423 protein-coding genes, 14 tRNA genes and 1 other RNA gene (1 of these 438 cut by a window edge) are annotated in these 449,011 nt (G+C 69.8%); 243 read left to right on the top strand and 195 right to left on the bottom strand.

The features are described from left to right. Positions 1-455: the 3' portion of a GNAT family N-acetyltransferase gene (locus ACFC1W_RS11455; RefSeq protein ID WP_375992899.1), read on the top strand. It extends 67 nt beyond the left edge of the window; only the last 455 of its 522 coding nucleotides appear in the window; its start codon lies beyond the left edge, outside the window; it ends in the stop codon at positions 453-455. Between the two features lie 24 nt (positions 456-479). Here the strand turns inward: ACFC1W_RS11455 and ACFC1W_RS11450 are convergent, their stop codons facing one another. Further along, positions 480-959, bottom strand: coding sequence for an NUDIX domain-containing protein (locus ACFC1W_RS11450; protein ID WP_375992457.1), 480 nt, complete (start codon positions 957-959; stop codon positions 480-482). A 291-nt stretch (positions 960-1,250) separates the two neighbouring features. On the opposite strand from ACFC1W_RS11450, the gene dnaE reads away from it, so the two are divergent. The 5 genes from dnaE to ACFC1W_RS11425 all read left to right on the top strand — a co-directional run bounded on the left by dnaE (position 1,251) and on the right by ACFC1W_RS11425 (position 9,018). After that, on the top strand, positions 1,251-4,769 hold the full coding sequence (gene dnaE / locus ACFC1W_RS11445; protein WP_375992455.1) for a DNA polymerase III subunit alpha: 3,519 nt from the start codon (positions 1,251-1,253) through the stop codon (positions 4,767-4,769). A gap of 86 nt (positions 4,770-4,855) precedes the next feature. Further along, positions 4,856-5,920 (top strand): hypothetical protein, encoded by a 1,065-nt coding sequence (locus ACFC1W_RS11440; protein WP_375992452.1) that lies wholly within the window; start codon positions 4,856-4,858, stop codon positions 5,918-5,920. Between the two features lie 218 nt (positions 5,921-6,138). Continuing rightward, positions 6,139-7,449 carry a histidinol dehydrogenase gene (gene hisD / locus ACFC1W_RS11435; RefSeq protein WP_375992449.1) on the top strand — a complete coding sequence of 437 codons (1,311 nt, stop codon included), beginning with the start codon at positions 6,139-6,141 and terminating at the stop codon, positions 7,447-7,449. A 23-nt stretch (positions 7,450-7,472) separates the two neighbouring features. Then, entirely contained in the window at positions 7,473-7,949 is a 477-nt protein-coding gene (nrdR, locus tag ACFC1W_RS11430; protein WP_375992446.1) for a transcriptional regulator NrdR, read from the top strand. Positions 7,950-7,992: 43 nt separating this feature from the next. Further along, a complete protein-coding gene (locus ACFC1W_RS11425) occupies positions 7,993-9,018 on the top strand; it encodes a quinone-dependent dihydroorotate dehydrogenase (protein WP_375992443.1) in 1,026 nt (341 codons plus the stop codon). Between the two features lie 46 nt (positions 9,019-9,064). Here the strand turns inward: ACFC1W_RS11425 and ACFC1W_RS11420 are convergent, their stop codons facing one another. Then, positions 9,065-9,652 carry a DUF3043 domain-containing protein gene (locus ACFC1W_RS11420; RefSeq protein ID WP_375992440.1) on the bottom strand — a complete coding sequence of 196 codons (588 nt, stop codon included), beginning with the start codon at positions 9,650-9,652 and terminating at the stop codon, positions 9,065-9,067. Positions 9,653-9,700: 48 nt separating this feature from the next. Between ACFC1W_RS11420 and ACFC1W_RS11415 the strand changes: the two genes are divergently transcribed. From ACFC1W_RS11415 to ACFC1W_RS11390, 6 genes are all read left to right on the top strand, one after another. Next, a complete protein-coding gene (locus ACFC1W_RS11415) occupies positions 9,701-11,101 on the top strand; it encodes a dipeptidase (RefSeq protein ID WP_375992437.1) in 1,401 nt (466 codons plus the stop codon). 104 nt (positions 11,102-11,205) lie between these two features. After that, entirely contained in the window at positions 11,206-11,571 is a 366-nt protein-coding gene (locus ACFC1W_RS11410; protein WP_191766266.1) for an iron-sulfur cluster assembly accessory protein, read from the top strand. Between the two features lie 160 nt (positions 11,572-11,731). Further along, positions 11,732-12,616 (top strand): cytochrome c oxidase subunit II, encoded by an 885-nt coding sequence (coxB, locus tag ACFC1W_RS11405; protein ID WP_375992434.1) that lies wholly within the window; start codon positions 11,732-11,734, stop codon positions 12,614-12,616. 2 nt (positions 12,617-12,618) lie between these two features. Beyond that, positions 12,619-14,382, top strand: a complete 1,764-nt coding sequence (ctaD, locus tag ACFC1W_RS11400; protein WP_191766268.1) for a cytochrome c oxidase subunit I — start codon at positions 12,619-12,621, stop codon at positions 14,380-14,382. Further along, positions 14,383-14,817 (top strand): cytochrome c oxidase subunit 4, encoded by a 435-nt coding sequence (locus ACFC1W_RS11395; protein ID WP_375992431.1) that lies wholly within the window; start codon positions 14,383-14,385, stop codon positions 14,815-14,817. 23 nt (positions 14,818-14,840) lie between these two features. Next, positions 14,841-15,647: a PP2C family protein-serine/threonine phosphatase gene (locus ACFC1W_RS11390; RefSeq protein WP_375992428.1), complete on the top strand. Its 807-nt coding sequence runs from the start codon at positions 14,841-14,843 to the stop codon at positions 15,645-15,647. A gap of 19 nt (positions 15,648-15,666) precedes the next feature. Here ACFC1W_RS11390 and ACFC1W_RS11385 read toward each other — a convergent pair whose 3' ends face one another. From ACFC1W_RS11385 to ACFC1W_RS11365, 5 genes are all read right to left on the bottom strand, one after another. Next, positions 15,667-16,086 (bottom strand): rhodanese-like domain-containing protein, encoded by a 420-nt coding sequence (locus tag ACFC1W_RS11385; protein WP_375992426.1) that lies wholly within the window; start codon positions 16,084-16,086, stop codon positions 15,667-15,669. Between the two features lie 179 nt (positions 16,087-16,265). Next, positions 16,266-18,107, bottom strand: coding sequence for a cytochrome bc complex cytochrome b subunit (locus ACFC1W_RS11380; protein WP_375992423.1), 1,842 nt, complete (start codon positions 18,105-18,107; stop codon positions 16,266-16,268). Next, entirely contained in the window at positions 18,104-19,183 is a 1,080-nt protein-coding gene (locus tag ACFC1W_RS11375) for a ubiquinol-cytochrome c reductase iron-sulfur subunit (RefSeq protein WP_241110822.1), read from the bottom strand. The genes ACFC1W_RS11380 and ACFC1W_RS11375 overlap by 4 nt, the downstream gene beginning before the upstream one ends. 34 nt (positions 19,184-19,217) lie before the next feature. After that, positions 19,218-20,018: a c-type cytochrome gene (locus ACFC1W_RS11370; RefSeq protein ID WP_375992420.1), complete on the bottom strand. Its 801-nt coding sequence runs from the start codon at positions 20,016-20,018 to the stop codon at positions 19,218-19,220. A 20-nt stretch (positions 20,019-20,038) separates the two neighbouring features. Continuing rightward, complete coding sequence (locus ACFC1W_RS11365; RefSeq protein ID WP_191766275.1) at positions 20,039-20,680, bottom strand: heme-copper oxidase subunit III; 642 nt, start codon at positions 20,678-20,680, stop codon at positions 20,039-20,041. 186 nt (positions 20,681-20,866) lie between these two features. Here ACFC1W_RS11365 and trpD point away from each other — a divergent pair, with 186 nt between their 5' ends. From trpD to ACFC1W_RS11345, 4 genes are all read left to right on the top strand, one after another. Beyond that, the gene (gene trpD / locus ACFC1W_RS11360) at positions 20,867-21,928 is read left to right on the top strand and encodes an anthranilate phosphoribosyltransferase (protein ID WP_375992417.1); all 1,062 of its coding nucleotides are present in this window, start codon (positions 20,867-20,869) and stop codon (positions 21,926-21,928) included. Positions 21,929-22,016: 88 nt separating this feature from the next. Next, the gene (locus tag ACFC1W_RS11355; RefSeq protein ID WP_375992414.1) at positions 22,017-22,514 is read left to right on the top strand and encodes an aromatic ring-opening dioxygenase LigA; all 498 of its coding nucleotides are present in this window, start codon (positions 22,017-22,019) and stop codon (positions 22,512-22,514) included. 25 nt (positions 22,515-22,539) lie between these two features. Beyond that, positions 22,540-23,535, top strand: coding sequence for a PHP domain-containing protein (locus ACFC1W_RS11350; RefSeq protein ID WP_375992896.1), 996 nt, complete (start codon positions 22,540-22,542; stop codon positions 23,533-23,535). 31 nt (positions 23,536-23,566) lie between these two features. Next, positions 23,567-24,073 (top strand): ClbS/DfsB family four-helix bundle protein, encoded by a 507-nt coding sequence (locus ACFC1W_RS11345; protein WP_375992411.1) that lies wholly within the window; start codon positions 23,567-23,569, stop codon positions 24,071-24,073. 81 nt (positions 24,074-24,154) lie between these two features. On the opposite strand, the gene ACFC1W_RS11340 is transcribed toward ACFC1W_RS11345, so the two are convergent. After that, positions 24,155-25,084: a 5'-3' exonuclease H3TH domain-containing protein gene (locus ACFC1W_RS11340; protein ID WP_375992409.1), complete on the bottom strand. Its 930-nt coding sequence runs from the start codon at positions 25,082-25,084 to the stop codon at positions 24,155-24,157. A 223-nt stretch (positions 25,085-25,307) separates the two neighbouring features. On the opposite strand from ACFC1W_RS11340, the gene ACFC1W_RS11335 reads away from it, so the two are divergent. From ACFC1W_RS11335 to ACFC1W_RS11320, 4 genes are read left to right on the top strand one after another with little or no spacing between them, the layout of a single operon-like run. After that, positions 25,308-26,216: a hypothetical protein gene (locus ACFC1W_RS11335; RefSeq protein WP_375992406.1), complete on the top strand. Its 909-nt coding sequence runs from the start codon at positions 25,308-25,310 to the stop codon at positions 26,214-26,216. Beyond that, entirely contained in the window at positions 26,213-27,403 is a 1,191-nt protein-coding gene (locus tag ACFC1W_RS11330; protein ID WP_375992403.1) for a cytidylyltransferase domain-containing protein, read from the top strand. Before ACFC1W_RS11335 ends, ACFC1W_RS11330 begins: the two co-directional genes overlap by 4 nt. After that, positions 27,400-28,272, top strand: coding sequence for an N-acetylneuraminate synthase family protein (locus ACFC1W_RS11325; protein WP_375992401.1), 873 nt, complete (start codon positions 27,400-27,402; stop codon positions 28,270-28,272). The genes ACFC1W_RS11330 and ACFC1W_RS11325 overlap by 4 nt, the downstream gene beginning before the upstream one ends. After that, positions 28,269-29,609, top strand: a complete 1,341-nt coding sequence (locus ACFC1W_RS11320; RefSeq protein ID WP_375992399.1) for a DUF6716 putative glycosyltransferase — start codon at positions 28,269-28,271, stop codon at positions 29,607-29,609. Before ACFC1W_RS11325 ends, ACFC1W_RS11320 begins: the two co-directional genes overlap by 4 nt. Here ACFC1W_RS11320 and ACFC1W_RS11315 read toward each other — a convergent pair. Together ACFC1W_RS11315 and ACFC1W_RS11310 are read right to left on the bottom strand one after the other, a co-directional pair. Further along, on the bottom strand, positions 29,528-30,310 hold the full coding sequence (locus tag ACFC1W_RS11315) for a hypothetical protein (RefSeq protein ID WP_375992396.1): 783 nt from the start codon (positions 30,308-30,310) through the stop codon (positions 29,528-29,530). The genes ACFC1W_RS11320 and ACFC1W_RS11315 overlap by 82 nt on opposite strands. After that, complete coding sequence (locus ACFC1W_RS11310) at positions 30,301-30,840, bottom strand: hypothetical protein (protein ID WP_375992393.1); 540 nt, start codon at positions 30,838-30,840, stop codon at positions 30,301-30,303. Before ACFC1W_RS11310 ends, ACFC1W_RS11315 begins: the two co-directional genes overlap by 10 nt. A gap of 346 nt (positions 30,841-31,186) precedes the next feature. On the opposite strand from ACFC1W_RS11310, the gene ACFC1W_RS11305 reads away from it, so the two are divergent. From ACFC1W_RS11305 to ACFC1W_RS11295, 3 genes are read left to right on the top strand one after another with little or no spacing between them, the layout of a single operon-like run. Further along, positions 31,187-31,579 (top strand): TraR/DksA family transcriptional regulator, encoded by a 393-nt coding sequence (locus ACFC1W_RS11305; protein WP_375992391.1) that lies wholly within the window; start codon positions 31,187-31,189, stop codon positions 31,577-31,579. Between the two features lies 1 nt (position 31,580). Further along, on the top strand, positions 31,581-32,018 hold the full coding sequence (locus ACFC1W_RS11300) for a YchJ family protein (RefSeq protein ID WP_375992389.1): 438 nt from the start codon (positions 31,581-31,583) through the stop codon (positions 32,016-32,018). Between the two features lie 53 nt (positions 32,019-32,071). Beyond that, positions 32,072-32,848 carry an isocitrate lyase/phosphoenolpyruvate mutase family protein gene (locus ACFC1W_RS11295; protein ID WP_375992386.1) on the top strand — a complete coding sequence of 259 codons (777 nt, stop codon included), beginning with the start codon at positions 32,072-32,074 and terminating at the stop codon, positions 32,846-32,848. Between the two features lie 4 nt (positions 32,849-32,852). Here the strand turns inward: ACFC1W_RS11295 and ACFC1W_RS11290 are convergent, their stop codons facing one another. Together ACFC1W_RS11290 and ACFC1W_RS11285 are read right to left on the bottom strand one after the other, a co-directional pair. After that, positions 32,853-33,020, bottom strand: coding sequence for a methionine/alanine import family NSS transporter small subunit (locus tag ACFC1W_RS11290; protein WP_375992383.1), 168 nt, complete (start codon positions 33,018-33,020; stop codon positions 32,853-32,855). Further along, complete coding sequence (locus tag ACFC1W_RS11285) at positions 33,020-34,627, bottom strand: sodium-dependent transporter (RefSeq protein WP_375992381.1); 1,608 nt, start codon at positions 34,625-34,627, stop codon at positions 33,020-33,022. The genes ACFC1W_RS11290 and ACFC1W_RS11285 overlap by 1 nt, the downstream gene beginning before the upstream one ends. A gap of 136 nt (positions 34,628-34,763) precedes the next feature. Between ACFC1W_RS11285 and ACFC1W_RS11280 the strand changes: the two genes are divergently transcribed. Further along, entirely contained in the window at positions 34,764-35,858 is a 1,095-nt protein-coding gene (locus ACFC1W_RS11280; protein ID WP_375992378.1) for an NAD(P)-binding domain-containing protein, read from the top strand. 6 nt (positions 35,859-35,864) lie between these two features. Here ACFC1W_RS11280 and ACFC1W_RS11275 read toward each other — a convergent pair whose 3' ends face one another. After that, positions 35,865-36,890, bottom strand: coding sequence for a serine hydrolase domain-containing protein (locus ACFC1W_RS11275; protein WP_375992375.1), 1,026 nt, complete (start codon positions 36,888-36,890; stop codon positions 35,865-35,867). Positions 36,891-36,989: 99 nt separating this feature from the next. On the opposite strand from ACFC1W_RS11275, the gene ACFC1W_RS11270 reads away from it, so the two are divergent. Next, the gene (locus tag ACFC1W_RS11270) at positions 36,990-38,450 is read left to right on the top strand and encodes an APC family permease (RefSeq protein ID WP_375992372.1); all 1,461 of its coding nucleotides are present in this window, start codon (positions 36,990-36,992) and stop codon (positions 38,448-38,450) included. Between the two features lie 61 nt (positions 38,451-38,511). Then, a complete protein-coding gene (locus ACFC1W_RS11265) occupies positions 38,512-39,156 on the top strand; it encodes an SDR family oxidoreductase (RefSeq protein WP_375992369.1) in 645 nt (214 codons plus the stop codon). A gap of 35 nt (positions 39,157-39,191) precedes the next feature. Here the strand turns inward: ACFC1W_RS11265 and ACFC1W_RS11260 are convergent, their stop codons facing one another. Further along, entirely contained in the window at positions 39,192-39,401 is a 210-nt protein-coding gene (locus tag ACFC1W_RS11260) for a DUF1653 domain-containing protein (RefSeq protein ID WP_375992367.1), read from the bottom strand. A gap of 53 nt (positions 39,402-39,454) precedes the next feature. On the opposite strand from ACFC1W_RS11260, the gene ACFC1W_RS11255 reads away from it, so the two are divergent. The 7 genes from ACFC1W_RS11255 to ACFC1W_RS11225 all read left to right on the top strand — a co-directional run bounded on the left by ACFC1W_RS11255 (position 39,455) and on the right by ACFC1W_RS11225 (position 47,363). Then, positions 39,455-40,504, top strand: a complete 1,050-nt coding sequence (locus tag ACFC1W_RS11255) for a zinc-dependent alcohol dehydrogenase family protein (RefSeq protein WP_375992365.1) — start codon at positions 39,455-39,457, stop codon at positions 40,502-40,504. A 128-nt stretch (positions 40,505-40,632) separates the two neighbouring features. Beyond that, complete coding sequence (locus ACFC1W_RS11250) at positions 40,633-41,373, top strand: glucose 1-dehydrogenase (RefSeq protein ID WP_241110804.1); 741 nt, start codon at positions 40,633-40,635, stop codon at positions 41,371-41,373. A 12-nt stretch (positions 41,374-41,385) separates the two neighbouring features. Continuing rightward, positions 41,386-42,009 (top strand): TetR/AcrR family transcriptional regulator, encoded by a 624-nt coding sequence (locus ACFC1W_RS11245; RefSeq protein ID WP_375992362.1) that lies wholly within the window; start codon positions 41,386-41,388, stop codon positions 42,007-42,009. A 253-nt stretch (positions 42,010-42,262) separates the two neighbouring features. Next, positions 42,263-43,711: a 30S ribosomal protein S1 gene (gene rpsA / locus ACFC1W_RS11240; RefSeq protein WP_375992359.1), complete on the top strand. Its 1,449-nt coding sequence runs from the start codon at positions 42,263-42,265 to the stop codon at positions 43,709-43,711. 124 nt (positions 43,712-43,835) lie between these two features. Further along, on the top strand, positions 43,836-44,369 hold the full coding sequence (locus tag ACFC1W_RS11235; RefSeq protein WP_375992893.1) for a GIY-YIG nuclease family protein: 534 nt from the start codon (positions 43,836-43,838) through the stop codon (positions 44,367-44,369). Between the two features lie 139 nt (positions 44,370-44,508). Next, positions 44,509-46,200: a sensor histidine kinase gene (locus tag ACFC1W_RS11230; RefSeq protein ID WP_375992357.1), complete on the top strand. Its 1,692-nt coding sequence runs from the start codon at positions 44,509-44,511 to the stop codon at positions 46,198-46,200. Then, positions 46,197-47,363: a hypothetical protein gene (locus ACFC1W_RS11225; protein WP_375992354.1), complete on the top strand. Its 1,167-nt coding sequence runs from the start codon at positions 46,197-46,199 to the stop codon at positions 47,361-47,363. Before ACFC1W_RS11230 ends, ACFC1W_RS11225 begins: the two co-directional genes overlap by 4 nt. Positions 47,364-47,426: 63 nt before the next feature. Here the strand turns inward: ACFC1W_RS11225 and ACFC1W_RS11220 are convergent, their stop codons facing one another. Next, positions 47,427-48,272 (bottom strand): response regulator transcription factor, encoded by an 846-nt coding sequence (locus ACFC1W_RS11220; protein ID WP_375992351.1) that lies wholly within the window; start codon positions 48,270-48,272, stop codon positions 47,427-47,429. Positions 48,273-48,578: 306 nt separating this feature from the next. On the opposite strand from ACFC1W_RS11220, the gene coaE reads away from it, so the two are divergent. From coaE to uvrB, 3 genes are read left to right on the top strand one after another with little or no spacing between them, the layout of a single operon-like run. Continuing rightward, positions 48,579-49,211, top strand: coding sequence for a dephospho-CoA kinase (gene coaE, locus ACFC1W_RS11215; RefSeq protein WP_375992348.1), 633 nt, complete (start codon positions 48,579-48,581; stop codon positions 49,209-49,211). Positions 49,212-49,266: 55 nt separating this feature from the next. Next, positions 49,267-49,872, top strand: coding sequence for a hypothetical protein (locus ACFC1W_RS11210; protein ID WP_375992345.1), 606 nt, complete (start codon positions 49,267-49,269; stop codon positions 49,870-49,872). Between the two features lie 60 nt (positions 49,873-49,932). Next, a complete protein-coding gene (gene uvrB / locus ACFC1W_RS11205; RefSeq protein ID WP_375992343.1) occupies positions 49,933-52,014 on the top strand; it encodes an excinuclease ABC subunit UvrB in 2,082 nt (693 codons plus the stop codon). Between the two features lie 33 nt (positions 52,015-52,047). On the opposite strand, the gene ACFC1W_RS11200 is transcribed toward uvrB, so the two are convergent. Then, positions 52,048-52,299 carry a hypothetical protein gene (locus ACFC1W_RS11200; RefSeq protein WP_375992340.1) on the bottom strand — a complete coding sequence of 84 codons (252 nt, stop codon included), beginning with the start codon at positions 52,297-52,299 and terminating at the stop codon, positions 52,048-52,050. A 41-nt stretch (positions 52,300-52,340) separates the two neighbouring features. Between ACFC1W_RS11200 and ACFC1W_RS11195 the strand changes: the two genes are divergently transcribed. The 6 genes from ACFC1W_RS11195 (at position 52,341) to whiA (ending at position 62,079) form a co-directional block, all read left to right on the top strand. Further along, the gene (locus ACFC1W_RS11195) at positions 52,341-52,805 is read left to right on the top strand and encodes a MarR family winged helix-turn-helix transcriptional regulator (RefSeq protein ID WP_375992337.1); all 465 of its coding nucleotides are present in this window, start codon (positions 52,341-52,343) and stop codon (positions 52,803-52,805) included. 130 nt (positions 52,806-52,935) lie between these two features. Further along, complete coding sequence (locus tag ACFC1W_RS11190; protein ID WP_375992335.1) at positions 52,936-55,251, top strand: 5'-nucleotidase C-terminal domain-containing protein; 2,316 nt, start codon at positions 52,936-52,938, stop codon at positions 55,249-55,251. Between the two features lie 59 nt (positions 55,252-55,310). Beyond that, positions 55,311-58,211, top strand: a complete 2,901-nt coding sequence (gene uvrA / locus ACFC1W_RS11185) for an excinuclease ABC subunit UvrA (RefSeq protein ID WP_375992332.1) — start codon at positions 55,311-55,313, stop codon at positions 58,209-58,211. A 5-nt stretch (positions 58,212-58,216) separates the two neighbouring features. Beyond that, the gene (uvrC, locus tag ACFC1W_RS11180) at positions 58,217-60,127 is read left to right on the top strand and encodes an excinuclease ABC subunit UvrC (RefSeq protein ID WP_375992329.1); all 1,911 of its coding nucleotides are present in this window, start codon (positions 58,217-58,219) and stop codon (positions 60,125-60,127) included. A 25-nt stretch (positions 60,128-60,152) separates the two neighbouring features. Then, on the top strand, positions 60,153-61,031 hold the full coding sequence (rapZ, locus tag ACFC1W_RS11175) for an RNase adapter RapZ (protein WP_375992326.1): 879 nt from the start codon (positions 60,153-60,155) through the stop codon (positions 61,029-61,031). A 70-nt stretch (positions 61,032-61,101) separates the two neighbouring features. Further along, positions 61,102-62,079 carry a DNA-binding protein WhiA gene (gene whiA, locus ACFC1W_RS11170; RefSeq protein ID WP_375992323.1) on the top strand — a complete coding sequence of 326 codons (978 nt, stop codon included), beginning with the start codon at positions 61,102-61,104 and terminating at the stop codon, positions 62,077-62,079. Between the two features lie 6 nt (positions 62,080-62,085). On the opposite strand, the gene ACFC1W_RS11165 is transcribed toward whiA, so the two are convergent. Beyond that, positions 62,086-62,925, bottom strand: a complete 840-nt coding sequence (locus tag ACFC1W_RS11165) for a PhzF family phenazine biosynthesis protein (protein ID WP_375992321.1) — start codon at positions 62,923-62,925, stop codon at positions 62,086-62,088. 146 nt (positions 62,926-63,071) lie between these two features. Between ACFC1W_RS11165 and ACFC1W_RS11160 the strand changes: the two genes are divergently transcribed. The 6 genes from ACFC1W_RS11160 to ACFC1W_RS11135 all read left to right on the top strand — a co-directional run bounded on the left by ACFC1W_RS11160 (position 63,072) and on the right by ACFC1W_RS11135 (position 67,482). After that, positions 63,072-63,698 (top strand): superoxide dismutase, encoded by a 627-nt coding sequence (locus ACFC1W_RS11160; protein WP_191766313.1) that lies wholly within the window; start codon positions 63,072-63,074, stop codon positions 63,696-63,698. A 103-nt stretch (positions 63,699-63,801) separates the two neighbouring features. Next, a complete protein-coding gene (gap, locus tag ACFC1W_RS11155) occupies positions 63,802-64,812 on the top strand; it encodes a type I glyceraldehyde-3-phosphate dehydrogenase (protein WP_191766314.1) in 1,011 nt (336 codons plus the stop codon). Between the two features lie 9 nt (positions 64,813-64,821). Continuing rightward, positions 64,822-66,036 carry a phosphoglycerate kinase gene (locus ACFC1W_RS11150; RefSeq protein ID WP_375992317.1) on the top strand — a complete coding sequence of 405 codons (1,215 nt, stop codon included), beginning with the start codon at positions 64,822-64,824 and terminating at the stop codon, positions 66,034-66,036. Next, positions 66,027-66,818 carry a triose-phosphate isomerase gene (gene tpiA / locus ACFC1W_RS11145; RefSeq protein WP_375992315.1) on the top strand — a complete coding sequence of 264 codons (792 nt, stop codon included), beginning with the start codon at positions 66,027-66,029 and terminating at the stop codon, positions 66,816-66,818. The genes ACFC1W_RS11150 and tpiA overlap by 10 nt, the downstream gene beginning before the upstream one ends. Positions 66,819-66,877: 59 nt before the next feature. Next, the gene (gene secG, locus ACFC1W_RS11140; protein WP_191766317.1) at positions 66,878-67,126 is read left to right on the top strand and encodes a preprotein translocase subunit SecG; all 249 of its coding nucleotides are present in this window, start codon (positions 66,878-66,880) and stop codon (positions 67,124-67,126) included. Continuing rightward, positions 67,126-67,482, top strand: coding sequence for an RNA polymerase-binding protein RbpA (locus ACFC1W_RS11135; RefSeq protein WP_191766318.1), 357 nt, complete (start codon positions 67,126-67,128; stop codon positions 67,480-67,482). Before secG ends, ACFC1W_RS11135 begins: the two co-directional genes overlap by 1 nt. Before the next feature lie 173 nt (positions 67,483-67,655). Here the strand turns inward: ACFC1W_RS11135 and pgl are convergent, their stop codons facing one another. Genes pgl through tkt form a run of 6 tightly spaced genes read right to left on the bottom strand, consistent with a single transcriptional unit; the run spans position 67,656 to position 75,815 of the window. Next, entirely contained in the window at positions 67,656-68,435 is a 780-nt protein-coding gene (gene pgl, locus ACFC1W_RS11130; protein WP_375992312.1) for a 6-phosphogluconolactonase, read from the bottom strand. A gap of 21 nt (positions 68,436-68,456) precedes the next feature. Continuing rightward, positions 68,457-69,416, bottom strand: coding sequence for a glucose-6-phosphate dehydrogenase assembly protein OpcA (locus ACFC1W_RS11125; protein WP_375992310.1), 960 nt, complete (start codon positions 69,414-69,416; stop codon positions 68,457-68,459). Further along, complete coding sequence (zwf, locus tag ACFC1W_RS11120) at positions 69,413-70,963, bottom strand: glucose-6-phosphate dehydrogenase (RefSeq protein WP_375992308.1); 1,551 nt, start codon at positions 70,961-70,963, stop codon at positions 69,413-69,415. The genes ACFC1W_RS11125 and zwf overlap by 4 nt, the downstream gene beginning before the upstream one ends. 15 nt (positions 70,964-70,978) lie before the next feature. Next, positions 70,979-72,601 carry a glucose-6-phosphate isomerase gene (locus ACFC1W_RS11115; RefSeq protein ID WP_375992306.1) on the bottom strand — a complete coding sequence of 541 codons (1,623 nt, stop codon included), beginning with the start codon at positions 72,599-72,601 and terminating at the stop codon, positions 70,979-70,981. Further along, complete coding sequence (gene tal, locus ACFC1W_RS11110) at positions 72,598-73,719, bottom strand: transaldolase (RefSeq protein ID WP_375992303.1); 1,122 nt, start codon at positions 73,717-73,719, stop codon at positions 72,598-72,600. The genes ACFC1W_RS11115 and tal overlap by 4 nt, the downstream gene beginning before the upstream one ends. Beyond that, on the bottom strand, positions 73,716-75,815 hold the full coding sequence (gene tkt, locus ACFC1W_RS11105) for a transketolase (protein WP_375992300.1): 2,100 nt from the start codon (positions 75,813-75,815) through the stop codon (positions 73,716-73,718). The genes tal and tkt overlap by 4 nt, the downstream gene beginning before the upstream one ends. A gap of 317 nt (positions 75,816-76,132) precedes the next feature. On the opposite strand from tkt, the gene ACFC1W_RS11100 reads away from it, so the two are divergent. Next, positions 76,133-77,074: a heme o synthase gene (locus tag ACFC1W_RS11100; RefSeq protein ID WP_375992297.1), complete on the top strand. Its 942-nt coding sequence runs from the start codon at positions 76,133-76,135 to the stop codon at positions 77,072-77,074. A gap of 55 nt (positions 77,075-77,129) precedes the next feature. Then, the gene (locus tag ACFC1W_RS11095; protein ID WP_375992294.1) at positions 77,130-78,371 is read left to right on the top strand and encodes a glycoside hydrolase family 3 N-terminal domain-containing protein; all 1,242 of its coding nucleotides are present in this window, start codon (positions 77,130-77,132) and stop codon (positions 78,369-78,371) included. Position 78,372: 1 nt separating this feature from the next. Here the strand turns inward: ACFC1W_RS11095 and ACFC1W_RS11090 are convergent, their stop codons facing one another. The 4 genes from ACFC1W_RS11090 to ACFC1W_RS11075 form a co-directional block, all read right to left on the bottom strand. Continuing rightward, complete coding sequence (locus ACFC1W_RS11090; RefSeq protein ID WP_375992291.1) at positions 78,373-79,257, bottom strand: 3-methyladenine DNA glycosylase; 885 nt, start codon at positions 79,255-79,257, stop codon at positions 78,373-78,375. A 66-nt stretch (positions 79,258-79,323) separates the two neighbouring features. Further along, on the bottom strand, positions 79,324-80,037 hold the full coding sequence (locus ACFC1W_RS11085; RefSeq protein ID WP_375992288.1) for an SOS response-associated peptidase: 714 nt from the start codon (positions 80,035-80,037) through the stop codon (positions 79,324-79,326). 39 nt (positions 80,038-80,076) lie between these two features. Next, the gene (locus tag ACFC1W_RS11080; RefSeq protein WP_375992285.1) at positions 80,077-81,111 is read right to left on the bottom strand and encodes an App1 family protein; all 1,035 of its coding nucleotides are present in this window, start codon (positions 81,109-81,111) and stop codon (positions 80,077-80,079) included. Between the two features lie 4 nt (positions 81,112-81,115). Beyond that, entirely contained in the window at positions 81,116-81,802 is a 687-nt protein-coding gene (locus ACFC1W_RS11075) for a DedA family protein (protein ID WP_375992282.1), read from the bottom strand. Between the two features lie 42 nt (positions 81,803-81,844). On the opposite strand from ACFC1W_RS11075, the gene pabB reads away from it, so the two are divergent. Continuing rightward, positions 81,845-83,149: an aminodeoxychorismate synthase component I gene (pabB, locus tag ACFC1W_RS11070; protein ID WP_375992279.1), complete on the top strand. Its 1,305-nt coding sequence runs from the start codon at positions 81,845-81,847 to the stop codon at positions 83,147-83,149. A 71-nt stretch (positions 83,150-83,220) separates the two neighbouring features. Beyond that, the gene (leuS, locus tag ACFC1W_RS11065; RefSeq protein ID WP_375992276.1) at positions 83,221-85,812 is read left to right on the top strand and encodes a leucine--tRNA ligase; all 2,592 of its coding nucleotides are present in this window, start codon (positions 83,221-83,223) and stop codon (positions 85,810-85,812) included. 368 nt (positions 85,813-86,180) lie between these two features. On the opposite strand, the gene ACFC1W_RS11060 is transcribed toward leuS, so the two are convergent. The 3 genes from ACFC1W_RS11060 to ACFC1W_RS11050 form a co-directional block, all read right to left on the bottom strand. Beyond that, entirely contained in the window at positions 86,181-86,471 is a 291-nt protein-coding gene (locus ACFC1W_RS11060) for a hypothetical protein (protein WP_375992273.1), read from the bottom strand. 110 nt (positions 86,472-86,581) lie between these two features. After that, complete coding sequence (locus tag ACFC1W_RS11055; protein ID WP_375992270.1) at positions 86,582-87,175, bottom strand: hypothetical protein; 594 nt, start codon at positions 87,173-87,175, stop codon at positions 86,582-86,584. 283 nt (positions 87,176-87,458) lie between these two features. Then, the gene (locus tag ACFC1W_RS11050) at positions 87,459-88,103 is read right to left on the bottom strand and encodes a hypothetical protein (protein WP_375992267.1); all 645 of its coding nucleotides are present in this window, start codon (positions 88,101-88,103) and stop codon (positions 87,459-87,461) included. A 63-nt stretch (positions 88,104-88,166) separates the two neighbouring features. Between ACFC1W_RS11050 and ACFC1W_RS11045 the strand changes: the two genes are divergently transcribed. Continuing rightward, a complete protein-coding gene (locus ACFC1W_RS11045; RefSeq protein WP_375992265.1) occupies positions 88,167-88,862 on the top strand; it encodes a hypothetical protein in 696 nt (231 codons plus the stop codon). Positions 88,863-88,946: 84 nt separating this feature from the next. Further along, positions 88,947-89,258 (top strand): thioredoxin family protein, encoded by a 312-nt coding sequence (locus ACFC1W_RS11040; protein ID WP_375992262.1) that lies wholly within the window; start codon positions 88,947-88,949, stop codon positions 89,256-89,258. Between the two features lie 296 nt (positions 89,259-89,554). Here ACFC1W_RS11040 and ACFC1W_RS11035 read toward each other — a convergent pair whose 3' ends face one another. From ACFC1W_RS11035 to ACFC1W_RS11025, 3 genes are all read right to left on the bottom strand, one after another. Next, the gene (locus ACFC1W_RS11035; protein ID WP_375992260.1) at positions 89,555-90,196 is read right to left on the bottom strand and encodes a cation diffusion facilitator family transporter; all 642 of its coding nucleotides are present in this window, start codon (positions 90,194-90,196) and stop codon (positions 89,555-89,557) included. Beyond that, positions 90,193-90,546, bottom strand: coding sequence for an ArsR/SmtB family transcription factor (locus ACFC1W_RS11030; RefSeq protein ID WP_375992258.1), 354 nt, complete (start codon positions 90,544-90,546; stop codon positions 90,193-90,195). Before ACFC1W_RS11030 ends, ACFC1W_RS11035 begins: the two co-directional genes overlap by 4 nt. A gap of 143 nt (positions 90,547-90,689) precedes the next feature. After that, positions 90,690-92,024 (bottom strand): hypothetical protein, encoded by a 1,335-nt coding sequence (locus tag ACFC1W_RS11025; RefSeq protein ID WP_375992256.1) that lies wholly within the window; start codon positions 92,022-92,024, stop codon positions 90,690-90,692. Between the two features lie 129 nt (positions 92,025-92,153). Here ACFC1W_RS11025 and ACFC1W_RS11020 point away from each other — a divergent pair, with 129 nt between their 5' ends. From ACFC1W_RS11020 to ACFC1W_RS10980, 9 genes are all read left to right on the top strand, one after another. Continuing rightward, a complete protein-coding gene (locus ACFC1W_RS11020; protein ID WP_375992253.1) occupies positions 92,154-93,005 on the top strand; it encodes a hypothetical protein in 852 nt (283 codons plus the stop codon). Between the two features lie 107 nt (positions 93,006-93,112). Continuing rightward, entirely contained in the window at positions 93,113-93,661 is a 549-nt protein-coding gene (locus ACFC1W_RS11015; RefSeq protein ID WP_375992250.1) for a hypothetical protein, read from the top strand. Positions 93,662-94,149: 488 nt separating this feature from the next. Further along, positions 94,150-94,431, top strand: a complete 282-nt coding sequence (locus tag ACFC1W_RS11010; protein ID WP_318353149.1) for a metal-sensitive transcriptional regulator — start codon at positions 94,150-94,152, stop codon at positions 94,429-94,431. Between the two features lie 32 nt (positions 94,432-94,463). Continuing rightward, positions 94,464-94,793: a heavy-metal-associated domain-containing protein gene (locus tag ACFC1W_RS11005; protein ID WP_375992247.1), complete on the top strand. Its 330-nt coding sequence runs from the start codon at positions 94,464-94,466 to the stop codon at positions 94,791-94,793. 76 nt (positions 94,794-94,869) lie between these two features. Next, positions 94,870-97,047 carry a heavy metal translocating P-type ATPase gene (locus tag ACFC1W_RS11000; protein ID WP_375992244.1) on the top strand — a complete coding sequence of 726 codons (2,178 nt, stop codon included), beginning with the start codon at positions 94,870-94,872 and terminating at the stop codon, positions 97,045-97,047. Between the two features lie 35 nt (positions 97,048-97,082). Continuing rightward, positions 97,083-97,520 carry a DUF6153 family protein gene (locus tag ACFC1W_RS10995; RefSeq protein ID WP_375992242.1) on the top strand — a complete coding sequence of 146 codons (438 nt, stop codon included), beginning with the start codon at positions 97,083-97,085 and terminating at the stop codon, positions 97,518-97,520. A gap of 97 nt (positions 97,521-97,617) precedes the next feature. Continuing rightward, complete coding sequence (locus ACFC1W_RS10990; protein WP_375992239.1) at positions 97,618-98,229, top strand: DUF305 domain-containing protein; 612 nt, start codon at positions 97,618-97,620, stop codon at positions 98,227-98,229. A gap of 70 nt (positions 98,230-98,299) precedes the next feature. Next, complete coding sequence (locus tag ACFC1W_RS10985) at positions 98,300-99,181, top strand: F510_1955 family glycosylhydrolase (protein WP_375992237.1); 882 nt, start codon at positions 98,300-98,302, stop codon at positions 99,179-99,181. 53 nt (positions 99,182-99,234) lie between these two features. Next, positions 99,235-99,828 (top strand): DUF305 domain-containing protein, encoded by a 594-nt coding sequence (locus ACFC1W_RS10980; RefSeq protein WP_375992236.1) that lies wholly within the window; start codon positions 99,235-99,237, stop codon positions 99,826-99,828. A 202-nt stretch (positions 99,829-100,030) separates the two neighbouring features. On the opposite strand, the gene ACFC1W_RS10975 is transcribed toward ACFC1W_RS10980, so the two are convergent. After that, entirely contained in the window at positions 100,031-100,639 is a 609-nt protein-coding gene (locus ACFC1W_RS10975) for a recombinase family protein (RefSeq protein WP_375992891.1), read from the bottom strand. 171 nt (positions 100,640-100,810) lie between these two features. Here ACFC1W_RS10975 and ACFC1W_RS10970 point away from each other — a divergent pair, with 171 nt between their 5' ends. From ACFC1W_RS10970 to holA, 3 genes are read left to right on the top strand one after another with little or no spacing between them, the layout of a single operon-like run. After that, positions 100,811-101,410 (top strand): ComEA family DNA-binding protein, encoded by a 600-nt coding sequence (locus ACFC1W_RS10970; protein ID WP_375992233.1) that lies wholly within the window; start codon positions 100,811-100,813, stop codon positions 101,408-101,410. A gap of 1 nt (position 101,411) precedes the next feature. Continuing rightward, positions 101,412-103,748: a ComEC/Rec2 family competence protein gene (locus ACFC1W_RS10965; protein WP_375992230.1), complete on the top strand. Its 2,337-nt coding sequence runs from the start codon at positions 101,412-101,414 to the stop codon at positions 103,746-103,748. 27 nt (positions 103,749-103,775) lie between these two features. Then, on the top strand, positions 103,776-104,813 hold the full coding sequence (gene holA / locus ACFC1W_RS10960) for a DNA polymerase III subunit delta (protein ID WP_375992227.1): 1,038 nt from the start codon (positions 103,776-103,778) through the stop codon (positions 104,811-104,813). 95 nt (positions 104,814-104,908) lie between these two features. On the opposite strand, the gene rpsT is transcribed toward holA, so the two are convergent. After that, entirely contained in the window at positions 104,909-105,169 is a 261-nt protein-coding gene (gene rpsT / locus ACFC1W_RS10955; RefSeq protein WP_375992224.1) for a 30S ribosomal protein S20, read from the bottom strand. A gap of 113 nt (positions 105,170-105,282) precedes the next feature. Then, the gene (locus ACFC1W_RS10950) at positions 105,283-106,002 is read right to left on the bottom strand and encodes an alpha/beta fold hydrolase (RefSeq protein ID WP_375992221.1); all 720 of its coding nucleotides are present in this window, start codon (positions 106,000-106,002) and stop codon (positions 105,283-105,285) included. A gap of 121 nt (positions 106,003-106,123) precedes the next feature. Between ACFC1W_RS10950 and lepA the strand changes: the two genes are divergently transcribed. The 11 genes from lepA to era all read left to right on the top strand — a co-directional run bounded on the left by lepA (position 106,124) and on the right by era (position 117,134). Further along, positions 106,124-107,974 carry a translation elongation factor 4 gene (gene lepA / locus ACFC1W_RS10945; RefSeq protein WP_375992218.1) on the top strand — a complete coding sequence of 617 codons (1,851 nt, stop codon included), beginning with the start codon at positions 106,124-106,126 and terminating at the stop codon, positions 107,972-107,974. Between the two features lie 10 nt (positions 107,975-107,984). Further along, positions 107,985-108,635, top strand: coding sequence for a DUF1990 family protein (locus ACFC1W_RS10940; RefSeq protein WP_375992215.1), 651 nt, complete (start codon positions 107,985-107,987; stop codon positions 108,633-108,635). A 7-nt stretch (positions 108,636-108,642) separates the two neighbouring features. Next, entirely contained in the window at positions 108,643-109,860 is a 1,218-nt protein-coding gene (hemW, locus tag ACFC1W_RS10935; protein ID WP_375992213.1) for a radical SAM family heme chaperone HemW, read from the top strand. A gap of 96 nt (positions 109,861-109,956) precedes the next feature. Further along, positions 109,957-110,997, top strand: coding sequence for a heat-inducible transcriptional repressor HrcA (gene hrcA, locus ACFC1W_RS10930; RefSeq protein ID WP_375992211.1), 1,041 nt, complete (start codon positions 109,957-109,959; stop codon positions 110,995-110,997). 54 nt (positions 110,998-111,051) lie between these two features. Beyond that, positions 111,052-112,167 carry a molecular chaperone DnaJ gene (gene dnaJ / locus ACFC1W_RS10925; RefSeq protein ID WP_375992209.1) on the top strand — a complete coding sequence of 372 codons (1,116 nt, stop codon included), beginning with the start codon at positions 111,052-111,054 and terminating at the stop codon, positions 112,165-112,167. 3 nt (positions 112,168-112,170) lie between these two features. Continuing rightward, on the top strand, positions 112,171-112,905 hold the full coding sequence (locus tag ACFC1W_RS10920) for a 16S rRNA (uracil(1498)-N(3))-methyltransferase (protein ID WP_375992206.1): 735 nt from the start codon (positions 112,171-112,173) through the stop codon (positions 112,903-112,905). A gap of 82 nt (positions 112,906-112,987) precedes the next feature. Continuing rightward, the gene (locus ACFC1W_RS10915; protein WP_375992204.1) at positions 112,988-113,335 is read left to right on the top strand and encodes an HIT domain-containing protein; all 348 of its coding nucleotides are present in this window, start codon (positions 112,988-112,990) and stop codon (positions 113,333-113,335) included. A gap of 52 nt (positions 113,336-113,387) precedes the next feature. Continuing rightward, complete coding sequence (locus ACFC1W_RS10910; RefSeq protein WP_375992889.1) at positions 113,388-114,416, top strand: PhoH family protein; 1,029 nt, start codon at positions 113,388-113,390, stop codon at positions 114,414-114,416. Next, complete coding sequence (gene ybeY / locus ACFC1W_RS10905) at positions 114,413-114,883, top strand: rRNA maturation RNase YbeY (protein ID WP_191766350.1); 471 nt, start codon at positions 114,413-114,415, stop codon at positions 114,881-114,883. The genes ACFC1W_RS10910 and ybeY overlap by 4 nt, the downstream gene beginning before the upstream one ends. Beyond that, a complete protein-coding gene (locus ACFC1W_RS10900) occupies positions 114,880-116,241 on the top strand; it encodes a hemolysin family protein (protein WP_375992200.1) in 1,362 nt (453 codons plus the stop codon). The genes ybeY and ACFC1W_RS10900 overlap by 4 nt, the downstream gene beginning before the upstream one ends. Next, the gene (gene era / locus ACFC1W_RS10895) at positions 116,238-117,134 is read left to right on the top strand and encodes a GTPase Era (protein ID WP_375992197.1); all 897 of its coding nucleotides are present in this window, start codon (positions 116,238-116,240) and stop codon (positions 117,132-117,134) included. The genes ACFC1W_RS10900 and era overlap by 4 nt, the downstream gene beginning before the upstream one ends. Before the next feature lie 43 nt (positions 117,135-117,177). Here era and ACFC1W_RS10890 read toward each other — a convergent pair whose 3' ends face one another. Continuing rightward, positions 117,178-117,708 carry a hypothetical protein gene (locus ACFC1W_RS10890; protein WP_375992194.1) on the bottom strand — a complete coding sequence of 177 codons (531 nt, stop codon included), beginning with the start codon at positions 117,706-117,708 and terminating at the stop codon, positions 117,178-117,180. 320 nt (positions 117,709-118,028) lie between these two features. On the opposite strand from ACFC1W_RS10890, the gene leuA reads away from it, so the two are divergent. Next, positions 118,029-119,789 carry a 2-isopropylmalate synthase gene (gene leuA / locus ACFC1W_RS10885; RefSeq protein WP_375992191.1) on the top strand — a complete coding sequence of 587 codons (1,761 nt, stop codon included), beginning with the start codon at positions 118,029-118,031 and terminating at the stop codon, positions 119,787-119,789. 26 nt (positions 119,790-119,815) lie between these two features. Here leuA and ACFC1W_RS10880 read toward each other — a convergent pair whose 3' ends face one another. Next, on the bottom strand, positions 119,816-120,502 hold the full coding sequence (locus ACFC1W_RS10880; RefSeq protein ID WP_375992188.1) for a trimeric intracellular cation channel family protein: 687 nt from the start codon (positions 120,500-120,502) through the stop codon (positions 119,816-119,818). A gap of 135 nt (positions 120,503-120,637) precedes the next feature. Between ACFC1W_RS10880 and ACFC1W_RS10875 the strand changes: the two genes are divergently transcribed. The 4 genes from ACFC1W_RS10875 to ACFC1W_RS10860 are packed head-to-tail and all read left to right on the top strand — an operon-like array spanning position 120,638 to position 124,148. After that, a complete protein-coding gene (locus ACFC1W_RS10875) occupies positions 120,638-121,825 on the top strand; it encodes an aminotransferase class I/II-fold pyridoxal phosphate-dependent enzyme (RefSeq protein WP_375992185.1) in 1,188 nt (395 codons plus the stop codon). A gap of 51 nt (positions 121,826-121,876) precedes the next feature. Further along, positions 121,877-122,617: a DNA repair protein RecO gene (gene recO, locus ACFC1W_RS10870; RefSeq protein ID WP_375992182.1), complete on the top strand. Its 741-nt coding sequence runs from the start codon at positions 121,877-121,879 to the stop codon at positions 122,615-122,617. Then, a complete protein-coding gene (locus ACFC1W_RS10865; RefSeq protein ID WP_375992179.1) occupies positions 122,614-123,420 on the top strand; it encodes an isoprenyl transferase in 807 nt (268 codons plus the stop codon). The genes recO and ACFC1W_RS10865 overlap by 4 nt, the downstream gene beginning before the upstream one ends. A gap of 47 nt (positions 123,421-123,467) precedes the next feature. Beyond that, positions 123,468-124,148 (top strand): DsbA family protein, encoded by a 681-nt coding sequence (locus ACFC1W_RS10860; protein WP_375992176.1) that lies wholly within the window; start codon positions 123,468-123,470, stop codon positions 124,146-124,148. Between the two features lie 77 nt (positions 124,149-124,225). On the opposite strand, the gene ACFC1W_RS10855 is transcribed toward ACFC1W_RS10860, so the two are convergent. Continuing rightward, positions 124,226-124,729 carry a glutathione peroxidase gene (locus tag ACFC1W_RS10855; protein WP_241110734.1) on the bottom strand — a complete coding sequence of 168 codons (504 nt, stop codon included), beginning with the start codon at positions 124,727-124,729 and terminating at the stop codon, positions 124,226-124,228. A gap of 52 nt (positions 124,730-124,781) precedes the next feature. Between ACFC1W_RS10855 and dusB the strand changes: the two genes are divergently transcribed. From dusB to ACFC1W_RS10830, 5 genes are all read left to right on the top strand, one after another. Beyond that, positions 124,782-125,957 carry a tRNA dihydrouridine synthase DusB gene (gene dusB / locus ACFC1W_RS10850; protein ID WP_375992173.1) on the top strand — a complete coding sequence of 392 codons (1,176 nt, stop codon included), beginning with the start codon at positions 124,782-124,784 and terminating at the stop codon, positions 125,955-125,957. Then, positions 125,950-127,287, top strand: coding sequence for a deoxyguanosinetriphosphate triphosphohydrolase (locus tag ACFC1W_RS10845; protein ID WP_375992170.1), 1,338 nt, complete (start codon positions 125,950-125,952; stop codon positions 127,285-127,287). The genes dusB and ACFC1W_RS10845 overlap by 8 nt, the downstream gene beginning before the upstream one ends. Further along, positions 127,287-129,143, top strand: coding sequence for a DNA primase (gene dnaG, locus ACFC1W_RS10840; protein ID WP_375992887.1), 1,857 nt, complete (start codon positions 127,287-127,289; stop codon positions 129,141-129,143). The genes ACFC1W_RS10845 and dnaG overlap by 1 nt, the downstream gene beginning before the upstream one ends. A gap of 48 nt (positions 129,144-129,191) precedes the next feature. Further along, complete coding sequence (locus ACFC1W_RS10835; RefSeq protein ID WP_375992167.1) at positions 129,192-129,980, top strand: ATP-binding cassette domain-containing protein; 789 nt, start codon at positions 129,192-129,194, stop codon at positions 129,978-129,980. Positions 129,981-130,043: 63 nt separating this feature from the next. Beyond that, positions 130,044-130,116: transfer RNA gene (locus ACFC1W_RS10830), tRNA-Asn, on the top strand. Between the two features lie 56 nt (positions 130,117-130,172). On the opposite strand, the gene def is transcribed toward ACFC1W_RS10830, so the two are convergent. Continuing rightward, positions 130,173-130,739, bottom strand: coding sequence for a peptide deformylase (gene def / locus ACFC1W_RS10825; protein ID WP_375992164.1), 567 nt, complete (start codon positions 130,737-130,739; stop codon positions 130,173-130,175). A 51-nt stretch (positions 130,740-130,790) separates the two neighbouring features. Between def and ACFC1W_RS10820 the strand changes: the two genes are divergently transcribed. Then, positions 130,791-131,858, top strand: coding sequence for a DMT family transporter (locus ACFC1W_RS10820; RefSeq protein ID WP_375992884.1), 1,068 nt, complete (start codon positions 130,791-130,793; stop codon positions 131,856-131,858). On the opposite strand, the gene ACFC1W_RS10815 is transcribed toward ACFC1W_RS10820, so the two are convergent. The 3 genes from ACFC1W_RS10815 to ACFC1W_RS10805 all read right to left on the bottom strand — a co-directional run bounded on the left by ACFC1W_RS10815 (position 131,859) and on the right by ACFC1W_RS10805 (position 134,332). Then, positions 131,859-132,152 carry a hypothetical protein gene (locus ACFC1W_RS10815; protein ID WP_375992161.1) on the bottom strand — a complete coding sequence of 98 codons (294 nt, stop codon included), beginning with the start codon at positions 132,150-132,152 and terminating at the stop codon, positions 131,859-131,861. Between the two features lie 71 nt (positions 132,153-132,223). Then, positions 132,224-132,297, bottom strand: a tRNA-Ile gene (locus ACFC1W_RS10810). 13 nt (positions 132,298-132,310) lie between these two features. Then, entirely contained in the window at positions 132,311-134,332 is a 2,022-nt protein-coding gene (locus tag ACFC1W_RS10805; protein WP_375992159.1) for a DUF262 domain-containing protein, read from the bottom strand. Positions 134,333-134,532: 200 nt separating this feature from the next. On the opposite strand from ACFC1W_RS10805, the gene ACFC1W_RS10800 reads away from it, so the two are divergent. Then, positions 134,533-135,306, top strand: coding sequence for a hypothetical protein (locus ACFC1W_RS10800; RefSeq protein WP_375992157.1), 774 nt, complete (start codon positions 134,533-134,535; stop codon positions 135,304-135,306). A 197-nt stretch (positions 135,307-135,503) separates the two neighbouring features. Beyond that, positions 135,504-136,007 (top strand): DUF3145 domain-containing protein, encoded by a 504-nt coding sequence (locus tag ACFC1W_RS10795; protein ID WP_375992154.1) that lies wholly within the window; start codon positions 135,504-135,506, stop codon positions 136,005-136,007. A gap of 202 nt (positions 136,008-136,209) precedes the next feature. Here the strand turns inward: ACFC1W_RS10795 and ACFC1W_RS10790 are convergent, their stop codons facing one another. From ACFC1W_RS10790 to aceE, 6 genes are all read right to left on the bottom strand, one after another. Next, positions 136,210-137,448 carry a beta-ketoacyl-[acyl-carrier-protein] synthase family protein gene (locus ACFC1W_RS10790; protein WP_375992152.1) on the bottom strand — a complete coding sequence of 413 codons (1,239 nt, stop codon included), beginning with the start codon at positions 137,446-137,448 and terminating at the stop codon, positions 136,210-136,212. A 102-nt stretch (positions 137,449-137,550) separates the two neighbouring features. Beyond that, complete coding sequence (locus tag ACFC1W_RS10785) at positions 137,551-137,799, bottom strand: acyl carrier protein (protein ID WP_191766372.1); 249 nt, start codon at positions 137,797-137,799, stop codon at positions 137,551-137,553. 73 nt (positions 137,800-137,872) lie between these two features. After that, a complete protein-coding gene (locus ACFC1W_RS10780; RefSeq protein ID WP_375992149.1) occupies positions 137,873-138,874 on the bottom strand; it encodes a beta-ketoacyl-ACP synthase III in 1,002 nt (333 codons plus the stop codon). Positions 138,875-138,887: 13 nt separating this feature from the next. Continuing rightward, on the bottom strand, positions 138,888-139,805 hold the full coding sequence (locus ACFC1W_RS10775) for an ACP S-malonyltransferase (RefSeq protein WP_375992146.1): 918 nt from the start codon (positions 139,803-139,805) through the stop codon (positions 138,888-138,890). 84 nt (positions 139,806-139,889) lie between these two features. Continuing rightward, complete coding sequence (locus ACFC1W_RS10770) at positions 139,890-141,107, bottom strand: PucR family transcriptional regulator (protein ID WP_375992143.1); 1,218 nt, start codon at positions 141,105-141,107, stop codon at positions 139,890-139,892. Positions 141,108-141,115: 8 nt separating this feature from the next. Beyond that, entirely contained in the window at positions 141,116-143,845 is a 2,730-nt protein-coding gene (gene aceE / locus ACFC1W_RS10765) for a pyruvate dehydrogenase (acetyl-transferring), homodimeric type (protein WP_375992141.1), read from the bottom strand. Between the two features lie 188 nt (positions 143,846-144,033). Between aceE and ACFC1W_RS10760 the strand changes: the two genes are divergently transcribed. From ACFC1W_RS10760 to ACFC1W_RS10750, 3 genes are all read left to right on the top strand, one after another. Beyond that, positions 144,034-144,106 (top strand) — tRNA-Val (locus tag ACFC1W_RS10760). A gap of 46 nt (positions 144,107-144,152) precedes the next feature. Next, complete coding sequence (locus tag ACFC1W_RS10755) at positions 144,153-144,884, top strand: zinc ribbon domain-containing protein (RefSeq protein WP_375992139.1); 732 nt, start codon at positions 144,153-144,155, stop codon at positions 144,882-144,884. A 48-nt stretch (positions 144,885-144,932) separates the two neighbouring features. Continuing rightward, on the top strand, positions 144,933-146,660 hold the full coding sequence (locus tag ACFC1W_RS10750) for a bifunctional 3'-5' exonuclease/DNA polymerase (protein ID WP_375992136.1): 1,728 nt from the start codon (positions 144,933-144,935) through the stop codon (positions 146,658-146,660). Position 146,661: 1 nt separating this feature from the next. On the opposite strand, the gene ACFC1W_RS10745 is transcribed toward ACFC1W_RS10750, so the two are convergent. Beyond that, the gene (locus tag ACFC1W_RS10745; protein ID WP_375992134.1) at positions 146,662-148,437 is read right to left on the bottom strand and encodes a DUF4012 domain-containing protein; all 1,776 of its coding nucleotides are present in this window, start codon (positions 148,435-148,437) and stop codon (positions 146,662-146,664) included. A gap of 4 nt (positions 148,438-148,441) precedes the next feature. Further along, complete coding sequence (locus ACFC1W_RS10740; protein WP_375992132.1) at positions 148,442-149,107, bottom strand: LPXTG cell wall anchor domain-containing protein; 666 nt, start codon at positions 149,105-149,107, stop codon at positions 148,442-148,444. 194 nt (positions 149,108-149,301) lie between these two features. Between ACFC1W_RS10740 and rnpB the strand changes: the two genes are divergently transcribed. Continuing rightward, an RNA gene (rnpB, locus tag ACFC1W_RS10735) (RNase P RNA component class A) lies at positions 149,302-149,671 on the top strand. 24 nt (positions 149,672-149,695) lie between these two features. Here the strand turns inward: rnpB and ppgK are convergent. Next, positions 149,696-150,457 (bottom strand): polyphosphate--glucose phosphotransferase, encoded by a 762-nt coding sequence (ppgK, locus tag ACFC1W_RS10730; RefSeq protein WP_375992129.1) that lies wholly within the window; start codon positions 150,455-150,457, stop codon positions 149,696-149,698. Between the two features lie 101 nt (positions 150,458-150,558). Between ppgK and ACFC1W_RS10725 the strand changes: the two genes are divergently transcribed. The 3 genes from ACFC1W_RS10725 to ACFC1W_RS10715 are packed head-to-tail and all read left to right on the top strand — an operon-like array spanning position 150,559 to position 155,178. After that, the gene (locus tag ACFC1W_RS10725) at positions 150,559-150,786 is read left to right on the top strand and encodes an SPOR domain-containing protein (RefSeq protein ID WP_191766380.1); all 228 of its coding nucleotides are present in this window, start codon (positions 150,559-150,561) and stop codon (positions 150,784-150,786) included. A gap of 38 nt (positions 150,787-150,824) precedes the next feature. Further along, entirely contained in the window at positions 150,825-152,162 is a 1,338-nt protein-coding gene (gene glnA, locus ACFC1W_RS10720) for a type I glutamate--ammonia ligase (RefSeq protein WP_241110715.1), read from the top strand. A 13-nt stretch (positions 152,163-152,175) separates the two neighbouring features. Further along, entirely contained in the window at positions 152,176-155,178 is a 3,003-nt protein-coding gene (locus ACFC1W_RS10715) for a bifunctional [glutamine synthetase] adenylyltransferase/[glutamine synthetase]-adenylyl-L-tyrosine phosphorylase (protein ID WP_375992126.1), read from the top strand. Here the strand turns inward: ACFC1W_RS10715 and ACFC1W_RS10710 are convergent. From ACFC1W_RS10710 to glnA (ACFC1W_RS10700), 3 genes are all read right to left on the bottom strand, one after another. Further along, complete coding sequence (locus ACFC1W_RS10710) at positions 155,169-155,921, bottom strand: peptidase M23 (protein ID WP_375992123.1); 753 nt, start codon at positions 155,919-155,921, stop codon at positions 155,169-155,171. The two genes, ACFC1W_RS10715 and ACFC1W_RS10710, sit on opposite strands and share 10 nt — an antisense overlap. A 188-nt stretch (positions 155,922-156,109) precedes the next feature. After that, complete coding sequence (locus ACFC1W_RS10705; protein WP_375992120.1) at positions 156,110-156,610, bottom strand: DUF4190 domain-containing protein; 501 nt, start codon at positions 156,608-156,610, stop codon at positions 156,110-156,112. Between the two features lie 290 nt (positions 156,611-156,900). Next, positions 156,901-158,325 (bottom strand): type I glutamate--ammonia ligase, encoded by a 1,425-nt coding sequence (gene glnA, locus ACFC1W_RS10700; protein ID WP_191766383.1) that lies wholly within the window; start codon positions 158,323-158,325, stop codon positions 156,901-156,903. 133 nt (positions 158,326-158,458) lie between these two features. Between glnA (ACFC1W_RS10700) and ACFC1W_RS10695 the strand changes: the two genes are divergently transcribed. Then, positions 158,459-158,851 carry an RDD family protein gene (locus ACFC1W_RS10695; RefSeq protein ID WP_375992116.1) on the top strand — a complete coding sequence of 131 codons (393 nt, stop codon included), beginning with the start codon at positions 158,459-158,461 and terminating at the stop codon, positions 158,849-158,851. Between the two features lie 7 nt (positions 158,852-158,858). Here the strand turns inward: ACFC1W_RS10695 and ACFC1W_RS10690 are convergent, their stop codons facing one another. Next, positions 158,859-159,569, bottom strand: a complete 711-nt coding sequence (locus tag ACFC1W_RS10690) for a DUF4191 family protein (RefSeq protein WP_375992113.1) — start codon at positions 159,567-159,569, stop codon at positions 158,859-158,861. Between the two features lie 125 nt (positions 159,570-159,694). On the opposite strand from ACFC1W_RS10690, the gene ACFC1W_RS10685 reads away from it, so the two are divergent. Continuing rightward, complete coding sequence (locus ACFC1W_RS10685; protein ID WP_375992111.1) at positions 159,695-160,975, top strand: hypothetical protein; 1,281 nt, start codon at positions 159,695-159,697, stop codon at positions 160,973-160,975. A gap of 10 nt (positions 160,976-160,985) precedes the next feature. Here ACFC1W_RS10685 and sucB read toward each other — a convergent pair whose 3' ends face one another. From sucB to ACFC1W_RS10670, 3 genes are all read right to left on the bottom strand, one after another. After that, entirely contained in the window at positions 160,986-162,815 is a 1,830-nt protein-coding gene (gene sucB, locus ACFC1W_RS10680; RefSeq protein ID WP_375992108.1) for a 2-oxoglutarate dehydrogenase, E2 component, dihydrolipoamide succinyltransferase, read from the bottom strand. Positions 162,816-162,876: 61 nt separating this feature from the next. After that, positions 162,877-164,250, bottom strand: coding sequence for a dihydrolipoyl dehydrogenase (gene lpdA, locus ACFC1W_RS10675; RefSeq protein ID WP_375992106.1), 1,374 nt, complete (start codon positions 164,248-164,250; stop codon positions 162,877-162,879). Continuing rightward, complete coding sequence (locus tag ACFC1W_RS10670) at positions 164,250-165,725, bottom strand: leucyl aminopeptidase (protein ID WP_375992103.1); 1,476 nt, start codon at positions 165,723-165,725, stop codon at positions 164,250-164,252. Before ACFC1W_RS10670 ends, lpdA begins: the two co-directional genes overlap by 1 nt. A gap of 83 nt (positions 165,726-165,808) precedes the next feature. Between ACFC1W_RS10670 and ACFC1W_RS10665 the strand changes: the two genes are divergently transcribed. The 3 genes from ACFC1W_RS10665 (at position 165,809) to ACFC1W_RS10655 (ending at position 169,063) form a co-directional block, all read left to right on the top strand. Continuing rightward, positions 165,809-166,732, top strand: coding sequence for a PAC2 family protein (locus ACFC1W_RS10665; protein WP_375992100.1), 924 nt, complete (start codon positions 165,809-165,811; stop codon positions 166,730-166,732). 220 nt (positions 166,733-166,952) lie between these two features. Next, the gene (locus tag ACFC1W_RS10660) at positions 166,953-168,371 is read left to right on the top strand and encodes an RNA polymerase sigma factor (RefSeq protein ID WP_375992098.1); all 1,419 of its coding nucleotides are present in this window, start codon (positions 166,953-166,955) and stop codon (positions 168,369-168,371) included. After that, positions 168,368-169,063, top strand: a complete 696-nt coding sequence (locus ACFC1W_RS10655) for a coenzyme F420-0:L-glutamate ligase (protein ID WP_375992095.1) — start codon at positions 168,368-168,370, stop codon at positions 169,061-169,063. The genes ACFC1W_RS10660 and ACFC1W_RS10655 overlap by 4 nt, the downstream gene beginning before the upstream one ends. A 69-nt stretch (positions 169,064-169,132) precedes the next feature. Here ACFC1W_RS10655 and ACFC1W_RS10650 read toward each other — a convergent pair whose 3' ends face one another. Beyond that, on the bottom strand, positions 169,133-170,155 hold the full coding sequence (locus ACFC1W_RS10650; protein WP_375992092.1) for a sugar-transfer associated ATP-grasp domain-containing protein: 1,023 nt from the start codon (positions 170,153-170,155) through the stop codon (positions 169,133-169,135). 45 nt (positions 170,156-170,200) lie between these two features. Between ACFC1W_RS10650 and ACFC1W_RS10645 the strand changes: the two genes are divergently transcribed. Together ACFC1W_RS10645 and ACFC1W_RS10640 are read left to right on the top strand one after the other, a co-directional pair. After that, a complete protein-coding gene (locus tag ACFC1W_RS10645; protein ID WP_375992089.1) occupies positions 170,201-170,947 on the top strand; it encodes an alanine racemase C-terminal domain-containing protein in 747 nt (248 codons plus the stop codon). After that, a complete protein-coding gene (locus tag ACFC1W_RS10640) occupies positions 170,944-171,990 on the top strand; it encodes an alanine racemase (protein WP_375992086.1) in 1,047 nt (348 codons plus the stop codon). The genes ACFC1W_RS10645 and ACFC1W_RS10640 overlap by 4 nt, the downstream gene beginning before the upstream one ends. 9 nt (positions 171,991-171,999) lie before the next feature. Here the strand turns inward: ACFC1W_RS10640 and ACFC1W_RS10635 are convergent, their stop codons facing one another. Next, entirely contained in the window at positions 172,000-172,221 is a 222-nt protein-coding gene (locus ACFC1W_RS10635; RefSeq protein ID WP_191766395.1) for a hypothetical protein, read from the bottom strand. Between the two features lie 169 nt (positions 172,222-172,390). Between ACFC1W_RS10635 and ACFC1W_RS10630 the strand changes: the two genes are divergently transcribed. After that, positions 172,391-174,463, top strand: coding sequence for a type IIA DNA topoisomerase subunit B (locus tag ACFC1W_RS10630; RefSeq protein ID WP_375992084.1), 2,073 nt, complete (start codon positions 172,391-172,393; stop codon positions 174,461-174,463). A gap of 15 nt (positions 174,464-174,478) precedes the next feature. On the opposite strand, the gene ACFC1W_RS10625 is transcribed toward ACFC1W_RS10630, so the two are convergent. Beyond that, positions 174,479-174,955 (bottom strand): hypothetical protein, encoded by a 477-nt coding sequence (locus ACFC1W_RS10625; RefSeq protein ID WP_375992082.1) that lies wholly within the window; start codon positions 174,953-174,955, stop codon positions 174,479-174,481. Continuing rightward, entirely contained in the window at positions 174,955-177,414 is a 2,460-nt protein-coding gene (locus tag ACFC1W_RS10620) for a DNA topoisomerase (ATP-hydrolyzing) subunit A (protein WP_375992079.1), read from the bottom strand. Before ACFC1W_RS10620 ends, ACFC1W_RS10625 begins: the two co-directional genes overlap by 1 nt. A 66-nt stretch (positions 177,415-177,480) precedes the next feature. Between ACFC1W_RS10620 and ACFC1W_RS10615 the strand changes: the two genes are divergently transcribed. Continuing rightward, on the top strand, positions 177,481-178,596 hold the full coding sequence (locus ACFC1W_RS10615; protein ID WP_375992076.1) for an alkaline phosphatase family protein: 1,116 nt from the start codon (positions 177,481-177,483) through the stop codon (positions 178,594-178,596). A 63-nt stretch (positions 178,597-178,659) separates the two neighbouring features. On the opposite strand, the gene sepH is transcribed toward ACFC1W_RS10615, so the two are convergent. Beyond that, positions 178,660-179,694 carry a septation protein SepH gene (sepH, locus tag ACFC1W_RS10610; RefSeq protein ID WP_375992073.1) on the bottom strand — a complete coding sequence of 345 codons (1,035 nt, stop codon included), beginning with the start codon at positions 179,692-179,694 and terminating at the stop codon, positions 178,660-178,662. 208 nt (positions 179,695-179,902) lie between these two features. On the opposite strand from sepH, the gene ACFC1W_RS10605 reads away from it, so the two are divergent. Then, entirely contained in the window at positions 179,903-180,196 is a 294-nt protein-coding gene (locus tag ACFC1W_RS10605; protein ID WP_241110696.1) for a DUF4193 domain-containing protein, read from the top strand. Here the strand turns inward: ACFC1W_RS10605 and ACFC1W_RS10600 are convergent. Then, complete coding sequence (locus ACFC1W_RS10600; RefSeq protein WP_375992070.1) at positions 180,171-180,659, bottom strand: DUF3093 domain-containing protein; 489 nt, start codon at positions 180,657-180,659, stop codon at positions 180,171-180,173. The two genes, ACFC1W_RS10605 and ACFC1W_RS10600, sit on opposite strands and share 26 nt — an antisense overlap. Positions 180,660-180,671: 12 nt before the next feature. Between ACFC1W_RS10600 and dut the strand changes: the two genes are divergently transcribed. From dut to pepN (ACFC1W_RS10570), 6 genes are all read left to right on the top strand, one after another. Continuing rightward, positions 180,672-181,196 (top strand): dUTP diphosphatase, encoded by a 525-nt coding sequence (dut, locus tag ACFC1W_RS10595; RefSeq protein ID WP_375992067.1) that lies wholly within the window; start codon positions 180,672-180,674, stop codon positions 181,194-181,196. Continuing rightward, entirely contained in the window at positions 181,193-181,795 is a 603-nt protein-coding gene (locus tag ACFC1W_RS10590; RefSeq protein ID WP_241110693.1) for a DUF3710 domain-containing protein, read from the top strand. Before dut ends, ACFC1W_RS10590 begins: the two co-directional genes overlap by 4 nt. Further along, a complete protein-coding gene (locus ACFC1W_RS10585; protein ID WP_375992064.1) occupies positions 181,792-182,586 on the top strand; it encodes a DUF3159 domain-containing protein in 795 nt (264 codons plus the stop codon). The genes ACFC1W_RS10590 and ACFC1W_RS10585 overlap by 4 nt, the downstream gene beginning before the upstream one ends. A gap of 137 nt (positions 182,587-182,723) precedes the next feature. Continuing rightward, positions 182,724-185,558, top strand: coding sequence for an aconitate hydratase AcnA (gene acnA, locus ACFC1W_RS10580; protein ID WP_375992061.1), 2,835 nt, complete (start codon positions 182,724-182,726; stop codon positions 185,556-185,558). 97 nt (positions 185,559-185,655) lie between these two features. Continuing rightward, positions 185,656-187,614 (top strand): 1-deoxy-D-xylulose-5-phosphate synthase, encoded by a 1,959-nt coding sequence (dxs, locus tag ACFC1W_RS10575; protein ID WP_375992058.1) that lies wholly within the window; start codon positions 185,656-185,658, stop codon positions 187,612-187,614. A 73-nt stretch (positions 187,615-187,687) separates the two neighbouring features. Beyond that, positions 187,688-190,207: an aminopeptidase N gene (gene pepN / locus ACFC1W_RS10570; protein ID WP_375992056.1), complete on the top strand. Its 2,520-nt coding sequence runs from the start codon at positions 187,688-187,690 to the stop codon at positions 190,205-190,207. A gap of 188 nt (positions 190,208-190,395) precedes the next feature. Here the strand turns inward: pepN (ACFC1W_RS10570) and ACFC1W_RS10565 are convergent, their stop codons facing one another. The 4 genes from ACFC1W_RS10565 to ACFC1W_RS10550 all read right to left on the bottom strand — a co-directional run bounded on the left by ACFC1W_RS10565 (position 190,396) and on the right by ACFC1W_RS10550 (position 195,616). Then, positions 190,396-192,543: a 3-hydroxyacyl-CoA dehydrogenase NAD-binding domain-containing protein gene (locus ACFC1W_RS10565; RefSeq protein WP_375992053.1), complete on the bottom strand. Its 2,148-nt coding sequence runs from the start codon at positions 192,541-192,543 to the stop codon at positions 190,396-190,398. A gap of 12 nt (positions 192,544-192,555) precedes the next feature. Beyond that, positions 192,556-193,761, bottom strand: coding sequence for a thiolase family protein (locus ACFC1W_RS10560; protein ID WP_375992051.1), 1,206 nt, complete (start codon positions 193,759-193,761; stop codon positions 192,556-192,558). A gap of 72 nt (positions 193,762-193,833) precedes the next feature. After that, on the bottom strand, positions 193,834-195,033 hold the full coding sequence (locus ACFC1W_RS10555; RefSeq protein WP_375992049.1) for a ribonuclease D: 1,200 nt from the start codon (positions 195,031-195,033) through the stop codon (positions 193,834-193,836). Beyond that, on the bottom strand, positions 195,026-195,616 hold the full coding sequence (locus ACFC1W_RS10550) for a DUF3000 domain-containing protein (RefSeq protein ID WP_375992046.1): 591 nt from the start codon (positions 195,614-195,616) through the stop codon (positions 195,026-195,028). The genes ACFC1W_RS10555 and ACFC1W_RS10550 overlap by 8 nt, the downstream gene beginning before the upstream one ends. 25 nt (positions 195,617-195,641) lie before the next feature. Between ACFC1W_RS10550 and ACFC1W_RS10545 the strand changes: the two genes are divergently transcribed. Continuing rightward, complete coding sequence (locus ACFC1W_RS10545; protein ID WP_375992044.1) at positions 195,642-196,862, top strand: alpha/beta hydrolase family protein; 1,221 nt, start codon at positions 195,642-195,644, stop codon at positions 196,860-196,862. Positions 196,863-196,877: 15 nt separating this feature from the next. Here the strand turns inward: ACFC1W_RS10545 and ACFC1W_RS10540 are convergent, their stop codons facing one another. Then, on the bottom strand, positions 196,878-197,318 hold the full coding sequence (locus tag ACFC1W_RS10540) for a SufE family protein (protein ID WP_375992042.1): 441 nt from the start codon (positions 197,316-197,318) through the stop codon (positions 196,878-196,880). A 35-nt stretch (positions 197,319-197,353) separates the two neighbouring features. Next, positions 197,354-198,256: a sulfurtransferase gene (locus tag ACFC1W_RS10535; RefSeq protein WP_375992039.1), complete on the bottom strand. Its 903-nt coding sequence runs from the start codon at positions 198,254-198,256 to the stop codon at positions 197,354-197,356. Between the two features lie 119 nt (positions 198,257-198,375). Between ACFC1W_RS10535 and zapE the strand changes: the two genes are divergently transcribed. From zapE to ACFC1W_RS10520, 3 genes are all read left to right on the top strand, one after another. Then, positions 198,376-199,404 (top strand): cell division protein ZapE, encoded by a 1,029-nt coding sequence (gene zapE / locus ACFC1W_RS10530; RefSeq protein ID WP_375992037.1) that lies wholly within the window; start codon positions 198,376-198,378, stop codon positions 199,402-199,404. A 206-nt stretch (positions 199,405-199,610) separates the two neighbouring features. After that, positions 199,611-200,852 carry an ammonium transporter gene (locus ACFC1W_RS10525; protein ID WP_375992034.1) on the top strand — a complete coding sequence of 414 codons (1,242 nt, stop codon included), beginning with the start codon at positions 199,611-199,613 and terminating at the stop codon, positions 200,850-200,852. Between the two features lie 67 nt (positions 200,853-200,919). Further along, complete coding sequence (locus ACFC1W_RS10520) at positions 200,920-201,450, top strand: type II toxin-antitoxin system PemK/MazF family toxin (RefSeq protein ID WP_375992882.1); 531 nt, start codon at positions 200,920-200,922, stop codon at positions 201,448-201,450. 95 nt (positions 201,451-201,545) lie between these two features. On the opposite strand, the gene ACFC1W_RS10515 is transcribed toward ACFC1W_RS10520, so the two are convergent. From ACFC1W_RS10515 to ACFC1W_RS10505, 3 genes are all read right to left on the bottom strand, one after another. Continuing rightward, a complete protein-coding gene (locus ACFC1W_RS10515; RefSeq protein WP_375992031.1) occupies positions 201,546-203,771 on the bottom strand; it encodes a glycoside hydrolase family 43 protein in 2,226 nt (741 codons plus the stop codon). A gap of 304 nt (positions 203,772-204,075) precedes the next feature. After that, positions 204,076-204,154: transfer RNA gene (locus ACFC1W_RS10510), tRNA-Val, on the bottom strand. 274 nt (positions 204,155-204,428) lie between these two features. Next, a complete protein-coding gene (locus ACFC1W_RS10505; protein ID WP_375992029.1) occupies positions 204,429-204,857 on the bottom strand; it encodes a hypothetical protein in 429 nt (142 codons plus the stop codon). Positions 204,858-204,986: 129 nt separating this feature from the next. On the opposite strand from ACFC1W_RS10505, the gene ACFC1W_RS10500 reads away from it, so the two are divergent. Beyond that, positions 204,987-206,090 carry a hypothetical protein gene (locus ACFC1W_RS10500; RefSeq protein WP_375992026.1) on the top strand — a complete coding sequence of 368 codons (1,104 nt, stop codon included), beginning with the start codon at positions 204,987-204,989 and terminating at the stop codon, positions 206,088-206,090. A gap of 117 nt (positions 206,091-206,207) precedes the next feature. On the opposite strand, the gene ACFC1W_RS10495 is transcribed toward ACFC1W_RS10500, so the two are convergent. Further along, positions 206,208-206,777, bottom strand: a complete 570-nt coding sequence (locus ACFC1W_RS10495) for an ImmA/IrrE family metallo-endopeptidase (protein WP_375992023.1) — start codon at positions 206,775-206,777, stop codon at positions 206,208-206,210. On the opposite strand from ACFC1W_RS10495, the gene ACFC1W_RS10490 reads away from it, so the two are divergent. Beyond that, entirely contained in the window at positions 206,695-207,093 is a 399-nt protein-coding gene (locus tag ACFC1W_RS10490) for a tyrosine-type recombinase/integrase (protein ID WP_375992021.1), read from the top strand. The genes ACFC1W_RS10495 and ACFC1W_RS10490 overlap by 83 nt on opposite strands. 60 nt (positions 207,094-207,153) lie before the next feature. Here ACFC1W_RS10490 and ACFC1W_RS10485 read toward each other — a convergent pair. Then, positions 207,154-207,226, bottom strand: a tRNA-Val gene (locus ACFC1W_RS10485). Positions 207,227-207,379: 153 nt separating this feature from the next. Here ACFC1W_RS10485 and ACFC1W_RS10480 point away from each other — a divergent pair. The 3 genes from ACFC1W_RS10480 (at position 207,380) to ACFC1W_RS10470 (ending at position 207,680) form a co-directional block, all read left to right on the top strand. Beyond that, positions 207,380-207,452 (top strand) — tRNA-Gly (locus ACFC1W_RS10480). A gap of 56 nt (positions 207,453-207,508) precedes the next feature. Then, a tRNA-Cys gene (locus ACFC1W_RS10475) sits at positions 207,509-207,582 on the top strand. A gap of 23 nt (positions 207,583-207,605) precedes the next feature. Beyond that, a tRNA-Val gene (locus ACFC1W_RS10470) sits at positions 207,606-207,680 on the top strand. Positions 207,681-207,744: 64 nt separating this feature from the next. On the opposite strand, the gene ACFC1W_RS10465 is transcribed toward ACFC1W_RS10470, so the two are convergent. Next, on the bottom strand, positions 207,745-207,957 hold the full coding sequence (locus tag ACFC1W_RS10465; RefSeq protein WP_241110674.1) for a KTSC domain-containing protein: 213 nt from the start codon (positions 207,955-207,957) through the stop codon (positions 207,745-207,747). Positions 207,958-208,183: 226 nt separating this feature from the next. Here ACFC1W_RS10465 and thrS point away from each other — a divergent pair, with 226 nt between their 5' ends. After that, positions 208,184-210,175 (top strand): threonine--tRNA ligase, encoded by a 1,992-nt coding sequence (gene thrS / locus ACFC1W_RS10460; RefSeq protein ID WP_241110673.1) that lies wholly within the window; start codon positions 208,184-208,186, stop codon positions 210,173-210,175. Beyond that, positions 210,172-210,729: an HIT domain-containing protein gene (locus tag ACFC1W_RS10455; protein ID WP_241110672.1), complete on the top strand. Its 558-nt coding sequence runs from the start codon at positions 210,172-210,174 to the stop codon at positions 210,727-210,729. The genes thrS and ACFC1W_RS10455 overlap by 4 nt, the downstream gene beginning before the upstream one ends. Before the next feature lie 43 nt (positions 210,730-210,772). Here the strand turns inward: ACFC1W_RS10455 and pdxY are convergent, their stop codons facing one another. Both pdxY and ACFC1W_RS10445 read right to left on the bottom strand, forming a co-directional pair. Next, positions 210,773-211,624 (bottom strand): pyridoxal kinase PdxY, encoded by an 852-nt coding sequence (gene pdxY / locus ACFC1W_RS10450; RefSeq protein WP_375992017.1) that lies wholly within the window; start codon positions 211,622-211,624, stop codon positions 210,773-210,775. 7 nt (positions 211,625-211,631) lie between these two features. Then, positions 211,632-212,975, bottom strand: a complete 1,344-nt coding sequence (locus tag ACFC1W_RS10445; protein WP_375992014.1) for an aminotransferase class I/II-fold pyridoxal phosphate-dependent enzyme — start codon at positions 212,973-212,975, stop codon at positions 211,632-211,634. Between the two features lie 116 nt (positions 212,976-213,091). Between ACFC1W_RS10445 and pdxS the strand changes: the two genes are divergently transcribed. The 11 genes from pdxS (at position 213,092) to ACFC1W_RS10390 (ending at position 224,054) form a co-directional block, all read left to right on the top strand. Further along, positions 213,092-213,982 carry a pyridoxal 5'-phosphate synthase lyase subunit PdxS gene (pdxS, locus tag ACFC1W_RS10440; protein ID WP_375992011.1) on the top strand — a complete coding sequence of 297 codons (891 nt, stop codon included), beginning with the start codon at positions 213,092-213,094 and terminating at the stop codon, positions 213,980-213,982. A 16-nt stretch (positions 213,983-213,998) separates the two neighbouring features. After that, the gene (gene pdxT, locus ACFC1W_RS10435) at positions 213,999-214,628 is read left to right on the top strand and encodes a pyridoxal 5'-phosphate synthase glutaminase subunit PdxT (RefSeq protein ID WP_375992008.1); all 630 of its coding nucleotides are present in this window, start codon (positions 213,999-214,001) and stop codon (positions 214,626-214,628) included. A gap of 60 nt (positions 214,629-214,688) precedes the next feature. Continuing rightward, a complete protein-coding gene (locus ACFC1W_RS10430) occupies positions 214,689-215,222 on the top strand; it encodes a DUF1697 domain-containing protein (protein WP_375992005.1) in 534 nt (177 codons plus the stop codon). A gap of 145 nt (positions 215,223-215,367) precedes the next feature. Then, entirely contained in the window at positions 215,368-216,126 is a 759-nt protein-coding gene (locus ACFC1W_RS10425; protein ID WP_241110667.1) for a YebC/PmpR family DNA-binding transcriptional regulator, read from the top strand. Positions 216,127-216,189: 63 nt separating this feature from the next. Continuing rightward, the gene (ruvC, locus tag ACFC1W_RS10420; RefSeq protein ID WP_241110666.1) at positions 216,190-216,768 is read left to right on the top strand and encodes a crossover junction endodeoxyribonuclease RuvC; all 579 of its coding nucleotides are present in this window, start codon (positions 216,190-216,192) and stop codon (positions 216,766-216,768) included. A gap of 49 nt (positions 216,769-216,817) precedes the next feature. Continuing rightward, positions 216,818-217,438: a Holliday junction branch migration protein RuvA gene (gene ruvA / locus ACFC1W_RS10415; protein ID WP_375992001.1), complete on the top strand. Its 621-nt coding sequence runs from the start codon at positions 216,818-216,820 to the stop codon at positions 217,436-217,438. After that, complete coding sequence (gene ruvB / locus ACFC1W_RS10410; RefSeq protein ID WP_375991998.1) at positions 217,431-218,459, top strand: Holliday junction branch migration DNA helicase RuvB; 1,029 nt, start codon at positions 217,431-217,433, stop codon at positions 218,457-218,459. The genes ruvA and ruvB overlap by 8 nt, the downstream gene beginning before the upstream one ends. An 84-nt stretch (positions 218,460-218,543) precedes the next feature. Then, entirely contained in the window at positions 218,544-218,987 is a 444-nt protein-coding gene (gene yajC, locus ACFC1W_RS10405) for a preprotein translocase subunit YajC (protein WP_375991996.1), read from the top strand. A 40-nt stretch (positions 218,988-219,027) separates the two neighbouring features. Beyond that, a complete protein-coding gene (secD, locus tag ACFC1W_RS10400; RefSeq protein WP_375991993.1) occupies positions 219,028-220,758 on the top strand; it encodes a protein translocase subunit SecD in 1,731 nt (576 codons plus the stop codon). Next, positions 220,758-221,750: a protein translocase subunit SecF gene (secF, locus tag ACFC1W_RS10395; protein WP_375991991.1), complete on the top strand. Its 993-nt coding sequence runs from the start codon at positions 220,758-220,760 to the stop codon at positions 221,748-221,750. The genes secD and secF overlap by 1 nt, the downstream gene beginning before the upstream one ends. Positions 221,751-221,804: 54 nt before the next feature. Next, a complete protein-coding gene (locus tag ACFC1W_RS10390) occupies positions 221,805-224,054 on the top strand; it encodes a bifunctional (p)ppGpp synthetase/guanosine-3',5'-bis(diphosphate) 3'-pyrophosphohydrolase (protein ID WP_241110660.1) in 2,250 nt (749 codons plus the stop codon). Here ACFC1W_RS10390 and ACFC1W_RS10385 read toward each other — a convergent pair. The 3 genes from ACFC1W_RS10385 to ACFC1W_RS10375 form a co-directional block, all read right to left on the bottom strand. Then, positions 224,041-224,595: a type IV toxin-antitoxin system AbiEi family antitoxin gene (locus ACFC1W_RS10385; protein WP_375991988.1), complete on the bottom strand. Its 555-nt coding sequence runs from the start codon at positions 224,593-224,595 to the stop codon at positions 224,041-224,043. The genes ACFC1W_RS10390 and ACFC1W_RS10385 overlap by 14 nt on opposite strands. A gap of 84 nt (positions 224,596-224,679) precedes the next feature. Further along, positions 224,680-226,275, bottom strand: a complete 1,596-nt coding sequence (locus tag ACFC1W_RS10380) for a DUF349 domain-containing protein (RefSeq protein WP_375991985.1) — start codon at positions 226,273-226,275, stop codon at positions 224,680-224,682. Positions 226,276-226,375: 100 nt separating this feature from the next. Further along, the gene (locus ACFC1W_RS10375) at positions 226,376-226,693 is read right to left on the bottom strand and encodes a dioxygenase (RefSeq protein WP_375991982.1); all 318 of its coding nucleotides are present in this window, start codon (positions 226,691-226,693) and stop codon (positions 226,376-226,378) included. Between the two features lie 166 nt (positions 226,694-226,859). Here ACFC1W_RS10375 and ACFC1W_RS10370 point away from each other — a divergent pair, with 166 nt between their 5' ends. From ACFC1W_RS10370 to ACFC1W_RS10230, 29 genes are all read left to right on the top strand, one after another. Further along, positions 226,860-228,161, top strand: a complete 1,302-nt coding sequence (locus tag ACFC1W_RS10370; RefSeq protein ID WP_375992880.1) for a replication-associated recombination protein A — start codon at positions 226,860-226,862, stop codon at positions 228,159-228,161. Positions 228,162-228,357: 196 nt separating this feature from the next. Then, positions 228,358-228,987, top strand: a complete 630-nt coding sequence (rpsD, locus tag ACFC1W_RS10365) for a 30S ribosomal protein S4 (RefSeq protein WP_191766437.1) — start codon at positions 228,358-228,360, stop codon at positions 228,985-228,987. 174 nt (positions 228,988-229,161) lie between these two features. Continuing rightward, positions 229,162-229,446 carry an ATPase gene (locus tag ACFC1W_RS10360; RefSeq protein ID WP_375991979.1) on the top strand — a complete coding sequence of 95 codons (285 nt, stop codon included), beginning with the start codon at positions 229,162-229,164 and terminating at the stop codon, positions 229,444-229,446. A 61-nt stretch (positions 229,447-229,507) separates the two neighbouring features. Then, entirely contained in the window at positions 229,508-232,165 is a 2,658-nt protein-coding gene (gene alaS, locus ACFC1W_RS10355) for an alanine--tRNA ligase (protein WP_375991976.1), read from the top strand. Beyond that, on the top strand, positions 232,162-232,629 hold the full coding sequence (gene ruvX / locus ACFC1W_RS10350) for a Holliday junction resolvase RuvX (RefSeq protein WP_375991973.1): 468 nt from the start codon (positions 232,162-232,164) through the stop codon (positions 232,627-232,629). Before alaS ends, ruvX begins: the two co-directional genes overlap by 4 nt. Before the next feature lies 1 nt (position 232,630). Continuing rightward, positions 232,631-234,367, top strand: a complete 1,737-nt coding sequence (mltG, locus tag ACFC1W_RS10345) for an endolytic transglycosylase MltG (protein WP_375991970.1) — start codon at positions 232,631-232,633, stop codon at positions 234,365-234,367. Then, positions 234,361-235,206 carry a shikimate dehydrogenase gene (locus ACFC1W_RS10340; protein ID WP_375991967.1) on the top strand — a complete coding sequence of 282 codons (846 nt, stop codon included), beginning with the start codon at positions 234,361-234,363 and terminating at the stop codon, positions 235,204-235,206. The genes mltG and ACFC1W_RS10340 overlap by 7 nt, the downstream gene beginning before the upstream one ends. Positions 235,207-235,241: 35 nt before the next feature. Further along, positions 235,242-236,471, top strand: a complete 1,230-nt coding sequence (gene aroC / locus ACFC1W_RS10335) for a chorismate synthase (RefSeq protein ID WP_375991964.1) — start codon at positions 235,242-235,244, stop codon at positions 236,469-236,471. Beyond that, complete coding sequence (locus ACFC1W_RS10330) at positions 236,455-237,000, top strand: shikimate kinase (protein WP_375991961.1); 546 nt, start codon at positions 236,455-236,457, stop codon at positions 236,998-237,000. Before aroC ends, ACFC1W_RS10330 begins: the two co-directional genes overlap by 17 nt. Beyond that, complete coding sequence (gene aroB, locus ACFC1W_RS10325) at positions 236,997-238,073, top strand: 3-dehydroquinate synthase (RefSeq protein ID WP_241110650.1); 1,077 nt, start codon at positions 236,997-236,999, stop codon at positions 238,071-238,073. Before ACFC1W_RS10330 ends, aroB begins: the two co-directional genes overlap by 4 nt. A gap of 100 nt (positions 238,074-238,173) precedes the next feature. Beyond that, on the top strand, positions 238,174-239,745 hold the full coding sequence (locus ACFC1W_RS10320) for an MFS transporter (protein ID WP_375991958.1): 1,572 nt from the start codon (positions 238,174-238,176) through the stop codon (positions 239,743-239,745). 12 nt (positions 239,746-239,757) lie between these two features. After that, entirely contained in the window at positions 239,758-240,216 is a 459-nt protein-coding gene (gene aroQ, locus ACFC1W_RS10315) for a type II 3-dehydroquinate dehydratase (RefSeq protein WP_375991955.1), read from the top strand. Between the two features lie 98 nt (positions 240,217-240,314). After that, the gene (gene efp / locus ACFC1W_RS10310; RefSeq protein WP_375991954.1) at positions 240,315-240,875 is read left to right on the top strand and encodes an elongation factor P; all 561 of its coding nucleotides are present in this window, start codon (positions 240,315-240,317) and stop codon (positions 240,873-240,875) included. Between the two features lie 3 nt (positions 240,876-240,878). Next, entirely contained in the window at positions 240,879-241,289 is a 411-nt protein-coding gene (nusB, locus tag ACFC1W_RS10305) for a transcription antitermination factor NusB (RefSeq protein ID WP_191766447.1), read from the top strand. Positions 241,290-241,399: 110 nt separating this feature from the next. Continuing rightward, entirely contained in the window at positions 241,400-242,971 is a 1,572-nt protein-coding gene (locus tag ACFC1W_RS10300) for a Rieske 2Fe-2S domain-containing protein (RefSeq protein WP_375991950.1), read from the top strand. 173 nt (positions 242,972-243,144) lie between these two features. Then, positions 243,145-243,684, top strand: a complete 540-nt coding sequence (locus ACFC1W_RS10295) for a DoxX family protein (RefSeq protein ID WP_375991947.1) — start codon at positions 243,145-243,147, stop codon at positions 243,682-243,684. Positions 243,685-243,804: 120 nt separating this feature from the next. Further along, on the top strand, positions 243,805-244,335 hold the full coding sequence (gene pyrR, locus ACFC1W_RS10290; RefSeq protein WP_241110643.1) for a bifunctional pyr operon transcriptional regulator/uracil phosphoribosyltransferase PyrR: 531 nt from the start codon (positions 243,805-243,807) through the stop codon (positions 244,333-244,335). Then, positions 244,332-245,318 carry an aspartate carbamoyltransferase catalytic subunit gene (locus tag ACFC1W_RS10285; RefSeq protein ID WP_375991944.1) on the top strand — a complete coding sequence of 329 codons (987 nt, stop codon included), beginning with the start codon at positions 244,332-244,334 and terminating at the stop codon, positions 245,316-245,318. Before pyrR ends, ACFC1W_RS10285 begins: the two co-directional genes overlap by 4 nt. Continuing rightward, complete coding sequence (locus tag ACFC1W_RS10280; RefSeq protein WP_375991941.1) at positions 245,315-246,661, top strand: dihydroorotase; 1,347 nt, start codon at positions 245,315-245,317, stop codon at positions 246,659-246,661. The genes ACFC1W_RS10285 and ACFC1W_RS10280 overlap by 4 nt, the downstream gene beginning before the upstream one ends. Next, entirely contained in the window at positions 246,658-247,167 is a 510-nt protein-coding gene (locus ACFC1W_RS10275; RefSeq protein WP_375991939.1) for a hypothetical protein, read from the top strand. Before ACFC1W_RS10280 ends, ACFC1W_RS10275 begins: the two co-directional genes overlap by 4 nt. After that, a complete protein-coding gene (gene carA / locus ACFC1W_RS10270) occupies positions 247,164-248,321 on the top strand; it encodes a glutamine-hydrolyzing carbamoyl-phosphate synthase small subunit (protein WP_375991936.1) in 1,158 nt (385 codons plus the stop codon). Before ACFC1W_RS10275 ends, carA begins: the two co-directional genes overlap by 4 nt. Further along, complete coding sequence (gene carB / locus ACFC1W_RS10265) at positions 248,314-251,601, top strand: carbamoyl-phosphate synthase large subunit (RefSeq protein WP_375991933.1); 3,288 nt, start codon at positions 248,314-248,316, stop codon at positions 251,599-251,601. Before carA ends, carB begins: the two co-directional genes overlap by 8 nt. Then, a complete protein-coding gene (gene pyrF, locus ACFC1W_RS10260) occupies positions 251,598-252,458 on the top strand; it encodes an orotidine-5'-phosphate decarboxylase (protein WP_375991930.1) in 861 nt (286 codons plus the stop codon). The genes carB and pyrF overlap by 4 nt, the downstream gene beginning before the upstream one ends. Then, positions 252,451-253,350 (top strand): guanylate kinase, encoded by a 900-nt coding sequence (gene gmk, locus ACFC1W_RS10255; protein ID WP_375991927.1) that lies wholly within the window; start codon positions 252,451-252,453, stop codon positions 253,348-253,350. Before pyrF ends, gmk begins: the two co-directional genes overlap by 8 nt. A gap of 90 nt (positions 253,351-253,440) precedes the next feature. Beyond that, complete coding sequence (gene rpoZ / locus ACFC1W_RS10250; RefSeq protein WP_191766458.1) at positions 253,441-253,695, top strand: DNA-directed RNA polymerase subunit omega; 255 nt, start codon at positions 253,441-253,443, stop codon at positions 253,693-253,695. A gap of 89 nt (positions 253,696-253,784) precedes the next feature. Next, positions 253,785-254,978: a methionine adenosyltransferase gene (gene metK / locus ACFC1W_RS10245; protein WP_375991924.1), complete on the top strand. Its 1,194-nt coding sequence runs from the start codon at positions 253,785-253,787 to the stop codon at positions 254,976-254,978. A 58-nt stretch (positions 254,979-255,036) separates the two neighbouring features. Continuing rightward, positions 255,037-257,046: a primosomal protein N' gene (locus ACFC1W_RS10240; protein WP_375991921.1), complete on the top strand. Its 2,010-nt coding sequence runs from the start codon at positions 255,037-255,039 to the stop codon at positions 257,044-257,046. An 8-nt stretch (positions 257,047-257,054) separates the two neighbouring features. Further along, entirely contained in the window at positions 257,055-257,978 is a 924-nt protein-coding gene (gene fmt, locus ACFC1W_RS10235) for a methionyl-tRNA formyltransferase (protein ID WP_375991918.1), read from the top strand. Further along, positions 257,975-259,345, top strand: a complete 1,371-nt coding sequence (locus ACFC1W_RS10230; RefSeq protein ID WP_375991915.1) for an RsmB/NOP family class I SAM-dependent RNA methyltransferase — start codon at positions 257,975-257,977, stop codon at positions 259,343-259,345. The genes fmt and ACFC1W_RS10230 overlap by 4 nt, the downstream gene beginning before the upstream one ends. Before the next feature lie 41 nt (positions 259,346-259,386). Here ACFC1W_RS10230 and glsA read toward each other — a convergent pair whose 3' ends face one another. Then, positions 259,387-260,559 carry a glutaminase A gene (glsA, locus tag ACFC1W_RS10225; RefSeq protein WP_375991912.1) on the bottom strand — a complete coding sequence of 391 codons (1,173 nt, stop codon included), beginning with the start codon at positions 260,557-260,559 and terminating at the stop codon, positions 259,387-259,389. A gap of 20 nt (positions 260,560-260,579) precedes the next feature. On the opposite strand from glsA, the gene rpe reads away from it, so the two are divergent. The 16 genes from rpe to ACFC1W_RS10145 all read left to right on the top strand — a co-directional run bounded on the left by rpe (position 260,580) and on the right by ACFC1W_RS10145 (position 277,992). Further along, a complete protein-coding gene (gene rpe / locus ACFC1W_RS10220) occupies positions 260,580-261,278 on the top strand; it encodes a ribulose-phosphate 3-epimerase (RefSeq protein WP_375991909.1) in 699 nt (232 codons plus the stop codon). A gap of 79 nt (positions 261,279-261,357) precedes the next feature. Then, entirely contained in the window at positions 261,358-261,621 is a 264-nt protein-coding gene (locus tag ACFC1W_RS10215) for a phosphoribosyl-ATP diphosphatase (RefSeq protein ID WP_375992877.1), read from the top strand. 43 nt (positions 261,622-261,664) lie between these two features. Further along, positions 261,665-262,507, top strand: a complete 843-nt coding sequence (gene hisG / locus ACFC1W_RS10210) for an ATP phosphoribosyltransferase (RefSeq protein WP_241110630.1) — start codon at positions 261,665-261,667, stop codon at positions 262,505-262,507. After that, positions 262,507-263,289, top strand: coding sequence for an imidazole glycerol phosphate synthase subunit HisF (hisF, locus tag ACFC1W_RS10205; protein WP_375991905.1), 783 nt, complete (start codon positions 262,507-262,509; stop codon positions 263,287-263,289). The genes hisG and hisF overlap by 1 nt, the downstream gene beginning before the upstream one ends. Beyond that, complete coding sequence (hisI, locus tag ACFC1W_RS10200) at positions 263,286-263,654, top strand: phosphoribosyl-AMP cyclohydrolase (protein ID WP_375991902.1); 369 nt, start codon at positions 263,286-263,288, stop codon at positions 263,652-263,654. Before hisF ends, hisI begins: the two co-directional genes overlap by 4 nt. A gap of 14 nt (positions 263,655-263,668) precedes the next feature. Then, entirely contained in the window at positions 263,669-264,277 is a 609-nt protein-coding gene (locus ACFC1W_RS10195; RefSeq protein WP_375991899.1) for a Trp biosynthesis-associated membrane protein, read from the top strand. Between the two features lie 30 nt (positions 264,278-264,307). Beyond that, complete coding sequence (locus ACFC1W_RS10190; RefSeq protein WP_375991896.1) at positions 264,308-264,538, top strand: DUF6704 family protein; 231 nt, start codon at positions 264,308-264,310, stop codon at positions 264,536-264,538. Position 264,539: 1 nt separating this feature from the next. Further along, positions 264,540-265,316, top strand: coding sequence for an indole-3-glycerol phosphate synthase TrpC (trpC, locus tag ACFC1W_RS10185; RefSeq protein ID WP_375991893.1), 777 nt, complete (start codon positions 264,540-264,542; stop codon positions 265,314-265,316). Next, on the top strand, positions 265,313-266,578 hold the full coding sequence (trpB, locus tag ACFC1W_RS10180) for a tryptophan synthase subunit beta (RefSeq protein WP_375991890.1): 1,266 nt from the start codon (positions 265,313-265,315) through the stop codon (positions 266,576-266,578). Before trpC ends, trpB begins: the two co-directional genes overlap by 4 nt. Next, complete coding sequence (gene trpA, locus ACFC1W_RS10175; protein ID WP_375991887.1) at positions 266,575-267,369, top strand: tryptophan synthase subunit alpha; 795 nt, start codon at positions 266,575-266,577, stop codon at positions 267,367-267,369. The genes trpB and trpA overlap by 4 nt, the downstream gene beginning before the upstream one ends. Positions 267,370-267,422: 53 nt before the next feature. Continuing rightward, positions 267,423-268,406 (top strand): prolipoprotein diacylglyceryl transferase, encoded by a 984-nt coding sequence (lgt, locus tag ACFC1W_RS10170; protein WP_375991884.1) that lies wholly within the window; start codon positions 267,423-267,425, stop codon positions 268,404-268,406. A gap of 87 nt (positions 268,407-268,493) precedes the next feature. Then, the gene (gene gltB / locus ACFC1W_RS10165) at positions 268,494-273,098 is read left to right on the top strand and encodes a glutamate synthase large subunit (RefSeq protein ID WP_375991881.1); all 4,605 of its coding nucleotides are present in this window, start codon (positions 268,494-268,496) and stop codon (positions 273,096-273,098) included. Further along, the gene (locus ACFC1W_RS10160) at positions 273,091-274,557 is read left to right on the top strand and encodes a glutamate synthase subunit beta (protein WP_241110618.1); all 1,467 of its coding nucleotides are present in this window, start codon (positions 273,091-273,093) and stop codon (positions 274,555-274,557) included. The genes gltB and ACFC1W_RS10160 overlap by 8 nt, the downstream gene beginning before the upstream one ends. Before the next feature lie 44 nt (positions 274,558-274,601). Next, positions 274,602-276,050, top strand: coding sequence for a pyruvate kinase (gene pyk / locus ACFC1W_RS10155; RefSeq protein ID WP_241110617.1), 1,449 nt, complete (start codon positions 274,602-274,604; stop codon positions 276,048-276,050). A gap of 80 nt (positions 276,051-276,130) precedes the next feature. Then, positions 276,131-276,508 (top strand): SHOCT domain-containing protein, encoded by a 378-nt coding sequence (locus ACFC1W_RS10150; RefSeq protein ID WP_241110616.1) that lies wholly within the window; start codon positions 276,131-276,133, stop codon positions 276,506-276,508. 140 nt (positions 276,509-276,648) lie between these two features. Next, on the top strand, positions 276,649-277,992 hold the full coding sequence (locus ACFC1W_RS10145) for a MinD/ParA family protein (protein ID WP_375991877.1): 1,344 nt from the start codon (positions 276,649-276,651) through the stop codon (positions 277,990-277,992). 39 nt (positions 277,993-278,031) lie between these two features. Here ACFC1W_RS10145 and ACFC1W_RS10140 read toward each other — a convergent pair. Further along, a tRNA-Leu gene (locus ACFC1W_RS10140) sits at positions 278,032-278,114 on the bottom strand. A gap of 47 nt (positions 278,115-278,161) precedes the next feature. Between ACFC1W_RS10140 and ACFC1W_RS10135 the strand changes: the two genes are divergently transcribed. Further along, positions 278,162-278,782 (top strand): response regulator, encoded by a 621-nt coding sequence (locus tag ACFC1W_RS10135; protein ID WP_225221961.1) that lies wholly within the window; start codon positions 278,162-278,164, stop codon positions 278,780-278,782. Positions 278,783-278,889: 107 nt separating this feature from the next. Here ACFC1W_RS10135 and ACFC1W_RS10130 read toward each other — a convergent pair whose 3' ends face one another. Continuing rightward, positions 278,890-279,315, bottom strand: coding sequence for a hotdog fold thioesterase (locus ACFC1W_RS10130; RefSeq protein WP_375991873.1), 426 nt, complete (start codon positions 279,313-279,315; stop codon positions 278,890-278,892). A 58-nt stretch (positions 279,316-279,373) separates the two neighbouring features. Here ACFC1W_RS10130 and polA point away from each other — a divergent pair, with 58 nt between their 5' ends. Both polA and ACFC1W_RS10120 read left to right on the top strand, forming a co-directional pair. Then, a complete protein-coding gene (gene polA, locus ACFC1W_RS10125; protein ID WP_375991870.1) occupies positions 279,374-282,013 on the top strand; it encodes a DNA polymerase I in 2,640 nt (879 codons plus the stop codon). A 46-nt stretch (positions 282,014-282,059) separates the two neighbouring features. Then, on the top strand, positions 282,060-283,733 hold the full coding sequence (locus ACFC1W_RS10120; RefSeq protein ID WP_375991868.1) for a DUF885 domain-containing protein: 1,674 nt from the start codon (positions 282,060-282,062) through the stop codon (positions 283,731-283,733). 9 nt (positions 283,734-283,742) lie between these two features. Here the strand turns inward: ACFC1W_RS10120 and ACFC1W_RS10115 are convergent, their stop codons facing one another. Then, the gene (locus ACFC1W_RS10115) at positions 283,743-284,369 is read right to left on the bottom strand and encodes a phosphoribosyltransferase (protein ID WP_375991865.1); all 627 of its coding nucleotides are present in this window, start codon (positions 284,367-284,369) and stop codon (positions 283,743-283,745) included. A gap of 107 nt (positions 284,370-284,476) precedes the next feature. Between ACFC1W_RS10115 and ACFC1W_RS10110 the strand changes: the two genes are divergently transcribed. From ACFC1W_RS10110 to ACFC1W_RS10100, 3 genes are read left to right on the top strand one after another with little or no spacing between them, the layout of a single operon-like run. Further along, the gene (locus ACFC1W_RS10110; RefSeq protein WP_375991863.1) at positions 284,477-285,514 is read left to right on the top strand and encodes an LLM class flavin-dependent oxidoreductase; all 1,038 of its coding nucleotides are present in this window, start codon (positions 284,477-284,479) and stop codon (positions 285,512-285,514) included. Positions 285,515-285,550: 36 nt separating this feature from the next. Further along, complete coding sequence (locus ACFC1W_RS10105; protein ID WP_375991861.1) at positions 285,551-286,909, top strand: MFS transporter; 1,359 nt, start codon at positions 285,551-285,553, stop codon at positions 286,907-286,909. A 31-nt stretch (positions 286,910-286,940) separates the two neighbouring features. Next, entirely contained in the window at positions 286,941-287,702 is a 762-nt protein-coding gene (locus tag ACFC1W_RS10100; protein ID WP_375991859.1) for an SGNH/GDSL hydrolase family protein, read from the top strand. Here ACFC1W_RS10100 and ACFC1W_RS10095 read toward each other — a convergent pair. Both ACFC1W_RS10095 and ACFC1W_RS10090 read right to left on the bottom strand, forming a co-directional pair. Continuing rightward, a complete protein-coding gene (locus tag ACFC1W_RS10095; RefSeq protein ID WP_375991857.1) occupies positions 287,691-288,173 on the bottom strand; it encodes a DUF2087 domain-containing protein in 483 nt (160 codons plus the stop codon). The two genes, ACFC1W_RS10100 and ACFC1W_RS10095, sit on opposite strands and share 12 nt — an antisense overlap. Next, positions 288,170-288,739: a dihydrofolate reductase family protein gene (locus ACFC1W_RS10090; RefSeq protein WP_375991855.1), complete on the bottom strand. Its 570-nt coding sequence runs from the start codon at positions 288,737-288,739 to the stop codon at positions 288,170-288,172. Before ACFC1W_RS10090 ends, ACFC1W_RS10095 begins: the two co-directional genes overlap by 4 nt. An 87-nt stretch (positions 288,740-288,826) precedes the next feature. Here ACFC1W_RS10090 and ACFC1W_RS10085 point away from each other — a divergent pair, with 87 nt between their 5' ends. Both ACFC1W_RS10085 and ACFC1W_RS10080 read left to right on the top strand, forming a co-directional pair. After that, positions 288,827-289,204 carry an ArsR/SmtB family transcription factor gene (locus tag ACFC1W_RS10085; protein WP_375991852.1) on the top strand — a complete coding sequence of 126 codons (378 nt, stop codon included), beginning with the start codon at positions 288,827-288,829 and terminating at the stop codon, positions 289,202-289,204. Further along, positions 289,197-289,643 (top strand): SRPBCC domain-containing protein, encoded by a 447-nt coding sequence (locus ACFC1W_RS10080; protein WP_375991849.1) that lies wholly within the window; start codon positions 289,197-289,199, stop codon positions 289,641-289,643. The genes ACFC1W_RS10085 and ACFC1W_RS10080 overlap by 8 nt, the downstream gene beginning before the upstream one ends. Positions 289,644-289,652: 9 nt before the next feature. On the opposite strand, the gene ACFC1W_RS10075 is transcribed toward ACFC1W_RS10080, so the two are convergent. Both ACFC1W_RS10075 and ACFC1W_RS10070 read right to left on the bottom strand, forming a co-directional pair. Beyond that, a complete protein-coding gene (locus ACFC1W_RS10075; RefSeq protein WP_375991847.1) occupies positions 289,653-290,492 on the bottom strand; it encodes a carbohydrate kinase family protein in 840 nt (279 codons plus the stop codon). Continuing rightward, entirely contained in the window at positions 290,492-291,406 is a 915-nt protein-coding gene (locus tag ACFC1W_RS10070; RefSeq protein WP_375991845.1) for a pseudouridine-5'-phosphate glycosidase, read from the bottom strand. Before ACFC1W_RS10070 ends, ACFC1W_RS10075 begins: the two co-directional genes overlap by 1 nt. Positions 291,407-291,658: 252 nt before the next feature. On the opposite strand from ACFC1W_RS10070, the gene ACFC1W_RS10065 reads away from it, so the two are divergent. Continuing rightward, the gene (locus ACFC1W_RS10065; RefSeq protein WP_191766500.1) at positions 291,659-291,922 is read left to right on the top strand and encodes a DUF6458 family protein; all 264 of its coding nucleotides are present in this window, start codon (positions 291,659-291,661) and stop codon (positions 291,920-291,922) included. Between the two features lie 255 nt (positions 291,923-292,177). On the opposite strand, the gene ACFC1W_RS10060 is transcribed toward ACFC1W_RS10065, so the two are convergent. Further along, on the bottom strand, positions 292,178-293,044 hold the full coding sequence (locus ACFC1W_RS10060) for a GyrI-like domain-containing protein (protein WP_375991842.1): 867 nt from the start codon (positions 293,042-293,044) through the stop codon (positions 292,178-292,180). A 254-nt stretch (positions 293,045-293,298) separates the two neighbouring features. Between ACFC1W_RS10060 and ACFC1W_RS10055 the strand changes: the two genes are divergently transcribed. After that, positions 293,299-294,723: an MFS transporter gene (locus ACFC1W_RS10055; protein WP_375991840.1), complete on the top strand. Its 1,425-nt coding sequence runs from the start codon at positions 293,299-293,301 to the stop codon at positions 294,721-294,723. A gap of 20 nt (positions 294,724-294,743) precedes the next feature. On the opposite strand, the gene ACFC1W_RS10050 is transcribed toward ACFC1W_RS10055, so the two are convergent. Next, positions 294,744-295,475 (bottom strand): phosphotransferase, encoded by a 732-nt coding sequence (locus ACFC1W_RS10050; protein WP_375991838.1) that lies wholly within the window; start codon positions 295,473-295,475, stop codon positions 294,744-294,746. Between the two features lie 36 nt (positions 295,476-295,511). Between ACFC1W_RS10050 and ACFC1W_RS10045 the strand changes: the two genes are divergently transcribed. Continuing rightward, positions 295,512-296,432: an AEC family transporter gene (locus ACFC1W_RS10045; protein WP_375991836.1), complete on the top strand. Its 921-nt coding sequence runs from the start codon at positions 295,512-295,514 to the stop codon at positions 296,430-296,432. Positions 296,433-296,446: 14 nt separating this feature from the next. Here the strand turns inward: ACFC1W_RS10045 and ACFC1W_RS10040 are convergent, their stop codons facing one another. From ACFC1W_RS10040 to ACFC1W_RS10030, 3 genes are read right to left on the bottom strand one after another with little or no spacing between them, the layout of a single operon-like run. After that, positions 296,447-296,719 (bottom strand): DUF6510 family protein, encoded by a 273-nt coding sequence (locus ACFC1W_RS10040; protein ID WP_375991833.1) that lies wholly within the window; start codon positions 296,717-296,719, stop codon positions 296,447-296,449. Then, entirely contained in the window at positions 296,716-297,441 is a 726-nt protein-coding gene (locus ACFC1W_RS10035) for an FAD-binding oxidoreductase (protein WP_375992874.1), read from the bottom strand. Before ACFC1W_RS10035 ends, ACFC1W_RS10040 begins: the two co-directional genes overlap by 4 nt. Further along, on the bottom strand, positions 297,438-298,031 hold the full coding sequence (locus ACFC1W_RS10030) for a sulfite oxidase-like oxidoreductase (RefSeq protein WP_375991830.1): 594 nt from the start codon (positions 298,029-298,031) through the stop codon (positions 297,438-297,440). The genes ACFC1W_RS10035 and ACFC1W_RS10030 overlap by 4 nt, the downstream gene beginning before the upstream one ends. A 185-nt stretch (positions 298,032-298,216) precedes the next feature. Between ACFC1W_RS10030 and ACFC1W_RS10025 the strand changes: the two genes are divergently transcribed. After that, positions 298,217-298,777, top strand: a complete 561-nt coding sequence (locus ACFC1W_RS10025) for an HdeD family acid-resistance protein (protein WP_241110595.1) — start codon at positions 298,217-298,219, stop codon at positions 298,775-298,777. 64 nt (positions 298,778-298,841) lie between these two features. Here the strand turns inward: ACFC1W_RS10025 and ACFC1W_RS10020 are convergent, their stop codons facing one another. After that, positions 298,842-300,830 carry a S9 family peptidase gene (locus tag ACFC1W_RS10020; RefSeq protein ID WP_375991827.1) on the bottom strand — a complete coding sequence of 663 codons (1,989 nt, stop codon included), beginning with the start codon at positions 300,828-300,830 and terminating at the stop codon, positions 298,842-298,844. Positions 300,831-300,833: 3 nt separating this feature from the next. Further along, positions 300,834-301,607: an SDR family oxidoreductase gene (locus tag ACFC1W_RS10015; protein WP_375991824.1), complete on the bottom strand. Its 774-nt coding sequence runs from the start codon at positions 301,605-301,607 to the stop codon at positions 300,834-300,836. A 45-nt stretch (positions 301,608-301,652) separates the two neighbouring features. On the opposite strand from ACFC1W_RS10015, the gene ACFC1W_RS10010 reads away from it, so the two are divergent. The 4 genes from ACFC1W_RS10010 to ACFC1W_RS09995 all read left to right on the top strand — a co-directional run bounded on the left by ACFC1W_RS10010 (position 301,653) and on the right by ACFC1W_RS09995 (position 304,376). Further along, a complete protein-coding gene (locus ACFC1W_RS10010; RefSeq protein ID WP_241110592.1) occupies positions 301,653-302,141 on the top strand; it encodes an NfeD family protein in 489 nt (162 codons plus the stop codon). Then, positions 302,138-303,082, top strand: coding sequence for an SPFH domain-containing protein (locus tag ACFC1W_RS10005; protein WP_375991821.1), 945 nt, complete (start codon positions 302,138-302,140; stop codon positions 303,080-303,082). The genes ACFC1W_RS10010 and ACFC1W_RS10005 overlap by 4 nt, the downstream gene beginning before the upstream one ends. Next, a complete protein-coding gene (locus ACFC1W_RS10000) occupies positions 303,079-303,855 on the top strand; it encodes a glycerophosphodiester phosphodiesterase family protein (RefSeq protein WP_375991818.1) in 777 nt (258 codons plus the stop codon). The genes ACFC1W_RS10005 and ACFC1W_RS10000 overlap by 4 nt, the downstream gene beginning before the upstream one ends. 137 nt (positions 303,856-303,992) lie before the next feature. Beyond that, positions 303,993-304,376 (top strand): RNA polymerase-binding protein RbpA, encoded by a 384-nt coding sequence (locus ACFC1W_RS09995; RefSeq protein WP_241110589.1) that lies wholly within the window; start codon positions 303,993-303,995, stop codon positions 304,374-304,376. Positions 304,377-304,379: 3 nt separating this feature from the next. Here ACFC1W_RS09995 and lnt read toward each other — a convergent pair whose 3' ends face one another. The 9 genes from lnt to ACFC1W_RS09950 all read right to left on the bottom strand — a co-directional run bounded on the left by lnt (position 304,380) and on the right by ACFC1W_RS09950 (position 314,364). Continuing rightward, the gene (gene lnt / locus ACFC1W_RS09990; RefSeq protein WP_375991814.1) at positions 304,380-305,960 is read right to left on the bottom strand and encodes an apolipoprotein N-acyltransferase; all 1,581 of its coding nucleotides are present in this window, start codon (positions 305,958-305,960) and stop codon (positions 304,380-304,382) included. Between the two features lie 37 nt (positions 305,961-305,997). Continuing rightward, entirely contained in the window at positions 305,998-308,511 is a 2,514-nt protein-coding gene (locus tag ACFC1W_RS09985; protein ID WP_375991811.1) for a DEAD/DEAH box helicase, read from the bottom strand. Continuing rightward, entirely contained in the window at positions 308,508-309,269 is a 762-nt protein-coding gene (tatC, locus tag ACFC1W_RS09980; RefSeq protein ID WP_375991809.1) for a twin-arginine translocase subunit TatC, read from the bottom strand. Before tatC ends, ACFC1W_RS09985 begins: the two co-directional genes overlap by 4 nt. Positions 309,270-309,336: 67 nt before the next feature. Beyond that, positions 309,337-309,591, bottom strand: a complete 255-nt coding sequence (gene tatA / locus ACFC1W_RS09975; RefSeq protein ID WP_191766520.1) for a Sec-independent protein translocase subunit TatA — start codon at positions 309,589-309,591, stop codon at positions 309,337-309,339. 86 nt (positions 309,592-309,677) lie between these two features. Next, positions 309,678-310,640, bottom strand: a complete 963-nt coding sequence (locus tag ACFC1W_RS09970) for a helix-turn-helix transcriptional regulator (protein WP_375991806.1) — start codon at positions 310,638-310,640, stop codon at positions 309,678-309,680. After that, positions 310,637-311,632 (bottom strand): helix-turn-helix transcriptional regulator, encoded by a 996-nt coding sequence (locus ACFC1W_RS09965; RefSeq protein ID WP_375991803.1) that lies wholly within the window; start codon positions 311,630-311,632, stop codon positions 310,637-310,639. Before ACFC1W_RS09965 ends, ACFC1W_RS09970 begins: the two co-directional genes overlap by 4 nt. Positions 311,633-311,707: 75 nt before the next feature. After that, entirely contained in the window at positions 311,708-312,640 is a 933-nt protein-coding gene (locus tag ACFC1W_RS09960) for an FKBP-type peptidyl-prolyl cis-trans isomerase (protein ID WP_375991801.1), read from the bottom strand. Positions 312,641-312,679: 39 nt separating this feature from the next. After that, on the bottom strand, positions 312,680-313,684 hold the full coding sequence (locus ACFC1W_RS09955) for a tRNA (adenine-N1)-methyltransferase (RefSeq protein WP_375991798.1): 1,005 nt from the start codon (positions 313,682-313,684) through the stop codon (positions 312,680-312,682). Beyond that, complete coding sequence (locus ACFC1W_RS09950; RefSeq protein ID WP_191766525.1) at positions 313,681-314,364, bottom strand: HAD family phosphatase; 684 nt, start codon at positions 314,362-314,364, stop codon at positions 313,681-313,683. The genes ACFC1W_RS09955 and ACFC1W_RS09950 overlap by 4 nt, the downstream gene beginning before the upstream one ends. Before the next feature lie 149 nt (positions 314,365-314,513). Here ACFC1W_RS09950 and ACFC1W_RS09945 point away from each other — a divergent pair, with 149 nt between their 5' ends. Next, on the top strand, positions 314,514-315,380 hold the full coding sequence (locus tag ACFC1W_RS09945) for a PAC2 family protein (protein WP_241110580.1): 867 nt from the start codon (positions 314,514-314,516) through the stop codon (positions 315,378-315,380). Between the two features lie 4 nt (positions 315,381-315,384). Here ACFC1W_RS09945 and ACFC1W_RS09940 read toward each other — a convergent pair whose 3' ends face one another. The 6 genes from ACFC1W_RS09940 to ACFC1W_RS09915 all read right to left on the bottom strand — a co-directional run bounded on the left by ACFC1W_RS09940 (position 315,385) and on the right by ACFC1W_RS09915 (position 321,357). Then, entirely contained in the window at positions 315,385-316,206 is an 822-nt protein-coding gene (locus tag ACFC1W_RS09940; RefSeq protein WP_375992871.1) for an undecaprenyl-diphosphate phosphatase, read from the bottom strand. A 46-nt stretch (positions 316,207-316,252) separates the two neighbouring features. Next, entirely contained in the window at positions 316,253-317,551 is a 1,299-nt protein-coding gene (locus ACFC1W_RS09935) for a M20/M25/M40 family metallo-hydrolase (protein ID WP_375991794.1), read from the bottom strand. 59 nt (positions 317,552-317,610) lie between these two features. Continuing rightward, a tRNA-Leu gene (locus ACFC1W_RS09930) sits at positions 317,611-317,695 on the bottom strand. A gap of 82 nt (positions 317,696-317,777) precedes the next feature. Continuing rightward, positions 317,778-318,866 (bottom strand): VIT1/CCC1 family protein, encoded by a 1,089-nt coding sequence (locus ACFC1W_RS09925; protein ID WP_375991791.1) that lies wholly within the window; start codon positions 318,864-318,866, stop codon positions 317,778-317,780. 215 nt (positions 318,867-319,081) lie between these two features. After that, positions 319,082-319,453: a hypothetical protein gene (locus ACFC1W_RS09920; RefSeq protein WP_375991788.1), complete on the bottom strand. Its 372-nt coding sequence runs from the start codon at positions 319,451-319,453 to the stop codon at positions 319,082-319,084. Positions 319,454-319,479: 26 nt separating this feature from the next. Next, positions 319,480-321,357: a DEAD/DEAH box helicase gene (locus ACFC1W_RS09915; RefSeq protein ID WP_375991785.1), complete on the bottom strand. Its 1,878-nt coding sequence runs from the start codon at positions 321,355-321,357 to the stop codon at positions 319,480-319,482. Between the two features lie 145 nt (positions 321,358-321,502). Between ACFC1W_RS09915 and ACFC1W_RS09910 the strand changes: the two genes are divergently transcribed. Continuing rightward, positions 321,503-322,363, top strand: coding sequence for an SGNH/GDSL hydrolase family protein (locus tag ACFC1W_RS09910; protein ID WP_375991783.1), 861 nt, complete (start codon positions 321,503-321,505; stop codon positions 322,361-322,363). A 10-nt stretch (positions 322,364-322,373) separates the two neighbouring features. Here the strand turns inward: ACFC1W_RS09910 and ACFC1W_RS09905 are convergent, their stop codons facing one another. After that, a complete protein-coding gene (locus ACFC1W_RS09905; protein ID WP_375991780.1) occupies positions 322,374-323,180 on the bottom strand; it encodes a TrmH family RNA methyltransferase in 807 nt (268 codons plus the stop codon). A gap of 73 nt (positions 323,181-323,253) precedes the next feature. On the opposite strand from ACFC1W_RS09905, the gene ACFC1W_RS09900 reads away from it, so the two are divergent. From ACFC1W_RS09900 to ACFC1W_RS09890, 3 genes are read left to right on the top strand one after another with little or no spacing between them, the layout of a single operon-like run. Beyond that, a complete protein-coding gene (locus tag ACFC1W_RS09900; protein WP_375991777.1) occupies positions 323,254-324,135 on the top strand; it encodes a Sir2 family NAD-dependent protein deacetylase in 882 nt (293 codons plus the stop codon). After that, positions 324,132-324,737 (top strand): histidine phosphatase family protein, encoded by a 606-nt coding sequence (locus ACFC1W_RS09895; protein WP_375991775.1) that lies wholly within the window; start codon positions 324,132-324,134, stop codon positions 324,735-324,737. Before ACFC1W_RS09900 ends, ACFC1W_RS09895 begins: the two co-directional genes overlap by 4 nt. Positions 324,738-324,747: 10 nt before the next feature. After that, positions 324,748-325,122: an iron chaperone gene (locus ACFC1W_RS09890; protein ID WP_375991772.1), complete on the top strand. Its 375-nt coding sequence runs from the start codon at positions 324,748-324,750 to the stop codon at positions 325,120-325,122. Here ACFC1W_RS09890 and ACFC1W_RS09885 read toward each other — a convergent pair. The 6 genes from ACFC1W_RS09885 to ACFC1W_RS09860 are packed head-to-tail and all read right to left on the bottom strand — an operon-like array spanning position 325,098 to position 331,410. Continuing rightward, positions 325,098-325,295 carry a hypothetical protein gene (locus ACFC1W_RS09885; protein ID WP_375991769.1) on the bottom strand — a complete coding sequence of 66 codons (198 nt, stop codon included), beginning with the start codon at positions 325,293-325,295 and terminating at the stop codon, positions 325,098-325,100. The two genes, ACFC1W_RS09890 and ACFC1W_RS09885, sit on opposite strands and share 25 nt — an antisense overlap. Then, complete coding sequence (locus tag ACFC1W_RS09880) at positions 325,292-326,110, bottom strand: HpcH/HpaI aldolase/citrate lyase family protein (RefSeq protein ID WP_375991766.1); 819 nt, start codon at positions 326,108-326,110, stop codon at positions 325,292-325,294. The genes ACFC1W_RS09885 and ACFC1W_RS09880 overlap by 4 nt, the downstream gene beginning before the upstream one ends. Continuing rightward, positions 326,107-326,634, bottom strand: a complete 528-nt coding sequence (locus ACFC1W_RS09875) for a MaoC family dehydratase (RefSeq protein WP_375991763.1) — start codon at positions 326,632-326,634, stop codon at positions 326,107-326,109. The genes ACFC1W_RS09880 and ACFC1W_RS09875 overlap by 4 nt, the downstream gene beginning before the upstream one ends. Positions 326,635-326,639: 5 nt before the next feature. Beyond that, a complete protein-coding gene (locus tag ACFC1W_RS09870; RefSeq protein WP_375991761.1) occupies positions 326,640-327,791 on the bottom strand; it encodes an acyl-CoA dehydrogenase family protein in 1,152 nt (383 codons plus the stop codon). Between the two features lie 17 nt (positions 327,792-327,808). Next, positions 327,809-329,800 (bottom strand): acetyl/propionyl/methylcrotonyl-CoA carboxylase subunit alpha, encoded by a 1,992-nt coding sequence (locus ACFC1W_RS09865; RefSeq protein ID WP_375991758.1) that lies wholly within the window; start codon positions 329,798-329,800, stop codon positions 327,809-327,811. A gap of 5 nt (positions 329,801-329,805) precedes the next feature. Then, positions 329,806-331,410, bottom strand: a complete 1,605-nt coding sequence (locus ACFC1W_RS09860) for a carboxyl transferase domain-containing protein (protein ID WP_375991755.1) — start codon at positions 331,408-331,410, stop codon at positions 329,806-329,808. A 104-nt stretch (positions 331,411-331,514) separates the two neighbouring features. Between ACFC1W_RS09860 and ACFC1W_RS09855 the strand changes: the two genes are divergently transcribed. Together ACFC1W_RS09855 and ACFC1W_RS09850 are read left to right on the top strand one after the other, a co-directional pair. Continuing rightward, positions 331,515-332,111 (top strand): TetR/AcrR family transcriptional regulator, encoded by a 597-nt coding sequence (locus tag ACFC1W_RS09855; RefSeq protein ID WP_375991752.1) that lies wholly within the window; start codon positions 331,515-331,517, stop codon positions 332,109-332,111. A gap of 27 nt (positions 332,112-332,138) precedes the next feature. Beyond that, a complete protein-coding gene (locus ACFC1W_RS09850) occupies positions 332,139-333,956 on the top strand; it encodes an alkaline phosphatase family protein (protein WP_375991749.1) in 1,818 nt (605 codons plus the stop codon). Positions 333,957-334,034: 78 nt separating this feature from the next. On the opposite strand, the gene ACFC1W_RS09845 is transcribed toward ACFC1W_RS09850, so the two are convergent. From ACFC1W_RS09845 to pdhA, 3 genes are read right to left on the bottom strand one after another with little or no spacing between them, the layout of a single operon-like run. Further along, the gene (locus ACFC1W_RS09845; RefSeq protein WP_375991746.1) at positions 334,035-335,405 is read right to left on the bottom strand and encodes a dihydrolipoamide acetyltransferase family protein; all 1,371 of its coding nucleotides are present in this window, start codon (positions 335,403-335,405) and stop codon (positions 334,035-334,037) included. Further along, complete coding sequence (locus ACFC1W_RS09840; RefSeq protein WP_375991743.1) at positions 335,402-336,463, bottom strand: alpha-ketoacid dehydrogenase subunit beta; 1,062 nt, start codon at positions 336,461-336,463, stop codon at positions 335,402-335,404. Before ACFC1W_RS09840 ends, ACFC1W_RS09845 begins: the two co-directional genes overlap by 4 nt. After that, the gene (gene pdhA, locus ACFC1W_RS09835; protein WP_375991740.1) at positions 336,460-337,596 is read right to left on the bottom strand and encodes a pyruvate dehydrogenase (acetyl-transferring) E1 component subunit alpha; all 1,137 of its coding nucleotides are present in this window, start codon (positions 337,594-337,596) and stop codon (positions 336,460-336,462) included. Before pdhA ends, ACFC1W_RS09840 begins: the two co-directional genes overlap by 4 nt. Positions 337,597-337,762: 166 nt before the next feature. Between pdhA and ACFC1W_RS09830 the strand changes: the two genes are divergently transcribed. Then, positions 337,763-338,236: an Lrp/AsnC family transcriptional regulator gene (locus tag ACFC1W_RS09830; protein ID WP_191766546.1), complete on the top strand. Its 474-nt coding sequence runs from the start codon at positions 337,763-337,765 to the stop codon at positions 338,234-338,236. Positions 338,237-338,248: 12 nt separating this feature from the next. Here ACFC1W_RS09830 and ACFC1W_RS09825 read toward each other — a convergent pair whose 3' ends face one another. Then, positions 338,249-339,250, bottom strand: coding sequence for a DMT family transporter (locus ACFC1W_RS09825; RefSeq protein ID WP_375991737.1), 1,002 nt, complete (start codon positions 339,248-339,250; stop codon positions 338,249-338,251). Positions 339,251-339,324: 74 nt separating this feature from the next. Here ACFC1W_RS09825 and ACFC1W_RS09820 point away from each other — a divergent pair, with 74 nt between their 5' ends. After that, entirely contained in the window at positions 339,325-339,879 is a 555-nt protein-coding gene (locus ACFC1W_RS09820; protein WP_375991734.1) for a CGNR zinc finger domain-containing protein, read from the top strand. On the opposite strand, the gene ACFC1W_RS09815 is transcribed toward ACFC1W_RS09820, so the two are convergent. Then, positions 339,839-340,738 carry an alpha/beta fold hydrolase gene (locus tag ACFC1W_RS09815; RefSeq protein ID WP_375991731.1) on the bottom strand — a complete coding sequence of 300 codons (900 nt, stop codon included), beginning with the start codon at positions 340,736-340,738 and terminating at the stop codon, positions 339,839-339,841. The two genes, ACFC1W_RS09820 and ACFC1W_RS09815, sit on opposite strands and share 41 nt — an antisense overlap. A gap of 72 nt (positions 340,739-340,810) precedes the next feature. Between ACFC1W_RS09815 and ACFC1W_RS09810 the strand changes: the two genes are divergently transcribed. After that, positions 340,811-341,542, top strand: a complete 732-nt coding sequence (locus tag ACFC1W_RS09810; RefSeq protein WP_375991728.1) for a 3'-5' exonuclease — start codon at positions 340,811-340,813, stop codon at positions 341,540-341,542. A 60-nt stretch (positions 341,543-341,602) separates the two neighbouring features. Here the strand turns inward: ACFC1W_RS09810 and ACFC1W_RS09805 are convergent, their stop codons facing one another. From ACFC1W_RS09805 to glgA, 3 genes are all read right to left on the bottom strand, one after another. After that, positions 341,603-341,854 (bottom strand): type B 50S ribosomal protein L31, encoded by a 252-nt coding sequence (locus tag ACFC1W_RS09805; RefSeq protein WP_241110556.1) that lies wholly within the window; start codon positions 341,852-341,854, stop codon positions 341,603-341,605. 123 nt (positions 341,855-341,977) lie between these two features. Further along, the gene (locus ACFC1W_RS09800; RefSeq protein WP_375991725.1) at positions 341,978-342,763 is read right to left on the bottom strand and encodes an ABC transporter ATP-binding protein; all 786 of its coding nucleotides are present in this window, start codon (positions 342,761-342,763) and stop codon (positions 341,978-341,980) included. A 10-nt stretch (positions 342,764-342,773) separates the two neighbouring features. Further along, complete coding sequence (gene glgA, locus ACFC1W_RS09795) at positions 342,774-343,967, bottom strand: glycogen synthase (protein WP_375991722.1); 1,194 nt, start codon at positions 343,965-343,967, stop codon at positions 342,774-342,776. Positions 343,968-344,043: 76 nt separating this feature from the next. On the opposite strand from glgA, the gene ACFC1W_RS09790 reads away from it, so the two are divergent. Genes ACFC1W_RS09790 through ACFC1W_RS09780 form a run of 3 tightly spaced genes read left to right on the top strand, consistent with a single transcriptional unit; the run spans position 344,044 to position 346,708 of the window. Then, positions 344,044-345,288: a glucose-1-phosphate adenylyltransferase gene (locus ACFC1W_RS09790; RefSeq protein ID WP_241110553.1), complete on the top strand. Its 1,245-nt coding sequence runs from the start codon at positions 344,044-344,046 to the stop codon at positions 345,286-345,288. Between the two features lie 44 nt (positions 345,289-345,332). Further along, positions 345,333-345,977 carry a phosphoserine phosphatase SerB gene (gene serB / locus ACFC1W_RS09785; protein ID WP_375991719.1) on the top strand — a complete coding sequence of 215 codons (645 nt, stop codon included), beginning with the start codon at positions 345,333-345,335 and terminating at the stop codon, positions 345,975-345,977. A gap of 38 nt (positions 345,978-346,015) precedes the next feature. Then, complete coding sequence (locus ACFC1W_RS09780; protein ID WP_375991716.1) at positions 346,016-346,708, top strand: alpha/beta fold hydrolase; 693 nt, start codon at positions 346,016-346,018, stop codon at positions 346,706-346,708. 27 nt (positions 346,709-346,735) lie between these two features. Here ACFC1W_RS09780 and fabG read toward each other — a convergent pair whose 3' ends face one another. After that, on the bottom strand, positions 346,736-347,446 hold the full coding sequence (gene fabG / locus ACFC1W_RS09775) for a 3-oxoacyl-ACP reductase FabG (RefSeq protein WP_375991713.1): 711 nt from the start codon (positions 347,444-347,446) through the stop codon (positions 346,736-346,738). Between the two features lie 112 nt (positions 347,447-347,558). On the opposite strand from fabG, the gene ACFC1W_RS09770 reads away from it, so the two are divergent. The 4 genes from ACFC1W_RS09770 (at position 347,559) to ACFC1W_RS09755 (ending at position 349,768) form a co-directional block, all read left to right on the top strand. Beyond that, a complete protein-coding gene (locus tag ACFC1W_RS09770) occupies positions 347,559-348,047 on the top strand; it encodes a DUF4190 domain-containing protein (RefSeq protein ID WP_375991711.1) in 489 nt (162 codons plus the stop codon). 70 nt (positions 348,048-348,117) lie between these two features. Beyond that, positions 348,118-348,666 carry a DUF3099 domain-containing protein gene (locus ACFC1W_RS09765; RefSeq protein ID WP_375991708.1) on the top strand — a complete coding sequence of 183 codons (549 nt, stop codon included), beginning with the start codon at positions 348,118-348,120 and terminating at the stop codon, positions 348,664-348,666. After that, a complete protein-coding gene (locus ACFC1W_RS09760) occupies positions 348,663-348,893 on the top strand; it encodes a hypothetical protein (protein WP_375991705.1) in 231 nt (76 codons plus the stop codon). The genes ACFC1W_RS09765 and ACFC1W_RS09760 overlap by 4 nt, the downstream gene beginning before the upstream one ends. A gap of 20 nt (positions 348,894-348,913) precedes the next feature. Further along, positions 348,914-349,768: an SURF1 family protein gene (locus ACFC1W_RS09755; protein WP_375992868.1), complete on the top strand. Its 855-nt coding sequence runs from the start codon at positions 348,914-348,916 to the stop codon at positions 349,766-349,768. Positions 349,769-349,905: 137 nt separating this feature from the next. Here the strand turns inward: ACFC1W_RS09755 and ACFC1W_RS09750 are convergent, their stop codons facing one another. From ACFC1W_RS09750 to sufB, 13 genes are all read right to left on the bottom strand, one after another. Then, positions 349,906-351,504: an ABC-F family ATP-binding cassette domain-containing protein gene (locus tag ACFC1W_RS09750; RefSeq protein ID WP_375991702.1), complete on the bottom strand. Its 1,599-nt coding sequence runs from the start codon at positions 351,502-351,504 to the stop codon at positions 349,906-349,908. 160 nt (positions 351,505-351,664) lie between these two features. Beyond that, complete coding sequence (locus ACFC1W_RS09745; protein WP_375991700.1) at positions 351,665-352,705, bottom strand: ABC transporter substrate-binding protein; 1,041 nt, start codon at positions 352,703-352,705, stop codon at positions 351,665-351,667. A gap of 21 nt (positions 352,706-352,726) precedes the next feature. After that, the gene (locus tag ACFC1W_RS09740; protein ID WP_375991697.1) at positions 352,727-353,548 is read right to left on the bottom strand and encodes an ABC transporter ATP-binding protein; all 822 of its coding nucleotides are present in this window, start codon (positions 353,546-353,548) and stop codon (positions 352,727-352,729) included. Next, positions 353,545-354,564, bottom strand: a complete 1,020-nt coding sequence (locus ACFC1W_RS09735) for a FecCD family ABC transporter permease (protein ID WP_375991694.1) — start codon at positions 354,562-354,564, stop codon at positions 353,545-353,547. The genes ACFC1W_RS09740 and ACFC1W_RS09735 overlap by 4 nt, the downstream gene beginning before the upstream one ends. Further along, complete coding sequence (locus ACFC1W_RS09730) at positions 354,561-355,571, bottom strand: FecCD family ABC transporter permease (protein WP_375991692.1); 1,011 nt, start codon at positions 355,569-355,571, stop codon at positions 354,561-354,563. The genes ACFC1W_RS09735 and ACFC1W_RS09730 overlap by 4 nt, the downstream gene beginning before the upstream one ends. Continuing rightward, complete coding sequence (locus ACFC1W_RS09725) at positions 355,568-356,512, bottom strand: siderophore-interacting protein (protein ID WP_375991689.1); 945 nt, start codon at positions 356,510-356,512, stop codon at positions 355,568-355,570. The genes ACFC1W_RS09730 and ACFC1W_RS09725 overlap by 4 nt, the downstream gene beginning before the upstream one ends. A gap of 44 nt (positions 356,513-356,556) precedes the next feature. Beyond that, positions 356,557-357,939: an MFS transporter gene (locus ACFC1W_RS09720; protein ID WP_375991686.1), complete on the bottom strand. Its 1,383-nt coding sequence runs from the start codon at positions 357,937-357,939 to the stop codon at positions 356,557-356,559. Then, positions 357,939-359,093, bottom strand: coding sequence for a MalY/PatB family protein (locus ACFC1W_RS09715; protein WP_375991683.1), 1,155 nt, complete (start codon positions 359,091-359,093; stop codon positions 357,939-357,941). Before ACFC1W_RS09715 ends, ACFC1W_RS09720 begins: the two co-directional genes overlap by 1 nt. A gap of 74 nt (positions 359,094-359,167) precedes the next feature. Further along, the gene (locus ACFC1W_RS09710; protein ID WP_127475313.1) at positions 359,168-359,497 is read right to left on the bottom strand and encodes a metal-sulfur cluster assembly factor; all 330 of its coding nucleotides are present in this window, start codon (positions 359,495-359,497) and stop codon (positions 359,168-359,170) included. Positions 359,498-359,506: 9 nt separating this feature from the next. After that, positions 359,507-360,301, bottom strand: coding sequence for a Fe-S cluster assembly ATPase SufC (gene sufC / locus ACFC1W_RS09705; RefSeq protein WP_375991680.1), 795 nt, complete (start codon positions 360,299-360,301; stop codon positions 359,507-359,509). Positions 360,302-360,346: 45 nt separating this feature from the next. After that, on the bottom strand, positions 360,347-360,676 hold the full coding sequence (locus ACFC1W_RS09700) for a non-heme iron oxygenase ferredoxin subunit (protein WP_241110536.1): 330 nt from the start codon (positions 360,674-360,676) through the stop codon (positions 360,347-360,349). After that, positions 360,673-361,863, bottom strand: a complete 1,191-nt coding sequence (gene sufD / locus ACFC1W_RS09695; protein ID WP_375991677.1) for a Fe-S cluster assembly protein SufD — start codon at positions 361,861-361,863, stop codon at positions 360,673-360,675. Before sufD ends, ACFC1W_RS09700 begins: the two co-directional genes overlap by 4 nt. Next, a complete protein-coding gene (gene sufB, locus ACFC1W_RS09690) occupies positions 361,863-363,281 on the bottom strand; it encodes a Fe-S cluster assembly protein SufB (protein WP_375991675.1) in 1,419 nt (472 codons plus the stop codon). Before sufB ends, sufD begins: the two co-directional genes overlap by 1 nt. Positions 363,282-363,548: 267 nt before the next feature. Between sufB and ACFC1W_RS09685 the strand changes: the two genes are divergently transcribed. Beyond that, positions 363,549-364,508: a heme A synthase gene (locus tag ACFC1W_RS09685; protein ID WP_375991673.1), complete on the top strand. Its 960-nt coding sequence runs from the start codon at positions 363,549-363,551 to the stop codon at positions 364,506-364,508. 88 nt (positions 364,509-364,596) lie between these two features. Continuing rightward, positions 364,597-365,031, top strand: coding sequence for a dinucleotide-utilizing enzyme (locus ACFC1W_RS09680; protein WP_375991671.1), 435 nt, complete (start codon positions 364,597-364,599; stop codon positions 365,029-365,031). A 78-nt stretch (positions 365,032-365,109) separates the two neighbouring features. Here the strand turns inward: ACFC1W_RS09680 and ACFC1W_RS09675 are convergent, their stop codons facing one another. The 5 genes from ACFC1W_RS09675 to ppsA form a co-directional block, all read right to left on the bottom strand. Continuing rightward, positions 365,110-366,789: an acyl-CoA dehydrogenase family protein gene (locus ACFC1W_RS09675; protein WP_375991669.1), complete on the bottom strand. Its 1,680-nt coding sequence runs from the start codon at positions 366,787-366,789 to the stop codon at positions 365,110-365,112. Continuing rightward, positions 366,786-367,874, bottom strand: a complete 1,089-nt coding sequence (locus ACFC1W_RS09670) for a putative zinc-binding metallopeptidase (protein WP_375991667.1) — start codon at positions 367,872-367,874, stop codon at positions 366,786-366,788. Before ACFC1W_RS09670 ends, ACFC1W_RS09675 begins: the two co-directional genes overlap by 4 nt. Positions 367,875-367,920: 46 nt before the next feature. Continuing rightward, a complete protein-coding gene (locus tag ACFC1W_RS09665) occupies positions 367,921-368,904 on the bottom strand; it encodes a PQQ-dependent sugar dehydrogenase (protein ID WP_375991664.1) in 984 nt (327 codons plus the stop codon). A gap of 173 nt (positions 368,905-369,077) precedes the next feature. Beyond that, positions 369,078-369,554 (bottom strand): VOC family protein, encoded by a 477-nt coding sequence (locus ACFC1W_RS09660; RefSeq protein ID WP_375991662.1) that lies wholly within the window; start codon positions 369,552-369,554, stop codon positions 369,078-369,080. A gap of 93 nt (positions 369,555-369,647) precedes the next feature. Beyond that, positions 369,648-372,071, bottom strand: coding sequence for a phosphoenolpyruvate synthase (gene ppsA / locus ACFC1W_RS09655; protein ID WP_375991660.1), 2,424 nt, complete (start codon positions 372,069-372,071; stop codon positions 369,648-369,650). 184 nt (positions 372,072-372,255) lie between these two features. On the opposite strand from ppsA, the gene ACFC1W_RS09650 reads away from it, so the two are divergent. The 3 genes from ACFC1W_RS09650 to ACFC1W_RS09640 all read left to right on the top strand — a co-directional run bounded on the left by ACFC1W_RS09650 (position 372,256) and on the right by ACFC1W_RS09640 (position 374,761). Next, the gene (locus tag ACFC1W_RS09650) at positions 372,256-373,311 is read left to right on the top strand and encodes a zinc-dependent alcohol dehydrogenase family protein (RefSeq protein WP_375991658.1); all 1,056 of its coding nucleotides are present in this window, start codon (positions 372,256-372,258) and stop codon (positions 373,309-373,311) included. 25 nt (positions 373,312-373,336) lie between these two features. Continuing rightward, entirely contained in the window at positions 373,337-373,789 is a 453-nt protein-coding gene (locus tag ACFC1W_RS09645) for a pyridoxamine 5'-phosphate oxidase family protein (protein WP_375991656.1), read from the top strand. A 270-nt stretch (positions 373,790-374,059) separates the two neighbouring features. Beyond that, entirely contained in the window at positions 374,060-374,761 is a 702-nt protein-coding gene (locus ACFC1W_RS09640) for a VIT family protein (protein WP_375992865.1), read from the top strand. Positions 374,762-374,812: 51 nt separating this feature from the next. Here the strand turns inward: ACFC1W_RS09640 and ACFC1W_RS09635 are convergent, their stop codons facing one another. Continuing rightward, positions 374,813-375,844 (bottom strand): TerC family protein, encoded by a 1,032-nt coding sequence (locus ACFC1W_RS09635; RefSeq protein ID WP_375991654.1) that lies wholly within the window; start codon positions 375,842-375,844, stop codon positions 374,813-374,815. Between the two features lie 295 nt (positions 375,845-376,139). Between ACFC1W_RS09635 and ACFC1W_RS09630 the strand changes: the two genes are divergently transcribed. After that, positions 376,140-376,445, top strand: coding sequence for a hypothetical protein (locus ACFC1W_RS09630; RefSeq protein WP_375991652.1), 306 nt, complete (start codon positions 376,140-376,142; stop codon positions 376,443-376,445). Between the two features lie 112 nt (positions 376,446-376,557). On the opposite strand, the gene ACFC1W_RS09625 is transcribed toward ACFC1W_RS09630, so the two are convergent. The 10 genes from ACFC1W_RS09625 to rplU all read right to left on the bottom strand — a co-directional run bounded on the left by ACFC1W_RS09625 (position 376,558) and on the right by rplU (position 383,399). Further along, positions 376,558-376,633 (bottom strand) — tRNA-Ala (locus ACFC1W_RS09625). 71 nt (positions 376,634-376,704) lie between these two features. After that, a complete protein-coding gene (gene rsfS, locus ACFC1W_RS09620) occupies positions 376,705-377,082 on the bottom strand; it encodes a ribosome silencing factor (protein WP_375991650.1) in 378 nt (125 codons plus the stop codon). Then, complete coding sequence (locus ACFC1W_RS09615) at positions 377,082-378,236, bottom strand: hypothetical protein (protein WP_375991649.1); 1,155 nt, start codon at positions 378,234-378,236, stop codon at positions 377,082-377,084. Before ACFC1W_RS09615 ends, rsfS begins: the two co-directional genes overlap by 1 nt. Continuing rightward, complete coding sequence (gene nadD, locus ACFC1W_RS09610; RefSeq protein ID WP_241110519.1) at positions 378,233-378,829, bottom strand: nicotinate-nucleotide adenylyltransferase; 597 nt, start codon at positions 378,827-378,829, stop codon at positions 378,233-378,235. Before nadD ends, ACFC1W_RS09615 begins: the two co-directional genes overlap by 4 nt. A 10-nt stretch (positions 378,830-378,839) precedes the next feature. Next, the gene (locus ACFC1W_RS09605) at positions 378,840-379,061 is read right to left on the bottom strand and encodes a hypothetical protein (protein ID WP_375991647.1); all 222 of its coding nucleotides are present in this window, start codon (positions 379,059-379,061) and stop codon (positions 378,840-378,842) included. 53 nt (positions 379,062-379,114) lie between these two features. After that, the gene (locus ACFC1W_RS09600; protein WP_375991645.1) at positions 379,115-380,374 is read right to left on the bottom strand and encodes a glutamate-5-semialdehyde dehydrogenase; all 1,260 of its coding nucleotides are present in this window, start codon (positions 380,372-380,374) and stop codon (positions 379,115-379,117) included. Next, positions 380,371-381,210, bottom strand: a complete 840-nt coding sequence (gene proB / locus ACFC1W_RS09595; RefSeq protein WP_375991643.1) for a glutamate 5-kinase — start codon at positions 381,208-381,210, stop codon at positions 380,371-380,373. The genes ACFC1W_RS09600 and proB overlap by 4 nt, the downstream gene beginning before the upstream one ends. Next, positions 381,207-382,715 carry a GTPase ObgE gene (gene obgE / locus ACFC1W_RS09590; protein WP_375991640.1) on the bottom strand — a complete coding sequence of 503 codons (1,509 nt, stop codon included), beginning with the start codon at positions 382,713-382,715 and terminating at the stop codon, positions 381,207-381,209. Before obgE ends, proB begins: the two co-directional genes overlap by 4 nt. 97 nt (positions 382,716-382,812) lie before the next feature. Beyond that, positions 382,813-383,070, bottom strand: a complete 258-nt coding sequence (gene rpmA / locus ACFC1W_RS09585; protein ID WP_168914038.1) for a 50S ribosomal protein L27 — start codon at positions 383,068-383,070, stop codon at positions 382,813-382,815. A 20-nt stretch (positions 383,071-383,090) separates the two neighbouring features. Beyond that, positions 383,091-383,399: a 50S ribosomal protein L21 gene (gene rplU / locus ACFC1W_RS09580; RefSeq protein ID WP_168914039.1), complete on the bottom strand. Its 309-nt coding sequence runs from the start codon at positions 383,397-383,399 to the stop codon at positions 383,091-383,093. Between the two features lie 240 nt (positions 383,400-383,639). On the opposite strand from rplU, the gene ACFC1W_RS09575 reads away from it, so the two are divergent. Further along, complete coding sequence (locus tag ACFC1W_RS09575; protein ID WP_375991636.1) at positions 383,640-383,915, top strand: DUF4031 domain-containing protein; 276 nt, start codon at positions 383,640-383,642, stop codon at positions 383,913-383,915. A 36-nt stretch (positions 383,916-383,951) separates the two neighbouring features. Here the strand turns inward: ACFC1W_RS09575 and ACFC1W_RS09570 are convergent, their stop codons facing one another. Beyond that, positions 383,952-386,318 (bottom strand): Rne/Rng family ribonuclease, encoded by a 2,367-nt coding sequence (locus ACFC1W_RS09570; RefSeq protein ID WP_375991633.1) that lies wholly within the window; start codon positions 386,316-386,318, stop codon positions 383,952-383,954. Positions 386,319-386,624: 306 nt separating this feature from the next. On the opposite strand from ACFC1W_RS09570, the gene ACFC1W_RS09565 reads away from it, so the two are divergent. Further along, complete coding sequence (locus tag ACFC1W_RS09565) at positions 386,625-387,233, top strand: vitamin K epoxide reductase family protein (RefSeq protein ID WP_375991630.1); 609 nt, start codon at positions 386,625-386,627, stop codon at positions 387,231-387,233. Positions 387,234-387,239: 6 nt separating this feature from the next. On the opposite strand, the gene ndk is transcribed toward ACFC1W_RS09565, so the two are convergent. The 8 genes from ndk to ACFC1W_RS09525 all read right to left on the bottom strand — a co-directional run bounded on the left by ndk (position 387,240) and on the right by ACFC1W_RS09525 (position 397,982). Continuing rightward, on the bottom strand, positions 387,240-387,656 hold the full coding sequence (gene ndk, locus ACFC1W_RS09560; protein ID WP_191766898.1) for a nucleoside-diphosphate kinase: 417 nt from the start codon (positions 387,654-387,656) through the stop codon (positions 387,240-387,242). 1 nt (position 387,657) lies between these two features. Beyond that, positions 387,658-388,080 carry a DUF4233 domain-containing protein gene (locus ACFC1W_RS09555; RefSeq protein ID WP_375991626.1) on the bottom strand — a complete coding sequence of 141 codons (423 nt, stop codon included), beginning with the start codon at positions 388,078-388,080 and terminating at the stop codon, positions 387,658-387,660. Beyond that, complete coding sequence (locus tag ACFC1W_RS09550; protein WP_375991624.1) at positions 388,077-389,435, bottom strand: bifunctional folylpolyglutamate synthase/dihydrofolate synthase; 1,359 nt, start codon at positions 389,433-389,435, stop codon at positions 388,077-388,079. Before ACFC1W_RS09550 ends, ACFC1W_RS09555 begins: the two co-directional genes overlap by 4 nt. Further along, entirely contained in the window at positions 389,432-392,791 is a 3,360-nt protein-coding gene (ileS, locus tag ACFC1W_RS09545) for an isoleucine--tRNA ligase (RefSeq protein WP_375991621.1), read from the bottom strand. The genes ACFC1W_RS09550 and ileS overlap by 4 nt, the downstream gene beginning before the upstream one ends. A 203-nt stretch (positions 392,792-392,994) precedes the next feature. Next, positions 392,995-394,542, bottom strand: a complete 1,548-nt coding sequence (locus ACFC1W_RS09540; RefSeq protein WP_375991618.1) for a dipeptide ABC transporter ATP-binding protein — start codon at positions 394,540-394,542, stop codon at positions 392,995-392,997. After that, positions 394,539-395,351: an ABC transporter permease gene (locus ACFC1W_RS09535; RefSeq protein ID WP_375991616.1), complete on the bottom strand. Its 813-nt coding sequence runs from the start codon at positions 395,349-395,351 to the stop codon at positions 394,539-394,541. Before ACFC1W_RS09535 ends, ACFC1W_RS09540 begins: the two co-directional genes overlap by 4 nt. Continuing rightward, positions 395,348-396,331, bottom strand: a complete 984-nt coding sequence (locus ACFC1W_RS09530; RefSeq protein WP_375991613.1) for an ABC transporter permease — start codon at positions 396,329-396,331, stop codon at positions 395,348-395,350. The genes ACFC1W_RS09535 and ACFC1W_RS09530 overlap by 4 nt, the downstream gene beginning before the upstream one ends. Before the next feature lie 34 nt (positions 396,332-396,365). Next, positions 396,366-397,982, bottom strand: coding sequence for an ABC transporter substrate-binding protein (locus tag ACFC1W_RS09525; RefSeq protein WP_375991610.1), 1,617 nt, complete (start codon positions 397,980-397,982; stop codon positions 396,366-396,368). Between the two features lie 146 nt (positions 397,983-398,128). Here ACFC1W_RS09525 and ACFC1W_RS09520 point away from each other — a divergent pair, with 146 nt between their 5' ends. From ACFC1W_RS09520 to ACFC1W_RS09510, 3 genes are all read left to right on the top strand, one after another. After that, a complete protein-coding gene (locus tag ACFC1W_RS09520) occupies positions 398,129-398,788 on the top strand; it encodes a pentapeptide repeat-containing protein (protein WP_375991607.1) in 660 nt (219 codons plus the stop codon). Between the two features lie 96 nt (positions 398,789-398,884). Then, complete coding sequence (gene valS, locus ACFC1W_RS09515) at positions 398,885-401,464, top strand: valine--tRNA ligase (RefSeq protein WP_375991604.1); 2,580 nt, start codon at positions 398,885-398,887, stop codon at positions 401,462-401,464. Between the two features lies 1 nt (position 401,465). After that, positions 401,466-401,714 (top strand): hypothetical protein, encoded by a 249-nt coding sequence (locus tag ACFC1W_RS09510; protein ID WP_375991602.1) that lies wholly within the window; start codon positions 401,466-401,468, stop codon positions 401,712-401,714. Between the two features lie 6 nt (positions 401,715-401,720). On the opposite strand, the gene ACFC1W_RS09505 is transcribed toward ACFC1W_RS09510, so the two are convergent. Genes ACFC1W_RS09505 through ACFC1W_RS09495 form a run of 3 tightly spaced genes read right to left on the bottom strand, consistent with a single transcriptional unit; the run spans position 401,721 to position 403,989 of the window. Continuing rightward, a complete protein-coding gene (locus ACFC1W_RS09505) occupies positions 401,721-403,148 on the bottom strand; it encodes an MFS transporter (RefSeq protein ID WP_375991599.1) in 1,428 nt (475 codons plus the stop codon). Beyond that, positions 403,145-403,354, bottom strand: a complete 210-nt coding sequence (locus ACFC1W_RS09500) for a hypothetical protein (protein WP_375991597.1) — start codon at positions 403,352-403,354, stop codon at positions 403,145-403,147. The genes ACFC1W_RS09505 and ACFC1W_RS09500 overlap by 4 nt, the downstream gene beginning before the upstream one ends. Beyond that, the gene (locus ACFC1W_RS09495) at positions 403,351-403,989 is read right to left on the bottom strand and encodes an ArsR/SmtB family transcription factor (RefSeq protein ID WP_375991594.1); all 639 of its coding nucleotides are present in this window, start codon (positions 403,987-403,989) and stop codon (positions 403,351-403,353) included. The genes ACFC1W_RS09500 and ACFC1W_RS09495 overlap by 4 nt, the downstream gene beginning before the upstream one ends. 106 nt (positions 403,990-404,095) lie before the next feature. Here ACFC1W_RS09495 and ACFC1W_RS09490 point away from each other — a divergent pair, with 106 nt between their 5' ends. Next, positions 404,096-406,147 carry a M3 family metallopeptidase gene (locus ACFC1W_RS09490; protein ID WP_375991592.1) on the top strand — a complete coding sequence of 684 codons (2,052 nt, stop codon included), beginning with the start codon at positions 404,096-404,098 and terminating at the stop codon, positions 406,145-406,147. A gap of 58 nt (positions 406,148-406,205) precedes the next feature. On the opposite strand, the gene ACFC1W_RS09485 is transcribed toward ACFC1W_RS09490, so the two are convergent. From ACFC1W_RS09485 to ACFC1W_RS09445, 9 genes are all read right to left on the bottom strand, one after another. Beyond that, the gene (locus ACFC1W_RS09485; protein ID WP_375991589.1) at positions 406,206-407,264 is read right to left on the bottom strand and encodes an alpha/beta fold hydrolase; all 1,059 of its coding nucleotides are present in this window, start codon (positions 407,262-407,264) and stop codon (positions 406,206-406,208) included. A gap of 4 nt (positions 407,265-407,268) precedes the next feature. Then, complete coding sequence (locus tag ACFC1W_RS09480) at positions 407,269-408,138, bottom strand: hypothetical protein (protein WP_375991586.1); 870 nt, start codon at positions 408,136-408,138, stop codon at positions 407,269-407,271. A gap of 109 nt (positions 408,139-408,247) precedes the next feature. Continuing rightward, positions 408,248-409,516: an ATP-dependent Clp protease ATP-binding subunit ClpX gene (clpX, locus tag ACFC1W_RS09475; protein ID WP_241110494.1), complete on the bottom strand. Its 1,269-nt coding sequence runs from the start codon at positions 409,514-409,516 to the stop codon at positions 408,248-408,250. 172 nt (positions 409,517-409,688) lie between these two features. Continuing rightward, the gene (locus ACFC1W_RS09470) at positions 409,689-410,360 is read right to left on the bottom strand and encodes an ATP-dependent Clp protease proteolytic subunit (RefSeq protein WP_191766881.1); all 672 of its coding nucleotides are present in this window, start codon (positions 410,358-410,360) and stop codon (positions 409,689-409,691) included. Between the two features lie 32 nt (positions 410,361-410,392). Beyond that, positions 410,393-410,977, bottom strand: a complete 585-nt coding sequence (locus ACFC1W_RS09465) for an ATP-dependent Clp protease proteolytic subunit (protein ID WP_191766880.1) — start codon at positions 410,975-410,977, stop codon at positions 410,393-410,395. Between the two features lie 80 nt (positions 410,978-411,057). After that, a complete protein-coding gene (locus ACFC1W_RS09460; RefSeq protein WP_375991582.1) occupies positions 411,058-411,546 on the bottom strand; it encodes a tetratricopeptide repeat protein in 489 nt (162 codons plus the stop codon). 72 nt (positions 411,547-411,618) lie between these two features. Beyond that, positions 411,619-413,052, bottom strand: coding sequence for a trigger factor (gene tig / locus ACFC1W_RS09455; RefSeq protein ID WP_375991579.1), 1,434 nt, complete (start codon positions 413,050-413,052; stop codon positions 411,619-411,621). An 81-nt stretch (positions 413,053-413,133) separates the two neighbouring features. Further along, positions 413,134-413,207: transfer RNA gene (locus tag ACFC1W_RS09450), tRNA-Pro, on the bottom strand. An 85-nt stretch (positions 413,208-413,292) separates the two neighbouring features. Further along, the gene (locus ACFC1W_RS09445; RefSeq protein ID WP_375991577.1) at positions 413,293-413,670 is read right to left on the bottom strand and encodes a nuclear transport factor 2 family protein; all 378 of its coding nucleotides are present in this window, start codon (positions 413,668-413,670) and stop codon (positions 413,293-413,295) included. Between the two features lie 99 nt (positions 413,671-413,769). Between ACFC1W_RS09445 and ACFC1W_RS09440 the strand changes: the two genes are divergently transcribed. The 3 genes from ACFC1W_RS09440 (at position 413,770) to ACFC1W_RS09430 (ending at position 416,552) form a co-directional block, all read left to right on the top strand. Next, positions 413,770-413,843, top strand: a tRNA-Gly gene (locus ACFC1W_RS09440). A 183-nt stretch (positions 413,844-414,026) separates the two neighbouring features. After that, the gene (locus ACFC1W_RS09435) at positions 414,027-415,478 is read left to right on the top strand and encodes an LCP family protein (protein ID WP_375992862.1); all 1,452 of its coding nucleotides are present in this window, start codon (positions 414,027-414,029) and stop codon (positions 415,476-415,478) included. A gap of 165 nt (positions 415,479-415,643) precedes the next feature. Continuing rightward, a complete protein-coding gene (locus ACFC1W_RS09430) occupies positions 415,644-416,552 on the top strand; it encodes an alpha/beta fold hydrolase (RefSeq protein WP_375991575.1) in 909 nt (302 codons plus the stop codon). A 6-nt stretch (positions 416,553-416,558) separates the two neighbouring features. Here the strand turns inward: ACFC1W_RS09430 and ACFC1W_RS09425 are convergent, their stop codons facing one another. Beyond that, entirely contained in the window at positions 416,559-417,098 is a 540-nt protein-coding gene (locus ACFC1W_RS09425) for a gamma carbonic anhydrase family protein (RefSeq protein ID WP_375991572.1), read from the bottom strand. Positions 417,099-417,107: 9 nt separating this feature from the next. Next, complete coding sequence (locus tag ACFC1W_RS09420) at positions 417,108-419,243, bottom strand: acyltransferase family protein (protein WP_375991570.1); 2,136 nt, start codon at positions 419,241-419,243, stop codon at positions 417,108-417,110. 172 nt (positions 419,244-419,415) lie between these two features. On the opposite strand from ACFC1W_RS09420, the gene ACFC1W_RS09415 reads away from it, so the two are divergent. Continuing rightward, positions 419,416-419,898, top strand: coding sequence for a DNA starvation/stationary phase protection protein (locus ACFC1W_RS09415; RefSeq protein ID WP_241110487.1), 483 nt, complete (start codon positions 419,416-419,418; stop codon positions 419,896-419,898). Between the two features lie 83 nt (positions 419,899-419,981). Here ACFC1W_RS09415 and ACFC1W_RS09410 read toward each other — a convergent pair whose 3' ends face one another. From ACFC1W_RS09410 to ACFC1W_RS09375, 8 genes are all read right to left on the bottom strand, one after another. Continuing rightward, positions 419,982-420,650 carry a response regulator gene (locus tag ACFC1W_RS09410; RefSeq protein ID WP_375991567.1) on the bottom strand — a complete coding sequence of 223 codons (669 nt, stop codon included), beginning with the start codon at positions 420,648-420,650 and terminating at the stop codon, positions 419,982-419,984. 20 nt (positions 420,651-420,670) lie between these two features. Next, on the bottom strand, positions 420,671-422,059 hold the full coding sequence (locus tag ACFC1W_RS09405; RefSeq protein ID WP_375991565.1) for a sensor domain-containing protein: 1,389 nt from the start codon (positions 422,057-422,059) through the stop codon (positions 420,671-420,673). Continuing rightward, entirely contained in the window at positions 422,040-423,617 is a 1,578-nt protein-coding gene (locus ACFC1W_RS09400) for a multicopper oxidase family protein (RefSeq protein WP_375991563.1), read from the bottom strand. Before ACFC1W_RS09400 ends, ACFC1W_RS09405 begins: the two co-directional genes overlap by 20 nt. Before the next feature lie 92 nt (positions 423,618-423,709). Further along, positions 423,710-425,215, bottom strand: a complete 1,506-nt coding sequence (locus tag ACFC1W_RS09395) for an amidohydrolase family protein (protein ID WP_375991560.1) — start codon at positions 425,213-425,215, stop codon at positions 423,710-423,712. Continuing rightward, positions 425,212-425,853, bottom strand: coding sequence for an FMN-binding negative transcriptional regulator (locus tag ACFC1W_RS09390; RefSeq protein WP_375991558.1), 642 nt, complete (start codon positions 425,851-425,853; stop codon positions 425,212-425,214). The genes ACFC1W_RS09395 and ACFC1W_RS09390 overlap by 4 nt, the downstream gene beginning before the upstream one ends. 21 nt (positions 425,854-425,874) lie before the next feature. After that, entirely contained in the window at positions 425,875-426,876 is a 1,002-nt protein-coding gene (locus ACFC1W_RS09385) for an Fpg/Nei family DNA glycosylase (RefSeq protein WP_375991555.1), read from the bottom strand. Between the two features lie 6 nt (positions 426,877-426,882). Further along, complete coding sequence (locus ACFC1W_RS09380) at positions 426,883-427,428, bottom strand: ribose-5-phosphate isomerase (protein ID WP_375991552.1); 546 nt, start codon at positions 427,426-427,428, stop codon at positions 426,883-426,885. 54 nt (positions 427,429-427,482) lie between these two features. Then, positions 427,483-428,697 (bottom strand): ferrochelatase, encoded by a 1,215-nt coding sequence (locus ACFC1W_RS09375; protein ID WP_375991550.1) that lies wholly within the window; start codon positions 428,695-428,697, stop codon positions 427,483-427,485. 62 nt (positions 428,698-428,759) lie between these two features. Here ACFC1W_RS09375 and ACFC1W_RS09370 point away from each other — a divergent pair, with 62 nt between their 5' ends. From ACFC1W_RS09370 to ACFC1W_RS09325, 10 genes are all read left to right on the top strand, one after another. Then, a complete protein-coding gene (locus tag ACFC1W_RS09370) occupies positions 428,760-429,149 on the top strand; it encodes an ArsR/SmtB family transcription factor (protein WP_375991547.1) in 390 nt (129 codons plus the stop codon). Continuing rightward, positions 429,146-430,837, top strand: a complete 1,692-nt coding sequence (locus ACFC1W_RS09365; protein WP_375991545.1) for a SulP family inorganic anion transporter — start codon at positions 429,146-429,148, stop codon at positions 430,835-430,837. Before ACFC1W_RS09370 ends, ACFC1W_RS09365 begins: the two co-directional genes overlap by 4 nt. A 105-nt stretch (positions 430,838-430,942) precedes the next feature. Continuing rightward, the gene (gene pepN / locus ACFC1W_RS09360; RefSeq protein ID WP_375991542.1) at positions 430,943-433,489 is read left to right on the top strand and encodes an aminopeptidase N; all 2,547 of its coding nucleotides are present in this window, start codon (positions 430,943-430,945) and stop codon (positions 433,487-433,489) included. A gap of 80 nt (positions 433,490-433,569) precedes the next feature. Further along, the gene (locus ACFC1W_RS09355; protein WP_375991539.1) at positions 433,570-434,478 is read left to right on the top strand and encodes an ABC transporter ATP-binding protein; all 909 of its coding nucleotides are present in this window, start codon (positions 433,570-433,572) and stop codon (positions 434,476-434,478) included. Beyond that, positions 434,478-435,338 (top strand): ABC transporter permease, encoded by an 861-nt coding sequence (locus ACFC1W_RS09350; protein WP_375991537.1) that lies wholly within the window; start codon positions 434,478-434,480, stop codon positions 435,336-435,338. Before ACFC1W_RS09355 ends, ACFC1W_RS09350 begins: the two co-directional genes overlap by 1 nt. Before the next feature lie 10 nt (positions 435,339-435,348). Beyond that, the gene (locus tag ACFC1W_RS09345) at positions 435,349-436,608 is read left to right on the top strand and encodes a sensor histidine kinase (RefSeq protein WP_375991534.1); all 1,260 of its coding nucleotides are present in this window, start codon (positions 435,349-435,351) and stop codon (positions 436,606-436,608) included. Continuing rightward, the gene (locus ACFC1W_RS09340; RefSeq protein ID WP_375991532.1) at positions 436,601-437,290 is read left to right on the top strand and encodes a response regulator; all 690 of its coding nucleotides are present in this window, start codon (positions 436,601-436,603) and stop codon (positions 437,288-437,290) included. The genes ACFC1W_RS09345 and ACFC1W_RS09340 overlap by 8 nt, the downstream gene beginning before the upstream one ends. A gap of 77 nt (positions 437,291-437,367) precedes the next feature. Then, entirely contained in the window at positions 437,368-438,459 is a 1,092-nt protein-coding gene (locus tag ACFC1W_RS09335) for a mechanosensitive ion channel family protein (protein WP_375991530.1), read from the top strand. Further along, positions 438,456-438,974: a globin gene (locus tag ACFC1W_RS09330; protein ID WP_375991528.1), complete on the top strand. Its 519-nt coding sequence runs from the start codon at positions 438,456-438,458 to the stop codon at positions 438,972-438,974. Before ACFC1W_RS09335 ends, ACFC1W_RS09330 begins: the two co-directional genes overlap by 4 nt. A gap of 55 nt (positions 438,975-439,029) precedes the next feature. Continuing rightward, positions 439,030-440,700 (top strand): FAD-binding dehydrogenase, encoded by a 1,671-nt coding sequence (locus ACFC1W_RS09325; RefSeq protein ID WP_375991526.1) that lies wholly within the window; start codon positions 439,030-439,032, stop codon positions 440,698-440,700. A 5-nt stretch (positions 440,701-440,705) separates the two neighbouring features. Here ACFC1W_RS09325 and ACFC1W_RS09320 read toward each other — a convergent pair whose 3' ends face one another. Continuing rightward, the gene (locus tag ACFC1W_RS09320; protein ID WP_375991524.1) at positions 440,706-441,383 is read right to left on the bottom strand and encodes a hypothetical protein; all 678 of its coding nucleotides are present in this window, start codon (positions 441,381-441,383) and stop codon (positions 440,706-440,708) included. 102 nt (positions 441,384-441,485) lie between these two features. On the opposite strand from ACFC1W_RS09320, the gene ACFC1W_RS09315 reads away from it, so the two are divergent. Continuing rightward, a complete protein-coding gene (locus ACFC1W_RS09315) occupies positions 441,486-442,334 on the top strand; it encodes an acyl-CoA thioesterase (protein WP_375992859.1) in 849 nt (282 codons plus the stop codon). 61 nt (positions 442,335-442,395) lie between these two features. On the opposite strand, the gene ACFC1W_RS09310 is transcribed toward ACFC1W_RS09315, so the two are convergent. From ACFC1W_RS09310 to ssb, 4 genes are all read right to left on the bottom strand, one after another. Beyond that, the gene (locus ACFC1W_RS09310) at positions 442,396-442,911 is read right to left on the bottom strand and encodes an acyl-CoA thioesterase (RefSeq protein WP_375991521.1); all 516 of its coding nucleotides are present in this window, start codon (positions 442,909-442,911) and stop codon (positions 442,396-442,398) included. After that, complete coding sequence (ettA, locus tag ACFC1W_RS09305; RefSeq protein WP_191766852.1) at positions 442,904-444,583, bottom strand: energy-dependent translational throttle protein EttA; 1,680 nt, start codon at positions 444,581-444,583, stop codon at positions 442,904-442,906. Before ettA ends, ACFC1W_RS09310 begins: the two co-directional genes overlap by 8 nt. A 108-nt stretch (positions 444,584-444,691) precedes the next feature. Beyond that, on the bottom strand, positions 444,692-445,225 hold the full coding sequence (locus tag ACFC1W_RS09300) for a DUF6993 domain-containing protein (RefSeq protein WP_375991519.1): 534 nt from the start codon (positions 445,223-445,225) through the stop codon (positions 444,692-444,694). Positions 445,226-445,267: 42 nt separating this feature from the next. Then, the gene (gene ssb / locus ACFC1W_RS09295) at positions 445,268-445,789 is read right to left on the bottom strand and encodes a single-stranded DNA-binding protein (RefSeq protein ID WP_375991516.1); all 522 of its coding nucleotides are present in this window, start codon (positions 445,787-445,789) and stop codon (positions 445,268-445,270) included. 228 nt (positions 445,790-446,017) lie between these two features. On the opposite strand from ssb, the gene ACFC1W_RS09290 reads away from it, so the two are divergent. Continuing rightward, positions 446,018-446,278, top strand: a complete 261-nt coding sequence (locus tag ACFC1W_RS09290; RefSeq protein ID WP_375991513.1) for a hypothetical protein — start codon at positions 446,018-446,020, stop codon at positions 446,276-446,278. A gap of 66 nt (positions 446,279-446,344) precedes the next feature. Here the strand turns inward: ACFC1W_RS09290 and ACFC1W_RS09285 are convergent, their stop codons facing one another. After that, complete coding sequence (locus tag ACFC1W_RS09285) at positions 446,345-447,769, bottom strand: PLP-dependent aminotransferase family protein (protein WP_375991510.1); 1,425 nt, start codon at positions 447,767-447,769, stop codon at positions 446,345-446,347. Positions 447,770-447,831: 62 nt separating this feature from the next. On the opposite strand from ACFC1W_RS09285, the gene ACFC1W_RS09280 reads away from it, so the two are divergent. Beyond that, complete coding sequence (locus ACFC1W_RS09280) at positions 447,832-448,470, top strand: YitT family protein (protein WP_375991508.1); 639 nt, start codon at positions 447,832-447,834, stop codon at positions 448,468-448,470. 51 nt (positions 448,471-448,521) lie between these two features. On the opposite strand, the gene ACFC1W_RS09275 is transcribed toward ACFC1W_RS09280, so the two are convergent. Next, positions 448,522-448,734 (bottom strand): methyltransferase, encoded by a 213-nt coding sequence (locus ACFC1W_RS09275; RefSeq protein ID WP_241110465.1) that lies wholly within the window; start codon positions 448,732-448,734, stop codon positions 448,522-448,524. A gap of 105 nt (positions 448,735-448,839) precedes the next feature. Between ACFC1W_RS09275 and ACFC1W_RS09270 the strand changes: the two genes are divergently transcribed. Further along, positions 448,840-448,912 (top strand) — tRNA-Arg (locus ACFC1W_RS09270). Positions 448,913-449,011 lie beyond the last annotated feature (99 nt).

Raw genomic sequence — 449,011 nt, 5'->3', positions numbered from 1 at the left:
AGAACCTCTCGCTGCACCGCGAAGCGCGGGGTGAGCGGGTGCGCGAGCTCATGAAGGAGGGGCCGCCCGGCGTGCTGGCCTACGACGGCGACGAGGTCGTCGGCTGGGCGGGTGTGCACCCGCGCGCCGACACCGCGTTCGCGACGAACCGCAAGATCCCGCACGTCGACGACCTCGACGTGTGGAGCGTGTGGTGTCTCCGGGTGCGCCCGGGGCATCGCGGCCACGGCATCTCGCATGCACTCCTGGCCGGTGCCGTCGCCTTCGCCGAGGACAACGGGGCGCCCGCGATCGAGGGCTATCCCGTCGACAACCGCGGCCGGAAGGTCGATCTCACGATGGCCTACGTCGGCACCAAGAAGCTGTTCATGAAGGCCGGCTTCCGCAAGGCGGCAGGCACCGACTCGGTCATCAACGGCTTCCCTCGTGTGCTCATGCGGCTCGACCTCCGCTGACGCGGGCGTCTTCCGTGCTCCGACTCACTTGGGCCGGCCGCCCTCGAAGCTCGCGGGATCGTCCTCGGCGACGGCCAGGGCGATGCGCCGCACCTGTTCCTGCTCCATGTCGCCCAGCTCCTCCAACCCGCGGAAGCCGACCTCGATGAGCTCGCCATCGGCGGGATACGGGTCGCCCGACACCCAGCTGCACCGGAAGACGAGGTCGACGAAGTCGACCTGATCCCCATTGGGGTAGGTCAGCCGCGGCAGCGTGTGCACGAAGGCGAGCCGCTCGACGCGCACGGCGACGCCGGCCTCCTCCGCGCATTCCCGGACGGCGGTGTCGGCGGGCTGCTCGCCGGGGTCGACGATACCCGAGATGCACTGCAGCCGGCCGTTGTCGGCCCGCCGCCCGACCAGCACCTTCTCGTCCCGGAACACCACCGCAGTGACCCCCACGAGGGGGAGCGGAGCGGTGCCGATCTGCTCGCGGAGCCGGACGACGAAGTCGGGTGTGGGCATGACACTCACCCTAGGCTCACCGCTGTGCCCCGCCACGCGCGGACGTGCCTGTGCCGTGCCGTGCCGTGCCGTGCCTCGCCGCGCACAGAATCGGAGATCGCAGCGGACACGCCGGGCCGCGGCATCCGTTCCCGGCGTGTCGCGAAGGATCTCCGATGTTGTGCGCCACAGGGTCCCCGCGAGGGCGCAACCCTTACCCTCGACTCGAGGGTGAAGCGACCTGGCCCGGTCGTTCGGCCCCATCCCGGCGCGCGGCACCGAGGTGTCTGCGGGGCTGGTTAGGCTCGATCCGTGGCATCCGACTCCTTCGTTCACCTGCATGTCCACAGCGAGTACTCCATGCTCGACGGAGCCGCGCGCATCGGCCCGATGGTGCAGGAGGCTTCGCGCCTCGAGATGCCCGCCATCGCGGTCACCGACCACGGCAACACGTTCGCGGCGTACGAGTTCTACAAGACCGCGAAAGATGCCGGGATCAAGCCGATCATCGGCATCGAGGCCTACGTCACGCCGGGCACGCACCGCTCCGACAAGGCCCGTGTGCGGTGGGGGACCCCCGAGCAGAACGACGACGATGTGTCGGGCTCGGGCGCGTACACCCACATGACGCTGCTCTCCGAGACCACCGAGGGTATGCACAACCTGTTCCGGCTGTCGTCGCTGGCGAGCATCGAGGGCTACTACTTCAAGCCCCGCATGGATCGCGACCTGCTGCAGAAGTACGGCAAGGGCCTGATCGCGACGACCGGCTGCCCGTCGGGCGAAGTCCAGACACGCCTGCGCCTGGGCCAGTACGACGCGGCACGCGCGGCGGCGGCCGAGTTCCAGGACCTGTTCGGCAAAGAGAACTACTTCGCCGAGATCATGGACCACGGACTCTCGATCGAGCGCCGCGTGATGACCGATCTGCTGAAGATCGCGAAAGACCTCGGCATCCCGCTCGTCGCGACGAACGACCTCCACTACACGCACCAGCACGATGCGTCGAGCCATGCGGCTCTTCTGTGCGTGCAGTCGGGGTCGACGCTCGACGACCCGAAGCGCTTCAAGTTCGACGGCGACGGCTACTACGTCAAGACCCCGGCCGAGATGCGCCAGGTGTTCCGCGACCACCCGGAAGCCTGCGACAACACGCTGCTGATCGCCGAGCGCTGCAACGTCGAGTTCAACACCAGCGCCAACTACATGCCCCGGTTCCCCGTGCCCCCGGGCGAGACCGAAGAGTCGTGGTTCGTCAAGGAGGTCGAGAACGGACTTCGCGACCGGTACCCCGGTGGCATTCCGGACGAGGTGCGCTCGCAGGCCGAGTACGAGACCAGCGTCATCGTTCAGATGGGCTTCCCGGGCTACTTCCTGGTCGTCGCCGACTTCATCAACTGGGCCAAGCGCAACGGCATCCGCGTCGGTCCCGGGCGTGGCTCCGGTGCGGGCTCCATGGCCGCGTACGCCATGAAGATCACCGACCTCGATCCGCTGCAGCACGGCCTGATCTTCGAGCGGTTCCTCAACCCCGACCGCGTCTCGATGCCCGACTTCGACGTCGACTTCGACGACCGTCGTCGTGGCGAGGTCATCCAGTACGTCACTGAGAAGTACGGCGACGAGCGCGTCGCGCAGATCGTGACCTACGGCACGATCAAGGCGAAGCAGGCGCTGAAAGACGCCGGGCGCGTGCTGGGCTTCCCGTTCAGCATGGGGGAGAAGCTCACCAAGGCGATGCCGCCCGCCGTCATGGGCAAAGACATGCCGCTCGAGGGCATGTTCGACAAGAGCCACCCGCGCTTCAAAGAGGCCTCCGAGTTCCGCGCGCTGATCGAGACCGATGCCGAGGCCAAGACGGTCTTCGACACCGCCGTCGGGCTCGAGAACCTGAAGCGTCAGTGGGGCGTCCACGCCGCCGGCGTCATCATGTCGTCCGAGCCGCTGATCGACATCATCCCGATCATGAGGCGGGAGCAGGACGGCCAGATCGTCACGCAGTTCGACTACCCCGCGTGCGAGTCGCTCGGCCTGATCAAGATGGACTTCCTGGGGCTGCGCAACCTCACGATCATCAACGACGCGCTCGACAACATCGAGGCGAACCGCGGCCACCCGCTCGTGCTCGAAGACCTCACCCTCGATGACGCCGAGTCGTACGAGCTGCTCTCTCGCGGCGACACCCTGGGTGTCTTCCAGCTCGACGGCGGGCCGATGCGCTCGCTCCTGCGGCTCATGAAGCCTGACAACTTCGAAGACATCTCGGCCGTCATCGCGCTGTACCGTCCAGGCCCGATGGGTGCGAACTCGCACATCAACTACGCCCTGCGAAAGAACGGCCAGCAGGAGATCACGCCGATCCACGAGGAGTTCCGCGAGTCGCTCGCCGACATCCTCGACACCAGCTACGGCCTGATCATCTACCAGGAGCAGGTCATGGCGATCGCGCAGCGCGTCGCCGGCTTCAGCCTCGGTCAGGCCGACATCCTGCGCCGCGCGATGGGCAAGAAGAAGAAGTCCGAGCTCGACAAGCAGTTCGAGGGCTTCCAGGCGGGCATGCACGCGAACGGGTACTCCGACGAGGCGGTCCAGAAACTGTGGGAGATCCTCCTCCCGTTCTCGGACTACGCCTTCAACAAAGCGCACTCGGCCGCGTACGGACTCGTGTCGTACTGGACGGCGTACCTCAAGGCCCACTATCCGGCCGAGTACATGGCCGCGCTGCTCACGAGCGTCGGCGACTCGAAGGACAAGATGGCGGTGTACCTCAACGAGTGTCGCCGCATGGGCATCAAGGTGCTGCCGCCCGACGTCGGGCAGTCGATCCGCTACTTCGCGGCCGTCGGCGAAGACATCCGCTTCGGCCTGGGCGCCGTCCGCAACGTCGGCGCGAACGTGGTCGACGGCATCGTCGCGGCGCGTGCCGACGACGGGTATGCGAGCTTCCACGACTTCCTGACGAAGGTGCCGATCCACGTCGCGAACAAGCGGACGGTCGAGTCGCTCATCAAGGCGGGCGCCTTCGATTCGCTCGGCTCCACCCGCCGGGCGCTCATGGAGATCCACGAGGACGCCACCGAGGCCGCGGTCGAGACCAAGCGCAAGGCGGCGACCGGCGCGATCGGATTCGACTTCGACAGCCTCTACGACGAGGCCGAGGAGGTCATCCCGGCCAAAGTGCCCGAGCGGCCCGAGTGGACGAAGAAGGACAAGCTCGCGTTCGAGCGCGAGATGCTCGGTCTCTATGTCTCGGACCACCCCCTGGCCGGACTCGAGATCCCGCTCGCCAAGCACGCGTCGACCAGCATCCACGACCTGCTCTCGTCCGAAGACGTCAACGACGGCGACCAGGTGACCATCGCGGGGCTGGTGACGAGCGTGCAGCACCGCGTGGCCAAGGCCAGCGGCAATCCGTACGGCATGATCACCGTCGAAGACTTCAACGGCGAGGTCACCGTGATGTTCATGGGCAAGACCTACACCGAGTTCAGCTCGATGCTGGTGGCCGACTCGATCCTGGTGGTGCGCGGTCGCGTGTCGCGGCGCGACGACGGACTCAACCTGCACGCGCAGTCGGCATTCGCACCCGATCTGGGGGCGATGGATGCCTCGGGGCCGCTCGTGCTCCTCCTGCCCGAGCGCCGCGCGAGCGAGGCGACGATCGGCGAACTCGCCCGGATGCTCGAGCGTCACCAGGGCGAGACCGAGGTGACGATCAAGCTGCACAGCGGTTCGGCGGCCAAAGTGTTCGAGATCCCGCATCAGGTGCGGCTCACCGCCGATCTCTACGGCGAGCTCAAGGGGCTGCTCGGCCCGCAGTGCCTCGGCTGAGCGGCATCCCATCTCATTTCCGTCTCATGAGGCGTGAGTAGCATGAAAACGACGTATGCCGCCGTGCGCGGCCGGAAGGGAACATCGTGACCGACGATCAGCGTGCTGAGGAATTCGACGTCGCCGCAGGGCAGAACCACCAGGACGAACCGCCTCAGTACGGGGTCGGGCCGTTCTCGATCCGCGAGGTCGCCCTCGTCGGAGTGTGGTTGGTCGCGTTCGTCGTTTCGTTCTTCTCGATCGACGAAGGACGCTTCAACTCGGTGTGGACCGCGAGCATCCTCTGGATCCTCTCCATCGGCGTGCCGACCGTCGCCGTGTTCCTGATCGTCCTCCGTCGGCTCTCGCCGACCGGCATCCGGCGGGTGGGCTCGCTGGGCATCGACCAGTTCGCATCGGTGGCGTTCTCGGTGGCGGTGATCGTCTGGCTGCAGCTCGTGTGGGAGACGGTCGCGTTCGGGATCGACAGCGGGCGCTGGGTGCGCACGTGGGTGATCTGGGTCGAGCTCGCCCTCATGCTCATCGGCGTCGTGCTCACGGTGTTCGCACCGCTTCTGCCGACGCTCGGCCAGGACTTCCGCGGTCGCGCCGAGGTGCCGGCACACCGCAACGCCCGGCCGATCCGCCCGGTCTCGCCCCGCCCCGCCGCGCCGCGCGACGAGGAGCCCGCGGGCACCGATTTCGCCGAGTACGCGCCGCCGGCGGCCGAGGCCACCGCGGCGTACGACACCACGACCGCGTACGACACGGGCTCCGCCTACGGGACCCAGCGCGCCGGGGCCGCTTCGGAGGCCGGGGCCGCTCCGCTCCCCGACGACGCCACGTCATCCGCCGAGCCCCGCGCCGAGCAGGAGCCTGCCCCCGCCACGACGGCCTTCGAGCCCGCGCACACCCGCGACACCTACGAGGCCGTCGAGACGCCGAGCAGCACCGCCGAGCCGGCGGCTGAATCGTCGCAGCGTCATCAGGCATTCTGGGCGCTCGTCCCCGAGGAGCGCGACGTCGTCGACGAGATCGGAATCCCGGTGTTCCGCATCGGCCCGACCGCGTGGGCGCTCGTGATCGAGGACCGCGTCGACGTGTTCGTCGTGCGCCACGAGGACGGCCGGATCGGCTACCTGCACGACGTCACGGGCGTCACACGCGGCTGATCTCGATACACGTCCGCGCTTCGCGTGGTCGCACTCGATCCGGCGGATCTCGATACACGTCCGCGCTTTGCGGGGTCGCACTCGATCCGGCGGATCTCGATACACGTCCGCGCTTCGCGTGGTCGCACTCGATCCGGCGGATCTCGATACACGTCCGCGCTTCGCGTGGTCGCACTCGATCCGGCGGAGCGCCACAAGGAACGAGATACCGTAGAAGGATGCTCCGGACGATCGATCTGCGGGGACGCGCGCTGTCTCCAGCCGAACTCCTCGCCACCGTGCCGCGGGCGACCGCTGCGCGCGAAGAGGCGCTCTCGACGGCGGCGCGCCTCGTCGCCGACGTCGCCTCGCGCGGCGAGACGGCACTGCGCGATCAGGCGGAGCAGTTCGACGGCGTGACGGGCCACGACATCCGGGTTCCGGCGTCGCACCTCGACGAGGCGCTCGAGTCTCTCGATCCGGCCGTGCGCGACGCGCTCGAGCAGGCGATCGAGCGCGTGCGCGAGGCATCCGCCGCACAGGTGCCCGCACCGGTCACCACGCAGCTCGCGCCGGGCGCGCGGGTCATGCAGCGGTGGCAGCCGGTGCGGCGCGTGGGGCTCTACGTTCCGGGTGGCAAAGCGGTCTACCCGTCGAGCGTCGTGATGAACGTCGTTCCGGCGCAGGTCGCGGGTGTGTCCCAGATCGCGGTCGCCTCTCCGCCGCAGCGCGACCAGGGCGGTCGCGTGCACCCCGTGATCCTTGGAGCCGCGAAGCTGCTCGGGGTCGACGAGGTCTACGCGATGGGCGGTGCCGGCGCGATCGGCGCGCTCGCCCACGGGGTCGGCGGGCTGGGCCTCGACCCGGTCGACGTCGTCACCGGTCCCGGCAACAACTTCGTCGCGGCCGCGAAGCGGGCCGTGGCGGGATTGGTGGGGACGGATGCCGAGGCCGGCGCCACCGAGATCCTCATCGTCGCCGACGACAGCGCCGACGCGCGACTCGTCGCCGTCGATCTGATCAGCCAGGCCGAGCATGACGAGCAGGCATCCGCGGTGCTCGTGACGGACTCCGAAGGTCTGGCCGAGGCCGTCGCGGTCGAGGTCGCGACACGCGCCGCAGCGACCCGACACACCGAGCGTGTCGCGGCGGCACTCGCGGGTCCGCAGTCGGCGATCGTCCTGGTCGACGACCTCGACGCTGCGACCGCCTTCAGCAACGCCTACGCGCCCGAGCACCTGGAGCTCCACCTGCGTGATCCGAAGCCCGAGCAGTTCGTGCACGCGGGCGCGGTCTTCGTCGGTGCCGACTCGCCGGTGAGCCTCGGCGACTACCTCGCGGGCAGCAACCATGTGCTGCCGACCGGCGGGCAGGCCCGCTACTCGGCGGGTTTGTCGGCGTCGACGTTCCTGCGCCCGCAGCAGGTCATCGAATACGACCACGCCGCGCTTGAGGCCGTGCGCGACGCGATCGTGGTGCTCGCCGAGGCCGAGGCCCTGCCCGCCCATGGCGAAGCCGTCGTGGCCCGCTTCGAGACGCCGGCCGGCTGACCCGGGCGTAGGCTGTCTCTGCCATGCACTGTCCGTTCTGCCGCCACTCCGACTCGCGCGTCATCGACTCCCGCACCAGTGACGACGGTCTCAGCATCCGTCGCCGTCGTCAGTGCCCCGAGTGCGGAGGCCGCTTCACGACGATCGAAACCGCCAGCCTCAATGTGATCAAGCGCTCGGGCGTGATCGAGCCGTTCAGCCGCGAGAAGGTCATGTCGGGGGTGCGCAAGGCGTGCCAGGGGCGACCGGTGACGGAGGCCGACCTCGCCGTTCTCGCGCAGACCGTCGAGGAGACCGTTCGTCAGACCGGCGCCTCACAGCTCGACACGAATGAGATCGGACTGGCGATCCTCGGCCCGCTGCGCGAGCTCGACGAAGTGGCCTATCTGCGGTTTGCGAGCGTCTATCAGGCGTTCGATTCGCTGGAGGACTTCGAATCGGCGATCGACCAGCTGCGAGCCGATCACCAGGACCGTCCCGTCCGCGCCATCGCCGATTAGGCCCGGTCGGGTCGCGCGCGGCCGACCGGATAGCCTGGACGGGATGTATCCCCTCCTGTTCCGGACCGTTCTGTCGCGCATGGACCCCGAGACCGCGCACCACGCGGCGATGGTGGTCATCCGGGTGCTCGGCGTTCCGCCCTTCTCGTGGGTGGTCCGCGCCCTGACCCGCCCCGACCCACGGCTCGCGACGTCGGCACTGGGCCTCTCGTTCGACTCGCCGTTCGGCGTGGCCGCAGGCTTCGACAAGAACGTCAAGGGCGCGGCCGGGCTGTTCGCGCTCGGCTTCGGTCACGTCGAGGTGGGCACGCTCACGGCCATCCCGCAGGAGGGCAATCCGCGTCCCCGGCTGTTCCGGCTGATTCCGGACCGTGCCGTGATCAACCGCATGGGCTTCAACAACCACGGCGCCGAGGCCGCTGCGCGCCGGCTCGAGAAGCTGCGCCGACGCACGCGCCGCGGCGTCATCGGCGTCAACATCGGCAAGAGCCGCGTGGTCGACGTCGACGACGCCACCGCGGACTACGTCCGCAGCGCCACGCTCCTCGCGCCGCTCGCCGACTACCTCGTCGTCAACGTGTCGTCGCCGAACACGCCCGGCCTCCGCGGCCTGCAGGCGGTCGAGACGCTCCGCCCGCTGCTGGAAGCCGTGCACGCGGCGGCCGGTGCGACACCGCTGCTCGTGAAGATCGCCCCCGACCTGCCCGACGACGAGGTCGTCGCCGTCGCGCAGCTGGCCGTCGACCTCGGCCTGGACGGACTCATCGCGACGAACACGACGATCTCCCGCGAGGGCCTCGTCACCGACCCCGCCGTCGTCGAGAAGGCGGGGGCCGGCGGACTGTCGGGGGCCCCGCTCAAGGCGCGCGCCCTCGACGTCCTGCGCCTCGTGCGCGGCGCGGTGCCTGCCGAATTCTGCGTCATCTCCGTCGGCGGCGTCGAGACCGCTGACGACGTGAAGGAACGGTTGGATGCCGGAGCCACCCTGGTGCAGGGCTACACGGCGTTCCTCTATCGCGGTCCGCTGTGGGCGCGGCAGATCAACCGCGGACTCGTGCGCGCGCGCTGAGCCGCGGCATCCCGCATCATCTTCTCCGGGTGGGTGATGACCCGGCTCAGACCGGACGCTGGCCGCGCTTGACCTGCGGCTTGGGCAGACGCAGGAACCGCATCTGCACGGTGCGCATCGCCGCGTACCAGCCGAGGCCCTTCTCGATCTTGTCGGCGCCGAACTTGGCCTTCACGGCGCGCTTGGCGTTGATCGACGTAAGCACCATGTCGCCGACGACGAAGAGGATGAAGATCCACAGCGCGACGAACGAGTAGTACTGCACCTCGGGCACGGGGATGAACGTCGCGAGGATTACGACCACCATCGCGGGCATGACGGCCTCGCCGAGGTGCCATCCGGCGTCGACGTAGTCGCGCACGAACTTGCGCTGGGCACCCTGGTCGCGCGCCGGGAGATAGCGAGGGTCGCCCGCGGCCATGCCGACGCGGGCCTTGTCGCGCTGCGCCTGGAGCTCAGCGCGGGCGCGTGCCTTGGCCTCTTTGGTGTCGGGGACCAGGGGGCGCTTGCGTGCCGCCTCCTGCTCCGCTCGGCTGGGAGTGGCGCGCCCCTTGCCGGTCACCGGCACGCCGTTGAGGACCGTTCCGTCGGAAGGAGCGTCGTTCGACGCGGGAGCTGCGGAGTTCTTGGCCACGATGATCCTCGGAAGTGCGGGTGCGGGGGTGCACTTAAGATTACCCGCATGACCACTGAGCTCTCCCGACAGGATGCTGTGCGTGACGCCGCGGCCTCCGGCATCCCCTCCGCCCTCGCCGACCTCGGTGCGCTCGTGCGCATCCCGTCGGTCGCCTTCCCCGGCTTCGACGCCGCTCCGGTGCAGCGCAGCGCCGAGGCGGTCGCCGACCTCGTGCGGAGGACCGGGCTGTTCGAGACCGTCGAGATCCGCCGCGCCGCGATCCCGGGTACCGACGAACAGGGTCAGCCGGCTGTGCTGGCGACACGGGCCGCCCGTAACGGGCGCCCGACGATCCTGCTGTACGCGCACCACGACGTGCAGCCCGTCGGCGACGAGGCGCTCTGGGAGTCCGCCCCGTTCGAGCCGACCGTCCGAGGAGGACGCCTGTACGGTCGCGGCGCCGCCGACGACAAGGCCGGCATCATGGCGCACATCGCGGCCCTCCGTGCTCTGAAGGAGGCCGTCGGCGAGGACTTCGACCTCGGTGTGGCGCTGTTCTTCGAGGGCGAGGAAGAGGCGGGCTCGCGCTCGTTCGCGCAGTTCCTGTCCGACAACGCCGACGCGCTGCGCGCGGACGTCATCGTCGTCGCCGACTCGGGTAACTGGGACGACAAGACTCCCGCCCTCACGGTGTCGCTGCGCGGCAACACGCGCTTCACCATGCGCGTGAAGACGCTCGACCACGCGTCGCACTCCGGAATGTTCGGCGGAGCGGTGCCCGACGCGATGATGGCCACAGTGAAGCTGCTCGCCACGCTGTGGGACGCCGATGGCGCAGTCGCGGTCGCGGGCTTGACCGAGAGGGATGCCGAGACCCCGGAGTACAGCGAGGCGACACTGCGCGACGAGGCCGGCCTGCCCGACGGCGTCTCGCCGATCGGTCGCGGCACGATCCTGAGCCGGATCTGGAACAAGCCGTCGATCACGGTCACCGGCATCGATGCGCCCAGCGTCGCCAACGCCTCGAACACGCTGAGCCCGGAGATCTCCGTCGTCCTCAGCGCCCGCATCGCGCCCGGGCAGCCGGCGCGCGACGCCTATGCAGCGATCGAGGCCCATCTGCGGGCGAACGCCCCGTTCGGCGCGGAGCTCACGTTCACCGATCAGGACTACGGCGATGCCTTCCTGGTCGACACCTCGGGCTGGGCGGTCGAGGCCGCCCGTGAGGCGCTCCACGAGGGATACGGGGTCGAGTCCGTCGACATCGGCGTGGGCGGGTCGATCCCGTTCATCGCTGACCTCGTGCGGGAGTTCCCCGGGGCGCAGATCCTCGTGACCGGCGTGGAAGACCCGCACGCCCGCGCGCACAGCCCCAACGAATCGCTTCACCTCGAGACGTTCCGCAACGCGGTGCTGTCGGAGGCGCTGCTGCTCGAGAAGCTGGATGCGCGCGGCGACCGCGGCTGACACGCCCTGCTCGGAGCCGGTTCTCGGACTACGGGCGTAGAATCGCAGCATCCCGCCGCCCCGGTGCCGATCACCGGATCAGGCGGCCCGTCCGGAGGAGTGCCATGACCGACACTGCGCTGTCGACCGACCAGTCCGTTCGCGAACACGGCGTCGCACTGACCGAAGCCGCCTCGCTCAAGGTGAAGAGCCTCCTGTCGCAGGAGGGCCGCGACGACCTGCGTCTGCGCGTGGCCGTGCAGCCCGGAGGCTGCAGCGGGCTGATCTACCAGCTGTATTTCGACGAGCGCTATCTCGACGGCGACAAGACGGTCGACTTCGACGGCGTCGAGGTCATCGTCGACGACATGAGCGTCCCGTACCTCGACGGCGCGACCATCGACTTCAAGGACACGATCTCGGAGCAGGGGTTCACAATCGACAACCCCAACGCCGCCGGCAGCTGCGCCTGCGGTGACAGCTTCCACTGATCCAGCCCGATTTCCGCAGGCCCGGAGCGCTCCATGGAGTGCTCCGGGCCTGCGGTTTTCCCCCCTCGCGACACAGGTCAACCTGGGCGGATGGCCTGAATACCCTGGATGCTTGCCCTAGACTGAGGAGAGTCCTGTTCGCGACCCGGAAAGGTGCACCGTGCCCTCGAAACGCCGTATCCGCTGGGCCGTTCTCCCGCTCGGGATCGCAACGGCCGCAGTACTCGCCGGATGCACCCCGACCGAGCTCCACGGCTTCCTGCCGGGCTTCGTCGAGAGCGGCCAGCCGGCCACCGATCGCACCGACATGGTCGCCGGTCTGTGGGTCAACTCCTGGCTCGTGCTGCTGGCCGTCGGCGTCATCACGTGGGGCCTCATGGGCTGGGCTGCGATCGCCTACCGTCGCCGCCGCGGTCAGGTGGGCCTCCCCGTGCAGCTGCGCTACAACATGCCGATCGAGATCTTCTACACGGTCGTGCCGCTGATCCTCGTGATCGGCTTCTTCGCGTTCACGGCGCGCGACCAGACGATCCTCGAGACCCAGACGGAAGACCCCGACGTCTCGATCGTCGCGATCGGCAAGCAGTGGTCCTGGGACTTCCAGTACGACGGCGAGTCCGACGACGACACGGTGTGGACCATGGGCGTCCAGGCGCAGACCGACGAGCAGGGCAACGTCACCACCGAGCTGCCGAAGCTCGTCCTCCCGGTCGACAAGACGGTCAAGATCAAGCTCCAGTCGCGCGACGTGATCCACTCGTTCTGGATCATCGACTTCCTGTACAAGAAGGACATGTACATCGGGAGGGACAACTACTGGTCGTTCACTCCCACCCGCGAGGGGGAGTACGCCGGCAAGTGCGCCGAACTCTGCGGCGAGTACCACTCGATGATGCTCTTCAATGTCGAGGTCGTCAGCGAAGCCGAGTACGAGGATTACCTCGACACCCTTCGCGAGGCCGGCCAGACCGGTGACATCAACGACGAGTACGACCGACTTCAGAATCTGCCCGGAACGGGTGCGAGCTCCGAGGGAGACGACTGATCATGGCGACGACGGTTCCACTTCAGGGGACGACTCAGGGTCGCCCGACCACACTGCCGCCTCGCCAGGCCGCACTGCTCAGCGCTTCGCGCGTCGAGCAGAAGGGCAACATCATCGTCAAGTGGATCACCTCCACCGACCACAAGACGATCGGCTACCTCTACCTCATCTCGTCGGTGCTGTTCTTCCTCCTCGGAGGAGTGATGGCGCTGATCATCCGTGCTGAGCTCTTCGAGCCCGGGATGCAGATCATCCCGACGAAGGAGCAGTACAACCAGCTCTTCACGATGCACGGCACGATCATGCTGCTCATGTTCGCGACGCCACTGTTCGCCGGGTTCGCCAACGCGATCCTGCCGCTGCAGATCGGCGCGCCCGACGTCGCCTTCCCGCGTCTGAACGCGTTCGCGTTCTGGCTGTTCCTCTTCGGCTCGACCATCGCCGTGGCCGGCTTCCTCACCCCGCAGGGCGCGGCGTCGTTCGGCTGGTTCGCCTACCAGCCGCTCGCCAATGCCAGCTTCTCCCCGGGTGCCGGAGGAAACCTCTGGATGCTCGGCCTCGGCATGAGCGGTTTCGGAACGATCCTCGGCGCGGTGAACTTCATCACGACGATCATCACGATGCGCGCGCCGGGCATGACCATGTGGCGCATGCCGATCTTCTCGTGGAACACGCTGATCACGAGCATCCTGATCCTGATGGCGTTCCCGGTGCTCGCCGCCGCCATCCTGGCCGCCGCGGCCGACCGTGTGCTCGGCGCCCACATCTACGACCCGGCCAACGGCGGCGTCCTGCTGTGGCAGCACCTGTTCTGGTTCTTCGGACACCCAGAGGTGTACATCATCGCCCTGCCGTTCTTCGGCATCGTCTCGGAGATCTTCCCGGTGTTCAGCCGCAAGCCGATCTTCGGGTACAAGACCCTCGTCTACGCGACGATCGCGATCGCCGCCCTCTCCGTGGCGGTGTGGGCCCACCACATGTACGTCACCGGCGCGGTTCTGCTGCCGTTCTTCGCCCTGATGACCATGCTCATCGCGGTGCCGACCGGTGTGAAGATCTTCAACTGGATCGGAACGCTCTGGCGAGGCTCGGTGACGTTCGAGACCCCGATGGTCTTCGCCCTCGGCTTCCTCGTGTCGTTCGTCTTCGGTGGCCTCACCGGCGTCATCCTCGCCTCGCCGCCGCTGGACTTCCACCTTTCCGACTCGTACTTCGTCGTCGCGCACTTCCACTACGTCGTGTTCGGAACCGTCGTCTTCGCGATGTTCGCCGGCTTCTACTTCTGGTGGCCGAAGTGGACCGGAAAGATGCTCAACGAGCGCCTCGGCATGGTGCACTTCTGGCTGCTGTTCATCGGCTTCCACATGACCTTCCTCATCCAGCACTGGCTGGGCGTGGACGGCATGGTGCGCCGCTACGCGGACTACTCGGCGGCCGACGGCTGGACGTGGCAGAACCAGGTCTCGACGGTCGGCGCGATCATCCTCGGCGCCTCGATGATCCCGTTCCTGTTCAACGTGTGGATCACCGCCCGCAAGGCGCCGCGCGTGACCGTGAACGACCCGTGGGGCTACGGCGCCTCGCTCGAGTGGGCCACCTCGTGCCCGCCGCCGCGGCACAACTTCACGTCGATCCCGCGTATCCGCAGCGAGCGCCCGGCGTTCGACCTCAACCACCCCGAGGCGGGGATCCCCGTCGGTGTCGGACCTGCGAAGGACGCGCCTGAAGCCCCGGTTGTCGACGCCGCCGACGGAGAGGTGAAGTAAGTGCGCACCAACACCGGACTGTGGTGGCTCCTCACCGTGTTCTTCGCCCTCGTGGGCGTGGTCTACATCGTGTGGAACATCGTCGCCCACCCCGACGTGCCGTGGTACCGGGCGATCGAGTGGGTCGGCGCCGTGGCGCTGATCTTCACCTCACTGATGGGTGCGCTCATCGCGTTCTACATCAGCCGTGTGCACAACGCGCAGGGTGGGGAGCTTCCCGAAGACGTCCTGACGTCCGACATCGACGACGGCGACCCCGAGCTGGGCGAGTTCAGCCCGTGGTCGTGGTGGCCGATCGTCCTCGCCTTCTCGGCTGCTCTCGCGATGATCGGCCTGGCCGTCGGCGCGTGGATGGTGCCGATCGGCGTCGGCGTCTTCGTCATCGCCATCGTCGGCTGGGTCTACGAGTACTACCGCGGGTACTTCGCGCGCTGATCGTGCCGTTGCGGCCTTCCCGCGTGCGGCTGCGTGCCGCCGCCGTCTCCGACACCGGAGCCTACCGATCCGTCAACCAGGACGCCGCCTTCACGGCACCCTGGGGCGGTGCGGTGGCTGACGGTGTGGGCGGCGGTCCTGCCGGAGATCTCGCCTCGGCCGCTTTCGTTCATCGTCTGGCGGCCGGCCGGGTCGGCACCGTCGATGCCGCCGCGCTGGCTGTCAGCGTGAGAGCGGCCAATTGGGATCTGCGGGCGCACGTCGAGCGCGATCCGGCGCTGTCGGGCATGGCGACGACCTTCACCGGCGTCTTCGTGTCGGAGGACGACACGCTCCTGCTCGCTCACACCGGCGACTCTCGCGCATACCTGTTGCGCGATGGCGTCATGACTCAGCAGACGCGTGACGATTCGTACGTGCAGGTGCTCGTCGAGCGGGGGCTGGTGGCGGAAGCGGATGCCGCGACCCATCCGCGACGCAACCTCATCACCGCCTCGCTCAGCGGCGGAGAGCGCGATCGTGTCGTCGTGGCCGAGCACGATGCGCGTCATGGCGATCGCTGGCTGCTGTGCAGCGACGGCTTGACCGACTACGTGCCGCCGAGCGACATCGCGGCGGTGGTCGCGCGATGCGGCGACGCTGTCGAGGCCGCGGGTGCCGCGGTCGCCCTCGGGCTGACGGCCGGCACACGCGACAACGTCACAGTCGTGATCTTCGACGTGGAGCTCGGACCGGCGGAGCCGTTCGGTCTGAGCAGCAGGACGTCGTTCTACGGCGCGGCCGCGGCCCGGTTCACCGAAGGCCTGGACGAGGGCCTGGAGTCGGCCTGAGAGGCGCCCTGAATCGTTCTCAGGGTGCGATGGGCGAGCGCACGACCATGACCTGCTCATCGAACACCCGGGGGAGCGGGCCCTCGTCGTTCTCGATGGGCTGACCCTCGCGGATCCAGTACTCGTAGCCGCCGATCATCTCGCGCACCTCGAAGCCGAGCTTCGCGAACTGAAGGGCGCCTTTCGCACCGCCGTTGCAGCCCGGGCTCCAGCAGTAGACGACGACGGGGACGCCTCTGTCGAGCTCGGCCGCCGCGCGCTGTGCGATCTCCTGGTGCGGCATGTGGACTGCGCCGGCTAGCCGTCCCTGCGCCCACGCCTCATCGCCGCGCACGTCGACGAGCACGAACGTCTCGCCGGCCTTCTGCGCCGCGTAGACGTCCGAGGCGTCCGTCTCGAGAGCGAGCTTGGCCGAGAAGTAGTCGAGCGCTGTGGTCATGCGTCCACGCTACGGAAGGGCGCCTCACGATGCGTACCGTCGGGCTGTCATGGGTCGCCGGATTCCTGCCGATCGGCCTGCGGCGCGCGGGGTTGGTGCGGGGGAGCGGTGACGCAGAACGCCCCGGCTGCGAACCCGTGAAGGGTCGTGCCGGGGCGTTCTGACGGGGGAGGACGACGTCAGCGGTCGGCGTCCTTCTCTCGGTTGCGCGGCTTCTTCTGGCCGTCCTCGGGAACGATGACGTTCGTCGGACGGACCGCGGTCTCACTGTTGCGGCCGTCGTCGAGGGGCACGTGAGGAGCATCCGGCACCCCGGCGCGCTCGTGCGCGGCCTGGATCTCGGCGTCCTCTTCCTCAGCGATGTGGTCGAGGGTGTGGTGCTGGTGCGAGAGGGCCTCGTCGAGCTCGGTCTGGGTGACCGGGGTGAGGCGGTCCTCGAAGAACCAGCGCGAAATGACCGCGCGAAGGTTCTCGTGCCACGGGATGCGGCCCTTGGCGTTGGGCCGCACGACGAGCGGCTCGTACGTCACGAAGTCGACCAGCTTGTAGCGCTCGTACTCGTCGACGGGCTGGTGCACCTCGATGTACTCGCCACCGGGGAGGCGGACGATGCGCCCGGACTCGTAGCCGTGCAGGGCGATCTCGCGGTCCTTCTTCTGGAGCGCGATCGCGATGCGCTTCGAGACGAAGTACGCGACGATCGGGCCGATGAAGAGCAGCGCCTGGAGGGTGTGGATGACGCCCTCCATCGTGAGCCAGAAGTGGGTCGCGATGATGTCGGACGCCGCCGCTGCCCAGAGAACGGCGTAGAACGTGACACCGGCGGCGCCGATGGCGGTGCGGGTCGGCGCGTTGCGCGGACGCTCGGCGATGTGGTGCTCGCGCTTGTCTCCGGTCACCCACGCCTCGATGAAGGGGTAGATGAGCACGAGGACGATGAACAGACCGAGCGCGACGAGCGGAACGATGATGTTGAACGACCAGGTGTGGTCCAGGAAGACGAACTCCCAGCCCGGGGGCACGAGACGCAGGGCACCGTCGGCGAAGCCGATGTACCAGTCGGGCTGCGTGCCGGCGGAAACGGGCGACGGGTCGTACGGGCCGTAGTTCCAGATCGGGTTGATCGTGAACAGCGCCGCGATGAGCGCGATCACGCCGAACGTGATGAACAGGAAGCCGCCCATCTTCGACATGTAGACCGGCATCATCGGGTAGCCGACGACGTTGCTGTTGGCTCGGCCGGGGCCGCCGAACTGTGTGTGCTTGTTGATCACCATCAGCATGAGGTGGAGCACGAGCAGGCCGACGAGGATCGCGGGCAGCAGCAGGATGTGCAGCGAGTACAGGCGGCCCACGATCGCCGTGCCCGGGAACTCGCCGCCGAACAGCAGGAACGAGGTCCACGTGCCGATGAGCGGGATGCCCTTGACCATGCCGTCGATGATGCGGAGGCCGTTGCCCGACAGGACGTCGTCGGGGAGCGAGTAGCCGGTGAAGCCCTCGCCCATCGCGAGGATGAAGAGGATGAACCCGATGACCCAGTTCAGCTCGCGCGGCTTGCGGAACGCGCCGGTGAAGAACACGCGGAGCATGTGCACGCCGATGCCGGCGACGAACACGAGCGCGGACCAGTGGTGCATCTGACGCACCAGGAGCCCGCCGCGGAGATCGAACGAGATCTCGAGGGTGGACGCCATCGCCGCAGACATCTCGATGCCGCGCATCGGGAGGTAGGCGCCGGTGTAGTGCGTCTCGACCATCGACGCCTGGAAGAAGAACGTCAGGAAGGTGCCGGTGAGGAGCACGACGACGAAGCTCCACAGGGCGATCTCGCCGAGCATGAACGACCAGTGGTCGGGGAAGACCTTGCGGCCCAGCTCCTTGACGAAGCCCGACAGGCTCGTGCGCTCGTCGATGTAGTTCGACGCGGCGCCGATGAAGCGTCCGCCCAGCGGCTTGTCACGGGGCGTCGTGGCAGGAGGCGCCTCGACGAGGTCCTCGGTTGCGGTTGCGGTACTCAATGACGCTCCCAGAAGCTCGGGCCGACGGGTTCGGTGAAGTCGCTGCGGGCGACCAGGTAGCCCTCGGCGTCGACCGTGATCGGCAGCTGGGGCAGGGGACGAGCGGCCGGCCCGAAGATGACCTTCGCGGCGTCGGTCACGTCGAACTGGGACTGGTGGCACGGGCACAGCAGGTGGTGGGTCTGCTGCTCGTAGAGGGCGACCGGGCAGCCGACGTGCGTGCAGACCTTGGAGTAGGCGACGATCCCGTCGTACGACCAGTCGGCGCGCTCCGGGCTCTCGATCAGCTGGTCGGGGAGCAGGCGCATGAGGAGGACGATCGCCTTCGCCTTCTCCTCGAGATAGCCGTCGCTGTGCGAGAGCTCGGCGAGCTCCTCGGGGATGACGTGCACGGCCGAGCCCAGAGTGACGTCCGCGGCGCGGATCGGCTCACCGCTCGGGTCGTGGGCGAGGCGCATCCCCTCCTTCCACATGGTGTGGCTGAGGAGGAAGACCGGGTTGCCGCCCTCGGGGTGCTCGGGCGAGTCCTGCGGCGCGAGGCCGCGGAACAGCACGATCGCGGGCGCCACCGAGGCGACGAGCGCTGCGATCATCGAGTTGCGGATCATCGTGCGGCGACCGAAGCCGGAGTCCTCGTTGGCGTCGGCGAACGCCTGGATCGCGGCCTCACGCGTCGAATCACGGCCACGGGTCGCGTGCCGCGGCTCGACGAACTCGCGGTCGGACATGACCGCCTTCGACCAGTGGATGGCTGCCACTCCGATGGCGAGCAGGGCGAAGGCGATGCCGAGACCGATGAAGAGGTTGTTGTTGCGGATGTCGGTCATCCGCCCGCTCTCGATCGGGAAGAGCATGTAGGCCGCGATGGCCCAGATGCTGCCGGCGATCGACAGGTAGAACAACGTGTAGACCGTGCGGACGGCGGCCTTCATGGCCTTCGGGTCCTTGTCGGTCATCCGCTCGCGATGCGGAGGGAACTCCGGGGCGCGCACCGGGTCGTTGACCGCGACGGCGAGCCCGGTGGAGGGCTTCCAGGAAGCCCTCTCGTGCTCGAGCGGGTCGTCCTCGTGTGCCATGCTGCTCCTCGTCAGGTCTTGCGTGTCAGTACGTTCAGTTGGACTTCGCCGTGATCCACACGGTGATGGCGATCAGCGAGCCGATGCCGAAGATCCAGATGAAGAGGCCCTCGGAGACGGGGCCGAGCGATCCGAGCGTGAACCCGCCGGGCGACTGGGTGTCCTGCAGGAACAGCAGGTAGGAGATGATGTCGCGCTTCTCCTCGGTCGTCAGCGTCATGTCGTTGAAGACCGGCATGTTCTGCGGACCGGTGACCATCGCCGCGTACATGTTGAGCGGGGTGGTGTTGTAGAGCGCCGGGGCGTACTTGCCCTCGGTGAGCGCTCCGCCCGCTCCGGCCACGTTGTGGCACATCGCGCAGTTGATGCGGAACAGCTCGCCGCCCTCGGCGGCGTTGCCCTCGCCGTCGAGCACTTCCTCCGACGGGAAGCTCGGGCCGGGGGCGATGCTCTGGATGTAGGCGCCGACCGCGGCGATCTGCTCATCGGTGAACTGGACGGGCTTCTGCGGAGCCTGGGGTCCCTGCATCTGCAGGGGCATGCGGCCGGTGCTCATCTGGAAGTGCACCGCGAGCTCGCCCACGCCGTACAGCGACGGGCCGTCGGGCGTGCCCTGCACGTCGAGGCCGTGGCAGGTGGCGCAGTTCGCCTGGAACAGCAGCTTGCCGTCCTCGACGGTAGTCGCGGTGGCGACCGTGGTCTCGGTCGTGGCGGCCACTGCCGCGGACGCGCCCGCGTACACGCCGCCGGTGATCAGAAGTCCGATGCCGATGAGCGCGGCAGCAGCCCAGGGGCTGCGGCGGCCTTTCGAGCGGCGCGGGGTGTCTCGTGCCATGTCGGGAATCAGCTCCGCTCTTATTTCAGGAAGTAGATGACGAGGAACAGGGCGATCCAGACGACGTCGACGAAGTGCCAGTAGTACGACACGACGATCGAGGACGTCATCTCTTTGCGCCCGAAGTTCTTGACGGCGTAGGCGCGGCCGATCACCAGGAGGAAGGCGATGAGGCCGCCGGTGACGTGGAGCGCGTGGAACCCGGTGGTGAGGTAGAACGCCGACGCGTACGAGTTCGCGGTGATCGGCATCCCCTCGGCGACGAGCTGTGCGTACTCCCAGACCTGACCCGACACGAAGATGGCACCGAGGGCGAAGGTCAGCCAGAACCACTCGACCATGCCCCAGCCGAGCCAGCCGCGCTTGCGCGTCGAGTAGGGCTGGAATCGCTCAGCGGCGAAGACGCCCATCTGGCAGGTGACCGACGAGAGCACGAGGATGATCGTGTTCACGGTCGCGTAGGGGATGTTGAGCAGCTGCGTCTCTTCCGCCCACAGATCGGGGGAGGCGTTGCGCAGGGTGAAGTAGATCGCGAAGAGACCCGCGAAGAACATCACCTCGCTGCCGAGCCACACGATCGTTCCGACGGCGACCGGATCGGGCCGCTTGACGGACCGCATGGCCTGGGCGTAGGTCGCTGAGGAGGTCGTCACGCTCCCCATTATGGCCGATCCTGGGACACGATATTCGCATCACGGGCGATGCAATTGCCACGGACGGAACTTAGGACCACCTAAGGGGTGCCCGCGAGTATGCCGTGAACACGTGGTGAAGACGCAGAACCGGCGCCGGCGGGACGCCGTGTCACGAAACGGTTCCGATCCCGCCGCACGGCTAGGCTCGTGGTCATGGCGGAGCTGTACACCTGGCCGAACGTCCTCACCACGCTGCTGGAGCGTCGCGACCTCAGCGTCTCCGAGTCGACGTGGGCGATGCGGCAGATCATGAACGGCGCGGCGACACCGTCCCAGTTGGCCGGATTCCTCCTGGCCCTGCGCGCCAAGGGCGAGACGGTCGACGAGATCGTCGGGTTCCGCGACGCGATCCTCGAGGCCGCCGTGCCGTTGCGCGTCGACCCCGCCGTCCTCGACATCGTGGGCACGGGCGGCGACCGCTTCGGCACGGTCAACGTCTCCACCATGGCCGCGCTCGTGGCCGCGGCATCCGGTGTCCCCGTCGTCAAGCACGGCAACCGCGCTGCCAGCTCCGCCTCGGGTTCATCCGACGTGCTGGGCGCTCTCGGCGTCGACCTCTCGCTCCCGCCCGAGGCCGTGGCCGAGGCTCTGCCGCAGGCCGGCATCACGTTCGCGTGGGCCGCGGCCTTCCACCCCGGGTTCAAGCACGCGGGGCCCACGCGCAGCGAGCTGGGCGTGCCCACGGTCTTCAACTTCCTGGGTCCGCTGTGCAACCCCGCGCGCGCCGAGGCGAACGCCGTCGGCGTGGCTCAGCTCGACCGAGTCCCGCTCATCACCGGTGTGTTCCGCACCCGCGGCGCGACCGCCCTGGTGTTCCGCGGCGACGACGGGCTCGACGAGCTGACGACCACGGGCCACAGCCGCCTCTGGGAGGTCAGCCGCGGCGACATCCACGAGCACGACCTCGATCCGCGCGACCTCGGCATCCCGCTCGCCGACATCGACGACCTGCTCGGCGGCGACCCCGCCCACAATGCGGCCGTCGTGCGGCGCGTGCTCGGCGGCGAGGAGGGTCCCGTGCGCGACATCGTGCTGCTCAATGCCGCCGCCGGCATCGTGGCCTACCGCCTGTTCCAGGATGCGGCGCAGGTGCAGCGGCCGATCCTGGAGCGCCTCGCCGAGGCGCGGGACGCATCCGCCGAGGCGATCGACAGCGGCGCGGCACTCGCGACCCTCGACCGGTGGGTCGAGGTCACTCGGGCGCTCGCCTCCTGACGCGACGCCTTTTGCACGGCCGGCGCTCTTCCCTCGCGGTCGGGCGCGCCGATAGCGTGGCCCCACGATCACCGATCAGGAGGACGCCATGAGCCAGGACCTTCCCACGACGACCGCAGACGCCGTAGCGCCGCCGGCGAAGAAGGTCGGCCTGGTCAAGGCGGTCGGCGTGCTCGGCATCGTCGGCGGCGTCCTGCTGATCGTCGTCGCGATCATCGCGTGGATCGCGGTGACGATGCAGCTGACCGCTGAGAACATCACGATCCCCGACGACGCCGCGGCGTTCCAGGGTCAGCAGGTCACCGGTCCGGTGACGGCCTACGTCCAGGCCGACATCATCAACCACCACGCGCTGCAGGCGTCGGGCGGCAAGACCTACGCCGAGCTCGACCAGGACGACCCGGTCCGGGCGACGATGATGCAGGCCTCGTTCCTGCGCGCGTCGCTGTTCACCTCGGTCGTCGCGTACGGCGTCGCCCTGTTCGCGGCAGGAATGGGCGTGCTCGCGATCCTGTTCGGATGGGCGATCCACCGGCTCGCGGACGTCCCCGTCGTGGTGAAGCGATCGGCGCTGGCCGTCGAATGACCCGTTGCCCGTCGCCGGGCGTGCGATGAATCCCCACGACGCGCTCACCGAGATCGCGACGCTGCTCGAGCGCGAGCGGTCGTCGCGATACAAGTCGAAGGCGTTCCGCGCAGCGGCCGACGCGATCGCGGGCCTGACAGACGAGCAGCTGCGGGATGCCGCATCCCTCCGCCGTCGCAAGGGCATCGGCGACTCGACCTTCGCCGTCATCCAGGAAGCGCTCGGCGGGACCGTGCCGGCCTACCTCGCCGACCTCCGCGAGCGCGCGGGGGTGGTGGTGGCGTCTCGGCTGCGGGGGCTCCTGCGCGGCGACCTGCACGCGCACAGCGACTGGTCGGACGGCCTCACCTCGATCGACCTCATGGTCGACGCGGCGCGCGCGCTCGGCCACGAGTACCTTGCGCTCACCGACCACTCGCCGAGGCTGCGCGTCGCGAACGGGCTGTCGCCCGAGCGCCTGCGCGCCCAGCTCGAGGTCGTCGCCGGTATGAGCGGGGACGGGTTCACCCTGCTGTCGGGCATCGAGGTCGACATCCTCGACGACGGCGCCCTCGACCAGGAGGCAGGCCTGCTCGACGAGCTCGACATCGTCGTGGCCTCGGCGCACTCGAAGCTGCGGATGGAGCGGGCGCCGATGACGCGACGGCTCGTCGCGGCCGCGTCCAACCCGCACGTCGACGTGCTCGGCCACGTCACGGGACGCCTGGTCGAAGGCGCGCGCGGCACCCGGCCGCAGTCGTCGTTCGACCCGAGAGCGGTCTTCGAGGCGTGCGCGTCGCACGGCGTCGCGGTCGAGATCAACTCCCGCCCGGAGCGGCAGGACCCGCCCGACGAGCTGATCGCGCTCGCGCTGGAGATCGGATGCCTCTTCTCGATCGACTCCGACGCGCATGCGCCCGGGCAGCTGTCGCTGATCGACCACGGCGCGGAGCGTGCGGAGCGGATGGGGGTCCCGGCGGACCGGATCGTCACCACCTGGCCGCTCGATCGCCTGCGGGAGTGGGCCGCACGCGATCGGTGACCTCGGCGGGCTTCCCGGCTACGGTGGCGTCGTGGACTACACGCACGCAGAGCTCATCGCCCGCAACGACGCCGAGTTCGCCGCGCTCTTCGCGCTGATCGAAGGGCTGCCGGAGGAGCGCCTGACCGAGGAGTTCGCCGGCGACGGACGAGACCGCACCGTGCGCGACGTGATCGCGCACCTGCATGCCTGGCACATCCTGCTGGAGCGGTGGTACTCCGACGGGGAGGCCGGTGGCTCGCCCGCGATCCCCGCGGAGGGATACACCTGGCGCGAGCTCGCACAGCTGAACGAGGAACTGCGGCAGCAGTGGCAGGGCACCGGGCTCGGCGAACTGCTGGCCCTCGTACGGGCCTCGCACGAGGCGCTGCAGGCCATGGTCGCGCTCCGCACGGACGCCGAGCTCACGGCACCCGACGCCTTCGCGTGGACGCAGGGGTCGCCTCTCGGCGAGTTCGCGTGGGAGTGCGGCGGAAACCACTACATCTGGGCGCGCGGCGTGATCGCCGCGGGGCTCGGCCTCTCCCCGACGACCTGACCCCTGCCACCGCCTCCTCACCTGTCACGAAGCGACGGGTGCCCCGGCAGGTCGTGACAGGTGAGCGGGCGGGGGCCGCGGTCAGGCGTCGACGCGCTCGAGGGCGTCGGTGATGCGCGCCATCGAGGAACCCAGCGCCCAGCGCTCGGCGAGGGCTTCAGCCGCCGCCTTCCGCTCGGCGTCGAGCGGGCGCAGTCGCGCGTCGACCTCGGGCAGCGGAAGGTCGCGCACCACGGCGACCACCTTCGGGGCGACCGCCAGGTAGGGCGCGCCGGCCTCGAGCTTCGCGCGGACGCCGGCCGACATGCCCTCGCCTGATTCGGCGGCGGCGAGGATGCCGGGCAGGTCGCCGTGGGCGGCCAGGAGTCCGGCGGCGGTCTTCTCCCCGATGCCCGCGACGCCGGGCAGCCCGTCGGAGGAGTCGCCGCGGAGGGTGGCGAAGTCGGCGTACTGGCTGGGCAGCACGCCGTACTTGGCGACCACGCTCGCGTCGGTCAGCACTTCGAGGTTGCTCATTCCCCGAGCGGTGTAGACGACGCGCACGTCGCGGGCGTCGTCCACGAGCTGGAAGAGGTCGCGGTCGCCGGTCACGACATCGACCGGAATGGTGGCGCGCGTCGCCAGCGTGCCGATGACGTCGTCGGCCTCGTGCTCGGCAGCGCCGACGATGCGGATGCCGAGCGCGTCGAGGGTCTCGCGGATGACCGGCACCTGCGCCTCGAGCGGGTCGGGGACGACTTCGATGTCGGGACCGGCCGCGACCACCTCGGCGACGCGATGGGTCTTGTACGTCGGGATGAGGTCGACGCGCCACTGCGGACGCCAGTCGTCGTCCCAGCAGGCGACGAGATGCGTCGGCCGGTAGGTCGTGACCAGGCGGGTGATGATGTCGAGGAAGCCGCGCACCGCATTCACCGGCGTGCCGTCGGGTGCGCGCACCGTGTCGGGGACGCCGTAGAACGCGCGGAAGTAGAGCGAAGCCGAGTCGAGGAGCATGAGGCGGTCGGTCACGCGCTTCATCCTGGCACGCGCGTCAGACGCCCCGCGACGGGGTGACGGATCAGCTCGGACCCGTTGCGGCGCCCGTCGCGGCTCGGACCCGTCGGCGCCCGTCGCGGCACCGGTCGCGGCACCCGTCGTTCACCTGTCCGACGCCGCGCGGTCGCCTACCGGGCGTGCCGCCGTTCATCCGCGCCGTCCAGCGTGGTCGGACAGCCGAGGAGGAGGTGCCATCGTGCGCAGCGAGGTCGTCGCGTGGGTCGAGTCCCCGCTTCAGCTCGTGGGTGCCGCGGAGTGGGCTGCGGCGCACCGCACAACCGTCACCGTCGCCGGGCGTCTGACGGCGCAGATGTCGGCGACCGCCGACGAGCTGCTCGCGCGTCGTGCGCGGTTCGGGCACCTCGAGCCGTACCTCGGCATCCCTTTCTCGCTGCTCACCCGGCACGGACACTGGCTCGTCGGCGATGGCTTCTCGGGGCAGTTCCGGGCGGCTGCCGCCCTGCTGCGCCCGGACCGTCTCACCTTTCTCGACGACGGCGCGAACGCGCTCGCCTACGCCGACACCCTTCTCGACCGGAGGCCGTACGCGCGTCCCGAGGTGGTCGAGCGCGGCCTGACGACCTGGTTCGCGCCGCTCGCCCACGAGATGGTGCTGCGGCGCGCGGCCGCCCGACGTGTCGAGTTCTTCACCGCTTTCGACCTCGGCGACGATCGGGTGGACGCACTGAGCGACCGTGGCTTCGCCATCCGCCGTCATGCCTTCGACTGGACGCGCGCCAGCGCTCCGGCGGTGGCGAGCCTCGCCGACCGAGTGCTCCTCGGCAGCGCCCGGCCGGTCGACGGACGGCTGTCGCTCGAGGACTATCTCCAGTGGGTACGGGATGCCGCGGGCCTCGGTCCGGCCGTGTATCTGCCGCACCGACGAGAGACGCCGGAGCAGCTCGCCGCCGTGGCGGGGGTCGCCGGTCTCACGATCCGCGAGACCGGACTGCCCGTCGAGCTCGTCCTCGCAGGGGCAGCCGGTCCGCTCGACATCCGCACGATCGTCTCGACCACCACCACCACTCTGCCGCTCGTGCTCGCGGGAACCGGATCGACCGTGACGGTCGGCCGGGGGAGCGCACCCCGGGAGCAGACGGCATGAGCGAGGTCGTAGCCATCATCCCCGCGCGCGGCGGGTCGAAGGGCGTGCCGCGCAAGAATCTCCGCCGGGTCGGCGGCATCCCGCTCATTGCTCGCGCCGTCGATGCCGCACACCGGTGCCCGTCCATCGATCGGGTCGTCGTCACGACGGACGATGCGGACATCGCCGCGCTGGCCCGGGAGTGGGGCGCCGAGGTGGTCGAGCGACCCGCCGTGCTCGCCGGCGACGAGGCCAGCTCGGAGAGCGCGCTGCAGCACGCCCTCGAGACCCTCGACGCGCGCGGGGTGGACGTCGGCGTCATCGCGTTCCTGCAGCCGACTTCGCCGTTCATCGACGTGCCCGCCCTCGACGGCGCTGTGCACCTGGTGCGGTCTCGACGGCGCGACACGGTCTTCTCGGCCGTCGAGACCCACGCCTTCCTCTGGGCCAAGCCGGCCGGGTGCGCCGCGGCGCCCGTCAATCACGACGTGGAGGTGCGGCTCCGACGCCAGGAACGCGAGCCGCAGTACCTCGAGACGGGTGCCTTCTACGTGATGCGCGCCGCCGGATTCCGTGCGACGGGGCACCGGTTCTTCGGCAGCATCGGCATCGCGGAGGTCGCCCCGCGCACGGCGATCGAGATCGACTCGGCAGCCGAGCTCGACATCGCTCGCGCCCTCGCCGCGCTGGTCGACGCGCCCGCGGCCCTCGACGTCGACGCGGTGGTCACCGACTTCGACGGTGTGCACACCGACGACACCGTGCGCGTGGCCGAAGACGGCACGGAGTCGGTGACGGTGAGCCGCGCCGACGGGATGGGCGTGTCGCTGCTCCGGGCAGAGGGCATCCCGGTGCTGATCCTCTCCACGGAGTCCAACCCCGTCGTCTCGGCGCGAGCGCGCAAGCTGGGAGTCGATGTCGTGCAGAACGTCGCCGACAAGGGATCGGCGCTGCGCGAGTGGGCCGCGGAGCGCGGCATCCCGCTCTCGCGCATCGCCTATCTCGGCAACGACGTCAACGATCTGCGCTGCCTCGAGATCGTGGGGTGGCCCGTCGCCGTCCCCGACGCGCCCCACGCCGTCCTCGCCGCTGCCCGCACCGTGCTCGACCGCCGGGGCGGCCACGGTGCGGTGCGCGATCTCGCCGATCGCATCCTCGCCGTCCGCGCGGGAGCTGCCCACCTCGTCATCGCCCAGGAGGCACCATGACCGTGACCATCGGATCCCGCGTCGTCGGAGGCGGTCGTCCCGCGTACGTGATCGCCGAGATCGGCCTCAACCACAACGGGGACGTCGAGCTGGCCAAGCAGCTCATCGATGTCGCCGCCGATGCCGGGGCGGATGCGGTGAAGTTCCAGAAGCGGACTCCCGAGCTCTGCACGCCCGAGCACATGCGCGACGTCCCGCGCGAGACGCCGTGGGGCACGATGCCGTATCTGGACTATCGCCGGCGCGTCGAGTTCGACCGAGACCAGTACATCGAGATCTCCGATCATGCTCTGCTGCGCGGCCTCGAGTGGTTCGCCTCGCCGTGGGACGAACCCAGCGTCGCGTTCCTGGAGGGACTCGGCGTCACCGCCCACAAGGTGGCGTCCGCATCGCTCACCGATCGCGGACTGCTCGAGGCGCTGCGTGCCACCGGCAAGACGCTCATCCTTTCGACGGGGATGTCGACCGTCGAGCAGATCGACGCGGCGATCGAGGTCGTCGGAACCGAGCGCCTCCTGCTCATGCATGCGACCTCGACCTACCCGATGGAGCCCGCTGAGGCCAACCTTCGGATGATCCCCGCGCTGCGCGACCGGTACCCCGGCGTCCCGGTGGGGTACTCGGGCCATGAGCGCGGACTGCAGATCTCGCTCGCCGCGGTGGCACTGGGCGCGGTCGCGGTGGAGCGGCACATCACCCTCGATCGCACGATGTGGGGCTCCGACCATGCGGCCTCACTCGAGCCGACGGGGCTTCAGCACCTCGTGCGCGACATCCGTGTGATCGAGGCCGCTCTCGGCGACGGCGTGAAGCGCATCTATCCGGGCGAGCTCGCGCCGATGGCGAAGCTGCGCCGCGTCCCGGCGTGAGGCCGGCGCGGCGCATCGTCGCAGTCGCCGACAGTGACTCCTATGTGAAGTGGGCTGCGGCGCTCCTCGGCACGCTCGATGGGCGGTGGGATGCTTCGCTCCTGGTGCTGCGCACGCCGCTTGCGGTGTCCGACGATCAGCTCGATTCCCAGCTCCGCGGCGGTGGACTGCCGCGGGAGCGCGTGTCGCGTGTCGCCTGGCCCGACCTCATGTCCCGCCTGGGGGAGCAGCGGGCGGACGCGGTGGTCCTGGCGGGCCGCGGGCCGCTCGTGCGCATGCTCGCTCGCGAGATCGCCGGGCTCTCGCCCCGCCCGGTCATCGTGACCGGGCTGCCCGGCATCTCGATACCGGCGACCCGCAAGGCGATCGTGTACCGGACGCAGTGCGACCTGTTCCTCCTCCACTCGCACCGCGAGCGTCGTGAGTTCGACCGGCTCTCGGTCACTCTCGGGATGCCGCAGCGGTTCGCGCTGGCGACGCTCCCGTTCGCGCGCAGCGGCGGTGCCCTGCCCGGCGGAGGGGGCACGGATCTGGTCTTCGCGCCGCAGGCGAAGGTGCCGGCCGCGCGGGCCGACCGTCTGCGGATCGCCCGGCTGCTGGTGCGTGCCGCCGACGCCGACCCGTCGCGCCGCGTGGTGGTCAAGCTGCGTGCCGCGCGCGGCGAGATGCAGACGCACGCCGAGCGCGACAGCTACCCCGACCTCCTCGCGACGCTCGGACGGCTGCCCGCCAACCTCGTGACCTCGACCACGTCGATGGCCAGCGCGCTGCGCACGGCGGAGGGAGTGCTGACGGTCAGCTCCACGGCTGCGATCGAGGCGATCGCGCTCGGCCTTCCGGTCATCGCGCTGGACTCGTTCGGCGTGGCGCCCGCACTGATCAACGAGGTGCTGGCCGACGCAGGCCTCCTCGGCAGTGAAGACGACGTCGTCGAGCGGAGTTTCCGGCGGCCCGCCGAGGCCTGGCTCGAGGACAACTACTTCCATCGGCCCGAGGACGACGACTGGGCGCAGCGCATGGGCGACCTCATCGACGCCCGCCGAAGCGGTGTCCTCGCGCCGCAGCCCCCGCTGGGTCGCATCGGCGGTGCGCTGCGCGATGCGTGGGAGCGCAAGACCGTGCTGGGACCTCAGGATCGGAGCTTCGCGGGCGCCCTCGCCCTCGCCCTCGGCGTACCGCTGCGGTCCGCCATCCGGCTGGTCCACCGTGCGCGACGCCACGTCGCGAGCAAGGCGCCGGACGCCCGGATGCGCGCTCAGCAGCCCGGACCCGACGGGTTCTCGCGGCAGGTCTCGTCGACGAGCGCGGTGCGCACCTCGACGACGCGCACGTCGTAGTCGCCGCTCGTCGCCGTCACGAAGCCGTCGACGGGCAGCCAGAGGCCCGTGCCGAAGTCGACGGATGCCGCGTACCGCACGGTCACCGACACCGGATACGTGCCGCGGTCGCCGTACACGTGGCTCGTCGCCGTCGGGGTGAACTGCGCTTGTGCGAGGCGGTCCCAGCTCGCACCGCCGGTCGTCGTGGTCGCCGACGTGCCGTCGCCGTGTGAGAAGACGAATTCGGCCGGAACGAAGCGGACGGTCACGTCCCAGCCGAGGAGGGTTCCCGAAAGACGCTGCTCGGATGCCGCGCCCACCAGGTTCGTCGGCATGCCCACGACGCCGAACCCGGTCGGCTCGCCGGTGAGCTCCGGTGTCGCCGGCCGGAACGACGCCAGGTCGGCGAGCGTCACTTCGGGGAGCCCCGCCACTTCATAGTTGCCGCGGCAGCCGAGCGACCCGCACTCCTCGGCCCCGTCGGGCGCCTCTGGCGATGGGTCGGCAGGGTCGGCAGGGTCGGACGGGCGGTCGGAGTTCTCCGGATTGGCCGGCTGGGAGCCGGGGCGGGACAGGCCCGCGGAGATGTCGACCTGGTCGCCGGAGTTCTCGGCGGTCGGACAGGAGATCCACTGACTTGCTCCACCGCAGTCGAGGGAGGCGCCAGTTCCCACGCCGGACAGAACCGTGAGGGCGATGGTGATTGCTGCTAGCTGCACGTGGAGCTCTCGATGGCGTTGCTGGAGCTGATCAGGAGACCTGTTGGTGAGGTTGAGTCGGAGTCAAAGTTCACCGTCAATGTGTAGACCTCCGGTCTGTCGCTCCCGACGACCGAGTTCCCTTCTGCGTCAACCACAGTCACCCCTTCGACGTTGCTGCACACCGTCGCGACCACAGTTGGAAGTTCGTCTGCATTCAGCTCGTCGCCAACGAAATTGGTGATCACGGTGCTGCCATCCACTACCCAGCCGTCGGCGTGCATCTGTGACAACTGTTGCCGCTCTTGCGTATTCAACTCCCCGGTCGTCCACGCGTAGACGTCCTCGAACGTCGCAGGATCGCTGAGATCCACGGCGTTAAGCGCATCGACGTACGCGCGGTAGGTCTCTTCGGCCGCGGCGAAGGCCTCGGCCTCGTCGGCGAACGCGCCCGTCGAGGTGGGCGCCTGCTCGGAGGCGGGCGCGCAGCCGGCCAGGATGGCGGCGAGCGCCGACGCGACGAGGATCATCGGGGCCGGTCGCGAAGTCACGCACCCAACGTACCCACGACGGGTTCGTGCCCGACGGACTTATCCACACCGCCGGCACGGCAGCGCAGAACGCGTCCTGGGGAGGAGCCGGCGATCTCGTGGGGGGCCGTGACCGCCGGCTCTGGGCGACTCGCAGAGGCCGCCCCTCGTGCCCCTGGGGGTGGGCACGAGGCGGGGCCCCGCCGAGCGTCGGCGCCGTCTGATCCCATGCCGTCTGCCGGGCCCGAATCGGGCGCCGCGCGATGCCATGGGGACACCTCAAGAATCCCACTCCCACCTGGGAGTCGACTGGTGCCCGTTCATGTTCGCGGCACCGGTGCGACCGCGGCGCGTAGGCTCGGGGACGATGTCCGTGCGCTCCGACTCCGCCCCGTCCGACGACGCGGCTGCGAACCGCGAAGCCGACGCAGACCTCGAGGTACTGCGGTCGTCGGCCGCTGCGCGGCTGACAGGTCTCGAGGCTGCGATCGCGCAGCTGCGCTCCGACCGGGGCAGCGACAACGCCGACGACGAGCACGATCCCGAGGGCGTCACCCTGTCGAGCGAGTGGGCGCGCCTCGAGGGTCTGCGCGGCGCCGCGCTGCGCGAGCTCGCCGAGATCGACGACGTCCTCGCGCGACGCCGGTCGGGGAGCGACGGCATCTGCATCGACTGCGGCCGCGGCATCCCACCGGAAAGACTCGCCGTACGACCCACCGCGACCCGCTGCGTGGCCTGCGCCGAGCGGGCGGGGCTCTGACATGTCGTTCGGTGCGGCCGCTTCGTCCGCCCGCGACGTGAGGTTTCGCCGCCCCGCCGCAGACCGGCCGTGCCCGTGCGGGAGCGGAGATCGGTTCGACGGATGCTGCGCGCCGCTGCTCGCCGGAGCGGCAGCGGCCCCGACCGCCGAGCGCCTGATGCGCTCGCGCTACACCGCGTTCGTCACCGGTGACGACCGGTACCTCTCCGATACGTGGCATCCCGGAACCCGTCCCGAGTCCCTCGATCTCGATCCCGCCCAGCGCTGGACGGGACTCGAGATCCTCGCGACGGAGGAGGGCGGCGAAAAGGACGCACGAGGGGTCGTCGAGTTCCGGGCGTCGTGGTCGTCCGGGCGCGAGCGCGGCGCCCTGCACGAGCGGAGCAGGTTCGTCCGCGGGAGCGAACGATGGTGGTACCTCGACGGCGTGGTGTCGTAGCCGAAGCCGAGCCGCCCCGTGCCGTCATCGCACGATCCCGTTAGCGTGGGGGCATGAGCACCCAGGTCGACAGAGCCCAGTCCCTCGCCCGTCTCCACGCCGCCCCGGAGATCCTCCGGCTCGTGAACGTGTGGGACGCCGTCTCCGCGAAGACGATCGCGGCGCTGCCCGAGACGCGGGCGATCGCGACGGCGGGGCACTCGATCGCCGCTTCCTACGGGTACGGCGACGGGCAGATCCCACTCGACCTCATGCTCGACATGGTCGGCCGCATCGTCGAGGCGGTCGGCGACCTGCCGGTGACCGCCGACCTGGACGCCGGTCACGGCGACCCGGGGGAGACGGTGCGCCGTGCGATCGGCAAGGGCGTGGTCGGCGCGAACGTCGAGGACCGGCTCCAGCCGCTCGCGGACTCGGTCGCCGCGGTCGAGGCGATCGTCGCCGCGGGCGAGGCGGAGGGCGTTCCGTTCGTGCTCAACGCCCGCACCGACGCGTTCGTGCGCGCGGGTGGGCGGCCGCTCGACGACTCCATCGCCGACGCGGTCGAGCGCGGCCGCGCATACCTGGACGCCGGCGCCGACCTCGTGTTCGTGCCGGGGATCCTCGACGCCGACGTCACGCGCCGGCTGGTCGAAGGCATCGGCGAGCGCAAGATCAGCGTGATCGGCCTGCCGGGCGCGCTCACCGCACGCGAGTACGAGGAGCTCGGCGTCGCGCGCAACTCCTACGGGCCTCTCCCGCAGCGCGTCGCCCTGACGGCACTGCAGGACGTCGCCGCCGACCTCTACGCCGACGGGGTCATCCCGGCGAGCACCCGCGCGCTCAACTGACGGGTCAGGTGTCGTGCTCGATGGGCGCGACATCCTCGCGGTGGTCGTCCACCGCGCCCGGCGGGTACTCCGCGGGGTCGGGCCGAGACCGCAGGTACAGCGCGCTGGCGACGAGTCCGCCCCAGACGAGGATGATCGACAGGATCAGGAACGTGATGGCGACTCCTGTCATCACGACACCTCCTTCGCGGATGCCTCCGCGTGCGTCCGCGAAGGTGACGAGTACGGCGGCCAGGCCGTGAACGCGTCGGGCGACGACCGCCAGGGGATGAGCGCCATCACGATCGCGGCGATGACGATGAATGCGATGGTGCCCCAGCCGACGACCAGCAGGTACCAGGGGGGCATCCCGCCGTATCCTTCGATCACGAGCGTGACGATCCGCTGGATCAGCATGTAGCCCAGCACGATGGGTGCGAGAACACCCACGAGCAGCACCCAGATGCGGCCGACCTTGAACGTCGAGACGGCGTTGAGGTGGAAGCGCAGTTCGGGTCCGCGGCGGAGCACCCAGATCACGACGATCGTCATGAGCACCGCGGAGGCGACGATGCCGACGTTGTTGGCCCACTGGTCGGCGACGTCGAGGGCGAGCAGCCCGGTCGTCGTCGAGAAGAGCAGGATCGACAGCACGGCGGAGATCGCTCCGACGGTCACCGCCGCGGTGCGTCGGGTGATGCCGAACTTCTCCTGGACCGCCGCCGACACGACCTGGATCACGGAGATCAGAGACGTGAAGCCGGCCATCACCAGAGAGCCGAAGAAGAGGACTCCGAAGATCGGGCCGCCGGGCATCTGCGACACGATGGCGGGGAAGGTGATGAAGCTCAGCCCGACGCCCGTGAGCCCTTCGAGCTCCGATACCGCGACGCCCTGCTCGAACGCGAAGAACCCGAGGGTCGCGAAGACTCCGATGCCCGCGAGGATCTCGAACGACGAGTTCGCGAAGGCGACGACGAGACCGGGGCCCGTGAGGTTCGACCGCCGGCGCCGATACGACGCGTAGGTGATCATGATGCCGAAGGCGATCGACAGCGAGAAGAAGATCTGGCTGTAGGCCGCGATCCACACATTGGGGTTCGCCAGCGCCTCCCAGTTCGGTGTGAACAGCGCGTTCAGACCCTCGACGGCGCCGTCGAGGAAGAGCGCCCGTACGACGAGGATGAGGAAGGCGACCACGAGGAGCGGGAGGAAGATCACGTTCACCCGCTGCAGTCCCTTGGCCACGCCCGCCCACAGCACGGCGATGGTGGCGACCCACACGAGGGTCAGCGGGATCAGCACCCCGGGTACGAACTCGAGGCTGAGGCCGGGCTCGCCGACCTGCAGGTAGTCGCCCGTGAGGAATCCGGCCGGGTCGTCACCCCACCGCAGGTCGAACGAGAAGATGAAGTAGCTCAGCGCCCACGCGATGACGGCGGTGTAGTACAGCCCGATCACGAAAGCGATCGACACCTGGAACCACCCGAGCGACTCGACGGCGCGCTTGCCCCTGCCGGCGAGCCGACGGAACGACGTCGGCGCGGCGCCGCGGGAGCGGTGGCCGATCGCATAGTCCAGGAACAGGATCGGGATGCCGGCCGTGATCAGGGCCACGAGGTAGGGGATGAGGAATGCTCCGCCGCCGTTCTCGTAGGCGACGCCGGGGAACCGCCAGATGTTTCCCAGCCCCACAGCGGAGCCGATCGCCGCGAGGATGAATCCGACTTGGCCGGTCCACTGCTCGCGCGGCCGCCCTGCCTCGGCGCGGGCACCTGCATCGTCTCGGACATTCGTCACGTCATCGTCTCCTTCGTCGATGGCATCTCCGCTTCCGGACGCTACCAGTGGGGTTGGAAGGCGGAAAGGGCGGCGCGCACGCAGCGGGGTACCGGGACCGGGAATCCGATCGCGCCGCGCGCTGTTGGTGCGGAGTATGGAGCCCGCAGCCGTCGACGTCGCCGTGATCGGCGCCGGCCAGGCGGGGCTCTCGGCCGCCTACCACCTGCGTCGTCGCGGGTTCGAGACCCTCGGGCGGGCACAGCCCGGCGACGAGACGTTCGTGGTGCTCGACGCCGATGCGCGGCCGGGCGGTGCCTGGCAGCATCGCTGGGCGTCACTGCGCATGGCGACGGTGAACGGCATCCACGAGCTGCCCGGCTTCCCCGTCCCGCCGGCGGACCCCGCGGCCTCCAGCCGCGACATCCTCCCCGCGTACTTCGCCGAGTACGAGCAGCGGTACGCCCTCGACGTGCAGCGGCCGGTTGCGGTGCGCGCGGTGCGCCGGCAGGGCGACGACCCGGACGGGCGCCTGCTCGTCGAGGCCGATCACGGCGCCTGGAGTGCGCGCTACGTGATCAACGCCACCGGCACGTGGTCGCGCCCGTTCTGGCCGCACTATCCCGGGCAGGAACGCTTCCGCGGACGTCAGCTGCACGTGGCGGACTACGTGTCGCGCGAGGAGTTCGCCGGCAAGAGGGTCGTGATCGTGGGGGCGGGCGTCTCGGCGGTGCAGCTGCTCGATGAGATCTCCCACGTCGCCGAGACGTTCTGGGTCACGCGCCGGGAGCCCGAGTGGGTCGAGGAGGACTTCGACATCCCGGCCCGGGTGGCCGCGATCGCCGGGGTGGAGGACCGCGTGCGGCGCGGCCTGCCGCCCGGGAGCGTCATCTCGGTGACGGGCATGCACTGGACGCCCTGGGCGCGCGCCGCCGATGCGCGAGGCGTGCTGGTGCGGCATCCGATGTTCGCGTCCCTGGAGGAGAGCGGTGTCAGGATGCCCGACGGCACATTCGTGGCCGCCGACGTCATCCTGTGGGCGACGGGCTTCCGCGCGGCCGTCGACCACCTGGCGCCGTTGCGCCTGCGCACGCCCGAGGGCGGCATCCGCGTCGCCGACGGGCGTTCGATCGACGAGCCGCGGCTGTTCCTCATCGGCTACGGGCCGTCGCAGTCGACAGTCGGGGCCAACCGCGCCGGGCGCGACGCCGTGCGCGCGATCGTCGGGGAGCGCGCGGCCGCCGCGGCCTAGCCGGGATCAGCCCGCGAGGGCGTCGGAGTACGCCTTGATGACGCCCCAGGCGCCCTCGGAGGTGTTGGCCACGATGGTCACCGTGGTGCGTGTCCCGGGATCGAAGCGCGAGCGGATCGACACGCCTGCGTCGTACCCTTCGAGCACGATCCCCGGCCCGTCGAGGTCGAGCCAGAAGCCGAGGCCGTAGCGCAGCCCTTCGGACGCGTCGGTGTGACGCGGCCGCCAGAGTTCGGCGACCGACGATTCGGGCAGCACCGCGCCATCGGCGAGCGCGCGCCAGAACCGGCTGAGGTCGGGGGCCGTGGTGAAGGCGCCGCCGTCGCCGTTCCCGCGCACCGGCAGATGCAGCACGTTCGAGCGCAGCGAGTCGGGTTCCTCGTACACGTACCCGATCGCGGCGTCGCCGGGCAGCTCGTCGAGCCGGAGGTAGCCGCTGCGGTCCATGCCGGCGGGGGCGAGCACGCGCTCGCCGACCAGCTCGTGGAACCCCAGCCCCGAGACCCGCTCGGCGACGATCGCCAGGACGATGTAGCCGCCGTTGTTGTACGCGAAGCGCTCGCCGGGGGCGGACTTCTGCGGCTGGCCGTCCACGGCACGCACGAACGCCTCGGTCTGCGCGAGCTCGTGCACGGGGACCGTGAGCACGTAGTCGTCGACCTCCCAGTCGGCCTCCTCGTCGAGGTAGTCGCCGATCCCCGAGGTGTGCGAGAGGAGGTGCTCGATGGTGACGCCGTCGTCGATCGTGGGAAGATCGCGACCCAGGATGCTGCGCACCGGCGTGTCGAGCTGAAGCGCGCCGTCCTCGACCAGCGCCATCGCGGCGAGCGCGGTGAACGCCTTGCTCGCGCTCGCCATGCCGAAGCGCGTGTCGACCGTGTTCGGCACGACGTGCGCGCGGTCGGCGAGTCCGTACGCCTGCGCGAAGACAGGGGCGCCGTCGACATCGATCGATACGACGCCGTTCAGCGCGTCCGCGCGGGCGCGCTCGTCGAGAGCGGCGGCAAGGGCATCGAGGTCGGAGTGCGGCATCCTGCCACGCTACGGCCTGGGTGCGCGGCGCACCAGGCGAGTAGCGTGGGGGACGGTTTCCGGACCACCGCCCCATCCGCGCCACGGGAAGGTCGTCGCATGAGCGCCGCGCGCGACCTGTTCCGACGCAAGCCGGTGACCGCCCCGGTCGCCGCTCCCGGCGGCCTGGCCCGCGGGATCGGCACCTTCCAGCTGGCGATGCTCGGGGTGGGCGCCACGATCGGAACCGGCGTGTTCTTCGTGATGCACGAGGCCGTGCCGCTCGCAGGACCCGCGGTCGTCCTGGCCTTCGTCGTCGCCGCGATCGCCGCGGGGCTGGCGGCGGTCTGCTACGCCGAGATGGCGTCCGCGGTGCCGGTCTCGGGTTCGACGTACTCGTACGCGTACGCCACCCTCGGCGAGATCGTGGCGATGGCGGTCGCAGCCTGCCTCACGCTCGAGTACGGGGTCTCCACGGCGGCCGTCGCGTCGGGGTGGAGCGGGTACCTCGACCGGCTGGTGGGCGACCTGTTCGGGTGGAGCATCCCGGCCGCGCTGACCGTCGGACCTCTCGAGGGCGGAATCGTGAACCTGCCGGCGGTCGTGCTGGTCGGCCTGTGCGCCCTGCTGCTCATCCGGGGCACTCGCGAGTCCGCGACGGTCAACACGGTCATGGTGCTCATCAAGATCGGGGTGCTGCTGATGTTCGCGGCGATCGCGATCAGCGCCTTCAACGCCGATCACTTCGCCGATTTCGCGCCGCACGGAGCGGCGGGCGTCACCGCCGCAGCCGGGACGATCTTCTTCACCTTCATCGGCCTCGACGCCGTCTCGACCGCCGGTGACGAGGTCCGCGATCCGCAGCGCTCGCTGCCGCGCGCCATCATGATCGCGCTCGCCGTCGTCGTCGCGGTCTACCTCTTCGTCGCGATCGCGGCGGTCGGAGCCCAGCCGGCGCAGGACTTCGAAGACCCCGAGCAGCAGAGCGCCGGGCTCGCGGTGATCCTGGGCGACGTGCTGGGTGCGTCCTGGCCGGCGACCGTGCTCGCTGCGGGTGCCGTGGTGTCGATCTTCTCCGTCACCCTCGTCACGCTGTTCGGGCAGACCCGCATCCTGTACGCGATCGGCCGCGACGGCCTGCTCCCGTCCGCGTTCGCGCGGGTCGACCCACGCACCCATACACCGGTGTTCTCGACGGTCGTCGTCGCGATCGCGGTGTCGCTGCTGGCGGGGCTCATCCCGCTGTCGAGCCTGTGGGACCTGGTCTCGATGGGCACCCTGGTCGCGTTCATCGTCGTGTCACTGGGCGTGATCGTGCTGCGCCGGACGCGCCCCGACCTGCCCCGCGCGTTCCGTGTGCCGGGCTATCCCGTCACGCCGATCCTCGCGATCGCGGCGTGCCTGTACCTCATCGTCGGGCTGGGCTGGTCGACCTACCTCTGGTTCGCCGTGTGGGTCCTCGCGGTGCTCGCGTTCTATCTGCTGTGGGGGCGTCGTCACAGCCTGCTGGCGCGGCAGCCTGAGGGAGCGGATGCCGCAGCCGGCGGCGCGACGGATGGCCCGGGGCACGGCGGCTCCTGATCGTTCCGCCCGGTGCGTGACGTTGCGGCGTAGCGTGGGGGATGCGACGAAAGGAGGGCCCATGGCCCGCGTCCTGACCTTCGGCGGCCACGGCAAGGTCGCGCTGCTGCTCGAGGCACTGCTGGCCCAGCGTGGTCACGCGGTCACCGCCGTGATCCGCAACCCCGCGCACGAGGCGGAGGTGGCCGCGACCGGGGCGGTGCCGCTCGTCGCCGACGTCGAGACGTCCGACCTCGCTCAGCTCACTAACCTCGTCGCCGGGAACGACGTCGTGGTCTGGTCGGCCGGGGCCGGAGGCGGCGACCCGGACCGCACCTACGCCGTCGACCGCGATGCGGCCATCAGATCGATGGATGCGGCGACCGCCGCCGGCGTGCGCCGCTACATCATGGTGTCGTGGATCGGCTCGCGCGCCGACCACGGCGTCCCGCCCGACAACTCCTTCTTCCCGTACGCCGACGCCAAGTGGGCCGCCGATGCGCACCTGCAGGCCTCGGCGCTCGACTGGACGATCCTCGGGCCGGGCACGCTGACGCTCGATCCGCCCACCGGACGCATCCAGGTCGACCCCACCGGGCGTGGTGAGGTGAGCAGGGCGGATGTCGCGGCCGTCGCGGCCGCGGTCGTGGACGATCCGGCGACCGCGGGGCGCAGCATCCGCTTCGGGAACGGCGATCAGCCGATCGCCGACGCTCTCCGCGGCTGAGCCGAACGACCGGAGGGGCGTGACCGGCCGGAAGCTCAGGCGATGCGGGTGAAGCGGGGGCCGCGGTGGCCGTCGTGCTCGACCTGCTCCTCCCACATCGACACGGGGCGCACCCAGAGTCCGCGCTCGCCGTAGAGCGCGCGATAGACGACGTGCTCCTCCTCGGTCTCGCTGTGCCGGGCGACCCCGATCACCTCGTACTCGGCACCCCTGAAGTGGCGGTAGGTCCCCGGTTCGATCGGCATGCCCTCAGCGTAGGGCGGCCTGCGTGGTGGGCGGCCCGTCGTAGGCTCGTCGCATGCGTGCCACCGTCATCCATGCTGCCCGTGACATCCGTGTCGAGGAGGTCCCCGATCCCGTACTCTCCACCGGAGCCGACGCCATCGTCCGCGTCGTCGCCGCGTGCGTGTGCGGCTCCGACCTCTGGCCGTACCGAGGTGTGACGCCCACCGACGAGCCTCACCGCATCGGACACGAGTTCGTCGGCATCGTCGAGGCCGTCGGCGTCGACGTGCACACGGTGACGCCCGGCGACTTCGTGATCGCGCCGTTCTACGTGTGCGACGGCACGTGCGCCAACTGCCTCAACGGCGTCAGCACGTCATGCCTCACCGGTGGCTGGTGGGGGAGCGACGACCGTTTCGGCGGCTTCGCCGACGGCGGCCAGGGCGAGTACGTGCGGGTTCCGCTCGCCGACGGCACGCTCGCGGTCGTGCCGGGCCCGGTGGCCGACGACGAGGTCGCGGGTCTGCTCACGCTCAGCGACGTCATGGGCACCGGGCACCACGCAGCCGTCTCGGCAGGCGTCGGTCCCGGCGACTCGGTCGCGGTCGTCGGGGACGGCGCGGTGGGGCTGTGCGCGATCATCGCGGCCACGCGCCTCGGCGCCTCCACGATCATCGCGATGTCGCGGCACCCCGAGCGCCAGGGGCTCGCGCGTGAGTTCGGCGCGACCCACATCGTCGAGGAGCGCGGCGACGAGGGCGTCGCGGCGGTGCGCGAGCTCACCGGCGGGATCGGCGCCGACCGCGTCCTCGAGTGCGTCGGCACCAAGGAGTCGATGGACCAGGCGCTGCGCTCGGCGCGACCCGGCGGCATCGTCGGCTACGTCGGTGCGCCGAACGGCGGACCCGAGCTGCCGATCCGCCAGATGTTCGGCCGCAACGTGGGCGTCAACGGCGGCGTCGCCCCGGTGCGCGGCTACATCGAGGAGCTGCTGCCCGACGTGCGATCCGGCGCGATCCAGCCTGGCCGGGTGTTCGACCTGGTGCTCCCCCTGACCGAGGCGGCCGAGGCCTATGCGGCGATGGATGAGCGTCGCGCGATCAAGGTGATGCTGCGTCCCTGATCCGCGCCGACTTCCCGGATCCGGCCCCACCACTATTCGACAGATGTAGAATAGTGGTGGGCGTCGACGACACCTGCCGGCGCCACCGGGTCACGAGCCCGGGTCTCGATACAGAGGAGGGTGCCGCCATGGCACGCGTTGCAGGAAAGGTCGCTCTGATCAGCGGTGGAGCACGAGGCATGGGGGCGTCTCACGCCCGTCTGCTCGTCGATGAGGGTGCGAAGGTCGTCATCGGCGACCTGCTCGACGCCGAAGGGGAGGCGCTGGCCGCCGAGCTCGGCGACGCGGTGCGCTACGTCCACCTCGACGTCACCCGCTACGACGACTGGCAGAACGCCGTCGAGGTCGCGCTGAAGGAGTTCGGTCGACTCGACGTGCTCGTCAACAACGCCGGCATCGCCAACTTCGGCCCCATCGAGGAGTACACCCTCGATCAGTGGGACACGATCATCGCCATCAACCTCACCGGAGTCTTCTACGGCATCAAGGCCGCGATCGAGCCGCTGAAGAAGAGCGGCAAGGGCTCGATCATCAACATCTCGTCCACCGCGGGCATCCAGGGCTACGAGGCGCTGCCCGGCTACAACGCCGCCAAGTTCGGCGTTCGCGGACTGACGAAGAACGCCGCGCTCGACCTCGGGCGCTACAACATCCGGGTCAACTCCGTGCACCCCGGCGTGATCCGCACCCCGATGACCGACAGCCTCGAGACCCCGCAGAACCACGTGGCGCTGCACCGGGTCGGCGAGCCGATCGAGCTGTCGCAGCTCATCCTCTTCCTGGCGAGCGACGAGTCGAGCTTCTCGACCGGCGCGGAGTTCATCGCCGACGGCGGTGAGACGGCCGGACTGGCCCACTACGAGTCATGATGAGAAGAGCGGATGCCTCGAGCCGAGGCATCCGCTCTCCTCGATCGGAGAGTCATGGGTGAGGACCCTCGGCAGGCGAGGACGCGCGAGGCGCTCGGCGCCGCGCTGGTCCGGCTGCTCGAGTCCGTGCCGCTCGAAGAGGTGAGCGTCGCGCGGCTTTGCCGCGAGGCGGGCGTGCACCGCACGACCTTCTACGGTCACGCCGACAGCGTGGACGCCTTCGCGGTCGCCTGGTTCACGCGCGACCTCGACCAGCTCAGCGCGGTGGACGCCTCGTCGGAGTCCTCGCGCGGCATCGCGGGGGAGTACCTCGATGCCCTGCGCGCTCTGCTGGCCCACGTCGCGGCCGAGCGTCCGGTCTTCCGCGCGATGTTCGCGTCGTCCTCGCGCGGCGCGTTCCGTGCGGCGCTCGAGGAGCGGCTGCGCTCCCGCGCGGCGACGGCGCTCATCGCGTTCGACGAGCACGGGACGACGGGCGTTCCCCAAGGCGCACGCGCCCGTGAGGAGACGGCGGCCTTCATCGCGGGCGCCCTCGTGGGGGTCGTCGAGGTGTGGGCACGCGACGGCGACGACGACGTCCGGGCGGCGAGCGGGCGGATCCTCGCGCTCATGCCGCCGTGGTGGCCGCTGCACTGACGGCGCGAATCGGGGCCGCGACGCCCGTGACGGGAACATCGCAGTGGTCGCCCGCGTTCTGATACCCTGGACTGTCACTCTTGTGGCTATATCGCCACGCCCCGGTGTCGGCCTCGCGCCGGCTCCGATGTGACATCGCACCAACACAATCCGCTTCGCCTCGGCCCGAGGCATCCGCTCGTCATCATGCGATCGGGAGCCGCGAATCGAGCCCAGGCCCGACACCCCCAACCCAACAAGGACAACCCACTACATGACTATCGCAACGACCGCCCCGGCCACCAAGCAGGTCGCCATCAACGACATCGGATCTGCTGAGGACTTCCTCGCCGCGGTCGAACTGACCATCAAGTCCTTCAACGACGGCGACCTCATCGAAGGCACCGTCGTGAAGGTCGACCGCGACGAGGTCCTCCTCGACGTCGGCTTCAAGACCGAGGGCGTCATCCCCTCGCGCGAGCTCTCGATCAAGCACGACGTCGACCCCAACGAGGTCGTCAAGGTCGGCGACGCCGTCGAGGCCCTGGTTCTCCAGAAGGAGGACAAGGAAGGCCGCCTCATCCTGTCGAAGAAGCGCGCGCAGTACGAGCGTGCGTGGGGCGACGTCGAGAAGATCAAGGAGAACGACGGTGTCGTCACCGGCTCCGTGATCGAGGTCGTCAAGGGTGGCCTCATCGTCGACATCGGCCTCCGTGGCTTCCTCCCGGCTTCGCTCATCGAGCTGCGTCGCGTCCGCGACCTCACGCCGTACCTCGGCCAGGAGATCGAGGCGAAGATCCTCGAACTCGACAAGAACCGCAACAACGTCGTGCTCTCGCGCCGCGCGCTCCTCGAGCAGACGCAGTCCGAGTCGCGCACCACGTTCCTCAACAACCTGCACAAGGGCCAGGTCCGCAAGGGCGTCGTCTCGTCGATCGTCAACTTCGGTGCGTTCGTCGACCTGGGCGGCGTGGACGGCCTCGTGCACGTCTCCGAGCTGTCGTGGAAGCACATCGAGCACGCCTCCGAGGTCGTCGAGGTCGGCCAGGAGGTCACCGTCGAGATCCTCGAGGTCGACCTGGACCGCGAGCGCGTGTCGCTCTCGCTCAAGGCGACCCAGGAGGACCCGTGGCAGGTCTTCGCCCGCACCCACGCCATCGGCCAGGTCGCGCCGGGCAAGGTCACCAAGCTCGTTCCGTTCGGCGCGTTCGTCCGCGTCGCCGACGGCATCGAGGGCCTCGTGCACATCTCGGAGCTGTCGGGCAAGCACGTCGAGCTCGCCGAGCAGGTCGTGTCGGTCGGCGAAGAGGTCTTCGTCAAGATCATCGACATCGACCTCGAGCGTCGCCGCATCTCGCTCTCGCTGAAGCAGGCGAACGAGTCGGTCGACCCCAACGGCACCGAGTTCGACCCGGCCCTCTACGGCATGCTCACCGAGTACGACGAGAACGGCGAGTACAAGTACCCCGAGGGCTTCGACTCCGTCAACGGCGTCTGGCTCGACGGCTTCGACGCGCAGCGCGAGAAGTGGGAGCAGGAGTACGCCGCTGCCCAGGGTCGCTGGGAGGCGCACAAGGCCGCCGTCGCGAAGGCGCTCGAGGCCGAGGCCAACGCCCCCGCCGACGCCGGCTCGTCGAGCTTCTCCTCGGAGAGCGCCTCGGGCGGCACGCTCGCCGACGACGAGGCTCTCGCCGCACTGCGCGAGAAGCTGTCGGGCCGCTGATCTGATCAGCAGCTGAACCGTCTGGTTCGAAAGGGCCGGGACCTTCGGGTTCCGGCCCTTTCGCTGTGCCTGGGAGATGTCGGCGGCCGCCCGTACACTCGCGGTCGTGCCCCGCAGTTGCCTCATGATGAGCGGATGCCGCGGCCCCGTGCCGCGCGACGCCCCGGTGCCGCTGTGCGAGTGGCATCTCGCCGTCGCCTCCGAGTGGGAGCAGCGTCGCCACGGCGTCACCGACGTCCTACCCTCACCGTGTGCGCTGTGCGGCTCGCGGCTCGGGGTTCACTACCCGTCGGGCTGGCTGTGCGCGGTGTGCGAGTGGCGGCACGGCGACCTCGTCGACCACGAGTTGCCTCCGCCCCGCGTCGACGTCGTCTACTACGTGCGCTACGACGACCGCATCAAGATCGGCACGTCGGCGAGCCCCAGGCAGCGGCTGACGGCCGTCTGGCACGACGAGCTGCTCGCGTTCGAGCGGGGCGATCGCACCGTCGAACGCCGGCGCCACGAGCAGTTCGCGGTCGACCGCTATCCGCGCACCGAGTGGTTTCGCCGGTCGTCGGCCCTCGAGGCGCACATCGCCGAGCTGGCCGCGGGCGTCGACGACCCGTGGGCGCTGCACGCGCGCTGGCTGAGCGAGGCGGTGGCCCGGGTGGGCTGAGGCGGCGCGGCGGGCCTCGACGGCGGGCGTCGACGCGGGTCTCGACGGCGGGCCTCGACGCGGAGGTCGTGGGCGTCGGTTCGCGCCTGCGTCGCGAGCCCCGCTCACGCGGGGGCGCGGCATCCGTTAGTTTCACCCTATGGACGCCGCGACAGGTGACGGAGCTCATCGCGCGTCGCATCCGTCGGCGGCCCACGTCGGGCGAGCGCGGGCGGCATGGCTGCGCGCGGACTTCGCCGACCGTACGACGGACCGCGCCGCGACGCTGAACCAGCTGCTGCTGTCGTCGGTGGTGTTCGTGCTCGCCGTGCTCGTCGCCTTCACGCCGCCGGACGTCGATCTCGCGCTGTTCTTCCTGGGCGTCGTGGTCGTGTTCGTGGTGACCGGTGCGACGCTCGTCGTGCCCTGGAACCGCCTGAGGTTCGGGTGGGTCGCCGTCGTGCCCGCCATCGACATCGTCGCGATCACCTTCATGGTGCTCGCCGCACCCGACACCGCCATGGGGCTGCTCTGGATCTTCCCGACGATGTGGCTGGCGGCGGGCTTCGGCATGCTCGGGCTGTTCGCGGTGATCGTGGCCGTGGCCGCCATCATCGGCGTGCTGACGGCGCTCACGACCCGCGAGCTCACCTTCACCTCGCTGCTGCTCCCACTCGTGCTGGTCGCCGTAGCCGCTACCAGCCACCTGACCGCCCGGCGGTCCGACGCCCAGCGCACGCTTCTCGCGAAGCAGTCCCAGCTGCTGCGCCGCGTGCTGGAACAGTCGCGCCGGCAGGAGCAGGTCGTCACCGAGGTGCTCGACGCAGTCGACTTCGGCGTGATCCGCATCGACTCCGACGGCAGGATCGCCGTGACGAACGAAGCGAACTCGCGCCTGCAGCAGACGATCCAGGGCGACGCGTCGGCCGAGGCGCCGGTGTTCCGCGACGACGGCGAGACGCGGCTTCCCCCCGACGAGCTGCCCGTCGAGCGCGCGCTGCGGGGCGAGGCCTTCGACGGCCAGGTGGTGTGGTTCGGCGAGGAGCCCGGGCCTCGCCAGGCGCTGAGCATCAGCGCGCGGCGCCTGATCGACCCGAGCGGGGAGGACACCGGCGCGGTCGTCATCTCGCGCGACGTCACGTCCGAGCTCGAGGCGCTGAGGGCCCGCGACGAACTGGTCGCCTCGGTGTCGCACGAGCTCCGCACGCCGCTCACCTCGATCCTCGGATACCTCGACCTCGCGATCGAGGAGCCCGGCCTGCCCGACCACGTGCGGTCCAACCTCGACATCGCCGAGCGCAACGCCGAGCGCCTGCTGCGCATCGTGGCCGACATCCTGGCAGCGTCGAGCTCGTCGCCGGCGTCGGTCGAGGCATCCCTCTCGGCACAGCTGCTGGACGTGCGCGACACGGTGCGCGCCGCCGGCGAGGCCCTGACACCGCGAGCGGCGGGGCGCGCCATCACGATCGACGCCTCGGGGCTCGAGCCGGCCAGGGCGTGGGCCGACCCGATGCGCCTGCGCCAGGTCGTGGACAACCTGGTCTCGAACGCGATCGCCTACAACAAGGACGGCGGGACGGTGTTCCTCGGCACGACCACCGACGGCACGTCGACCTGGATCCTGGTGCGCGACACCGGGGTCGGCATCACCGAAGCCGACCGCGCGCGGCTGTTCCAGCGCTTCTACAAGGCCGGCGCCGAGCGCCGCAGCGGGACGGGGCTTGGTCTCGCCATCACCCGCGACATCGTGCGCGCCCATGGCGGCGAGCTCGGCCTGCACAGCTCGCCCGGCGTCGGCTCGACGTTCATCGTGAAGCTTCCCGCCACGGCTCCGGAAGGAACCCCGCAATGACCCTGCAACTGGCCAGCGTCGTGATCATGACGGCGCTCGTCGTCAACGTGAGCGGCATCCTGTTCATCGTCGAGACGCTGCTGCGCCGGGACGAGGGTGCCGGCCGCATCTGGGCGCTCGGCTTCCTGGCGGCCATGCTGACCACCCTCGCGTACACGATATGGGCGCAGAGCGTGGGCGGATGGTGGGCGATCGCCGTCGGCAACGCCGCCTTCGTCGCCGGCACCGGATGCATGTGGCTCGGATGCCGCCGCTTCAACGGGCGGCGCATGACGTGGTCGTCATGGCTCGTCGCCGTCGGGGTCGTCGGGGCGGGCGCGACCGTGGTGATCCAGGGGCCCGAAGGCGGTGATTGGGCGGGTGCCGTGTGGATGTTCGTGGCCCTGCTGCTCTTCGCCGGCGCGGGTGCGACCGAGTGCGTGCGCGGCGCGCTGCTCGAGTCGCGCACCGCATGGGTGCTGGCGATCGTGCTCGGCATCCAGTCGCTCTACTACGTCTCGCGCACCACCGCGTTCCTCGCCGCCGGTCCCGACAGTGCGCTCTTCGAGAGTGCGTTCGGCACGATCCCGACGAGCTTCCTCACCATCGTGCTCACGATCGTCGCCGTGGTCGTGACGTCGGTGCTCCGCGCGACGCGCGCACCGATGCGCGGCTATCTGCGCCCGGACACGTTCGTCTCGGCGCAAGGCGGCATCCTGTCGCGCGATCTGTTCGACGCCGCGCTGGTCGGCCTCTGCGAGCGGGCTTCCGCGCGCTCGGAGCTCGTCGGCGTGATCGCCGTGCGGGTCGACGACCTCGACCAGATCTCGACGGCGTTCGGAAGCGAAGTCGCGCTGGCCGTCACCCGGACCTGGCGCACCGGCGTGCGCCGCCATGCTCCCTCGAACGCGCTCGTCGGCGAAGACGGTGCGACGGGACTCGTGGTCGGCGTGCTCGTCGACACCGACCTCGACGCGCGTCGGCAGGCCGGCGCGATCTACCGCGGCCTGTTCGACGACCTCGGCAAGGTCGGCGGGGGAGTGATCCCCGTCGTCGGCGTCGGCGTCGCGCTGAGCGACGTCACCGGTCACGACGCGCACGCGCTCCTCCGTGTCGCACGCGAGGCGGCGAGCCGGGCGGCCGCCAGTGTGGAGTCGTCGGTGCTCGTCGGAGAGGCCGACTAGCGGCGTCGGCTCCGGATCACGTCGCTCGGCGTGGGGGACTCGGCGTCACGGGGACGTCACCGGTCACGACGCGGTCAGCCGGTAGCCGACGCCCCGCACGGTCTCGATCCACCGCGGATTCGTCGGCGACTCGCCCAGCTTGCGCCGCAGGTTGGCCACGTGCACCTCGATCGCCCGCGCGTCGCTGTCGCTGACGAACTCGACGCCGGTGAACTGCTCGCCGCGCAGCATGAGTGCGAGGTCGGACTTTCCGCGCACCCGCCGCCCGGCGGCGAGGAGGTCGGCCAGGATGTCGAACTCGCTGCGCGTGAGCTCGAGGTCGTCGCCGTCGACCATGACGATGCGCATGTCGGGGTTGAGCCGGAGTCCCTGGTGCTCGAGCCAGGCGCGGGAGTTGTCGGATGCCTCGACCGCCGGCGTGGCAGCGGCGACATGGTGCCTCGGCCGACGCAGCATCGCGTCGATGCGGGCTCGCAGCTCGCGAGGGCGGAACGGCTTCGCGACGTAGTCGTCTGCACCGGCTTCGAGGCCCTGGAGGGCGTCGATCTCCTCGGTGCGGGCGCTGAGCATCACGATGTACGTCGTGCTGATCGAGCGGATGCGCTTCGCGGTCTCGAAGCCGTCCATTCCGGGCATGTTCACGTCGAGAGTGGTCACGAGGGGCTGGTGCTCGACGACGAGGTCGAGCCCGTCCTGGCCGTTGCCGGCTCCGTGCACCTCGAAACCGGCCTGTGCGAGCACCGCGGACAAGAGCGAGCGGATGTCCTCCTCGTCCTCGATGACGACGGCCACGCGCTGATCTTCCACCGATTCATCCTCCGGCGTCAGCGAGACGAGCGCCGTCTCGCGGACGTCGGTCAGGATATCCCAGAACGCGTGCTGGAACAGGCGCGGCGCGTGGGCGGTCATGATCTGCACCGTGTCCTCGCCCGCGCGGCGGGGATGGGGGTGGCGATCGCCCCCACGATCGCCACCCCACCGCACCGAGTCCCGGCCCCGTCACTCCGTCTCGTTCCGGAGACGGACAGGTGGGTGGCTGGGCATCGAGCCTGCCGCGCAATGCTGCGTCGGTAGGCCACGTCCCAACCTCCCCAGAGACCCCCACGAAGCCGGTCTTCTTTCGGGTTGCCCCGACGCTACTCGCATGCGCTCAGGCCACCCTCAGTGCGACCTCAGGAGCGCCCAAGGTTCACGCGCACATGGCATTCTCGTTGCATGCCCCTCATTGCCCTCACCGGCGGTATCGCGTCGGGGAAGTCCACCATCGCGCGACGGCTCGCCGAACTCGGTGCCGTCGTCGTGGACGCCGATCAGATCGTCCGCGACGTCCAGCAGCCCGGTTCTCCGGTGCTCGCGGCGATCGCGCAGGAATTCGGTGACGGGATGCTCCAGCCCGACGGCGCGCTGGACCGAGCGGCGCTCGCCGGCAGGGTGTTCGGCGACGGCGCGGCCGTGACGCGGTTGAACGCGATCGTCCATCCTGCGGTGCGCGCCGAGTCCGCGCGCCGCTTCGCCGAGGCGCGGGACGCCGACCCGTCGGCGGTCGTCGTCTACGACGTTCCGCTGCTGGTCGAGGCGAGGGTCGACGACCCGTGGGAGCTCATCGTGGTCGCCGACGCCCCGGCCGGCGTCCGGCGGCAGCGGCTCGTCGAGCTGCGCGGCATGAGCGAAGCCGACGCCGCCGCACGGATCGCCGCGCAGGTGCCCGACGAGGCGCGCCTGGCGATCGCCGACGCCGTGATCGACACCACCGGCTCACTCGACGACACCGTCCGCCAGGTGGACGAGCTGTGGGCGACGCTGCCCGCGCGGCTCGCTGCGCGCGCCGCCGCGCGATCGCCGGGGTAGGGCCGGCGCCGCGGACGGCGTAGCCTGACACCACACACGGAGGTGGCGCATGGGCATGCTCTCGAGATTCCGGCGCAAGCGGCGCTACGCGGCGCTGACCGACGAGGAGCGGATGGGCAGGTACGTGTACCTGCTCAACACGCTTCCGGCATCCGTCATCGAGAAGGCGCACGCGGCCGCGTTCCGCGATGTTCCCGCCGCCCGACGGCGCGCGATGTTCGAGCAGCTGCGACCCTTCCTGTCGGATGCGGAGCAGGATGCCGCGGCCGACGACCCGACGGTGCTCGCGAGGCTGTTCCGCCGAGCGGAGGAGCGCCGCGCCCAGCGCGCGCAGGACGCGGGGTCTGGCGCAGACCGCGACGCCCGCGACGACATCGATCCGCGCACGCTGCTGACGAGCAGCGGCGTCGCGGCCGTCGTCTCGCAGAACTTCCTGCTCTCCGCTGTCGTGGTGACGTACTTCTCGTCGGGGGCGGGGTCGCTGGCGATCGCATCGGAGCCGGCGTGGGTCGGCGACACGTACGACCCGGGAACGTCGTCGGCCTTCGACGGCGGGGGTTTCGCGGGCGATCACGGCGGCGGGGGATTCGACGGCGGGGGCTTCGGGGGAGGGTTCGACGGAGGGGGCTTCGGCGGCGGCGACGGCGGCGGAGGGTTCTGAGTCGGTCCGCCCGGCGCGAACGCCGGCCCGCGTGTCGGAGGGGCCGCCTACGCTTGAACGGTGCAAGCCACACGTTCCGTGCGCCCCTTCGAGGTCATCAGCGAGTATGAGCCGTCCGGCGACCAGCCGCAGGCGATCGCCGACCTCGCCGCCCGCATCAACGCCGGAGAGACCGACGTCGTGCTGCTCGGCGCGACCGGCACCGGCAAGTCCGCGACGACCGCCTGGCTGATCGAGCAGGTGCAGCGGCCGACACTGGTGCTCGCGCACAACAAGACGCTGGCCGCGCAGCTGGCCAACGAGTTCCGCGAGCTCATGCCGAACAACGCGGTCGAGTACTTCGTCAGCTATTACGACTACTACCAGCCCGAGGCCTACGTCCCGCAGACAGACACCTTCATCGAGAAGGACTCGTCGATCAACGCCGAGGTCGAGCGTCTGCGGCACTCGACGACCAACTCGCTGCTGAGCCGCCGCGACGTGGTCGTGGTCAGCACCGTGTCGTGCATCTACGGACTCGGCTCGCCCGAGGAGTATCTGCGAGCGATGGTGGCGCTGCAGGTGAGCGAGCGCTACGACCGCGACGCACTCATCCGCAAGTTCATCGCGATGCAGTACAACCGCAACGACGTCGACTTCTCGCGCGGCAACTTCCGGGTCCGCGGCGACACGATCGAGATCATCCCGGTCTACGAGGAGTTCGCCGTGCGCATCGAGCTGTTCGGCGATGAGATCGAGGCGATCTACATGCTGCACCCGCTCACGGGCGACGTCATCCAGCGCCTCGACGCGGTGCCGATCTTCCCGGCGACCCACTACGCGGCGGGCACCGAGACGGTGCAGCGGGCGATCGGGACGATCGAGCACGAGCTCGAGCAGCGTCTGAAGGAGCTCGAGTCGCAGAACAAGCTGCTCGAAGCCCAGCGCCTGCGCATGCGCACCACGTTCGACCTCGAGATGCTGCAGCAGCTGGGGTTCTGCTCGGGAATCGAGAACTACTCCCGCCACCTCGACGGGCGCATGCCGGGCGAGCCGCCGCACACGCTGCTCGACTTCTTCCCCGACGACTTCCTCATGGTGATCGACGAGTCGCACGTGACGGTGCCGCAGATCGGGGCGATGTACGAGGGGGATGCCTCGCGCAAGCGCACCCTCGTCGAGCACGGGTTCCGGCTTCCCAGCGCGCTCGACAACCGACCGCTGCGATTCGACGAGTTCAAAGAGCGCGTCGGCCAGACGGTGTACCTCTCCGCCACCCCCGGTCGTTACGAGATGGGGATCGCCGACGGAGTGGTCGAGCAGATCATCCGCCCGACCGGCCTCGTCGACCCGCACATCGTGGTCAAGCCGTCGAAGGGGCAGATCGACGACCTGCTCGAAGAGATCCGGCTGCGTGCGTCGCGCGACGAGCGCGTCCTGGTCACGACGCTGACCAAGAAGATGGCTGAAGAGCTCACCGACTTCCTCGGCGAGCACGGTGTCCGCGTTCGCTATCTGCACTCCGACGTCGACACGCTGCGCCGGGTCGAGCTTCTCAGCGAGCTCCGGGCGGGCATGTACGACGTGCTCGTGGGCATCAACCTCCTGCGTGAAGGACTCGATCTTCCCGAGGTGTCGCTGGTGTCGATCCTCGACGCCGACAAGGAGGGATTCCTGCGCAGCGGCACGTCGCTCATCCAGACGATCGGCCGTGCGGCGCGCAACGTCTCGGGCGAGGTGCACATGTACGCCGACACGGTGACCGACTCGATGCGCAACGCCATCGAAGAGACCGATCGCCGGCGCGAGAAGCAGATCGCGTACAACACCGCGAACGGCATCGATCCGCAGCCGCTGCGCAAGCGGATCGCCGACATCACCGACGCGCTCGCGCGCGAGGCATCCGACACCGATGCGATGCTCTCGCGCAAGACGTCGGCGAAGCTCAAGTCGGGCAAGGGCAAGGCTCCGACGCCTCAGCTGCGGCGCGAGGGCATCGCGGCCGAAGGGGCCGAGCAGCTGGAGGCGACCATCGCCGACCTCAGCGGTCAGATGCTCGCGGCGGCGGGTGAGCTCAAGTTCGAGCTGGCGGCGCGGCTGCGTGACGAGGTGCAAGACCTGAAGAAAGAGCTCCGGGCGATGGAGCGCGCAGGGCACGCGTAGCCGACGGAGGCGGCGGCTGGAGCGTGACCGCCGTCAGGGGCAGTGCATGAGCGGCTTGGGTCCGCTGCGGTCGAAGGTGTGCTGCGTGATCGGCGCGCCGCACAGCGGGCACGCCCGCTCGGCGCGCTCGGCGGCGGACGGCGGGGGAGCGGTCTCGTACGGACCGACGGCAGCCGGACCCGCCAGCCGGATCAGCCTCGTGTTGAGGAAGGAGTACCAGCCGCCGGCCTCGCGCACGCGGTCTCGCAGCGGAGGTCGTTCGGCCGAGGCATCCGTATCGCTCATATGATTAGTGTACTAACGATCAGACCCTGGAGGATCCGGCCGTGAGCGAATATTCGTGGAGCCCCGACGAGCTGCTCAAGCTCGACAACCAGGTGTGCTTCGCTCTGGTGACGGCGGCGCGCAATGTGGTGGCGATCTACCGGCCGATCCTCGAGCCTCTCGGGCTCACGCATCCGCAGTACCTCGTGATGCTGACACTGTGGGAGCGCTCACCCCGATCGCTGCGCGACCTCGCAGACGAACTCGCGCTCGAGCCGGCGACCCTCTCGCCGCTGGTGAAGCGTCTGGAGTCGCAGGGCCTGGTGTCGAAGTCGCGGCGCGACGGCGATGAGCGGGTGCTCGACGTCCGGCTGACCGCAGAGGGGGTCGCGCTGCGCGAACGCGCGCTGGCGGTGCCCTCCCAGGTGATGGCGAGTGTGGGAACGGATGCCGCGTCCCTGCTGTCGCTGCGCGACGCCCTCGCGCCGTTCTCGGGCTCGCGGAACCGCCAGATCACGGGTGGGTGAAATCTTCTCACCCCTCTGGTCGTCCGGCCGATCGGAACTTAGGCTCAGGAGCGGCGTCCCGACCGCGGTGAACCTGCGTACCGGATGCCGGAAACACCGTTGTTCCGATCCAGCACAGAGGAAGCCACCCATGCGCACAAGGTCCCACCAAGACCGCCCCGTCCCACGGCGCCGTCGTCTCACCGCAACCGCCGCCCTCGGCGTCGTCGCCCTCGGAGCGGGCGTCCTCGTCGCCGCTCCCGCCGCACAGGCCGCCGACCCGGTCTCGATCAATCTCGTCACCGTGAACGACTTCCACGGACGCATCGAGCAGGTGGCCCCTTCAGGCGGAGTCGCCGCGCTCGCGCAGGCCGTGAACCAGGTGCGCACCTCCAACCCGAACACCGTGTTCGCCGCCGCCGGCGACTTGATCGGCGCGTCGACCTTCACCTCGTTCATCCAGAACGACGTTCCGACGATCGAGACCCTCAACGAGGCCGGGCTCGAGGTCAGCGCGGCGGGCAACCACGAATTCGACAAGGGCTGGGACGATCTCAAGGGTCGCGTGCAGGATCTCGCCGACTGGGAGTACATCGCCGCCAACGTGTACGAGAAGTCGACCGGACTCCCCGGGCTCGCGGAATCGTGGGTCAAGGAGATGGACGGGATCAACGTCGGCTTCATCGGTGCCGTGACGGAGGAGCTTCCGTCGCTCGTCGCTCCCGCCGGCATCCAGGACGTCGAGGTGCGCGACATCGTCGACAGTGTCAACGCGGTCGCGGACGAGCTGACCGACGGCGATGACGCCAACGGTGAGGCCGACGTGCTGATCCTCCTCATCCACGAGGGCGCGAGCGGCACCTCGTACGCCGCCGCGACGGACCCCGCATCGCCGTTCGGGGCGATCGTCAACGGCGTGACGCCCAAGGTCAACGCGATCGTGTCCGGGCACACGCACCTCGCGTACAACCACCAGGTGCCCTACGGCGGCGACACCGGCATGCGCCCGGTCATCTCGTCGGGCCAGTACGGCGAGAAGTTCAGCAACATGGAGATCCAGGTCGACCCGGACTCCGGCGAGGTGCTGTCGATGACGAACAACGTCGTCGACATGTACTGGGATCACGACAGCAACCCGGCCACGCCGACGGTTCCTCGCTACACCGTTCCGGCCGACGACCCGATCAAGCTCCTGGTCGACGACGCCGTCAAGGCGGCTGACGGGCCCGGGTCGGTCAAGCTCGGCAGCATCACCGCCGACTTCAACCGTGCCAAGCTCGCCGGCGGCGCGGAGAACCGCGGTGGCGAGTCCACCCTCGGCAATTTCGTCGCCGACGCGCAGCTCTGGTCGGCCAAGCGCACGGATCCGGCCACGCAGATCGCGTTCATGAACCCGGGCGGCCTGCGGGCAGACATGACGTTCGCGCCGGACGGCGTGCTGACCTACCGCGAGGCCGCCACGGTCCAGTCGTTCGCGAACACGCTCGTCACACTGTCGCTGACCGGAGACCAGATCCGGCAGGCGCTCGAGCAGCAGTGGCAGCCCGCCGGAGCGTCGCGTCCGTTCCTCAAGCTCGGAATCTCGAAGGGCTTCGAATACGCCTACGACCCGGCGGCCCCGGCGGGGTCGCGCATCGTGCGCATGACCCTCGACAGCGTGGACATCGACCCCGCGGCCTCGTACCGCGTCGTGGCGAACTCGTTCCTCGCGTCGGGCGGAGACAACTTCTTCGCCATTGGGCAGGGGACGGCCAAGCGCGACACCGGACAGGTGGACCTCGAGTCGATGGTCGCGTACATGGCCGAGATCCAGACCGCGACGCCGGACTACGTGCAGCGCTCGGTCGGCGTCACGCTCCCCTCGGCAGGTGAGCGCGGACACGAAGTCGGCACGACCTTCGACCTTCCGCTGGCCTCGCTGGACTTCAGCACGACCGAGCCGCGCGTCGAGACCGTCGACGTGGCGATCGGCGGAAAGCCTGCGGGCTCGGGTGCCGTCACCCTCGCACTGCCGAGCACGCACGGCGAGGGCAGCGGCTCCGCGACCGTCTCGGTCACCGTCCCCGAGGGCATCACGGGGAAGGCGCCGTTCGGCACTCCTGTCGAGGTTCCGCTCACCATCAGCACGGCAACCGGCACGAGCATCGATGTGCCGATCACGGTGTTCGAGCGCGCCGACAGCGCCACCATCGGCCTGCCGAACAAGCTCATCGCCAAGAAGGGCTCCGCTGTGCAGTTCACGACCCTCGTCGTGGCGGAGAAGCGCACCGCGGTGACCGGCGAGGTGACGATCTACGACGGCAAGACGGCGATCGCTACGGCGACGCTCACCGCCGACGACCGCGGTCGTGTCAAGGTCAAGCTCCCCACGCTCGGCCGCGGCGTGCACAAGCTGTCGGTGTCCTACGGCGGCAGTGACAATGTGAAGCCGTCCGAGAGCCCGACGATTCCGCTGCTCGTCTGGTAGTAGCCAGTGAAGGCGGGGTCTCCGAGACCGATGTCGGAGGCCCCGCCTAAACTTGTCTGGTGCCCATCGTTCCTGTCGCCGTGCCCGGAAACACCAGTGGAAAGCTCAGCGTCCGCGGTGCCCGCGTCCACAATCTCAAGAACGTCGACCTCGACATCCCGCGCGACTCGCTCGTCGTGTTCACGGGCCTCTCCGGCTCCGGCAAGTCCAGCCTCGCGTTCGACACCATCTTCGCCGAGGGGCAGCGCCGCTACGTCGAGTCGCTGAGCGCGTACGCCCGTCAGTTCCTCGGTCAGGTCGACCGTCCCGACGTCGACTTCATCGAGGGTCTCAGCCCGGCCGTCTCCATCGATCAGAAGTCGACCAACCGCAACCCGCGCTCGACGGTCGGCACGATCACCGAGATCCACGACTACATGCGTCTGCTGTGGGCGCGCATCGGCGTACCGCACTGTCCCGAGTGCGGCGAGGTCATCCAGCGCCAGACGGTGCAGCAGATCGCCGATCAGCTGATGGAGCTGCCCGAGCGCACCCGGTATCAGATCGTCGCTCCCGTCGTCACCCAGAAGAAGGGCGAGTTCGTCGACCTCTTCAAGGAGCTCTCGGCCAAGGGCTACGCCCGCGCCGTCGTCGACGGCGAGCTGATCCAGCTGGCCGAGCCGCCTGCGCTCAAGAAGAGCTACAAGCACGACATCGCGGTGGTCGTCGACCGCCTCGTGGCGAGCCCCGACATCCTCAGCCGCGTCACCGACTCGGTCGAGACCGCGCTCGGGCTCGCCGGCGGCGTGATGCAGGTGAACTTCGTCGACGCCGAGGGCGACGAGGCATGGCAGTCGTTCTCCGAGAAGCTCGCGTGTCCGAACGGGCATCCGCTGCAGCTCACCGAGATCGAGCCGCGCACGTTCTCGTTCAACGCGCCGTTCGGCGCCTGCCCGGCCTGTTCGGGGCTCGGCACGCGCATGTCGGTCGATGTCGACCTCATGGTCGGCGACGAAGAGCTGTCCATCCGCGAGGGCGTGCTGATCCCGTGGACCACGCAGGGCAAGGGCCTCTTCCAGTACTACGAGCGCCTGCTCGAGGGCTTGGCGAATGATCTCGACTTCTCACTCGACACCCCGTGGCGGATGCTGCGCGCCGAGGTGCGCGAGGCGGTGCTGCGCGGCGAGAACTACAAGGTCACCGTGCGGTGGAAGAACCGCTACGGCCGCGAGATGCGCTACTCCTCTGGCTTCGAGGGCGTGGTGCCCTACATCGAGCGGCAGTACCTCCAGGCCGAGACCGACACGCAGCGCCAGCGGTGGGCCGAGTTCCTGCGCGAGGTGCCGTGCCCCGTCTGCGACGGCGCGCGACTGAAGCCCGAGGTGCTGTCGGTGCTCGTGCACGGACACTCGATCGCGGATGCCTCGCGCCTGAGCCTGGCCGACGCGCAGGCCTTCTTCGCCGGGCTCGAGCTCACCGATCGCGAGGCGAAGATCGGCGCGCAGGTGCTGCGCGAGATCCGTCTCCGTCTCGACTTCCTCATCCAGGTCGGACTCACCTACCTCAATCTCAGCCGCTCGGCAGGGTCTCTCTCCGGCGGCGAGGCGCAGCGCATCCGGCTCGCCACGCAGATCGGGTCGGGCCTCACCGGCGTGCTGTACGTGCTCGACGAGCCGTCGATCGGTCTCCACCAGCGAGACAACCGGCGCCTTATCGAGACGCTCATCACGCTCCGCGATCTGGGCAACACGCTGATCGTCGTCGAGCACGACGAGGAGACCATCCACGCGGCCGACTGGATCGTCGACATCGGCCCCCGCGCCGGCGTCGACGGCGGCGACGTCGTGCACTCCGGCCCGCTCGAGCAGCTGCTCAACGAGAGCGACTCGATCACCGGCGACTACCTCGCGGGCCGTCGCGAGATCCCGACGCCGAAGAAGCGCCGCAAGGTCGACAAGAGCCGCAAGGTGACGGTCGTCGGCGCGCGCGAGAACAACCTGAAGAACGTGACCGTCGACTTCCCGCTCGGGGTGCTGACCGCGGTGACCGGTGTCAGCGGTTCGGGCAAGTCGTCGCTGGTGAACGACATCCTCTACGAAGTGCTCGCCACCCGCCTCAACGGTGCGCGCCGGGTGGCCGGCAAGCACACGCGCGTGACCGGAACCGACGACCTCGACAAGGTCGTGCACGTCGACCAGGGGCCGATCGGTCGCACGCCGCGCTCGAACCCCGCCACCTACACCGGCGTGTTCGACCGGATCCGCACGCTCTTCAGCGAGACGCCCGAGGCGAAGGCGCGCGGCTACCAGCCCGGACGCTTCAGCTTCAACGTCAAGGGCGGCCGGTGCGAGGCGTGCTCGGGTGACGGCACGATCAAGATCGAGATGAACTTCCTCCCCGACGTGTACGTCGACTGCGAGGTGTGCCACGGCAAGCGGTACAACCGCGACACGCTCGCCGTGCACTACAAGGGCAAGAACATCGCCGAGGTGCTCGAGATGCCGATCTCCGAGGCGGCCGAGTTCTTCGAGCCGATCCAGGCGATCCACCGGTACCTGCGCACCCTGGTCGACGTGGGCCTCGGCTACGTGCGCCTCGGTCAGTCGGCGACCACCCTGTCGGGCGGTGAGGCGCAGCGCGTCAAACTGGCGACCGAACTCCAGCGCCGGTCGAACGGGCGCTCCATCTACGTGCTCGACGAGCCGACGACGGGTCTGCACTTCGAAGACGTGCGCCGTCTGCTCGAGGTGCTCGGCGGGCTGGTCGACAAGGGCAACACCGTCATCGTCATCGAGCACAACCTCGACGTCATCAAGAGCGCGGACTGGATCATCGACCTCGGACCCGAGGGCGGCTCCGGCGGCGGCGAGATCGTCGCCACGGGCACGCCGGAGCAGGTCGCGCGCGTCGAGGGCAGCCACACGGGAGCGTTCCTCGCCGAGGTCCTGGGCGGGGCGCAGGCGGTCCGCAAGGCCGGCTGACCCCGATGGCACGATCCGCACCCACGGTCGCATACAAGCCCAAACCGGGTGAGATTCCGACCAATCCCGGCGTGTACCGCTTCCGCGACGCCGATGGACGTGTGCTGTACGTCGGCAAGGCCAAGAACCTGCGCGCCCGCCTGTCGAACTACTTCGCCCCACTGCGCACGCTCCACGAGCGCACCCGGCGGATGGTGACCACGGCGGCATCGGTCGAGTGGACGGTCGTCGCCAGCGACGTGGATTCGCTGCAGCTCGAGTACATGTGGATCAAGGAGTTCGATCCGCCCTTCAACGTGCGCTACCGCGACGACAAGTCGTATCCGTTCATGGCGATCACGCTCGGCGATGAGGCGCCGCGGGTCATCGTGACGCGCAACCGCCGCATCCCCGGTGCGAAGTACTTCGGCCCGTACCCGAAGGTGTGGGCCGTCCACGACACGATCGACCTGATGATCAAGGTCTTCCCCATCCGCACGTGCAGCGACTCGTCGTACAAGAAGGCGATGGCTTCCGGGCGGCCCTGCTTCCCCGGGCAGATCGGACGCTGCGGCGGGCCCTGCTCGATGAAGGTGACGATCGAAGAGCACCGCGCGATCGTCGAGGACTTCGTGGCCTTCATGGCGGGCGGCGACCAGCGCTTCCGCAAGGAGCTCACCGCGCGCATGAAGGAAGCGTCGGCGGCGATGGACTACGAGGCGGCCGCCGTCTACCGGGACCGCCTCCAGGCCATCGATGCGGTGCTCAACAAGAGTGCCCTGGTGCTCGCTGCCGACACCGATGCCGATCTGTTCGGCATCGCCGAGGACGAGCTCGCCGCGACCGTGCAGCACTTCGTCATCCGTGGCGGACGCGTCCGCGGCGTGCGGGCCACGACCATCGAGAAGGAGCTCGACATCACCGGCGGCGACCTCGTCGACCAGGTGCTGCAGCGCACCTACGGCAACGCCGACGGCGCCGACATCCCACGCCAGGTCCTCGTGCCTGCGATGCCCGACGACGCCGACGACCTCGAGCAGTGGCTGCGCGATCGTCGCGGCAAGTCGGTGACGATCCAGGTCGCCCAGCGCGGGCGCAAGGCGGAGCTCATGAAGACCGCGACGCTCAACGCCCAGCAGGCGCTCATGCTGCACAAGACCCGCCGCACGAGCGACTACGTCGCCCGCTCGCAGGCGCTCACCGACCTGCAGGAGGCGCTCGACCTGGCCGAGGCCCCGCTGCGCATCGAGTGCTTCGACGTCTCGCACCTCGGCGGCACGAACGTCGTCGCCTCGATGGTCGTCTTCGAAGACGGCCTGCCGCGCAAAGACCAGTACCGCTCGTTCAAGGTCGAGGAGACCACGGACGACACCGACTCGATCTACCAGGTGCTGCGGCGCCGGCTCGCCTACCTCGATCGTCCCGACGACGACGACGTCCCACCACCCGCCGATGCCACGGCCGACGGCGAGGTCGTCACCGAGCGTCGACGCGCCCGTTTCGCCTATCGACCCCAGCTGCTCGTCGTCGACGGCGGCAAGCCACAGGTCGAAGCCGCAGCGCGCGCACTGCGGGACGCGGGTCACGAGGAGATCGCGCTGTGCGGCATCGCGAAGCGCCTCGAGGAGGTGTGGCTGCCGGGGGAGGAGTACCCGGTGATCCTGCCGCGCACGTCCGAGTCGCTCTACCTCCTGCAGCGGCTGCGAGATGAGGCCCACCGCTTCGCCATCACCCACCAGCGCCGCCGGCGTCGCCGCGACATCCAGAGCGTGCTCGCCGAGGTGCCCGGGCTCGGAGAGGCCCGCATCAAGGCGCTGCTGCGTCACTTCGGCTCGGTCGCGGCTCTGAAGGAGGCGACCCCCGAGCAGATCGCAGAGCTCCCCGGTGTGGGTCCGAAGCTGGCCGCGTCGATCCATGCCCACCTCTCCGCTCGATAGGCTGGGGTGGACGACGGGGGTGGTCATGACCGAGGCAGCGCGCCAGGCCGGTGAGGTGCTGATCGTGACCGGCATGTCCGGCGCCGGTCGGTCGACCGCAGCCAACGCGCTGGAAGACCTCGGCTGGTATGTCGTCGACAACCTCCCGCCGCAGATGCTCAGGCCCCTGCTCGACCTGACCGAACTGGCCGCCGGCGTCCTTCCGAAGGTCGCGGTGGTCGTCGACGTCCGAGGACGCGACCTGTTCTCGGACCTGCCCGATGCGATGCGCGCGCTGCGCGAGCGGCGTCAGATCCGTCTTCTGTTCCTGGACGCCGCCGACGACGTGCTCGTGCGCCGCTTCGAGGCCGTCCGGCGCCCGCACCCGCTGCAGGGCGACGGCACGATCCTCGACGGCATCCGGCTCGAGCGCGAGCGCCTCATGGGCGTGCGCGAGAGCGCGGACGTCATCGTCGACACCTCGACGTACAACATCCACCAGCTCGCGACTCAGGTGAACGACCTCTTCGCCGACGCCGGTGCCGCCCGCCATATCCTCACGATCCTGAGCTTCGGCTTCAAGTACGGACTCCCGCCCGACGCCGACCTCGTCGCCGACATGCGCTTCCTGCCGAATCCGTTCTGGAACGAGACGATGCGCCCGCTCACCGGCGAAGACGACGAGGTGCGCGAGTTCGTGCTCGCGCAGACGGGCGCCGAGGAGTTCATCGACGCGTACGCGACTGCGCTCAAGCCCGTCCTGGCCGGCTATCAGCGCGAGAACAAGCGCCACTCCGTGGTCGCGGTGGGCTGCACCGGGGGCAAGCACCGCTCGGTCGTCATGGCCCGCGAGCTCGCAGACCGCCTGGCCGAGGTGCCGGGAGTCGCGGTGCGTGTGAAGCATCGCGACCTCGGGCGAGAGTAGACCCACCACCAACGGTCCGGCGCGCGGGTAGGCTGGACCGTCGTTCCCCCACCCCGCGAAGAGGAGTCCCGTGTCGCTGACCGCTGACGTGAAGGCCGAGCTGATCACCGTGCGCGACCCGCGCCCCACGGCCCGGGTGGCCGAGCTCACCTCCCTGCTGCGGTTCTCGGGCGGCCTGCACTCGATCGCCAATCGGGTCGCGGTCGAGGCGGAACTCGACTCCGACGTCCTCGCCCGCCGCACAGCGCGCGACCTGATGGAGCTCTACGGCGTGCGCCCGGAGCTCGTCCACGTGCAGGGGTCGGGCGCGCGCGGCGGCAGCCACTACGCGGTCCGGGTCATCGAGGGCGGAGAGACGCTCGCACGTCAGACCGGACTCCTCGACCAGCGCCGCCGCCCCGTCCGCGGCCTGCCCAACAAGCTCACCACCGGCTCGCGCGGCGACCTCGCCGCCATCTGGCGGGGCGCGTTCCTCGCCGCGGGCTCGCTGTCCGAGCCCGGCCGTTCGGCTGCGCTCGAGATCACCTGCCCGTCTCCCGAGGCGGCGATGGCCCTCGTCGGCGCGGCCCACCGGCTCGGCATCGCCGGCAAGGCCCGCGAGGTGCGCGGCGTGCCGCGCGTCGTCGTGCGCGAGGGGGAGGCCATCCGTGCCGCCCTGGCGGCGATGGGCGCTGAGAAGGCGGCCGCCGAGTGGGATCAGCTGCGCCAGCGCCGCGAGGTGCGCGCAGGGGTCAACCGCCTCGTGAACTTCGACGACGCCAACCTGCGGCGCTCCGCCCAGGCGGCAGTCGCCGCGTGCGCCCGCGTGGAGCGTGCGCTCGAGATCCTCGGCGACGAGGTGCCCGACCACCTCCGCGAGGCCGGTGCGCTCCGGCTCGCCCACCGCGACGCGAGTCTCGACGAGCTCGGCCACCACGCCGACCCGCCCCTCACGAAGGACGCCGTCGCCGGCCGCATCCGCCGGCTGCTCGCGATGGCCGACAAGAAGGCCGACGCCGAGGGTCTCCCCGGCACCGAGTCCGCGGTGCCCGCGGGCATCGAGGACTGACGCGCCTCAGCCGATCGGCACCGCCGTGCCCGACACGGTGATGCCGCCCGACTCCGGGATGTCCACGGTCAGCAGACCGGGCCGTCCGACGTGGCGGCCCTGCTCGATGAGCACGCGTGCCGGCGGGGTCACGGCGCCGGTCGCCCGCAGATAGCCGCCGGTCGCGGCTGCGCCGGCGCCGGTCGCGGGGTCCTCGGCGATGACTCCGACCGGGAAGATGTTGCGCGCCTCCCATCGCCCGGTGCCGTGCTCATACAGCACGATGATCGTCGCAGGCCAGCCCTCGGCATCCATCAGCGCGCGCGCCTCGCCGGGATCGAACCTCAGGGAGTCGAAGGCGCCCAGGTCGGCGAGCACGAGGAGCGGATGCCGGTTGCCGGCGAACGCGAGCCGTGGCGGATGCCGCGGGTCGAGGTCGTCCGGCGTGAGACGGGTCAGTGCGAGCAGGGCGTCGCGCGTGGCATCCGGCAGCTCCTCGACCCACGGCTCGACGCTCGTGAACGCCGCCGTGCGGACGCCGGCATCCGTGTGCGTCTCGATGTCGACGCGCCCGACGGGAGTGTCGAAGAGGAAGGGGCCGTCGCCGAGCTCACCGGCCAGCGCGATCGCCGACGCCACAGTCGCGTGGCCGCAGAAGGGCACCTCCGCGACGGGGGAGAAGTAGCGAATGCCGCGCTCCCGGCCGGATCCCATGACGAACGCCGTCTCGGCGTAGCCGACGTCGGCGGCGATCCGCTGCATGCCGGCCTCATCGAGGTCGTCGGCACCGAGGACGACACCGGCGGGGTTACCGCCGCCGGGATCGTCCGAGAACGCCGCCCATCGCTGCACCGTCGCTCCCCTCATGCCGCGATCGTATCGGCGACGTTCGCCGTAGTCCGCGTCATGAAGGGAAGCAACCCCCTCTCCGCCGCGTTGGCCCTCAGTAGGATGAACCCGTCACCCTCGCTGCGCCGGGGAGCCTCGGCGCGCGCCGACAGGAAGAAGAGAACATGGCGAAGTACACCTTGCCCGACCTCCCCTACGACTACGCCGCGCTCGAGCCGCACATCAGCGGCAAGATCATGGAGCTGCACCACAGCAAGCATCACCAGGCGTACGTCACCGGGGCGAACACCGCGCTCGAGCAGCTGGCCGAGGCCCGCGAGACGGGCAACCTGGCGAACGTGAACAAGCTCGAGAAGGACCTCGCGTTCAACCTCGGCGGACATGTCAACCACTCGATCTTCTGGACCAACCTGTCGCCCGAGGGCGGCGGCGAGCCCGAGGGCGAGCTCCGTGCGGCGATCGACGAGTTCTTCGGCGGGTTCGACAAGTTCCAGGCCCACTTCACGGCCGCGGCCACCGGCATCCAGGGCTCCGGCTGGGCGGTGCTGAGCTGGGACCCGATCGGCGAGCAGCTCATCGTCCAGCAGCTGTTCGACCAGCAGAGCAACACCGCGCAGGGCACGATCCCGGTCTTCCAACTCGACATGTGGGAGCACGCGTTCTACCTCGACTACCTCAACGTCAAGGCCGATTACGTCAAGGCGGCATGGAACATCGTCAACTGGCAGAACGTCGCGCAGCGCCTCGACGCCGCCCGGCAGAAGACCTCGGGCCTGCTGGTACTGTCATAGCAGGCGCGGCGTCCCGTCGGGACCGCCCGCCGGGACGCCGTTGTCCTCTGTCTGCATTTCGCACCAACTGCGCACTCGCGCACGACACCTCAGGAGAAACTCCGTGACTGTCAAGATCGGCATCAACGGCTTCGGCCGCATCGGACGCAACTACCTCCGCGCGGCCCTCGCGCAGGGCGCGGACCTCGAAATCGTGGCGGTGAACGACCTCACCGACAACAAGACCCTCGCGCACCTGCTCAAGTACGACTCGGTGGGCGGCGTACTGTCCGAGGACGTCTCGTACACCGCGGACTCGATCACCGTGGGCGACAAGACCATCAAGGTCTTCGAAGAGCGCGACCCCGCCAACCTCCCCTGGGGCGACCTGGGCGTCGACATCGTCATCGAGTCGACCGGCCGCTTCACCAAGGCGGAAGACGCCAAGAAGCACATCGCCGGCGGCGCGAAGAAGGTCCTCATCTCGGCGCCGGCCACCGGTGACGACGTCACGGTCGTCATGGGCGTCAACGAAGGCGACTACGACCCCGAGAACCACGTCATCATCTCGAACGCCTCGTGCACCACCAACTGCCTCGCGCCGCTCGCGCAGGTCTTCAACGACGCCTTCGGCATCGAGCGCGGCTTCATGATGACCGCCCACGCGTACACCGCCGACCAGAACCTCCAGGACGGTCCCCACAGCGACCTGCGTCGCGCGCGCGGCGCGGCGATCAACATCGTCCCCGCGTCGACCGGCGCCGCGAAGGCCATCGGCCGTGTGCTCCCCGAGCTCAACGGCAAGCTGAGCGGTTCGTCGTACCGCGTGCCGGTTCCCACCGGCTCGATCGTCGACCTCACGATCGTCACGCCCACCGAGGGCCTCACGGCCGAGAAGGTGAACGAGGCCTACAAGGCCGCTGCCGCCGACGGCCGTCTGGCCGGCTACCTGCAGTACACCGAGGACCCGATCGTCTCGAGCGACATCCAGGGCAACCCGCACTCGTCGATCTTCGACGCGGAGCTGACCAACGTCAGCGGCAACCTGGTCAAGGTCTCGGCCTGGTACGACAACGAGTGGGGCTACTCGAACCGCCTCGTCGACCTCACCGAGTACGTCGCCGAGAGCCTCTGACACACGATCATGGCTCTGCGCACCCTCGACACCCTGGGTTCGCTGGCCGGCAAGCGCGTCATCGTCCGTGCTGACCTCAACGTCCCCCTCAAGGACGCGGTCATCACGGACGATGGCCGTGTGCGGGCCACGCTTCCCACGCTCAATGCCCTCATCAACGCCGGCGCCCGCGTCGTCGTCTGCTCGCACCTGGGTCGCCCCGACGGCGCGCCCGACGCGAAGTACAGCCTCGCCCCGGTCGCCCAGCGGCTGTCGGAGCTGCTCGGAAAGCCGGTCGCGTTCGCGCGCGACACCGTCGGCGAGTCCGCCCACGAGGCCGTCAGGGCTCTCGAGGACGGCGACGTCGCGGTGATCGAGAACCTCCGCTTCAACCCGGGCGAGACCTCCAAGGACGACGCGGAGCGCCGTGAGTTCGCCGCGCAGCTGGCCGAGCTCGGCGACGCGCTGGTGTCCGACGGCTTCGGCGTGGTCCACCGCAAGCAGGCGTCCGTATACGAGCTCGCGCAGCTCCTGCCCTCGGCCGCAGGCCTGCTGATCGCCGCCGAGCTGGACGTGCTCGACCGGCTCACCGAGAACCCCGAGCGGCCGTACACGGTCGTCCTCGGCGGTTCGAAGGTCAGCGACAAGCTGGGCGTCATCTCGCACCTGCTCCCGCGCGTCGACCGTCTGCTCATCGGCGGCGGCATGCTGTTCACGTTCCTCGCCGCCCAGGGCCACAAGGTGGGCTCGAGTCTGCTCGAGGCCGACCAGCTCGACACCGTCCGCGACTACATGCGCCGGGCCGAGGAGTCGGGCGTCGAACTCGTGCTGCCCACCGACGTCGTCGTCGCCTCGAAGTTCGGCGCCGACGCGGAGTACGTGGTCACGAGCGCCGCGACCATCGAGGACACCGACTTCGGCGCCTCCGGACTCGGTCTCGACATCGGCCCCGAGACGGCGGCGCACTTCGCCGACCTCGTGCGCGACTCGAAGACGGTGTTCTGGAACGGCCCGATGGGCGTGTTCGAGCTCGCACCGTTCGCCGCCGGCACGAAGGCGGTCGCGCAGGCCCTCACCGAAGTCGACGGCCTGTCGGTCGTCGGAGGCGGCGACTCCGCCGCCGCCGTGCGTCAGCTCGGTTTCGCAGACGACCGCTTCGGTCACATCTCGACGGGCGGAGGCGCCAGCCTCGAGTTCCTCGAGGGCAAGAAGCTCCCCGGACTGGAGGTCCTCGGATGGCAGTGACACCCCGCACCCCGCTCATCGCCGGCAACTGGAAGATGAACCTCGACCACCTTCAGGCGGTCGCGTTCGTCCAGAAGCTGCACTGGACGCTCAAGGACGCCAAGCACGAGCACGACTCGGTCGAGGTGGCGGTCTTCCCGCCGTTCACCGACCTGCGCACCGTGCAGACACTCCTCGATGCCGACAAGATCCCGTTCGCGCTCGGCGCGCAGGACATCTCGACGCACGACTCCGGTGCCTACACCGGCGAGGTGTCGGGTGCTTTCCTGGCGAAGCTCGACAACCGGTATGTCATCATCGGCCACTCCGAGCGCCGCGAGTACCACCACGAGGGCGACGAGATCGTCGCCGCCAAGGTGCAGGCCGCACTCAAGCACGGTCTCGTGCCGGTGATCTGCGTCGGGGAGACGGCCGAAGATCTCGAGAAGTTCGGCGCGAGCGCCGTGCCCGTCGGCCAGCTGAAGGCCGCGCTCGAGGGCGTGAAGGCCGACGCCGACATCGTCGTCGCCTACGAGCCCGTCTGGGCGATCGGCTCCGGCCAGGCGGCCACGCCCGAACAGGCGCAGGACGTCTGCGCCAAGCTGCGCGACGTCATCGCGGAGAAGCTGGGGGAGGACGCCGCGGCTCGCACGCGCGTGCTCTACGGCGGATCCGTCAAGGCCGCGAACATCGCGAGCTTCATGCGCGAGCCCGATGTGGACGGTGCGCTGGTCGGCGGCGCGAGCCTCGTCGTCGACGAGTTCGCCGCGATCATCCGGTATCAGAAGCACGTCGGCGTCTGACCGGTATACTCGACCCTTGTGCGATCGGCGACTGATCGCGGCGAAAGGCTTCAACGACTGTGCAGATCCTCGAGTTCGTCCTGCAGGTGCTCCTCGGTATCACGAGCCTCCTGCTGACCCTCCTCATCCTGCTCCACAAGGGGCGCGGCGGCGGCCTGTCCGACATGTTCGGCGGCGGCATGACGTCCGCGCTCGGCTCGTCCGGACTCGCTGAGCGCAACCTCAACCGATTCACGGTGATCCTGGCCCTGGTGTGGTTCGTGGCCATCGTGGCGCTCGGCCTGATCACGAAGTTCCAGGCGCTCTGATGGCGACCGGAGGCAACGCGATCCGCGGCACCCGCGTCGGTGCCGGGCCGATGGGCGAGCAGGATCACGGGTTCCACGCAGATCGGGTGGCGGTGTCCTACTGGGACGCGCTCGGCAACGAGACCGTCCGGTACTTCGCCGCCGGGATCCCCGACGAGGAGATCCCCGACACGATCGACTCTCCGCACTCCGGTCTGCCGGCCGGTCGCGACAAGGCCAACCCGCCCGCGGTCGCGAAGACCGAGCCGTACAAGACGCACCTCGCGTACGTGAAGGAGCGCCGCACCGAGGAAGAGGCCGACGCCCTCCTCGACGACGCGCTGAAGCAGCTGCGCGAGCGTCGCGGCCAGGACTGACCACGACGGATTCAACAGAAGAGCGGATGCCTCGGCATCCGCTCTTCTGTTCGTTCCGGGGGCGATCCGACCCGGTTTCGCTTGGATCTCGATACACCGTCGCTTCGCGGCGGCACTCGACCTCGACCCGATTCGCATCAACGCGGGCTGCGCCCGCACCGATCCGAATCGCGTCAATACTCGCGGTCGATGAGCTCGGGCGGCACGTTGGCCGCGGCTGCCTGGTCGACGAAGAAGACCGTGCGCTTGCGGCCTTTGGCGCCCGCGGCCGGCACGCTGGCGTAGCTGGCGCCCGCGAGGGCGAGGCCGAGGGCCGCGGCCTTGTCGGCACCGGCGATGACCATCCAGACGCGCTTCGAGCTGTTGATGACGGGCCGGGTCATCGTGAGACGCTCGGGCGGCGGCTTGGGGGAGTCGCGCACGCCGAGCACCGAGCGGTCGGTGACGAGGATCTCCGGCCGGTCGGGGAACAGCGAGGCGATGTGGCCGTCCGGCCCGACACCGAGGAAGCAGACGTCGAACGACGGCCACGGTCCCTCCGATCCGGCGAAGCGCGCGAGTTCCTCGGCGTGGACGTCCGCCGCGGCGTCGAGGTCGAGGCCCTCGTCACTCGCCGGAGCGACGTGGAGGTTACCGGCGGGGATGTCGAGCGCGTCGAGGAGTGCGGCGCGCGACTGCTTCTCGTTGCGGTCGTCGTGGCCCTTCGGCACCCAGCGCTCGTCGCTCCACCAGAAGTGGACGCCGGACCAGTCGATCTTCTCGATGCGAGGGCTGCGGGCGGCTGCGGCCAAGACCGCCGCACCCATCGACCCGCCGGTGAGCGCGATGTGGGCGAGCTTGCCCTCGTCGACGCGCTTCGCGACGCGGCTCAGGAACCGTGCGGCGACCGCTTCGGCGAGCGTGGAGGGATCGGGGGAGATGACCACCCGCTTCTCGGCCCAGGCTTCAACCATCGTGGTCACTCACCACACGACTCATGCGTCCTGCGTCTCCTTCGTCGCCGGAGGGTCGAGCAGCTCCCAGCCCTCGGTGATCACTCGACCATACAGGACGTCCGGATCGAGGCGACGGAGCTCTTCGGCGAGGCACTCGCGCAGCGTGCGGCGCGGGAACGCGAGGTCGTGCGTGGGTTGACCCGGCTGGGTCAGGATCGCCACGCCGGGGCTCGGGCGCTCGAGGAGCACCTCGCCGCTCGGGCGCACGAGCGCGACGGACTTGATGCCGTGCGGCCACTCCTCGGCGTCGAGGTACGCCCAGTCGACGGGCACGTCCAGCGTGAGGCGCAGCCACGCCGCGAGGAGCGCGGTGGACGGCGAATCGGCCGCGCCGCGCACCCGCACTCCGACGACCGGCTCGTAGGGCGGCTGGTCGAGGATCGCAGCCAGCTGCTCGCGCCAGCGCGTCAGGCGCGTCCACGCGAGGTCGGTGTCGCCGGGTGCGTACTGCTCGCCGAGCCCGGCGACCCAGGCCGAGGGATCGGACTTCGTCGCAGCATCCGTGATCCTGCGCTGCGCGATGCGGCCGATCGAGGTCTTCGAGATGTTGGCGGGCGTGCGGTTGGGCCACCACACGACGACCGGCGCGTCGGGCAGCAGCAGGCCCGTGACCAGGCTCTCCAGGTTCGAGCGGCCGGCGTCGCCGAACGCGCGCAGCGTGACGACCTCGCTCGCGCCGGCGTCGCCGCCGACACGGATCTGCGCGTCGAGGCGGGACTCGCCGTCGTCGCCGTCGGGGATCATCAGCACGATGACGCGCATCGGGTGCTCACGCGACGCGTCGTTCGCCGCCTCGATCACCTCTTCGACGGCGCCCTCGCGCGTCAGGATGACGAGCGTCAGCACGCGGCCGAGCGCCACGGCCCCGCCCTCCTCGCGCACGTTGACGAGTGCACGGGAGATCTTGCTGACGGTGGTGTCGGGAAGGTCGACGATCACGGGCGCCTCCAGGTGCGACCATCGCGGGCGAGCATCTCGTCCGCGGAATCCGGGCCCCACGATCCGGGCGAGTACTGTTCGAGCGGTCCGCCCTGGGCCTCCCAGAACTTCTCGATCGGGTCGAGGATCTTCCACGACAGTTCGACCTCTTCGTGCCGCGGGAACAGCGGCGGGTCGCCGAGGAGCACATCGAGGATGAGGCGCTCGTAGGCCTCGGGGCTCGCCTCGGTGAAGGCGTGGCCGTAGCCGAAGTCCATCGTGACGTCGCGCACCTGGGCGCCCGCGCCCGGCACCTTGGAGCCGAAGCGGATCGTCACGCCCTCATCGGGCTGGACGCGGATCACGAGCGCGTTCTGGCCCTGACCCGAGGTCTGGCTGCGCGAGAACAGGAGCTCGGGGGCGCGCTTGAACACCACGGCGATCTCGGTGACTCGGCGGCCGAGGCGCTTGCCGGTGCGCAGGTAGAACGGCACGCCGGCCCAGCGGCGCGTGTTGACTTCGAGCGTGACGGCGGCGTACGTCTCAGTCGTGGACTGCGGGTCCATGCCGTCTTCCTCGAGGAAGCCGAGCACCTTCTCGCCGCCCTGCCATCCGCCGGCATACTGACCGCGGGCGGTCGAACGCCCGAGGTCCGCCGGGAGGGTGACCGCAGCGAGCACCTTCTCCTTCTCGGCGCGGAGGTCCTTCGCGTCGAACGAGATGGGTTCCTCCATCGCGGTGAGCGCCATGAGCTGCAGAAGGTGGTTCTGGATGACGTCGCGAGCGGCGCCGACACCGTCGTAGTAGCCGGCGCGGCCGCCCACCCCGATGTCCTCCGCCATCGTGATCTGCACGTGGTCGACGTAGTTGCGGTTCCAGATCGGCTCGTACAGCTCGTTCGCGAAGCGCAGCGCCAGGATGTTCTGGACCGTCTCCTTGCCGAGGTAGTGGTCGATGCGGAAGATCGAGTCCGTCGGGAACGCCGATCGCAGCACGTCGTTGAGAGCGCGTGCCGACTCCTGGTCGTGGCCGAACGGCTTCTCGATCACCACGCGGCGCCAGCGGTCGGGCTGGTCGGCGGTGTCGTCGACGAGGCCCGACGCCTTCAGCTGCTCCGCGACGAGGGGGAACGCCTTCGGCGGGATCGACAGGTAGTACGCGTGGTTGCCCATCGTGCCGCGCTCGGTGTCGAGTTTGTCGACGGTCTCCTTCAGGCGGCGGAAGGCCTCCGGGTCGTCGAACTCGCCGGAGACGAAGCGGATGCCCTGCAGCAGCTGCTGCCACGTCTCATCGCGGAACTCGGTGCGCGCGTGCTGGCGCACGGCGTCGTAGACGACCTTGGCGAAGTCCTGGTCCTCCCAGTCGCGCCGGGCGAAGCCGACGAGCGCGAAGCCGGGAGGCAGCAGCCCGCGGTTGGCGAGGTCGTAGACGGCCGGCATGAGCTTCTTGCGGGAGAGGTCTCCCGTGACCCCGAAGATCACGAGAGCACTCGGACCGGCGATCCGGTTGAGGCGACGGTCATCCGGGTCGCGCAGCGGGTTGCCGCCGCGTGAGATCTCGACTGTCATGTGGGAGCGTGTCTCCTACTGGGCCGCCTCGAAGAGCGAGAGCACTTCGATCCGGGGGTCGGTGAGCGTGAGCGTGACGACCGGGCGGCCGTGGCCATCCGCGAGCACGCTCGCGTCGCCCGCCGCCTGTGCCTGGATGAGCTGACCGAAGGTGAAGGGACGGTCGGGGATCTCGAGGTCGGTGTCGGTGCGCTCGAGGATCTGCAGGAAGACGCCGTTCGCCGGGCCGCCCTTGTGGAACTGTCCCGTCGAATGCAGGAACCGGGGGCCCCAGCCGAACGTCGTCGGGCGTCCGGAGTCGGCGGCGATGAGCTCCCGCAGTCCGGTGAGCTGGTCGAGTTCGAGCCGGTTGACGTAGGCCTGGATCGAGACGTAGCCGTCGGCGGGCAGACGCGACCAGAGCGCGTCGAGCACGCCGGCGACGGTGCCCGAGACTGCGAGCTCGGGGTCGGACACACGCACCTCGACGCCCTCGGCGGTGAACGCCGGCTCGGTCGGTTCGGGTCGTGCATCGAGCAGGCCGCGTGCGGCGATCTTGGCGGACTCGACGTCGGGCTGATCGAACGGGTTGATGCCGAGCATCTTGCCCGCGATCGCCGTGGCGTACTCCCAGACGACGAACTGTGCCCCGAGCGAGCCGCTGACGAGGACCTCGCCGTTGTGGTGCTCGAAGAGGTGGAACCGCTTCGCCTCGTCGACCAGGCGCACGATCTGCAGGTCGGCAGGGACGTTCTCGACCTCGGGCGAGACCGGGAGCAGGACGACGGGCAGGATGCCGGTGCCCTGCTTGCCCGTCGACTCCGCGACGAGCTGCTCGATCCAGTCCGGAAGGCCGACGATGTGCGTGCCGTCGGTGACCAGGCCGAGCTTGTCGCGACGGGGCTCGCCGCCGGCGATGGCCGCGGCGAGCACGAGCGCGGGGTTGTCGGGGCTGTCGATCGCGACCTCGAGCAGGGTCGCCTCCGCCTCGTCGAGGATCTCTGCGATGTCCACGCCGGCGAGACCGGCCGGAACCAGCCCGAACGCGGTGAGCGCCGAGTAGCGACCACCCACCGTGGGGTCGGCGTTGAAGACGGTGTAGCCGTCGGCGCGCGCCGCCTGGTCGAGCGGCGAACCCGGGTCGGTGACGACCACGATGCGCTCGACGGGGTCGATGCCGAGGTCGCGGAAGGCCGCCTCGAAGGCGCGCTTCGCCGAGTCGGTCTCGACGGTCGAGCCCGACTTGGACGACACGACGAGGACGGTCCTGCTGAGGTCGCCCTGCTGGGCGTCGCCGTCGATGGCGGCCAGGACCTGACCGGGGGCCGTGGAGTCGAGGATCACGAGCGGCACGCCGGCCGTCTGGGCGATCACCTCGGGCGCGAGCGACGAGCCGCCCATGCCCGCGAGCACGACGCGCGTGACACCCTTCGCGGCGAGCTGCTGGCGGAGCGCCTCGACCTGCGGCACGAGGGGACGCGAGACGCTGACCGCCTGCACCCAGCCGAGACGCTTGGACGCCTCTTCCTCGGCTGCCGGGCCCCACAGCGAGCCGTCGCCCGCGGTGATGCCCGACGCGACGAGGCTGGCGACGAGGCCGGGGAGGGTCTCGTCGACGACCGACTTGACGTGGCCGCTGAGGTGGATCTCGAAGCTCATCGTGCGACCTCGGGCGCGTTCTCGAGCGCGGTCTTGACCGTGCCCTGAAGGTCGTGCCACGAGGCGATGAACTTCGACACGCCCTCGTCTTCCAGCACCTGGGTGACGTCGGCGAAGTCGACGCCCGCGGCCGCGAGGTCGGCGAACACCTTGTGTGCGGCCGCGTAGGCGCCGGTGACGGCGTCGCCGGCGATCTGGCCGTGGTCGAACGTCGCCTCGAGGGTCTTCTCGGGCATCGTGTTCACGGTGCCGGGTGCGACGAGCTCGGTCACGTAGAGCGTGTCGGGCAGCGAGGGGTCCTTGACGCCGGTCGACGCCCACAGCGGGCGCTGTGCGTTCGCGCCGGCCTCGAGCAGCGCCTTGGCACGGTCGGTGGCGAACGCCTGCTCGTACAGCTCGTACGCCAGCCGCGCGTTGGCGACGCCGGCGAGCGACTTCAGCGCGACGGCCTCGTCGGTGCCGATGGCCTCGAGGCGCTTGTCGACCTCGGTGTCGACGCGCGACACGAAGAACGAGGCGACCGAGTGGATCTGAGACACGTCGTGTCCGGCATCCTTCGCCTTCTCGATTCCGGCGAGGTACGCCTCGATGACGTCGGCGTAGCGCTCCAGGCTGAAGATGAGCGTCACGTTCACCGAGATGCCCTCGGCGAGCACCGCGGTGATGGCCGGGAGGCCGGCCTTCGTCGCGGGGATCTTGATGTGCACGTTCGGGCGGTCGACGGTCGCCCACAGCTCCTTGGCCTGCGCGACGGTGGCGTCGGTGTCGTGAGCGAGATCGGGGGAGACCTCGATCGACACGCGGCCGTCCACGCCCTTCGTGGCGTCGTACACCGGGCGGAAGATGTCGGCCGCGTCGCGGACGTCATCGGTGGTCGCGGCGAAGATCGCCTCGTCGACCGACGCGCCCTTGGCCGCCAGCTGTGCGATCTGGTCGGCGTACGCGTGGCCGCCGCCGCCGATGGCGCCCTGGAAGATCGTCGGGTTCGTGGTGACGCCCGTGACGTTGCGCGTCGAGATGAGCTCGGTGAGGTTGCCCGACGTGATGCGCTCGCGCGACAGGTCGTCCAGCCAGATGCTCACGCCGGCGGCGGAGAGCTTTTCGGTGGGGGTGCTCATGCTGCGTTCTCCTTAAGGGATTCGCGAGCCGCCTCGACGACGGCGTCGGCGGTGATGCCGAACTTCTGGAAGAGGGTCTTGTAGTCGGCGGAGGCGCCGAAGTGGTCGATGGCGACCGAGCGGCCCTTGTCGCCGACGATGCCGCGCCACGTGAGCGCGGAGCCGGCCTCGACCGACACGCGCGCGGTGACCGACGCGGGCAGGACCGACTCGCGGTAGGCGTCGTCCTGCTCGGCGAACCACTCCAGCGAGGGAGCGGACACCACGCGGGCGTTCACGCCCTCGGCGGCGAGCGTCTCGCGCGCCGCGACGGCGAGCTGCACCTCGGAGCCGGTGGCGATGAGGATCACGTCGGGCGTTCCGCCGGGCGCTTCGGCCAGGACGTACGCACCCTTCGCGGCCAGCTCGGCCGATGCGAAGGTGTCACCGGATGCCTCGCCCTCACCGCGCGGGAACACCGGGATGTTCTGGCGGGTGAGCGCGATGCCGGCGGGTCCGGCGTTGCGGCGCAGCAGCTCGAGCCACGCGACGGCGGTCTCGTTCGCGTCGGCGGGGCGCACCACGGCGAAGTTGGGGATCGCGCGCAGCGTCGCGAGCTGCTCGACCGGCTGGTGCGTCGGGCCGTCCTCGCCCAGGGCGACCGAGTCGTGCGTCCAGACGAAGATCGACGGGATGTCCATCAGGGCGGCAAGGCGCACCGAGGGGCGCATGTAGTCGCTGAAGATGAGGAAGGTTCCACCGAACGCGCGAGTCGGGCCGTGCAGGACGATGCCGTTGACGATCGCGCCCATCGCGTGCTCGCGGATGCCGAAGTGCAGCACGCGGCCGTACGGGTCGCCCGACCACTCGTGGGTCGACCACTCGGCGGGGATGAAGCTCTTGCCGTCCTTGATCGTGGTCAGGTTCGACTCGGCCAGGTCGGCCGATCCGCCCCACAGCTCGGGGAGCTCCGCGGCGAGTGCGTTGATGACGACGCCCGACGCGGCACGCGTCGAGACGTCCTTGCCCGCCTCGAAGGAGGGCAGTGCCCCTGCGATGCCCTCCGGCAGCTCGCGGGCCTGCACACGGTCGAACAGGGCCTTGCGCTCGGGGTGGGCCGCGGCCCAGGCGTCGAAGGACTCCTGCCAGGCGGCGCGGGCATCGGCGGCGCGCTCGGCGAGCGAGCGCGTGTGTGCGAGCACGTCGTCGGCGACCACGAAGGACTGCTCGGGGTCGAAGCCGAGGACCTTCTTCGTCGCGGCGAGCTCATCGGCGCCGAGCGCCGACCCGTGGATCTTTCCGGTGTTCTGCTTGCCGGGCGAGGGCCAGCCGATGATGGTGCGCAGGATGATCAGCGACGGCTTGGCGGTCTCGCCCTTCGCCGCCTCGATCGCGGCGTAAAGCTCGGCGACGTCTTCGACGTACTCGCCGGACTTCTTCCAGTCCACGACCTGCACCTGCCAGCCGTAGGACTCGTACCGCTTCGCGACGTCCTCGGTGAAGGCGACGTTCGTGTCGTCCTCGATCGAGATCTGGTTCGAGTCGTAGATCGCGATGAGGTTGCCCAGCTGCTGGTGGCCGGCCAGGCTCGACGCCTCGGAGGTCACACCCTCCTGCAGGTCGCCGTCGCCGGCGATGACGTAGATGTGGTGGTCGAAGGGCGACTCGCCCGCCGGGGTCTCGGGGTCGAACAGGCCGCGCTCGTAGCGCGCCGCGTAGGCGAAGCCGACCGACGAGGCGAGGCCTTGGCCGAGCGGGCCGGTGGTGATCTCGACACCTGCAGTGTGCCCGTACTCCGGGTGTCCGGGCGTCTTCGAGCCCCACGTGCGCAGCGACTCGAGGTCTTCCAGCTCGAGGCCGAAGCCGCCGAGGTACAGCTGCACGTACTGCGTCAGCGACGAGTGTCCGGCCGACAGGATGAACCTGTCGCGCCCCACCCAGTGCGTGTCGGCCGGGTCGTGGCGCAGCACCCGCTGGTACAGCAGGTACGCGGCAGGTGCCAGGCTCATCGCGGTGCCGGGGTGGCCGTTGCCGACCTTCTCCACAGCGTCCGCAGCCAGCACACGAGCGGTGTCCACCGCGCGCCGATCGATCTCATCCCAACGCAGCTCCGACACGGGACCGCCTCTCTAATGAAGGTGCGCCCGACAGGGGCCGAACCACAGCCTTGTCCCGGGAGTGGGCGAAGGGGGATCGACGCGGGCGCGCGTGTGGTCTCAGCATAGCGAAGGGGCATGCCGCCCCGGCGATGTGAGCCGCTGTGTGACAGAGTCTTGCGGACCGGCCCGTGTTGTGCATGTCGTGGTCGTGTCGCATGCGTGACGTTTCGCTCACGCGAGTGCGCCGCCGAATGTGAGCGCCAGTCCGCGGCGGGGGATCTTCAGCCCCATGCCATAGACTTGAGTGATTTCTGCGGGCGGCGATTGCGGGGGAGATGGACATCACGACGACGGCGGGTGCCGAGGCATCCGCTCACTCTCCTCGCGAGTCCCGCCAGCCGCTCGGCCGCACCGTCCGCGCCTACATCGCGCTGATGAAGCCGCGCGTGCTCGAGCTGCTGCTCGTCACGACCGTTCCGGTGATGATCCTGGCCCAGGGCGGACTTCCCGACCTCTGGCTCGTGGTCGCGACGGTCATCGGCGGCACGGCCAGCGCGGGGTCGGCGGCCGCGTTCAACATGTACCTCGACCGCGACATCGACGCCCACATGCAGCGCACGGTCAACCGGCCGCTCGTCACCGGCGAGGTGTCGCCCCGCGGGGCGCTGATCTTCGCGTGGACGCTCGCGGTGTTCTCGACCGTGTGGCTGCTGTTCACGACCAACTGGCTCGCGGCCACGCTGTCGGCCGCCGCCATCTTCTTCTACGTCGTGATCTACACGATGATCCTCAAGCGCCGCACCGAGCAGAACATCGTCTGGGGCGGGATCGCCGGCTGCTTCCCGGTGCTGATCGGGTGGACGGCCGTCACCGGCTCGCTGGCCTGGCCGCCCGTCATCCTGTTCGTGCTCGTCTTCCTCTGGACGCCGCCGCACTACTGGCCGCTGTCGATGAAGTACAAGGACCAGTACGAAGGAGTCGACGTGCCCATGCTGGGCGCCACCCGCAACGGCTCGCAGGTCGGCCTGCAGGTCATCCTCTACGCGTGGGCCACCGTCGCGTGCTCGCTCCTGCTCATCCCCGTCGCCGGGATGGGGCTGGTCTACACCGTCTCGTCGCTCGTGTTCGGCGGCTGGTTCATCTACGAGTCGCACCGCCTCTACAACCGTGCGGTCCGCGGCACCGAGCCGCGTCCGATGCGGGTCTTCCACGCCTCGATCACCTACCTGACGCTGATCTTCGTCGCGATCGCGGTCGATCCGCTGCTCCCGTTCTGATCGTTCGATCCGCATCGAGGACCCGCGCATTCGACTGCGCGCCTAGGCTGACCCCGTGAGAGCACGTCATCGCGCGGCCGGCGCCGGCACGGCGATCGTCGCGGTGCTCGTGCTCGGCAGCGCGGGCGGATCGTGGGCGGATGACGCGGCCACCCCGTCTGCGACCGCGGCCACCCCGTCTGCGACGGCCACGCCGACTGCGATGGGATCCGTCGTCGTCGAACCGGCGCCCGCCGACGACCTCGCCGCCGCCGCCGCGCAACGGGTGGAGGCGATGTCGACGCGCGAGCAGGCTGCCTCCGTGGTGATGGGACACATCCCGACGACCGACCCCGGGGCGCTGAAGTCCTACATGCAGGCGACCGGGATCGGCGGCTTCATCCTGATGGGCGCCAATGTGCCGGGCGACGAGGCGACGCTTCGCGCCGTGACGGCAGCTCTGACGACGGATGCCGCCTTCCCGCCGGTGCTCGCGATCGACCAGGAGGGCGGCGACGTCTCACGACTGCCGTGGGACGACTTCCGCTCCTCGGTCGACCTCAAGAACGAGGCACCGGCCGCAGCCGAGACCGCGTTCGCCGGCCGGGGCGCGCTCGTCGGGCGCGCCGGTATCGGCGTGAACTTCGGGATCGTCGCCGACGAGACCGACGATCCCTCGTCGTTCATCTTCCGCCGCGCGCTCGGCACCACCCCTGCGGCCTCGGCCGATCGCGTCGCCGCAGCGGTGACGGGCGAGAGCAGCGCGGCGCTGTCCACGCTCAAGCACTTCCCGGGCCACGGCGCCGCCCCCGGCGACTCGCACCGCGGCGTCCCGTCCACGGACATGAGCAAGGACCAGTGGCTCAGCGGCCCGGCGCAGCCCTTCCGGTCCGGCATCGACGCCGGGGCGCCGCTGCTGATGTTCGGCCATCTCGCGTACACCGCGGTGGATGCGCGGCCGGCGACCCTTTCGGCCGAGTGGCACCGCATCGCGCGCGAGGAACTCGGCTTCGACGGAGTGGCGGTCACCGACGACCTCGGCATGCTCGAGGCATCGGGAATCTCGTCCTACTCCGACCCCGTCGCCAACGCGGTGGCGGCGCTGGCCGCCGGGAACGACCTGCTGCTGTCGGTGATGTTCACGTCGGCCGACAGCGCACCGCGCATCGTCGACGGCATCGTCGCGGCGGTGGACGCGGGGACGCTCCCGCCCGAACGCCTGCGCGAGGCGGCGACGCGGGTGGCGCAGCTGCGCCTGCAGCTGGCGGCGGACGGCCGCGGACTCCTGCCCTGCGGCGACTGTCCGCCGGTCGGCTGACTCAAGAGGCGTCGAGCGCGTCGACGGCGTCGAGGAGTCGCGCGCGCAGCGCCTGGCCGCGCTCGGCGAAGCCGCGTTGCGCGCGCACGTACCCGGCCTTGCCCTCGACCGTTTCGATCCGCACGGGCGCGTAGCCCCAGTCGGCGAGGTCGTAGGGCGAGGCCTGCATGTCGAGCGTGCGGATGTCGCGGGCGAGGGCGAAGGTGTCGAGCAGGAGGTCGCCCGGAACGAGGGGCCCGAGCTTGACCGCCCACTTGTAGAGGTCCATGCCCGCGTGGAGGCATCCGGGCTGCTCGAGGTCGGTCTGGCGCTCGCGCGTCGGCTCGTCGCGGTTGAGTGGCACGGCCGCCGGCGTGAAGAAGCGGAACGCGTCGAAGTGCGTGCACCTCAGGTCATGGGCCTCCACGACGGCGTCCGTGGCCTCCTGGCCCAGGCGCAGCGGCACCTCGTGGCGGTGCCCGCGCTCACGGTAGACCATCGCCCATTCGTGCAGGCCGAAGCATCCGAAGCTGCCCGCTCGTCCGGCGGTCGCGCGCAGGATGCGGCCGATGTTGGCGATGAGAGCACCGCGCTCGGCGCGCAACGCGGCCGCGTCGAGGGTCAGGGCGCCCGGGGTGTCGCCCGCGGCGTACCAGCGCCAGCCTGCCCGGTCGGTGCCGGCAGCCTCGGCGAGCTCGATGCCCGCGCCCGGGTGCCAGCGCCGCAGCAGCGACGGCTTGTAGGAGTAGTACGTGAAGAGGAAGTCCTCGACGGGATGCTTCTCACCGCGCGCCGCTCGTCGCCGGTGCGCCGCCGTCAGCTCGTCGGCCCGCGCGCGGTGAGCGGACTCCCGTGCGCGCCAGTCGGCCGCGCGGAGCACGGGGCGCTGGGGCGGGGCGATCGTCACCGTTCGAGGATACGCACGACCACCATGGCATCCGCCGGGAGTCGCTCACGGCGCGGACGATACGGATCAGTCGTCGACGGGCTCGATCAGCTCGGGGGAGTTGTTGCGCACGTTGCCCACGGCCTTCGACACGACATGGTCGTCGAGTGTCTCCGCCAGCGCCGGCGCGGCGTCGATGGCGGCGTCGAGCACGTCGCGCACGTTGTCGGTCGTCGGGTCGAGCCACGCATCGGCGTGGTCGGCGTCGAGGAACAGTGGCATGCGGTCGTGGATGGAACCCAGGCGGCCGATCGAGTCGCGCGTGAGGATCGTGAAGCTCAGGAGCCAGCGGGTCGGGTCGTCGTCGCCCTTCGCCTTGTCGCGCCACCACTCGTAGAGACCCGCCATGAACAGAGGAGATCCGTCGGCGGGGTGGATGTAGTGCGGCGTCTTCACGCCGTCTTCGGTCTTCCACTCGTAGTAGCCCGAGGTCGGAACCACGGCGCGCCGCTTCTCGAGGGCGCTGCGGAACATCGGCTTGGCCTCGAGCTCTTCGGACCGTGCGTTGAAGGCGCGGGCGCCGATCTTCGGATCTTTCGCCCACCCCGGCACGAGGCCCCACCGCGCGCTCTCGAGCCGTCGGGTCGGCAGTTCTTCTTTCAGTGAGTCGAGCACGATCGCCACCTGCGCGGTCGGCGCGACGTTGTACGACGGCTCGGGAAGGTCGTCGCCCTCGACGTCGACCCGCAGCACGCCGACGAGGTCGGAACCGGCACTGGCCACCACGAAGCGTCCGCACATGCCGTCAGCCTACGCGCGGGCTCCGACGTCGGACCGGGCTCAGTGCGGGATGACGCCGGCTGCTTCGAGCCGCTCCAGCAGCCCGGCGCCGTCGGAGTCGGTCACCCACGGCACCGCTGCGGCGGAGTGGTCGTTGACGGCTGTGCGACCGCCCGCGAGCACGGCCTCGGCGGGCGACAGGCGACGGATCGCCACGCCGACGACGTTCTGGGGATGCTCGGCGGTGAAGGTCGTGTACAGCTCGTCGTCGTGCTGGCCGTCGTCGCCGAGCAGCAACCACCGCACGTGCGGGAACTCCTCGGCCAGACGGCGGAGGTTCGAGAGCTTGTGGGCCTGACCGCTGCGGAACCAGCGGTCGTGCGTGGGTCCCCAGTCGGTCAGCAGCAGTGCGCCGGGTGGGAAGAGGTGACGCGTGAGGAAGCGCATGAGCGTCGGCGCGATGTTCCACGCGCCCGTCGACAGGTAGATCACCGGGGCGCCGGGATGCTCGCGCACCACGCGCTCCATCAGGACCGCCATGCCGGGTACCGGCTGGCGTGCGTGCTCGTCGACGACGAACGAGTTCCAGGCGGCGAGCAGCGGGCGGGGGAGCGCCGTGACCATGACCGTGTCGTCCACGTCCGACACGACGCCGAACGTCACGTCCGGGCCGACGACGAAGACGCGGGTCTCGACGGGCTCGCCGTCTTCGACCGACATCGTGAAGGTCTGCCAGCCGGCTTCGAGCGTTGCGGGGAGCCGGACGTCGATGACACCGCCGCGATCGGCGACCACGTCATGGCGCACGCCGGCGATCGTGACGGTCACCTGCGCATAGCCGATCGGCACGGCCACGAAGCTGCGCCAGCCGCGCACGCTGGCGTACTCGCCCGACTCGGTCTTCTTGACCGGCGGCACGATCATGACCCTGCCGAGCACGCGCACCCACTCGGTTCCGGCGTATCCGGGGAAGGGTGTCACGGTCGGAGTCTGGCCGCGGCGCCGGGCGCGCCGCTCACGCCAGGAGTGGAAGCGGTACTCGAGCCGTGCGAGCCACAGCACCTTGGTGCGAGGGGTCGTCGCTTTCTCGGGCATCCCCTCAGTCTTCCACGTCCTCCTCCACGCGACCTGCACGGGCGGGGGAGTGACCGTGGTCGAGGTGCTTGCGCTCGATCCGCTCGATGACCTTCTTGCTGACGTAGATGAGCACCAGGAACAGCACGATGATGCCGACGAAGATGTAGCCGGCGTAATGCAGCTGATCCGCGAGCTGGCGGTACGTTCCCGCGGCCACCGAGGCGACCGAGATGTACAGCCCCGCCCAGATCACGCACGCCGGCAGCGTCCACGCGAGGAACCGGCGGTACGGGTAGCCGCTCATGCCGACGGTGAGCGGCACGAGCGAGTGGAGAACCGGCAGGAAGCGGGAGATGAAGATCGCCGGGCCGCCGCGCCGCAGCAGGTACCGTTCCGACCTGGCCCAGTTCTCGTGGCCGATCTTGCGGCCGAGCCAGGAGTGCTCGATCTTCGGTCCGAGGAAGCGGCCGAGCCAGAAGCCGATGCTCTCGCCGATGAGGGCGCCGACCACGACGGCGACGCCGAGCAGCACACCCTCGAGGGGCGAGGCGACCGCTGTCGCCGCCACGATGACGATCGTGTCGCCGGGGACGACGAGTCCGATCAGCACGCTCGTCTCGAGCATGATCGCGAGGCCTGCGAGCACCGTCCTGAGAACCGGATCGACGCTCTGCACCGCGTCGAGCAGCCACGACAGGAACTCGTTCACCCCACGAGCCTAGAACCCCGACCCGCCCTCTAGCCTGGGAACATGTCGGACTCCCTCGTCGCGGTCGAGCTGACGGACTGGGTGGATCCGGCGTCCGTCTTCTCGAGCCTTCACGCCCACGACGCGCACGCCTTCTGGCTGGATGCCGGCCCGGATGTCTCCGACGGCTGGAGCTGGGTCGGTGCGGGCGTGCCCGAGCCCGACCCCGAGTCCGTCCGGGCGGTGCCGTGCGCGACGTCGGATGCCGACGCGTGGGAGGCGGGCAGGTTCCGCGGGGGCTGGGTCGGCTGGCTCGGCTACGACGATGCCGCGGAGCGCGCCGGCGCCCCGGCCCGATTCGATGACGGGATGCCGCGGCAGCAGTGGCTCAGGGTCGAGCGGTTCCTCGCCTTCGACCACGCGGCCCGGCGGGTGTGGGCCGTGGCCCCGGGCGCCGAGGCGGAAGCCCTGGCCGCCGCGGTTGCCCAGCTCGACCCCACGCCGCCCGTCCCGGCACCTGCGCCGACGGCGGCGACGGCCCGCTCCCGGCACAGCGCCGAGGAGTACGCCGGGCTGATCGGGCGTTGCCGCGATGCGATCCGCGAGGGCGACGCCTATCAGCTGTGCCTGACGACGCGCTTCGACGTCGACGCGACGCTCGACACGCTCGAGACCTACCTGCGCCTGCGGGCGGCGACGCCCGCTCACCACGGCGGTTTGGTGCGGTCGGGCGCGGTCGCCCTCGCGAGCGCCAGCCCGGAGCGGTTCCTCGAGGTCGAGGGCGGCATCGTCCGCACGCGCCCGATCAAGGGGACGAGGCCGCGCAGCGCCGATCCTGCGACGGACGCCGAGCTGGCCGACGAGCTGCGCACCGACGTGAAGGAGCGCGCCGAGAACGTCATGATCGTCGACCTCATGCGCAACGACCTCTCACGGGTCTGCGTCCCGGGCTCGGTCGGCGTCGACGGCCTCCTGCAGGTCGAGTCCTACCCGCACGTGCACCAGCTCGTCAGCACCGTCTCGGGAGCGCTGACGCCGGGCGTCACGGTCGGCGGGCTGCTGGATGCCGCGTTCCCCGCCGGCAGCATGACCGGGGCGCCGAAGCTCTCGGCCATGACGATCCTGCACCGCCTGGAGAACGGCCCGCGCGGCGTCTTCGCGGGGTGCTTCGGCTGGGTGGGGACGGACGGCGCGCTGGATCTCGCGATGGTGATCCGCTCCATCGTCGTGCACGACGGCGGCGCGTATGTCGGCGCCGGCGGAGGGATCACGTGGCGATCGGATGCCGCGGCCGAGGTCGCCGAGGTGGGGATCAAGGCGCGGGGGCCGCTCGCCGCCCTCGGCGCCTCCCTGCCGCCCGGCTGGTGAGGGCGCCGTTCCGGTAACCTGGAGTTTCGCGCTGCGCGCGCGTCTCCGGCATCCGTTCGATTGGTTCCCTCGTGTCACAGACCCTCCCGCCCGACACCACCGCGCCCTCCGAGGGCGGCGGCTACGACGCGTACGCCATCCAGCAGAAGTGGCAGCAGCGCTGGGCGGAGGCCGACCCGTTCCGCGCGGGCGGTGACGACGACACGCGCCCGCGCAAGTACGTGCTCGGGATGTTCCCGTACCCGTCGGGCGACCTGCACATGGGCCACGCCGAGAACTACGCCTACGTCGACGTCGTCGCGCGCTTCTGGCGTCACCGCGGCTACAACGTCCTGAACCCGATCGGGTGGGACTCGTTCGGCCTCCCGGCGGAGAACGCGGCGATCCAGCGCGGTGCCGACCCGCGCGAGTGGACCTACGCCAACATCGAGCAGCACAAGAAGAGCTTCCGCGAGTACGGCTCGTCGTACGACTGGTCCCGCATCCTGCACACCAGCGACCCCGAGTACTACCGCTGGAACCAGTGGCTGTTCCAGCGCCTGTACGAGCGCGGCCTGGCCTACCGCAAGGAGAGCCCGGTCAACTGGTGCCCCAACGACCAGACCGTGCTCGCCAACGAGCAGGTCATCGACGGCCACTGCGAGCGGTGCGGCTACGAGGTCATCAAGAAGAAGCTCACGCAGTGGTACTTCAAGATCACCGACTACGCCGACCGGCTGCTCGACGACCTCAACCAGCTCGAGGGGTTCTGGCCGCAGAAGGTCATCCGCATGCAGCGGAACTGGATCGGCCGTTCGATCGGCGCCGACATCGAGTTCGAGATCGAGGGCCGTGACGAACGCGTCACCGTCTTCTCGACGCGGCCCGACACGCTGCACGGCGCCACGTTCTTCGTCGTGGCGCCCGACAGCGACCTCGCCGCCGAGCTGGCGGCGGGCGCATCACCCGAGGTGCGCGTGCGCTTCCAGGATTACCTGGAGCGCGTCCAGCGCGAGACCGACATCGAGCGCCAGAGCACCGACCGTCCGAAGACCGGCGTGTTCCTCGACCGCTACGCGATCAACCCGATCAACGGCGAGCGGCTGCCGATCTGGGCCGCCGACTACGTGCTGGCCGACTACGGTCACGGCGCCGTCATGGCCGTGCCCGCCCACGACCAGCGCGACCTCGACTTCGCCCGCGCCTTCGACCTGCCGGTCAAGGTCGTCGTCGACACGACCGCGCCCATCACCGGAGCGATCCCGGTCATCGAGCTCGACGACGACGGCGTTCCGATCGATCCCGGTGCGGACGAGGCATCCCTCGACGATCTCGACCCGGCCAAGACGGGCATCGCGCTCACCGGCGAGGGCCGGATGATCAACTCCGGCGCGCTCGACGGCCTGTCCAAGCGCAACGCCATCGCCCGCATCATCGAGCAGCTCGAAGCCGCGGGTGTGGGTCGCGCGGCGAAGTCGTACCGTCTGCGCGACTGGCTCATCTCGCGCCAGCGCTTCTGGGGCACGCCGATCCCCATGATCCACACCGCCGACGGACGCATCGTTCCGGTGCCCGACGACCAGCTGCCGCTGCAGCTGCCCGACGCGCACGGCCTCGACCTGGCGCCCAAGGGCACGTCGCCGCTCGGCGGCGCGTCGGAGTGGATGCAGACGGTCGACCCCGAGACCGGCGAGCCCGCCCTGCGCGACGCCGACACGATGGACACGTTCGTCGACAGCTCGTGGTACTTCCTGCGCTTCCTCGCCTCGAACGACCCGACGCAGGCGTTCCCGACGCGCGAGGCCGACCGCTGGGCGCCCGTCGACTCGTACATCGGCGGCGTCGAGCACGCGATCCTGCACCTGCTCTACGCGCGCTTCATCACCAAAGTCCTGTACGACATGGGCCTGATCGACTTCACCGAGCCCTTCACCAGCCTGATCAACCAGGGCATGGTGCTGCTCGGCGGCTCGAAGATGTCGAAGAGCAAGGGGAACCTGGTCGAGTTCGCGTCGAGCATGGTCGACCCCGGCGCCGACGCGGTGCGCACCGCGATCGCGTTCGCCGGTCCGGTCGAGGACGACATCAACTGGGAGGACGTCTCGACGACCGGCGCCCAGAAGTTCCTCGCCCGCGCGTGGCGCATCGCGAAGGACGTCACGAGCGACCCCGACGTGATCTGGGCCGAGGGCGATCCTGCGCTGCGGCGTGTCACGCACCGCCTGCTCGCCGACGCCCCGGGTCTCGTCGAGCACAACAAGTTCAACGTCGTGGTCGCCCGCCTGATGGAACTGGTGAATGCGACCCGCAAGGCGATCGACACCGGCGCCGGCCCCGCCGACCCGGCGGTGCGCGAGGCCTCCGAAGCCACCGCGATGATCCTCGACCTCTTCGCGCCGCACACGGCGGAGGAGATGTGGGAGATCCTCGGGTACGACGGGTTCGTCGGGCTCGCCACGTGGCGCTCGGCAGACCCGACGCTGCTGGTCGAGGAGTCCGTGACGTCGGTCGTCCAGATCGACGGCAAGGTGCGCGCGACGCTGCAGGTTCCCGCGCGGATCGACGCCGCTGAGCTCGAGCGGCTCGCTCGCGCCGACGAGCGCGTCGTGCGTTCGCTGGCGGGCCGGGAGATCACGCGTGCCGTCGTGCGCCCGCCGAAGGTCGTCAGCTTCAGCACGCACTAGCGGTGGGGTCATCGGGCCTGAGTCGCCGGGTATGGCGCGTCGGCGGTGCGAAGCGCGGTGTGCCCACAGGGCGTCCGGGGTCGTACCGTGTGTCTTACTGAGAGCCGCCTCGCGCCTCCGGCTCGTCTCGGAGCGGCGCGCCCATTCGATCGCGCCGCAGGAGCCCGCTCTGTGACGTGAGATCTGGCCATGCAGGCTGGGTCCGCGCAGACTCACAGCGGTCGCCACAAGCGCTCGAATAGGGAACCTCGCGTGAGCAAAGCATCGGCCGGGCTAATCGTACGCATGAGGCCCGCGTAGCTGAGTTGCCGCGCACAGCCAGCGGCCGCGGCGGTTGAGCTCGCTCAAAATGAGCCCATGAGGACCGCTCAGGGGGCGGCGCGGTAGGTGATCTCCCAATAGTGAAACGCGATGGTGTCGTCGGGTAGCGCGCGCTGAACCTCGTCGTACAAGCGCTCTCCTTCAGCTCGATGTTGGTCCGCAGTGGCCTGGTCCGGCCAGCCGTGCTGCCAGTCGAAGAGCTGCTCGAACTGGTCCGCCCACTCCCGCACTTCACGCTCGAGCTCTGGCGGGAGCGCAGGGTCCCCGTCGGCGCACAGCCCATCAGCAGCCCAGAATGGCCAGCGGGCACCGTAGTCGTTGGAAAGGCGGTAACGCATGTGGCGATTCTCTACCGACAGCCGTTCGACGCACAGACAGCGACCGGCGTCCGTGCGGGACCTCGAACCGCCGTCGCCCATCCACGCAGAGGTGGGGCTCGCGCTTGAGGTCAGTGGCTGTCGGCCTCTCCCTCCGGGTAGACCATCACGCCCACTTCCTGAAGTGTCTTGCTCAAGCGCGCGCGCTCATCACCCGTCTCGTAAGCGTCGGTAAACACCACGTTGGGCGCGTCGGCGGAAGTGAGGTGGTGCCCTGTTGCGCGGAGGGCGGCGACGGCACTGTCGGGGAGCAGGTATGCCTCCACCGATTCGGTTGGGCTTCCCATCCGCAGTGCGGCGCCGCGAGCGTTGAACGAGTCCGGGCTCTGACACGCTGACCCTACGACCCAGTCATCCGCCGACACGTCAATGCTGCTGATCACGCACAGCTCGCCCGAGGCGCTGAACGCGGTGAAGATCGCCGCGTGCCCGGTGGTGCCAACCAGTCGCAGCGTGCCCGGGTCAATCTTGTCGCCGAGGTTGGCGAACTCGAAGTCATCGGGCAACGCGCTGCCCGGCGAGACGGTGTTGGCGTCGTTCAGCAGGGCGAGATCGTAGCTGTCCGCCGAGTAGCCGGATCCCGGTGATGCAGCGGCGAGCGCGGATATACCCACGATGGCTCCGGTGAGCCCGGCGATCCAACAGAGTCTCGTACTCTTCTTCATGGCAGACCCCTCGTGTCACGGGAACCCTTGCGATTTCCGGTGCTATCAGGCCTCTTGTGGAGTTTCTAGCACTCGCATACCACTGCCGCAAGGCCGGCATTTCCAGATCGGACACCGCCGCGTGCTCTACGTTCGGCGCCCAGTAGGACTTCCGGCTCCGGCTGTGTCGCGATCACTCCCGACCGGAGCATTCCCGTCTCGCTCACCCACCGACTTGCGCCCCCGCCATCACCGCGTAAGCGTGCTCTGCCCGTTCACCACGACCTGTCTGGCTGAAGTATGTCTAGTACGTGACACCCAGTGAGAAGGTGATCCAGAACAGCAGTGCATAAGCCAGTGGCACGGCGGCGATGAGCCCGATTAGCGTGGCCCAGGCGTAGACGGGCGAAGCCAAGTGCTGGACCCACCTATCAGAGCGGCCGTGACGACTCATCGACTTGCGAAGTGCCCGGCTCCGGCCCTCTCGCCCAGCCCGCAGCAAACCGACACCTGATACCACGGCGATCGGGACGAGCACAAAGACCGCTGCGAATCCGGCGAGCAGTACGGCGATCGAGACCAGATAGCTGACTCTGCTGGGCGAGTCACCGGAGGCTTCGAAGTTCAAGTCCGTTGCGATGATGGCACCGAAGTATCCGCCGGCTGCGAGGACCATCGCGGCCCATAATGACCGTCCAGCCCAGGCGAGACGTGCCGTGAGTAGGTTGCGCTCCGCGAAAGGAACAGGCTTTGGAAGGCCGGCGAGCACGACACAGCCGAAGCCGACGAGGGCAAACACGAGAGCGTAGAGGGCCAGAAGCATCAGCACCGTGCCGATCGGCTTCAGGCCACCAAGCCAAAGGAATAGGCCAACCAGGAACACGACGACAAGGGACGATACGAGCGCCAGCACTGCGACGCGGGGCGGGATCCCCCGGAAGTCTCTCATCCTGCGATCCTCCCGCAGGCAAACCGGAACGCCCGGCTCCTCGGCTGGCAGAAAGGAAAGTTCATGCCCAGATCACTCAGCGACGCGGTAGACGACCGCCGATCGCGCCGCAGTTCAGCACTGTCGCCCGCACCGGCGCGCACCGCTGCGCTGATTGCTCCTCAACCGGATACTGGGCTGATGACCCAACATCGACTGCGGCGAATCACCGCGGGCAGCATCACTGCGATGGCAGTGTTGGTCATCGCCGGCTGCTCGAGCGGGTACGACAGCGTGTTGTGGCGGCAGATGGATCGGCAGGAGGCCGAGGCCTACCAACTGATTGACGAGTCCGAGTCTTTGGCGGTGTCACCCGCCGGATTCGTTGCCGATCTAAGAAGTTCGCCGACCTATTGGGACGGGCACACGTTGCCGCAAGTGGATCCGGAAGAACCAGCGACGTTCTATTACGACGTTCGTGGCCCCGACGTGAATCAGTTGGGCGCCCCCGTTGTCTCGTTCGATGTTCTGGTGCACTCGGGTGCACGGCCGCCAGGTGCACCGCGGGAGGAACCAGGAGGCGAGTCAAGCGGACCCTACGCCGGGCCTCCGTCCGTCTACACCTGCTACACCCTCGCCGTGGCGTTCACGGCCGAGCGCATGTGGCAAACGCGCCGTTCGAACGACGGTGGGGAAGAGCTCCTTTCCTGTCCACCGGAACTGGTAGAGGTAATTGGCGAACGAGCCCGGTACGAGCTGCCTACTGACTTCGACGGTTAGGCCGCCGCCGCTGCTTGCACGATGAGCGACCCGCAATCGGGCTTGGTGTCACCATGAGCCACAGTTCGGGCGGAGAATGGGGCGATGAACATCGAGGTCCTGCATATCGACGAGTGCCCGAGTTGGGTCGAAGCCGGGAACCGCCTCCGCGATGCACTGAATGAAGCCGGGTTCAGTGAGACGGCAATCATCTATCGGTTGATCAGCACGCCCGAAGATGCAGCCCAGTTTTCCTTCGCGGGTTCGCCCACCATCACGATCGACGGCCAGGATCTCTTCCCGAGCGGTGGGCGCACTACCGACCTCGCCTGCAGGGTCTATCCGACTCCCACTGGTTTGGCTGGCCTCCCCACAGCCGAACAGCTCGTCGACGCGATCGCCGCCTATGGACACTGACGCGGCGGTCCAGTGTTCCTGCTGCGGCCGAACCCTGCCCCGCCGCCGAGTGCACGCATTGCACGGCACCGCCGCCTACGTGTGCCGACGCTGTGGTTTGTGGATCGCGTTGCGGCCGCACAAACGATAGACGCGGATGACTGAGCACTGACATTGAGCGCTATCCGAACGCCGCCACCAAGCGCAAAGCTCCACGGGCCGGGGCCGGCGAGGCCGAGCCTGCGATCGCCCGGCCAATTCCATGAGACGTCGCATAAGGCATGGGTTACGAGGCAGGAGGCTGGTGGTGGTGGCGCCTATTCGTCCTTCATCTCGGTGAGCACCTCGAAGGGTGATTCGACGTCGCCGCGCCATGCTTCGATGCCTTCACGGACGGCGAGGGCGGCGACGATGAGGGCGGCGACGGAGTCTGCCCACCACCATCCGAAGAGGCTGTTGAGGATGAGGCCCACGAATACGGCTCCGGACAGGTAGACGCAGAGCAGCAGTTGGCGTGCGTCGGCGAGAACACTCTTGGATCCGAGTTCGCGGCCGGTGCGGGTCTCAAACCAGGCGAGCAAAGGCATCACGAGCAGGCTGAGTGCGGTGATTCCGATCCCTAGCGGGCTGTGCTCTGGGCCTTCTTGCGAGATGAGACTGACGATGGCGTCGATGCTGACGTAGGCGGCAAGGGCGAAGAACGCGAGTCCAATCGCCCGGACGGTCGCTTTCTCCCAACGCTCTGGGTCCTTTCGCGTGAACTGCCAGGCGACCGCGACTGCGGAGAGGACCTCCACGACGGAGTCCAGGCCGAAGCCGATCAGTGCCGCTGAGGATGCCAGCACACCCGCGGTGATCGCGACGACTGCTTCGATCACGTTGTAGGTGATGGTGAACGCCACGATGAAACGGACGCGGCGGTGCAGCCGCTCCCGGCGTTCGGTCGTCAACGCGGTCACGATGCAACCTCACAGCAACCGGGAACGGTGCACGCGGCGTCCAGGCACGGGGCATCCTCATCGACGGCCAGGGCGACATCAACGAGCGCAGTGAGGGCAGCAGTGAGATGCGGGTCGGAGATCTCGTAGCGGGTCTGCCGGCCTTCCGGTTCCGCAACAACGATCCCGCAATCGCGAAGGCATGTCAGATGATTCGAGACATTCGAGCGAGTCAGGTCGAGATCGCGAGCCAGCACGGCCGGGTAACTTGGCCCCTCCAGCAGGGTCATCAGAATCCGTGATCGGGACGCGTCGGCCATGGCGCGGCCGAGGCGGTTCATCACGTCCAGACGAGTCGTTATGGTCAGCATTCGCTGATCATACAGTCTCCGCTGTATTGACGGGCGGGAGATGCTCCCTACTCCGAGCACAGCTCGCTGGAGGATCCCGACGATCGGGACACTTGGGGGTAACGTGGCCGTCGATGTTCCGCACAGGCCATGGAGAAGGCCATCTATGAATCGCCTGCCCAAGGGATTGTGGCCCACTGAATACCGTTCCACGTATCCCGCAGTTCTGCATCGGATTTCGGAAGAGCAAGGGCTCGCAGATCTGCCAACTGCGCGGCAGCCCAACGGGCATCGCGGAGCAACGAGCGAGATCCTCCCAGCTCCGCCAGAGCCCTTGACGCACCACCCCCGTGCGCAATCGCATTGCGGACGCCGTAAACCTGGTCGTATCGCTTGAACCGCTCCTCACGTAGAGCGGGGTTGCGTTCGAGAAGCGCGAAACGCCCCTTGCTGACGGCGCCGGGGGCAGCGTCTTTCCCAGTCAGTATCGAGTCGAGCGCGACGCAGACAGCCAGCGCCGCGTCATCCTCGGACGATGCCCAGAAGGCGCGCGCGTACCATCTCGCTGCCACGCGGAGCCGTTGCGCAAGGGCATCGTCCGCCTGAAGCAACTCTGCGATCACACGTTGCTCATCGCCCGCGAGCAGCTTGTCGATGGGCATCGGGTCAGCGCTGAACCAATGGAATCCGTTTCGGCTTCCGAAGCCGCCAATAGACAGAACGCGTGCACCCAGCTCGCCCGCTCCCCTTTCGGTGAGCAAACTTCCTAGCGCGCTCCTGTCCAGCGTGACCCCACGGACACCGGGACGATTGGTGGCACCTCGTCCGGAATGAATCCCGTGACTCTCGAGGTGCCTTGAGTACATCAGCGTCAACCCCACCAGGTCCTCAAGCGAGCGCTCGAAATCGTTGTACGCGAGACGCTCTTGTCGGTTGCTCGCCGCCGTCGCCACTACATACGATCCGAACTCGCGCGTGAGCTGTGCCGTGTGGTGCCTGAGAGCGTCGGTTGATGGTGCGTCAAGTTTCAACACCCCGGCCAGTCGTCTCGCGTCTTCCTCCGATGCCAAGTGAGCGAGCGTAAGCCCTCCGATCGTCTGGGGCTCAGAGTGCCATGTCACGTTGGCAAGGGCAGCCACCACACGAACCGACTGAGGCTTCAGTATCCGGTCGACCGCGGACTCCAGATCAGTCTGGGGGTTTACCGCGATATGAGCGAGCAACTGGAGAACGACCGTCCAGACATCTTCATCGCGCCAGACTTCGCGCACTTGGGGCATCCGAAGGAGGCTTTCGACCGCGTCGGTAAGGGTTGCAATGCCCGCATCATCGACGGTCATCGACCCATCGGGCCCTGTAAAGGCCCTGAGGGGTGATGCACGGTAGTCGGGGTCGACCCATGCCCATCCGATGCGTGGGTCAGCATCAGTGCTGCGCACCGTGGCTCGCGCCCGCTCCAGCCCCGCGATGATTGATGCCTTCTGGTCCTTGACCTTCATTGCATCTTCCTTTGCGCTCCGCGACCACACGGCTGGCCTCGATGAATCCGGGTGGATCGAGCACGAACTGCTCAGTGCAGTTGTGGCGCCGATTGCATCACCGGGATCTCGTCAACATATCTTTACTCCATGACGCTCATCGCCGCCGTCGCCCACGACTCCGGGATATCCATCGCTGCCGATACAAAGGTGACGTACGAGGATGATGCCATCGCGTCCGCGCGGGTCTTCGATCTCGCGCTCCCCAAGATAGTCCTCCTACGGGATGAACTTGCCGTAGCTATCTCGGGCGCCCGCCCGACCGCGCTGATTCGACAGTTGATTGACCGCCGTGATCAGGAGCTGGGCGAGATCATCGAACACCTTCGTGGCGTTGAGGATGCAGGTTTCATCGTCGCCTCGCTTGGTGGACCATCTATCTGGACCGTTAGCGACGGAGCCGTAGAAAGTGTGGCAGCCGGCGAGCTGGCACTAGAAGGCGATGACACGGCCTTCGATGATTTCGCCATGCTCTTCGAGGACTCGCGGCGTGCTTGCGGAGCAGGGCACGGCCTATACATGGCCATGGACAGTCTCGCGGGCCCGGGGCCGTGGGGTCGACACCCAAGCGTCGGCGGCTACAGTCTTGTGGCAGTGACTAGCGGCGACGGCTTCCGATTTGCTAGCCGTCCGACGACCATCGCACCCCGCGCAGAGCAGCCGGCCCAAGTATCGTCCCGTGATTCCGATCTTCGCGTCAGAATTCCGCTACCAAGTGGGAACTCGTCCTGGTACCAGTCGTTGGTGTTCGGTGGCCGAGGCCGAACGCCCGGCGCGGTGGGCATCTATGTGCTTCAGGCTCAGGCGGGTCGGCTGTTCACCCACGCCCGCCCCTACGAAGGCATGACGCTCTCCGCGTCTGACGCCGATGACTTCGGAAGGCTCGCACTCGAGCATGGTCAGGAGTTGCACCTCATCCAAAGTCCCCTGCCGCCGTTGTGAACGAGGTGTTACAACCTCAGTAGGCTCGAGCCCGAACCGACGACATCACAGCGTGGCTACCGCTCGCCACTGCAACGACCGCCCCTGGCCCTGCTTACGATCGACGCATGGATCGCGACCCGGTAGCCATCAGGAAACGACTGGTCTCACACATTTGCTCGCGACCTCCGGCGCCTGTGAGCCCAGGCAAGCCAAGGCCGCGGGACGACTCCGAACAGCAAGACCTCATCCTCACGGAAGTCAGTCGTCAGTTACAGGACGTCATGGCGCGGCAGACGAATGCCGTCACTCGGGGCTCGATCGTAGTGGGCGCTGCCGCCGCGACGTCGATCGCGCTGACGGCGACTGCTGAGTCGCCATGGGCGCTGATCCCGATCGTCATCGGCGCAATCGCCGCAGTTTATGGGTTCTTGTCACTCTGGCTATGGAAGACGCACGCAGCAATGCTCACGCCGGATGTCGCAAAGATCTACCAAGCCGCACCTGCGGCAGCGCTTCGCAACTCGTTCATAAGCGACCTGTTGACTGAGCTACGCAGTGCTCGCGCCGACCTGAATCGCAAGAATCGCCACATCCGACGCGCGATGATTATCGCAGCAGTGTCGTGGGCCTCTGCGATAATCGTGACCATCCTCGATGTATTGGGAGCTCTGTAGGGAGTTGGATATGGGCAACGAGTCATCGACTGGCGACACGCACTCCGTTCCTGCGGCAGCCCCCATGCTTCCGAGCATGGTCGGTGAGACTCTCACGGCATCCGGCAACCCGCCGATCGTCCATCGCCCCGGGCCGCGTCACGAACACCGCTAATTCTCCTGGAGACTGCGCAGGCGACTGGGGTTGACCAGAGCCTCCACCCGAGCGTCCTGCGCGATCGGCGTCCCTGGTCGTGCGCATGCCCGCTTAGGGATGGCAACCGCACGCGCCCTCGGCCCCCCATAGTCTCCCCCTTGCGGGCGATGCGCGTTTACGGATCGCCCTTCACACCGCAGGCGACACGGAGAACCCGTTCGGACTCACGGGATTTGGATGCCGCCCACTCAACTGTCGTGCTTTGCGAGACATCCCCTGCGCCTCACGGCTGGAGGGCGCGACGATGCGATAAGAGTTGCCCTGAATACCATAGGGGGGTATGGTATTTGCCATGAACGGCTATACGGCGAGCAAGGATGACCTGCTGAAGCGGCTGCGACGCGCGGAGGGTCAGGTTCGTGGGATCGCGCGGATGGTGGAGGAGGACAAGTACTGCATCGACGTCCTCACGCAGGTCTCCGCGGCGACGAAGGCACTCGAGTCTGTCGCGCTGTCACTGCTGGGTGACCATCTCTCGCACTGCGTTGCCGAAGCAAGCGCCGAGGGTGGTGCCGTCGCGGAACAGAAGATCCGCGAAGCCAACGATGCAATCGCCCGTCTGGTCCGTTCCTAGCCCGCCTGCCCACGCACTATGAGGAGACGATGATGAACACTGAGAACCGCAACGACCTGGGCTTGAAGGACGCAGGCGCCGGCTGTGCGTGCTGCGCGACCGCATCGACGCCCGAGACCGTGGGTGAGGTCACGGCGGCGGTGACGTCCGAGGTGCTGGTGACGGGGATGACCTGCTCGCACTGCGTGGCGAGCGTCACCGAGGAATTGTCCGCGATCGACGGGGTAGATGGTGTGTCGGTTGACTTGAACGCGGGCGGTGCGTCGCGGGTGACGATCCGCAGCTCGACGCCGATCCCTGCTATCGCTGTGGAGGCGGCGGTGGCGGAGGCTGGTTACGCCTTGGCCAGCAGCCCGTCATGAAAACGGTCGATGTCGAGCTCGACATCACCGGGATGACCCGCATCCGTCGAATGCGAACAGTGGAAGGAAGCTCATCATGAGCCAGCACGACCACCACGCACACCACCGCTCGGCGCCGACCCAGGCGGGCGATGACGACGCCGTTCAGGGCGCCCGAGCCGCGGTCGTAGAGCCCGAGACCGCTGGCGACCTCCACGCACACCACACATCCGCGCAGCACAGCACCGATGAGCGACACGGCGGCGTCCACGAGGGGATGCAGCACGGTGGGCACGCCGGGCATGGTGCGGACCATGTCGCACGGTTCCGTCGATTGTTCTGGATCAACCTGGTCCTCGCTGTCCCGGTGGTGGCGTTCTCGGGCATGTTCTCGATGCTGCTCGGGTATCCGCTGCCCGACGCGGCATGGGTGGGCTGGATTTCCCCGGTCCTCGGCACTGTCATGTACGTGTGGGGTGGCGCCCCGTTCCTGACCGGTGCGGTCAGCGAATTGCGGGCCCGCAAGCCCGGCATGATGCTGCTGATCGGGCTGGCGATCACCGTCGCGGTCGTCGCGTCGTGGGGCGCGAGCCTCGGGCTGCTGGATCACGAACTGGACTTCTGGTGGGAGCTGGCGCTGCTGATCGTCATCATGCTCCTGGGGCACTGGATCGAGATGCGCTCGCTCGCGCAGACCACCTCCGCCCTGGATTCCCTTGCCGCTCTCCTCCCGGACGAGGCGGAGAAGGTGGACGGGGATACCATCGTCACGGTCGCGCCGGCGGATCTGCAGGTCGGTGACGTCGTGGTGGTTCGCCCGGGTGGACGAGTCCCCGCTGACGGCCGGGTGGTGCAGGGTTCGGCGAGCATGGACGAGTCGATGATCTCCGGCGAGTCCAAGCCTGTCCGCCGAAGCGACGGGGACGCGGTCGTGGCCGGCACCGTTGCCACCGACTCCGGCATCCGTGTCGAGATCAGCGCGGTCGGGGAGGACACCGCCCTCGCCGGCATCCAACGCCTGGTCACCGAGGCGCAGAACTCCTCGTCGAAAGCGCAGCGCCTCGCTGATCGTGCCGCCGGGTGGTTGTTCTGGTTCGCACTGACCGCCGCAGCGATCACCGCCGTGGTGTGGACCCTGGTTGGGCTTCCTGATGACGCGGTGATCCGCACCATCACCGTGCTGGTGATCGCCTGCCCCCACGCTCTCGGCCTGGCGATCCCGCTGGTGGTGTCCATCGCCACCGAGCGCGCAGCCCGCGGCGGGGTGCTGATCAAGGACCGTCTCGCGTTGGAGAGCATGCGCACCGTGAACACGGTGCTGTTCGACAAGACCGGCACCCTCACCAAGGGCGCCCCCGCCGTCACCGCTATCGAACCGGCAGACGGGATCGACGCCGACCGGCTGATTACCCTCGCGGCCGCCGCGGAGGCCGATTCCGAGCACCCGTTGGCTCGAGCCATCGTCGCCGCCGCGCGGGAGAAGAGTCTGTCCGTGCCGGGTTCGACGGACTTCGAGTCGTCACCCGCGGTCGGGGTTCGCGCCACGGTCGACGGCCAGGTGGTGCAGGTCGGTGGCCCGTACCTGCTCGAGCAGACCGACACGCAGGAGCTGCCCATCGCCGACACCTGGCGTGGCGAGGGGGCGATCATCCTGCATGTCCTCATCGACAGGAAGGTCGCCGGTGCGCTGCGCCTGGCCGATGAGATCCGACCCGAGTCCCGGCAGGCGATCGACGCGCTCCACGCCCGCGACGTGCAGGTCGTGATGATCACCGGAGACGCCGAAGCTGTCGCCGCATCGGTGGCCGCGAAACTGGGCATCGACCGGTTCTTCGCCGGTGTGCGGCCGGAGGACAAAGCCTCGAAGGTGAAGCAGCTGCAGGATGAAGGGCGCAAGGTCGCGATGGTCGGCGATGGGGTGAACGACGCGCCCGCTCTCGCGCAGGCTGATGTCGGGATCGCCATCGGCGCCGGCACGGATGTCGCGATCGCCTCTGCCGGGGTGATCCTGGCCAGCGACGACCCCCGATCGGTGCTGTCCGTGATCGAGTTGTCCCGCGCCAGCTACCGGAAGATGAAGCAGAACCTGTGGTGGGCTGCCGGGTACAACCTGATCTCGGTGCCGCTGGCCGCCGGCGTCCTCGCCCCGATCGGTTTCGTGCTGCCGATGTCGGTGGGCGCGATCCTCATGTCCCTCTCCACGATCGTCGTTGCCCTCAACGCCCAACTGCTGCGCCGACTCGATCTCACCCCCGACGCGGTCATCCGACGCTGACGGGTGTGACGTACCGTGGAAGAGAGGGAGGTGACATGTCGCTGATCGCACTGACGGACCGGCTTCGTACCGGCCGGACGGTGGCCCGCAGGCTGCTGCTGCTCATCGCGGTCACCGGCGCGATCATCGTGGGTCTGCTGGCCATGCACTCCCTCAACGCCCACACCGCCACCGACACCGGTCACCAGGCCACCGTCACCGCGTCAGCGGCTGCAGGTGCCGGTGACCACCACTCCGGCACCACCGCCACCGACGAGCCGTGCGCGGAGTGCGGCAGCGGACACTCCGACATGCTCGCGATGGCGTGCGTGCTGGCGCTGTTGGCGACCGTGCTGCTGCTGATGCGGCCCGGCGCCGTCGTGCGGTGGTTGTCGATCCTCCCGCGACCGAAACGCTCGGTCCTGACGGCACTGCTCACCAGGCCGGCCCTGCGTCCACCTTCACTCACCGTTCTCTGCCTCAGCCTTACGTGATGCACCCGAGCCGCACCCTCGTGTCCGGCTCCCGCACCCGCACGCCCGTCACCCTGACCGGCGCTGCTTTCACGTACCCCTGTATTGGAGAACCCTGATGAAGATCCGTACCACCGCAACCGCCGCAATTACCCTCGCTGCCGCCCTCACCCTCGCCGGCTGCGCCGGCGGCACCGGCTCAGAGTCCATGCCCGGCATGGACCACGGCAACAGCTCCGCCCCGTCCTCCTCGTCCGCGGGCACAGCGGACGTCAACGACGCGGATGTGATGTTCGCGCAGATGATGATCCCGCACCACGAACAGGCCGTCGAGATGTCCGACATGATCCTGGACAAGGAAGGCATCGACCCGGCCGTTCTTACCCTGGCGTCCGAGATCAAAGCTGCCCAGCAGCCCGAGATCGACCAGCTGCACTTGTGGCTGGACGAATGGGGCGCTGACAGCGACACCGGCGCCGTGGGCGGCATGGACCACGGCGGCGGCATGATGAGCGACGACGACATGGCGACCCTCGATGCGGCTACCGGCGCGGAGGCGTCGCGACTGTTCCTCGAGCAGATGACGATGCACCACGAAGGCGCCATCACCATGGCGCACGACGAAGTCGACAACGGCCAGAACCCGGACGCGATCGCGATGGCGCAGACCATCATCGACACGCAGACCACGGAGATCGCCACCATGCAGGAGCTGCTCGGGAGCCTCTGACCCGTTGCGTGCGGGTCGGTGCAGTTGCAGTGCGCCGACCGCACGCGATCGACTCAGAAAGCAACACCATATGCTTCTTCATCGCACTCTGACATCGCCCCTGCGCCATCACCATGCGCGTCGCAGCATCCTCGCTGCGGGCGCGCTCGCCGCGCTCATCTTCATCGCCGGTTGCGCTGCCCAAACGCCCTCCACCGGCGACGACCACACCGCGTCCACGATCGAACACGCGCATAACGTCGTCGCCGACCCGTCCGGGTCGGGGTTCCTGATCGGTACGCACGACGGCATCTACACCGCAACCGACGACGGCAAACTCGGCCCCCGAGTCGACGGTCCCCGCTTCGACGCCATGGGCCTCACCGCCGTCGGCGACATCCTGCTCGCCTCGGGACACCCTGGCCGCACCACCCCTCCCGGGCTCGGCGACCCACACCTGGGCATCATCCGCAGCACCGACACCGGTCGTAGTTGGACTCCGGTCGCGTTCACGGGGGAGAAGGACTTCCACGTCCTCGCGACCGCCCCCGACGGCACGGTGTACGGGGTTCCCACCGACTCCTCGGATGTCTTGGTGAGCACCGACGAAGGAGACACCTGGACACCTACGGGCGGCTCCATACCTGCCTTCAACCTGGTCGCGGACGCCACCGGCAGAGTCATCGCGTCGACACCCGACGGGCTACAGGTCAGTACTGACGGCGCAGCATCGTTCGGCCCGTGGGCGGATACGCCGCTCATCGCACTGCTAGGCGTCTCACCGGATCATCAACGAATCGTCGGAGTAGCCAGCGGCGGGAAGATCTGGACGACTACCGCCGGAGCCCCCTCCTGGAGCGAAGCAGGAACCGTGCATGGTCAAGCCCAAGCGATCGCCATCACCAACACTGGCGACCTGCTCGTCGTCGACGACAGCGGCCTCACGCTGCTCCCATCACCCCCTTCGCCCTAGCAGCCCCCACCACCCACGATCCTTCGCCACCCCACGAAACAAGGAGACAACCGATGTCCCACCACGACGAGCACTCCGGCACTCACCAGGAAAAGCAGCAGAAGCACGGGTCCGTCAGCATGTACATCCGCTTCGGCGCGATGATCCTCACCGCTGTCGTCATCATGTACTTCGTGATGTTCGCCGGCTCCTGGGAATGGAGCCACATCCGCCTCAGCGAAAGCCGCATCTTCATGGCCCTCACGATGGGCGGCACGATGGTCCTCATCATGCTCGGCTGGATGCTCAACATGTACAAGAACACCAAGGCGAACATCGCGATCATCATTGCGGGTGTGGTCCTCATCGGCGGAGGGATCGCCCTCGACCGCAGTCAGATCACAGTCGACGACACCGCCTTCATGCAGGGAATGATCCCGCACCACTCGCTCGCCATCACCCGCTCAGAGCGTGCACAGATCCAGGACTATCGCGTGTGCCAACTCGCCGTCGACATCAGCGAAGCGCAGAAGCGCGAGATCCACGAGATGGACTGGCTCATCAACGACATCGCAGAGAATGGCATTGCTGCGACGGCCGAGCAGGCCGCAGACCGCCCCGTGCCCACCTACGACGACACTGCGGATCGCACCTGCCCGCCAGAATGACGCCGTTGCCCCAGACGACTCGTTGAGACTCGACGAGCGGCGACGAGGCGAATGCACGCTGCCCTCCGCTCAGCGTGCATTGCCCGCTAGGGGATGCTTTGTGTCGGAGCGGCTCGCAATTCGCCGGCGTGTGGCGCACTCGGTTCGCGCCGCGGACGCGGGCCGGCACGAGTGCGGCGAGCGGTCGCGGCGGTGCCGGGCGTCAGAAAAGGTGCGCTTCGCAGGTTGCGAGGAATGCCACGCGCCGGCGCTTGAGTTCGCGGTAGATGGTGGCGCGCGACACGTTGAACAACTCGGCGATCTCCGTTTGGGTGTATTCACCACGATCCTGCACGTCGAACAGGAGTTTTCGCTGCGTGGTCGACAGCTTGGGTTGCTTGCCCTTCAGGTGACCTTTTGCGCGGGCCACCGCCATTCCTTCCTTCGTACGCATGCTGATCAGGTCGCGTTCGAATTCGGCCACCATCGCGAGCACGTTGAACAGCAGCCGCCCCACCGGGTCTGTGGGGTCGTACCTGCTGCCGCCGAGACTGAGCGCGACGCCCTTCGTCGTCAGTTCGTCGGCGATGTCACGTGCGTCACGCACGGAACGGGCGAGCCGGTCGAGTTTGGTGACGACGAGGGTGTCGCCTTCTCGGACAGCGGCGAGGGCCTCTCGAAGTCCGGGCCTCGCGCGGTTGGTGCCGGTCAGTCCGTGATCGACGTACATGTTCGAATCGAGGACCCCGAGGCGCAGCAGCGCATCCCGCTGTGACGTGAGGTCCTGATCGGCCGTGGAGACTCTGGCATAGCCAATCTGTATTCCATTCATGCCGCCGAGCGTGCTACTCACAGCGCGCGGGCGCACCAGGATGCATCCTCGCAGTGTTGAGCGTGGATTTCCTGCGCCACCGGCTCCTCCACGGCAGGCCCGGCCGCGAAGCTCTCCCCAGCTGCCACTCGGCCGAGCCGCCGCTGAGAGGTGCGCTCCTAGCGTGGGCGGGTGACCGCCTCCGACGACCCGTCCTCGGCGTCGTCGAGACGGCGACTCGGGCTGGGCGCGGCCGTCGTGCTGGTCATCGCGGCTCTCGCGGTGACCGTGGCGATCGGCATCCTGCGCGGCGCGTCGGCGCCCGTCGAGCACGTCGTCATCGATGAAGGCGGGTCGGATGCCGCGACCCCGGCCTCGCAGTATGTGCATGTGTCGGGCGCGGTCATGGCTCCCGGGCTCTACGTGCTCGCTGCGGGCGCGCGCGTCGTGGATGCGGTGGCCGCAGCCGGCGGGTTCGCGGCCGACGCCGACCAGAGCGCGGTGAACCTCGCCCGGCCGGTGACCGACGGGGAGCAGCTCCATGTCCCCGCGCAGGGGGAGACTCCGGATGCCGGCGGCCCCGCGGCGCCGGCGGGCGACGGTCGGGTCAACCTCAACACAGCCGACGTCGCCGCGCTCGACACGCTTCCGCGTATCGGCGAGGCGATGGCGCAGCGCATCATCGACTGGCGGGACCAGAACGGGCGCTTCACGTCCGTCGAAGACCTGCTCGCCGTGCCCGGCATCGGCGACAAGATGCTCGAGGCGCTGCGCGACCTCGTGGTGGTCTGACGTGCCGCGCCGGCTGACGCTCCGACTCGTCCCGGTGGCCGCGGCGGCCTGGATCGCGGCATCCATATGCGTGTTCCTTCCTGCGGCAGCCGGAGGCGTAGCTATCGCTTGCTGGGCAGCCGCGCTCGGCGTGCTTGCATGGGACGTCGTCCGGCGACCTGCGGACACGCGGCTCCGACAGGCCGTCGTGGTCGTCGTGTGCGCGCTCGCCCTCGCGGCAGCCGTCGCGTCGCACGTGGCGCTCGCGCAGCCCGCGCGGGCGGGCGTGACCGAGCTCGCCGTAGACGGCGGGCGTGCGATCGAGGTCCGCGCGACCGTCGTCGGCAAGATCGAGCGCCGGGTCGACGGCAGCCTCGCTTTCGATGCTGTTGCGACGCGCATCGCCGTAGGCGATGTCCGTCACGCCGTGCGGGTCGATGTCGTAGTGCGGGTGAGTCCGGGCGACGTGGATCCGCGCACCCTGCTTGACGTCGGCTCCGAAGTCGAGGTGCGGGGCGCAGCGCGCGGCAGCAGACCGGGCGATCGTGCGGTGCTGGAACTGCGCGCCACGCGCGGTGTCGAGGTGATCCGCCCCCCGGAGCAGACGGCGGCTGTGACGGCCGCGCTCCGTCGGGGGCTGCTGGCGGCGGTCGCCGACCTGCCAGGCGAGGGGGCGGGGCTCGTCCCCGGGCTGGCGGTGGGCGACACGTCGATCGTCTCGGCCGAGCTCGACACGGCCATGAAAGAGTCCTCGCTGTCGCACCTCACCGCTGTGTCGGGGGCGAACTGCGCGCTCGTCGTCGGGCTCGCGTTCTTCGGCGCAGCGGCCGCCGGCGCTCCCCGTGCCCTGCGGGTGTTCGCCGGACTCGCCGCGCTGGCGGGCTTCGTCGTGCTCGTGACGCCCGAACCGAGCGTCGTGCGCGCGGGGGTCATGGCGGCGATCGCCATGTCAGCCGTGCTGCTCGGGCGGCCGGGTGCCGGCATGTCGATCCTGTCGCTCGCGGTCGCTGTGCTGCTCGTGGCTGACCCCTGGCTGGCCGGCTCGCTCGGGTTCGCGCTCTCCGCCGCGGCCACCGGCTCGCTGCTGCTGTTCGCGCGGCCACTCGCGCGGGGTCTGGAGCGGGTGCTGCCACGTGCACTGGCTCTCGCGCTCGCCGTGCCGCTGGCGGCGCAGCTCGCGTGTGGTCCGCTGCTGGTGCTGATCGCGCCGCAGGTGCCGCTCTACGGCGTCGTCGCGAACCTCCTCGCCGCGCCGGCCGCGCCCGTCGCCACCGTCCTCGGACTCGCGGCCTGCCTGACGGCGCCGATGCCGTGGCTGCAGGACGGTCTCGCCGCTCTCGCGTGGGTGCCGGCCGCGTGGATCGCCGGTACGGCGACGACGTTCAGCGACCTGCCGGGCGACCTGCTGCCGTGGATCGAGGGCGTGCCCGGTGCGGTCGCCCTGGCCGTCGTGGGGCTCGCCGCAGGAGTCGTGATCGCGGTGCGGCGCTCCAGCCGCCGCGCACGGGCCGCCGTCGCTCTGTCAGCCGTCGTCCTGTCGACCGTGACCGGCGTCCTCGCCGGTTCCGGACTCCTCACCTCGGTGGCCGGCCGGTGGACTCTGCCGCAGGACTGGACGGTCCTCGCGTGCGACGTGGGGCAGGGCGACGCGGTCCTGCTGCGCTCGGGCGACGCGGTGGCGCTGGTCGACACCGGCCCCGCACCCGAGTCGCTCATCGCCTGCCTCGACCGCGCGGGGGTGGGGCGCATCGACCTCCTGGTGCTGACGCACTTCGACCTCGATCACGCCGGAGGCGTCGACGCGGTGGTCGGGCGCGTCGGAACGGTGCTCCACGGCCCCACAGCGTCGGGCGACGACGGGCGCGTGCTGGAGGAGCTCGAGCGAGGCGGTGCGCAGCTGATCGCCGCACGCGCCAGGCTGAGCGGCGCGTTCGGGGAGGCGCGGTGGCGCGTGCTCTGGCCGACCGCCCGGAGTCGCGCCTTTCCCGCGGGGAACGACGCCAGCATCGTGCTCGACGTGCGCGGGGGAGGGATCCCGCCGACGCTGCTGCTGGGTGACCTCTCCGCGTCGCCGCAGCGCGCGCTCGAGGCATCCGGAACACTGCAACCGCCTTATGCCGTCGTCAAGGTCGCCCACCATGGCAGCGCGGACCAGGATGCCGCGCTCTACGCTGCTGCCGCGCCGAGCGTCGCCTTCGTCACGGTCGGCGCGGGCAACGATTACGGTCATCCGCGCGCCGAGATCCTCGATGCGCTCACGGGGCTCGGCGCGCGGATCGCCCGCACGGACGTCGACGGCATCGTCGCGATGTGGGGGAGCGGCGACGCCGTCTCGGTGTGGCGCGAGCGCGGCGGCTGAGTCGGGGGTGCTCGGTAGGCTGGAGAAATGGCATCGACTGCGCGACGCGCCCCCTCGAAGGCAGCGCGCAGCGCGATCCCGCAGCTCTCATGGCGGGCACCCCAGCCGGCGCCCATCGTGCTCGTCTCCGGCCCCGAAGACGTCTGCGCCGAGCGGGCGATCGCCGGAGTCCGCGACTACCTCCGTGCCGAAGACCCGAGTCTGGAGGTCTCCGACCTGCGCGCAGACGACTACGCCGCCGGCTCGCTCCTCGGGGTCACCTCGCCGTCTCTGTTCGGCGAGCCGCGCCTGGTGCGCGTCACCGGCGTCGAGAAGTGCTCCGACACGTTCCTGGCCGAGGCGATCTCGTACCTCGCCGCGCCGCAGGACGGCGCGACGATGGTCCTGCGGCACACCGGCGCGAGCGTGCGCGGGAAGAAGCTGCTCGACGCCATCCGCGCCGGCCAGGGCGGCGGAGTCGAGGTGGCCTGCCCGGCCATCAAGCGCGACTCCGATCGCTTCGACTTCGCTGCGGGCGAGTTCCAGGCTGCGAAGAAGCGCATCGCGCCCCCCGCACTCCGAGCGCTCGTGTCGGCGTTCGCCGACGACGTCACCGAGCTCGCCGCCGCGTGCCAGCAGCTCATCGCCGACGTGCCCGGCGACATCACCGAGCAGGTCGTCGAGCGCTACTACGGCGGCCGCGTCGAGACTTCGGCGTTCACCGTCGCCGACACCGCGATCGCCGGCCGCTACGGCGATGCGCTGATCGCCCTGCGCCACGCTCTCGCCTCCGGGGCCGACCCCGTGCCGCTCGTCGCGGCCATCGCGCTGAAGCTGCGCACCATGGCCAGGGTCGCCGGCAGCCGTGAGCCCGCCGCCGCCCTCGCCGGCCGGCTCGGACTCAAGGACTGGCAGGTCGACCGCGCCCGTCGCGACCTCTCGGGCTGGAACGAGGCGTCGCTCGGCGGCGCCATCCAGGCAGCCGCGCGCGCCGACGCCGAGGTGAAGGGCGGCTCTCGCGATGCCGTCTTCGCGCTCGAACGCCTCATCACGGTCATCGCGACGCGGGCGCCCTACGGCGCGTAGGCCGCACCCCGACCCGTCACGCCCCGCCGTCGCACCCCGTCAACGCCGAAGGCCCGCCCCCAGAGGGACGGGCCTTCGATCGAATCCGGTGAGGATCAGAGCGCGGCGACCTGCTTCGCGATGGCCGACTTGCGGTTCGCGGCCTGGTTCTCGTGGATGACGCCCTTGCTCACGGCCTTGTCGAGCTTCTTGGTCGCCTTCTGCAGCGCCTTCTCGGCGGCGGCCTTGTCGCCGGCGGCGATGGCTTCGCGGGTGCGACGCACCTCGGTCTTCAGCTCGCTCTTGACGGCCTTGTTGCGCTCGCGCGCCTTCTCGTTGGTCTTGTTGCGCTTGATCTGCGACTTGATGTTCGCCACGGTGAAGTGTCTTTCGTGTCTGATGGATGGGAATTGCCGCGTTACGGGTAGAGGGGCCGCTCGCGGCGTCGTGCGGAGGTGGGACCCCGCACGCAAGCCAATCACCGAGTTTATCAGGTCTGCTCGAGCGTCGTGATCGCCAGGTTCAGGAGCGCGTTGAAGACCTGCGGGCGCATCACCGTGACGTGGTGGGTCGTGCGCGGCACGACGAACAGCTCGGCATGGGGCGCGAGCTCGAGGAACAGCCGCTCGTTGACGCGGAGCTGGTCGTACTGGCCGTTGACGAACCACAGCGGCACCTCGATGCGCCGCAGCGCGGCGAGCAGGTCGAGCACCGACAGGCTGCGCAGCGCGACGTCCTGCGCGTCCAGGGCGTAGCCCCCTGCGCCGAAGTCGTGGCGCGTCTCCGGCGGCAGGATGCGGTCGAGCATGCGGTCGGTGAGCCACATGCCGCGGTCGGGGAGCGAGTCGAACCCGCGGGCGAGCATCCGGTAGGTGGCGAGCCCGACCCCGCGGGGGATCGCGGTGCACGACGCGGCGATGAAGCCGGCGACGGGCGGCGTGTCCTCCTGGCCGACGTACTCGATCGAGATCAGGCCTCCCATCGAGTGGCCCGCCAGCAGCACCGGCCCGCGGGCCGCGGCATCCCGCACTGCGTCATCGATCGTCGCGAGGGCGCCCTCGAGGGTGAACTCCTCCGACATCCGCGACCCGTGACCGGGCAGATCGACCGGGGTCACCGGGTTGCCGCGCTCTGCGAGGTACTCGACCTGCGCGCGCCACATGGTCGCGGACGTGCGGATGCCGTGCACCAGCACCACTTGCACGACCATTGCCCCAGGCTAGCGATCGCGCCGGCTCGTCGCCGCCCGCAGCCGCCCCCGGTCGCCCACCCGCACGGATCCAGCGACTGCGCAGGGTGGGGCCTTCCCTCACCCGTAGAATCGACGGGATATGTCACCGCGCGCCCTGAAGCCTCCCGAGCCGTCCGCGACCCCGCCCGAGCTGATCCGCAACTTCTGCATCATCGCCCACATCGACCACGGAAAGTCGACGCTGGCCGATCGGATGCTGCAGATCACCGGCGTCGTCGCCGACCGCGACATGCGCGCGCAGTACCTCGACCGCATGGACATCGAGCGCGAGCGCGGCATCACGATCAAGTCGCAGGCGGTGCGGATGCCCTGGCAGACGGCCGAGGGCACCTTCGCGCTCAACATGATCGACACGCCCGGCCACGTCGACTTCACCTACGAGGTGAGCCGCTCGCTCGCCGCCTGCGAGGGCGCGATCCTGCTCGTCGACGCCGCTCAGGGCATCGAGGCCCAGACGCTCGCCAACCTCTACCTGGCGCTCGACAACGACCTGCACATCATCCCGGTACTCAACAAGATCGACCTCCCCGCAGCGGATCCGGACCGCTTCGCCAAGGAGCTCGCGAACCTTATCGGCGGCTCGCCCGACGACGTGCTGCGCGTGAGCGGCAAGACCGGTCAGGGCGTCGAGGAGCTGCTGGATCGCCTGGTGGGCGAGATCCCGGCACCGAAGGGCGACGCGGATGCTCCGGCCCGAGCCATGATCTTCGATTCGGTGTACGACTCCTACCGCGGCGTCGTGACCTACGTCCGCATGGTCGACGGCAAGCTCTCCCCGCGCGAGCGCATCCAGATGATGTCGACGACGGCGACCCACGACCTGCTCGAGATCGGCGTCTCGAGCCCGGAGCCGGTGCCCACCCAGGGCCTCGGCGTCGGCGAGGTGGGCTACCTCATCACCGGTGTGAAGGATGTGCGCCAGTCGAAGGTCGGCGACACGATCACGACCCACCGCAAGCCGGCGACCGACGCGCTGCCGGGATACACCGACCCGAAGCCGATGGTCTTCTCGGGCATCTACCCGATCGACGGCAGCGACTACGGCGACCTTCGCGAGGCACTCGACAAGCTGAAGCTCTCGGATGCCTCGCTCCAGTACGAGCCCGAGACCTCGGTGGCGCTCGGCTTCGGCTTCCGCTGCGGGTTCCTGGGCCTGCTGCACCTCGAGATCATCACCGAGCGCCTCTCGCGCGAGTTCGGCCTCGACCTCATCACGACGGCGCCCAGCGTCGTGTACGAGGTGCTCACCGACACCGGCGAGACCGTGGTCGTCACCAACCCCAGCGAGTACCCCGACGGCCGCGTCGCCTCGGTGAGCGAGCCGATGGTGAAGGCGGCCATCCTGCTGCCCAAGGACTTCGTCGGCACGGTGATGGAGCTCTGCCAGGGCCGGCGCGGCCAGCTGCTGGGCATGGAGTACTTCTCGGAGGAGCGCGTCGAGCTGCGCTACAACATGCCGCTCGGCGAGATCGTCTTCGACTTCTTCGACCAGCTGAAGAGCCGCACCCAGGGCTACGCGAGCCTCGACTACGAGCCGGCGGGCAGCCAGGAGGCCGACCTCGTGAAGGTCGACATCCTGCTGCAGGGCGACAAGGTCGACGCATTCAGCTCGATCGTGCACCGCGAGAAGGCGTACGCCTACGGCACGATGATGACCGAGCGGTTGCGCAAGCTCATCCCGCGCCAGCAGTTCGAGGTGCCCATCCAGGCTGCCATCGGCGCCCGCATCATCGCCCGTGAGAACATCCGGGCCATGCGCAAGGACGTCCTCGCCAAGTGCTACGGCGGTGACATCACGCGCAAGCGCAAGCTGCTCGAGAAGCAGAAAGAGGGCAAGAAGCGCATGAAGATGGTCGGTCGCGTCGAGGTCCCCCAGGAGGCGTTCATCGCCGCGCTCTCGGGCGACGTCGAGGGGAAGTCGGCGAAGTAGGCTGGTCGTCATGCGTCGAGGGAACTTCCGGGACGACACCGTCGACTACGCCGCCGTCGGGGCGACGCAGGCGCCTGACCTCATGCATTACCCGCCGGAGCGGAGCATCCCCGCGGAGGAGTCATGGCGCATCGGCAGCGGTGAGGCGCGATTCCAGGGCGCCGGCGAGGCGCTGATGTCGTGGACCGCGCAGCGCGGTGCCGGGCTCACCGTGAAGGACGTGCGTCCGGCCTCCGGCCCGATGTACTCCGGCGTGAGCTTCGACGGCGAGGGCAACCCGATCGCACCCAGCCGCTCCGAGTCCGATCTCCGCTACGACGCCGACGGCACGCCGTACGTCGGCGCGGGCACGACGATCCGCGTGGACGGTCGCGTGCGCGGGCTGCGGGCCGATGCCGAGCTGCGCGTCATCTTCGCGGTCGAAGAGCCGCGGCGCATCGGCTTCGCCCTCGGCACGGTCGGCGATTCCGTCGTGAGCGGCGAGGAGTCGTTCATGCTCGACTGGCACGACAACGACGAGGTGTGGTTCACCGTGCGCGCCTTCGATGCGCCGTCGTCGTTCGTCTACCGGCTGCTGCCCGGCCTGATCCGCCGACGCCGGCGCGAGCTCTTCACGCGGTACCTGCGGGCGATCTCGCCGCTGTACACGACGCCCGCGTGAGCTGCTGATGGGCTCCGCGCTTCCCCTCGGCGAGCCGGTCCCCGCCGACGGCTCGTTCCCTCCGGGCACGGCGATCGACGCGACGACGCCGTTCGGCGTGTACCTGCACGTGCCGTTCTGCCGCGTGCGCTGCGGCTACTGCGACTTCAACACGTACACGTCCGACGAGCTGCGCGGCGCACGCCAGGATCAGTACGCCGACACCCTGCTGCGCGAGGTCGCGCTGGCGCGCGGCGTGCTGGAGCGCACCGGACCGCTGCGCCCCGCGTCGACGGTCTTCTTCGGCGGCGGCACCCCGACACTGCTCCCGCCCGGCGACCTCGGCCGCATGCTCGACGGCGTGCGCGAGGCGTTCGGCATCGCCGAGGGCGCCGAGGTCACGGTCGAGGCCAACCCCGACACGGTCACCGATGCGGTCGCGGCCGAGCTCGCGGCATCCGGAGTCACGCGTCTTTCCATCGGAATGCAGTCGGCCGTTCCCCACGTGCTCGCGGCGCTCGACCGCACCCATGATCCGGCGAACGTGCGCACCGCGGTCGCCGCAGCGCGCGCCGCCGGCCTCGATGTGAGCATCGACCTCATCTACGGTGCGCCGGGGGAGTCGCTCGACGACTGGCGTGCGTCGCTCGACACCGCGATCGGCCTCGCGCCCGACCACGTGTCGGCGTATGCGCTGATCATCGAGGACGGCACGAAGCTCGCCCGGCAGATCCGCCGTGGCGAAGTGCCTGCGCCCGACGACGACCTTCAGGCGGACATGTACGAGCTCGCCGACGAGCTGCTCGCGGCGGCCGGCTTCGATTGGTACGAGGTGTCGAACTGGTCGCGCGGCGTCCACCAGCGCTCGCAGCACAACCTGGCGTACTGGCAGGGGACCGACTGGTGGGGCTTCGGCCCCGGTGCGCACAGTCACATCGCCGGCGTGCGGTTCTGGAACGTCAAGCACCCCGCCGCGTACGCGCAGCGCCTTGCGGCGGGGGAGTCCCCGGCCGCCGCTCGCGAGGTGCCCGATGTGGAGGCGCGGACGCTGGAGAACGTGCTGCTGCGCACGCGCATCCGCGAGGGGCTGCCCGTCTCGGAGTTGCTCGGAGAGGGGCGCCGGGCGGTCGCGGCGCTCATCGCGGACGGGCTCGTCGACGGGCCCACGGCGCTCCACGGCCGGATCGTGCTCACATTGCGCGGCCGCCTGCTCGCCGACGCCGTCGTGCGCGCCCTCACCGAGTAGCGGATACGACCGTCACGCTCCCGGCCGCGGGTCGGGGCATCCGGTAGAATTGGCACTCCAGTCATGCGAGTGCCAGCAGCGGCGTGAGGAGGCGGGATGGTCAGCGAGCGAGGGCTCCAGGTGCTGCGCGCGATCGTCGAGGACTACGTCGACACGCGCGAGCCGGTCGGCAGCAAGGCGATCGTCGAGCGGCACGCGTTCGGCGTGTCGGCGGCGACCATCCGCAACGACATGGCCCTGCTCGAGGACGAAGAGCTCATCGCGGCCCCGCACACGTCGTCGGGTCGCGTGCCCACCGACAAGGGCTACCGCGTCTTCGTCGACCACCTCGCCGACGTGCGCCCGCTCTCCACGGCGCAGCGCACGGCGATCACCTCGTTCCTCGAGGGGCCGGGCGACCTCGACGACGTTCTGGCGCGCACCGTCCGCGCACTCACCCAGCTGACCGGTCAGGTTGCGATCGTGCAGTACCCGTCGTTCGCCCGCGCGAACGTGACCCACGTCGAACTCGTGCAGCTCGGCGGCGGGCGGATGCTCGTGATCGTGGTCACCGACACCGGCCGCGTCTCGCAGCGGATGGCCTTCGTGCGCGACGAGTTCGACGAGGCCGACCTCGCGCGCATCCGCGCCGAGCTCGGCACGCTGCTGGTCGGCCGGTCGGTGCGCGACGGACTCACCCGCATCGCCGAGCGTCTCGACAACGCCGCGGTCATGACCGCGCCTCACGAGGCGGCGACGGCTGAGATCGTGCGCGTGGTCGCCGAGGAGCTCGACGAGTTCCGCCAGGACAAGCTGGTCATGGCGGGCAGCGCGACGCTGGCCCGTCGCGAGGCCGACTTCCGCGGCAGCATCTACCCGCTCCTCGAGGCGATCGAGGAGCAGGTCACGATCCTGCGGCTGATGGGCGAGATGGTCGCCGACGAGAAGGGTCTCGCCGCCAGCATCGGACGCGAGAACGAGCCCTTCGGGCTGTCGGAGGCCTCGGTCGTCGCCAGCGACTACGACGCGACCGGATCGCGCGCCCGGGTCGGAATCATGGGCCCGACCCGCATGGACTACCCCACCAACCTCGCGGCGGTCAGAGCCGTCGCGCGCTACCTCACGCGGATGCTCGAGGAAGACGAGAGCAGCCGCTGACGCGGACGCGCACACGAACGATCCCCGCGGGCTTCCGCGGGCAGGAAGGCGAATGTGGCTGACCACTACGAGGTCCTCGGCGTCTCGAAGGACGCATCCCTCGACGAGATCAAGAAGGCGTACCGGCGCCTGGCGCGGGAGCTGCACCCCGACGTCAACCCGGGCGAAGAGGCATCCGAGCGGTTCAAGCTCGTCACGCACGCGTACGACGTGCTGAGCGACCCCGATCAGCGCGCCCGCTACGACATGGGCGGCACCGACAGCCCGTTCGGCGGTGCCGGCGGGTTCGGCGGCTTCAACGACATCTTCGAGACGTTCTTCGGCGCGGCCGGTGGCGGCGGCGGGCGTGCGGGTCGTCCGCGGTCACGGCGCGAGCGCGGCCAGGACGCCCTCGTGCGCGTGACCCTCGAGCTGGGCGACGTCGTCTTCGGCGTCCACCGTGACATCGAGGTCGACACGGCCGTGCTGTGCGACACGTGTCAGGGCTCGTGCTGCCAGCCCGGCACGACGCCGGTCACGTGCGACATCTGCCACGGCACCGGCCACGTGCAGCGCCAGGTGCGCAGCCTGCTCGGCAACGTGCTCACCAACCAGCCGTGCAACGTCTGCCAGGGCTACGGCACGACCATCCCGTACCCGTGCGCGACGTGCCAGGGACAGGGCCGCGTGCGCGCGCGCCGCACCGTGTCGCTCGACATCCCCGCCGGTGTCGAGACCGGCCTGCGGCTGCAGCTTCCCGGATCCGGCGAGGTCGGTCCCGCCGGCGGCCCCAACGGCGACCTCTACATCGAGGTGAACGTCACGCCCCACGAGGTCTTCAGTCGCGACGGCGATGACCTGCTGGCGACGCTCGAGGTGTCGATGCCCGACGCGATCCTCGGCACGACGACGACCATCCAGTCGCTCGACGGACCGGTCGAGCTCGAGATCCGCCCGGGCGTGCAGGCCGGCGACGTGCTCACGATCAAGGGCCGCGGCATCACGCCGCTGCGCGGCACCCAGCGCGGCGACCTGCGAGTCGGCGTGCACGTGGTCACCCCGACGCGCCTCGACGGCAAGGAGCGCGCCCTCATCGAGGACTTCGCCAAGCGCACGAAGGCACCGCCGCCCCGGCTGTCCGAGTTCCACCAGGGTCTGTTCGCCAAGCTGCGCGACCGGTTCCGGGGTTGACGGGTGGTACTGCACTTCGTTCTCGATGAGCCGACCGGCGCCGGTCCCGGCGACACCGTGGTGCTCACGGGTGCGGAGGCGCACCACGCCGCGTCGGTCCGGCGCGTGCGCGTCGGCGAGGAGGTCACGGTCGGCGACGGCCGCGGCGCCTGGCTGACGGGCCGGTGCGCGTCGGTCGCGCCGCGCGAGGTCGTGGTGAGGATCGAATCGCGAACGGATGCCGCGGCCCCACGTCCGCGCGTCGTGCTCGTGCAGGCGCTCGCCAAGGGCGACCGCGACGAGCTCGCCGTCCAGGCGGCGACCGAACTCGGGATCGACGAGATCGTGCCCTGGCAGGCCTCTCGCAGCGTGTCGCGATGGGACGCCGCGAAGGCCGAGAAGGGCCGCGCCCGCTGGGCGACGATCGTGCGCGAGGCGGCCAAGCAGGCGCATCGCGCGTGGATCCCCGAGGTCTCGCCGCTGGTGACGACCCGCGAGCTGCTGCGCCGGGCCGCGGCATCCCGCACCCTCGTCCTCGAACCGACCGGCACCGCGCGTCTCACCGGCGTCGACCTCGCCGGCGAGGAATCGGACGTGCTGCTCGTGGTCGGCCCCGAGGGCGGCATTGCGCCGGATGAGCTCGCCGACCTCGAAACCTCGGGGGCCGTGCTCGTCCGCCTCGGCGAGAGCGTGCTGCGCACGTCGACGGCCGGCCCGGCGGCGCTGGCTGTCGTGAGCGCCTCGCTCGGCCGGTGGTGAGCGGACTTCGCGCCGCCCACACCAGCCCAAGCTGCCTCGACCCGTCCGACCCACGCCGGACCCTCGTCGGTAGACTTGCGGGATGAGCGAGCCATCGATCTTCACGCGCATCCGCAACGGGGAGATCCCGTCCGAGATCATCGCCGAGACCGAGAACACGTTCGCCATCCGCGACATCGCGCCCAAGGCGCCGGTGCACCTTCTGGTGATCCCCAAGACACAGGAGTACCGCAACGTCGTCGAGCTCGCCGCGGGCGACCCCGAGCTGATGGCCGAGATGGTCGGCCTCGCCAACAGCCTGGCGGCCGAGCACGCCGACGGCGACTTCCGTCTGATCTTCAACACCGGTCCGAATGCGGGCCAGACCGTCTTCCACGTGCACGCCCACGTGCTCGCCGGAGGACTCGAGGAAGCGAGCCTTGGTGCCTGACGAACAACCCCATGATCCGGTGATCGACCGGGTGTACGCCGACGGCGTCGCCATGGTGCAGCTGCTGGGACCGCAGGACCGCCTGCTGCGCGTCGTGGAGAAGGAGCATCCGGGCGTCGACGTGCACGTGCGCGGCAACGAGATCACGCTGACGGGGGAGGCGGATGCGGTGGCCGCCGCGCGCTCGCTCGTCGACGAGCTGCTCGAGATGACGAAGGCCGGGCAGGGCCTCGACCCCGCCGACGTGTCGTCGTCGAGCCGCATCCTGCGCACCGAGGGCGGACCGCGTCCGTCCGAGGTGCTCGGCGAGGCGATCCTGTCCTCGCGTGGCAAGGTGATCCGCCCGAAGACGCTCGGCCAGAAGGCCTACGTCGACGCGATCGAGGAGAACACGATCGTCTTCGGCATCGGCCCCGCCGGCACAGGCAAGACGTATCTCGCCATGGCCAAGGCCGTCCAGGCGCTGCAGCGCAAGGAGGTCAATCGCATCATCCTGACGCGTCCGGCCGTCGAAGCCGGCGAACGCCTCGGGTTCCTCCCGGGCACGCTCACCGACAAGATCGACCCGTACCTGCGCCCGCTGTACGACGCGCTGAACGAGATGATGGACCCCGAGCTCGTGCCCAAGCTCATGGCCACCGGCACGATCGAGGTCGCCCCGCTGGCGTACATGCGCGGTCGCACGCTGAACGACTCGTTCGTCGTGCTCGACGAGGCGCAGAACACGACCCCCGAGCAGATGAAGATGTTCCTGACTCGGCTCGGCTTCGGCACCCGCATGGTGGTCACCGGCGACATCACGCAGATCGACCTGCCCCAAGGCGCATCGGGGCTGCGACTCGTCACGCGGGTGCTGGGCGAGATCGACGACATCCACTTCTCGTACCTCACCAGCGACGACGTCGTTCGTCACACCCTGGTCGGCCGCATCGTCGACGCGTACAGCGAGTACGACGAGCGCCGCATCGCCGCGCGCCGCGAGCGGGACGAGGCATCCGAGTTCGCCAACCGCGCCGAGCGGCGCGCCGGTATGCGGCCGCAGAACCCGCGCGACCATCTTCCGAAGCGAGGACGCTCATGACGATCGAGATCAGCAACGAGTCGGGCATCGCGGTCGACGAGACCGTGCTGCTGCGCTTGATGGAGAACAACTTCTCCGAGCTGCACGTGAGCCCCGAGGCCGACGTCGCCATCCTCCTCGTGGACGAGGGTGCGATGGAGGCGCTGCACGTGCAGTGGATGGACGAGCCCGGACCCACCGACGTGCTGAGCTTCCCGATGGACGAGCTGCGCCCCGGCACCGAGGACATGCCGACGCCGGCGGGTCTGCTCGGCGACATCGTGCTCTGCCCGCAGGTGGCCGAGACCCAGGCCGTCGCCGCGAAGCACTCCACGATGGACGAGCTCGTCATGCTGACGACGCACGGGCTGCTGCACCTGCTCGGTTTCGACCACGCCGAGCCCGAGGAGGAGCGCGAGATGTTCGGGCTCCAGCGCGAGCTCATCACGGCGTTCCAGGCCGTGGAACGCCGTCGAAATCGCGCATGACCGCTGCACTTCTCCTCGTCGCCGCCGCTCTGCTGCTGGCGTTCGGCGCCCTGATGGTCGCCATCGACGCCGCACTGAGCGTGACGTCCCGGGCCGACCTCGCCGAGCTCGGTGCCTCCGGCCGCAACGCCCCCTCGCTGCGGCGGATCGCCGCCGACCCCGAGGCGCACACGAACGCCGTGATCTTCATCCGCGTCCTCGCCGAGACCACGGCCGCTGTGCTCGTCACCGTCGCGTTCACCATCCTGTTCGACAGCATCTGGTGGGCGATGCTCGCCGCGGCGGTGCTGATGACCGGCATCTCGTACGTCGTCGTGGGGGCGAGTCCGCGCAACGTCGGCCGGCAGCACGCCAAGGGGCTGCTGCGAGGCGCCGCTCCGGTCATCCGCGGCGTCCGCATCATCCTCGGGCCGCTCGCGCACGGTCTCGTTGCCCTCGGTACGCGCATCACGCCCGGAGCATCGCGCGGGGCGTCCTTCGCTTCGGAGGAGCAGCTGCTCAGCATCATCGACGAGGCCGCCGAGAACGAGCTGATCGAGCAGGACGACCGCGAGCTGATCCACTCGGTCTTCGACTTCACCGACACGTTCGTGCGGGCGGTCATGGTGCCGAGAACAGACATGGTGACCGTGGATGCCACGGCCTCGACGCGCGAGGCGATGTCGATCTTCCTCGATAAGGGCATCTCGCGCATCCCGATCGTCGACGACGAGGCGGACGACGTGGTCGGCGTGCTGTACCTCAAGGATCTCGTGCAGTTCGGCTTCCGCGACGAGTCCGGCTGGCGCGATGCGCCCGTGACGCGGATCGCGCGACCGGCGGTCTTCGTGCCGGAGTCGATGAAGGCCGAGACGCTCCTTCAGCAGATGAAGCGCGACGCCGTGCACGTGTGCCTCGTCATCGACGAGTACGGGGGCGTGTCGGGCCTCGTGACGCTCGAGGACCTGATCGAGGAACTGGTCGGCGAGATCGCCGACGAGTACGACCCGCGCTCCGACGAGGTGACCGAGATCGAGCCCGGGCACTACCGAGTCAGCGCACGGCTCGGCCTCGACGAGGTGGGCGACCTGTTCGGCATCGACCTCGAGGATGAGGACGTCGACTCCATCGGGGGACTGCTCGGCAAGGCGCTCGGTCGCGTGCCGCAGCCGGGTGCGACCGCCGAGTACGGCGGGCTGGTCATGACCGGCGGCGCTTCGCGCGGTCGCGGCCGCGGCATCTCCACCGTCTTCGTCGAGCGCGGGGAGTCCGCGGACGCGGACGAGCAGAACGGTCGCGCACCCCGCACCGCCGAGATCCACATCGTGTCGACCCGCACCGGCGAGGTGCGCGTCCAGAGGAGAGGCGACCGCACATGACCGAGACGACCCGTTCCGGCTTCGTCACCTTCGTCGGACGGCCGAACGTCGGCAAGTCGACGCTGACCAACGCCCTCGTCGGCGAGAAGGTCGCCATCACCAGCGACAAGCCGCAGACGACCCGCCGCGCGATCCGCGGCATCGTCAACCGGCCGGCCGGGCAGCTCGTGATCGTCGACACCCCTGGCATCCACAAGCCGCGGACACTGCTCGGCGAGCGGCTGAACAGCCTCGTGGAGCAGGTGCTCGGCGACGTCGACGTCATCGGGTTCTGCGTGCCCGCGACCGAGAAGGTCGGGCCCGGTGACCGGCGCATCGCGGACTCGCTCGGCGGCTACCCCCGGGCGAAGAAGGTCGCGATCGTGACCAAGACCGACGCCGCCACCCGCGACCAGATCACCGAGCGCCTCATGGAGGTCGACTCCCTGCGGGAGGACTGGGCCGCGGTCATCCCGCTGTCGGCGCTCACCCGGGAGCAGCTCGACGTGCTCACCGACGAGCTGCTCGTCCTCATGCCCGAGGGGCCGGCGCTCTACGAGGCCGACGTCGTGACCGATGAGTCGATGGAGGATCGCGTCGCCGAGATCATCCGCGAAGCTGCCCTCGAAGGCGTGCGCGACGAGCTGCCGCACTCGATCGCCGTCACCATCGAAGACATGGCGCCGCGCGAGGACTCCGACCTCACCGACATCTATGCGAACATCGTCGTCGAGCGCGACAGTCAGAAGGCCATCATCATCGGCCGCAAGGGCTCGCGTCTGGCCGATGTGGGCAAGCGCGCCCGTGCCGGCATCGAACCGCTCGTCGGCACCCGCGTGTTCCTCTCGCTCCATGTGCGCGTCGCCAAGGAGTGGCAGCGCGACCCGAAGCAGCTGGGCCGGCTCGGCTTCTGAGGGTTCGGACGCGTCTGACGGCTCTGACGATTCAGAGGCCGGATCAGCCGTCGACCGGACGCATCGCCGACCGGACGATGACGGTGTCGTCGCCATAGTCGTCGTCCGCGGCCTTCTGCCACGTGCCGTCGTCCCACACGACGTCGATGTAGAGCCAGCCGTTCTCGACCGACGACCCGAGGTACGCCTCCTGCAGGATGTCGGGGAGTTCGTCCTGGATCCCGGCGAGCATGGCCTCATCGCCCTGCCCGGGCTCGCCGCCCGTCGGGTCGTCCTGCATCATCGGGTCGTACAGCGCGAGCATGATGGGCGGCTGCGAGAGGGTGAACTCCTCGCCGTCGTACGTGCCCTGCACCGCGTACGCTCCCCAGGTGGTGTCGCCCGACGACTCCGAGCCCTCGACGCCCTCCCACGTCCAGTCGGGGATCGGGATGCCGCTGCACTGCGGGGGGTAGGACTCCGCGATCGGGCCGAGACACAGCTCGGCTTCGCCGCCGACGTCCATCACCGTGCCCTGCGCGATCACGTCGCCCTCCGGGGGAGCGGGCCACAGCGAGCCGAGCGAGGCGCCCACAGGCGCGCCGCCGGCCGACGAGGGTGCGGTCGAGCCGGCGGGAGTCGCGCACCCGGCGAGGGCGAGGACGGATGCCGCGCCCAGCGTGACGAGGAGGTCGACGGTGACGTGTCATATCCGTCGAGTGTCGCGGATCGCGGGATCGTCTCACGCGATTGTGACGCCGGGTTCGCACGCCCGTCGGGGACGGGTGTAGCCTGGGGTCATGCGTGCAGGCTCGCTTCTCCTTAGCTGCCGCGACGAGGCCTCGATCTAGGGCCCCCCTCGTCGCGGAGCTTGTCGTCGGCCCGCCATTCGACGAGAGAACGAAAGCGACGATCATGCAGAACACTCAGAAGCCCTCGGGCATGCCGGTGCACAAGTACCGCCCGTACCACGAGCAGATCGCGGTCGACCTGCCCGACCGCACCTGGCCCGCACAGCGCATCACGACGGCACCGCGGTGGTGCGCGGTCGACCTGCGCGACGGCAACCAGGCGCTCATCGACCCGATGAGCCCCGAGCGCAAGCGCATCATGTTCGACCTCCTGGTGCGGATGGGCTACAAGGAGATCGAGGTCGGCTTCCCGTCGGCCAGCCAGACGGACTTCGACTTCGTCCGGCAGCTGATCGAAGAGGACCTGATCCCCGACGACGTCACGATCCAGGTGCTGACACAGGCGCGCGAGCACCTGATCGAGCGCACCTACGAGTCGATCGCTGGTGCCAAGCAGGCGATCGTCCATCTGTACAACTCGACGAGCATCCTGCAGCGCGAAGTCGTGTTCCGCACCGACCGCCAGGGCATCATCGACATCGCCCTCGAGGGCGCCCGGTTGTGCCGTGAGTTCGAGAAGCGGGTCCCCGAGACGAAGGTGTTCTACGAGTACTCGCCCGAGAGCTATACCGGCACCGAGCTCGAGTTCGCGCTGGAGGTGTGCAACCAGGTCATCGAGATCTTCGAGCCCACCCCGGACCGCAAGGTGATCATCAACCTGCCCGCCACCGTCGAGATGGCCACGCCCAACGTGTACGCCGACTCGATCGAGTGGATGAGCCGCCGCCTGGCCCACCGTGAGAACGTGATCCTCTCGCTGCACCCGCACAACGACCGCGGCACGGCGGTCGCCGCCGCCGAGCTGGGCTACATGGCCGGTGCGGACCGGATCGAGGGATGCCTGTTCGGCAACGGCGAGCGCACCGGCAACGTCGACCTGGTCGCGCTGGGCATCAACCTCTTCACCCAGGGCATCGACCCGCAGATCGACTTCAGCGACATCGACCAGGTCAAGCGCACGGTCGAGTACTGCAACCAGCTCCCGGTCCCCGAGCGCAGCCCGTGGGCCGGCGACCTCGTCTTCACCGCGTTCAGCGGCTCGCACCAGGACGCCATCAAGAAGGGCTTCGAGGCGATGGAGGCGCGCGCTGCCGCCACGGGCGTCACGGTCGACGAGATCGAATGGGCCGTGCCGTACCTGCCGATCGATCCGAAGGACCTGGGCCGCTCGTACGAGGCCGTCATCCGCGTGAACTCGCAGTCGGGCAAGGGCGGCGTCGCGTACCTGCTGAAGACGGATCATGCGATCGACCTGCCGCGCCGCCTGCAGATCGAGTTCTCGGGTGTCGTGCAGGCCAAGACCGACGCCGAGGGCGGCGAGGTGACGAGTGACCAGATCTGGGCGATCTTCACCGACGAGTACCTGCCCTCGCAGGTCAGCGACGACCGCTGGGGCCGCTTCGAGCTGCTGGCAACGAGCACCCGCAGCGACATGTCGGGCGACGTCTCGCTCGATGTCACGCTGCGCGACGGCGACGAGCGGTACGACGCGACCGGCCACGGCAACGGACCGGTCGCGGCATTCCTCGAGATCGTGCGTACACGGGGCTTCGACGTGACGCTGTACGACTACGTCGAGCATGCGCTCAGCGCGGGCGGCGACGCTCAGGCCGCGGCGTACGTCGAGCTGCAGGTCGACGGCGAGCGTCTGTGGGGCGTGGGGATCGACAGCGACATCTCGACGGCCTCACTCAAGGCGATCGTGTCGGGAGTCAACCGTGCGATCCGCACCCGCGAGCGCTCCGGAGCACTCGCCGGCGTCTGACTGGACGGCGGCGGGATGCCGCGACGTCAGGACTTGACGATCGGGATGGTCGACGTCTCGACGGCGACCTTCCGGCGGTAGAGCGCCCGCTGCTCGGGCAGCGAGATGTCGAACATGACGGCCAGCAGGCGGATGATCGTGGTCACCGAGATGCCGATCGCAGCGGCGATGACGAGGTCGACGCCGAGCGTGTGCGCGACGGCCAGGACGAGGCATCCCGCCCCCGCCGCGACCGCGTAGAGCGAGCCGACGTGCATGATCGCCACCGGCAGTCCCATGATCATGTCGCGCAGGATGCCGCCGCCCACCGCTGCGCACACGCCGACGAAGACGGCGGGGACGAGCGGAAGGCCGAGTGCCAGTGCCTTGCTCGTGCCGAAGGCGCCGAAGAGTCCGATCACCAGCGCATCGAGACCGACGATGACGGCATTGAGGCGCTGGAAGACGCCGGCGAGCAGCATCCCGAACAGAGCGGCACCCGTGGCGGTCAGCAGGTACCAGTTGCTCTGCAGCGTGACCGGCGTGACGTTGAGCAGGAGGTCGCGGATGAGACCGCCGCCCATGCCGACGACGATCCCGATGATCGCGACGCCGAGCAGGTCGAGCCGGCGCTGGCCGCGGAAGCCCGAGGCGAACAGGGCGCCCTGGATGCCACCGAGTCCGACGGCGATGAGGTCCGCCCACAGCGGGATCACGAAGATCGGCTCGTCCACCCCTCTATTGTCGGGGCGCCGGGCGGTGAGCGCAGGCGCATCGCCGCGAGGAGCGCCACCAGGGCGGCACCCGTTGACCGGGCATCGCCCGGCTGGGATCCTTGCCAGGGGCTCACACTGGGGAAGGTGATGGCGATGACGATCTCCGATCGCGCAGCGCGGGCTAAGGCGGCGGTCGATGTCGTGACCGCGTTCTTCGCGCAGATCCAGGCGGCGGCCGACGATCCCGACGCCCTCGACTTCACCTTCGGCAATCCGCACGAGCTCGCGCTGCCGGGCCTGACGAGCGCCCTGCAGGCGCAGCTCGAGCCGCGATCGGTCGAGTGGTTCGCGTACAAGACCAGCGAGCGCCCGGCACAGGAGACGGTGGCGGCGGGGCTGCGGACCGAGCTCGGGCTCGACTTCGAGCCCGAGGACATCGCGATGACGCAGGGTGCGTTCGGCGCCCTGTCGCTGGCGTTCGCGCTGCTCGCCGACGCCGGCGACGAGGTGGTCATCCCCGTGCCGGGCTGGTTCTGCTACGAGCCGATGCTCCACGCGGCCGACCTCGTTCCGGTGCGTGCGGCCCTCGACCCCGAGACGTTCGACCTCGACCTCGACGCGATCGGGAACGCGATCACGCCGCGCACGAGGATCGTGGTCGTCAACTCGCCCGCCAATCCGACCGGCCGCGTGTACTCCGAGGCCACGTGGCGATCGCTCGCGGACCTGCTCGAGAACGCGTCGCGCACGCACGGGCGGCGCATCTGGCTGGTGTCCGACGAACCATACCGTCGCATCCGCTTCGACGGCATCGACTTCGTCAGCCCGGCCGGCATGTACCCGTGGACGGTGATCGACTACAGCTACGGCAAGGTGCTCCTGGCGCCCGGCCAGCGGCTCGGCTACCTCGCGCTGTCGCCGCTCATCCCGATCGCCGAGCGGGACGAGTTGCGCGAAGCGCTCTTCCCGATCGGCCTCGCGATCGGCTGGGGCTTCCCCGACGCCCTCATGCAGTACTCGGTCCCCGCGCTGGAGAGCGTCTCGCTCGACCTCGACGAGCTCGCTCGCAAGCGTGATCGGCTGTTCGGTGCGCTGGACGCCGCCGGCGTGCGTCTCACCCGCCCCGAGGGCACGTTCTACCTGTGGGGCGAGGCTCCCGGCGGCGACGCGGCCGCGTTCTGCGCCGCCCTCGCGGAGCGCGGTGTGCACGTGATGCCCGGCACGCTGTTCGATCAGCCGCATCACTTCCGGATGTCGCTCACCGCGACGATGGACATGATCGATCGGGCGCTGCCCCACCTCACCGAGGTCGCGGCGTCGCTGGGGGCGACGGCGCGCTGATCAGCGGCCCGTCGAGGCCCGTGCGCCGGAGGCGGCATCCATAATTGACGGGTGCCCACCTACCGCGATGAAGTCGTGGTCCTGCGCACCCACAAGCTGGGTGAGGCGGACAGGATCGTGACGATGCTCAGCCGCCGACACGGCAAGCTGCGCGCCGTCGCCAAAGGCGTGCGCCGCACCTCATCGCGGTTCGGCGCGCGGCTCGAGCCGTTCATGGTGGCCGACGTGCAGCTCTACCAGGGGCGCTCGCTCGACATCGTGCAGCAGGCCGAGACGCTCGGGTCGTACGGCGCCGACATCGCCGCGCACTACGACCGGTACACGTCCGCCCACGCGATGGTCGAGGCGGCCGACCGGCTCAACGAGGCCGAGGCGACGCCGCAGCAGTACCTGCTCCTGGTGGGCGGTCTCCGGGCTCTCGCACGGGGGGAGCATGCGTCGCGCAGCGTGCTGGACTCGTACCTCCTGCGCGCGATGGCGCTGTCGGGCTGGGCGCCCGGGCTGAGCGAGTGCGCGCGCTGCGGCCGCCCCGGCCCGCATGACACCTTCGTCGCGCAGCTCGGCGGGATGGTGTGCCGCGACTGCGCCCCGACCGGTGCGGCGCGCGTGCATCCCGAGACGGCCGCGCTGCTCGACTCCCTCATGGCCGGCGAGTGGGACCGGGTGGATGCCGCGTCCGCCGGCTCCGGAGCCGCGGCGTCGGGTCTGATCGCGGCCTACGCCCAGTGGCACCTCGAGCGCGGCATCCGCTCGCTCTCGCACGTCGCCGCCGACCCCGGAGGCGATCGATGACCCCGAAGCCGTTCACCCACCGCGACGCCGTTCCGTACCGCCCCGTGGACTGGACGGGCCTGTACCCGCCGGCATTCCCCGCCGGGTCGGTCCCTGCCCACGTGGCGATCGTCATGGACGGCAACGGTCGCTGGGCGAACCGGCGAGGGCTCACCCGCGTCGAGGGGCACAAGGCGGGGGAGGCGGCGCTGCTCGACGTCGTGGCCGGTGCGATCCAGGCGGGGGTGAAGCACCTGTCGGTGTACGCGTTCTCCACCGAGAACTGGTCGCGGTCGCCCGACGAGGTGCGCTTCCTGATGGGCTTCAACCGCGACGTGCTCCACCGCCGTCGTGACCAGCTCAACGAGTGGGGCGTGCGCGTGCGCTGGGCCGGGCGCAAGCCCCGCCTATGGTCGAGCGTCATCAACGAGCTGCAGTTCGCCGAACGCCTGACCGCGGGCAACGACACCCTGACGCTCACGATGTGCGTCAACTACGGCGGCCGGGTCGAGCTCGTCGATGCGATGCGCTCGATCGGCGACGACATCGCGACGGGGCGGCTGCGTCCGTCGGCCGTGACGGAGAAGCTCATCCAGAAGCGGCTGTACCTGCCCGACATGCCCGACGTCGACCTGTTCATCCGTTCGAGCGGCGAGCAGCGCACGTCGAACTTCCTGCTGTGGGAGTCGGCGTACGCCGAGTTCGTCTTCCTCGACACGCTGTGGCCCGACTTCTCGCGCACCGACCTGTGGCGCGCGATCGGCCTGTACCTCGACCGCGACCGCCGGTTCGGTGGAGCCGTCGACTCGCCGGACGGGGGATGACGCATCCGCCGGAATAGATCTCCGGGTGGCCGCGGTTGTGGGTCAGTATGACGGACGCCATGAAGATCGACGTGTGGAGCGACATCGCCTGCCCCTGGTGCTACATCGGCAAGCGCAACCTCGAGAAGGGGCTGGCTGCGGCATCCGCCGACGATGACCGCCCCGAGGTGGAGGTCGTGTACCACTCGTTCGAGCTGTCGCCCGACACCCCGACCGACTTCGAGGGCGGCGAAGCCGACTACCTCGCCCAGCACAAGGGCATCTCGCCGGCCCAGGCCCAGCAGATGCTCGACCGTGTCACCGGCGTCGCCGCCGAGGCAGGGTTGGAGTACCGTTTCGACCTGCTCAAGCACACCAACACCGTGAAGGCGCACGAACTGCTCCACTTCGCGAAGGAGCAGGGGCGGCAGCACGCCATGGCCGAGCGCCTCATGTCGGCCTACTTCACGGAAGGCCGGCACCTCGGCCAGGAGGACGAGCTCGTCGCGCTCGCCGCCGACGCCGGCCTCGACGCCACCGCGGCGCGCGACGCTCTGCAGTCCGGCCGCTTCGTCGACGCCGTCCGGGCCGACCAGGCGCAGGCGAGCGCATACGGCATCAACGGCGTGCCGTTCTTCGTGATCGACGGCAAGTACGGCGTCTCGGGCGCGCAGCCCGCCGAGGCCTTCACCGACATCGTCCGCCAGGTGTGGGCCGAGCACCGCGAGGATGCCCCGGTCGGAGCCTGAACCCCCCACGCCCCCAACGACGAGACCCGCCGTGCGATCGCGCGGCGGGTCTCGTCATGTCTGCGGGTGGGACGGGGTCAGCGCGGCAGGTTCGCCTCGATCACGCTGACGACGGCCGGATCGTCGGGCTTCACGTTGGGGCGGAAGCGGTGCACCTCGCCGCCGGGCGTGAGCACGAACTTCTCGAAGTTCCATTGGATGCGCCCGCTGTTGCCCTGCGCATCGTCCGCGTCCTTCAGAGCCTTGTAGATCGGGGCTGCCTTGCCGCCGTTCACCTTGACCTTGTCGAACACCGGGAACGAGACGCCCCACGTCGTCGAGCAATACTCGAGGATCTCGTCCATCGAGCCGGGTTCCTGGCCCATGAACTGGTTGCACGGGAAGCCGAGCACGGTGAACCCGCGATCGGCGTAGGCGCGCTGCAGCGCCTCGAGCTGCTCGTACTGCGGGGTGAGACCGCACTTCGACGCCACGTTGACGACGAGGAGGACCTGATCGCCGTAGTCAGCAAGCGTGGCGGTGCCGCCATCGGCGGTCTGGAACGGGATGCTGCGGAGATCGGTCGCGGTAGCCTCGGTCATGCTCCCAGGCTAAGGCCTGGATATCAGCGAAGGCCCGGATTCCTCTGGGAGAATGGACGACGTGACGACTGCCTACGCTCCCGCGCGCACGCTGCGCATCGGGCCCATCGAACTCGATGCGCCCGTCGTGCTCGCGCCCATGGCGGGAATAACCAACACGGCGTTCCGGCGCCTGTGCCGCGAGTACGGCGCCGGCCTGTACGTCAGCGAGATGATCACGACGCGCGCGCTCGTCGAGCGCAACGCCACGACGATGCGTCTCATCACGCACCACGAGTCCGAGAAGCCGCGCTCGATCCAGCTCTACGGCGTCGACCCGGCCACCACCGAGGCCGCCGTGCGCCTGCTCGTGGAAGAGGATCGCGCCGACCACATCGACCTCAACTTCGGCTGCCCCGTGCCCAAGGTGACCCGCAAGGGCGGCGGCGCCGCCCTGCCGTGGAAGCTCGGCCTGTTCCGCGACATCGTCACGCGCGCCGCGCGCGCCGCCGGAGACGTCCCCCTGACCGTCAAGATGCGCAAGGGAATCGACTCGGATCACCTGACCTACCTCGACGCCGGTCGCATCGCCGAAGACGCAGGCGTCGCCGCGGTCGCGCTCCACTCACGGACCGCCGCCGAGTTCTACTCGGGCGAGGCGGACTGGTCGGCGATCGCCACGCTGAAGGAGGCGGTGACGAGCATCCCGGTGCTCGGCAACGGTGACATCTGGTCGGCCCACGACGCGGTGCGCATGATGGACGAGACCGGCTGCGACGGGGTGGTGGTGGGGCGCGGATGCCTCGGCCGCCCATGGCTGTTCGGAGACCTCGCCCGTGCCCTGGGCGGGCCGGACGCGGCATCCGGTGATCCCGTCGACGCCACCCTGGGCTTCGTCGCCCACGCGTTCCGCCGTCACGCGGAGCTGCTGGGGGACTTCTTCGAGGACGAGGGGCGCGGCTGCCGCGACATCCGCAAGCACGTCGCGTGGTACTTCAAGGGCTACCCGGTCGGCGGCGACACGCGCGCCCGGCTCGCGACCGTGTCGAGCCTCGCCGAGATCGACGAGCTCCTCGCGACGCTCGAGCTCGACGCGCCGTATCCCGGGGCAGCGGCCGAGGGTCAGCGTGGACGCGCGGGCACCCCCAAGCGCCCGGCGCTGCCCGAGTTCTGGCTCGACTCCCGTGACCTGGGTGCCGAGGCATCCTGCGCCCTCGCCGACGCGGAGCTCGACCACAGTGGTGGCTGAGCGCGACGGCGGGGCGGCACTCGCGTCGGAGCGTCCGCCGGGCTATGACGACGCCGACGCCGAGCGCTTCCACTCGGAGCGCCACCGCTCCCTCCGCGACGACTTCGCGCGCGACCGTGCGCGCGTGCTGCACTCCGCGGCGCTGCGTCGGCTCGCCGCGAAGACCCAGGTGCTGAGCCCCGCGAGCCCGGCCGACTTCGCGCGAAACCGCCTCACGCACTCCCTCGAGGTCGCCCAGGTCGGCCGCGAGCTGGCCACGGCGCTGCGCCTCGCCGCCGACGTCGTCGACACCGCGTGCCTGAGCCACGACCTCGGGCACCCGCCGTTCGGTCACAACGGCGAGCGCGCGATGAACGAGTGGGCGGAAGACATCGGCGGGTTCGAGGGCAACGCCCAGACCCTCCGCATCATCAGCCGCCTCGAGCCCAAGGTCGTCGACGAGGACGGGCGCACCTTCGGCTTGAACCTCACGCGCGCGAGCCTCGACGCCACGTGCAAGTACCCGTGGACGGCCGAGCATCCGCTGCCCGATCCCGGCGGCCGGCTGAAGTTCGGCGTATATCCCGACGACGAGCCGGTGTTCCGGTGGATGCGCGAGGGCGCACCCGGTCGCGTGCGCTGCATCGAGGCCGAGGTGATGGACCTCTCCGACGACATCGCCTACTCCGTGCACGACTTCGAGGACGCGATCGTGAACGGCTACCTCGATCCCGCGCGCCTCGCGGACGCCTCGGAGCATGCGGCCCTGCTGTCCGCGATACAGAGCTGGGTCGGGTTCGACTTCGCACGCGACGAGCTCGAGGACGCCCTGTACCGGCTCATGCGGATGCCGGAATGGATCACGTCCTTCGACGGCACGCGCGCCTCGCTCGCAGGTCTCAAGAACCTCACCTCCGACCTCATCGGCCGGTTCGCGCGGGCGGCGACCACCGCGACGCGTGAGGCATACGGGATGTCGGCGCTCACCCGCTATCGTGCCCACGTGGTCGTTCCGCGCGTGGTGGAAGCCGAGATGGCGGTGCTCAAGGGCATCATCGGCGCCGTCGTGGTCTCGATCGAGGGCCGCAAAGACCTGTACAAGGAGCAGCGGCGCGTGCTCAAGCGGCTCGCGACCGCGCTCTGGGAGCGTCCGGAAGAGCTCGACGCCCTCCACGCCGAGGACTTCGCCGCCGCCGGCACCGAGGCCGCCCGACGGCGCGTGGTCGTCGACCAGGTCGCGAGCCTGACGGACCAGCACGCGATCGCGTGGCACGGCCGTCTGGTCGGCGAGCTGGATCCCGCGACCATCGGTGTGTGGTCGCCCGCCGCGCGCGCGCCCGGGACGCGCTGATGGCGGGGCGCATCCGTCAGAGCGACGTCGAAGAGGTCAAGTCCCGCACGAACATCGCCGACATCATCGGTGAGCGGGTGGCGCTCAAGAACGCCGGTGTCGGCGCCATGAAAGGTCTCTGCCCGTTCCACGACGAGCGCAGCCCCAGCTTCAACGTGCGCCCGCAGGCGGGCTTCTACCACTGCTTCGGCTGCGGCGAGTCGGGCGACGTCTACTCGTTCCTGACGAAGATGGACCACGTCTCGTTCACCGAGGCCGTCGAGCGGCTCGCGGGGCGGATCGGCTACACCCTGCACTACGAGGACGGCGGGGCGGCACCCGAGCACACGGGACGCACGCGCCTGTACGCCGCCAACGCCGCGGCAGCCGAGTTCTTCCGCGGGCAGCTCCTCACACCCGAAGCGGACACCGCGCGCCGCTTCCTCGGCGAGCGCGGCTTCGATGCAGGCGCCGCCGCGCACTTCGGCGTGGGCTACGCACCGAAGGGCTGGGAGGGCATGCGCGACGCGCTGCGCTCCGCGGGGTTCACTGACGAGGAGCTCACCAACGCCGGTCTCGTCTCGCAGGGTCAGCGCGGGGTCTACGACCGGTTCCGCGGCCGCGTCGTGTGGCCCATCCGCGACGTCACGGGCCAGGTCATCGGCTTCGGCGCCCGACGGCTCTACGACGACGACAAGGGCCCGAAGTACCTCAACACCCCCGAGACGACGATCTACAAGAAGGCGCAGGTGCTCTACGGCCTCGACCTCGCCAAGCGTGACATCTCGCGCGATCACCGCGTCGTGGTGGTCGAGGGCTACACCGACGTGATGGCGTGCCATCTCGCCGGCATCACCACCGCGATCGCGACCTGTGGCACTGCGTTCGGCTCCGACCACATCACGGTGCTCCGGCGTGTGATGGGTGACGACTCCACGGCCGGCGAGGTCGTCTTCACGTTCGATCCGGATGCCGCGGGTCAGAAGGCGGCGCTGCGCGCCTTCGCCGATGCGAAGCGGTTCAACGCCCAGACGTACGTCGCGACGGGGCCGGAGGGGCTCGACCCCTGCGATCTGCGTCTGAAGCGAGGCGACGGCGCGGTGCGGGGGTTGATGGACACCAAGGTCCCCATGGTGGAGTTCGTCCTCGATCAGCGGATCGCGGGCTACGACCTGTCCAGCGTCGAGGGGCGCGTCGGCGCACTGCGGGCCTCGGCCCCCGTCGTGGCCGAACTCCGTGACGCGCTGCTGCAGCCGGAGTACATCCGCGTCCTCGCGCGCCGCCTCGGCATGGACACCGAAGACGTCCGGCGCGAGGTCGAGCGTGCCGGCCGCAGCGGGGCGCGGCGCGACAGCGCGCCAGCGACGGCACAGGCCGACGACGCTCCCGGCGAGCCGCTCGTGCGCGTGACGGTATCGTCGCTGCCGCGCACGGCCGACGTCACCCTCGAGCGCGACGCGCTGATGGGGTTCCTCCAGTTCGGACACCGCATGGATGCCGCGCTGGTCGCACGCGCGGTGAGCCTGCCGTTCCGGCATCCCGCCCTCGATGCCGTCCGGCAGGCTGTGCAGCAGCATGCCGAGTCGATGCAGCGCCTCGGGTGGGCGGTCGAGGCGGTCTCCACGGTGCGCGAGCCGTTTCGCCCGCTCGGCGCCGAACTGCTCGCGTCCGACTTCCCGGCCCTCGACGACGTGGCGGCGCTGTCGTCGGCCTCCGACCTCGCCCGTCGGCTCGTGATCCGCTCGCTGGACGCGCAGAAGAACGAGCTGCTGGGGGCCATCCAGCGCGTGCCCGCCGCGTCGGAGGACGGCCGGGCGATCCGACTGCAGCTGCGCGAACTCGATGCAGAGCGCCAGCGGCTCGTGAACGAGTCCTGACACGTGGTGCGGCTGGCGCGCGCGAGCCGCACAGGGCAGGATGAGGGCATGCCTCGACGACGAGCCGCCGACGCCGCCATTCACGCGGTCGACCTCTCGATCGCTCGCGTCGGACGCGGCGGAGCCGCCCAGCGGGTCATCGACGGCGCGACCTTCACGATCGCCCACGGCGGCACGCTCGCCGTCATGGGCCCGACGGGTGCGGGCAAGTCGAGTCTCGCGGCGGTGCTCGCCGGCTCGGACGACACGAGCCTCGCCGTCATCGGCGGCGATGCCGAGGTCGAGGGCATCGGCGTGCGCCGGCCCGGGCGTGCGCACCGGCTGCACACGTACCTGACGGGCTACCTGCCGCAGGCCGCCGGAGCGGCCCTTCCTGCCCGACTCACGGTGGGCGAGGTCATCTCCGAGCCCATCACGAGCCGCGACCGGCGCGTGAATCAGCGGGCGCTGCAGATCCGGGTCGCGACGCTCCTCGACGAGATGATGCTGCCGCTCGGCACTGCTGCGAAGTACCCGTATGAGTTGAGTGCCGGGATGCGGCAGCGGGTGGCCTTCGCGCGCGCCCTGGTCCTGCAGCCCAAGGTGCTCGTCGCCGACGAGCCGTTCTCCAACATGGACGTCGAGGTGCGCAAGGCCGCGCGCGACGCGATCCTGCGACGCCGTGCCGAGTACGCGATGTCGACGCTCGTCGTGACGAATCAGGCCGACGTGGTCCGCGAACTCGATGCGGACGTGCTCGTGCTCCGCGGCGGCCACACCATCGCGTACGGCCACGGCACGGACGACCTGCTGTGGACGCCGAATGGCGACGCCGACCACCGGCTGGTCGCCTCCTGACGTCACGAGCACCCCTCAGCGTTTGCTAACATAGTGGGGTTGCCTGCGTGAGCGGGTGACTCTTCCTCCATAGCTCAATTGGCAGAGCAATCGGCTGTTAACCGATAGGTTCTTGGTTCGAGTCCAAGTGGGGGAGCGAAAGCCCCGAGGCTCCACCCTCGGGGCTTTCTCACTGTCTGCGATCGACCGCGTTCAGGCGTCGATGTCGTCGACGCCCGGCGTCCAGGAGTGGCCGGGCCGGCCCCATCCGCGCTTGCGCGCGATCTTCTGCGCGGTCTTCCAGTCGCTGTCGCCGAGGCGGTCGACGTACAGGATGCCGTCGAGATGATCGAACTCGTGCTGCATGATGCGCGCGCGCCAGCCGTCGACCTGGATGCGCACGGGGCCCCCGTCGAGGTCGGTGCCGGTCACCAGCACCTCGTCGGAGCGCCGGAGCGGGAACCGCTCGCCGGGGAACGACAGACAGCCCTCGGACTCCTCGTCGGGGTCGGGGTCGCCGGGTTCGAGCGGCCGCATCCACAGCTCGGGGTTGATGATCACGCCGCGCCACGGGGCGCCGTCGTCATCGGTGTACGAGTACGTGTACACGCGCAGCGCCGCGCCGACCTGCGGACCCGCAAGACCGACGCCGGGCGCGGCATCCATCGTCTCGAACATGTCCGCCACCAGCGTGCGGATCTCGTCCGTGATCTCGTCGATCGCCACGGCGGGAGCGTGGAGAACAGGGTCACCCATGATGCGAATCGGCAGAACGGCCACGCCTTGAGCCTACCGAGAGGCGACCGCGACTAGTGTCGACGTGTGGTGTGGATGGCGGACGAGCTGCAGGACGTGGGCGACCAGCTGGTCGGCGCGTTCCAGAACCCGGCCCTCCTCGTCGGCATCCCGCTCGCCCTCCTCGGCGCCGTGTTCATGTCGTTCGGCGCGCAGTACCAGCACCGCGGCGTCACGAAGGTCGAGAAGCTGACCGGCTCGGCGGGCACCGGCGGACTGAACTTCCAGCACCTCCTCAAGCTCCTCTCGCGACCCTCGTGGGTGGTCGGCACACTCATGCTCGGGCTGGCGATCGTGTGCCAGCTGTCGGCGCTGGCCGTCGCGCCCCTCATCGTCGTGCAGCCGCTCGGCGCGATCGCGCTGGTCATCACGACTCTCCTGAACGCCCAGATCAGCGGGCATCGCCCGACGAAGCGCTCGCTGATCGCGATCGGCGCGTGCGTGGGCGGCATCTTCGTGTTCGTCACGATCGCCGCGCTGTTCGCGACCGAGAAGCCGGTCACGAATCAGCAGCTCATCACGATCCTCGTCCTGTTCGGCGTCGTCACTCTGGCGCTGGGCGCCCTCTGGCTGTGGCGGCGGCAGAAGCTCGGCGCGCTGTTCTACATCTCGGCCGCCGGCGTCATGTACGGCTTCGTCGCCACGCTCGCGAAGGTCATCATCGAGCGGATCAAGACCGGCGACTTCGAGTGGCTCACGCTCACGTGTCTCGTGGCGCTCGTCCTGGGCGCGGTCATCGGGGCGTACTTCGTGCAGACGGCCTACTCGTCGGGTCCGCCCGACCTCGTCATCGCCGGGCTCACGGTGATCGACCCGATCGTCGCCATCATCATCGGCCTCGCCATCCTCGGTGAGGCCAGCGGAGCCCCCGTATGGGTCTACCTCGCGTTCGCGGTCGTCGGCGGAATCGCCGTGTGGGGCGTCTTCCAGCTCGCGCGGTACCACCCGCAGATCCTGAGTGACAGTCAGGAGCTGCCGATCCGGCGGGGGAGTGAGCCGGGTGCGGACTCGACGCAGCCGATGACCGGATCGATCCGGGTGACCGAGGCGGTCGCCAAGGTCTGGCCCGATCCGCCGGTCAAAGACAAAGACGACCGGCGCTGATCACGCCGGGTCGTCGACCTCGATGATGAGACGGCCGTTCTCGAGGCTCCCCTTGTCGCCTGGCGTCGGAGCCGGCGCGGGCAGTTCCACCTGGGCCTCCCAGTCGGCGTGGGCATCTTCGGCTGAGGGACGCCACACGGCATCGAACCCCGAGCCGACGCCGGCGAGCGACCCGCCGACAGAGCCGTCGAGCTGCTTCCGCAGCTGCGAGCGCTTCATCCGGGGTGCCAGGGCCACGAGCACGACCGTGGCGACGACGACGGCTCCGACCACCGCCCAGCCGATCGCGTCCACGGGCCGATTCTCCCACGGGCTCGCGCGCGGATACAGGGAAGGGGCCGCCTGCCGGCGGCCCCTTCATCATGTAGGGCGGGTGGGACTTGAACCCACGATCGTCGGGTTATGAGCCCGCTGCCTTGACCAGCTTGGCCACCGCCCCCTGCGGACCGAGCCTAACGCCCGGACACCTTGTTCATCGCCGTGCCGATGTAGGAGTACTTCACGAAGACCTCCGCCGCGATGCCCGCCTCTTCGAGGAGGCCCTGGACCGCACTGAGCATGTAGCTCGAGTCCCACCCCATGTAGAGCCAGGTGTCGTCATCGAGGCGGTCCCACTGGCCGTTCCACGACTGCGCGGTGTAGACGGGCCCGCCGCGCCGAGCACTGTAGGCCACGACGGCAGGACGGGCATCCGCCCACAGACGCTTGAACACGCGGTTGAAGAGGTACTTCACGTCGGGCACTTCCCAGTGCTCGCCGCGGTACTCGACGTAGTCCCACTCACGATCCCAGCCGCGCGGCCAACCCCGCCGGTGCACGGCGTCCAGGATGGGCGTGAGACCGTCGTCGTCGATGAGCGTGGCGCCCGGCCGCGCCCAGATCTCGACGAAGCGCTGCCCCAGGATCGCGGACCGCTCCGCGATCGCGGCAGTGCCCCAGCTCTCGCGCTGTGCGAGATCCGAGGTGAGGCCCACGGCGCTGCGACCGTAGATCGCCCGCTTCTCGGGGAACGACGCGTCGAACGCCCGGAGGGACAGCTCCTCTTCGAGGAGGGTCAGGTTGCCGAGCGTCGTGGCGAGGGCGCGGTGGCTGTTCTGCTCGTCTTCGCTGTACTCGGACCAGGGGCGCACGCCGTCTCCCGACCACGACTCCGACGGTGACAGCGGGACGATGTGCTCGACGTCGAGTGGCGCACTGCCGTCGACTCCCGCGAGGCGCCCCAGCACGTAGGCCGGGTGCGGCAGCTCGGAGTACTTGAGGGCGGCGCGGATGCGCTCGTCGGACGGGGTGATGCGCGAGATGGCGGAGACGAGAGCGGCCTCACCCCTCTCGCGGGCGCGGATCAGGCGCGCCACGAGCCGGTCGTTGTCGAGGCCGACCAGGGTGCGGCGAATGAGCAGCGCCTGCAGGTGTTCCAGCGTGCGGATCAGATCGGCCTGTTCGATCGCACCCTCGCGCCGATCGCGGTAAACGCGCATGACGAGCGGGCGGACGGCCGGACCGAAGACGCCGAGGTGACCGAGATGGCGCGAGACCGCGGCATCCGTCTCCCGCTCCGGCTCGAGCAGCACGCGATAGATCTCGGAGAACTCGCGCCACTCTGCGGCATGGCGGCGGAGATCGCCGATCTCGAGCCGTGGGAAGACCTGACGGAAGGTGTCGTACACACCGCGACCTCGCGCGACGACGACCTCGCGCCCCGTCGTCATGATCAGGTACTGCCGCCAGAACTCGGCGATCGAGTCGCCGGTGTTCCGCTCGATCGGGAGCCAGTACTCCGACTCGACCTCGCGCTGCTCGTCGTGCGAGAGCCCCATCAGCACGTAGTTGTGGATGAGCTCGTGGTCGCGCAGCGGCTCGCCCGTCGAGTTGAGGCTCTCGAAGATCTGCTGCGCGTTCGCACCCGCCCGCAGGGTGATGGCGACGTGCTCCAGCTTCTGCAGGCCTCGCCAGATGTGCGGGGCCTCCTCAGCGCTGACCTGGCTACGGAAGAACGCGTAGTTGTCGTCGAAGCGTGAGTCGCGCACGCCGTCGCCCTCGCCGCGGCGGTCGAGGACGACCTCCTCGAACACCTCCGCCCACGCGCGATGCGGCCGCAACTTCGTCGCGTGCGCGTCGTGCGGATGCACCAGCACCCGGGCGAGCTCGGCGGCCATCCCCGGGTCGCTCTCGCGGACGGTGTGCTGCAGGGCGGCGACGAGGAGCATGATCGTCGTGATCCGCTGCTGCCCGTCGATGAGGACGAGCTCGGGGCGGTCGCCGGCCGTGGTCGAGGACAGGATCGACCCGATGAAGTGCATGTGGCGGTCGTCGAGATCTGCCACCGCGCGGATGTCGGACAGCAGCTGCTCGCACGCACCGATGTCCCAGCGGTACTGCCGCTGATAGACCGGAACGACGATGGTCCAGTCGCCTGCCGAGAGCCAGCGGATCGTGTTGACCGCGGTCGCGTCGACATTGGTGGCCCTGACCATCGCCCGGATACGCTCCTTCGAAGCTGTCGTGGCGCAGGGGCCGATCGGCCGCGGACACGCCGATCCCGAGTCTAATCGGCCGTGCCGAGGCATCCGTTATTCACGGTCCTGCCCAGGGGTGGCCGTGAGCCTCCAAGGTAGGCTTGCCTTAGTTGGGCCTGTTAAAACGTGCTGGCCCGCTGACCGAAAGGCAATCCGTCATGGGTTACATCAAGTCCGCCGCTCTCGAGGAGACCGGCTACGTGGTCCTCGACCGCTACAACCAGGAGCTCGACCCCAAGGAGTGGCTCGACATCGAGTACAACGACTGGAAGTCGTCTGGCGACACGCGCTTCGCGCCCCTCGCCAGCGCATTCGGCGACATCGAGTGCAACGGCTTCTGGAATCACAAGCCGCCGCGCACCGACAAGGATGGCGTGTGGATCGAGTCGCAGGTCGAGAAGGCCCCGAACCTGACGCGCCGCGCGCAGGAGCCGGGCGCGAACGTCGGCCGCTGCCGTGTCATCGAACTGCAGCCGACTCCCTACGGTGAGACGCTCTACAACCTCCACCAGGACGACAACAACCGTCTGAACCCCGACGGCACGGGCTGGGTGGTTCGCGGATTCTTCAACCTGACCGACGACAAGGACAGCTTCTTCGTCCTCCGCGAGAACCGCACCGACCCCGAGGGCGAGGTGCGCATCGCCCTCCCCGCGGGCGCGCAGCTCATCATCGACACGCAGCGCCTGTGGCACGCTGCGACGCACATCGGCACCGAGCCGCGCTACTGCCTCATCACGTCGTGGACGTCCGGCCCCGAGCTGGACGCGTACATCGAGAAGTACCACGGCGTGAACCACGTCGAGAGCGTCCACGTCCCGCAGGATGTGCTCGAGGCCGGCTACGCCGAGCAGGCCCGCAAGGACGCCGCTCGCGCCGCGTACTACGCCGCCAAGGGCCAGGCCGCGGTGAATGTCATGAGCGAGGCCTGATCGGCTTCACCCGCTCGCGTAGGCCCCGGCTCGTCAGCCGGGGCCTTCGTCGTGGAGGGATGCCGCGACACGGCCGAATCACATCCTTGTGATTCCCGCCGTCGGTGGGCGATAATGGCGAGAGCACAACCGAATACACCGCCGGACATCCGTGCACAGGTCGTTGGGGAAGACGCACCTGATGAAACGGAGAGATCATGGCGACACCACAGGCGCGTGGAGTGATCTTCATTCACTCCGCGCCACGAGCATTGTGCCCCCACCTCGAGTGGGCGGTGGGTCGTGCCCTGGGCCGAGCGGTCAGCTTCGACTGGGCCGACCAGCCGGTGCTGCACGGTGCACGCCGCGCGGAGTTCTACTGGGAGGGCACCGCCGGCACCGGCGCGGCACTCACCACCGCGATCCGCGGATGGGAGCACCTGCGCTTCGAGGTGACGGAAGACCCGACCCCGCGCAGTGACGGCGGTCGCTGGCTGCACACGCCGGGACTCGGCATCCACTACGCGCAGACCGACACTGCGGGCAACGTCGTGATCGGCGAGGATCGCATCCGCTACGCCATGGAGGTCTCGGGCGGCAGCGCCGTCGAACTGCACCGTGAACTGCAGGTCGCGCTCGGCTCAGCCTGGGACGAAGAGCTCGAGCCCTTCCGTCACGCGAGCGACGACGCACCTGTCGTCTGGCTGCACAAGGTCGGCTGAGGCGAGGTGCGCGCCGGGCGACCCCGGGACGCGGCGTCCACAACTTCACAGACTCAGGCGGCTCGAGGCGCCGCCACCGAGGCTCGGAGAGAAGTGACCCGGGCAGCGGGAGGGCGAATCGCCGCCTGACACGACAGACGCCCCCGGAGGCTTCCCGGGGGCGTCTTCGCGTGCGGCGATGAGGCGGCGCGTGGATCCGACGTCAGACCGAGCGGAACGCGACGACCGCGTTGTGCCCGCCGAAGCCGAACGAGTTGCTGATCGCGAGCTGCGGGCCGTCGCCCAGCGGCTGCACCTCGCCCGACACCTTGAGCGGGATCTCGGGATCCTGCGTCGAGATGTTGATGGTCGGGGGAGCGACGCGGTCGCGCAGCGCGAGGATCGTGAAGATGGCCTCGAGCGCTCCCGTGCCGCCGAGGAGGTGGCCGGTCGAGGCCTTGGTGGCCGACACCGGGATGTCGTGCACGCGATCGCCGAACACGCTCAGGAGCGCCTTGTACTCGGCGATGTCGCCCGTCGGGGTCGACGTCGCATGCGCATTGATGTGGGTGACGTCGTCGGGCGTCGCGCCCGCGGCCTCGAGCGCGAGACGCACGGCGCGCGAGGCGCCGAGACCCTCCGGCTCGGGAGCGGTGATGTGGTACGAGTCGGCCGTGACGCCGCCGCCGGCGATCTCGGCGTAGATCTTGGCTCCGCGGGCCTTCGCGTGCTCTTCGGTCTCGAGCACGAGGCACGCCGCGCCCTCGCCCATGACGAACCCGTCACGGTCGACGCTGTACGGGCGCGAGGCGGTCTCGGGGGAGTCGTTGCGCTTGGACAGCGCCTGCATGGCCGCGAACGCCGCAAGCGTGAGGCCGTGGATCACGGCCTCCGAACCGCCCGCGATGATCACGTCGGCGTGGCCGGCCCGCAGCGCGTCGACCGCGTTCACGATCGATTCGGTGCTCGACGCGCAGGCGGAGGCGACGGTGCGCGCATAGGCGCGTGCCCCGAGGTGCATCGACACCGCGGCCGCGGGGGCGTTCGGCATCAGCATCGGGACGCTCATCGGCATGACGCGCCGCGGTCCCTTGGTCTTGAGCACGTCCCACGCGGCGAGCGTCGTCTGCAGCCCGCCGATGCCCGTGGCGAAGTCGACCCCGAAGCGCTCCGGCTCGACCTCGGGCTTGCCGGCATCCGCCCACGCCTCCTGTGCCGCCACCAGCGCGAACTGCGCGGACGGGTCGAGACGGTTGGCGACCGGGCGGTCGAGGACGGTGTCGGGACGCACCGTGGCCTCGGCGGCGAAGGTCACCGGGATCTGGTATTCCTCCACCCAGTCGTACTCGAGCGTGTGGGTGCCGGACGCCCCGCCGAGGAGGGCCGACCAGCTCTCGGGCGCGGTGCCGCCCAGCGGGGTGGATGCGCCGATGCCGGTGACGACGATTCGGGGTGTGCTCATGGGGATGGAGTCCTCGTAGATGGCCGGTGGGGGCTGAGCGCCCCCACCGTGGCGTGCATCAGCAAGCCGGGGGTATGGGGCGGCGCCCCACAGGGATGGTGCTTACGCCTGGTTCGACGTGATGTAGGTGACGGCGTCGCCGACGGTCTTGAGGTTCTTGACCTCGTCGTCGGGGATGGTGACGCCGAACTTCTCCTCGGCGTTCACGACGATCGTCATCATCGAGATGGAGTCGATGTCGAGGTCGTCCGTGAACGACTTCTCGAGCGCAACCTCGTCGGCCGAGATGCCCGTCTCGTCGGTGATGAGCTCGGCGAGTCCGGCAAGGACCTCGTCGCTACTGAATGCCATGGGTTTCTCCTGTTTCTTCGGGGTTCGCGAACCGGGTGGTCCGGCTCAAGTCTAGGGTCGGGGCGCAGAGGGCTCAGGGGAGCACGACGACCTGGGCGCCGAACACGAGTCCGGCGCCGAAGCCGATCTGCAGGGCGAGACCGCCACTCAGCTCGGGGTGCTCCTCGAGGAGGCGGTGCGTGGCCAGCGGGATCGAGGCGGCCGACGTGTTGCCCGTCGTCTCGATGTCGCGACCGACGACCACCGTGTCGGGCAGGCCCAGCTGCTTCGCGAATTCGTCGATGATGCGCATGTTCGCCTGGTGGGGCACGAAGGCCGCCAGATCGGATGCCTGCACCCCGGCGGCCTCGAGGGCCTGGCGCGCGACCTTGACCATCTCCCAGACGGCCCAGCGGAAGACGGTCGGGCCCTCCTGGCGCAGGGTCGGCCACGGCGCAGTGCCGTCGCGGAACTCGGTGAGCGTGTGGTTCATGCCCACTGCTTCGGCCTTCGAGCCGTCGGAGCCCCACACGGTCGGGCCGATGCCGGGCGTGTCGCTGGGGCCGATGACGACCGCCCCCGCGCCGTCGCCCAGCAGGAACGAGATGCTGCGGTCGGCAGGATCGACGACGTCGCTGAGCTTCTCGGTTCCGATCACGAGCGCGTAGTGCGCGGCGCCGGCGCGGATCAGGGCGTCGGCCTGCGCGACGCCGTAGGCGAAGCCGGCGCAGGCGGCGTTGAGGTCGTAGGCGGCGGCGGGGTTCGATCCCACACGGTCGGCCACGATCGCCGACACCGAGGGCGTCTGCTTGGGGTTGCTGATCGTCGCGACGATCACGGCGTCGATCTTCGCGGGATCGACGCCCGAGCGCTCGATCGCCTCGCGGCCGGCATCCGTCGCCAGATCGATCGCGGTGGTCCCGGCGACCGCGCGCGTGCGCGTGATGATGCCGGTGCGCTGGCGGATCCACTCGTCGCTCGAGTCGATGGGCCCGACGAGGTCGTCGTTGGGGACGGCGATCTCACCGCGTGCGGCGCCATAGGAGTAGATGCGTGTGTGCGCGGGCCCGGTGGACTGGACGAGTGTGGGGGTCATGCGGATTCTCCGGTCATGCGTCGGCCGAGGCGCTCAGCAGAGCGGCTGCAGCCTGGAGGTCGTCGGGAGTCTTGACGGCGACGGCGGGAGTGCCGCGCAGAGCCCGCTTGGCGAGCCCCGTGAGCGTACCCGCGGGCGACAACTCCACGATGCCCGACACACCCGCGGCTGCGAAAGACGCCATGCACAGATCCCAGCGCACCGGCGAGGCCACCTGGTCGACGAGCAGTTCGACGAATGTCGAGCCGGAGTCGACGGCTGCGCCATCGCGGTTGCTCCAGATCGTGATGCGGGGATCGGATGCCTCGACCTCGGCCGCGGCGCTGCGCAGCGTCTCGACCGCCGGAGCCATGTAGCGGGTGTGGAAGGCGCCGGCGACCTGGAGCGGGATGACGCGGGTGCCGGCGGGCGGCTCGGCGGTGAGCGAGGCGAGGGCGTCGAGCGCACCGGCCGCAACGAGCTGACCGCCGCCGTTGTAGTTGGCGGGGGTGAGGCCGAGCTCTTCGAGTCGGGAGACGACGGATGCCTCGTCTCCGCCGATGACGGCGCTCATGCCGGTCTGCTCTGCTGCTGCGGCCTCGGCCATGGCGCGTCCGCGGATGCCGACGAGGCGCAGCGCGTCCTCTTCGGACAGGATGCCGGCGGCCGCGGCTGCGGCGAACTCGCCGACGGAGTGGCCGGCGACACCGGCGACGGCGTCACGATCGGGGAGGGCGTTCCACGACAGGAGGCTGGCCGCCACGATCAGCGGCTGGGCGACCTGGGTGTCGCGGATCCGGTCCGCATCCCATTCGGTGCCGGCGGCGACGAGGTCGACGCCGGACCACTCTGAGTAGGCGGCGAGCCGTTCGGCGGTGCCGTCGACGGAGAGCCAGGGGGACAGGAAGCCGGGGGACTGGGAGCCCTGTCCGGGGAAGACGGCGATTCTCACTCGTCCATCCTGTCAAGGATCATCCGGCGTCCTCTGGCGATACCCGCACAGAAATGCCGGGGTGCTTTGTAAGACCTGTACAGATCAGGAGGCGTTTCGGCGCGAAACGGGGGCGCGTCGGCGGGTCGCGTCGGTGCCGATCGAGCCCAGGATGAGCGCCGTCTGGAGGATCAGCGCCTCACGCGGGCCGGTGGCATCCCAGCCGATCACCTCCGAGACGCGCTTGAGCCGGTAGCGCACGGTGTTCGGATGCACGAACAGCTCACGGGCGGTCGCCTCGAGCGATCGCCCATTGTCGAGGTAGCTCCACAACGTGGCGACGAGATCGGCGCTGTGCGACTGCAGCGGGCGGTAGATGCGGTCGACCAGCGTGAGCTTGGCGAGCGGGTCGCCCGCGAGCGCGCGCTCGGGAAGCAGATCGTCGGCCTCGACCGGGCGCGGGGCGTGCCGCCACGCGCGGGCGACGGCGAAACCGGCCAGCGCGGCGCGGGCGCTCTGGCCCGCGTCGACCAGAGCGGGAACGGTCGGACCCAGCACGAGGAATCCCGGGCCGAAGCCGGGCTCGAGCCGCCGCGCGATCTCGGTGAAGGGCAGATCGGCGGCGACGTCATCGGGCCGCGCCGCCGACTCGGAGCGTCCGACGACGAGGACGAGCCGCGAACCCTGCACGCCGATGAGCACGTCGACCCCGAGCTTGCGGGCGGTGCGCCGCAGCTGGTCGATGTCGAACTGCGGCGGGGTGGTGCCCACGAGCACGGCGACCTCGCCGTGGCCGTGCCACCCCAGCGCGGCGATCCGGCTGGGAAGCTCCTCATCGGCCTCGCCGGTGAGGATCGAGTCGACGACGAGCGCCTCGAGACGCGCATCCCACAGTCCCCGCGCCTCGGCGGCGCGTGCATACACGTCCGCGGCCGCGAAGGCGACATCGCGCGAGTAGAGCAGGATCGCCTCGCGGAGGTGCTCGCCCTTTCCGGCGACCCGCTCCTCGGTGATCTCGACCGTGACGCGGATGAGCTGCAGCGTCTGCTGCAGGCTCACACTGCGCAGCAGCTCCCGCGGCGCGGCCGCGAAGATGTCGGCAGCGATCCAGGGCGTCGAGGTCGGATCCTCGTACCACGAGATGAACGATGTGATGCCCGCCTGCGCGACCAGGCCGACGGCCGACCGCCGCGCCGGCGGCATGTCGGCGTACCAGGGGAGGGTCTCCTCCAGCCGCTTGATGGTCGCCGTCGCGAGGTCGCCCGAGATGCGCCGCAGCCAGGCGAGCGTATCGGTCTTGTCCATCGACGCGGGGGCGGGCATCGCGCCGGTCAGCTCTCGCCGCCGGCGTTTCCGCTCGTGCCCGCGGTCACATCGTGCAGGCGGTACTTCTCGATGGCCTGCGCCGCAAGTCCGCGGTCGACGGTGCCGTCCGCCGCCAGCGCCTGGAGCGTGCGCACCACGATCGACGGACCGTCGATCTTGAAGTAGCGACGCGCCGCGGCACGGGTGTCGGAGAAGCCGAAGCCGTCGGCGCCGAGCGTGACGAAGCGGTGCTCCACCCACGGGCGGATCTGGTCCTGGACCGCGTGCATGAAGTCGCTGACCGCCACCACCGGACCGGGGGTGTCGCGCAGCTTCTCGGTGATGTAGGCGGTGCGGGGCTCTTCGTCGGGGTGGAGGAAGTTGTGCTCGTCGGCGGCGAGGCCGTCACGGCGCAGCTCGGTCCACGAGGTGACCGACCACACGTCGGCCTGCACGCCCCAGTCGTCGCGCAGCAGCTGCTGCGCCTCGAGCGCCCACGGCACGCCGACGCCCGACGCGAGGAGCTGGGCACGCGGGCCGTCGCCCTCGGGCGACGAGATGCGGTGGATGCCGCGCACGATGCCGTCGACGTCCACGCCCTCGGGCTCGGCCGGCTGCACGAGCGGCTCGTTGTACACCGTCAGGTAGTACATGACATTCGGGTCGGGGTGGTTGCCGCCGTACATGCGCTCGATGCCCGAGCGCACGATGTGGGCGATCTCGTAGCCGTACGCGGGGTCGTACGACACCGTCGCGGGGTTCGTCGACGCGAGCAGCTGCGAGTGGCCGTCGGCGTGCTGCAGCCCCTCGCCCGTGAGCGTGGTGCGTCCGGCGGTCGCTCCGATGATGAAGCCGCGCGCCATCTGGTCGCCGGCCGCCCACTGGGCGTCGCCCGTGCGCTGGAAGCCGAACATCGAGTAGAAGACGTACACCGGGATCAGCGGCTCGCCGTGGGTCGAGTACGACGTGCCCGCCGCGGTGAACGCCGCGAGGGCGCCCGCCTCGTTGATGCCGACGTGCACGATCTGGCCCTGCGGGCTCTCCTTGTAGGCGAGGAGCAGCTCGCGGTCGACCGAGGTGTAGTTCTGGCCGTGCGGGTTGTAGATCTTCGCCGTCGGGAAGTACGCGTCCATGCCGAACGTGCGCGCCTCGTCGGGGATGATCGGGACGATGCGGTGACCGAAGTCCTTCGCCCGCAGGAGGTCCTTGAGCAGTCGGACGAACGCCATCGTCGTGGCGATCTCCTGGGTGCCCGAGCCCTTCTTCGGGAGCGCGTACGCCTCGTCGCCGGGCAGCTGCAGGCCGACGTGGTGCGTGCGGCGCTCCGGCAGGAAGCCGCCCAGCTCGCGGCGGCGCTCCAGCATGTACTGGATCGTCTCGTCCTGCGGACCGGGGTTGTAGTACGGCGGCAGATACGGGTTCTCGTCGAGCTGCTCGTCGGTGATCGGGATGCGCATCGAGTCCCGGAAGTACTTGAGGTCCTGGAGCGTCATCTTCTTCATCTGGTGGGTCGCGTTGCGGCCCTCGAAGTGGTGACCCAGGCCGTAGCCCTTGATCGTCTTCGCGAGGATCACGGTCGGCTGTCCCTTGTGCTCGGTGGCCGCCTTGTAGGCCGCGTAGACCTTGCGGTAATCGAGACCGCCCCGACGTAGGTTGCCCCAGATGTCCTCGTCGGACCAGTCCTTCACGAGCGCCGCCGTGCGCTCGTCGCGCCCGAAGAAGTGCTCGCGGATGAAGGCGCCGTCCTCGGCGCGGTACGTCTGGAAGTCGCCGTCGGGCGTCGTGTTCATGAGGTGGACGAGCGCGCCGTCGGTGTCCTTGGAGAGAAGCTCGTCCCAGCCGCTGCCCCAGACCACCTTGATGACGTTCCACCCGGCGCCGCGGAAGAAGCTCTCGAGCTCCTGGATGATCTTGCCGTTGCCGCGGACCGGTCCGTCGAGGCGCTGCAGGTTGCAGTTGACGACGAAGGTCAGGTTGTCGAGGCCTTCGTTCGCGGCGACCTGGAGCTGGCCGCGGCTCTCGACCTCGTCCATCTCACCGTCGCCGAGGAAGGCCCACACACGCGAGTTCGACAGATCCTTGATCCCGCGGTTGGTGAGGTACTTGTTCGACATCGCCTGGTAGATGGCGTTGATCGGACCGAGGCCCATCGAGACCGTCGGGAACTGCCAGTACTCGGGCATGAGCCGAGGGTGCGGATACGAGGGGATTCCGTCGGGCGCCTTCGACTTCTCCTGGCGGAAGCCGTCGAGTTGCGCCTCGGAGAGGCGCCCCTCGAGGAAGGAGCGCGCGTAGATGCCGGGGGAGGCGTGACCCTGGATGAAGATCTGGTCGCCACCGGTCGGGTCGTCCAGCCCGCGGAAGAAGTGGTTGAAGCCGACCTCGTAGAGCGAGGCAGACGACGCGTACGTCGAGATGTGCCCGCCCACGCCGATTCCGGGTCGCTGCGCCCGGTGCACGGTGATCGCCGCGTTCCAGCGCAGCCAGCGCCGGTACCGGCGCTCGAGCTCCTCGTCGCCCGGGAACTCGGGCTCGTTGTCGGGCGAGATGGTGTTGATGTAGTCCGTGGTGGGAACCTGCGGCACGTTCAGCTGCAGCTCGTGGGAGGTCTGCAGGAGGCTGAGCATGATCTCGCGGCCACGTCCGTGGCCCTTCGCCTGCACGAGCTGCTGCAGGGACTCCTGCCACTCGGAGGTCTCGTCGGGATCGCTGTCGAGGGGTTCCTGCGAGTACGGATCCTGATCGTTGACAGTCACAGATGACCTTTCGTCGTCTGGCAGATCGTGCCAGGTAATCGCTACCGGAGCGGACAGGCGTTTGTCGGCCCTGTACAACGCACCATCCTCCAGCCTAGCGAGTCGTGGGTCCAGCGGACGCCCTTTGCGACCACCCGGCGACGAGAAGGTGCTCGTGCGCGCGACGCCGACCGTAGACTGAACGCCGAGGGCCTTTAGCTCAGCTGGTAGAGCGCCACGTTTACACCGTGGATGTCGTCGGTTCGATCCCGGCAGGGCCCACCGTCTTCACGACCGGGGTGTCGGTGCCCGGGGTAGGTTGGAGGGCGTGAACGCCAGCCCCGCCGACCAGCGCCGCCTCGTCGAGGTCGCCGAGCTCGATGCCCGTATCCGCCACGCCGAGCACGCCCGCAAGAACCCGCCGCAGGCGGCGAAGGTGCAAGAGCTCCTCGCGCACCGTCAGACGCTCACGCAGGAGCTCTCCGTCCGTCTCGGTGCGCGCGACGACCTGCGCACCGAGCTGTCGCGCATCGAATCCGACGTCGCCGTCGTCGACGCGCGCAGTGCGCGCGACACCGAGCGCCTCGCGACCTCGAGCAACTCCAAGGAGGCGCAGGGGCTCGAGAGCGAGCTCGCGTCGCTGGCCCGGCGCAAGAGCGACCTCGAAGACGCCGAGCTCGAGGTGATGGAGCGGCTCGAGGAGGCCGAGGCCGCGGTCGCCGAGCAGGAGGCCCTCATCGCCGAGACGAACGCTCAGGGCGCCGAGCTGAGCGCCGAGGGCAAGCGCGTCGTCGCCGAGGCGACCGCCGCATTCGAGGCGGCTTCCCGCGACCGCGCCGGCCTCGCCGGCGAGGTGCCGGCCGACCTGCTCGCCCTGTACGACAAGCTCGCCACGCGCAGCCCCGGTGCCGCCTTCCTGCGGGCGCGCACGTGCGAGGGCTGCCACATGGTGCTGTCGGGCACCGACCTCAACGTCGTGCGGCAGACTCCCGAAGACACCGTCGTGACGTGCCCGGAGTGCGGCTGCATCCTCGTGCGGACGAACGAATCCGGCATATGACGCCCCGCCTCGTCGTCGACGCCGACGGGGGATCGTGTGGCGAAGCGGATGCCTCGGCCTGACGCGCCCGCCTGGATCGTCCTCGGCCACACCGATGGCGGCGCGGTGGCCGCGCTGCTCGACGCAGGCGGCGCCGAGACCGGCCGTCACGCACTGACGTCGTCCGAGCTGCCCGGGTGGGTCGCCGAGCGCGAGGCGGCGGACGCACCGCGCTGGGTCTGGAACGACGCCCCGCAGTGGTACGGGGCGCTGCTGCGCGCCGGCGTGCGCGTCGGTCGCTGCCACGATCTGCGGCTGTGCCACGCGATCCTCCGCTCGTCGAGCCTCGTCGTCCCGGGTGCGATGCGCGGACCGGGTGGGTGGGATGCCGCGCCCTTCGCCGCCGTCGCCGACTCGGCGCCCGCGCTGTTCGATCTCGACCCCGCCGAACGGCCTGCCGGTCCGCCCGACGGTCTCGACGAGGCGCTGGCCGAGTTCGCTCGCCAGCGCGATGCGGTCGCGAGCTCCGCCGACCCCTCGCGGCTGCGCCTGCTCCTCGCCGCGGAGTCGGCAGGTGCGCTGATCGCCGAGGAGTTGCGCGCAGCGGGACTGCCGTGGGACGCCGCGGCCCACGACGGCATCCTGGTCGACCTCCTCGGCGAGCGGCCGCCGGGCGGCGGCCAGCCGGCGAAGCTCGCCGCGGCGGCCGCGAGGGTGCGCGAGGCTCTCGGCGATCCTGCGGCGAGCCTCGACTCGCAGCCGAAGCTCCTGAGGTCGCTGCACCGAGCCGGCGTGCTGGTCGAGTCCACCAGCCGGTGGGAGCTCGCCGAGCACCAGCATCCCGTCATCGCTCCTCTGCTCGAGTACAAGAAGCTCGCGCGGCTGCTGTCGGCCAACGGCTGGGCGTGGCTCGACGAGTGGGTCGCCGATGGACGCTTCCGTCCGGTGTTCGTACCGGGCGGCGTGGTCACCGGCCGCTGGGCATCGTCGGGCGGCGGTGCCCTGCAACTGCCGCGCCAGCTCCGCGAGGCTGTGCGCGCCGATCCCGGGTGGAAGCTCGTCGTCGCCGATGTGGCGCAGCTCGAGCCGCGCGTGCTCGCCGCGATGTCGAGCGACGCCGCCCTTGCGGCCGCCGCACGCGGGCGCGACCTCTACGCCGGCATCGTGGAGAGCGGCGCGGTGCCGTCGCGCCAGCAGGCCAAGATCGCGCTCCTCGGTGCGATGTACGGCGCGACGACGGGAGAGTCGGGCCGGCTCATGCCGCGCCTGCGCCGGGCGTATCCGCGGGCGATGGGTCTCGTCGACGATGCCGCTCGCACCGGGGAGGACGGCGGCGTGGTCTCGACCTGGCTCGGGCGCTCGTCACCGCCGCCGTCCGAGGCCTGGGCGGCCGCGCAGTCCCAGGCGACCGAGGCCGAGGCATCCGGCGCCGACGAGACCCGCGCCCGACGGTGGGCGCGCGACCGCGGACGCTTCACCCGCAACTTCGTCGTGCAGGGCACGGCGGCGGAGTGGGCGCTGGCCTGGATGGCCGACCTGCGGTCGCGCCTGCACGCGATGCCCCCGGTCGACGCGGACCTGGCTGCGCCGCGGTCGGGCCCGGTGTTCGCCCGCCGCCCGCACCTCGCCTTCTTCCTGCACGACGAGGTCATCGTGCATGCCCCGGCATCCCTCGCCGATGCCGCTGCACAGGCGGTGACGGATGCCGCGGCCGCCGCCGGGCGCCTGCTGTTCGGCGATTTCCCGGTGGACTTCCGCCTCGACGTGCACATCGCCGATTCAGCGCTCAAGGGCTGAGTCAGTCGCATCCGACGGGAACGATGTCGATCTCGGGATCCCCGATCAGCGGCGTGTGGAGCACGACCGGTGCGAAATCACGGTCGCTGTCCATCACGAAGCGGAACTCGAGCACGCGTGTCTCACCGGGTGCCATCGTCACCGCGGCGGCACTCGAGGGGAACCCGGCCTCCTCCACGTCGGTCGAGATCACCCGTTCACCGTCGACCCGCACGCCGCCGAAGAATGCGCCCGGCGGAGCCGAGACGGTCACGTTGGTCGCGATGTCGCCCGGCCGGACGCCCTCGAGGCCGCCGCCGGTCAGCCACCACGGCAAGGTGGTGCCGGCGTCCGGCGGTGCGGTGTTCGCCAGCGACACGCTGACCGCCACCTCGCGCTTGCCGTCGGGGCGGCACTGCGCGGTGCCCGCGCTCATGGAGAGGTCGAGGAAGGGCCCCATCTTTCCCGAGGTCGCGTCGTTGAAGTACACCGCGAAGGCGTCGGCGCCGGCGGCCTGCTGCCGTGCCGCAGGGCCGCCCAGCGGGCCCTCCGCGAGTCGCTCCGCCTCGTCGGCGTGCGCGCTCCACAGCGCGACGTGACCCTGCTCGACCGGGCCGGCCAGCGCTTCGGCCCACGCGAAGGGGTCGATGTCCTTCGTCAGGATGCCCGACATCAGAGCTCTCGTCAGTTCACGCTGGTACACCGTCTGCTGCTCCACGTCCAGCGACAGATACGGATCCACGAGAACCCGCTGCACGAGGTTGTCTGCGGTCAGTTCGCTGCCGTCCGGCAGTGGGATCGGACCGGTCGCAGACAGCAGAGCCCGAACGGCCCACATGTCGACGGACAGGATGGCGTCGGGGGCGACGTCGGACCGCGTGGCCCACCAGGCGCGCACGAGTTCGGAGGTCACGTCGAAATCCGAGGGCATCGACGTGTTCTGCACGAATCTGCCCACGCGATCGCCGTAGAGCGCCGTCACGGACTCCGGCACGGGAGCGATGGGCTCCGTGCGGGCGGCGAACTGCCCGCCGTCCGCCTGGTCGACGACGTCGAGCGTTCCCCGGTCAGCGCGGACGAGGACGAACGAACCGGTGATCCCGCCTCCCGTGCGCACCTCGGCGCTGTTCTGCAGCATGACCAGGATGTGCCGTTCGCCGTCCAGCCCGAGCATCGGCGGCAGGACCGCCATCGCCGAGGCGAGCGACTCCGCGACCGGCGCGGCCTCCGCAGTCAGGGCGGCGAGCCGGCCGACGCCGTCCGAGAGGGGGCTCAGCAGCGGGCCCCGATCGATGTCGGCGAGGGCTTCCGCGGCTCCGGTGATCGCATCGGAGGTGTGCTGGACGGAGGGAGCCAGCTCGGCGAGACGATCGATGTCGAACCCGCCATCCTCGTTCGACGATTCCGCCGCGCCCTGGAGGGCGGGAATGAGTTCCTCGACCGCGCGGGAGATCTCGTCGAGCTGCGCCGACACCACGCGTGCGGCACCCAGATTGGCGCCGAGGACGGGCACGAACTCCGCGATGCGCCAAGCGGGATCGCCCGACAGCGCGCGGGCTTCGGCAGCCCGGCCGGCGAGCTGGCCCACGGCCGAGTCGACCCGGGCGAGATCGCGTGCCGCGGCCGCGTCCTGGAGCTCCGCGGCCATCGGCGCCATTGCCTCGAGCTGATCCTTGACGAGGAGCGCGCGAATGCCGACCCAGGCCGCAAGGCCCACGACGACGAGCACGACCGCGCCGACCACCAGCAGGACGGTTCGACGCGAAACCCGTCGCCGTCCGGCGACAGGCTCTGTCACGCGGTCACCCGTTCGCGCGATGGCGGCGCCGCGCTGCGACGACGATCAGGCCGATGACGGCCAGCAGCCCGCCCACCACGGCGATCGGGAGCAGCGATGCGCCCAGGCCGGTAGCGGGAAGGAACCCGGCGACCGTCGGCTCGGGCGAGTCCGGACTGAGCATGGGCGTCTCCGGCGCCGCGGCGCACACCGGGGTTGCCGGCGGGTACGACAGCGGGACGGCGACCTCGGGGTTCACAGTGATCTTGGCCGAGATGTTGCCGCGCGTCCACCGGTAGTTGCCATCGGTTTCGACCCATGTGCCGTCCACGAAGGCCCAGCCGGGCCAGCCTGTCGCGTTGCCCGCACCGTCGACCGAGGCACCGGGCCACAGGATCCGACCGCTGAGCTTCCCGTCGACGAGGTCGCCGAGCACCAGGGTCGCGGTGTTCGTGCCGTCCGTGATCACGAGGCGCGCGGTGTTCCCGGTCGCCTGCTGGTCGGGGTCGGTCAGCTCGACGGCGTAGCTGATCCATGGCACGTCTCGCTCGCACTCGCCGACCGCGGTCGAGCCTGCGAGCGTGGGCTCGTCGGGCTCGTTCGGCGTGTAGCCGTCGGTGACATCGGTCTCCGTCGAATCGATGGACGCCGGTGCGGCGGCGTGTGCCGCGCTCGGCGCAAGACAAAGCATCGCTGCAACAGCGAACGCGAAAAGTGCGCTCTTACGCATATCGACCAGCCTCCCCAGGCGGCTCTTCGCAGAGCCTCTCCCCAGTTGGAGGCCCTGTGTGCGCTCATGATACTACGCGGAACGAAGCGCTCACGCCAGCGATCCACGAGCCGCCGGTGTGTCGCGGTCGCGAGAGATAGGATCGACTCCGCGAATGGGTCGGCTGGACGGTCGCGTCGCGAGCGGTCCGCCGCTTCGCGCCGAGGAACGTCCGGGCTCCGCAGGGCAGGGCGGTGGGTAACACCCACCCGGAGCGATCCGCGAGACAGTGCCACAGAGAGCAGACCGCCGGGACCTCGGTCCCGGTAAGGGTGAAAGGGTGGTGTAAGAGACCACCGGGGTCGCGGTGACGCGACCCGCAAGGTAAACCTCGCCCGGAGCAAGGCCAGACAGGGGATGATGACGCGGCCCGCCGAGTCCCCGGGTAGGCCGCTGGAGCGGCACGGCAACGTGTCGCCGAGAGAGATGACCGTCCACGGGGCTCCGGCCCCCGGACAGAACCCGGCGTACAGGCCGGCCCATTCGCCCTCTCGTCAGCTGCGCAGCGGCTCAGGCAAGCGCGAGGGCTGCGGCCCCGATTATGCCCGCGTTGTTGCGATGCACGGCCGGCACGATCGGCGTGCGCAGGTCGAGCAGGTGCAGGAACTGGTCGGCGTGCTTCGAGACGCCGCCGCCGACGACGAACAGGTCGGGGCTGAAGAGGAATTCGATGTAGCTGTAGTACCACTGCAGACGCTTGGCCCACTTCTCCCAGCTGAGGTCCTCGCGCTCCATCGCGGAGTAGGCGGCGTACGCCTCGGCATCCTTCCCGTGCTTCGCCCGCTGCACGTGGCCGAGCTCGGAGTTGGGCACCAGCACTCCGTTGTAGAGCAGCGCCGAGCCGATGCCGGTGCCGAGGGTGGTGAGGATCGTCAGGCCGGGCTTGTCCTTCGCCGCGCCGTAGCGCACCTCAGCGACGCCGGCGACGTCGGCGTCGTTGGCGAAGTGGATGTCGCGCCCCAGCCCGTCCTCGAAGAACTTCTCGGCCTCGAAGTCGATCCACTTCTCCGACACGTTCGCGGCCGACAGCGTGCGGCCGTTCTTCACGATCGCGGGGAACGCGACGCCCAGGGGAATGGACTCGCCCGTCACGCCGAGGGTCGAGAGCACTTCGGTGACCGCATCCAGCACGTCCTGGGGCTCCGCCCCCTCTGGGGTCGCGACCTTGATGCGGTCGCTGATGAGCTGTCCGCGCTCGAGGTCGACCAGTCCTGCCTTGATCCCGGTGCCGCCGATGTCCACGCCGACAGCGCGAGTCGCCTGAGAAGCCATGCCCTCACCCTATCCAGCCTCGGCGCGCGCGGGTGCGAGGCGGCGGTCAGTAGGATCGTGCCGAGGGTCGCCTCGACCGATCGGAATCCCAGGAGCGCACCATGACAAGTGACAGCGAGAAGTACTGGTACAACCTCAAGACGGGAGAGGTCGAGAAGGGCTTCGAGTCTCCGGCCCCCGACCGCGCGGGACCGTTCGACACCGCCGAAGAGGCCGCTCAGGCGCCCGAGGTCATCCGCAGGCGCTCGCGCGCGTGGGCCGAGGAGGAGGCCCGGGAGGACTCCTGGGGCGGTTCCGCGGCGTCCGGTGACGACCGCGACGACCAGTAGTCTGGCTACGGCCGCATCGGGCACCCGGAGAGGATGCGATGGACAAGCAGCGTGACTTCGTTCTGAGGACGATCGAGGAGCGGGGCGTGAAGTTCGTCCGGCTGTGGTTCACCGACGTGATCGGCACGCTCAAGTCGGTGGCGATCGCCCCGGCCGAGGTCGAGGGGGCCTTCAGCGAGGGCCTCGGGTTCGACGGCTCCGCCATCGAAGGGCTCACGCGCTCGTACGAGTCCGACCTGCTGGCGCACCCCGACCCGACGACGTTCCAGACCCTGCCGTGGCGGGGCGAGATCGACCCGACGGCGCGCATGTTCTGCGACATCACGACGCCCGACGGGCAGCCCGCGGTCGCCGACCCGCGCCATGTGCTCAAGCGCGCGCTCGCCAAGGCCGCAGACGCCGGCTTCACCTTCTACACCCACCCCGAGATCGAGTTCTACCTGCTCAAGTCGTCGTCGTTCGGCGCCGACGGACCCGAGCCCGTCGACTCGGCCGGCTACTTCGACAACGTGCCGGGCGGCACCGCGCACGACTTCCGTCGCCGCTCCGTCCGCATGCTCGAAGACCTCGGCATCTCGGTCGAGTTCAGTCACCACGAGGGCGGCCCCGGTCAGAACGAGATCGACCTGCGGTACGCCGACGCCCTCGCGACCGCCGACAACATCATGACGTTCCGCACGGTGATCAAGGAGGTCGCGATCGAGCAGGGCGTCTACGCGACGTTCATGCCGAAGCCCCTCAGTGGCAAGCCGGGCAGTGGAATGCACACCCACATGTCGCTCTTCGAGGGCGATGTCAACGCCTTCTACGAAGAGGGTGCGCAGTATCAGCTGTCGAAGGTGGGCCGTCAGTTCATCGCCGGCCTGCTGCGCCACGCCAACGAGATCGCGGCGGTGACCAACCAGTTCGTCAACTCCTACAAGCGGCTGTGGGGCGGCGACGAGGCTCCGAGCTTCATCTGCTGGGGTCACAACAACCGCTCCGCGCTGGTGCGCGTGCCGCTCTACAAGCCGAGCAAGGGCCAGTCGTCGCGCGTCGAGTACCGCGCGCTGGACTCCGCAGCCAACCCCTACCTGGCGTACGCGCTTATGCTGGCTGCCGGCCTGAAGGGCATCGAGGAGGGCTACGAGCTCCCGCCCGAGGCGGAGGACAACGTCTGGTCGCTGACCGACGCCGAGCGTCGCGCCCTGGGCTATGCGCCGTTGCCGGCGAGCCTCGACCACGCCCTCGAGTACATGGAGGAGTCCGAGCTGGTCGCCGAGACGCTTGGCGAGCAGGTGTTCAACTACGTGCTGCTCAACAAGCGCCGCGAGTGGCAGGAGTACCGCTCGCAGGTCACCCAGTTCGAGCTCAAGAGCAACCTCGAGATGCTCTGAGCCGCCCTGGCGCATGTCCGCGAGTGAACGTTCCAGCTCTCTCACCCATCTCGCGCGCCTCGGCTTCACGAGCCTGAGCGACGCCGACGCCCTCCTCGGAGAGGTCGAGGCGTCGACCGGCGTGCCCCGCGATTCGATGACGTCCGGCGCGCAGCTCGCGGCGGATGCTGATGAGGCCCTGAGCGCGCTGGCGCGCATCGCCCGGCGCGATGCCGATGCCGTGCGGCGGTTGCACGCCGACGAGCAGGGCTGGCGTGCGCTGTGGGCGCTGCTCGGTGCGTCCACGGGCTTCGCCGACTTCTTCCACCGCAACCCGGCTGAGCTGTCGGAGCTCGCCGGCGCAGGCGTGACGCTTCCGTCTTCCTTCGAGCTGCGCGACACTCTCCTCGACGCCGTCGGCGCGGAGGACGGCTTCGCCGAGGACGGGGGAGAGGAAGCCTGGGTCGCCCTGCGCGTCCGCTACCGCCGCATGCTCGCCCGCATCGCCGCGTTCGACCTCTTGAGCGCGTCTCCGGTGGATCACGTGCCGTCGGTGGCGGCTCGATTGGCGGATGCCGCGGCCGCGGCTCTGGAGGCCTCGCTCGCGGTTGCGCGCACTCGGGTCTCGGGCGGCGCAGCGGGCGCCGGACTGTTCCCCCGCGCGCAGGTCGCGCGTGCGAAGCTCGCGATCATCGGGATGGGCAAGACGGGCGCGCGCGAGCTCAACTACGTCAGCGACGTCGACGTCATCTTCGTCGCCGGGACGGACGAAGGTGCGGCTGAGGAGCTGAGCGAGAGCCGCGTGGTCGACATCGCCACGCGGCTCGCCGTGCAGACGATGCGGGGAATCTCGGGCATCGAGATCGAGCCGCCGCTGTGGGAGGTCGACGCCAACCTGCGCCCCGAGGGCAAGCAGGGGGCGCTCGTGCGCACGCTCGACTCCCATCTGGCGTATTACGAGCGCTGGGCGAAGAGCTGGGAGTTCCAGGCGCTGCTGAAGGCGCGCGCCATCGCGGGCGACCTGGCGCTCGGCGAGGCGTACGTCGCGGCCGTGCAGCCGAAGGTGTGGACGAGTGCCGCGCGCGAGAACTTCGTCGACAGCGTGCAGCGGATGCGCGAGCGCGTGACCGAGCACATCCCGGCGGCGGAGGTGGCGCACCAGATCAAGCTCGGTCCGGGCGGCATCCGCGACATCGAGTTCACCGTGCAGCTCCTGCAGCTCGTGCACGGGCTCTCCGACGACCGGATCCGCCAGCGGGGCACGCTCGAGGCCCTGGACGCGCTCGTCGCCGAGGGATACATCGGTCGGAACGAGGCATCCGCCTTCGCCCGCGACTATCGCGTGCTGCGTCTGCTCGAGCACCGCGTGCAGCTGCGCAATCTGCGTCGCACGCACCTGATGCCGTCGCGGCCCGAGGAACTGCGGGTGCTTGCTCGCGTGACCGGCCTCGCCGACACGGGCGACGGCGTGTGGGAGCTCTGGGAGTCGGTGAAGCGCGAGGTGCGCGACATCCATGTCCGTCTCTTCTATCGCCCTCTGCTGTCTGCCGTCGCCGCCCTGCCTGCCGAGGAACGGGCGCTCTCGGCCGAGCAGGCGCACGACCGGCTCGCGGCGATCGGCTTCGCCGACCCGGCGGGGGCACTGCGCCACATCGCCGCGCTGACGAGCGGGCTGAGGCGGAAGGCGGCGATCCAGCGCCACCTGATGCCCGTGATGATCCGCTGGTTCGCGGAGGGCGTCGATCCCGACTACGGTCTGCTCGCTTTCCGTCGGCTGAGCGAGCGGCTGGGTGACACGCCGTGGTTCCTGCGGATGCTTCGCGACTCGTCCGCGGCCGCCGAGAGCCTCACGCGCGTGCTGTCGGGGTCGCGGTACATCGGCGAGCTCATGGAGTGGATCCCCGAATCGGCCGCCTGGCTCGATGACGACGAGCTGCTGCGCCCGCGGACAGGCGTCGCGCTCCAGCAGGAGGCCCGTGCGATCCAGGCGCGCCACGGGTCGGTCGAGGACGCGATGCGATCCGTGCGCGCGCTCCGCCGCAGGGAGCTGCTGCGCACCGCGATGGCGGCCGTCATCGGCACCATCACGATCGAAGAGGTCGCCGACGCGCTCACCACGATCACCGATGTGACGATCCAGGCGACGCTGCGGGCGATCCGCCCGACGATCGTCCCGCCTGAGGACGACGACCTCGACTTCTCGGTCATCGGCATGGGACGCTTCGGCGGGCGCGAGCTGGGCTTCGGGTCGGATGCCGACGTGATGTACGTGTACCGCGCGAACAGCGTCGACCCGCAGCGGGCTCACGAGCTGGCCGTGAAGCTGGTGGCGGCGCTGCGCACGCACTCCGAAGATCACCGTGTGCCGCTCGACCTCGACGCCGATCTCCGTCCCGAAGGACGCAACGGGCCGATCGCCCGCTCGCTCGACGCCTATGCGGAGTACTACCGGCGGTGGTCGCTGTCGTGGGAGGCGCAGGCGCTCCTGCGGGCGCGCGGGGTGGCAGGCAGCGTCAAGCTCATCGGGTCCTTCATGGAGCTCGCCGACCAGGTGCGGTACCCCGCGACGGTCGATCAGCAGGGTCTGCGCGAGATCAAGCGGATCAAGGCGCGCGTCGAGAGCGAGCGGCTGCCGCAGGGCGCCGACCCCGCCCGGCATCTGAAGCTCGGCCCAGGCTCGCTCAGCGACGTGGAGTGGCTGGTGCAGCTGCTGCAGCTCGAACGCGCCCACGAGGTCGAGGGGATGCGAACGACGTCGACTCTGGACGCCCTGAAGGCGGCGCAGCAGGCGGGCGTCATCGCGGCGGTGCCGGCGGCGCGCCTCACCGAGGCCTGGCGGCTGGCGAGCCGGCTGCGCTCGGCCAACACGCTGCTCTCCGGCCAGACAAGCGACATCCTGCCCGTGGACCGCAAACGCCTCGACGGCATCGGTCGCCTGCTGGGATACCCTCCGCGCTCTGCCACGCAGGTCGAAGAGGACTACCTCGGCACCACCCGCCGCGCGCGACGCGTGTTCGAGAAGCTCTTCTACGGCTGAGCGGGGCAGAGGGTGACGCCCTCTATGCTGTCACCGTCGAACGGTGCACCGTTGAGTGCGGCCACCACTCGCGCCGCGCGGTTCCAGTAGCGCGCGTAGTGCTGCGGATCGGCATTGACCTGCGTGCGGTGCGCGACGAGGGTCGGCTCGAGCACGGCACGGTCGGGCACGCGCGCGAGCATCGCCCGGTAGAAGATCGTCGCCGCGCTGTACGGATCCAGCCGCGCCTCGCGCGACCCCCAGCCGTCCTGCTGCTGGAAGAGTCCGATCGAGGTCGTGCGCGAGCCGTCGGGGTTGGTGACGCCGTTCGTCTCCCAGTCGCCGTAGTCGATGTTGCGCAGCGACGACTCGCCCATCGCGGTCATCACGGCGATCGTCTGATCGCGCTCGTCGAGGCCGAGGTCGCGGCCGGCCTTGAGGATCGTGCAGGCGTTCGCGAGCCGCTCGTTGCCGTAGCCCGCGACGCCGGGAGGGGCGGGGAGGATGAACCGTGGAGCCGGTGCGGCCTCGGGCTCGTCGATGGGGATGGACAGCGCGTACGCGACCAGAGCACCGGCCACCGCGACGCCGGCGACGGCGGTGACGATCGACACCGCCACCGACGCGGCGACGATGCCGAGGACACGCGAGAAGCGTCCCGTCCTGGCGCGCGACGCGCGCCGATGCACGGTCTTCCGGCGCCGCGCCGGCTTCGACACGCGCGGCGCAGCGCGTCGCTTCGTCGCAGCGGATCGGGAGGACATCGGTCGTTCGCTTTCGGTCAGGCGGAAGACAGCCCGTTCAGCGTACGGGCGGCGACTGGGTGAACGCCACGGGAAGCAGCGCACGACACACGGAACGGCCCCCGGCGCGATGCCGGGGGACCTTCCGCGAACGATGCTCGACCGCGGTTCGAACTCAGACGTCGACCTCGGAAGCGAAGCTGGTCATATCACCAGCGCAGAATGCCGGCGGAGTAAAGCAGCCACTGCGAGAGGACAGGAAGCAGCCAGATCGTCGTCAGGATCGACACCCAGCCAATGATCACTCCCGCGACGGCGAGACCATATCCGCGCTTTTGGTTCGCGCGAGTGTCCTTGATGCCGAGGTAGCTCACTATGAGGCCGGCGACGGCGACCACGAAGGAGAGGATGAACCCGACGATGGCGAGCGTGCTCAGGGGCGCGCCGCTGTCGACGACCGGCGCCTTCTCCTTGGACCGCCACGCCAGAGCGATGGCGAGGATGCCGAGGGTGACCCCGCCGGCGGCGATGACCGTTCCGACGACGGCCGTCCCACGGGAACCGATCCAGATGAACAGCCCGAACCCGAGCGATGCCGCGATGACCACTGCGGCGAGGATGGTGGCTGGCAACCGAAGCTTCAGCGCGCTCAGCACGATGGCTACGAGCGCGAGAGCGATGAGGATAAACAGGATGATGGTCGGGTCCACAGTGCTCCTTCGGGTAACGAGCGGCCGTGGCCGCACTCGACCGAATCTAGCGGCGCGACTCTCACCCGCACGGGATTGCGGGTGAGGTGTGTTCGCGGGCCCGCGCCTTCAGTCCCGGCCGGCGAGTCGTCGTTCGCCGGCACTCCATCGGGACCTCGAGCCCATCCCGCCCATGGTCGTCGCCTCAACGTCTTCTCCTGGAACGTGAACAGTGGCTGCAGGAACACCGAGACCCCTCCAACTCCGTTGATTTCTCAAGGGAGTAGGAGGGGTCTGCGTCGTGGTGGTGCTTACACGCCGAAGTACAGCTCGTACTCGAACGGGTGAGGACGGGCCGCGAGGGGCTTGATCTCGTTCTCGAGCTTGTACTCGATCCACGTCTCGATCAGCTCGGGGGTGAACACGCCACCCGCGAGGAGGAACTCGTGGTCGGCCGCGAGGGCGTCGAGCGAGTCCTGCAGCGAGTTCGGCACCTGCGGGATGTTCTTGGCCTCCTCGGGCGGCAGCTCGTAGAGGTCCTTGTCGACGGGCTCGTGGGGCTCGATGCGGTTCTTGATGCCGTCGAGGCCGGCCATGAGCTGCGCGGCGAACGCGAGGTACGGGTTGCCCGAGGCGTCAGGGGCGCGGAACTCGATGCGCTTGGCCTTGGGGTTGGAGCCCGTGATCGGGATGCGGATCGCCGCCGAGCGGTTGCCCGCCGAGTAGACCAGGTTGACCGGAGCCTCGTAGCCCTTCACCAGGCGGTGGTAGCTGTTGAGTGTCGGGTTGGTGAACGCGAGCACCGAGGGCGCGTGCGCGAGGATGCCGCCGATGTACCAGCGCGCGATGTCGGACAGGCCGCCGTAGCCCTTCTCGTCGTAGAAGAGCGGCTCGCTGCCGTTCCACAGCGACTGGTGGGTGTGCATGCCCGAGCCGTTGTCGCCGAAGAGCGGCTTCGGCATGAACGTCGCGACCTTGCCCCACTCGAGGGCGGTGTTCTTGACGATGTACTTGAACTTCAGGATGTCGTCCGCGGCGTGGACCATCGTGTCGAAGCGGTAGTTGATCTCGGCCTGGCCGCCGGTGCCCACCTCGTGGTGAGCCCGCTCGAGGTGAAGACCCGCCTCGATGAGCTTGAGGCTGATGTCGTCGCGCAGGTCGGCCTGCTTGTCGACGGGCGAGACGGGGAAGTAGCCGCCCTTGAACGGGGTCTTGTTGGCGAGGTTGCCGCCCTCTTCGACGCGGCCCGTGTTCCACGCGCCCTCTTCGGAGTCGACCGAGTAGAAGCTGGAGTTCTGCTTCACCTCGTAGCGGACGTCGTCGAAGATGTAGAACTCGGCCTCGGGGGCGAAGAACGCGGTGTCGGCGATGCCCGTCGACGCAAGGTACTTCTCGGCCTTCTTCGCGACCTGACGCGGGTCCTTGCTGTAGATCTCGCCGTTGCGCGGGTTGTAGATGTCGAAGATCATGATCAGCGTCTTCGCCTCGCGGAACGGGTCGAGGTACGCCGTCGAGACATCCGGGATCAGCTGCATGTCGGACTCGTGGATGTTCGCGAAGCCGCGGATCGACGAGCCGTCGAAGAGCTGGCCGACCGTGAAGAACTCTTCGTCGACGGTCGACGCCGGGATGTTGAAGTGCTGCTGCACACCAGGAAGATCCGTGAAGCGGATGTCGAGGAACTTGACGTCCTCGTCCTTGATGAACTTGAGCACCTCGGATGAATCTTTGAACATGAAGGCTCCAGTGATAGGGCATCGGGAACTGCCGCACGCGTGCGCGCTTGTCAGGAACGGTACCCGGAGGGGATTGCCCGGCAGTGACACCATTGTTTCCGGGATGTTACGGGGCCCTGGGTACGCTTGACCGGTGACAGACCAGGCCCACGACTATCCCGGGGAGCGACTCGGGCTGCCCCGTGAAGGAAGCGGATCGATCGCGCGGCTCGGCCGGCGCGTCGGCGCACTCTTCGTCGATTACGGGGCCGCGTACCTGATCTCCGGCTTCTTCGGCTGGGACCCGCTGGCGATCCTGGCGATCTTCGCAGCGATCCAGATCGTGTTCATCCCGACGCTGCAGGGCAGCCCCGGCCACCGCATCTTCGGCCTGCGACTCGTGCGGCTCGACGGGGCATGGACGGGCCTGTGGCGGCCCGTGGTGCGCACGCTGCTGCTGATCGTGGTCGTGCCCGCGGTGATCTGGGACGCTGATCAGCGCGGACTCCACGACAAGGCCGCAGGAACGATCCTGCTGCGCGCCTGACGCGCGATCAGCGCGGGCGCGGAGCCCGCACCTTGGTCGGGTCGATGCCCTTCGGGATCGGCAGCGAGGTGAGCGTCTGGGAAACCGAGTCGATGCGCTTGATGACCGCGGCCATCGTCGCCCGATCGACCTTGGTGGGCAGCGCCTTGATCGTCGCGGCGAGCTTCGAGATGGGCACATCGCCCTCGCCGTGGCCGACGTAGAGCACGGTCACGGGGACGCCCGCCGCGACGCGCTGCACCTTCGAGCGCTCGTCGTTGACGAGGCGGGTGAGGCGACCCCGCGCGCCCTCGCCGACGATGACGACGCCACCGCGGCCGACAGCGCGGTAGACGGCCTCCTGGGTCTTCGGGTTGACGCCCACCGGCATGTCGGCCGCCTGCCACTTGCGGCCGAGCGACGTCGACAGCACGTGGCCGGCGGCTCCGGGCATCCCGTCGATCTTCTTGAACATCGCCCGGGTCGACAAACGCGTCATGAGCATGAGGGAGCCGAGGATGCCGAGCATGAGCCCGGTGATGCCCCACAGGATGATGCTCCAGATCGCGATGGGCGGGATCAGGAAGCCCACGCCCACGCCGGCGGCGATGCCGAGCAGCACGATGCCCACGAGGAGCCACGGCAGCCAGGAGTACGCCTGCTGCGTGAACGTGTAGAGGGAGCGGATCTGCGAGAAGAAACCGGGGCGCTTCTCGGGAGCGGTACTGCGGGCGGCCATGGGGTCCAGCCTACCTTTCCGCGCGGGCGGACTGCGGCTCCTCCCCATGTCTTCGCGACCGGCGATCGTCCACAGGCGGAGCTGAGCCCTCCCGGCGACCGCCAGTGCGCCGCCACGCTGGTGCGGTGACCCGCGAGACCGATGCCCTGCGTGCGCCGTACCGGCCGGTGCGACCGGTGGGTGCGGCTGATGACGGACCTTGGCCCGGCCTTCTGGTGGGCCTCGAGTCGGGCGAGCGTCGCGTCCTCGTCGATGCGAAGGTGCTCGGACGCGAGTGGAAGGGGTGGGATGCCCCGCCCCACGGTCACGTGCTGGCGCCGATCGACGTCGTCAGGCGAAGCGACGGGCACGACGTGGCTCTGCCGGTGTGCACCGAGCGCGTCACCGATCTGCTGGCGCGCCGGGCGGCGACCGGCCCGCCGCTCATGCCCGGCGAGGCGGTCACGCTCGCCGTGAGCGTGCTGCGCGGATTCGCCGAGCTGCGTGATCCGTCCGGTGTCACGGGGGAGTGGTGGCTTACCGATGCCGGGCGCCCGGTGTTCGTGACGGATGCCGCGCCCCGATCGCTGCGCGACGCGTCGAGCTCGCTGCTCGCCGGCGTGGCCCTCGGACGGCCGCACGAGGCATGGGACGCGGCGAGCGCCGCGATCATGGCGGAGCGTCCGTCGGCCCTCGAGCTCGAGCGCGCAGAGGCTTTGCTGTTCCACCTGGCCGAACCGCTCGCCATCACGACGGCGCAGGCCGGCCCGGGCGGCGCGCGGCCGCTCGCGCGCTACGACGTGCATGACGCGTCGGCGGAAGAGTCCGTGGACCGGCGGCGTCCGTGGGACGGTCTTCTCCGCCACGTCGACGCCGACCTCGCCGACCTCGTCTCGCGGGCCACGACGCGCGTGTGGCGGCGTGCGACGAGTGCGGGCACGTCGTCGCGCCGGGCGCCGCTGCTCGTGGCGGGCGCCGCTGCGGCGGCGGTGGTCGGCGTGGGTCTGCTCTGGCCATCGGGCGGCGACGACGCGGCGACGGCGGAGGTGCCGGTGTCCTCGGCCACGGCGACGATCGAACCTGAAGATGCGACTCCGACGGGGTCAGCCGATCCGGTCGATGCGGTCGGCGAGGTCGATACCGATCTGAGCCGCGTGGCGGGCGAGCTTCTGCACCGGCGCCTCGCCTGTCGCGGCGAGATCGACTGCCTGGGCGGCGTGATGGTCGATCCGGAGTCGTCGTGGGCGGCCGGGCCGATCGACGCGCCGCGCGAGCAACGGGCGATCGCGTTGCTCGACGACTTCGGCGGGGTCGCCGTGCTGCGCGTGGACGCGGTGGACGGCACAGCAGCTCAGCTCGTCGTCATCGAGCGCAGAGACGACGAATGGCTGCTGCGCGACGTGCACGACGCCGCGCAGCAGCCATAGTCGAGGTGGCTCAGATGCCGAGCTGGCTCTCGAACTCCGCAGCCTCGAGGCGGGCCTTCACGGCGCCGAGGAAGCGGGCGGCGTCGGCTCCGTCGATCACGCGGTGGTCGTACGACAGCGCGAGGTAGACGTACGAGCGGACCGAGATCGCGTCCTTGCCGTCGACCGTCACGACGCCCGGGCGCTTGACGACGATTCCGGTGCCGAGGATCGCGGTCTGCGGCAGGAACACCACCGGGGTGTCGAACAGCGCGCCGCGCGAACCGGTGTTGGTCAGCGTGAACGTGCCGCCGGCGAGCTCGTCGGGCTTGAGCTTGTTGTCGCGTGTGCGGGCGGCCAGGTCCGCGATCTCGTGTGCGATCTGCGCGAGGTTCTTCGACGCGGCATCGCGCAGCACGGGCGTCAGGAGGCCTCGCTCGGTGTCGACCGCGATCGAGAGGTTCTCACTCGGCGGGTAGACGATGTCGGTGCCGTCGACCGTGGAGTTGACCACGGGGTACGCCTGCAGCGCCTCGGCGGCGGCGAGCGCGAAGAACGGCAGGAACGACAGCTTGTCGCCCGTCTTGGACTGGAAGTCGCCCTTCACCTTGTCGCGGAAGCTCGAGAGCTTCGTGACGTCGACCTCGACCACGGTCGTCAGCTGCGCCGTCGACTGCATAGAGGCGACCGCACGCTCGGCGAGGACCTTGCGCAGACGGGACATGGGCTGGGTCGTGCCGCGAAGCGGCGAGACCTCGAGCGGTGCTGCCGCCGGTGCGGGGGCGGCGCCGGCGGCGGGCGCGGGAGCGGACGCCGCCTCGGCGGCCTTCAGCACGTCTTCCTTGCGGATGCGGCCACCGACACCGGTGCCCTTGACCGTCGTGAGGTCGACGCCCTGCTGCTGCGCGAGCCGACGCACGAGCGGGGTCACGTAGGAGACGACCTCATCGTCCTCGGCAGCCGGCGCAGCGGGAGCCGATGCGGGCGCTTCCGCGGCCGGAGCAGGGGCAGGTGCGGCGGCCGGAGCGGGCGCGGCAGCCGGTGCAGCCGCAGCGGGGGCGGGCGGAGCCTCTGCCGCGGGAGCCTCGGCCGCAGGAGCCTGAGCCGCCGCTGCGGGAGCCGGAGCTTCGGCTGCGGGAGCCGGGGCTTCGGCTGCGGGAGCCGGGGCGCCGGCTGCGGGAGCCGGGGCGCCGGCCTCACCGATGCGTGCCAGGGCCGACCCGACCTCGACCGTCTCGTCCTCCTGGACGAGGATCTCCTGAAGGGTGCCGGCGAAGGGCGACGGGATCTCGGTGTCGACCTTGTCGGTCGAGATCTCGAGCAGCGGCTCGTCGACCGCGACCTCGTCGCCGACCTGCTTGAGCCAGCGGGTCACGGTGCCCTCGGTCACGCTCTCGCCGAGCTCGGGGAGCACGACGTCCTTGCCGCCGGACGAGGCCGGGGCGGCAGCCGGTGCGGCTTCGGCGGCCGGAGCTTCGGCGGGAGGTGCCGCCTCGGCCGGTGCGGCTTCGGCGGCGGGTGCGGCCTCGGCGGGCGCGGCGGCCGGAGCTGCCTCCTGGGCGGGCGCCGCGTCGGCGGCGGGCTCGGCGGCCTCGGGCTGCGAGGCGGCCTCCGAGGAGCCCGAGCCGTCGCCGATCTTGGCGAGCACGGCTCCGACCTCGACGGTCTCGTCTTCCTGGACAAGGATCTCCTCGATCACACCGCTGACGGGCGACGGGATCTCCGTGTCGACCTTGTCCGTGGAGATTTCGAGCAGGCCCTCGTCCGCCTGGACGGTGTCGCCGACCTGCTTGAGCCAGCGGGTGACCGTACCCTCGGTGACGCTCTCACCGAGAGCGGGGAGGACCACGGAAGTGCTCATGACGATGTCTCCTTCGGAATGGATATCGGATCTAGCTTAGTGATGCCGCGAGGCCCCAGCGTCAGAGCGCGTGGAGCGGTTTCCCGGCGAGTGCGAGGAACGCCTCGCCCAGAGCCTCGCTCTGGGTGGGGTGCGCGTGGACGAACGGAGCGATGTCCTCGGGATGCGCTTCCCAGCCGACGGCGAGCTGGCCCTCGGTGATGAGTTCGCCGACCCGGTCGCCGACCAGGTGCACGCCGATCACGGGGCCGTCCTTCACGCGGACGACCTTGACGATGCCGCCCGTGCCGAGGATCTCGCTCTTGCCGTTGCCGGCCAGGTTGTACTCGTAGGCCACGACCGCGTCAGCGCCGTGCGCCTCGGATGCCTGCGCCTCGGTGAGGCCGACGGACGCGACCTCGGGGTGGCTGTAGGTGACCTTCGGGATCTGGGTGTCGGAGATGACTACGGGGGAGAGACCGGCGATCTCCTCCGCGACGAAGATGCCCTGCTGGAACCCGCGGTGGGCGAGCTGCAGGCCGGGGACGATGTCGCCGACGGCCCACACGTGGGGCACGCTCGTGCGCAGGCGCTCGTCGGTCACCACGAAGCCGCGTTCGATCGTGACGCCTGCCTCCTCGTAGCCGAGCCCGGCGGTCGCGGGGCCCCGCCCCACGGCGACGAGGAGATAGTCCGCCTCGAACGTCTTGCCGTCCTCGAGCGTGACGGTCACCCCCTCGGGCGTCTGCGTCACGCCCTGGAACCGCACACCGAGCGACGACGCGATGCCCCTGCGCCGGAACGCGCGCTCGAGGGCCTTGCTGAGCGCGATGTCCTCGTTGGGGACGAGGTGGTCGAGCGCCTCGACGATCGTGACGTCGACGCCGAACGAGCGCCACACGCTCGCGAACTCCACGCCGATGACGCCGCCGCCGAGGATCACGACGCGCGACGGGATCTCGTCGAGCTCGAGCGCGTGCTCGCTCGTGAGGATGCGACCGCCGATCTCGAGCCCCGGGAGGCTGCGGCTGTACGACCCCGTCGCCAGGATCACGTCGGTGCCGCGGTACACGTCGTCGCCGACGCGGACGGCAGGCCCGGACTCGAGGCGGCCCTCGCCCTGCACCACGGTGATGCCTCGCGCCTTGACCAGTCCTTCGAGTCCCTTGAACTTCTTCGCGACGATGCCCTCGCGGTAGGCGCGGACCCCCGCCGGGTCGATGCCCTCGAAGGTGGCGCGGATGCCGATGGTCGCGGCATCCCGAGCAGTGTCCGCCACCTCGGCGGCGTGGAGCAGCGCCTTCGTCGGGATGCAGCCCCGGTGCAGGCAGGTGCCGCCCACCTTGTCCTTCTCGACGAGGGCGACGGACTTGCCGAGCTCTGCGGCGCGCAGTGCCGCTGCGTAGCCGCCGCTGCCGCCGCCGAGGACGACGAGGTCGAAGGTGTGGTCGGTCATCAGGACTCCTCTGTCGTGACGAAGCGGATCAGGCTGCGGACGGTCGCTGCCGTCGGCCCCTTGTCGGTGTAGCCGTAGCCACCGCCCTTGTTCATGCCGACACCGGCGATGTCCAGGTGCACCCACGGGATACGCGGAGCATCCGCCTCATCGCCTGTGCGACCGACGAAGTGGCGCAGGAAGAGGCCGGCGAACAGCGAGCCGCCGGCGGGGTCGCCGATCTTCGCGTTCTGCAGATCGGCGATGGGGGAGTCGAGTTCGTCCACCATGTGCGCGGGCAGCGGAAGCTGCCACGCCGGCTCGGCCTCGGCGGCCGCGGCCGCGAGGTAGGCGGCGACCGCCTCGTCATCACCCATGACCCCGACGTGGCGGGTGCCCAGGGCGATGGTGATGGCGCCGGTGAGCGTGGCGACGTCGACGATGACATCGGGATGCTCGCGACTCGCCGCGACCAGCCCGTCGGCGAGCACCAGGCGACCTTCGGCGTCGGTGTTGAGCACCTCGACGGTCGTGCCGTCGAGCATGCGCAGCACGTCGCCGGGGCGCGTGGCGCGGCCGGACGGCATGTTGTCGGCGACGCAGAGCCAGGCGGTGACCTTGACCGGCGCACCGACGGTGGCGACGGCACGGAGCACGGCCAGCGCGGTGGCGGCGCCGCACATGTCGTACTTCATGCCGACCATGGACGCGGCCGGCTTCAGTGAAAGGCCGCCGGTGTCGAACGTGATGCCCTTGCCCACGAGCGCGACGTGGCGCGTCGCGCTCTCGGGGGCGTACTCCAGGCGGATGAGGCGCGGGGGCCGGTCGGAGCCCTGCCCGACGCCGAGGATGCCGCCGTAGCCGCCCTCGCGCAGTGCGTCCTCGTCGAGCACCTCGACCGTGACGCCGAGGCCGTCGACGGCCTGGGTCGCGCGCTCGGCGAAGTCGGCCGGCCCGAGCCACTCGGCCGGCGTCGTCACGAGATCCTTCACGAGCGCGACCGCGTCGGCCGTCGCCGTGATCGCGGCGAGCCTCTCGGCGTCGGCGGTCGCGGTGCCGTGGACGACGACCTTCGAGGCGCGAGGCTTGGGCGACTCGGACTTGTAGCCGTCGAAGCGGTAGCCGCCGAGCGCGGCGCCCTCCGCCGCAGCGGTCCACAGGGCGTCGTCGGCGAACGGCGCGGCGACGGCGACCGTGGCGAAGCCGGTCAGGGTGCGGATCGCGGAGCCGACCGCGTCGCGCAGGGCCGCGGCATCCGGAGCGGCACCGGTTCCCACGACGGCCAGCGGCTTGTCCGTCGTCTGCGGCGCGTAGACGCGCTGGAAGGAGTTGGGCGAGCCGGTGAAGCCGGTGGCGAGGAGTGCCTCCTGCAGGCCGGGCCAGTCGCCCAGGTCGGGGGCGCCTTCGCCGTCGACCGGGGGAAGGGCGAGGAGAAGGACGTCTGCGTCGGACTCTCGGACGGGGGATTCGCTGTACGCGAGGTCGGGAAACGACATGGTCTCCATCCAACCACGGGTGTTCGCTCTGAGCGGGACGGCCGTCGACCCCGGGCGTCGGCGTCGGCTCGTAGCATGGAGGCATGCCCCTCACCGGTCCGCTGTTCGAGCGCTCCGCCTCCGCGCCTCCCGTGCCCCGGGGCCTCCCGCTCGTGGTGGCGCTGACCGGATTCACCGACGCGGGCAACGCGGTCAGCCGGGTCGTCGACTATTTCCGCGACGACATCGTGCCCACCCCGCTCGCCGTCTTCTCGAACGACGTGCTCCTCGACTACCGCGCCCGCCGCCCGGTGATCGCGTTCGACCAGGACCACCTGACCGACTACCGGCCCCCTCGGCTGGAGCTGTCGTTCGCCCACGATGCGCTCGGGCAGCCCTTCCTGCTCCTCGCCGGCTACGAGCCCGATTTCGCGTGGGATGCCTTCGCCGCTGCGGTCCTCGACTTCGTCGACGACTACGAGGTGTCCACGGTCACGTGGGTCCACGCGATCCCGATGCCGGTGCCGCACACGCGCCCGATCGGCACGACCGTCAGCGGGACCCGCAGCGAGCTCACCGAGGCGCACTCGGTGTGGAAGCCGCACACCCAGGTGCCCGCCACCGCAGGGCACCTGCTCGAGTACCGCCTCGCTGAGGCGGGCATGCGTGTCGCCGGGTTCGTCCTCCTCATTCCGCACTACCTCGGCGACACCGAGTACCCGGCGGCCGCGCTCGCCGCACTCGACAGCCTCACGGTGGCCACCGGGCTCGTGTTCACCGGCGAAGAGCTGCGCGAGGAGAACCGCGACTACCTGTCCAAGGTCGAAGACCAGGTCTCCGGCAGCGACGAGCTCTCCCGCATGGTGAAGGGCCTGGAAGAGCGCTATGACGCCTATATGGCGGGGTCCACGCTCGCTGCGCCGATGATCCACACCGGTGACCTGCCCAGCGCCGACGAGCTCGCCGCCGAACTCGAGCGGTTCCTCGCCAGCCGCCCCACCGGCGACGAGGACAAGCGCGGCCTCTGATCGGAATGAGCGGGCTCTCCTGGGTGTTGTAGAGGAGAGCGATCCGATCCAATGCCGCGGATGCTGGCGGCAGATCCCAAGTATGCGATACTGGATGCTCTGACCCGTTGTCAACTGGTTCCCCGAGGTGCACTCGGCGGCGCCGGGACTTGACAAGGGTCTTACTAGTGTCCGAAATCTCCCGGGGGCGTCGGCACACACTCCCGGTGAAAGGCGAAACGTGACCTCAGGCACGAACACCAAGGCCCGCTCGGCCGCGAAGGACACCGAGACGGACGAGACCACGGCGGCCGAGGCTGCGACGAAGGCGCCCGCGAAGGCCGCGTCGAAGCCCGCTGCCAAGAAGACGGCGACCAAGACCGCGCCCAAGAGTGCGAAGGCCGCGCCCAAGGGCGCTAAGGCCGCGCCCAAGAAGGCTGCGAAGAAGGGCGCCGCGTCCGACGAGGATCTCGAGGACGACGGCGTTGAGCTCGACGACGTCGAGCTCAACGCCGACGACGATCTGGAAGAGGCGGGCGACGACGACGCCGAGACGCCTGCCCGCCCGGCTGCGCGTCGTGGCGCGAAGGCCGCCGCAGCCGACGAGGCTCTTGCAGCCGAAGACGAGGAGGAGGAAGAGGAGAGCACGAAGCCGGCGTTCACCGAGCCTCTTCCGACCGGCGCGATCGTCATCACCTCGAGCGACGAAGACGACGTCCCCGTCTACTCGACGCAGATCACCGGCGCGACGGCCGACCCCGTCAAGGACTACCTGAAGCAGATCGGCAAGGTGCCGCTCCTCAACGCGGCCGAAGAGGTCGAGCTGGCGATGCGCATCGAGGCGGGTCTGTTCGCCGAGGAGAAGCTGTCGCACATGTCGGCGGCCGAGAAGTCGTCGCAGCTCGGGCTCGACCTGCAGTGGGTCGCCCGTGACGGCCAGCGTGCGAAGTCGCACCTCCTGGGTGCGAACCTCCGACTGGTCGTGTCGCTCGCCAAGCGCTACACCGGCCGTGGCATGCAGTTCCTGGATCTGATCCAGGAGGGCAACCTCGGTCTGATCCGCGCCGTCGAGAAGTTCGACTACACCAAGGGCTTCAAGTTCTCGACCTACGCCACCTGGTGGATCCGTCAGGCGATCACCCGTGCCATGGCCGACCAGGCGCGCACGATCCGCATCCCGGTCCACATGGTCGAGGTCATCAACAAGCTCGCGCGCGTCCAGCGCCAGATGCTGCAGGACCTCGGTCGCGAGCCCACGCCGGAAGAGCTCAGCCGCGAACTCGACATGACCCCCGAGAAGGTCATCGAGGTCCAGAAGTACGGACGCGAGCCCATCTCGCTGCACACTCCGCTCGGCGAGGACGGCGACAGCGAGTTCGGCGACCTGATCGAAGACACCGAGGCCGTCGTCCCGGCCGATGCCGTCGGCTTCACGATGCTGCAGCGTCAGCTCGAGTCCCTCCTCGACTCGCTCTCCGAGCGCGAGGCGGGCGTCATCCGCATGCGCTTCGGGCTGGGCGACGGTCAGCCCAAGACCCTCGACCAGATCGGCGACACCTTCGGCGTGACGCGCGAGCGCATCCGTCAGATCGAGTCCAAGACGATGGCGAAGCTCCGTCACCCCAGCCGTTCGCAGTCGCTGCGGGACTACCTCGAGTGAGCGAGGCGAACGACGGCAAGGCGCTCACCGTCTCCGTCGAGGGTTCGTCGTACGCCCGCATCCCGATCCGCACGCGGGTCGTGATGCCGGGCGACGACCTCGACGACTTCGTGAGCGAGTACGCCTCAGGTCTCGTCCGTGACGGCGACCTGCTCTTCGTGACGGAGAAGATCGTCGCGATCACCCAGGGTCGCTCGTACCTCGTCGAGGAGATCAGGCCGCGCAAGCTCGCCTACTTCCTTTCGAAGTACGTGACGCGCACGCCGTACGGCATCGGCCTCGGCATGCCCGAGACCATGGAGATGGCGCTGCGCGAGTGCGGCACGATCCGCATCCTGTTCGCGGCCGCAGTGTCGGCTGTGACCAAGCTGTTCGGCCGCAAGGGCGACTTCTACCGCATCGCGGGCGACAAGGCGCGGGCGATCGACGGACCGACGAGCGGCACCATCCCGCCGTACAACAAGGCCGTCGTCCTCGGGCCCGAGCGTCCCCGCGAGGTCGCGGCTCACCTCAAGACGCTCCTCGGCGGTGTCCCGGAGGTCGCGGTGGTCGACATCAACGACCTCGGCGGCAACATCCTCGGGTCGACCGTCGACAAGGCGTACGAGAAGCGCCTCATCGCGATCCTGCAGGACAATCCGCTCGGTCAAGGGCATCAGTCCACGCCGCTCGGAATCATCCGCGCGGTCTGACCGCCCCTCCCCCGTACGAAGGCGCGGCACCCGTCGGGGCCGCGCCTTCGGCGTTCGGGTCCGCTCGGCTCAGAAGCCGATCGCGGCGCGGTAGCGGGGCTTGTGGCCGGTGCGGATGCCGGTGACGCTGGGCTTGTTCTCGTACACGCCGGCGCCCCAGTTGCCCTCCACGAGCACGGGGCCGTCCGGCGTCACGACGATGTCCCAGCCGACGTACTGCACCTGCGGCACGACGCGGGCGACGCGGTCGACGAACGCCTTCACCTCGTCGATCATCGGCAGCTGGAAGTCGGCGATCACGAAGCCGCTGTCGGGGTGCTTCTCGTGCACGTGGGCGTGCGAGTCGTACCCGGGGCCGACGGCGTGGCCATCTTCGTCGAGCATCGTGTAGAAGCCGCCGAAGGTCATCTGGTCGCTCACGGCACCGCGGCCGAACTTCTGCGCCATGGCGAGGATGTGCGTCTGCTCGCCGTCGAAGAAGGCGGTGACCCGGGTCGTGTTGACGGTGCCGGGGCACACGGCGGCGAGATCGGGGTGCTGCTGGATGACCTCCTCCATGAGAACCTCGCCGCGCTCGAGCAGGCCGCGGTGGAAGGCATCCCAGTCGTCCACGTCCTCGGCGCGGTATCGGTGCACGCCGGTGCCCGCCTGACCGATGGGCTCTTTCGTCACGATCGTGCCGAGGCGTTCGGTGAAGGCGCGGACGGCGTCGGCGTTGTCGTCCTCGACGACCATCCACTCGCGGTGCAGGTGCTCGCTGAAGACGCGGTTGAACTCCACCTTGTGGTGGAACTGGTGCCGGAAGTCGGGGTGGTCGTACTTCTGCGACAGCTCATTCGAGACGGGGTGCGTCATGTAGGTCGCGCGCTCGGCGCGGCTGAGGATGGCGAAGTCGTAGTCGACGTAGTCCTGGAACCCGACCTGCCGGAAGCCGGCCGACCACAGCATGTCTGCCAGGACGGCGGGCGTCCACTTGCCGTGCTGCTGCGACGTCTCCTTCGCACGTTCGACCACGGATCCGACGTCGATGCGGCGGGCGCGGGCGGCGAGGTAGCGAAGGCGGGGCGCGAGGCCGAGGCCCTGAGAAGGCATGCGTACTCCGGGTTGGGGATCGGGGGTCCCGGATAGTCTAGAGGCGTGAGTTCGGCGAACCCTGGGCATGGCGACGCTGCGTGGATCCACGAGCCGTCCAGCGCCCCGGTCGCCCGGGTCTCGGCCTCCGCCATCGCGCACAACGCCGCGCTGGCCGTGGCGCAGCTGCCGGAGGGCACGCGGGCGATCGCCGATCTGCGGGCCGATGCCTGGGGTCACGGCGCACCCGCAGTCGCCGCAGAGCTGCTCGCCTCCGGGGTGGACCGCCTGGTCGTCGACGACGCCCCGGCGGTGCGCATGCTGGCCGCGGCCGGCGTCGCCGGGGCGACGACGAGCGCCGCGCCCGACCTCGACCCCACGACGCTGTACGGCCTGCCGGGGGGTGCGCCCGACGCTGTGCCCGCCATGCGCCTGAGCGGCACGGTGCTGGGGGTCAAGGCGCTCCGCGCGGGGGAGGGCGTGTCGTACGGGTACCGTTTCCGGGCGGCCGTTGACACCCGCGTGGCGCTCGTCACGGGCGGCTACGCCCAGGGCGTCGTGCGCGACCTCGGCAACCGTGCGCGCCTGACGATCGGCGGCGCATCGCTCCCCATCATCGGCCGCGTGGCGATGGACGTGTGCGTGGTGGACGTCGGCGCCGCCCCGGTGCGGCGCGGCGACGAGGCGGTCTTCTTCGGCGATCCGCGGGCGGGTGAGCCGTCGGTCGCGGAGTGGGTGGAGGCCACCGGCCTGCGCGCCGACGAGCTCGTCACCGTGGTCGGCTTGCGTGCGACGAGGGAGTGGATCGCATGAGCGGGGTGCTTCGCATCGACCTCGATCGCTTCGCGGCCAACCTCTCTCGCGCGCGGGAGGCAGTCGCACCGGCCGAGCTGATGCTCGTCGTGAAGGATGACGCCTACGGGCACGGGCTCGACGCGATCGTGCGGCGAGCGCAGCGCGAGGGCGTGCGCTGGATCGGCGCCTTCGACGTCGCGACCGGCCGTCGCGTGAGGGAGGTGCTGGGCGGCGACGTCCGCATCTTCTCCTGGATCGCGGCCTCGCGGGCGGAAGCGGCAGAAGCCGTGGCGGCGGCACTGGACCTCGGGGTCGGCGACGCCGAGCTGCTCGAGGACGTCGCCGCCGAGGCGCGGGTCGCCGGTGCGGTCGCGCGCGTGCATCTCAAGATCGACACGGGCCTGCACCGCAACGGCGTGCGTCCCGAGGACTGGCCGGAGTTCACCGCCCGTGCGGCACAGCTCGCGGCCGAGGGATGCCTGGAGGTGGTCGGCATCTGGAGCCACATCGCCGAGGCATCCGACGAAGAGGACGACGCAGCCCGCGCGCTGTTCGACGCGGCGGTGACCACCGCGCGCCAGGCGGGCCTCTCGCCCACGATGCTGCACCTCTCGGCCAGCGCCGCCTCGTTCGCCCGGCCGGAGTTCCGCTACGACCTGGTGCGCGTGGGGGCGTTCTGCTACGGCATCCGCTCCGCAGGCGGCCCCCGCGAGGAGCACCTCGGCGTGCGGCCGATCGCGACGCTCGAGGCGCGGGTCACCGCGGTCGACGACGACGGAGCATCGATCGACGTCGGTCCGCTCGACGGCCTGCCGTCGATCCTCGCCGGTCGCGTGACGGTCGGCACTCCGGGTGGTCCGTGTTCGCTGACCGCTTCGGGATCGGGTTTCCGAGTGGCGGGGTGGACGGATGCCGCGCCCGGCGACGTCGTGCGCATCTACGGCCCCGGCGACGGGGGCGAGTCATCGGCGACCGATCTCGCCGAGGCGATCGGGACGATCGGCGAAGAGATCGCGGTGCGCGTCTCGCCGCTGGTGCCGAGGATCTACTCGGGGGGGTGAGCCCCCGGCTCAGTTGGCCTCAGCCAGGCGGGCCGTCTCGTCGTGCCACGAGGTGGCGACGGCGCGGAGCTTCTCTTCGTACTTGCGGCCGTGGTGGGCGCAGAAGAGCAGTTCGCTGCCGTTGACCTCGGCCGCGATGTAGGCCTGAGCGCCGCAGGAGTCGCAGCGGTCCGCCGCGGTGAGGCGGTACTCGAGGACGGAGCCCAGCTCGGTGGGTGTCGAAGTAGTCATCTCGGTGCCTCCTCGTAGTGATAGAACTCCGGTGCGGGTCATGAAATACAACCACGCCTTTGTTTCGAGAATGCCGCGAACGGGTCACATTTCGCTCAGCGCGTACGGCGCGGCCCCGAGAAGCGTGTCGGCCGACCGGCGTCTGTGACCCCGGATACCCTTGGAGATTGTGACCGCCGAGTACTCCGCCCACCATCTGCAGGTCCTCGAAGGACTCGAAGCGGTCCGCAAGCGCCCCGGCATGTACATCGGCTCGACCGACTCCCGCGGCCTCATGCACTGCCTGTGGGAGATCATCGACAACTCGGTCGATGAGGCGCTTGCCGGCCACGGCTCGCTCATCGAGATCATCCTGCACGCCGACGGCAGTGTCGAGGTGCGCGACCGCGCCCGCGGCATCCCGGTCGACATCGAGCCCCGCACCGGACTCTCGGGCGTCGAGGTCGTGTTCACCAAGCTCCACGCGGGCGGCAAGTTCGGCGGCGGATCGTACGCCGCATCCGGCGGCCTCCACGGCGTCGGCGCGTCCGTGGTCAACGCGCTGTCCGAGCGTCTCGACGTCGAGGTCGACCGCGGCGGCAAGACGTGGGCCATGTCGTTCCACCGCGGTGAGCCCGGCGTCTTCGCGAACGGGTCGCCGTCGTCGGCGTTCACCCCCTTCGAGAAGAGCTCCGAGCTGCGCGTCGTGGGACGCGCCGCGAAGGGCGTCACGGGCACCCGTATCCGCTACTGGGCCGATAAGCAGATCTTCACGAAGGACGCCGCGTTCACCCTCACCGAGCTCGAACAGCGGGCACGCCAGACGGCGTTCCTGGTGCCGGGTCTCGAGATCGTGATCCGCGACGAGCGCGGCGAAGAGGCGGTCGAGACCCGCTTCCGCTTCGACGGCGGCATCTCGGAGTTCGCGGACTTCCTCGCGCCCGACGCACCGATCACCGACACGTGGCGCCTCACCGGCAGCGGCTCGTTCACCGAGACGGTGCCGGTGCTGCAGCCGTCCGGGGCCATGGTGCCGACCGAGGTCCAGCGCGAGTGCGAGGTCGACATCGCGGTGCGCTGGGGGACCGGTTACGAGACCACGACCCGCTCGTTCGTCAACATCATCGCCACGCCCAAGGGCGGGACGCACCAGCAGGGCTTCGAGCAAGGGCTCATGAAGGTGCTGCGCACGCAGGTCGAGCAGAATGCGCGCCGGCTGAAGTTCGGCTCGAACGACAAGCTCGAGAAGGACGACATCCTCGCCGGACTCGCGGCGGTGCTCACGGTGCGCATCCCCGAGCCGCAGTTCGAGGGCCAAACCAAGGAAGTGCTCGGAACTCCGGCCGTCCGCCAGATCGTGGCGAACGTGGTCGCCAAAGAGCTCACCGCGCGGTTCACGTCGACCAAGCGCGACGACAAGGCGCAGACGTCGCTCCTGCTCGACAAGGTCGTCGCAGAGATGAAGGCGCGCATATCGGCGCGCGCGCACAAAGAGACGCAGCGCCGCAAGAACGCGCTCGAGTCTTCGTCGCTGCCGGCCAAGCTCGCCGACTGCCGCACGAACGACGTGGCGGCCTCCGAGCTGTTCATCGTGGAGGGCGACTCGGCCCTCGGCACGGCGAAGCTCGCGCGCAACAGCGAGTACCAGGCGCTCCTGCCGATCCGAGGCAAGATCCTCAACGTTCAGAAGGCGTCGATCAGCGACATGCTGTCGAACGCCGAGTGCGCGGCGATCATCCAGGTGATCGGCGCCGGCTCGGGGCGCTCGTTCGACCTCGACGCCGCGCGCTACGGCAAGATCATTCTGATGAGCGACGCCGACGTCGACGGTGCGCACATCCGCACGCTGCTGCTCACGCTCTTCTTCCGCTACATGCGGCCGCTGATCGACGACGGTCGGGTGTACGCCGCCGTGCCGCCGCTGCACCGCGTGGTCGTGATGAACCCCGGCACGAAGCCGAACGACACGATCTACACGTACACCGAGCAAGAGCTGCACGCCCTGCTGACCAAGCTCACCAAGGCGGGCAAGCGGTGGCAGGAGCCGGTGCAGCGCTACAAGGGCCTCGGCGAGATGGACGCCGACCAGCTCGCGACGACCACGATGGACCGCGCCGGCCGCACGCTCCGACGCGTGCGCATGCAGGACGCCGAGGCGGCGGCATCCATCTTCGAACTCCTCATGGGCAACGACGTGGCGCCCCGCAAGGAGTTCATCATCGACTCCAGCGACCGCCTCGCCCGCGAGCGCATCGACGCCTGACGCCTGACGAAGGCCTCATGGCTCCGGCCACTCCGGGGGGATCTCGCCGTCGGTGGGCGCCGGAAGCACGCCCTGGTAGGGCGTCAGGGTCAGGAGCTCGTCCTCGGATGTATACACGAAGATCAGGCGCTGCTCACCCGTCGCATCGAGCGGGTCGCCGCCTTCGTAGACCGCCTCCCCGGAGCACGGGTCGGCCATCGACACGACCCGCACCCGCTCGCCGGGCGACACCGAGTCGCCGGTGAGCACCTCGTCGACGTCGACGCTCCAGGCCGACATCTCCACCTCCATGTGGTGGGACGTGCCGTCTTCACCGACGATGGTGCCGATGAATACCGCGTCGGATTCCTCCGCAGCGTCGGCGGGGGTCTCGAAGTCGACCCAGCTCGGGCACGCGACGGCTTCGCCCACGGTCCAGGGAGCGCACGACGTGAGTGCGACCGCGGCGGTCATCACGGCGGATGCCGCGAAGATGCGCCCGGGCCGCGACATCAGCGGATGCCGGTGCCGACCGCGCCGATGACCGCGTCGAGCGGTGTGCCCGAGGCATCCCGCTTCGCCCCTGCATCGGGCAGCGTGCGGGTCGCACCGTCGGGGCCCACCGCGCGGGGCTCGGAGCCGACCCACGCGAGCGTGAGCACGTCTTCGCCCTTCAGTAGCCGCTGAGCGCGCACGCCGCCGGTGGCGCGTCCCTTCGCGGGGAACTCCGTGAACGCCGAGACCTTCGCGCTGCCCGGGTCGGTTCCGGCGAGGGCCTCACGGGAACCGGCGACCGTGACCACCACGGCGTCGAACGCCGACGCGCCCACGACGCCGAAGGAGATGACCTCGGCGCCGTCGCTCAAGCGGATGCCCGCCATACCGCCGGCCGCGCGCCCCTGCGGGCGCACCGACGAGGCGTCGAAGCGCAGGAGCTGAGCGTCGTCGGCGACGAACACCAGCTCGGCGCCGACGGTCGCCGGCGCGGCGCCGACCACTCGGTCGCCGTCGCGCAGCGAGATGATCTCGATGTCGTGCTTGCTGCCGAGCTCGGTGGCCGCGACGCGCTTGACCACGCCGTGGCGCGTGCCGAGGGCGATGGGCGGGCCGTCCTCGAGGGGGACGATCGCCACGACGTGCTCGCCGGACGACAGACCCAGGTACTGGTCGGCGCGTGTTCCGGCGGCGAGTTGCACGGAGTTGCCGGGCACGGACGGCAGGTCGACGGGAGAGAACCGGATCAGGCGCCCGGCGCTCGTGACCGCACCGACGTCTCCACGCGTGGTCGTGTCGACCCACGAGCGGATGGCGTCGTGCTTCGCGCGCCGCGACGGCGGCACGATGCCGCCGTTGGGCGCATCCGCAACCACTTCGGCGCGCACCATGCGGCCCGTCGCCGACAGGAACACGCGGCAGGGCGCGTCCGCGATCTGCAGATCGGCGGCTGCGGCGGCCGCACGTGATCGGGGCGCCGCCGGTCCGCCGTTGAGGAGAAGGGTGCGCCGCGGGGTGCCGTACGTCTCAGCCGCGGCATCCAGCTCCCGCGCCACCTGCGCGCGCAGCAGGATCTCGCTTGCGAGGAGCTCCTCCAGCTCGGCGATCTCGGCCGTGAGCTTGTCGCGCTCGGCCTCGAGTTCGATGCGGGAGAAGCGCGTGAGCCGGCGCAGGCGCAGCTCGAGGATGTACTCGGCCTGCGGGTCGGACAGGTCGAAGACGTCCATGAGGCGCGTGCGTGCCTGCTCGCCGTCGTCCGACGTGCGGATGACCTGGATGACCTCGTCGATGTCGAGGATCGCGATGAGCAGGCCTTCGACGAGGTGCAGGCGCTCCTTGCGCCGCGCGAGCCGATACCGGCTGCGGCGCGTCACGACGCTCATACGGTGGTCGAGGTACACGCGCAGCAGCTCGCGCAGTCCGAGCGTCTGCGGCTGACCGTCGACCAGGGCGACGTTGTTGATGCTGAACGAGTCCTCGAGGGGCGTCAGCCGGTAGAGGTGCTCGAGCACCGCATTCGGGTCGAAGCCCGTCTTGATGCCGATGACCAGCCGCAGGCCGTTGTGGCGGTCGGTGAGGTCGGTCACGTCCGCGATGCCCTGGAGCTTCTTCGCGGTGACGGCGTCCTTGATCTTCTCGATGATCCGCTCGGGGCCGACGAGGTACGGCAGCTCGGTCACGACGATGCCGGTCCGACGCGGGCCGAGCGACTCGATCGAGACCTTGGCGCGCGTGCGGAAGCTGCCGCGGCCCTTCGTGTAGGCGTCCTTGATGCCGTCGAGGCCCACGATGATGCCGCCCGAGGGCAGGTCGGGGCCGGGCACGAACTCCATGAGCTCTTCGACCGTCGCCTCGGGGTTGTCGAGCAGGTGGATCGCCGCTCCCACGACCTCGATGAGGTTGTGGGGGGCCATGTTCGTCGCCATGCCGACGGCGATGCCGGTGGCGCCGTTGACGAGCAGGTTCGGGTACGCGGCGGGCAGCACCTCGGGCTGCTGGAACTGGCCGTCGTAGTTGGGGATGAAGTCGACGACGTCCTCGTCGAGGTTCTCCGTCAGCGCCAGAGCCGCCGCCGCGAGGCGCGCCTCCGTGTAGCGAGGGGCGGCGGGCCCGTCGTCGAGTGAGCCGAAGTTGCCGTGGCCGTCGACCAGGGGAACGCGCAGCGAGAAGGGCTGCGCCAGACGCACGAGCGCATCGTAGATCGGGGCGTCACCGTGAGGGTGCAGCTTTCCCATGACCTCGCCGACGACGCGGGCGCTCTTGACGTGGCCGCGATCGGGGCGCAGGCCCATGTCGGCCATCTGATACAGGATGCGGCGCTGCACGGGCTTGAGCCCGTCGCGCGCGTCGGGCAGGGCGCGCGAGTAGATGACGGAGTACGCGTACTCGAGGAAGGACCCCTGCATCTCGGTCGAGACGTCGACGTCCTCGATGCGGCCGTGGTCGACGGGAGCGGAATCGGTGGGGGATGCAGGCATGACGATGTGGCCTCGGGTGACGGCGGTGCGGCGAGGGTCACCCGCGGGTGTGCGAGACTGACCCCGATGTCGATCAGCCTACCCGCGGACCCGCCGCGAGCCCGGAGCCTCACCGGTGTCGTGCCGCAGATGTCGGCAGCGCTGGATGGGACGTCGGACTGGTTCCCGCCCGCGGAGAGAGCCGTGGTGTTCGTGCTGGACGGCCTCGGATCGCACAACCTGTCGGCACGTGCCGGCCACGCGCGCTTTCTGGCGCAGGCGGGATCGAAGAGGGATGTGGCGCGCACCGTCTTCCCTTCGACGACGGCGTCCGCACTGACCAGCCTGCTCACCGGCACGCTGCCGGGGGAGCACGGCATCGTCGGCTACCGCGCACGAGTCCCGGGGACCGACGACGTCGTGAACCAGCTGCGCGGATGGGACACCGACGGCTTGCCGCTCGAGTTCCAGCGCGCGACGCCGCTCGCCACGTCACTGGCCCGGCCGTTCTTCGTCGTCACCAAGAGCGAGTACCGCGGCACGGGCTTCACGGCCGCGACGCAGGCGGGCGCGGAGTTCATCGGCGTGGACGACCTCACCGAGCGCGTGCTCACGGCGGCGCAGCTCGGTGCGCAGCATCCGGGGTCCCTCATCTATCTCTATGCGCCCGAACTCGACGGCGTCGGTCATCGTCGGGGCTGGCAGTCCGACGAATGGACCGTGATGCTGGAGAGAGTGGATGCCGCGGCCCGCGCTTTCGCCGAGGCGCTGACGCCGGGCACCGGCGCTGTGGTGACGGCCGACCACGGCATGGTCGACATCCCACGGCATCGGCAGATCCTCCTCCGGGACGGCGACCCTCTCCTCGACGGCGTACGGCTGATCGGCGGGGAGCCGCGCATGCTGCACCTCTACGCAGAACCCGGCCACGCGGAGGACGTGGAGCACGCGTGGCGCGCGTCGGAGGAGGCGCGGTCGTGGGTGCTCTCACGCGACGAGCTGATCGCATCGGGTGTGCTCGGGCCGGTGAGCCCCGAGGTGCGGGAGCGCCTCGGCGATGTCGTCGTCGCGGCGCGCTCGGGCGTCGTCTACTACGACGATCGACTCGCGGACAAGGCATCGCAGAAGATGATCGGCCAGCACGGCTCGTTCACCACCGAGGAGCGGGTCGTCCCGCTGCTGCGGCTGGGCGCGTTCGCCTGAGGCGCCCCCGGATCTCGGTACACGTCGGCGCGGTTCGCTCGGGGCCGCACCCGGTCGGAGAGGTCAGTCGTCGCTGCGGGCGCCGAAGACGATCTCGTCCCACGACGGCATCGATGTGCGGCCCTTGCGGCGACCCGCCTCCGCCACTGCGGACGGCGCCACGTCGAAGTCCGAGACCTCGGGGTCGTCGTCGCCGGGGGCTTCGTCATAGCCGGGCTCGAGCGCGTCGAACAGCGCGACGGGCGACTGCGATCGCGAGGTGGAGGCCACTTCGGCCCCGGGCAGCGGTTCGCGCTGACCACGGCGGCGGCGGAGCGCCTCGAGGAGGTCTGCCGTCTCGGCCGAGGTCACGGCCGGCTCGTCGGCGCGCTTGATCGCCGCCTGCTGCACGGCCGGCGCGGCGGGCGCGGGCAGATCGGGCGACTCGAAGTCGGCGTCGGGCAGCTTGCGCGGCCCGAAGGCGCCGCTGTCGAACCGGGTCTCGTCCTTGGCCGGCGTCGTCTCGAGCGCGCGCAGGCGGGGGATGAGGCCTTCGGGCAGCGAGCCCTGACGTGACAGCTGGATGGCGTCGGCGTTGAGCGGAGACAGCGTGCTGCGGCGGGGGTCGAAGCCCCAGCGTGCGTCGTGGTCGACCTCGTTTGCCGTGAACTCGAGCTTGATGATCCAGCCGGTGGGCTCTTTCCAGCTCGTCCATCGCTCGCCCGAGGCGCCCGCCTCGTGCAGCTTGGCGCGGACGGCGGCGCCGAACGTGGGGTTGCCCTCGCCCTCGAAGCCGCCGCCGAGCAGCACCGCGACCGCGAGCGCCTGGCCCACGATGTGCTCGCGCTCCGCGAGGACCGGGCCTTCGAACCGGCGGACGTCTTCCACGCGCGCGCCGAGGAGGTTCGCGACCTCCTCGGCCGAGAGCCCCGCGCGGATGTGCGATTGGATGTCGCGCGGACTCGGCCGCGCCGCCTGCGTGTCGTCGTCGCGGTCGCGACGCGCCTTGCGCAGTTCGATGCGCAGCACGTCGTCGACGGCGAGGGCGAACCTCTCGCCGGACTCGGTAGCCAGGACGAGTGTGTCGTCCTCGGTGCCGATGACCTTGAGCTGTTCCATGCGAACGCCCCTCCGATCCTGCGTGTCCCGGCCATGCTGACACAGGCGGTGTCCAACGCCGGGAATATCCAGCGCGTGGCGCGAGTTTCACGGGGACGCATGGTCGAACAATCTGCGCCGCGCATTTGCGAAAACGGAGACGGTCATGCAAACTATCGCCGCCTGAACGGGCGCACCCGCAAGACTTCGGAAGTTGAGACGTTTACGAATGGCCACCGATTACGACGCCCCCCGCAAGACCGAGGACGACAGCGAGTCGATCGAGGCTCTCAAGGAGCGCGTTCCCGACAAGCTCTCGGGAGCGGTCGACGTCGAGGATGCCGACAACCCGTCGGGCTTCGAGCTCCCCGGGGCTGATCTGTCCGACCTCGAGCTCGATGTCGTCGTGCTGCCGCCGCAGGAAGACGAGTTCACGTGCTCGAACTGCTTCCTCGTGAAGCACCGCTCGCAGCTCGACCACGAGACCCCGGACGGGCCTATGTGCCGGGAGTGCTCGGCTTGACCTGAGCGCGGCGCACGGCGGCGGCGAGCCGATCGGGTGTCCGCGACGAGATCACCCATGCCGGTGTCGGATCCTGAGGATCTGACACCGGCATCACTACGAGTCCGTCGATCCCACCGCGGATGACGTGCCACGAGCGCGGGTCGAGACCCGCGCCGCGGTGCTGACGGGCATCTTCCCCGACGTGCACCGCCGGATCGCCCAGGAGATCCACGGGGATGTGCGCACGCCCGGCGCGCAACTCTCCGCGCTCGACGGCGACGACCGGCGAGCCCGCCACCAGCAGGGCGACCACGGCGACCCCGACGACCGCCCCGATCACGAGGGCGATCGTGGTGTCGATGGGGGTGAGGACGAGGGCGACCATCGGTCCCGCGACCGCGGCGCTCACCATGACCCAGAGGGACGGACCGAGCCGTTCGCGATAGTCACGGCCTCCGACGTCGTGCGCTGTCTTCTGCATTACCCTCATTGGGTGACTGAAACGGTGGACGTCCCCATTATCGCCTCCGACGTCCCGGTGTACGCGCACCCGGGCGACGCCGGCGCCGACCTCATGGCCGCCGAGGCGATCCGTCTCGAGCCGGGCCGACGGGCGATGGTGGGCACCGGAGTGCGCATCGCCCTCCCGGAGGGATACGTCGCGTTCGTCGTCCCGCGCAGCGGACTCGCCGCCAAGCACGGCATCACCGTCGTGAACGCCCCCGGAACGGTCGACGCCGGCTATCGCGGTGAGATCAAGGTCATCCTCTTGAACACCGATGCCGAGCAGGCCCACGACATCGCGGTCGGCGACCGCATCGCCCAGCTCATCGTGATGCCGGTGCCCCGCGCCCGGTTCGTCCCCGTCGAGGCTCTGCCCGAGAGCGCCCGAGGCGAGGGCGGCTTCGGCTCCACGGGCTTCTCGGGCGGGGGCGCTGCTGTCCCGCACACGAGCCTGGGCGAGTCCACGCGGGAAGCTCCCCGCGATCTTGACAAGAAGGACGGAGTCCTCGCATGACCGACCCCACTCCCGCAGCCGACTCCCCGCGCAAGGACGCGCCCGAGGACCGCGCCGTCGCCGGCCCGTTCGACGAGTCCGAGGCGAACCCGGTCCGCCCGTACATCGATCTCGGCGGGATCAAGATCCTCCCGCGGGAGGGCCTCAACCTGCGTCTCGAGGTCGAGGAGCAGACCAAGCGCATCGTCGCGGTCGGGCTCGACTACGCCGGTTCGACCCTGCAGGTGCAGCCGTTCGCCGCACCGCGGACCGTCGGGCTGTGGGCTGAGACGCGCGAGCAGATCCGCCAGCAGATCCGTCAGCAGGGCGGGCGCGTCGAGGAGCGCGAGGGCCCCCTCGGCCCGGAGCTCCTCGCTGAGGTGCCCGTGGCTGCGGGCCCCGACGGCACGTCGGGCAAGCGGCTCGCCCGGTTCGTCGGCGTGGACGGACCGCGCTGGTTCCTCCGCGGCGTGATCGGCGGTGCGGCGACGTCGGACGTCGAGGCCGCAGCCGCCGTCGAGGACCTCTTCCGCTCGATCGTCGTCGTGCGCGGCGGCTCGCCGATGCCGCCCCGCGACCTCATCCCGCTGCGCATGCCGGCCACCCCGGGCGCGGCGTGACCGACCAGCCCACGCCCTCCCCCGGCGACGAGCAGCGCAGCGCCGGTCTGACCCCGCCGCCGGCGGCTGAGGCATCCGCTTCCGACCTTCTCGGCGCCGCGCTCGGCGGTGCCGCCCGTCGTGCGGGGCTCGACCCCGCCGAGGGCACCTCGACCGGTCACGTCGTCTGGGCCGCGATGGGCGGGTGGCGGGGCGTCCTCGAATCCGTCCTGCCCGGCCTCGTCTTCATCGTCGTCTACACGCTCACCATCGACCCCGGCACGGGCGACGGCAACCTGTGGCTGTCGCTCGGACTGTCGGTCGGCATCGCGGCCGTCTTCACCGCGGCGCGGCTCATCGCGCGTCAGCCCGTGACGGCCGCGATCGGCGGACTGATCGCGGCGGGCGTCGCTGCGGCCTTCGCGGCGTTCACGGGCGAGGCATCCAACAACTTCATCCCCGGCTTCATCACGAACGCGCTCTATGGAAGCGCCTTCCTGATCTCGGCGCTCATCGGATGGTCGCTGATCGGCCTGGCCGCGGGATTCCTGATGGGGGAGGGCACCGCCTGGCGCGCCGACAAGCGCAAGCGCCGCGTGTACTTCTGGCTCGCGATCGCGTGGGCATCGCTCTTCGCCGCGCGCCTGCTCGTGCAGCTTCCGCTGTACTTCGCCGACAACGTCACCGCGCTCGGGACGCTGAAGCTCGTGATGGGGCTGCCGCTTTTCGCCCCGCTCGTCGCGGTCACGTGGCTCGCCGTCCGCGCACTGTATCCGCGTGGCGAGTCGAATGAGGTCACCGCCGCGGAGTGATACATTTATCTTGATATCAAGATAAATTGACCCCGCCGCGGATTAGGTCATCCTCACTAGCCGAGGGCTCCGGTGCGGGGGAAGATGGGGAGTGCCGGGCTCCGGCCCCGCTCCCGCCGCCGACGAAGGAGACAGACGTGTCCACGGTTGACAGCTTCGGTGCCAAGAGCACCCTGACGGTCGGCAGCACCGACTACGAGATCTTCCGCATCGACAAGGTCGCGGGCTACGAGAAGCTCCCGTTCAGTCTGAAGGTGCTGCTCGAGAACCTTCTTCGCACCGAAGACGGTGCGAACGTGACGAAGGCGCAGATCGAGGCACTCGGTTCGTGGGATGCCGCGGCTGAGCCCGACACCGAGATCCAGTTCACGCCCGCCCGCGTCGTGATGCAGGACTTCACCGGGGTGCCGTGCATCGTCGACCTCGCCACGATGCGCGAGGCGGTCACCGCGCTGGGCGGCGACCCCAACAAGATCAACCCGCTCTCACCCGCCGAGATGGTCATCGACCACTCCGTCATCGCCGACCTCTTCGGTCGCGAGGACGCCCTCGAGCGCAACGTCGAGATCGAGTACGAGCGCAACGGCGAGCGCTACCAGTTCCTCCGCTGGGGACAGACGGCGTTCGACGACTTCAAGGTCGTCCCGCCGGGCACCGGCATCGTGCACCAGGTGAACATCGAGCACCTGGCCAAGGTGATCTACGACCGCAACGTCAACGGCGTGCTGCGTGCGTACCCCGACACGTGCGTCGGCACCGACTCCCACACCACGATGGTCAACGGCCTCGGTGTGCTCGGCTGGGGTGTCGGCGGCATCGAGGCCGAGGCCGCGATGCTCGGCCAGCCGGTCTCGATGCTCATCCCGCGCGTGGTCGGCTTCAAGCTCACCGGCGAGATCCCCGCCGGCGTCACGGCGACCGACGTCGTGCTCACGATCACCGACATGCTCCGCAAGCACGGCGTCGTCGGCAAGTTCGTCGAGTTCTACGGCGAAGGCGTCGCGTCCGTGCCGCTCGCTAACCGCGCCACGATCGGCAACATGAGCCCGGAGTTCGGCTCCACGGCCGCGATGTTCCCCATCGACGACGTGACGATCGACTACCTCCGCCTGACGGGTCGCGACGAGGCTGCGGTTGCACTCGTCGAGGCGTACGCCAAGGAGCAGTCGCTCTGGCACGACCCGGCCCGCGAGCTCGTCTTCAGCGAGTACATGGAACTCGATCTCGGCACGGTGGTGCCCTCGATCGCCGGTCCGAAGCGCCCGCAGGACCGCATCCTGCTCTCCGAGGCGAAGTCGCAGTTCGAGGTCGACATCCTCAACTACGCCGACCCGACGGAGTCGAACGACATCGTCGACCTCGAGTCGAAGCACTCGTTCCCCGCCTCCGACCCCGGTGCGGTCCCGGGGGACGAGCACGAGGAGACGCGCGTCGTCCACATCTCCAGCGGCGGTCCGGCTGCGGCATCCAAGCCCGTCAAGGTCACCACGCCCGAGGGTACGTCGTACATCCTCGACAACGGAGCCGTCACCCTCGCCGCCATCACGTCGTGCACCAACACGTCCAACCCGTCGGTGATGCTCGCGGCTGGACTGCTCGCCAAGAAGGCACTCGACAAGGGCCTCAAGAGCAAGCCGTGGGTCAAGACCACGCTCGGTCCGGGCTCGAAGGTCGTCACCGACTACTACGAGAAGTCGGGGCTCGACAAGGCCCTCGAGGGTCTCGGGTTCTTCACCGTCGGCTACGGGTGCACGATCTGCATCGGCAACTCGGGCCCCCTCATCGAGGAGGTCTCCGCCGCGATCAACGAGAACGACCTCGCGGTCACCGCCGTCCTCTCGGGCAACCGCAACTTCGAGGGCCGCATCAGCCCCGATGTGAAGATGAACTACCTCGCTTCGCCGCCGCTGGTCGTCGCGTACGCCCTGGCCGGCTCGATGCACTTCGACTTCGAGTCCGACCCGCTCGGCAAGGACACCGACGGCAACGACGTGTTCCTCAAGGACATCTGGCCGACGCCCGAAGAGGTGCAGGCGACGATCGACTCGTCGATCTCGCGTGAGCAGTTCATCAAGCAGTACGCCACCGTCTTCGACGGCGACGAGCGCTGGAAGAGCCTGCCCACGCCCGACGCCGCGCAGTTCGAGTGGGACCAGGACTCCACCTACGTCCGGAAGGCGCCGTACTTCGACGGGATGACGATGGAGCTGACCCCGGTCGCCGACATCACCGGTGCCCGCGTGATGGCGGCCCTCGGCGACTCGGTCACGACCGACCACATCTCGCCGGCGGGCAACATCAAGGCCGGCACCCCGGCCGCGCAGTACCTGACCGAGCACGGAGTGGCGCAGAAGGACTTCAACTCCTTCGGCTCGCGCCGCGGCAACCACGAGGTCATGATCCGCGGCACGTTCGCCAACATCCGTCTGAAGAACGAGCTCGTCGCGGCGGTGAACGACGGCCAGATCGTCGAGGGCGGCTACACGCGCGACTTCACGCAGGAGGGCGGCCCGCAGTCGTTCATCTACGACGCGTGCATGAACTACCAGGCGCAGGGCACCCCGCTGGTGGTCTTCGGCGGCAAGGAGTACGGCTCGGGCTCGTCGCGCGACTGGGCTGCCAAGGGCACCAGCCTGCTGGGCGTCAAGGCGGTCATCACCGAGAGCTTCGAGCGCATCCACCGCTCGAACCTCATCGGCATGGGCGTCGTCCCGCTGCAGTTCCCTGCCGGCGAGAGCTGGAAGTCGCTGGGTCTCGACGGCACCGAGATCGTCTCGATCTCGGGGCTCGAGCAGCTGAACGAGGGCGTCACGCCCAAGACGGTGCGGGTCACCGCCGAGCCGAGCGAGTTCTCGCCCGAAGGCAAGCAGACCGTCGAGTTCGACGCGGTCGTGCGGATCGACACGCCCGGCGAGGCGGACTACTACCGCAACGGCGGCATCCTGCAGTACGTGCTGCGTTCGCTGGTCTGACAGCTGATTCACGGGGGACCGGATGCCGCGGCATCCGGTCCCCCGTCTGGTCGCAGGTAGACTTGCAGAGCCCTTCCGGGGCCGGAAAGGAGCCGGGATGTCGCTGCTGTCGTCCATTGGCGGACCCCGCGATCTCGACGCGCTGAGCACTACGGAGCTCGCGCAGCTCGCGGAGGAGGTCCGCGCGTTCCTCATCGAGAACGTCGCCCGCACCGGTGGCCACCTCGGTCCCAACCTCGGTGTCGTCGAGCTCACGATCGCCCTGCACCGGGTCTTCGACTCGCCCTCCGACCCGTTCATCTTCGACACGGGCCACCAGTCGTACGTGCACAAGCTGCTCACCGGCCGACAGGACTTCTCGAACCTGCGCTCGCGCGGCGGCCTCGCCGGCTACCCGCAGCGGTCCGAGAGCCCGCACGACGTCGTCGAGTCCTCGCACGCATCCAGTTCGCTGAGCTGGGCCGACGGTGTCTCGCGCGCCCTGACGCGCACCGGGCGCAAGGACCGCCACGTGGTCGCCGTCGTCGGCGACGGCTCGCTCACCGGCGGCATGACGTGGGAGGCGCTGAACAACATCTCCGACGACAACGACCGCAACCTCGTCATCGTCGTCAACGACAACGGACGGTCGTACGCGCCGACCATCGGCGGCATGGCCCGCTACCTCAACCGAGTGCGCACCGCCGAGACGTACCGCAACCTGCACCGCGGCTCCGACACCCTCTTCCGCAAGCTCGGTCCCGCTGCCCGCGCTGTGTATCGCGGCGTGCGCGGCGGCACCCACGGCTTCCTCTCGCGCTTCACGAACAACGCGGCACTGTACTCCAACCTCGACATCAAATACCTCGGACCGGTCGACGGCCATGACCTGCCGACGCTCATCGAGACGCTGGAGCTCGCCAAGTCGTACGGCGCGCCCGTCATCGTGCACGCGATCACCGAGAAGGGCCGCGGCTACCAGCCCGCCCTCGACGACCAGGCCGACGCGTTCCACGCGGTGGGCAAGATCGATCCGCTGACCGGCAAGACGGTCGGCAATTCGGGCGGCGCGCCGGCGTGGACCGACGTCTTCGCCGACGAACTGGTCTCGGTGGGGGAGAGGCGCGATGACATCATCGCGATGACGGCCGCCATGCTGCGCCCGACCGGCCTGCTGCCGTTCGCGCAGCGATTCCCCGATCGGGTGTACGACGTGGGCATCGCCGAGCAGCACGCGGTCGCCTCGGCCGCCGGGCTCGCGTTCGGCGGCCTGCACCCCGTGGTCGCGATCTACGCGACCTTCATGAACCGCGCGTTCGACCAGGTACTGATGGATGTCGCGCTCCACCGCGCGGGCGTCACATTCGTGCTCGACCGTGCCGGCGTCACCGGCCCGGACGGCCCGAGCCACCACGGCATCTGGGACCTCGCCATGCTGCAGCTCGTGCCGCACATCCGCATCGCGGTGCCGCGCGACGCCGAGCGCCTGCGCGAAGAGCTGCAGGAGGCTGTGGCCGTGCACGACGCGCCCACGGTGGTCCGTTTTCCGAAGGGCAGCGTCAGCCCTGAGCTGCCTGCCGTCGAACGCCTCGAAGACGGGGTCGACGTGCTGGTCCGCTCGGAGGCGCAGGACGTGCTCATCGTCGGCATCGGTCCGATGGCGCACATCGCCGTCGACGTCGCCGGACGCCTCCGCGACCAGGGCATCGGCGCGACGGTCGTCGATCCGCGATGGGTCGTGCCCGTCCAGCCGTCGATCGTGACGCTCGCGGCATCCCACCGTCTCGTCATCACGATCGAGGACGGCATCCGCGTCGGCGGCATCGGCACGCGTGTGCGTCAGGTGCTCCGCGAGGCGGGCGTCGACACCGCCGTCGACGAGCTCGGCGTGCCCGACGAGTTCATCGACCATGCCAGCCGCGAGCAGATCCTCGACGACGCCGGCCTCACGCCGGCGAAGATCGCGCACGACGTCGTCGCGCAGGTACTGGGCACCCGCATCCCCGTCGCGCGCGGCGCGCAGACGACCGAGATCCCGACGATCCCCGCGCTCGCGCGCGACCAGCAGCGGCGCTGACGCCTCGCCCCGGGCGGCGCGTCGGCTTCGGAGTCGGCGGGGTACCCGGCATCCGTCGTGAAAGCATGGACGGATGACCAGCGCCAACCTCAGCAGGGCGGAGACCGCAGCACGGTCCGCCGCCGTCTCCGTCCTCACCGCCCGCGTCGAGCTCGATGTGACGACAGCGCCGGACGTGGATGAGACCGGGTTCGCGACGGTGAGCACACTGGAGATCGAGACGGATGCCGCAGCCGCCGGCTCCGCGGAGTCCCACGTCGAGACGTGGATCGACTTCATCGGCGAGGCCGTCGAGGCTGTGGAGGTGGACGGCGTCGCGCGGCCCGTGGAATGGGACGGCGCGCGCGTCCGGATCACCGGACTGCGCGGGCGGCACATCGTGCGCGTCGCCGCGCGGGCGGCGTACAGCCGGTCCGGCGAGGGCATGCACCGCTTCGTCGATCCGGTCGACGGCCAGACGTACCTCTACACGCACTACGAACCCGCCGACGCGCGCCGGGTGATGGCGTGCTTCGAGCAGCCCGACATGAAGGCCCGCTACACATTCGTCGTCACCGCCCCGGCGGGCTGGTCGGTGCTGTCGAACCAGGCGGTCGCGGAGCGCACGACCGAGGGCGGCGCGCAGCGCGTGGAGTTCGCCGAGACGCTGCCGATCTCGAGCTACATCACCGCGGTGGCGGCAGGCCCGTATCACCGTGTCGAGGCGGAGTGGCGGCGAGGCGACCAGGTGGTGCCGCTGGGCGTCTCCTGCCGGGCGTCGCTCGCCGAGCACCTCGATGCCGACGAGATCCTCGAGATCACCGGGCAGGGCCTCGACTTCTTCGCCGACGCCTTCCGCTACCCCTACCCGTGGGGCAAGTACGACCAGATCTTCGTGCCCGAGTACAACATCGGCGCGATGGAGAACCCGGGCCTGGTGACCTTCACCGAGGCATACGTGTTCCGCGGCGCGGCGACGGTCGCCCAGCGCGAAGGCCGCGCGAACACGATCCTCCACGAGATGGCGCACATGTGGTTCGGCGACCTCGTGACGATGCGCTGGTGGGACGACCTGTGGCTCAAGGAGTCGTTCGCCGACTACATGGGCGCGCACGCCACGGCGGCCGTCACACGGTTCCCGGATGCGTGGGTGACCTTCGCTGCGCGGCGGAAGGCGTGGGCGTACCTCCAGGACCAGCTCCCGACGACGCACCCGATCGTCGCGGATATCGCCGACCTCGAGGCCGCCAAGCTGAACTTCGACGGCATCACCTACGCCAAGGGGGCGTCGGTGCTCAAGCAGCTGGTGGCGTTCGTCGGTGAGGAGGAGTTCTTCGAAGGCGCCCGGCAGTACTTCGCCGCGCACGCGTTCGGCAACACCACCCTCGACGACCTGCTCCGCCACCTTGCGGCCGCCTCCGGCCGGGATCTCCACGCATGGTCCCGCGCGTGGCTGGAGACCACAGGCATGTCGACCATCCAGGTCGAGCGCGACGCAGAGGGCGCCGTGCTCGTCCAGTCCGACCTGCGCCCGCACCGGCTGCGGGTGGGGCTGTTCGATCTGCGTGACGAACGGTTGGTGCGCACCCGCACCATCGACGCCGACATCGCGCGCGAGCGCACTCCGCTCGGGGAGATCGGCGCAGCCGACCTCGTGCTGCCCAACGACGGCGACCTCACGTACGCCAAGGTGCGGCTCGACGCGGCGTCGCTGGACGCCGTCGAGGCGGCGCTCTCGACGATCGACGACGCGCTGGCCCGCGCGCTCGTCTGGTCCGCGCTGTGGAACGCCACGCGCGATGGTGAGCTTCCCGCCGCGCGCTACCTCGACATCGTCCGAGCGCATGCCGGGGCTGAGACGAACTCCGCGCTGCGCACCGACGTGCTCGCCAACGCCTCCGCCGCGATCGGGCACTACGTCGCCGTGGATCGCCGGACGCAGGAGCGGTCCGCTTGGCTCGACAGGGCATGGCAGCAGCTGACGGCGGCCGACGCGGGCAGTGACGCACAGCTGGCGTGGGCTCGCTCAGTCGGATCGGCGGCGCTGTACGACGATGGCAGGGCCGAGGAGCTGCGCGGGATGCTCGCCGGCACGGTGGCGGCGCCCGACGGACTGGAACTCGACCCCGAACTGCGGTGGGCATGGCTCACGGCGCTGGCGACGACGGGCCACGCGACGGTCGCCGAGGCCGACGCGGAGCTGCGCCGCGACCCGACCGCGAAGGGCCGGACCGCGCATCTGACGGTGCTCGCGGCACGGCCCGACGCAGACGTCCGCGCCGCCGCGTGGCACTCCGCGTGGGAGGACACGACGCTCACCAACGATCATCTCAGTGCAACCATCGCGGGTGTTCGCGCCGGCGGCCGGCGCGACCTCATCGCGGCGTTCGACGAGGACTACTTCGCGCGGATCCGCGGTGTGTGGAGCGCACGAAGCATCGAGATCGCCGCGCGCCTGGTGCGCGGGCTGTTCCCGGAGAGCGAGTCGCTCGACCTGGTCGACGCCTGGCTTGCGCGGAACGAGGACGCACCGGCAGCTCTGCGGCGCATCGTGACCGAGCAGCGCGACCACCTGGCGCGCGATCTGCGCGTCCGCGCGGCTCAGCCCTCGTAACGTCCGGCGGCATGGCGGATCGCGTGCGCCACGTCCGAGGATTCTCCGACCCCGTGGAGCGGGGTGACCTGCCGGAGAACGGCGACGGCGCGCCCATCGATACGGTGGGTCCGGGCGGCTGAGCCACCCCCGCCCAGACGCACGAGCGGCCCCGGACCGAAGTCCGGGGCCGCTCGTGGCAGAAGGCGTCAGTTCGAGCCGATGCCCGTGATGACCGGGTGGTGGAACGTGTCGCCGAAGGCGCGCTCCGATGCCCCCTCGCGGTCGAGGTACGGCGAGGCGCCGCCGTCGATGAACGGCCAGCCCGCACCGAAGATGAGGCAGAGGTCGATGTCTTCGACCTCGGGCACCACTCCCTCGTCGAGCATGATCTTGATCTCCTGCGCGAGTCCGTCCTGCACGCGACGGAGGATCTCATCGGCCTTGGCCGGCGTCGACCCCACCGCGGGCTTGAGCACCTTCTCGGCGGCCTTGGTCCAGCCGGTGACGCGTCCGCCCTTGTCCTTCTCGACGACCTCGGGAAGCTCCGCGAGCGCGTGGAAGTTCTCGTTCGCGTAGAACCGATCGGGGAACGCGCGCACCATGGTGTCCTGCACGTGTGCGGCGACCTTCCAGCCGACCAGGTCGATCAGCTGGAACGGTCCCATCGGCAGGCCGAGCGGCGCGAACGCCTTCTCGACCTCCGCCACGGGCGTGCCCTCATAGACGGCGCGCGCTGCCTCGCCCATGACCTTGGCGAGAAGCCGGTTCACGACGAAGCCGGGCGCATCGGCGGTGAGCACGGCGTTCTTGCCGAGGCTCTTCGCGACGACGAAAGCCGTCGAGAGCGCGGCATCCGATGTCTGGGGCGTCTTCACGATCTCGATCAGCGGCATGACGGCAACCGGATTGAAGAAGTGGAACCCGACGAGGCGCTCGGGGTGGGCGAGCTTGGCGCCGATCTCCTCCACCGACAGCGACGAGGTGTTGGTCGCGAGGATGGCATCCTCGGCGATGATCTGCTCGATCTCGCCGAACACCTGCTGCTTGACGCCGACCTCTTCGAAGACGGCCTCGATGACGAAGTCGCAGTCCGCGTAGAGGCTCTTGTCTGTCGTGCCGGTGACGAGTCCGCGCAGCCTGTTGGCCGCGTCGCCGTCGAGACGGCCCTTGGCCTCGAGCTTGCCGATCTCTTCGTGGATGTAGGCGATGCCCTTGTCGACGCGCGCCTGGTCGAGGTCGGTGATCAGCACGGGCACCTGCAGCTTGCGCACGAACAGCAGCGCGAACTGGCTGGCCATGAGACCTGCGCCGATGATGCCGACCTTCGTGACCTTCTTGGCGAGCGCCTTGTCGGGGGCGCCGACCGGACGCTTCGCGCGCTTCTGCACGAGGTCGAACGCGTACATGGACGCCGCGAACTGGTCGCCGGTGACGAGCTCGGCGAGCGCCTCGTCCTCCCGCGCGAAGCCGTCGGCCTTGGTGCCGCTCTTCGCCTTGTCGAGCAGGTCGAGCGCGACGTACGGCGACTTCGGCATCGTGCCGATCTTCGCCTCGAGCATGCCGCGCGCCATCTTGATGGCGATGGGCCATTTGGTGAGGCGCTCGATCTTGCCCGGCTCGTTCTTGCGCTCGACCTTGATCTTGCCGGTGAGCACGCGGTCGGCCCACACGAGCGAGTCCTCGAGGTAGTTCGCCGCCGGGAAGATCGCGTCGACGATCCCGTAGTCGAACGCCTGCTGGGGCTTCAGCATGCGGTTCTGCTTGAGCGGGTTCGAGATCACGACCTCGAGAGCGTTCTCGATGCCGATGAGGTTCGGCAGCAGATACGCCCCGCCCCAGCCGGGGATGATGCCGAGGAACACCTCGGGCAGCGCGATCGCAGCGGCCGAGGCATCCACCGTCCGATAGGTGGAGTTCAAGGCGATCTCGAGTCCGCCGCCGAGCGCGAGCCCGTTCACGAAGGCGAACGACGGCACACCGAGCGTGCCGAGCTTGCCGAACACATGGTGGCCGAGCTGCGCGATCAGGCGGGCGTTGTCCTTCGAGCCGACACGCGAGATGTCGGACAGGTCAGCACCGGCGGCGAGGATGTACTGCTTGCCGGTCACCGCGACGGCCTGGATCTCGCCGGCGGCGGCACGGGTGGAGAGTGCGTCGAGCGTCTCACCGAGCTGCGTGAGCGTGGTCGGTCCAAGCGTGTTCGGGCGGGTGTGGTCGCGGCCGTTGTCGAGCGTGATGAGCGCGAGCACCTTGCCGGAGGGGAGGCGGATGTCGCGCACGCGGGAGTGCGTCACCACCTCGCCGTCGGCGAGGGCGTTCAGCGGCGAGAAGTCGATCTCGTCGTAGTTCGTCATTGCGGCGGGCTCCTACTTCTTCTTCTTGCCGTCGTAGTGCGGGTTCTCCCAGATGACCGAGCCGCCCTGTCCGAGGCCGACGCACATCGCGGTGAGGCCGTAGCGGACGTCGGGGCGCTCGGCGAAGTGGGCTGCGAGCTGGATCATGAGACGCACGCCCGAGGCGGCGAGCGGGTGACCGAACGCGATCGCGCCGCCCCACGGGTTCACGCGCGGGTCGTCGTCGGCGATGCCGAAGTGGTCGAGCAGCGAGATCACCTGGATGGCGAACGCCTCGTTCAGCTCGAACAGGCCGATGTCGTCGATCGTCAGGCCGGCCTTCTTGAGCGCCTTCTCGGTCGAGGGGATCGGGCCGATGCCCATGATCTCGGGCTGCACACCCGCGAACGCGTACGACACGAGTCGCATCTTCGGGGCGAGTCCGAGCTCCTTCACGGCGCCGCCGCCGGCGAGCAGCGACATCGTCGCGCCGTCGGTGAGGGGCGACGAGGTGCCGGCGGTCACGCGACCGTGCGGACGGAACGGCGTCTTGAGGCCCGCCAGGTCTTCCATCGTCGTCTGCGGACGACGGCCCTCGTCTTCGGTCGCCAGGCCCCACGAGCCCGCGGCGTCCTTGATCGCGACGGGCACGAGGTCGGGCTGGATCTTGCCGGCGTCGTACGCAGCCTGCACCTTGTGCTGGCTGAGCATGCCGAACCGGTCCGAGCGCTCCTTGGTCAGGTGCGGGAAGCGGTCGAAGATGCGCTCGGCGGTGACGCCCATGTTGAGCGCACCCGGGTCGACCATCTTCTCGGCGACGAAGCGCGGGTTCGGGTCGGCGTTCGCGCCGATCGGGTGGTGACCCATGTGCTCGACCCCGCCCGCGAGGGCGACGTCGTACATGCCCATCCCGATCGAGCCCGCCATTGTGGTGACGCTCGTCATCGCGCCCGCGCACATGCGGTCGATCGCGAAGCCGGGGACCGACTGGGGGAGGCCGGCGAGGATCGCCACGCTCCGGCCGAGGGTGAGCCCCTGGTCTCCGGTCTGACTGGTCGCGGCGATGGCGACGTCGTCGATGCGCTCCTTCGGAACGTTCGGGTTGCGCTCCATGAGCCCGATCGTCGCCTTCACGGCGAGGTCGTCCGCTCGGGTGTTCCAGTACATGCCTTTCTCGCCGGCGCGCCCGAAGGGGGTGCGCATTCCATCGACGAAGAAGACGTCCGAGATCTCGGCCACTCTGCCTCCAAAAATAGGGATGCCGCCAGCCTAGGATCGCGACGGAGGGCAGAAAAAACGGGTGGCGGAAACCTACGAAGCCGTTTCCGCCGCTTTCGTCGGCTCTTGCACGGAACCCACAAAGGCATCGACGATTACCTGTGCAGTCTGCGCAATCTGCCATTCGCGCGCGCCGAGCGATGACAGAGCCTCGCCGAGGGATGCCGCGGTCAGCGGCTCGGGCGGAGCCCACGCGACACGGCGCAGCAACTCAGGGGTCAGCAGATTCTCGGTCGGCATGCGCAGCGTTTCGGCCAGCTGCTCCACGGCGGGGCGTGCGGCTTTCAGCCGGGCGTCCGCCTCGGGGTTGCGATCAGGCCAGGCCCGGGGCGGGGGAAGCGAGTCGCCGCCCGTCGCCCGCTCGAGCGGAAGGTCCTTCGAGGCGCGTCCGTCTTCGATCGCCGCCCACCACCGGTCGAGCTGCGAGCGGCTGGCCCGGCCGGTGAACTCTTTCACGCCGGCGAGTTCCTGCTTCGACTTCGGGTCGGCGAGGACCGCGGCGACGAGCGCGCGGTCCGGCACGAGCCGACCCGGCGCGACGTCCTCGTTGCGGGCATAATCCTCGCGCGCGGTCCACAGCGAACGGGCGACTGCGAGCGCCTTCCGGCCTCGGACGGTGTGCAGGCCGCTCAGTCGACGCCAGGGTTCGTCGCGCGGAGGCTTGGGCTCACGCTCGAGCACCGCCCGGAACTCCTCGTCGGCGAACGAGGTCTTGCCCTGCTCCTCGAGCTCGCCCACCAGAACGTCGCGCACGTCGACGAGGTGCTCGACGTCGAGCGCGGCGTACTCGAGCCAGGACTGGGGGAGCGGCCGGGTGGACCAGTCCGAGGCGGAATGCGCCTTGGCCAGCGTGATGCCCAGCGTGTCTTCGACGACCGCGCCGAGGCCCACCCGGTCGTGGCCGAGGAGCCGGGCGGCGAGTTCCGTGTCGAACATCGATGCAGGCTCGAGTCCGAGCTCGCGCAGCGAGGGCAGATCTTGGCTCGCCGCGTGCAGCACCCATTCGGTGTCGCCGATCGCGGCCTGGAGCGAACTGAAGTCGCCGATGGGCGGGGGGTCGAAGAGGAACACGCCTGCTCCGCGGCGGAAGACCTGGATCAGGTAGGCCCGCTGGGAATAGCGGAAACCGGATGCGCGCTCCACGTCGACGGCGACGGGTCCGTGGCCCTCGCCGAGGCGCCGCGACGCGTCGATCAGGTCGTCGAGCCGATCGATGACGAGGTACTCAGTCACGCGTCGCCTTACGAGAACCCAGCATTGCAATCCCTTCCGAGCCCGGCGGAAGACCCGCGAGCATGCACACCAGCTCTGCCCATGCTTCCACGTGCGGAGCGATCCCGCCCTCCGGAGACCACGAGGCGCGCAGCTCGATCTGCGCGCCGTCGCCCTCGTGCTCCAGCGAGCCGAAGCCTTTGGAGAGGGTCTTGGTCGCGGTGCCCGAGGCCGAGTGGAATCCGGCGCGCCGCGATCGGAGGGCGTCGGTCAGCCATGACCAGGCGACGTCGGCGAGCAGCGGGTCGACGCCGATGTCGGGCTCGAGGGGCGCTTGTGCGAAGCAGACGATGCGCCAGGAGCCGTTCCACTGCGGGTGCTCCTCCGGGTTGTGGAGCAGGATGAAGCGGCCGGTGCCGTAGGCGGAATCGACGCCCTCCTGCTCGGGGCGCACGTCACCGGCCAGAGCGAGCGCGAACGGCGCGAGTCCCGACGGCGCGGGTATCTCGCGGACGGCGATGTCGGCGCGGAAGTCGATCGCCCGAACCTGGTCGGCCACCTGCTCGAACGGCGTCGCAGCCGCGGGGGGACGATGCTCAGCCACGCGGACAGACTAGAGTGAGGCCTCGATGGTCGCCTCCAGGCGCGCCGCGATGAGCGGCGCATCCCCCAGTCTCGTCGCCGGGATCCGGGCCGCGCTCACCGTGATCAGCGTGGCCCTCGCCGGCGTGCTCTCCGCTCTCGCCGTCGCGTCAGTGCACATGGCGCGTCGGGTGGTCACGCCGGCCGTTCGGCTGCCCGACACCCGCATCCTGTCGCTCGACACCGCCGCGCAGACGATTACGCTCACGCGCACACCCGACACCGAGCTTCCCGGACGCTACGGGCTCTTCACGAGCGGGACGTCGAACTACGTCAAGCTCGGCTCGGTGCTGTCCGAAGACGAGACCAGCGTCAAGCGCAAGCTGCTCACCCACATCGGCTCGGACTCGCGGCTGTCGCCCGACGCCGCGTTCAGCGGGTGGTACTTCGACCGTCCCGACGAGCTGCACCTGCCCTACACGCCCGAGCTGATCGGCTCGGCGGTCGGACCGTGCCCGGCGTGGCTGTTCCCTGGGGGAGACGGCGAGGTGTGGGTCATCCAGGTGCACGGCCGCGGGACCTCCCGCGCCGAGTGCCTCCGGGCGGTGCCCCTCTTCCACCAGGCGGGGATCACCTCGCTCGTGGTGTCGTACCGCAACGACGGCGAGGCACCGCGCAGTCGCGCAGGCACCTACACGCTCGGCGCAACGGAGTGGCGCGACGTCGACGCGGCCGTGGGGTTCGCCCGCCGACGCGGCGCGAAGCGCATCATCCTCATGGGGTGGTCGATGGGCGGGGCGATCTCGCTGCAGGTCTCGCTGAACTCGCCCCACCGCGACGCGATCGCCGGGCTGATCCTCGAGTCACCGGTCGTCGACTGGCGCCTCGTGCTCGAGTACCAGGCGCGCCTCATGAAGGTTCCGCCGACGGTGAGCGGGCTCGCCATCGGCGCGCTGAAGAGCGAGTGGGCGACACCGATCACTCGGGCGGGCAGCGCGATCCCCTTCGACCGCCTCGACGTGGTCGCGCGCGCGGGAGAGCTGCGGCATCCGATCCTCATCCTCCACAGCGACGACGACGGCTTCGTCCCGTCCGACGCGTCGCACGACCTGGTCACGGCGCGTCCGGACATCGTCGAGCTCGAGGTCTTCGAGGTGGCGCGCCACACCAAGCTGTGGAACTACGACCAGGAGCGCTGGAGCGCACGCATCCGCACCTGGCTCTCGGCCCATGACCTCAGCGCCGTGACAACATCCGCCGAGGAGTGATCGCCGCGCAGCCCGTCAGGCGTCGCGCTTCGCCAGCACCTGGCGCTTCGCCCGCATGAGCATGCCGGTCATCCCGGAGATCCGCAGCGGCGAGACGACCCGCGTGAGGCCGATGCTCTGCGGGAAGTCCGCGGGGATCGCGAGCACCTCGTCCGACGTGAGCCCGGTGATGCCCTGGGCGAGGATGCTCGCGAACCCTCGGGTCGTCGGCGCCTCGGGCGGTGCCATCGCGTGCATCGCGACCACGTCGTCGTCGTCGACGTCGATCACGATGAACACGGGGGACTGGCACTCGGCCACGCGCTCGTAGAGCTCGGGGTGCCCCTCGTACTCGACGGGAACCGGCGGGAGCTCCTGCGAGAACTCCAGCAGCAGCTGGAGCCGCTCGGATTCGGGCAGCTCGAGGAAGTCGTCGCGGATCTCGGCGAGGCTCGCTGGCAGAACAGGGTCAGACATCCCCGCCATCATTTCACGTGCGACGAGCGGCCGGCTCAGCGCGCGGGCGCTTCGCCCGGGTCGGCGCCCGCGACGATGGGCACGCGAACCGCGCTGCCCCACTCCGTCCACGAGCCGTCGTAATTCCGGACGTCTTCGAAGCCGAGGAGGTGCTTCAGCACGAACCACGTGTGGCTCGAGCGCTCTCCGATCCGGCAGTACGCGACGACGGAATCGCCGTCGGACAGGCCGACCTCGTCGCGGTAGATGGCGTCGAGTTCCGCTCGCGTCTTGAAGCCGCCGTCCTCGGCGACCGCACGTGCCCACGGCACGCTCTTCGCGGTCGGGATGTGGCCGGCGCGCAGCGCGCCCTCTTCGGGGTACGCCGGCGCGGACGTGCGCGACCCGTCGTACTCCTCGGGCGAGCGCACGTCGATGAGGGGCTTGCCGAGATGGGCGAGCACGTCCTCCTTGTATGCGCGCAGCGCGCGGTCGTCGCGTTCGACGACCGGGTAGTCGGTCGCGGGCCGGTTCGCCGGTTCGGTGGTGATCGGGCGGCCTTCGGCGATCCACTTGTCACGGCCGCCGTCGAGCAGGCGCACATCCTCGTGGCCGAAGAGCGAGAAGACCCACAGCGCGTATGCGGCCCACCAGTTGTTCTTGTCGCCGTAGATCACCACGGTGTCGTCGCGGCTGATGCCCTTGCGGCTGAGCAGTTCGGCGAAGCCGGCGCCGTCGACGTAGTCGCGGACCACCGGATCGTTCAACTCGGTGTGCCAGTCGACCTTCACCGCGCCCGGGATGTGACCGGTCTCGTACAGCAGCACGTCCTCGTCGGACTCGACCACGACCAGACCGGGGGTGTCGAGCCGTTCCTGCAGCCACTCGCCGGTGACGAGCCGGTTCGGCTCGGAGTACTCGGCGAACTTCGCGGACGACGTGTCGGGCTCGACGGTCATGGGCTGCTCCTCGGGTCGGGGCGTCAAAGGGGACGACTAGGGTTGAACCGTCCGATCTCACCCTAGATTCCCGGGCACGGACACCGCCTCTTCCCGTAAGACACCGACACAGGATGCGCATGACCGCTTCGACCACCCGTACCGGCATCGTGCACCTCGTGGAGCGCGCGCCGCAGCTCGCCGGTGCCGACATGGTCGCAGCCCTCGTGCCGCCGCCGCAGTTCGCCGATGCGACGTTCGAGACGTACCGCGCTGATCCCGCCTTCCCGTCTCAGCAGGAGGCGAAGGATCTGCTGCTCGCCTTCTCGGGCGCCGGGCAGCCGGCCAAGGGCGGCTTCTTCCGCAAGGCCAAGCGGCCCGAGACGAAGCCGGGCGTCTACCTCGACGGCGGCTTCGGCGTCGGCAAGACGCACCTGCTGGCCGCGATCTACCACGCGCTGCCGGCTCGACGGAAGTACTTCGGTTCGTTCATCGAGTACACCGCGCTCGTGGGAGCGCTCGGCTACAAGAACACCGTCGAGCTGTTCCGCGGAGCCGACCTGCTCTGCATCGACGAGTTCGAGCTCGACGACCCGGGCGACACGATGGTGATGACGCGTCTGCTCGGTGAGCTTGTGTCCTCCGGCACGCGGCTGGCCGCGACATCCAACACCCCTCCCAACGCCCTCGGCGAGGGACGGTTCGCCGCCCAGGACTTCCTGCGCGAGATCCACGCGATGGCGTCGAGCTTCCAGACCATCCGCATCGACGGCACCGATTATCGTCATCGCGCGGTCGACGGACACGCCCAGGTGCTGTCCCAGCCCCAGTACGAAGCAGCGGTGGCGGATGCCTCGGCCTCGGGCCTGGTGTCGGATGACACCTTCGCCCACCTGGTCTCGCATCTCGCGAAGGTCCACCCGTCCCGGTACATCCGCCTGATCGAGGGGCTCAGCGCCGTCGGCATGCGCGACGTCGAGCCCTTCACCGACCAGTCCGCCGCGCTGCGGTTCGTCGCCTTCATCGACCGCGTCTACGACGCCGAGCTGCCGATCCGGGCGACCGGGATCTCGCTCGACCTCGTCTTCCCGGAGGAGATGCTCGCCGGCGGGTACCGCAAGAAGTACCTGCGCGCCGTCTCGCGGCTCGTCGCGTCGACGCTCGCCTGACGCACACCGCTTCCTGCGCGGATTCGCGGCGCGTTCTCGTCACGCCGAAACAGGATGTTTACACGTACGGGGCCGCTGTAACGATCGGGAAACACGACACGCACGGCCGGTGAAACGCTCGCTCGCCAGACTGACGGAACACGCAGCACCCTCCCGAGTGCTTCGTGGCTCTGTCACCACCGAACCCCGATGCGAGGTATCACCCCATGGACGCACCCGGCAACATCGCCTGGGCGGTAACCGCAACCGCTCTAGTCCTCCTCATGACGCCCGGTGTGGCGTTCTTCTACGGCGGCCTGGTCAAAGCGAAGAGCGTCGTCAGCATGATGATGATGAGCTTCGGCGCACTCGGCCTCGTCGGTGTGCTCTGGATCCTGTACGGCGCCAACATGAGCGTCGTCGACGGCACCTGGAGCTTCGCCGGCAACCCCTTCAGCGACTTCGGGCTTGCGAGCCTCGCGTCGGGTGACGATGCGAACGTGGGCCTGCTCGGCACCGCGTACGGCGCCACCTTCGCGATCATCACGGTCGCGCTCATCTCCGGCGCCATCGCCGACCGCGCCAAGTTCGGCGCGTGGATGATCTTCGCGGGCCTGTTCGCGACGCTCGTCTACTTCCCCGTGGCCGCATGGGTCTGGGGCGGCGGCTGGGTCTACAACCTCGGCACCACGCTGTTCGGCGAGGAGAGCGGCGTCGCCGTCATCGACTACGCCGGTGGCACGGCCGTGCACATCAACGCCGGTGCCGCAGCCCTCGCGCTGGCTCTCGTCCTCGGCAAGCGCATCGGCTTCCAGAAGGGCATCCTCAAGCCGCACAACGTGCCCCTGACGCTGCTGGGCGCCTCGCTCCTGTGGTTCGGCTGGTTCGGCTTCAACGGCGGCGCGGAGTGGCTGTCGGAGGACATGGGCGGCGTCGGCCTCATCACCATCAACACGCTCGGCGCGACCGCGGCCGCGGTCATCGGCTGGATCCTCGTCGAGAAGTTCAAGGACGGCAAGCCCACGTCCGTGGGCGCCGCCTCGGGTGCCGTCGCCGGTCTCGTCGCGATCACTCCGGCCTGCGCCAACCTCACCCCCGGATGGGCCCTGCTGCTCGGTGTCGTCACCGGCGCCGTCTGCGCCCTCGCGATCGAGCTGAAGTTCAAGCTCGGCTTCGACGACTCGCTCGACGTCGTGGGCATCCACCTCGTCGGCGGCCTCATCGGAACGATCTACCTCGGCTTCTTCGCGACCGAGACCGGTCTCTTCCTCGGCGGCGGCCCGGAGCAGCTCGTCGTGCAGGTCATCGCCGCCCTCGGCGTGCTGATCTACTCCTTCGCGGTGTCGTTCGCGATCGGGTTCGTCATCGAGAAGACGATCGGCTTCCGCGTCAAGAACGAGGACGAGATCGCCGGCGTCGACACGGTCGTGCACGGCGAGGAGGGATATCTCCTCGACGAGCGCGTCTGACGCATCGACCGAACGAGGGGCGTCGCGGTCCGACCGCGGCGCCCCTCGTCGTCGGCGCTAGGGTGACCTGGTGACGCACTCCCGCCTGCTCAGCCGAATCGCGCAGCTCTTCCGTCCGGCAGGGGCGAGCACCCCGCCCTCCGACGTCGGAGGCGATGAGCCCGGACGGTTCGGAGCCACCGCCACCGTCGAGATCGTGCCTCCGGCACCGGGCGCCCTGCGCATCAGCTATCTCCCGGATGTCGACGGCGAGCCCGATGCCGGCGAGATCATCTGGACCTGGGTGCCGTACGACGAGCGCGACGGACGCGGCAAGGATCGGCCTGTGCTCGTGATCGCACGCGAGGACCACGACTGGGTGTACGCCGTCCGGCTCACCAGCAAGTCGCACGACGGCGACCGCGACTATCTCGCGCTCGGCTCGGGATCGTGGGATGCGCGCGGTCGGCCATCCTGGGTCGACATCGAGCAGATCTACCGCGTCCACCGGTCCGGCATGCGGCGTGAGGCATCCGTCCTCGAGCCGGACCGGTTCGCCCGCGTGGCCGCGGCGCTCGGCAGCCGCTACGGCTGGGGCGCGGAAGGCGCCACGGCGTAGGGTCTACGGATAGGCCGGCTCGGACCCTCGCACGCAACGAGGGGCACGCCGCCGGCCGAGCCGGCGACGCACCCCTCGAGCGCGTGAGCTGCGGATCAGCCGCAGGTCGACGCGGAGTAGTCGATGACGTCCTCCACGGTGATCGTCTCACCGCCGATCGTCGCCGTGCTCGTGATCTCCACGGAGCCGGCCGGGATGCTCTCGAGGCGCGTGGCGAAGGCCTGCGAGCGGCTCTTGTCCGCACTCAGTGACGGCACCGGCCGCGATCCGTACGTGGTCGTCACCGTGGACGAGACCCGTGCGTCCTCGAGGTTGGTCACCGTGACGATGAGCATCACCTTCGAGCCGACGCACCGGGTGTCGATCGAGGTCGAGACGAGACCGGAGCCTTCGACCACGGCGGTCTCGGTGGTCTCGTTCCCCGCGTTGTCTGTCGCCCGGACCGTGACGGTGCGGTCGACGATCGACGGCTCCAGCGTCGACGTGGCTTCGCAATCGGCCCACTCGCCCTCGTCGACGCGCAGTTCGCACGTGGCGATGCCCGAGTTCTCCGCGACACCGGCGGGAAGCGGGTCGGTCGCCGAGGCGGCGACGTTCCAGCCGTCGACCTGGACGTCGACGTCGGGCGCTGTCGTGTCCAGCTTGTACGCCACGTCGGTCGTCCACAGCATGACCGCGTCGCCGCCGAGCGAGGCATCCCGATACTCGAGCTGCGCCCAGTTCGTCCCCTCTGCGGCGTTGACCGGCACGGTCATGCCCTGAGAGATGTCGGTGATCGTGTCGGCTGCGACGACGCGGGGGCCGTCGTTGTGGCCTTCGACCAGCCGCAGCCATGCCGGCGAGAGACCGGTGTCGTTGAAGTCGGTCCAGTCCACCTCGAGGTGGGGCGCCTCGTTCAGCCAGGCGTCCTCCTCGACGGCCGCACCGCTCTCATCGACGACCGACGCCTCGACATGCACGGGGGAGTTGTAGTGGGCCATGACGCCCTCCCACTCCTCGAGCGTGACGGGAAGCACCGAGCCATGTCGCGGGCTGACGGGCAGCGACCAGTACGGCGACGTCTCCGATCGGGCATTGCACGAGCTGGAGAGGCCGGTGGTGTTGCACCACGACTGGCCGAGGTACTCCCACTCGTTCGGCGGCGTGTCCATCGAATCGGCACGCCACGCGACGTAGCCGCCACCGGAGGCGTAGTCGATGAAGACGTACCACTTGTCCTCGACGTTGTCCTTGAAGACGAGTGGTCCCTCGAGGTTGCCGCCGGAGAGACCCGGGATCTGCCACTTGCTCGAGCCGTTGGGGTTGCCCACCATCGTCCACGCGTGGGGGTTCTCGGTCAGCGGCGTGATGGGGTTGCGGTTCGTCACGTACGGGGTGGTCTCCTCCGCGCCCCACGTGTCGTACAGGTTGTCGAGCGAGTCGATGTACTGCAGCAGCACCCGGAAGCCGTTCTCGTCTTTGGTGAGACGGTAGATCCGGTCATCCGTCGCGATCATCGTCGAGTCGATCATGCCCCAGCCCTGGCGGCCGGTGGAACGGTCGAGGTTGACCCAGGTCGTCGGCTCGCTGAAGGTCACGAAGTCCTTGGTCGTGGCCACGCGGATGCGGTTGTACGAGATCTGCGACGTGTTGCGGCTCTCGATGTTCTCGTCGGGGTAGAGGTTCGACGCCCAGAAGACGATGTACTGCTCGTTCTTCTCGTCATAGAAAGCCTCCGGCGCCCAGACGTTGCCGGCGTGATCGTCCTCGACCTTGATGAAGCGGGGCTCCGACCAGTTCACGAGGTCGTCGGACTCGTAGACCACGAGGTTCCGCGAGCCCTTCGACTGGCGGTACGACCACGACTGGCCGTCCTGGTAGGTCTTGAGGTCGGTCGCGAGGAGGAAGAAGCTCTCACCGTCCGCCGAGCGGATGAGTGACGGGTCGCGCAGGCCCATCTGCCCCTGGGGCGGGTTGACGGTCTGGAGGATCGGCTGTGACACCGACGTCCCCTCGTCGTAGTTGAGCTCGTACCAGTTCAGGGGGTCGTTCCCCTTGGATGCGCTGATCCAGATCTGCTCGCCGTTCCTGCCGCCGTCATCGCCGCCGTGGAACGACGCGAAGACGTAGCGTTCGTACTCCTGCTCCGGCGCTTCTTGCTCCGCCGCCGTGACAGCGGCGGCGTCAGGCGGAGACGAGGTCTCGGGGATCTGGGCCATCGCGGGGGTTGCGGCGAGCATGGCGACGCCCAGCGCGCCGGTCGTCGCCAGCGACAGGAGGCGGGCCGTGACTCGGCGGCTCGGTGTTCGGTTCGGCGAGGTGGGGGATGGGATCTGTGGCATCGGTGCCCTCTTTCCGGACGGTTCTGGAACGTCGCCTGGTCCGACGCGGGCGTCGTGCACGGCGAGTCAAGACTCGTCGCAGTGGCGACCACCGTGTCGACCGGAGATCCGCAGGGGAGCGGATTGATGGCCACGCTATCGCGTTACCGCTCACATTCGCCGAGGCGTGAGAGCATCCTCATCCGGCGCCACCACCTCGTGCGGATCCCGGTCAGAGGGTTCGCGTACGGGACACGGTCGGGACGACCGGCTCTGTCGAGGGCTCCGACAACGGAAAACCCCCGCCGGAGCGGGGGCATTTCGGTGGGCGATACCAGACTCGAACTGATGACCTCTTCCGTGTGAAGGAAAGAAGACCGTCCCAACGGGTCCCATCTCGTCCCCAGAAAGCCCGGAATCTCGGTGCCCAGTAGCATCGGCAGCACGCGCCGTCCCAACGCATCCCAAACCATCCCATCCCGTCCGCACACACACGCGCACACAGCGCCGGTCGTGCCGTACCTGCGCACGCGCCCGCGCGGGTTTCGCTTCGACCGGTCGAACGGGCGCTCGCGCGCGTTTGGTCATCGACTGGTCGATGAGCGCGGCAAGTGCTGATGATTAGCCGCCAGGCGATGGTCGAAATGGGGACCACCGGTTCGGACCCGCTCTCCAGCATCACTTGGCGGCGCCGACCATCCAAGGCTCACCATCGATGCAATCAGCGTTGGCCCATGCCGCGTCGACCTCGTCACCAGGCCCACCGGTCATTGTCACGGTGGACCCTGATGCGGCGACGGCGTCCCCGTCGGCGTTCAGGACGGTGAACGCCTGGCTGTCCCCGTGGACGGTGTATCCGCTAGGCCACACAAGATTCACGGTGCCGCCCGCGGTCTCCGCCTGGACACACCCCTTGTCGCCGATGACTAGGTCTGCGGTGAGCTGAACCTCCATGCCGGTCGGTTCGGTCTGGTTACTCGTGACAATCCGGATCTCGTCCCCGGTCGGGGTGGGGTCAGGCGGGGAAACGGAAGTGCAGCCCGCGGCAACCAGGGTGATCAGTACAGCACCACTCACCGTGCCAAACGATCTCCATTGCGCCGTCATGACGGCGCACTATAGCATGCGAAAACGCAGCGGAGTCTTCTTGGCGTCGTCGGTCTTCTCGCAATCGGGCTCTTCGTCGCCGGCTCGACCAACGTCGCGTTCGCCGAGGAGCGCACAGCGCCCCGTTCCGTGGACGACGGCAAAGAGACACCACCCGACCAGGACCCTCTTCCTGCCGATCTGACCGGCGACGCTGACCAGTCGGCCGAACGCGATCGGTTGCGGTCGCTGCTTGCGCCACTGGTGGAGTACGACGGCGGGCTCCTCTGGGACGGCGATTCTGGAGTGCTGACCGTTCGGATGACTTCTGACGCCGCCCTGGAGCAGGCCCGGAAGATCGTTTCCGCGTCCGCGACCCCTCTCGCCACGGAATTTGAGCGAGTTGAGTATTCACAGCGCGAGCTCGACGAACTCGCGGCCAGGTTGCTCGAGCATCAGAAGGAGTGGGCCGGAGCCACTGGCATCGGCGGGGGTCATGATCCGGCGAGCAACCGGGTGTTGCTGCAGGTTGACCCGAATTTCAAGGACGCCCCGATCCTCATTCGTGCCATCGAGAATCTCGACGACCCCAGGGTCGTTCTTGAGCGAATCGAGCCGGTGGAAGGGTGGGCACCCGAGAGCCGCGTGGACGACTACCAGCCGTACACGGCCGGCGCAGCTATTGATTCCGCTAACTACGGATGCACCCTAGGGTTTACGTGGAAGCGCTGGGGTTCGGGGCAAATCGTAGGCTCGACAGCCCGACACTGCATCGATGTCAGCTGGTATAACAACGGCACGTATGTCGGCACAGTGTTCCAGTCGAAGCCGGGCGTCGACTCAGCCATCATGAGCGGGACCTCCTACTCGCCCACGGTTTTTGTCGGCAACCAGACGACGAACGTCGTCCGTCGCGTAGTCGCGATCGACACCGCCTGGGGCGCGGGCGATTCCGTCGCGATGAGCGGACGAACCACCGGTCTCACCGTCGCGACCGTGAAGATGCCGACTTACACCCTGCCCTCGTGCGCGGGTACAACCTACTCCGGCATGAGCGGTGTCCTCATGAATCAGCACTACACCGACCACGGCGATTCGGGCGGCCCCTGGCTCACAACCCAATCGGTGACGGGTTACGCCGTCGCCCACGGCCAGCACTTCGGCTTCGGATGCGCGTGCGGATATACCGGCTCGTTCTTCGTGAAGCTCAACGCCATCAGCGCGGCGCAAGAGGCCTCGATCCTCTTCTATTGAGAACAGGGGTTGTCGGTCCATCCATACCCGGTGCGGCTCGCCAGAATCGTCACGTTGGCCGCATTCTCGATCCAGCAGGGCTTGCGGCACGAGCTCCTGACGCCGATCCTGTCGATGTCATAGCGCCCGCAACTGCGCAACCGGGCGTGAGGTGGTCGACCTGCCGACTGCGGCAGGAGCGGGCGCGAGCGCGCGAAGGGTCATGACCGGGAATGCGAGCTCGTGCTCGATGCGCTCAGCAGCGTAGGGGTTCTCGCCATAGCGATCTTGAAGGAGGCGGAACAGCAGGCGCGGCGTCTCTGCGCCAACGTGCACGGGCTCCTCCTTGCGCCATCCGCGAGACGAGATTTGACGGTAGAGCGTCGAGACGCGGTCTTTGTCGATCGTGCCGGCTGCCTCGCCCCGTTTCACCAGCGCGGCGATCGAGACGCCCCAACCAGCTTTCACCCGCGCGAGCTGCTGCAGCGTCGAGTCTGGTGGAATCAGTTCGGCCGCGCGAGAGTCGGGAACGAGGAACGCGCCCGCAAACAGGTGCGCCTCCGTCTCCGGATCCGCCGACTGGCGGAAGGAGTGGAGCACAAGATGGCCGAGCTCGTGCGCGAGAGTGAAACGAATCGGTGCACTGCTCAGCTGGCGGCTGCGGCAGGACAGCGAGCGGGAGCTCTGGGGCGCAGCGTGGACCGACACGGGCTATGTCTTCACCATGGAGAGCGGCGAGCCCGTGAAGCCCGACTACGCGACGCGCCTGTTTGAGACGCTCCGCAAGCGCGCGGGGCTCCCGAAGATCACGCTGCACGGCGCGCGGCATGAACACGCGTCACTCTGGATCGCGGGCGGGGGAGACGTCACGCAGCTGTCGGAACGGCTCGGCCACTCGACGAGCCGCATCACCGCTGACCTCTACGTGGCGCGCGTCGGCGACGCCGACCGGGTGCACGCAGAGCGCGTCTCAGCGATGATTCCGAGGGCATCGTCACACACACCGCACACACAACCGGCCTGAGCGGGCAAAGCAAGAGGCCCGGAATCCGCGACTTCCGCGTGATTCCGGGCCTCTTTCCGGTGGGCGATACCAGACTCGAACTGATGACCTCTTCCGTGTGAAGGAAGCGCGCTACCAACTGCGCCAATCGCCCGCTGCCCCGAGGGGCCGAGAGTCGATACTACCGGATACGGGAGGGTGCCCGAGACCGGAATGTGAGACACGCGCGGGTCGCGCTCGGTTTTGCGCTCCGCCGTTCGTGGGATAAAGTTCTTCAAGTGCCCGGGTGAGAATCCGGGAACGAAATGCGGATGTAGCGCAGTTGGTAGCGCATCACCTTGCCAAGGTGAGGGTCGCGAGTTCGAGTCTCGTCATCCGCTCGAGTGCAGGGGCCTTCTCACCGGGAGGCCACGGCACGTGGGGTCAAACCACACGCGGTGGCGTGGCCGAGCGGCTAGGCACCGGCCTGCAAAGCCGTTTACACGGGTTCGAATCCCGTCGCCACCTCCACTCGAACTGAATAGCCTGTACAGGCGCGATTGGCGCAGCGGTAGCGCGCTTCCCTGACACGGAAGAGGTCACTGGTTCGATCCCAGTATCGCGCACCACCCGGAAGACCCCCGTATGCCGGGGGTTTTCGCGTTTTCGGCTCCGAACCGCGCGAGCCGTGTCTCACCGCTTCCGACGGTCGGGATACCGCTCCCGGATGCGCGACTGGAAGAAGCGCCCCGGGCTCTCAGCGGCGAGCAGTCCGTCGTGCACAGACGGCGGAACCGCGAAGAATTCGTACACGTCACCTGATGTGAACTCGATCTCGAGGATCGCCATCGCGGGGTCGTAGCCGACCGCCGCGATGGCGGAGGACTCGATGCGCCGTCGCCTCATGTCGCCGAGCGTACGACGGAGCGGCCATGCCGGACCGCCGCCCGCGCCGCGGGCGCGGTGCGCCCGGAGCGACTGGATAGACTCGACGAATGGAACTCGCCGTGTCGACGCACGCATTCTGGGCCGTGACGGCCGGCACGCGAACGCTCGGCGCCTGAGCGGGCAGGACGCGCCCGGCGTCCGAAGCTGAGTAGCCTTGATCCGAGCCACCTCCAGGAGAGTTTCCGTGACTGACGTGTCGTACCCCGCCGACGGGTTCGCCCTTTTCCCCGACCGCTCTGTGGTCGCCCTCCGCGTGAACGGCGAGCTGAAAGACCTCGCCACGCGGGTCGAGGACGCCGATGAGGTCGAACCCGTCATCATCGACAGCCCCGACGGGCTGAACATCCTGCGGCACTCCGCAGCGCATGTCCTCGCCCAGGCCGTCCAGCGCATCAACCCGCAGGCCACCCTCGGCATCGGCCCGCCGATCACCGACGGCTTCTACTACGACTTCGGTGTCGAGCACCCGTTCACGCCCGAAGACGTGAAGGCCATCGACAAGGAGATGCAGCGCATCATCCGCGAGGGGCAGCGCTTCGTGCGCCGCGTCGTCTCCGACGAGGAGGCGCGCGTCGAACTCGTCGACGAGCCGTTCAAGCTCGAGCTCATCGGGCTCAAGGGCGGCACGAAGGAAGCCGCCGAGGGGGCCTCCGTCGAGGTCGGCGCCGGCGAGCTGACGATCTACGACAACGTGGACCGCGACGGGCAGACGGTCTGGAAGGACCTGTGCCGCGGTCCCCACCTGCCGAACACACGCATGATCGGCAACGGCTGGGCGCTCCAGCGCGTCGCGGGCGCGTACTGGCGCGGCAGCGAGAAGAACCCGCAGCTGCAGCGCATCTACGGCACCGCCTGGCCTTCGAAGGACGAGCTGCGCGCCTACCAGCAGCGAATGGAGGAGGCCGCCAAGCGCGACCACCGAAAGCTCGGCAAGGAGCTCGACCTCTTCTCGTTCCCGGACGAGATCGGCTCGGGCCTGTCGGTGTGGCATCCGCGCGGCGGAGTCGTGCGGGGCGAGATGGAGCAGCACGCGCGTCGTCGCCATGTCGAGGGCGGCTACACCTACGTGTACACGCCGCACATCTCGAAGCAGGACCTCTTCCTGCAGTCCAACCACCTCGTCACCTACAAGGAGGGGATGTTCCCGCCCATCCACCTCGACGAGGAGCGCGACGAGGCCGGCGAGATCACCAAGGCAGGCGTCGACTACTACCTCAAACCGATGAACTGCCCGATGCACATCCTGATCTTCAAGGAGCGTGCACGCAGCTACCGCGACCTGCCGATGCGCCTCGCTGAGAACGGTACGGTCTACCGCAACGAGCTGTCGGGCGCCCTGCACGGGCTCACCCGCGTTCGCGGCTTCACCCAGGACGACTCGCACCTGTTCGTCACCCCCGACCAGCTCGAGCAGGAGACCACGCGCGTCCTCGAGTTCGTCATCTCGATGCTGCGCGACTTCGGGCTCGAGGACTTCGAGCTCGAGCTCTCGATGCGCGACGACGAGAAGGACAAGTGGATCGGCTCGGACGAGTTCTGGGACTACTCGACGAACGCGCTGCGCAACGTGGCGCACGCGAGTGGCCTCAAGGTCACCGAAGTCCCGGGCGAGGCCGCGTTCTACGGCCCGAAGATCGACCTGAAGACGAAGGATGCTATCGGCCGCACCTGGCAGCTGTCCACGGTGCAGGTCGACGTGAACCTGCCCGAGCGCTTCGAGCTCGAGTTCACCGACCGGGACGGCCAGAAGAAGCGGCCGATCATGATCCACCGGGCACTGTTCGGCTCCATCGAGCGCTTCTTCGCGATCCTGCTCGAGCACTACGCGGGCGCGTTCCCGGTGTGGCTGTCGCCGGTGCAGGTCGTGGGCATCCCCGTCGCCGACGACTTCGCCGACTATCTCGGTGAGGTCATCGCGCAGCTGAAGACCGAGGGCGTCCGCGCCGAGCTCGACCACAGCGACGACCGCATGCAGAAGAAGATCCGCACGCACACCACCCAGAAGGTGCCGCTCATGCTGATCGCGGGCGCGCAGGATCAGGCCGCCGGCACGGTGTCGTTCCGCTTCCGCGACGGCACACAGGAGAACGGTGTGCCGATCGCCGACGCCGTGCGCCGAGTGCACTCGGCGATCGCATCGCACGCTCTGGTGAACGGCGCCGAGGACTTCTCGTGACGGATGGCCGCCCGGGTGCGGACCCCGCGCTCATCGACGCGGCGACGCTCCCGGGTGTGCCGGACGGGTTCCAGCGCCTGTGGACCCCGCATCGCATGGCGTACATCAAGGCCGGGCCCGATCCGCTGCGCGAGACGTGCCCGTTCTGCGAGGCCCCGGACAAGTCCGACGAGGACGGGCTCATCGTGGCGCGCGGACGCACCGCCTACGCCCTGCTGAACCTGTTCCCGTACAACTCGGGCCACCTCCTGATCTGCCCGTACCGCCACATCGCGACCTACGACCAGGCCACAGATGAAGAGGTCGTCGAGATCGGCGCGCTGACGCAGCAGGCCATGCGGGTGCTGCGGACGGTGTCACGCTGCGACGGCTTCAACATCGGCATGAACCAGGGGAGTGTGGCCGGTGCCGGCGTCGACGAGCACCTCCATCAGCACGTCGTGCCACGGTGGGCGTCCGACGCGAACTTCTTCCCGATCATCGCGCGCACCAAAGCGCTGCCGCAGCTGCTCGGCGACGTGCGCCGCGCGGTGGCCGAGGCCTGGGCAGAGTGAGAACAGAGGAGCGGATGCCTCGGCCGAGGCATCCGCTCCTCTCTCATGCCACGCGGGTGACGTCGAACTGCATCCGCGGGCTGGCGTAGGCCTCCTGCGACTCGACGAGCTGCAGCTCGCGCTGTCCTGACGCGTGCGTGCGCTCGAGGAGGTCGAACACGCTCGACGTGGTGCGCGCGAGCGCGTAGGCCAGATCGCCCGTGCCCCGGTAGTGCGCCGTGAAGAGCGCCGCGGTGACATCTCCCGAGCCGTTGGCCTTCATCGGGATGTGCGGGGTGCGCACGATCCAGGCGCCGGAGTCGTCGACGGCGAGCATCTCGACGGTCTCGTCCGGCGCGTCCGGGCGCTCGACGCTCGTGACGAGCACGGTGCGCGGCCCGGTGGCACGGATGAGCTCGACGGAGGCGAGCGTCGTCTCGAGCGTGTCGGGCTGGGTGTCGGTGAGGAATCCGAGCTCGAACTGGTTCGGCGTGATGATGTCTGCCGCCGGTACGACCCGATCGCGCAACAGGATGGGGATCGCAGGGGCCACGAAGCAGCCGGACTTGGCGTTGCCCATCACCGGATCGCACGAGTACACGGCCGACGGATTGGCCTGCTTCACGCGCTGCACGGTGTCGAGGATGACGTCGGCGATCCCCTCGCCGCCCTGGTAGCCCGAGAGCACGACGTCGATCTCGGGGAACGCACCGCGCTCCTCTATGCCGAGGATGACCTCGCGCACGTCATCGGGGCTGATGAGCGGACCGCGCCATGCGCCGTAGCCGGTGTGGTTCGAGAAGTTCACCGTGTAGACGGGGAGGACCTCGACGCCGATGCGCTGGAGCGGGAAGACGGCGGCCGAGTTGCCGACGTGGCCGTAGGCGACGGCCGACTGGATCGAGAGGATCTTCACCGCTCGATCATCCCACCTCGGCCAGCACGGGCCGGCCGCGGGCTGCGCGGACCGCTGCCGCGAGGTCGGCGGCGAGCTGCTCGGCGTCGTCGTCTTCGAGATCGTGCACGGTCAGGCGCAGTCGTCGCGACGGCGTGCCCACCGAGAGGACGAACTCGTCGCCGGTGCGGGCGAGCCACCCGCGCCGCATCAGCTGCTCCGACACCGAGCGGGCCGGCGTCGGCAGCGACACCCACAGGTTGAGGCCGTCACCCGCTTCGGCGGGGATGCCGTGCGCGGTCAGCCGCTCGGCGAAGGCGGCGTTGCGCGCGGCGTAGTGCTCGCCGGCGTCCTCGATCGCCGCGACGGTGGCGGCGTCCGTGACCTGGGCGTGCACCAGGCGCTGCAGCAGATGGCTCACCCAGGTGGTGCCGGGCGTGAGGCGCATCGCGAGCCGGTCGGCGGTCTCGGGGTCGGACGCGGTCACCGCGAGGCACATGTCGGGTCCGAGGAACTTCGACACCGACCGCACGAGCGCCCACCGCCGGTGCTCCGGCCCGATGAGCGAGTGGTACGGGCGTCGCGAGAGCATCGAGAAGTGGTCGTCCTCGATGAGGAGCACGTAGGGGTGATCGCGCAGCAGTGCGCGCAGCTCGGCGGCACGGCGCTCGGAGAGGCTCGCGCCCGTCGGGTTCTGCGCGCGCGGGGTGCACACGACCGCCCGCACGCCGTCCTCGAGCGCCCGGCGCAGGCCGTCGACGGTCATGCCCTCGCCGTCGACCGGAACCGGCACGGGCCGGTAACCGCCGAGCCGGACGGTGTGGATGCTCGCCAAGAAGCACGGATCCTCGAGCGCGACCGCGTCGTCGCGCGTCAGCGCCTGGGCAAGAAGCCTCTCCACCGCGTCGGCCGCTCCGCTGGTGATGGTGAGGCGAGCGGATGCCGCGGCCGTCAGCCCCTCGGTCATCCACCGCTGCGCCCAGACCTCGAGGTCGGGATCGATCACAGGCTCTCCGTAGAGCACCGGCCGACCCGCGGCGCGCGCGAGTGCCTTCTCGAGCCGCGGGATCCGATCGGGATCGGGGTTGCCGGTCCCGACATCGCGCAGCACGCTGTCGGCGGCGAACCCCTCCTGGGCCACGGCGGCATGGTCGGCGACGTGTGTGCCTCCGCGTCCGCGCGTGACGATGACCCCCGCCTGGGTGAGCTGGCGGTAGGCGGCGACGGCGGTGTTGCGGTTGACGCCCAGCTCGTCGGCGAGAGCGCGCACCGACGGGAGCGGGTCGCCGGGGCGGAGCATCCCCCGCTCGATGAGGGAGCGGAGACTGTCCGCGATCTCCGATGCGGATCGTCCGCTGATCTCGAGGTCCATGGCACCGCCCTTCGCGGTCCGAGTCTAGGTCGCGGTACATGGTATCTTTTGGCCTAGGTCAAACCCGATCCACTCTCCGCCGCGCGATCGCGCGCGGCCCTCCGAAGGGAATCGCTGTGAGCACTGTCGATACGGGCACCAGACGCGTCAAGCGCGGACTGGCCGAGATGCTCAAGGGCGGCGTCATCATGGACGTCGTCACGGTCGAGCAGGCGAAGATCGCCGAAGACGCCGGCGCCGTCGCCGTGATGGCGCTCGAGCGCGTTCCGGCCGACATCCGCGCACAGGGTGGGGTGTCGCGGATGAGCGACCCCGACATGATCGACGGCATCATCGAAGCCGTGTCGATCCCCGTCATGGCGAAGGCCCGCATCGGCCACTTCGTCGAAGCGCAGGTGCTGCAGGAGCTCGGGGTGGACTACATCGACGAGTCCGAGGTGCTGTCGCCGGCCGACTACGTGAACCACATCGACAAGTGGGGCTTCACCGTGCCGTTCGTGTGCGGTGCGACCAATCTCGGTGAGGCGCTGCGGCGCATCAACGAGGGCGCGGCCATGATCCGCTCCAAGGGCGAGGCGGGCACCGGAGACGTGTCCGAGGCGACGAAGCACATCCGCAAGATCACCAGCGAGATCAACCAGCTGAAGTCGATGACGAAGGACGAGCTGTACGTCGCCGCGAAGGAGCTGCAGGCGCCGTACGACCTGGTCGCCGAGGTCGCCGAGACCGGCCAGCTGCCCGTCGTGCTCTTCGTCGCCGGCGGAGTGGCCACCCCGGCGGACGCCGCGATGATGATGCAGATGGGCGCCGACGGCGTGTTCGTCGGCTCGGGGATCTTCAAGTCGGGCAACCCCGCGCAGCGCGCCGCTGCGATCGTGAAGGCGACGACGTTCTACGACGACGCCAAGGTGATCGCCGACGTGTCGCGCGGACTCGGCGAGGCGATGGTCGGCATCAACGTCTCCGACCTCCCCGCACCCCACCGTCTCGCCGAGCGCGGCTGGTGATCGGAGCCGCGTCGTGATGGCGTCCCGGACCGCCGTCGGCGTCCTCGCGCTGCAGGGCGACGTCCGAGAGCATGCGCGCGTGCTCTCGGACCTCGGCGCCGACGTGGTGCTCGTCCGGCGCCCGGACGAGCTCGCGGCGGTCGAGGGCCTCGTGATCCCGGGCGGGGAATCGAGCGTCATCGACAAGCTCTCGCGCGCGTTCGGGATGCGTGAGCCCGTCCGGGCGGCGATCGCCGACGGGCTGCCCATGTACGGCACGTGCGCGGGCATGATCCTGCTGGCGGACCGGATCACCGACGGCATCGAGGGTCAGTCGACCTTCGGCGGTCTCGACGTGACGGTGCGGCGCAACGCGTTCGGCAGCCAGGTCGACTCGTTCGAGACCGATCTGGCGATCCCGGTGCTGGGCGATGAGCCCGTGCACGCGGTGTTCATCCGCGCGCCGCTCGTCGAGGAGGCGGGCGCGGGCGTCGAGAGGCTCGCCCAGCTCGACGACGGTCGGATCGTCGCCGTGCGCCAGGGCAATCTGATCGCGACCGCGTTCCACCCCGAGGTCACCGGCGAGGATCGGTTCCACCGACTCTTCCTCGATACCGTGCGCTCGGTCCGGAGCGCGAGCCGTCCGGCGGTACATTCGGTCGTATGACGCTCATCGACTCGCTGTCTCTGTCGCCGCGGTGCGGCTTCGAGTTCGCCCTCTGAGACGATGACGACCTGGGTCGCGCTCCTGCGGGGAGTGAACGTCGGCGGCATCACGATCCGCAACGCCGACCTCGCGGAGGTCTTCGCCGCGCTGGGCTTCGAGAGAGTGCGCACCGTGCTCGCCAGCGGGAACGTCGTGTTCGAGGCCGGGGGAGCGGCATCCGGTCGGGCGAAGCTCAAGACCGCGATCGAAGGGGCGCTGCGCACCCGCTTCGGCTATGACGCGTGGATCGTGCTCGTGACGCTGGGCGAGCTCGCCACCGCCGCGGACGGATTCCCGTTCGACGACACCGATGCGTCCCGGCAGCCCTGGGTGATCTTCTGCGTCGACGATGCGACGCGCGATGAGCTCGTGACCGCGGCGGCGCAGCTGGATGCCTCGGCCGATCCGGTCGCGCCCGGACCCGGCGTCGTGTACTGGAATCCCGTCAAAGGCACGACCGTGGACACGCCGTTCGCGAAGGTGCTCGCGAAGACCGCCTTCAAGCCGCGCACCACGAACCGCAATCTGCGCACCCTCCGGCGCATCCTGGGCTGATCGGCTCGACGACCGTCACGCACCGCTCGTCCACGCGGCACGCGACGGACGACGCAGGTTTAGAATGGTCAGCCGGTGGCCGGACCCCCAGCGAGGTCGGCCGCGGCCGGGCGGGAGAGCCGCCGCCGACCTGATCAGGAGAAGCATGTCCGGGCATTCCAAGTGGGCCACGACCAAGCACAAGAAGGCGGTCATCGACGCGCGCCGGGCCAAGTCGTGGGCCAAGCTCATCAAGAACATCGAGGTCGCCGCGAAGCTGGGCGGCCCCGACCTGCAGGGCAACCCCACCCTCTTCGACGCCGTCCTCAAGGCGAAGAAGACGTCGGTCCCGAAGGACAACATCGACCGTGCCATCAAGCGCGGCGCCGGCATCGGCGGCGAATCGGTCGAATACCTGTCGATCATGTACGAGGGCTACGGTCCCAACGGCGTCGCCCTCATGATCGAGTGCCTCACCGACAACAAGAACCGTGCGGCGGCGGAGGTGCGCACGGCGCTCACCCGCAACGGCGGCACGCTCGCCGACCCCGGCAGTGTCGCGTACAACTTCACGCGCAAGGGCGTCATCGTCGTCTCGGAGGAGGGCACCAGCGAGGACGACGTCATGATGGCGGTGCTCGAGGCCGGCGCCGAGGAGGTCGAGCCGCACGCGCAGGGCTTCGAGGTCATCACCGAGGCGACCGACCTCGTCGCCGTCCGCACCGCGCTGCAGGACGCGGGCATCGAGTACGAGTCGGCCGACGTCGAGTTCGTGCCGAACCTCAAGGTCGAGATCGACGCCGAGACGGCACGCAAGGTGTTCCGCCTGATCGACGCGCTGGAGGACAGCGACGACGTGCAGAACGTCTTCAGCAACTTCGACCTGAGTGCCGACGTCCAGGCCGAGCTCGAGAACGACGAGTAGGCCTCGGCCCCGACCGTGGCGCGCCTGGGGCGGGCCTGGGCGTGACGCGCCTAGCGTGGGGGAGTGACCACTCCTTCCGCGCGCGGTGTGCTGCGTGTCCTGGGCATCGACCCCGGGCTCACGCGCTGCGGCGTCGGCGTCGTCGACGTGTCGCCTGATCGCTCCGCGCGGCTCGTGCACGTGGGTGTGGTCCGTTCCGACCCCGGCGCGGCGATCGAGCAGCGGCTCGCACTCATCGCCGCAGGACTGCGTGCGGTCATCGACGACCACGCGCCCGAGGTGGTCGCCGTCGAGCGCGTCTTCGCCCAGCACAACCGTCAGACGGTGATGGGCACCGCGCAGGCGAGCGGTATCGCGCTGCTGGTGGCGGGGGAGCGCGGGCTTCCCGCGGCGACGCACACGCCGTCCGAGGTCAAAGCCGCCGTGACCGGCTACGGCGCCGCCGACAAGCGCCAGGTGCAGGCGATGGTCGCGCGGGTGCTGCGTCTCGATGCGCTGCCGCAGCCGGCGGACGCCGCCGACGCTCTGGCCCTCGCTCTCTGCCACGCGTGGCGCGGCGGACGAGCGGCGGCCGCGGCATCCGGTCCCCTCACTCCGGCGCAGCGTGCATGGGCCGACGCCGAGCGCCTCGCGCGGCGATGACGAGCGTGTCGCTCGAACAAACGTCCGAACGCACACGTAGGCTCGGAGCATGATCTCGTCAGTTCGCGGCACCGTGCTGCACATCGAGCCCGATTCGATCGTGGTCGAGGTCGGCGGGGTGGGGCTCTCGGTCGCCGTGACTCCGCAGGTCGCGCGCGCTGCGCACCTCGGCGAGCAGATCACGCTGCACACCAGCCTCATCGTGCGCGAAGACGCACTCTCGCTCTTCGGCTTCGAGGGTCGCGACGAACTGACCGTCTTCACGCAGCTCCTCGGCGTGACCGGCGTGGGCCCGAAGTCCGCGCTCGGCGTGCTCGCCACGCTCACCGTCCCGCAGATCGCCGACGCGGTGAGCGCCGACGACGACGCCCCGTTCCGGCGCGTATCGGGCATCGGCCCCAAGACCGCCAAGCTCATCGTGGTCCAGCTCGCGGGAAAGATCGTGGCCTCGCACCCGTCACCGGCGAGCCGGGCGGATGCCTCGGCCGCCGTTCCCGCGCAGGTGGTGCAGGCGCTCATCGGCCTGGGATGGTCGGAGCGTGTGGCCGCCGAGGCGGTCGAGTCCGTCGCCGGCGATGCGGCGCCCGCCGATCGTGCCTCGGTGCCGGCGCTGCTGCGGTTGACGCTGTCAGTGCTCGGCCCCGCACGGAAGGAGCCCGTCGGTGGATGACTTCCGAGACGCCGCCGAGCCCGCCGACGAGACCGAACTCGCGATCGAGGGTGCGCTGCGCCCGACCTCCCTCTCGGAGTTCGTCGGCCAGCAGAAGGTGCGCGGCCAGCTTCAACTGCTGCTCGACGCCGCGCGCATCCAGCAGCGTCCGCCCGACCACATCCTGCTGTCCGGTCCGCCCGGTCTCGGCAAGACGACCCTCGCCATGATCGTCGCCCACCAGAGCGCGCGCCCACTGCGGCTCTCGAGCGGGCCCGCCATTCAGCACGCCGGCGATCTCGCGGCACTCCTGTCGAGCCTCACGCCGGGCGAAGTGCTTTTCATCGACGAGATCCACCGCATGGCCCGTTCGGCCGAAGAGATGCTGTACCTCGCCATGGAGGACTTCCGCATCGACATCATGGTGGGCAAGGGCGCCGGCGCGACCAGCATCCCGCTCGATCTCGCGCCGTTCACGCTGGTCGGCGCGACCACGCGCTCCGGGTTGCTGCCGAACCCGCTCCGCGACCGCTTCGGCTTCACCGCGCACCTCGAGTACTACGAGCCCGAAGAGCTCGAGCAGGTCATCGCGCGGTCGGCGGTCATGCTCGGCGTCTCGGTGCCACCCGAAGCCCGCGCCGAGATCGCGCGCCGCTCGCGCGGCACGCCCCGCATCGCGAATCGCTTGCTGCGTCGCGTGCGCGACTACCTGATCGTCCACGGCGACGGCGAGGCCGCCGACACGGCGCTCGTCGACGCCGCCCTCGACCTGTACGACGTGGACTCGATCGGCCTCGACCGGCTCGACCGTGCCGTGCTGGACGCGGTCGTGCGACGGTTCCGCGGCGGCCCGGTCGGACTGGGCACGCTGGCGGTCGCGGTCGGGGAGGAGGCGGAGACCATCGAGTCGGTCGTCGAGCCCTACCTGGTGCGGATCGGATTCATGGGGAGGACCCCCCGGGGGCGCGTCGCGACACCTGAGGCCTATGCTCACCTGGGCGCCCGGCCTGCCGAATCGGTGCTCGACTTCGATGACCTATAATCGCTGGAGGCTTTCGCCTACCCTCCTCCTCGCAGGCAGCGCCGCCATGGTGTGTGCCTGACCCGAAAGGTCCCCTCACCTCCAATGAACGAGTTCTTCACCAACTACGGCCTCATCATCCTGCTGGTCGTGCTCCTGGTCTTCATGTTCTGGAGCTCGCGCCGTCGGATGGCGAAGCAGAAGCTCGAACAGGAGGAGCGCGCGCGCAACACCGTGCCCGGTGCCGAGGTGCTGCTGCAGGGCGGGCTGTACGGGACGATCGTGTCGTACGACCCCGAGAACCTCGACCAGCCGGCGGTCGTCGAGATCGCGCCCGGCGTCGACATCAAGGTGCACAGCCAGGCGATCCTCCGCGTCGTCACCGCGACCGTCGAGCAGCCCACCGAGGATGACTTCGTTCCGACGACCTCCGCGGCCGATGACGTCGTCGTCGAGCCGGCGCCTCTCGTGAGCGATGACGTCGCCGAGGGCCCCGCGAAGGCGGACTCCGACCCGGACTCCGACAGCGGCACCAAGCCCCAGGCCTGACCACCGGCCCCTCGGGGCTGCCTTCCAGAAAGCGGAATCAGTGGCGACTTCCACTCCCGTCCGGCATGCGTGGCGCGCGCTGACCGGTCTCCTCGTCATCACGGCGCTCCTTGCCGCGATCAACGCGCTCGGTGTCTACGTCTTCCAGCAGAGCTCCTGGACGCCGGAGCTCGCGCTCGACCTCCAGGGCGGCACGCAGATCGTGCTCGAGGCGCAGACCGAAGACGGCGCTGCTCCCTCCGAGGAGCAGATGAACCAGGCGGTCACGATCATCCGCCAGCGCGTCGACGCCTCGGGCGTCGGCGAGGCCGACGTCACCACTCAGGCGGGCAACCAGATCGTCGTGCAGATCCCCGGTCAGGCCGACGAGGAGACGCGCAACCGCATCGAGGCGTCCGCCCAGCTGCAGCTGCGCGCTGTGCTGTACACGGGTTCGCCGGCGACGTCGTTCGTGGGTGAGGACGGCAAGGAGACTCCGTTCCCGACGCCCGACCCGACCCTGCAGGCGACCCCGACCGCCGAGCCGACGAACGGCAGCGACCTCGCGTGGATCACGCCGAAGCTCCAGGCCGAGTTCCAGTCGTACGACTGCGCCGATCCCTCGAACGATCCGGCCAACGCACCCGCCGACCAGCCGCTCATCACGTGCGACCCCGCCGGCGAGATCAAGTACATCCTCGGACCGGTGGAGCTCGACGGGTCGTCGATCGACGACGCCAACTTCGGCCTCCAGCAGCAGAACGGGCTGTGGGCGGTGAACCTCCGGTTCGACGAGGAGGGCACGCGCATCTTCGGCGAGATCAGCCAGCGCCTGTTCGGTGCCGAGCCGCCCGTGAACCAGTTCGCGTTCGTGCTCGACGGGTACGTCCTCTCCGCGCCCTCGATGAACGCGGTGATCCTGGGCGGCGACCCGAGCATCACGGGCAACTTCACGCAGGAGACCTCGAAGGTCCTCGCCGATCAGCTGAAGTACGGCGCCCTGCCGCTGAGCTTCACCGTCGAGAGCTCGAACTCCATCTCGGCGACGCTCGGTTCGCAGCAGCTGCAGATCGGTCTGATCGCCGGTCTCATCGGCCTGGCGCTCGTGGCGATCTACTCGCTGATCGTCTACCGCGCGCTGGGCTTCGTGATCATCGCGTCGCTCGCGGTGATGGCGGTGCTGACCTACCTGACGCTGTGCATCCTCGCCTGGCGCATGGGCTTCCGCCTGTCGCTCGCAGGCGTCGCGGGCCTCATCGTAACGATCGGCTTCACGGCCGACTCCTTCATCGTCTACTTCGAACGCATCAGGGACGAGCTGCGGGACGGCAAGTCGATCACCAGCGCCGTCGAGGACGGCTGGAACCGCGCCAAGCGCACGATCTACATCTCCAAGTCGATCAACATCCTGGCGGCCGTCGTGCTGTACATCCTTGCGGACGCCACGGTGAAGGGCTTCGCGTTCACGCTCGGACTCACGACCGCGATCGACGTCCTGATCTTCATCCTGTTCACCCACCCGGTCATGCAGCTGCTCGCGCGAACCCGGTTCTTCGGCGGCGGCCACCCGTTGTCGGGACTCGACCCGACCGCGCTCGGCGCCGTCTACCGCGGCCGCGCGCAGTTCCGCGAGCCGGTTGCCGCGACCGCCACGACGGCAGCAGGGCGTCGCTCCGTGAAGTCGCGCGGCGAAGCAGTCCGCCGCCAGACCATCGCCGAGCGCAAGCAGGCTGAACTGGCCGCGGCCGATACCTCGAAACCCGGCACGACCGCCAAGGAGGGAGACGACTGATGCGCTCCATGAGCCAGTTCGGCAACGACCTCTACACCGGCAAGACCTCGTTCCCCTTCATCGGTCGCCGTCGCCTGTGGTTCCTCATCGCGGCGATCCTCGTGATCGGCTCCGCGCTGGTGCCGCTGTTCCGTCCCATCCAGTTCTCCATCGAGTTCACCGGCGGCTCCCAGTTCACCGTGAGCGGCGTGAGCACCCCCGTCGATCAGTCCCTCGCCACCGACGCCGTGCACAGCGTCGTCCCCGACGCCACGACGAAGGTGGTCACGATCGGCGACGACGCAGTGCGCGTGCAGACCGATCAGCTCGAGGATGCCGAGAGCCGCGAGGTCGCGACGGCGCTTGCCGACGCCTACGGCGTCCCCGAGAGCGAAGTCAGCGCGTCGTTCATCGGTCCCAGCTGGGGAGCCGACGTCACGCGCCAGTCGCTGTGGGGTCTCGCGATCTTCCTCGCGCTGACCTTCATCATCCTCGCGCTGTACTTCCGGACCTGGAAGATGTCGGTCTCCGCCATCATCGGCCTCGTGGACGTGCTCATCATCACCGTCGGCGTCTACGCGCTCTTCGGGTTCGAGATCTCGCCGGCGGCGGTGATCGGATTCCTGACGATCCTCTCGTATGCGCTGTACGACACCACGGTCGTCTTCGACAAGATCCGAGAGAACACCAGTGAAGACGGTGAGGTGTCGGGTCGCACGTTCGGCGAGTCCGTCAACCTCGCCGTCAACCAGACGCTCGTGCGAAGCATCAACACGACCGTCGTCGCTGTGCTGCCGACGGGAGCGATCCTGTTCATCGGCGCGCTGTGGCTGGGCGCCCAGACGCTCACCGACCTGTCGCTCTCGATCTTCGTCGGAACGATCGTGGCCGCCTACTCGACGATCTTCGTGGCCGCGCCGCTGTACTCGCTGCTGCGCGAGGGTGAGCCGGCGATCAAGGCGCGCGACGAGCGGGTCCTGGCGGCGCGCGAGCTGGCCCGGACGCCGGCCTGACGCGCATCCGCGCGGGCGTAGGATTGTGAGGTCCAGCGGAGGGGAGGGGTTCGGATGACCGAGACCGTCCCTCCCGCCCAGACCTCCTCGCTTCGCCGCCTCGTGCCGCGAATCTTCTCGCGGTCCGCCCGGCGCGACGACGTCGAGCAGCTTCTCCGCACGGTGCGCACGCACCACCCCAAGGGCGACCTCTCGATCATCGAGCGCGCGTACGCCGTCGCCGACAAGGCGCACAGCGGGCAGACCCGGCAGAGCGGTGAGCCGTACATCACCCACCCGCTCGCGGTCGCCCAGATCCTGGCCGACCTCGGGCTGGGGCCGAAGGCGATCGCGGCCGCGCTGCTCCACGACACCGTCGAAGACACCGGCTACGCGCTCGACGCCCTCACTGCGGAGTTCGGCGACGAGGTCGCGATGCTCGTCGACGGCGTCACGAAGCTCGACAAGGTCAAGTACGGCGAAAGCGCCCAGGCCGAGACGGTCCGCAAGATGATCGTCGCGATGTCGCGCGACATCCGTGTGCTGCTGATCAAGCTGGCAGACCGCCTCCACAACGCGCGCACCTGGGGCTTCGTGCCACCCGAGAAGGCGCGCAAGAAGGCGACCGAGACCCTCGAGATCTACGCACCCCTGGCGCACCGGCTCGGCATCCAGGCGATCAAGTCCGAGCTCGAGGATCTCTCGTTCGCGGTGCTGCACCCGAAGCTGTACGCCGAGATCGAGAGCCTCGTGAAGCAGCGCACCCCGCAGCGGGAGCAGTACGTGCAGAACGTGATCGACGCCGTCGACACCGACCTGCGCGAGCTGCGCATCCGCGGCCGCGTCATGGGCCGTCCGAAGCAGCTGTACTCCGTCTACCAGAAGATGGTCGTGCGCGGCCGCGAGTTCGACGACATCTACGACCTCATCGGCATCCGCATCCTGGTCGGCAGCGTGCGCGACTGCTACGCGGTCCTCGGTGCGATCCACGCACGCTGGACGCCGCTTCCCGGGCGGTTCAAGGACTACATCGCCACGCCGAAGTTCAATCTCTACCAGTCGCTGCATACGACCGTGATCGGTCCGGGCGGGCGCACCGTCGAGATCCAGATCCGCACCAACGAGATGCACCAGCAAGCCGAGTACGGCGTCGCCGCACACTGGAAGTACAAAGAGCGGATGAACGGCGGCAAGAGCGACACGAAGGCGCTCGACACCGACATGGCGTGGCTCGCGCACATCTCCGACTGGCAGGCCGAGACCGCCGATCCCGGGGAGTTCCTCGACTCGCTGCGGTTCGAGATCGGCGCGAAAGAGGTGTACGTCTTCACGCCGAAGGGACGTGTCATCGGGCTCCCTGCGGGCGCGACACCGGTGGACTTCGGCTATGCCGTGCACACCGAGGTGGGCCATCGCACGATGGGCGCCAAGGTCAACGGGCGTCTCGTTCCGCTCGAGTCCGAGCTGAAGAGCGGCGACGTCGTCGAGGTGTTCACGTCGAAGAACCCGGACGCCGGCCCCAGCCAGGACTGGCTCGGCTTCGTCAAGAGCACGCGCGCACGGAACAAGATCCGCGGCTGGTTCACCAAGGAGCGGCGAGAAGAGGCCATCGAGCAGGGCAAGGAGTCCATCGCACGCGCGATGCGCCGCCAGAACCTGCCGCTGCAGCGGCTGATGAGCCAGGACTCGTTCACCGAGGTCGCCCACCAGCTCCGCTACGAGGATGTCTCGGCGTTGTATGCAGCGGTCGGCGAAGGTCACGTGTCGACGCAGTCCGTGATCGAGAAGGTCACGGCGCTGGTCAGCGCCAACGACACGAGCACGGGTCCGATCGAGCTGCCCGGGGTCGGCCGCCCACGTCAGCCGCGCAACGGCGACAGCGGGATCCTCGTGCGCGGAGCACCCGACATCCTCGTCAAGCTCGCGAAGTGCTGCACGCCCGTGCCCGGCGACCAGATCATGGGGTTCGTGACCCGCGGCAGCGGCGTGTCCGTGCACCGGGCGGACTGCACGAACGTCAAGTCGCTGATGGACGACCCCGAGCGTCTGATCGACGTCGAGTGGGCGCCGACGACCAAGAGCGTCTTCCTCGTGCAGATCCAGGTAGAGGCGCTCGACCGCTCCGGCCTGCTCAGCGATGTGACGCGCGTGCTCAGTGAGCATCACGTCAACATCTTGTCGGCGTCGGTCTCGACATCGAGCAACAGGCTGGCCCTGAGTCGCTTCGTGTTCGAGATGGGTGACATCGTGCACCTCGACCGCGTCCTCAACGCGGTGCGCCGGATCGACGCCGTGTACGACGTCTACCGCGTCACGTCGTCGTAGCAGCCTCGGCGGCGGCGAGGCCGCGCAGCAGGACGATCGCGCCGCGCTTGTGGGGGAGCGCCCCCGCATCGAGTCGTGCGATCGCCGCGTCGACCAGGTCGCCCCGGCCCATGGCGAGCAGACGGGCCGCGCGCGTGTGCGCGTCGTCGCCTACGCGGCAGAGATCTTCGAGAGTGCGCACCGGAGTCGTCACGCGCACTCCGCCGACGGTCACGAGGTCGGCAGGGTCGACGGCCAGGTCGCGGTAGACGAGGCGGCGACTGGGCACGCGATGCAGCCGCCGCGGCACGGCGCGCTGCACGGTGTGCGGGGAGGGCGGCTCGGAGAGAACTCCGTGCACCCATGCGGCGGTGAGGTGCGTGGCGGCGAGGGTGTCGCCCAGCAGGCCGGTCAGCGAACCGGCGCGCAGAGCCCGCGTCTCGACCGCGTCGGCGGGGATGTAGGCGTCGCCCAGCTCGACCACGTCGCCGTCCAGACGCGCCGCCATGAGCTCGGCGAGCGACAGACGGTCATCGACGAAATAGAGGAACGGCGAGGCCATAGCGGCAGTGTGCCGCACCGATCCACGCACGCGGCACCGTTCCCGCCGGGCTGTGGACAACCCGGCGGGAGACGAGATCGTGGGTCAGCCGCCGACGGCCTTCAGCCACGCCTTGCGAGCGTTGAGCGCGTCTGTCGCGTCGGCGATGGCCTTCTTGTCGCCGGACTTCTTCGCGGCGGCCAGCTCCGCCTCGAGCTTCTCGATCGCGTCGGTCAGCTGACGCGTCATGTCATTCGCGCGCGCCTTGGTCTCTGGATTGTTGCTCTTCCAGTCGGCGTCCTCGCGCGTGCGCAGGGCCTGCTCGATCTTGCGCAGGTCGTCGTCGAGCGAGCGCTCCGCGTCGCGCGGGAAGATGCGCCCGATCTCGTCCCAGCGACGCTGGATTCCGGTGAGCAGCGTGCGTGCCTTGCCGAGGTTGCGCTCATCGGCGACCGCTCCGGCCTCGACGAGAAGCGCGCGCTTGGCCTCGATCTTCTCGCGGGATGCCTCGGCGTCGGCGGCCTCTCGTTCGACGCGCGCCCCGTACAGGGCGTCACCGGCTGCCTTGAAGCGCACCCAGAGGGCGTCGTCGACCTTCTTCCCGGCGCGGCCGGCGGTCTTCCACTGGTCGAGGAGCTCGCGGTAGGCCGGGATGCCGTCCTCGCCCTTCGGGGCGAGCGCCTCGGCCTTCTCGACGAGTTTGGTCTTACGCTCGCGAACGCCCTTGTGAGCCTCGTCGAGCTCTGCGTAGAACTCTCGGCGGTGCTTGTCGACGGTCGAACGCGCGTCACGGAACCGCTTCCACAGCTGCTGGGCGGTCGACTTCGGCAGGCGGGGGCCGTTCTGCTGCTGGGACTGCCACTGCTCGAACAGCTCGTTCAGCTCGGCGGTCGCCTGCTTCCACTGCACCGTGCGGGGGTCGCGCGCAGCGAGGGCCTCGGCCTTCTCCACCAGCTCGGTGCGAGCGCGGACCGCCTCGTCGACGGCCTCGCGCGCGGCTGCGGCTTCGGACTCGGATGCCGCGGCCAGCGTCTCGGTCAGTGCGGCGACGCGCGCCTCGAGGCCGGCCAGGTCGCCCACGGCTGCCGCGCCGTCGAGCTTGGCGGACACGGCCTTGGCAGCGGCGCGCAGGTCGGAGGCCGACGCGCCGCCTCGGCGCCGGCGCACCTCGAGGAGGGTCACCTCGCTCGCCAGATCGGCGTACTTGCGCTCGAAGTAGGCGAGAGCCTCCTCAGGAGAGCCATCGGGGAACTGCCCCACCACGCGCCACGTGTCACCTTCGCGCACCGACACCGTGCCGTCGTCCTCGACGCGACCCCAGGGCTCGCTCGGCGCGGCGACCTGCGCCGCGGCCGTCGCACGCGGGCGCGGCGTCGGCACCGGCGCTGCCGGGCGTGCCGGCGCGGACGTCTCGGGCCCAGCGGTCTCGCCCTCGGTTGCGTCAGATGCGGCGCCAGCAGCCTCGGCGTCGGGGACCTCCGCCTCCGCGGGCGTTTCGGCGCCCGCTGCCTCAGCCGCCTGAGCCGCTTCGACCTCGGGCGCGCCGGACTCGGCCTCGGTGACGGCGTCGTCGCCGTCGGGCCGGACGTTCTCGGAGGCCTCCGTCGCGGGGACGTCGGCGTCGACGACCTCGGGCTCGGGCTGGGTGTCTGCGGTCGAGGGACCGGTGGACTCGGGAGTGGACTCTGCTGCAGCAGTCACGGGATGCACCTCATCGCGGCTCGCGCCGCCTGTGGGGGGTTGGACGGCTCCCAAGCCTAGTACGGGGATCCGTCTGCTCAGATGCCCGGACGGCCGCTTTCTACGGCGTCGGAGTGGGTGTGACGCTCGGGGTGGGCGTGTTCGTCGGCGTCCCCGTGTCGGTGGGGGTAGGCGCGGGCGTCTCGCCGGGGTTCATGCTCTGCGTCGGCTCGGGCGCGGGGGCTCCGGGACCGCTGACGAAGTACGCGGTCTGGGCGGCGAGGACGCCGACGACCAGCAGGCCACCCGCGATGCCTGCGACGAGGTTGTCGCGGGTCCGGCGGCGAGACTGTCCGTTGTGGAAATCCACACGCGCCTGGTACAGCCGTGCACGCTCCCGCGCCTCGCGCGAGCCGCGATCCTTGCCACCGTTAGCCACGGAACCTCCTCCGCTCCGGGTCGGTTCCCGGGCCGGGTTGATCCTATGGTGCCGTTTCACCGGCGGCAAAACGCCGGCCGCACCCGCCGTCGCAGGCGCGGGCTAGCCTGGGGCGGTGACTTCTCCGACCGCGCTCTTCCAGGGGCAGACGCCCCTTGCGGTGCGGATGCGTCCGACCTCGCTCGACGAGGTCGCCGGGCAAGGACATCTCCTTCGTCCCGGATCGCCTCTGGTCACGCTCGCGAATCCCGAGGCGGCGGCCCGCGCGGCGACATCCGTCATCCTCTGGGGGCCGCCGGGGACGGGCAAGACGACGCTCGCGCAGGCCATCGCCCGCTCCTCCGGGCGCCGTTTCGTCGAGCTCTCCGCGGTGACGGCCGGCGTGAAAGACGTCCGCGAGGTGATGCAGGAGGCGCTCACGCAGCGCGACCTCTACGGACAGTCGACGATCCTGTTCCTCGACGAGATCCACCGGTTCACGAAGGCGCAGCAGGATGCGCTGCTGCCGGGCGTCGAGAACGGCTGGGTCGTCCTGATCGCCGCCACGACCGAGAACCCGTCGTTCTCCGTCATCTCGCCGTTGCTCTCCCGCTCGCTGCTCCTGACGCTCAAGCCGCTCACCGACGACGACCTGCGCCTGCTGATCGATCGCGCGGTCACCGACGCCCGGGGTCTCGCCGGGGCTGTGGCGCTGACGGATGAGGCCCGCGATGCGCTGGTGCGCCTGTCGTCCGGCGACGCGCGTCGCGCGCTCACCGCGCTCGAGGCGGCGGCCTCCTTCGCCGAGCCCGCCGACGACGAGGCCGAGGGCGCCGAGGGCTCCGAGCCGCCGCAGATCACGCCCGAGCACGTCGCCCAGGCGGTCGACCGCGCGCTCCTGCGCTACGACCGTCAGGGCGACGAGCACTACGACGTCATCAGCGCGTTCATCAAGTCGATCCGCGGTTCCGATGTCGACGCTGCGATGCATTACCTGGCACGCATGATCGAAGCGGGCGAGGACCCTCGCTTCATCGCCCGTCGCCTGATCATCTCGGCAGCCGAAGACATCGGACTGGCCGACCCCCAGGCGTTGGGGATCGCGGTCGCCGCCGCCGACGCCGTGCAGCTGATCGGCATGCCCGAGGGGCGCATCCCGCTCGCCGAGGCGACGGCGTACCTCGCCACGACAGCGAAGTCGAACGCCGCCTACCTCGCGATCAACGCCGCGATCGCCGATGTGCGGGCCGGCGGCTTCGGTCGGGTGCCGGTGCATCTGCGCGACGCGCACTACCCGGGCGCGAAGCGCCTCGGCCACGGCAAGGGGTACGTCTACCCGCACGACTCCGAGGTGGGCGTCTCGCCGCAGCAGTACCTTCCCGATGAGCTGCGCGGCCGCCGCTACTACGAGCCCACGAACCACGGCCAGGAGCGCGATGTGCAGGCGCGGCTCGAGAAGATCCGGCGCATCCTCGCGGGGGAGCGCTGAGGCGCGGCATCCGCTCGGCCCGTCCTCGAGCCGCCGTCTGATAAACTTGACCGGCTCGAAACACAGTTTTCGGGCATCCTCTCTCTTCTTCACCGACCTTCCGGCATGCCCCGGCGTGCATCCGGACAGGGCGAAGAGACCGAGATACGTCCGCGAGCCGTGATCGACATGGCCGCGTCATCGAAAGGAACGCTTCGTGGCAACGAAGTCCCAGGACCGCCGCAAGGTCCGTCTCTCCCGCGCTCTCGGCGTGGCCCTCACCCCGAAGGCCGCCCGCTACCTCGAGAAGCGTCCGTACGCTCCCGGTGAGCACGGCCGCACCAAGCGCAAGCAGGACAGCGACTACGCCGTCCGTCTGCGTGAGAAGCAGCGTCTGCGCGAGCAGTACGGCATCCGCGAGAAGCAGATGCGCAACACGTTCAACGAGGCCCGCCGCACCCAGGGCCTGACCGGTGAGAACCTCGTCGAGCTCCTCGAGATGCGTCTCGACGCCCTCGTGCTCCGTTCGGGCTTCGCCCGCACGACCGCACAGGCGCGCCAGCTCGTCGTGCACCGTCACATCCTCGTCGACGGCCAGCTCGTCGACCGCCCGTCGTTCCGCGTGAAGCCGGGTCAGCTCATTCACGTCAAGGCCAAGAGCGAGGGCACCGAGCCCTTCCAGGTCGCAGCCGCCGGCGGCCACGCCGACGTCCTGCCGCCCGTTCCGGGCTACCTCGAGGTCGAGCTCGACAAGCTCCAGGCCCGTCTCGTGCGTCGCCCCAAGCGCGCCGAGGTCCCCGTGGTCTGCGACGTCCAGCTCGTCGTCGAGTACTACGCGGCCCGCTAGGGCCGCGCCCGGAGGCTGCGCGAAGCGCCGCGTCCGAAACAAGCTCTGCGCGATGGTTGTGCGAGATCGTTCAGTGCCAGGCGCGAAGGGCGTCGGGGATTCCCGACGCCCTTCGTCGTTTCCGCCTACGATGGTGGGATGCCGCGCCCCGCGGCTCCGCGAGGAAGTGGTGACATGAAGAACGTGCTGTGGTTCCTGTTCGGCATCGCCGGCGGGTTCGTCGTCGCACACCTCATGAACAAGGACCCGCGAGGACACGAGATCCTCGCCGAGGTCGACGCCCGCATCACGGAGTTCACCGACCGCATCGGCGATGCGTATCGCGAGCAGGAGTCCCGCATCTCGGGCCTGGCCGACGATGTGAAGGACGCCGCAGCCGACGTCGCCGAGACGGCCCGCGCCACGGCGGCCGGCGCCGCCGACGCCGCGGCCGATACGGCGAACAAGCTCACCGACTGACCCAGCGCGCCGCTGCCCCGTCTCAGGGGAGTGGACCGCGCGTTTTCTGCGAGGAACCCGAATGAAGACCGCCGAGATCGCCCAGCGCTACCTCGACTACTTCGAGAAGAACGGCCACACGATCGTCCCCTCCGCCTCTCTGGTGACGGACGACCCTGCGCTGCTGTTCACCGTCGCCGGCATGGTGCCGTTCATCCCCTACCTGAGCGGCGACGTCCCCGCGCCGTACCCCCGTGCGGCCGACAACCAGAAGTGCATCCGTCTCAACGACATCGAAGAGGTCGGCAAGACGCCGCGCCACGGCACGTTCTTCCAGATGCTCGGCAACTGGTCGTTCGGCGACTACTTCAAGGAGGGGGCGATCCGCTACGCGTGGGATCTGCTGACCTCGTCCGAGGCAGACGGCGGCCTCGGGTTCGACCCTGAGGACCTCTGGGTCACCGTCTACGAAGAGGACGATGAGGCGCACGACCTCTGGCTGGAGCTCACGGACCTGCCCGAAGAGCGCATCCAGCGTCTCGGCAAGGACACGAACTACTGGAGCACCGGTCTGCCCGGCCCTGCCGGACCCTGCTCCGAGATCTTCTTCGATCGCGGTCCCGCGTACGGCGTCGACGGCGGCCCGGCCACCGACGACGACCGGTATGTCGAGATCTGGAATCTCGTCTTCATGCAGTACGAGATCACCAACGTCCGCTCGAAGTACGACTTCGACATCGTCGGCGAGCTGCCGAACAAGAACATCGACACCGGCATGGGCCTGGAGCGCATCGCGTTCATCAAGCAAGGCGTCGACAACATGTACGAGACCGACCAGGTGCGCCCGGTGCTCGACCGTGCCGTCGCCCTCTCGGGTCGCACCTACGGCGCGAACCACGACGACGACGTGCGCTTCCGCGTGGTCGCCGACCACGTGCGCTCGTCGCTCATGCTGATGTCCGACGGTGTGACGCCGTCGAACGACGGGCGCGGCTACATCCTGCGGCGCCTCATGCGGCGCGCGATCCGCTCGATGCGCCAGCTCGGCGTCGAGGGCCCGACGTTCGCCGAGCTCTTCGCCGCATCGCGCGACGCGATGAAGGACGTCTATCCCGAGGTGGAGGCCGACTACGCCCGCATCTCGCAGTACGCGCTGGCTGAGGAGGAGACCTTCCTGCGCACGCTCGCGGCGGGTTCGAGCATCCTGGAGGACTCCGTCGCGCAGACGAAGCGCGACGGCGGCACCGCACTGACGGGCGCCGAGGCGTTCCTCCTGCACGACACGTACGGGTTCCCGATCGACCTCACCCTGGAGATCGCCGAAGAGGCCGGGCTCACCGTCGACCGCGCGGCGTTCGACACGCTGATGCAGGAGCAGCGCGCGCGGGCGAAGGCCGACGCGCGTTCGCGCAAGCGCCAGCTCGCCGACACCAGCGTCTACCGCGAGTTCCGCGCGAAGGGCGAGACGGTCTTCACGGGCTACACCGATCTCGAGACCGAGTCGCGTGTGCTGGGCATCCTCGTCGACGGCATGGCCGTCGATCGTGCCTCCGCGGGACAGATCGCCGAGGTCATCCTCGCCGAGACGGCCCTCTACGCGGAATCGGGCGGCCAGGTCGCCGACAAGGGCGTCATCGTCGGTCCGGGCTACGAGCTCGAGGTGCTCGACGTGCAGAAGCCCGTCGCGGGACTGATCAGCCACACCGTCGAGGTGACGACCGGCGAGGTCGCCGTCGACCAGCCTGCGACGACGGTGGTGGACGCCGTGAACCGCCGCGCCGCGCGGCAGGCCCACTCGGCCACCCACCTCGTGCACGCCGCGCTGCGCGACACGCTCGGCAAGACGGCGACCCAGGCGGGCTCGCTCAACCGCGCCGGCTACATGCGCTTCGACTTCACGTGGGGGCAGTCGCTCTCCGACGAGACCAAGAGCGAGATCGAGGAGATCGCCAACAACGCGGTGCGCGACAACCTCGAGGTGACCACCCGTGTGCTCGCGCTCGACGAGGCCAAGTCGCTCGGCGCCATGGCGCTGTTCGGCGAGAAGTACGGCGACACCGTGCGCATGGTCGACATCGGCGGCCCGTGGTCCCGCGAGCTCTGCGCGGGAACGCACGTGTCGACGAGTGCCGAGGTCGGCCTCATCAGCCTGGTCGGGGAGTCGTCCGTCGGGGCTGCGAACCGCCGCGTGGAGGCGCTCGTCGGTCTCGACGCGTTCCGGTCGCTTGCGGCCGAACGGGCGATCGTGTCGCAGCTCACCTCGACGCTCAAGACGCCCCGCGACCAGCTCCCCGCACGCATCGCCGAGCTGACCGCGAGCCTCAAGGCCGCCGAGAAGAAGATCGCCTCCTTCGAGGCCAAAGCCCTCGGCGACCGCATCCCGGCCCTTGCGGGGTCCGCATCGTCGATCGGCGGCCATCTCGTGGTCGCGGAGTCGCTCGGCGCCGCGTCGTCCGCGGACGACGTGCGCTCCCTCGCCCTCCAGGTGCGCGAGCGCCTCGGCGCTCAGTCCGCCGTCGTCGCGCTCGGCGCGGAGATCGGCGGTCGCGCGGTGGTCATCGTCGCCACGAACGACGCCGCACGCGCTGCGGGTGTGAAGGCCGGCGTGCTCGCGAAGACCGCGGCCGCCGTGCTGGGTGGTGGCGGCGGCGGACGCGACGACGTCGCCCAGGGCGGTGGGACGGATGCCTCGGCGCTGTCCGCTGCTCTCACCGCGGTGAAGGACGCGCTCAGCGCGTGAGCGGATTCCGTCGCGGGGTACGGCTCGGCATCGACGTCGGGAGGGCGCGAGTCGGCGTCGCGCGCTGCGATCCCGACGGGCTGCTCGCCACGCCCGTCGAGACGGTGAAGCGAGACGACGGCGCCGTGGCGCGCGTCGCAGCGCTGGCGGAGGAGTACTCGGCGGCCGAGATCCTGGTCGGCCTGCCGCTCAATCTGCGCGGCGAGGACACCGCCTCGACTGCCGATGCCCGGGACTTCGCCGCGGCGGTGGCCGCGGCATCCGCTCTGCCGGTGCGGCTCGTCGACGAACGCCTGTCGACGGTCTCCGCGCATGCCGCACTGCGTGATTCGGGCCGATCCCAGCGTTCGTCTCGTAGCATTGTGGATCAGGTCGCCGCGGTCGTGCTGCTCCAGCAAGCACTCGACGTCGAGAAGAGCACCGGCCGACCACCCGGAACACCCGTCCACCAGGAGCCCGCCTGACATGCCCGAGACCCCGTCTGGAGATCCGTTCGCGGATCTGTTCGGCAAGCTTCCCGACCCTCGGTCGCGCGATTTCCGGCACACCGGCGATGACGCCGGTTTCGGGTCGCGCGCGGGCGACGGTGGCGAGGAGGGCGGGGCACAGGGTCCCGCGCGCCCGGCGACCGGAGCACCGCTGTCGCGCCGCGAGCTGCGTGCGGCCGCCGCCGGCCTGAACGCTGCGGCGCGTCCTGCGGGCGCACCGGCCGACGTGTCGCCCGCTCAGGCGGCCGTCGACGCAGCACCCACTGCGGCGATGCCGCGCCCGGCGCAGCACGATGCCGTCACCGACGAGTCGGGCGTGCTCGCGCAGCCCCGCGCGTACACGCCCCGCCCCGCCGACCCGGTCGACGACGACTCCTGGATGCTCGCCGGCGACGCCGAGCCCGCGCTGCCCTACAGCCGCACCGGGGCGACACCGATCGTTCCCGCCTCCTCAGGCTCGCCCGCCGACCCGACCGAGGCGTTCGGGGCACGGGCGACCGCCGCGAGCGCGCGCGCCAGCTCGCCCTCGACGCTGGAAGACCTCTTCAGCGGCCACAGCTCGAGCGACGAGCTCGGCAGCGTGCCGCCGCCCAAAGACAAGCGCAAGCGGCGCATCGGCGGATGGATCGCCCTCGGCGTGATCCTGCTGATCGTCGGAGGCGTGGCTGGTGGCGCCTGGTACGTCTGGACGACGTACGAGGACAAGGTCCGCGAGGTGATGGGCTGGGAGCTGCCCAAGGACTTCGAGGAGGGCCTCGCGAACGGCGAGGCGTTCGTCACCATCAACGAAGGCGACACCGGCATGCCGATCTCGCAGGCGTTGTTCGACGCCGGCGTCACGATGACGCCGAACGCGTTCTACGACTACCTGATCGACACGGGTGAGAACCCGCCGTTCGTCCCGGGCGTCTTCAAACTGCAGCTGCAGATGACGTCGGAGGCGGCGCTGGCGGCGCTGCTCGACCCCGCGAACAAGATGGAGAACACCGCCCAGTTGCGTGAGGGCCTCACCGTCGAGCAGTCCCTGCCGCTGCTGGCCGAGGGCACCGGCCTCCCGGTCGAGGACTTCGTGGCCGCGACGGCTGACGCGTCCGCCTACGGTGTCACGCCCGATCCCGCAGTCGTGGCAGCGGGCGGGCAGCCGCTGGAAGGCTGGCTGTTCCCGGCCACCTACACCTTCAACCCCGACGTCACGGCCGAGCAGGTCATCCAGACGCTCGTCGACCGCACGGTGCAGTCCCTCGACGCTGCGGGGGTTCCCGAAGAGGATCGTCAGCGCGTGCTGACGGTCGCCTCGATCATCGAGCGCGAAGCGCGGTACGAGGCCGACATGCAGAAGGTCGCCACGGTCATCGAGAACCGGCTCGACCCGGACAATCAGGAGACCTTCGGACTGCTGCAGATGGACTCGACCGCCCAGTACGGCTTCGGCGAGATGCACGACGGGTCGGCGAGCACCTCCGAGGAGGCGCAGTTCGATCCGAACCCGTGGAACACCTACGTGAACGCCGGACTGCCTGTCGGTCCGATCTCCAATCCGGGCGACGCGGCGATCTCGGCCGTCATGAATCCGTCGGGCGGCGATTGGATGTACTTCGTGACGGTCAACCTCGACACCGGCGAGACGGTGTTCACGACGAACCTCGGCGATCACAACCGCGCCGTCGCGCAGTGGATCGCCTGGTGCGAGGATCACCCGGACTCGGGGTGCTGACCTCGAACGCCTCTCGCCTCGAGGTGTGGGGCGACCCGATCGCGCACAGCCGATCGCCCCAGCTCCACACCGCGGCGTACGAGGCGCTCGGGCTGCCGTGGTCGTACGGCCGCCGCCGGGTGGACGACGGCGCGTTCGCGGGGGAGCTCGCCGGGCTCGACGCGTCGTGGCGGGGCCTGTCGCTGACCATGCCACTCAAGGGCGTCGCGCACGACGCCGCGCACGAGCTCGACCGGCGCGCCGAGCTGACCGGCGCCGTCAACACCCTCCTGCTCGCTGGCGGTGCCCCCCGCGGATTCAACACCGACGTCGGCGGGATCGTCCGCGCCCTGGCTGAGGAGGGGATCACCCGCCTCGACGAGGCCCGGATCATCGGCGCCGGAGCGACCGCGACCTCAGGGCTCGTGGCCCTCGCCGAGCTCGGCGCGACACGGATCGACGTCGTCGCCCGGCGACCCGAGGCCGTGGCGCGGCTCGCCGAACTCGGTCGCCGACTGGACATCGACGTCATCACGACGCCGTTCGAGGCATCCGCTCTCCCGTCCGTTCCCGTGACGATCGCCACGCTCCCCGGAGATGCACCGGTGGCGGCGGCCGCGGCCGATGCGCTCGCGGCGGCCGGAGGGCTGCTCTTCGACGTCGTATACGGGCACTGGCCCACGACGCTGTCCGCCGCATGGCAGCGTGCCGGCAGCGCGGCGGTGTCGGGGCTCGGGATGCTGCTGCATCAAGCCGTCCTGCAGGTGAGGATCTTCGCCACCGGTGCCGTCGACACCCCGCTCCCCGACGAGGGCGCCGTCGTCACCGCGATGCGCCGCGCACTCGAGTCCGCCTCCTGACGTAACCGTCCTCCCGCACGTGGGAGACTGGAGCAATGCTCCGCGTGCTCACGGCCGGCGAATCCCACGGCCCCGAACTCGTCGCCATCATGGAGGGCCTCCCTTCGGGCGTCCCCATCTCGAGCGCCGCCATCCAGGCGGACCTCGAGCGTCGCAAGCTCGGCTACGGCCGCGGTTCGCGCATGAAGTTCGAGCAGGACGAGCTGACGATCTCGTCCGGGGTCGTGCACGGCACGAGCCTGGGGAGCCCGATCGCCCTCCGCATCGGCAACACCGAATGGCCGAAGTGGGTCGAGGTCATGAGCCCCGAGCCCCTCGAGCTCACCGAGAAGTCCCGCGGTCGCGGCGCAGCCCTCACGCGGCCCCGTCCGGGCCACGCCGACCTCGTCGGCATGCAGAAGTACGACTTCGACCAGGCCAGGCCGATCCTCGAGCGGGCGAGCGCCCGCGAGACGGCGGCACGCGTCGCCCTCGGCGCCGTCGCCCGGGCGTTCCTGTCGGAGCTCGGCATCCGCCTCGTGAGCCACACGCTCTCGATCGGTCCCGTCCGGGTGCCCGACGACGCGGTGCTGCCGACCCCCGACGACGTCGCTGCCCTCGATGCCGATCCGCTGCGCTGCTTCGACGCCGCCACGAGCGAGCGGATGGTGGCAGAGGTCGATGACGCCCGCAAGGACGGCGACACGCTCGGCGGCATCGTCGAGGTGCTCGCCTACGGGCTTCCGCCCGGACTCGGCTCGCACGTGCACTGGGACCGCCGCCTCGACGGCAAGCTCGCTCAGGCGCTCATGAGCATTCAGGCGATCAAGGGCGTGGAGGTCGGCGACGGCTTCCTCACGACGACGCGCCGCGGCTCGCAGGCGCACGATGAGCTCTTCGCGACAGGCGACGGCATCGCGCGGTCCTCCGACAAGGCGGGCGGCACCGAGGGCGGCATGTCGACCGGCACGGTGCTTCGGGTGCGCGCGGGCATGAAGCCGATCGCCACCGTCCCCAAGGCGCTGCGCACCGTGGATGTCGCGACCGGCGACACCGCGTCGGCCCACCATCAGCGCTCCGACGTGTGTGCCGTGCCCGCTGCCGGCGTCGTCGCGGAGGCGATGGTCGCGATCGTCCTGGCCGATGTGGCGCTCGAGAAGTTCGGCGGCGACAGCGTCGCCGAGACCCGACGCAACCTCGAGGCGTATCTCGCCGCGATCCCCGAGGCGCTCCGCACTGCGGACGCCAGCGATGCCTCGCTCGCACAGCATGACGTCGCCCTCTAGCGCCGTCGTCCTCATCGGCCCCATGGGCGCGGGCAAGACCAGCGTCGGCAAGAAGGTCGCCCGTGCGCTCGAGGTGCCGTTCTTCGACACCGACGCCGCGGTGTCGCGCGCGCACGGTCCGATCGAGCGGCTGTTCGCCGAGCGCGGCGAGACGCACTTCCGTGCGCTCGAACGGGAAGCGGTGAAGGAAGGGCTCGCCGGTGGGGGAGTCGTCTCGCTCGGGGGCGGCGCGGTGCTCGACCCCGACACCCGCGCCGACCTCGCGCGGCACCGGGTCGTGCTGCTCACCGTCGCCCCGCGGGTCGTCGCCACGCGGGTGCGCGGCTCGAGCCGTCCGCTGCTCGCGGGCGAGGACCCGCTCGAGCGATGGACCCGCATCTACGAAGAGCGGCGCCCGATCTACGAACAGCTGGCCGATGTGACGTTCGACACGTCGAGCGGCCCGCTGCAGACAGTCGTGGAGCGCATCGTCGACTGGGCTCGCCCCGACCACGGTGCCCCGTTCACCCACCTCGAGGGAGATTCATGACCGACGCCACGACCATCACGGTGAGCGGCGACGCGAGCTATGCGATCACGGTGGGACGCGGCGTCCTGCCGATGCTCGGCGATGCCCTGCCTCCGGCCGCCCGCAAGGTGCTCGTGATCCATCCGCCGACCCTCGCCGCACAGGCAGAGGGCCTCCGCGAACTGCTGAAGGGCGATCGGGAGGTGCTCCTCGCCGAGATCCCCGACGCCGAGGCGGGGAAGCGCATCGAGGTGGCCGCGTTCTGCTGGCAGGTCATGGGGAAGGCCGACTTTACACGGACGGACGCGGTGATCGGTTTCGGCGGCGGGGCGGTGACCGACCTCGCCGGGTTCGTCGCGGCCACCTGGCTCCGGGGTGTCGAAGTGGTGCAGGTGCCGACGACGGTGCTGGGCATGGTCGACGCCGCGGTGGGCGGCAAGACCGGCGTGAACACCGCCGAGGGCAAGAACCTCGTGGGCGCGTTCTGGGCGCCCCGTGCCGTGCTGTGCGACCTCGACCTGCTGGACTCGCTCTCGCGCAACGAGCGCGTCGCCGGCTACGCCGAGGTGGTCAAGGCGGGCTTCATCTGGGCTCCCGAGATCCTGGATCTCATCCAGGCCGACCCGGAGGCCGCGACCGACCCGCGCAGCGACGCCTTCCGCCGCACGATCGAGCTCGCGATCGACATGAAGGCCCGGGTCGTCGGAGAGGACCTGCGCGAAGCGGGGCTGCGCGAGATCCTGAACTACGGCCACACGCTCGGCCACGCGATCGAGCACGCCGAGCGGTACCGCTGGCGTCACGGTGCCGCGATCTCCGTCGGGATGGTGTTCGCGGCCGAGCTGTCGCGACTGGCCGGGCGACTTCCGGATGCCGCGGCCCAGCGCCATCGCGAGATCCTCGACACCCTCGGCCTGCCCACGTCCTACCGGGCGGGCGCGTGGCCACAGCTGCTCGCGACGATGCAGCGCGACAAGAAGAGCCGTGGCGGGATGCTGCGGTTCATCGTGCTGGACGACATCGCGAAGCCGACGGTGCTGCAGGCGCCGGATGAGTCGCTGCTGTTCGCTGCGTACCAGGAGGTCGCCGGCTAGCGCCCGCGAATATCACCCCCGAAGTGGGACCGCCCTTCCGGCAGGATGAGGGCACCGGGTCGTCGCCGCGCCCCGGCATCACTTCAGGGAGGCGGTCGTGATGGCCACTGCTTCGACCAGTCCGTCACGTTCCGTGGCGGTGCTCGGCACACTGATCCTCGTCGCAGCCGTCGCGAATCTGCCGCTGGCGGTGGCGAACGTCGCGCTTCCCGACATCGGCATCGCGTTCGACGCATCACAGACCCAGCTCAACCTCGTCGCCATCGGATACTCGCTGGGTCTCGCCGCGTCGGTGCTCTGGCTGGGTGCGGTGGGCGATCGCCACGGCCGTCGGATGATGCTCCTGATCGGCGTTCTCCTCTCGCTGCCGGCAGGGATCGTCGCGGCGTTCGCGCCCACCATCGAGGTGCTCATCGCCGCGCGTGTCGTGGGCGGCATCGCAGCGGGCATGGCCTATCCCACGACGCTCGCGCTCATCACCGCACTGTGGTCGGGCGCGGCGCGCACGCGCGCCATCGCCCTGTGGTCGGCCACCGGCGGGGCGATCTCGGCGCTCGGTCCCCTCATCTCGGGCCTGCTCCTGGAGAGCTTCTCGTGGGGATCGGTGTTCCTCGTGACGATCCCGCTGATCCTGGTGGCCGTGCCGCTGGTGCTCAGATTCATCCCCGCGCACGTGAACGAGGCGACCGAACCGGTGGACAACCTCGGCGGCCTGCTGTCGGCGATGCTCGTCGGTGCGCTGATCGTCGCGATCAACTTCGCGACCGTGCCCGACTCGACCGTGCTGGTGCTGAGCATGACCGGGCTCGCGCTCGTGACCCTCGTCGGGTTCCTCTGGCGGCAGCGCCGCGCGGCGAACCCGCTGTACGACCTCGATGTCGCGAAGCGCCCGGTCTTCTGGGTCGCCGCGGTGGCGGGGATCATCGTGTTCGGCTCCCTGATGGGCGCGATGTTCATCGGACAGCAGTTCCTGCAGAACGTCTTGGGCTACACCACGATCGAGGCGGGCGCCGCCATCCTTCCCGCAGCCCTCTTCATGGTGATCCTCGCCCCGCGCTCGGCGAAGCTGGTCGAGAGCCACGGTGCTCGGTTCACGATGCTCATCGGGTACGTGCCGGTACTGCTCGGCTTCCTCACGATGCTGCTCCTGTGGCGCGAGGGTGCGAGCTACTGGAGTGTCGCGCTCGGCTATACGTTCATCGGCGCCGGCGTGGGGCTGGCGGGGACGCCCGCGTCCCGCTCGCTGACCGGCGCCGTGCCGGTGCGGCGTGCGGGCATGGCGTCGGGCACCGCCGACCTGCAGCGCGATCTCGGTGGCGCCATCATGCAGTCGATCTTCGGCGCCCTGCTCACGGCGGGGTACGCGGCGTCGATGCTGTCGCAGATCGGAAGCTCGGCGGATGCCTCGCAGATCACCTCCAGCCAGCAGTCCACGCTCACGAAGTCGTTCGCGAGCGCCGAGGCGGCGGCGAAGCAGTACCCGCAGTATGCGGACGCCATCACCCAGGCGGCCAAGGAGTCGTTCCTGCAGGGACAGGACTGGGCGTATCTCGCCGGCATCATCGCCGTGCTGGTCGGAGCGGCACTCGTCTTCTGGTTCTTCCCGAAGGCGGCGCGCGAGCGCGAGCTGCTCGCCCAGTACCACGCCGAGGACTCGGCATCCAGCCGCTGATAGCGTGACGAGGTGACCACGCCGCACCGCCTCCTCCTCGTGAACGGGCCCAACCTCAACCTGCTCGGCACGCGCGAGCCCGGCATCTACGGATCGTCCACGCTGTCCGACGTCGAGGCGCTGGCGGCGGCTGCCGCGGCCGCCCGAGGCTTCGAGCTGCGCGCGGTGCAGAGCAACCATGAAGGCGTCCTCCTCGACGCCATCCACGACGCGCGGCACGATTGCGCGGGCATCGTCATCAATCCGGGCGGGCTCACGCACACGTCGGTCGTGCTGCGCGATGCGCTGGCCGGCGTTGCGCTGCCCGTGGCCGAGGTGCACATCTCCGACGTGAACGCGCGCGAGGAATTCCGACATCACTCCTACGTCGCGGACGTCGCCGTCGTGCACGTCGTCGGCGAAGGGGTGCAGGGCTACGCGACCGCCATCGAGCGCCTGATCGCCGTCATCACCGGGCAGGCGGACGGATGATCGGATGCCGCGTCGAGGGGTCTCGCCGCGGCATCCCGTAGAATGCACTGTCGGCCGCGATCGGCCATTTCCCCTCACGAACGGAAACCACCACCCCCATGGCATCCACCGCAGACATCAAGAACGGCGTCGTCCTGAACATCGACGGTCAGCTCTGGAGCGTCGTGGAGTTCCAGCACGTCAAGCCCGGCAAGGGTGGCGCGTTCGTCCGCACGAAGCTCAAGAACGTCATGTCCGGCAAGGTCGTCGACAAGACGTTCAACGCCGGTGCCAAGGTCGAGCTCGAGAACGTCGACCGCCGCGACTTCACGTACCTGTACAACGACGGCGAGGGCTTCGTCTTCATGGATGTCGCCGACTACGACCAGATCACGGTCAACGCCGCCACCGTGGGTGACGCCGCGAACTTCCTGCTCGAGAACCAGCAGGTGCAGATCGCGCTGAACAACGGCAACCCGCTCTACATCGAGCTTCCCGCGTCGGTGGTGCTCGAGATCACCTACACCGAGCCGGGCCTGCAGGGCGACCGTTCGTCGGCCGGCACGAAGCCGGCCACGGTCGAGACCGGCTACGAGATCCAGGTGCCGCTGTTCCTCGAAACCGGCACCAAGGTCAAGGTCGACACCCGCACCGGGGACTACCTCGGCCGCGTCAACTGACCGTTGAGCGCCCGCAGCAAGGCGCGCAAGCGCGCCCTCGACATCCTCTTCCAGGCTGACGTCCGCGGCGACGAGCTCCCGTCGACGCTCGCCGCCGAGGCGAAGCGCGCCGCGAACGAGCCGGCGCGCGAGGCCTCCTGGCTGTACGCTCGCGAGATCGTCGACGGCGTGATCGACAACCGCGACGCGATCGACGAGCAGATCACCACATTCGCGAAGGACTGGTCGCTCGCCCGCATGCCCGCGGTCGACCGGGCCGTGCTGCGCATCGGCGTGTGGGAGATCCTCTACAACGACGAGGTGCCGGCGGCGGTCGCGATCGACGAGGCGGTGGAACTCGCCAAGGAGTTCTCCACCGACGACTCGGGCTCCTTCGTCCACGGAGTCCTGGGGCGCATCGCGCGCTCCTCCTGATCCTCGGCGATGCACCGCGCCCTGCGGGTGCGGTGCATCGCCTTTTGCACGGCGGGGACGCCCTGGTTCGCCAGGGCCCCTCTCATAGACTTGTCGAGGAAGGAGCCAGCATGCGCATCACGGGCCTCGGTCACGCCGGAATGTTCATCGAGACGGCAGGGGGGAGCATCCTCTGCGACCCGGTCATCGGCCCCACCTTCTTCGGATCGTGGTTCCCGTTCCCCGACAACCGCGGGCTCGACTGGGCGAAGTACGGCAAGGCCGACTTCCTCTACATCTCGCACCGTCACCGCGACCACTTCGACCCGGCGCTGATGGAGCGCCACGTGCCCAAGGACATCAAGGTCCTGCTGCCCGACTACCCGACGGACGACCTGGAGCAGGATCTCCGCAGGCTCGGCTACGACAACATCATCTACACGCAGGCGGGCATCCCGCTCGAGTTCGGTCCGCTCACGCTGATGGTCACCCCACTGCGGGCTCCGAGCGACGGCCCGATCGGCGACTCGTCGCTGAGCGTGGACGACGGCACCGCCAGCATCCTGAACCAGAACGACTCGCACCCGCTCGACCTCGACAAGCTCATGTCCTTCTCGAAGCCCGAGGCGTACTTCACTCAGGTCTCGGGTGCGATCTGGTGGCCTATGGTCTACGACCTGCCTCAGGACGCCAAGCAGAACTTCGCCAAGCTCAAGCGCGACGCGCAGAACAAGCGCGCGATGTACTACATCGAGAAGGTGGACGCCGAGCACGTCTTCCCGATGGCCGGCCCGCCCATGTTCCTCCGCGAGGAGCTGTTCAAGTTCAACGGCACCGGACTGGACGACGACGCGATCTTCACCGATCAGCGCGAGTTCCTCGCCCACATGGCCCAGCTGCGCCCCGAGCAGAAGGGCTACGAGTTCGTGCCGGGAACGGTCGTCGAGCTCGACGGCGGAGAGCTCAGCGTCACGCAGACGCTGTACACGCAGGCCGAGATCGACCGCATCTTCGACGACAAGTGGGCCTATCTCGCCGAGCAGCGCGACTCCCGGCAGGACGAGATCCGCGCCGAGGAGGCATCGCGCGCACCCGTGCTGCCGCCCGACGAGATGCTCGCGGCGATCAAGGAGTGGTGGGAGCCGCTGCTGCGGCGGGCACGCACGATCCGCAACGGCGTGGGCGGCATGGTGCGCTTCCGCATCGGCGACCTCGACATGGTCGTCGACTTCCCCAAGGCCAAGGTGCGCGAGTACGCGGGGGAGGAGTGCGTCTACTGGTACACGATCCCCGCCGACCTGGTCTCGACGAACATCCGGGACGGCGAGATCGACTGGTCGAACTCGATCTTCCTGTCGATGCAGTTCGAGGTCGGGCGCAGCGGCAAGTTCAACGAGTTCCTCACCACCTTCCTGAAGTGCCTGTCGCGCGACCGCATCGAGTATGTCGAGAACTGGTACGCGGAACAGACCGACCAGACCGAGGACGCTCAGCTCGGCGAGTGGATGGTGCAGCGCCGCTGCCCGCACCTCCGGGCCGACCTCACGAAGACCGGCAAGATCGAGGACGGCGTGCTGACCTGTTCGCTGCACGACTGGAAGTGGGACCTCGCGAGCGGCAGGTGCCTGACCAGTCAGGGTCATCCCATCCGCGCCGGCAAGGTCGACGACGACGCGACCGACGCAGCCGTGCCGGCTGCCTGACCCCTTCGCACCCGCCGGCTCTTGTAGCTCTCGCACAACGCACGCGGGGTTCATGCCCGGTGCGGCTGTGCGAGGAGCGCCAATCTGTGCGGCGACGTATCATCACGCGTCCGTTCGGATCCTGATCACCGTGCCTGCGAGCGCGGGCGCTGAGAATCCGAAGGAGTCCCGCCATGACCACCGTTCCCTTCCACGGCGCCACCGGCGTCGTCGGCTCCGCATCCACCGGTCGCCCGAGCCGGATCCGCGCCCTGTTCGCAGCGGAAGCGCGCGCTGAGGCCGGGCTCAAGGTGTGGCTCCAGCGCTGGAGCATCCCGGCGCTGCGCGTCGCCGTCGGAGTCGTCTTCGCCGTGTTCGGCGCCCTCAAGTTCTTCCCGGGGGTCAGCCCGGTCGAGGCGCTGGTCAGCCAGACGTGGGAGAAGCTCACGTTCGGGCTCGTCACGGGCCAGGCGGCACTGGTCGCGACTGCGGTCATCGAGGTGACCGCCGGAGCGCTTCTCATCGCCGGCGGCGCGTTCGCCCGCGTCGGCCTGGTGGTGCTCGCCCTCGCGTTCGTCGGCATCCTGTCGCCGATCGTGCTGCTGCCCGCCGAGGTGTTCGGCCCTGCTGGCCCGACCCTGACCGGGCAGTACATCTTCAAGAACATCGTGCTGATCGCCGCCGCCCTCGTCGTCGCCTCGCAGGTGCTCCGAGGTCCGGCTGCGCGCCGCTGACGCGCACGCGACGGCGAAGGCCGGTCCCTGCTCGGGATCGGCCTTCGCCGTGTCGTAGACTGGGCCTCGATCACCAGCAACCTTTAAGCCCGTCCCGTGAGGCGGAGAAGGGAGCGGCGGATGAGCACGCGCATCGTGCTGCACCAGGCCGACATCACCCGGGCCCTGACTCGGATCTCGCACGAGATCCTCGAGTCCAACCGAGGCCCCGAGAATCTGGTCCTCCTGGGCATCCCCACTCGAGGAGTCACGCTCGCCCGTCGCATCGGCGCGCTCGTGGAGCAGTTCGGCGGCGCCTCCGTGCCCGTCGGCGCGCTCGACGTGACGATGTACCGTGACGACCTGCACCGCAACCCCACGCGGGCGCCGCAGCCGACGTCGATCCCGCCGGGGGGCATCGACGGCAAGGTCGTGGTGCTCGTCGACGACGTGCTGTTCTCCGGCCGCAGCATCCGCGCCGCCCTCGACGCACTCCAGGACATCGGCCGGCCGACGGCGGTGCGCCTGGCCACACTCGTCGACCGCGGGCACCGCGAGCTGCCGATCCGGCCCGACTTCGTGGGGAAGAACCTCCCCAGCTCCCGCGACGAGCGCGTGAACGTGCGGCTCGACGAGACCGATGGCCGCGAGGAGGTGACGATCGAGTCATGAGGCACCTGCTCGACACCAAGACCCTGTCGCGCGCGGACGCGCTGCGCATCCTGGACGTCGCCGAGGACATGGCCGACACTCAGCAGCGCGAAGTCAAGAAGCTCCCGACGCTGCGCGGCAAGACGGTCGTGAACCTGTTCTTCGAGGACTCGACCCGCACGCGCATCTCGTTCGAGGCTGCGGCGAAGCGACTGAGCGCAGACGTCATCAACTTCTCCGCGAAGGGCTCCAGCGTCTCGAAGGGGGAGTCGCTGCAGGACACCGCCCAGACGCTCCAGGCGATGGGTGCCGACGCGGTCGTCATCCGCCACGGCGCCTCGGGCGCGCCGCGCACCCTCGCAACGAGCGGCTGGATCACGGCCGGTGTCGTGAACGCCGGCGACGGCACCCACGAGCACCCCACGCAGGCACTTCTCGACGCGTTCACGATCCGCAAGCGCCGGTTCGGCGCCGACAGCCGTGGACGCGACCTCGGCGGCGTCTCGGTGACGATCGTCGGCGACATCCTCCACTCCCGCGTCGCCCGCTCGAACGTCTGGCTGCTCACCACGCTCGGCGCGGACGTGACCCTCGTCGCGCCACCGACGCTGATCCCGCAGGACGTCTCGGCGTGGCCCGCGCGGGTGGTCTACGACCTCGATGAGGCGATCGCGGGCGGGCCTCACGCGCTCATGATGCTGCGGATCCAGCTGGAGCGCATGAATGCGGCGTATTTCCCCACTGAACGGGAGTATTCCCGCCGCTGGGGTCTGGACGCCCGGCGTCTGCAGGCGCTCGGTGCAGATAGCATTGTCATGCACCCCGGTCCGATGAACCGGGGACTGGAGATCTCCGCAGAGGCCGCGGACTCGCCCCGCTCGACAGTGCTCGAGCAGGTCACGAACGGCGTCTCGGTGCGCATGGCCGCGCTCTACCTGCTGCTGGCAGGGGCGGAGAGCGGCGAGGATCCCCGAGCGGGCGCAGAGAAGGAGAACCCACGATGAGCCTGCCCCGATCCGCCGCGAGCGGCGACTCCCCGGCCGAGACCTTCCTCTTCCGCGGCGCCCTGGTCGAAGGCTCGACCGCCGCCGATGTCCTCGTCGCAGACGGCATGATCGTCGAGATCGGCACGGGGGTGAGCCGAGCCGGTGCGACCGTGGTCGACGTCGACGGCCTCGTGCTGCTTCCCGGCCTCGTCGACCTGCACACCCACCTGCGCGAGCCCGGGTACGAGGCATCCGAGACGATCCTGAGCGGCTCCCGCGCGGCAGCGGCCGGCGGCTACACCGCCGTGTTCGCGATGCCCAACACCTCGCCGGTCGCCGACACGGCCGGCGTCGTCGAGCAGGAGCTCGCCCTCGGCGAGGCGGCCGGCTTCGTCACCGTGCAGCCCATCGGTGCGGTCACCGTCGGTCAGAAGGGCGAGCGACTCGCCGAGCTCGGCGCGATGGCCGACTCCCGAGCGCAGGTGCGCGTCTTCAGCGACGACGGCTTCTGCGTGTGGGACCCGCTCATCATGCGCCGCGCACTCGAGTACGTGAAGGCCTTCGACGGCGTCATCGCGCAGCATGCGCAGGACCCGCGCCTGACCGAAGGCGCCCAGATGAACGAGGGCGCCGTGTCGGCCGAGCTCGGTCTCGCGGGGTGGCCCGCGGTCGCCGAGGAGTCGATCATCGCCCGCGATGTCCTCCTCGCCGAGCACGTCGGGTCGCGGCTGCACGTGTGCCATCTCTCGACCGCCGGCTCGGTGGAGATCATCCGCTGGGCCAAGAAGCGCGGCGTCGACGTCACGGCCGAGGTGACGCCGCATCACCTCCTGCTGACCGACGAGCTCGTGCGCGACTACGACGCCCGGTTCAAGGTCAACCCGCCCCTGCGGCGGGAGGAGGACGTGCTCGCGGTGCGCGAGGGCCTCGCCGACGGCACCATCGACATCGTCGCGACCGACCACGCGCCGCACCCCGCGGAGGGGAAGGCGTGCGAGTGGCATGCGGCGGCCAACGGGATGGTCGGCCTCGAGAGCGCCGTGCGCGTCGTGCACCAGGCGATGGTGGACACCGGCCTGCTGACGTGGGGTGGCGTCGCTCGGGTGATGTCGCGCGAGCCCGCGCGCATCGGGCGTCTGCGCGGGCACGGCACGCCGTTGACCGAGGGGCAGCCCGCATCGCTGACCTTCTACGACGCCGCGCCGGTGCGCACGTTCTCGACCGCCGACCTGCGTGGCCGCAGCGTCAACTCGCCGTATCTCGGCCGCGAGCTTCCCGGCGAGGTGCGCTGGACGCTCCACGCCGGCACCCCGACCGTCATCGACGGCCTCGTGCTCGACAAGCCGGGAGCGCGCGCATGAGCCAGCAGACGGCCATCCTGATCATGGTCGGCGCCGCGCTCCTGCTCCTCGCCCTCGGATCGTGGGCCTGGCTCGGGCGCGGCAAGCGCGACCGCGGTCTGCGGGCGCCGGTGGGCGAGATCCCCGCAGGAGCCACCACGCGGTCGGTGCACCCTGCCCTGTACGTCGCGACGACCCGACACGGCGAGCCGCTCGAGCGCCTCGCGATCCGGGGGCTCACCTACCGGTCGCGTGCGGACCTCACCGTCACCGACGCCGGTGTCGCACTCGATCTCACCGGCCAGGCCCGGGTCTTCATCGACGCGGACCGCATCGCCGGTGCCGGTCAGGCGACGGTGACGATCGATCGGGTCGTCGAGCGCGACGGCCTCCTGCGCCTGTCGTGGCGCCTCGACGACGGCACCGTCGTCGACTCCTATCTCCGCCCGCAGGACGCCTCGGCCCGCGCCGTGGCCGACGGCATCTCGGCGATCCACACCCCCACGCAGACGGGAACCGACGTATGACCTCCCTCTTCCATTCCGACCCCGCGGTGCTCGTCCTCGAGGACGGCACGCGCCACGTCGGGCGCGCGTACGGCGCTCAGGGCACCACTCTGGGCGAAGTCGTCTTCGCGACGGGCATGACCGGCTACCAGGAGACCCTCACCGACCCGTCCTACGCCGGGCAGATCGTGCTGCAGACCGCGCCCCACATCGGCAACACCGGCATGAACGACGAAGACCCCGAGTCCAGGCGCATCTGGGTGTCGGGCTACATCGTGCGCGACCCCTCGCGCGTCGTGTCGAACTGGCGCGCCGACGAGTCGCTCGACGACGCCCTGGTGAACGACGGCGTGGTGGGTATCAGCGGCATCGACACGCGGGCGGTGACCCGCCACATCCGGGCGGCGGGAAGCATGCGTGGCGGCATCTTCTCGGGGGATGCTGCATCGCTCGATGCAGAGCGCCAGCTCGAGCTCGTGCGCGAGGCGCCGCAGATGGCCGGGCAGAACCTGTCCGCGCAGGTGTCGGTGGAAGCCGCCCAGGTGACCACCGCGACGGGGGAGCGCATCGGCAATCTGGCGGTGCTCGACCTCGGGGTGAAGCAGGCCACGATCGACAATCTGGCCGCCCGCGGGTTCGACGTGCACGTGCTTCCGCAGAACGTCACGATCGACGACATCCGCGCCATCGACCCGGTCGCCGTGTTCTACTCCAACGGACCGGGCGACCCGGCGGCGTCGGGCGACCACGTCGAGCTGCTGCGAGGCGTGCTCGACGACGGCCTCCCGTTCTTCGGCATCTGCTTCGGGAATCAGCTTCTGGGCCGCGCGCTCGGCCTCGGCACCTTCAAGCTCCCCTTCGGCCACCGCGGCATCAATCAGCCGGTGCTCGACAAGGCCACGGGCCGCGTCGAGATCACCGCCCACAACCACGGGTTCGCCGTCGACGCGCCGATCGAGGGCGCGTTCGACAGCCCCCACGGCTACGGACGCATCGAGGTCAGCCACGTCGGGCTGAACGACAACGTCGTCGAAGGCCTGCGCGCCCTCGACATCCCTGCCTTCTCGGTGCAGTACCACCCCGAGGCCGCGGCCGGCCCGCACGACGCCAACTACCTGTTCGACCGCTTCCGTGACCTCGTCGTCGCGACCCTGGAGACCAAGAAGAATGCCTAAGCGCGACGACATCAATTCCGTCCTCGTCATCGGATCCGGGCCGATCGTCATCGGCCAGGCGTGCGAGTTCGACTACTCGGGCACGCAGGCCTGCCGGGTCCTGCGCGACGAGGGCGTGCGCGTCATCCTCGTCAACTCGAACCCGGCCACGATCATGACCGACCCCGACTTCGCGGACGCGACCTACATCGAGCCCATCAACTGGCGCGTGATCGAGACGATCATCGCGAAGGAGAAGCCCGACGCGATCCTGCCGACGCTCGGCGGCCAGACGGCGCTCAACGCCGCGATCGACCTGCACAAGAACGGCATCCTCGAGAAGTACGACGTCGAGCTCATCGGCGCCGACTTCGAGGCGATCAACAAGGGCGAGGACCGCCAGATCTTCAAGGAGCTGGTCATCGCGGCCGGCGCCGATGTCGCGGCATCCGTCATCTGCCACACCATGGACGAGCTGCTGGCGGGCGCCGAGAGGCTCGGGTACCCGCTCGTCGTGCGCCCGTCGTTCACGATGGGCGGCCTCGGATCGGGCTTCGCGTACGACGAGGCCGACCTCCGCCGCATCGGCGGAGCCGGCCTCCACGACTCGCCGACCAACGAGGTGCTGCTGGAGGAGTCGATCCTCGGCTGGAAGGAGTACGAGCTCGAGCTCATGCGCGACACCGCCGACAACACGGTCGTCGTGTGCTCGATCGAGAACGTCGATCCGGTCGGCGTGCACACCGGCGACTCCATCACGGTGGCGCCGGCGCTCACCCTCACCGACCGCGAGTACCAGAAGCTGCGCGACATCGGCATCGACATCATCCGCGCCGTGGGTGTCGACACCGGCGGCTGCAACATCCAGTTCGCGGTCGACCCGAAGACGGGCCGCATCATCGTCATCGAGATGAACCCGCGCGTGTCGCGCTCGTCGGCGCTCGCCTCGAAGGCGACCGGGTTCCCGATCGCGAAGATCGCGGCGAAGCTCGCCATCGGCTACCGCCTCGACGAGATCCCGAACGACATCACCAAGGTGACGCCGGCGAGCTTCGAGCCGACGCTCGACTACGTCGTGGTGAAGGTGCCGCGCTTCAACTTTGAGAAGTTCCCGGCAGCCGACACGACCCTCACGACGACCATGAAGTCGGTCGGCGAGGCGATGGCCATCGGCCGCAACTACGCCACGGCCCTGCAGAAGGCGCTGCGCTCGCTCGAGAAGCGGGGGTCGAGCTTCCACTGGGGCGACGAGCCGCGCACGGTGGACGAGCTGCTCGAGGTCGCGAAGACCCCGACCGATGGCCGCATCGTCGTGCTGCAGCAGGCGCTGCGCAAGGGCGCGACCGTCGAGCAGGCCTTCGAGGCGACGAAGATCGACCCCTGGTTCCTCGACCAGATCGTCCTCATCAACGAGGTCGCCGAGTTCGTGAGGACAGCGGCGGAGCTGGATGCCGCCACCCTGCGCGTCGCGAAGGAGCACGGCTTCAGCGACGCCCAGATCGCGGAGCTGCGCGGTGACAGCGAAGTGTCGGTGCGCGGCATCCGTCACGCTCTCGACCTGCGCCCGGTCTACAAGACCGTCGACACCTGCGCAGGGGAGTTCCCCGCGCTCACGCCGTACCACTACTCGAGCTACGACTACGAGACCGAGGTCACGCCGTCGGAGCGGACGAAGGTCGTCATCATCGGCTCCGGACCGAACCGCATCGGACAGGGGGTCGAGTTCGACTACTCGTGCGTGCACGCTTCGTTCGCCCTCTCGGATGCCGGCTTCGAGACGGTCATGGTCAACTGCAACCCCGAGACCGTCTCGACGGACTACGACACCTCCGACCGACTGTACTTCGAGCCGCTGACGCTCGAGGACGTCCTCGAGGTCCTGCACGCGGAGTCCCGCTCGGGGACGATCCTCGGCGTCATCTGCCAGCTCGGCGGGCAGACGCCGCTCGGGCTCGCGAAGGGCATCGAAGAGGCCGGCTACACGATCCTCGGCACGAAGCCCGCGGCGATCGACCTGGCCGAGGAGCGCGAGCTCTTCTCGCGTCTGCTCGACGATGCCGGGCTCGTGGCGCCGCGCAACGGCACCGCGACCGATGTCGAGGGCGCGGTCCGCGTGGCCGAGGAGATCGGCTATCCGGTGCTCGTGCGTCCGAGCTTCGTGCTCGGAGGTCGTGGCATGGAGATCGTCTACTCCACCGAGGCACTGCGCGACTACTTCGTGCGCATCGCCGACGCGGCGATCATCGGTCCCGGGCTCCCGCTGCTGGTCGACCGCTTCCTCGACGACGCGATCGAGATCGACGTCGACGCGCTGTTCGACGGCGAGGAGCTCTACATCGGCGGCGTCATGGAGCACCTCGAGGAGGCCGGCATCCACTCCGGCGACTCGAGCTGCACACTGCCGCCCGTCAGCCTCGGACGCTCCGACATCGACCGCGTCCGCACGGCGACCCACGCGATCGCCGAAGGCGTCGGCGTGCGCGGCCTGCTCAACGTGCAGTTCGCGATCTCGGCGGGCGTGCTCTACGTCATCGAGGCGAACCCGCGTGCCAGCCGCACGGTGCCGTTCGTGTCCAAGGCGCTCGGCGTCCCGCTCGCGAAGGCCGCGTCGCGCATCATGGCGGGAGCGACCATCGCCGAGCTGAAGGCCGAGGGTCTGCTTCCCGCGCAGGACGGCTCGCGCGTGCCGCTCGACGCCCCTGTCGCCGTGAAGGAGGCCGTGCTCCCGTTCAAGCGGTTCCGCACGGCCGAGGGCCAGACGGTCGACTCGGTGCTCGGCCCGGAGATGCGCTCCACCGGCGAGGTCATGGGCATCGACCGTGACTTCCCGACGGCGTTCGCCAAGTCGCAGGAGGCCGCATACGGCGGCATGCCGCTCGAGGGGACCGTCTTCATCTCGGTCGCCGACAGCGACAAGCGCGCCGTCATCCTTCCCGCGCACCGCCTCCAGCAGCTCGGCTTCGACCTGGTCGCGACCGAGGGCACCGCCGAGATCCTCTCGCGCAACGGCATCAAGGTGCGCGTCGTCGGCAAGTTCTCCGAGACGCAGGAGACCGGCGCCACCAACATCGTCGACCTCATCAACGCCGGTGAGATCGACATCGTCGTCAACACCCCGAGCGGCGGCAGCGCCCGCGCCGACGGCTACGAGATCCGCGCCGCGGCCGTGGCCGGCGACAAGGCGCTGTTCACGACGATGGCGGTGCTCGGCGCGGCGGTGAGCGCCCTGCCGGTGCTGCGCGAGGGCTTCGACGTGAAGAGCCTGCAGGAGTACGCCGTGGACCGGGCGGTGCGCGCGTGACCGCATTCGGCACGCGGCTGCGCGCCGCGCTCGACGCCCACGGCCCGCTGTGCGTCGGCATCGATCCGCACGAGCACCTGCTCACCGAATGGGGGGTGGATGTCTCGGCCTCCGGCGTGCGCGAGTTCGGCCTCCGCGTGGTCGAGGCCGCGTCGGGCCGTGCTGGGGTGGTCAAGCCGCAGGTCGCGTTCTTCGAGCGCTTCGGCTCGGCCGGCTTCGCCGCGCTCGAAGACGTGCTGTCGGCCGCGCGCGCCGCGGGCCTGGTGGTGATCGCCGACGCCAAGCGCGGCGACATCGGAACGACCATGGACGGCTACGCCGCCGCGTGGCTCACCGCCGGCTCGCCGCTCGAGGCCGACGCGGTGACGCTGAGCCCGTATCTGGGCGCGGACTCGCTGCGTGCGACGTTGACGACCGCCGTGCGCCACGACAAGGGCGCGTTCGTGCTCGCCGCCACCAGCAACCCGGAGGCCTTCGCGCTGCAGAGCGCGCAGGTCGTCGACGTCGCCGCGGGCGACGCGCAGACCGTGGCGGAGCGCGTCGCGCGCGACATCGCCTGGGTGAACGGATCGGCCGCGTTCGCGGGCGGGCTCGGACCGGTCGGTCTCGTCGTCGGGGCGACCGTCGACCGTGCCGCGGTCGGGCTCTCCGACGAGGCGCTCCGGGGCGCTCCGATCCTGGCGCCCGGCTTCGGCGCGCAGGGTGCGGCCCCCGAGGATCTTCCTGCACTGTTCGGCGCCGCCGCCACCCACGTGGTCGCGTCCGAGAGCCGCAGCATCCTGTCGGCGGGGCCCGCCGACATCGCCGCGCGCATCGCGGAGCGCGCCGAGCTCTACCGGGAGGCCCTCCGTGTCTGACGTGCGCACCACACCTCCGGACGTCGACCGGGTGGCGGCATCCCGTCGCGCCGTGGCCGCCCGGCGGGAGCGGGCATCGCTCAAGAAGGACGTCGCGATGCGCGTCATCACGCCGCAGGAGCTGCTGCGGCGTGCGCTGGCCGAGCCGGAGTCGCCGGCGGGCGCCATGCGGGTGACGGAGTTCCTCACGTCGATCCCCGCCATCGGTGAGGGCAAGCGCGACCGGATCCTCAAGGACCTCGAGATCTCGCCGGTCAAGCGACTCGGCGGCCTGGGCACCCGTCAGCGGGAGGCGCTGCGCCGCTTCCTCGACGACCGCTGGCCCGAGCTCGAGCCGCGCGGCGGTCGCAGCAGGCTCGTCGTGCTCGCAGGCCCGACCGCGGTGGGCAAGGGCACGGTGGCGGCCTACATCAAGGAGCACCACCCCGAGATCCACCTGTCGGTCTCGGCGACCACGCGGGCGCCGCGCCCCGGCGAGGTCGACGGCGAGCACTACTACTTCGTGGACGACGCCGAGTTCGACCGGATGATCGCGGAGGGGGAGCTGCTCGAGCATGCCACCGTGCACAACGCGCACCGTTACGGCACCCCGCGCACGCCGATAGAGCGCGTGCTCGCCGAGGGGCGCACGGCACTGCTCGAGATCGACCTGCAGGGCGCCCGCCAGGTGCGGGCGGCCGAGCCTTCTGCCACCTTGGTCTTCCTCCTCCCGCCGAGCTGGAACGAGCTCGTCGACCGGCTGGTCGGCCGCGGCACGGAGGACGCCGAGGAGCGCGCCCGCCGACTGCGCACGGCCAAGACGGAACTGGCCTCGCAGGGCGAGTTCGACTTCCGCGTCGTGAACGACGATGTCGCCCGCGCGGCGAGCGAGGTGGCACGCCTTGCGCGCTGATCGGCGCCGCTGACGTAGAATGGTGGGATGCCTCGGTTCGTCCGGGGCCCCGTAGACCTTCCCACCGTCATCCGATCCAGGAGGATTCCCATGGCCGGAACGAACCAGGGCATCATCGAGCCCCCCATCGACAGCCTTCTCGAGAAGGTCGACTCGAAGTACCAGCTCGTGATCTTCGCGTCGAAGCGTGCGCGTCAGATCAACGACTACTACTCCGACCTCCACGAGGGCAACCTCTTCGACAACGTCGGTCCGCTCGTCGATTCGACCGTCGAGGACAAGCCGCTGACCATCGCGATGCACGAGATCCACGAGGACAAGCTCCGCCTTCGTCCCGTCGAGTAAAGGGCCCGCGATCTCCTGATGCCCCCGGGGCGGCACTGTCCGCCTTCGGGGGCATACTGGTGCCGGCACACTTCCGATCTGGAGCACCGATGACCGACCTGCGTCTGTTCACGTCCGAATCCGTCACGGAGGGACACCCCGACAAGATCTGCGACCAGATCTCCGACAGCATCCTCGACGCGATCCTCGCTGCCGACCCCCGAGGCCGCGTCGCCGTCGAGACTCTCGTCACGACGGGTCTCGTACACGTCGCCGGCGAGGTGTCGACGTCCGCGTACGTCGAGATCCCCGCGATCGTCCGATCGGTCGTCAACGGCATCGGGTACACGTCGAGCGAGACCGGCTTCGACGGCGACTCGTGCGGCGTGAGCGTCTCCATCGGCGCGCAGTCCTCCGACATCGCCGCGGGCGTCGACAAGGCATTCGAGCGCCGCGAGGACGGCTCCGAAGACCCGCACGACCTGCAGGGCGCGGGCGACCAGGGCATCATGTTCGGCTACGCGACGACCGAGACCCCGCAGCTCATGCCCATGGCGGCATGGACGGCGCACCGCATCGCCGAGCGGCTGTCCGAGGTGCGCCGGTCGGGCGAACTGCCGTTCCTGCGCCCCGACGGCAAGACGCAGGTGACGCTGGGCTACGACGGCCACGTCCCGCGCACCGTCGACTCCGTCGTGCTCTCGACGCAGCACCAGCCCGACATCTCGCAGAAGGCGCTTCGGGCGGCGGTGCGGGCCGAGGTCATCGACCCGGTGCTCGAGACCACGGGCCTCGAGATGCCCGACGTGAAGTACTACATCAACCCCGCGGGCCCGTTCGTGATCGGCGGTCCCAAGGGCGACGCCGGGCTCACCGGCCGCAAGATCATCATCGACACCTACGGCGGCGCCGCCCGTCACGGCGGCGGTGCCTTCAGCGGCAAAGACCCGTCGAAGGTCGACCGCTCCGCCGCGTACGCGATGCGCTGGGTCGCCAAGAACGCCGTCGCCGCCGGTCTGGCCGACCGCCTGGAGGTGCAGGTGGCCTACGCGATCGGCAAGGCCAAGCCCGTCGGGCTCTACGTCGAGTCGTTCGGCACGGGCCGGGTGTCCGACGAGGCGATCACCCGGGCGATCCTCGACGTCTTCGACCTGCGCCCGAAGGCGATCATCGATCAGCTCGATCTGCTGCGTCCCATCTACGCCAAGACCGCCGCGTACGGGCACTTCGGCCGCGAGCTGCCGGAGTTCACCTGGGAGCGCACGGACCGCGCCGACGACCTGCGCGCCGCCGCCGGGCTGTGATGCCGGGCGCCCCGCGCCGGGGGCGTGAGGAGCGCGGTTCCGCCTGCGGAGGTCGGAAATGACGGCGCGGAGGGTCGCCCGGGTCCTGCTGGACTCACCGCTGCCGCAGCTCGATCGGCTCTTCGACTACTCGATCCCCGACCACCTCGCCGACGAGGCCGTGCCGGGCGTGCGCGTGAAGGCGCCGCTGCGCTCGGCCGGCCGCGTCGTCGAGGGCTATCTGGTCGAGGTGGGTGAGCCCGACGCATCCGATCGTCCGCTGTCCGACCTCGAGGCGGTGGTGTCGCCCGTTCCCGTGCTCACCCCGGGACTGTACGCGCACGCGAGACGCTGCGCGGACCGGGCGGCAGGATCCGCGAGCGACATCCTGCGACTGGCGATCCCCAAGCGCATGGTCCGCGCCGAGAAGGCCTGGCTCGCAGCGGGGCCGCCCGCGAAGCCCGAGATCGAACCGGGGGCGCGTGACTGGGCGGACGCGGTGCTCGCCGAATACCCAGGACTCGCCGGAGCGCTCGACGCATCGGAGCGGCTGGCGCTCGACGCGCCTCCCCAGCCCGCGACCACGGCCGACGGATCGGCCGTGGGCGCGTGGGCGGCTCTGCTCGGGGCCGCGGCCGTCCGCACGCTCGCCGGCGGGCGCAGCGCGGTCCTCGTCGTCCCCGACCACCGCGATCGTGCACAGCTCGAGGCGGCCCTGGCGGGTCGCGTCCCCGCCGAGGCCGTCGTGCGCGATGACGCGAAACAGAGTTCGCCGCTGCGGTACGCGGCCTACCTGCGCACCCTGGCCGATGCCCCGTGCATCGTCATCGGCAACCGCTCCGCCGTCTACGCCCCGGTGCACGCGCTCGGCCTCGTCGCGCTGTGGGACGACGGCGACCCGCTCCTGTCGGAGCCGCTGAGTCCCGGCGTCCACTCGCGCGATGCCGCTCTGCTGCGCCACGAACTCGACGGCGGCGCCCTCGTCTTCGCGGGTCACACCCGCACGACCGACGTCGAGCGGCTCGTCGCCGTCGGATGGCTCCGCGACCTCGCGGCCGCGCGGCGCCGGAGCCCGCGGGTCGTGCTGAGCGCGACGCGCGAGGGGGAGTCGCGCGGCTCGCGGGTGCCGTCCGCGGCGTTCGCGGCGGCGCGCGAGGCGCTCGCCCACGGCCCGGTGCTCGTGCAGGTCGCGCGGCCGGGCTACGCGCCCGTGCTCGTGTGCGCGGACTGCCGGCATCCCGCCCGCTGCGCCCACTGCGGCGGCCCGCTCCACGCGGCCCGGCAGGGCGCCGTGCCGACGTGCAGCTGGTGCGGCCGAGCCGCGGGAGGGTGGGCCTGCCCGGACTGCTCCTCCACACGCGTGCGCATGGCGTCGTCCGGAAGCGAGCGCACCGCCGACGAACTCGGACGCGCGTTCCCCGGCGTGCGCGTCGTCGTCGCCGACGGCGAGCACCCCGTGACGCGCGTCGACGCGAGGCCCGCCCTCGTGGTCGCCACACGCGGCGCGGAACCGCTCGCCGCGGGCGGCTATCGCGCCGTCGTCCTCCTCGACGGCGATCGGATGCTGCTCGCCGACGATCTGCGGATCGGCGAGTCCTGCCTCCGCTGGTGGTCGAACGCGGCGGCCCTGGCGGCGCCGGGCGCGCCGGTGCACCTCGTCGGGGTCGCCGGCCCCGTCGCCCGCGCTCTGGCGACCTGGACGCAGTCGGCGTACGCCCGCATGGAGCTCGCGGATCGCAAGCCTCTGCGGATGCCGCCGACCGTGCGCGTCGCAGCCGTGGACGGCGACAGGCTCGCCGTCGACGCCGCTCTGGCCGAACTGCGGAGCGCGGTGCCCGAGCTCGACGGTGAGGCGGTGCTGGGTCCGCTGCCGCGCGACGAGGGCGTGCGTGCGCTGGTGCGGTTCGACTATGCGCTGGGGGGCCGTGTCGCCGAGAGCCTGCGGGCGTCGGTGGTGAGTGCGGCCATCAAAGCCCGGCGTCCGGCCAAGCGCACGACGGGGCAGGCGACGGACGCCCAGGCGGCACGTGTCGCGGCCGCCCGCAATAGACTCAAAGTTCGGGTCGACGTGCCCGATCTCGACCTGTGAGGAATCCCATGCGACTCGTCTTCGCCGGAACCCCCGAGCCGGCGGTGCCGGCGCTGCGGCGGCTCGCGGCATCCGATCACGACATCGCAGCGGTCATCACGCGCCGCGACGCTCCGCTCGGACGCAAGCGGGTGCTCACCCCCTCACCGGTCGCCGCCGCCGCCGAAGAGCTCGGCCTGCACCCGCTCCGCGCCGACCGGCTCGACGCGGAGGTCACCGAGCGCATCACGGCACTCCGTCCCGACCTCGGCGTGATCGTCGCGTACGGCGGCCTCGTCCGCGAGCCGCTGCTGTCGACGCCCGTACACGGCTGGATCAATCTGCACTTCTCGCTGCTCCCGCGCTGGCGCGGCGCGTCGCCGGTGCAGCACGCGCTGATCGCCGGTGACGCCCAGACAGGCGCCAGCGTGTTCCAGCTCGTCCCCGAACTCGACGCCGGCGACGTGTTCGCCGAGCGCTCGCACCCGATCGCCGAGGGCGCGACGGCCGGCGACCTGCTCGCATCATTGGCGGAGACCGGCGCGGATCTCCTCGCGGAGGTCGTGGACGCGATCGCGGCCGGCACGGCCGTCGCGCGCCCGCAGACGGGGGAGTCGACCTATGCGCCGAAGCTCGGCGATGCGGACGGCGTCGTGAGGTGGACCGATGCGGCCGACGCCGTGCTCGGCCGCATCCGCGGGGTGACGCCCGAGCCAGGCGCACACACCACAGTCGACGCCGCGCGTCTCAAGATCCACGCGGCACGTGCCGCCGGCTCCGACGTGCCGTCGCTCGAGCCCGGGCGCATCGCGCTGCACGACAAGGCGGTCCTGGTCGGCACCGGCACCTCGCCGATCGTGCTCGAGACCGTGCAGCCCGCGGGCAAGGGGGCGATGCGCGCAGCCGACTGGTGGCGCGGACTTCGCACCACCGACCCGGTGGCGGGATCGTGAGCCGTGTCGCCGGTGCGCGGCTGGTCGCATACGACACCATCCGCGCCGTGCACGAGTCCGACGCGTACGCCAATCTTCTTCTGCCCACGTCGATCGCCCGCGCCGGACTCTCCTCGGCCGACGCCGCGCTGGCGACGGAGCTGACCTACGGCACGCTGCGACGGCAGGGCACGTACGACGCGGTCATCGCGGTCGCCTCGGATCGCGGCATCGCCGAGATCCATCCCGGTGTGCTCGATGCGCTGCGCCTCGGGGTGCACCAGCTGCTGTCGACGCGCGTCGCCTCGCACGCCGCGGTCAACGAATCGGTCGAGCTCGCGCGCACGGCGGGAGGCCGCGGCGCGGCCGGCTTCGCCAACGCGGTGCTGCGTCGCGTGTCGCGAGACACGCCGGGGGACTGGATGACCCGCATCGCCGAGGGCGCGCGCTCCGACGACGAGAAGCTCGGGCTGCTGTTCTCGCATCCGGTGTGGGTGGTGCGCGCGCTGCGACGGGCGCTGGCCGCCGAGGGACGGGCCGAGGAACTCGAGGCGCTGCTCACGGCCGACAACGCCGCGCCCCGCGTCACGATGATCGCACTGCCCGGACTCGCGGAGATCCCCGATGACGCCCGCAGGACGCCGTTCTCGCCCTATGGCTTCCGCCTCGGCGGGGGCGACCCCGACGCGATCATCCGCGGGTCGGGTGGACGTGTGCGCGTGCAGGACGAGGGCTCGCAGCTCGCCGCGCTGGCGCTCAGTCGCGCCGAACCGGTGCGAGAGGGCGAGCGGTGGCTCGACCTCTGCGCGGGCCCGGGCGGCAAGACCGCGCTGCTCGCCGCGGAGGCTCTCGCCTACGGGGCGCAGCTCGAGGCGAACGAGATCTCGCCGTCGCGCGCGGGGCTCGTGCGCAACGCCCTCGCCGGCGTGCCGCTCGACGTGCCGGTGTCGGAGCAGGACGGCCGTCTCCGCGCCGAGGAGGCGCCCAACACCTACGACCGCATCCTCGTCGACGCTCCGTGCACCGGCCTCGGCGCGCTCCGTCGCAGACCCGAGGCGCGATGGCGCAAAGCGCCGGGCGACGTCCCCGAACTGAGCGAGCGGCAGCGCGAGCTGCTGGGCGCGGCCGTGGGAGCGCTCAAGCCGGGCGGAATCGTGGTCTACGTCACGTGCTCTCCCCATCTCGCCGAGACGGCGGGCGTCGTCGCCGAGATCCGGCGCGAGTGGGGTGCGGCGGTCGAAGAGCTCTCGGCGCGAGACGTGGTGACAGGCCTGTCCGACAGCGACCCCGCTCTCGCACCGCAGGCCGACGGCTCCGGCCGCGCGCAGCTGTGGCCGCACCGGCACAACACCGACGCGATGTCGATCTCGCTGCTGCGTCGCGTCTGAGCCCGCCGGTCCGAACCGTGCCCGACGGAGCCCCGCCGGCGTCAGGTCTGCAGTCGCAGACCGAGGGGGAGCCCCTCGAACTCGCCCTCCAGCACGGCGAGCGCGGCAGGGTGGGTGCGTGCGAGCTCGCGGGCGTCGAGCGTGAGCGTCGCCCCCTCCGGCATGCCGCTGGCGAGTTCTCGCAGCACCAGGAGCACGCGTTCCGTACCGGCGAAGCCCAGCTCGCCGCTCAGCCGGATCGTCGGTCCCTCGGCTGTGCCCTCGACGCTGACGGCCGGCGCCGCGAGGTTCTCGTGCGGTTCGAGCAGATGCATGCCCAGCCGCTCGGAGAGCCGCTCGACGATCGCCACCGCGCGCACGCTGTTGCCGTACGCGTCGAGCCGGGGGCTGAACGCCGCAACGCCGAACTGCGACGGTGCGACGGCGATGATGCCGCCGCTCACGCCGCTCTTCGCCGGGAGCCCCACGCGCAGCATCCACTGCCCGGAGTAGTCGTACATGCCGCAGCTCGCCATGATCGACAGCACGTCGCGTGCGACGGCCTCGCTCACGACGCGCTCGCCCGTCACCGGGTTCCATCCGCCGAATGCGAGCGTGGACGCCATGACCGCCAGATCCCGGACGGTGACGAGCACGGAGCATTGGCGGAAGTAGGTCTCGACGGCGAGGTCGACCGGCACGTCGATGACGCCGTACGAGCGCATGAGGTGGGCGAGGGCGCGATTGCGGTCCCCGGTCGACGACTCCGACGCGTATACGGATTCGTCGATCCAGAGCGACCGCCCCGCGAAGGCCGAGAGCAGCTCGACGATGCGCGCGGTGCGGGCGTCGACGTCGTCGCCGCCGATGAGCGCGGTGGTCGCGATGGCGCCGGCGTTGATCAGCGGGTTGGCGGGCCGACCGGTGTCGGCCTCGAGGCTGATGGCGTTGAAGGGCTCGCCGCTCGGCTCGGCGCCGACCTTGGCGAACACGGCGTCGCGGCCGTGCTCGACGAGAGCGAGGGCGAGCACGAAGGGCTTCGACATCGACTGGATGGTGAATTCGGCGTCTTCGTCGCCGACGGATCGCACTCGCCCCCGTGGTCCGACGACCGAGAGGGCGAGCCGCTCCGGATCGGCTTCGGCGAGCTCGGGGATGTACGACGCGGTGGCGCCGTCGCCGAGCGGTCGGACCTCTTCGAGCGCGCCGCGCAGCAGCCCCGTGATGGTGTCCACGGCTCGACCATAATGGACCCGTGCCTCACCGTGACGAGAACGGCCGCGATGGCGGCGTCCGCATCAATCCGAGCATCCTGGCCGCCGACTTCGTCAACATGCAGGCGGAGCTCGCGCGCATCGCCGCCGCCGACTTCGTGCACGTCGATGTCATGGACAACCACTTCGTGCCGAACCTGACGTTCGGTCCGCAGATGGTCGAGCGAGTCCAGGCGACGAGCCCCGTCCCGCTCGACGTGCATCTGATGATCGCCGACCCCGACCGATGGGCACCCGGCTACGCCGAGCTCGGCGCCGCGTCCGTGACCTTCCACCTGGAAGCCGCCACCGAGCCGGTCGCCCTCGCGCGCCGGCTGCGCGCCATCGGTGCGCGTGCCGGCGTCGCCATCAAGCCGGCGACCGCCGTCGAGGGTCTCTTCGACCTGCTCGACGACTTCGACCAGATCCTCGTGATGACGGTCGAGCCCGGCTTCGGCGGCCAGTCCTTCATGCCCGAGACGATGCCGAAGCTGCGGCGCCTGTCCGACGAAGCGCGGCGGCGCGGCTCGTCGGTGTGGCTGCAGGTCGACGGCGGCATCACCGAGTCGACGATCGCGCAGGCGGCGGATGCGGGCGCCGACACCTTCGTCGCCGGTTCCGCGGTGTTCGGCGCCGAGGATCCCGGCGCCGCCATCACCGGGCTCCGCGCGGCGGCGGCGCAGCACCGGCACGCACACTGACCGCTCGGCGGTGCGCTGCCCGACGCGTCCGCACGTCACGCGGAGCCGAGGCATCCCGCGCGTTCGCTAACCTGGCATGGTGAAGACGTTCGATGCGCTGTTCGACGAGCTCACCGCCAAGGCGGCCGAGCGCCCCGAAGGATCGGGGACCGTCGCGCAGCTCGACGCGGGCGTGCACGCGATCGGCAAGAAGATCGTCGAAGAGGCGGCCGAGGTCTGGATGGCCGCCGAGTACGAGTCGGCGGATGCCGCGGCCGAGGAGATCTCGCAGCTGCTCTACCACCTCCAGGTGCTGATGCTCGCGAAGGGGCTGAGCCTCGAAGACGTCTACCGACATCTCTGAGCGCGCGCACTCCTCCCGCCCTCGAACCGAAAGCTCCGCTGCCATGCTGCGAATCGCCGTGCCGAACAAGGGCTCGCTCGCCGAGACCGCCTCCGAGATGCTCGCCGAGGCGGGCTACACGGGCCGACGCGATCCCAAGGACCTGCATGTCATCGACCCCCGCAACGAGGTCGAGTTCTTCTACCTGCGCCCGAAGGACATCGCGACGTACGTCGGCTCGGGCGCGCTCGACGTCGGCATCACCGGGCGTGACCTGCTGCTCGACGCCCGCATGCCCGGCGCCCGCGAGATCGAGGCGCTCGGCTTCGGCGACTCCACGTTCCGATTCGCCGGTCCTCCGGGTCGCTTCTCCGACGTCGGCGACCTTCACGGCATGCGGGTGGCCACCGCCTACCCGGGTCTCGTCGACGGCTTCCTCGATGATCACGGCGTCGCCGTCGATCTGGTTCCGCTGGACGGAGCGGTCGAATCGGCCGTGCGTCTGGGGGTGGCGGATGCCGTCGCCGACGTCGTGTCGACCGGGACGACGCTCCGCCAGGCGGGCCTGGAGATCTTCGGCCCGGTCATCCTCGAGTCCGAAGCCGTCCTCATCGGCGCGCCCGACGAGGCCGAGGGCACCGCGACCCTGCTGCGTCGGCTGCGCGGGGTGATGGTCGCGCGTCGGTACGTGCTGATCGACTACGACCTGCCCGTCGCGCTGATCGACGAGGCGGTCGCGCTCGCGCCCGGCATCGAGTCGCCCACGATCTCGCCGCTGCGCGACCCCGAGTGGGTGGCCGTGCGCGTCATGACGCCGCGGAACAGCGCGAACCAGGTCATGGACGCGCTGTACGCCCTCGGCGCGCGCGCGATCCTCGTCACCGCGATCCACAACGCGAGGCTGTGATGAGCCTCGTCTGCCGCGTCATCCCGTGTCTCGACGTCGCGGGCGGCCGCGTCGTCAAAGGAGTGAACTTCGAGAACCTCCGTGACATGGGCGACCCCGTCGAGCTCGCACGCGAGTACTTCCGGCAGGGCGCCGACGAACTCACCTTCCTCGACGTCACGGCGACGGTCGATGAGCGGTCGACGACGTACGACGTCGTACGCCGCACAGCCGAAGAGGTGTTCATCCCGCTGACGGTGGGCGGGGGAGTGCGCTCCGCCGAGGACGTCGCCCGCCTCCTCTCCGTCGGAGCCGACAAGATCGGCGTCAACTCGGCGGCGATCGCGCGCCCTCAGCTGCTCGACGAGATCGCGGACCGCTTCGGCGCGCAGGTGCTCGTGCTGTCGCTCGACGTCAAGCGAGCGACCGCGACCGAGTCCGGCTTCGTGGTGACGACCCACGGCGGCCGCACCGAGACCAGCCTCGACGCCCTGGAGTGGGCGCGTGAGGCGATCGAGCGCGGCGCCGGCGAGCTGCTCGTGAACTCGATCGACGCCGACGGCACGCGGGAGGGGTTCGACCTCGAACTCGTCGCCCTCATGCGCGAGGTCTCGAGCGTTCCCGTGATCGCCTCCGGCGGCGCCGGCGACGTGACGCACTTCGGACCGGCGATCGAAGCCGGCGCAGACGCCGTGCTCGCAGCATCCGTCTTCCACTCCGGTCAGCTGACCGTCGGTGAGGTGAAGGCGGCGATGGCCGCCGACGGGATCGCCGTGCGCGAGGTGCGAGGGGTGCGCTCATGACCGAGACCGTGCAGGACCGCATCGACCGGGTGGCGTTCAACGCCGACGGATTGGTGGCGGCGATCGTGCAGCAGTGGGACTCCCGCGAGGTGCTGATGCTCGGATGGATGGATGCCGAGGCCCTGCGTCGCACCCTCACCGAGGGGCGGGTGACCTTCTGGTCCCGTTCCCGTCGGGAGTACTGGCGCAAGGGCGACACCTCGGGCAACATCCAGCTCGTGAGGGGCGCGCGCCTGGACTGCGACGGGGATGCGATCCTGCTCGAGGTGGACCAGGTCGGACCCGCGTGCCACACCGGAACCCGCACCTGCTTCGACGCGGACGACCTCACGCCTGTCACCGGAACCGAGCGCGCCACACGATGAGGCTCCGACAGAGCGTGACCCGTCGCGCCCGTCTCATCGCCGTCGTGGCGACGCTCCTCTGCGGCGCGATCGGCGTCATCTCCTCGACGCAGACCTGGCTGGTCGTCGTCCTGGGCGACAGCGCCGGCCGGACACTCGAGGTGCCGGGCGCGTCCGCGATCCCGGTACTGGCGCCGCTCAGCCTGGCCGTGCTCGCGCTCGGCGGTGCGCTCTCGATCGTCGGATCCGTGCTGCGCTACGCCTTCGGGGCCCTCACGGTCGCCATCGCCGTGCTGCTGACGTGGGCGACCGCACAGGTCGCCCTCGCACCTCCGGTGTCGGCCGTCTCGTCGACCGTCACCGAGGCCACCGGCATCACGGGGGAGTCGGCGGTCGCGGGTCTGCTCGACTCGATCACGTCGACGGCGTGGCCGATCGTGACGCTCGTGGTGTGGATCCTGCTGATCGGCGCGGGAGTCTTCACGCTCGCGACGGCGCACCGGTGGCGGAGCGGCGGTCGCCGCTATCGGACCGAGGACGCCCCCACCGCCGCCGGCCCCGCGGGATCCCGCCCGCACGACGCCATCGACTCGTGGGACGACCTGTCGCGTGGCGAGGATCCGACCGCCCGACCGCTAGACTGACGTCATCCCGCGCCTAACTGGAGGAGATCCATGAGCAACCACATCGGCGACCCCGGCCACGGACACTCGCCCGCCGCCTGGACGGCCGTCGTGATCATGCTCCTGGCGGTCACCCTCGGCACCCTGTTCTACTGGTTCGACATGCCCGTGCTCGTGTGGGCGTCCGCTGCGCTTCTGGTCGTCGGCCTCATTGTCGGCTGGATCATGGCCAAGGCCGGCTACGGCGTCAACGGCCCGAAGTACACCGCGAAAGAGCACTGACGTGCTGGCCGACCTGACGGCCGGCGCGGTGGAGGATGCCGAGGCGCGTGCCTCGGCGCGGCCCATTGCCGCGGTCGAGGCGGCAGCGCTCGCGCAGCCGTCCGCGCGCGATGCTCTGGCCGCCCTCGCCCCCGCCGACCGCGTGAAGATCATCGCGGAGGTCAAGCGCGCGAGCCCGTCCCGCGGCGACCTCGCCGACATTCCCGACCCCGCTCATCAGGCACTTCTCTACCAGCAGGGCGGCGCGTCCGCGATCTCGGTGCTGACCGAGGGACGACGGTTCAAGGGCAGTCTCGCCGACCTCGAGGCGGTCAAGGGTGCGGTCGAGCTGCCTGTACTGCGCAAGGATTTCATCGCCACCGAGTACCAGGTGCTGGAGGCCCGTGCGTCGGGCGCCGACCTCGTGCTGCTCATCGTCGCCGCGCTCGAGCAGGACGTCCTCGCCCGGCTCCACGCGCTCACGCTCGAACTCGGTATGACGCCGCTCGTCGAAGCCCACTCTGCGGACGAAGTCGACCGCGCCGCCGACATCGGTGCGCGCGTCATCGGCGTCAACGCCCGAGACCTGTCGACGTTCGAGCTCGACCGCGATCTCTTCGGCCGCCTGGCCGACCGCATCCCCGCCGGGGCGGTGAAGGTCGCCGAGTCGGCCGTGCTCGCACCGGCCGACGTCGCGCACTACCGTGCGGCGGGCGCCGACGTGGTGCTCGTCGGCGAGGCGCTCGTCACGAGCGACCCCGTCACCACCCTGAGGGCGTTCGTGGAGGCCGGCGCATGAGTCTTCGCGAGGCATCCGGACCCTTCTTCGGTGACTTCGGCGGCCGGTACATGCCCGAGTCGCTCATCGCGGCGATCGACGAGCTCACCGCCGAGTACGAGGCGGCCAAGGCCGATCCAGCCTTCCAGGCGGAGTTCGTGCGGTTGCTGCACACCTACGCCGGGCGCCCGTCGCCGATCACGGAGGTGCGGCGGTTCGCCGAGCACGCCGGCGGTGCGCGCGTGTTCCTCAAGCGCGAAGACCTCAACCACACCGGCTCGCACAAGATCAACAACGTACTCGGCCAGGCACTGCTGACCCGCCGCCTCGGCAAGACACGCGTCATCGCCGAGACGGGCGCCGGCCAGCACGGTGTGGCGACGGCGACGGCGGCCGCGCTGTTCGGCCTCGAGTGCACCATCTACATGGGCGAGGTGGACACCGAGCGCCAGGCGCTCAACGTCGCCCGCATGCGCCTGCTCGGAGCCGAGGTCGTCCCGGTCACGACCGGGTCGCGCACGCTCAAGGACGCGATCAACGACGCCTATCGCGACTGGGTCGCCACCGTCGAGACGACGAACTACATCTTCGGCACGGCGGCCGGCCCGCATCCGTTCCCCGCCATGGTCCGTGACTTCCAGAAGGTCATCAGCGAAGAGGCGCGCGCGCAGCTCCTCGACGAAGCTGGGCGCCTTCCCGACGCCGTCCTCGCGTGCGTCGGCGGGGGCTCGAACGCCATCGGCATGTTCGACGCCTTCCTCGACGACGAGGGTGTGAAGCTCTACGGCGTGGAAGCGGCCGGCGACGGCGTCGACACGCCGCGCCACGCCGCCTCGATCGAGCGCGGACGCCCCGGCGTGCTGCACGGTGCCAAGACCTTCGTGCTGCAGGACGACGACGGCCAGACCATCGAGTCCCACTCGATCTCTGCCGGGCTCGACTACCCGGGCGTCGGCCCCGAGCACGCGTGGCTCGCCTCCATCGGCCGCGCCGAGTACATCCCCGCCACCGATGACGAGGCCATGCAGGCGCTGCGTCTCCTCTCGCAGACCGAGGGCATCATCCCGGCCATCGAGTCCGCCCACGCTCTCGCCGGCGCGCTGCGGATCGGCCGCGAGCTCGGCCCCGATGCGATCCTGGCCGTCTGCCTGTCCGGCCGCGGCGACAAAGACATGGACACCGCGGCGCGCTACTTCGAGCTGTACGACGAGGGAGCGGATGCCGCGACGGCGGCGGCCGCTCCGCACGACGAATCCGCAAAGGGCGAGGGGGAGAAGCTGTGACCTCGCGCGTCGCCGCCGCGATCGACGCGGCCCACGCCGACGGGCGCGGAGCGTTCATCGGCTACCTCCCGCTCGGCTTCCCCGACCTGCAGACGAGCATCGACGCCGCGGTCACCCTGGCCGAGAGCGGGGCCGACATCCTCGAGCTCGGCCCGCCCTACTCCGATCCCGTGATGGACGGCACCGTCATCCAGGAAGCGACCCAGGCGGCCCTGGCCGGCGGCTTCCGCCTGCGCGACACGTTCACCGCGGTCGCCGAGATCACGCGCCGCGTCGATGTGCCGGTGCTCGTCATGACGTACTGGAACCCGGTGCTGCAGTACGGCGTCGACCGCTACGCCGATGAGCTGCGCGCAGCAGGCGGGGCGGGGCTCATCACGCCCGACATCACGCCCGAAGCGGCGAGCGAGTGGATCGCCGCGAGCGAGCGCACCGGGCTCGACCGGGTCTTCCTCGCCGCGCCCACATCCACCGATGAACGCCTCGACCTGATCGTGGAGAACTCGACCGGCTTCGTGTACACGGTGTCGACGATGGGCATCACGGGGGAGCGGGCGGAACTGGATGCCGCGGCCCGCACGCTGGTCGGTCGTCTCCGCGAACGTGGAGCCGAGCACGCCTGCGTCGGCATCGGCATCTCGAACGCGGCGCAGGTGGCCGGCGTGCTGGGCTATGCCGACGGCGCGATCGTCGGCACCGCACTCGTGCGCGCCCTGCGCGACGGCGGGCTGGAGGGCCTCGGCGAGGCCGCTCGCGCACTTGCCGCGGGCACGATCCGCACCGCGAACTAGACTTCTGACGTCGGCCCGCCGCCGACGTCCCCACAGCAAGGATTCCCGCTCCCATGATCAACGCCGCACCGAGCCTCGCCCAGGGCGTCGTCGCCAGCATCCCGAGCCCTTCCGTCAGCTCGTTCCAGCTCGGCCCGCTCACGATTCACTTCTACGCGCTGTGCATCATCGCGGGCATCATCGTCGCCGTCTTCATGACGAACCACCGCCTCACCAAGCGCGGTGCCGAGCCGTGGGTCGTCATCGACATCTCCCTCCTGGCCGTGCCGCTCGCGATCATCGCCGCGCGCATCTACCACGTGCTCACCCACTTCGACTTCTACTTCGGAGAGGGCAGGAACCCGCTGTCCGCGCTCTACATCTGGGAGGGCGGCATCGCGATCTACGGTGCCCTGATCGGCGGCGCCGTCGGCGCATGGCTGGGCTGCCGCTGGACGGGCATCCGGTTCTGGACCTTCGCCGACGCCCTCGCACCCGGACTCCTGCTCGCGCAGGCGATGGGCCGCTTCGGGAACTGGTTCAACCAGGAACTCTTCGGCCTGCCCACCGACCTGCCGTGGGGGCTCGAGATCGCGTACCCGAACCCGGCATGGCCGGTCGGACTCCCGGAGGGCACGCTGTTCCACCCCACGTTCCTCTACGAGGTCGTGTGGAACGTGCTCGGCGTGGTCGTGCTGCTGTGGGCCGGCCGCAAGTTCCGTCTGCAGTGGGGTCGTCTGTTCGGCCTGTACCTCATCTGGTACAGCGGCGGGCGCATCGTGTGGGAGTCGATCCGCATCGATCCGAGCGACATCTTCCTGGGAGTGCGCACCAACGTGTGGGCGGCGATCCTCGGCGTGATCCTCGGTCTGGTGATCTTCTTCGTGCAGAAGCGCCGTCACCCCGGCTACGAGCCGTCGCCCTATGTGTCCGGACGCGAGTGGACTGCCGGACAGGCTGTACAATCGCAGGACACCGACGACTTCGTCGACGTCAGCGAACCCCCGACGTCCGAGTCTGTCGAAGGCACCGCCACAAGCACCCCCGCCACGAAATAACGCATGCTGAACAGCTAGCACGTGCAGTTCGACTAGCACAGGGCCGACGTCGTCCCATCTTGAAGCATCAACGTGAGGACGGTAGGTATGGCTTCGAGCCCCCGTCGCGTCGTCTCCTCCGAGACGAGCACCCAGAACAGCGGCATGGCCGGCTTCCCTGGGAAGCAGGGCATGTACAACCCTGCCTTCGAGAAGGACGCCTGCGGGCTGGCGATGGTCGCCACGCTGCGCGGCGAGGCCGGGCACGACATCATCGACCTCGCGCTGACGGCGCTGCGCAACCTCGAGCACCGCGGTGCGATCGGCTCTGACGCCGGCACCGGCGACGGCGCGGGCATCCTCACGCAGATGCCCGACGCCTTCCTGCGCGCGGTCGTCGACTTCGAGCTGCCGCCGGTGGGGGAGTACGCGGCGGGCATGGTGTTCCTGCCCCGCGACGACGAGGCGCGCGCCGCCCAGAAGGCGGGGATCGAGCGGATCGCGGCATCCGAGAATCTCACCGTCCTCGGCTGGCGCGAGGTGCCCACGGTCGATGAGAACCTCGGCAAGCTCGCGTTCGCGGCGCGCCCCGTGTTCGAGCAGCTGTTCGTCGCACGTCCGGCCGTCGGTGAGGCGCCGGCCTTGTCGGGCATCGCGCTCGACCGGCGCACGTTCCGCCTGCGCAAACGCGCACGCACCGAGCTCGACGCCTACTTCGTGTCGCTCTCGGCGCGCACGCTCGGCTACAAGGGCATGGTCACCACGCTTCAGCTCGAGCCGTTCTACCCCGACCTGCAGGACGAGCGCTTCGCTTCGGAGCTCGCCGTCGTGCACTCGCGCTACTCGACCAACACGTTCCCGTCGTGGCCGCTCGCGCAGCCGCTGCGCATGCTCGCCCACAACGGCGAGATCAACACGGTCAACGGCAACCGCAACTGGATGCGCGCGCGCCAGTCCCAGCTCGAGTCCGAGCTGCTCGGCGACATCGATCCCCTGCTGCCGATCTGCACGGACGGCGCGAGCGACTCGGCGTCGTTCGACGAGGTGCTCGAGCTCCTGACGCTGACGGGCCGCAGCCTTCCGCACGCGATCATGATGATGGTGCCGGAGGCCTACGAGAAGCAGGCCGACATCGACCCCAAGCTGCGCTCGTTCTACGAGTACCACTCGATGCAGATGGAGCCGTGGGACGGTCCGGCCGCGCTGATCTTCACCGACGGCACGCTGGTCGGTGCGACCCTCGACCGCAACGGACTGCGCCCCGGTCGGTGGACCGAGACCACCGACGGCCTCGTCGTGATCGGCAGCGAGACGGGCGTGCTCGACTTCGCCCCCGAGCGCATCAAGCGCCGCGGGCGTCTGCGCCCGGGACGCATGTTCCTGGTCGACACCGCGCAGGGGCGCATCGTCGAGGACGACGAGATCAAGCGTCAGCTCGCCGAGCTCGAGCCCTGGCAGGAGTGGCTCGACTCGGGCCGGGTGCGCCTGGCCGAGCTTCCCGAGCGCGAGCACATCGTGCACCCCATCGCCTCCATCACGCGCCGACAGCGCACCTTCGGCTACACCGAGGAGGAAGTCAGGATCCTCCTGACCCCGATGGGTCAGACCGGCGCCGAGCCGCTCGGCGCGATGGGAAGCGACACCCCGGTGGCCGTGCTCAGCGAGCGACCGCGTCTGCTCTTCGACTACTTCACGCAGCAGTTCGCGCAGGTCACCAACCCGCCGCTCGACTCCATCCGCGAAGAGGTCGTCACCTCGTTGTCGCTGGGCCTGGGCCCGGAGCGGAACCTCCTGGAGTGGGGGCCGGGCCACACGCGCGTCGTGACGCTCGACTTCCCGGTCATCGACAACGACGAGCTCGCGAAGATCCAGCACATCGACACCGCCCTCCCGGGCCGCACATCGGTCACGATCCGCGGTCTCTACCGCGTCGAGGCCGGCCACAAGGGCATGCAGAAGCGTCTCGCGCAGATGTGCGAAGAAGTGGACCAGGCGATCGAGGACGGCGCCGAGTTCATCGTGCTGTCCGACCGCGACTCGAACAAAGATCTCGCACCCATCCCGTCGCTGCTGATGCTCGCCGCCGTGCACCACCACCTCATCCGCAACCAGACCCGCATGAAGTGCGGCCTCGTGGTCGAGGCGGGCGATGTGCGGGAAGTGCACCACGTGGCGACGCTCATCGGGTATGGAGCATCCGCCGTCAATCCGTACCTCGCGATGGAGACGGTCGAGTATCTCGTCCGAGCCGGGTACATCACGGGGATCACCCCCGAGAAGGCGGTCCGCAACCTCATCTACGCGCTCGGCAAGGGCGTGTTGAAGATCATGTCGAAGATGGGCATCTCGACCGTGTCCTCGTACGCGGGCGCGCAGGTGTTCGAGGCCGTGGGCCTCTCGCAGGAGTTCGTCGACAGGTACTTCACCGGCACCGAGACGAAGCTCGGCGGCGTCGGGCTCGACGTGATCGCGTCCGAGAACTCGGCGCGTCACGCGTACGCGTACCCGGAGGACGCCGCGGTGCGCGCGCACGAGCGGCTGTGGACCGGCGGCGAGTACCAGTGGCGGCGCGACGGCTCTCCGCACCTCTTCAACCCCGACACGGTCTTCCGGCTGCAGCATGCGACGCGGACGCGCCGCTACGACATCTTCCGCGAGTACACGAAGCTCGTCGACGACCAGGCCAACGAGCTCAAGACCCTCCGCGGACTGTTCAAGCTCAAGACGGCCGGCCGCGCGCCGGTGCCGATCGACGAGGTCGAGCCCGTGTCGTCGATCGTGAAGCGCTTCTCGACCGGAGCGATGAGCTACGGGTCGATCTCCCGTGAGGCGCACGAGACGCTCGCGATCGCGATGAACCGTCTCGGTGCCAAGTCCAACACGGGCGAGGGCGGCGAAGACGTCGATCGCCTTCTCGACCCGGAGCGCCGCAGTGCGATCAAGCAGGTCGCCTCGGGCCGGTTCGGCGTGACGAGCCTCTACCTCACCGAGGCCGACGACATCCAGATCAAGCTCGCTCAGGGCGCCAAGCCGGGCGAGGGAGGCCAGCTGCCGCCCACCAAGGTGTACCCGTGGGTGGCGCGCACGCGTCACGCGACGGCCGGCGTGGGACTGATCTCGCCGCCGCCGCACCACGACATCTACTCGATCGAGGACCTCAAGCAGCTCATCTTCGACCTCAAGCGGGCCAACCCGGGCGCGCGGGTGCACGTGAAGCTCGTGAGCCAGTCGGGCATCGGCGCGGTCGCGGCGGGCACGGCGAAGGCCCTGGCCGACGTCATCCTCGTCTCCGGCCACGACGGCGGTACGGGCGCCAGCCCGCTCAACTCGCTCAAGCACGCGGGAACGCCGTGGGAACTCGGACTCGCCGAGACGCAGCAGACGCTCATGCTCAACGGCATGCGCGACCGCGTCGTCGTGCAGGTCGACGGGCAGCTCAAGACCGGCCGCGATGTGATCATCGGAGCGCTGCTCGGCGCCGAGGAGTTCGGGTTCGCGACGGCGCCGCTCGTGGTGTCGGGCTGCATCATGATGCGCGTCTGCCACCTCGACACCTGCCCCGTCGGCGTCGCCACGCAGAACCCGGTGCTGCGCGAGCGCTTCACCGGCAAGCCGGAGTTCGTCGTCAACTTCATGGAGTTCATCGCCGAAGAGGTGCGCGAGTACCTCGCCGAGCTGGGCTTCCGCTCGCTCGACGAGGCCATCGGCCACAGCGAGCTCCTCGACATCGACGGAGCCGTCGAGCACTGGAAGGCGAGCGGCCTCGACCTGTCGCCCGTGCTGGAAGGCCCGGCGTTCGCCGAGGACGAGCCGCGCCGCAACACCACGGCTCAGCTGCACGAGATCGAGGACCACTTCGACGTGCCGCTCATCGAGCTGGCCCACGACGTCATCGAGAACGGCGGCGAGCTGACGATCGACCTCCCGATCCGCAACACCGAGCGCGCCGTCGGCACGCTGCTGGGTCACCACGTGACCCGGGCGCGCGGCGAGAACGGGCTGCCGTCGGGAAGCATCGTCGTCAACCTGACCGGCTCGGCGGGGCAGTCGTTCGGAGCGTTCATGCCCGCGGGCATCACCCTGCGGCTCGAGGGCGACTCGAACGACTACGTCGGCAAGGGTCTCTCGGGCGGACAGATCGTGGTGCGGCCTCCGCGGGGCGCCACCTTCGACGCGTCCCAGAACGTCATCGCCGGGAACGTGATCGGCTACGGTGCGACGCAGGGCACGCTGTTCCTGCGCGGAGTCGTGGGGGAGCGGTTCTTCGTCCGCAACTCCGGCGCGACCGCCGTGGTCGAGGGAGTCGGCGATCATGCGCTCGAGTACATGACGGGCGGCCTCGCCGTCATCCTGGGTGCGACGGGGCGCAACCTCGGCGCCGGCATGTCGGGCGGCACCGCCTACGTGTACCGGCTCGACCGCAAGCTGGTGAACCGGGAGGCGCTCGCGACCGGCGAGCTCGTGCTCGGCGAGCTGGGCGCCGGTGACGCCGAGATCCTGCGCGACCTGCTCGAGCAGCACGTCGCAGAGACCGAGTCGACGCTCGCGGCTGGCCTGCTGGCCGACTTCGACAACGAGCTCGACAACTTCGTCCGCGTCCTTCCCCGCGATTACGCCGCGGTGCTCGAGACGCGTCAGACGGCCGTCGCCGAGGGGCTGGACCCCGACGGCGATGTCGTCTGGAACCGCATCCTGGAGGTGACGGGTGGCTGACCCAAAGGGCTTTCTGAAGGTCACCGAGCGGGAGCTGCCGCCGCGGCGGCCCGTGCCGGTGCGCATCATGGACTGGAAAGAGGTCTACGAGCCGGGCGACACCGCCGTCCTGCGCCGACAGGCCGGTCGGTGCATGGATTGCGGCGTCCCGTTCTGCCACAAGGGCTGCCCGCTGGGCAACCTCATCCCCGAGTGGAACGACCTCACGTGGCGCGGGGAGGGCCGTTCGGCGATCGAGCGCCTGCACGCGACCAACAACTTCCCGGAGTTCACGGGCCGGTTGTGCCCGGCGCCGTGCGAGAGCTCGTGCGTGCTGGGCATCAACCAGCCGGCCGTGACGATCAAGCAGATCGAGGTCTCGATCATCGACGAGGCGTTCGCGCACGGCTGGGTCGAGCCCGAGCCGCCGGGACGCCTCACCGGCAAGACGGTCGCCGTCGTGGGCTCCGGTCCGGCCGGCCTGGCCGCGGCGCAGCAGCTCACGCGCGCGGGTCACACCGTGGCCGTGTTCGAGCGTGACGACCGCATCGGAGGGCTGCTGCGGTACGGCATCCCGGACTTCAAGATGGAGAAGAAGCACCTCGAGTCGCGGCTTCGCCAGATGCGGGACGAGGGCACGCGCTTCCGGGCGGGCGTCGAGATCGGCAAGGACATCGCGTGGAACGACCTTCGCGCGCGGTACGACGCCGTCGTCATCGCGACGGGCGCGACGATCCCGCGCGAACTGGCCATCCCCGGCCGTGATCTCGCCGGAGTGCACTTCGCCATGGAGTACCTCATCGAGTCGAACAAGGTCGTGGCGGGCGATGCGATCGCCAACCAGATCTCCGCCGAGGGCAAGCACGTCGTGGTCATCGGCGGCGGTGACACCGGCGCGGACTGCATCGGCACCGCCCACCGTCAGGGCGCGCTGAGCGTCACGAACCTGGCGATCGGCCGGCGCCCTCCGGGCGAGCGACCCGACCACCAGCCGTGGCCCATGGCGCCCACCCTCTTCGAGGTGTCGTCGGCGCACGAGGAGGGCGGCGAGCGTTCGTACCTCGCCTCCACGGTCGAGTTCCTCGGCAACGACGGCGGCGAGGTGCGTGCGCTGCGCGTTGCCGAGACCGAGTTCGTCGACGGCCGCCGTGTGCCCAAGAGCGGCTCCGAGCGCGAGATCCCGGCGGATCTGGTGCTCATCGCGATGGGCTTCACCGGTCCGGAGCGCGCCCTGCTCGAGGAGCAGCTCGGCGCCCAGTTCACCGGCCGCGGCAACGTGCACCGCGAGAACGACTACCAGACGACCGCGCCCGGAGTGTTCGTCGCGGGTGACGCCGGCCGCGGCCAGTCCCTCATCGTCTGGGCCATCGCGGAGGGCCGTGCGGCCGCCGCGAGCGTCGACTCCTACCTGATGGGCGAAACCCAGCTGCCTGCCCCTGTCCGCCCCACTGATGTCGCCATCGGCCTGCAGCCCGCGTAGGCTGGCCACGGCATTCGCCCCCGAAAACCCGGAGAAACACACGGATGAGACGCGCCAAAATCGTCGCAACCCTTGGCCCCGCCACGTCGTCCTATGAGAGCGTCCGCGCGATCATCGACGCCGGCGTGGACGTCGCCCGCTTCAATCTGAGCCACGGCGACTATTCGATCCACGACAACAACTTCGCCAATGTTCGCAAGGCCGCCGACGACGCAGGACGCGCCGTCGCCATCCTCGTCGATCTCCAGGGGCCGAAGATCCGCCTCGGCAAGTTCGAGAACGGCCCCCACGACCTCGCCGTCGGCGACATCTTCAAGATCACCGTCGACGACATCGTGGGCACCAAGGAGATCGTCTCGACGACCTTTAAGGGTCTGCCGCAGGACGTCAAGGCCGGGGACTTCCTTCTGATCGACGACGGCAAGGTCCGCGTCGAGGTCGTCGAGACCGACGGCACCGTCGTGACGACGAAGGTCATCGTGGGCGGCCCCGTCTCCAACAACAAGGGCATCAACCTGCCCGGCGTCGCGGTGAACGTGCCCGCGCTGTCCGAGAAGGATGAGGCTGACCTGCGCTGGGGCCTGCGCGCCGGAGCCGACATCATCGCGCTCTCGTTCGTGCGCGACGCGAAGGACGTCCAGCGCGTTCACGTGATCATGGCCGAAGAGGGTCGCCACGTGCCCGTGATCGCGAAGATCGAGAAGCCGCAGGCCGTCGACAACCTCGAGGAGATCATCGACGCCTTCGACGGCATCATGGTCGCGCGCGGCGATCTCGGCGTGGAGCTGCCGCTGGAGGCCGTGCCGATCGTCCAGAAGCGGGCGGTCGAGCTGTGCCGCCGCATGGCCAAGCCGGTCATCGTCGCGACGCAGATGCTCGAGTCCATGATCGAGAACCCCGTCCCGACCCGCGCCGAGACGAGCGACGTCGCCAACGCCGTCCTCGACGGCGCCGACGCGGTCATGCTCTCGGGCGAGACGAGTGTGGGCAAGTACCCGGTCGTCGTCGTGGAGACGATGGCCCGCATCGTCGAGTCGACCGAGGAGCACGGACTCGAGCGCATCCTTCCGCTCACGACCAAGCCCCGCACGCAGGGCGGCGCGATCACGCTCGCCGCGCTGGAGGTCGCCGAGTTCGTCGAGGCGAAGTACCTCTGCATCTTCACCGAGTCGGGTGACACCGCACGGCGCATGTCGCGGCTGCGCCCGCGCATCCCGATGATCGGATTCACCCCCGAGCCGTCGATCCGGCGCCGCATGGCCCTCACGTGGGGTGTCGAATCGGCGCTCGTCGAGCACGTCGCGCACACCGACCGCATGTTCATCCAGGTCGACGACTACTTCCTCTCGAGGGACCTCGCGAAGGTCGGCGACAAGGTCGTCGTGATCTCGGGTTCGCCTCCTGGGATCATCGGCTCCACCAACGACATCCGCATCCACAAGATCGGCGATGCGGTGCACGGCAAGGCGCCGATCTACCAGTCCGGCGAGTAGTCCCGGCAATCCTGCCCCGGAACGGTCGCGCTCACTATGCTGAGCGCGACCGCTCCGTTTTCCGGGCAGGAGGCCCTCGCATGGATCTGTTCTGGTGGCTGTTGTGGATCTTCTGGTTCGTCGCCTACATCTACGTGGTGATCGTCGTGATCACCGACCTCTTCCGCGACGACAAGCTGAGCGGCTGGTTCAAGGCGCTCTGGATCATCGCGCTGGTGTTCGTGCCGTTCCTGACCGCGCTGGTGTACGTCATCGCACGCGGCTCGGGCATGGCTCAGCGCGCGCGGGAGCGCTACGCGAGCGCGCCCGAGAACGACGACTACCGGCCCGCCGCGTCGACCAGTCCCTCGGAGGACATCGCCAAGGCGAAGGCTCTGCTCGACGCGGGGACGATCACGCAGGGTGAGTTCGACGCCCTCAAGAGCAAGGCGCTCGGTGGCCAGTACTTCGGCGCGTAGCCGGGGGAGGACGAGACGAACGCGGGTCGCCGGCGGGTGATCGACAGCCCGGCCTCGGGGCCCGGCACGCCTGGGATGCTGCGCGAGCCGAGTCGGCTAGCGTTGAAGAGCGCTTCTGAGATCTCGCGCGGGAGGAACCCATGACTACACGCACGCCCGAAGCCACGGTGCATATCCTGTCGAGCACCGTCGCGGAGGTCCACGTCGGCACCGACGTGGAGGAGCTCGTGGCCGCCGACAGCCGGGCGCTGCGGGACCGCGTGGTGGAGGAGATCCGGCTCCTCGCCGCATCGGCCGGTGAGCCCGCACGCGCGACCCTCGTGGAGGGCTCGTCGCGGTGGCCCTTGATCGTCCACCCCGATGGCACCTTCGCGGAGAACCTCGAGTCTGCGCCGCCGGCCGCGCCGGCGGGCGAGCCCACGATGTCCGAGCCGGCGGTTTCCGAGCCGGCGGTCCCCGTCGCCCCGGCCTTCGCCGCTGAAGCGCCGCCTGCGGCGACACCCACGGTCATGCCCACGCGCAGCACCGCGTCGTCCGTGCGCGACCACTCGAAGCCGACCGTGCAGGATCTGCTCGAGTCGCGCGACAGGGGGGACCGTCCGCGCGCGACCGAAGGGTGGCAGGGCGCCGTGCGCCGCGCCACGGGCGGCCTCGTCTCACCCGCTCCGGGCCGTGCGGAGCAGTCGCGACTCGACCGCGAGCAGCGCGTGCAACGGCGTCTCGACGCCCCGCGCACGATCGTCGTGCTCAACCCGAAGGGCGGAGCCCACAAGACCACGAGCACGCTCCTGCTCGCTGCCACCTTCGGCACCCTCCGGGGCGGCGCGACGCTCGCGTGGGACAACAACGAGACGCGCGGCACACTCGGCTGGCGCGCGCAGAACGCTCCCCACCACCGCACCGCAGTCGATCTGCTGGAGGAGCTCGAGCGCTTCGCCGATCCGGACGGCTCCGGACTGGCCACCCTCGACACGTACGTGCGCACGCAGGTCGACGCCCGGTTCGACGTTCTCGCATCCGATGAGGACGCCGCGGCGTCGTCGACGATCGACGCGGCCGCGTTCGACCGGCTGCACGCACTGCTGCGGCGCTACTACCGCCTGATGATCATCGACACCGGGAACAACATGCGCGCGTCGAACTGGATCGCGTCCGTGGCGGCGGCGGATCAGCTCGTCATCGTGTCGACCGTCCGCGAGGACACCGCCGCAAGCGCGGCCTGGCTGCTCGACGGACTCCGCGAGAAGGGGTTCGGCGAGAAGGTCGACCGTGCCGTCACGGTTCTGACGGCACCCTCCGCGAAGGCCGACCGACGCCTCGAGAGCCGGCTGACGCGCCACTTCGAGCAGGTCACATCGGGCGTCGTGATCGCTCCGTTCGATCCCTCGCTGGTCGATGGCGGACCGATCGACTTCGACTCCCTCTCACCGGCGACCCGCGACGCGTGGCTCACCGTCGCCGCCACGGTGGCCGACCGCCTCTGACACGACGACGCGACCGCCTCGAGGGGCGGTCGCAGTCCGTGCCGGTGGTGGGAGTCGAACCCACACGCCCTCGCGGGCAACCGAGTTTGAGTCGGTCGCGTCTGCCATTCCGCCACACCGGCCCGCGCGTCCTGCCGCGCGTCCGCGATTGACCATACCGTAGGATTCAATGGTGACTGAGCAGGAGCTGACCCCCGGAGCGCAGGCCTCCACCCCCCGTCGAGTCGTCGTGGCGGAGGATGAGTCGCTGATCCGACTCGATATCGTCGAGATCCTCCGAGACAACGGCTTCGACGTGGTCGGCGAGGCTGGTGACGGCGAGACCGCCGTGCAGCTCGCGACCGATCTGCGTCCCGACCTCGTGATCATGGACGTCAAGATGCCGCAGCTCGACGGCATCTCCGCCGCCGAGAAGCTCAGCAAGAACCACATCGCCCCCGTCGTGCTCCTGACCGCCTTCAGCCAGAAGGAGCTCGTCGAGCGGGCGAGCGAGGCCGGCGCCCTGGCATACGTCGTCAAGCCGTTCACCCCGAACGACCTGCTGCCTGCGATCGAGATCGCGCTGGCGCGCTACGAGCAGATCATCACGCTCGAGGCCGAGGTCGCCGACATGGTCGAGCGCTTCGAGACCCGCAAGCTCGTCGACCGTGCGAAAGGCCTGCTCAACGAGAAGATGGGCCTGTCCGAGCCCGAGGCCTTCCGCTGGATCCAGAAGGCGTCGATGGACCGTCGCCTCACGATGCAGGACGTCGCGAAGGCGATCATCGAGCAGCTCGCCCCCAAGAAGTGAGCTGATCCTCACCCAGGAGGTGCGAGAAGCGGATGCCGCGGCATCCGCTTCTTCGTCTCTGCAGGTCCTTGATCTCGATGCGCGACGTCGGGCTTCGCCCGTCGGCGCTACTCGATCCCGCGGACGTGGTTCGTGATGCGGATCGTGGAGCAGCGACGCCCCTGATCGTCGGTGACGACGACCTCGTGCACCGTGACGGTGCGGCCGAGGTGCACCGGAGTGCAGACGCCGGTGACGATGCCGGACGTCGCTGAGCGGGTGTGCGTCGCATTGATGTCGACGCCGACCGCGAGTCGTCCGGGTCCCGCATGGAGGTTCGCCGCCATCGAGCCGAGCGACTCGCCGAGCACGACGTACGCCCCGCCGTGGAGCAGGCCGACCGGCTGCGTGTTGCCCTCGACGGGCATCGTCGCGACGCACCGCTCCACCGAGAACTCGGTGAACTCGAGGCCCATCTTCTCCGCGAGGGCTCCCATGCCCCGCGCCGCCGCCCATGCGAGTCCGTCGACGTTCACGGGGGCGTTCTCGGGCATGGCTCACCTTCGGGCTGCGGCGGGTGGGGGTGTCTCCGGCCCTGACTAGGCTTGCAGGGTGACGGACTCCGCAAAGCCTACCCTTCTCGTCGTGGACGGCCATTCGCTGGCGTATCGGGCCTTCTACGCCCTTCCCGTAGACAACTTCTCGACGAAGGACGGCCAGCACACCAACGGCATCTACGGGTTCCTGGCGATGCTCATCAATCTCATCAAGGCCGAGAAGCCGACGCATCTGGCCGTGGCCTTCGACACCTCGCGCCAGTCGTTCCGCACGCGCGAGTACGCCGAGTACAAGGCGAACCGCTCCGAGACGCCGTCCGAGTTCAAGGGGCAGATTCCGATCCTGCAGGACTGCCTCGCGGCCATGAGCATCACGGTGCTCCAGAAGGAGGACTTCGAGGCCGACGACATCCTCGCCACGCTCGCGACGCAGGCCGCGGCCGAGCACTACGACGTGCTCGTCTGCTCGGGCGACCGCGACACGATCCAGCTCGTGAACGACGACATCACCCTGCTCTACCCGAACGTGCAGGGCGTCTCGCAGCTCAAGCGCTACGACCGACAGGCGGTCATCGACCGCTACGGCGTGCCGCCCGAGCAGTACCCCGACGTGGCGGCGCTCGTCGGTGAGACGAGCGACAACCTCCCCGGCGTGCCGAAGGTCGGCGAGAAGACGGCCGTCAAGTGGCTGAACCAGTTCGGCTCGCTCGACGAGCTGCTCGACAACGCCGACAAGGTGACGGGCGTCGTGGGCGGCAACCTGCGTGAGCACCTCGACGAGGTGCGCCGCAACCGCACGCTCAACCGTCTGCTGACCGACGTCGAACTGCCCGTGACGGTCGCCGACCTCGAAGTGAAGCCGATGGACGCCCAGGCCGTGCGCGACATCTTCGCCCGGCTCGAGTTCAAGACCCTCATCCCGCGCGTGGCCGAGCTCGCCGGCATCGAGCAGCAGATGGCGGCGGTGACCTCCGCGGCCGCGGTGCCCATGCCGGCGGCTGCCGAGCTCGGCGCACCCGAGCTGCTCGCGTGGCTCGAGGCCGTCGAGGGCGAAGTCGGCGTCACCGTCCTCACCGAGGGCGGCCTGCCCGCGCGCCTCGGCGTGGCGACGCTCGAGGCTGCGGCCGAGGCGACGTGGACTCCCCAGCTCGCCGAGACGATCGGCGCCTGGCTCGCCTCCGACGCACCGAAGATCTTCAGCGATGCGAAGGCGCAGGTGAAGGCGCTTCGTCGTGCCGGCCTTCGCGTAGGCGGGCTCGCATTCGACACGATCGTGGCCGGATGGCTGCTGCGCCCGAGCTTCCCCGACAAGAACCTGGCCGACCTCGTCGACCGCTACCTCGACGAGAAGCTCCCCGAGGCCGACCCGACCCAACTGGTCCCCGAGACCGAGGGCGCGACCCCGGGTCAGCTGTCGGGGTTCACGATGCGTGTGACCGACGCGCTGCGCGGCGAACTGCCCGAGAGCGTCGCGCGGGTGCTGACCGACATCGAGCTGCCCACGCTGATCACCCTCGCCGACATGGAACTGGCGGGCGTCGCCGTCTCGCACGGCACCCTGTCGACCTTCTCGGCCGAGCTGGGCGAGCGGGCCGATGCGATCGCTCAGCAGGCGTTCCAGGCGATCGGCCGCGAGGTCAACCTCGGCTCGCCCAAGCAGCTGCAGGAGGTGCTGTTCGACGAGCTGCAGCTCCCGAAGACCCGGAAGACCAAGACGGGATACTCGACGGATGCTGCGGTCCTCGCCGACCTCCAGGAGTCGAATCCGCATCCCTTCCTCGACCTGCTGCTCCAGCACCGCGAGGCCACGAAGCTGCGTCAGATCATCGAGTCGCTCGACACCGCGATCGGCGCCGACGGACGCATCCGCACGACGTACGTGCAGACCGGAAGCCAGACCGGACGGCTGTCGAGCACCGACCCGAACCTTCAGAACATCCCGGTCCGCACCGACGAGAGCCGCCGCATCCGCTCGGCATTCGAAGTGGGCGAGGGCTACGAGACGCTGCTCACAGCGGACTACTCGCAGATCGAGATGCGGATCATGGCCCACCTGTCCGAAGACCCGGGACTGATCGAGGCGTTCAACTCGGGCGAAGACCTCCACCGCTTCGTCGGCGCCCGCGTCTTCGCGGTCGACCCGTCCGACGTGACCCCGGCGATGCGCACCAAGGTGAAGGCGATGTCGTACGGGCTCGTGTACGGTCTGTCGGCGTTCGGTCTGTCCAAGCAGCTGCGCATCGAGCAGAGCGAGGCGAAGCAGCTCATGATGGAGTACTTCGCGCGCTTCGGGGCAGTGCGCGACTACCTCCGGTCGTCGGTCGAGCAGGCTCGCATCGACGGCTACACCGAGACGATCTTCGGCCGCCGTCGCCCGTTCCCCGACCTCGCGAGCCCCAACCGGGTGCTGCGTGAGAACGCCGAGCGGGCGGCCCTGAACGCTCCGATCCAGGGCAGCGCGGCCGACATCATGAAGATCGCGCTGCTCCGCATCCACGACGAGTTCATGTCGCGCGACCTTCGCTCGCGGGTGCTCATGCAGATCCACGATGAGCTCGTGGTCGAGGTGGCTCCGGGGGAGTGGGAGGTCGCCGAGCAGATCGTCCAGGACCGCATGGGAGACGCCGCCGACCTCTCGGTGCCCCTCGACGTGCAGATCGGGCGCGGGCCGAACTGGAACGAAGCCGGACACTGAGCCCCACGTTTGGCGCGTCACGCCGCGGCTCCTTAGGCTCGACTCCATGACTCAAGAAACACGCACGCCCACGCAGATCGACACGATCGCTGATGCATGGGTCGACACGCTCGCCGAGCTCGAGCCGACGCTGGCCACCTACATCGGCCGTTCGGAGTACAACGACCGGTTCGGCGACTACAGCCCGGCCGGCCAGCAGCGGCTCGTCGAAGAAGGGCGCAAGACGCTGGCAGCTCTCGCCGAGGCGACCCCGGTCGACGACATCGACGTTGTCACCCAGGAAGACCTCGCCCGCGAGATCCAGGTGGGCATCGAGCTCAACGAGGCGAACTGGCACCTGCGCGACATCAATGTGATCGCATCTCCGGCACAGGACATCCGGTCGGCTTTCGACCTCATGCCGACGGCGACCGCTGACGACTGGAGCGTCGTCGCGACGCGCCTGAAGGCCGTCCCCGGCGCCCTCGACGGCTACGTCGAGACGCTGCGCGAGGGCATCGCCCGCGGGATCGTCCCCGCACGCCGGCAGGTGACCGAGGTCGTCACGCAGATCGCGCGCTACACCGAGGACGAGGGCTTCTTCGCGACGTTCGTCGCCGAGGCCGCCCCTGAAGAGGGGCAGCTGCCCGCCTCGCTCGCGCGCGAGCTGTCCGACAGCGCGAATGCCGCGCGCGTCGCGTACGACGAGCTCGCGAGCTTCCTCAGCAGCGAGCTCAGTGCAGCGGCGTCCGATGACGACGCGGTCGGTCGTGAGCTGTACGCCCTGCACTCCCGGCGATTCCTGGGCGCGACCGTCGACCTCGACGAGACCTACGAATGGGGGGTCGAGGAGCTCGCGCGCATGGTCGCCGAGCAGGAGTCGATAGCGAACGAGATCAAGCCCGGGGCATCCGTCGAGGAAGCGGTGGCCTTCCTCGAGCAGGACGATGCTCGCAAGCTCTACGGCACCGAGGCGCTGCAGAAGTGGATGCAGGAGACCAGCGATCGCGCGGTCGCCGAGCTCGGCAAGACGCACTTCGACATCGCCGAGCCCATCCGCAAGCTCGAGTGCATGATCGCGCCGACGAAGGAAGGCGGCATCTACTACACGGGTCCGACCGACGACTTCTCCCGCCCCGGCCGCATGTGGTGGTCGGTGCCCGAGGGCGTCGAGGACTTCGACACCTGGCGCGAGCTCACCACCGTGTACCACGAGGGCGTTCCCGGTCACCACCTGCAGATCGCGCAGGCCGTGTACAACCGGGCGCAGCTCAACTCGTACCGGCGCCTGTTGGGCGGCACGTCCGGTCACGCCGAGGGCTGGGCCCTCTACGCCGAGCGTCTCATGGAGCAGCTCGGCTACCTGGACGACCCCGCCGATCGCCTCGGCATGCTCGACGGGCAGCGTATGCGCGCCGCGCGCGTCGTGCTCGACATCGGCGTGCACCTGCGCAAGCCGCGACCCGACGGCCAGGGCACGTGGGACGCCGACTTCGCGCTCGAGTTCATGCGTCACAACGTGAACATGTCCGACGAGTTCGTGAAGTTCGAGGTCAACCGCTACCTCGGCTGGCCGGGCCAGGCGCCGTCCTACAAGGTCGGTCAGCGCATCTGGGAGCAGCTGCGCGACGAGGTCGCGGAGCGCGAGGGAGCGGACTTCTCGATCAAGCGCTTCCACAAGCGCGCGCTCGACATCGGCGGCGTGGGCCTCGACACCCTGCGTTCGGCGCTGTCGCGCTGAGCCGACGTGTCACTCGTGGAGGTCGTGGGACAGCAGTTCCACGACCTCCGCGTCGCTCGTCTGGGTGAAATCGTCGTAGAACTGCCCGACTGCCCAGAAATCGCGCACCCGGTGCGGGCAGACGTACTCGTCCATCACATCGCGCTCCGGCCGCCAGTCCACGGGGGCGACAGGTGCAGCCAGCACGATCGTCTCCGCGCCGCGCGAGCGCAGCGACAGGCATGCCGCGGTCGCCGTCGCGCCGGTCGCGATGCCGTCGTCGACGACGATTGCCGTGATCCCCTCCACGCGGTCGTCGGTGTGGAAGAGCGCACCGCGGCGCTCGAGCTCGACGCGCTCCATGTCCTCGACGAAAGCCAGCTGCTCGGGGGTGACATGCCCCGCCCGCAGCGCCGCGTCGTTCACGACGCGCACATCGCCCGCGATGGCGCCCACCGCGAACTCCTCGTGCGAGGGGGCGCCGAGCTTGCGCACGACCGCGGCAGCCAGTGGGAGCCCGAGCGAGCGCGCGACGGAGGCCGCGACGACGACGCCGCCGCGCGGGATCCCGAACACGACAGCGTCCTGGCCGGCCCAGGGTCGGAGCGACTCGGCCAGTTCCCGGCCCGCAGCGGAGCGATCGGCGAAGAGCGCCATACGGCCACGGTACGCCGGGCGCCCCGTCTTGTCTCGGGGAATGCCGCTGCCGTCCGCGTGGTTCCTCCCGTCGTGCGTTTCATGCACGCGAATGGAAAGGACGCGCGATGAACGACCTCGCATCGGTCGAACTGGGCCTGGACACCTTCGGCGACATCACCCGCGACGAATCCGGCGACATGCGCACCGGCGCGCAGACCATCCGAGACGTCGTGGACGAGGCGGTGCTGGCTGACCAGGCCGGCCTCGCGTTCTTCGGCGTGGGGGAGCACCATCGCCGTGAGTTCGCCGTCTCGAGCCCCGAGATCGTGCTGGCCGCCGCGGCCGCCCGTACGGAGCGCATCCACCTCGGTACCGCTGTGACGGTGCTCTCGAGCGATGACCCGGTGCGTGTGTACGAGCGCTTCGCGACGCTCGACGCCGTCTCCCACGGTCGCGCAGAAGTGATCCTCGGACGCGGTTCGTTCATCGAGTCGTTCCCGCTGTTCGGCTACGACCTGCGCGACTACGAGGCCCTGTTCGACGAGAAGCTCGATCTCTTCTCGCAGCTCATCGAGGAGAAGCCCGTCACCTGGCAGGGGACACTCCGCGCGCCGCTCACCGACGCCGACGTGTTCCCGAAGACCGAGAACGGTCTGCGGGCGTGGGTCGGTGTCGGCGGCACGCCCGAGTCGGTGGTCCGCGCGGCACGCTACGGCTACGGCCTCATGCTGGCGATCATCGGGGGGCCAGCCGATCGCTTCCGCCCCTTCGCCGATCTCTACCGGCGGTCCCTGGCGACGTTCGAGCGCGCACCGCTGCCGATCGGCGTGCACTCGCCCGGGCACGTCGCCGACACGGATCAGCAGGCGTGGGAGGAGGCGTACGAGGGCTTCGAGGCGATGAACAACACGATCGGGCGCGAGCGCGGCTGGCCGCCGTACAGCCGCATGCGCTTCCAGCGCGACGTCGGACCCGAAGGGGCGCTCTACGTCGGATCGCCCGAGACGGTGGCCCGCAAGATCGCCGACACCGTGCGCACGCTCGGGGTTCAGCGCTTCGATATGAAGTTCTCGACGGGCACGCTGTCGCATGCGCGCATGATGCGTTCGATCGAGCTCTACGGCACGAAGGTGGCGCCGATGGTCCGCGACCTGCTGTCGTGAGTGCCGCCGGGACGCGCGCATCCGTAGCATGACGATATGACGGATGCCGACACCCGCGCTCCCGCGACGCTTTCGGAGCGACTCGACAGGTTGCCCTTCACGCTCCGGCACCTGCGCGTCCTGACCGGATCCGGCCTCGGATGGGCACTCGACGCGATGGACGTGGGGCTGATCTCGTTCGTGATCGCCGCGCTGGCAGCCCAGTGGAGCCTGCAGCCCTACGAGACCGGGTGGATCGCCTCGGTGGGATTCATCGGCATGGCGGTCGGTGCGAGCCTGGGCGGATTGCTCGCCGACCGCTTCGGCCGGCGCTCGGTCTTCGCAGTGACGCTGGTCGTATACGGGCTCGCGACCGGAGCGAGCGCGCTCGTGGGCGGACTGGTGGCTTTGCTCGTGCTGCGGTTCTTCGTCGGACTCGGGCTCGGAGCCGAGCTGCCCGTCGCGTCGACCTATGTCAGCGAGTTCGCCCCCGCACGTATTCGCGGTCGCCTCATCGTGATCCTCGAGGCATTCTGGGCAGTCGGGTGGACGGCGGCGGCCCTCATCGGCTTCTATGTCATCCCCGCCTCGGAGGCGGGGTGGCGGTGGGCGTTCGCGCTGGGCGCGATCCCCGCCGCCTACGCACTGTTCGTCCGCTGGGGGCTTCCCGAGTCGCCACGGTGGCTGGAGCGACGGGGCCGGCACGACGACGCCGAGGCTGTCGTGCGGTCGTTCGAGGCGGCAGCCGACGACTCCGCGGTCGCCGAGCCGGCCAGTGCCCCGTCGGACACCGAGCCGCCCGTGGCGTCTTCGGTCGGGTCGCGTCTCGCGTCCCTGTGGTCCCGTGAGTTCGCGATGCGGACGGCCTGCCTGTGGCTGGTGTGGTTCTGCGTCAACTTCTCGTACTACGGCGCGTTCATCTGGATCCCGTCGATCCTCGTCGCGCAGGGGTACGACCTCGTGCGGTCGTTCGGTTTCACGCTGATCATCACGCTCGCTCAGCTTCCGGGGTACGCGACGGCGGCCTGGCTCATCGAGGTGTGGGGTCGCCGCGCGACGCTCTCGGTCTTCCTCGTGGGGTCGGCTGCTTCCGCCGTCGTGTTCGGCACCGTGGGCAGCGAGGGCGGCGTGATCGCTGCGGGCATGGCGCTGTCGTTCTTCAACCTCGGGGCGTGGGGAGCCCTCTACGCGGTGACACCCGAGATGTACCCCACATCGCTCCGGGCCACCGGCTCCGGCTGGGCGGCCGGAGTGGGCCGGATCGCGTCGATCATCGCACCGCTCGCCGTCCCGGCGCTCCTGGCGATGGGCGGTGCTCCCACGCTCTTCGTCGTCTTCGCGGCGTTCTTCGTCATCGCCGCGGTCGCCGCCTGGGGCCTCGTCGACAAACGGGGCGCAGCGCTCGATGACCGCTGAGCGAGTCGTGCAACCCGCCTAGGCTGGGACGATGGCATCCGTGCGGTACGTCGCGATCGGCGACTCGTTCACCGAAGGCGTCGGCGACGAGCTTCCCGACGGTCGCGTCCGGGGCTGGGCAGATCTCGTCGCGCAGGGCTGGGCGGATGCCTCCGGTCAGCCCGTCGAGTACGCGAACTTCGCGATCCGCGGCAAGCTCGTCTGGCCGATCGTCGAGCAGCAGCTCGAGCCTGCGCTCGCGTTGCGGCCCACCCATCTGTCTTTCAACGGCGGGGGCAACGACATGCTGCGGCCCCGCACCAGCGTCTCGCGCATCGTCGACGCCTTCACCCACGTGCTGCGGCGATGCGATGAGGAAGGCGTGACGCTCATCGTGCTGTCCGGCGCCAATCCCTCCGCTCAGCTGCCGCTGAGCCGCGTGATCCAGCGACGCGGTGATCTGCTCTCGGCCGCCGTCGCGGCGCGGCTCGCCGATCGCGCCGACATCATCCGGGCCTTCAACTGGCCAGATCGTGAGCTGTCGAGCCCGCCGTACTGGTCGGAGGACCGCCTGCACATGAACTCGCGCGGCCACCACCGCGTGGCGGCTCGCGTGCTCACGGCGCTCGGGCAGGAGCCGCCGGCGGACTGGTGGTCGCTGCCGCCGCTGCCGCCCGCAGCCACGCGCGGGGCCGCCTACTACCGCGAGCACGTGGGGCCCTGGGTCCGGCGACGGCTCACCGGCACCTCGTCGGGAGATGGGCGTGCGCCCAAGCACGGCGAGTGGTTCGACGTGCCGCCGTCAGCCCGCTGATTCGACCCGTGCGTACTCGGAGCCCGACCGCGTGCGCTCGAGCAGTTCGGCGTCGACCAGGTGCCTCCGCAGCACCGCCTCGTCGTCGGTGAACCGCGCCAGGCGCTCGTTCGTCTGCTTCTCGCTCAGCACCTCGCCCGGCTCGAACGCGTGAGCCGCCACCCACGCGAGCAGTTCACGGCGATCGCCATCCTGCACCGGAAAGCGATCGATCCGGCCCGCGCCGTCGAGGAACCGCGCCGGGCCGGTGGCCTTCGGGACAGGATTCTCCTCCAGGATGCCGCGCAAGGTGGTGTCGGCGAAGACGAGGCCGTCGGCGGTCTCGTGGACCAGCCCGAGCTCGGCGAGGCGTGCGACGGCACGCTCCCGGCGGGCGGCCGTGAGCGGAGGCGCGGCCATCGCCTCGGCCAGCACGGCCCGCAGGTCGGGGTTGAGGAGCGCCGCGATCACACCCCGCCAGCGGTCGCTCATCCGCCGATCCCGTCGACGGCGTAGGTGAGCTCCGCGAACGCACCGGCCTGCCGGACGCCGGTGAGGGTCAGCCGGTCGGGGCCGATGCGGCGGGGGAGCAGGGGTTTGCCCGAGGGCAGCGTCGCCGGGGCCACCGATACGACGATCTCGTCGAGCAGGCCCGCATCGGCGAACTGGCCCGCCAGGTCTCCGCCGCCGACGATCCACACGTCGAGGTCGCCCGCGGCCGCGCGGATCGCGGGCCAGGCGTCCGTCACGTCGCCGCGGACGAAGCGGATGTCAGCGCCCGGTACGCTCGGCAGCTCCCGACCGGTGAACACGAACGTCGGGCGTGCGCCGTAGTACGCCGGCCACTTCTCGGGGCGTTCCACGAGCTGCTCGTGCCGGAGCACCCACTCGTAGGTCGACGACCCCTGCACGAGTACGCCGATGCCGGAGAGGAAGCCCATGAAGTCGCTGTCTCCGCCTTCGCCGCCGGGCGCCGCGAAGAGCCAGTCGAGAGAGTCCTCATCGTCTGCCAGGAAGCCGTTCAGGGTGGTGGCGGTGTAGAAGATCACGCGGGCCATTCCGTAACCGTAGCGCGCTCCGGCGACATCCTTGACAGGTATTCAACCAAACGGTACTGTACCGAACAGTTGAATAAAGAGGTGATCATGACCGACCAGCTCAGCCGTACGTTCTCGGCTCTCGCCGACCCCACGCGGCGCGCGATCCTCGAGCGGCTCAGCGGGGGAGTGGCGACCGTGGGCGAGCTCGCGGCGCCGTTCGACATGACGTTCGCCGCCGTTTCGAAGCACCTGCGCGTGCTGGAAGGGGCGGGCCTCGTCACCCGGGGCAGAGACGCACAGTATCGCCCCGCCCGGCTCGACGCCCGGCCGCTGGCCGCGGCATCCCGCTGGATCGAGGACTACGCGCAGTTCTGGGAGGACAGTGTCGATGCCCTGGACCAGTATCTCAACGCCCTTCAACAGCTCGCACCCTCGGCGCCCGACCAGCACGACCAGACCCATCAGGAGAACGATCATGACTGAGTACTTCACCGTCACCCGCACGCTGAACGCGCCGCGCGAACTCGTGTTCGAGGCGATCACCACGCCCGAGCATTTCGCGGTGTGGTTCGGCACCGCCGCCGTCGAAGTGCCCCAGGACACCCTGACCATGGACGTGCGTCCGGGGGGCGCCTTCCGTGCGGTGATGCATCTGCCCGACGGCCATCGCATCCACTGGTCGGGGGAGTACCAGGTCGTCGAGCCTCCCGCGCACCTGGCGATGACGCTGACCGATCAGCCGGGAGATGACGCCGGGCTGCCCGTGCTGTTCGACCTCGAAGAGGTCGACGGCGGCACCAGGCTCACCATCCGCCAGGACCGCTCCGACTTCACCGACGAGCAGGTCGCCGCGACGATCGAGGGCTACAACGCCTTCATCGACGACATCGAGCGCGTGCTCGCGACGATGCAGAACGCCTGAGCCCCCGCGTCACAGGGCGCCCGCGCGGCGCAGCGCGCTCATCGCGAGCCGGCTGCCTGCGCGGGCGCTCTCACGCGGGTCGGCACCCGACAGCGTTGCGGTGATGCAGCCCGCCGCGAACGCGTCGCCGGCGCCCGTCGAGTCGAGCACGTCCTCCACCCGCTCCACCGGCACCTCGACGCGGGAGTCGCCCTCGATGACGAGTACGGGGTCGCCGCCGCGCTTCACCATGAACACGGCACCCGTCAGATCCAGGTCGAGCTCGGTCGCCGTGCGAGCCTCGTCGGCGTTGGCGAACACGACCGCCGGCGCGAGGTCGTCGACGATGTGCTGGAGCCGTGCCGCACCGAGCCCGCGCATCGTGGCCACGCTCGAGAGGTCGAGGCTGACGCGTGCCCCGGTGCGTACGGCGGCGGCCGCGGCATCCGTCACCGCCGTTCTCGAGGCGGGCTCGGCGAAGCCGTACAGCGGCAGGTGCACCCAGTCGACGCCCTCGAGCCAATCGGGATCGATCGCGGCGAGGTCTGCGGCTGCGCCCCGGTCGGTGATCATCGTGCGCTCTCCGTCGGTATCGACGAGGACGACGATCGCACCCGTGCGTCCTTCCCGCTGCACCCGCACGTCGACTCCGGCAGCGGTCATCTCGGTGACGAGGACGCGGCCGATGGTGTCGTCGCCGACACGGCCGATGAAGCGCACGGGATGCCGCGGTGCAGCCGCCACGGCCACGTTCGCTGCGCTGCCGCCGCGCGTGATCCGCACCTCGGCCGGGTTGTCGGTGCCGCGTTCCAGCGAAGAGCCCCCGAGGACGATCAGGTCGGCGACCACGTCGCCGATGACCGCGAGCATCAGGCGCGGCCTGTCAGCGCGCGGGCGATCCGTGCCCCGAGCTCGACGTTGCCGCGGTAGACCTCGACGTTGACGTCGAGACTGCGCCCGCCCGTCTCGCGCTGCACGAAATCGAGAAGGAACGGAGTGGTGTCGTGACCCGTCACGCCCTGGGCCGCGGCCGCCGCGAGCGCGCGGGCGAGCACCTGGTCGTGCAGGGCGGGGTCGAGCTGGGAATCGGCGGCGACCGGGTTCGCGACGAGAAGAGTGGATCGGATGCCGAGCCCGTCGCGCGAGCGGGCGATCTCGGCGATCTCGGCGGGGGAGTCGACGGCGTGCTCGATGTCGTGGCCGGAGTCGGCGACGTAGAAGCCGGGGTAGTCGGTGGTGCGATAGCCGACGACGGCCAGGTTCAGCGTCTCCAGCCGTTCGAGGGTCAGCGGGATGTCGAGGATCGACTTGACGCCCGCGCTCACGACGATGAGCGGGAGCGTGGCGAGCGTGCCGAGATCGGCGCTCTCGTCGAAGGTCTGCTGCGCCTCGCGATGCACGCCGCCGAGGCCGCCGGTGGAGAAGACCCGCACTCCGGCGAGGTCGGCGAGGTACGCGGTGGCGGCGACCGTCGTGCCGGCGCTGCGTCCCTTCGCGGTGAGGACGGGCACGTCGCGCAGACTCGCCTTCACGACGTCGTCGCTCGTGGACAGGCGCTGGATCTCGGCGGTCGAGAGGCCGACGGTGGGCCGGCCGTCGATCACGCCGATCGTGGCGGGCACCACACCGAGGGAGCGCACGCGCTCCTCGGCCTCGAGAGCGACGTCGAGGTTGCGCGGCCTCGGCAGCCCGTGGGTGAAGATCGTCGACTCGAGCGCGAGCACGGGGTCGCCCGCGGCGACCGCGGCGCGGACCTCGGGCGAGATGGCGAGGGGAGAGGGCACGGGGCATCCTTCCGACGGATACCGCCACCCTACAAAGCCCGGGTCCGGGTCCCGCGGATCGGCGCGAAAGCGGAGAAGATGGGCGACGCGTGGAGCGACAGCGGTCTCGTCGACGGTTCGCGAATGCCCCGAAACGGAAAGATTGTCAACCCCCTGCACGAGGTACGGCGGATCGGGGAGCGTATCTGTCGGGACAAATGCGTCCCGAACACAGGGGAGGGCCGATCGCCGTGCCCCGGAAAGGAACCTCGCATGAGCATCGGAGCAGGAATCGCACTGTTCGCCATCGGCGCCATCCTCGCGTTCGCGGTGAACGTGGAAGTCGAATGGGTGAACCTCGACATGATCGGCTACATCCTGATGGGTGCCGGCCTGGTGATCTTCCTCGTCGGAATCGTGCTTATGGCACGCCGCCGCCGTTCGGAGTCGGTGACGCACACCGCAGTCGACCCGACCGCCAACGAGCGGGTGACCCGCCGGTCGACGACCACGCCGGATGACACCGTCGGTCTCTGACCGCACGATCGTTCGAACGGGGGCGGGGCCGTGAAGGCTCCGCCCCCGTTCGCCGTCTGCGGTGAGGTGTCAGCCGCGCTCGAGCAGGGCGCGAAGGGGCGCGGCGCCCTCGATCTCGATCGGAGCCCCGAGGATGCTCGCATGCCCGGACCGCAACTGCTCCCACCGCTCCCGCGACATCCGGTCGTTGTGGATGCTCGAGCCCCAGCCACGACCCGGTCTGCACACGGCGGAGCACGGGCCAGTCGTGGCCCGCTACGCCCGCTCCACGGGCAGCCAGAGCTCGCAGGTCGCGGTGGCGAAGTCGGGGGAGCGGTCGAGCACGGCGACCATCGAGGGGCCGGGGCGAAGGCGCCACGGGTTCGAGGGGAACCAGTCGGTCGCCGTCGCCGACCACGTCGACTGCAGCGCGGCGGGGTAATCGCCCTCAACACGGAACACCGCCCACGAGCCCGCAGGCACCTCGATGGTGTCGAGGTCGTCCGGAACAGCCGAGGCCGCGCTCACGGCTACTCCGTGGAGGTAGGTGAGCTCACTGCCTTCGGTGTAGTCGGGCGCGACGTCGTCGCTCACCTGCAGGATGCCGGAGGGCTCGGTGTCGCTCAGAGCCTTGAGGCGCGCATGCGCCTCCGTGGGAAGGCCTGCGATGTGCGCCTGGATGTGCGGGTTGGCGCCGTCGTGGATGAGCGGCACGCGCGCGGCGTGGCCGACCAGGCGGAAGGCGGGGCGATCTGCGATACGGGTGTCCATGGGGGAGTTCCCTTCGATGGTCAGGCGGAACCTGAGTTGCGGTTGTGAGCGAAGGGGACCGCCGTCGCGGCGCACGTCGCCGGGGGTGACGCCGTGCACGGCTCGGAACGCCCGCGCGAACGCCTCGGTCGAGCCGTAGCCGTAGCGCACCGCGATCGTGAGCAGTTCGTCGCCGGCCACGACGTCTGCCGCAGCGGCCGTCATCCGCCGACGACGCACGTACTCGGAAAGCGGCATCCCGGCGAGCGACGAGAACATCCGGCGGAGGTGATACTCCGTCGTGCCGGCGTCGCGCGCGAGAGACGCGATGTCGATCTCGTCGGTGAGGTGCGTCTCGACGACCTCGACCGTGCGGTTGAGCGATGCGATCACGGTTCCTCCTTCACCGACAAGCCTGCGTGGGGAAGCGCGGTCCCGCCCGATGATCGCGGTCCGCTTCTATCAGCGCAGCCCAGCGAGTTGACATAATGTGCATTATCGGCGACAAGGCGTTCTGGGCACACCTCTGATTGTCCTCGGTAGAGCAGGATGCGTCGCCCACGGGTATCGTCGCTGTCGCGGATCTGCTCACCGGTGTCGCATCGGTGATCCGCGCCGCGAACTGCCAGCTCTGGAGTCGACTGTCCATGCGTGAACGCAATCTGCCGCTGGTACTGACCCTCGTCGCCGCACAGCTCGCCGTGATGCTGGACTCCAGCATCCTCAACGTCGCGCTGCCGTCCATTGCCGAGGACCTCGGACTCACGGCCGTCGGCACCGCGTGGGTGCTCAACGCCTACTTCCTGACCTTCGGCGGTCTGCTGCTGATCTCCGGACGCGCCGCCGACGTCTTCGGACGGCGGCGCATGTTCCTCATCGGTGCCGCCGTGCTCGCCGCCGGCTCGGTCCTCGGCGGCTTCGCTGCCGACGAGACGATGCTCGTGCTCGCGCGCCTGGTGCAGGGCGCGGGGTCGGCCATGCTCAGCCCTGCGGCCATGTCGGTCATCCTCGCGACCTTCTCCGGGACGACGAAGACGAAGACGATGGCGTGGTGGGGCGCGGCATCCACCGCGGGCGGCGCGCTCGGTGTCACCGTCGGCGGCATCCTCACCGGCGGGTTCGGCTGGCAGAGCGTCATGTTCGTCACCGCCGCGGCCGCCGCTCTCGTCGGCGCCGCGGGCTGGTTCCGACTCGAGCGCGACACGCCCGCGACGCGTCGCACCTTCGACGCCACGGGTGCGGCTCTCGTCACCCTGGCAGCCGGCGCCGTGGTCTACGGCGTTCTGAGCATCCCACACGCCGGACTCGCATCGGTCGAGGTCGTCGCGGCGACGCTCGTCGCCCTCGCCGCCGGCGCCGGTTTCGTCCTCGTCGAACGGCGTTCATCCGACCCCGTCCTGTCCCTCCCGGCCCTGCGCGAGCCGCGCGTCGCCGGAGGCATCGTCGTCAACCTGCTCGGCGGCGGCGCGAGGATCGCGTGCTTCGTGCTGGTCGCGCTGCTCATCCAGCAGGTGCTCGGCTACGACCCCGCCGTCGCCGGTCTCGCCATGCTCCCCACCTCGCTCGCCGGCTTCGCCGTCAGCACCCTGGTTCTCCCCCGGGCACTCGCCCGCTTCGGACCGGAGAAGGTGACGGTCATCGGGCTGATCCTGCTCGTCGTCGCGCATCTGCTGTTCGCGACCATCGACTTCGGCGTGCCGTACGTCTGGCGGGTACTCCCTGTTCTCGTCATCGCAGCAGCCGGAGTGGCCTTCAGCTTCACCCCGACCACGCTGGTCATCTCCAGCGGCATGGCCGCGCGCAACGCGGGGGTCAGCTCGGGTCTCGCGTCCTCGACGGCCCAGATCGGCGGCGCCATCGGCATCGCGGCGTTCGGCGCCGTCGACGCCTATCGCCGCGCGGCCGTGCTCACCGCCGGCGGCACCGACCTCGCCGCAGCCGAAGCAGGGCTGTCCGCCGCCCATCTCGCAGCGGCGATCGCCGCGGCAGCAGCGACGCTCCTCGCCGTCGCCACGTTCCCGTCGCTGCGGCCACGGCGGCGACTTCCCGACGAGGTCGACGCGGCCGGCTGACGCAGGGCTGCGCGGCCGGCTCAGGTACGCCGGCGCAGGGCCGCGGCATCCCGCTCATACATCGCCGCGTGCTCGAGGAAGTCGGCCCGCCCGGTCTCGTCCGCGCGGTCGCGCGTGAAGGCCGCGAGGTCGTCGAGCCGCTGCGCCATGACGTCGAGGACCTCCGCCTCGGTGAACGGCATGCCGTACGCATCGATCAGCTGCGCGAGCCTGCGATCCGTGTCCAGGCCGTCGGTGCCCACCGCATCCTCGGCGAACGGCACGAGCCGGTACGCGAGATACGCCAGATCCCACAGCCGCGGCCCGGGCGACGCGAAGTCGAAGTCGATCGCGCCGACGAGCCGTCCGTCGCGTGCGACGAGGTTGTAGGTCGCGAAGTCGTTGTGACAGATCACCTCCGCGGGCTCGCGACGCGGCGACCGCCACACGAGGGACTCATCGGCCACGAGAGCGACGCCCGCGTCATGGAGCCGTCGCAGCAGGCGACCGGCTGCACCGAGGACATCCCCGGCCCACCTCACGCCCGGGGCCACCTCGCTGAGCATCTCCCCCTCGAGGTAGGTCAGGATCTCGCGGCCCTGCGCATCCAGACCGAGTACACGCGGCACACCGTCGACGTCGGCGTCGGCCAGGGCGCCCAGCAGCCGGTGGACCGCAGGAGTCCACCGCCCCGTCATACGGCGCACCGTGTCACCGGCACGGATCACCGGCGCCATGTTTCCGCCGCTCAGGTGCCGCTCGATGTCATCCACGCGTTCCACGCTACTGACCCGCTTAGGCTTCGTATTGTGCTGGAATCGCTCACCGGGTTCGTCGTCGTGGGCGTGGCCATCCTCGTCGGCTGGATCATCGGCCGGATCGATCTGCTCGGCGAGCACGGCCGGCCGGTGCTGGCCCGACTGACCTTCTTCGTGCTCTCCCCGTTCCTGCTGTTCGTCGTCCTCGCGCAGGCCGACGTGCGCACGCTGTTCTCAGCCCTGCTCCCGGTGTCGGCGATCGCCGCCGTCGCGATGATCGCGGTGTTCGTGCTCATCGCGCGCTTCGTGTGGAAGCGCTCCGTCGGCGAGACCGTGATCGGCGCCCTCAGCGCCGGGCAGGTCAACTCGAACAACATCGGCATCCCGCTGTCGCTGTACCTGCTGGGCAGCGCGGCATACCCGGCACCGGTCATCCTGCTGCAGCTGCTGATCTTCACCCCGATCACGATGTCGATCCTGGATGCCGTCACCTTCGGCCGCGCGACGCTGTGGCGCTCCATCGTCCGCACCACGACGAACCCGATCGTGCTCGGCTCGGCGCTGGGCACGCTCGTCTCGGTCAGCAGGGTCGAGCTGCCGCCGGTCGTCCTCGAACCCGCTGTGCTCATCGCCAACGCGTGCGTCCCGGTGCTGCTGATCAGCTACGGCATGTCGCTCGTCGGCCAGCGCGTGCTCGCCCCGTCGGGCCGGCGGCGCGACATCATCCTCGCGACCACGCTCAAGCTCGTCGCGATGCCCCTCGTGGCATGGGCGGTCGCCGAGTTCGTCTTCGGGCTGAGCGACCAGGACGTGCTCGTGGTGGTGGTGCTGGCCGCGCTCCCCACGGCACAGAACGTCTTCAACTACTCGCAGCGCTACGACGTCGGCGAGACGATCTCGCGGGACACCGTGTTCCTGACCACCCTGGGCTGCCTCCCGGTGCTCATCGTCATCACGCTCCTCCTCGGCTGACCTCGCGGGCGGCGTCAGGAGTCGGACAGCTCGCGGAGCATCCCGATCACGACGCGCGTGCGCCCGTCCGCGCGCAGCACGGTGAAGAGCGTGTGCGTGCACGAGCGGCAGCGCACGATCGCCGCCGTGTCGTCGAGCTCCACGACCGTCTCGGCCAGTGGTCCCGCCGCCCCGCACCCGCCGCACACTGCTGTCATGACCGTGATCTCGCCGGCCAGCAGATCGTCCATCATTCCGGCCAGCGCGTTCCCGTCGACCGTCGATGCCGCGTTCTCCGCACGCATCATGCGCCCCCGAATCGTTCCGTCTTCACGCGCTCCGGCGGATGCCCGAGGCGTACCAGCGCATCGGCGACGTGCTCGACGAACCCGGTCGGTCCGCACACGAACACCGTCGGCGCATCGCCTGCCGGCCAGACTGCTGCGCGGATCCCCTCGTCGTCGAGTCGGCCGACGCGGCCCGTCCAGCCTGCCGGAGCCTCCCGCGTGTACGCCCAGGTGACCGCCACTCCCCCGTCGCCCGCCGCCTTCTCGATCTCATCGCGATATATCGCGTCTTCGGGCCGTCGGACGGAGTACAGCAGGCGGAAGGATGCCGCAGCCGCGGCATCCCGCGCCGCCCGCGCCATCGCCATCAACGGTACGATCCCCGACCCTCCCGCGATGAGCTGCACGGGCCCCTCTCCCCCGCCCCGCCAGACGAAATAGCCGCCGAGCGGTCCCTTCACCTCGAGCTCATCGCCGGGGAGAACGTCGCGCACGAGGTACGGCGACACCTCGCCGTCGGGGATCTCGTCGACCGCGAGCTCGATGACCGGGCCTGCGCCGTAGGAGCCGAGAGAGTAGGACCGCTCGGCCTGGTAGCCGTCCTCCGCGGTCAGCCGGATGTCGACGTGCTGGCCGGCGTCGCTGCCGGGCCAGTCCTCGACGTGCAGCCGCAGGACGCGCGCGCTCGGGGTCGCCTCTTCGACCGAGGCGACCCGGGCGGGGCGCCACCCGCCGACGATCACCAATACCGCTCCTCGGTCCACGGGTCCCCGTGCATGTTGTAGCCGTTCTGCTCCCAGAACCCCGGCTCGTCGCTGTCCATGAGTGTGAGGCCCTGCACCCACTTCGCGCTCTTCCAGAAGTACAGGTGCGGGACCAGCAGCCGGGCGGGTCCGCCGTGCTCGGGGTCCAGCGGCGCGCCGTCGAACTCGAATGCCACCCACGACCTCCCGCCGAGGAGGTCCTCCAGGGGGATGTTGGTGGTGTAGCCGCCGTAAGAGTGCGCCATCGCGAACGCGGCGTCGGTGTCGACGTGCTCGAACACCGTGTCCAGGGACACGCCACGCCACGACGTGCCGAGCTTCGACCACCGGGTCACGCAGTGGATGTCGGTCGAGACGTCCTCGATCGGAAGCTCCATGAACTCGTCCCAGGTCCAGGACACCAATTCCCCCGACTCGTTCCGCACGCCGAACGACCACTCGGTCGTGTCGACCCGCGGAGTGGGTCCGGCTGACAGCACCGGAAAGTCCTCGGTCAGGTACTGCCCCGGCGGCAGGTTCGCATCGCTCTCCCGACGACGTGCCCCGAAACCGCGTGAGAAGACTGCCATGGTTGCCCTCCGTATCGGACTGCGCGCACGCTCACCGTAGTACCGGGGCCGCCGCGTGCGCGAGGGCGGAAATGCGCGCTCCCCTGCCCGAGTGCGCGACACGCAGTATGCAATGCGCTGATATTCGACCTCGGGTCTAAGCTTTGACCGCTCGTTAACAGCAAATTCTCAGAAAGGACCCTCGCATGTCCACAGCAGACGCGGCCGAGAAGTCGGCCGTCAACGGCATCCGCACGGCACTCGGCATCGGCGGTGTTCTCGCGGTCATCGTCGGCATCCTGATCCTGGCCTGGCCTGGCAAGACCGCAATGGTCGTCGCGGCGATCATCGCCATCTACGCGATCGCCGCCGGGCTCGTCTACGCCGGGCTCGGCATCTTCTCCAAGAACAAGGGCGGGTGGGCGCGCGTCGGACACATCGCGCTCGGAGTGCTCTTCGTCATCGCGGGTGTCGTCGCGCTGATGAACCTCGGCCAGACCACGGCCTGGCTGGCCGTCTTCGTCGGCATCCTCGTCGGCATCATGTGGATCGTCGAAGGCATCGTGGCTCTCTCGACCCTCGGCGACGCCGCGTCGAAGGGGTGGTCGATCTTCTTCGCGATCATCAGCATCATCGCCGGTATCGTGCTGCTCTTCTCGCCGCTGTGGGGCGCCGCGGTCCTGTGGTGGCTGATCGGCATCGCACTCATCGTGCTCGGCATCATCAACGTGGTGCGCGCGTTCACCTTCGGCAAGAAGGACCTCTGAGGCGTCGATACCGCGAAGAGGGGCCCCGGCGTCGCGCCGGGGCCCCTCTTCTCGCTGTGATCGGTCAGCCGGCCGGCAGATGCCGAGCCCACCAGTCGAGCACCGCGTCGAACCGCTGCACGCGGTGGCGCGGCTGACCGGAGCGGGTGAGCTCGTGATTCTCGCCCGGGAACACGAGCATCTCGGCCTCGGTCCCGTTGCGCTTGAGCGCCGCGTAGTAGCGCGTCGCCTGCTCGAGCGGGCACCGGAAGTCGAGCTCGGAGTGGATGACGAGGGTCGGCGTCGTCACCTGGTCGACGACCGCCATCGGGCTCTGCCGTGAGATGGCATCCGCATCGATCCCGACGTACTCGTCGCCGAAGAACGTGCCGATGTCGCTCGTGCCCTGGAAAGACACCGGGTCGAGGAATCCGCGCTCGACGATGGCCGCGGCGAACCGGTGGTCGTGGGCGATGACCCACGCGGTGAGGTAGCCGCCGTACGAGCCGCCCATCACGCCGACCCGCGCGGCGTCCAGGCGGGGATCCGACGCGATCGCGCCCTCGAGGAAGTCGATGACGTCGGCGAAGTCGACGGTGCCCATGGCCTGGCGGATGCTGCGTCCGTGCGCGCGCCCGTAGCCGGCCGAGCCCCGCGGGTTGCTGTACACGACGGCATAGCCGGCATCGACGAGGACTTGCGTCTCGTCGAACAGGTGCACGCCGTACGACGCATACGGTCCGCCGTGGATCTGCAGGATGACCGGGAACGGCCCCTCCCCTTCGGGGGCGGCGACCCATCCGTGCACCGGATAGCCGTCGCGTCCGTCGACCTCGAGCTCGCGAGGACGGACGATTCCGGATGCCGCGGCCCGCGCCCCGAAGGCGGTGAGCGTGCGGTCGGCCCCGTCCTCGACGAGCACGAGCTCACCGTACGAATCGGGGGCTGCGACAGCGGCGACGATGCGGTCGCCTGCGGCGGCATGACCTGCCACCTCGACGTCGCCGCCGAGGACTTCACTCACCTGGCCCGCGCGGGTGACGCGGAGCAGCCGCACGCGGCCGCGGGTGCGGTCCTGCACGAGGAAGTCTTCCCCTGCGATGGTGATGTGACTTCCGACCTCGCCGAGGTCGACGGATTCCGCGTCGGTCAGACGGCGGGGCCCGTCGGCTTCGAGGAGCCAGAGCCCCACCCCGGGAGCGACGAAGTCGATGCCGTCTTCGCCGACCTCGTGGCCGAGCAGCGCTACGGCCCCGTCGGGGGCGACCTCGAGACCGTAGAGCGACAGCCCGGCGTCGACGCCCAGCACCTCGCGCTGTCCTGATCCGTCGACGGCCACGGCGATGACGCGCGTGCGGAGGTCGCGACGCGACGGCTCGATCTCATCGACGGCGGTCAGCACCTCGATGCCGTCGGCGGAGAAGACGACACCGCCGTGCGACGCGGCGCCCTCGGTGAGCTGCCGCGCGTCGGACGCCACGGTCTTCTTCTTCGACGGCGTCGCGTCGCTCTCGTGGACAGCGGGGGCGGCCTCGTAGAACGGCTCGGAGTCGGTCGCCGGAGCGTCGACGACGAACACGTGCGCGGGGCGGTCGGCGATGTACCCGAGTCCGTTGGCGTGCCAGCGGATGCCGGTGATGTGGCGGGGCGCCTCGGCCGAGGCATCCAATCCCTCCACACTTCCGTAGCGCCCCTTCTCGGGAACCCGCGCGGCGAAGGCCAGTGTGCGCCCGTCGGGCGACCATGCGAAGCCCTCGACGCCGAGCACCGTGTCTGTCGCCTGCACGGGCTCGCCGCCGGCGGCCGAGACGACCCAGACCTGGCCCTTGCCTTTGGCGTCCGCGCGCACGAAAGCGAGGGTCTGCCCGTCCGGCGACAGCCGAGGGCCGGAGTCGGACGTGCCGCGCGTGAGGCGGCGGGGAGTGCCGTCGGGCAGGTCGACGCGCCAGAGCTGGCCGACGGCGCGGTTGGCTTCGAGGTCGGGGCGCGAGGTCGCGAACACGGCGAACGAGCCGTCAGGCGCGATGACGGGCCGACCGACCGAGACGAGCGTGTCGATGTCGAGCGCGCGCACGCGTCACTCCCCCGCGAACGAGCTCGTGTCGCCGACGAGGCGGGTGTTGTCCGCCGGGACGGGGTCGAGTGCGGCCGCAGCGACCTCCGCGGCGAACTCGGACACGTTGTAGAGCTTGCCGGCGTCGTCGCGGCGGGCCGCGATCGCCCCTGGGTTGGCGCGCTCGAGCAGCGTCGCGGTGATCGTGCCCTCGATCATGTCGCCCGACACGACCACGAAGCCGATTCCGCGCTCCCTCAGCGCGGGGACGCGCTCGCGCAGGGCGTCTTCGCCCGCGCGCTTCGAGAGGGCGACCGGCTCGTACTCCGGCATGGTGGGGGTGGTGCGGATGAAGTGCGCCTGGTGGCTCGTCACGAACACGACGCGCGAACCGTCGCCGAGGAGCGGCAGAGCGGTCTCGAGCACACGCACCTGTGCGTCGCGGTTGAGCTGAAGCGCGTAGTCCTCCGCCATGCCGGACTCCATGCCGCCCGAGGCGTTGAGCACGAGGATGTCGAGGCTGCCGAACACACGACCGACCTCGTCGAACATCGCCTGCACCGAGTCCGCGTCGGTGAGGTCGGCGCCGACCACGAGCACCTCGACGCCGAGTCCACGCAGCTCGGTGGCGAGCTTCTCAGCACGCGGCGCCTTGTTGCGGTAGTTGATGACGACGTTCGCGCCCGCCTCGGCGAGATAGCGCGTGGTGTCGGCGCCGATGCCGCGTGAGGAACCGGTCACGAGCGCGGTCTTGCCGCTCAGCGAACCGGCAGGAAGCGTGGGGGATGTCTCAGTCACGCCCTCGACCCTACCTGCTAGGTTCGAAGGACAAGGAGGCGCATCGTGGAGCTCATCCAGACCATCGAGCAGTGGGCGTGGATCGGGTGGCTCGTGCTGATCCTGGTCTTTCTGGTCATCGAGATGCTCACGCTCGATTTCACGTTCCTGATGCTGAGCATCGGAGGTCTCGCGGGTCTCGGCTCCGATCTCCTCGGGGCGCCCATCTGGCTGCAGGTCATCGTCGCCGGCGTCGTCGCGGCCGTGCTCGTCCTCTTCCTGCGGCCGCCGCTTCTTCGGCGCCTTCGGCGCGGTGAGGACCCGACGCCCTCCAATGTCGACGCCCTCATCGATCTCCGCGGACGTGTGATCGCGACCGTGTCCACGCACGGCGGCCAGGTCAAGCTCGCCAACGGAGACGTGTGGACGGCGCGCTCCGAGGCCGGCGAGCTCGAGCCGGGCACCCCCATCCATGTCAGTCGGATCGACGGCGCCACCGCTGTCGTGCGTTCCGACGCCCCGACCGCATCTCCGACGGAGGACCCCCGCGCATGACCGACCTCGACACCCTGATTCCCACCACGATCGCCTGGCTCCTGGCGATCGCGGTCTTCATCTTCGTGCTGGTCGTGATCGTCCGCTCGATCCGGATCATTCCGCAGGCGAGCGCCGGCATCGTCGAGCGCCTCGGTCGCTACCACAAGACGCTCAGCCCGGGACTGAACCTCCTGGTCCCGTTCATCGACCGCCTTCGTCCCCTCATCGACATGCGCGAGCAGGTCGTCTCGTTCCCGCCGCAGCCCGTGATCACCGAAGACAACCTCGTCGTCTCGATCGACACGGTGGTCTACTTCCAGGTCACCGACGCGCGCGCCGCCACCTACGAGATCGCGAACTATTTGGGCGCCGTCGAGCAGCTCACCACCACGACACTGCGCAACGTCGTCGGTGGTCTGAACCTCGAAGAGGCACTGACGAGCCGTGACAACATCAACGGCCAGCTGCGTCTCGTCCTCGACGAGGCGACGGGCAAGTGGGGCATCCGCGTCGGACGCGTCGAGCTCAAGGCGATCGACCCGCCGCACTCGATCCAGGACTCGATGGAGAAGCAGATGCGCGCCGAGCGGGACCGCCGCGCGCTCATCCTCACGGCTGAGGGCACGAAGCAGTCGGCCATCCTGACCGCCGAAGGTCAGCGACAGGCCGAGATCCTGAAGGCCGAGGGCGACAAGCAGGCCGCCGTGCTGCGCGCCCAGGGCGAGGCCGAGGCGATCCAGACGGTCTTCGACGCCATCCACGTCGGCAACCCCGATGACAAGCTCCTGGCCTACCAGTACCTGCAGACCCTGCCGAAGATCGCCGACAGCGCCTCGAGCAAGCTCTGGATCATCCCGAGTGAGTTCACCGAGGCGCTCAAGGGGCTCAGCGGCTCATTCCTCGGTGCCGCGACCGACGCACCCACGCCGCAGCGCGGCGTCGAGCCGCCCGCTCCGTGACCCACCCCTGGTTCGAGGGCGCCCGCACCCCGCGGGTCCTCGCGCATCGGGGGCTGGTGGTGGCGGAGGATGCCGCGCACGGCGTCGAGGAGAACTCCTTCGCCGCCGTCGCCGCAGCCCACTCGGCGGGCGCCGAGTACGTCGAGTCGGACTGCCACGTCACTGCGGACGGGGTCGTCGTGCTGTTCCACGACGACGACCTCTCGCGGGTGACCGGTGACCCCCGGCTCGTCGCCGACATCACGTCCGTCGAACTCGGGGAGCTGATGTCCGGCCGCGGGGGTCTCATCACTCTCGCCCAGGCCCTTGACGCGTTCCCCACACTCCGGTTCAACCTCGATGTCAAGGCGGCCGCAGCCGCCGTGCCCGTCGGCCGGATCGTGGCGCCGCACGGCGACCGCGTGCTGCTCACGAGCTTCTCCGATCAACGGCGACGCGCGGCCCTGGCCTCCGCGGAAGCGTCGGCGCGCGGCATCCGTCCCGCCACCTCCGCCGGCTCGGCGACGATAGGACGACTTCTCGCCGCCGTCGCCACGCGCTCGGATCGACTCGTGCGTCGCGCGCTCCAGGGGGTGGACGTGCTGCAGATCCCCGAGCGGCAAGGCCGTCTGCGCGTCCTCACACCGCGGCTGATCTCCGCCGCCCACCACCACGATGTCGAGGTGCACGTGTGGACCGTGAACGAGCCGGACGACATGCGCCGGCTGATCGACTCGGGTGTCGACGGCGTGGTGACCGACCGAGCCGATCTCGCACTCCGCACGCTGGGCTGACTCCGTTCCGCCAGACGGACGAGGCGCTGCTCCTTCCCCCCTGTGCATCCACTGTGAAAGGCGCGCGCGCAAGCCCCTTTCGGATGATCCGCTCAGGTCGCTTGGTTATACCTATACAGCGACGAGAGGACCACAAAATGGCAGACCGCAGCTTGCGCGGCATCCGACTCGGCGCCCAGAGCCTACAGAGCGAAGAGGGCGTCGTGTTCCATGAGCGTGCACAGCACATCTATTCGTGTACGTCTTGCGGACGTGACACGACACTGACTTTCGCGGCCGACGCCGAGGTTCCGCCGGCATGGGAGTGCCGCACCTGTGGTGCGGAGGCGCTCCTGCGCGTCGGTGAGGGCACCGCGACGGTCGACCACTCGGGTGACAAGACCCCCCGCTCGCACTGGGACATGCTGCTCGAGCGGCGTTCCCTGCCCGAGCTCGAGGAGCTCCTCGAGGAGCGTCTCGCCTATGTTCGCGCCCGTCGCGGCGCCGGCGAGGACGTCACCCTCGACAAGATCAGCGCCTGACCCTCAGTCAGCCGCCTGCGCGACGCCGGTTCCTGCGGGAACCGGCGTTTTCGCGTCCCGGCGGCCGGTGAGCGTCACCGCGACGCCCAGCGCGATGAGCACGAGAAGGCTGCCCCACCCGAGCAGAGCCTGCACCCAAGGGCCTGCGATGACCGCGGGCGTCAGCCCGGTGCGCAGCGGCACCTCGGTCAGCATGTGCCCCGCCTCACCGGCCGGCAGTCCGTCGAGGGTGCTGCCGTCGGGCGCGATCACCTGGCTGGTGCCCACGGTCGACAGGTTCACGACGGAACGGCCGGTCTCGACCGCGCGCATGCGCGCGAACGCCAGCTGCTGCAGATTCTCGTCGGTGTCGCGGAAGTCGGCGTTGTTGGTCTGGAACATGTAGACCTCGGCGCCGTCCTGGGCGCCGGCCCAGATGACCTCGTCGTAGATGACGTCGAAACAGATGGCGAGGCCGACGCCGACCCCGTCCACGTCGAGGAACGGCGCATTCGTGCCGGGCGTGTACTCCCGCTGGATCAGGCCGATGAGGTCGGGGGCGAGCGACTCGTAGAACCACCGATCGGGCACGTACTCCCCCATCGGCACGGGGTTGGTCTTGTCGTGGTACTGGACCGCGCCTTCGCCTGCCTTCCACAGCATCGAGGTGTTGAACGTGTCCTCGCCGCGCGTGGTCGCTGCATTGACGATGAGGGGTGCGCCGATCCGCTGCGAGAGCGCATCGAGCGTGCGCGCCGTGCTCTCGTTACGGGTCGGGTCGGAGTCGATGCCGCCCTCCGGCCAGAGCAGGACGTCCACGTCCTCATCGAGAAGCGGAGCGGATGCCGCCAGCTGCGCGTTCAGCACCTCGTTGCGGTCTCGCGGGTCGAAGTAGCCGGAGGGGCCGTTGCCCTGGGCGCTGCCGACGCGCAGGGTGCCCGCCGCGGTCGTCGGGAAGGCAGGCACGAGCAGCAGCAGGGCCGCGAGGCCGATCGAGGGAACTGCGGTGCGCACGTCGCGGAACCGGGCGGCTCGCCCCCACTCGATGGCTGCCGCCGTGAAGGTCACCATCAGGAAGGAGAGGCCGGCGACACCCGTCCACGACGCGAGGTGTGCCAGCGGGCTCTCGGACTGGCTCATGCCGATGCGCGCCCACGGGAACCCGGTGTAGGGCCACGAACCCATGAACAGCTCGCGTGCCGTCCACAGACCGCCGATGAGGATCGGCAGGGCGATGAGCGACGACCATCGCGAGCGGAAGAGCCGTGGCATCCATCGGTATGCCAGCGTCAGCGCGATCGAGCCGACCGCCATGAAGACCGTCTCGAGGCCGGCGAGGGCGAACCAGGGAACGAGGCCGAGGTAGCGCGTGATCCACATGATGTGGATCAGGTAGAACGTGGCGCCGAAGACGAAGCCGACCAGCAGCGCACCCCCCGCCGAGCGACCGATGAGGGCGACGAGCGACAGCCCGACGCCGACGAACGCCAGCGGCCACCATCCGACGGAGGGGTAGGCAAGGTCCAGGATCGCCCCGCCCGCGATCGACGCCACGACAGCGGCCCACAGGGGCAGGAGCGGGCGCGGCGCGGCGGCGAGAGGCACGTGAATACCCTAAGCGGCGGGAACTGGACGGCCGCTGTCAGACGGCCGAGTAGGCGACGATTCCGCGGCGAACGGACTCCAGCGCCTTCCGTGCGGTCGAGGCGAGGGCGGGCTCGGCCACGATCGAGAGCTGGTCGAGGAGGTCGATCGTCTGCTTCGACCAGCGCACGAAGTCGCCCGCGGCCATGTCGGCCTCGCTCAGCACACGGTCGAGCATGCCCCCGCGCGCCCACGAGTGCATGGCCTGCGCCAGTCCCGCGGCGATGGGCTCGGACCCGGGCAGCCGGTGCTCGCGCTCGAGGTCGTCGAGTCGCTGCCACAGGTCGAGGGTCTCGGCGAACGCGGTGCGGAACGGCCCACGCGGGAGGCCCCGCTCCCCCGGTCCGGCCTCGTCGCGCCGCGGCTCGTACACGATGCAGCAGGCGAGTGCGGCGAGCGACGGGGCGTCGAGGGCGTCCCACAGGCCGCGTCGCAGTGACTCCGCGACCAGCAGGTCGCGCTCGCCGTAGATGCGGCGCATCGTGCGCCCCGACGGCGTGAGCGTGGTCACGCCCGCGTCGTCGAGTCGCACGTAGTCGAGCTCGTCGAGCACGTCGACCACGCGGTCGAAGATGCGGGCGACGGTGCCGGTGCGGGTGTCGATCTGCTGACGCAGCTTGTCGACCGTGCGACGCAGCTTCCAGTACCGCTCCGCCCATCGCGCGTGCTGCTCCCGGTCGGGGCACTGGTGGCACCCGTGTCGCTGCATGCGCTTGCGCAGGCTCGCGATCTGGCGCTGCCGCTCATCGCGTGTGCGGCGCGAGGCGTTCGCATCCTTGCGGTTCAGCTTCTCGAGGTCGCTCAGCTCGCGCCGGATGGCGGAGTACTCGGTGAAGTCGCCGCGGTCGCACGTCATGGCCTGCTCGTAGCCGGCGAGGGACTCCTCCTGCTCACGAACCTGGCGGGCGAGTCCGACGACGGCGCGGTCGGCCTGGAACTGTGCGAACGACGACTCGAGGATCTCGCGGGCGCGCGCCCGCCCGAACTGGTCGATCAGGTTGACCGCCATGTTGTAGGTCGGCCGGAAGCTGGAGTTGAGCGGATACGTCCGGCGCGAGGCGAGCGCCGCCACTGCCTGTGGGTCGAGGCCCTCCGTCCACTGGATCACCGCGTGGCCTTCGACGTCGATCCCGCGACGTCCCGCGCGGCCGGTGAGCTGTGTGTACTCCCCCGACGTGATCGCGACGCGGGCCTCGCCGTTGAACTTCTCGAGCTTCTCGAGCACCACGGTGCGCGCGGGCATGTTGATGCCGAGCGCGAGGGTCTCGGTGGCGAAGACGACTTTCACCAGCTTGCGCTGGAAGAGGTCCTCGACGACCTCCTTGAACGCCGGGAGCAACCCCGCATGATGCGACGCCACACCGCGCTCGAGATTGTCGAGCCACTCCCAGTAGCCGAGCACGACGAGGTCCTCGTCGTGCAGGCTGCGCGTGCGCTCCTCGACGATCGCGCGGATCTCGGCGCGCTCCTCGTGTGACGTCAGTCGCACGCCGGCGCGGCGCACCTGCTGCACGGCGGCGTCGCAGCCGACGCGGCTGAAGATGAAGAAGATCGCCGGCAGCAGGTTGGCACGCGCGAGCAGCTCGACGACGTCGGGGCGGTCGAGTCGTTCGATCCGCTGCACGTTCGCGGACCGCACGGGGCGCTTCCCGCCACGGTTCGGACGACGGCGGGATGCCTCGTACCCCGCGTTGCGCGCACTGCTGGCCGACTGCGCCCGGCGGTTGTTGTCGAAGTTCGCTCCCTTGAACGACCGGATGCGCATGAGCTCCTGGTTCACCTGCGCGGTCGCGATGCCGGCGCGGTCGTCGAAAAGAGGCAGCAGATCGCCGCGGACGAGCACATGCTGCTCGAGCGGCACGGGACGCGTCTCGGACACGATCACCTCGGTGTCGCCGCGCACCGTGTCGAGCCAGTCGCCGAACTCCTCGGCGTTCGACACGGTCGCCGAGAGCGAGACCAGCTTCACACTCGGCGGCAGGTGGATGATGATCTCCTCCCACACCGCGCCGCGGAACCGGTCGGCGAGGTAGTGCACCTCGTCCATCACGACGTACCTCAGTCCGCGAAGGGCGGGCGAGTCGGCGTACAGCATGTTGCGCAGCACCTCGGTCGTCATGACCACGATGCGCGCGCCGCCGTTGATGTTCGTGTCGCCGGTGAGCAGGCCGACGTCGTCGGGACCGTAGCCGTCCTGCAGCTCGCGGAACTTCTGGTTCGACAGCGCCTTGATCGGCGTCGTGTAGAAGGCCTTGTCGCCGTGGCCGCCGACCACGGGCTCGCGCATGGCGAGGTGCACCGCGAACTCGCCGACGATGGTCTTGCCCGCGCCGGTGGGCGCGGCCACCAGCACGCTGCGACCCTCCTCGAGGGCGCGGCATCCGGCGATCTGGAACTCGTCGAGCGTGAAGCGCTGGGAAGCCGCGAACGCGGCCGTGATCGGATGGCTCCGGTCCAGGGCGGCGGACGCCTGTGCGCGGGCGTACCGCTCGGACGGACCGGGGTCGGTCATGCGGCGGCCTCGGGCGGGAGGAATTCGGCCTGGCGCTTGGCCTTGCGCCGGTCGAACAGCATCGACAGAACGGCGGCGGCGAAGAACAGCACCACCAGGATGCCGGCGAGCATCAGCATGCTGACGACGTCGGCGGCCGGAGTGGCCAGCGCCGCGAAGATCACCGCGATGAGCACCGCGACGCGCCAGCCCTTGAGGATCGCCCGCCCCGACATGACGCCGGCGAGATTCATCGCCACGAGGAAGACCGGCAGGATGAAGGCGACGCCGACGACGACCAGCAGTTTGAAGACGAAGTCGTAGTAGAACAGCGCGTCGTAGAACTGCGCGCCGCCCTGCGGCACGAACGTGGCCATGAGCTCGACGACGTGCGGCATGATCAGCAGGCCGACGTAGCAGCCCGCGAAGAACAGCGGAACGGCGGCGGCCATGAAGCCGACCGTGTACCGGATCTCCTTGCGCGTGAGTCCGGGCATGATGAACGCCCAGATCTGCCAGATCCAGATCGGCGCCGAGATCAGGATGCCGATTGCGAACGAGATGCGCAGTCTCATGTCGAACGGACCGGTGATGGTCTGGTACATGAATTCGACCTTGCCCTCTTCTCCCTGCGTCTCCGCGACGACGCGGATCGGCTCGGTGATGAGGTGGATGACCGGGTCGGTGATGAAGAACGCCACGACCATGCCGACGACGAGGGCGAGGGCCGCCCACATCAGGCGCCGACGCAGCTCGATCAAGTGCTGCCCCAGCGACATGCGCCTGTCACGCCGCGTCGGGTCGGGTTCTCCTACGCGCGGCGGTCCCGCCGTTGCCACGACGGCGTCAGGGCTTGGAATCGGCGGTGCCGCCGGCGTCCGTCCGGATCTCCGTCGACGGAGCCTCGGTCGAGGCGGCGGTGGCCGACTCTGCGTCGGTCTTGGACGAGTCTTCGTCCTTCATCGCCTTCATCTCACCTTTGAAGACGCGAGCGGACTGACCCATGCTCTTGGCCAGCGCAGGCAGCTTCGCCGCGCCGAACAGCAGCAGGATCACAGCGAGGATGATCAGGAAGTGCCACCCCGTGAGGCCTTGCAGCATGTCGATTTCCTTTCGGCGGGTCCGGACTCAGTGTAACCCGCGGTCGGGCGGCGAAGTGCGCTGGGCGGAAAGTGGCGGCCGCGCCGTCAGCGGTACTGGCTCAGGCCCGCATCGGCCCACTCTGCTGCCGCCTGCCTCGCGGCGGGCGGGTCGAGGACCTCCACGTCGCCGCCGCGCTTGGCGACGAGACGTCTCAGGCTGTACTCGTCGGCGACGTGCATGGTCGCGACGGTCACGCCGTCGACGGTCTCGAGCGATGCTCGGTCCAGGTAGTCGCCCAGCAGCGGACCGACCGACTCGTCGAACCGGATGCGCACCACCATGTCGCCTTCGCCCGACTCGAACCAGCCGCGGGCGGGCTCTCCGGCGTGGGTGATCGGTATCTCGGTGAGCTCGAGCTCGCTCACCCGGTCGAGATGGAACGTGCGCATCGCCTCACGGAGGTGGCACCACCCCTGCAGGTACCACTGGCCGTCGGCGATGTGCACCTTGACCGGGTCGACCGTGCGGGTCGTGGGCGCGGCATCCGGAGCCTTGTAGGTGAACGACACAGCCACGCCCCGGCGGAGTGCGGTCGCGACGAGGTCGCGGACGGTGTCGACCGGCCCGGGGGCGACGATGACCTCGGCCGGAGCGCTCGAGGCTCCCCGAGCGAGCTTCGCCAGGAGGCCCGAGAACAGGTCGGTGTCGCCGACGCCGGGGATGGTGCGCGCCAGCTGGAGGCCCGCCAGCAGCGCCGCGGCCTCACGTGCGGTCAGCTTCGGCGACCTCTCGAGGCCGACCGAGTTGGTGATGACGATGAGATCGCGCTGATCGAGCAGGTCCCAGTCGATGTCGAACAGGTCGTTCGCCATCTGCCAGTAACCGCCGTCGCCGGGCAGCCCGATCACGGTGAGCTTCTCCACCATCGAGCGCATCTGGTCGGGGGTGACGTCGAACTCGTCGGCCGCCTCTGCCACCGAGACCTCGCCCTTGCCGATCAGATACGGCACGAGCTGAAGCATCAACGCGGCGCGATCGGTCGCGACCAGCGAGCGGCGGGCGGTCATGCGGATGCTCCGTTCACGTCGCGGGCGGCGGCGAGACGCTCGATCACCTGATCGCGCAGCTCGGCCGGCTCGACGACCCGCACCTCGGGGCCGTAGGACGCGAGTTCATCGGCGAAGATGTGGACGTCGACGTATGGCACGCGGATGCCCTGCTCGGCCGGACGCGCGCGACGCGCCAGCCGCAGGGCGGCCTCGGTGCCGGGGTTGACCTCGAGCAGCGACGTGCTGCGCGCGGCCACCTCTTCGAGCCCGCGCAGGGCGCGCTCGCCCGCGCCGTCGCGCAGAGCGGCGTCGAACGTCTCGCGAGTGGTCGCCACCGGTCCGACGATCCGCGACAGCAGGAAGGTGCGGTCGGCCCGCACATCGAGGTCGATGCCGAACACGTGCCAGCGCGCTTCGTACTCGACGAGGGCGAGCGGCTGCACGCGACGCGTGCGCGGCGCCGTCTCGCCGGGCTTCAGGTACGGGAACCGCACCACGCGACTCTGCTCGATCGCCCGCTGGAGGTCGGGGAACGACGGCTCGCGCAGACTGATGCGGGGTGAGTAGCCGATGATCGGCTCGTCGACGGGGATGCCGAGCGCGCGGATCTTGCGCAGCCCACTGCGGGCATCGTCCGACATGGAGCTCTCGCTCCACACGCCGCCCGCGAGATTGAGCAGCGCGAGTTCGGCAGGAGTGAACTCGATGTCATCGGGAAGCGCGTACTCGGTCGTGGGAACGCGGTAGCGGGCTTCGCGGAGGTCGTCGGGATCGGCCCAGTCGCCGATCGTCTCGATGGGCACACCCAGGCCGCGCAGGCTCTCCTTGTCGCGCTCGAACATCTTCTCGAGGGCGTCTTTCGACGCGCCCGACTCGCTCTGCTCCCGGTAGCCGGCGACGGAGGAGAGGATGGTGTCCTTCGTCAGTCCCTGGTCGGTGGCCATGAGGGCGACGACCAGGTTGACGAGTCTCTCCTCAGGCGGGGACTTGGCAGGGGCGTTCGCAGGCACCCCATCATCCTAGGGTCGGTGCGGCCGGCTCGTCGGCGGTCCGGCGACCACTGATCGCGCGGCGCCGGCGTCCACCTACTGCGCGGCGCCGGGGTCGACGCCGAGGAGGTCGAACACGAAGACGGTCGGCTTCTCGGTGCCGCCCTGCTCGGCCGGCACGACCACCAGCACCTGGGAGCCGATGGTCTGGCCCACGAGCGCCTCGGCGAGCACCGGGTCGCTGTCGAGCGGGACCGACTGGGGCTGCGAGTCCCACGTGTTCGTGACCGCTTCGGTCTCTCCCCACGGCACGCCGAGGATGTGCGCACGCACCGGCGCGTCGGCCGTGACGACCTCGCCGTCGCCCTTCTTGATGGTCTGGACGACCACGTCCGCCGGGGCGTCGCCCTCGGGGATGATGAGGCCCGGACGTCCGTCCGGGGTGCGCACGACGGTGGGCATGCCGGTTCCGCTGTTGAACTGGTCAGCACCGTCGGCGGCACCCAGATAGACCTTGTGCACGTCGATGACGGCGACGGCGGAGTCGCCCTCGGCCAGGCCGATGCTCGCGGCGGCCTCGGCCTCGATGTCTTCCGGCGCCAGCGACACGACGACCCGCGAGCCCGCCGAGGCGCACTGGAGCGCGTCACCCCACGTCGGGAAGGTCTGAACGATCTGCGGCAGGCCGAGCACGTTCGACTGCTCCTCGGAGTACGGACTGGCGACGAGCGTCTCGCCCGTCTCGCCCGAGACGAGCGTGAAGTCGATGACGACGAGCTGGTCATCACGCGTGATCGTCGCCCCGCCTGTTCCCTGCTCCAGCGTCGCCGACGACCCCTCCGTCACGTGGAACGGAGTGTAGAGCTCGACGTCGGGCGCGCTGCCGACCTCTCCGCTCACCTCGACGACGTCGAGCAGTTCGGCGTCGGAGACGGGCTCGGAGCAGTCGGAGCTTCCGGGGAGCGAGCAGCCGGCCAGGCCGACGGTCGCGAGTCCGAGGATCGCGAGGGCAGAGGGGATCTTACGCACCGCAACAGTCTAGGCGGCATCCGGATGCGCGCTTTGCGCCTACTCCGCGTCGGGAGCGTCGCCCTGCTGGGCCGCGTGGCGCGCGCCCTCCGCCGCACGCTGCGCTTCCCGTACGCGCTTGCGAAGGTTCTTGTCGGTGATCTGGCGGTCACCCACCGCGCCGGGCGTCCACAGCTCGACGTCCTCATCGCCGTAGCTGGTCTTCGAGGCGCGGCGCTTGACCTCGGGTGGAACCGCGCCCGGAGCGAGTCGGCGCGCCCAGAGCAGGAATCCGGTGTGCGCCACCATGCGGTGGTCGGGCCGCACCGCGAGTCCCTCGACGTGCCACCCGCGCACCATGGTCTCGCTGGCCTCGGGCTCGGTGAACAGGCCGGTGCTGCGGAGATACTCGGCCACGCGGCTCAGCTGGGTCGCCGTGGCGATGTAGCACAGCACGACGCCACCCGGCGTGAGGGCGTCGGCGACGACGTCGATGCACTCCCATGGGGCGAGCATGTCGAGCACGACCCGATCGACGGATGCCGGGGCGATGGCATCCGGAAGCGCCTCCACCAGATCGCCGACGACGACGCTCCAGTTCTCGGGGGTCTCGCCGAGGTAGGTCTCGACGTTGGCCTGAGCGACCTCGGCGAATTCGGGTCGGCGCTCGAACGAGATGAGCCGGCCCTCGGAGCCCATGGCGCGCAGGAGCCAGAGCGAGAGCGCGCCCGAGCCGACCCCGGCCTCGACGACCACGGCGCCGGGGAACACGTCGGCCTCGGCGATGATCTGCGCGGCGTCCTTCGGGTAGACGATCGCCGCGCCGCGCGGCATCGACATGACGAAGTCGCGCAGGAGCGGACGGAGTGCGAGGTACTCGTGCCCGCTGCTGTTGGCGACGACGGACCCGTCGGGCCGGCCGACGAGCTGTTCGTGCTTGAGCACGCCGTGGTGCGTGTGCAGCTCGCCCTTCTCGCGCAGCGTGATCGTGTGCAGTCGACCCTTGGGTCCGGTGAGCTGCACGCGGTCGCCGAAGCGGAAGGGGCCGCGGGGTCGTTCGGTCACTTGGCGGCCTCCTTGGCGCGGTGTTCGGCATGGAAGGATGCCACGTCCTGGGCGGTGCGCCCTTCGAGGGTCGGCCACACGGCGTGCGCGCCCGCTCCCGCGATCGAGACCATGAGCGGCACGCCGATGGTGGCGGCGCCGGACGCGACGGCAGATCGCAGACCGTTCGGCGAGTCTTCGATCGCGACCACCTCGTCGGGCGTGACGCCGAGCGCCTCGCACGCCTGCAGATAGGGGTCGGGGAAGGGCTTCGGCCGGGTCGAGTCGTCGCCTGCGATCACCACGTCGAACGCCTCGAAGTCGATCAGGTCGACGACGGTGCGGGCCATGCGCCGCATCGACATCGTCACGAGCCCCGTCTTGATGCCGGCGGCGCGCAGGCTCGCGAGCAGCTCCCTCGCGCCGGGACGGAAGGGCACGCCCGTCTCGCCGAGCTGACGCATCACGTCGTCGGTGAGGTGGTCGATGATGGCGTCGACGCTCATGCGCACGCCGGCGCTCTGGAAGATGCGGGCCGAGTCCTCGAGTCCGAGGCCGACGAGTGCCAGCGCCTGCTCGTGCGACCAGGTTCCGCCGAAGCGCTCGACGAGCGGCGTCTCGGCCGCCATCCAGTAGGGCTCGGTGTCGACGAGGGTTCCGTCCATGTCCCACAGGACGGCGGACAAGGGCGGTGCGCTCACCGTTCCATGCTACCCAGCGGCCCGCGGCCGCCCCGCCGATCCTCGCTCAGCGGCCGGGCGGGGGTATCCCCGGCGCGCGTGCCACCGACCACAGGCAGTGGTGCCGGGCCTATCCTGGAAGGACCCGCATCGCGGGTGGAGGAGGTCTCGTGGACGGACTGGGACGCCGGGTGCTCGTCGCCGCGTTCGACGGGTGGAACGATGCCGGGGAGGCCGCGTCGTCCGCCGTCACGCAGCTGCGCGAGGGCGGGACGTACGAGACTGTGTTCTCGGTCGACCCCGAGCTGTACTTCGACTACCAGTACACCCGTCCGCAGATCGCCGCCGACGCGGACGGCAAGCGCGTGCTGCGGTGGCCCGAAGCATCCCTCCTTCGTCCCACGCGCACGACGCGCGGCGGCACTCAGCTCTGGCTCCTGACCGGAGTGGAGCCGGCACGCGCCTGGCAGGCGTTCGCGTCCGAGTTCATCGACATCGCGCTCCGCGAGGACATCACGGGCTTCCTGTCGATGGGGTCGATGATGTCGGACGTGCCGCACACCCGCCCCATCTCGGTCTTCGCCGGCAGCGACAACGACGCGCTGCGCACCTCGCTCGAGCTCGAGCGCAGCACGTACGAGGGTCCGGTCGGCATCCTGAGCGTGCTCGGCCACGCGGCCGATGCCGCCGGCATCCCGGCGGCGAGCCTGTGGGCCAGCGTGCCGCATTACGTCGCGGGCCACACGCCCTCGCCCAAGGCGACGCTCGCGCTGCTCGACCGGCTCGAGGACCTCACCGGCGCCACCGTGCCCCGAGGCGATCTCGCGACCGAGGCGGCGGCGTGGGAGGCGTCCATCGACGCGGCTGCGGCCGACGACGAGGAGATGACGGAGTACATCCGCCAGCTCGAGCGGACGCGCGACACGTGGGACTCCCCCGAGGCGTCCGGGGACGCGATCGCCCAGGAGTTCGAGCGCTACCTGCGTCGCGGCGGAGACGGCCCGACCAAGCCCGGCCGCGACGACCCCCGTCGCTGACCCGCTACGCCGAGATCGCGCCCACGCTGAGCAGCACCAGCAGCGTCGACCCGAGGGCCACGCGGTAGACGACGAACGGCAGGAAGCTGTGCTTGGAGATCCAGTTCATGAAGAACGCGATCACGCCGAGCGCGACGAGGAACGCGACCACCGTGGCGACCGCCGTCTCGCCGAGCGTGAAGACGCCCGGCTCGTTCCAGCTCTTGGCCAGCTGGTAGAACCCGCTGCCGAAGACTGCGGGGATCGCCAGCAGGAACGCGTAGCGGGCCGCAGCCGAGCGCTCGTAGCCCATGAAGAGTCCGGCCGTGATCGTGCCGCCCGACCGCGAGACGCCAGGGATCAGGGCGAGTGACTGCGCGAAACCGTAGATCACGCCGTGACCGACGGTGATGTCCTGGAGCTTGCGCTTCTTCGCGCCCACGTGGTCGGCGATGCCGAGGAGCACGCCGAAGAAGATGAGCATTCCGGCGACCAGCCACAGAGACCGGAACGTGGTCTCGATCTGGTCCTGGAACAGCAGCCCGAGCACCACGATCGGGATGCTGCCGACGATGATCAGCCAGCCCATCTTCGCGTCGGGGTCGTTGCGCGGGACGCGTCCGACCAGCGCCTGGCACCAGTGGCTGATGATCCGCACGATGTCGCGCCAGAAGAACAGCACGACGGCGGCTTCGGTGCCGATCTGCGTGATCGCGGTGAACGCCGCACCCGGATCCTGCGCCGACGGAAGGAACTCCCCCAGGATGCGCAGGTGCGCGCTGGAGGACACGGGCAGGAACTCGGTGAGTCCCTGCACGAGACCGAGGATGATCGCCTCGAGGAGCATGGGCGCCTTTCGATGCGGGATGCCGGGCCGCGGCATCCGCTGTCTGTCAGTACGTGCGGAGGAGATCGGTCAGCACGCGCTGGCCGAACTCGAGGGCGTCGATGGGCACACGCTCGTCGACGCCGTGGAACATCCCCGTGAAGTCCAGGTCGGCGGGAAGCCGCAGCGGTGCGAAGCCGTACCCCGTGATGCCCAGGTAGGCGAGCGCCTTGTTGTCGGTGCCGCCGCCCATCAGGTAGGGGATGACGGGCACGCCGGGGTCGTGGCGGTCGAGCGCCGACACCATCGCGTCGACGAGGTCGCCGGCGAAGGGCACCTCGAGCCCGATGTCCTGGTGCACGACCTCGACCGCGACGTCGTCGCCGACGATCCGGCGGATGTCGGCCAGCGCCGCGTCCTCGGTGCCGGGGAGCACGCGGACGTCGATCAGCGCCTCGGCGCGATCCGGGATGACGTTGTGCTTGTATCCGGCGGTCAGCCCGGTCGGATTGGTGGTGGTCCGCAGGGTGGAGCGGAGGAAGCCGGATGCCGCGCCCGTCGCCGCGGCGATCTCGTCGGCGTCGCCCGAGCCACCCGTGAGGGTGCCGAGGCGCTCGGCCATCTCGCGTGTCGTGTCGGTGAGCGTGACGGGCCACTCGGTGCGGCCCAGCGCGGCGACGGCCGCTGCCAGCTTGGTGACGGCGTTGTCGCCGTGGAAGCTCGAGCCGTGAGCGGCACGCCCGCGCGTCACGAGGCGGATCCAGATGAGTGCCTTCTCCCCCACCTGCAGGAGGTACGCGCGACGGTCGCCGACCGCGATCGAGTACCCGCCGACCTCGCTGATCGCCTCGGTCGCCCCGTCGAACCACTCGGGCTTGTTCTGGATCACCAGCGCGGAGCCCTCGACGCCGCCGTTCTCCTCATCGGCGAAGAACGTCAGCACGAGGTCGCGCTCGGGCTGTTCGCCGGCGCGCAGGATGTCGCCCACCGACGTGAGGATCATGGCGTCCATGTCCTTCATGTCGACGGCACCGCGGCCCCACAGCATCCCGTCGCGCACGACGCCCTCGAACGGGTCGACGCTCCAGTCCTCGGTGATGGCCGGCACCACGTCGAGGTGGCCGTGCAGGACCAGCGCCGGTTTGGAGCGGTCACGGCCCGGTACGCGGGCCATCACGTTCGTGCGGCGCGGGATCGGCTCGTAGTACTCGGGAGTGAGCCCGAGTCGCTCCAGATAGGCCCCGACGTACTCGGCGGCTTCGCGCTCGCCGGCGGCGCGTCCGCCGCCGTGGTTCGTCGTGTCGAAGCGGATGAGATCCCGGGCGACGGAGGCGACTTCGGGCAGCACCACGTCGGAAGAAGACATGCCGACCAACCTATCCTCTCGACGAAGAAGGCCCCCTTTCGGGGGCCTTCTTCCTACTGTGCGCGAGGGGGGACTTGAACCCCCACGCCCTATACGGGCACTAGCACCTCAAGCTAGCGCGTCTACCTATTCCGCCACCCGCGCAGGTGGTTTTCGGTTTCGCAACCGAGGAATGACATTACCACGTCGCCTGGGCTTCAACGAATCGGCGCCGACCTCGCGCGCGTCATCCCAGGGTGACGCCGAAGAGCAGCCCGAGGGCGTAGGTGACCGCCGCGGCGCCGAAGCCGATCGCGAGCTGGCGCAGGGCGCGGCGCAGCGGCGGCGCCCCCGAGAGCAGCCCCACCGCCGCGCCCGTGCACATCAGCGCGATGCCCACGAGAGCGAGCGCGAGGACGATCGCAGCGAGGCCCGACAGCCCGAAGATCCAGGGCAGCACCGGGATGATCGCGCCCGAGGCGAAGAACAGGAAGCTCGACAGCGCCGCACTCCAGTCGCTTCCGACGACCTCGCCGTGGTCGATGACCTCGATCGACGAGGAGTGGGTGCGTCCTCGGCCGAGAGCGCGTGCCGCCTCGACCGCCTGTCGCGCGCGGGCGGTCGCCTCGGACTCGGCCATCCCGCGGGTGCGGTAGACGAGCGCGAGCTCATTGGCATCGATGTCGAGGTGCGGGATCGCCCCGTCGGCGAAGCTGCTCGGCTGGGTGGACTGGAGCAGCTCGCGTTGGGAGCGGACCGAGACGAACTCCCCCGCGCCCATCGACAGCGCGCCCGCCAGCAGGCCGGCGACGCCGCTGAAGAGCACGAACTGCGGTGAGACGCCCGTGGCGCCGATGCCCATCACGAGCGCGAGGTTCGATACGAGCCCGTCGTTCGCCCCGAACACGGCGGCGCGGAACGTGCCGGAGAGGCGGCGGCGACCCCGTGCGGCCAGACCCCGGACGACTTCGTGGTGGATCTTCTCGTCGGCGCCCATCGCCGGCGTCGCGAACGGCTCATCGTCGTACGGCGAGCGGGCTTCGGCGTTCTGTGCGAGCGCGAGGACGAAGATCGAGCCGAACCGCTTCGCCATCCAGCCGAGCAGGACGGTGCGCACGTCCGGCCGGGGCAGCCGTGCGGGCTCGCCGCCCAGCAGCCGCAGCCAGTGCGCCTCGTGCCGGCCCTCGGCGTCGGCGAGGGCGGTCAGGATCTCGCGCTCCTCACCTCCGCGGCGGGCCGCAAGTTCGCGGTACACGTGGGCTTCGGCGCGCTCGTTCACCAGGTAGCGCGCCCAGCGCCGTCGATCGCGGGACGTGGGGGAAGCGGGCACGCTCACAGAAGGCCTCCGGGCCGGGTTCTAGGGGACGCATCCACGGTAGTCACCGACCGGACGCCGCATCCCCCGAAGCCGCCGATTGACAGCATTTCGGGGCTCCGAACCACGTCAGCCGGTGCGCCCGGCGAGCTCCTCGCGCAGGCCCCGCTCCCCGGCCTTCATCACGTGCGCGTGGGCGCGCTCGAACGCCGGACGCAGCGCCCACGCCCACGTGTTCATCCAGCGACGAAGACCACGACGGATGCCGCGTCCCCGTCCGGCTCCACCGAGAGGCGTCCCCGGCCGCGCAGATCGCCCGCGCTCGAGGCCGCGAGCGTGCGCCCGGGCCCGACGTCGTCCACCGTGAGCCGGACGCGCAGCCGGTAGCCGAGCGGACTCCGGACCGCGAGGCGGAGGGTCGAGCCGGCTTCCAGCGACGCGGGCGCGTCCTCGAAGCGGACCCCGGGCCACCAGGTCGTGCGGGGACCGGTCGGGTCAGCTACTCCCGCGCCGGAGGACCTCCTGACCAGCCGGATCGTCTCCCGCCACACGCGGTCGGCGTCGGCCGGGATGCTCCACCGCGAGACGAACGAGTACTCCGCGGGCATGCCTGGAGTCTAGGCGGCGCGGTGCGTCAGGAATGCACGCGCTTGCGCAGCACGTCGATGCGCGACTGCAGCTGAGCGACCGTGGCATGCGAGACGGCCGGGCCGCCGCAGATGCGCCGCAGCTCGGCGTGCACCAGACCGTGCGGCTCGCCGGACTGGCGGGCGTACAGCCCGACCAGGCTGTTCAGCAGCTGCCGCTGCTCCTTGAGGGATCGGTGCAGTGCCGGCGGCAGCGTCGTCTCGGACTCGCCGGGCGGGCTCTGGGCCTCGCGCGCCTCACGGACGCGCCGATGCCTGCCTTGACGAGCCTGGCGCTGCATCAGGAGCTCGTGCACGTGCTCGGGCTCGAGGAGCCCGGGAAGCCCGAGGAACTCCTCCTCCTCGGGGGTTCCGGGCACGGCGAGCTGGCCGAACTCCTTGCCGTCGAACAGCACGCGGTCGAAGTGGGCGTGCGAGCCGAGCGCCTGGTACTCGAACTCCTCGGTGAGCGCGTCGGACGCCTTGTCCTCGCGCTCGGCGGCGTCCATGAGGTCTTCTTCGGCGTTCCACTCGTCGCCGTCGCCGTCGCGGTCGAGCGCGTGATCGCGCTGCCGCTCCATCTCATTGGCGAGGGCGAGCAGCTGCGGCACGTTCGGAAGGAAGACGCTCGCTGTCTCGCCGCGGCGCCGTGCGCGCACGAAGCGCCCGATGGCCTGCGCGAAGAACAGGGGCGTCGAGGCCGACGTCGCGTATACGCCGACGGCGAGGCGCGGCACGTCCACGCCCTCCGAGACCATGCGCACGGCGACCATCCAGCGGGTGTCGTCCTTCGAGAACGCCTCGATGCGCGAGGATGCCTCGGCCTCGTCGGAGAGGACGACTGTGACGTCCTCTCCGGAGATGCCGCGCAGGATCTCGGCGTAGGCGCGCGCGGCGGTCTGATCGGTCGCGATCACCAGTCCGCCGGCATCGGGCACCTGTTCGCGGACCTCGGACAGGCGCCGGTCGGCGGAGCGCAGCACGGCCTGGATCCACTCCCCCTCGGGTGAGAGCGCCGTGCGCCACGCCTGCGACGTGATGTCCTTCGTGTTGTCCTGGCCGAGCTGCGCCTCCATCTCGTCACCGGTCTTGGTGCGCCAGCGCATCTGGCCCGCGTAGACCATGAACATGACGGGACGCACGACGCCGTCCTCGAGGGCGCGACGGTAGCCGTAGGCGTAATCGGTGCGCGAGATGCGGATGCCGTTCTCGTCGGGCTGGTACTCGACGAACGGGATCGGCGCGGTGTCGCTGCGGAACGGCGTGCCCGAGAGAAGGAGCCGACGCGTGGCGCGGCTGTACGCCTCACGCAGCGCGTCGCCCCAGCTGAGCGCGTCGCCGCCATGGTGGACCTCGTCGAGGATCACGAGAGTGCGCGCATCCATGGTCAGCCGTTGATGGACGGATGCCTTGACCGCCACCTGCGCGTAGGTGACGGCCACCCCGTGGTAGTGGCGGGCGGGGGCGAAGTGGCGGTTGCTGAAGGCGGGGTCGAGGCGGATCGACACGCGCGCGGCGGCATCGGCCCACTGCGTCTTCAGGTGCTCGGTCGGCGCGACGACCACGATCCGGTCGATGATGCGCCGGCGCAGCAGCTCGCTCGCGAGTCGAAGGGCGAAGGTGGTCTTCCCGGCGCCCGGCGTGGCAGCGGCGAGGAAGTCGCGTGGTCCGCCGCCGGGCCCGTCCGGCCCGTCGAGCTCGAAGTAGAGGTCGAGCGCCTCGGCCTGCCAGGCGCGCAGCCGCTGCGCGGTTCCCCACGGAGCGCGCTGGGGGTAGGTGGGCGAGAGGTGATCGGCGGCTCTGCCGCCGAGTGGAACAGACGCCGCGGCGAAGCTGCGGAGATGCGCCTCCTCGCGGGTGGCGTCCAGGACCGTCTCGTCGTCCATTGCACCTCCCCGCCTGCCGCGCACAACGAGTCACAACCTTAACCGAGCGCGACGACAACGCCCGTTCACCGCACCCGGTTCAGCAGCATCCGCTCCCCGTCCGCACCCCGCGATACCCTGTCTCTCGGCCACGAACCGAGGAACCATGACACGCAGCGACGACAACCGCACTCCGTACGTCCCGAACGCGCAGCCGCACCCGTGGCGGCGCTACGTCGCGATCGGCGACTCGTTCACCGAGGGCGTGGGCGATCCCGAGCCGACGGCGCCGAACGGGTTCCGCGGCTGGGCCGACCGCGTCGCCGAGGTCCTCTCGCAGCAGGTCGACGACTTCGCGTACGCCAACCTCGCGATTCGCGGACGCCTCATCGGACAGATCGTCGCCGAGCAGGTCGAGCCCGCGGTCGCGCTCAAGCCCGACCTCGTCACCTTCTCGGCCGGCGGCAACGATGTCATCCGTCCCGGGGCCGATCCCGACGCAGTGGCCGCACTGTTCGAAGACGCCGTGGTGCGCCTGGGGAGCGGCGGGGCGACGGTCGTCGTCTTCACCGGCATCGACACGAACTTCACTCCGGTGTTCCGCGGCATCCGCGGCCGGGTGGCGATCTACAACGAGAACATCCGGGCGATCGCCGACAAGTACGACTGCATCGTGGCCGACCAGTGGGCGCTCAAAGAGGTGCAGGACATGCGGTTCTTCGACGACGACCGCCTGCATTACAACAGGCTCGGGCACCACGAAGTGGCGCGCATGGTGCTGCGCGCGCTCAACGTGCCCAACGATCTGCAGCCGATGCAGCCCGATCCGATCCCGTCGCGCACGTGGCGCGAGGCCCGCGCGGTCGACCTCGTGTGGGCGCGCGAGTTCTTCGTGCCGTGGGTGCTGCGCCGCCTGCGCCATCAGTCTTCGGGCGACACGATCACCGCGAAGCGCCCCGACGTGCTGCCCGTGACCACGCTCGCTCCCGGGCGCGACGAGACCGAGCATCCTGGCGAGAAGGCCTGAGGCACGGCGTTCAGCGCGCCCGCAGCTCCCAGAGCGCGACAGCGCTGGCGGCCGCGACGTTCAGGGAGTCGACTCCGCCTGCCATCGGGATGACGACGGCGGTGTCGGCTGCCGCCATCGCCGCGCGGCTCAGGCCGTCGCCTTCGGCGCCCAGCATCAGCGCGACACGACCCGGTACCCGCTCCCGGAACACGTCCAGCGGAACGGCGTCATCGGCGAGGGCGAGCGCAGCGAGGTGGAAGCCGGCATCGTGCAGGATGCCCCGTGCCTCACGCCACTCGGGCAGCCGTGTCCACGGCACCTGGAAGACCGTGCCCATGCTCACCCGCACGCTGCGGCGGTAGAGCGGATCGGCGCAGCGTGCACTGACCAGGACGGCGTCGGCGCCGAGACCCGCGGCAGCACGGAAGATCGCGCCGACATTGGTGTGGTCGACGATGTCCTCCAGCACCACGACGGTCCGCGCGTCCGCGATCACCTCGGCGACCGGGGGCAGCACGGGCCGGTGCATGGCCGCCAGCGCTCCGCGGTGGACGGCGTAGCCCGTCAGCTGCTCGGCGATCGCGGCGTCGGCGACGTAGACGGGCACGTCCGGATGCGGCGCGAGGATCTGCTCGGCGTCCGCGAGCCACTTCTCCTGCACGAGGACCGAGCGTGGCGAATGCCCAGCGGCGATGGCACGGCCGATGACCTTGGACGACTCCGCGATGTACAGCCCGCCTTCGGGCTCGAGCACGCGGCGCAACGCCACGTCCGTGAGATCGCGGTAGTCGGTCAGCCGCTCGTCGTCCGCCGACGTGATCCGCTCGATCCGCACCCGACCACTCTCGCACGACGCGTAACATCCCGGTAAACCGTGCCCCCTACACTCTGACCCGAAGGGGTGATTCGTGACCACCGTGACCGAGCTGGACGCCGCAGCGACCGACGCCGTGTCGCGCGCCGTCGCCGTCCTCGCCGGCCGCCGTGTCGCGGTGCTCACCGGCGCCGGGGTGTCGACGGACTCGGGCATCCCCGACTACCGCGGCCAGGGCGCCCCCGTGCGCACCCCGATGACCGCGGAGCAGTTCCTCTCGAGCGACTCCGCGCGCCGACGCTACTGGGTGGGCAGCCACCTCGGGTGGCGGGCTTTCGCCGCCGCCGAGCCCAATGGCGGACACCGCGCGCTGGCGTCGCTCGAGCAGAGCGGGGTCGCGACGGGCGTCGTCACGCAGAACGTGGACGGCCTGCACGTGCGTGCCGGCAGCCGGCGCGTGGTCGAGCTCCACGGCACGATGCGCCGCGTGTTCTGCACGCACTGCGGCCAGGTGTTCGACCGGCGCGACCTCGCGCATCGCGTCGAGCACGACAACCCGTGGATCACGGTGCGGGAGAACGTACCGCTGGGTCCCGACGGCGACGTCCTGCCCGAGAGCACCGAGGGCTTCGTCATCCCCGAGTGCACCGTCTGCGGAGGGATGCTCAAACCCGACGTGGTCTTCTTCGGCGAGTACATCCCGGCCGAGAAGTTCCGCGAGGCCGAGCAGCTCGTCCACGCCAGCGAGGGGCTCGTGATCGCGGGCTCGTCGCTGGTGGTCAACTCCGGCATCCGCCTGCTCGAACGTGCGCGGCGCCGACGTCTGCCCGTCGTCATCGTGAACCGCGGCGCGACGCGGGCCGACTCCCGCGCGACCGTCAAGATCGACGCCGGAACGAGTGAGGTGCTCCGCGCACTCGCCGACGCTCTGCCCTCAGCGGGCTGGCAGGCCACCGCCCGTAGGCTCGACGGGTGACCGTCCTCACCCTGATCCGCCACGGCGAGACCGACTGGAACCGGACCCGGCGCATCCAGGGCTCGACCGACATCCCGCTGAACGACACCGGCCGTGCACAGGCGCGTGCCGCCGCTGCCGCGCTGCGGGAGGCCCGGGATCCCGCGATTCCCGTCACCGTCGCTGCGAGCGATCTCGCGCGTGCACGCGAGACCGCCGAGATCATCGCCGCCGAGCTGGGCACTGAGCCGCCGCGGCTCTACCGCGGGCTCCGCGAGCGGAGCTACGGCGAGGCCGAGGGCGTCGACGCGGAGGACTTCCTGCGCAGGTGGGGGCCCTGGCACACCGCAGAGGTGCCGGGCGCCGAGCCGTGGCCGAGCGTGCGGGCGCGTGCGCTGACCGCCATCGGCCGGGCGGTCCGGGATCATCGCCGCGCGACGGCGCCGGCCGAGGCATCCCTCATCGTCGTCGCCCACGGCGCGCTGATCCGCGAGGTCATCCGCCACGCGTCCGGCGGCACGCTGCCGCTGGAGGGCGAGCGCGTGGCCAACGGCTCCGCCCACGAGCTGCTCTACGAACGCGACCGCGTGCGACTGCTTTCCTACGCGGGGTCGGTCACCTAAGCTCGGCGCCATGGCCAGCGCCGCCACCGTCGACGAGTACATCGCCGGGTTTCCGCCCGAGGTCGCCGAACGCCTGCAGCGCATCCGCACGCTGATCGTCGATGCCGTCGCCGCAGAGTCCGGCAGCGCGCCCGAGGAGAAGATGCGCTACGGAATCGCCGCGATCATGCTCGGCGGCCGCTACGCGCTGCACTTCGCAGGCTGGAAGAAGCACATCGGACTCTATCCGGTTCCCGTGCTGACCGCCCCCCTCGACGATGAGATCGCGCCGTACCGCTCCGAGAAGGACTCCGTGGTCTTCCCGCACTCGAGCGAGGTGCCGTACGACCTGATCGGCCGCGTCGCGCGCGAGATCGCCGCTCAGCGGGGGCCGGCGAAGGACTGACCCCGCTCGGCGAGATCCTCGCGGAGGATCCTGACGGCCTTCGGGCCCACCCCGTGGATCGCGAGCAGCTCACGCTCGGTGCGCTCGGCCAGGGACGCGTAGTCGACGATGCCCTGCAGCGCGAGCTCACGCAGCGCGACCCGACCGATGCGCGGCGTCAGCTCTTCGCTCATGACTCAGCGCGGCGCAGGGTTTCCCGCGCGTGCCGGAGAACCGGTTCGTCGACCATGCGGCCGTCGTACGTGAACACACCGCGCTCGGTCTCGGCGGCTGCGAGCACTCCCCTCGCCCAGTCCACCGTCTTCTCGTCAGGGCGATACGCGTCGCGGATGATCGTGACCTGGCTCGGGTGGATGCAGGCGGTGGCGGTGAATCCGGATGCCGCGGCATCCGCTGCCTCGATGGCCAGACGCTTGGTGTCCTCGATGTCGAGGTGCACGGCGTCGATGGCCGCTTTGCCGCGCGCTCCCGCCGCCAGCAGCACGCGGGCGCGCGCATACCGGGCGATGTCGCGGTAGCGGCCGTTCGGCTTGCGGCTCGACGTGCCGCCGATGCTCGCGACGAGATCCTCGGCGCCCCACATCAGAGCGCTGACGTTCGGCAGGGCGGCGATGCGGTCGGCCTGCGCGACCCCCTTCGCCGTCTCGCAGAGCGCGATGACCTCGAAGCGGGCGTCGAGCTTCTGCAGCCGCTTGGGCGATTCGGCCTTCGCGACCATGATCCGGCGATAGTCGGTCTGCGACAGGGTCGCCAGGTCGGAGACGAAGTCGTCGGTCCCGGGCGGGTTCACGCGCACGATCACCCGGTCGGGGTCGAGCTCCGACTCGATGACGGCGCCACGGGCGGCAGCCCTCGCAGGTGCGGCGACGGCGTCCTCGAGATCGAGGATCACCGCGTCGGCGCGCTCGAGCGCCTTCGCATACCGCTCCGGGCGATCCGCAGGGCAGAAGAGGAGGGCGGGCCCGAGGCTGAAGCGGGCATCGGTCATGGCGTTCCTCCGGCGTCGGGAGCGGCATCCCGAGCCGCGTCAGCGGGTGCGAACCACATCAGCGCGGTGCGCGTCGCGGTGGCGACCACCACTCCCTGCTGATTGCGTCCGGTGTGGCGCATCGTCACGATCCCCTGCCCGGGCCGCGACGACGAGGGGCGCTTCTCGAGGATCTCGGTCTCGGTGTAGAGCGTGTCGCCGTGGAACACGGGCGAGGGGAACGCGATGTCGCTGAGGCCGAGCTGGGCGACGAGGGTGCCCTGCGTGATCTGCGACACCGACGCGCCGACCATGGTCGACAGCGTCCACATCGAGTTCATCAGGCGCTGACCGAACGGCTGCCCCTCCGAGAACGCGGCATCCAGGTGAAGGGCCTGCGTGTTCATCGTCAGCGACGAGAACAGCACGTTGTCGGCCTCGGTGGCGGTGCGTCCGGGCCGGTGGAGATAGCGGGCGCCGACCTCGAGCTCGTCGTAGTAGAGCCCGCGCTGCACGATCTCGCGCGCCTCTCCCCTGCCTTCCACAGCTGTCACGCTACCCCGAGAGCGCGCGCGATGACGAGCAGCTGCACCTCGTTCGTGCCCTCGCCGATCTCGAGGATCTTCGAGTCGCGGTAGTGGCGCGCGACGGGGTACTCGTTCATGAAGCCGTTGCCGCCGAAGACCTGTGTGGCGTCGCGGGCGTTGTCCATCGCCGCGTCGCTGGCGGTGAGCTTGGCGATCGCCGCCTCGGTCTTGAACGGCTTGCCGGCGTCCCGCAGGCGCGCGGCGTGGTGCCAGGCGAGCCGCGCGTTGTGCACGCGCAGCTGCATGCGGGCGAGCAGGAACTGGATGCCCTGGCGCGTCGCCAGCGCGTCGCCGAAGACGGTGCGCTTCTTGGCGTAGTCGATCGCGGCCTCGAGGCATCCCTCCGCCGCTCCGGTCGAGAGGGCGGCGATCGCGATGCGGCCCTCGTCCAGGATGTGGAGGAAGTTCGCGAAGCCGCGGCCGCGCTCACCCAGGAGGTTGCCCACGGGGACCCGGACGTCCTGGAAGGTGAGGGGGTGCGTGTCGGACGCGTGCCAGCCGACCTTGTCGTAGCCCGGCTCGACCGTGAAGCCCGGGGTGCCCGACGGCACCACGATGGTCGAGATCTCCTTGCGCCCCTCGGCCTCGCCGGTGACGGCGGTGACGGTGACGAAGCGCGTGATGTCGGTGCCCGAGTTGGTGATGAACTGCTTCGAGCCGTTGATGACCCAGTCGTCGCCGTCGAGCCGCGCGGTGGTGCGGGTCGCGCCGGCGTCGGAGCCCGCTTCGGGCTCGGTGAGCCCGAAGCCCGCCAGCGCCTTTCCTGCGAGGAGGTCGGGCAGCAGCTCCCGCTTCTGCTCTTCGGTCCCGAACCGGAAGACCGGCATGGCGCCGAGGCTCACGCCCGCCTCGAGGGTGATCGCGATGGACTGGTCGACTCGTCCGAGCGCCTCGATCGCGAGGCACAGCGCGAAGTAGTCGCCGCCCTGTCCGCCGTACTCCTCGGGGAACGGCAGCCCGAAGAGGCCCAGTTCGCCCATCTGCGCCACGACGTCCATGGGGAGCGTCTTGGTGCGATCGGCCTCGTAGGCCTGCGGCGCGACGACCTCTTCGGCGAAGTCGCGTACCAATCGCGCGAGCTCGCGCTCGTCGTCGGTCAGATTTGCGTGGTCCATGGCTCTCCTCGGGGTGTTCAGGAGCGGGTGTCGGGTTCTTCGGACGAGACGTGGGCGAGCACCTGATCGCGACGCACCTGGTCGCCCGTCGCCACGTCGAGGCGCACGACACCCGCGTGGGGCGCGACGACGGGGTGCTCCATCTTCATGGCCTCGATCGTGACGATGCGGTCGCCGGCGGCGACGCGGGTTCCGTCGCCGACGTGCAGCGCGACCACCGCACCGGGCATCGGCGCGCGCAGTTCGGGATCGGTCGCGGCCGCATCGCGCTCACGCGCGGCGAGGCGTGCGGTCAGGGCGTCGCGCCTGCTCAGCGGCCGGAGCCGATGGGTCGCGCCGTCGGCGTGCACCCACAGCGCGCCGTCCGCGTCCTGCGCCACGACCGCATCCACCGGGTCGCCGGCGTCGTCGGCACCTTCCGCGGTGCGGAGTGCCCCGTCGTCGTCGAGGAACCGCTGCACGGTGCCCGTCCGCAGCCCGCCGATCCGCCAGCCCTCCGCCGTGCGCCACAGTTCGCCGGCGCTCGTGCGCCGAGACGACGCATCGGCGACGAAACGCCGCGCCGCGGACGCCGTCTCGTGCGGATCGTGTTGTTTCGCGAACTCGGCGGCGGCGGCGAGGGCTGCCGCCGAGGGCTCCGCGCCCGCATGCGCGGGCAGGCGGTCGATCAGGCCGGTGTCCAGCGCACCGGACTGCACGTCCTCGTGCGCCAGCAGAGCGCGCAGGAAACCGATGTTGCTGTCGACGCCGAGCAGCACGGTCTCCGCCAGGGCAGCGTCGAGCTTCCGGAGGGCACCCGCGCGATCCGCAGCGTGGGCGATCACCTTCGCGATCATCGGATCGTAGTCGGCGGTGACGGTGCTGCCGGTCTCGACCGCGGCATCCGTCCGCACGTCGGCCGCGGCATCCCACACCAGCACCTCACCGGTCGCGGGCAGGAAGCCGCGCTCCGGGCTCTCGGCGTACACGCGTGCCTCGATCGCGTGCCCGTCGAGGCGCACGTCCTCCTGCGCGAGGGCGAGGTGCTCTCCCGCGGCGACGCGAAGCTGCTGCTCGACGAGGTCGATGCCGGTGACGAGCTCGGTCACCGGGTGCTCCACCTGCAGGCGCGTGTTCATCTCGATGAAGAAGAACTCGTCGGGGCGGTCCCCGGCCACGAGGAACTCGACCGTCCCGGCGCCGAGGTAGTCCACGCTCGCGGCAGCCGCGCACGCGGCGGCTCCGAGGCGGGCGCGGGTCGCGGCATCCACCACCGGCGAGGGCGCCTCCTCGATGACCTTCTGATGGCGGCGCTGCAGCGTGCACTCGCGCTCACCGAGGTGGATGACCCCGCCGTGTGCGTCGGCGAGCACCTGCACCTCGATGTGGCGCGGGCGCTCGATCAGGCGCTCGAGCAGGAGGCTGTCGTCACCGAACGCCGCCGCGGCGACACGCCGAGCAGTGGCGAGCGCGTGGGCGAGGTCGTCCGCCGAACGCACGACCTGCATCCCCTTGCCGCCGCCGCCCGCGGAGGGCTTGACCAGCAGCGGGTACCCGGTGGCCTCGGCGGCTTCGGCGATGGCGGCATCGGACATACCGATCGCGCTGAAGCCGGGGACCGTCGGCACGCCGTGCCCCGTCACGTGCTCCTTCGCGCGGATCTTGTCGCCCATGACCTCGAGCGCGCGCTCCCCCGGTCCGATGAACACGATGCCGGCGTCGGCGCAGGCGCGCGCGAACTCAGCGTTCTCCGAGAGGAACCCGTAGCCCGGATGCACCGCGTCGGCTCCGGTCTGGCGAGCGGCGGCGATCACGGCGTCGATGTCGAGGTACGAACCGGATGCCGCAGCCGGCCCGATCCGCACGGCCAGGTCGGCCTCCCGCACGTGGGGAGCGTCGGCGTCGGCGTCGCTGTAGACGGCGACCGAGCGGATGCCGAGCCGGGCCAGCGTGCGGATGACCCGCCGCGCGATCTCCCCGCGGTTGGCGACGAGGACGGTGGTGAAGGGGGGCGTGTGCGTGTCGGTCACGGGGCTCACATCCGGAAGACGCCGAAGCGCGGTTCGGGCAGCGGGGTGCGCGAGACGACGTCCAGCGCGAGGCCGAGCAGGTCGCGGGTGTCCTCGGGGTCGATGACGCCGTCATCCCACAAGCGGGCGGTGGCGTAGTACGGGCTCCCCTGCTCCTCGTACTGCGCACGGATCGGAGCCTCGAACTCGGCCTGGTCGGCCGCGGACCACTCCTCGCCGCGCGCGCCGAGCTGGTCGCGCTTGACGGTCGAGAGGACGGATGCCGCCTGCGGTCCGCCCATCACCGAGATGCGGCTGGCGGGCCAGGTCCACAGGAACCGCGGCGAGTAGGCGCGGCCGCACATCGAGTAGTTGCCCGCGCCGAACGAGCCGCCGATGACGACGGTGAGCTTGGGCACGCGGGTGGTGGCGACGGCGGTGACCATCTTGGCCCCGTCCTTCGCGATGCCGCCGGCCTCGGCATCCCGCCCCACCATGAAGCCGGAGATGTTCTGCAGGAAGAGAAGCGGCGTGCCGCGCTGGTCGCACAGTTCGATGAAGTGGGCGCCCTTCTGGGCGGATTCGCTGAACAGCACGCCGTTGTTGGCGATGATGCCGACCGGGTGGCCGTGGATGCGCGCGAAGCCGGTGACCAGCGTGTCCCCGTACTCGCGCTTGAACTCGTGGAACTCGCTCGCGTCGACGAGCCGGGCGATGACCTCGCGCACGTCGTACGGCTGGTTGACGTCGATCGGCACCACGCCGTACAGGTCGGCGGGATCGACGGCTGGGGGAACACTCGGTGTGACGTCCCACGCGGGTTCGGCGGGCAGCGGCAGCGTGGCGACGATGTCGCGGACGATCTCGAGCGCGTGCTCGTCGTCTTCGGCGAGGTGATCCACGACGCCCGAGCGCTTCGCGTGCAGCTCGCCGCCGCCGAGCTCTTCGGCGGTGACGACCTCGCCGATCGCCGCTTTCACGAGGGGCGGCCCACCGAGGAAGATCGTGCCCTGGTTGCGGACGATGACCGTTTCGTCGCTCATCGCCGGCACATAGGCCCCGCCTGCGGTGCACGAGCCGAGCACCGCCGCGATCTGCGGGACGCCGGCGGCCGACAGCCGCGCCTGGTTGAAGAAGATGCGGCCGAAATGATCACGGTCGGGGAAGACCTCATCCTGCTTGGGAAGGAAGGCGCCGCCCGAGTCGACGAGATAGACGCACGGCAGGCGGTTCTCGAACGCGATCTCCTGCGCGCGGAGGTGCTTCTTGACCGTCATCGGGTAGTACGTGCCGCCCTTGACGGTGGCGTCGTTGCACACGACCATGACCTGGCGCCCGTGGATCAGTCCGATGCCGGCGATCACGCCGGCCGCAGGTGCCTCGCCGTCGTAGAGACCGTCGGCGGCCAGCGGGGCGATCTCGATGAAGGGACTCCCCTCGTCGAGCACGCGCGTGACGCGGTCGCGCGGGAGCAGCTTCCCTCGTGCGACGTGGCGGGTGCGGGATGCCTCGGGGCCGCCGAGCGCGGCCTGCGACAGCCGCTCGCGCAGCTGCGCGGCCAGCGCCGCCTGCGCGTCGCGGTTGCGGGCGAATCCCTCGTCCTGGACGACCGCGGTGGTCAGCGCACTCATGTCATCTCCGTCGACGTCACGATCGGGTCACGTTCATTGAGCGGACGCGACACAATTGGTTAGTGTTCACTAACTGGAGTCTAGGTTAGCGAGGATTAACTGAGATGACAAGCGGTGTCACCGAGCGCGACCGGGCCAAGGCCGACCGCCAGGCGTCGATCCTGCACGAGGCCGCGCGCCTCTTCGCGGAGCGCGGGTTCAGCGGCGTCAGCCTGGAGGACCTCGGCGCGGCCGTGGGCGTGAGCGGACCCGCGCTCTACCGGCACTTCGCCAACAAGCAGGCACTGCTCGGCGCGATCCTCATCGGCGTCAGCGAGCGGCTGCTCGCAGGTGGTCGCCGGGTCATCGACGACGGCGGCACTCCCCCGGCCCAGCTCGAGGCGATCATCGCGTTCCACGTGGACTTCGCCCTGAGTGACGCCGACGTGATCCGGGTGCAGGATCGCGATCTGGCCAGCCTGGCCGACGATGACCGTCACACCGTCCGCCGACTGCAGCGGGAGTACGTCGAGGTGTGGATCGGCATCCTGTCGGCGGTCCATCCCGATCGCCCCGAGGCCGAGCTCCGGGTGCGGGCGCACGCATGCTTCGGCCTCATCAACTCGACACCGCACAGCGTCCGAGCGCTCCGGGCGCAGCCCGACGACGGCGCAGTGCGCGGCATCCTCGAATCGATGGCTCTGGCGGCACTCACCGCCTAGCGAGCCGTGCTCTAACCTGGTCGGGCAATGTCCGACGATGGTGGGGTCGACGACGGAACCGGGGCAGGCACAGGCGTGCCGCCGCAGACTGCTGCGCGCGACGACGGCAGCGAGGTGCTCGACACCACACGTCGCGACTTCCTCAAGCTCGGCGGGGTCGCCGCCGCCGGACTCGTCGTGGGCGGTGGAATCGGGGCGGCGGCAGGAGCCGCCATCGGCCATCAGCTCGGCATGCGCGAGGCATCCGTCGACTTCGGCGCCGTGGCGCCGCGTTCCGAGCCCGGATTCGACCACGTCGTGGTGCTGATGGGCGAGAACCGGTCGTTCGACAACATGCTCGGCTGGCTGTACACCCCCGACACGATCCCGCAGGGCGAGACGTTCGACGGGCTCGCGTTCGGCGACTACGCCAACAGCGCCCCGACCGGCGACCGGATCGAGGCGCACACCTACAGCGGAGCGACGGACGACGTGATGGGCAGGCCCAACCCCGACGCGGGCGAGGAGTATCCGCACGTCAACACGCAGGTGTTCGGCGTCGTCGCGCCCACCGCGAACGCGACGAGGCAGATCGGCGACATGACCGCGCCGTTCAACGCCCCGGCCGCCGGCGCGGCGCCCACCATGGACGGCTTCGTGCGGGACTACTGGAACAGCTTCGAGCGCGAGCGTCACGGCGAGGTGCCGACCCTCGACGAGGTGCGCCACATCATGGGCGGGTTCTCGCCGGAGCAGCTCCCCGTGCTCTCCACTCTCGCGAAGGGCTTCGCCGTCTTCGATGCCTGGTTCGCGGCGGTTCCCTCGCAGACCTACTGCAACCGGTCGTTCTTCCATGCTTCGACCTCGCACGGATTCGTCACCAACAAGCACGGCGGTGGCTACGAGAAGTGGCTCGACGCCGCGCCCGCGCCGACGATCTTCAACCGGCTCGAGGAAGCCGGCGTCTCGTGGAAGATCTACTTCGACGAGCTTCAGCTGGTGTCGCTCACGGGCGTCATGCACGCGCCGGTGCTGGAGGAGTACTGGCGCACGGGTCGCTTTGGGCACATGTCGGAGTTCTACGCCGAGGCCGCGGCCGGCACACTTCCCGCCTACGCGTTCATCGAGCCCCGGATGGTCTACAACCACAACGACTTCCATCCGCCGTTCGGGCTCTACCGCGCGGGCAGCGTCGACGGCGAGCTGATCCTCGACTCGGCCGTGTCCGACGTGCGGGCCGGCGAGAAGCTGGTCGCCGACGTCTACAACGCCGTCAAGGCATCCGCCACCGCGGACGGCTCCAACGCGATGAACACGCTCCTGCTCATCACCTTCGACGAGCATGGCGGCACGTACGACCACGTCCCTCCTCCCCCGGCGACCCCGCCGGCGCTCGACGACGTGCCGGGCGAGATGGGATTCGCCTTCGATCGGCTGGGGGTTCGAGTGCCGGCGATCGCGGTCTCGGCGTACACGCGGGCCGGCACGATCATCCATGACGAGTTCCACCACGCGGCTGTCATCGCCACCCTCACCCGTCTCCACGGCCTCCGCCCTCTCACGCGTCGCGACGAGGGCGCGAACGACCTCTTCGCGATCGTGAACCTCGAGACCCCGCGACCGCCCAGCACCTGGCCGGTCGTCCACCCGATGTACGTGCCCCCCAATCCCCACGAGGACGAGCAGGCCGACCTGAAGGACGGCCCGCATAGGGACAAGCCGCTGAGCAACCCCGGCCGTGGGCTTCTCGGCCTGCTGCTCGCCCGCTACGCCGGGCCGGGGCATCCCGACCCCGTCACCTACGCCGACGCGTACGACGTCCTGCAGGCGCACGGGCTGGACCTGTTCTATCCGAAGCGCGGCTGAGGGCGCAGGCGTGGGCGGCTCAGGCAAGACGAAGGGCCGAGCGGATGCCCCCACTCGGCCCCTTCCGTCGGTCCGCGGTCAGCGCAGCAGCATGGCGCGGCCGGGCTCGCGCAGCACGTCGGCGACCTCGACCATGAAGCGCGACCCCTGCTCGCCGTCGACCAGTCGGTGGTCGAACGAGAGCGCGAGGGTCATCACGTCGCGCAGCGCGATCTCGCCGCGGTGCTCCCACGGCTGACGCCGCACGGCGCCCAGCGCGAGGATGCCGGCTTCACCCGGATTGAGGATGGGTGTGCCGGCGTCGACGCCGAAGACGCCGACGTTCGTGATCGAGAACGTGCCGCCCATCATGTCGGCCGGCGGCGTCTTGCCCGCACGCGCCGTCTCGGCGAGGGTGCGGATGGCGTCGGCCAGCTCGACGAGCGTGAGGTCCTGGGCGTCGCGGATGTTCGGCACGACGAGGCCCCGGCCGGTCGCCGCGGCGATGCCCAGGTTGACGTAGTGGTGCTGCACGATCTCGCCGGCCGCGTCGTCCCAGCGCGAGTTCAGCTCGGGGTGGCGGGCGAGTGCGAGGCACACAGCCTTGGCGGCCACCGCCATCACGCCGATCTTGTGCTCCTGCAGCGCGCGGTCGCGCTTCAGCGATGCGATGAGCTCGGTCGTCGCGGTGACGTCGACGGTGAGGAACGTCGTGACGTGCGGTGCGGTGAACGCACTGCGCACCATCGCGTCGGCGGTGTGCTTGCGGACTCCGCGGATGGGCGTGCGGGTGGTGCGCTCCCCCGTGGGAGCCGGTGTGCGCAGCTCGGGAAGGAACTCGGGCTCCGGCGCGCGCGCCGCCGTGACCGGCGTCGCTCCGACGCGCTGGGCGTAGGCTTCGACATCCGCGCGCGAGATGATCCCGTTGGCGCCGCTCGCCTCGACCAGCGCGAGGTCGATGCCCAGCTGCTTCGCGAAGAGTCGCACTGGAGGCGTTGAGCGAGGACGCTCGAGCGGTCGCTCGTGAGAGACCTGGATGGCGTCGTGCGGCGCGGCTTCGAGGACAGCGGTGTCGGATGCCGCCGGCCGGCCCGCGACCGCACGCGAGCGTCGCTGCGGCCGAGCGCTGCCGCGCGGCGCGGCCCCGTAGCCCACGAGGTTGGGCTCCGCCTTGGCGGACTCCTCGCTCTGCTGCGGCTCGGCGGCCGGAGCGGGCGTGGGGACGCTGTCGCCGCCGAGGTCGAACGAGATGAGCACCGAGCCCACCTCGACGACGTCACCGGCGGCCGCGTGCAGCTTCGTGATCTTCCCGGCGTGCGGCGAAGGAAGCTCGACGACGGCCTTGGCCGTCTCGACTTCGGCGATCGTCTGATTGAGGGTGACGGTGTCGCCCTCCGCGACGAGCCACGCGACGATCTCGGCCTCGGGAAGCCCCTCTCCGAGGTCAGGGAGCCTGAAGTCCTCGATCACAGCACGCCTCCCGTCATGCTCGAGCCGCGGCCGCCCTCGGCAGCGCCGAGCTCCTCGAAGGCGCTCATGCTGTTCGGGCGGTCCATCACGCGGTCCACCGCATCGAGGATGCGGTCGAGGTCGGGGATGAAGTGCTTCTCGAGCTTGGCCGGCGGATACGGGATGTCGTGACCGGTGACGCGCTGCGGCGCGGCCTCCAGGTAATTGAAGCATCGCTCGGTCACGCTCGCGATGAGCTCTGCCCCGACGCCGGCCTCGCGGGCCGCCTCGTGCGTGACGACGACGCGGCCGGTCTTGCGCACCGAGGCAGTCACGGTGCGGTAGTCGACGGGCGAGATCGAGCGCAGGTCGATGACCTCGATCGAGACGCCGTCGTCCTCGGCGGCGGTCGCGGCATCCATCGCCGTCGCCACCTGCGAGCCGTACGTGAGCAGTGTGACGTCGCTGCCCTCGCGGACCACGCGCGCCAGACCCATCGGCGGGGCGTCGGCGAGGTCGACGTCCAGGTCGACCTCCCCCTTCGTGTGGTAGAGCTTCTTCGGCTCGAAGTACACGACCGGGTCGTTCGACGCGATGGCCTGACGCAGCATCACATAGGCGTCCTGCGGGTTGGAGACCGCGATGACCCGGAGTCCCGACGTGTGCACGAAGTACGCCTCGGGAGACTCCGAGTGGTGCTCGGCGGCGCCCACGCCGCCGGCCCACGGGATGCGGATCGTGATGGGCATCTGCACGTTGCCGCGTGTGCGGTAGTGGAGCTTGGCGACCTGGCAGACGATCTGGTCGAACGCCGGGTAGACGAACCCGTCGAACTGGATCTCGACGACGGGGCGGTACCCCCGCATCGCGAGGCCCACGGCGGTGCCCATGATCCCGGACTCGGCCAGAGGGGTGTCGACGACGCGCTGCGCGCCGAACTCCTTCTGCAGCCCGTCGGTGATGCGGAAGACCCCGCCGAGCTTGCCGATGTCCTCGCCCATGACGAGCACCTTCGGATCGTCGGCCATCGCGCGACGGAGACCTTCGTTGATGGCCTTGGCCATGGTGAGCTGCGTCATCGCGCCACCGCCTCGTCCTCGGTCGCGAAGCCGTCGAGGTACGCGCCGAACCACGCGCGCTGCTCTTCGAGGCCCGAATGCGGCTCGGCGTACACGTTGTCGAGCACCGTGATGGGGTCACGGGTGACCGCCCCCTGTGCGGCGGCGCGGACCTCGGCCGCGAGGGCGTCGGCGTCGGCCGCGACGCTCGCCGCGAACTCGTCGTCGAACTCGCCCTGGGCGCGCAGCAGCGCCTCGACGCGTGCGATCGGGTCACGACCCTTCCAGCGCTCGACCTCCTCCTTGTCGCGGTAGCGCGTGGGGTCGTCGGAGGTGGTGTGGGGTCCGATCCGGTAGGTCACCGCCTCGATGAACGCCGGGCCGTTCCCTTTGCGCGCGTGATCGACCGCCCACCGCATCGCGGCGAGGCAGGCGAGGACGTCGTTGCCGTCGACGCGCATGCTGGGGATGCCGAAGCCCGGCGCGCGGCCGGCGATCGGGAACTTCGCCTGCACCGTGACGGGCTCGGAGATCGCCCACTGATTGTTGCTGCACACGAACACGACGGGCGCGCCGTACGAGGCGGCGAAGACCATAGCCTCATTGACGTCGCCCTGGCTCGATGCGCCGTCGCCGAAGTACGCCGCCGCGACCTGGTCGGTCCCGTCGCGCTGGATGCCCATCGCGTAGCCGACCGCGTGCAGCGACTGTGCTCCGATGATGATCTGCTGGGACGCCGTATTGATGTCGTAGGGGTTGTACGTCGAGTGCTCCTCGCCGCGCCAGGCGAGCACGTAGTCGGCGGGCTTGGCGCCTCGGGCGAAGACCACGCCGGTCTCGCGGTAGCTCGGGAAGGCGAAGTCGTCGGCGCGGAGCCCGCGCGCCGTTCCGATCTGCGTGGCCTCCTGGCCCTGGCACGGCGGCCAGAGCGCCAGCTGGCCCTGGCGCTGAAGGGCGACGCCCTCGCTGTCGATGCGCCGGAGCAGCACCATGTCGCGGTAGAGCGCGCGCAGGGCGGCGGCATCCACATCCGCGACCCAGCGGTCGAGCTCGGGGTCGGCGATCCGCTCGCCGTCGGGGGTCACCAGCCGGGCGACGTCTTCGGTGTCTGTCGCAAGATCGGCGGTCGGGGTCAGGGTGTGCGTCATCGCCATCACTCCTCGGTGCAACCCTCCCTCGTGAGGAGGGGCGTCGTGGTTCACCGGCAGCTTCGCCGGTAGCCCGAGAGTACGTCGACATCGCACCTCGCTCAAGCATTCACGATCCACTTGAGCATGTTGACAACTAACCACTCCTCAAGGCGTGCTAACGTTTCGCACTATGAGTGCCCTCGATCATGTCGACCTGGAGCTCCTCGCCGCCCTCTCCGCAGACCCGCGAGCCACTGTCGTCGCGCTCGCCGAGCGGCTCGGACTCTCGCGCAACACCGTCCAGGCGCGCATGGCGAGACTGGAGCGCTCCGGCGTGTTCCTCTCGTACGAGCGGGCGATCTCGTCGTCGTCGCTCGGCTACCCGATCGAGGCCTTCATCAGCGTCATCGTGCGGCAGGCCGACCTGCCGCGGATCACCGCCGAGCTGGCGCGCGTCCCTGAGATCGTGCAGGCGCATGGACTGTCCGGCCAGGTGGATCTGCTCGTGCGGGTCGCGTGCCGCGACACCCAGCACCTCTTCGACACCGATGCACGGATCCTCGCGATCGAGGGCGTCGAGCGCACCGAGACCTCGCTCGTCATGGGCGAGGTCATCCCCCATCGCGTGATGCCCCTCATGGAGCTCGCCCGCCGCGAGTCCTGAGCTGCCCGCCGGTCAGGGCAGGGGGACGGATGCCGCGGCCGGCGTCACCGGCGGGGCAGGCGCCCGGCGCAGGTCGTCCACCTTCACGAGGATCACCCCTGCGAGGATGAGCGCTCCCCCCGCGAACTGGACCGGCGCAGGCACTTCGGCGAGGAACACCCACGCGAAGCCGAGGGCGAACAGCACCTCCGAGAGGCCGACGAACGACGCGACGCGCGACCCGATGCGCGGCACGGCCATCACACCGAGCGCGTAGCCGAGGGTCGTGGCGACTGCCGCGACCCACAGGAGCGGAACGAACCACGGCACCTCGACGCCGGCGAGCACCACCGAGACCGCCGGAGCCTCGAAAGGCATCGCGCCCGTGAGACACAGGACGCCCATCATCGCCGCGCCCACGAGCAGGCCGCTCGCGGCGAGGGCCAGCGGAGGCAGATCGTCGCCGGCGCGCTCGGAGATCACGAAATAGGCGCACACACACACCGCTGCGGCGAGGGCGAGGAGCGTGCCGATCAGGTCGAACGAGGCGCCGGAGATGTCGACGACGAGGATCAGCCCGACCACCGCGACCGCGGACCCCCAGAGCACGAGGGCCGACGGCGCCTTGCGGGTGCGGAGCCAGACGAACCCGACGAGCATGACCGGAGCGAGGTACTGGATCAGCAGGGCGACGGCCACCGGCATCCGCTGCATCGCAGAGAAGAAGAAGAGCTGGCAGCCCAGCACGGGCATGAGCCCGAACCCGAGGATCAGCCGCCAGTGCTGGCGCAGGAACCGGGGATTGCGGCCGATGGCCCGGAAGACCGCGGGTGACAGGATCAGCCCGGCCACCCCCATGCGCACGAGGAGCGCCGCGCCCAGCGACCATCCGTTCTCGAGCAGGGGCTTGATGAACGGACCGCTCGACGAGAAGGCCAGAGCGGACGCGACCGCCATGATGAGCCCGGTGGTGCGAAGTCGCGGGGATGCGACGACCGGCGTGATCACCGGAAGCGAGGCGGTCGAGACGGTCATGGGCGGCATCCGGCTGTCAGGAGTGAAGTGTGCTTACACTGGTGACGGTACTGGAGAGGATGTCAGGAGTCAACATGGTTTTCATTCATGACACGAAACGCACCCTCATGATGGTCGTCGACCTCGTCAACACGCTGCCCGGTTACGACGGCGACGACACTCTGCAGTCCCCCGAAGATCTTCGGGACTTCCTCGTCACGAACCCCTACTCCGGCACGATCCGGCTCGACGACGACGCGGTGGCGGCGGTGCGTGCGGTGCGCTCGCGACTGCGCGAGCTGTGGGCGGTCGACCGCGCCGGCGCGGTCCCGCTCGTCAACGCGATGCTCGCCGACGGGAAGGCGCTGCCCCGCCTCGTCATCCACGACGAGTACGACTGGCACATCCACGCCACGTCCGACGACTCGCCGCTCGCCACGCGCATGCTGGTCGAGGCGGCGATGGCGTTCGTCGACGTGATCCGCTCGGACGAGTACGAGCGGGTGCGGGTGTGTGCGGCGGACGACTGCGATGCCGTCTACATCGACTACTCGAAGAACGGCTCGAAGCGCTACTGCGACACCGGCAACTGCGGCAACCGCATGAACGTCATGGCGTACCGGGCTCGGAAGGCGCAAGAAACGCCCTGATCGCCGTGGCGGCAGCCGCCGGCGTCTCGTAGTGGATGAGGTGCCCGACGTCGTCGATCTCGACGAGATCAGCCTCGGGGAAGAGCGTCACCAGATGCCGCTCCGCCTCAATCGGGGTGATGTCGTCATGCACGGCCGCGACCAGCAGAGTCGGCTGTGCGATACGGGGAGCGAACTCCCGCACATCGCTCGAGACCGAGGCGACGAACGCGTCGTGCAGCACGTCGCGGTCGGCGAAGCGTGAGAAGTACGTGTCGTGCTGGGCATGGATGAAGCGACGCAGGTCGGCGTCCTTCGTCTTGGCCATCGACTCGCTCATGACGCGCACGATGAGCCCGTTGCGCAGGAGCGCGTCACCGGCCCGCTTCGGCAGGCGTGCCCCCGCCCAGTAGTAGAAGACCGCGAGACGGGTCAGCAGGCCGCGCGGGCCCTCCAGCGCGGGCGCACCGATCGGGTTGACGAGGATCACGCGCGGGGTGTCCAGGCCGCCGGCGACCGCGGCCGAGACGACGATCGAGCCGAACGAGTGGCCGAGGACGACCGCCCCCGGCGAGACGGTCGCCGCGAACTCGCGCAGCCAGCGGCCGTAGGTGTCGAGGTCGTGCCGGATGCCCGGAAGGGGAGGCGTCTCGCCGAAGCCGGGGAGATCGGGTGAGATGATCCGCACGTCGGGGAGGTGGGCGACGACCGGCTCGAGGCCGTGGTGCTCGCCGCGGAAGCCGTGCACGGCGATCACGGTGGTCTCGGCGTCGTGGGGCCCGTACACCCAGTACGCAGTCGTGCCGCCGAGCACCGTCGCCTCGCGCCGCTCGACGGGGATGACATCGAGCAGCGGCGCGTACGGGTTCGGGGAGGCCACCCTCCGAGTCTACGAGGGCGGCGCCGGAGCGCCTCGGACGCGTTGTCGGACGGGGCCCATACCGTGTGGGGCATGGATCGATGGCAGCCCGAGACACTGTCGCTCTTCGACACTCCCGAGTGGCTGCGCGTCGTCGGGGTGTTCGACCTCGAGACGACCGGCGTCGACGTCGCGACCGACCGCATCGTGACCGCCCATGTGGGCGTGCTCGATGCCTCGGGGTCCGTCATGAGCGCGCGCGACTGGCTCGCCGATCCCGGAGTCGAGATCCCCCAGGCCGCGACCGCGGTGCACGGGATCACCACGACCCACGCCCGCACGCACGGTCGCCCCGCGCCCGAGGTCGTCGGCGAGGTCGTGAGCGCCGTCCGGGGACTGCTCGATGCCGGCATCCCGGTCGTCGCCTACAACGCACCGTACGACTTCTCGCTGCTCAAGCACGAGGCGCTGCGGCACGGCATCGATCCCATCGTGGACCCGTCCCCGGTGATCGATCCGCTCGTCGTAGACAAGGCGTACGACCGCTGGCGGCGCGGCAAGCGCACCCTGTCTGTCGTCGCCGAGCACTACGCCGTGCGACTCGACGGCGCGCACGACGCCTGCGCCGACGCGGTCGCCGCGGGCCGACTGGCTCAGGCGCTCGCCGAGCGCTTCGCGCCATGGCTGCCGGCGACCGTTCACGAGCTGCACACCCGGCAGATCGCGTGGGCGCGTGCGCAGGCGGCGAGCCTGACCGACTACTTCATCCAGATCGGGCGGCTCGACCCCGAGGAGCGCCTCGACGGCAGCTGGCCGATCCGCTGACCAGCGCCCTCCCGAAAACGGCGAAGGCCCCGCCGAAGCGGGGCCTTGCACGTGGGCTGCTTACTTGGAGCCGAAGTTCTTGAAGCGCTGGTTGAACTTCTCGACGCGACCGGCCGAGTCCATGATGCGCTGCTTTCCCGTGTAGAACGGGTGCGACGCCGACGAGATCTCGACGTCGATGACGGGGTACTCGACGCCGTCGAGCTCGACCGTCTTGTCGCTGGTCACCGTCGAACGGGTGAGGAAGGTCTCGCCCGAGCCGAGGTCGCGGAACACGACCGCCTGGTAGTCGGGGTGGATGTCAGTCTTCATGGGAAGTCCTTTGAAAGTGGTGCCCTGGATTTTGCCAGGACGGACAAAGTCTGAGGTGCGAGCGCACCAAAGAGCGATTCTATCAGCCTCCGGGCCCCGACGCGGAATCGAGACCGAGAGCCGTCAGTGCGCGGCGCGCGCCGCGTACCGCCCGTCGTGCTCGGTGAGCTGGATCTGCACGCCGAACGTCTCGGTGAGGTTCTCGGCGGTGAGGGTCTGGCGCACCGGTCCGGCGGCCACGGCGCGGCCTTCGCGGAGCAGCAGGACGTGCGTGAATCCGACGGGGATCTCCTCGACGTGGTGTGTCACCATGACCATCGCGGGAGTCGTCGGCGCCTGTGCGTAGCCGCTGAGCAGCGTGAGCAGCTCTTCGCGTGCACCGAGGTCGAGGCTCGCTGTCGGCTCGTCGAGCAGCAGCAGCTCGGGGTCGGTCATCACCGCGCGTGCGATCTGGACGCGCTTCTGCTCGCCGTCGCTCAGCGTGCCGAACGTGCGGTCGGCGAGGTGGTCGAGCTTCCACTCGGCGAGCACGCGCAGCGCGCGACGTTCGTCGATGTCTTCGTAGTCCTCGCGCCAGCGGCCGAGAACCGAGTACGCGGCAGTGAGCACGACGTTGAGGACCGTCTCCTCCGGCGGCACACGGCGGGCCATGGCAGAAGACGCGAAGCCGATCCGCGGACGCAGCTCGAACACGTCGGTGCGGCCGAGCCGCTCCCCCAGGATCGAGACGACACCCGACGTCGGGTGCATGAGCGTGTCGGCGAGCTGAAGCACCGTGGTCTTGCCGGCGCCGTTCGGCCCCAGGATCACCCAGCGCTCGTCATCGCTGACGGTCCAGTCGAGGTGGTCGACGATGTCCTTGGCGTTTCTGCGGACGACGACGTCGGAGAATTCGAGCACCTGCGGCATGTCGTCCAGCCTATCGGCCGTCGGCGGCGACCTCCGCGTACAGCGCCGCCGTCTGCTCGGCGATGCTCCCCCAGCTGAAGTCCTCGGTGGCCCTTGCGCGCCCTGCCGCGCCATACGCCCGCGCGCGCTCGGGGTCGCTCACGACCTCGGTCAGCACTCGTGCCAGATCGGCCACGAAGCGCGCCGGGTCGGTCGGCGTGCCCGTTCCGTCCTGCGCCTGGTCGATGGGAACAAGGCGTCCCGTGACGCCGTCGACGACGACCTCCGGGATGCCGCCGGTCGCCGTTCCCACGACGGCGGCGCCGCACGCCATCGCCTCGAGGTTCACGATGCCCAGCGGCTCGTACACCGACGGGCAGACGAATGTCGTGGCGGCGGTCAGGATCGTGCACAGCTCGTGGCGCGACAGCATCCGATCGATCCATACGACACCCTCACGGGTCTCCTGCAGTCCGCGTACCAGCCCCTCCACCTCCGCCATGATCTGCGGCGTGTCGGGCGCGCCCGCGCACAGGACGACCTGCACGTCGGGCGGAAGCTGCTCTGCCGCACGGAGGAAGTAGGGCAGCCCCTTCTGGCGGGTGATGCGCCCGACGAACACGACGGACGGCCTCGACGCATCGACGCCCAGCTGTGCGAGCAGTTCGGGATCGTCGACCGGATGCCACGACTCGACGTCGATGCCGTTGTAGATGACGCGGACCTTCGCGGGATCGAGCGCCGGGTAGCTGCGCAGGATGTCCTGGCGCATGCCGTCGCTCACGGCGACGATGGCCGCGGCACCCTCGTACGCCGTCTGCTCGATCCAGCTCGAGACCGCGTACCCGCCGCCGAGCTGCTCGGCCTTCCAGGGCCGGAGAGGCTCGAGACTGTGCGCCGTGACGATGTGCGGGATGCCGTGAAGGAGCGACGCCAGGTGTCCGGCGAAGTTCGCGTACCAGGTGTGGCTGTGCACGACGTCGGCGCCCGCGACATCCGTCACGATCTCAAGGTCGGTGCCGAGCGTCTGCACGGCCGGGTTCGCGGAGGCGAGCTCGGCCGGGACCCCGTACGCGGACGTGCCCGCCTCGTCGCGGTGGGCGCCGAACGCCCGGACCCGCACGTCGATGCTCTGCCGCAGCGCCTTCACGAGTTCGGTGACGTGCACGCCGGCTCCGCCATAGATCTCGGGCGGGTACTCCTTGGTCACGATGTCGACGCGCATGGGACGCAACTTAGTACACGAGTCAACCCGCGTGTAGCCGTTGGGCCCGATCGGGATGCGGGCCTAGGGTGGTGCCATGCCTGCAGCGCCGAAGGTCTTCGGAATCATCCTCGCCGGCGGCGAGGGAAAGCGCCTGATGCCGCTCACCGCGGACAGGGCCAAGCCGGCGGTGCCGTTCGGCGGCCAGTACCGGCTCATCGACTTCGCCATCTCGAACCTCATCAACTCGGGCCTGCGGCAGGTCGTCGTGCTGACCCAGTACAAGTCGCACAGCCTCGACCGCCACATCTCCCAGACGTGGCGGATGTCGGCGCTGCTCGACTCGTACGTCGCCTCGGTGCCCGCCCAGCAGCGCCTGGGCAAGCGGTGGTTCTCCGGCTCGGCGGACGCGATCCTGCAGAGCCTGAACCTCATCAACGACGAGCAGCCCGACATCGTGGTCGTCATCGGCGCCGACCACGTGTACCGCATGGACTTCCGTCAGATGCTGGCCGCGCACATCGACTCGGGCGCGCGCGCCACGGTCGCCGGCATCCGTCAGCCGATCTCCCTCGCCAATCAGTTCGGTGTGATCGACGTCGACAAGTCCGACCCCACGCGCATCAACGAGTTCCTCGAGAAGCCGCAGAACCCGACCGGGCTGGCCGACTCCCCCGGTGAGGTGCTGGCGTCGATGGGCAACTACATCTTCGACACCGACGCGCTGATCGAGGCCGTCGAGGCCGACGGCGAGCTCCCGACCTCCAACCACGACATGGGCGGCGACATCGTGCCGTACTTCGTCGGCCGCGGCGAGGCGGGCGTCTACGACATGAACCGCAACGACGTGCCGGGCTCGACCGACCGCGACCGCTACTACTGGCGCGACGTCGGGACGATCGACTCGTTCTTCGACGCCCACCGGGACCTCATCTCGACGCTGCCGGTGTTCAACCTTTACAACACCGACTGGCCGATCCACTCGCAGGCGGTGAACTCGCCGCCGGCGAAGTTCGTGCGCGACTCGGTCGGGCGAATCGGCAACTCGATCGACTCCATCGTCTCGCTCGGGTCCGTGCTCTCCGGCACCCACCTCGAGCGCAGCGTCGTCGGTCCATGGACGCTCGCGGGCGGCGGCTCGACGATCACCGACTCGGTGCTGTTCGACCACGTTCAGGTCGGCGCGGGCGCGCGTATCCACCGCGCGATCCTCGACAAGAACGTCGTGCTCGCCGATGGGGCGACCGTCGGCGTCGACCGCGATCGCGATCTGGCACGCGGCTACACCGTCACCGACAGCGGCATCACCGTGGTCGGCAAGGGCATCCACGTCGAACGATGACCGCCGGTTGGGGTCTCGTGTGCCCGCGGCGCTAGCGTGGAGGGGTGCCTGCACCCGCCCACGCCCGATTCCTCGTCGTGCTCGACGCCGACTCGACCTTGATCCGCAACGAGGTCATCGAGCTCATCGCGGATGAGGCCGGCCGCGGTCCCGAGGTCGCCGCGGCGACCGAAGCGGCCATGCGAGGTGAGGTCGACTTCGCGACCAGCCTGCGGTCGCGGGTCGAGCGGCTGGCCGGAGTTCCGGTGGCGGCGTTCGCGAATGTGCTCGACCGGATCGAGCCGACGCCCGGAGTGCGCGAGCTCATCGACGCCGTGCACGCCCGCGGCGGCGCGGTGGGCGTGGTGTCGGGCGGATTCCACGAGATCCTCGACACGGTCGCGCCGTCTCTGGGTGTCGACGTGTGGCGGGCGAATCGCCTCGCAGCGGCCGGCGACACACTCACCGGGGTCGTCGACGGCGACATCGTCGACGCCGAGGGCAAGGCGGCGGCGCTGCGCGAGTGGGCATCGGCGGCGGGTGTGCCGCTGGCTCGCACGATCGCCATCGGCGATGGCGCGAACGATCTGAAGATGATGGATGCCGCGGGCCTGGGCGTCGCCTTCAATGCCAAGCCGGCGGTGCGCGAGCGCGCCGACGTCGTGGTCGGCCCCGTCGATCTGTCCGAGGTCATCGCGCTGCTCCCCTGACCTGCCGGAATGTCGGCGACCCTCGATAGCGTCACGTCATGGACATCATCCTCGTTCCTGGTCTCTGGCTCGACGCTGCGTCATGGGACCCCGTGGTTCCCGCACTCCGGGAGGCGGGCCACACGCCCCGTCCCGTGACTCTTCCGGGCGTCGGCGCTCCGGCAGCCGAGTCGGCCGACATCGGCATCCAGGACTGGGTCGACGTCGTCGTAGCCGAGATCGATGCGTCGGCAGAGCGGGTCGTCCTCGTGGGGCACAGCGGCGGGGGCAACGTGGTGTGGGCCGCAGCCGAGGCGCGAGCCGATCGCGTGGCCCGCGTGGTGTTCGTCGACTCCGTGCCACCGCCGCCGGGGGGAACCATCTCCGAGTTCGACGTGGTCGACGGCGTGATCCCGTTCCCGGGGTGGGAGTTCTTCGACGAGCCCGACGTCGCCGACATCGACGCCGAGACCCGTGCGATGTGGGCGCAGCGCGCGCGCACCGTCCCGGCCAGGGTGCCGACCGATGAGGTGCGGCTCGAAGGCACGGCGCGTCATGCGGTGCCGGTGACCATCCTCTCCGGGGGCATGGACGACGCGGCGTTCCGCGAGGCAATCGCTCAGTGGGGGCCCTACGGCGCAGAGTTCGACGCGATCGCCGATGCCGAGGTCGTCGCGCTGGGTTCGGGCCATTGGCCGCAGTTCTCTCAGCCTGAGCGTCTGTCGAGCGCCCTCATCGCCGCGGTGCGCTGACGCCGGAGCAGTCGGGGCGGGGCGCCCTCAGTGCCCCATCCCGAGACCGCCGTCCACGGGGATGACAGCGCCCGAGATGTAGGCGGCATCGTCGGACGCCATCCACGTGACGACCCCTGCGACCTCGTCCGCTGTGGCGAACCGGCCGGCGGGGATGCTCTTCTTGTATTCGGCCTGTGTGGCGTCGCCGAGCTCGGCGGTCATATCGGTCTCGATGAACCCGGGTGCCACGACGTTCGCCGTGATCCCGCGTGCCCCGAGCTCGCGGGTGAGCGAGCGTGCGAAGCCCACGAGCGCGCTCTTCGAGGCCGCGTAGTTGATCTGCCCGGCGGAGCCGTACAGTCCCACGACGCTCGAGATCAGGATGACGCGACCCCACCGGGCACGCAGCATTCCCTTCGACGCGCGCTTGACCACGCGGAACGCTCCTCCCAGGTTCGTCGCGACCACGCTGTCGAAGTCGTCCTCGGTCATGCGCAGCAGGAGCGTGTCCTTGGTGACGCCGGCGTTCGCGACCACGATCTCGACAGGACCCAGAGCCTGTTCGACCTCGGTGAAGGCGGCGTCGACGGCCGCGGCATCCGTCACATCGGCGCGCACCGTCAGCGTGCCCTCCGGACCCTCGCCGGAACGAGCAGTCACGGCCACCTTGTAGCCCTGCGCCACGAAGCGCTCGGCGATGGCGCGGCCGATGCCGCGGTTTCCGCCGGTGACGAGGACGACGCGATCGCTGGACATGATGAAGCTCCCGGAGGGTATGTGACGGATCCGGACCAGCCTAGCCGGGCAGCGTTTGACACCCCACGCCGTGCGCTGGAACGCTAAGAGCAGTCTCGAGAAAGGTCAGCCCGTGAGCGACAACACCCCCGACGCGCCCGCACCCGACCCGGCGCCGCAGCCCGGCGCCGGGTACCCGCCGCCTGCACCGCCGGCGTACGGCGCACCCCAGACGCCCCCCGCGTATGGAACGCCCCAGGCACCGTACGGAGCCGCCCCCCAGTACGGGGCCGCACCCCAGTACGGGGCCGCACCCCAGTACGGCGCTCCGGCCTACGGCTACGGCGCTCCGGCCAAGACGAACGTGCTCGCGATCGTCTCGCTCATCGCGTCGATCGTCGGATTCATCGGAATCCTGCCGTTCATCGGATCGCTCGGCGGCATCATCACCGGTCACATCTCGCTCAACCAGCTGAAGACCAACGGCGAGAACGGCCGCGGCATGGCTCTTGCCGGCACCATCGTCGGGTACGTCGGCCTCGCCCTGTGGATCCTCGGCACGATCCTGTTCTTCGCGTTCTTCGCCTGGGCCATGAACCAGGGCACCGTCTACAGTTCCTGACCGCCCCGGGCCTCTGCCGGCGCCCCGAGGGGACGCCGGCAGAGGCCGCGCGGCGTAGTCTTGAAGGACGGTGAAAAGTTCGAGTCGGCCCCAGTCCGCCACGTCGCTGCCGCGGGCGCCACGTGACGATGTCGACGCGCGGTCGACCCGGTATCTGCTCACCATGGGCGTCCGCGTCGCCTGTTTCATCCTCATGGTCGTCATCACCCCGTACGGCTGGTACACCTGGGTGTTCGGTGCCGCAGCCATCTTCCTCCCCTACATCGCCGTCGTCCTCGCCAACGTCGGCCAAGAGGCCCGGCGCAATCGCCGGGAAGATCCCGAGCGTGCACTCCCCGCGACGCCCGCCGCAGCGGGCGGTCCCCGCGCGGGCGACGTGATCCGCATCGACGAGACGCCGGCGATCGACGGGGCATCTGCCTCCTCCGCCAACCCTGCCTCCTCCGCCAACCCTGCCTCCTCCGCCAACCCTGCCTCCCCAGCCACCGCTGCCTCCCCAGCCGGGCCTGGCTCCCCAGCCACCCCTGCCTCCCCAGCCGGGCCTGCGTCCGAAGCCGCGCCCACATCCGGCAGCGCTGAGCCGGACACGACCGACGACCGCCCGGACGGCACCGCATGAGCCTCGCGCAGGACGAGCCCGTCGCCTCCGCGACCTGCTCGAGGGCAGGATGCCGCGCCGAGGCGACCTGGCGGATCGACTGGCGCAATCCGCGCATACACACCGCCGACCGCACGAAGACCTGGGTGGCGTGCGACGAGCATCGCGGCTACCTGCGGGAGTTCCTCGCCGCACGGGACTTCCCCGTCGCGGTGGAGCCGCTGCGCGCGAGCGGAGCAACCCGGTGAGCGCCCGCCGCGAAGTCAGCATGCAGTCGCTCCCGCGTGCCGGCCGCTGGGCGATCTACATCTCGCTCGCGGTCGTGTTCGCCATCGCCTGCGCGTTCCTGTCGAACTGGCAGTTCACCCGCAACGAGGAGCGGTCCGCGCAGCTTGCCCTCGTGGAAGCGAACTACGACGCGACGCCCGTTCCCCTCGACGAGCTGATCCCTGCCGGCGGCGCGCTCGACCCCGGCGACCAGTGGCACCCGGTGCGTCTGGTCGGCCAGTACGTCGTCGACGACGAGCTGCTGGTGCGCAACCGGCCGCATGGCGGCACCTCGGCGTTCGAAGTGCTCGTGCCGTTCCGTCTCATTGACGGCCGCGTGCTGCTCATCGACCGTGGATGGGTGCCGCCGGGCGACGACCAGCCCGATCCGGACGCGGTTCCGGCTGCGCCCTCGGGCGAGGTTACCGTCATCGCGCGGCTCAAGCCCGGCGAGCCGCTCCCGTCGTCGGGGCGCTCCGCGCCCGAGGGCCAGGTGCCGACGATCCACCTTCCGCTCGTCGCCGACGCCGTCTCCGCCGATGTCGGCCGTGCGCTCGAGCTGAGCGCGTACGGAGTGATGGTCTCCGAGGATCCCGCGCCCGCCGGCCGCCCCCAGGCGCTTGCGTCTCCGTCCGAAGACCCGGGCCCGCACCTCTCGTATGCGATCCAGTGGATCCTCTTCGCGGTGATGGGTTTCGTGTTCATCGGCTATGTCATCCGCACCGAGCGGCGTCACCGCCGAGAAGACGCCCAGGACGAACCGGCATCGGATGCCGCTCCCCCGCGTCCGGCGTCGCGTCGACGTGATCGAGATGCCGAGGACGAGGACGCCCTCCTCGACGCCGCGGGTCGCTGACGCCGCGGATGACGCGAGCGTGACCGGTTTCGATACGCCGCGGCTACTCGGCCACCGGGAGATCTGATCACGCGAGCGTGACCGGTTTCGATACGCCGCGGCTGAAGCCGCGGCTACTCAACCACCGGGAGATCTGATCACGCGAGCGTGATCAGATCGGCGTAGTCGCGGCCCCAGATGTCCTCGACACCGTCGGGCAGGATGAGCACGCGCTCGGGGTTGAGCGCCTCGACAGCGCCTTCGTCGTGTGAGACGAGCACGACCGCGCCCTCGTAGTGCGACAGCGCACCGAGGATTTCCTCGCGCGAGGCGGGGTCGAGGTTGTTGGTCGGCTCGTCGAGCAGGAGCATGTTCGCGCTCGAGACGACGAGCGTCGCCAGCGACAGCCGGGTCTTCTCGCCGCCGGAGAGCACGCCGGCGGGCTTGAGCACGTCGTCTCCGGTGAACAGGAACGACCCCAGCACCTTGCGGGCGTCGGCGGCGGTGATGTCCGGCGCAGCCGACATCATGTTCTCGAGGACCGACCGCGACACGTCGAGATTCTCGTGCTCCTGCGCGTAGTAGCCGACCTTGAGACCGTGACCCGGTTCGATCCTTCCGGTGTCGGGCTTGTCCACGCCCGCCAGGATCCGAAGCAGCGTGGTCTTGCCGGCGCCGTTGAGCCCCAGGACCACCACCTTCGAGCCGCGGTCGATCGCGAGGTCGACGTCGGTGAAGATCTCGAGCGAGCCGTACGACTTCGACAGCCCGGACGCCATGAGCGGCGTCTTTCCGCACGGCGCAGGCTTGGGGAAGCGCAACTTGGCGACCCGCTCCTCCTGACGCACGTCGTCGAGACCCGACAGCATCTTCTCGGCGCGCGCGACCATCTGGTGCGCCGCGGCGGCCTTCGACGCCTTCGCGCCGAACCGGGCGGCCTGCAGCTGCAGCGCCGTGGCCTTCTTCTCGACGTTGGCGCGCTCCTTCTTGCGGCGCTCCTCGTCGGCCACCCGCTGGCGCAGATAGTTCTTCCAGTTCATGTTGTAGACGTCGATGACCTGACGGTTCGCGTCGAGGTAGAAGACGCGGTTCACCGTCGCGCCGACGAGCTCGACGTCGTGACTGATGACGATGAGCCCGCCCTTGTAGCCCTTGAGGAATTCGCGCAGCCACACGACGCTGTCGGCGTCGAGGTGGTTCGTCGGCTCGTCGAGGATCATCGACTCGGCATCGGAGAAGAGGATGCGGGCGAGCTCGATGCGCCGGCGCTGACCGCCCGAGAGGGTGCGCAGCGGCTGGTCCAGGATGCGGTCCGGCAGCGAGAGATTGTGCGCGATCGAGGCCGCCTCGGCCTCGGCCGCGTAGCCGCCGAGCGCCTCGAAGCGCTCGGTGAGGTTCGCGTACTTGCGCATGGCGCGGGCCGCGGCATCCGGATCATCACTTCCCATCGCGACGGATGCGTCGTGCATGCCGAGGGCGAGGGTCCCGAGGCCGCGGGCGTCGAGGATACGGGTTCGGGCGAGCATCTCGGGATCTCCCGAGCGGGGGTCTTGCGGAAGATAGCCGAGTTCGCCGATGCGGTCGACCTTGCCGTCGGACGGCAGCAGGTCGCCCGCGAGCACCTTCGTCAGTGTGGTCTTGCCGGCGCCGTTGCGGCCCACCAGGCCGACCTTGTCGCCCGCCGAGACGCGGAACGACACGTCGGACATGAGCACGCGGGCGCCCACGCGAATCTCGAGGTCGTGCACGGCGAGCACAGCGGAAGTCCGATCCGTCGATGGAGAAGGGGAGCGGCCGAACGGCCAGCCTCCCAGTATAGGCGGCGGAGACGGTGCGGCTGCCGGGCGCCGTTCCCGCCTCGGAACGACGGGAGCCCCGGCCATACCGGCCGGGGCTCCCGCGCGAGGGGCGAGAGAATCAGCCCTGCGCCGCCGAGGCAGCGGCCGCGGCGGCCAGCTGCTCGACGATGTCGGGCAGGATCCAGGGCAGGGTGAGCGCGGTCGGAGAGATCGCGGCGACGTTCTCCTCGCCGACGATGGCTGCGACGGCGCCGGTCCCGACGGCGGGGATGAGCGCCGCGCGGTCGGACGCCAGGAAGTCGTCGATATCGGTCTGCTGTTCGGCCTGTGTGAAGAGGACGTCCGCGTCGATCTGATCGAGGTTCTCGCTGCTCACGGTCGTGTAGAAGGTCGACTCGCCGCTGTCGAGCGCCGTCACGGAATCGGCGCTCGTGAAGCCCAGGTCCTCGAGGATCTCGACGCGCGGGTCAGCGGGCAGGTACAGGTAGAACGTGTCGACGTCGTCGTCCGCGTAGGCGATCGAGAGGCCGTCGAACTCCGGATGCTCGGCCGCGGCGTCAGCGATCTGCTGATCGAGGTCGGCCAGCACGGCGTCCGCCTCATCCGCCAGGCCGAGCGCGCGACCGGTGTCGGTGATGACGTCACGCCACGGCGTGGCCCACAGCGCCTCCTCCGGCGCGATCACCGGGATGCCGGCGCCGGTCACGGCGTCGTACTCCTCCTGCGTCAGACCCGAGTACGACGCGATGAGCACGTCGGGATCGGTCGCCAGGAGCTCCTCGACCGACAGCTCGTATGCCGAGTTGTCGAGGATGACGGGGGGCTCGCCGCCGAGCTCGGTGACCGCCTCGTCGACCCACGGGGTGATGAGGTCGTCTCCGCCGCCGTACTCCGACGACGGGATGGCGACGGGCACGATGCCGAGCGCGAGGACGGCATCCGTCGCACCCCAGCCCCACGTCGCGATGCGCTCGGGCGCCTCGTCGAGCGTGGTCTCGCCGTAGATGTGCTCGAAGGTCACCGGGAAGCCGTCGGAGGCGGCGGCGTCATGCGAGCCGGAGGACTCGGGCGCTGCGGCGCCGGCGCAGCCGGAGAGCACGAGGCCGCCGGCCAGTGCGATCGCGGCGAGGGCGCTGAGGCGCAGGTGTGGAGCGGACATGGGGTCATCCTTTCGATCGCGTCAGGCCTCGTCCGCGGCGGCGTGGGCGCCGCCGGGGACGGGGATGACGAGGGGGGTGGAGGTGAGGGGGTCGGGGATCACGAGCGCGTCGAGATCGAAGGCGTTGGCCACGACATCGCGGGTGAGGACGTCGGCGGGTGCGCCGTGCGCAACCACCCGCCCGCCGCTCATGACGACGAGGTCGTCGGCGTACCGCGCGGCGAGGTTCAGCTCGTGCAGGACGACCACGATGGTCGTGCCATCCGTGCGGTTGAGCGTGCGCAGCAGATCGAGGACTTCGATCTGGTGGCTCAGGTCGAGGAACGTCGTCGGCTCGTCGAGCAGGAGCACGCGCGGCTCCTGGGCGAGGGCCATGGCGATCCACACGCGCTGACGCTGGCCGCCCGACAGGTCGCCGACAGGCCGGTCGGCCAGCGCGGCGACGCCGGTCTTCGCCATCGCATCGTCGACCCGGGCGGTGTCAGCGGCGCTCCACCGCTGGAAGACGCCGCGATGCGGGTGCCGGCCGCGCGAGACGAGCTCGGCGACCGTCAGGCCGTCGGGAGCGGTGGGATGCTGCGGCAGCAGCCCCACACTCTGCGCGAACCGGCGGCGGGGCAGGGTCTGGATGTCGATGCCGTCGAGCTCGATGCGTCCGGCGAGCGGCTGGTTCACGCGGGCGAGCACGCTCAGCAGCGTCGACTTGCCGCATGCGTTCGCGCCGATGACCATCGTGATCCGGCCGGGGGCGAAGTCGAGATCGAGGTCGTCGATCACCCGCCTGCCGGGGTAGCCGGCAGCGAGCCCGCGGGCGCTGAGGCGCGGTGCGGATGCGGAAGTCACAGGTTGCGTCCTTTCGAGGTCGCGAGGAGCCAAAGGAGGAAGACCGCGCCGATGGCTCCGGTCACCACGCCCACCGGCACAGACAGACCGGGCAGCGCGAACTGGGCGACGAGGTCGGCGGCGGCGAGCAGGCCCGCGCCGACGGCTGCGCTCGTGCCGATGCCGATGGCGCCGTGGCCGAGCAGCGGCCGGGCGATCGCCGGCGCGCACAGTGCGATGAACCCGATCGGGCCGACGAACGCGCACGTGACCGCGGTGAGCAGCACAGCCGTCAGCACGGTCACCACACGAACGCGCGAGGTCTTGACCCCGAGCGAGGCAGCGGTCGGCGCCCCCATCTGCGTGATCGGGAGCCAACGTGCGCAGGCCACCACGGCCGGAACGCACAGGACCACGACGACCAGCACGGTCACGACGCTCCACCACGGCGTTGAGGAGAGGCTGCCCGTCAGCCAGACCAGCGCCGCCTGGGCGAGCTCGACCTGGGCGCGGACCATGAGGTAGTTCGTGATCGCGACCGTCAGGAACGCGATGCCGATGCCGGCGAGGATCAGGCGGTATCCGCCGTCCGCGCGGTGCCGGCCGGCCAGCAGCAGGAACGCGGCCACCGCGAGGCCGCCCAAGAAGGCGGCGACGGCAAGCACCGGACCGCCGATCCCCAGCGTCAGGATGCCGAAGACGGCCGCGGCCCCGGCTCCTCCGCTGATGCCGAGCAGGTCGGGACTGGCGAGCGGGTTGCGCAGAAGCGACTGGAGCAGACCGCCGGCCGCGCCGAGAGCGGCGCCGACGACGAGAGCCATCACCAGCCGCGGAGCGCGCACCTGGAAGATGACGTACGACTGCGCGCGGTCTCCCCCGCCCCACAGCGTGCGCCAGACGTCGGCAGGGGCGATCGGATAGTCGCCGATCGACAGCGAGAGCATCGCGAGGAGCACGAGGGCGATGAGCACCGACGAGACGACGAGCGAACGGCGCCGGCTCACCCGGGCACGGACCTCCAGAACCGAAGCGGTCACAGGGTCACCCGCCCACGCCGGAGGACGAGCGAGATCAGCACCGGAGCACCGACGAACGCGACCACGAGGCCTGCCTGCACCTCGCCCGGCAAAGCGATGACGCGTCCGAGCACATCGGCGGCGAGGAGCACGGCGGCACCCGCAGGCGCGCCGATGGCAAGCAGCCACCGGTAGTCGCCCCCGACGACGGCGCGCAGTGCGTGCGGCACCAGCAGCCCGAGGAAGACGATCGGCCCGGCGATCGCCGTCGCACTGCCGCACAGCAGAACGGTGGCGACGATGCCGAGCGTGCGGGTGCGGGTGACACTGTGCCCGAGCCCGGTGGCGGTGTCGTCGCCCAGGGCGATGAGGTCCAGGCCGCGCGCCGACGTGAAGGCGATGACGGCTCCGATCAGGATCGGGAGCACCACGACGGCGACCGTGTCGAGACCGCGGTTGGTGAGTCCCCCGACCTGCCAGTAGCGGAACACGTCGAACGCGGTGATCGACGTCGTGAGGATCAGAGTGCTCACGGCGGTGAGCCCGGCGGTGACCGCGGCGCCGGTGAGGGCCAGCTTGGCGGGATTGGAGCCGTCGGCGCCGCGCGAGCCGATGACGGCGACGGCGACCGACGCGACAGCGGCACCGATGAAGGCGAACCACACGAAGCCCGACGGCGCAGTGACCCCCCACAGCGTGATCGCGGCGAGGACGGCGACGGAGGCCCCGGCGTTGACGCCGAGCAGTCCGGGATCAGCCAGCGGGTTGCGGGTGAGGCCCTGCATGAGCGTGCCGGCGAGGGCGAGCGACGCACCGGCGAGGATGCCGATCACCGTGCGCGGCACGCGCTGGGTGAGGATCACGCTGTGGTCGGCGAGTGACGTGTCAGGTCGCAGGAGGGCGTCGATCACCACGGACGGTGCGACGGGTCGCGCACCGATCATGAGGCTCACCAGGACCATGACCACCAGAAGCGCGATCGTGGTGAGCAGAACGAGCCTCCCGCGCCGGTCGCGGGCCGTGGTCATTCCTGTCGCTCGGCTTGTCCGAGCCGCCAATACCCCATGAAGGCGACCCGCTTCCGGTCCACACCGCAGCCCTGCACGAGGAGACGGCGCAGGCCCTTCACCATGGCGGCCTCGCCCGCGATCCAGGCGTAGAACTCTCCCTCGGAGTCCTCGGGGCTGTCCCACAGCAGATCGGTGTCGACATCGACGTCCGTGAGCTCCTGACGCCGGGGCGCGGCCGCGCGTGCGAGCGTGTCGGCGGCGGTCGTCGACCACGCGGTGACGGCCTCGGTGAGAGCGGCTCCGTGGCCGCGGCCGTCGCGCGCGAGCCATGTCACACGGAAGCCCGGAGCGACCTCGAGGGTGAGGGCGTCGGCGCGGGTCGGCACCTCGATGAAGGCGTCCACTTCGAACGAGGCGTCGAGCGACTCGAGGATCGAGCCGATCGCGGGCGCTGCGGTCTCGTCACCCGCGAGCACGAGTCGACGCGCGGTGCCCGGATGCCAGTCGAGGCCGAGACGATAGCCGTCGCTGCGCCGATCGGGTCCGACGATGACGATCTCGTCGCCGACCGACGCCGACTCGGCCCAGCTGCCCGCGGGGCCGGCGCCGTGGTGCACGACGAAGTCGACGTGCAGCAGACGCGCGTCGGCGTCGATGCGGCGCACCGTGTAGGTGCGCAGCGGGCTGCGCGATTCCGTCGGGATTCCGCGCCACGCGGTATACCAGTCGCCTGCGTCGATCATGGCCTGGTCGTGCTGGCCGATGTCGCTGAGCGAGCCGTCCGAGAGAGGCAGGATGAGCTTGATGCGCTGGTCGAGGCCGGCCGTGCCGAACACGTCGAAGTCTGGCCCGGTGAACGCGACGCGAACGAAGTGCGGCGACAATCGGTGCACATCGGCCACGGTCGCGATGTAGGGGCGATACGCGGGCCGCGTGCTGACGGCGATCGAGGTGCTCACGTAGTAAGGCTAGCCTTACCAACCTTGCTTCCCAAATCCTCCCGTCACGAATGACGGGAGACGGGTGACGTCTCGTGCGCGTGCCCCATCCGCAGGCCCGGGACCAGCGCGAGCAGCGCGAGCACCGTCGCCAGGGCGAAGACCGCCGGGAAGCCGGCCTCCGTTCCCATGAGAGCGGTGAAGACGAGGCCCATGATCGCTATGGAGGTGGCTGCGCCGACCGAGTCCGAGATGGACAGCGCCGAGGAGTTGAACCCCTGATTCTGCGGAGTCGAGTACGCAAGGGTCAGGACCGTGAGTCGCGGGTACATGAGACCCATGCCCGCGCCGGCGAACGCCCACCCGACGATGATCACCGCGGGATGCAGGCCGAACAGCGCGGTGGCGCCGGCCAGCAGGGTCGAGGTCGTCAGCAGCGCCGTGCCGATCAGGGTGATGCGCGCATTGCCGAGCCGGTCGCCGATGCGACCCTGCACATCGGCACCCGCCGCCCAGGCGATCGCGCCCGCTGTGAGACCGAGACCCGCCCACGTCGGCGAGAAGTCGTAGTGATCGATCAGCAGGTACGGAACATAGATCTCGGCACCGAACAGCGCTCCTGCGATGAGTCCGCGCATGAGGACGACGCTGGGCAGACCGCGGCGCGCGAGCAGTGTCCCCCTGGGCAGGAGCGGGCGCGACGCAAGAGCGATGACGACAGCGGATGCCGCGACCACCACCCACGCGTAGGCGCCGAGCTCGCCGGCCAGACTGAGCGCGAGGGCGCCGGCCGCGACGGCGACCGCACACGCCATGCGCGGGCCGATGCGGCCGGTCGCGGGGTCGTCGGTGTGGAGCGGAAGCCCGTGCAGGCGCAGGACCACCATCGCGAAGGCGATGACGGTGAGGGTGGCGACACCCAGGAACACCCAGCGCCAATGGAGGAACTCGGCCACCGCGCCGGCGAGGAACGGGCCGATGAGCGACGGGACCACCCACGCCGCGGAGAAGGCCGCGAACACCTTGCCGTGCAGGCTCGCGGGATAGACGCGCGCGACGACCACGTACAGCGCGACGGTCTGGCCGCCGGTGCCGAGGCCTTGCACCAGCCGGCCGGCCACGAGCACCGGCATGGCCGTCGCGAGCCCGGCGATGACGAGTCCGATGACGAACAGCACGACGGCGGTCGTGAGAGGGGCGAGCACTCCCCCGCGGTCGCACCACGCGCCCACGGCGACCATTCCGATCACGCTCGTCGCGAGGGTGCCGGCGAACGCCACGGCGTAGAGGGCGTGACCATCGAGGTCGTCGCTGACCACGGGCATCACGGTCGTCACGGCCAGCGCCTGCGTCGCCGCGAGGAAGATGAGGGCGACCGCCCCGACTGTGACCCAGACGTACCGCGGCTGCCAGATCCCCGTCTCGGTCTGGACGGGTGCAGCGCTCATCAGACCAGGCTACCCACCCGCCGGATCGCCTCGGTCAAGAGCTCGGGGGAACACCCGAAGTTGATCCGCACGTGCCCCCTGCCCTCCTCGCCGAAGAACGGGCCGAGATGGAAGGCGACCTTCGCCTCACGACGGATCTTCACCGCGGGGTTGTCACCCCACCCGACGCCCGCGAGGTCCACCCACGCCAGGAAGCCGGCATCCGGGATCCGATATCGGGCGGCGGGCACGTGCTCCGTGAGCAGCTCCGCGAGGAGCCGGCGGTTCTCGTCGAGCGCCGCGAGCTGCGCATCGAGCCAGGGATCGCTCTCCTCCGAGAAGGCGGCGACCGCGGCGAGGGCGCCGAACAGACCGGTGCGCCACTCCACCTCGTCCGGAAGCGAACGGACCGTCGCTGTGGTGGCATCGTCGGCGGTGACCATGAGCGCGCACTTGAGGCCCGCCAGATTGAACGCCTTGCTCGCGCTGACCACCGCGTAGCCGATGCGCGCGGCGACGGGTGAGGCGTCCAGGAACGGGGTGAAGGTCGCGTCGTGGTGCGTCAGCGGGGCGTGGATCTCGTCGCTGATCACGGTGGCGCCGTACGCAGCGGCGAGCTCCGCCAGCGCCGCCAGCGTCTCGCGCGCGTGCACGGTGCCGGTGGGATTGTGCGGGTTGCAGAGCAGGATCGCCCGCGCACCGCCGGCGAAGGCCGCCTCGATCCCGGCGAGGTCCAGCTCCCACCCGGTGCCGTGATCGATGAGCGGCACGCGCTCGACCACGCCGCCCGCCTCGGGGACGCACTCGAAGAACGGCGGATACACCGGGGGCGTCACGATCACGCGGTCGCCCGGCGCGATCGTGTGGCGCAGGATCTCGACGATCGCCATCATCACGTCGCATGTCGTGCGGATGCGCGCCGGGTCGGCGCTCCACCCGAACCGGCGCTGCGCGAACCCCGCGTACGCGGCTGCGACGCCGGCATCGGGTGGGGTGTACCCGGTGTCGCCGAGGGCGACGGCCCGGGTCAGCACGGCCGTGACGGCGGGCGCCTGCGGATAGTCCGTCTCGGCGACGAAGAACGGCAGCACGTCGTCACCGTACTTGCGCCACTTCGTGCTCGTCCGCTGTCTCAGCTGGTCGAGGGGAAGGGCCTGCAGGGGGGCGACGCTCATCGCTCGACCATATCGAGCGCACCCGCTGCGGCACGCACCCGCCGTCATCGAGTGAAACGCCGAGCACGTGGACGTCAGATGGCGAAGCCCAGGGCCCTCATCATGTCGCGGCCGTCATCGGTGATCCGCTCCGGACCCCACGGCGGCATCCAGACCCAGTTGATGCGGAAGCGGTCGACGACCTCGTCGAGAGCCTGGGCGGTCTGCTCCTCGAGCACGTCGGTGAGCGGGCAGCCGGCCGACGTCAGGGTCATGTGGATGACCAGCGCGTCGTTCTCGTCATCCCAGCCGAGGTCGTAGATGAGGCCGAGGTCGACGACGTTGATCCCCAGTTCGGGGTCCATGACGTCCTTGAGAGCCTCGGTGACCTCGTCGTACTTCTCGGGCGTGAGCGTTGCGGTCATGTAACGATTCTATGCTTCGGTGCCCACGGGGGCGTCGGCCGGCTCTTCCTCGCCCGCGGGGAGGTAGCGGTCGTAGCCCTCGTCCTCGAGGCGGTCGGCCAGCTCGGGGCCGCCCTCCTCGGCGATGCGGCCGCCCACCATCACGTGGACGTAGTCCGGGCGGATGTAGCGCAGGATGCGCGTGTAGTGCGTGATGAGCAGGACACCCAGGTCATTGTCGACCTTGGCGCGGTTCACACCCTCCGAGACGATCTTGAGCGCATCGACGTCGAGTCCGGAGTCGGTCTCGTCGAGGATCGCGATCTGCGGCTTGAGCAGCTCGAGCTGGAGGATCTCGTGGCGCTTCTTCTCGCCGCCCGAGAAGCCCTCGTTCACGTTGCGCTGGGCGAACTTCGGGTCCATGCGCAGCGCCTTCATCGAGGACTTGACCTCCTTCGTCCACGTGCGGATCGACGGCGCCTCGCCGTCGATGGCCGTCTTGGCGGTGCGGAGGAAGTTCGTGACGGTGACGCCGGGGATTTCGACCGGGTACTGCATCGCGAGGAACAGACCGGCCCGGGCGCGCTCGTCGACCGACATCTCCAGGACGTCCTCGCCGTCCAGCGTGATCGTGCCGCTCGTGACGGTGTACTTGGGGTGACCGGCGATCGTGTAGGCGAGCGTGGACTTGCCCGAGCCGTTGGGGCCCATGATGGCGTGCGTCTCACCGGTGCGGATGGTGAGCGTCACGCCGTTGAGGATGGGAGTGGTTCCGGCATCCGTCTCGACCGTCACGTGGAGGTCGCGGATCTCGAGGACAGACATTCAGGCTTCTCTTCTCATTGTGCGGGCGGTCGGGTCCGTGAGGAGCTATCCGACCGGCTTCTTCACGTCGGGATCGATGAGCACGTCGTCGCCGTCGATGACGACGGCGAAAACCGGGACGGGCTCGTAGGCGGGGAGATTGAGCGGCTTGCCGGTGCGCAGCGAGAACGCCGAGCCGTGGGCCCAGCACTCGAGCGTGTCGCCGTCGACGAAGCCTTCGGAGAGCGAGATGTCGCCGTGCGTGCAGGTGTCGCCGATGGCGTGCACTTCGCCGGCCGAGTCGAGCACGACCGCCATCGCGACACCGTCGATCTCGACACGGCGGGCCTCGTCCTGGACGAGCTCGCTGAGGGCGCAGGCGCGCTGAGCGGTCATCGGGCCACCCCCTGTGCGAGCTCTTCCTCGATCGCGGCGAACAGCTCGTCCTCGAGGGCGGGAACGCCGATCTTCTGCACGATCTCGGCGAGGAAGCCGAGCACGACGAGACGGCGCGCCTCGTCCTCCGCGATTCCCCGAGCCTGCAGGTAGAACAGCTGCTCGTCATCGAAGCGCCCGGTCGCGCTGGCGTGACCGGCGCCGCGGATGTCGCCGGTCTCGATCTCCAGGTTCGGGATCGACTCGGCGCGAGCGCCGTCCGTGAGCACCAGATTGCGGTTCGCCTCGTACGAGTCCGTTCCGACCGCGTCAGGTCCGATCAGAACGTCGCCGATCCAGACGCTGCGGGCGCCCTCACCCTGCAGTGCGCCCTTGTACAGCACGTCGCCGCTGGTCTCGGGGCCCTTGTGGTGCAGGTAGACCTGGCTCTCGAGGTGCTGCCCCGCGTCGGAGTAGCTGAGGCCGTACAGCTCGCCACGCGCACCGGCGCCGGCGAGCTCGACGCTCGGGTTCACCCGCACGACACCGCCGCCGAAGCTGACGACGATGTGACGGAGTGTCGCATCGCGATCGACCCGGGCCTGGTGGGATGCCGCGTGCACGGCGTCGTCGTCCCATCGCTGCACCGACACCACCGTGAGGTGGGCGCCATCGCGGACGATGATCTCCACGTTCTGCGCGTGCTGCGCGGTGCCGGCGTGATGGAAGACGACGGTGGCGTGGGAGTTGGCCTGCGCCTCGATGACCACGTGCGCATGGGCCAGGCCGCCGGTGCCCTTGAGGTCGACCGTGATCGGCTCGCGGATCTCGACGCCGGCGGGGATGCGCAGCAGCGGCGCCTCCGACTCCTGGCTCCACGCGATGGCGCTGGGGAGGTCCTCCGGCTGGAACACCTCGCCGCGGGGCGCGGTGCCGTGCGTGAGGCGCTCCTGCACCAGCGTGTCCGGCGCGTCGACGTTCACCTCGATGACGCCGTGGGGTCCGCCCTCATCGACGTAGAGCGCGGCCAGCTGGGCGACGGGGGTGTGCTTCCAGTTCACCTCACGGCCGGTGGGCGCGTCGAAATCGGAGGGGTCGAACGAGCGCAGGCGCTCGTCGCGGGTCTGCACCGGCACGAACGCGCCGGCACCATCGGTGTGGCCCTGCGCACCGGGGACGGTGACGGGGGCCTGGGTCACGGAGCTCACTATCCGACGGATCCTTCCATGCCCATCTCGATGAGCTTGTTGAGTTCGAGCGCGTACTCCATGGGCAGCTCGCGGGCGATCGGCTCGATGAAGCCGCGCACGATCATGGCCATGGCCTCGTCTTCGGGCATCCCGCGGCTCATCAGGTAGAAGAGCTGCTCCTCGCTGACCTTCGAGACCGTGGCCTCGTGGCCCAGCTGCACGTCGTCGACGCGGATGTCGATCGCGGGATAGGTGTCGGAGCGCGAGATCGTGTCGACCAGCAGCGCATCGCAGCGCACCGTGTTGGCCGAGTGGTGCGCGTTCGCGTCGACGCGGACCTCGCCGCGGTAGCCCGCGCGGCCGCCGCCGCGGGCGATCGACTTCGAGACGATCGACGACTGCGTGTACGGCGCCATGTGGATCATCTTCGCGCCGGCGTCCTGGTGCTGACCGGGTCCGGCGAAGGCGACGGACAGGGTCTCGCCCTTGGCGTGCTCTCCCATCAGGAAGATCGACGGGTACTTCATCGTGACCTTCGAGCCGATGTTGCCGTCGATCCACTCCATCGTCGCGCCCTCGTGGGCGACGGCCCGCTTGGTGACGAGGTTGTAGACGTTGTTCGACCAGTTCTGGATCGTCGTGTAGCGCACGCGGGCGTTCTTCTTCACGATGATTTCGACGACGGCCGAGTGCAGCGAGTCGGACTTGTAGATCGGAGCCGTGCAGCCCTCGATGTAGTGGACGTACGAGCCCTCGTCGGCGATGATCAGCGTCCGCTCGAACTGGCCCATGTTCTCGGTGTTGATGCGGAAGTACGCCTGCAGCGGGATCTCGACGTGCACCCCCGGCGGGACGTAGACGAACGAGCCCCCCGACCAGACCGCGGTGTTCAGCGCGGCGAACTTGTTGTCGCCGGCGGGGATGACGGTGCCGAAGTACTCCTCGAAGAACTCGGGGTGCTCACGCAGCGCGGTGTCGGTGTCCATGAAGATGACACCCTGGGCCTCGAGCTGCTCGTTGATCTGGTGGTAGACGACCTCGGACTCGTACTGCGCGGCGACGCCGGCGACGAGCCGCTGGCGCTCGGCCTCGGGGATGCCCAGGCGCTCGTACGTGTTGCGGATGTCTTCGGGGAGCTCCTCCCACGACCCGGCCTGCTTCTCGGTCGAGCGGACGAAGTACTTGATGTTGTCGAAGTCGATCTCCGACAGGTCGGCACCCCACGTGGGCATGGGCTTGCGGCCGAAGAGCTGGTGGCCCTTGAGGCGCGTCTTCAGCATCCATTCCGGCTCGGCCTTGAGCGCCGAGATGTCGCGGACCACGGCTTCGCTGAGGCCGCGCTTCGCGCTCGCGCCCGCGGCGTCGGGGTCGTGCCAGCCGAACTCGTAGACACCCAGGCCTTCGAGTTCAGGGCGGTCGATCAGCACATCAGACATCGTCACGTTCTCCTCCGGGTCCTGCGGTGTCATCCGCCCCGGCATTCCGGCTCCTCCGGTGGAGTTACCGGAGGGGGATGCCGCTCGTGGGCCCTCTCATTCGGCGCAGACCATCGCGCCTAGACTGTCAGTGGTTCACCGCGCCCGAACCCATGCGGTTCTGTGCGCGCGACCGACCCCTCGATTCTACAGGTTCCACCCTGGCACCGGGCTCCGCATGTCCTGCGGACCGTCGCGTGGAACCATTCCCAGGAGGCGACGAGAAGCATGTCCGCGCAGCAGACCAGGACGGAGCCCGGCGTGTGGCAGCGCTGGTGGAACCGGCTCCCGTCGACGATCGACCGCCGTGTGATCGCGCTGGCGTGGGCGACGCTCTTCGTTCAGATCGCCATCGTCGGCACGGGTGGTCTGGTGCGGCTCACGGGATCCGGCCTCGGATGCCCGACCTGGCCCCGCTGCACGCCGGAGTCCTTCGTCGCGACGCCGGAGATGGGCATCCACGGCGTCATCGAGTTCGGCAACCGCCTGCTGACGTTCGTGCTCGTCATCGTGGCGATCCTGATGTTCCTCTTCGTCGTGCGGATGCGCCGTGAGCGCCCGGATCTTTTCTGGCTGTCTCTCGTGATCGGCCTCTACGTGCCCCTCCAGGCCGTGATCGGCGGCATCACCGTGCTGACGAACCTCAACCCGTACGTCGTCGGGCTGCACTACTTCGCCTCCGTCGTGCTGGTCGCGCTGGCGGCCGCGCTGGTCGTGCGTGTCTACGCCACCCCCGGTCCGCGCGTGCTCGCGGTGCCCGGATGGTACGCCGTCACCACCCATATCACGAGCGCGTTCGTGGTCATCACGGTCATCGTCGGCATCCTCGTGACCGGCTCCGGCCCGCACGCGGGTGACGGCGGGGCGGCGCGCAACGGTCTCGACGCGGAGTTCATGCAGCACGTCCACTCGTGGCCCGCGTACATCACCCTCGGCCTTTCAGTCGTGCTGCTGATCGCCGCGCGCCGGACTCCCCCGGCCCAGCGGCTGACGCTCTGGGTAGGCGTTCTCCTGCTCGTCGAGCTGGCGCAGATCGGTGTCGGGCTCTGGCAGGCGCGCACGGGTCTGCCGATCTGGCTCGTCAACATCCACATGGTCCTCGCTGTGATGCTGATCGCGGCGATGACGGCGGTCGTGATGCACCTCACGGCGCCGGCCGCCGAGGTCGAGCGCACAGCGGACTCATAGGCCACGCACCGCTCCTGCACCGGGGCGCATGGAAGCGTGACGGATGCCGCGGCCGACCGTGCCGCGATCTCGGAGGAGTGATCCAACAATGCCCACCCGCCCCCGTCTGGTCCGCAGCATCCCGTTCTGGGCTCTTGTCGTCGCCTCCCTGGCCACAGCCGCCTTCGGAGCGTGGCTCCTGCTCGACAAGCTCGGCGTCATGACGACGACTCTCACCGACGGCACCGCCACGGGTGTCGAGGTGTACGTCGGCCAGTCCGTCGCGGTCGTCGGCGGCATCCTGCTCGGCGCCGGCGTGCTCGGCCTGCTGCTCGCGCTGGCCGTCGCCGCCATCGCGATGCTTCGTCCGTACGCTCCCGTCGACGTCGTCGAGCCCCTCGAGTCGACCGCAGACGACGCCGTCGACGCGCCGGCTGCCGGCCACGGCTACGAGCGTGGACTCGGTTACACCTCCGCGATTCCGACCGCCGATCTCGACGCTCGGGACGACGCGGCGGTCGCCACGCCCGCGACCACGCGCTGACCACGCCTCCCCTCGGCCCCATGCGCCGGCTGCGGCCGGCTCGTGGGGCCGAGTGCTGTCCGCTGACCACGGGCGGGCTCAGTGACGCGCGACGATGGCCGCGGCATCCGTGCCCGTCGGCAGGACTCCGTACTGCGCCGCCCGGTCATCCCCCAGGCGCGCGGCGATGAAGGCCTCGGCATCGGCCGACGGGGCGTGGCGCAGCATGAGCGAGGCCTGCAGGGCGATCGCGAGCGACTCGGTCAGCCGGCGCGCCTGCGCCTGCGCCTCGGTCTGATCGGCGCCGGCGAGCGTGCCGAGCAGTTCGAGCGTGCGCTCGGTGTGCGTGTCGAGGATCACCGAGGCGCCGGCGGTGGTGGACAGTTCATCGGCGAACGCGGCCGCCGAGTCCGGATCGCGCGTGAGCGCACGCAGGACATCGAGCGCGATCACGTTGCCCGAACCCTCCCAGATCGCCATGACCGGCTGTTCGCGGTAGCGCCGTGCGAGCGGGAACGACTCGGTGTAGCCGTTGCCGCCGAGACACTCGAGCGCCTCATACGCATGGTGCGGGCCGCGCTTGCAGACCCAGTACTTGGATACCGGAGTCGCCAGCCGGCGCAGGGCGATGTCACGATCGGATGCTTCGGCCTCGAACAGCTGCGCCAGTCGCAGGCCCGTCAGCATCGCCGCCTCGGACTCGAGTGCGAGGTCGGCGAGCACGGCCGTCATCGCGGGCTGGTCGACGAGCTTCGCCCCGAACGCCGATCGCTCCCGTGCGTGCCACGCGGCCTCCGCCACCGACTGGCGCATGCCGGCGGCCGTGCCGAGGACGCAGTCCAGACGCGTGCGCTGGACCATCTCGATGATCGTCCGCACCCCGCGGCCGGGCTCGCCGAGCACGAAGCCGACCGTGCCGTCGAACTCGACCTCGGCGGACGCGTTCGACCGGTTGCCGAGCTTGTCCTTCAGCCGCTGCAGGCGGAACGCATTGCGCATGCCGTGCGGAAGCAGCCGCGGCACGAAGAGACACGACAAGCCCTCCTCCGTCGCGCCGGAGCGGGTCTGCGCGAGAACGAGGAAGCCGTCCGACATCGGGGCCGAGCAGAACCACTTGTGTCCGGTGAGCTGATAGGCGTGGCCACCCATCGACTCCCCGACGGTCGTTCCAGCGCGCACGTCCGAGCCGCCCTGCTTCTCGGTCATCGCCATGCCGACGAGTGCGCTCGCCTTCTCCTCGTTGGGCAGCAGGCGCGGCTCGTACTCGCGGGAGAAGAGCCGCGGCAGCCAGGCATCCGCGACCCATGGTGAGTCCTGAATCGACGCGACCGCCGCGTGGGTCATCGAGACCGGACACGCATGACCGGGCTCGACCTGCGCGAACAGCATGAAGGTCGCCGCACGGGCCACATGCGCACCCGGTCGCGGGTCTGACCATGCCGACGTGTGCGCGCCGTGGGCGAGCGCGTCGGAGATCACACGGTGATACGACGGGTCGTACTCGACCTCGTCGAGTCGGAATCCCCAGCGGTCGTAGGCGTGGAGTGTCGGCGTGTGCACGTTGGCGAGCTCGGCGTCCCGCTGAAACCCGGCCGATCCGACGAGGGCGCCCACCTCGTGGAGGTGAGCGCTCGCCCACCCCGCCCCGAACGCGCCCACGGCAGCCGCAAGCGGGGCGTTCAGCGCGAACTCGTCGACGTCGACGCGCCACGGTGGCTGGTTCTCGACGTAGTGCGTCGCCGCCCCGATGACGCGTTGCCCGCGGGAGAACGCTGTCATGACTGCTCGCCGTCGTCGCGCGCGAAGGCCAGCGCCGCCTGCTCGTCGAACGTGAGCGGCGCGCGGGTGATGATGTCGTGGACGAACTCCAGCTTGTGCCGCACCGGTCCGACGATCGTGAACGGGTAGAGGTCGCCGAAGCCCATGGCCCGGTTGATCCGGTTGAAGCCCTGCGACATCCACTCCCAGTCGTTCAGCAGGCGCTGAACCGGCTCGTCGCGGTACGAGGCCAGCGGCACGACGTCGGTGTCGCGGAGGTTCGTGACCGTCGCGTCGAGGTGGATGCCGATCACCGCAGCCGTCTGCAGGGTGCCGGTGATGTGCAGGTAGTGGGCGAACGTCTCGGCGAAGTCCTCCCACGGGTGCATCGTCGCGTACTCGGAGATGAAGCTCTCGTGCCAGTCGGGCGGCGCGCCGAGCTTGTAGTGACGCGACAGCGCCTCCTGATAGCTCGTGCGCTCGTCTCCGAACAGTTCGCGGCACCGGGCCCAGGCTCCGTCGTCGCTGAGGAGCACGTTCTGGTAGTAGTGGCCGACCTCGTGGCGGAGATGCCCGAGGATCGTGCGGTACGGCTCGCCGAGCCGAACCCGGAGCGCTTCGCGCCGGTCGTCGAGGCTCTCCGCAAGGTCGATCGTGATGATCCCGTTCGCGTGGCCGATCATGACCGGTTTGCCGTCGGAGAGGCTCGAGATCAGGTCGAATCCGAGTCCCCCCGGCCTGACATCCCAGGGCACGACAGGCAGCCCGAGGTCGCCGAGTTGGAGAAGGAGCCGCCGCTTGGCCTCCTCGGTCTTGGCGAGCTTCTCGAGTGCGACCGTGTCGTCGGCCTCGGGCTGTCGCCGGGTGAGCCGGCACGAGAAGCATCGTCCTGCGGGTGCGTCCTCGCGCACGAGCCAGTTGCACGCCCATTCGCGGTTCGAGCACGTGTACCACGTCTTGTCCCCGATCAGAACGCGCCCCTGGCGCAGGCCGAAGAACTCGCGCGTGACGATGTGGTAGCCGAGTTCGGCTTCGCAGTTCGGGCACGTCAGGGCGTCCAGATAGACGAAGTGCCGACAGTGCGGACACCGGGGCTGAGAGCTCACGGTCTCACCGTAGTGCGCGCCGTGCGCGGTCGGACGATGCCGCGGGTCATGTCGCCGGCGCCAGGGCGAGGCGCAGCAGCAGGTCGTCTTCGGCACGCGGGTCGCCGCGCCCATCCGTGTTGTTCGTGAGCACCCACAGCGTGCCGTCCGGGGCGACGACCGCGTCGCGGAGCCTGCCCTGCTCGCCCGTGAGGACGGCCAGCGGATCGGCGGCGAGGGCGCCCGCCGCGGTGTCGACAGTCCAGAGCCGCTGACCCCGGAGACCGGCGACGAAGACCGTGTCTCCCTGCGCCGCGATGCCGCTCGGACTGGCCTCGCTCGTGGTCCACGCGACGATCGGGTCGACCATGCCCTCGCGTCCCGCCGTCCCCTCCACGATCGGCCAGCCGTAGTTCGCCCCCGGCTCGATGCGGTTCAGCTCATCCCAGGTGTTCTGGCCGAATTCGCTCGCCCACATCGTGCCGTCACTCGTCCACGCCAGCCCTTGCACATTGCGATGCCCCAGCGTCCACACCGCGTTGTCCCACGGATTGCCCGGTGCGGGGTCGCCCTCCGGAGTCAGGCGCAGGATCTTTCCGCCGAGCGCCGCGGGATCCTGTGCCGCGTCACGCCGCTGCGCGTCGCCGGTCGAGACGTAGAGGTATCCGTCCGGGCCGAACGCGAGCCGTCCGCCGTCGTGGGTGCTCTCGCGCGGGATGCCTTCGAACACCACCTCCGCCTCGCCCAGCGTCAGCTCCCCCGGGTCACCGAGCAGCGGCATCCGCACCACGCGGTTGTCGTCTCGCGCGCCGTGGTAGGCGTAGAGCCACGTGTCTGCGCCGTCCGGGTGCAGTGCCAGGCCGTGGAGTCCCGACTCGCCACCCGAGACCACCCCGGGGACGACCCCGGCGTCGCGCACCTCCCCCGCCGGCGTGAGCTCGAGCACCCGGCCGTCGTTCCGCTGTGAGATGAGCGCTCCACCGTCGCCGGTCGGGGCGACGGACCACGGCGCCGCGAGTCCCGAGGCGAGTGTCTCGGGGTTCGATGCCACGCGCCACCAGCCTTCGGCGGAAGCGGTCGCGGTCGCGGTCGGCGCGGGTGTGGCCACATCCGGCGAGGAAGCGCGGGGCGGGATCGGCGCTGCGGGCGGTGTCGCGGAGCAGGCCGATGCTGCGAGAGCGGCAAGGGCGAGGCATCCCGCCGCCGCTGTCAGGCGCGCGCGCATCATGCCGCCGCGGCGGCGGCCTCGATCGCAGCGATGTCGATGCGGTGCATCGTCAGCATGGCCTGCACCGCGCGGTGCGCGGTTTCAGGATCGGGGTGACGGATGAGCTCGATGAGGCGATCGGGGATGATCTGCCATGACAGGCCCCAGCGGTCCTTGAGCCACCCGCACGGCTGCTCCTCGCCGCCGTCGGCGATGAGCGCGTCCCAGTAACGGTCGACCTCCTGCTGATCGCTGCACGCGACGTAGAGGGAGACCGCCTCGGTGAAGGGGAACTGCGGCCCGGCATCCATCGCGTAGTAGTCGCGTCCCGCGAGGCGGAAGTGCGCGTGCATGACCTTCCCGCCCATCCCGGGCACCTCGTCGGGGTACCGTCCCATCGAGACGATCGCCGACTCGGGGATGAGCTCGGTGTAGAAGCCGATCGCGGCTTCGGCGTCGTTGTCGAACCACAGGAACGGGGTCACGTCGGTCATGGGGGCCTCCTCGGGACTCCCCCAGGCTCCCCCGTCGCCGCGGGAGGGTCAAGCGCTCGGAGCATACGCAACCGCATCGCGCCCTGAGTTCGATCAGCCGACCACCGGAGCCGGCGCCGTGATCGTCTGCGGACCGGCCTGCACCCCCGCGCGCTCCGCCAGCCGAAGCCAGGTGCCGACGATCGTGTCGGGGCTCAGCGAGATCGACTGGATGCCGCGGTCGACGAGCCAGTCGGCGAGATCCGGATGATCCGAGGGGCCCTGGCCGCAGATGCCCACGTACTTCCCGCGCCGGTTGCACGCGTCGATCGCCATGCCGAGCACGCGCAGCACGGCTGGATCCCGCTCATCGAACTCATCCGCGACGAGCTCGGAGTCGCGGTCGATGCCGAGCACGAGCTGCGTCATGTCGTTGGACCCGATCGAGAACCCGTCGAAGTGATCAAGGAACTGATCGGCGAGGAGCGCGTTCGAGGGGATCTCGCACATCATCATCACCTCGAGTCCGTTGCGCCCGCGCTCGAGACCGTGCGCGGCGAGTTCTGCGTTCACGGCTGCTCCCTCCGCCACGGTTCGCACGAACGGCACCATGATCTTGAGGTTGGTCAGTCCCATCTCGTCGCGCACGTAGCGCAGCGCTTCGCACTCCATCGCGAAGCACTCTCCGAACTGCGGGGTGAGGTACCGCGCCGCTCCGCGCCACCCCAGCATCGGGTTCTCCTCCTGCGGCTCGTACCGGTCGCCACCGAGGAGGTGCGCGTATTCGTTCGACTTGAAGTCGCTGGTCCTGACGATCACCGGGTCGGGCGCGAACGCGGCAGCGATCGTCGCCACGCCCTCCGCGACCCTCCGGACGAAGAACTCTCTCGGCGAGGGATAGGCGGCGATCCTCACGTCGATCTCGGCGCGGAGCTGCTCCGGAAGCGAGTCGAACTCGAGAAGAGCGCGGGGGTGGATGCCGATCTGGTTCCCCACGATGAACTCGAGCCGGGCCAAGCCGACCCCGTGATGGGGCAGAGCCGCGAAGCCGAACGCCTGGTCGGGCGTGCCGACATTGAGCATCAGTTGCACCGGAAGCTCCGGCATCCGCTCGATCGCGATCTCCTCCGTCACGAAAGGCAACAGCCCCTCGTACACGAGCCCGCTCTCCCCTTGCGAGCAGACGACCGTCACGTCGTCACCGTCGGCCAGGTCCCGCGTCGCCGTCCCGGTGCCCACGACAGCGGGGATGCCGAGCTCGCGCGCGATGATGGCCGCGTGACACGTGCGCCCGCCGCGGTTCGTCACGATGGCCGCCGCCCGCTTCATCACGGGCTCCCAGTCCGGGTCGGTGATGTCTGCGACCAGGACGTCGCCGGTGCGGACCTTCGCCATCTCCGACGGCGACCGCACGACGCGCACCGTTCCCCCGCCGATCCTCTGACCGATCGCGCGACCCTGCACCAGCACCCTGCCGTGCTCCTGGAGCGCATAGCGCGTGTGGCTGTGCCCTTGCAGGCGAGACGCGACGGTCTCGGGCCGAGCCTGCAGGACGTACAGAAGCCCGTCGACGCCGTCTTTCGCCCACTCGATGTCCATCGGTCGACCGTAGTGATCTTCGACGATGAGAGCGGAACGTGCGAGCTCCATCACCTCGTCATCGCTGATGCTGAGGACGCGGCGCTGCGCCGGTGGCACAGTCGTGATCATGGTGCTCGCCCCGACCTCATGGCCCGCGGCGAACCTCATGGCGATGGCCTTCTCCCCCACGCTGCGGCGGAGGATCCCCGGCCGCCCCTCGCGGACCGCCGCCTTGAACACGGCGAACTCGTCCGGATTCACCTGTCCCTGGACGACCGTCTCGCCCAGGCCGTAGGCGCTCGTGATCAGGATCGCGCCGTCGAACCCGGTCTCGGTGTCGATGGTGAACATGACACCGGAGGCTCCGACGTCGGAACGCACCATGCGCTGCACGGCAGCGGAGAGCGCCACGTCGCCGTGAGCGAAGCCCTGGTGCACGCGGTACGCGATCGCACGATCGTTGTACAGCGATGCGAACACCTTGCGCACGGCGGCCAGCACGTTGTCGACGCCGGCGATGTGGAGATAGGTCTCCTGTTGGCCGGCGAAAGAGGCATTCGGAAGGTCCTCGGCCGTCGCCGACGAACGCACGGCCCACGTCGCGTCGGCGAGGTCCGGGTGCGCAGCCGTCATGTCGTCGAACGCGCGCCGGATGTCGGACTCGAGATCCGGCGGCAGCGGCTGATCCTCGATCCAGGAGCGAATGGTCCGACCCACGCGAGCGAGGTCCTCGACATCGGACACGTCCAACGGCGCCAGCAGCGCCTCGATGCGCCCGGCCAGACCGTCGTGGCTCAGGAAGGAGCGGTACGCGGTCGCTGTGGTGGCGAACCCGCCAGGCACCCGCAGCCCCGCGCCGCTGAGCCGCGAGATCATCTCTCCGAGCGACGCATTCTTCCCGCCGACGTGGGGCAGGTCGGCCATGGTGATCTCGTCGAGAGCGAGGATGTTCGTCATGACTCGACCCTGTGCCGGGAGCCGCCCCGGCGTTGGGTCGAAGGTCCCGCATTCTGCCCGGCCCGACCCGCTCCGCACCGCGGGCGGGTGGCGCCGCGGGTCCAAGGTCCCTATCGGACGATGGCCGGGGAAGAGGACGATGGGTCTCGTCGCCACATGCGCAGAGATCCGAGGAGTGAGAGATATGAAGGCGCTGGTCTACCAAGGTCCGGGATCGATCGACTGGCAGGAGAAGCCGGCCCCTCGGATACAGAAGCCCACGGACGCGATCGTGAAGATCGAGACCACGACCATCTGCGGCACGGATCTGCACATTCTGAAGGGTGACGTACCGGCGGTGGAGTCCGGGCGCACCCTCGGGCACGAAGGCGTCGGCGTCGTCAGCGAGGTCGGTGAGGCGGTGACGGAACTCGCCGTAGGAGATCGCGTGATCATCTCCTGCATCTCGGCCTGCGGGAAATGCAGCTACTGCGTCGAGGGGATGTACTCGCATTGCCTCGCCGACGAAGGAGCGTCCGGAATCGGCTGGATCCTCGGACATCTCATCGACGGCACACAGGCCGAATTCGTGCGGATCCCCTTCGCGGAGACCTCCCTTCACAAGGTGCCGGACGGCGTGTCGGCCGAAGAGGCCGCGATGATCAGCGACATCCTGCCCACGGGGCACGAGATCGGGATCCGATACGGCGCCGTCGAGCCGGGCGATGTCGTCGCAGTCATCGGCGCAGGCCCGGTGGGCCTTGCAGCCATGACCACAGCCTCGCTGTACGGACCGAGCCGGGTCATCGCGATCGACATCGACCCCAACCGCGTGGAGCAGGCGAAGCGGTTCGGTGCCAGCGACGGTGTCGTGTCCTCGAGCGCCGACTGGCGTGAGCAGGTTCTCGCCCTCACCGACGGGCTCGGTGTGGATGTCGCGATCGAAGCCGTCGGGCTGCCGTCGACCTGGGACATGAGCCTGGCGATCGTTCGCCCGGGCGGTCACGTCGCCAACGTGGGCGTGCACGGCAAGCCGGTCACCTTCCCGCTGGAGTCGGCGTGGATTCAGAACCTGACGATCACCACGGGCCTGGTCAACACGGATACTTCGCGGATGCTCATCAAGCTGCTCGGGCAGGGCCGCCTCGACGTCGCCGGCTTCATCAGCCACCGCTTCTCGCTCGAGAGCATCATGGACGCCTACGACACGTTCGGCCGTGCGGCCGAGACGAAGGCCCTCAAAGTCATCCTCACGGCCTGACGACGGCGCAGAAAAGAAGAAGATCATGGAGCGCATCGATGAAGCGGGCGTCTGGAAGCTGACCGAGGAAGAGTGCTGGAACCTCCTCGCGCGTCGCGAGCTGGGCCGCCTCGCACTCACGGGCCCGACGGGGCCGGAGATCTTTCCGGTGAACTACGTCGTCGACGGTCCGCGGCTGCTGTTCCGCACAGCCCCCGGCTCGAAGCTGGCCGATCTTTCGGCGGAACCCGACGTGGCGTTCGAGGTGGACGAGTACGACGAGAGCTCCGCAGCGAGCGTCGTGGTGAAGGGACGGGCGAGCAGACTCGAGCGTCAGAGCGAGATCGATGCCGCCGATGCCTTGCCTCTTCGTCCGTGGATACCCACCCTGAAGTACCGCTGGGTCAGGATCTCCCCCTCGGCCATCAGCGGCAGGTGGTTCGAACGCACTCGCGAGCCGGATCGCTACGTGGCGTCCCGAGAGGCAGACACCACCTGAACGGCCCCAGGCCGGGGATCCGGCCGTTGGCGACGCTCTTGGGGGGCAGCTGGCCTCCTCCGCACGGCTGGCTTCTGGCAGCCGTCGCCGTCCCGGCGGTCCTGGTCGCAGATGCCGTTCACAAGTCGATCGCGGCAGGACCTTCGGCCTCGCGCGGGCGCAGTGCCCCGTCGATGCTGAAGTCGACGAGGGGCCTGCCATGACCGATGACCGACGCACCGTGTGCTCCCACCCCATGCGGCCGATTCGTCCTAGGTTTGTCGCGTGAGCATGCATGGTGGCGAGCCGCACGTCGCGGGGATCGCGGGAAAGCTGAACTGGCTCCGGGCAGGAGTGCTGGGAGCCAACGACGGCATCGTCTCGGTCGCGGCGATCGCTGTCGGTGTCGCCGCGGCGACACCGGATCTCGCGGCGATCATTCCGGCGTCGTCGGCGGCGCTGATCGGCGGAGCCCTCTCGATGGCGCTGGGCGAGTACGTCTCGGTGAGCAGTCAGAGCGACAGCGAACGAGCGCTGATCGCCAAGGAGACGGAAGAGCTCCGCACGATGCCCGAGCAGGAGCTCGAGGAGCTCGCAGGGCTCTATCGTGCGCAGGGGCTGAGCGACGAGACGGCGAAACGCGTGGCTGTGGAGCTGACCGAGCGCGATGCGCTGCGCGCACATCTGTCGATGGAACTGAACATCGATCCGGACGACCTCGTCAGTCCGTGGCGGGCGGCCGCGGCATCCGCACTGGCGTTCGTCTGCGGTGGAATCCTCCCGTTCCTCACCATCCTCCTGCCGGAGTCGATCCGGATCCCGGTGACCTTCATCGTCGTTCTCATGGCGCTCGGTGCGACGGGCGCGCTCGGCGCCCGCATCGGTGGAAGCCCGGTCACCCGAGCCACGATTCGCGTCGTCGTCGGCGGCGCGATCGCTCTGGCAGCCACGTTCGCGATCGGTGCGCTCTTGAACACCACCGGAATCGCCTGACGCTGCGCCGACAGTCCGTCAGGCCCCAGGCACTGGCGGGGTCGCGGATGGTCACTGCAGAGGACGGCGCTCGCGCGACTCCCCCGGTGCGTCGTCGACCGAGATCGTTTCGGCCGCGCGACGGTCGCCACGGGTCTTGACGAGGCTCGCGATGGTCGCCACGGCGATCGTCCCTGCGATGAAGAGCAGCGAGAGCCAGATCGGAATCTCGGGGATCACTGTCACCGGATCGCCGCCGTTGACGAAGGGCAGCTCGTTCTTGTGGAGGGCGTGGATGAGCAGCTTCACTCCGATGAAGGCCAGAATGACCGCGAGGCCCTGAGCGAGGTAGACCAGGCGCTCTAGCAGGCCGCCGATCAGGAAGAACAGCTGACGCAGCCCCATCAGGGCGAAGGCATTCGCGGTGAACACGATGTACGCCTCCTCGGTCAGTCCGTAGATCGCCGGGATCGAGTCGACGGCGAAGATGAGATCCACGAAGCCGATCGCGATGATGGTCAGCAGCATCGGCGTGGCCCAGCGGCGCCCGTGCTGAACGATCGTGAGCCTGTCACCGTGGTACTCGTCGGTCACCCGAAGGTGACGACGCACGAAGCGCATGACCCGGCCGTCGGCGGGGTTGGAGTCGCCGTGCGCGAACGCCTGTCGGTAGGCCAGGAACAGCAGCAGCGCACCAAACCCGTAGAACACCCAGGAGAAGTTCTCGATCAGCGTGGCACCGACGGCGATGAAGACGCCGCGCAGGATCAGGGCGATGACGATGCCGATCATCAATACCTTCTGCTGATAGATCTTGGGCACCGCGAAGCTCGTCATGACGATGAGGAAGACGAACAGGTTGTCGATCGACAGCGCCTTCTCGGTCAGATACCCCGCGAAGTACTCACCACCGAACGTCCAGCCGGACACCGTGCCGATGCCGACGCCGAAGAGCAGGGCGAGACCGATGTAGAACGCCGACCAGCGGGCGGACTCGCCGATGGTCGGCTCGTGGGGCTTGCGGACGTGCGCGTAGAACTCGTAGACGAAGAAGGCGATCGTCACCGCGATCGTGATGAACCAGACGAGCGGAGTGATATTCACAGCGGGGTCCTAACCTTGGCGTGAGCGGATCAGCGCCAAGGTCTTCCCCATCCTCGTGTCCGAGGACCGGTGGCCCGGAATGCGACGAGCATTCGTAATGACGAGCCGAACGTGTCGGAGTACTCCCCTTGGACTCACCAGTGTAAACGACCGACGGCCCGTGGCTCCCGACGTACGGGACAATCGCCGAGCATGCGCCGGAGGGCTTTGGTCCCGACGTGCATGCGGGGCAGGAGCATGCTGGAACTCCGCTCATGACGAATCGTTGTGGGAACGACTGCGAGGGGTCTCCCAGATGCATCCTGTCGAACAACCCGCCGCCACCTACCGCGGAGGCTGGGGCGTCGCGGCGACTGCGCTCGGCGTGATCGGACTGCTCGGGTTCGCCTGGTTGTGGGTGATCACGGCGACCCCGCTGGATCCCCCGGAGTGGGCGCGCATCGCCGGCGTATGGCTGATTCCGCTCGGCGTCATCGGCGCGGCGATCCTGGGGTTCCTGTCGCTACGAGGCAGCGGCCGGACGTGGGCCATCGTCGGCCTCGTCCTCGCCGCTCTCACGGTGGCGGGCGCGGTCATGCTGATCACGCTGTGGCCAGCCTGAAATCGCGCGCATCCGGGGCGCGACGACTGCCTGAAGTGTCCGGTGGACGACTACCGAGGACATCCGCGATCCCTGATCAGGGAGTGCGGTTTCGGCGCTTTACCGGGAGTTTTGGTGGACCTGAGGGGACTCGAACCCCTGACCCCCTGCATGCCATGCAGGTGCGCTACCAGCTGCGCCACAGGCCCTTGTTCTGCTGCCCCGCGAGGCAACTCCACAAGCTTACAACACGTCGAGGCGTGCTCCGAACCACCGCAGACTACTCGGTGGGCGTCCGGGCCGGAAGATCGATCGGGACGACCGGGCAGTCCTTCCAGAGCCGCTCAAGGCCGTAGTACACGCGCTCCTGCTCGTGGAACACATGCACCACGAGGTCACCGAAGTCGAGCAGCACCCAGCGTGCTTCCTGGCGTCCTTCGCGACGCAGGCGCTTGTGCCCGGCCTCCAGCAGACGGTCCTCGATCTCGTCGGCGATCGCGGCGACGTTGCGCTCGCTGCGACCGGTCACGAGCAGGAAGATGTCGACGAGCGGAAGCGGCTCCGACACGTCGAGCGCGACAAGGTCTTCACCGCTCTTCGCGTCGGCGGCGGCCGCCGCGATCTGCAGCATGTCGAGGGACTGAGCGGATGCCGTCATCACAGCACCCCCGTGACGAACGCGAGGATCAGCACGCCGACCAGCGCGAGCGCAAGCGCGCCGGCGGTGATCGCGAGCGTGAGCATGAGCTTGCTGCCCTTCTCGGGCACGGGCGGCCGGATGACCTCGCCGGCGGTCTTCACCGTGCTGATCGCCGCGCTGGCGGCGATCGGGGTGGGCGACGAGTGGGCCGGCAGCTCACCGTCGACGAGCGTGGCGTCGACTTCCTTGCCGTCGGCCGTTCCGCGCGCGTGACCCGTCGACCCGAGCCCCTCCGGCAGGTTGAACGTGCCGGTGATGAGAACCTCGCCCGTCGAGCTGAGCGGGGCGACGATGGGCGAGACCTCGGGCGCCTGCGACAGGATCAGCGCGTTGGGCATCGAGACAGCACCCGTGGAGCGAGCGAGCAGCTGGTCGAACGACGGCGGCAGGTCGGCCTGCTCGGGCTCGGCCGCGAGGAGACCCGCGCCGAGCAGCGGGCTCACGCTGCGTTCCCTGTCGGCTTCGGTCTCGTCGGCGGTCGCTGCGGGCGTCCGGTCGGCGGACGCGTGGCCGTCGGCCCACGGGGAGACCGGGCGCACCGGCTCGGGCCGCGGCGCCTCGGCGGTGCGCTCCGGCGCCGCCTGGATGACCGGGGCGGGCGCCGTCGCGAGACCGAAGAGGTCGTGCATGCCGCTGTGCAGGCTGACCGGCTCAGTGTGGGTGAGCGGCGGAGCCTCGGTGACGAGGGTCGCCATGGAGGCGGAGTGCGCCGCAGCGACCTCGGGGGTGATGACCGGCACGGACGCCGTGCGGATGCGCTCCTGCTGACGTGCCTGGCGCCGGGTGAGGGGCGATGCTCCGAGGTCGACCGCGGAGTCGGCGACGGGCGCCGGCGGCACGACCACGGGATCGGCAGCTCGCGGGAGGTGCGCCGAGCCGATCGGCACGGGCGCCTGCTGCGGGGCCGGCGCGGGCTGCTCGGATTCTGCCTGCGCAGGGGCTTCGGCGGGAGCGTCGACGCCGGCAGGCCGCGTCTCCGGCTCGGCAGTCGCCGGCGCGGCTTCTATGGCAGCGCTCTCAGGGGTGATCACGGGGGTGGATCCGGTGTTCCGGATCTCGCGCAACTGCTTGCGCGTCAGCGGTGGGTTCGCCGGCTGCTCGGGTTCAGTCATTCCTTGCTCCGGTAGAGATGGTGCTTCGCAATGTATTGGACGACCCCGTCGGGAACGAGGTACCACACCGGGTGTCCTTGTTCTACGCGGTCACGGCAGTCCGTCGACGAGATGGCGAGAGCGGGGATCTCGAGCTGACTCACGTCTTCACTGGGCAACCCGTCTGTGCTGAGGACGTGCCCGGGGCGGGAGACCGCAACGAAATGTGCGAGGTCCCACAACTCATCATGGTCCCTCCAACTGAGAATTTGCGCTATGGCGTCGGCGCCTGTGATGAAGTACAGCTCCGCGTCGGGACGCTCCGCCTTCAGGTCGCGCAGCGTGTCGATCGTGTAGGTCGGGCCCGAACGATCGATGTCGACCCGGCTCACCGTGAAGCGGGGATTGGATGCTGTGGCGATCACCGTCATGAGATAGCGATGCTCGCTCGGCGAGACGCCATCCTTCTGCCACGGCTCCCCCGTCGGCACGAAGACGACCTCGTCGAGGTCGAACCACTGTGCAACCTCGCTGGCGGCGACGAGGTGGCCGTGATGGATGGGATCGAACGTCCCACCCATGACCCCGATCCTCGGGGCTGCCGGCACCGTCATGCAGTGCGGCCTAGTGGCCGTGCCCCACGTGCTGGACGTCGTTGGCGTGAGCGCGCGCGTAAGCCTCGGCCTTGTGCGAGTGGCGGTTGGCGACGTTGCGGTACGACAGCGTCACGACGGCCAGAGCGCCGAAGACGCAGATCGCGACGATGCCGTACCAGACGGTCTCGAGGGCGACGTTGCCGTGGTGCTCGGCTTCCGCGGCGAGGGTGACGATCGTGGCGATGGTCATTCGTGCTCCGTTCCATTCGCCTGCGGGCACAGGCTGTATGTCAGTTTAGGCGGTCAGTCGCGCACTTGTCCGACGCCCCGCGCCAGCCACTTCGTGCTCGTGAGCTCGGAGAGGCCCATCGGGCCCCGTGCGTGCAGCTTCTGCGTCGAGATACCGACCTCGGCGCCGAAGCCGAACTCGCCGCCGTCGGTGAAGCGGGTGGAGGCGTTGGCCATGACGACGGCCGAGTCGACCTCCGCCAGGAAGCGCTCGGCGTGAGTGGGGTCGTCTGTGATGATCGACTCGGTGTGGTGGGTTGAGTAGCGGCGGATGTGGTCGAGCGCCTCGTCGAGGTCGTCGACCACGCGCATGGCGATGTCGAGGCTCAGGTACTCGGTCGACCAGTCCTCGTCCGTCGCCGGGACGACGTCCGACGCCAGCGCCGACACGGTCTCGTCACCGTGCACCGTGACGCCCGAGTCGCGCAATGCCTCGACGACCGGCGGAACCAGCCGGGCTGCGGCATCCTTGACCACCAGTACGGTCTCGACGGAGTTGCACACGCTCGGACGCTGCGTCTTGGCGTTCACGACGATGTCACGCGCCCAGTCGAGTCGCGCGGTCGAGTCGAGCACGATGTGCACGACGCCGGCACCGGTCTCGATGACCGGGACGGACGACTCCGTGACCACTGTCTCGATGAGCTGGGCGCTCCCCCGCGGCACGAGCACGTCGACGATGCCCCGGGCCTGCATCAGCTCACGCGCGCCTTCTCGTCCGAAGTCGTCGACGGTCTGGATCGCTTCGGGGTCGATGCCCTGATCGGCGAGGGCGCCGCGCATCGCCCGAACGAGCGCGGCGTTCGTGCGCTCAGCGGCCGTTCCGCCACGCAAGACGACGGCGTTCCCCGACCGCAGCGCGAGTGCGGCGATGTCGACGGTGACGTTCGGGCGCGCTTCGTAGATCGAGCCGACGACCCCGAACGGCACGGCCACCTTCGTCAGCGCGACGCCGTTCGCCAGGGTCCGGGTGTCGAGGACGCGGCCGACGGGGTCGGGCAGCTCGGCGACCTCCCTGACCGCCGCGGCGAGGGCGGCGACGCGCGGCTCGTCGAGCCGCAGGCGATCCTGCAGCGCGACCGACAGTCCGGTGCTGCGCCCGCGCTCGAGGTCCTCGACGTTCGCGGCGACGATGTCGCCGGCGGCACTCTCGATCGCCCGAGCGATCGCCTCGAGGGCGTCGCGCTTGGCGGCGTCGGTGAGGAGCCCGACACTGCGGGAGGCCTCCTTGGCGAGAAGCATCCGCTCGCGGGCAGTCGTGGCGGTGGTGGTCATCCCACCAGTTTATCGACGGCGGTGCGCACCGGTCCGGTCGCCGGTGCCGCGGTCGGCTCGGGGTTCGGCTGGAACCACGTGCCGATCTCGGCGCCCGCGAGAGCGTCGTCGACGAGGTCGGCGCTCGTGACGAGAACGCCGATGCCGGATGCCGCGGCCAGCCGCGCGGCCGAGACCTTGGTCGCCGCACCGCCGGTGCCGACGCTGTTGACCACGACCGAGCCGAACTCGAACCCGTGCAGGTCGTCGCCGTAGGCGACGCGGGTGATCGGCGTCGCGCCGGGCTCGTCCGGCGGCCGTGTGTAGAGGCACTCGATATCGCTCAGGAGCACGAGCGCGTCGGCACCGACCAGCTGCGCGACGAGCGCGGCGAGCCTGTCATTGTCGCCGAAGCGGATCTCGTGCGTGGCGACGGTGTCGTTCTCGTTGACGATGGGCAGGATCCGCAGCCCGAGCAGGCGCTCCATGGCGCGGCGTGCGTTCGAGCGGTGCGTGGGGTTCTCGAGGTCGCCGGCCGTCAGCAGCACCTGGCCCGCGACGATGCGGAACGCGCGGAGTGCCGCCTGGTAGCGGTAGATGAGCACGTTCTGGCCCACGGCGGCCGCGGCCTGCTGAGTGGCCAGGTCGCTCGGGCGCTCATCGAGCTGGAGATACGGCATGCCGGTGGCGATGGCGCCCGAAGATACGAGGACGACCTCGACACCACGACCGTAGGCGGCCGCGAGGGCGTCGACGATCGGACCGATCTTCTGGGCGTTGTCGCCGCTGATCGAGGAGGAGCCGACCTTGACGACGACCCGGCGCGCCTGCGGCAGGTCGCGGCGTTCCAGCGTCACTCGTCGCCCTCCGCGCTCCAGTCCTTCGCTGCACGGCGCTCGGCCTCGAGTTCGGCGCGGGCTTCAGCCTTGGCATCCATCATGTCGTGGTACCGCTCGCGACGCTCGGCCGTCGTCCGGCGGCTGCTCTGCACCAGGCGCGGGTCGGTGCCTCGCGGGGCGGTCGCGAGTTCGGCGACCGACTTGAGCGAGGGCTCCCAGTCGAAGACGATGCCGTCTCCTTCGCCGATGACGACGGTCGCGCCGGGGGTCGCACCCGCGCGGAACAGCTCGTCCTCGACGCCCAGCTTCTCGAGCCGGTCCGCGAGGTAGCCGACGGCCTCTTCGTTCTGGAAGTCGGTCTGCTGAACCCAGCGCACCGGCTTCTCGCCGAGGATCCGGTAGATGTTGCCGTAGGTGCCGCCCTCGACGCGGATCCAGAACTCCTTCTCGGAGCCCTTGGGGCGGATGACGATGCGCTCGGGCGCAGGGGTCTTGGCCTGCTCGATCCGGTGCTCGGCGACGATCTCGCCGAGCGCGAAGGTGAGTTGGCGCAGCCCCGCATGACTGACGGTGGAGATCTCGAACACGCGGAACCCGCGGGCTTCGAGTTCCGGCCGCACGAGGTCGGCCAGGTCCTTCGCCTCAGGCACATCGACCTTGTTCAGTGCGACGAGCTGCGGACGCTCGAGGAGCGGCGTCTGGCCCTCGGGCACCGGGTACGCGCCGAGCTCGGCAAGGATGACATCGAGATCGCTCAACGGGTCGCGACCGGGATCGAGGGTCGCACAGTCGAGGACGTGCACGAGCGCGGTGCAGCGCTCCACATGGCGCAGGAACTCGAGGCCCAGGCCCTTGCCCTCGCTCGCGCCCTCGATGAGACCGGGAACGTCGGCGACGGTGAACCGCACGTCACCGGCCTGCACGACACCGAGGTTCGGGTGCAGGGTCGTGAAGGGGTAGTCGGCGATCTTGGGGCGCGCCGCGGAGACGGCCGCGATGAGACTCGACTTGCCCGCCGAGGGGAACCCGACCAGGGCGACGTCGGCGACGGTCTTCAGCTCCAGCTGGACGTCGCCCTCCCACCCGGGGGTGCCGAGCAGCGCGAAGCCCGGGGCCTTGCGCTTGGGGTTGGCCAGCGCCGCATTGCCGAGACCGCCCAAGCCACCGGGCGCGACGACGAAGCGCATTCCTGGCTCGATCATGTCGACGAGCGTGTCGCCCGAGGGGTCCTTCACCACCGTTCCGACGGGCACCGGGAGCTCGAGCGACTCCCCCGCCGCACCGGAGCGGTGATCGCCCATGCCGAACCCGCCGTTCCCGCCGGAGCGGTGCGGCGAGTGGTGGTAGGACAGCAGGGTCGTCACCTGGGGGTCGGCGACGAGCACGATGTCGCCGCCGTGCCCCCCGTTCCCCCCGTCGGGACCGGCCAGCGGCTTGAACTTCTCACGGCGCACGGAAACGCAGCCGTTGCCGCCCTTGCCGGCGCGCAGATGCAGCGTCACACGATCCACGAATGTGACCATGCGTTCCCCCTCACGAGCGGTCTGGGTGGGCCCCAGAGTAAAGGGAAAGGGGCGAGCCGAAGCCCGCCCCTTTCCTCGAGTGTGCGTACTCCGAGGATTACTCCGCGGCGGCCACGATGTTGACGACCTTCCGGCCGCCCTTCTGACCGAACTCGACAGCGCCCGCCGCGAGGGCGAACAGCGTGTCGTCGCCGCCACGTCCGACGTTGGCGCCGGGGTGGAAGTGGGTGCCGCGCTGACGGACGATGATCTCGCCGGCGAGGACCTGCTGGCCGCCGAAGCGCTTCACGCCCAGTCGCTGAGCGTTGGAGTCACGACCGTTACGGGTGGAGCTTGCGCCCTTTTTGTGTGCCATCTCTGCGTCTCTTCCTGGACTTACTTGATGCCGGTGACCTTGACGCGCGTGAGGTCCTGGCGGTGCCCCTGGCGCTTCTTGTAGCCGGTCTTGTTCTTGAACTTCTGGATCACGATCTTCGGGCCGCGCTCCTCGCCGAGAACCTCGGCGGTGACGGTCACCTTGGCGAGCTTGTCGGCGTCGGTCGTGACAGCGTCGCCGTCCACGAGCAGGACGGCGGGCAGCTCGATCTTGTCGCCGATCTTCGCGGCCTGGCGGTCGAGAACGACGATCGTGCCGACCTCGACCTTCTCCTGTCGGCCACCGGCGCGCACAACTGCGTAAACCACTTCACACCTGTTTCTACTGAGTTGGAGCGCACGGCTCCGGTTGTCTTTGCGAGACTCTGCTCTTGCGAGAAGAGGAAGTCCTGGTGCGGGAGCGACGGCTCCAGCCGGCTGCTGAGCCTGTCGAGCATCGCCATATCCTGCGAAACGGGACGCACCAAAGGACTACTTTACCGGATGCCGCGACCAACGCCAAAAGCGGACCGAACCGTGTCGCGGCATCCGTCGTGAAATGATCTCGGGGTGGCGATCCTCATCGACAATCCGCGATGGCCCGCCCACGGGAGGCTGTGGGCGCACCTCGTGAGCGACAGCGATCTCGACGAGCTGCACGCGTTCGCCGCGGCGAACGGCATCCCCCGCCGCGGCTTCGACCGCGATCACTACGACGTGCCCGATGACGCCCACGCCAGACTCGTCGCCGCGGGTGCAGAGCACGTCGACGGCCACGAACTGGTGCGGCGGCTCATCGCGTCAGGACTCCGCGTGACGGCGCGGGAACGACGCGCCGGCCGCTGACCCTCTTCGGAGCAGGCGGACGGCGCGTCGTCGAGATCAGTCCTCGGAGGGCGTGTGCGACACCGGCGTGCCGGTGAGGGCGGCCGTGGTCACGCGACGGCGCGACCGGCCCTGCCCCGGGGCCTTCGGCTCGGGAAGCGCCTCGAGCACCGAATCGAGGAGGATGTCCTTCTCGGTCTTGGGCGCCTTGGTCTTCGTCTTGGCCGCGTCGCCGCGCTTCTTGCGCGCCTTCTTCGGCCGCTCCGCCGGCGCCTCGACCGCGGCCGGCTCGTCTGCCGGCACCTCGTCGTGGTGGTGGATCGTCGACGCGGCGATCTGCGCCAGCGCAGACTTGACGCCCTCGGTGATCACGTGCGTGCCGTTGGAGCCGCCCGTGGCCTGCTGCTGGGCGCCGCCTCCGCCGCGGGAGCGGCGACCCGACGGCGCACCGCCCGACGACTGCGCGCCGCGGTGCTTGACGACGGGATCGTGATGCACGATCACGCCGCGGCCGGCGCACACCTCGCAGGGCTCGCTGAAGGTCTCGAGCAGCCCGAGGCCCAGCTTCTTGCGCGTCATCTGCACGAGGCCGAGCGAGGTGACCTCGGCGACCTGGTGCTTCGTGCGGTCGCGGCTGAGGCACTCGACCAGGCGTCGCAGGACCAGGTCGCGGTTGGACTCGAGCACCATGTCGATGAAGTCGACGACGATGATGCCGCCGATGTCGCGCAGCCGCAGCTGGCGAACGATCTCCTCGGCAGCCTCGAGGTTGTTCTTCGTCACGGTCTCTTCGAGGTTTCCACCCGAGCCGACGAACTTTCCGGTGTTGACGTCGACGACCGTCATCGCCTCGGTGCGATCGATGACCAGCGAGCCGCCGGACGGCAGCCAGACCTTGCGGTCGAGCGCCTTCTCGATCTGCTCGGTGACACGGAACTCGTCGAACGGGTCGCGGTCGCCTTCGTAGGCCACCACGCGCTCGAGCAGGTCGGGCGCGACGCTCTCGACGTACTTCGTGATGGTCTGGTGCGCGTCCTCGCCCTGGATGAGCATGCGCGTGAAGTCCTCATTGAAGACGTCGCGCACGATCTTGACGAGGAGGTCGGGCTCGGAGTGCAGCAGCGCCGGCGCCTGGATCGTCTGGACCTGCTTGCTGACGTGCTCCCACTGCGTGGTGAGCCGCTGCACGTCGCGCGTGAGCTGGTCTTCGGTGGCGCCCTCGGCGGCGGTGCGGACGATGACGCCCGACGATTCCGGCAGCACCTCCTTGAGGATCTTCTTGAGACGCGCGCGCTCGGTGTCGGGGAGCTTGCGGGAGATGCCGTTCATGGCTCCGCCCGGCACGTACACGAGGTAACGGCCCGGCAGCGAGATCTGGCTCGTCAGCCGGGCGCCCTTGTGGCCCACGGGGTCCTTCGTGACCTGCACGAGCACCTTGTCACCCGACTTCAGCGCGAGTTCGATGCGGCGCGGCTGGTTGCCGGTCTCCACGGCGTCCCAGTCGACCTCGCCGGAGTACAGCACGGCGTTGCGGCCGCGGCCGATGTCGACGAACGCGGCCTCCATGCTCGGCAGCACGTTCTGCACGCGACCGAGATACACGTTGCCGATCAGCGAGGCGTCCTGGTTGCGCGCGACGTAATGCTCGACGAGAACGTTGTCTTCGAGCACGGCGATCTGGATGCGACCGTTCTTGGAGCGGACGATCATGACGCGGTCGACGGCCTCGCGGCGTGCGAGGAACTCCGCCTCGGTCACGACCGCGCGACGGCGGCCGGCCTCTCGGCCGTCACGGCGGCGCTGCTTCTTGGCCTCGAGGCGCGTCGAGCCCTTGATGCGCTGCGGCTCTGTGATGAGCTCGACGGCGCGCTGGCGCGGCTGCGCCGGCTCGGACGGAGCGGATGCCTCGTCGCGGCCCTCTCCCCCGCGGCGGCGACTGCGACGCCGCGTCGATCCGGACGACTGCTCGGAGTCGCGCTCGCGCTCCTCGTCAGGCGCCGGAGGCAGGAAGGCGATCTCGGGTGCGTAGAAGTGCAGTTGTGTCGACACCTGGGACACGAAGTCCTCGGGCAGGAGTCCGAGGCCCACCGCGGTCAGCGGAGCCTCCGGCTCGGGCTCCCCGGGGGTCTCCGGCTCGGTCGTCGCCTCAGCTTCGACCGGCGCCTCGAGCGCACTCGTGGCGTCCGCCTCCGCGTCGGCCGCGCCGGCGTCCGGCGCCGCCTCGGTGGCGCCGTCGTCCGTGACGGGCGCTGCGCCGCCCTCTTCGAGGACCTCGACGGCCTCGATCACGGCTTCGGCCTCAGCCTCCGCGAGATCGGTCGGGTCGCTCGCCGCGTCGGTCGCCGCGGTGTCCGCAGCATCCGGCGCTAGCGCGGCATCCGATTCGTTCTGGGGGTTGAGGTCTGCATCTGTTCCATCGGCCATCACTGGCTTACTCCCTGCGGGTCGGCACCGCGCGCCGCCCGGCGAAATCTCTTGCGGTGCCGCACCTGCGGTGCCGCGAACTCACTCGGTCTGCAACGGGATCCCGGCTCATGCGGCGGGAGCTCACGCTGCCAAGGGCATTCGTCGCCCTGAAGTCTTCTGGTGATGCGGGTCGCGGCGCGGCCGCGGGGCATCGACGACCATTATCGCACTTTCGCCCGCCGATTGCTCGCCGACGCCACGCCGGGGATTTCCCACGGCTCGGCGCGCGGCATCCGCTCATCCTCCGATGCCATAATCCGAGGCATGCCGCGCGCCCAGACCCACACCCGCCCCACCGGCCTGGCCGTCTGGCTGATCATCGCCGGTGTGATCGGGTGGATCGCCGCCTTCGCGCTCACGATGGAGCGACTGCACCTGCTCGCCGATCCCGACGCGATCGCGTCGTGCGACTTCAGCCCGCTGGTGCAGTGCACCGCGAACCTCGGGTCATGGCAGGGCAGTGTGTTCGGGTTCCCGAACCCGATCCTGGGCCTTGCGGGGTGGGTCGCCCCGATCGTGGTCGGCGTCGCGATCCTCGCCGGCGCGCGGTTCGCCCGCTGGTTCTGGTGGCTCTTCGAGCTGGGGATGATCTTCGCGTTCGGCTTCGTGATCTGGCTCATCAGCCAGAGCATCTTCGAGCTCGGCACGCTGTGCCCCTGGTGCATGGTCACCTGGGTCATCACGATCCCGACGTTCTACGCCGTGACCCTGCACATCCTGCGCTCGGGCATCGTGGCGGTGCCGGCCGGAGTGCGCTCGGCGTCGGAGCGCCTGATGGGCTGGCTCCCGCTGCTCGCCGTCGGAAGCTACGCCGTCATCGCGGTCATCGCGCAGGTGCAGCTGGACGCGCTCCAGCGCATCTTCCCCGGCTGAGCCGGATCAGGCGAACCAGATCGCCAGCTCGCGCGCGGCCGACTCGGGGCTGTCGGAGCCGTGCACGAGGTTCTGCTGCACTTTGAGGCCCCAGTCCCGGCCGAGGTCGCCGCGGATGGTGCCGGGCGCGGCCGTGGTCGGGTCGGTCGTGCCGGCGAGCGAGCGGAAGCCCTCGATGACGCGGTTCCCGGCGAGGCGGATCGCCACCGACGGACCGGACATCATGAACTCGAGGAGCGGCTCGTAGAACGGCTTTCCCTCGTGCTCGGCGTAGTGCCGCTCGAGGGTGCCGCGGTCGGGCTCCACCAGGCGGATGTCGACGAGGGAGTACCCCTTCGCCTCGATGCGGGCGAGGATCGCGCCGGTCAGGCCGCGCGCCACGCCGTCGGGCTTGACCAGGACGAGGGTCTCTTCGGTGGCCATGTCAGTCTCCGTTCGCCGTTCCGGCTTCGTGTGGGGGGTTGGCCGCGAGCTGCGCGTTGCGCCGATCGAGCTGGGCCCCCTTGATCGTCGCATACGCGTACATCCCGCCGAAAATGAGTGCCACCAGCCCGAGCGCCGGAACGAGGAAGGCGCCGAGTGCGACGACGAACTGCAGCACCCACCCGAAGGCGATGCCCCAGGGATAGCGCACGAACCGGCCGGTGAGGATCATCAGCACGGCGACGACGGATCCCGCGACGATGCCCCACCACGGCTCGATGGGTTCGGGGAGGGCCTTGAGGCCGTAGATCACCAGCCCGCCGAGGAACGCGATGATCGACTCGAACGCGAGCACGATCGACGCGAGCGACTCCGCGGCACCGCGGGCGCGGCGGGCGGGCTGCTGGGGGGCGGTGCCGGTCATGCCTCCCACCCGCTCTTCCAGTCCTCGGCGTCGGCCAGGGTGATCGCCTCGCCCGCCAGCACGACGGACCCGGCGATGATCACGGCACGGCGTTCGGAGTCGGCTCCCCACGCCCGCGCGGCCTCCGCGGCTTGCGCGAGGTCGTCGTAGACGGTGACGGGCAGCTCGTGCGACTCCGCGAGATCGGCGAGTCGGTCGGCGTGCTCGGCGCGCTCCGACGCCGGCGCGGTCGCGAAGACGTGGGTGGCCACCGGTGCCAGCTCCGCCATGATCCCTGCGGCATCCTTGTCGCCCAGCACCCCGAGCACGACGCCCCACTCGTCGAAGTCGAACGACTCCCGCAGCGCGGCGACGAGGGCCCGCACACCGTGCGGGTTGTGGGCGGCGTCGACGAGGACGGTGGGCGCGATCCCGATGAGCTGCAGGCGGCCGGGGGCGGTCGCCTGTGCGAGTCCCTCGGTGAGGACGGCGGCGGCGATCGCCTGCGAGGCGCCGCCGATGAGCGCCTCGACGGCGGCGATCGCGAGTGCTGCGTTGAAGCCCTGGTGTCCGCCGTACAGCGGGAGGTACTCCTCGTCGTACGTGCCGGCGAGGCCGCGCACGGTGATCTGCTGCCCGCCGACGGCGAGCCGCTGCTCGGCGAGACCGAAGTCCTCGCCCTCGAACGCGATGCTGGCGCCGTGCGCAGCGGCCGCGTCGCGCAGCACTCGCTCGGCAGCGGGATCCTGGCGCGCCGAGACGACGGCGGCTCCGTCTTTGATGATCCCCGCCTTCACCGCTGCGATGTCGGCGATCGTGTCGCCGAGCCGGTCGGCGTGATCGATGTCGATCGGCGTGAACACGGCGACATCGCCATCGGCGGTGTTGGTCGAGTCCCACGATCCGCCCATGCCGACCTCGAGCACGAGCACATCGATCGGGGCGTCCGCGAAGGCGACGAAGGCGAGCACCGTGAGCAGCTCGAAGAACGTCAGCGGCGCGTCGCCCGCGGCCTCGAGCTCGGCGTCGACCAGGGCCACGAAGGGCTCGATCTCGTCCCACGCGTCAGCGACGCCCCCGTCGGCGATGGGCTCGCCGTCGACCATGATGCGCTCGGTGAAGCGCGCGAGGTGCGGGCTCGTGAACAGCCCCGTCCGCAGCCCGTGTGCGCGCACCAGGCTCTCGATGATGCGGCTGGTCGATGTCTTGCCGTTCGTACCCGTCACATGCACGACGCGGTAGGTCTTCTGCGGATCGTCGAGCAGTTCCAGCACACGGCGGGTGCGCTCGACGCGCGGCTGCACCCATCGCTCCCCCTGCCGCTCCAGCAGCGCCGCGTAGACCGCGTCGGCGCGACTCACATCGCGATCACTCATGCGGATGCCTCCACCTTCGTCACGGAGACCGCGAACGCTCCGCGGTTCGCGAACGTTCCCGCGGGGAACTCGGCCGTGTGGTCGGGATCGGTGTCGGGAAGGCTGCCGCGCGGCCCGTAGAGGGCGTGCTCGACTGCGAGCGTCTCCCCCGCGACGTCCGCCACGGCGAACGCCGTCTCGACGCCTACGCGATCGTCGATGTCGTCGAACGCGAGCTCGAGCCGGATGCGGTCGCTCACGTCGAACCCTGCCGCCTTGCGGGTGTCCTGCACGGCGCGGATGACGTCGCGGGCCAGGCCCTCCGCTTCGAGCTCAGGCGTCGTCGCGGTATCGAGGAGCACGAAACCGCCGTCCGCGAGCAGCGCGATCGCGGTGCCCTCGTCGACTCCGCCGGCCTCCAGGGTGAGCTCGTACTCGCCCTCCTGCAGGGCGATGCCGTCGACGACGACCACGCCGTCGACCTCCTCCCACACACCGGCCTTGGCACCCGAGATGACATGCTGCACCTGCTTCCCCAGACGCGGCCCCGCCGCGCGGGCGTTGACCGACAGGCGCTTGCTGATGCCGTAGCGCTCCGCGACCCCGCCATCGAGCTCGACAAGCTCGACGGCCTTGACGTTGAGCTCGTCGCGCAGGATGCCGTCGAACTGTGCGAGGGAGGCGCCATCCGGAACCACCACCGTCAGCTTCGCCAGCGGCAGGCGCACGCGCTTGCCCTCCTTCTTGCGCAACGCGTTGGCGACGCTCGACACCTGGCGGACAGCGTCCATCGCGGTGCGGATGTCGTCGGCCGCCGGGAACGCCGCGGCATCGGGCCAGTCCTGCAGGTGCACGCTGCGGCCGCCGGTCAGCCCTTGCCACACCCGCTCCGAGACGAGCGGGATGAGCGGTGCGGCGACGCGGGTGAGCGTCTCGAGCACCGTGTAGAGGGTGTCGAACGCCTCACGGCTCGTCGGGTCATCGGTCACGCCGACCCAGAAGCGGTCGCGCGAGCGGCGGATGTACCAGTTGGTCAGCGCTTCCGCGAAGTCCCGCAGCTTGGCCGCAGCCAGCGTCGAGTCGAGGCCTTCGAGGTCGACCGCGACGTCGCGCACGAGGTCACCCAGCAGCGCCAGGATGTAGCGGTCGAGCACGTCGGTCGAGTCGGTGCGCCAGGTCGCTTCATAACCGTCGGGTCCGGACGCGTTGGCGTAGGTCGCGAAGAAGTACCAGGCGTTCCACACCGGCAGCATGAACTCGCGCACTCCGGCGCGGATGCCCTCCTCGGTGACGACGAGGTTGCCGCCGCGCAGCACGGAGCTGGCCATGAGGAACCAGCGCATCGCATCCGACCCGTCGCGATCGAACACCTCGCTGACATCGGGGTAGTTCTGCAGCGACTTCGACATCTTCAGCCCGTCGCTGCCCAGCACGATGCCGTGGCACGACACCCCGGTGAACGCCGGACGGTCGAACAGCGCCGTCGACAGGACGTGCATCACGTAGAACCAGCCGCGGGTCTGCCCGATGTACTCGACGATGAAGTCGGCGGGCGAGTGCTCCTCGAACCATTCCTGATTCTCGAACGGGTAGTGCACCTGCGCGTAGGGCATGGAGCCCGAGTCGAACCACACGTCGAAGACGTCCTCGATCCGGCGCATCGTGCTCGCGCCCGTCGGGTCGTCGGGGTTCGGGCGGGTCAGCTCGTCGATGAACGGACGATGCAGGTCGACGGCGCCGTCCGCGTTGCGCGGGAGGCGGCCGAAGTCGCGCTCCATCTCCTCGAGCGAGCCGTACACGTCGACGCGCGGGTACTCGGGGTCGTCGCTCTTCCAGACCGGGATCGGCGAACCCCAGTAGCGGTTGCGGCTGATGGACCAGTCGCGCGCGCCCTCGAGCCACTTGCCGAACTGGCCGTGCTTGACGTTCTCGGGAACCCAGGTGATCAGCTCGTTGTTCGCGAGCAGGCGGTCCTTGATGTCGGTCACCCGCACGAACCAGCTCGACACCGCGCGATAGATGAGCGGGTTTCGGCACCGCCAGCAGTGCGGGTACGAGTGCTCGTAGCTCGCCTCGCGCAACAGGCGGCCCTGCTGACGGAGCAGGCGGATCAGCGGGCGATTGGCATCCATCCACAGCTCGCCGGCGACATCGGTCACCTGCGGCAGGAACCGTCCGCCGTCGTCGAGGCTCATGATGAGCGGGATGCCGGCTGCCTCGGTGACGCGCTGGTCGTCCTCGCCGTAGGCCGGGGCCTGGTGGACGATTCCGGTGCCGTCGCCGGTCGTGACGTAGTCGTCGACGAGGATGCGCCAGGCGGTCCCGGTGCCCCAGATCTCGGCATCCGCGTAGTAGTCGAACAGTCGGTCGTAGGACACGTCCTCGAGCTCGGAGCCCATCACCGTCTGGACGACGGCCTCGCGTGCCGCTTCGGCGCTCTCGTAACCGAGGTCCTTCGCGTAACCGGCGAGCAGCTCCTCGGCGAGGAGGTACCTGTGCGCGTACGCCTCGGCGAGCTCGTCGGCGCGTCCGTCCGGCGTGTGATGCACATCAGCGGCGCCGGCCGGGCCACCCGGGAGCACGACGTAGCGGATGTCGGGACCCACCGCAAGGGCGAAGTTCGTCGGCAGGGTCCAGGGCGTCGTCGTCCACGCCAGCGCGCGCACGCCGGTGAGTCCGAGGGCCTCGGCCTTCATTCCGACGAGCGGGAACGTCACCGTGACCGAGGGGTCCTGGCGCATCTTGTAGACGTCGTCGTCCATGCGCAGCTCATGGGTGGACAGGGGCGTCTCATCGCGCCAGCAGTACGGCAGCACGCGGTGCCCCTCGTACGCGAGTCCCTTGTCGTGCAGCGTCTTGAACGCCCACAGCACCGACTCCATGTACGACGGGTCGAGCGTCTTGTAGCCGCGCTCGAAGTCGACCCAGCGCGCCTGACGGGTGACGTAGTCCTCCCACTCGCGCGTGTAGGCGAGGACCGACTCGCGGGCCTTCGCGTTGAACGCCGCGACGCCCATCTCCTCGATCTGGGTCTTCTCGGTGATGCCGAGCTGCTTCATCGCCTCGAGCTCCGCGGGCAGGCCGTGCGTGTCCCACCCGAACACGCGGTCGACCCTCTTGCCCCGCATCGTCTGGAAGCGCGGGAACAGATCCTTGGCATAGCCGGTGAGCAGGTGACCGTAGTGCGGCAGCCCGTTCGCGAACGGCGGGCCGTCGTAGAACACCCACTCCTCGGCGCCCTCACGCTGCGCGATGGATGCGCGGAACGTGTTGTCCGACTGCCAGAACGCCAGCGTGTCGCGCTCGATCTCGGGGAAGCGCGGACTCGGCACGACGGAGTCGGCGGCGGGTCCGAACGAGGACTTGGGGTAGGTCATGTCACTCCAGCAGGTTGCGATGCTTCCTGCGAGGACGACCCTTACGAGCCGCGGTACCACCCCGCGTGACCCCCGCCGAACGGCGGGACCCCACTCTCACTGCGGCTGTGACGGGCCTGACCCGCTCGGTTCTAGTGGGGACCGGAGTCCTGTTCTTCCGAGAGCTCCCCGGTGATGGCCGGATCGATGCTGCTGCGAAGAGTCTACGCGGGTGCCGCACCCTGCGCACGCGGCGGGAGCGAGCGAGCCGCGGCGAGCAGCTCGCGCGTGAACGGATGCCGCGCCCCGGCGAACACCTCCGCGGTCGCACCCTGCTCGACCACGACGCCGTCCTTCATCACGAGGACCTCGTCGGCCACGGCCGCCACGACATCGAGGTCGTGCGAGACGAAGACGAGCGTCAGCCCGCGGTCGCGCTGCAGGCGCGCCAGCAGGGCGAGGACGCGCTCGCGCACGAGGGGATCGAGAGCCGAGACCGGCTCGTCGAGCACGAGCACCTCGGGGTCCGCCGCCAGCGCCCGGGCGATGGCGACGCGCTGACGCTGCCCTCCCGAGAGTTCCGACGGGCGTCGGCGGGCCAGCACCGGGTCGAGTTCCACCTCGGCGAGCAGCTCGAGCGCCCGCTGCCGCCGGGCCGCGCGAGGCACACCGCCGGCCTCGAGCGCCTCGGCGATCGACCGGCCGATGCGCCAGCGGGGATCGAGGGCGCCGGCGGGGTTCTGGTGCACGAGCTGGATCCGGCGCAGTGCCGCCGCCGTCGGGACCTCACCGTCGAGGAGGACCTCGCCGGCATCCGGGCGTTCGACGCCCACGATCATGCGGGCGACGGTCGTCTTGCCCGACCCCGACTCCCCCACGATGCCCAGGGTGCGTCCGCGGGCCACGGCGAAGCTCACGTCGACGGCCGCCGGAACGTCGAACGCCTTGGACAGCCCGCGCACGCGGAGGCGTGCGGGTGCCTCCTCGCCCGAGGTCGGCCGCGGCTCGTGCGCGGCGGCGGCGACCAGACTGCGCGTGTACGGATGCTGCGGGTCCCCGAACACCGCCTCGGTCGCGCCGCGCTCGACGACGCGTCCGTCGCGCATCACCAGCACGCGATCGGCGACACCGCGCACGGCCGAGAAGTCGTGGCTGATGAACACGACGGCGACACCGCGGTCGGCGATGTCACGCAGGAGGGCGAGGATGCGCGCCTGCACCGTGGCGTCGAGCGCGGTCGTGGCCTCGTCGGCGACCAGGATCGTCGGCGCGCCGGCCAGCGCCGAGGCGATGAGCGCCCGCTGCCGCAGTCCGCCGGACAGCTCATGCGGATACTGCCGTGCGCGCCGGGCGGGCTCGGGCATGGCGACCTCCGCCAGGAGGGCGTGGACGCGATCGCGGAGCGCGGGGCGCGGCATCCGCTCGCCATGCAGGCGAAGGGGCTCGGCGACCTCGGTCTCCACGCGGCGCAGCGGGTCGAGCGACACCAGCGCATCCTGCGAGACGAGGGCGATGCGGGATCCGCGCAGCCGTCGCCAGGCCCGCTCGCTCAGGGCGCGCGCGTCGACACCGTCGATGTCGAGTGCATCCGCGCGCACTGTGGCTCCTGCCGGAGACAGCCCGAGCAGCGCGCGGGCGGTGAGCGACTTGCCGGCGCCGGACTCGCCGATGATCGCGACGCACTCCCCCGGCGCCACCTCGAGGTCGAGGCCGTCGACGGCTCGCAGGTCGCCGATCGAGACACCCAGCCCGCGCACCGTCAATCCGCTCATCGTGTGCGCCCCTCCGCCCGGGCGCGCAGGACGCGGCCCACGATCGTCGCCGCGATCACCGTGAGCGTGATCGCGGCACCCGGGAACGCCGACACCCACCACGCCTGCCCGATCACGTTGCGCCCGCCGGCGAGCATCAGGCCCCACTCGGGGCTCGGCTCGGTCGGTCCCAGGCCGAGGAAGCTGAGCCCGGCGGCCGCGAGGATGCTCGAGCCGATGCCGATGGTCGCGAGCACGCTCAGCGCCCCCACGACGCCGGGGACGACGTGACGGGTGAACGCCACTGGCGCCGAGACACCGAGGATGCGCGCCGCCTCGACGTGCTCAGCGAGCCGGAGCGAGCGGGTCTGCACCCTCGCCAGGCGGATGTAGATCGGGACGGCGGCGATCGTCACCGCGATCGCGACGTTCACCGGCCCGGGTCCGAGCACGGCGACGACGACGAGGGCGATGAGGAACTCGGGAAAGGCCAGCAGGATGTCGGTGGCCCGCATGGCGACGGCGTCCACGACGCGCGGGGCCACGCCGGACAGCGCACCGGCCGTCAGGCCGACCGCGAACGCCAGGGCTGTCGCCAGGACGCCGATGCCGACCGATCGGCCCGTGCCGTAGACGACGCGCGAGAAGACGTCACGGCCGCTCTGGTCGGTGCCGAAGAAGTGCTCGGCGCTGGGGGGAAGCAGAGCGGCGCGCACGTCGGTCTGGAGAGGGTCGTGCGTGGCGAAGAGCTGAGGCGCGACGGCCACCGCGGCGATCGCCGCGAGCACGACGAGAGCGACGATCATCCCGATCCGTCGGGACGCGCTCATGCGACCACCTGCTCTCGAGCGACGCCGGTGCCCGGTGCGCGCCGCAGCCGCGGGTCGAGCAGCGGATAGGTGAGTTCGACGACGAGGTTGACGATGACGAAGACGACCGCGCTCAGGAGGATGATGCCCGTGATCACGGGGAGATCGCGGTCGGTGATGGCTGCGAGGGTGACGCGGCCGAGCCCCGGGCGGGCGAAGACGGTCTCGACGAGCACCGCACCGCCGAGGAGCGACCCCACGAGGTAGGCAGCGAGCGTGAGTGCGCCGGTGGCGCCGTGCCGAAGGGTGTGGTGGAGGGTGAGCCACGTCGGCCCGGCGCCGCGGGCGCGCACGGTCGTGGCGAACGGCTGACGCTCGGCGGCCTCGATACCGTCGCGGAGCACCTGGCCGAGGAGCGCCGCGATCGGCAGGGCGAGCGTGACGGCCGGGAGCACGATGGTCGCGGGATTGCGCGACCCCGCCACGGGGAACCACCCGAGGCCGAACGCGAAGACGCTCAGCAGCAGCAGTCCGATCCAGAAGACCGGCGAGGACAGGATCACCAGCTCGACGCCTGCGACGATGCTGCGCGACGCCCGGCCGCGCGCGAGCAGCGCCACGGCGAACGCCACCGCCACGGCGATCAGCAGGGCGAGTGCGGAGAGCTGCAGTGTGGCGCCCAGCTGACGGCCGATGACCTCGGTGACCGGCATCCGCAGCTGATAGGACTCGCCGAGATCGCCGCGCAGCAGCTGCCCGAGGTAGCCGATGTACTGCTCCAGCGGCGGGCGGTCGAGGCCGAGCTCGGCGCGGATCGCGTCCTTCACCGCGTCGCTCAGCTGCGCCTGCGGGCCGAGCATGACCTCGACGGGGTCGCCCGGGATGATCCGCAGCGCCAGGAAGGCGACGGTGGCGGCTCCCCACAGCACGATGAGGATGGATGCCGCGATCCCCGCGGCTCGCGCTGCCAGGCGCGCGAGACTCTCCCGCCGTGCCGTCATCTCGTGCCGCGCCCTGCCCTTCCCGGGCGCCGGGTCAGCCGACGCTGACGTCGTAGAACAGCGGGCGCCCGTACAGATCGTAGGCGAGCCCCTCCACCGTGCCGCCGACGGCGGTGATGAGCGACGGGCTGTACAGCGGGACGATGGCGACGTGCTCGGCGTTCCACTGCTGAACCTCGCCGTAGATCTCACCGCGCTCGGCGGTGTCGGCCGTCGCCACCCCTCGCTCGAGGAGCGCGTCGAGGTCGGCGTCGCTCACCTGCGAGGCGTTCTGGAATCCCTCCGTGTGGAGGTGGCTGCGCAGCAGATCGGGATCCACTCCGGAGAAGCCCCAGTCGGTCAGGTCGAACGTCTTCGGACCGTACTGCTCGTTGTACGCGCCGGGCTCGAGCACCTCGCGCACGACCTCGAAGCCGACAGCCTTGAGGTCGGACTGAATCGCGTTGGCGAGTGCGGCTCGGTCGTCCGGCACGGGCGTCCAGGCGATCCAGCGGGCCGAGAGGCGCTCGCCGTCCTTGGTGCGATAGCCCTCGGCGTCGCGCTCGGTCCACCCGGCGTCGTCGAGGAGCGCGTCGGCCGCGCTGGCGTCGAACGGCCAGGAGCCCTCCAGCGACGCATCGTACGTCGGCGTCGTGGAACCGAGCACCGACCACGCGCGGGGGAACTGGCCGAAGAAGATCTCGTCGACGGCCGTATCGATGTCGATGGCCCGTGCGAACGCCTGGCGCACCTTCTGGTCGGCGAACACGCCGTGCTTCTCGTTCAGGTACAGCGAGTACGGAAGACCCGGGTACTCCTTCGAGTCGACGGTGAGCGAGTCGTCCAGGTCGGCGGCCAGGTTCGGGGGCAGCTGGCTGGCGAGGTCGGCCTCGCCGCTCTCGACGACCCCCACCCGAACGGACGCCTCGGGGAGGATCTCGACGCGCAGCGTCTCGAACTGCGCCGCGCCGGAATCGTGCGGTCCCCATGCGTAGTCGTCGTTGCGCGTGTAGACGATCTCCTGGTCGGGCGTGTACTCGGTGAGCTCGAACGGCCCCGTGCCGACGGTGATGCCGGGCCCGCCCGCCTTGAGCTGATCGGCCGACTCCTCGAGGACCGCCGGCGAGTAGAACCCGAGCAATGCGGTGCTCGCCGCCTGCAGGAACGGCGAGTACGGCTGCGTGAACGAGACGCGCACCGTGTGCTTGTCGACGACCTCGGTGCCCGCGTAGAACTCACCGCCGAGCATGCTCGCCGCCTGGGCCGATGCGGTTTCGGGGTCGGCGATGCGGTCGAAATTCGCCTTCACGGCCGCCGCGTCGAAGGACTCGCCGTCGTGGAACGTCACGTCGTCCCGAAGCGTGAAGACGTAGGAGGCGCCGTCGTCCTCGATCTCCCAGCTCTCGGCGAGCCACGGCGAGAACGAGCCGTCCGCCTCCTGGAACACCAGCGAATCGAGCGCAGCGCGCTGCACCATCGATGACACGTCGAGCTGGCTCGTCTGCGGGTCCATGTGGCCGGCCGACAGGTTGGCGCCCTCGATCGCCCACACCACCTCACCGCCGTCGTCGCCGGCGTCGTCGGTGGCGGCCGCGCACGAGCTGAGCACGAGCGCGGCGAGGAGCGGAGCGGCGGCGACGGCCAGGCGTCGGCGGAGGAGGGAAACGGGCATGGCGGACCTCGGGAAGTCTGAGACGGGGATGTCTCTACGTTATCGGTTTGTGGACGCGGTCGATAAACGCATCCCCCGCCGCGATTGTTCCCGCCCCGCGACGGCGGCTCCCGCGCGTCGTCCGGGCCTTTCGATAGCGTCGTCGCATGGCTCGTCCCCCGGCTTACCCGCAGCCTCCGCGCGTCTCTGCGCCCGATCTCCCCCGCGAGTTCTCCGATGTCCGCGGACTCGAGCGGCGGGGAGATCATCTTCAGGTGAGCATCGGCGGATTGACCGGGGAGGTGGATGCCTCGCACGCCGCGCTCACCGAGTGCATGGTGACCGCGGCATCCGTCGATCGTCTCGACCTGACCGGAGCGACCCTGGTCGATGTGGAGTTCGACGCGCTGCGCGCGACGAGCGTTCGCGGCGCCGACGCGCGACTCCGGCGCGTGCGGCTGACCGGAGGACGCATCGGGACCCTCGATCTGGGAGCGGCCGGCATCGACGAGGTCGAGCTGCGCGGCATCCGCATCGACTATCTCTCCCTCGGCGGGGCGAAGGTCGAAGATCTGCTCGTGGCCGACTGCGCGATCGAGACCCTCGACCTGCCGCAGGCGACCCTCACGCGCGTGCGCTTCGAGAACACCCGGGCCGGTGAGGTCGACACCCACGGCATGCGCGCCGACAGCGTGGACCTCCGAGGGCTCGACGCCGCGGCTTACCTCGACGTCGCATCGCTGCGCCGGGTGACCCTGACGCCGCGGCAGGTCGAGCAGCTCGCGTCGGCGTTCGCCGCGGCGCTCGCCATCGACGTCCAGGACTGACGAGACCGGACTCGGCATGCCGACCCGGTAGAATCGTGCGGCAACCCACACTCAGGCACGCTCACACAGTGCCGCACATATCGCACGAGGAGACCCATGGCCGACGCGCTGATTCCCGACAAGCCCGCACTCGAGGGTCTCGAAAGCAAGTGGGATGCCGCCTGGAAAGAGCAGGGCACCTACCTCTTCGACCGCATCCGCGCCGCCGAGGTCGGCCGCGCCGGCATCTTCTCGGTCGACACTCCCCCGCCCACTGCGTCGGGAAGTCTCCACATCGGCCACGTGTTCAGCTACACGCACACCGACGTGAAGGTGCGCTTCGAGCGCATGCGCGGCAAGACCGTCTTCTACCCGATGGGCTGGGACGACAACGGCCTGCCGACCGAACGTCGCGTGCAGAACTACTACGGCGTGCGCTGCGACCCGTCGCTGCCGTACGACCCCGGCTTCACGCCCCCGTTCGAGGGCGGTGACAACAAGAGCAGCCGCGCCGCAGACCAGGTGCCGGTGAGCCGCCGCAACTTCATCGAGCTCTGCGAGAAGCTCACCGTCGAGGACGAGAAGCACTTCGAAGCGCTGTGGCGCACGCTCGGACTCAGCGTCGACTGGACGCAGACCTACCGCACCATCTCGGACGACACCCTGCGCACCAGCCAGCTGGCGTTCCTGCGCAATCTGGAACGGGGCGAGGCCTACCAGGCGATGGCGCCGACGCTGTGGGACATCGACTTCCGCTCGGCGATCGCCCAGGCCGAGCTCGAGGACCGCGATCAGCCCGCCGCGTATCACCGGGTGGCCTTCCACAAGACCGACGGCTCCGGCGACGTCCACATCGAGACGACGCGTCCCGAGCTGCTCCCGGCGTGCGTGGCGCTCGTGGCGCACCCCGACGACGAGCGCTACCAGCCGCTCTTCGGCACCACCGTGCGCACCCCGCTGTTCGACGTCGAGGTGCCCGTGCTCGCTCACCCGCTCGCCCAGCAGGACAAGGGCTCGGGTATCGCGATGATCTGCACCTTCGGCGACGTCACCGACATCATCTGGTGGCGCGAGCTCGACCTGCCCAACCGCACGATCCTGGGCCAGGACGGCCGCGTCATGGCCGAGGCACCCGACGCGATCGCCACGGATGCCGCCAAGGCCGCCTACGCGGAGCTGGCGGGCAAGACGGTGTTCAGCGCGAAGAAGCGCATCGTCGAGCTGCTGCAGGAATCGGGCGAGATGGAGGGCGACCCCCGGCCCTTCACCCACGCCGTGAAGTTCTACGAGAAGGGCGACCGGCCGCTCGAGATCGTGTCGACCCGTCAGTGGTACATCCGCAACGGCGCGCGCGACGAAGCACTCCGAGACAAGCTGATCGCGCTCGGCCGCGAGGTCTCGTGGCACCCCGACTTCATGCGGGTGCGATTCGAGAACTGGACCAACGGGCTCACCGGCGACTGGCTCGTGTCGCGCCAGCGGTTCTTCGGCGTGCCGATCCCGGTCTGGTACGCACTCGACGAGAACGGCGATCGCGACTACACCCGGGTGCTGACGCCCGACGCCGCCTCTCTGCCCGTCGACCCGACGACCGATGTGCCCTCGGGCTATAGCGAGGACCAGCGCGGTGTGCCGGGCGGCTTCGACGGCGAGGCCGACATCTTCGACACGTGGGCGACCTCTTCGCTGACCCCGCAGCTCGCCGGCGGCTGGGAGCGCGATCCCGAGCTGTGGAACCTCGTGGCGCCGTTCGACGTGCGCCCCCAGGGTCAGGACATCATCCGCACGTGGCTCTTCTCGACGATGCTGCGCAGTGCGCTGGAGGACGGCCGTGCGCCCTGGACGGATGCTGCGATCTCGGGGTTCATCGTCGATCCCGACCGCAAGAAGATGTCGAAGTCGAAGGGCAACGTCGTCACGCCCGCCGACATCCTCGTCCAGCACGGCTCGGACGCCGTGCGCTACTGGGCGGCGTCGAGTCGCCTCGGCACCGACGCCGCCTTCGACCCTCAGAACCCGACGCAGATCAAGATCGGACGGCGTCTCGCGATCAAGGTGCTCAACGCAGCCAAGTTCGTGCTGTCGTTCCCGGTACCCGAAGGTGCACAGGTCACGCACGCGCTGGACGCATCCATGCTCACGACGCTCGACGCCGTGGTGCGCGACGCGACCACGGCGCTGGAGTCGTTCGACCACGCCCGCGCCCTCGAGGTGACGGAATCGTTCTTCTGGACGTTCTGCGACGACTACCTCGAGCTGGTCAAGGAGCGCGCCTACAACCAGACCGACGTGGGCCAGGCGTCCGCGGCACTCGCGCTGCGGACCGCCCTTTCGACCCTGTTGCGACTCTTCGCACCGGTGATCGCGTTCGCCGCCGAGGAGGCGTGGTCGTGGTTCAACGAGGGCTCCGTGCACACTTCGGCCTGGCCCGAGCCGCTCGGGATCGAGGGCGACACCGCCGTGCTGAAGGTCGTCGGCGAGGCTCTCATCGGCATCCGCCGCGCGAAGACGGAGGCGAAGGCCTCGCAGAAGACGCCCGTGACGCGGGTGACGATCGCCGGGCCCGCCGCATCCCTCGACGCCCTCCGTCTCGCCGAAGGCGACCTCAAGGCGGTCGGCCGCATCGCCGAGATCGTCTACGCCGAGGCCGGCGAGCTCGCCGTCACCGACATCGAACTCACGCCCCAGGAGGCCTGACATGCAGCTCGGCACACGCTGGACCTCGGGCGACGAGCCTCCGAAGTCGGTGCCGGCGGCGCTGCGCGGCGAGATCGAGGCGGTGGACGCCACGATCCCCGCAGATCAGCTCGGTCAGCCACGCCCCCGGTGGACGCTGACGTGGCTCGAGGGCAGGCCGATCGCCGAACTCGACACCGGCATCATCGTGTCGCTCGACGAGAACGGCGAGGCCTTCGCGCGCAACGACCCCGAGGACGGCTTCGGCTGATCGGCACTACTCCTCGGGCTCGCTGTGCTTCGACGCCTCGAGGAGCAGCTTCGAAGCGATGAGCGCGGCGAGCAGCGTCGCCACCGCGGCGATCACATAGGGCAGACGCAGGTCATAGCGCGCCACCCAGCCGCCGAGCAGCGTGGCGAACGGGAAGAGTCCCCACGTGAAGGTGCGGATGATCCCGAGCACGCGGCCGAACAGGTGGCCAGGTACGATCGCCTGGCGCAGTGCACCCCACGGAACGTTCCACACCGAGACGGCGCACGCCATCAGGCCGTAGGCGATCGTTCCGGTGACGACCTCGGGTGCAGCCCAGACGGCGGCGAGGGATGCCGCGGCCACGATGTTCGCACCGAGCATGACCGGGCCCCGGCCGAAGCGCTCCACCAGAGTGGACGCCACGAGTGAGCCGGCGAGGGCGCCGAGTCCGATGCCGGCGGTCACGAGGCCGATGGCGGCCGGCGCGACGGCGAGCTCGTCGAGGAAGTAGAGGATCGTGGGGGCCTGGGCGAACGAGAACGCCGAACCGACGACCGAGGTGAAGACCACCATCGACCGGAGGAAGCGGTGATGCCACAGGTACGAGATCGCCTCGCGGGCTGAGACGCTCTCGCCGGCCGCCGACGAGACGGCGGGGTTCGCCCGCTCCGCAGCCTGCTCGGCGGGACCCTCGGCGGCGGCGAGCGGTTCGCCGGCGACGACGGCGGCCGCCGGCTCCGGGGCGTCCTGTCGCTGCGCCGCCGGGGCATCGCGCAGCGGACGGGCGGCCGACAGCGGCAGCATCACGGCGAGGGCGATGGGGATGAGGTAGCCCGCCGCGCCCACCCAGAGAGGGAGCGCGAGCGACACGGCGAACAGCACACCGCCGATCGGCGTGGCGATGAAGTTGTCGATGGTGATCTGCGCGGCCTGCAGGAATCCGTTCGCGCGATCGAGGCAGCGACGCTCGACGAGCGACGGGACGATCGCGTTCGTGGCGTTGTCGAACAGCGTCTCGCCGAACCCGAAGACGAGGGTTGCCGCGAAGAGCCACCAGATGTCGAGCGCCCCCGTCACCGTGAGGAACGCGAGGCCGACGGCCGCCAGGCCGCGCAACGCGTTGGCGAGCGCCATGATGCGCCGACGGTCGTAGCGGTCGACGATCATGCCCGCGGGCAGTCCGAACACCAGCCACGGCACGAACGCGAGCGCCCCGAGTGCGGCGATCGCGAGAGGGTCGCGGGTGAGCGTGGTGGCGATGAGCGGAACGGCGACGCGGCCCACACCGTCCGCGAGGTTGCTGAAGGCCGCCGCGGTCCAGAGCTTGCCGAAGTCGGCGCCCAGTCGAGGCTTCGCGGCGGGTCGCCCGCCCGATGAGGCGACAGGCTGAGGGGGCCGGCCCTTGCGCCCGGCCCCCTCGGTCTGGTCCGCCGTGTTCACGGTGCCGGTCATCGCGGGAGCATCCCCACGGCGCCCATGGCCAGCGCGTCCGAGCGGGTGTCGCCGGCGGCTGTCTGCGCGGCACGAGGGCCGTCGTTCGTGCCTCGGCGCGCGAGGCGGGTCGCGACGAAACGGTCGAGGCCGGCGGCGGTGGTCAGCAGCATCCGCTCGAATCCGGTGGTGCGGACGACGGCGTGCGATGCAGTGAGAGCGGTCATGACTGTCCTCCAATTTCGGGGAGCGGGAAGAGGTCGGCGCGGATGGTGACCGGCCGCACGTTCTCGCCGCTCTGGTTGCGGTAGTTGTCCACGGCCTCGTCGATCAGGGCCATGATCTTGAGCGCGAGCTCTTTGCTCTGCTCCGGAGTGAGCCGGGCGGTGGCGGTGGAGATCAGCGTCCCCTCCTGCCACATCTCGTCTTCGCCGCCGATGCCGCGGTTGACGAACTCGAGGAGCTGGTCGTTGCGGTTGCGCAGGAACTCGTTCATCACGACCTGCGTGGCAGCGCGGCCGGCGGGCGTCGTCATGGCGTCGGGGCTCGCGAACGAGACTCCGCCGACGGGACGCTCCCACCAGCGCTCGCGGCCTGTGCCGCGGTCGGCGGCCTCCTGAATGAGGTCGTGCTTGGCCAGTGCGCGCAGGTGATAGCTGGTCGCGCCGCTCGACTCCCCCAGCCGCTCGGCCAGGGAGCTGGCGGTCTGCGGGCCGTACTGGCTGAGGATGTCGTAGATCTTGACGCGCAGCGGGTGCGCCAGCGCCCGAAGAGCGCCCGAGTCGAGAACACGGTCCTCGTTGTGGCGCTGCTCGGCTCGCGCCATGGCCTCGGCCTGGTCGCTGGTCTCGTTCTCTGCCATGCGTTCAGAGTAGCCATGCAAAGACTTCTTTGCAAGCACTTCTTTGCAACATCTTTTTTGCAAAGGAATGGCGGCATTCCGGTGCTCGCTGACTAGGCTGTACGCCATGCCCCACGAGAACCCGCTGCTCTCTCCCGCCGTGCTCCCCTACGGCCTTCCCGACTACACGGCGATCCGGCCGGAGCACTATCTACCCGCGTTCCAGGCGGCATTCGAGGAGCACACGCGCGAAATCGCGAACATCACCCGGGTGCGCTCGATGCCGACGTTCGAGAACACCCTCGTTCCGCTCGAGGAGAGCGGCAGGCTGCTCGGCGACGTCGCCCGCACGTTCTACACGGTGTCCTCAGCCGACGCGACGCCCGACATCCAGGCGATCGAGGAGGAGCTCGCCCCGCTGATGTCGGCGCATCAGGACTCGATACAGCTCGACGCGCAGCTGTACTGGCGCATCAAGACCGTGCACGATCAGCTCGATTCCCTCGGCCTCGAGCCCGAGCAGCGCTATCTCGTCGAGCGCCACCACCGCGAGATGACGCACGCCGGCGCCGCGCTCGACGACGCCGCCAAGGAGCGCCTCACGGAGCTCAACCAGCGGCTGTCGACCCTGACGACGTCGTTCGAGAAGAACCTCCTCAACGACACCAACGACCTCGCCGTGGTGTTCGACAGCGCGGCAGAGCTCGACGGTCTCACCGAGGGTGAACTCTCGGCCGCCGCTCAGGCCGCAGCGGATCGGGGCCTCGAGGGCAAGTGGGTCGTCACCCTGACGCTGTTCACGGGGCATCCCTATCTCTCGTCCCTGACCGACCGCACCAGCCGCAAGCGGATCCTCGACGCCTCGCGCGCGCGCGGCTCGCGCGGCAACGAACACGACAACCGCGCCGTGCTGCTCGAGATCGTGCGCCTGCGGGCCGAGCGTGCCGCGCTGCTCGGCTACGACACCCACGCCGCGTACATCACCTCCGACGAGACCGCCGGATCGCCGGAGGCCGTGCACGACCTGCTCCGCCGGCTCGCTGTGCCGGCAGCGCGCAACGCCGCCAAAGAGCAAGCCGCGCTCCAGGCGATCGTGGACGCCGAGCCCGAGCCGTTCACGCTCGAGGCGCACGACTGGGCGTTCTACACCGAGAAGGTGCGCGCCGCAGAGTACGACCTCGACCGCAGCGCGCTGCGCCCCTGGTTCGAGGCCGAGCGCGTGCTGCAGGACGGCGTGTTCCGTGCCGCCACCGACCTCTACGGCGTGACGTTCACCGAACGGCCCGACATCCCCGCGTACCACCCCGACGCGCGTGTCTTCGAGCTGCACAACGCCGACGGGAGCGAGCTGGGCCTGTTCATCCTCGACCTCTATACGCGCGACACCAAGCGCGGCGGCGCGTGGATGAACTCCATCGTCTCGCAGTCCGCTCTCCGTGGCACGCGACCCATCGTGGTGAACAACCTCAACGTTCCCAAGCCTGCGCCCGGCACGCCGTCTCTGCTGACCCTCGACGAGGTCACGACGCTCTTCCACGAGTTCGGACACGCCCTCCACGGTCTGTTCGCGACCGTGACGTACCCGCACTTCGCCGGTACGAACGTGTTCCGCGACTTCGTCGAGTTCCCCAGTCAGGTCAACGAGATGTGGATCTACTGGCCGGAGATCCTGGACTCGTACGCCCGCCACGTCGACAGCGACGAGCCGCTGCCCGCGGAGGTCGTCGAGAAGCTGCACGCGTCCGAGGCGTTCAACCAGGGCTTCGCCACCAGCGAGTACCTGGCCGCGTCCTGGATCGACCAGGCGTGGCACTCGCTGACCGAGGCGCAGGCGACGGCCGACATCGACGTGGCGTCGTTCGAGTCGGCAGCCCTCGCCGACATCGGCCTCGACAACCCCGCCGTGCCGACGCGCTACTCGTCGACGTATTTCGCGCACGTGTTCTCCGGTGGGTACAGCGCGGGCTACTACTCGTACATCTGGAGCGAGGTGCTCGACGCCGACACCGTCGAGTGGTTCCGTGAGAACGGCGGCCTGACGCGCGACAACGGTGACCGGTTCCGGCAGCGCCTGCTCGGGGTCGGCGGGTCGAAGGATCCGCTCGAGGCGTATCGCGACTTCCGTGGGCGGGATGCCGACATCCGGCCTCTCCTCGAGCGCCGCGGCCTCGTCGCCTGAGACGGGCCGGCTACGGTCGTCCGGCGCCGGCGCCTGAGCAGTCGGCCGGTGCCGGCGGTCAGTCGGGATGCGCCGTGACCCATGCGGCTGCCGCCGCGCGGGAGGAGACCCCGAGCTTCTGCCGGGCGTTCGCCACGTGGCGGTGGATGGTGTGGACGCTGAGGAACAGCTCATCGGCGATCTGCGCGTCGGTACGCCCGCGGGCGACGAGCACGAGAACCTGACGCTCGCGGTCCGAGATCGGCCCCTCTTCGCGCGGCGCGCCGGATTCCCCCGGTGATCGGATCGCAGCGAGCTCGGAAGGATCGGCACCGGCGAAGCCGAGTGCGTGGCGCAGCAGGGTGCGGCTGTCGCCGTGCCAGGGGTGGTGTGCGCTGCCGTCGAGGATGCGCAGCTCCGCGCCGGGGATCGCCGACGCCGTGCCGGCTCCGAGCGGGAGCGGGATTGCGCGGTCGCCGCGGCGGTGCATCACGAGGGTCGGTGCACGCACCGCACCGGCGGCCGCGCTCACGTCGATCGCGTAGACCTCGGCCAGCGCGTCCGCGGCCGCCTCGGCCGAACCGCTCGCCCGCTGATGCCGCAGATAGGCACGCTGCTCGTCGGGTGTCGCATCCGGGAAGAACACGTCCGACATGACCCTGCCACCCACGCCCCAACTCCGACGGACGAGATCGACGAGGGCGTCGCGGTCGGCCTGCGGGGCGATGTCGGTGCCGCGAAGATAGGCGCCCGAGAGGATCATCCGATCCACCCGGTCGGGACGCCGCGCGGCCAACTCGATCGCGACGGGAGCGCCCGACGACCCCGCGAGCACGGTCGCCGCGTCGACGCCCGCGGCGTCGAGGACCGCGGTGAGCGCGTCGACATGACGCCCGACCGCGATCGCACCCCGCGGCGACCGGGTCAGGCCCGTGCCGGGCGGGTCCATCCGAATCACCCGCCGATTCCCGGCCAGCGTCGCGATGAAGTGGCGGACCGGCGGATACTCCAGGTCGTGGACGAGGTGACTCATCCACCAGCCGCCGAGCAGGAGTGGCTCTCCCTCTCCGAGCTCGGTCCAGGCGACGTCGTCCGACCCCGACCATGCGTGCCGGATCGTCGTCGAGGTGCCGTCCACGTGATCAGTATGGAACACGCGCCCCCTGTCCGCGGCCCATGCGCAGCGCGTGCAGAGCCTGGTGACGCAGCGCGATCCAGGTCGCGTCCGCCCTCGCCACCATCTCGCCCGCGGCATCCGTCAGCGCGACCGAGGTCTCGTAGCGCCGTCCCTCGTGCGCGCGTGTCCAACTGTGGACGACCAGCCGCTCCCCCACCCGCGGACGCCGTTCCACCTCCGCCGTCATGGTGCCGAGGAGGCAGAGCTCGCGATCGCGCAATGCCGCCGCGGGATAGCTCGTGCAGTCCATCGCGGCCCACACCGCAGGGAACGGAGCGGCTCCGCCGACGGAGTCGCGGCCCCCCACGATCCACGGTGCGGCCAGCAGGTCGGGACTACCCGGGGCGAATCCCGGGGTGACGTGCATGCCGTCGGCGCGGCGCGGCCCGCAGACGACGCAGTCGGAGAGCGGATGCCGCAGCCCGGCGAGCGGGTGCGCGTCGCGAGCCATGAGCGCATCCTCGAAGGACGGCGCGGCGGGAAGCGCGGTGTCGGCCAGTGCACCCGGGCGGGCTTCAGCGACCACGCGCCGCCCGGACAGGACACGGGCGCCGCCGTCGCCGTCGGGGCGCGCGACGAGCAGCCGTCGCAGCGGCACCGGTCGTCGCAGCACGACGGTGACGGTGTCGGCGTCGACGTGGCGCGCGATCATGCCCGCCGCGTACCCGCCGTTCGCAGAGTGTCGCGGTCCGTTGAGGCGGGGGTCGATCGAGAACACCGAATCAGGCAGGGGCGGGGACGCGGACGCCGTTCCCGCCGGTCTCGCGGCGGAGCCGGCGTCAGGGCGGCCGAAGAGAGCCGCGGCGTGGTGGGTGGAGAACACGAGTCCAGTCATGACCCGAGTCAACCGCCGGCGGCCCCGGTGGCGCGTCGCGCGAATCAGCCAATCGTCGATGGCCGGAATGGGCCATCGACCTGGAAACCGATGGGCAGCTTCAGACCGGTCAGGCGCTCTTGCGCTTCTCGCGCAGCACCAGCGTCGGCGGCGCACTCTCCTCCACGGAGGCGCGCGTGACGATGACCTTGTCGACGTCGTCGGTGGAGGGGATCTCGAACATGATCGGTCCGAGCACGTCTTCGAGGATCGCGCGGAGTCCGCGGGCGCCCGTCTTGCGCTCCACAGCGAGGTCGGCGATCGCCTCGAGCGCCTCGGTGTCGAACTCGAGTGTGACGCCGTCGAGCTCGAACATGCGGTGGTACTGCTTGACCAGAGCGTTCTTCGGCTCGGTGAGGATCTCCATGAGCGCCTCGCGGTCGAGCGGCGATACCGACGCGACCACCGGTAGACGACCGATGAACTCGGGGATGAGTCCGAACTTGTGCAGGTCTTCGGGTCGCACTTCGCTGAAGAGGCTCAGGTCGTCGCCCTTGTTGTGCAACGGTGCGCCGAAGCCGATGCCGTGCTTGCCGACGCGCGCGGAGATGATGTCTTCGAGGCCTGCGAACGCACCGGCGACGATGAACAGCACGTTCGTGGTATCGATCTGGATGAACTCCTGGTGCGGATGCTTGCGGCCGCCCTGCGGCGGAACCGAGGCGACCGTGCCCTCGAGGATCTTGAGGAGCGCCTGCTGCACGCCTTCGCCGGAGACGTCGCGTGTGATCGAAGGGTTCTCGGCCTTGCGGGCGATCTTGTCGACCTCATCGATGTAGATGATGCCGGTCTCGGCGCGCTTCGTGTCGAAGTCCGCGGCCTGCAGGAGCTTGAGGAGGATGTTCTCGACGTCTTCGCCGACGTAGCCGGCCTCGGTGAGAGCGGTGGCATCGGCGACGGCGAAGGGCACGTTGAGGCGCTTCGCGAGGGTCTGAGCGAGGTAAGTCTTGCCGCAACCCGTCGGGCCGAGCAGCAGGATGTTGCTCTTGGCGATCTCGATCTCGTCGGCGCGCTGCTCGGCCGACTGGATCGTGCCGTGCGCGCGCACGCGCTTGTAGTGGTTGTACACCGCTACGGAGAGCGCGCGCTTCGCGGCCTGCTGCCCGACGACGTACTCCTCGAGGAAGCCGAAGATCTCGCGCGGCTTCGGGAGGTCGAAGTCGGTCACCACGCCCGAGGAAGACTCGGCCATGCGCTCTTCGATGATCTCGTTGCACAGCTCGACGCACTCGTCGCAGATGTAGACGCCGGGACCGGCGATCAATTGCTGCACCTGCTTCTGGCTCTTGCCGCAGAAGGAGCACTTGAACAGGTCGGCGCTCTCACCGATGCGTGCCATGCGGCTCCTCCTCGTCGCGCCGGGGGCAGACCCCTGGCTGTCCTCCGAGCCTAATCGTTCGAGCCGACATGCGGCGGGATTGCGACACGCGTTGTGAAGGATGCGCCGTCCGCCCACAGCGAAGCCCCGCCACCCCGGACATGCGGGGAGACGGGGCTGCGCGGCATCCGCTCTACTTCGTCAGTGCGGCGGGGGTGCGCTTGCGGGTCGTGAGGACCTGGTCGACCAGTCCGTAGGCGAGAGCCTCCTCGGCGCCCAGGATCTTGTCGCGGTCGATGTCCTTGTTCACCTCTGCGACGGTCTTGTTCGAGTGCTTCGACAGGGTCTCCTCGAGCCAGGTGCGCATGCGCATGATCTCCTGTGCCTGGATCTCGATGTCGCTCGCCTGCCCGTGGCCCGCCTCGCCCATCGCGGGCTGGTGGATCAGGATGCGGGCGTTCGGCAGGGCGAGACGCTTGCCGGGCGCACCGGCCGCGAGCAGCACGGCGGCGGCGGAGGCCGCCTGACCGAGCACCACGGTCTGGATCTGCGGTGAGACGTACTGCATCGTGTCGTAGATCGCGGTCATGGCCGTGAACGAGCCGCCGGGCGAGTTGATGTACATGATGATGTCGCGATCGGGATCCTGGCTCTCGAGCACGAGCAGCTGGGCCATGACGTCGTCGGCCGACGCGTCGTCGACCTGAACCCCGAGGAAGATGACGCGGTCCTCGAAGAGCTTGTTGTAGGGATCCTGGCGCTTGTAGCCGTAGGCCGTGCGCTCCTCGAACTGCGGCAGGACGTAGCGGCTGCCGGGCATCTGGAGCCCCTGCGGGGCGCTGGGTCCGAAGGTGGGGGTCTGCATTGCGGGTTCTCTCTCTTTCGCCTTCGGTGCGCTCAGTTGGCGGTTCCGCCGCCGCCGATGACGTCGGTCGCGGACTCGCGGATGTGGTCGACGAACCCGTACTCGAGGGCCTCGTCCGCGCTGAACCAGCGGTCGCGGTCGCCGTCGGCGTTGATCTGCTCGACGGACTTGCCCGTCTGCGCGGCCGTGATCTCGGCGAGGCGCTTCTTCATGTCGAGGATCAGCTGCGCCTGGGTCTGGATGTCGCTCGCCGTGCCGCCGAAGCCGCCGTGAGGCTGGTGCAGCAGCACGCGCGCGTTCGGCGTGATGTAGCGCTTGCCCTTGGTGCCGGCCGTGAGGAGCAGCTGGCCCATCGAGGCGGCCATGCCGATGCCGACGGTGACGATGTCGTTCGGCACGAACTGCATCGTGTCGTAGATCGCCATGCCGGCCGTGATCGATCCGCCGGGCGAGTTGATGTAGAGGTAGATGTCCTTCTCGGAGTCCTCGGCGGCGAGCAGGAGGATCTTCGCGCAGATCTCGTTCGCGTTCTCGTCTCGCACCTCCGACCCGAGCCAGATGATGCGGTCCTTCAGCAGCCTGTCGAAGACGCTCGTCGCGACAAGTGGTTCGGCCATGTGTACTCCTGATTCCGTGGTCGTGCCATCGAATCTACCGGCGCGATGCGGGCGACCCGCCCGTGTTCGCCCTGGGCAGATCAGTCCTGCGGGTCGACGAGATCGCGCGCGTATGCGGCGACCGAGCGGGTGTAGCGAGGCAGGTGCGGCGCGAGTGCCGTGAGAGCGACGGATGCTGCGCGCACGGCCTTCCCCGATGACACCAGCGCGAGGGCGTAGAAGGCCGCGGCCGCGTCGTGCATCGGCGCGCCGGCGTCACGCTCGTACTCCGCACGCAGCAGGTCGAGCGCCTCGTCGAGCTTGCCGAGATTCCGGATCGTGCTCGCGAGCTGGATGACCGCCTGCGTGCGCAGCTCGTCGTCGAGACCTGCCTCGAGCGCCGCCCGGTACAGCGGCTCGGCCTCGGCCTCGAGCCCCGCCGAGTCGCGGGCGCCCGCCCGCTCGAACAGCGCACGCCCGTCGTGCTCATCCCGCTCGGCGGCGAGCTCGTCGATGAGCCGCACGCGCTCCGCGTCGTCCAGCCCTTCGTCGGCCCATACCGCCGCGACCCGGTCGTTCCAGTCGGTCATCGTCATCCTGCTCTGACAGAGAAGGGGACGGATGCCGCGGCATCCGTCCCCCGTTTCACTGCGATGCAGTGATCACTCCTTGTCGGCAGCGGCCTTCTTCTTGGCCGGTGCCTTCTTCTTGGCGGGCTTCTCGGCCTCTGCGGCCTCGATCACGGCGTCGGCGTCGGCCGCGGCATCCGCGATCTCCTGCGCCTCCTCCGCGACCCCTTCCTCGGCCTCAGCCTCGTCCTCGTCGGCGACGAAGCCGGTGAGGTCGACGGTCTTGCCGTTCGTGTCGACGACGTTGACCTTGCCGAGCGCGATCGCGAGGGCCTTGTTGCGGGCGACCTCGCCGATCATCGCGGGCAGCTGGTTGCCCTGCTGCAGCGCGTTGACGAAGTCCTGCGGGGCCATGCCGTACTGGGCGGCGGACTGCACGAGGTACTGCGTGAGCTCGTCCTGCGAGACCTGCACGTTGACCTGCTCGGCGATCTTGTCGAGGAGCATCTGCGTCTTGAACTGCTTCTCGCTGGCCTCGGCGACCTCGGCACGGTGCACGTCGTCCTCGAGGCGACCCTCGCCCTCGAGGTGGGTGTGCACCTCGTCCTCGATGAGCTGAGCGGGAACCGGGATCTCGACCTGCTCGAGCAGCTGCTCGATGAGCTTGTCGCGCGCAGCCGAGCCCTGGGTGAACACCGACTGCTCGCCGACGCGGTCCTTGAGGCTGTCGCGCAGCTCGCCGATGGTGTCGAACTCGCTGGCGATCTGGGCGAAGTCGTCGTCGGCCTCGGGCAGCTCGCGCTCCTTGACCGACTTCACGACGACCGAGACCTCGGCCTCCTCGCCGGCGTGGTCGCCGCCGACGAGCTTCGAGCGGAAGGTGGTCTCTTCGCCGGCGGTCAGCGAGTCGATGGCCTCGTCGATGCCCTCGAGCAGCTCGCCCGAGCCGACCTCGTACGAGACGCCCTCGGCGCGGTCGATCTCGGCGCCGTCGATCGTGGCGACGAGGTCGAGCTCGACGAAGTCACCCGTGGCGGCCGGGCGGTCGACGGTCACGAGCGTGCCGAAGCGGCTGCGCAGACGGTCGAGCTCCTCGTCGATGGCGCTCTCGTCGACCTCGATCGCGTCGACCTCGACCGTGGTGCCCTCGAACGCGGGCAGCTCGAAGTCGGGGCGGACATCCACCTCGACCTCGACCTTGAGGTCGCCCGAGAAGTCCTTCTCGGCCGGCCACTCGGTGACCTCGGCGCTCGGACGACCGAGGACGCGGAGCTCATTGGACTCGACGGCCTGGCGGTAGAACGTGTCGAGACCCTCGCTGACGGCGTGCTCGAGCACCGCGCCGCGCCCGATGCGCTGGTCGATGATCGGCGCGGGGACCTTGCCCTTGCGGAAGCCGGGGATCTGGACGTCCTGGGCGATGTGCTCGTACGCGTGCGCGATCGACGGCTTGAGCTCGTCGGGCGTGACCGTGATGTGCAGCTTCACCCGGGTCGGGCTGAGCTTCTCGACGGTGCTGTTCACCATGCTTGTTCGTTCTCCTCTATCGGACCGCGCGCGCATGCGCGGCTGAAGGTCTGGGTCGGAATTCTGTGAGGGGCCGTGATGTCGGGGCGACAGGATTTGAACCTGCGGCCTCCCGCTCCCAAAGCGGGCGCTCTACCAAGCTGAGCTACGCCCCGGGCGGGTCCGCACGCATGCGTGCGCCATTCGGCCCCGAGAAGTCTAGCCGACCCGCCCGGCAGTCGCCTGCGCGCACCGTTCGGGCTACATGCGCTCGACCCACTCGGCACGCCAGTCCGGAGCCGGGAACGGCTTCGTCCAGTACGCCGTCTCCTGCGCGATGCGGCCGTCGCGCAGCTCGAAGATGAAGATCGACTGGTACGGATCGCCGTCGCCGTAGTCGAGGTCGGCTTGAGCGACCCACAGATCGCCGTCGCCGATCAGCCGCCGCAGCGAGATCGTCGGCAGCTGCGGGAATCGCGTGTACACCGCACGGCGATTGTCGCCGCCCACGATGCGCTCCCCGGACTGCGGCCACTCCATCACCGCGTCCTCGTGGAACAGGTCGTCCATTCCGCCGACGTCGCCCGCATTCAGCGTGGCGATGAGCGCTTCGACGACCTCTCCGCCCGTGCGTGCCATGACCGGCTCCCTCCGCTCTGCCGCGCGTCGGGCTGACCTGGGGAGCGGGGTGACGGCCACCATGTACTACGATTGGTCGGTGCCCGTCAGCGGGCGCACGGGGATGTAGCTCAATGGTAGAGCCTCAGTCTTCCAAACTGATGGTGCGGGTTCGATTCCCGTCATCCCCTCCAATGCCCTCTCGGGCGGCCGCAGGCCGCTCGCGAGGGCTTTTGACGTGACGCCGCCTGTCGTGACGCCGCCGGATGCGCGGGGCGCAACCACGCCGGCGCGCTACTGGCTCGGCACCACGTCGGCGATACGCCGTGCCATTACAGGGATACGCCGCGACCCGCGCCTACCCTGAGGCCGTGAGTGTGTCCACCGCCGAGCCCAGACGGTTGCAGGGCGCCGCCGCACCGGCCGCGCCTCGCAAGTCCGCGCCGCTCACCCAGGAGCGACCGATGCGGTATCCGGATGCCTCGTCCCGAGCCGTCATGACCCGCCGCGGATGGTGGCTCGTCGTCCTGAACTTCCTGGTCCCCGGCTCGGCCCAGGTGCTCGCGGGGAGCCGCCGTCTGGGACGCATCGGGATCGTCGCGACCCTGGTCATGTGGGCGCTCGCGATCGCCGCCGTGCTGGGAGCGCTGTTCGCACGGTCGGTGGTGCTGGCGATCGGCACGAACTGGTTCGTCCTGCTCCTCGCCCAGGGCCTGCTCATCGCCTATGCCGTGCTGTGGATCATCCTCACGGTCGACACTCTGCGCCTCGTGCGCCTGGTGCGGACCGGCCGACGCGCACGGTACGGCATCGCCGCGGCATCCGTCGTCCTTCTCGTTCTCGCCTGCGGAACGGCGGCGTACGGAGCGAATGTGGCGGGCACGACGCGGGAGACGCTCGGCGCGATCTTCGGCGCAAGCGGCCCCTCCGTCGAGCCGTCCGACGGCTATTACAACATCCTCCTCCTCGGCGCCGATCACGTTCCCTCGAACGACTCGAAGCGGTTCGACAGCATCTCGGTCGTCTCGATCAACGCCGAGACCGGCGCGACCACCATCACCGGCTTCCCGCGAGACATGCCCGGTTTCCCGTTCTCGGAAGGGCCGATGCAGGATCGCTATCCGAACGGCCACGAAGGTCACGCCGACGCGACGTGCGGGTGGGGCAGCGGCATCAACCAGCTCAACACCGAGGTGGAGGTCTGTCAGGACGGCTCGCTGATCTATCCCGACGCGGTCTCCAAGGGGTCCGCGCCGGGCATCGAAGCGACCAAGGATGCCGTCGAGGGCATCCTGGGCATCGAGGTACCCCATTACGTGACGATCGACATGTACGCCTTCGAGGACCTCATCGATGCCCTGGGCGGTGTCGAGATAGACGTCAAGGAGCGCATCCCGATCGGCGGCCCGGGCTATACCGGGGAACCGCTCGAAGAGTGGGTCGAAGGATGGATCGATCCCGGCACGCAGCGCATGGACGGCTTCACGGCGCAGTGGTACGCCCGTTCCCGCCACACCACGAGCGATTTCGACAGAATGCGGCGTCAGCGCGAGCTGCAGCAGGCCATCCTCGACCAGTTCACGCCGCAGGTCGTGCTCACGCGCTTCCAGGAAGTCGCGGACGCCGGTGCGGACATGGTGAGCACAGACATCCCCTCGTCGTTCATCCCGACACTGCTCGACCTGGCGCTGAAGGCCAAGGAGCAGGAGGTCACGACGATCGAGTTGACGCCCGACGGCGGCATCGACGAGCACAACCCCGACTGGGCCTACATCCAGGAGATGGTGCAGACGAAGCTTCACCCGCCCGAGCCGACGCCTGAGGGCTGACGCCGATGCGGGCGCGGCCGGTTCCGCGTGACCACGCGACCGCAGCCGAGCACCCACCGGCTCTCCCCTGCATCGGGTGATTTCCGCCGACCCGCTACCGGCCGGCGTGCCCGAAGAGCAGAATCCGACTCAGGACTCGATCGGACGGAACGTGAGGGAGCACCGATGAGTACGCCCACCTCGCCCGCAGGCGCGCCCAAGCCGCGCAGACTCCCGCGCCGGCCGGCGTCGAGTCTCACCGAGAAGTGGACGCGGATCGACGGGGTCGACGTGTTCTACCGCGAGTCGCCGGACCCGCCGGCCGACGCGCGCGTGATGACCCACGTCCACGGCTTCGGACTCTCGGGACGGTACCTGCTTCCGACAGCCGAGCGCCTCGCCGACCGATTCCACACCTTCGTCCCCGACCTGCCCGGGTTCGGCCGCAGCGGCAAGCGGCGCGACATGCTCGACATCCCCGATCTCGCCCATGCCGCCGCCGACTTCCTGGACGACCGCGGCATCGAGAAGTCGACGCTCGTGGGCAACTCGATGGGCTGCCCGGTCATCATCGAGTTCGCGCACCACTACCCCGAGCGGATCGACCGAGCGGTGCTCGTCTCCCCCGCCGGCGGCATCTTCAACCAGCCGCTCCGTCGCGCGATCGCCCAGTTGACGAAGGATGCTCCGCGGGAGCCGACCCGGATGGCACGGGTCGCCGTACCCGACTACGTGCGCTTCGGCGTGCCGAGCACCATGCGGATGTTCCGCGCGCTGACGCAGTACCCGTCGCTGCAGCGCCTCCTCGAGATGCGCATCCCGACGCTGGTCGTGCTCGGGCAGCGCGACCCGCTGCTCCCCCACGCGCACCGCGTCGACGAGGTCGCCAGTCAGACCGACAGCCATGTGCTGGTCGTTCTGCTCGAAGGCGCCGCGCACGCCATCAACTTCAGCCATCCCGGGCAGCTCGCGCACGTCATCACGCTTTTCATGGACGACAAGCCGATCGAGAACGACCCCTCCTGGCCCGGGCACGTGCGCCTGTACGAGGTCCACCGGGGCAAGCACCATCCACCGCCACGGCCGGCCGGATGAGGCGGATCAGTCGAGGGGTCGCGCGTCGAGATGCTCCTCGATGTGGGCGAGGTAGTGCGCGGCGTTCGCGAGCAGACCCGCGCGTTCCTCGTCGGTGAGCTCACGGCGAACCTTCGCCGGGACACCGGCGACGAGCGAGCCGTCGGGGATGTCCGAACCTTCGAGCACCACAGCGCCCCCGGCGACGAGACAGCCGCTGCCGATCCGGGCGCCGTTCAGGACGACGGCGCCCATGCCGATCAGGGAGCCGTCGCCGATCGTGCAGCCGTGCACGACGGCGTTGTGCCCAACCGACACGTCCTCGCCGATCACGACGGGCTTTCCCGCGTCGACGTGCACCGACACGTTGTCCTGCAGGTTGCTGCGCGCCCCCACCATGATGGTGTCGCCGTCGGCACGCAGCACGGCGTTGTACCAGACGCTCGCGCCCGGCCCGAGCGTGACGCCCCCGATGACGCGGGCGCCGGTGGCGATGAACGAACTGGGGTCGAGCGCGGGCGTCCTGCCCGCCGCACTGAGCACCGATGCTCCGGAGGCGATCGTCATGATCCGACTCTATTCGGCCAGGGCGTTCCGGATCGCCTCGGAGTACCACGGCGCGAGAGTATCGGCGAAGGTCACCGTGAGGTGATCCTGGTCGCGGTAGATGTTCGCACCGCCCACGACAGGGGCACACAACTCCTCGCCGCAGAACACGTCCGTGAAGTCGAGGAGCGTGACGCCCTCGCGCTGGGCGGCAGCGTCGCGCAACGGGTCGTCCGCGACGAGCACATCGGACCGCGGGCCGTCGCATTCCGCGGCATCCCGAGTGCGAAGGCACTTGTTCGGGTCGGTCTCCCAGACGGGGTTGTCGACGACGGTGATCACCGGCACGCCTTGGTCGAGCATCCCGTCCCACGCGTCGACGTAGCCGGCGACCGCCGCGTCGTACGACGAGTCGAACCCGGCCGAAGAGTACGGGGTCGTTGCGATCGCCGCGGTGAAGACGGCGTCGAGGTCGGCGTCGGCCATCGCCGCCGTCACCCCCTCCCGCCATTCCGCGCACGCCGCGCCGAAGGCGCCGGGAGTGGACAGCGGTGTGGAGTTCCACGGGCACGCGCCCTTGAACCACGTGACGAGCTGCCAGCCCTCGTCCTCGGCGATGCGCTGGAACGTCGACAGCAGCTGGTAGGCATGGCTGTCGCCGACGAGGGCGACGCGCGGCGCGTCGGGGTCGTCGGAACCGAACGTGCACGATACCGGTCGGGCGTCGGTGAGCTGTACGAAGCATTGCGCGTCGGCCGGGCGGTCGATGCCCGCGAATCCCGGCGCCGGGAGGATCGTGTCGCCGAAGTCGGCGTCGGCGCACGACGCGTCGAGCACCGCGGCTGCGCCGAAGCACGGCGGCGGGTCCTCCTGGAGCTGCTGGATGTCGCGCACGCCCGCGTTGTAGGCGGGCGCGTTCACGAACCACGCGGTCGCCGCGACGACCGCCACGATGAGCATCGCGCCGAGCGAGCTCCACAGCGTGACGCGCGCAGGCCGTGACGTCAGCACCTTCCAGCTGCGGGCGGGGTCTTCGACGAACTTCTTGGTGAGCCACGCGAGCACGAAGCAGAGGATCAGCAACGCGACCCGGTGGTAGATCGTGAGGCCCCAGAACGGCACCGACGGCGCGATGATGATGAGCGGCCAGTGCCAGAGGTACAGCGAGTACGAGATGTCACCGACGAACTGCGCCGGACGGATCGCCAGGATACGCGTGGGGTACCACCAGCGCTCGGTGTTCGACGCGGCCAGCACCGCCGCTGCGCCGAGGGTCGGGATGGCGGCCATGTAGCCCGGGAACGGCGTCTGGCCGTCGAACGTGAAGATCGCGTAGACGAGGACGAGCACGCCTGCCCAGCCCAGCACGAAGCTCCCGATCGCGTTGCGGACGCGGAGCAGAGGCACCAGGGCGATGAGCGCACCGACGCCGAACTGCCACATCCGGCCGAAGGTGACGAAGTACGCCGGGGCCGGGTTCGTGATCGTGAAGACGACGCAGAACACGAACGAGACGACCGTGACGATCGCGAGGGCCGTGATGACGGCGCGGCGGCGGGCGCCGCGGAAGAACTTCACCCCGATCCATGCCGCGAGCAGCATGATGAGCGGCCACATGACGTAAAACTGCTCCTCGAGCGACAGCGACCAGTAGTGCTGGACGGTGGTCGGGTCGCCCGAGTGGTTGAGGTAGTCGGCGCTGTTGAGCGCCAGGAACCAGTTCTCGACGTAGAACGTCGACGCGAGGATCTCCTGCACCTCGTTCGGAAGCGCCGAGGTCGGCGTGAGGTACGGCGACATCGCGACGATCGCACAGAAGAGCAGGACGAGGAGGGATGCCGGCAGCAGGCGTCGAGCGCGGCGCGCCCAGAACTGGCCCAGTCGCACGCTTCCCGTGGCCGAGAGCTCGCGCATGAGGTGCCCGGTGATCAGGAAGCCGGAGATCACGAAGAAGATGTCGACGCCGACGTAGCCGCCCGTGACCCGGCCCGGCCAGAAGTGGTAGAGCACGACCGCGAGCACGGCGATCGCGCGCAGCCCCTGCACGTGCGGGATGAACCGCGACGGCTCGGCGTGCTCCGGAGAGCGGTCGCGCGGCTCGCGGGTCACGGTGGCGGCGGGCGCACGCAGATTCTGCGGCCCGAGGTCGTGATCAGCGGAAGGCACCTATCGACGTTAGCCGGTGTCGGCTGACAATCCGGCATGACAGCACGGCGTCCGCGCCACCGGTTAGCCGAGCCTTGTCTTGCTTGCGGAATGCCGGGTGCTGAGTAGCGTTGCACCCACCGGAGGACGCACGCCGATCGAGGCGTCCCTCCCGACGATGGAGGCGACCGATATGACCAAGACGAACACCACCCCCGCTACCGCTGCCGACCCCACCGTGGCCGCCGCCAGCGCCCAGTTCCTCACTCCCGTCGTGCTCGGGCTGCAGGCCCTCGCCGTCAACGGCAAGCAGGCCCACTGGAACGTCCGCGGCGCGAACTTCATCGCCATCCACGAACTCCTCGACACCCTCGTCGCCAATGCGCAGGCGGGCGCCGACCAGGCCGCCGAGCGGATCGTCGCACTCGGCCTCCCGGTCGACGCGCGCGTCGGCACCATCGCCGGGAAGACGTCGACCGCGGTTCCCGCCGGGTTCACGCAGTGGGAGGCTCTGATCCGCGACGTGATCTCCGACATGGACGCCGTGATCGCCGATACGCAGGCCGCGATCGACGGCCTCGACGAGTTCGATCTCACGAGCCAGGACGTCGCGATCGGCATCAAGGAGACGCTGGAGAAGGACCGCTGGTTCCTGTTCGCGCACCTCGCCGAGTGACCGCGTGCTCGCCGAGCGAGCGCAGCGAGACGAAACGCCCCGGACCTCGATGAGGTCTCGGGGCGTTTCGCCTGTCGTGGTGGCTAGGGCCGCTGGAGGAACGCGAGCACGGCGAGCACGCGTCGATGCTCGGTGCCGGACTCCTCGAGCCCGAGCTTGGCGAAGATCGCGCTGATGTTCTTCTCGACCGCGCCCACTCCGATGAAGAGCCGCTCCGCGATGCTCGCGTTGCTGCGGCCCTCCGCCATCAGTGTGAGCACGTCCCGCTCGCGAGGGGTGAGCGTCGCCAGCGGGTCCGGTCGTGCCGCGATCAGGCCCTGCACGACGAGCGGATCGAGCACGGTGCCGCGCTCGCGCACCCGGCGCACGGCGTCGGTGAACTCCTCCAACGACGTCACACGGTCCTTCAGCAGGTAGCCGACTCCCCCGTCGCCGCCCGCCAGCAGCTCGCGGGCGTACACGCCCTCGACGTACTGGCTGAGCACGAGGATGCCGACCTGCGGCAGCGCCGCGCGCAGCGTCAGCGCAGCGCGGATGCCCTCGTCGCGGAACCCCGGAGGCAGCCGCACGTCGAGGATCGCGACATCCGCTTCGGCATCGCGCACCCGCGCGACGATGTCGTCGGCATCGCCCCACGCACCGGCGGTGACATAGCCGGCTTCGTCGAAGAGCCGGACCAGCCCCTCGCGCAGCAGCACCGAGTCCTCGATGAGGACGACGCGCAGCGGACTGGTCTCGCTCCGGGATGCCATGCCCTCAGCATAGGGAGCGCTCACGCCGCGACCGGAGCCAGCGGCACGTGCGCGCCGACGGAGGTCGGACCGCCCGCAGGGCTGTCGACGACGAGCATTCCGCGGAGGCCCGCGACCCGCTCGCGCAGACCCTCCAGCCCGTGGCCCACCGCGTACGACGCGCCGCCGCGGCCGTTGTCGACCACCCAGACGTCGAGCATCGACGGCGCGCCCGACACCGACGAGCGCACCGAGGCCTTGAGGGTCACGGCAGTCGCCCCGGAGTGCTTGACGACGTTCGTGAACAGCTCGGCCACGACGAAGTAGACCGTGCGTGCGACCTCGGGGCTCGTGACGGCGTCGATGGCCGGGTCGATGTCGGCGTGCACCACGAGGGGTGTGGTGGCGGCGATCGCGGACAGCGCGGCGGCGAGCCCGCGGTCCTGCAGCAACGGCGGAGCCACCCCGCTCGAGAGCGCGCGCAGCTCGTCGAGGGCGGCCTTCGCGTGGCTGCGCGCCTCACGGGCGAGTTCGGCCGCGGCACCCGCATCACCCGATTCGGCGCGGCGCTCGAGCGCCGCGAGATCCAGCTGCAGGCGCACCAGGCGCTGCTGGGGCCCGTCATGGATGTCGCGTTCGAGGCGGCGCAGGGCGACGTCCTCGGCGTGCACGGCGGCGCCGCGGGCCGCGGCCTCGGCGCGCACCTCGGCGGCGAGGTCGTCCGACCGCCAGCGACCGAGCATGCCCTCCGCGACGGCATGGTGACCGCGCGCGAGGCCGCCGAGCACCCAGGGCATCGTGAACGTGAAGACGATGCCGGCGATCAGGTAGAGCGTGACCTCGACAGCCCATGCCGACCACCCGCCGAACATCCACGGCAGCGCATCGGCGACGTAGCGACCCCAGTCGCCGCCGTTGTCGCGCGGGAGGAACGCGCCCCAGATCCAGTAGGTGAGGCCGCCGAGACCGATGCTGAGCCACACGGTCGTCAGGACGAAGGAAATGGTGCTGATCACCGGGTTCACGATCATGCCGTGCACGAGGTACAGCCAGTAGTGGGCATTGCGGATCGGCCGGGTGAGGGTCATCCAGAACCCCGCGGCGCCCGGCCTGTCGCGGTTCCACTCCGGCTCGGCGACCGGGGGCAGCCCCGTGAGCCGGAGGAGCCCTCGATCGGCGATTCCGAACCCACGGGCGACGAACAGCGCGCCCACGACGATCGGCAGCCCGACGATGACGACGAGCAGCCCGACCCCGGTCCAGAAGAGCGACGCGAGCAGGCTGACCGAGACCATCGCCAGCACGAAGACGGCAAGCAGATAGACGGCGCTGCCGGGGGTGCGGGCCCAGGCGCGACCGTAGTCGGCCCAGAAGCCCTCCCTCGCCGCGCGGGGCGCGGCGGTGACGGCGTCAGTGGTCATCGTGGTCATCGGAATCTCCCTCGGGACGTCGCAGGTCGGGCTCGTGGCCCGGTTCGACGACCAGGAACTGTCCCATCATGCCCTGGTCCTCGTGCCACAGCAGGTGGCAGTGATACATGTATGGAGTGGTCGGGTCGGCGTAGTCCTCGAACGGCACGAGGAGGCGGTAACGGCGACCCTGCTCGAGCGCGATCGTGTCCTTCCGGCCCGACAGCCGCGCGGGCGGCGCCTCGCCGTCCACGCTCAGCACCCGGAACTGCATGTCGTGCACGTGGAACGAGTGCGGCAGCGGGTTGCTGTTGTGAACCGTCCACACCTCGCTCGTGTCGACGGTGGCGACGACGTCCGCACGGCCGAGGTCCATCTGGCGGTCGTTGATGCTGTGCCCCGACATCTCGAACGAGCGGTGGGCTGCGGCATCCGACTCGTCCGCCTCCGGGAGCTCGACCAGCGTCGCCGGCAGGCGCGGAGAGGAGGCGAGGGATGCTGCGGCCCGCAGCTCGAGGACGTCGAACGACGCACCGCCCGCGTGAAGAGCCGGGTCGGGCGCCTGTGATCGCAGGGCGACACGCTCGCCGGGCGCTACTGCGACGACGATCTCGGCGCGCTCCCCCGGCGACAGCGGCACGCTCGTCGAGGGGACGGGCTCCTCGAGGAGGCCGCCGTCGGTGCCGATGAGCGCGAACTCTCGGCCGTCGGCGAAGGTGAAGTCGTACATGCGCGCACTGGACCCGTTCAGCAGGCGCAGGCGCACCAGCTCGGTCGTCACGTCGAGGTACGGCGCGATGGTGCCGTTCACGAGGATCGTGTCGCCCAGGACGCCGTCGAACTGCATGCCGATGCTGCCGGAGAAGGCGCCGTCGGCGCTGAACGACCGATCCTGCACGATGACCGGGATGTCGTCCACGCCGTACTCACGCGGCAGCGGCAGGGCGGCCTCCTCCTCGTCCTGGATGATGAACATCCCCGCGAGGCCGGCGTCGACCTGCTCGCGGGTGCGCCCGTGGAGGTGCGGGTGGTACCAGAGGGACGCAGCGGGCTGGTCGATGGTCCACTCCGGCTGCCAGGTCGCCCCGGCGGCGATCGGCGTGTGCGGTCCGCCGTCCATCGCGGCGGGAAGGTGCATGCCGTGCCAGTGGACGGTCGTGCTCTCGGCGAGGCCGTTCGTGACGTCGACCCGCACGTCTTCGCCGCGCGCCGCGACGAGCGTCGGCCCGAGATACGACCCGTTGTAGCCGAGCGTGGGCGTCTCGCTCCCGGGGAGGAACGAGGTGCGTCCCTCGGCGGCGTCGAGTTCGAAGACCCGCACGCCGTCCTCGATCCTCGACGGCGCGAGCTCGGGGATGTGCAGTGCGCGGTCGAACGTGAGCTCGCCCGCCGCGGGCGGCGTGGCGCGCGCACTGTTCGCCCCGAACCAGATCGCACCGGCGGCGATCAGCACCATCACGGCCACGAGCGGAACGGCGACGAGGATCGCCGACACGCGGCGCCGGCGCCGCCGCGGGGTCGCGGTCGGCAGTGCGGGCGGCAGCGGCGGAGGGGGCGGCGAGGGAGGAGCGGAAACCATGCCTCCAGCCTCGCCAGAGCGCGCGGAAGGCGGCATCCGACCCCCTCCCGAACCTCGACGGGGGCTGTCCCCCGGATCCGAGGGCGGGCCGGCTACGCGAGGTGGGTCAGCCGACCGCCGAGGAGGGTGGCGGTGACGGTCATGCCGCGCAGCTGCTCGTGGTCCGCCGTGAGCGGGTCGTGCGCGCAGACGGCGAGGTCGGCCCGCGCACCCGGCTCGATGCGCGCCGGGGCGCCCGAGCCGCCGTGCGTCGATGCGCCCAGGGCGACCTCGGCCGGCACGCTCTGCGCGGCCTGCCAGGGCTCGCGCCCGTCGCGCGTACGGAAGACCGCCGCCGCCATGGCCGCCCATGGGTCGAGCGGCGACACCGGCGCGTCCGATCCGAAAAGCAGGTTCGCACCGGCGTCGGCGAGCGACCGCAGCGGATAGGGCTGCGCCGTCTGCTCGGCCCAGATCGTGTCGGTGAGGTCGCGGTCGTCGATCGCGTGCTCGGGCTGGACGCTCACTCCGACGCCCAACCGGGAGAAGCGCGGGATGTCGGCGTGCGCGACCAGCTGCGCGTGTTCGATCGTGCCCCAGGCGCCGCTCACGGCGAACGCATCGAGGGCTGCCGAGTTCGCGACGTCGCCGATCGCGTGGATCGCCGAGGCGATCCCGGCTCCGGTCGCGCGGGTCATGAGGTCGACGAGCGTCGCGCTGTCGACCGTGAGCATCCCGTGGTTGTGCGGGTCTCCCGGGTAGGCATGGGAGGTCGCCGCGGTGCGGGTTCCGAGGGAGCCGTCGGTGATCACCTTGAGCGGGCCGACGCGGGCGAGATCGGATGCCGCGCCCCGCGCCGCATCGCCCGTCTGCAGTCCCTCGGCGACGGCGCGGTCGAGGAACTCCGGGTAGATCCCGAACTCCACGCGCAGCGTGTCGAAGCCCTGACCGAGCCGGCGCGCCCACGCCTCCTCGTTCCACGCCATGTCGAGGTCGACCAGTCCCACGACGCCGCGGGCGGCGGCATCCCGGGCCATCCTCTCGACCAGCGGATCCGCGACCTGCGCCGGCAGGGCGTTGAGGCGGCGCGAGATCTCGAACGCCGGGTCCTCGCGCAGGATCCCGGTGCCGTCCGGCTCGAACCCCTCGCGCCGCAGCGCCGCGGTGTTGAGCCACACGCTGTGCACGTCGGCATTGATCAGGTAGGTCGGGACCTCGCCGGTCGCGGCGTCGAGCGCCTCGAGCGTGGGAAGGTCGCCCCACAGCGCGTCGCGGAATCCCGTGCCTACCCGTCGGCCGTCGGGCAGAGGTGCAGCGGCGCCCATGATGGCGGCCGCATGAGCAGCCGAGGTCGCTCCGCCGAGAGGCTCGCGCTGTGCGGCCAGCGCCCACTGCACGACATGCACGTGGTGGTCCCACAGTCCCGGGATCAGCCACGCCCCGCGGGCGTCGAGCACAGCGCCATGCCGGGCGAGCGCGCCCGCCGGCGCGATGTCGACGACGAACCCGTCGGCGAGGTGCACGTCTACCGGATCGTCGAGGAACGGGTCGGTGCGCTCCGCACCGCTCAGGCGGACGTTCGCCAGGACATCGGGAGTGTCACCGCGTCGCAGGCTCATCGGGCCGCCTTCCGGGTGTCGAGGTCGCGCCGCATCTCACCGGCGAGGCGCGGGTCGGCGTACGGTCCTGCCCCCGCTTCCAGTTCCGCGATGATCGTCTCGACCACGTCGTCGGGACGGTTCTGGCTGAGCTTGCGCTTGGCGACGATTCGGGTGGGCGTGAGGCGGAATCCGACGGTGCCGCGTTCGAGCTTGGTGACGTAGTCCGCATCGTTCGGCGGTTCCCACAGGAGACGCGGCTGCGGCATCCCTTTCTCGAAGCGCGCGACCAGGCGGTCGAGCACCTCGAGGTTCTCCTGCGGAGTGAGGAGCTCGGGCACACCGGTCAGGTGAGCCGAGACGAAGTTCCATGTCGGCACGTTGGGTCCGTCCGGGTACCAGCCGGGCGAGATGTAGCCATGGGGTCCTTGCACGACAACCAGCAGCTCGCGCTCACCGAGACCGTGGATCATGTCGTCGGGCCGCCCGACGTGACCCACGATCGTGAGGTCGTCGCGGCCGTCGTCGAGGAGCACGGCGTAGTGCGAGGCGACGAGGCCCGCATCGGTCTGGCTGACCAGGGTGACCCACGGGTTGAGCTCGACGAGGCGACGCAGCTCGCTGACATCCGTCATGGCGAAGCTCGGGTTCTGACGCATGGACTCCAGCCTAGGGTCGGCTCAGCGCTGGCAGTTCGGGCACCAATAGAGCTTGCGTGTGGCGACCTCTTCGACGACGATCTCGGTGCCGCAGATGCGACAGGGCAGTCCGGCACGGTGGTACACCCAGTGACGGTCGTCGCGGCTCGCCAAGGCCCTTCGATAGGCGCCGGGATCGAGGTCGTCCATCGTCATCATCTGACCGGTCTCGACGCCGATCGCGAGCAGGCGCACCCAGTCGCGCCAGAGTTCGCGCACCGTCTCCTCGGGCACGTCGCGTCCGGGGGTGTGGGGGTTCTGCCGCGCCCGGAAGAGAAGCTCGGCGCGGTACACGTTGCCGATGCCGCTCACGACGGACTGGTCCATGAGCAGCAGGCCGATCGGCGTGGGCTTGCGTCGCACCACCGTGGTGAATCGCTCCTCCCCCTCCGACACGTCGTCGACCAGTGGATCGGGGCCCAGCTTCGCGATGGTCGCGGCCACTTCATCGGGGGTCTGCAGCTCGCACGCCGTCGGCCCCCGCAGGTCGGCGGCGGTCGAATCCGTCAGCAGGCGCAGGCGCACCTGGCCGACCACCGGAGGCGGCCAGACGTCGTCGTCATCGGCAAGCCCGGTGGTCTGCTCCGACATGCGCACGTGCACACGGGTCCGCCGGGGCGCACCGATGGAGGTGAGCGAGTTCTCGCCCGCGTCGTCCAGGATCGGATCGTCTGCGAGGTCGGTGCCGCGCTGATTCGTCTGCCCCATGCGGCCGTTCGCCGAGGCGATGGTCGGGTCGACGAGGATCTCGCCCGCGAAATCCCACGCGCCGTAGAGGCCCAGGTGGACGCGCAGCGTCAGGTCGTCGTCGAACTCGAGGAACATCTGCTTCCCCACGGCGCGAACGGCGGTGGCCGTGCGTCCGTCGATCACCGCCGCCCCCTCTGCGAAGCGCCCTTGCGGGCTCGACGCGGCGACGGCATGGCCGACGAAGTTGCGGTCGAACTGACGCGCGATGCGGTGGACGGAATGACCCTCGGGCACGCTCGGTCAGCCTGCCTCGGGGTCGAACGAGCTGTCGTCCGCCGCGAGCACATCGGGCTGTCCGGTCGTCGCACGAGGGTCGGGCTGGAGCGCACCGTCCTCCTCATACGCAGCGAGCTGCGCGATGCGGCGCGCGTGGCGCTCCTCGCCCGAGAACGGCGTGGCGATGAAGCGGTCGATGAACGACACCGCCTCTTCGAAGGTGTGCTGGCGGGCGCCGATCGCGATGACGTTCGCGTCGTTGTGCTCGCGGGCGAGCTCGGCGGTGGCGATGCTCCAGGCGAGGGCCGCGCGGACGCCCACGACCTTGTTCGCCGCGATCTGCTCGCCGTTGCCGGAGCCGCCGAAGACGACGCCGAGGGTCTCTCTTCCCGCCGCCTGATCGCGCACCACGGCCTGCGCCGCGCGGATGCAGAACGCGGGGTAGTCGTCGAGGGGGTCGTAGTCGATCGGCCCGTGGTCGACGACCTCGTGGCCGGCGGCCGCCAGGTGGTGCTGCAGCTGGGTGGAGAACTCGAGGCCGGCGTGGTCGGTCGCGATATGGATGCGCATGAGGTCAATCCTAGGGAGCGGTGAGGGGGCGCTTCGGGCAGATTGCGCGGCCCGTCAGGGCGCGACGCCGGCCGCCGCCGGCTTGAATCCCGCACGCACGTTCTCGCAGCAGGCGGGGCGGCAGACGTCGAACCACGGGCCCAGGTCCGTGAGGTGCGGGCGGTCCGCTGCGGCCGTGCCCCGCAGGCGTTCCTCGACGAGGTCGACGAGGCCCGCCACGAACGCCGGGTCGACGCCGGGGGTCGGCGTGCGCACCGAGCGCAGGCCCGCTTCGGCCGCGGCATCCGTCGCCTCGGTGTCGAGGTCCCAGAGCACCTCCATGTGATCGCTCATGAAGCCGAGCGGCACGATCGCGACCGCCTCCACGCCCGCACCCGGCAGGTCGGCGATGACGTCGTTGACATCGGGCTCGAGCCATGGCTGGGTGGGCGGGCCGGAGCGCGACTGGTACACGAGCTCCCAGCCGACGCGCGCGGCCGCGGGGATCGCGGCGGCGACCGCCGACATGACGACCTCGGCGACGGCGCGGTGCTGCGCGGCGTATGCCCCGCCCTCGCCCCACTCGCGGTGGTGCGGGTCGCCTTCGCGTGGACCGGAGCGCTCGGCGTCGGCGGTCGGGATGCTGTGGGTCGAGAAGAGCACGCGCACGGACTCGGGCGGCAGCCCGTCAGCCAGGAAACCGCCGACGGCGTCCCGCACACCGTCGATGAAGGGCTGCACGAAACCGGGGTGGTCGAAGAACTGGCGGACCTTGTCGATCGTCACCGATCCCCCGAGGCCCGTGACGTCGAGGACGCGCGCGAAGTCCTCGCGGTACTGACGACAGCTCGAGAATGACGAGTAGGCACTGGTCGCGAGGGCGAGCAGATTCGAGTGACCGGATGCCGCGGCATCCTGCACCGCCTCTTCCAGATACGGAGCCCAGTTGCGATTCCCCCAGTACACGGGCAAGTGGAGGCCGCGGGATGCGAGCTCGGCTTCGAGCGCGGCCTTGAGCGCGCGGTTCTGGGCATTGATGGGGCTGATCCCGTCGAAGTGCCGGTAGTGGTGGGCGACCTCTTCCAGACGCTCGTCGGGGATTCCCCGGCCGCGCGTCACGTTGCGCAGGAAAGGGATGACGTCATCCTGTCCCTCGGGACCGCCGAAGCCGGCGAGGAGGATCCCGTCGTAGGCGACCGGAACCTCTATGTGCGGGGACCCCGATGACGCGGCCGGCGATGCGAACGGAACGGTCGGGGCGTGCTCGCTGAGCGGCTCGGCAGGTGTCACCCCTCCATCCTGACACCCCGATCGGAGGACCCGACCCGTCCACGCGGTATGATGGTTCCATCATGCCACTATCCCCGCAGCAGCGACCGCTGTACGAAGTGAAGGCCGGCCTCTTCAAGGGCCTCGCCCACCCCTTCCGCATCCGCATCCTCGAGCTCCTCGCCGCGGCCACAGAGGTGAGCGTCGCCGCCCTGCAGGAGTCGACGGGGCTCGAGGCATCCCACCTCTCACAGCACCTCGCCGTCCTGCGGCGCCATCGCCTCGTCGAGTCGGAGCGCCGCGCCAGCCACGTCTACTATCGCCTCGCCGATGAGAAGGTCGCCGAGCTGCTCTCCGTCGCACGAGCGCTGCTGCGCGACATCGTGCGCAACGACGGCGCGCGCGCGGCCGACGTCGACGAGCTGCCCGACCTCACCCCGGCGACACCTCGCGCCGCTGACGCAGACTCATGACCGCTTCTGCCTCCTCCTCACCCCGGCGGAGCCGGCTGCGCGCAGCGACGCTCACTTTCCTCCCCTCGGCGGCCGACTACCGCCTCGCCCGCCGCACCTGGCGCGGTGATCTGATCGCGGGCGTCACCGTCGGCATCGTCGCGCTCCCGCTGGCGCTGGGGTTCGGCGTGAGCTCGGGCCTCTCGGCTGAGGCGGGCCTGATCACGGCCATCGTGGCCGGACTCATCGCGGCCGTCTTCGGCGGGTCCTCTGTGCAGGTGTCGGGTCCGACGGGGGCGATGGTGGTGGTGCTGCTGCCGATCGTCGCGACTCACGGCGCCGCCGCCGTGGCCGCCGTGAGCGTGCTCGCAGGCATCGTCGTGCTCGCGGCCGGCGCCCTGCGGCTCGGACGCGCGGTGTCGTTCATCCCGTGGCCGGTCATCGAGGGCTTCACCCTCGGGATCGCGGTGATCATCTTCCTCCAGCAGGTTCCGCTTCTCGTCTCGCCCACGACCGCCACCGCCGGCGAGCACAGCTCCAACCCGGTGATCGCCGCTGTGCAGGCCGTGGCGCGCGCCGACTGGGCATACGTACCGTGGGCTCTGGGAGCGGTCGCGATCGTGGCCGTGTGCATGATCGCGGCGCCCAAGCTCCACCGGTCGCTCCCCGGCTCGCTCATCGGCATCGTGCTCGTCGCCGCACTGGCCGCGCTGCTGTCGTCACCGCTGGCCCTGATCGGCGTCCTGCCCTCGTCCCTGCCCGCTCCGGCACTCCCCGCCATCGAGCCGGGCACGCTGGTGACGCTCGTGCCGGCGGCCCTGACGGTCGCCGCTCTTGCCGCCATCGAGTCGCTCCTGTCGGCACGTGTCGCGGCTTCCCTCGCCGACACCGGCGCGTACGACCCCGACCGAGAGCTGGTCGGCCAGGGCCTCGCCTCCATCGGGTCGGGACTCTTCGGAGGGATGCCGGCGACGGGCGCCATCGCGCGCACCGCGGTCAACGTGCGGTCCGGCGGTCGGACCCGGCTGGCTTCGATCACCCATGCGATCGTGCTGCTGCTGATCGTCCTCGTGGCGGCCGGTCCGGTCGGGATGATCCCGCTCGCGGCGCTGGCCGGTGTGCTCATGGTCACGGCCACCCGCATGGTGCACACCGCCACCGTCCGCTCGATCCTGCGGTCCACGCGCGCCGATGCCCTCGCGTTCGTGATCACCGCGGTGATCACCGTCTCGTTCGATCTGATCGTCGCCGTGGCGATCGGCGTGCTGTGCGCGGGGGTGTTCGCCGTGCGCAACCTCTCGCGCGCCACCGGCGTCAGCCGAGAGCCGCTGCCCGAGCCCGCGCAGCCGGGAGACGACCGCATCGCGATCATCCGGTTCGACGGCCCGCTGTTCTTCGCGGCGGCCGACCGCGTGTTCGACGCCGTCACGCGCACGGAGGGGGCGTCCGTGGTCATCCTGCGGATGTCGCAGCTGGAGCTCGTCGACGCGACCGGCGCTCACATCCTGAGCGACATCGTGCAATCCCTCGAGCGGCGCGGGGTGACCGTTCTCATCAAGGGCGTGCAGCCCGGCCACGAGGAGCTCTTCCGCACGGTGGGCGTGCTGAGCTCGCTTCGGCACCACAAGCACCTCTTCACCGACCTGCCCGGCGCGATCGAGCACGCACGAGTCCACATCCGTCGAGAAGCGCAGAAGGACAGCGCATAGGCTAGGACGGTTGTCGCCGGCGCCATCAGCGCTGCGGCCAGCGGATCGAGTGCGGCCCCCGGCTGCGTATCGAGATCACCGACCCTCACCCACGGGAGCAGAGCAGTGCCTGGAGAGAACCTCACCCGCAGCGAGGCGCAGGAGCGTCGCGCCATCATCGACACCCACTCGTACGAGATCGCGCTCGACCTGACGAAGGGCGCTGAGGTGTTCGCCTCGCGCACCGTCGTGCGCTTCTCGGCGACGCCGGGAGCCGACACGTTCATCGACCTGATCGCGCGCGAGATCCGTGAGGTCACCCTCAACGGCCGTTCGATCGACCCCGCGACCGCGTTCGCCGAGTCGCGCATCGAGCTCACCGGGCTCGAGGCCGAGAACGAGCTCGTGATCGACGCCGACTGCCTCTACACGAACACGGGCGAGGGCCTCCACCGCTTCGTCGACCCGGTCGACGACGAGGTCTACCTCTACTCGCAGTTCGAGGTTCCCGACTCGCGCCGCGTGTACGCGGTGTTCGAGCAGCCCGATCTGAAGGCGACGTTCCAGTTCACCGTCACGGCGCCCCGCGCCTGGAAGGTCGTCTCGAACTGCCCCACTCCCGAGCCCGAGGCGCACGGCGACGGCAGCGCGACGTGGACCTTCGAGGCGACCCCGCGGATCTCGTCGTACATCACCGCCCTCATCGCCGGTCCGTACGAGGCGACGTTCTCCGAGCTGACCAGCTCGTCGGGCCGCGTGATCCCCCTGGGCGTCTACGGACGCAAGAGTCTCTGGCAGCACCTCGACGCCGACTACATCTTCGAGAAGACCCGTCAGGGCTTCGCGTACTTCGAGGACAAGTTCGACTACGCGTACCCGTTCGCCAAGTACGACCAGCTCTTCGTGCCGGAGTTCAACGCGGGCGCGATGGAGAACGCCGGCGCGGTGACCTTCACCGAGTCGTACGTCTTCCGCTCGAAGGTGACCGACGCCGTCAAGGAGCGACGCGTCGTCACGATCCTGCACGAGCTCGCCCACATGTGGTTCGGCGACCTCGTCACGATGAAGTGGTGGAACGACCTCTGGCTGAACGAGTCGTTCGCCGAATGGGCGTCGACGATCGCGACCGCCGAGGCCACCGAGTGGACCGAGGCATGGACCACGTTCAACGCCATGGAGAAGACCTGGGCGTACCGCCAGGACCAGCTCCCCTCGACGCACCCCGTCGTCGCGCAGATCAACGACCTCGAAGACGTCCAGGTCAACTTCGACGGCATCACGTACGCCAAGGGCGGCTCGGTCCTCAAGCAGCTCGCGGCGTGGGTCGGCATCGAGCAGTTCTTCGCCGGCGTGGCGGCGTACTTCAAGAAGCACGAGTGGTCGAACACCGAGCTCTCCGACCTGCTGGCGGAGCTCGAGTCCACGAGCGGCCGCGAGCTCTCGACGTGGTCGAAGAAGTGGCTCGAGACCGCCGGCGTCAACACGCTCTCGCCCGAGATCGTGACCGACGTCGACGGAGCCATCACGCGCTTCGCGATCGTGCAGACCGCGCCCGCCGACTACCCGACGATCCGCCCGCACCGCCTGGGCGTGGGCTTCTACGACGTCGAGGGCGACGCGCTCGTGCGCGTGCACCACATCGAACTCGACGTCGACGGCGACTTGACCGAGGTGCCCGAGCTGAAGGGGCGCCGGCGCCCCGACCTCGTTCTGCTGAACGACGACGACCTGGCGTACGCCAAGATCCGTCTCGACGACCGCTCGCTGCAGACGGCCATCGATCACCTCGGCAAGATCAGCGATCCCCTCGCCCGCTCGCTCGTGTGGGGAGCCGCGTGGGACCAGACGCGCGATGCCGAGGCATCCGCGTCCGATTACGTCGACCTCGTGCTGCGCAACATCGGCTCCGAGACCGAGTCGACGACGGTGCGCACCACTCTCGCTCAGCTGCTGCTCGCCGCCAACGCGTATGTCGCGCCCGAGAAGCGCTCTGCCACGCGCGAGAAGGTGGCCGACGCCCTGTGGGAGCTCGCTCAGGGCGCCGCGGCCGGCAGCGACAGCCAGCTGCAGTTCGTCACCGCGTTCGCGAGTGCGACCGCGACGGCGGCGCAGGTCGAGAAGGTGCGCCAGGTGCGCGACGGCGAGGTGTCGTTCGACGGCCTCGAGATCGACACGGACCTGTCGTGGCAGCTTCTCGTCGCACTCGCTGCGGGCGGGGTCGTGACGGCGGCCGAGGTCGACGCCGCGCTGGAGGCCGACAACACCGCCAAGGGCGGCGAGTTCGCCGCACAGGCGAAGGCCGCCCTGCCGACCGCCGAAGCGAAGGCGGCCGCCTGGTCATCGCTCATCGACAGCGACGATCTGCCGAACACGATCGTGCGGTCGGCCGCACTCGGCTTCGTGCACCCGGCCGGCCGCGAGCTGCTGGCCGACTACATCGAGCCGTACTTCGCCTCGCTGCTGCCGGTGTGGGAGTCGCGCACGTACAAGATCGCCGAGTACCTGATCTTCGGGCTCTACCCGGCACCGCTCGCCGACGTCCGGCTGCGCGACGCGACCCGGGCGTGGCTCGAGGCGAACGCCGAGGCAGCGCCCGCGCTCCGCCGCCTCGTCGCGGAGAACCTCGCGGGTGTGGAGCGCGCCCTGGCCGTCCAGGAGCGCGACGCGCAGTAGTACCGCGGTACCACCCCGCTCCGCGAAGACCCCCCTCTCGGCCGATGTGCCGGAGGGGGGTCTCTCCGTAGCGTCGAAGCATGATCGTCGCAGAGAACCTCAGCAAGAGCTTCGGCGCCAAACACGCCGTCGCCGATGTCAGCTTCACCGTCAGCCCCGGCAAGGTGACCGGCTTCCTCGGGCCGAACGGCGCCGGCAAGTCCACCACCATGCGCATGATCGTGGGACTGGACCGTCCCACCCGCGGCGCGGTCACCGTGAACGGTCGCGACTACGCGGGCATGCCGTCGCCGCTCACCGAGGTCGGCGTGCTCCTCGACGCCAAGGCCGTGCACTCGGGCCGCAGCGCTCGGAACCACCTCCGGGCGATGGCGGCGACGCACGGCATCCCTCGCACCCGCGTCGACGAGGTGATCGACATCACCGGACTCGCCTCGGTGGCGCGCAAGCGCGCCGGCGGTTTCTCGCTGGGCATGGGGCAGCGACTCGGCATCGCGGCAGCGCTGCTCGGAGACCCGCACACGCTGATCCTCGATGAGCCCGTGAACGGCCTCGACCCGGAGGGCGTCATGTGGGTTCGGCGGTTCGTGCGGTACGCGGCATCCGAGGGCAAGACCGTCCTGCTCTCGAGCCACCTCATGAGCGAGATGTCGCTCACGGCCGACCACATCATCGTGCTGGGTCGCGGACGCGTGCTCGCCGACGCCCCGGCCGACGAGCTCGTGCGGCAGTGGACTCGCGCCACGGTGCGCGTGCGCAGCCCCCGCGCGACCGAACTGGCCGGCATTTTCGCCCGCGACGGTGTGAGCGTCACCCACCTCGCCTCCGACCTCATCGACGTCGAGGGCGCGCTCGCCGCCGAGATCGGCGACACCGCCGCTTCCCGGGGCATCCCGCTGCATGAGCTCACCCCCACCTCCGGCACCCTCGAAGACGCCTATCTCCGCCTCACCGGCGACGACGTCGAGTACAAGACGAAGGATCTCTGATGACCACCACCACCGTTCCCGCCCGGTCGACCGGCGCCGACGCGCCCCCCGCGTCCTCGGCGTACCGGCTCTCGTTCGGCCATCTCCTGCACTCGGAGTGGATAAAGCTCACGACGCTGCGCTCGACCTGGTGGTCGATCGGTCTCGTCGCGCTCGTCTCGATCGGGCTCAGCCTGCTCATGGCCACTTCGCTCGCGAGCTTCGCCGGCGACGTGCCCCCCATGCCCGTCGTGGAGGCCAACCGCCAGGCGGTGCAGGTCGTGGTCTTCAGCACCGTGCTCACGCAGCTGCTCGCCATGATCCTCGGCACGATCACCGTGACCGGCGAGTACTCGACGGGCATGATCCGCTCGACACTGACGGCGGCGCCCGGACGCGTTGCCCCGCTGTTCGCGAAGGCGATCGTACTCGCGGTGACCATGTTCGTCTCGAGCGTCGTGGTCTTCACCGCCTCCGCCCTCGTATCGGGGCCGATCCTGCCGACCGGACCCCTCGACCTCGGCTATCCCGACAGCTCCGTCCTCCCGGTGCTCGGCGCCGCGCTGTACCTCGCACTCATCGCGGTGATGGGCGTGGGCGTGGGGTTCATCATCCGCAACGGCCCAGGAGCGCTGGCCGCGGGCATCGGGCTCGTGTTCGTCGCGCCCATCCTCGTGATGTTCTTCCCCCGTGTGGAGTCCTTCCAGTGGATCCACGACGCGGCGGGGTACCTGCCGTCGAACGCCGGTCAGTCGCTCTTCATGGGTTCTCCGATGACCGGCATCACGCTGGAGCCCGTCCCCGCTCTGGTGACGCTCCTCGCATGGACGGCCGTCGTCATCGCCGGGGGGATCGCGGTGCTGAAGACCCGCGACGCGTAGAGTCGGCGAGGTGCGCAGGACACCCACTTCCGTCCTCGGCCGGGGCCAGCCCCCGACCGAGGACGACCTGCGTCTGCCGCGGCCTCCCGGCGTCATCCGACGGTTCTGGGAGCGGCATCCGCTGACCACCGACATCGTCATCGCAGTCGTCGCGCTGCTGCTGTCGTTCCCCGCCGTCGCGGCCAGTTCTTCGGTCGCCGACGGGCTCAGCGGATGGGGTGCGGGGATCGCGATCGGCCTGTCGGCCATCGCCTGCGTCGGGCTCGTGTGGCGACGCCGCATCCCGGTACGGGTGTTCATCGTGGCGATGCTCCCCACGCTCGTCGTGGAGGTCGGCTTCGCCGCCACGGTGAGCGGCCCGGCAGCCCTCATCGCCCTCTACTCGATCGCGGTGTACCGCAGCGTGCGCGCCTGCTGGACAGCGCTCGGCGTCGCCGCCGGCGTGCTCGCCGTGAACGCGCTCGGCTACTCGCTCTTCGACCCGACGAGCGCCGGTGTCTACGTCAACCTCGCCGGCAGCACGATCGTCGGGCTGCTCGTCGCCGCGCTGATCGGCGTCAACATCGGCAATCGCCGCCGGTACCTCGACGCACTCATCGACCGCTCGCGCCAGCTGGTGATCGAGCGCGACCAGCAGGCCCAGCTCGCCGCGGCCGCAGAGCGCACCCGGATCGCACGCGAGATGCACGACATCGTCTCGCACTCGCTGACGGTCGTGGTGGCGCTCGCCGAGGGTGCGGCGGCGACCGCCGACGCGCGGCGGGCACGAGAGGTCAGCCGGACCGTCGCCGCGACCGCCCGCGACGCCCTCACCGAGATGCGCGTGATGCTGGGCGTGCTGCGCAGCGACGACGGCGACGCCGACGCTCCCCTCGAACCGCTGCTCGATGCCTCGCTTCACGACATCGTCGAGGCGGCCCGTGGTGCCGGCGCCCCCGTGACGCTCACCGTCTCCGGGCAGCCCACCGTCCCCACGGCGCACCGCCTCGCCGTGCTGCGCATCGTGCAGGAGGGCATCACCAACGCGATGCGCCACGCACCCGAGGCGACCTTCATCCGCGCGGCCACGGCCTACACGGGAGAGGGCATCCGCATCACCGTCGAGAACGACGGGGTGCGAGCCGATGACCTCGGCGGCGACGTCGGCTGGGGTCTGACCGGACTGCGGGAGCGCGTCGCGAACCTCGGCGGCACGCTGGCGGCCGGGCCGAGCTCACCGACCACGTGGCGCCTGACCGCCGAGATCCCGCCGGAGGGACCGCATGCCTGAACCGATCCGCGTCATGCTGGTCGACGACGAGAAGCTCATCCGACTGGGGTTCCGCCTGGTCCTGGAGGCCGAGCCCGATCTCGACGTGGTCGGCGAGGCGTCCGACGGGGCGCAGGCGATCGAAGAGGTGCGGATGCTGCGCCCCGACGTCGTGCTGATGGACGTCCGTATGCCGCGCATGGACGGCATCGAGGCGACGAGGCAGCTCGTCGCGCAGCATCCCGCCACCCGCATCGTCGTCCTCACCACGTTCGACCTCGACGAATATGCGTTCGCCGCGCTGCGCGCGGGTGCCAGCGGGTTCCTGCTCAAGGACGCGCACCCCCATGAGCTGACCGCCGCGATCCGGGCGGCTCACGGCGGTGACGCCGTGCTCGCGCCCCGGGTCACACGACGGATGCTGGAGATGTTCGGCGACCGGCTGCCCGACGCCGCGCCCGCGGGGGGCCCGGGAGCCGACGCCGCGAGCGAGCTCACCGAGCGGGAGCGCGAGGTGTTCGTCGCGATGGCGCGGGGACTCACCAACGCCGAGATCGGCGCAGAGCTCTTCGTGAGCGAATCCACGGTCAAGACGCACGTCGGCCGCGTGCTGGCGAAGCTGGGCGCGCGAGACCGCGTGCACGCGGTGATCCTCGCGCACCGGATGGGCATCGTCCCGGGCGACGCGTCGGCCGGAGCCTGAGCGCGCTCCCGGCACACGTCGCAGAAGCGTCCCCACGCTCGGCGGACGCACGGGCGACGGTCGTTAGGATCGTCTCGATGATCCACCTCGATGTCATTGAGCCGGAAGTGCCCGCGGAGCCGACGGCGTGGACCCAGTTCCTGGACTTCCTCGTGAGCGCAGGCTGGGCCGCGCTCAGCGTCGTCGGCATCCTCATCGGCGCCGTCATCGTCGTGTGGATTCTGCGCTTCGTCATCCGCCGCGTCGTCAACCGGATCGTGAACGGGGCGAAGTCGAAGGCCAACGTCGACGACACGCAGGCGCTGGAGCGCTCCCCGCTCGCGTCGGTGCGACTCGTGCAGCGCACCCGCACGCTCGGCTCGATCCTGCAGAACATCGTGAACGTGACAGTCGTCATCATCGCGCTCCTGCTGATCGTGAACGTCCTCGCGCCCAACGCCCTCGGCTCGCTCACGCTGCTCACAGCGGCCGTCGGCGCCGGCCTCGGGTTCGGCGCGCAGAACATCGTCAAGGACGTGCTCAACGGAATCTTCATCGTCGCCGAGGATCAGGTGGGCATCGGCGACGTCGTCGATCTCGGGCTCGCCTCGGGCATCGTCGAGTACGTCAGCGTGCGCGTCACCCATGTGCGCGACGTCAACGGCACGCTCTGGTACGTGCGCAACGGCGAGATCACCCGGATCGGCAACCTGTCGCAGGGGTGGTCGCGTGTCATCGTCGACCTGTCGATCCCGGTGGACGCCGACATCGACGAGGTCGAGCACCTCATGCTCACCACCGCGAAGGGCCTCGCGAAAGATGCGAAGTGGCGCACCCGCATCCTCGAGCAGCCCGAGGTCTGGGGACTCGAGTCGATTTCGGGCGACGCGCTCGTGATCCGCCTGGTCATGAAGACCCGCGCCAACGCCAAGGACGACGTCGCGCGGGAGCTCCGCATGCGCCTGAAGAAGGCGCTCGACGAGGCGGGCATCACACTGCCGGCACTCAACACGATCATGCCCTCCGGCATCGAGGGCGCCCTGCGCGTGCGCGGCGCCAACCCCCCGAAGACGAAGCCGACCACGGTCACTCCCCCGCCCGCTGCCTCCCGCCCCGTGTGGAAGCCCAAGCGCACGCCCAAGACTCCTCCGCCGGAAGCGCCCGACGACGACCCGAAGGTCACCCCATGACGGATGCCGCGCCCCTGAGCTTCTACGACGAGATCGGCGGTCACGATGCCTTCGTGCGCCTCGTCGACGTCTTCTACCGCGGTGTCGCCGAGGACGAGGTGCTGCGCCCGATGTACCCCGAGGAAGACCTGGGGCCCGCCAAGGACCGCCTCACGATGTTCCTCGAGCAGTACTGGGGCGGGCCCACGACGTACAGTGAGCAGCGCGGCCACCCGCGTCTGCGCATGCGCCACGTGCCGTTCCACGTCAATCCCGACGCCCGCGACCGCTGGCTCGCGCACATGCGCACGGCGGTGGACGACCTGAAGCTCTCGCCGCTGCATGAGGCGACGCTGTGGGACTACCTGCAGCGCGCCGCCCATGCGATGGTGAACACGTTCGAGCCGACCGGCATCGGGCCGGCCGCGAACGGACGTGACGCGGCATCCCGCCCCATCGCTCCCGAGGCGGGCGCCCCGCGCTCGGCCATACCGCTCACCGCCGAGCCACCTGCGCGTGGCGACGCGACGCCCTGACCCGCCCCCGCACCACCTCGCAACCGACGAACTCGCACCCGACAAAGGAGTCGACATGCCCGCTGCGCCCGCCACCCACTCCGCGGACCTCCTCGTGATCGGCTGGGGTCTCGCCGGCCTCGTGGCCGCGAGCGAGGCCGTCGCCGCGGGCAAGCGGGTCGTGATCGTCGATCAGGAGCCCCGCTCGAATCTCGGCGGCCAGGCGTGGTGGTCGTTCGGGGGCCTCTTCTTCGTCGACTCGCCCGAGCAGCGGCGCATGGGCATCAAGGACTCGCTCGAGCTCGCCCGGCAGGACTGGTTCGGCAACGCGGGCTTCGATCGCGAGGAGGATGCCTGGCCGAGACGCTGGGCCGAGGCGTACCTGCAGTTCGCGCACGAGGAGAAGCGCAGCTGGCTGCGCGAAAAGGGCGTGCGGTTCTTCCCGGTCGTGGGCTGGGCCGAGCGTGGCGGCTACACCGCCACCGGCCCGGGCAACTCGGTGCCGCGCTTCCACATCACGTGGGGCACGGGCCCTGGCATCGTCGCGCCCTTCCAGTCCGCCGTCGAGGCCGCCGAGACGCAGGGGCGGATCACGATCCTCCCGCGCCACAAGGTCACTTCGCTCACCGTGACCGGCGGGATCGTGACCGGGGCCGAAGGCGACGTGCTCGCGCCGTCCGGCGCCGCGCGGGGGTACGCCTCGTCGCGCGAGGTCGTCGGCTCGTTCGCCGTGACCGCGGGAGCCACGATCGTGTCGTCGGGCGGCATCGGCGGCAACCACGCCCTCGTGCGCAAGTGGTGGCCGGAGCGTCTCGGCACTCCGCCGCAGACGATGGTCACGGGCGTCCCCGCGTACGTCGACGGCTCGATGCAGGAGGTGTCGTCGGCCGCTGGGGCCAACCTGATCAACGGCGACCGCATGTGGCACTACGTCGAGGGCATCCAGAACTGGGATCCGGTGTGGCCGGATCACGGCATCCGCATCCTCCCCGGCCCGTCGTCGGTGTGGCTCGACGCGACCGGCCAGCGCCTGCCGGTCCCGCTCTTCCCCGGCTTCGACACCCTGGGCACGCTCGCGCACCTGCGTGCGACAGGCCACGACCACTCGTGGTTCGTGCTGTCGCAGAAGATCATCGAGAAGGAGTTCACGCTCTCGGGCAGCGAGCAGAACCCCGACCTCACCGGCAAGGACGTGAAGCTGCTGGCGAAGTCGCGCCTCGGCAAGGGAGCCGCCGGGCCGGTGCAGGCGTTCATGGACAAGGGCGCCGACTTCATCGTGCGCGACGACCTCGACGACCTGATCGCCGGCATGAAGGCGCTTCCAGGCGGCGAGGTGCTCGACGGCGACCGCGTGCGGTTCGAGATCGAGGCGCGCGATCGTGAGATCGACAACGACTTCACCAAGGACGCGCAGATCGCCATGCTCCGCTCGGCGCGGTCGTACCGCGGCGACAAGCTGATTCGCACCGCGAACCCGCACCGTATCCTCGACCCCGAGTCCGGGCCGCTGATCGCCGTGAAGCTGCATGTGCTCACGCGCAAGTCGCTCGGCGGCATCGAGACCGACCTGTCGGGGCGCGCGCTCGGCACGGGCGGCGAGCCGATTCCGGGCCTGTTCGCAGCGGGTGAGGCCAGCGGCTTCGGCGGCGGCGGCGTCCACGGCTACCGCGCTCTGGAGGGCACGTTCGTGGGCGGATGCCTCTTCTCGGGCCGCACGGCCGGACGGGCGGCCGCAGCCGCGGTCTGAGCCGATCAGCTGTCGCGGGATCCGGTGCGCCGCACCGGCGTGAGTCCCATGACCGCGGGGCCGCGCACGACCACGTGGCCTCGCTCCAGGCTGAGGCGCGTCCACGGCCCGTTGACGCGCACGCGCCCGGTCTCGGCGCCGCTGATGAAGCCCATGCTGAGTGCGGCGTAGGCGACGCCGAGGGGAAGCCCGCCCATTTCGTCATCGGGCTCGCCCCACACTGTCGCGCGAATCGCGCGCACGATGTCTTCGCCGGCGTCGGTCGGAACCGCGTCGGCGACCCGGGCGATGCCGCCCTGCGCCTTCGCGGCGAGCATCGACGCATCGATGCCCTCGCGCTCCGTCCAGCCGCTGCGCGGCGGAGTGATGCCCGCCCACGCCGGTGAGAGCGCCGTCTCGGGCAGCTCGACCGCCGACGGCTCGCCCGGGACGGCGCGCAGAGCGGATGCCTCGACCGCCAGGTCGCACACCAGTTCTGGGTCGGCTGCGACCGATCTCATCGCGAGCACCGTCGGGGTCGCGTCGCCGATTCCGCGCGGGGCCAGCGGGGCCGCCGTCATCACGAGCACCCCGCTCGTCGCCTGGAGCCGCACGCCCTCGTCGGTGAAACGGTCCGATCGGCCGGCGAAGGTGAGGACGTCGGCCGCCGACTCGGCGTCGGCGAGGATCAGGCGGGGAGGCATCGCCCCTAAGCTACCAAGCGGAACGACAGGCGCCGTGCGCGCCCGGAAGGGAGTCGCGTGGAACAGGCCGAGTGGGAGCCAGACCCCGATCCCGTCGCGTCGATGCTGTCCGTGCTGGACCTCGCGGGATCGGATGCGCGCACGGAGGAGGACATCTTCACGGGCGTCTCGCAGTCGATGCCGCTGGGCCGCGTGTACGGCGGACAGGTGCTGGCGCAGTCACTGGTCGCCGCAGCCCGCACCACGCCCGTCGACCGCCACGTGCACTCCATGCACGGCTACTTCCTTCGTCCCGGCGACTCGGCGAAGGGCATCACCTTCGCCGTGGACCGCATCCATGACGGACGCTCGTTCTCCACCCGGCGCACGCAGGCCTACCAGGAGGGTGTGCCGATCTTCTCGATGATCGCCTCCTTCCAAGACGAGGATCCCGGGATCGACCACCAGGCACCGATGCCCGAGGGCGTCCCGGCCCCCGACGAGCTTCCCGACATCGAGTCGCACCTGCACGGACTGCATCCGATGTCGAAGCGACTGTTCACCGACCGTCCGGTGGATCTGCGTCACGTGCCGTCGCCGATCTACCTCACGGTCGAAGGGGAGCGCTCGCCCAGCCAGGCCGTGTGGATGAAGGTGCGCCGGCCGATCCCCGACTCACCGGCGATCCACCGCGCGGCTCTGGCCTACCTCAGCGATCTGACGGTCCAGGAGTCGATCCTGCGCGCCCACGGCATCGCATGGGCGACGCGGGGCCTCAAGGTCGCCAGCCTGGACCACGCCATGTGGTACCACCGCTTCGGGCGGGTGGACGAGTGGATGCTGTACGTCCAGGAGTCCCCGTCGGCACGAGGCGGACGCGGACTGGCCACCGGGCGCGTCTACTCGCACGACGGCACGCTGCTGGCGAGCGTCGCCCAGGAGATCATGGTGCGCGTGCCCGAAGCGGGCTGAGCGCCGCCTCGGCTCAGCCCCCCGTGGCCCCGGTCAGCGGCGCGGCGCGGAGGCGCGCGGCTCAGCGGCGGTGGGCGTAGACGACCGGCTCTCCGAGGTACGGCGACCAGGCGGCCCGTTCCGCCCCGGACAACCGCAGCGGGCGTCCGCTCTCGGCGTCCACCTTGACGACGACGGTCGTCGCTCGGGCCAGCACCGTCTGGACGCCGTCCACGGCCATCTCGACGGGGCTGCACACTTCGTAGCAGACCTCGATGCTCGACCCGCCGAGCTTCGCGAACCAGATCTGCACGTCGAGCGGGTGCCGCTGATACGGCACGGGCGCGAGGTACTCGATCTCCTGACGGGCGATGAGCGTGAGCACCCCGCTGAAGATGCTCGAGTCGAGCACGGCGGTGTCGGGCGCGTCCTCCCCCGGCTCGGGGACCCAGAAGGCGCGCACACGCGCCTCCTCGAGCAGTTTGAGCATCGAGGTGTTGTTGACGTGATTGAACGCGTCGAGATCTCCCCACCGCAGGTGGATGGGGATGTGCAGGCGCCGCCCGCCGGCGGCGCCTGCCGAGCGGTCGTCAGTCACGGGTGAGCTTGCGGTAGGCCGAGCGGTGCGGCTTGGCCGCGTCGGGCCCGAGGCGCTCGATCTTGTTCTCCTCGTACGCCTCGAAGTTTCCCTCGAACCAGTACCACTTGTCGGGGTCCTCGTCGGTGCCCTCGTACGCCAGGATGTGCGTGGCGATGCGGTCGAGGAACCACCGGTCGTGCGTGATCACGACGGCGCAGCCGGGGAACTCGAGAAGCGCGTTCTCGAGCGACTGGAGCGTCTCGACGTCGAGGTCGTTGGTGGGCTCGTCGAGCAGCAGCAGGTTGCCGCCCTCCTTGAGCGTCAGCGCCAGGTTCAGGCGGTTGCGCTCACCACCGGAGAGCACGCCGGCCTTCTTCTGCTGGTCGGGCCCCTTGAAGCCGAACTTCGACACGTACGCCCGCGACGGGATCTCGGTCTTGCCCACCGTGATGATGTCGAGTCCGTCGGACACGACCTCCCACAGCGTCTTGTTCGGGTCGATGCTGGCGCGCGACTGATCGACGTAGCTGATCTTGACCGTCTCGCCGATCTTGAGGTCGCCCCCGTCGAGCGGTTCGAGCCCCACGATGGTCTTGAACAGGGTCGTCTTGCCGACGCCGTTGGGACCGATGACGCCCACGATGCCGTTCGGCGGAAGGCTGAAGCTCAGGCCGTCGATGAGGGATCGGCCGTCGAAGCCCTTCTGCAGCTTCTTGGCCTCGATGACGATGCTGCCCAGGCGCGGGCCCGGGGGGATGGTGATCTCCTCGAAGTCGAGCTTCCGCGTGCGATCGGCCTCGGCCGCCATCTCCTCGTAACGCGCGAGCCGGGCCTTCGACTTCGCCTGGCGGCCCTTCGCGTTGGAGCGGACCCACTCGAGCTCTTCGGCCAGGCGCTTGGCGAGCTTCGCGTCCTTCTTGCCCTGGATGGCGAGGCGCTCGCCCTTCTTCTCGAGGTAGGTCGAGTAGTTGCCCTCGTAGCCGATCAGCCGCCCGCGGTCGACCTCGGCGATCCACTCGGCGACGTTGTCGAGGAAGTACCGGTCGTGCGTGATCGCGATCACGGCGCCGGGGTACTTCTGCAGGTGCTGCTCGAGCCACAGCACGCTTTCGGCGTCGAGGTGGTTCGTGGGCTCGTCGAGGAGCAGGAGATCGGGCTTCTGAAGCAGAAGCTTCGTGAGCGCGACACGACGCTTCTCACCACCGGAGAGCGGGGCGATCTGCGCATCGCCGGGCGGAGTGCGCAGCGCATCCATCGCCTGCTCGAGCTGCGAGTCGAGGTCCCACGCGTCAGCGGCGTCGATCTCCTCCTGAAGCACGCCCATCTCGGCGAGGAGCGCGTCGAAGTCGGCGTCGGGGTCGGCCATGAGCGCCGAAATCTCGTTGAAGCGGTCGAGCTTCGCCTTGATCGCGATGCCGTCCTGGATGTTCTCGAGCACGGTCTTGGACTCGTCGAGCTCGGGCTCCTGCATGAGGATGCCGACGCTGAAGCCGGGGCTCAGCTTCGCCTCGCCGTTCGACGGTGTGTCGAGGCCGGCCATGATCTTGAGGATCGTCGACTTTCCGGCGCCGTTCGGACCGACCATGCCGATCTTGGCTCCGGGGAGGAACGCCATCGTGACGTCATCGAGGATGAGCTTGTCTCCGACCGCCTTGCGGGCGCGGACCATCGAGTAGATGTATTCAGCCATGTCTTGTGAACGTTCTCCTAAGCCTGACGACGTCAGCGTCCCAGCCTACCGGCCGTACGCCGCCGCCGAGGCCTGCCGCTGTGCGGCACGCGCCGAGGGCAGGCATGCTCACCAGTCGATCGGACGCGTGTCGCCCACGAGGCAGGTCCCCTCGGCGAGGACGGGTACGACCACCGTGTAGGGCTCGCCCGTCGCCGGGCCGACCTGCCCGACGAGGCACTCATCCTGCCAGCGGACGGCGAACTGGATGCTCTCCGCCGGGTTGCCCACGGTGGAAGTGTCACGGGTGACCTCCATCGCCGCCTTGTCGAAGCCACCCTTGACGAGCGCATCGATATAAGCACGGCCTGCCGCTCGGTTCTCCGTCGCCCACACCCGATCGACGATCGAGGAGAAGAAGGGCAGGTTCTCGACGGCCGATGCGTCGGGGAGCAGCGCCGGCGCAGATGGGGTCGGGGCAGCCGTCGAGGTTGCGGTGGGTGAGCCGGTGCCGGTCTGCACCGGGTCGGCTGGTTCGAGCGACCCGCCTCCCGTGCACGCCGCCAGCGGGCAGGCAACGGCCACCACGAGCGCGAGACCGGCCACACGGAGGCCCACATGCGTCCGCGCGCGGCGGGCGGAGCACTCGGGATGTCGGGCCACGGACAGAGTCTAGGGCCCGGCATCGCGAGTTCCGCTGGGAGGTCAGAACGGCGTCTCCACGTCCGCCGGCTCTCGTGGCCCGTCCTCCTCGCCGGGGGCGTGCCACGTCTGGGCGGTCGCCGTCGCATCGGTCGCATCGCCCGTCGAGCTGCCCGGCGCCGCCCACGCGTCTGCAGCGGCGGCGTCGCCGGACGGAGTCGAGGCGGCACGGGCGGCCTTCACGAACGTCGTCGTGCCCCACATCAGGTCGTGACCGATCGCGTCGGCTTCGATCTCGACGTCGGTGCCGCTCTTCGTGCCGTTGTCCCAGTTGCGCACGCGCAGCCTGCCGTTGAGGATCACCCGCTCACCCCTGCGCAACGACTGGAACGCATGCTCGGCGAGCCCTCGGAATGCGGACACCGAGTAGAAGTTCGTCTCAGAGTCGACCCATGCGTCGCTGGCGCGGTCGTAGCGGCGCTGGCCGCTCGCCACCCGGAAGGTCGTGATCGGCACACCTGCCGCGGTTCGTTTGTGCTGCGGCTCGGTCGCGATGTTGCCGGTGATGGTGATGCTGTCGTTCATGGGCGGTCTCCTCTCGATCCGGAGACGGTCTCCGGGCCCGCCGGCGCCTGCGTGCCCGGCAGGCGCCGGCGGTGTCACCAGGTTGGGGCGTGCGACGTGAGCACACGCAGCCCACTCCCCGTTCTGGGGATCGCCCTCGCATCAGGGGTTCTGTGGAGGAGCCGGGGCAGATGCGCGACGAGGGCGATGTCGGAGGTCGCACATATGTTCGACTCGAGAGGAGTTCCGATGAGACTTACCGAAGAGCGCCAGATCACCGCACCCACCCCCGCGCCGGGTGTTCCCGTACGCCTGGCCCCTGCAGCACCGTCGCTGTGGCGCGTCATCGACCGCGGCGGCCGCGTCATCGGCCATCTCCAGGCGCTCGCCGAGGGCTCGGGCATCCGGTACCGCGCACGGCGTTTCCAGTCGGCGACGCGGGCCTTCCTCGAGCTCGGCGAGTTCTGGTCGGCCGACGACGCGATCGACTGCATCCGCTTCGCCCGGTGACAGGAGCGTCAGAGCCTCGACAACGCGACGGGCGGCGGACGCGACGCCGCCCGTGGCGGCTGCGCGTCAGACGACCGACTCGAGCTGATCCACGATCGACACGGGGGCACCAGCCCTCACGCGTCGCCACGATTCGGCCAGCGCCGTCACAGCGCGCACGAGTTCGTCGGGGGGCGCCGTGAACGGCAGGCGCAGGTGCCTGTCGTGGCCACCCTCCACCGAGAAGCGCGGACCTGCCGAGAGCAGGACTCCCCGCGATCGCACGTCCATCACGAGAGCGGAGCTCAGTGCGGCGTCCAGTTCGATCCACAACGAGACTCCGCCGTGTGTCGTCGGCACGCGCCACTCCGGCAGTGCCGGCCCCAGCGCGGCGACGAGCGCATCGCGGCCCGCGCGCAGCAGCGAGGACCGCTGCTGCGCGATGCCGGCGAAGTCCGAGAACAGGGCAGCGGCGACGGCCTGCTCGAACTCCGGCGTGCCGAGGTCGTGCGCCGGGCGAGCAGCCACGAAGCGCCGGACGAGATCGCCCTCGGCGCGGATCCAGCCGACGCGTAGACCTCCCCACACCGTCTTCCCCAGCGACCCGATCCGCACCACGCTCGACGGGTCTCCGCCGGTGAAGCCGGCATCGACCGGCCCCCGATCGATGTCGAGGTCGGCCGTCGTCTCGTCGAGAACGAGCACGGATCCGGCCCGCTCCCCCGCAAGGAGGAAGGCGTCGCGCTCGAGAGCCGACATCGATCGCCCCGTGGGGTTCTGGAAATCGGGCATGAGGTACGCCATCACGGGCAATGTGCGCGCGAAAGCCTGTTCCGCCCGGTCGACATCCCACCCGGCATCCGTCGTCACCGGCACGCCGACGAGGCGCGCACCCGCCCGTCGCAGGGCATCGACGGCGTGCGGGTACGTCGGCGTCTCGACCACGACGCGATCGCCGCGTCCGAGCAGCACGGAGGCGACGAGGTGGATCGCGCTCTGCGCGCCGGTGGTGACGAGCACCTCACTCGGCGAGGTCGGAACGCCGCGCCGTTCGTAGTGCGCGGCGATCGCCTCCCGAAGCTCCACGCTCCCGAGCACGTCGTACCCGACCCGTGACACCAGCGACGCCGCCCCGCCGGCGACGTCCGCCATGATCCCGGCGAGGCCGGGCCAGGCCGGCGGGCTCGCCTGCTGGAGGTCGACGGCGCCGTCCGGGGCCGAGGCCCTCCCCGGGTCGTGGCGCCGTAGCGGAAGGGTCACGCTTCCCGACCCACGGAGGCTCGTGATGTGGCCGGTCTCGCGGAGGCTCCGGTACGCCGCAGCGACGGTGCTCCGACTCAGGTGCAGAGCGGCCGCGAGCTCCCGCTCGGCCGGCAGAGCCGTGCGCGGCGCCAGCCGATTGTCGAGGCAGAGGAGGCGGATGCCATCGGCCAACGCCTCGTAGGCCGGCTCACGCGTGCGCCAGCCGCCGAGGGCCACGCCGAGTGCACGAGCAGAGATCCTCGAGTCCATGGGAGCCAGAATACGCACATTGGACTGTTTCGTACATGCCAATCCTGCGATTGGATGGACCTATGACTCGTCGTGTGATCCAGCTCTTCGTCGGTCTCGTGCTGTACGGGGTCGGCTGCGCGATGACCGTCGAGGCCGGACTCGGGGTCGACCCGTGGACCGTCCTCGCCGAGGGCCTGTCGATCCACACCGGCATCGGCATCGGCTGGGTCGCCAACCTCCTCGGATTCTTCGTGCTCCTGCTCTGGATCCCCCTCCGCCAGAAGCCCGGCGTCGGCACGATCGCGAACATCCTGCTCGTGGGAACGAGCATGCAGCTCGTGCTGTGGGGGTTCCCGCCGATCTCGGGCATCGTCGCCCAGTTCGCCGTCCTGCTCGGAGGCATCGTCACCGTCGCGATCGCATCTGGTCTGTACATCGGCGCGCACTTCGGGCCAGGACCCCGTGACGGGCTCATGACGGGAATGCACAAGCGGCTCGGGTGGCCGATCTGGACGTGCCGAGCGCTGGTCGAGCTCACCGTCCTCGGCATCGGCTGGCTGCTCGGCGGCACCGTGGGCATCGGCACCGTGCTCTTCGCATTCCTGATCGGCCCACTCGTGCACATCGCCCTGCCGCTGCTCGACACGCGCCGGACCGCACTCTCCGCAGAGTCCGCCGAAGACCAGGCGACTCCGGTCGGCGCCCCCTCGCGGCGCTGACATGTGGTGGGAGCGGCATCCGCTCCCACCGTCCTCATCGTGCCGCGACGGTCAGTGTTCCCGGAACTCGGGCCAATCGCTGCCCGGGGTCATGCGGGAGTGCAGCGCGCTCTTGGCGATCTCCATCGACGGATAGGTGCCCGCGACGGAATCGGCGCCTGCCATCGTGACCGTGTAGCCGTCGTCGTCCTTGCGGATGCTGCCGACGACACCCGACGGGCCGTAGGCCACCCACAGGGTGTGGTGCGTCTCTGTGGTGCTCATGGTGAACTCCTTTCGATGCGTCCGATGCCGACGCTACGCCCGGACACGCACGGACGCCAGCATCCGGCACGCGATCCCGCGAACCGATAGCCTGGTGGGACCCTTCCCTCCGTAGCTCAGGGGACAGAGCGAGCGGTTTCTACCCGCCAGGTCGGGGGTTCGAATCCTCCCGGAGGGGCGAGTGTGATGAGTCGCGACATAGGTCTCACCTGAGTCGCGTCATAGGTCACGTTTTGGAAGCCCCTGGCCAGCGGCCGGGGGCTTTCATCGTGTTGCG

It is taken from the genome of Microbacterium sp. NPDC056003 (genome assembly GCF_042274785.1).
GTDB lineage: Bacteria > Actinomycetota > Actinomycetes > Actinomycetales > Microbacteriaceae > Microbacterium.
The sequence above is the reverse complement of the archived record's forward strand: the minus strand, read 5'-3'. Positions and strand labels throughout refer to the sequence as shown.

Excerpts from the sequence above, each read along its gene's own strand:
- ACFC1W_RS11010 (WP_318353149.1), top strand. The coding sequence starts at position 94,150 with ATGAACGGCTATACGGCGAGCAAGGATGACCTGCTGAAGCGGCTGCGA.
- hemW (WP_375992213.1), top strand. The coding sequence starts at position 108,643 with ATGGGCTCCGCGCTTCCCCTCGGCGAGCCGGTCCCCGCCGACGGCTCG.
- ACFC1W_RS10005 (WP_375991821.1), top strand. The coding sequence starts at position 302,138 with ATGACCGACCTCGACACCCTGATTCCCACCACGATCGCCTGGCTCCTG.
- ACFC1W_RS10740 (WP_375992132.1), bottom strand. The coding sequence starts at position 149,107 with ATGCTTTGTCTTGCGCCGAGCGCGGCACACGCCGCCGCACCGGCGTCC.
- ACFC1W_RS11160 (WP_191766313.1), top strand. The coding sequence starts at position 63,072 with ATGGCGAAGTACACCTTGCCCGACCTCCCCTACGACTACGCCGCGCTC.
- ACFC1W_RS09920 (WP_375991788.1), bottom strand. The coding sequence starts at position 319,453 with ATGCCCGCGGAGTACTCGTTCGTCTCGCGGTGGAGCATCCCGGCCGAC.
- ACFC1W_RS11350 (WP_375992896.1), top strand. The coding sequence starts at position 22,540 with ATGAATCCCCACGACGCGCTCACCGAGATCGCGACGCTGCTCGAGCGC.
- trpD (WP_375992417.1), top strand. The coding sequence starts at position 20,867 with ATGGCGGAGCTGTACACCTGGCCGAACGTCCTCACCACGCTGCTGGAG.
- ACFC1W_RS09890 (WP_375991772.1), top strand. The coding sequence starts at position 324,748 with ATGGCCAGCGCCGCCACCGTCGACGAGTACATCGCCGGGTTTCCGCCC.
- glnA (WP_191766383.1), bottom strand. The coding sequence starts at position 158,325 with ATGTTCAAAGATTCATCCGAGGTGCTCAAGTTCATCAAGGACGAGGAC.
- rapZ (WP_375992326.1), top strand. The coding sequence starts at position 60,153 with ATGACCGAGGCAGCGCGCCAGGCCGGTGAGGTGCTGATCGTGACCGGC.
- ACFC1W_RS10565 (WP_375992053.1), bottom strand. The coding sequence starts at position 192,543 with ATGACGAACTACGACGAGATCGACTTCTCGCCGCTGAACGCCCTCGCC.
- ACFC1W_RS10545 (WP_375992044.1), top strand. The coding sequence starts at position 195,642 with ATGGTCGCCTCCAGGCGCGCCGCGATGAGCGGCGCATCCCCCAGTCTC.
- ACFC1W_RS10710 (WP_375992123.1), bottom strand. The coding sequence starts at position 155,921 with ATGTCCTCCCGATCCGCTGCGACGAAGCGACGCGCTGCGCCGCGCGTG.
- ACFC1W_RS11055 (WP_375992270.1), bottom strand. The coding sequence starts at position 87,175 with ATGAAGAAGAGTACGAGACTCTGTTGGATCGCCGGGCTCACCGGAGCC.
- pyk (WP_241110617.1), top strand. The coding sequence starts at position 274,602 with ATGAGACGCGCCAAAATCGTCGCAACCCTTGGCCCCGCCACGTCGTCC.
- ACFC1W_RS10650 (WP_375992092.1), bottom strand. The coding sequence starts at position 170,155 with ATGCCTTCTCAGGGCCTCGGCCTCGCGCCCCGCCTTCGCTACCTCGCC.
- ACFC1W_RS09430 (WP_375991575.1), top strand. The coding sequence starts at position 415,644 with ATGAGTACGCCCACCTCGCCCGCAGGCGCGCCCAAGCCGCGCAGACTC.
- ACFC1W_RS09555 (WP_375991626.1), bottom strand. The coding sequence starts at position 388,080 with ATGACCGGCACCGCCCCCCAGCAGCCCGCCCGCCGCGCCCGCGGTGCC.
- ppgK (WP_375992129.1), bottom strand. The coding sequence starts at position 150,457 with ATGGCTTCTCAGGCGACTCGCGCTGTCGGCGTGGACATCGGCGGCACC.
- ACFC1W_RS09460 (WP_375991582.1), bottom strand. The coding sequence starts at position 411,546 with ATGACCGACTGGAACGACCGGGTCGCGGCGGTATGGGCCGACGAAGGG.
- ACFC1W_RS09810 (WP_375991728.1), top strand. The coding sequence starts at position 340,811 with ATGGATCGATGGCAGCCCGAGACACTGTCGCTCTTCGACACTCCCGAG.
- ACFC1W_RS11100 (WP_375992297.1), top strand. The coding sequence starts at position 76,133 with ATGGACATCACGACGACGGCGGGTGCCGAGGCATCCGCTCACTCTCCT.
- ACFC1W_RS11450 (WP_375992457.1), bottom strand. The coding sequence starts at position 959 with ATGCCCACACCCGACTTCGTCGTCCGGCTCCGCGAGCAGATCGGCACC.
- ACFC1W_RS09390 (WP_375991558.1), bottom strand. The coding sequence starts at position 425,853 with ATGCGTCAGAACCCGAGCTTCGCCATGACGGATGTCAGCGAGCTGCGT.
- ACFC1W_RS11290 (WP_375992383.1), bottom strand. The coding sequence starts at position 33,020 with ATGACAGGAGTCGCCATCACGTTCCTGATCCTGTCGATCATCCTCGTC.
- ACFC1W_RS10865 (WP_375992179.1), top strand. The coding sequence starts at position 122,614 with ATGACCCCGAAGCCGTTCACCCACCGCGACGCCGTTCCGTACCGCCCC.
- secF (WP_375991991.1), top strand. The coding sequence starts at position 220,758 with ATGCGCTCCATGAGCCAGTTCGGCAACGACCTCTACACCGGCAAGACC.
- ACFC1W_RS11190 (WP_375992335.1), top strand. The coding sequence starts at position 52,936 with ATGCGCACAAGGTCCCACCAAGACCGCCCCGTCCCACGGCGCCGTCGT.
- zwf (WP_375992308.1), bottom strand. The coding sequence starts at position 70,963 with ATGACAGTCGAGATCTCACGCGGCGGCAACCCGCTGCGCGACCCGGAT.
- ACFC1W_RS10860 (WP_375992176.1), top strand. The coding sequence starts at position 123,468 with ATGACGGACGCCATGAAGATCGACGTGTGGAGCGACATCGCCTGCCCC.
- ACFC1W_RS10980 (WP_375992236.1), top strand. The coding sequence starts at position 99,235 with ATGTCCCACCACGACGAGCACTCCGGCACTCACCAGGAAAAGCAGCAG.
- ACFC1W_RS10040 (WP_375991833.1), bottom strand. The coding sequence starts at position 296,719 with ATGATGCGTGCGGAGAACGCGGCATCGACGGTCGACGGGAACGCGCTG.
- hisI (WP_375991902.1), top strand. The coding sequence starts at position 263,286 with ATGACCGAGACCGTGCAGGACCGCATCGACCGGGTGGCGTTCAACGCC.
- ACFC1W_RS09600 (WP_375991645.1), bottom strand. The coding sequence starts at position 380,374 with ATGACCACCACCGCCACGACTGCCCGCGAGCGGATGCTTCTCGCCAAG.
- leuA (WP_375992191.1), top strand. The coding sequence starts at position 118,029 with ATGCAGAACACTCAGAAGCCCTCGGGCATGCCGGTGCACAAGTACCGC.
- ACFC1W_RS09500 (WP_375991597.1), bottom strand. The coding sequence starts at position 403,354 with ATGACCGCTCTCACTGCATCGCACGCCGTCGTCCGCACCACCGGATTC.
- ACFC1W_RS10625 (WP_375992082.1), bottom strand. The coding sequence starts at position 174,955 with ATGTCGCGGCCCGGGCGCATCTTCGCGGCATCCGCCGTGATGACCGCC.
- glgA (WP_375991722.1), bottom strand. The coding sequence starts at position 343,967 with ATGCGCGTCGACATCGTGACCAAGGAGTACCCGCCCGAGATCTATGGC.
- hisF (WP_375991905.1), top strand. The coding sequence starts at position 262,507 with ATGAGCCTCGTCTGCCGCGTCATCCCGTGTCTCGACGTCGCGGGCGGC.
- ACFC1W_RS09870 (WP_375991761.1), bottom strand. The coding sequence starts at position 327,791 with ATGGACCACGCAAATCTGACCGACGACGAGCGCGAGCTCGCGCGATTG.
- ACFC1W_RS10990 (WP_375992239.1), top strand. The coding sequence starts at position 97,618 with ATGAAGATCCGTACCACCGCAACCGCCGCAATTACCCTCGCTGCCGCC.
- ACFC1W_RS10875 (WP_375992185.1), top strand. The coding sequence starts at position 120,638 with ATGACGATCTCCGATCGCGCAGCGCGGGCTAAGGCGGCGGTCGATGTC.
- ACFC1W_RS10280 (WP_375991941.1), top strand. The coding sequence starts at position 245,315 with ATGAGCCTGCCCCGATCCGCCGCGAGCGGCGACTCCCCGGCCGAGACC.
- ACFC1W_RS11210 (WP_375992345.1), top strand. The coding sequence starts at position 49,267 with ATGCTCTCGAGATTCCGGCGCAAGCGGCGCTACGCGGCGCTGACCGAC.
- ruvA (WP_375992001.1), top strand. The coding sequence starts at position 216,818 with ATGATCTCGTCAGTTCGCGGCACCGTGCTGCACATCGAGCCCGATTCG.
- ACFC1W_RS10130 (WP_375991873.1), bottom strand. The coding sequence starts at position 279,315 with ATGCCCGAGAACGCCCCCGTGAACGTCGACGGACTCGCATGGGCGGCG.
- ACFC1W_RS09570 (WP_375991633.1), bottom strand. The coding sequence starts at position 386,318 with ATGGCCGATGGAACAGATGCAGACCTCAACCCCCAGAACGAATCGGAT.
- ppsA (WP_375991660.1), bottom strand. The coding sequence starts at position 372,071 with ATGACGAACATCCTCGCTCTCGACGAGATCACCATGGCCGACCTGCCC.
- ACFC1W_RS11050 (WP_375992267.1), bottom strand. The coding sequence starts at position 88,103 with ATGAGAGACTTCCGGGGGATCCCGCCCCGCGTCGCAGTGCTGGCGCTC.
- ACFC1W_RS09820 (WP_375991734.1), top strand. The coding sequence starts at position 339,325 with ATGGTTTTCATTCATGACACGAAACGCACCCTCATGATGGTCGTCGAC.
- ACFC1W_RS10295 (WP_375991947.1), top strand. The coding sequence starts at position 243,145 with ATGACCACCGTTCCCTTCCACGGCGCCACCGGCGTCGTCGGCTCCGCA.
- ACFC1W_RS10795 (WP_375992154.1), top strand. The coding sequence starts at position 135,504 with ATGGCGACACCACAGGCGCGTGGAGTGATCTTCATTCACTCCGCGCCA.
- ACFC1W_RS11265 (WP_375992369.1), top strand. The coding sequence starts at position 38,512 with ATGGCCCGCGTCCTGACCTTCGGCGGCCACGGCAAGGTCGCGCTGCTG.
- ACFC1W_RS11355 (WP_375992414.1), top strand. The coding sequence starts at position 22,017 with ATGAGCCAGGACCTTCCCACGACGACCGCAGACGCCGTAGCGCCGCCG.
- ACFC1W_RS10665 (WP_375992100.1), top strand. The coding sequence starts at position 165,809 with ATGCCCCTCACCGGTCCGCTGTTCGAGCGCTCCGCCTCCGCGCCTCCC.
- ACFC1W_RS10790 (WP_375992152.1), bottom strand. The coding sequence starts at position 137,448 with ATGAGCACACCCCGAATCGTCGTCACCGGCATCGGCGCATCCACCCCG.
- ACFC1W_RS10900 (WP_375992200.1), top strand. The coding sequence starts at position 114,880 with ATGACCGCTGCACTTCTCCTCGTCGCCGCCGCTCTGCTGCTGGCGTTC.
- fmt (WP_375991918.1), top strand. The coding sequence starts at position 257,055 with ATGCGACTCGTCTTCGCCGGAACCCCCGAGCCGGCGGTGCCGGCGCTG.
- ACFC1W_RS09680 (WP_375991671.1), top strand. The coding sequence starts at position 364,597 with ATGCCCACCCGCCCCCGTCTGGTCCGCAGCATCCCGTTCTGGGCTCTT.
- ACFC1W_RS11165 (WP_375992321.1), bottom strand. The coding sequence starts at position 62,925 with ATGAGGGGAGCGACGGTGCAGCGATGGGCGGCGTTCTCGGACGATCCC.
- ACFC1W_RS09565 (WP_375991630.1), top strand. The coding sequence starts at position 386,625 with ATGCCGCGCGCCCAGACCCACACCCGCCCCACCGGCCTGGCCGTCTGG.
- ACFC1W_RS11220 (WP_375992351.1), bottom strand. The coding sequence starts at position 48,272 with ATGACCGCCCACGCGCCGCGCCTGTTCCAGCACGCGTTCTGGGATATC.
- ACFC1W_RS10190 (WP_375991896.1), top strand. The coding sequence starts at position 264,308 with ATGAGCAACCACATCGGCGACCCCGGCCACGGACACTCGCCCGCCGCC.
- yajC (WP_375991996.1), top strand. The coding sequence starts at position 218,544 with ATGAACGAGTTCTTCACCAACTACGGCCTCATCATCCTGCTGGTCGTG.
- ACFC1W_RS11275 (WP_375992375.1), bottom strand. The coding sequence starts at position 36,890 with ATGCCGCACTCCGACCTCGATGCCCTTGCCGCCGCTCTCGACGAGCGC.
- ACFC1W_RS10515 (WP_375992031.1), bottom strand. The coding sequence starts at position 203,771 with ATGCCACAGATCCCATCCCCCACCTCGCCGAACCGAACACCGAGCCGC.
- ACFC1W_RS11230 (WP_375992357.1), top strand. The coding sequence starts at position 44,509 with ATGGACGCCGCGACAGGTGACGGAGCTCATCGCGCGTCGCATCCGTCG.
- ACFC1W_RS10785 (WP_191766372.1), bottom strand. The coding sequence starts at position 137,799 with ATGGCATTCAGTAGCGACGAGGTCCTTGCCGGACTCGCCGAGCTCATC.
- ACFC1W_RS10025 (WP_241110595.1), top strand. The coding sequence starts at position 298,217 with ATGTCCACAGCAGACGCGGCCGAGAAGTCGGCCGTCAACGGCATCCGC.
- obgE (WP_375991640.1), bottom strand. The coding sequence starts at position 382,715 with ATGGTCACATTCGTGGATCGTGTGACGCTGCATCTGCGCGCCGGCAAG.
- ACFC1W_RS10075 (WP_375991847.1), bottom strand. The coding sequence starts at position 290,492 with ATGCTCGCGGTCATCGGCGACGTGGTCGCCGACCTGATCGTCCTCGGG.
- ACFC1W_RS09370 (WP_375991547.1), top strand. The coding sequence starts at position 428,760 with ATGCCACTATCCCCGCAGCAGCGACCGCTGTACGAAGTGAAGGCCGGC.
- ACFC1W_RS11375 (WP_241110822.1), bottom strand. The coding sequence starts at position 19,183 with ATGGCACACGAGGACGACCCGCTCGAGCACGAGAGGGCTTCCTGGAAG.
- ACFC1W_RS09350 (WP_375991537.1), top strand. The coding sequence starts at position 434,478 with ATGACCACCACCACCGTTCCCGCCCGGTCGACCGGCGCCGACGCGCCC.
- ACFC1W_RS09525 (WP_375991610.1), bottom strand. The coding sequence starts at position 397,982 with ATGCCCGTTTCCCTCCTCCGCCGACGCCTGGCCGTCGCCGCCGCTCCG.
- ACFC1W_RS10525 (WP_375992034.1), top strand. The coding sequence starts at position 199,611 with ATGGACGCACCCGGCAACATCGCCTGGGCGGTAACCGCAACCGCTCTA.
- hrcA (WP_375992211.1), top strand. The coding sequence starts at position 109,957 with ATGGTCAGCGAGCGAGGGCTCCAGGTGCTGCGCGCGATCGTCGAGGAC.
- pepN (WP_375992056.1), top strand. The coding sequence starts at position 187,688 with ATGACCAGCGCCAACCTCAGCAGGGCGGAGACCGCAGCACGGTCCGCC.
- ACFC1W_RS09425 (WP_375991572.1), bottom strand. The coding sequence starts at position 417,098 with ATGACGATCGCCTCCGGAGCATCGGTGCTCAGTGCGGCGGGCAGGACG.
- ACFC1W_RS10430 (WP_375992005.1), top strand. The coding sequence starts at position 214,689 with ATGACGACCTGGGTCGCGCTCCTGCGGGGAGTGAACGTCGGCGGCATC.
- ACFC1W_RS10285 (WP_375991944.1), top strand. The coding sequence starts at position 244,332 with ATGAGGCACCTGCTCGACACCAAGACCCTGTCGCGCGCGGACGCGCTG.
- ACFC1W_RS10820 (WP_375992884.1), top strand. The coding sequence starts at position 130,791 with ATGGCGGACGAGCTGCAGGACGTGGGCGACCAGCTGGTCGGCGCGTTC.
- ACFC1W_RS11085 (WP_375992288.1), bottom strand. The coding sequence starts at position 80,037 with ATGTGCGGACGCTTCGTGGTGGCCAGTGCCGGTTCCGACCTCGTCGGC.
- rpmA (WP_168914038.1), bottom strand. The coding sequence starts at position 383,070 with ATGGCACACAAAAAGGGCGCAAGCTCCACCCGTAACGGTCGTGACTCC.
- ACFC1W_RS11060 (WP_375992273.1), bottom strand. The coding sequence starts at position 86,471 with ATGCGTTACCGCCTTTCCAACGACTACGGTGCCCGCTGGCCATTCTGG.
- ACFC1W_RS09505 (WP_375991599.1), bottom strand. The coding sequence starts at position 403,148 with ATGACCGGCACCGTGAACACGGCGGACCAGACCGAGGGGGCCGGGCGC.
- ACFC1W_RS11040 (WP_375992262.1), top strand. The coding sequence starts at position 88,947 with ATGAACATCGAGGTCCTGCATATCGACGAGTGCCCGAGTTGGGTCGAA.
- ACFC1W_RS10110 (WP_375991863.1), top strand. The coding sequence starts at position 284,477 with ATGAACGACCTCGCATCGGTCGAACTGGGCCTGGACACCTTCGGCGAC.
- ACFC1W_RS10030 (WP_375991830.1), bottom strand. The coding sequence starts at position 298,031 with ATGGCAGTCTTCTCACGCGGTTTCGGGGCACGTCGTCGGGAGAGCGAT.
- ACFC1W_RS10805 (WP_375992159.1), bottom strand. The coding sequence starts at position 134,332 with ATGGTCAGGGCCACCAATGTCGACGCGACCGCGGTCAACACGATCCGC.
- ACFC1W_RS09755 (WP_375992868.1), top strand. The coding sequence starts at position 348,914 with ATGCAGTCGCTCCCGCGTGCCGGCCGCTGGGCGATCTACATCTCGCTC.
- ACFC1W_RS10465 (WP_241110674.1), bottom strand. The coding sequence starts at position 207,957 with ATGAGGCGACGGCGCATCGAGTCCTCCGCCATCGCGGCGGTCGGCTAC.
- ACFC1W_RS11325 (WP_375992401.1), top strand. The coding sequence starts at position 27,400 with ATGACCGTGACCATCGGATCCCGCGTCGTCGGAGGCGGTCGTCCCGCG.
- ACFC1W_RS10910 (WP_375992889.1), top strand. The coding sequence starts at position 113,388 with ATGGTGCAGCTGCTGGGACCGCAGGACCGCCTGCTGCGCGTCGTGGAG.
- efp (WP_375991954.1), top strand. The coding sequence starts at position 240,315 with ATGGCATCCACCGCAGACATCAAGAACGGCGTCGTCCTGAACATCGAC.
- ACFC1W_RS10835 (WP_375992167.1), top strand. The coding sequence starts at position 129,192 with ATGCCTCGACGACGAGCCGCCGACGCCGCCATTCACGCGGTCGACCTC.
- ACFC1W_RS11025 (WP_375992256.1), bottom strand. The coding sequence starts at position 92,024 with ATGAAGGTCAAGGACCAGAAGGCATCAATCATCGCGGGGCTGGAGCGG.
- hisD (WP_375992449.1), top strand. The coding sequence starts at position 6,139 with ATGCTCCGGACGATCGATCTGCGGGGACGCGCGCTGTCTCCAGCCGAA.
- glnA (WP_241110715.1), top strand. The coding sequence starts at position 150,825 with ATGGACAAGCAGCGTGACTTCGTTCTGAGGACGATCGAGGAGCGGGGC.
- ACFC1W_RS10055 (WP_375991840.1), top strand. The coding sequence starts at position 293,299 with ATGCGTGAACGCAATCTGCCGCTGGTACTGACCCTCGTCGCCGCACAG.
- zapE (WP_375992037.1), top strand. The coding sequence starts at position 198,376 with ATGACCGCTTCGACCACCCGTACCGGCATCGTGCACCTCGTGGAGCGC.
- rsfS (WP_375991650.1), bottom strand. The coding sequence starts at position 377,082 with ATGACGGCATCCGCTCAGTCCCTCGACATGCTGCAGATCGCGGCGGCC.
- ACFC1W_RS10150 (WP_241110616.1), top strand. The coding sequence starts at position 276,131 with ATGGATCTGTTCTGGTGGCTGTTGTGGATCTTCTGGTTCGTCGCCTAC.
- ACFC1W_RS09605 (WP_375991647.1), bottom strand. The coding sequence starts at position 379,061 with ATGACCATCGCCACGATCGTCACCCTCGCCGCGGAAGCCGAGCACCAC.
- ACFC1W_RS09470 (WP_191766881.1), bottom strand. The coding sequence starts at position 410,360 with ATGCAGACCCCCACCTTCGGACCCAGCGCCCCGCAGGGGCTCCAGATG.
- ACFC1W_RS11425 (WP_375992443.1), top strand. The coding sequence starts at position 7,993 with ATGTATCCCCTCCTGTTCCGGACCGTTCTGTCGCGCATGGACCCCGAG.
- ACFC1W_RS09540 (WP_375991618.1), bottom strand. The coding sequence starts at position 394,542 with ATGAGCGGATTGACGGTGCGCGGGCTGGGTGTCTCGATCGGCGACCTG.
- ACFC1W_RS10275 (WP_375991939.1), top strand. The coding sequence starts at position 246,658 with ATGAGCCAGCAGACGGCCATCCTGATCATGGTCGGCGCCGCGCTCCTG.
- pdhA (WP_375991740.1), bottom strand. The coding sequence starts at position 337,596 with ATGGCGATGACGCACACCCTGACCCCGACCGCCGATCTTGCGACAGAC.
- aroB (WP_241110650.1), top strand. The coding sequence starts at position 236,997 with ATGACCGACGCCACGACCATCACGGTGAGCGGCGACGCGAGCTATGCG.
- ACFC1W_RS10940 (WP_375992215.1), top strand. The coding sequence starts at position 107,985 with ATGCGTCGAGGGAACTTCCGGGACGACACCGTCGACTACGCCGCCGTC.
- ybeY (WP_191766350.1), top strand. The coding sequence starts at position 114,413 with ATGACGATCGAGATCAGCAACGAGTCGGGCATCGCGGTCGACGAGACC.
- ACFC1W_RS09285 (WP_375991510.1), bottom strand. The coding sequence starts at position 447,769 with ATGGACTCGAGGATCTCTGCTCGTGCACTCGGCGTGGCCCTCGGCGGC.
- ACFC1W_RS10855 (WP_241110734.1), bottom strand. The coding sequence starts at position 124,729 with ATGACCGAGGCTACCGCGACCGATCTCCGCAGCATCCCGTTCCAGACC.
- carA (WP_375991936.1), top strand. The coding sequence starts at position 247,164 with ATGACCTCCCTCTTCCATTCCGACCCCGCGGTGCTCGTCCTCGAGGAC.
- pdxT (WP_375992008.1), top strand. The coding sequence starts at position 213,999 with ATGGCGTCCCGGACCGCCGTCGGCGTCCTCGCGCTGCAGGGCGACGTC.
- ACFC1W_RS09615 (WP_375991649.1), bottom strand. The coding sequence starts at position 378,236 with ATGACTGAACCCGAGCAGCCGGCGAACCCACCGCTGACGCGCAAGCAG.
- ACFC1W_RS10750 (WP_375992136.1), top strand. The coding sequence starts at position 144,933 with ATGCCTCGGCCTGACGCGCCCGCCTGGATCGTCCTCGGCCACACCGAT.
- ACFC1W_RS10240 (WP_375991921.1), top strand. The coding sequence starts at position 255,037 with ATGACGGCGCGGAGGGTCGCCCGGGTCCTGCTGGACTCACCGCTGCCG.
- ACFC1W_RS11255 (WP_375992365.1), top strand. The coding sequence starts at position 39,455 with ATGCGTGCCACCGTCATCCATGCTGCCCGTGACATCCGTGTCGAGGAG.
- ACFC1W_RS10670 (WP_375992103.1), bottom strand. The coding sequence starts at position 165,725 with ATGTCGTTTCCCGACCTCGCGTACAGCGAATCCCCCGTCCGAGAGTCC.
- ACFC1W_RS10780 (WP_375992149.1), bottom strand. The coding sequence starts at position 138,874 with ATGACCCCCACACTCGTCCAGTCCACCGGGCCCGCGCACACACGCATC.
- ACFC1W_RS09790 (WP_241110553.1), top strand. The coding sequence starts at position 344,044 with ATGCCTGCAGCGCCGAAGGTCTTCGGAATCATCCTCGCCGGCGGCGAG.
- ACFC1W_RS10085 (WP_375991852.1), top strand. The coding sequence starts at position 288,827 with ATGACCGACCAGCTCAGCCGTACGTTCTCGGCTCTCGCCGACCCCACG.
- ACFC1W_RS10540 (WP_375992042.1), bottom strand. The coding sequence starts at position 197,318 with ATGTCTGACCCTGTTCTGCCAGCGAGCCTCGCCGAGATCCGCGACGAC.
- tatC (WP_375991809.1), bottom strand. The coding sequence starts at position 309,269 with ATGTCGCTGGGGCAGCACTTGATCGAGCTGCGTCGGCGCCTGATGTGG.
- ACFC1W_RS10605 (WP_241110696.1), top strand. The coding sequence starts at position 179,903 with ATGGCCACCGATTACGACGCCCCCCGCAAGACCGAGGACGACAGCGAG.
- ACFC1W_RS10590 (WP_241110693.1), top strand. The coding sequence starts at position 181,193 with ATGACCGACCCCACTCCCGCAGCCGACTCCCCGCGCAAGGACGCGCCC.
- tal (WP_375992303.1), bottom strand. The coding sequence starts at position 73,719 with ATGAGCACCCCCACCGAAAAGCTCTCCGCCGCCGGCGTGAGCATCTGG.
- ACFC1W_RS09510 (WP_375991602.1), top strand. The coding sequence starts at position 401,466 with ATGCAGCTCGGCACACGCTGGACCTCGGGCGACGAGCCTCCGAAGTCG.
- ACFC1W_RS11150 (WP_375992317.1), top strand. The coding sequence starts at position 64,822 with ATGGCTCTGCGCACCCTCGACACCCTGGGTTCGCTGGCCGGCAAGCGC.
- ACFC1W_RS09280 (WP_375991508.1), top strand. The coding sequence starts at position 447,832 with ATGACTCGTCGTGTGATCCAGCTCTTCGTCGGTCTCGTGCTGTACGGG.
- ACFC1W_RS10390 (WP_241110660.1), top strand. The coding sequence starts at position 221,805 with ATGACCGAGACCGTCCCTCCCGCCCAGACCTCCTCGCTTCGCCGCCTC.
- hisG (WP_241110630.1), top strand. The coding sequence starts at position 261,665 with ATGCTGCGAATCGCCGTGCCGAACAAGGGCTCGCTCGCCGAGACCGCC.
- ACFC1W_RS10330 (WP_375991961.1), top strand. The coding sequence starts at position 236,455 with ATGACGTCGCCCTCTAGCGCCGTCGTCCTCATCGGCCCCATGGGCGCG.
- ACFC1W_RS09535 (WP_375991616.1), bottom strand. The coding sequence starts at position 395,351 with ATGAGCGCGTCCCGACGGATCGGGATGATCGTCGCTCTCGTCGTGCTC.
- ACFC1W_RS09660 (WP_375991662.1), bottom strand. The coding sequence starts at position 369,554 with ATGACCGACGTGACCCCGTTCCTGTGGTTCGACAACGACGCCGAAGCC.
- pabB (WP_375992279.1), top strand. The coding sequence starts at position 81,845 with ATGTCGGACTCCCTCGTCGCGGTCGAGCTGACGGACTGGGTGGATCCG.
- ACFC1W_RS09495 (WP_375991594.1), bottom strand. The coding sequence starts at position 403,989 with ATGGCAGAGAACGAGACCAGCGACCAGGCCGAGGCCATGGCGCGAGCC.
- ACFC1W_RS11080 (WP_375992285.1), bottom strand. The coding sequence starts at position 81,111 with ATGCCCGAGAAAGCGACGACCCCTCGCACCAAGGTGCTGTGGCTCGCA.
- ACFC1W_RS09850 (WP_375991749.1), top strand. The coding sequence starts at position 332,139 with ATGTCCGACGATGGTGGGGTCGACGACGGAACCGGGGCAGGCACAGGC.
- ACFC1W_RS09415 (WP_241110487.1), top strand. The coding sequence starts at position 419,416 with ATGACCAAGACGAACACCACCCCCGCTACCGCTGCCGACCCCACCGTG.
- ACFC1W_RS09985 (WP_375991811.1), bottom strand. The coding sequence starts at position 308,511 with ATGACCGACCCCGGTCCGTCCGAGCGGTACGCCCGCGCACAGGCGTCC.
- ACFC1W_RS10300 (WP_375991950.1), top strand. The coding sequence starts at position 241,400 with ATGCGCATCACGGGCCTCGGTCACGCCGGAATGTTCATCGAGACGGCA.
- ACFC1W_RS10915 (WP_375992204.1), top strand. The coding sequence starts at position 112,988 with ATGAGCGAGCCATCGATCTTCACGCGCATCCGCAACGGGGAGATCCCG.
- ACFC1W_RS09675 (WP_375991669.1), bottom strand. The coding sequence starts at position 366,789 with ATGACAGCGTTCTCCCGCGGGCAACGCGTCATCGGGGCGGCGACGCAC.
- ACFC1W_RS10320 (WP_375991958.1), top strand. The coding sequence starts at position 238,174 with ATGGCCACTGCTTCGACCAGTCCGTCACGTTCCGTGGCGGTGCTCGGC.
- ACFC1W_RS09550 (WP_375991624.1), bottom strand. The coding sequence starts at position 389,435 with ATGAGTGATCGCGATGTGAGTCGCGCCGACGCGGTCTACGCGGCGCTG.
- ACFC1W_RS10145 (WP_375991877.1), top strand. The coding sequence starts at position 276,649 with ATGACTACACGCACGCCCGAAGCCACGGTGCATATCCTGTCGAGCACC.
- ACFC1W_RS09745 (WP_375991700.1), bottom strand. The coding sequence starts at position 352,705 with ATGTCCGCTCCACACCTGCGCCTCAGCGCCCTCGCCGCGATCGCACTG.
- dxs (WP_375992058.1), top strand. The coding sequence starts at position 185,656 with ATGTCGCTGCTGTCGTCCATTGGCGGACCCCGCGATCTCGACGCGCTG.
- ACFC1W_RS11330 (WP_375992403.1), top strand. The coding sequence starts at position 26,213 with ATGAGCGAGGTCGTAGCCATCATCCCCGCGCGCGGCGGGTCGAAGGGC.
- sufB (WP_375991675.1), bottom strand. The coding sequence starts at position 363,281 with ATGTCTGATGTGCTGATCGACCGCCCTGAACTCGAAGGCCTGGGTGTC.
- ACFC1W_RS09645 (WP_375991656.1), top strand. The coding sequence starts at position 373,337 with ATGGAGCGCATCGATGAAGCGGGCGTCTGGAAGCTGACCGAGGAAGAG.
- ACFC1W_RS09780 (WP_375991716.1), top strand. The coding sequence starts at position 346,016 with ATGGACATCATCCTCGTTCCTGGTCTCTGGCTCGACGCTGCGTCATGG.
- valS (WP_375991604.1), top strand. The coding sequence starts at position 398,885 with ATGGCCGACGCGCTGATTCCCGACAAGCCCGCACTCGAGGGTCTCGAA.
- ACFC1W_RS11370 (WP_375992420.1), bottom strand. The coding sequence starts at position 20,018 with ATGGCACGAGACACCCCGCGCCGCTCGAAAGGCCGCCGCAGCCCCTGG.
- alaS (WP_375991976.1), top strand. The coding sequence starts at position 229,508 with ATGAAGACCGCCGAGATCGCCCAGCGCTACCTCGACTACTTCGAGAAG.
- ACFC1W_RS10985 (WP_375992237.1), top strand. The coding sequence starts at position 98,300 with ATGCTTCTTCATCGCACTCTGACATCGCCCCTGCGCCATCACCATGCG.
- tatA (WP_191766520.1), bottom strand. The coding sequence starts at position 309,591 with ATGCTGCAAGGCCTCACGGGGTGGCACTTCCTGATCATCCTCGCTGTG.
- ACFC1W_RS11005 (WP_375992247.1), top strand. The coding sequence starts at position 94,464 with ATGAACACTGAGAACCGCAACGACCTGGGCTTGAAGGACGCAGGCGCC.
- ACFC1W_RS09805 (WP_241110556.1), bottom strand. The coding sequence starts at position 341,854 with ATGAAGACTGACATCCACCCCGACTACCAGGCGGTCGTGTTCCGCGAC.
- clpX (WP_241110494.1), bottom strand. The coding sequence starts at position 409,516 with ATGGCACGCATCGGTGAGAGCGCCGACCTGTTCAAGTGCTCCTTCTGC.
- ACFC1W_RS11385 (WP_375992426.1), bottom strand. The coding sequence starts at position 16,086 with ATGACCACAGCGCTCGACTACTTCTCGGCCAAGCTCGCTCTCGAGACG.
- lepA (WP_375992218.1), top strand. The coding sequence starts at position 106,124 with ATGTCACCGCGCGCCCTGAAGCCTCCCGAGCCGTCCGCGACCCCGCCC.
- ACFC1W_RS10770 (WP_375992143.1), bottom strand. The coding sequence starts at position 141,107 with ATGCCCGCCCCCGCGTCGATGGACAAGACCGATACGCTCGCCTGGCTG.
- ACFC1W_RS11410 (WP_191766266.1), top strand. The coding sequence starts at position 11,206 with ATGACCGACACTGCGCTGTCGACCGACCAGTCCGTTCGCGAACACGGC.
- ACFC1W_RS09825 (WP_375991737.1), bottom strand. The coding sequence starts at position 339,250 with ATGACCGTCTCGACCGCCTCGCTTCCGGTGATCACGCCGGTCGTCGCA.
- ACFC1W_RS09880 (WP_375991766.1), bottom strand. The coding sequence starts at position 326,110 with ATGACCGATGCCCGCTTCAGCCTCGGGCCCGCCCTCCTCTTCTGCCCT.
- nrdR (WP_375992446.1), top strand. The coding sequence starts at position 7,473 with ATGCACTGTCCGTTCTGCCGCCACTCCGACTCGCGCGTCATCGACTCC.
- ACFC1W_RS10135 (WP_225221961.1), top strand. The coding sequence starts at position 278,162 with ATGGTGACTGAGCAGGAGCTGACCCCCGGAGCGCAGGCCTCCACCCCC.
- ACFC1W_RS09330 (WP_375991528.1), top strand. The coding sequence starts at position 438,456 with ATGACGGATGCCGCGCCCCTGAGCTTCTACGACGAGATCGGCGGTCAC.
- ACFC1W_RS09970 (WP_375991806.1), bottom strand. The coding sequence starts at position 310,640 with ATGACCGCCCGCCGCTCGCTGGTCGCGACCGATCGCGCCGCGTTGATG.
- ACFC1W_RS11260 (WP_375992367.1), bottom strand. The coding sequence starts at position 39,401 with ATGCCGATCGAACCGGGGACCTACCGCCACTTCAGGGGTGCCGAGTAC.
- sucB (WP_375992108.1), bottom strand. The coding sequence starts at position 162,815 with ATGAGCACTTCCGTGGTCCTCCCCGCTCTCGGTGAGAGCGTCACCGAG.
- carB (WP_375991933.1), top strand. The coding sequence starts at position 248,314 with ATGCCTAAGCGCGACGACATCAATTCCGTCCTCGTCATCGGATCCGGG.
- ACFC1W_RS09935 (WP_375991794.1), bottom strand. The coding sequence starts at position 317,551 with ATGTCTTCTTCCGACGTGGTGCTGCCCGAAGTCGCCTCCGTCGCCCGG.
- ACFC1W_RS09940 (WP_375992871.1), bottom strand. The coding sequence starts at position 316,206 with ATGCTCCTCGAGGCGATCATCCTCGGTCTCGTGCAGGGACTCACCGAG.
- ACFC1W_RS11365 (WP_191766275.1), bottom strand. The coding sequence starts at position 20,680 with ATGGGGAGCGTGACGACCTCCTCAGCGACCTACGCCCAGGCCATGCGG.
- ACFC1W_RS09340 (WP_375991532.1), top strand. The coding sequence starts at position 436,601 with ATGCCTGAACCGATCCGCGTCATGCTGGTCGACGACGAGAAGCTCATC.
- ssb (WP_375991516.1), bottom strand. The coding sequence starts at position 445,789 with ATGAACGACAGCATCACCATCACCGGCAACATCGCGACCGAGCCGCAG.
- ACFC1W_RS11250 (WP_241110804.1), top strand. The coding sequence starts at position 40,633 with ATGGCACGCGTTGCAGGAAAGGTCGCTCTGATCAGCGGTGGAGCACGA.
- dusB (WP_375992173.1), top strand. The coding sequence starts at position 124,782 with ATGGACGACGTGACGACTGCCTACGCTCCCGCGCGCACGCTGCGCATC.
- ACFC1W_RS09325 (WP_375991526.1), top strand. The coding sequence starts at position 439,030 with ATGCCCGCTGCGCCCGCCACCCACTCCGCGGACCTCCTCGTGATCGGC.
- ACFC1W_RS10385 (WP_375991988.1), bottom strand. The coding sequence starts at position 224,595 with ATGGCCTCGCCGTTCCTCTATTTCGTCGATGACCGTCTGTCGCTCGCC.
- ACFC1W_RS09365 (WP_375991545.1), top strand. The coding sequence starts at position 429,146 with ATGACCGCTTCTGCCTCCTCCTCACCCCGGCGGAGCCGGCTGCGCGCA.
- ACFC1W_RS11245 (WP_375992362.1), top strand. The coding sequence starts at position 41,386 with ATGCCTCGAGCCGAGGCATCCGCTCTCCTCGATCGGAGAGTCATGGGT.
- ACFC1W_RS10505 (WP_375992029.1), bottom strand. The coding sequence starts at position 204,857 with ATGACGGCGCAATGGAGATCGTTTGGCACGGTGAGTGGTGCTGTACTG.
- ACFC1W_RS10360 (WP_375991979.1), top strand. The coding sequence starts at position 229,162 with ATGAAGAACGTGCTGTGGTTCCTGTTCGGCATCGCCGGCGGGTTCGTC.
- ACFC1W_RS09800 (WP_375991725.1), bottom strand. The coding sequence starts at position 342,763 with ATGCCGCAGGTGCTCGAATTCTCCGACGTCGTCGTCCGCAGAAACGCC.
- uvrC (WP_375992329.1), top strand. The coding sequence starts at position 58,217 with ATGGCACGATCCGCACCCACGGTCGCATACAAGCCCAAACCGGGTGAG.
- ACFC1W_RS10080 (WP_375991849.1), top strand. The coding sequence starts at position 289,197 with ATGACTGAGTACTTCACCGTCACCCGCACGCTGAACGCGCCGCGCGAA.
- mltG (WP_375991970.1), top strand. The coding sequence starts at position 232,631 with ATGCCCGAGACCCCGTCTGGAGATCCGTTCGCGGATCTGTTCGGCAAG.
- ACFC1W_RS10620 (WP_375992079.1), bottom strand. The coding sequence starts at position 177,414 with ATGCCTGCATCCCCCACCGATTCCGCTCCCGTCGACCACGGCCGCATC.
- ACFC1W_RS10975 (WP_375992891.1), bottom strand. The coding sequence starts at position 100,639 with ATGAATGGAATACAGATTGGCTATGCCAGAGTCTCCACGGCCGATCAG.
- nadD (WP_241110519.1), bottom strand. The coding sequence starts at position 378,829 with ATGACGGTGCCGGCAGCCCCGAGGATCGGGGTCATGGGTGGGACGTTC.
- ACFC1W_RS09915 (WP_375991785.1), bottom strand. The coding sequence starts at position 321,357 with ATGGACGACGAGACGGTCCTGGACGCCACCCGCGAGGAGGCGCATCTC.
- ACFC1W_RS09410 (WP_375991567.1), bottom strand. The coding sequence starts at position 420,650 with ATGGCATCCCGGAGCGAGACCAGTCCGCTGCGCGTCGTCCTCATCGAG.
- ACFC1W_RS09760 (WP_375991705.1), top strand. The coding sequence starts at position 348,663 with ATGAGCCTCGCGCAGGACGAGCCCGTCGCCTCCGCGACCTGCTCGAGG.
- ettA (WP_191766852.1), bottom strand. The coding sequence starts at position 444,583 with ATGGCTGAATACATCTACTCGATGGTCCGCGCCCGCAAGGCGGTCGGA.
- lgt (WP_375991884.1), top strand. The coding sequence starts at position 267,423 with ATGATCAACGCCGCACCGAGCCTCGCCCAGGGCGTCGTCGCCAGCATC.
- sufC (WP_375991680.1), bottom strand. The coding sequence starts at position 360,301 with ATGTCTGTCCTCGAGATCCGCGACCTCCACGTGACGGTCGAGACGGAT.
- ACFC1W_RS10615 (WP_375992076.1), top strand. The coding sequence starts at position 177,481 with ATGTCGATCAGCCTACCCGCGGACCCGCCGCGAGCCCGGAGCCTCACC.
- ACFC1W_RS09395 (WP_375991560.1), bottom strand. The coding sequence starts at position 425,215 with ATGAGCCTGCGACGCGGTGACACTCCCGATGTCCTGGCGAACGTCCGC.
- gltB (WP_375991881.1), top strand. The coding sequence starts at position 268,494 with ATGGCTTCGAGCCCCCGTCGCGTCGTCTCCTCCGAGACGAGCACCCAG.
- ACFC1W_RS10115 (WP_375991865.1), bottom strand. The coding sequence starts at position 284,369 with ATGGCGCTCTTCGCCGATCGCTCCGCTGCGGGCCGGGAACTGGCCGAG.
- ACFC1W_RS09335 (WP_375991530.1), top strand. The coding sequence starts at position 437,368 with ATGATCCACCTCGATGTCATTGAGCCGGAAGTGCCCGCGGAGCCGACG.
- ACFC1W_RS10690 (WP_375992113.1), bottom strand. The coding sequence starts at position 159,569 with ATGGCCGCCCGCAGTACCGCTCCCGAGAAGCGCCCCGGTTTCTTCTCG.
- ACFC1W_RS09275 (WP_241110465.1), bottom strand. The coding sequence starts at position 448,734 with ATGAGCACCACAGAGACGCACCACACCCTGTGGGTGGCCTACGGCCCG.
- ACFC1W_RS11305 (WP_375992391.1), top strand. The coding sequence starts at position 31,187 with ATGTCCGTGCGCTCCGACTCCGCCCCGTCCGACGACGCGGCTGCGAAC.
- rpoZ (WP_191766458.1), top strand. The coding sequence starts at position 253,441 with ATGGCCGGAACGAACCAGGGCATCATCGAGCCCCCCATCGACAGCCTT.
- ACFC1W_RS11200 (WP_375992340.1), bottom strand. The coding sequence starts at position 52,299 with ATGAGCGATACGGATGCCTCGGCCGAACGACCTCCGCTGCGAGACCGC.
- ACFC1W_RS11000 (WP_375992244.1), top strand. The coding sequence starts at position 94,870 with ATGAGCCAGCACGACCACCACGCACACCACCGCTCGGCGCCGACCCAG.
- era (WP_375992197.1), top strand. The coding sequence starts at position 116,238 with ATGACCGAGACGACCCGTTCCGGCTTCGTCACCTTCGTCGGACGGCCG.
- ndk (WP_191766898.1), bottom strand. The coding sequence starts at position 387,656 with ATGGCCACCGAAGAGACCCTCGTCCTGGTCAAGCCCGACGGCGTGGCG.
- aroC (WP_375991964.1), top strand. The coding sequence starts at position 235,242 with ATGCTCCGCGTGCTCACGGCCGGCGAATCCCACGGCCCCGAACTCGTC.
- fabG (WP_375991713.1), bottom strand. The coding sequence starts at position 347,446 with ATGTCCAGCGATCGCGTCGTCCTCGTCACCGGCGGAAACCGCGGCATC.
- ACFC1W_RS09710 (WP_127475313.1), bottom strand. The coding sequence starts at position 359,497 with ATGACCGCAACGCTCACGCCCGAGAAGTACGACGAGGTCACCGAGGCT.
- ACFC1W_RS09650 (WP_375991658.1), top strand. The coding sequence starts at position 372,256 with ATGAAGGCGCTGGTCTACCAAGGTCCGGGATCGATCGACTGGCAGGAG.
- ACFC1W_RS09720 (WP_375991686.1), bottom strand. The coding sequence starts at position 357,939 with ATGAGCGCTGCACCCGTCCAGACCGAGACGGGGATCTGGCAGCCGCGG.
- ACFC1W_RS10370 (WP_375992880.1), top strand. The coding sequence starts at position 226,860 with ATGCGTCCGACCTCGCTCGACGAGGTCGCCGGGCAAGGACATCTCCTT.
- ACFC1W_RS11295 (WP_375992386.1), top strand. The coding sequence starts at position 32,072 with ATGAGCACCCAGGTCGACAGAGCCCAGTCCCTCGCCCGTCTCCACGCC.
- ACFC1W_RS09520 (WP_375991607.1), top strand. The coding sequence starts at position 398,129 with ATGGCTCGTCCCCCGGCTTACCCGCAGCCTCCGCGCGTCTCTGCGCCC.
- ACFC1W_RS09320 (WP_375991524.1), bottom strand. The coding sequence starts at position 441,383 with ATGCCTCCCCGCCTGATCCTCGCCGACGCCGAGTCGGCGGCCGACGTC.
- metK (WP_375991924.1), top strand. The coding sequence starts at position 253,785 with ATGACCGACCTGCGTCTGTTCACGTCCGAATCCGTCACGGAGGGACAC.
- ACFC1W_RS11235 (WP_375992893.1), top strand. The coding sequence starts at position 43,836 with ATGATGAGCGGATGCCGCGGCCCCGTGCCGCGCGACGCCCCGGTGCCG.
- ACFC1W_RS09830 (WP_191766546.1), top strand. The coding sequence starts at position 337,763 with ATGAGTGCCCTCGATCATGTCGACCTGGAGCTCCTCGCCGCCCTCTCC.
- dnaG (WP_375992887.1), top strand. The coding sequence starts at position 127,287 with ATGGCGGGGCGCATCCGTCAGAGCGACGTCGAAGAGGTCAAGTCCCGC.
- ACFC1W_RS09465 (WP_191766880.1), bottom strand. The coding sequence starts at position 410,977 with ATGGCCGAACCACTTGTCGCGACGAGCGTCTTCGACAGGCTGCTGAAG.
- holA (WP_375992227.1), top strand. The coding sequence starts at position 103,776 with ATGGCATCGACTGCGCGACGCGCCCCCTCGAAGGCAGCGCGCAGCGCG.
- ACFC1W_RS11030 (WP_375992258.1), bottom strand. The coding sequence starts at position 90,546 with ATGCTGACCATAACGACTCGTCTGGACGTGATGAACCGCCTCGGCCGC.
- coaE (WP_375992348.1), top strand. The coding sequence starts at position 48,579 with ATGCCCCTCATTGCCCTCACCGGCGGTATCGCGTCGGGGAAGTCCACC.
- ACFC1W_RS11020 (WP_375992253.1), top strand. The coding sequence starts at position 92,154 with ATGACGCTCATCGCCGCCGTCGCCCACGACTCCGGGATATCCATCGCT.
- ACFC1W_RS09530 (WP_375991613.1), bottom strand. The coding sequence starts at position 396,331 with ATGACGGCACGGCGGGAGAGTCTCGCGCGCCTGGCAGCGCGAGCCGCG.
- ACFC1W_RS09490 (WP_375991592.1), top strand. The coding sequence starts at position 404,096 with ATGCCCCACGAGAACCCGCTGCTCTCTCCCGCCGTGCTCCCCTACGGC.
- ACFC1W_RS10120 (WP_375991868.1), top strand. The coding sequence starts at position 282,060 with ATGACTCAAGAAACACGCACGCCCACGCAGATCGACACGATCGCTGAT.
- ACFC1W_RS09290 (WP_375991513.1), top strand. The coding sequence starts at position 446,018 with ATGAGACTTACCGAAGAGCGCCAGATCACCGCACCCACCCCCGCGCCG.
- ACFC1W_RS10715 (WP_375992126.1), top strand. The coding sequence starts at position 152,176 with ATGTCCGCGAGTGAACGTTCCAGCTCTCTCACCCATCTCGCGCGCCTC.
- ctaD (WP_191766268.1), top strand. The coding sequence starts at position 12,619 with ATGGCGACGACGGTTCCACTTCAGGGGACGACTCAGGGTCGCCCGACC.
- trpB (WP_375991890.1), top strand. The coding sequence starts at position 265,313 with ATGAGTCTTCGCGAGGCATCCGGACCCTTCTTCGGTGACTTCGGCGGC.
- ACFC1W_RS11280 (WP_375992378.1), top strand. The coding sequence starts at position 34,764 with ATGGAGCCCGCAGCCGTCGACGTCGCCGTGATCGGCGCCGGCCAGGCG.
- ACFC1W_RS09840 (WP_375991743.1), bottom strand. The coding sequence starts at position 336,463 with ATGACGCAGCTCACCATGGCCAAGGCCATCAACGAAGGTCTCCGTCGC.
- ACFC1W_RS09885 (WP_375991769.1), bottom strand. The coding sequence starts at position 325,295 with ATGAGCGAAGAGCTGACGCCGCGCATCGGTCGGGTCGCGCTGCGTGAG.
- ACFC1W_RS09380 (WP_375991552.1), bottom strand. The coding sequence starts at position 427,428 with ATGCGCATCCATATCGCGACCGACCACGCCGGCCTCGAGTTCTCCACC.
- ACFC1W_RS10090 (WP_375991855.1), bottom strand. The coding sequence starts at position 288,739 with ATGGCCCGCGTGATCTTCTACACCGCCACCACCCTGAACGGCTTCCTG.
- ACFC1W_RS10425 (WP_241110667.1), top strand. The coding sequence starts at position 215,368 with ATGTCCGGGCATTCCAAGTGGGCCACGACCAAGCACAAGAAGGCGGTC.
- ACFC1W_RS09405 (WP_375991565.1), bottom strand. The coding sequence starts at position 422,059 with ATGACCACGATGACCACTGACGCCGTCACCGCCGCGCCCCGCGCGGCG.
- tig (WP_375991579.1), bottom strand. The coding sequence starts at position 413,052 with ATGGTGAACAGCACCGTCGAGAAGCTCAGCCCGACCCGGGTGAAGCTG.
- ACFC1W_RS10065 (WP_191766500.1), top strand. The coding sequence starts at position 291,659 with ATGAGCATCGGAGCAGGAATCGCACTGTTCGCCATCGGCGCCATCCTC.
- ACFC1W_RS10725 (WP_191766380.1), top strand. The coding sequence starts at position 150,559 with ATGACAAGTGACAGCGAGAAGTACTGGTACAACCTCAAGACGGGAGAG.
- rpsA (WP_375992359.1), top strand. The coding sequence starts at position 42,263 with ATGACTATCGCAACGACCGCCCCGGCCACCAAGCAGGTCGCCATCAAC.
- ACFC1W_RS09860 (WP_375991755.1), bottom strand. The coding sequence starts at position 331,410 with ATGAGTGCGCTGACCACCGCGGTCGTCCAGGACGAGGGATTCGCCCGC.
- ACFC1W_RS09355 (WP_375991539.1), top strand. The coding sequence starts at position 433,570 with ATGATCGTCGCAGAGAACCTCAGCAAGAGCTTCGGCGCCAAACACGCC.
- ACFC1W_RS10100 (WP_375991859.1), top strand. The coding sequence starts at position 286,941 with ATGGCATCCGTGCGGTACGTCGCGATCGGCGACTCGTTCACCGAAGGC.
- ACFC1W_RS09480 (WP_375991586.1), bottom strand. The coding sequence starts at position 408,138 with ATGACTGGACTCGTGTTCTCCACCCACCACGCCGCGGCTCTCTTCGGC.
- ACFC1W_RS11135 (WP_191766318.1), top strand. The coding sequence starts at position 67,126 with ATGGCGACCGGAGGCAACGCGATCCGCGGCACCCGCGTCGGTGCCGGG.
- ACFC1W_RS09445 (WP_375991577.1), bottom strand. The coding sequence starts at position 413,670 with ATGGCACGCACGGGCGGAGAGGTCGTCGAAGCGCTCATCGCCACGCTG.
- ACFC1W_RS11225 (WP_375992354.1), top strand. The coding sequence starts at position 46,197 with ATGACCCTGCAACTGGCCAGCGTCGTGATCATGACGGCGCTCGTCGTC.
- ACFC1W_RS10635 (WP_191766395.1), bottom strand. The coding sequence starts at position 172,221 with ATGACTACTTCGACACCCACCGAGCTGGGCTCCGTCCTCGAGTACCGC.
- ACFC1W_RS10950 (WP_375992221.1), bottom strand. The coding sequence starts at position 106,002 with ATGGTCGTGCAAGTGGTGCTGGTGCACGGCATCCGCACGTCCGCGACC.
- ACFC1W_RS10640 (WP_375992086.1), top strand. The coding sequence starts at position 170,944 with ATGAGCGGGGTGCTTCGCATCGACCTCGATCGCTTCGCGGCCAACCTC.
- pgl (WP_375992312.1), bottom strand. The coding sequence starts at position 68,435 with ATGGTTGAAGCCTGGGCCGAGAAGCGGGTGGTCATCTCCCCCGATCCC.
- ACFC1W_RS09400 (WP_375991563.1), bottom strand. The coding sequence starts at position 423,617 with ATGGTTTCCGCTCCTCCCTCGCCGCCCCCTCCGCCGCTGCCGCCCGCA.
- ACFC1W_RS10600 (WP_375992070.1), bottom strand. The coding sequence starts at position 180,659 with ATGCAGAAGACAGCGCACGACGTCGGAGGCCGTGACTATCGCGAACGG.
- ileS (WP_375991621.1), bottom strand. The coding sequence starts at position 392,791 with ATGACCTACCCCAAGTCCTCGTTCGGACCCGCCGCCGACTCCGTCGTG.
- ACFC1W_RS09730 (WP_375991692.1), bottom strand. The coding sequence starts at position 355,571 with ATGACCACGGCCCGCGACCGGCGCGGGAGGCTCGTTCTGCTCACCACG.
- ACFC1W_RS10535 (WP_375992039.1), bottom strand. The coding sequence starts at position 198,256 with ATGACCGTCGAGCCCGACACGTCGTCCGCGAAGTTCGCCGAGTACTCC.
- ACFC1W_RS10095 (WP_375991857.1), bottom strand. The coding sequence starts at position 288,173 with ATGAGCGACCGCTGGCGGGGTGTGATCGCGGCGCTCCTCAACCCCGAC.
- ACFC1W_RS10445 (WP_375992014.1), bottom strand. The coding sequence starts at position 212,975 with ATGGACCTCGAGATCAGCGGACGATCCGCATCGGAGATCGCGGACAGT.
- lpdA (WP_375992106.1), bottom strand. The coding sequence starts at position 164,250 with ATGACCGACCACACCTTCGACCTCGTCGTCCTCGGCGGCGGCAGCGGC.
- tpiA (WP_375992315.1), top strand. The coding sequence starts at position 66,027 with ATGGCAGTGACACCCCGCACCCCGCTCATCGCCGGCAACTGGAAGATG.
- ACFC1W_RS10800 (WP_375992157.1), top strand. The coding sequence starts at position 134,533 with ATGGGTTACATCAAGTCCGCCGCTCTCGAGGAGACCGGCTACGTGGTC.
- ACFC1W_RS11015 (WP_375992250.1), top strand. The coding sequence starts at position 93,113 with ATGGATCGCGACCCGGTAGCCATCAGGAAACGACTGGTCTCACACATT.
- ACFC1W_RS11270 (WP_375992372.1), top strand. The coding sequence starts at position 36,990 with ATGAGCGCCGCGCGCGACCTGTTCCGACGCAAGCCGGTGACCGCCCCG.
- ACFC1W_RS09700 (WP_241110536.1), bottom strand. The coding sequence starts at position 360,676 with ATGACCGCTCAGCGCGCCTGCGCCCTCAGCGAGCTCGTCCAGGACGAG.
- ACFC1W_RS11115 (WP_375992306.1), bottom strand. The coding sequence starts at position 72,601 with ATGAGCTTCGAGATCCACCTCAGCGGCCACGTCAAGTCGGTCGTCGAC.
- ACFC1W_RS11415 (WP_375992437.1), top strand. The coding sequence starts at position 9,701 with ATGACCACTGAGCTCTCCCGACAGGATGCTGTGCGTGACGCCGCGGCC.
- ACFC1W_RS09715 (WP_375991683.1), bottom strand. The coding sequence starts at position 359,093 with ATGAGCGTCGCCCCCCTGCAGGCCCTTCCCCTCGACCAGCTGAGACAG.
- ACFC1W_RS09630 (WP_375991652.1), top strand. The coding sequence starts at position 376,140 with ATGCATCCTGTCGAACAACCCGCCGCCACCTACCGCGGAGGCTGGGGC.
- ACFC1W_RS09995 (WP_241110589.1), top strand. The coding sequence starts at position 303,993 with ATGGCAGACCGCAGCTTGCGCGGCATCCGACTCGGCGCCCAGAGCCTA.
- ACFC1W_RS11300 (WP_375992389.1), top strand. The coding sequence starts at position 31,581 with ATGTCGTTCGGTGCGGCCGCTTCGTCCGCCCGCGACGTGAGGTTTCGC.
- ACFC1W_RS09315 (WP_375992859.1), top strand. The coding sequence starts at position 441,486 with ATGCTGTCCGTGCTGGACCTCGCGGGATCGGATGCGCGCACGGAGGAG.
- ACFC1W_RS09640 (WP_375992865.1), top strand. The coding sequence starts at position 374,060 with ATGCATGGTGGCGAGCCGCACGTCGCGGGGATCGCGGGAAAGCTGAAC.
- ACFC1W_RS09685 (WP_375991673.1), top strand. The coding sequence starts at position 363,549 with ATGTCCGCGCAGCAGACCAGGACGGAGCCCGGCGTGTGGCAGCGCTGG.
- ACFC1W_RS09855 (WP_375991752.1), top strand. The coding sequence starts at position 331,515 with ATGACAAGCGGTGTCACCGAGCGCGACCGGGCCAAGGCCGACCGCCAG.
- ACFC1W_RS10105 (WP_375991861.1), top strand. The coding sequence starts at position 285,551 with ATGACGGATGCCGACACCCGCGCTCCCGCGACGCTTTCGGAGCGACTC.
- sepH (WP_375992073.1), bottom strand. The coding sequence starts at position 179,694 with ATGGAACAGCTCAAGGTCATCGGCACCGAGGACGACACACTCGTCCTG.
- ACFC1W_RS09910 (WP_375991783.1), top strand. The coding sequence starts at position 321,503 with ATGACACGCAGCGACGACAACCGCACTCCGTACGTCCCGAACGCGCAG.
- ACFC1W_RS11045 (WP_375992265.1), top strand. The coding sequence starts at position 88,167 with ATGCCCAGATCACTCAGCGACGCGGTAGACGACCGCCGATCGCGCCGC.
- pyrR (WP_241110643.1), top strand. The coding sequence starts at position 243,805 with ATGAGCACGCGCATCGTGCTGCACCAGGCCGACATCACCCGGGCCCTG.
- ACFC1W_RS10995 (WP_375992242.1), top strand. The coding sequence starts at position 97,083 with ATGTCGCTGATCGCACTGACGGACCGGCTTCGTACCGGCCGGACGGTG.